Below are 453,848 nucleotides of genomic sequence, written 5' to 3' on the forward strand. Positions count from 1 at the left end.
ACGGCACAGATACGCTGGAAGAGACCGCCTATTTTCTGGATCTCACGGTCAAATGTGACAAACCGGTGGTGATCGTCGGGGCAATGCGCCCGGCAACGGCGATGAGCGCTGACGGTCCGTTCAATCTGTATAACGCAGTGGTGACGGCGGCAGATCCGCAATCGGCGAAACGCGGGGTGTTGGTGGCGATGAACGACAGCGTGTTGGATGCACGCGATGTGACAAAAACCAATACTACGTCGGTGCAGACTTTCCAGTCGCCTAACTTCGGCCCGCTTGGTTACATCCACAACGGCAAGGTTGATTACCAGCGTGCGCCGCAGCGCAAGCACACCACCGAGACCCCGTTTGACGTGTCTAACCTGACAGCGTTGCCGAAGGTGGGCATTATCTACAATTACGCCAATGCTTCCGATGCCCCTGCGAAGGCTTTGATCGCCGAAGGGTATCAAGGCATCGTCAGTGCCGGGGTCGGTAACGGCAACCTGTATAAAACGGTGTTCGATACGCTGGCGACGGCCGCACATAACGGTGTCGCCGTGGTGCGTTCTTCCAGAGTGCCCACTGGCTCCACCACCGAAGACGCTGAAGTGGATGACGCGAAGTTCGGCTTTGTCGCCTCCGGCACGCTGAACCCACAGAAGGCGCGGATCCTGCTTCAACTGGCGTTGACGCAGACCAAGGACGCCAAACAGATCCAGCAGATGTTCAATCAATACTGAGTGCATTTTCCTCATTCGGGGGCCCTGGAGCCCCCTAGCTATGTTGGCTGAATACAGCATAAAAAACCGCGTTAACCCACTGAATTGGCCACCTTCACAGCGTTTTATTGCAGAAAATACCGGTGATTTGGCAGAGCCTGTTATCGTCACGTCCAAGGCTTTCCCGGCATCGGGTGAATAACCATTGCAGGCGGGGGCGTGAGTGATAAAACCGATGGGTTACTTCGGGCGTATTTCGGTAGGCCAGTATCATTGGCGAATAGTGAATGTGGTGAGGGGAAATGACTCAGGTTTATAATTTTAGCTCTGGCCCGGCAATGCTGCCGGTTGAAGTGTTGCGTCGTGCAGAACAGGAGCTGTGCAACTGGCACGGCCTCGGTACCTCGGTGATGGAAATTAGCCATCGCAGTAAAGAGTTTATCGAAGTTGCCCAGCAGTCCGAGCAGGATCTGCGCGATCTGCTGAAGATCCCCTCCAATTATAAAGTGCTGTTCTGCCACGGTGGCGCTCGTGCACAGTTTGCTGCGTTGCCGTTGAACCTGCTGGGTGACAAAACCACCGCGGACTATATCGACGGCGGTTACTGGGCGCACAGCGCCATCACCGAAGCGCAAAAATACTGCTCGCCAAACACCATTGACGTGAAAACCAACGTCGACGGCCTGCTCGGCATCAAACCGATGAAAGAGTGGCAGTTAAGCGATGACGCTGCCTATGTGCACTATTGCCCGAATGAAACCATCGACGGCGTAGCTATCGATGAGTTACCTGACTTTGGCGATAAAGTGGTGATTGGCGATTACTCCTCCACCATTCTGTCGGGTCCGCTGGACGTCAGCCGTTTCGGCGTAATTTACGCCGGTGCGCAGAAAAACATTGGGCCGGCCGGCCTGACCTTGGTGATCGTGCGTGAAGATCTGCTGGGCAAAGCCCGTCGCGAAGTCCCGTCCATCCTCGATTACACCGTGCTGGCCGAAAACGATTCCATGTTCAACACGCCGCCGACCTTTGCCTGGTACCTGTCCGGCCTGGTGTTCAAATGGCTGAAAGAGCAGGGCGGCCTGGTAGAGATGCACAAACGCAATCAGGCCAAGGCCGAATTGCTGTACGCGACCATCGACAGCTCTGACTTCTACCGTAGCCGGGTGGCGCATGCCAACCGCTCCTGGATGAACGTGCCGTTCCAACTGGCGGATTCTGCGCTGGATAAAGTCTTCCTCAGCGAAGCAGAAGCCATTGGCCTGCAGGCGTTAAAAGGTCACCGGGTGGTTGGCGGCATGCGTGCTTCTATTTACAATGCAATGCCGTTGGCCGGGGTGAAGACCTTAACCGACTTTATGGTCGACTTCGAACGTCGTCACGGTTAAGTCCGGCGCCTGCCGTGAGCAGGTAGCCTTCGCTGTTGTCCTTTTGCGTTAAAGCGGCTCCGGCATTATCCCCGGGGCCGTTTCGTTTATCAGATTTTGGAGATTTTTATTCACATGGTGGATTCCCTGACGTTACAACCGGTTGCCTTGGTCAATGGCACCGTCAACTTACCTGGCTCCAAGAGCGTGTCCAACCGTGCTCTGCTGCTGGCTGCGCTGGCGGAGGGGACGACGACGCTGACCAATCTGCTGGACAGCGATGACGTGCGCCATATGCTGAATGCGCTACAGGCATTAGGGGTGAGTTACCAACTGTCAGACGATCGTACCACCTGTACAGTCGAAGGTGTTGCCGGCCCGCTGGTGGCTAATCAACCGCTTGAGCTGTTCCTCGGCAATGCCGGCACCGCGATGCGCCCTTTGGCGGCTGCGCTGTGCCTGGGCAGCAATGATGTGGTGTTGACCGGCGAACCACGGATGAAAGAGCGCCCAATCGGTCATCTGGTGGATGCCCTGCGTCAGGGTGGCGCGCAGATTGATTATCTGGAGCAGACCGATTACCCGCCATTGCGCCTGCGCGGTGGCTTCCAGGGCGGCGATGTGACGGTGGACGGCAGCGTATCCAGTCAGTTTCTGACCGCATTGCTGATGACGGCACCGCTGGCCAAACAGGACACCCATATCCATATCAAGGGCGAGCTGGTTTCCAAGCCGTACATTGATATCACCCTGCATCTGATGCGCACCTTCGGCGTTGAAGTCAGCCACGACAACTATCGCGTGTTCCACATTAGCGGTAGCCAAACCTATCGCTCACCGGGTGATTATCTGGTGGAAGGGGATGCCTCTTCCGCGTCTTATTTCCTGGCGGCGGCGGCGATTAAAGGCGGTACTGTCCGCGTTACCGGCATTGGTAAAAAAAGCGTTCAGGGCGACACCAAGTTTGCCGACGTGCTGGAAAAAATGGGCGCACGTATTACCTGGGGCGATGACTATATTGAATGCAGCCGTGGTGAACTGCGCGGTATCGACATGGACATGAACCATATTCCTGATGCGGCAATGACCATCGCAACCGCAGCCCTGTTTGCCGAAGGCCCGACCACCATCCGCAATATCTACAACTGGCGAGTTAAAGAGACCGATCGCCTGGCGGCGATGGCGACGGAGCTGCGTAAAGTGGGGGCTGAGGTGGATGAAGGGGAAGACTACATTCACGTGGTGCCACCGGCCAAGCTGAAATTTGCCGATATCGGCACCTATAATGATCACCGTATGGCGATGTGCTTCTCGCTGGTGGCGTTATCGGACACCCCAGTGACCATTCTCGATCCGAAATGTACCGCGAAAACCTTCCCGGATTACTTCGAACAGCTGGCGCGCATCAGTCAATTGGCATAATTCCACAGTCAGATGCTTTTTTTTAAGGCCCTTAATTGGGCCTTTATCGTTTTTAACGCCCGCAGGCTACGGGCGTCCACTATACTTTTGCGCGGACGTACGCTTATTTTCAACAACCAGACAGTTCCAGGGTAACAGTTAGTCGTTTGGCAGCGTATAATGCGCCACCGTGACTGCCCCGACTGGGCAGGCGGCAGGGACGCTTTTAATTATGCTTTCGCATTGTGCTGACGGCAGGTTATGTCCCTGTGAGGTTTTCTACCTGAAGGAGAGAGAAATGACGGCTACAGCTCCGGTGATAACCGTTGATGGACCAAGTGGCGCAGGCAAAGGTACTTTGTGTAAGGCGCTGGCCGAATCCCTTGGTTGGCGTTTGCTGGATTCCGGTGCGATCTATCGCGTACTGGCACTGGCGGCACTGCATCATCAGGTTGATATCACTTCTGAGGAGGCGCTGGTTCCCCTGGCCGCACATCTCGATGTTCGCTTTGTTGCCGAAGGTGGCAAACTGCAGGTGATTTTGGAAGGTGAGGATGTCAGCAATGAGATCCGCACTGAAACCGTCGGCAATACCGCTTCGCAGGCAGCGGCTTTTCCGCGCGTGCGTGAAGCCTTGTTGCGGCGCCAGCGTGCATTCCGCGAGGCCCCGGGCCTGATTGCCGATGGACGCGACATGGGCACCGTGGTATTCCCCGATGCGCCGGTAAAAATTTTCCTGGATGCCAGTTCTGAAGAGCGTGCGCACCGCCGCATGCTACAGTTGCAGGAAAAGGGCTTTAATGTTAACTTTGAACGTCTTTTAGCCGAGATAAAGGAACGGGACGACCGTGACCGTAATCGGCCTATTGCGCCACTGGTGCCGGCCTCCGACGCCCTCGTGCTGGATTCAACCAGCATGTCGATCGACGAAGTCATCCAGCGTGCGCTGACATATGCACATGAAGTTTTAGCGTTGCCGCAGCAGTAAGCGCGGCGGCGTTATTGGCTTTTTGTCATATTTGTCATGGCAGTATCGAACTATATCGGGTAAAATTTTACCCCTGTAACCTAAACCCTGTCGGCATGGAGCCAATGGCGGGGTATGTGAAACAACCCCATTCGGCGGGATGCTAAATGGACGTTAAACTATAGAACCCTGAAGATTAAACATGACTGAATCTTTCGCTCAACTCTTTGAAGAATCCCTGAAAACAATCGAAACCCGTCCGGGTTCCATCGTTCGTGGCGTTGTAGTTGCTATCGACAAAGACGTAGTACTGGTTGACGCCGGTCTGAAATCTGAGTCTGCCATCCCGGCTGAGCAATTCAAAAACGCACAGGGCGAGCTGGAAATCCAGGTAGGCGACGAAGTTGATGTTGCGCTGGACGCTGTTGAAGATGGCTTCGGTGAAACTCTGCTGTCCCGTGAGAAAGCTAAGCGTCACGAAGCTTGGATCACGCTGGAAAAAGCTTACGAAGAAGCTGAAACTGTCGTCGGTGTTATCAACGGCAAAGTTAAGGGTGGCTTCACTGTAGAGCTGAACGGTATTCGTGCGTTCCTGCCAGGTTCCCTGGTTGACGTGCGTCCAGTACGTGACACTCTGCACCTGGAAGGCAAAGAGCTTGAGTTCAAAGTCATCAAGCTGGACCAGAAACGCAACAACGTTGTAGTTTCTCGCCGTGCGGTTATCGAATCAGAGAACAGCGCAGAACGTGATCAACTGCTGGAAAACCTGCAGGAAGGCATGGAAGTTAAAGGTATCGTTAAGAACCTCACTGACTACGGTGCATTCGTTGATCTGGGCGGCGTAGACGGCCTGCTGCACATCACTGATATGGCTTGGAAACGCGTTAAGCATCCGAGCGAAATCGTCAACGTTGGCGACGAAATCACTGTTAAAGTGCTGAAGTTCGACCGCGAGCGTACTCGTGTTTCCCTGGGCCTGAAGCAACTGGGCGAAGATCCATGGGTCGCTATCGCGAAACGTTACCCAGAAGGCACCAAGCTGACTGGTCGTGTAACCAACCTGACTGATTACGGCTGCTTCGTAGAAATCGAAGAAGGCGTTGAAGGCCTGGTACACGTTTCTGAAATGGATTGGACCAACAAAAACATCCATCCGTCCAAAGTTGTTAACGTGGGCGATGTAGTGGAAGTTATGGTTCTGGACATCGATGAAGAGCGTCGTCGTATCTCCCTGGGTCTGAAGCAGTGCAAAAACAACCCATGGCAGCAGTTTGCAGAAACCCACAACAAGGGCGACCGCGTTGAAGGTAAAATCAAGTCTATCACTGACTTCGGTATCTTCATCGGCCTGGACGGCGGCATCGACGGCCTGGTTCACCTGTCTGACATCTCCTGGAACGTTGCAGGCGAAGAAGCAGTTCGTGAATACAAGAAAGGCGACGAAATCGCAGCGGTTGTTCTGCAAGTTGACGCAGAGCGCGAGCGTATCTCCCTGGGCGTGAAGCAACTGGCTGAAGACCCGTTCAATAACTACCTGTCTATGAACAAGAAAGGTACTATTGTTACTGGTAAAGTCACTGCAGTTGACGCCAAAGGTGCTACAGTTGAATTAGCAGGCGGCGTAGAAGGTTACCTGCGTGCATCTGAAGCCTCTCGCGACCGCATTGAAGATGCAACTCTGGTTCTGAATGTGGGTGACGACGTTGAAGCTAAATTCACCGGCGTTGACCGTAAGAACCGCGTAGTAAGCCTGTCCGTACGTGCTAAGGACGAAGCTGACGAGAAAGACGCAATCGCTACTGTTAACAACAAACAGGAAGAGAGCAACTTCTCTAACGCTATGGCTGAAGCTTTCAAAGCGGCTAAAGGCGAGTAATGACGGGGGGCGGTTTTTTAATCGCCCCGATACGGTAGTTTAGCTGCAAAGCTTGGAGGAACTATGACCAAGTCTGAACTTATTGAAAGACTTGCTGGCCAGCAATCTCATGTACCGGCGAAAGCCGTTGAGGATGCAGTGAAAGAGATGCTAGAACATATGGCTGCTACGTTAGCCGATGGTGAACGCATTGAGATCCGCGGATTCGGCAGTTTTTCTCTTCACTACCGTGCTCCGCGTGTGGGTCGCAACCCGAAAACTGGTGATAAAGTTGAGTTGGATGGCAAGTACGTCCCTCACTTCAAGCCAGGCAAAGAGCTGCGTGACCGCGCCAATATCTATGGCTAGTCACTGACTTCCATAGAGTTGTTGCTTGTACTGAAATATAAAACGGCGCCCCCAGGGCGCCGTTTTTTTTGACCTGAACGCTGAGATTGACCGGTTGATTCTGCACTTTTCTGCTTACCACGTCGCAACATGTTGCCCCTGAAGGTAACGGTCATCGTTATTGTGCGGCGCCTCGCGCACGTCGTTAGATTATGGCTGGTGGAACCTGGTCTTGATGTGAACAATCCCGTGATGTTGGCGGCTTGAATAGCTGCCCCAAACCGGGAGAAACCCTATCAAGACCTCGCTGGATTTGGCGATTATCGCGATTATCTGCGGCACTCTGCCCCTGCTTTTCATGCCGCATCTGCCTGACGCACGAATAATGCTATGCGTCACTCTGCCCATCTGTTGTTACCTGTGGCGCAGGGGCTCCCTTTACCGATTTATGGCATGGGGGGCTTTGGGTTTTCTGTGGGCGATATTCACTGCCGGAAACCTGGTCGACCAAATCAACCGCCTGAGCCAGGGGCCTGTAGTACATGCCGTGGTCGAAGTTAGCAGCATTGCGCTTGCGGCTACGGCACGCAAGCAGACGGTAATGCATATAGAACAGATTAATGGCAGGTGGTTGGTGCCATCCATTGCCTTTTCCACACTGTGGCAACCCAAAGAGCAACCTTTGTGCGCCGGACAGCGCTGGCAGATGCAACTGCGCCTGCGGCCTGTACACGGCAATTTAAATGAAGGGGGCTTCGACAGCCAACGTTGGGCTATCTCGCAGCGTCAACCATTAACGGCACAGGTAAAGAGCGCCACACTTTTGGATCCCGCCTGTAGCTGGCGACAACGTATTATCCGCCATGCCGAAAACAATATTGGTACGGTTCGTTATCAGGCCGTTTTACTGGCTTTGGCATTTGGTGAACGCGGGGCACTAGAGCCTTCACTGCGTTCGCTGATGTTAAAAACTGGTATTGCTCACCTGATGGCCATTTCAGGGTTACATGTGGCGATGGTGGCCATTTTGATTTGGTCTTTGCTGCGGGTAATCCAGTTTTGGTTACCTGCCCACCGAATCGGCTACCGTTTCCCTCTGGTGATCAGTTGGCTCGGTGCATTGGGTTATATCTGGTTGGCTGGCGCACACCCACCGGCGGTAAGAACCGGCCTGGCGTTGACCCTCTGGATGCTGCTACGCATACGGGGCATTCATTGTTCCTCTTGGCAAGTTTGGTTGTGGTGTATCGGCTTGATACTGATTTGCGATCCGCTGGCAGTGTTGTCCGACAGCTTTTGGCTCTCGGGGACGGCGGTGTTGTGCCTGATATTTTGGTTTGAATGGGTCCCCCTCAGTCCCCGTTTTCGCGTGGGATGGTATTGGGCACCGCTGCGTTGGCTGCATATTCAGTGTGGTATCACTTTGTTGCTGGTGCCGATGCAAGCAGGCTTATTTCTTGGCCTCAGTATGACCTCAATACCGGCCAATCTTTGGGCCGTACCCTTGGTTTCCCTGGTGACGGTTCCGCTGATCCTTCTCGCCGTGGTACTGGGGATTTTCCCTCCGTTGAGTACCGGATTGTGGTGGGCAGCAGACCTCACGCTGGCGTGGGTTTTCACCCCATTACACTACCTGCAGAACGGGTGGCTTGACCTTGGCGCAGCATCGCTGGTAGTCAGCATTATGGGCTGGTTGATGGTGATTTTCTGGCGCTTTCATTGGTGGCTGCGCTATGTCTCGGTGCTGGTAACGCTGGCAGTGTGCTGCCTGCTGTGGCGGGAGAAAGCCCCGTCATATCGCTGGCGCGTAGATATGCTCGATATTGGTCATGGCTTGGCCATGGTGGTTGAAAAGAATGGCCGGGCGATATTGTACGATACTGGACCCCGTTGGGAGACGGGCAGTGCGGCCACGCGCAATATCGTCCCCTTTCTTAAATGGCGTGGGCTGCCGGTGGATCAAATCGTCATTAGCCACGATCATTTGGACCATATCGGTGGTCTTGAGGAATTGCAGCAGGCATTCCCGCTGGCGACGGTGAGAAGTCCGCGGCTTGGCGCTGGCCACTTACCCTGCGTCGCGGGGGAAAGTTGGCAATGGCAATCGCTTCAATTCCAGGTGCTGTGGCCACCGAAAGCAGTAAAGACCGCGGGAAATGACGATTCTTGCGTTATCCGTATCGATGATGGCAAATACAGCCTGCTGCTGACCGGTGATGCGGAAAAAAGGTCAGAGACTCAGCTGGTACGATATCAGCGAAATATGTTGCGAGCGACAATATTGCAAGTTCCTCACCATGGCAGTAAAACGTCATCCACTCCGCCATTTTTACGTGCTGTAGCGCCGGAGGCGGCAATAGCTTCCGCATCGCGTTACAATAAATGGCGATTACCTGCGGTTAAAGTCGTCGCCAGATATCGGGAAAATGGCATCATATGGCGCGATACATCGCGCTCCGGTCAGTTATCCGTACTTTTTTTCGACAACGATTGGCAAATTAAAGGCTTTCGTGAGCAAATAATGCCCCGTTGGTACCATCAGCGGTTTGGCGTAGAGGGTGATAATGAGTAAAATGGGCCGCTATTTCTTCCGATGCTGGTATTTGCATGATGAATGATAAAGATCTCTCCACCTGGCAGACTTTCCGTCGCCTCTGGCCGATGATCACACCTTTTAAGACCGGGCTGATCGTGGCCGCCATTGCGTTGGTAATGAACGCAGCCAGCGACGCCTTTATGCTGTCTTTGCTTAAACCTTTATTGGATGACGGTTTTGGGAAAACGGAAAGCAGTATCCTGCTGTGGATGCCATTGGCCGTTATTGGCCTCATGGTGGTGCGCGGGGCGACGGGCTTTGTTTCCAGCTATTGCATTTCATGGGTTTCCGGCATGGTGGTGATGCACATGCGTCGTCGTCTGTTTGGCCACATGATGAGAATGCCGGTGTCCTTCTTCGACCAGCAATCTACCGGTACATTACTGTCTCGCATCACTTATGATTCCGAGCAGGTCGCTTCATCCTCGTCCAGTGCACTGGTGACAGTGGTGCGTGAAGGGGCGTCGATCATCGCGCTGTTCACCATGATGTTCTATTACAGCTGGCAGCTTTCGGTGATCCTGATCGTCCTGGCCCCGATTGTCTCTATTGCGATCCGCATCGTTTCCAAGCGCTTCCGTAATATCAGTAAAAACATGCAGAACACCATGGGGCAGGTGACGACCAGCGCCGAGCAGATGCTGAAGGGCCACAAGGAAGTTCTGATTTTTGGCGGCCAGCAGGTTGAAACCGATCGCTTCAATTCGGTCAGCAACCGCATGCGTCAACAGGGTATGAAGTTAGTTTCCGCTTCCTCAATCTCTGACCCTATCATTCAGCTTATCGCTTCACTGGCTCTGGCCTTTGTTCTGTACGCGGCCAGCTTCCCAAGCGTGATGGAAACCCTGACTGCCGGTACCATCACCGTGGTGTTCTCTTCGATGATCGCTCTGATGCGTCCGCTGAAGTCACTGACTAACGTCAACGCGCAGTTCCAGCGTGGGATGGCCGCGTGCCAGACCCTGTTCTCGATTCTGGACATGGAGCAGGAAAAAGATACCGGTACCCGCGAAGTAACGCGTGCGAAAGGCGACATCGAATTCCGCAATGTTACTTTCTACTATCCAGGCAAAGAAACCCCAGCGCTGCGTGATATCAATCTGAGCATTTCAGAAGGTAAAACGGTGGCGTTGGTGGGCCGTTCAGGATCGGGCAAGTCGACCATCGCCAATTTGCTGACCCGGTTCTATGACGTTCAGGAAGGCGAGATCCTGATGGATGGTCACGATCTGCGCGAATACACGCTTGCGTCGTTGCGCGATCAGGTAGCTCTGGTTTCGCAAAATGTGCATTTATTCAATGACACCATCGCCAACAACATCGCTTACGCGCGTGAGGAACGCTACAGCCGCGAAGAGATAGAGAAGGCCGCGCGCATGGCTTACGCCATGGATTTCATTGAGAAAATGGACAATGGTCTGGATACGGTAATTGGCGAGAATGGCGTAATGCTTTCCGGCGGTCAGCGCCAGCGTATCGCTATCGCCCGTGCCTTGCTGCGTGATTGCCCGATTCTGATCCTCGATGAAGCCACCTCGGCACTGGACACCGAATCAGAGCGTGCTATTCAGGCCGCACTGGATGAATTGCAGAAAAACCGCACTTCGCTGGTGATTGCGCACCGTCTGTCGACGATTGAGAAAGCCGATGAAATCCTGGTGGTAGAGGATGGCCGTATCGTCGAGCGTGGCGAGCATGCCGTATTGATCGAAAAGCAGGGCGCCTATGCCCAGCTGCATCGTATGCAGTTTGGTCAATAATGATCGAACGCATCTGGTCAGGCAGTTCGCTGGTTTATTTGCTGTTGTTACCGCTGTCCTGGCTGTATGGCCTGGTCAGCGGACTGATTCGGCTCAGCTACCGTTGCGGCCTGCGTAAAAGCTGGCGTGCGCCGGTACCGGTAGTGGTGGTGGGAAATCTCACCGCCGGCGGCAATGGCAAAACCCCGGTGGTGATCTGGCTGGTTGAGCAGTTGCAGCAGCGTGGCTACCGGGTGGGTGTCGTTTCGCGCGGTTATGGCGGTAAAGCAGAGGCGTATCCGCTGTTACTCAATGCAAGTACTACTACCCGGCAGGCAGGGGATGAGCCGGTCCTGATATATCAACGTACCGCCGCACCGGTTGCCATCTCGCCGAACCGTGCGGAAGCGGTTCAGGCGCTGCTTAAGCAGCACCGACTTGATGTCGTGATTACCGATGACGGTTTGCAGCATTACGCCTTACAGCGCGATTTTGAATTGGTCGTGATCGATGGTGTACGCCGCTTCGGGAACGGTTGGTGGTTGCCTGCGGGCCCAATGCGCGAACGCGTTTCGCGTTTGAACAGCGTTGATGCATTGATTACCAACGGTGGCGTGGCGCAACCGGGTGAAATTGCCATGCGATTGCAGGCGCGCGAAGCGGTGAATGTTGCCACTGGCGAACGCCGGCCTGCGGTTGAATTGCCGCATGTGGTGGCGATGGCCGGCATTGGCCATCCGCCGCGCTTCTTCGCCACGCTGGAAAAGCTGGGTGTGGATGTTGAAAGAGAAGTGGCGTTTGCCGATCATCAGGAATACCAACATGACCCGCTGGCGGCGCTGGTAACCCCTGGACAAACGCTGCTGATGACTGAAAAAGATGCGGTCAAATGCCGGGCCTTTGCCCAGCCTAACTGGTGGTATTTACCGGTTGATGCGGTACTTCCCCCCGATCAGGCTGAGCAACTGCTGCAAAACATCGAAGCCCTGCTGAAGCAATAATTCAAACCGCTAGCGCGTGCAGCCCCAAGGCTTGCGCGCAGGCGTCTATCGAGCGCTGCTGTGTTTGCTGATACAGCGATAGCTCATCGATCACCTCGGCTCCCAAAGCCAGTTCAAACGCCGCTTTGCTTGACGTTGCGTTGTATTGCGCATGGCTGGTATCGCCGAGATTCGACTGGAAAATACCCGCGGCACTGACCGGCAAGAAATCTTCATACACCAATGGCTGGAAGCGGATATATTCCTTGGCAATCAACTGTTCCAGCGTGCTGTGCTGATCCAATGAGTCTTTGGCTGCCAGCCCGCATTCGGTCGGGAAATAGCGGAACCAGGCCAACTGCTGCTCGCGCAGGGTGGCATAATCATCCGGAAACGCCTGAAAATTTTGCGCCAGCAGTTGATTGTAGCGATCTGCGTTTTTCTCGTTGGGCGGTGCCTGCAGTGCATCGTTGGTAGCCTGCAGCAGACGATCGTAGAGTGCGCGGCCTTTCGTCGTCAACGCAACGCCGCGCTGTTCTATTTCACCGAAGCGGGCAGTATGGTGCCCGTGAACGGCGCTGCCGTCATGCTCAACGAAATCGACGTTTTCCTCCAGCGCTTTAAAGCTGGTTTGGCGCAGCAGGATAGGGCGGCGACGCGGCGGTGGCCCTTCAATCACCGCTTTGGGAGTGATGCCCCGGCCAGGCATTGCCTGTTGAACCAGGTCGATATTAAGGGTGCGCGGCGTCAGGTGGTTAATGTGCGGGCCTTTGAACGCGACCACGTCAGCAATCAAACGGTGTTGGTCGTGCAACTGCTGATATTCGGCTGCGCTGACCGTCGCCCGGCTGTGCCAACGGAAGGTTTCCAGCGCTTGCTCGACAAATTCGTCGGCCTGGTTCTCGTCCAACCCTCCCTGGGCTTCTTGTAAGGCGATCAGCTCTAGTGCGCGCTCGGTAAATATTCTACGACGCGCCAACAGTTGTTGCGCCAGTTGACGTAGTTCCGGATTATCAATCAGCTCTAGTCGCAAGAGCGAAGTGAACACGCGAAAGGGGCTGATTTGCAGCGCGTCTTCATGCACCGCACGAAATGCGGTGGAGTGGACCGGAACGCCTGCCACGGCCAGATCGTAATAACCGACCGGGGACATGCCCATAACGTTAAACAGCCGCCGCAGGGTCGCCAGTTCTTGCTCAGTTCCCACCCGGATAGCGCCGTGACGCTCCATGGCCAGTCGTTCGATTTCGCCAGTAATTTGTAATTGATGAGCCAATGCGGCATCTTCGCGCAGGACCTGTCTGTTAGTTTCCGCCACCAGTTCGAGCAAATCGCCGTACAGAGGTACCTCTTTTTGGTACATCTCTGACATGGCGTGGGAGAATCTGGCGCGGATTTCATTCGGTGAGACGAACTGCTGGGCGGTCATGCGCATAGCTCCTTGATTCAGTATAATCTGAAAAATTATATTTTTGACGGCATAAGTGCTGGCTGAAAGGCCATCTGCCTTGTTTTCACCTCAAGTTTAGCCATGTCGATTGGGTTTTGTTATAGCTTGGGCAAGCATATTAGATTTTTATGCGTTAGCTCTCATTTGAACAGCACAGGGCGGTAACATTGGCCGTCCAGAAGGCAATAACGCCAAGATTTTTACATAAAAAAAGATAAATTAACTCATGTACAATCATAGACATAAAAACAAATTCGAAGTAATGATAAAAATAAGGCAATAAACCTCTTGTGCAAAGAATAGATTTATGAGTAAATGCAAGTCGGCCTGTGATACAGACCTATTTATGTTCGAGTATAGAGTTAAGCAGTTCCTCCAAAAACGTTATCATCTGATTCCGCTTCAAAGACGAACCTTCTAAGTACCTCCCATAAGTAATGTTTCTAAAAACGGCCTAAATTGCCTTATGGCAGGTTTTGTATATATATTTAAAAGGTAAATGTGTAATGTCTAAGAAGACTGGTCAGGTGAAGTGGTTCAACGAAAGCAAAGGTTTTGGTTTTATTGAACAGAACGACGGTGGAAAAGATGTATTCGTACATTTCTCTGCAATCGCGACCGACGGTTTCAAAACTCTGGCTGAAGGCCAGCGTGTTGAGTATACCATCCAGGACAGCCCGCGCGGGCCGGCTGCCGCCAACGTTGTTGCTCTGTAATAAAACAGGGAATAGCGTAAAACGATCTTAATACAACCATGATGATGCGTTATTGCTGATTCATTGCGGAAGATATTAAGTTCAACAAGCCCGCCGTAGTGCGGGTTTTTTATTTTTTGCTCACGAGAGGTTTGTTACGAAAAACTTTAGGATGGGCTGGTAGCGTCCAACAATAATAAAAATGACGTTGTTAAGGATGCTCAAGTAAAAGGATATAAGTTATGTTTAAAAATACTGTGTTACAAATGGGCCGTGTGAAATGGTTTGATCAGGCCGCAGGCTATGGCTTTATTTCACCGGTAGACGGTAGCGACGAAATCTATGTAAGCCGTCGTTCTATTGCCAATACTAAAAATAAATCATTGAACGAAGGTCAGAACGTCGAGTTCTCGATCTATCGCAGCTCTCATGGGCTGTCAGCGGCAGACGTTATCGCGTTCTGACCCACCCCTTCCTCGCCAGTGCCGGTGCCGCCACCCCAAGCACTGGCGAAGATAAATTCCCCGATATCCACTATTATCAAGCGATTGCTCAATCACTTCGGATATCAGGATGAACACCCCCGTTATTTCTCTTACTGCCGCCCGTGCGCTCCACCTTGCCGCACAGGGGTTGTTAACCCCGATAAAACGTAAAGCCAAGCCCGACGATGTGGTTGCCGCCATTCAGCGTATGGGCCTCCTGCAAATAGACACCATCAGCGTTGTCGCTCGCAGCCCCTATTTGGTGCTGTTCAGCCGCTTGGGTGATTATCAGTCCGAATGGCTGGAACAGGCGCTGGCCGGTAGACAGTTGTTCGAGTACTGGGCACATGAAGCCTGCTTTTTACCCATTGAAGATTTTGGCCTGCTGCGACATCGTATGCTGCAGCCGCAGGGTATGGGCTGGAAGTATTCCGAAGAGTGGATGCAGGACCATCGCACCGCAATTGATGCACTGCTGCAACATATTGAAGCCACTGGCCCCGTACGTTCGGCGGATTTTAGCGCCGAGAAGAAAGGGAACAGCGGTTGGTGGGATTGGAAGCCGGAAAAGCGGCATCTTGAGATCCTGTTTACCGCCGGCAAACTTATGGTGGCTGAGCGACGCAACTTCCACCGCGTTTATGATCTTACGGAAAGGCTAATGCCCTATTGGGATGATAACAGGCACGTATTGGCGGCCGATCATGCGCGGCATGAGATGCTGACGCGTACCTGTCGCTTCCTGGGGATATTCAAGGCTGAATGGTTGGCAGATTACTACCGACTGAAGCGAGTGGCGCCGAAGGCACTCTTGGCCGGGTTGCAGCAGCAGGGAGAAGTGCTGCCGGTGTTGATCGACGGATTGGACGGGGAGTTTTACGTACACCATTCGCTGGCCGAAGAACTGCACCTGGCGGAGCAAGGTAAGCTGAAATCAAGCGTAACCACTCTGCTTTCTCCCTTCGATCCAGTGGTTTGGGATCGCCGCCGCGCCCTGGAGTTGTTCGATTTCGATTACCGGTTGGAGTGTTACACGCCAAAAGAAAAACGGCAGTATGGCTATTTCACCCTTCCCGTGTTGCAACGTGGAGAACTGATTGGTCGCATTGATGCAAAAATGCATCGTCGGCAGGGTATATTTGAAATCATCAGTTTCCATCCGCAGACCAAGGTTCGCTTTGGTATACAGCGTATGCAGGACATTCGGCAAGCTATCACCCGTAGTGCAAAATGGCACGGTGCAAATCAGGTTATTTTGGGTGATATTCCGGCGCCGCTGGCGACCGAATGGCGCGAGGGTTGGGAAGTAGAATAACGAACGGCGTTGTCGGCGTGGGTAAAACGAATTCCAGCGCCGCTCGTTACAAGGGGGTGGCCTCAGTTGCTGAAGTTGGCAAACAGGGCGATGATCTTATGAATACGTTTGATCATGAGAAATATCTTTTTGTGATCTGAATCACAAAATTCTACGCCTGCGCCATTGCCAGTTCAATCCCTGCAGCAGATTAAAACGCAACAGCAAGGCAGCCGGTGATTAACCTGGCGCATAGCGTTGTGCTATCCTCATCCACTTTCCTTACGTAAGATCTCCACCCTGGAGGATGCATGGACCACCGTTTACTCGAAATCGTTGCCTGTCCGGTCTGCAACGGTAAGCTCTATTTCAACAAAGAAAACCAGGAACTGGTGTGTAAAGTGGATGGCCTGGCCTACCCGCTGCGTGATGGCATTCCGGTTCTGCTGGAAAATGAGGCGCGGGCGCTTTCATTGGATGAGAAACACGCATGAGTTTCATCGCTATTATTCCAGCTCGTTATGCTTCAACCCGTTTGCCTGGGAAACCACTGGCCGATATTCACGGTAAGCCGATGGTGGTGCACGTCATGGAACGTGCGCGCGAGTCCGGTGCCAGCCGCGTCATTGTGGCGACCGACCACCCAGCCGTCGCCGAAGCGGTGAAAGCGGCCGGTGGTGAAGTTTGCATGACCCGGGCCGATCACAATTCGGGCACCGAACGTTTGGCTGAAGTGATCGAGCATTATGGCTTTAATGATGACGAAATCATCGTTAACGTTCAGGGTGACGAACCTCTTATCCCTCCGGTCATAGTACGGCAGGTGGCTGAAAACCTGGCGGGCAGCCAGGCTGGTATGGCTACCTTGGCAGTGCCGATCGACAGTGCGGAAGAAGCCTTCAACCCCAATGCAGTTAAGGTGGTTATGGATGCGCAGGGCTATGCGCTCTACTTTTCGCGCGCCACCATTCCGTGGGATCGTGAACGTTTCGCCCAATCCAAAGAGAGCATCGGCGACAGCCTGTTGCGGCATATCGGCATTTACGCCTATCGCGCCGGCTTTGTACGCCGTTATGTCACCTGGGCGCCAAGCCAACTGGAACAAATTGAGTTGCTGGAGCAGTTGCGGGTGCTGTGGTACGGCGAAAAAATCCACGTGGCGGTTGCCAAGGCAATGCCGAGCGTGGGTGTTGATACGCCGGAAGACTTGCAGCGTGTCCGTGACAGCATGAAAAGCTGATCATTGAACGCCGGTGCGCCACACGGCACGCCGGCGGTATTATCATTTCCCTTCTTATATCCCCATTTTGTTGATCTGCGTTGAAGAATTTATCTGCTTAGCGTTCGATGATAGCTGCGTCTCTTCCTATCTCTTGAGGCTATTTCCTTATGGAGCAGTTACGCGCTGAACTGAGTATTGTGCTGGGTGAGTCTATCAGCCGACTGGAACGCGTCAGCGAGCAGCCTTATGCACACATGTATTCACTGTACGACCAACAGGGGCACGCTATTCCGCTGATGGCGAAAAGCTTTGTCTGCCAAGGGATTGCCCAGCAGGAGGCCTATAAGCTGTCGATGCTGGCGCGCGAAGGCGATATTCGTTTGCCGACGGTGTATGGCGTGGTCTATACCCAGCAATCACCCTATAAAGAGATCTTGCTGATAGAACGTTTGCGGGGCGTATCCGCAGAAGCGCCGACGCGCACACCGGATCGCTGGAATTCGTTGATGGAACAGGTGGTCGACGGCGTATTAGCCTGGCACCGTATCGACAGCCACGGCTGCGTCGGCACGGTCGACAGCACTCAGGAAAACGACTGGTTCTGTTGGTATCAACAGCGGGTGGAAGTGCTGTGGTCAACGGTCAGCAACCTTAATTCGCCGCAGCTGACGATGGCAGACCGTCGCTTGCTGTATCGCACACGTGAAGCATTGACCCATTTTTTTGTCGGATTTGACGATCCCTGCGTGCTGGTGCACGGCAACTTGTCGCTACGCAGTATGTTAAAAGACCCCAAAAGCGATCAATTACTGGCGATGTTGAACCCTGGAATGATGCTGTGGGCGCCACGGGAATATGAGCTTTTCAGGCTGTGTGAGGCAGGAATGCCCAGTCAGTTGCTGTTTTATTATTTGCAACGTGCGCCGGTGGCGGAATCTTTCCTGGTGCGGCGCTGGTTGTATGTGGTGTGGGAGGCGGTGGGGCGGTTGATTCATACCGGCAAGCTGGATCGGCAACCGTTTGATTATGCTTCCAAACAGCTGCTGCCCTGGCTTGCCGGTTAAGCTGGTTTAGTCGACAGAAACCTCATCGGCCCCTTTAAGCCATTGCCAAAGGCTGCCGAGCGTTTCATACCAGGCGCGTTCGCTGTGGCCAAGGAACATAGCCGATGGCACCACGCGATCCCAGATATTCAAACGTGAGCTGATGGCCAATTGGTTGGCTGGTGCCGGAATAGGGTGCAGCCCCTTGGCTTCAAAGAAGCGCATCGCCCGTGGCAAATGGTTAGCCGAGGTCACCAGAATAAAGGGCTGCTGCCCGACCAGCTTCGACACCTGCAATGCCTCTTGCTCGGTATCCATCGGGCGATCCAACAGCACCATGTCGCTGCCTGGCACTCCCAGGCTTTCCGCTACCTTCGCCGCCGTCGCCGCGTTACTCAGAGTATTGGGGCCTCCGGCTCCGGTAAACACCATTTTTGCGCCGGGATGCGCGAGATACAGGCGCACGCCTTCCGTGACGCGTGGCAGGCTGTTACCGATCAGGTTGGAACTGGGGGCCCAATCGGGATTAAAGGTATAGCCGCCCCCCAGCACCACGATATACTTTACCGGGTCAGTGCCGCGATAGGTGACATACTCCGATTCGATTGGGCGTAGCAGCCTGTCGGCCACCGGCTGCAGGCTGAAAAGCAGCAAAAACAGCCAGCTCACCGTCAAAATGACCCTGCCGCTTTTTTGCCAACGGGTGAACCATAGCAGCAACAGCGCCAGTCCCATCAACAGCAGCAGCGCAGGTAACGGCATTAAAATGGCGCCAATGAACTTTTTCAGGTTAAACAGCATCAAAAATCAGGTCCTTTTGGGCGAAAAAACGACATCCGGGCACATTCAGGCCGCAAGAAGATTCATTCTAAGCCAGTCTGTGCCAAAATAGCAGGTTTGAATGGGCTGGCGCTTTGCCCCCAACAGAATAAGATCAGCGGAGCCGTTGTCCATGCAGGATCGCAATTTTGACGATATTGCTGAAAAGTTTGCGCGTAATATTTACGGCACCACCAAAGGGAAAATCCGTCAGGCGGTAGTCTGGCAGGATCTGACCACGCTGTTGGCCCAGTTGCCGCAGCGGCCGCTGCGCATTCTGGATGCCGGCGGCGGCGAAGGCCATATGGCTTGCCAATTGGCAGAATTAGGACATCAGGTGTTGTTGTGCGATCTTTCTGGTGAGATGATCCAACGCGCCGCATTACTGGCTGAGCAGAAAGGTGTGAGCCAGAACATGCAATTCATACAAAGTTCAGCACAGGATATTGGCCAACATTTGGAACAGCCGGTTGATCTGGTATTGTTTCATGCTGTGCTTGAATGGATTGCCGAACCTGAAGCGGCACTGCGGGCGTTGTTCGACTGCCTGCTGCCAGGTGGCGCACTGTCATTGATGTTCTTTAATGCCAATGGCCTCTTGATGCGTAACGTGGTGTTGGGTAATTTCCAACTGGTGAACCCCGAGGTCAGAAGGCGCAGAAAGCGTTCGTTGTCACCGCAATATCCACATAGTCCGCCGCAGGTATACGGCTGGCTGGAACAATTGGGCATGCGCATCAGCGGGAAAACCGGCGTGCGGGTGTTCCACGATTACCTGCAAAGCAGGCAGTTACAGACGCAAAAATTTGAAGAGTTACTGGCGCTTGAACAGCACTATTGCCGGCAGGAGCCGTACGTGAGTTTGGGGCGCTATATTCACGTCATGGCGCATAAACCAAACCTGAAGGACGAACTATGAGTGAATTTTCCCAGACAGTACCCGAACTGGTCGCCTGGGCACGGAAAAATGATTTCTCTATTTCGCTCCCTACGGAGCGTCTCGCGTTTTTGCTTGCTATCGCCACATTGAACGGCGAGCGGCTGGACGGCGAGATGAGCGAAGGTGAGCTGGTTGATGCATTTCGCCATGTCAGCAAGGGTTTCGAACAGACGCATGAAACGGTGGCGGTCCGCGCCAACAATGCGATTAACGACATGGTGCGCCAGCGCCTGTTAAACCGCTTCACCAGCGAACTGGCGGACGGTAACGCAATTTACCGTTTGACGCCGCTGGGGATCGGCATTACCGATTACTATATTCGTCAGCGCGAATTCTCCACGCTGCGTCTGTCGATGCAGCTGTCGATCGTGGCGCAGGAGCTGAAACGCGCCGCCGACGCCGCCGAAGAGGGCGGTGACGATTTCCACTGGCACCGCAACGTATTTGCCCCGCTGAAATATTCGGTAGCGGAAATCTTCGACAGCATCGACATGACCCAACGGGTGATGGATGAACAGCAGCAGGGCGTAAAAGATGATATCGCCGCGCTGCTGAACCAGGACTGGCGGGCAGCCATTTCCAGCTGTGAGATGCTGCTGTCCGAAACCTCAGGCACCCTGCGTGAACTGCAGGATACTCTGGAGGCGGCAGGCGACAAGCTGCAGGCCAACCTGCTGCGCATTCAGGATGCTACACTGGGTGGCGCGGAGCTGGGCTTCGTCGATAAGCTGGTGTTCGACTTGCAAAGCAAGCTCGACCGCATCATCAGTTGGGGCCAGCAGGCGATCGACCTGTGGATTGGCTACGACCGCCACGTGCACAAATTTATCCGTACCGCGATCGACATGGACAAGAACCGGGTGTTCGCTCAGCGTTTGCGCCAGTCGGTGCAGAACTATTTCGACAATCCATGGACACTGACCCATGCCAACGCCGATCGCCTGCTGGATATGCGTGACGAAGAGCTGGCCTTGCGCAGCGAGGAAGTGACCGGGGAATTGCCGCCGGATCTGGAATTCGAGGAGTTCAGCGAAATTCGCGAGCAGCTGGCGGCCATGATCGAACAGGCGTTGAAGATTTATCAGGAACAACAGATGCCGCTCAATTTAGGGGCGGTGATGCGCGATTATCTGGCGCAATATCCGCGTGCCCGTCATTTCGATGTGGCACGTATAGTGGTCGACCAGGCAGTGCGCCTTGGTGTGGCTGAAGCAGATTTTTCAGGGTTGCCGGCACAATGGCAGGCAATCAATGATTACGGAGCCAAGGTCCAGGCCCATGTCATCGACAAATATTGAACAAGTAATGCCAGTCAAGCTGGCCAAGGCATTGTCTAACGCGCTGTTCCCTGCGCTGGACAGCCATCTGCGCGCAGGTCGTCACATCGGTATCGATGAGCTGGACAACCACGCCTTCTTAATGGATTTCCAGGATGAACTGGAAGAGTTTTACGCCCGCTACAGCGTGGAGTTGATCCGCGCGCCGGAAGGGTTCTTCTATCTGCGTCCGCGGTCCACTACCCTGATCCCGCGTTCGGTTTTATCCGAACTGGACATGATGGTGGGGAAAATCCTGTGCTATCTCTATCTCAGCCCGGAGCGTCTGGCGCATGAGGGGATTTTCAGCCACCAGGAGCTGTACGACGAGTTGCTGAGCCTGGCGGACGAAACCAAATTGCTGAAGTTCGTTAATCAGCGCTCTACCGGTTCGGATCTCGATCGCCAGAAGCTGCACGAAAAAGTGCGCACTTCACTGAACCGCCTGCGTCGTCTGGGCATGATCTACTTCATGGGCAATGACAGCAGCAAGTTCCGCATCACCGAAGCGGTGTTCCGCTTTGGCGCCGATGTGCGCAGCGGTGACGATCCGCGTGAAGCACAGTTACGTATGATCCGTGACGGCGAAGCGATGCCGGTTGAAAACAGCCTGTCGCTGACTGATGAAAGCGATGCTGAAGATTCGCAGCTTGATACCACACCGGACAGTGCAGAGGATGAACAGGAATGATTGAACGCGGTAAATTTCGCTCGCTGACGCTGGTCAACTGGAACGGCTTCTTCGCCCGCACCTTTGATCTCGATGAGTTGGTGACCACGCTGTCCGGCGGTAACGGGGCAGGGAAATCCACCACCATGGCGGCTTTCGTCACTGCGCTTATCCCCGACTTGACGCTGTTGCACTTTCGTAACACCACCGAAGCCGGCGCCACCAGCGGCTCGCGCGACAAGGGTCTGCACGGTAAGCTGCGTGCCGGGGTGTGTTATTCCACTCTCGACGTGATCAACTCACGCCACCAGCGTGTCGTGGTGGGCGTGCGCCTGCAACAGGTGGCCGGCCGTGACCGTAAAGTGGACATCAAGCCATTCACCATCCAGGGCCTGCCAACGGCAGTACAGCCGACCGAACTTTTGACCCAAACGGTGGGCGAGCGCCAGGCGCGCGTGCTGACACTGCAGGAGTTGAAAGAGCGCGTTGAAGAGATGGAAGGCGTGCAGTTCAAGCAATTCAACTCCATCACCGACTACCACTCATTAATGTTCGATCTGGGCGTGATCCCGAAACGCTTGCGTTCATCGTCCGATCGCAGCAAGTTCTATCGCCTGATCGAAGCTTCACTGTACGGCGGTATTTCCAGCGCCATCACCCGCTCATTGCGCGACTATCTGTTGCCGGAAAACAGCGGCGTGCGCAAGGCCTTCCAGGACATGGAAGCGGCGCTGCGTGAAAACCGCATGACGCTGGAAGCGATCCGCGTGACCCAAAGCGATCGCGATCTGTTCAAGCACCTGATTTCAGAAGCCACCTCCTACGTGGCGGCGGACTATATGCGCCATGCCAATGAGCGACGTATTCATCTGGACGGCGCGCTGGCATTACGCAGCGATCTGTTGGGCAGCCGCAAACAGCTGGCTGCTGAGCAGTATCGCCATGTGGAAATGGCGCGCGAACTGGCGGAGCAGAGTGGCGCAGAATCCGATCTGGAAACGGATTATCAGGCCGCCAGCGATCACCTTAACCTGGTGCAGACGGCGATGCGTCAGCAGGAAAAGATCGAGCGCTATGAAGGCGATCTGGAAGAGCTGACTTACCGTCTGGAAGAACAGAACGAAGTGGTGGCGGAGGCCAGCGAACAGCAGGCCGAAAACGAAGCGCGCGCCGAGGCGGCCGAACTGGAAGTGGATGAGCTGAAAAGCCAACTCGCCGACTACCAGCAGGCGCTGGACGTGCAGCAGACCCGCGCCATTCAATATCAGCAAGCGTTGCAGGCGTTGGAACGTGCGCGAGCACTGTGCCAATTGCCGGAGCTGACCGCCGAAAATGCCGAACAGTGGCTGGATACCTTCCAGGCGCGCGAGCAAGAGGCGACGGAAGCCTTGCTGATGCTCGAGCAGAAACTGAGCGTGGCCGATGCCGCGCACGGTCAGTTTGAACAGGCTTATCAGCTGGTGGGGAAAATCGCCGGTCAGGTCAGCCGCAGCGAAGCCTGGCAGTGCGCGCGCGAATTGCTGCGCGACTGGCCATCGCAACAACACCTTGCCGAACGCGTACAGCCATTGCGCATGCGCCTGAGCGAGCTGGAACAACGTCTGCGCTCCCAGCAGGATGCCGAACGCCTGCTGCAGGAATTCTGCAAGCGCCATGGTCAGCAGTATCAGCCGGATGAACTCGATGCTCTGCAACAAGAGCTGGAAGAGCGTCTGGAGTCGCTGTCGCAAAGCGTCAGCGAGGCCGGCGAACGTCGGATGGAAATGCGCCAGGAACTGGAGCAAATTCAGCAACGCATTCGTGAGCTCACCACCCGCGCCCCTGTCTGGTTAGCGGCGCAGGATGCTCTGAGCCAGCTCAGCGAGCAGAGCGGCGAACCGCTGGAAAGCAGCCAGCAGGTGACTGAGTACATGCAGCAACTGCTGGAGCGCGAACGTGAAACCACCGTTGAGCGTGACGAAGTGGCTGCCAGCAAGCGTGCGGTTGAAGCGCAGATCGAACGTCTCAGCCAGCCGGGCGGGGCCGAAGACCAACGCCTGGTTACGCTGGCCGAACGTTTTGGCGGCGTGCTGCTCTCCGAAATTTACGACGATGTCACTATCGACGATGCGCCTTACTTCTCCGCATTGTATGGCCCGTCGCGTCACGCGATCGTGGTGCCGGATCTGTCGCTGGTCCGCGAAATGCTGGAAGGGTTGGAAGATTGCCCGGAAGATCTCTATCTGATCGAAGGGGATCCGCAGTCATTCGATGACAGCGTGTTCGCCGTTGAAGAGCAAGACCGAGCGGTGTTGGTGAAAACCGCCGATCGCCAATGGCGTTACTCCCGTTATCCGGAAGTGCCGCTGTTTGGTCGCGCCGCCCGCGAAAACCGCCTGGAAGTGCTGCACGCCGAGCGTGAAACGCTGGCCGAGCGTTACGCCACGCTGTCATTCGACGTGCAAAAGACCCAGCGTTCGCATCAGGCCTTCAGCCGCTTCATTGGCTCTCATCTGGCGGTGGCGTTTGACGCCGATCCGGAAGCGGAAATCCGCAGCCTCACTTCCCGTCGCGGTGAAGTAGAGCGCGCGCTGAACAACCATGAAGCGCAGAACCAGCAGCAACGCCAGCAATATGAGCAGGCGAAAGAAGGCATCTCCGCGCTGAACCGCCTGATGCCGTTGGTCTCATTGTTAAACGATGAAACCTTGCAGGATCGCGTAGAAGAAATCCGTGAAGAGCTGGAAGAGGCGCAGGATGCCGCGCGTCATATTCAGCAGCACGGCGTTTCCCTGACCAAGCTGGAGCCGTTGCTGTCGGTGCTGCAAAGCGATCCGCAGCAACATGAACAGCTGCAGCAGGATTACATCCAGGCGCAAAGCGTACAGCGTCAGGCTAAACAGCAGGCGTTTGCCTTGATCGAAGTGGTACAGCGCCGCGCGCACTTCGGTTATACCGACTCTGCCGGTATGCAAAACGCCAACAACGATTTGAACGACAAGCTGCGCCAACGTCTTGAACACGCGGAAGCGGAACGTACCCGCGCCCGCGAGCAGTTACGTCAGTACCAGACCCAGTTTACTCAGTACAGCCAGGTGTTGGCGTCGCTGAAAAGCTCGTATGACGCCAAGCGCGACATGCTGAAAGAACTGAGCCAGGAGCTGGTCGACATTGGCGTACAGGCGGATGCCAATGCTGAAGCCCGTGCCCGCGCACGTCGTGATGAACTGCACGCTGGCCTGAGCAACAACCGCGCGCGCCGTAACCAGTTGGAAAAACAGCTGACCTTCTGCGAGGCGGAAATGGACGGCTTGCAGAAGAAACTGCGTAAGCTTGAGCGTGATTACCATCAGTTGCGTGAGCAGGTGGTGACCGCCAAGGCGGGCTGGTGCGCTGTGATGCGCATGGTGAAAGACAATGGAGTTGAGCGTCGTCTGCACCGTCGCGAACTGGCTTATATGGACGGCGACGAACTGCGCTCGATGTCGGATAAGGCGCTCGGTGCGCTGCGTCTGGCAGTATCGGATAACGAACACCTGCGTGACGTGCTGCGTCTGTCGGAAGATCCTAAGCGTCCTGAACGCAAGATCCAGTTCTATATCGCGGTGTACCAGCATCTGCGCGAGCGTATTCGTCAGGACATCATTCGTACTGATGACCCGGTCGAGGCTATCGAGCAGATGGAAATCGAGCTGGGCCGTCTGACCGAAGAACTGACCGCCCGTGAGCAGAAGCTGGCGATCAGTTCCAAGAGCGTGGCGAACATCATTCGCAAAACCATCCAGCGCGAACAGAACCGTATCCGCATGCTCAACCAGGGCTTGCAGGCGGTTTCCTTCGGTCAGGTGAAAAGCGTGCGATTGAACGTCAACGTGCGTGAAGCGCATGCGACCCTATTGGACGTGCTCTCTGAGCAGCAGGAACAGCATCAGGATCTGTTTAACAGCAACCGCCTGACCTTCTCAGAAGCGCTGGCCAAGCTGTACCAGCGCCTGAATCCGCAGATTGATATGGGCCAGCGCACGCCGCAGACCATCGGTGAAGAGCTGCTGGATTACCGTAACTACCTCGAGCTGGAAGTGGAAGTGTTCCGCGGCTCCGACGGCTGGTTGCGTGCCGAGAGCGGCGCGTTGTCTACCGGTGAAGCGATCGGTACCGGGATGTCGATTCTGGTGATGGTGGTACAGAGTTGGGAAGAAGAATCTCGCCGCCTGCGCGGTAAAGATATCTCCCCATGCCGTCTGCTGTTCCTCGATGAAGCGGCACGACTGGATGCCAAATCTATCGCGACCCTGTTCGAGCTGTGCGATCGCCTGGAAATGCAGCTGATTATTGCCGCACCGGAAAACATCAGCCCGGAAAAAGGGACCACGTATAAGCTGGTGCGTAAGGTGTTCCAGAACCATGAACACGTACACGTTGTGGGGCTGCGCGGTTTCGCTAACGAACCGCCTGCGGCACTGGGTGTCACCGCGGCTGAAACGCCGTAAGCGCAAAAAAGCCCGCTAATAATCTGAAAATAGCCGCCCTGGGGTGGCTATTTTTTTGTACACATGGATGATAGTCCTGCTTTTTTATCCGCTTTTAAACGGGTAGCTTAATGAATTACAGTTATTCATTAGTGCCAAAGGGCAAAATGGCTTTTCTGTTCGTATACTGAAACTAATAAGCTGTCTTAGTTGTATTTTTTGTGAGCATACAGGGGGCAATGGATGTTGCTTAGAAATGGAAACAAGGTACGACGTTTGGCGTTGAGTTGCGCAATGGCATGTGGTCTTGCGTCGTCGCTACCCGTATGGGCAACCGTTCCTGCATTCCCGGTGGCGTCTTCCGGCATGTCAGTTGCGCAAAGTCGTTCGGAATTGCTTGCGGCATTGCCTAAAGGTATCACACCGCATTATCTTTCAACGCTTGCTCCTTTGTACGCAGCGAACCGGATGCAACTGATGTGGCAGGATCGCGAAGCGGTACAGCAATTTCAGCAGCAGTTGGCCGAGTTGGCGATGTCTGGCGTTCAGCCGCAGTTCACCCAATGGGTGAAATTGCTGACCAATCCAGCCATTACCGGTGTGGCCCGCGATATCGTACTGTCTGATGCGATGTTGGGCTATTTGCAGTTCGTTTCATCGATCGGCGCCAATGGCAACAGCTGGCTGTACAGCAACATTCCCTACAAGCTCGGTTTACCACCGAATACGGTGATTAACCAGTGGCAGTTGGCGGTGCGTCAGGGTAAAACGGTGCCGTATGTCAACTCGCTGGCACCGCAGCACCCGCAATACGCCAAGATGCATCAGGCATTACGCGACATGCTGGCTGATGGACGCCCATGGCCGCAGATGGCCAATGGCCCGAGTTTGCGCCCCGATCAACTGAGCGATGATATTCCTGCCTTGCGCGAGATCCTGGCGCGCAACGGTATGCTGACCACTTCTGCCGCGCCGGCAGAGGCGCAGGAGCCGCCTGCGGTATTGACCGGTTCGCGCAATGAGCCAGACGATGGTGGCTTATCGGTAGATGAAGAGAAAAATCGCGAGGCCCAGAGTGCGGTAGTCAGCCCGGCCGCCGCGCCGGTAAAAGACTTGGCGCCGTCACCGCAATCGCCGTTCAGTCAGCAGCAGGAGAGTCCGGTCACGGTCACGGACAATCGCTATACTGCCGATTTGGTTGAGGGCGTTAAACGCTTCCAGAAATGGCAAGGGTTGAGCGCTGATGGCGTGATTGGCGTACGCACCCGCGAATGGCTTAACGTGACGCCGCAAATGCGAGCTTCGCTGTTAGCCTTGAACATCCAGCGTTTACGCATTCTTCCCGGTCGTGTTGACACCGGAATTATGGTCAACATTCCTAACTACTCGTTGACCTATTACCTGAACGGCAATGAGGTGCTTTCGTCACGGGTGATCGTAGGGCGGCCCAGCCGCAAGACGCCGTTGATGAACAGTGCGCTGAACAATGTGGTAGTTAACCCGCCGTGGAACGTGCCGACTACGCTGGTGCGCGAAGACATTGTGCCGAAGGCGATGCGTGACGGCAGCTACTTCCAAAAACACGGTTATACCGTGCTTTCCGGCTGGAGCAACGATGCTGAGGTGATCAACCCGGCAATGATCGACTGGAATATGGTGTCGGCCCGCAACTTCCCGTACCGGATCCGCCAGGCTCCGGGAGCGACCAACTCGCTGGGGCGTTTTAAATTCAACATGCCGAGTTCGGACGCCATCTATTTGCACGACACGCCGAACCATAACCTGTTCCAGAAAGACATTCGTGCCCTGAGCTCTGGTTGCGTGCGGGTCAACAAGGCTTCGGATTTGGCGAATATGCTGTTGCAGGATGCGGGCTGGAACAATACCCGTGTTTCCTCCACCCTAAAACAGGGAAATACCACCTACGTAAATATCCGCCAGCATATTCCGGTTAAATTGTATTATTTAACCGCCTGGGTCTCTGATGATGGAAAGCCACAATTCCGTACAGATATTTACAATTACGATGATACGGTGAGATCGGGTGCACAAATTTTGGCTCAGGCCGAAAAATTAATGCAATAAATGCAGTAATTATAAATAAATAACGGTCAGAATATCGGGCCATGGTGCAGGCACTCATTCCGTGAGTGCCTGCAAACCGCGGGATATCACGGGTTGACTCAATCAGTGTGGGCGGTTATGGTTCAGGCAGTGCGCTGTTTTGTGCATATATTTTGATATTCTTGCCGGGTTTAACAGAAACATGGACAAAATTGATCATCATCGCCGTAAGTGGCTGGCGTTAGGTAGCGCCGCTGTGGGCATAGCGCTGCTCCCTGGGCAAGCCTTTGCCAGTCTTTCTACTTCGCGCCCGCGTATTCTTGTCGTTAATAATATGCATACGGGCGAATCCTTGAAAGCCGAATTCTTCGACGGCAAGGGATATAATAAAGACGAATTAGTTCGTCTTAATCATCTCTTCCGTGATTATCGAGCCAATAAAGTCAAGTCGATCGATCCTCGTCTATTTGATCACCTCTATCGCCTGCAGGGTCTGTTGGGCACCAACAAACCGGTACAGCTGGTTTCAGGTTATCGTTCCCTGGATACCAACAATGAGCTGCGTGAGCGCAGCCGCGGTGTGGCCAAGCACAGCTATCATACCAAGGGCCAGGCGATGGACTTCCATATCGAAGGCATCCAGTTGAGCAATATCCGCAAAGCGGCGTTAAAAATGAGCGCCGGTGGTGTAGGATATTACCCACGTAGCAACTTTGTACACATCGATACCGGCCCGGTGCGGACCTGGTAATCGCTGTGCACCATAAGTGAGTAGCGCCAGCCCATCAGGGTATGGCGCTGTTGTCGTTGGAGCCTTATGAAATACCAAATTATTCCCGTTACCGCTTTTAGTCAGAATTGCAGCCTGATCTGGTGTGAGAGTACTCAACAGGCGGCGTTGGTCGATCCCGGCGGCGAAGCGGAAAAATTAAAGACCGAAATTGCCAGGCAGGGCGTGACGGTCACGCAGATCCTGTTGACGCACGGCCATCTCGATCACGTAGGGGCAGCGGCTGAGCTGGCGGAACACTATCAGGTACCGATCTACGGTCCGGACAAGGAAGACGCTTTCTGGTTGGATGGTCTGCCTGCACAGAGCCGGATGTTTGGTCTGGAAGAGTGTGCGCCTCTGACGCCAACTCGCTGGCTGGAAGAAGGGGACAGCGTGCAGGTGGGTGAAATGACGCTCAAGGTGCTGCATTGCCCGGGTCATACTCCTGGTCATATTGTGTTTATTAATGAGCAGGCGCGGTTGGCGCTGGTGGGTGACGTATTGTTTAACGGTGGCGTGGGTCGCAGCGACTTCCCACGCGGCGATCACCAGGCATTAATCAACTCGATCCGCACCAAGCTCCTGCCACAGGGGGATGACATGGCGTTTATCCCGGGGCACGGACCGATATCTACCTTCGGTCAGGAGCGTGAAACCAATCCGTTCCTGCGAGAAGAACCGGCCATCTGGTAAGGTTATTTCCCGGCAGAAATAACTAAGGGGCGCATTTAGCGCCCCTTTTGCTTATTTGAAACCGTAACCTTTACAGCACGGCGACGATGGCTTCACACAGAGGCGCCATATTGTCTGGCGTCATGCCGGCGACGTTAACCCGGCCGGAGTTAACGGCGTAAACGCCAAATTCGTCACGCAGGCGCAGCACCTGTTCTTTGGTCAATCCGCTGAACGAGAACATGCCGTTCTGATTAATGATAAAGCTGAAGTCCTGCTCTGCGCCTTTCTCCTGCAGAGTATTCACGAACAGCTGACGCATGCGGTGAATACGTTGACGCATATCGGTCAGCTCCTGCTCCCACAGGGCGCGCAGCGCATCATCACCCAGGATGGTCGCAACCACCGCAGCACCGTGGGACGGCGGGTTGGAGTAGTTGGCGCGAATGGCGGCTTTCACCTGGCTGAAGGCGCGGTCAGCGGTATCCGCATCTGCAGCCACCAGAGTACAGGCGCCGACGCGTTCGTTGTATAGGCCGAAATTCTTCGAGTACGAGCTGGCTACGATCAGTTCCTGATGCTTGGCGGCGAAAATACGCAGGCCCTGCGCATCTTCTTCCAGACCTTTCGCGAAGCCCTGATAAGCAAAGTCGAACAGCGGCAGCCAGCCGTTAGCCACAGACAGCTCGGCTAACTGAGCCCACTGCTCAGGCGTAGGGTCAATGCCGGTTGGGTTATGGCAGCAACCATGGAACAGGACCACATCGCCTACCTGAGCCTGTTTCAGGCTGTTCAGCAGGCCATCGAAGTCCAGCGCATGATTGGCCGCATCGTAGTAGGCATATTCCAGCACTTCCAGGCCGACGGCGCCAAACACATTTTTATGGTTCGGCCAGCTTGGGTTGCTGATCCAGATGCGTTTAGCGCTGGTCTGGTTGGCGATGAAGTCAGCTGCCACACGCAGGCCGCCGGTGCCACCAGGCGTTTGCGCGGTGCGCGCACGCTTGTCGGCAATGATTGGGCTTTGTTTGCCGAACAGCAGCTCTTGCGTGCAGTTGGCGAAAGCGGGGATGCCCTCAATGCCGAGATAGTTTTTGGTGGCTTCATTTTCCAGCAGATACTGCTCAGCTTTTTTCACGCTGGTCAGCACCGGCGTTTTGCCGGTTTCGTCTTTGTAGACGCCAATGCCCAAATTGATTTTGTTCGGGCGCGCGTCGGCGCGGAAAATGTCGGTCAGACCCAGAATCGGATCGGCAGGTGCAGCAGTGATTTTTTCAAACATGTCAGGTGCTTCCATGGCTCGGAGTTAAGCAGACAGAAGCATCAGGGTAGCGCCAGTTATGCGCTTTGCCAACCGTTTGCGAGAAAAACACAGCGATCTTGTGAAGGGCGCAGATTCAGCATAAAAAATGAGGAAGAAGGGGACATTGGCAGGATAAAAATTTACGCGTAGCGCAAAAACAAAAACAGGGCCGAAGCCCTGTTTTTTAACTTAGCCGACGGTGAACCGCCGTTAAGTGAGACAACTTAGAACTGGTAAACCAGACCAACACCTACGATATCATCGGTAGCGGTGCCAGTGGCTTTAGTGAACTCGTTGTCGTCCAGCAGGTTGATTTTGTAATCAACGTAGGTAGACATGTTTTTGTTGAAGTAGTAAGTGGTACCAACAGAAACATATTTAACCAGATCCTGGTCAGTACCTGCGCCAGGGACGTTCAGGTTCTTACCTTTAGACTGCAGGTAAGACACTTCTGGACGCAGACCGAAGTCGAACTGGTACTGTGCAGTCACTTCGAAGTTCTGAGTTTTGCTGGCGAAGCCGCCGCAATCGGTAGAAGCATTACAGGTTGAGCTGAAGTTGCCGCCGCCGAATGGAGTCATGTTACGAGTTTCTGCGTACATAGCTGCCAGGTAAACGTTGTTAGCGTCGTATTTCGCGCCAACGGTCCATGCATCAGCTTTGTCGCCACGTTCGTTAGAACGCAGTTTTTGATCATCGGTACGGTTGGAAGAAGCGTATGCTGCACCTACGCTGATGCCTTCGCCGATGTCATAAGTAGAAGACAGGCCCCAGCCGTCGCCGTTTTGTTTCTTGATGTCACGGTCATCGTTCTGGTTTTTACCTTGGTACTGAACAGCGAAGTTCAGACCGTCAACCAGACCGAAGAAGTTGTTGTTACGGTAAGTAGCAACGCCGTTGGTACGGCCAGTCATGTAGTTGTCGGTAATGGTGTAAGTATCGCCACCGAACTCTGGCAGCATATCTGTCCAGCCTTCTACGTCGTACAGTACGCCGTAGTTACGGCCGTAGTCGAATGAACCGTAGTCAGCAAATTTCAGACCAGCGAAGCCCAGACGAGTCTTGGTGCCTTCGGTGCCTTGAGATTCAGAGTGGTTAGCCTGAACGTTGTATTCCCACTGGCCGTAACCGGTCAGTTGGTCAGTAATCTGGGTTTCACCTTTGAAGCCGAAACGAACATAGGACTGATCGCCATCATTGCCTTTGTCGTCTGAGAAGTAGTGCAGACCGTCAACTTTACCGTACAGATCCAGTTTGTTGCCGTCTTTGTTGTAGATTTCAGCAGCGTTAGCTGCACCAGCGGCTAACAGAGCTGGGATTACCACTGCAAGAATATTGCGCTTCATCATTATATTACCCTCATTGGTGTTATTCGGACACCTTTGCCACTGCCGCCAATAATTCTTTTGGAACTATTGTTGATAGATTGGTGTCGTCCTGTGTCTGCACGCAGTGTTCCATTCACGGGCGGGTTAATCTAGAACGAAAATGCTACCAATGTCCCAATGAGGTTTCAAAAAGAAAGTATTTGTAACAAAATGTAATTTTGAGGGAACTTTGTGACGCAGGTCAATATTAAAAAATGCGAAAGGCCAGCTAAGCTGGCCTTGGTTTTGTAACTAAATTAATTAGAAAATGTATTATCTGATTAATTAAAAGGTTGCATTACGTGGTGTGCGAGGGAACGGAATTACGTCGCGCACGTTTTGCACACCGGTGACATAGGCGATTAAACGCTCAAAACCTAAACCGAAGCCGGCGTGTGGCACGGTGCCGTAACGACGCAGGTCACGATACCACCAATAATCTTCTTTATTCAGGCCCATGGCATCCAGACGCTGATCCAGCACGTCCAGACGTTCTTCACGCTGAGCACCGCCGATGATCTCGCCGATGCCCGGAGCCAACACGTCCATCGCCGCAACGGTTTTGCCGTCGTCGTTCATACGCATATAGAAAGCTTTGATGTCTTTCGGGTAGTTTTTCACCACCACCGGCGCTTTGAAGTGTTTCTCGGCCAGATAACGCTCATGCTCGGAAGACAGATCGATACCCCAGGAAACCGGGTTCTCGAAAGTCTGGCCAGAGGCGATCAGAATTTCCACCGCTTCGGTGTAATCAACCTGAGCGAAGTCGGAAGAAACAAAACGCTTCAGGCGGTCAATCGCATCTTTGTCTACGCGTTCTGCGAAGAACTGCATGTCATCCATACGCTCGTTCAAGACGGCCTGGAACACATACTTCAGCATTTTCTCTGCCAGTTCCGCGATATCCTCGAGGTCAGCAAAGGCGACTTCCGGTTCGATCATCCAAAACTCGGCCAGGTGACGGCTGGTGTTGGAGTTTTCGGCGCGGAAAGTCGGGCCGAAGGTGTAAATTTTCGACAACGCACAGGCATAGGTTTCGCCGTTCAACTGGCCGGAAACGGTCAGGAACGCTTCTTTACCGAAAAAGTCCTGACTGAAATCGACAGCGCCTTTATCGGTGCGCGGCAGGTTTTCCAGATCCAGCGTGGAAACGCGGAACATTTCGCCAGCGCCTTCGGTATCGGAAGCGGTGATCAGCGGGGTGGAAACCCAGAAGAAACCATTCTCGTGATAGAAGCGGTGAATAGCCTGCGCCAGGGTATGGCGAACACGGGCAACGGCACCGATCAGGTTGGTACGTGGGCGCAGGTGCGCCACTTCGCGCAGGTATTCGATGCTGTGGCGTTTGGCCGCCATCGGGTACGTGTCCGGATCGTCAACCCAACCGACCACTTTAATCTCAGTCGCCTGCAGTTCGAAACTCTGACCTTCGCCTGGAGAGGCGACCACTTTGCCGGTCACTTCAATCGAACAGCCGGTGGTCAGATGCAACACTTCATCCTGATAATTCGGCAGAGAATTATTAACGACGGCCTGTAACGGATCAAAGCAGGAACCGTCATAGACGGCCAGGAAGGAGATACCAGCTTTAGAATCTCTCCGGGTACGCACCCAACCGCGCACGGTGACTTCACTGTCAACCGCAGCACGGCCTTGCAGTACGTCGACTACAGGCACTACGCTCATAGATTTCTCTCTTAATAATTTGGTTTAGAAATAGCTTACAACCCAAGAATATGGGGATGTTGCTATGTTACTTGCCGCGGTGCAGAGCACAAGCAGAAATCGCCGGATTGGTGCAACATTTCTTGGCTCTGGGCGAAAAGGGAGCACGGCGAAGTCTCTTATAAAGAAGAAAAAAGCCGGCGTGAGGTCTTCAGCCGGCTTTTTCGCGTTGGCAGGGCGGTGTGGCTTAGCTGGCTTTCTTCACCAGCGGTAAATCGAAGGCCTTGCGTAACGCTTTCACAAAGGCCTGATCCTGGCAGATGGTCTTGCCCGGGCTGTCGGACAGTTTAGCCACCGGCTTGCCTTTGCATTCGACCAGCTTGATCACGATGTTCAGCGGTTTAACCCCCGGGATATCGCAGGTCAGACGCGTACCTATGCCGAACACCAGATTGACGCGTTGGTAGAAACGGCGATACAGCGCCATCGCCTTGTCCAGATCCAGATTGTCGGAGAACACCAGCGTTTTGCTCATCGGGTCGATGCCCAGCTTCTGATAATGCGCAATGGCTTTCTCGCCCCATTCGAACGGATCCCCCGAATCATGGCGCAGGCCCTGATAACGCTGGGCGAACTGCGGACCGAAATCACGCAGGAAGGCGTCCATGGTGATGCAGTCGGTCAGCGCGATGCCGAGCTGGTCCGGATATTCATCCAGCCAGGCTTGCAAAGCTGCACGTTGACTGTTGGCCAACACCGGGCTGATTTGCTGGTGCGCCTGGAACCATTCATGAGCCTGAGTACCCACGGGCGCCAGAGCAAGCTGGTGGGCCAGATCGTAGTTGCTGGTGCCGACCAGATAAGGAAATTCGTCTTTCAAGGTGCTGACAATCGCCTGCTGCACACTCTGCGAGAAACGACGGCGGGTGCCGAAGTCCATCAGTTTGAAGCGAGAAATGTCCACGTCAGCGCTCATGGCTTTAAAATGCTCGAGTTTGCTGCGCAGATGAGCGACGGCCATCTCAGGCGTGACTTCCGGGGAGCGGTGACGGTGCACCACCTCACTGATCACTGCCAGCAGTGGGACTTCCCACATGATCACTTCACGCCAGGGACCGGCAATGCGGATGTGCAACTTGCCCGCATGATCTTCGATCTGAACCTGTTGCGGATCGTAGCGAAACTCGCGCAGCCAGTTCAGGTAATCCTCGCGGAAGAAAGGCAACCCGGAGAGATAGTTGAACTCAGCGTCTGTTAGCGCCAGTTGGCTCATCAGTGCGATCTGGGCACGGATCTCGTCGGCATATTCGCCAAGCAGCTCGTCACCGCGGCAGCGGAATTCCGCCGCCACGCTGATAGCAGGATAGCGATGGAACACTGCTTGCTGCATATGAAGCTTATAAGCATCAGTATCAAGCAGTGATGTCAAAATCGGGGAGGCGTATTGAGTCATATCGCGTTACTGCATCCTCGTCAGGCGCGTGTCCAAATCCGGATAATCATAAAAAAGTGGGGGGAGTATACCCGGATTATCCTGTTATTGAAGCTGCATCACACCACAATTCATCGGAGCCGGTCGAGGATTAAACGTGCCTTTATCTCTGCTTGCCATCAGGATGCCGACAGAAAAGTCAGATAAGTCTGTAAGGTGAATGACTTAGCCTAATTAGTCATAAAAATTATAATGTTAATTATTTTAAACAACAATTCAGATAAAACCGTTCTGGGTATGAATGCCTATCTGGTCTTTGCCGTTTTTCTTGCAAAAATAAAGCGCTTCATCTGCCTGTTTGATTGCTGCCGGCAACAAGCGGATATCGCGGACCTGGGCAATGCCACAACTGGTGGTGAAGCGGACGTTTTGCCCATCGGTTAGTGTCAGGCTGAACTGGTGCGTACGCTCGCGTAGCTTGGACATCACTTCCTGCGCATTTTCCAGCGTACAGTTACCGAGGATCACAGCAAATTCTTCACCACCGTAGCGACAGAAAATGTCGCTGGAGCGGAAGGTGCTTTGCAGCAGCTTGCCAAATGCCACCAGCACCAGGTCGCCTACGTGATGGCCGTAGGTATCATTGAGGCTTTTGAAATTATCAATGTCGATCAGACAAAAAGCGAGTGGGTAGCTGCCGGCAGCCAGCGATTCGCACTCCAGGAAGAATTTGCGCCGGTTATAGATATTGGTGAGAGGATCGAGATAGGAGGAGGCTTCCAGCTCTTTAATCAGCAGGTGTTTCTCATTTTCCAGCGTTACCTTTTCCAACTGGTACTGTTTAAGCTGTTTGATAGCGTCGCTGATGGCTATCAACTCCTGGCCGTAGAACACTTCGTTGCGAGCGATATTCATATCGCCGTGGGACAAGCGCAAAATATTATTATGCGTTTTCGTCAGCCAGCGGCTGATATTTGAACAGTAAACCAGCGTAGGCAGGAAGATAAATAGCGCAATCAGACCCGCCAGCGAAATCATGCCGTCAATGGCGGTTTGGCTGTCATAAATCTTGCTCTGCGAGGCGGCGGTCTCCATTTCGAAACTGCGCTGATAGAGCCGTTGTGAGAGCTCACTCAGGTTTTTAACATAGGGATAAATAGCGTCTGTAGGGTAGGCGGTATGCGTGTTTACGGCGGTATATAATCCTTCGGTAATGATCTTGATCTGCTGAGCTGACAGCTGCCCCAGGATCTCATTCACCAGTGCAGTAGTTTTCACGTCGTTATAGGTAAGTTTCATAAAAATCAGCCGAGTACTCAACGCATTCAATACGCCGGTGAGCTGAATTGCTTTCAGATAAGCGTCTTTGCGCGCCAGTCGATTGGTATTGACGTCAATAATCTGATCGATGAGTTCGGTCACCGACATGTTCAGCCGGTTATTTAATCGCACTGCCTCAAGAAACATAAATGAATCGGCATCGACCATGCGGTTATCGTAGCTATAGCGGTAGTAACTTTTACTGGCCTGGGAAATATAGTAAGCGCTATTGATATTGAACAGATTGGCATTGGCTTCGGTCACCTGGGAAAGCTGCAGGTTGTCATTATTGAGCAATTGTTCCATCAGACTGAGCATGGAAAGCGCGGCAATTTTTTGCCTGATGCCGAGCCGTTGCGAGATTTCGCTGTCGATGTGCGGTCGGAAGTGGGCGATTTTCTCCCGTGCTACGCGATCCGCGTCTTGCCACTGATGTGGGGTGATTCGTGGGTCGATCAGGCTCAAACGTTTAAGGCGATGTGCCAATAGTGTGGCCTGAAAAGCCTCTGAAATCTCTTTGGCTCGGGTAATTTTGTATAGATTGAGTTGGTTGTCGCGATACTCGGTGTCGGCTTCCGACAACTCATCGGAAATAAACAGGGCAAATGAGGACATCAGGGCAAAGGTAAAAAAATAGATCAGATATTTTACTTTCATATGCACTACGCGTCCTTGAGCCCGATCCGCTAATTATATCACTGAGTCTCCCGGCCTGTCTTGGCTATACCCAATAGGGGAAGATTGCCTGCAAAGTGCCGTTGAGCAGGGAAGGCTGCCCCGTGAGATAGGGTAAGTTCGCACTTTTGACGCCGATGTTCTCATCTGGAAAACGTGCAGCCTCGCAGGGTATCTTTAGCATTTAATGCTGATTTTGATGCCGCATCAGGTGAAGGAGCCTGATGGCGTGGGCAATTCTTCGACAGGATTACGATCCACCTCCGATTTCTCCGCTCCTGTGGCCTGGTCTCTCTGGGTTTTTTTTGTAGCTGTGATACAGTTTATTTACAATCAGGCTCATCGAAATTTCTGCTCTTTTCCGACGGCGAAATAGGCGAATGATGAAAGCCTGGAACCTGTAACTCACTGAGACGTCAAAGGGTTTTTATGACACAACAGCCACAGGCGAAGTATCGCCACGATTATCGCGCGCCAGATTACACCATCACTGATATTGACCTGAATTTTGAGTTGGATGCAGAGAGCACTCGCGTCACTGCCGTCAGCAAAATCAAACGCCAGGGCACTGCCGATGCGGCGCTGGTGCTGAACGGTGAAGACCTGACGCTGGTGAGTATTGAGATCGACGGTCAGCCGTGGACAGCCTATCAGTTGCAGGATAACAAACTGGTTATCGAGCAATTGCCAGCACAATTTACCATGACTATTGTCAATGATATCCACCCGGCCAAAAACACCGCGCTGGAAGGGCTGTATCTGTCTGGCGAAGCGCTGTGTACCCAATGTGAAGCTGAAGGCTTCCGCCACATTACTTATTATCTCGACCGCCCGGATGTGCTGGCGCGGTTTACCACTCGCATCGTGGCCGACAAGGCGCGTTACCCGTTCCTGCTGTCAAACGGCAACCGCGTGGGGCAGGGCGAACTGGAAGATGGGCGTCACTGGGTGCAGTGGCAAGATCCTTTCCCAAAACCCTGTTATCTGTTTGCGCTGGTGGCCGGTGATTTCGACGTGCTGCGCGACAGCTTTACCACTCGTTCCGGTCGCGAAGTGGCGCTGGAGCTGTTCGTTGACCGCGGCAACCTGGATCGCGCCGATTGGGCAATGACCTCCCTGAAGAACTCGATGAAATGGGACGAAACCCGTTTTGGCCTGGAGTACGATCTCGACATTTATATGATCGTCGCGGTCGACTTCTTCAACATGGGCGCGATGGAGAACAAAGGGTTAAATATTTTTAACTCCAAATACGTGCTGGCGAAAGCCGAAACCGCCACCGACAAGGATTACCTGAATATCGAGGCGGTGATCGGCCACGAATATTTCCACAACTGGACCGGCAACCGCGTGACCTGTCGTGACTGGTTCCAGCTCAGCCTGAAGGAAGGGCTGACGGTATTCCGCGATCAGGAGTTCAGCTCCGATTTGGGCTCGCGTCCGGTCAACCGTATCGATAACGTGCGCGTTATGCGCGGTGCGCAGTTCGCCGAAGATGCCAGCCCAATGGCGCATGCTATTCGTCCGGACAAAGTGATCGAAATGAACAACTTCTACACCCTGACGGTGTACGAGAAAGGTTCTGAAGTGATCCGCATGATGCATACGCTGCTGGGAGAAGAACAGTTCCAGAAGGGGATTCAGCTGTATTTCGAGCGTCATGATGGCAGTGCGGCGACCTGTGACGATTTCGTTCAGGCGATGGAAGATGCGTCCAACGTTGACCTGTCGCTGTTCCGCCGCTGGTACAGCCAGTCTGGTACGCCGTTACTGACGGTTCGTGACGAATACGACGCCGAGCACCACCAGTACCGTCTGCACGTCAGCCAGAAAACCGCGCCGACCGCCGATCAGCCGGAAAAACTGCCGCTGCACATCCCGCTGGATATTGAACTGTACGATGCACAAGGTAACGTGATTGCCCTGCAGAGAAACGGCTCGCCGATCAATAACGTGCTTAACGTCACCGAAGCGGAACAGACCTTCGTGTTTGATGGCGTGTCGCACAAGCCGGTACCGTCCCTGCTACGTGAGTTCTCTGCACCGGTTAAACTGGATTATCCGTACAGCGATCAGCAACTGACCTTCCTGATGCAGCATGCTCGCAATGAGTTTGCCCGTTGGGATGCGGCACAGAGCCTGCTGGCGACCTACATCAAACTGAACGTGGCCAAACATCAGCAGCAGCAGCCGTTGTCGCTGCCGCTGCACGTTGTTGATGCGTTCCGCGCCGTATTGTTGGACGAGAAGTTGGATCCGGCGTTGGCTGCACAGATCCTGACGTTGCCTTCAGAAAGTGAAATTGCCGAGCTGTTTGCCACTATCGATCCTGAAGCGATAGCCGTGGTGCACGAAGCGATCGTCCGCTGTCTGGCGAAGGAAATGGCCGATGAGTGGCTGGCGGTTTATCACGCTAACAAGACCGACGGCTACCGGGTTGAACATGCTGACATCGCGAAACGTGCGCTGCGCAACGTGTGCCTGGGTTACCTGGCCTTTGGCGATGAAGCGCTGGCCGACCGATTGGTGACGGAGCAGTATCGCCAGGCGGATAATATGACCGATTCGCTGGCGGCTCTGGCCGCTGCGGTGGCGGCGCAATTGCCTTGCCGCGACGCGCTGTTGGCGGCCTTTGACGAACGCTGGCACCAGGATGGTCTGGTGATGGACAAGTGGTTTGTGCTGCAGGCGACCAGCCCGGCGGCGGACGTGCTGACCAAAGTGCGTGGGTTGCTGAAACACCGTTCATTCAGCCTGAGCAATCCAAACCGCACACGCTCATTGATTGGGGGCTTTGCTTCTGCCAACCCGGCGGCGTTCCATGCGGCGGACGGCAGTGGCTATCAGTTCCTGGTGGAAATCCTCAGCGATTTGAACCAACGCAACCCGCAGATTGCTGCTCGCCTGATCGAACCTTTGATCCGCTTGAAACGCTACGATGCTTCACGTCAGGCATTAATGCGCAAAGCGCTTGAACAGTTGAAAGGACTGGAGAATTTGTCCGGCGACCTGTTCGAGAAAATCACCAAGGCGCTCGACGCGTAAGTCTAAGAAGGGACGGCATGCCGTCCCTTTTTTAATTTGCTGCGCGGCGTGTGGCCTGGCTTAAGGGGGAGGGCGGAGACAATACTCTGTCCAGCACTTCGGCTTCCAGCTCTGCCAGTTTGACCGACCCTTTGCGCCGTGGTCGCGGCAGGTCGACGGTCAGATCCAGGCCGATACGGCCTTCCTCAATCAAAATGACGCGATCCGCCAACGCAATGGCTTCACTGACGTCATGCGTCACCAGCAATACGGTGAAACCGTGCTGTTGCCACAACCCTTCAATCAATCCCTGCATTTCAATCCGCGTCAAGGCGTCGAGCGCCCCCAAAGGTTCGTCCAACAGCAACAGGCGTGGACGGTGGATCAGCGCACGTGCCAGAGCCACTCGCTGTTTTTGTCCTCCGGACAAGGCCGCCGGCCACTCGTTGGCGCGGTCGGCCAGCCCGACGGCTTCCAGTGCTTGCAACGCATCGGCACGCCAGTTACCGCGCAGGCCAAGGCCCACATTGTCGATCACCTTTTTCCACGGAAGCAGGCGGGCGTCCTGAAACATTAAGCGGGTATCGTCTCTGGCGCTGGCAAGGGGCGCATTCCCGCTCAGCAAGGCGCCGCTGGTGGCTTTTTCCAGTCCTGCCATCAGACGCAGCAGCGTGCTTTTACCGCAGCCACTGCGGCCGACCACGGCGACAAACTGACCCGCGCTGATGCGCAATTGAATATTGTCCAGCACGGTGCGGTTACCGTAGCGCTTGGCAATGGACTCCAGCGTGACCGGCGTCCCTTGGGGAATTCGAGCGGGAGTCGTCATAGCGCTTCTCCTTGTTTCAGTTGATAGGCCGGGTGCCAGCGCAACCAGACGCGTTCCAGCAACTGTGCGCTGACGTCCGCCAGCTTGCCGAGCAGGGCATAAAGCACAATCGCCACCACCACCACGTCGGTCTGCAAGAATTCACGTGCGTTCATCGCCAGATAACCGATACCCGAATTGGCGGAAATGGTTTCGGCCACGATCAGCGTCAGCCACATAAAACCCAACGCGAAACGCACGCCGACCATAATCGACGGCAGAGCGCCCGGCAAAACCACCTGAGCAAAGAGCTGGAAACCGCTCAGACCGTAGCTGCGTGCCATTTCAAGCAGGCCGTGATCGATATTCTTGATACCGTGATAGGTATTCAAATAAATGGGGAACAGCGTGCCTAACGCCACCAGAAAAATCTTGGCGGACTCATCGATACCGAACCACAGGATCACCAGCGGGATCAGCGCCAGATGCGGCACGTTGCGGATCATCTGCACGGAGCTGTCCAACAGGCGCTCGCCCCAACGTGACAAACCGGTGATAAAGCCCAGCACCAGCCCAATGCTGCCGCCGATGCTAAAACCGATCAGTGCGCGCCAACTGCTGATCGTCAGGTGTTGCCACAACTCGCCGCTTTTGGTTAGCGTCCAGAAGGCGGTGACGACCGCGCTCGGCGCCGGCAGAATACGGTTCGACAGCCAACCCGCCTCGACGGAGATTTGCCAGATAACCACCAGCGCTACCGGCAATGCCCAGGGGGCCAGCCGGTGCAATATGCGTTGTGTACCCTTCGCCATAAGGGGGCTCCTCAGCTTTGCGACGCTTTTTGCGGAATATAGATATTGGCCACCACTTCTCCCTGGGCCTTGACCGGTTTGCGCTGCGTGGGGATTTGGTTTTCCACCAGGTCAAGATGGGGGAACAGCAGTTCGCCGACGCGATAGGCCTCTTCCAGATGCGGGTAGCCGGACAGGATAAAGGTATCGATGCCCAGATCGGCATATTCCTGCATGCGCGCCGCCACCGTCGGGCCGTCGCCGACCAGGGCAGTACCGGCCCCGCCACGGACCAAGCCCACCCCGGCCCACAGATTGGGGCTGATCTCCAGATTGTCTTTTTTGCCGCCGTGCAGCGCTGCCATGCGTCGTTGCCCTACAGAGTCAAAGCGGGCAAATGCCTTTTGTGCATCGGCGATGGTTTTTTCATCCAGATTGGCAATCAGTCGGTCTGCTGCACGCCAGGCTTCTTCGGTAGTTTCACGCACGATCACGTGCAGGCGAATACCGAAGCGCACCTTGCGACCTTTAGCCGCCGCTTTGGCGCGGACCTCGGCAATTTTTTCTTTCACCTGCGCCGGGGGTTCTCCCCATGTGAGGTACATTTCAACCTGTTCGGCGGCCAGATCCTGCGCAGCGGCAGAGGATCCGCCGAAATACAGCGGCGGACGCGGTTGTTGCACCGGCGGGTACAGCAGCTTTGCCCCCTTCACCTGAATATGCTTACCATCGAAATCGACGGTTTCCCCTTCCAGCACCTTTCGCCAAACGTGGGTGAACTCTGCCGAAGCCTCGTAACGTTCTTCGTGATTCAGATGCAGCCCTTCCGCCGCCAGCTCCTCGGGATCGCCGCCGGTAACCAGGTTGAACAACGCTCGACCATTGGAAAGACGATCCAGCGTCGCCGCCTGGCGAGCCGCCAGGGTGGGCGAAATTATCCCGGGGCGCAAAGCCACCAGGAACTTCAGCCGCTGAGTAACAGGAATTAACGATGCGGCCACGAGCCAGGAGTCTTCACAAGAACGGCCGGTGGGGATCAACACGCCGCCGAACCCTAGCCGATCGGCCGCTTGGGCAATTTGCTGCAAATAGCCGTAATCGACGCTACGCGCGCCTTCAGTGCTGCCGAGATAGTGGCCGTCGCCATGGGTTGGTAAAAACCAGAATACGTTCAGGCTCATCGTCTATTCTCCAAAATTATTGTGCGCTCGGGCGCCAGATGCGTTGCGAGATATCAACCTTCACGGGCACCAGACGGTTGGCGTAAAACAGATCGGCGGTTTGCTGCTGGGCGGCAATGGTGCGTGCGTCCAGCGGTTTGATGGCGGTCGGTGGACGGTGATCCAAATAAGACGAGATCACTTTTTCCGGCAGCCCCATGGCGTTCGCCAGCAGCGTGACGCTTTGCGCCCGGTCGCTTTGAGTCAGCGCATCCGCTTTGGTCAACTCATCGAGCACCTGCTGAATAAACGGCCCGTTAGCTTCGGTATAAGTGCGCACCGCCAGATAGAAGGAGCCGGTTTGATTCAAATCGGTGCCGTCACCCAGCACCCGCACGCCGCCCTGCAACAAGGCTGCGGAATAGTACGGGTCCCAGATGGTCCAGGCATCGACGTTGCCCTGCTGGAATGCAGCGCGGGCATCTGCTGGCGTCAGGTAAACCGGTTGGATATCGGTGAATTTCAGTCCGGCTTTTTGCAGCGAACGCAGCAGCAGGTTGTGGGAACTGGAGCCTTTCTGGAAGGCGACCTTGTGGCCTTTCAAATCAGCGACGGTTTTGATCGGGCTATTTTCCGGCACCAGGATCACTTCCGCCTTGGGTTTAGGTGGCTCTACGCCGACATACAGCAGATCCGCCCCGGCGGCCTGGGCAAAGATCGGCGGAATATCGCCGGTGCTGCCCAGATCGATACTGCCGACGTTCAACGCCTCAAGCATCTGCGGGCCGGCGGGGAATTCGATCCAACTGATTTTGGTAGTGGGGAAACGCTGTTCCAGCAGGCGGTGGGATTTTGCCAATACCAGACTGACCGATCCTTTTTGATAACCAATACGAAACTGCGCCGGATCCTGTGCGCTGGCGGAATTGATCCACGCCAGTGAGATGATGCCGGCCAAAGCGCCAGTGCCAAGCCAACGGCCAAGTGATGAAAGTCGCGTCATTCTCTTTCCTTATATAGAGCGTGCTGTCAGGCGGTTTGACGTGCAAACAGAGACGGGGAGAGTTTTGCCTGGGGCGGTTTACGGCGACCGAGTGCCAGGTAGAAGCTTTCCAGGGCTTCTTCCAACCGCGATGCCAGCCCGTCGGACAGCGTGATATCTTCACCGCTCAACACCACCTGGCTGTCGTCGGCGAACACCCCATGCAGCACTTCCTGAGCTTTCAATGCCGCCAACACCGGCTTAAGGGCATAGTCCACTGCCAACATATGACCAATAGAACCGCCGGTGGCCAGGGGTAACACCACCTTATGGTCAAGCGCTCGCTCCGGCAGCAGATCCAGCAGGGTTTTCAGCGCACCGGAAAACGAGGCCTTATACACCGGCGTAGAGACCAACAGGCCGTCGGCCAAAGCCAGTTGCTCGGTAAAGGCTTTTATCGCCGGGCTATTGAAATTGGCGTACAGCAAGTCTTCTGCATCAAAGTCGTGCAGGGTGTAGGAGATCACTTCTACACCTTGCTGCTGCAACCAATTTTTACTCAAGGAAAGCAGGGCCGCTGAACGTGATGGGATGCGAGGGCTGCCGGACAGTGATATAACGCGCATTACCACTCCTTATAACTAAAAGTTAGGTTTAATTAAAAAATCGTCGAGAAGTGTTTTAAACCTATCAGCAAAGGGGCGGGTTACTTAAATCTCATTTTTTGATTTTGATATGCGTAAATGCGGATTGGCGGGGCATTGGCTCCCCGTAAGGGGAAACGATTGCGTTAAAAACGCTTTTTTTGCTTTTAATCAATTCCAATTGGCCAAGGGATACCGGATAATACGCCCCCGGTTTGCAACCGGGAAATCAGGAGAGTACATGTACTACCCCCTCATCAGAAAAGCGTTGTTCCAGCTCGATCCCGAGCGTGCGCATGAATTGACTTTTCATCAGCTCCGCCGCGTCACCGGCACCCCGTTAGAATTTGTTATTCGCCAGTCTGTGCCGACCAAGCCAGTAAGCTGCATGGGGCTCTCTTTTAAAAATCCTTTGGGTTTGGCCGCCGGCCTGGATAAAGACGGCGAGTGCATCGACGCATTCGGTGCCATGGGCTTTGGCTTTGTCGAAGTTGGCACCGTGACGCCACGCCCGCAGTCGGGCAATGATAAACCGCGTCTGTTCCGCATCGTGGAAGCGGAAGGCCTGATCAACCGAATGGGCTTTAATAACCAGGGCGTGGATAATCTGGTTGAAAACGTTAAGAAATCCCATTTCGGCGGTATTCTGGGGATTAATATCGGTAAGAATAAAGATACCCCGGTCGAGCAAGGAAAAGACGATTATCTGATCTGTATGGATAAAGTTTATCCGTATGCCGGTTATATCGCGATTAACATTTCGTCACCCAATACACCGGGGTTACGATCCTTACAGTACGGCGAAGCGTTAGACGATCTTTTGGCCGCCATTAAAAATAAGCAGCAGGAATTGCATGCGCGCCATCACAAATATGTGCCGGTGGCGGTAAAGATCGCGCCGGATCTTTCAGAAGAAGAATTGATCCAAATAGCCGATAGTTTGGTGCGCCATAATATTGATGGCGTGATCGCGACCAATACCACGCTGGATCGTAAATTGATCCAGGGGCTGAATTATTGCGAGCAAATGGGGGGCCTGAGTGGTCGTCCGCTGCAGGCGAGCAGCACCGAAGTGATCCGTCGTTTGTCGCTAGAGCTGCAAGGGCGTTTACCGATTATCGGCGTTGGCGGAATTGATTCCCTGATGGCCGCACGGGAAAAAATGGCGGCCGGTGCTTCGCTGGTACAAATTTATTCCGGATTTATCTTCAAAGGTCCGCGCCTGATTAAAGATATCGTTAACTACATCTAATATTTTTCCTTTCATTTTCAGCCGGGGGTTTATTTCTTCCCCGGCTCGTCTATATTTTGTCCACTAGCATAAATATCGTTCGCGGAATTATCCGATGTTTAAGCGACTTGAGTGGTGATAAAATCACCTTTTAGGGTAAATACGGCGTGGCATGGGCAGCGAGAAGGATAAGACATGAAGATAAAACCTGACGATAATTGGCGTTGGTATTTTGACGCCGAACACGATCGGCTAATGCTGGATTTAGCCAATGGGATGATCTTCCGCTCGCGTTTTCCTGCCAAAATGTTAACGCCGGATGCCTTTGATGAGTGTTCTTTCTGTGTGGATGACGCGGCGCTTTATTTTAATTATGAAGAGCAGTGCAAACAGATAAAGCTCAGCCATGAACAACGCGCCGAACTGGTATTAAATGCCCTGGTGGCCTATCGCTTCCTGAAACCGCTGATGCCGAAAAGCTGGCATTTCTCGCAGCAGCATTACCCGTTGCAGCCGAAAAATGGCGAATTAGCGGCGGTGAAGGTGATGGAGAGCGGCGTTGAAGCGCGTCTGCTGGTGGTGGAAGCCGGTGATAACGCCAGCCTGTGCCTGCTGGCGCAAAACCAACTCTCCGTCGCTGGCCGCACTATGGTTCTGGGTGACGCCATCAAAGTGATGCACGATCGCCTTAAACCCTGCGCGCAAGATGAAACCTCCGCCCCGGCTTACGACAGGGCGGTATAACGGCGATTACGCCAGCGTCAAATCGCTTTTTGGAATACAGCTGCAGCAAAGGATGGTGCCATTGTTGGCTACCGCACTTTTCTTCAGCGGCGCCACTTCGCCACTGACCAAAGTGATGCGACAACTTCCGCAAATTCCCGCACGGCATGAATAAGGCACGCGGAGCCCTTGCTGTTCCAACTGCTCCAGTAAGATCTGCTGATTATTGCCGGTAAACACCGTTCCCGCGTATTCGATAGTGACGCTATGTTCACTGTCCTGCGGTGCCTGCACGCTCTCAACCACTTTTCCAGCGCCATACGGGCGTGGCGGCTTGGTGGATAACACTTCTACTCTATCGCCGACGCGGATAATACCGCTGCTGCGCGCCACCATATTCTGGCCAAAATCGATATCACCGTTATCAGCCGTGCGGAATTTCTGCAGAGTGCTCAGGGGTTCGCCGCTTGGGTGCTTGCGCCCACGTTCGGTGCTGACGGTGGTCAACACGCAGCGGCTACAGGGTTTGACCAGATCAAACATCACGTCACCGACGCGGATCACCTGCCAACCATCCTCGGCCCAGGCATTCGCGCCGGTGACCACCAGATTGGGGCGGAACTGCTCAAGCTTGATGCTGCCGGGGCAACGCTGCTGCAAATCGTTGAATGAGGCTTCGTTGATCAGCAAATAAGGATAGCCGTCGGCGAAAGAAAGGGGGATTTCCGGGTGTTTTTTCACGCGGCGGGTCAGCTCGGGGCCAAGCCAACGCAGCTGCACTTCACGCTGGAAATAACCGCTCAGCCAGCTGTTAATCGCTGCCGGCGCAATCAGGGCGGTGAAATGATTGCCCCAAACTTCGGTCGGTTGCGCCTCAGGGGCGAAATCGCTGAAGCGGATGGCGGCGCTTTCTCCGTCCGGCGCGGTCAGGAATAGCCCATCGGGCAGCAGAGCCGGGGTGAACATCACCATTTGCGGATATTGGCGCGCGGTAATAAAGGTGCCATCCGGTTCGGTGATCATAAAGGTACGGTCGAAAGCCAATCCACTGCTGGAAGCCTGCGCGTGCGAAAGCTGCAAACCACGAAGCGATTTCACCGGATGAACGTAAATTTTCGAAAGCGTAATCACCCTTATCCCCGTGCGATTATTAAATAGAAGGGAGCAACTTTATGACAAGCGGTCTGGATTAGCTATAATGCGCAACAATTTTCTTTTTGGTGATAAGTACGATATGAACTCTCTGTTTGCCAGCACGGCGCGTGGACTGGAAGAACTGTTAAAAAGCGAACTGGAAGCGCTGGGCGCTCACGCCTGTAAAGTAGTGCAGGGTGGGGTACATTTTCAGGGTGACGATCGTCTTCTGTACCAAAGCTTGCTGTGGAGCCGTCTGGCCTCACGTATTTTGCTGCCGCTGAATGAATTCCGCGTGCACAGCGATCTGGATCTGTATCTGGGTGTGCAGGCGATCGACTGGACCAACATTTTCGGCGTGGATAAAACCTTCGCCGTGCATTTCAGTGGCGTGAACGAAGAGATCCGCAACAGCCAATATGGTGCGTTGAAGGTTAAGGACGCCATCGTCGACAGCTTTACTCGCAAACTCGACCAGCGTCCGACGGTTGCGAAGCAGCAGCCGGATATTCGCGTCAATGTGTTCCTGCAGCGCGATATGGCCAGCGTAGCGCTCGATCTGAGCGGTGAAGGCCTGCATCAACGTGGCTACCGTGATTTGACCGGCCAGGCACCGCTTAAAGAGAGCCTGGCGGCGGCGATTGTGCAACGTTCCGGCTGGCAGCCGGGGACTCCGATGCTCGATCCTATGTGTGGCTCGGGGACGCTATTGATCGAGGCGGCGATGATAGCTTCCGATCGCGCTCCGGGTCTGCACCGTCAACATTGGGGCTTTACCGCCTGGAATGGCCATAACGTCGATCTGTGGCGCGAAGTGATCACCGAAGCACAGGTGCGTGCACGCCGTGGCTTGCAAGAAACCACCTCACGTTTCTTCGGTTCTGATATCGATCGTCGGGTGATTGAAATGGCGCGCGGCAATGCCCGTCGTGCAGGCGTTGCCGAACTGATTACCTTTAACGTCAACGACGTAGCCAAACTGACCAATCCACTGCCGGAAGGCCCGACGGGCACCGTAGTGTGCAACCCGCCGTACGGCGAGCGTCTGGAAAGTGAACCGGCGCTGATCGCCTTGCACAATATGCTGGGCCGCATCATGAAGAGCGCATTCGGCGGCTGGCAGTTGTCATTGTTCAGCGCATCGCCGGAACTGCTGAGCTGCCTGCAGCTGCGTGCCGAACGCCAGTTCAAGGCCAAAAATGGCCCGCTGGACTGCGTGCAGAAAAATTACCAACTGGCGGAAAACCCACAGGGCTCCGGCGGTATTCAGGTCGCGGAAGATTTTGCCAACCGCCTGCGCAAGAACCTGAAGAAGCTCGACAAGTGGGCCAAACAGCAGGGCATTGAATGCTATCGCCTGTATGATGCTGACCTGCCGGAATACAACGTGGCGGTAGACCGCTACGGCAGCAAGGTGGTGGTACAAGAGTATGCGCCGCCGAAAACCATCGATGCGCAGAAAGCGCGTCAACGTCTGTTCGATGTGATCAATGCCACGCTGGCGGTGCTGGAATTGCCGTCCAATCAGCTGATCCTGAAAACCCGTGAGCGTCAGAAAGGCAAAAACCAGTATGAAAAACTGGCGCAGAAGGGCGAGTTCCTGCTGGTGGAAGAGTTTAACGCCAAGCTGTGGGTGAACCTGACTGACTATCTCGATACCGGCCTGTTCCTCGACCACCGCATTGCTCGCCGCATGCTGGGTGAGATGAGCAAGGGCAAAGACTTCCTCAACCTGTTCGCCTATACCGGCACCGCCAGCGTACACGCCGGATTGGGTGGTGCGCGCAGTACCACCACGGTGGATATGTCGCGTACCTATCTCGAATGGGCTGAGAAAAACCTGCGCGTTAACGGCCTGACCGGCAAACAGCACAGATTGATCCATGCGGATTGCCTGTCATGGCTGCAAAATGCCGACGAACAATTCGACGTGATCTTTATCGATCCGCCGACCTTCTCCAACTCCAAGCGGATGGAGAACACTTTTGACGTTCAGCGCGATCACCTGGTGCTGATGCAAGATTTGAAACGGTTGCTGCGTCGTAACGGGACCATCATGTTCTCGAACAACAAGCGCGGTTTCCAGATGGATATGGCCGGTCTGAGCGCCCTGGGTCTGGAGGCGAAAGAAATTACCGCCCAGACGCAGTCGCAGGACTTTGCCCGTAACCGTCAAATTCATAACTGCTGGCTGGTTACCCACGCCGGCGAAGGAAAATAATTACTATGTCGTTAATCAGCATGTCCGGTGCCTGGCTGTCCTTCAGCGATGCGCCGCTTTTAGATAACACCGAAATTCATATTGAAGACAACGAACGCGTTTGTCTGGTTGGGCGTAATGGCGCCGGTAAATCCACGCTGTTGAAGATCCTCGGTAAAGAAATTCCGCTGGACGATGGCCGGGTGATTTACGAGCAAGATCTGATCGTTGCGCGTCTGCAACAGGATCCCCCGCGCAATATCGGCGGGACAGTATTCGATTTCGTGGCCGAAGGCGTGGCCGAACAGGCGGAACACCTGAAGGCCTATCACGCGATTTCGCACCTGGTGGAAACCGATCCGAGCGAAAAAAACCTGACGCGTATGGCGCAGATTATGGAGATCCTCGATCACCAGGGGCTTTGGCAGCTCGACAGCCGCATCAGCGAAGTGCTGTTGCAGCTGGGCCTGAACGGGGACGCGGAGCTTTCCTCGCTTTCCGGCGGTTGGCTGCGTAAAGCGGCGCTGGGGCGCGCGCTGGTCAGCTCTCCACGCGTATTGCTGCTGGACGAACCGACCAACCACCTGGACATTACCACCATCGACTGGCTGGAAGGCTTCCTGAAAGAGTTCCAGGGCAGCATCGTGTTCATTTCCCACGACCGTTCCTTTATCCGCAACATGGCTACGCGCATTGTCGATCTCGACCGTGGCAAGCTGGTGTCCTGGCCGGGCAATTATGATCTGTATCTGCTGAGCAAAGAAGAAGCGCTGCGGGTAGAAGAGCTGCAAAACGCCGAATTCGACCGCAAGCTGGCGCAGGAAGAAGTGTGGATCCGTCAGGGCATCAAGGCGCGTCGTACCCGTAACGAAGGCCGCGTACGTGCGCTGAAGGCGTTACGTAACGAGCGTTCAGAACGTCGTGAAGTGATGGGCACCGCCAAAATGCAGGTTGAAGAAGCGGTACGCTCCGGCAAGATCGTGTTCGAGATGGAAGACGTCAACTATCAGGTCGGCGGCAAAGTGCTGGTGCGCAATTTCTCCGCTCAGGTACAGCGCGGCGACAAGATTGCCCTGGTCGGTCCGAACGGCTGCGGCAAGACGACCTTGCTGAAGCTGATGCTTGGCCAGTTGAAGGCCGACAGCGGTCGCGTACACTGCGGCACCAAGCTTGAAGTGGCCTACTTCGACCAGCACCGCGCCGAACTGGATCCGGAACGTACGGTGATGGACAACCTGGCAGAAGGCAAGCAGGAGGTGATGGTCAATGGCCGTTCCCGCCACGTACTGGGTTATCTGCAGGACTTCCTGTTCCACCCGAAACGCGCCATGACGCCGGTGAAAGCATTGTCAGGCGGCGAGCGTAACCGTCTGTTGCTGGCCAAGCTGTTCCTGAAGCCAAGCAACTTATTGATTCTCGATGAACCAACCAACGATCTTGACGTCGAAACGCTGGAGCTGCTGGAAGAGTTGATCGATGGCTATCAGGGCACCGTGCTGCTGGTGAGCCACGATCGTCAATTCGTCGACAACTCCGTGACCGAGTGCTGGATCTTTGAAGGCAACGGCGAGATCAGCACCTTTGTCGGCGGTTATTACGATGCACACCATCAGCGCGCAACGGCAAAACCTATTCGTCAGGTCGCGGCTGAACAGAATAAACCGGCGGCGGAGAAAAAGGCTGAACAGCCCAAGAAACCGGCGGTTAAACTGAGCTATAACTTGTTACGCGAACTGGAACAGTTGCCGCAACGCCTTGAACAGCTGGAAGCGGAAATTGAAGCACTGCAGGCGCAAATGAGCGATGCTGATTTCTTCACGCGCCCTCACAGCGAAACACAACAGGTGTTGACGGCGCTGGCCGCCGCCGAAGGGGCGTTGGAAGAAGCCTTCGCCCGTTGGGAAGAGTTGGAAGCGATGAAAAACGGCTAACCGTTGAGAATACCGTCCGCGCGCTGCTGCGGACGGTATTGCCGTACCGGTGAGCGACGTTGTTAAGGAGGATTATGGTGTGTTCCCACGAGAATCACGAGCAGCACAGTCACGCAACACACGCAAAACAGCAACAGGACAATCTGATGCTGTGTCCACAATGCGACATGTTGGTGGCGTTGCCGCCGCTGGCATATGGTTCAAAAGCGGTATGCCCGCGTTGTAAAACGACCCTCAGCTCCCGCTGGCAGGAACCGCGCAAGCGGCCAATTGGCTATGCCCTCAGCGCATTGTTCATGCTGCTGCTGGCGAATATTTTCCCGTTTATCAATATGCGCGTTGCCGGCCTCGGTAACGAAATCAAACTGATCCAGATCCCGCAGGTGATGGTGGCGGAAGACTACGCCAGCATGGCCACGTTGTTTATGGTGTTCGTACAGTTGATCCCTGCATTCTGCATGGTGGCGATCATTGTGCTGTGTGCCCGAGTGCGTATCCCCCTTGGCCTGAAAGAGTGGATGGCCAAGATGCTGTTCCAGTTTAAAACCTGGTGCATGGTGGAGATTTTCCTCGCAGGGGTGTTGGTCAGCTTCGTCAAGCTGATGGCCTATGGCGATATCGGCATCGGCAGCAGCTTTGTGCCTTATTGCCTGTTCTGCCTGCTGCAGGTGCGTGCCTTCCAATGTGTCGATCGCCGCTGGTTATGGAATGACATTGAACCTGCACCGCGGCTGGATCGTCCAATGCAGGTTGGGCACATCGGGTTGCGCCAGGGCCTGCGCTCTTGCCAATGCTGTACGGCGATTCTGCCGGCCGAGATGACCCGTTGCCCGCGTTGCCACACCAAAGGTTATGTCCGTCGTCGCCACAGTTTGCAATGGACATTGGCACTGCTTGTCACCTCTATCATGCTGTATATTCCGGCTAATCTGCTGCCTATTATGGTTACCGAAGCCCTGGGCAACAAAATCACCTCTACCATCATGGCCGGGGTGATCCTGCTGTGGGGCGAGGGATCTTATCCGGTGGCGATGGTGATCTTCATCGCCAGCATCATGGTGCCGTCGTTGAAAATGTTGGCGATTGGCTGGTTGTGCTGGGATGCTAACGGCAGGCATAAACCCCGGGCTGATAGCGAACGGATGCACCTGATTTATGAAGTGGTTGAATTCGTTGGCCGCTGGTCAATGATCGACGTGTTTGTGATTGCCGTGCTTTCGGCATTGGTACGGATGGGACAATTGATGAGTATTTATCCTGCTACTGGCGCACTGCTGTTCGCCATGGTGGTGATCCTCACTATGTTTGCTGCCATGACGTTTGACCCCCGGCTGACCTGGGATCGCGTAAATGAAACAATAAAAAAGGAGCCGCAAGGTGACGGAAAATAATCATAGCGTCGCGGACGTTGAAAAGATCAAGCGCTGGTCGCCGGTGTGGATTATCCCCATCGTCACTGCGCTGATCGGCGCCTGGATCCTGTTTTACCATTTTAGCCACCAGGGGCCTCAGGTGACGCTGGTCACCACAACCGCTGAAGGGCTGGAGGCGGGTAAAACCAAAATCACCAGCCGTAGCGTTGACGTCGGTGTAGTGGAAACCGTGACCCTGAGCGATGACCTGAGCAAGGTGGTGGTGCAGGCTCGGTTAAACTCCGGCATGGAGAAATTGCTGCGCGAGGATACCGCCTTCTGGGTGGTGAAACCGCAGATTGGCCGTGAAGGCATTTCCGGTCTGGGTACGTTGCTGTCTGGGGCTTACATCGAGCTGCAGCCGGGCAAAAAAGGTAAAGAGAAAAACGATTACCAACTGCTGGATGCACCACCGTTGGCTTCTCCGGACGCCAAAGGTTTGCGCATCATACTGGACAGTGAGAAATCGGGTCAGTTGAATGCCGGCGATCCGGTATTGTTCCGTGGCTACCGCGTTGGCTCGGTAGAGACCAGCTATTTTGATCCGAAAATGCGCGCCATGCGCTATCAGCTGTTCGTCTCCGCTCCTTACGACCAACTGGTGACCAGCAACGTTCGCTTCTGGAAAGACAGCGGCGTGGCCTTCGACATGTCCGCGCAGGGGATGCGGGTAGAAATGGGATCCCTGGCTACGCTGTTCAGCGGTGGCGTCAGCTTTGACGTGCCGGACGGTTGGGATCGCGGTGAGCAGGTAAAAGAGAAAACCGAATATCAGCTGTTCGATAACCAACGCAGCATCCAGGATTCGTTGTACACCGTACACAAAGATTACCTGATGTTCTTCTCCGACTCGATCCGTGGCCTGCAGCCGGGTGCGCCAGTTGAGTTCCGCGGTATCCGTTTGGGGACCGTGGCGCAAGTACCATTCTATAAAGAAGGTATGATGCAGCGTCTGGATAACGACTACCGGATCCCGGTGCTGATCCGCATCGAACCCGATCGTTTCCAAAAACAGTTGGGCGGCAATTTCGATATTGAAGGCCATCTGAAAGATGCTGAATCTCGCGGTATGCGTGCTGCGCTGAAATCTGCCAACCTGTTAACCGGTTCACTGTATATCGATCTGGATTTCTATCCGCAGGAGAAACCGTGGAAAGGGCCGCGTGAGCTGTTTGGTTATCCGTTGATGCCGACCACCAGCGGCGGTTTGGCGCAGATCCAACAGAAACTGATGCAGACCTTGGATAAGATCAACGCGATGCCATTGAATCCGATGATCAACGAAGCGACCAAGACCCTGGCGGAAAGTCAGAAAACCATGAAGTCGACGCAACAGACCATGAAATCGTTGAACGACATCATCGCCAGTAAAGAGATGAAGGCACTGCCGCAGGATATGCAAAAAACGCTGCAGGAGCTGAATCGCAGCATGAAAGGCTTCCAGCCAGGTTCACCGGCCTACAACAAGATGGTCGGCGATATGCAACGTCTCGATCAGGTGCTGCGTGAGTTGCAGCCAGTGCTGCGCACCCTGAATGAAAAGAGCAACGCGCTGGTATTTGAAGCCGCGGGCAGTAACGATCCTCAGCCGAAGAAGGCCAATAAATGATGAAATGGATTCCTGTAGCCCTGGCGCTGGTACTCAGCGCCTGTAGCAGCACACCACAGAAAACCTACTACCAACTGCCGGCGCTGGGTGTGCCGACACAGGTGAGCGGCGGTGAGACTTCTCGCCAACTGTGGTTGGAACACGTCACCGTGGCGGATTATCTGGCGCAGAACGGCGTGGTTTATCAAACCAATGATGTGCAGTACGTTATTGCTCAGAATAACCTGTGGGCCAGCCCGCTCGACCAGCAGCTGCAGCAAACGCTGGTCACTAACCTGAGCAGCGCATTGCCGGGCTGGGTGGTCTCCTCCCAGCCGATGAGCAGCGATCAGGATGTGTTGAACGTGACGGTCAGCGGTTTCCATGGTCGTTTTGATGGCAAGGCGATTATTCGTGGCGAATGGGTGCTGAGTCATCAAGGCAAGCTGACCAAACGGCCATTCAGCCTGGAGCTGAAACAGGGCGAGGATGGTTACGATGCGTTAGTCCGTACCCTGGCGCAAGGCTGGCAGCAAGAGGCGCAGTCCATCGCCTCGCAGGCCGGTCGTTTTTAGTCATAATTTGGACTAAAAAGGTCTAATCCCTTCCGATGAAAAATATTAAAACTTTTCGTCGGGAGGGATTTTTATTTTATTTCAATCAGTTAACCTCTTCCTCGGCATATCAGCCACTTAGCCAATTCTGCGTGTGTAGCTCACAAATATGACATTGGCGTGAATTTTGCGCATTGATCTTCCCTTCATTTAGCGCTATTGCTTATACGTGGCTGCACAAAAAGCAGCCATTGTTTTCTTTCCACCAGACCAAATATGAGGGAAACGAGGCATGAAGAGACAGAAACGCGATCGTCTGGAAAGGGCGCATTCACGAGGTTATCAGGCAGGTATCTTAGGGCGTTCTAGGGAATATTGTCCCTACCAATCATCTGTGGACGCCCGGTCTCAATGGCTGGGAGGTTGGCGAGAAGCCATGGAAGACAGGGCTGTGACCGCTTAAGCGGCTCTCTGTCAAAAAAAAGGAATAACCTCCGCTCCGGGCGGAGGTTTTTGTTTAAACAGTCTTATTCCTGCCAGCGTTTCAGCAAGATACTCGCATTCACGCCGCCAAAGCCAAAGCCGTTCGACAGCGCGTAGTTGATGGTCATTGGTTGCGCTTTATTGGCCACCAAATGCAACCCCTCGGCCGCCGGATCCGGATTATCCAGATTCAGCGTGGCTGGTGCGATCTGATCGCGCAATGCCAGCGCCGTAAATATGGTTTCCAGCCCGCCAGCAGCCCCGAGTAAATGTCCCGTAGCGGATTTGGTCGAAGTGATGGCTACGCTGCCCCCAGTACCGAACAGGTGTTTAATGGCGTTGATCTCACCCAAATCACCGACGGGTGTTGAGGTCGCGTGGGCATTCAGGTGCTGAATTTGCTCCGGTGCGACACCGGCCTGTTTCAGCGCAATTTTCATTGCGCGATAGGCGCCGTCACCGTCTTCAGCACCGGAGGTCATGTGGTAGGCATCGGCACTGGTACCGTAGCCGACAATTTCTGCCAGTGGTGTGGCACCACGCGCCAGCGCATGTTCCAGCGTTTCAATAACCAACATGCCGGCACCTTCCCCCATGACAAAACCGTTGCGGGCACTGTCGAATGGCCGGGAGGCTTTTTCTGCCTCTTCAGGTGACGTCGTGGACATGGCGCGCGCTGCGGCAAAGCCCCCGAGGCTGACGGTGTCGATTGCGGCTTCTGTACCGCCACACAGCGCGATATCGGCCTCATCGTTACGAATCATGCGTACCGCATCACCAATAGCCTGGACGCCTGCTGCACAAGCGGTAACGGGGGCGCCGATCGGGCCCTTGAACTGGTGCTTAATCGACACATGACCGGCCGCCAGATTGACCAGGAACGAAGGAATGGTAAATGGCGAAAGGCGTTTGGCTCCCCGGCTGTCGGTGGTGCGCACTGCGTGAGCAATCGCCGGAAAGCCACCGATACCGGAGGCAATCACGGTTGCGGTGCGCTCCTGCTTATCTTCCGTATCCGCTGTCCAGCCTGCCTGACGAATGGCCTCATCGGCCGCCGCCATCGCCAGCAGAATAAAGCGGTCCATTTTCTTTTGGTCTTTTGGCGGTACGGAGCTGTCGGGGTCAAAACCTGCCTCGGCGTCCTGCTCCAGTGAAGGCACCTGCCCGCCGATTTTAACCTGCAGGTCGGCAACGATCTCTTCCGGGAGCGGACGAATACCGGACTGGCCATTCAGCAGACGCTGCCAGATAGCCTCTACGCCGCATCCCAGTGGCGAAACGGCGCCCATGCCGGTAATGACTATACGACGACTGTTCATAGTGACTCCTTGGATGATTCGGGGGGAATGCAGAAAGGTTCTGCTGCATCAGGGCCGCGCGTTGGCGCATACCGTCGGTCGCTGCCGGCCCTGGCGCTAAGGTAATATTATGCAGCGCGATAGGCTGCCGGGTAATGCTGTCGATCAGTTCTACGCGTATTGGCTGCCCGGTACGGCGGTCGACCAGTTCCGCGCTAATGCCGTCATCAGCCAGATGGGTATTTCCCCAATGGAACAGGGCCGCGAGCACTGGGAAGAAATCCTTGCCGCGTTCGGTGAGCAGATACTCATACCGTATCGGCCGGGTTTGATATCGCTGCTTATGCAGGATACCGCTTTCCACCAGGTATCTCAGGCGTCGGGTCAATATGGTGGGCGAAAGCCCCAGGCTTTGCTGGAATTCATCAAACCGCGATAGGCCATGGAACGCATCGCGAAGAATCAGGATACTCCACCATTCTCCCACGCGGTCCAGTGAGCGGGCTACTGGGCATGGCATGTTGTCAAAACGGGTTTTCTGCATGGATTACCTCCAAGTAACTACAATAATTGTAGTTACTATTTAGCCGCCATGAACCTGGGGTTTAAAAGCACAGGGCACGATAATGGCGGGGAAATAAAACGGCGACCGGGAAGGGCCGCCGTGACTGCGATTAGAACGCAGCAGTGTCCTTGAACAGGCCCACTTTAAGATCGCTGGCGGTGTAAATCACCTGGCCGTCGACCAGAACTTCACCATCAGCCACACCCATAATCAGCTTACGGATGATCACGCGTTTGAAGTTGATGCGGTAGGTGACTTTCTTCGCAGTCGGCAATACCTGGCCGGTGAATTTAACTTCACCCACGCCCAGCGCACGACCTTTGCCTTCGCCACCCAGCCAGCCGAGGTAGAAGCCTACCAACTGCCACATGGCATCCAGACCCAGGCAGCCTGGCATCACTGGATCGCCGATAAAGTGGCAACCGAAGAACCACAGGTCAGGATTGATATCCAGTTCCGCTTCCACATAGCCTTTGTTGTGGGTACCACCGTCTTCGGTCATCTTGACCACGCGGTCCATCATCAACATGTTACCTGCCGGCAACGGCGGGCCGCCGGCGCCAAACAGCTCGCCACGGCCGGATGCTTCGAGGTCTTCTTTCGTATAGGAGTCGCGTTTTTCTACCATGTTCTCAGTAAACCTTATTTTAATGAAGGGCGCAGATTAGCTTACACGTGTACGCTGAACAAGTCCGATCAGCCGTGGTTGAACCAGTTGAGCCAACGAAGTGGCCACGGCCAGCGCCGGCGTTCCTGCGGATTCACCTGTGCAATCCGTTCCTGAATCGCAGCCAACAGATTAGGTTGCTGTTCATCAGAGTAAGGATAACCGGTGAGTAATGGCAAGGCCTCTGCGGCGCTGTCGACGGCCCACAGATGGAATTGCCCCTCGCGCACCGCATCGACTACGTCCTGGCGTAGACACAGGTGGCGCACGTTGGTAGCGGGCATGATGATGCCCTGTTTGCCTGTCAAACCGCGACGTTGGCAAACTTCGAAAAAGCCTTCGATCTTCTCGTTGACGCCGCCAATAGGCTGTACATTGCCGAATTGGTCGACGGAGCCGGTTACCGCAATTTGCTGGGTAATTGGCTGCGACGAGAGTGCACTGATAAGCGCACATAACTCGGCCAGTGAGGCGCTGTCGCCATCCACTTCGCCGTAAGATTGCTCAAACACGATTGAAGCCGAGAAGGGCAGCGGCTGGTCCAGTTCCAGTTCGGAAATCAGGAACGCCTGCATAATCATCATGCCTTTGGCATGCAGATTACCGCCAAGTTCGGCTTTGCGCTCGACGTCGGTAAATTCGCCATCGCCAAGATGCACCACACAGCTGATGCGAGATGGTTCGCCAAAGCTGCGTGGGTGGCCAGGATATTCCAACACCGACAGGCCGTTGATCTGGCCGACGACTTCACCTTCGGTTTCAATCAGGATTTGGCCTAGCTCAATTTCATCCTGCATCCGCTCTGCGAGGTAGCTTTCACGCCACTCGCGGGCATTCAGTGCGGCTTCGAATGCTTTGGCGGTGATGCTCTCTTCCTCGGCATACAGCGCCGCTTCAGAAAGTTGTTGGCTGATCCACAGAGGGGAGAGCGGCAGATTGCCCTGATCGCCGCTGTGACGCACGGCTTGAACCATTAACGGATACCAGGCATCGGCGGCCAGCGGTGGTAACTGCTTCTCGTCGATAAGGGCATTGACGTAGCCACACCATTGCACCATGTCATCGATTTCGGTGAGTTGCAGATCTTCTTCGTATTCGCCGTAGACCGCCTGCTCGCTCAGCTCCGGCTCGATATCATGGAAATCGGCCAGACCGTGGCGATCGCCCACAACGATTAGCCGTAATTCCAACGGCATCGGGGGAATGGCAATCGGCAGCGGTCGCGTTTCATCCGGGGAAACCCAATGGAATTGGCGCTGGGTGATCATTTGCTTCAACCGCAGCCACAGTAACGGCTGAGCCAGCAGGGAACGTGCCGACAGGATCAGCACGCCACCGTTGGCTTTATGCACCAGGCCAGGTTGCAAGCTGATTTCATTGTTGTGGATCCTGACGCAGCCAAACAGCTGCTCCGGCTCAATCCACTCCTGAAACACACAGGCGCCACCGGCCGCAAAGGCTTCATCACCCTGGCTTGCGGGTTCAACGCTGACTTTGCTGCCCTGGATCACATAGTGACTGCCCTTAAACGCGGTATTCTGCGGTTGCAGTTGCTCAACTGCCTGGGCTATCAATGCCAGATACTCACGCGTTTCCTGCGCTTTCAACAGCATGAAACGCGGTGGCGACTGTGGATGGCAAAACAGCGTCAGTGCATTTTCCAGCCGAGGCTGAATGGAAGCAAAGGACACGGGCGCCAACTGCGCGGCGGTATCAAATATCGCTTGATAAGGCGTAACGTCCGGCAACAGTGATTGCCATTCAAGTCGGTTATTGGTCAAAGTGTTAGATGCAATCGTCAAAAAGGGAAAGGGCGATTATACAAGAATAATGACAGCTTGATACATGCAGAGTCGTAGTTGGTGTCAGGGAGTTTGACATCGCGCGATGACTGTGCAAAAAACAGTCTAAAAGCGGGGGAATTGCCGGGGAAATTCGGCGCAAAGCTGTTATGCTTAATTAAAGTTACGCGGTCACTGAAGAGCTCATGATGAAATATCAGCAACTGGAAAATCTGGAGAGCGGTTGGAAATGGAAGTACCTGGTGAAGAAGCACCGGGAAGGGGAAGCTATTACCCGCCACATTGAAAACAGCGTTGCCCAGGAAGCCATTGAAGAGCTGCTGAAGCTGGAAAATGAGCCGGTAAAAGTGCTGACGTGGATTAGCCACCATATGAATCCGGAACTGGATAACCGGATGAAGCAGACGATCCGCGCACGGCGTAAACGTCATTTTAACGCAGAACACCAACATACGCGTAAAAAATCTATCGATCTGGAGTTTTTGGTTTGGCAGCGTTTGGCTGGCCTGGCTCGTCGCCGTGGCGTGACTTTGTCAGAAACCGTGGTTCAGTTGATTGAAGATGCGGAACGTAAAGAGAAGTATGCCAGTCAGATGTCATCGCTGAAACAGGATTTAAAAGCCATTCTCGGTAAAGACGAACAGTAAGTCCCCGCTCCGTGATTCCTTGAAAGGGGGCACGTAGCCAGTTACGCTGATTTTGAGCGAAAAAAAACCCCGCATAGCGGGGTTTTTTACTAAGAGTGGTAGCTTAGCCTTGTGGCTGAGTTACAACGTCTTTGATACCTTTAACTTCGATCTCTACGCGACGATCTGGTGCCAGGCAATCGATCTGTGCTTTGGTAGCACGGCCAGCTTTGTAGCCACAGGTGTTACCAGTGACGGAATCAGCTTCGCCCATACCACGTGCAGAGATTTTGTCTGAAGGAATACCTTTAGATACCAGGTAGTCAACAACGCTTTGAGCGCGTTTTTCAGACAGTTTCTGGTTGTACTGGTCAGAACCAACGGCGTCGGTGTAACCCAGAACTACAACAGAACCATCTTTAGGATCCATGGAGCTCAGCTGAGTGTACAGCTGATCCAGAGCCTGTTGGCCTTCTGCTTTCAGAGTGGATTTGTTGAAGTTGAACAGCACGTCAGACTTCAGAGTGAAACGCTTGGTTTCAACAACTGGGGCTGGAGCCGGAGCTGGTGCTGGAGCAACAACATCATCCTGACCGAAACGGTAAGAAACACCCAGGCTCAGCATGGTGTTGTCTGGACGTGCGCCGACAGTACCTGCATCACCGATGTTGCTAACGAATTGGTAGTCCAGGCGAGTAGCCCAGTTTTTGGTCAGTGCGTACTCAACACCCACTGCAGCCAGCGGAGAAACGCCAGTGTCGTGGTCGCTCAGACGAGTGCCATTGCCGTAGTTAGCTTTGGAATCTGCACGCCATACCATACCACCCAGACGAGTGTAGATGTCCAGATCGTCGATGATTGGGTAGCTCAGTTTAGCTGCCAGTTGAACGCCCTGTGCTTTGAAAGCACCGTTGTTCACGCTGCCTTTGTAAGGCATACGGCCAAGCCAGTCATAGCCCAGCTCGAAGCCCAGGTATTGGTTCGCCTGGTAACCCAGGAACGCGCCAGCACCCAGTTGATCTTTATGGGTCGGACCATTGCCGATACCATTCTGGTAACCGTTGCCGTAGAAACCAGTGTCATGGTACTGGGACCAGCCCAGTTTAGCACCGGTGTACCAGGTATTATCTTTTGGGGCGGCTTGCGCTACGGTAGCGAAACCAGCCAGTGCCACTGCTAATGCGATAGCTGTCTTTTTCATTTTGCGCCTCGTTATCATCCAAATAGGCAATGAGCTTTAAAGCTGTTTTAAGCCCTTGGTTAAATTCCTTCGCCAAGGTTTGAGCCCTCGTTTGTTACTCGGCCAGTTTATCTGGCGTTATAGAGCAACCTTGGCGATGTAAAGTCTACAACGTGGCGCGAAAGTTACAAGTGTGATGTGATAAAGCTCTAAAAAAAAACGCGGAATCGTACATATTTACTAACATTAACCGGCAAAAAAACGAGCATTTTGACGTTCGTTTTGGGCCGCGGAACCGCAGCCGCACTCGCTTTGCCCCTGATCCCATAAAGGTTCCCTTGAGGAACGATGAAAATGATGGGAAAAATCCTAAATTTACTTAATGATACAAAGAAGAGTGAATTTTTAGGGTGGAACACTGTCCGTGAACCGGGTTTATGTCACGTTGAGGACGCATAATGAACCCATAAGCGTTACCTAATTCTGCCGCACGTCTTAATTTTAGACGATCTTCTTCCGTAAGATCGGGTAACCAGCCGAGTACGACACTGTAATTTCCCGTCAGTAACGCTTTTTCCATCGCTTCGACCGTGTCCAGCGGACTGATTTGGCTCAGCTGCACCACTTTTCCAACCGGCAGGCCGGACTGCTGTAGCCACCGTTTGCTCAGCTTTTGCTGTGGAGTCAGCCATAACAACCAGCGAGATTGCATACCCAACTGTTGCAGCAAAGGCAGCAACAGTTGCGCCACTGCGGGCTGATGCTCGTTGTAAACAAGTTCACTGATAAGGCCATTCTTGTTGCCGGCATCTGTGTTTTCTGCAGCATTGTTCACCGCAAAAGAGGTGTGGCTGAAATGGGTTTTGTAGAGTGATTGAGTACGCATAAAGTATCCCGCCCGTAGTGTCACTGTATGTTTATACAGTACATCCAGTTGCCATTAAGATCAACCCAAATCTTCGTGGCACCTCGCATAATCGCGATCATTTTTTATACGATCAACTTTTATGATTGGCATGACCACGGATAGTGCGTATTTTTCTAATTACTTGTTCGCGTTAGTTTTATTTCATTGATACGGGAAATGATAGAACGGTAACCTACACCAGGAGAACGTTATGAAAGGGACATCAACGGGAAGGATCGCACAGGCCAAAGCCTGTTTTTACGCATTGGGCGGTATCACCACACGCTCACAGTTCGGAGGCTATGGCATACTGGCTGACGGCATCATGTTTGCCGTGATCGCCGAAGGAGAGCTTTATCTCCGCGCTACGGAAGGGCTGGAATCTGTCTTCCGTTCGCGCGGCATGGTCAATATGGTCTACTCCAAACGCGGGGTGCCAATTACCATGCGCTATTACTGGGTGGATGAAGCCATGTGGCGAGACAGGGAGGAGCTGATAGGATTGGCCTGGCAAGCCATCCGGGAGGCTCGGCGGGAGCTTGAGGTTAAAGCTGACAATCAGAGTCGATTAAAAACCTTACCGAATATCGACATCAATATGGAGCGCCTGCTGTGGCGAGCCGGTATTCGTAATGTTTATGATTTACGACTCAATGGGGCTAAGCGCAGCTATCTGAGGCTGTTGCAACAGCAAAAGAATTTAGGGCTACGGGTGCTGCTATCATTGGGTGGGGCCATTGCCGGTTACCATCATGCGGCCTTGCCTTCGCAATTGCGCAGTGAACTGACGCAATGGTTCGAGCGTACCATGATGTTGCTGAGCCACGGTCACAATCCAAAAATAAGGGGCCTGATAAATAGCCCCGAATGATTATACCGATTCACCTATTTGCGCATTAAGCATCGTCAGTTCCGGCAAGAGTTCAATCACCAACCCAATCTGCTGCAGTACCAATTGATCTTTACTTTCCGGCTCCGGCGTTGCGTGTTGAATACGTTCTGCCAAGCTTTCTAATGCCTGAGTGATGCGCCGGTTGTCCTGCTCCTCCTGGTGCAGGGCGCCATCGACATAACAGACAGCATCATTCAGCAGATCCAAGGTTGCAGGGTTATTCAGGCGTTCACGGTGTGCCCCCAACGCCGAGATATAACTTAACAAGGTGTGGTTCAAACACAGCAGACGGAAGGCCGCATCCTGAACGTCTTTATTGGCTTTGGGATCGGCAGACATATTGGAAATCACCGATGCCAGCTCTGCATCACTGTTGTGCGCATCCCGACGAGCAATACGATACGCAAGGCCGTTGTCTTTTCCCTGATGGTATTGCACCAAAATGGCATCCAGATAACGGCAGTTGGCGTTCAGCGTCTTACTGACCACCGTGGGTAATTGCCGGAACTTCCAGTCAGGCCAGATAAAGCTGACTGCGGCCCAAGCGATGGCGCAACCCAGCAGCGTGTCGTAAACGCGCGGTGCGGCGACTTCGAAACCTTCGCCCAGTAGGTTAAAGCACAGCAATACCAGCAGGGTGATAAACATGGTGGCATGTGCGTACTGCACGGTGCGAAAAGCAAAAAACAAAACGCCGCTAATCACAATCAGCACCAGTTGGCCTTCCACCGAGGGCACAAAATAGAGGATTGGCAGCCCGACAAGAATACCGGCCAGTGTGCCGATTATCCTCAAGGCCAGCCTGCGGCGAGTGGCGTTGTAGTTGGGTTGGCAGACAAACAGGCTGGTTAACAGGATCCAATAACCATGCTGCATCCCAGTAAATTGAATAAAGGCATAACCAATACACAGCACCACAGACATGCGAATGGCATGGCGGAACAAGGCCGATTGCGGCGTCAGATGGCGGCTGATGCGCAAGCGAATATCGCTCCAGCCGGTGAGCCGGTCATCCGACAGGCTGTTCTCTTCCACCTGGCCGTTGGCCAATGCCTGTTCGGATTCAATATTTGCCAGCTGTGCGTCAATCGCTCGCAAATTTTTCAACAGGTGCGAAAGCGCCTTGGTCAACTCGCGATTTTCCGGGGTCAGGGTAACGCGAGCCAAAGCTTCATCAATGCGAGCAAAGGCAGGTTCGAAGCGAATGTTATGCTGATACTTTTGCCGCATCAAAATTGACTGGGCCAACTGCTGGCAGGCGCGAGCCTGCATGCTGAGCAAGCGCTGAAAGCGGAACAGGATATCGCTATGACGGAATTGTCGGCTTAGCGCCTGGTATTGAACGTGCGCGGAGCTGGCGCGTTCATGGATGTCCTGCGCAACGAAGTAATAATGCAGTGTCCGGCGGGTGCCTCGTTGGCCGCGATCGCCTTTTAACCGCGTCAGCAATGAAGCTTTGGTTTGGTTGAGGATAGTCACCAGCGTGCTGTTGGCCATGGCAACGTCCATCCAGGGCAGGTCTGCATCCTGTTCGGCGTCGGGATCAAACAGATTGGCTTTGGCGTCCAGATAATTCGCCAACTGGTCGTAACAACGCGCCAGATTTTCCTGTAGAGGACGGATAGGGAAGATCAGATGACCTATCAGCGTCAACAGGTTGTACCACAGGGCACCAATGATCAGCAGCATAGGCTGTTGATACCAGGCGTCATACATCGAAGTGCCGAGCATGGTGTAAACCGCGATCAGCAAGGCACCAAATGCAATGGTGGCGTAACGTTGTCCCAGAGCACCTAGCAGAATAAAGCCACAGGTGGAGGTCGTCAGGCCAAGCGCGAACAGCCAGGGGTAGGGAAACAGCAGTTCAATGGAGGCGGAGGCAACAAAAAAACACACCAGCGTAATCAGCAAGTTGCGTAGTCTGCCGGTCAGGCGATCATCCAAATCGGTCAACGCCGCCGCCACCACCCCCAGAGTCAGGGGAATGGTGAGTTTCGGTATACCGAGCCACCAGGGGACGGCGGCTGCGCCGGCCAGCGCAATAAAAATACGCAGGTCATAAAGCAGGTTGCTGTTGTAGGCATAACGGCGTATTGCTGGTGCAAAAGAGAGCACAAAAAACTCCTCGGGCGGAGAAAAAATTAACGCTGCTGATACTGACGACGGGCATTTTCAGTTCTGGCCTGTTGCGCCATTTCTACTGAGACCACGCGACGCCCAACCGGCCACAGGGCAATGGCGGCGATTTTGAAATTGGCAATGCCCACCGGAATGCCAATAATAGTTACGCACTGCACAATACCGGCGGCGATATGCGACAGGCAGAGCCACCAGCCGAACAGGATCAGCCAGACAATATTCAGCAGCGAGCCGCTGGCGGAAAGCAGCGCATTACTTTTTTCCGGATAAAGCTCATTAACGTGAATAGCTTCATTACCGAACGGCAGTAACGACAGCTTGGTGATCTCCCAGCAGGAGCGAGTCAGTGGCAGGGTGATGATCAACAGCACGCTAAATACCGTGGCGATCAGCCAGCCCAGGGTAGTGACAAAACCGCCCAACACAAAATTAAGAATATTCAGTACAGTACGCATAGTCGTCATTCTGCTCTAATGATGGCCAAACCGCGATGCGGTTGCGTTTGCTATCAAAACGCAAAATCTATTCTACCCTTTTTTTAGCGCTAGAGTGCCACTGCTTATCGCAGGTAAACTGGCAGATATCCGTTATTTAATCTCAACATAGTCATGGCGCGAAGATATGGAACTTAAAGCGACATCGCTGGGGAAACACCTGGCTCAGCATCCTTATAACCGCGTGCGGTTGCTGCACGCCGGGGTCGAGGTGAGCGGTGAAAAGCATGAATACCTTATTCCTTTCAATCAGTTGATTCAGGTCAGATGCAAGCGCGGCATCGTCTGGGGCGAGCTGGAGTTTGAGCTGCCGGATGAAAAAGTGGTACGCCTGCACGGGACTGAATGGCAGGAAACTCAGCGTTTCTATCATTACCTCCAGCAGGCCTGGCAGCAATGGAGCGCTGAGATGAGCGAGGTCAGCGCCGGCGTTTTGCAGCAACAGGTCGAACATATTCAGCGAATTGAGCAACAGGATAAGTGGTTCAAGAAATCCGAACTGGGCAAGTTGCAGCAACAGATTCGCCAGTCTTTCGGTGCTTTGCCCATGCCGGTTGCACGGCTGGAGGAATTTGACAACTGTCGGGAAGATTATCAACTCTGCCGCCAATGGCTGCAGCACGGGTTGCACAGCGTGGAGCAGCGTAACCGGCAGTGGACCGAACGGATGCTGGAGACGCATCATGATTTCTTCCAGAACATCGAAAGCTCACCGCTGAACGACTCGCAAAGTCGCGCCGTAGTTAACGGTGAAGACTCGGTATTGGTATTGGCCGGAGCAGGCAGCGGAAAAACCTCGGTATTGGTAGCGCGCGCGGGTTGGCTATTGCGTCGTCAGGAGGCCGAACCCGGGCAAATACTGCTGCTGGCATTCGGTCGCCAGGCGGCGGAAGAGATGAACGAACGCATTCAGGAACGGCTGGGCGGCGTGGCTATCCAGGCCAAAACCTTCCATGCACTGGCACTACAGATTATCCAACAGGGCAACCGCAAGGTGCCGGCGATCAGTAAGCTGGAAACCGACAGCAAGGCTCGCCGGGCTTTGCTGATTACCCATTGGCAGCAGCAGTGCGCAGAGAAAAAAGCCCAGGCTAAAGGCTGGCGCCAATGGTTGATTGAAGAGTTGGAATGGGAAGTGCCCGAAGGCGATTTTTGGCAGGACAAGCGCCTGGCGGAGCGGTTGGCCGGCAGACTCGAACGCTGGTTGGGCCTGATGCGCATGCACGGCGGTAGCCAGGCAGAAATGATCGAACAGGCGGATGAAGAAATTCGTGACCTGTTCTCAAAACGCATTCGCTTAATGGCTCCTTTGCTCAAGGCCTGGAAAGGGGCGTTGAAAGAGGAAGGGGCGGTGGACTTCTCAGGCCTGATCCACCAGGCGGTCAATATCTTGGAGAAAGGTCGGTTCGTCAGCCCGTGGAAACACATCCTGGTGGACGAGTTTCAGGACATTTCACCCCAGCGTGCGCAATTACTGGCGGCGTTGCGTAAACAAAATAAACAAACCTGCCTGTTTGCGGTAGGTGACGACTGGCAGGCCATTTACCGCTTCAGCGGGGCCGAGCTGACGTTGACCACCGCCTTTGCCGAGAACTTTGGCGAAGGTGCCCAGTGTGCGCTTGATACCACTTACCGTTTCAATGATCGTATCGGCGAGATCGCGAACCGTTTTGTGCAACAGAACCCGCATCAGCTGAAAAAACCGTTGAACAGCCTGAGCAAGGGTAATAAGAAATCGGTGATTTTATTACCGAATGAGCAGCTTGAAAATCTGTTGGACAAGCTGAGCGGTTATGCCAAGCCGGATGAGCGAATTCTGGTGCTGGCACGCTATCACCATTTGAAACCGCAGGCGCTGGCAAAAGCGGCGACCCGTTGGCCAAAACTGACCCTCGAGTTTATGACCATTCACGCCAGTAAAGGGCAGCAGGCGGAGTACGTGATCATCGCCGGTTTGCACCAAGGCAGCGACGGTTTTCCGGCGGTCGCGCGTGAGTCGGTATTGGAGGATGTTTTGTTGCCGCAGCCGGAAGATTTCCCGGATGCCGAAGAGCGGCGACTGCTGTATGTAGCGCTGACTCGCGCCAAGCATCAGGTCTGGTTACTGCAGGATCGTGAACGTCCGTCGGTCTTCGTTGAACAACTGCAGGATCTCGGCGTTCCTGCTCAGAAGAAGCCTTAAAATTAAGGCCTGGCGGAAACCAGGCCGCGAGCGTTACTTCAGGCGATCCTGCAAATAGCGCTGATAATCAGGAATGGCAATTTCCACTTCACGTTTGAAGAGCGAAGAATCGATCAGGAAATCCGCCGTTGAGCGGTTGGTGGCGACGGGAATGTTCCATACCGTCGCCAGACGCAGCAGGGCTTTCACATCCGGATCGTGGGGAACCGCATTGAGGGGATCCCAGAAGAAGATCAGCATATCTATTTTGCCCTCGGCAATCAGTGCGCCGACCTGCTGATCGCCTCCCATCGGGCCGCTTAACATGCTCTGCACCGGAATGCCGCTGGCACGCTGGATCAGGTTACCGGTAGTGCCGGTGGCGTACAGTTGATGATGCTCAAGGACGGATTTGTTTTCTTCAACCCAGGCAAGCAGGGCTTGTTTGCGGTGATCGTGTGCCACCAGCGCAATGTGTTTACGCGCGGCGATAGTGCGGGTAGTAAATTCCATCTCGATGTCCTTCGCTAATCAGGGGATGTGCGACAGATTACTGAAACTGTTTTTCACTGCCTAGCGTTTACACCTGAAAATGCGAAGAAAGCGCGCCTTTAAATAAAGGCGCCGGTAATCTTAACGCACGGGCTGTTTATTCGCCCAATGGAGGAAACGCTTTTGCGTTTCTTTGTCCGCCTGCTGGAACCAGTATTGCAGCATCTGTTCGGAAACGTTCTCACCCTTCAAAGTGACCGTGGGGGAGTTCAGCGCGGCACTGGCGAGCGGAGAGGAAGGCGTGGCCGCGCGCACCTGGGTGAAAGCCGGTACCGAGGCCGGGCGGTTTTGACTGTTGTAGTCCGCCATGACTTTTTCCAAATCGACGCTGAGCGTGGCGCCATCGGCATGCAGCACGTCGTGTTTCATCGCCAGCGCGTTACCGTTCTTATCAATCACTTGATAGTTGAGCGTTTTATCGAATCTTTGGCCATCACGTACATTTTCAATGCGTGGCAGCTCAATGGCAACGGAGCTGACATTCTGCGTACTGAAGGTCGCGATCAGCGGAGGGGAGGTATAGGCAGTTTGCTCGTGCTGCCCTGAACGTACAGACTTGGCCACTTTAAACAGCAACTGATGTTGCCCGCCATCCAGCTCCAGGCTGTCGGCACCTTTTAACAACGCTCCTGTCATTTTCTTGCCGTCGACCACCAGCAGATCGATGTCCGGGGAGAGTTTCAGGGTCGTAGCCACGGCAGGCATGCTGATACTGATGCTGAGCAGCCCCGCAACCATCAGACCAAATTTCATGGTTATCTCCTTATAAGTGGCATCGCTATTAGTGTTGAACACGCCATAGATTGTGTCAAAGTTTTTCAGCATTACGGTTTTATTTACAAATGTACACACTTATTTTCATTTGGACATTTATTTGAGCCGGATATGCTGGCAGTGACAGCATCAGACCGCAAAAGTGGCCGGGAGTTTCCGCATGGTTGCGTTTAGCCGATTTAAAGCCGATAGGGTACACTCGAAATAGGGAAATCGCCCGTTGATGATTGGAGCTGAAGATGCAAGACCACGAGATTGCCGACCTGCTCAAGCAGGTGAAAACCATTGCGCTGGTGGGTGCCAGTGATAATCCGTCCCGGCCCAGCTTTGGTGTCATGGCTTATCTGCTGTCACAGGGATATCAGGTAACGCCGGTCAGCCCCAAGCTGTCAGGGCAAACGTTGCTTGGCCAGCAGGCCTATGCCACGCTGAAAGATATTCCGCACCCGGTGGACATGGTTGATGTGTTCCGTAATTCAGAGGCGGCGTATAGCGTAGCGCAAGAGGCGATTGCGATTGGTGCCAAAGCGTTATGGCTGCAAATTGGCGTTATTAATGAACAGGCCGAGGCGTTGGCACGTGAGGCAGGATTGAAGGTGGTAATGGACCGTTGCCCTAAAATCGAGCTTCCTCGCCTGGGTCTGGAGCGCTGAAAGCCGGTAAAAGAAAAGGCCTGGCAAATGCCAGGCCCTTATTGGGTGTTTCTCAGGCCTGGCTAATCAGTTGCGCAGGCGAGGGGCTTGGAGCTGGTGACGGATAGATTCCGCCAACTCGTCCAGTGAAGGTTGTTCAGGATGGGCATCCTGGGCTTCGCCGTCCAGCTGTGCTTCCGCCAGATAGGTATGCACCGGTTGGCCTTCTTCGTCCTCCATCACCACGTGGTACCAAGGGGCGAAACGTAGATCGGTATTCGCCGCTATTTCATCAGCTTTAGGCTGTTCCATGGAGTATTCAGGGTCGATATCAATTACCACCCCCAAGTACCCCAGCAGCTTATGCCGAACCTGTTGTCCGATACCGAATTTGCTGGCAATCATGATGACCTCCTGAGAAACAGTGCCTTGCTCTCTATATGAGGGCAAAACAGCGTATTTCAAGTTACATCACCCGACACGCAAACCCTTTCAAATACAGCCCTTCAGGGTAAGTCGCAATTACCGGGTGATCGGCAGCCTGACGATACTGCTCTATAAATTGTACATCACGCCCGGCATCTACAGCGGCATCGGCCAAAATTTTCTGGAACAAATCGGTAGGCATCAGACCGGAGCAGGAGAAGCTCAGCAAAATACCGCCTGGATTCAGCAACTGAAGCGCTAACATGTTGATATCTTTATAGCCACGGCAGGCACTGGCCAGCTGGTTTTTATTCTCGACGAACTTCGGCGGATCCATAATGATCAGATCGAATTTTTCACCCTGCGTGCGGTAGTTGCGCAGCAGTTGGAACACGTCATCGCGCACAAACTCGGCCTTGCTCAGATCCAACCGGTTCAGTTCAACGTTCTGCTTGGCGATATCCAACGCCGCTTGCGACGTATCTACGCTGATCACCTGTGAGCAACCGCCCATCAATGCAGATACCGCGAATGCGCCGGTATAAGAGAAGCAGTTAAGCACGCGGCGGCCGGCGGAATAGTTACGGGCAGCCAGGCGGCTGTCGCGCTGGTCGAGGTAAAAACCGGTCTTATGACCCTGCTGAATGTCCACCAGCAGCTTCATGCCATGCTCGGTGATCGGCAACAGAGCAGGGGGCAGGCCACCCAATACCGGGCCTTGCGCCAACGGCAGGCCTTCTTTCTTACGCACCGCGACGTCTGAGCGATCGTAAATGGCGCATTCCGGGTAGCAATGCTGCAAGGCGGTAATTAGCGCAGCACGCTGATACTCGGCGCCGGCAGACAGCAATTGCAACACCAGGAAATTCTGGAAGCGATCGATGGTGATGCCCGGCATGCCGTCGGATTCACCGGCGATCAGACGGTATCCGTCCAACCCGTCGCGCTTCGCAACCCAATCACGCCAACTTTGTGCCTGCTGTAAACGGCGGATGAAGAATTCGATGTTAACGTCTTCATCCTGCTGGAAAGTCCAGACACGGGCACGGATTTGCGATTCAGGCGAGTAGGCGCCGCGCGCCAGCCATTTTCCCTGCGCGTCGTGAATATCGATGGTTTCGCCGGACAGGGCTTTACCTTCAATACGTTGAACGGCACCGGAGAAGACCCATGGGTGGCGACGGAGTAAGGACTTTTCACGTCCTTTGGCGAGAAACAGGCGTACGGTCATAATTAAGAATGCTGCCAGCTAGGTAAAAAGAGTGACATTGCCGTGCGTACGCACAGAAAATGCCATAAACGAAATTCGATAAGGGGCCGATTATGACACAAGTTTGTATTGCTGCGTATGTCTATGGCGTGGTGCAAGGGGTAGGGTTTCGCTACAACACCCAGCACCAGGCGACGGCGTTGGGGTTAAGCGGATATGCGCGCAATCTTGATGACGGCAGCGTCGAGGTGGTGGCCTGCGGCGAGCAACCGCAGGTGGATAAACTGGTGGAATGGCTGAAAAGCGGCGGTCCGCGTAGCGCACGTGTCGATCGCGTGCTGGTGGAACCGCGCGGTACGGCAGATTATCAAGGCTTCAGCATTCGCTATTAGCGTCTCAGATGCATTTTACCGGCTTCGGCAAACCGGCGATTTTTGTTGCCTGTTTGGCCGGGCCTTTGGGGAACAGGCGATAGAGGTAGCGGCTGTTGCCTTTCTCCTCTCCGTACTTCTGCGCCATAGCTTTGACCAGCATGCGGATCGCCGGTGAGGTATTAAATTCCAGGTAAAAGCCGCGTACGAAACGCACCACTTCCCAATGCGCCTCGGTTAGCGTGATTTCTTCCTGCTCGGCCAGCAGCGGCGCCAGGGCCTCGTGCCAGTCGGCGCTGTTTTTCAGGTAACCCTGTGCGTCAGTTTCAATAACCTGACCTTGATACTCCAACATACTGCCTCGGTAACGGGTAATTCAGAACGGCCGCCAGTTTAGCAAACTTTTACCGCCGCAAAAAATAAAGCCCCGCCGGAGCGGGGCTTTAGGTATGACTCAGACGCCGAATCAGTTGCTGCGCGCGAAGCCCAGAATGCTCAACAGGCTGATGAACATGTTGTACAACGATACGTACAGGCTGACGGTGGCGCGAATGTAGTTAGTCTCGCCGCCGTGAATAATGTTGCTGGTTTCCCACAGGATGGCGCCGGCGGAGAACAGGATAAACAGTGCGCTAATCGCCAGGTGCAGGGCCGGGATCTGCAGGAACAGATTGGCGATCACCGCCACCAGCAGTACTACAAAACCGGCCATCATCATTCCGGACAGGAACGACATATCCTTGCGGGTGGTCAGCACGTAGGCTGAACAGCAGAAGAACACCACTGCGGTGCCTCCCAGCGCCAGCATGATCAGATCGCCGGCTCCGGTATTAATAAATGAACTGAGGATGGGGCCCAGGGCATAACCCATAAAACCGGTCAGGGCGAATGCCGCCAGGATGCCTGCAGGGCTGTTAGCCAGCTTGTGGGTCAGGAACATCAGCCCGTAGAAGCCGACCAGCATCAGCAGCAGGCCCGGTGCCGGCAGCCCCAGCATGGTGCTGGCGGTTGCGGTGAGCGCCGAGAAGGCCAGCGTCAGTGAAAGCAGAAAATAGGTGTTACGCAGAACCTTATGCGTACTCAGCAAAGAGTCGCGCGAGGAGGATGAGACGACAATACGGTCCATAATGATCTCTCTTAGTCAGGTCATCACAAAATTAGTGACGATGATAGGCAGCGCAAGCGTTTGATTAAAGTTTGTTTACCAATCTTTACCCTTAGTTATCATTGCTGCAACCTTGAGCCGGAGTTGGCGGTTTCTTCAACGCTCAAGCGTGAGGTGCTGGTTTTTCGTTCGGTTGAACGGCCTTGGGCTTTACAAGCGGATCAGCTCTGTTTATAGTTCGCCTCGTTGCGGAGGGGTGGCCGAGTGGCTGAAGGCAACGGTCTTGAAAACCGTCGACGGGAAACCGTTCCAGAGTTCGAATCTCTGCTCCTCCGCCATAAATTATGACCCCGTGCTCTCTGAGCGCGGGGTTTTTTATTGGGTTTGAAAAACGGCAATCGCCGCCGTGGACCCATAAAAAAACCGCCCCGGCTGGGACGGTTTGTCTGGCAAAGCAACCGCTAACGCACCAAATGCAGGAAGTGCAGGTGCTTCTCGTACTGGTCGAGAATATCGTGAATGATCTGTTCTTGCGTCCAGCCCATCACATCGTAATCCTGGCCCCCTTCCTTCAGATGAACCTCACCGCGATAGTATTTATGTTCCTCGTCGCGTTCCTCATCTTTCAACCCCGCCAGAGCAAAGGCCGGTTGAATGTAAGCGCGCAGGCGCACTTCATAGACAAAGTTCAGATCTTCCCCTAAATCGACTTCGAAACGGATGCGATCGTCTTGAGAATCGTCAATCGAGGAGGTGGTATTTTGCTTGGCCAGTTCGGCTTCCACCAGCGCCATCGCCGGTTGAACCACTTCACCGACAAAGCGTTTTACCTGAGAACGTTTCGGGAAATAGGCAATATTACGCAAACGCCGCTGCCATGAGATCGGGTTGCGCGCGGCGGTCGGCGCAATCGTGGTCATCATCTGGCTGTCGCGTTTGTAGGCGTCGATACGTAAGGCTTTTAACAACCCGTAGATTGAGACCAGCAGGATCATCGAAAACGGCAGGGCGCTGGCAATAGTCACGGTTTGCAATGCGCTTAAACCGCCGGCAATCAACAACGCAATCGCCACCAGACCCATCAGGGAAGCCCAAAAGATCCGCTGCCATATAGGGGTTTGATCCGAACCGCCCGAAGCCAGCGTATCAACCACCATCGCCCCAGAGTCTGCCGACGTGACGAAGAACACCACGACCATCGCCATGGCGATAAACGACAGAATATTAGAGAACGGGAAGTGCTCCAGGAAGTTGAACAACGCCAGGGCTACGTCGTTTTGCACCGTATTGGCCAGATCGCGCGCCCCTTCGTTCATGATCAAATTAATGGCGCTGTTGCCGAAAACGGTCATCCACAGCAGCGTAAAGCCCGCCGGAACGAACAACACGCCGGTAACGAATTCACGGATGGTACGTCCGCGTGAAACGCGGGCGATAAACATGCCGACGAACGGTGACCAGGATAGCCACCAGCCCCAATACAGCAGAGTCCAGCCCCCCAGCCAGTTGCTGGATTTCGGCTCGTAAGCGTAAAGGTTAAAGGTTTTATTGACGATATCGGAAAGATAGCCGCCGGTATTTTCAACAAAGGATTTCAGCAACAGCACGGTCGGGCCGAGTGTACCCACCAGGACCAGCAGCAGCACCGCCAGGCCGAGGTTCAGTTCGGACAGAATACGGATGCCCTTATCCAACCCGGAAACCACCGACAACGTTGCCAGCCCGGTGATCACCACGATCAGCACCACCTGCACCGTTGCATTGATCGGCAAGCCGAACAGGTGATTAAGCCCGGCGTTAACCTGCAACACGCCGTAGCCCAGGGAGGTCGCGACGCCGAATACGGTACCTATTACCGCAAAAATATCGACTGCGTGGCCAATTGGCCCGTATATGCGATCGCCGATGATGGGATAAAGCGCGGAACGCAGCGTCAAGGGCAGGCCATGACGGTAGCTGAAGAACGCCAGGATCAGCGCCACGATGGCATAAATCGCCCAGGCATGCAGGCCCCAGTGGAAGAAGGTTAGGCGCATGGCCTGTTTAGCCGCTTCCACTGTTTCCGGTGTCCCGGTCGGGGGAGAAAGGTAGTGCATCACCGGTTCGGCGACGCCAAAGAACATCAGACCAATGCCCATACCGGCGGAAAACAGCATGGCAAACCAGGAAACATAGCTGAAGTCTGGCTGGGCGTGATCCGGCCCGAGCTTGATATTGCCGTAACGCGATAAACCCAGATAGGTCACGCTCAGCAGGATCAGGGCGACCGCCAGAATGTAAAACCAGCTGGCGTTAGTGAAAATACCCTGTTGCAGCGCCTTGAACTTACGATCGGCTAACTCAGGATAGAAGGCGGCAAAGGCCACCAGGACGATGATTAAAGCGGCAGATATAAAAAATACCGGAGGATTGATATGGCTACGACGTGCCACAATTTCAGTGTCGTTTTGGCTCATAGAATACCTTCTTGCTAGTCCGTTAGGGAATGGGATAGTCCGTTAAAACAACTCCATAAAAAGAGGGGCAAACAGGCTGCCCAAGAAATTAAACTCCGCGAGTATATAGAAAAATCGGGGCAATTTACATTTTTATGGTCAAAAAGGCTGTTTTAAGTGGTTTGGTTAGACGTTTTAGCTATATAAAAACATTGTGATGAGAAAGGGTAATTCACTCTTTTTGCAGGGAAAAACCGGTGCAGAGGATCTTGCATGGCTTTCACTATGACAAAATGCGGGCAAAAACAGGATCAGGCTGCGGGCAGGGTTTGTGAGGCAGTTCAAGGGGGTTTTAGCGGCAGGTAGAGCAGATCATGATAGAAATCCCTATAACAGTGGCCTGAACCCGGAGGGATCTGCCGTTTACTATTGATCCGATCAAGCCAAGGGTTAAAATAGATCCATTCGCTCGCGTTTAACGTTTTCATGGAGATAAAGATGAGCTGGTATCAAATAGCGTTATGGACCATGATCTTTCTGAAGTCCGGTGCCTTTCTGGTGTTCGTTTGGTGGTGGATGTTCAAACGCGCAACCAAGCCTTATGTCCGCCCGCAGGATGTTGTGATTGACGAAACGCCGGATGATGACAATCTGACCATGGAAGAAGTGATGAAGAAACACGGTATTACCCGTGTGGAAAATCAAACGCAATAACCCCCGTTCTTTTCAGATTCGGTCTGCGAACTATCCCTGTTGAAATGCGGCAATGCCTGCAAGCCGGGGATAGCTCCCCAGCCTGCAGTCATCAATTCAGCGCCGTTTTCTCCCCAACAGCCATGCCATAAAGATCAACGCCACCACCGCAATGCCGATTGCCGGGGCCATATAAGGCTGCAGCATCGCCAGCAGTGGCACCGGGCCACCCAGGCGCAATACGCTCACGTCCGCAGCGCTGACCTTCACTGCGGGATTGCCGTACTGCTGCAGCACATAATTGCTGATAGCGGCGATCTGCTGGTCGTTCAACGGATTGACGTACGACAGCGGGCCAAAGTTCGGCATCAGCACGTGCTGATCGCCCACCTTTCGCTCGACCCCGAACAGTATGGCCGAGATCAGGTTGGCCGGATTGCTTGAACCGGTGGCGGTATTATTGAACAGCGAAGGATAAGCCTGGTTTTTGCTGCCGCTGCCGTCCGGTTGGTGGCAACTGGCGCAGTTGCCGCTGAATAACGCTGCGCCGTCGGTAACGGTGTTGTTGGCATTGGCAGGCTGCAACCCGCGCAGCTGAGGCTCAACGTTCAACGGTTTGCCGTAACTGTCGGCCGGCTGGCTATCCTTGGCATCTCTGACAGGCGTGGTGCTTTTCAGGTAAACGGCAATAGCCGCCAGATCGTCATCGGAAAAATATTGCAGGCTGTTTTCGATGGCTTCCGCCATGCCACCGGCGGCCTGGTTTTTGCCGACCACCCGACCAGTTTTCAGGTACTGCACCAGTTGCTGGTTGCTCCAGCCGCCGATACCGCTGATCGGGTCTGACGTGATATTGGGAGCGTACCAGCTGCCGACCATGCCACCCGCAAGAGCCTGACTGCTGTCTTCAGCCATCAGCAGGTTGCGCGGGGTATGGCAGGTGTCGCAGTGCCCAGGCCCGTTAACCAGATAAGCCCCCCGGTTCCATTGCTCGCTTTTGGCCGCATCGGGTGCAAATCGGCCGTCTTTGAGAAACAGCAGATTCCAGGCGGCCATGCTAAAGCGCAGGTTGAATGGGAAGGGCAGGTCGGTCAGCGTATTTTTCTGATCGACCGGCTTCACGCCGTGCATAAAGTAGGCATACAGCGCCTTGATGTCCGCATCGCTCAACCTGGTATAAGAGGTATAGGGCATGGCGGGATAGAGGTGGGTGCCATCGGCACGGATCCCGTCCCTGACGGCACGAGCAAACTGCTCTTCGCTATAACTGCCAATGCCCTCCGCGTTTGATGGGGTGATGTTGGTTGCGTAAATCACGCCCATAGGGGAACTGATACCATAGCCGCCGGCAAAGGGGGTACCGCCTTCGGGTTTGGTATGGCAGGCCTGGCAGTCCGAGGAGATAGCAATCTGTTCGCCTTTTTTAATCAACGCCGCACCGCTTAACTCTCCGTTATCCGCCGCCTGCACGGCGCTGCCGCCGAGCAACAGCAGGGATAATAGCGTCAGTTTCGCCTGTTTTTTCATGGTTTCACCGCCAGTACCCGCGCAATGTCATCGGCGGCCTTGATGCCCAGAGCTGCCATGGTCAAGGTGCTGTTCACCACGCTGGCGGAAGGAATTGCGCCGCCGCCCGGCAACCAAAGGTTGGCATGGTCATGGGTGCGGCAGTTGCCATCGACCACCGAGTCTGCTGGGTTATCGCCCATGATGGTGCCGCCCATGATGTGGTTATTGGCATTCAGGCTGGTGGTGATGTTGAACTCTTCGGCGTCGAACAGTTGGCCGATATGTTCCAATTGCTTATGTGCGGCCTCTGCGCCTTTACGCACGTAATCGCCGACATCGTAGTGGATGTCCGGGCAAGGCAAACCGTGGGCATCTTTGCGGGTTTTACTCAGCGTCAGGCGGTTATTTGGGTCTGGTAACGGTTCCAGGCTGATGGATAAATCGACGCCGTAAGCGGCGCGACGGCGTATTTCGGCATCCAATTCTTTACCGACCAAGCCTTGTTCCAGCGCCTTCTGGGTGGCAGGCACGACCCGGTTGATGTTGTTGAGGATCATCTTATTGGCCGAGTAGTCTTTGCGGAACTCACCGTCACGTGGGCCGACCAGGCAGCTGCTCTGCGCCGGGCCACGCCCGAGCCACAGCGGCTCTTTCGCCAGGAAAGTACAGTGAAAACCGGAGTGATCCATCATGTTACGACCGACCTGATCGGAAGCGTTGGCGATGCCGTTCGGGTTGCGATCGTTGGCCGCCATCAACAGCAGGCGCGGCGTTTCTATGCCGTTACAGGCCAACGCGAAAGCCTTGGCCGTGGCCTGGTGAGACTGCTTTTTGTTGTCAAGCCAATGCACCGCAGTGACCCGATTTTGCTCATCGGTATCTATTTTGTAGACCACCGCTTCCGCCAGCACCACCGCACCTTTCATTTCAGCACGTTCAACATGATGAATGCCGTTGTACATGGCGCCGATGGGGCAAATGGGCTGGCAGTTATTGTTGCCGCAGCAGGTTGGACGGCCCTTCCACGGGTGGGTACTGCGCCCCTGTGGGATCGGAACTGAACGGTAGCCGTGCGGGTTAACCACTTCGGCAAAACGAATATCGCCATGCGCCCAGGGCACCATATCCATCGGGTAGGGTTTGCTGCGTTCAACCGGCGACTGCTGCTGCGGATCGTTAGGGCCCGCCACGCCAATTTCCTCTTCGGCCCGGCAATAGTACGGCTCAAGTTCATCATAGGAAATCGGCCAGTCGCGGCCAACGCCGTACAGGGTTTTCATTTGGAAATCGCTGGGCAGGTGGCGCCAGCAGGACGCGGCCCAGTGCCAGGTGGTGCCGCCGACGGTACGTAGATACCCTTGCTTGAAGCTGCCTGAGCTCGGGCCGCTCAGGGCGACATAGTTGTTTTCAGGAAAATAGAGCGGAGCAGTGGCGAACTCGGATTGCGGGTACAACCCTTGATAATCGGAGCCGGCGCGGTTATCAAAAGGCATATTGCGCCAGTTTTCTACGGCCTGGGCGCGTTCAATACGCAGGCCTGCTTCCAGCACCAGCACAGAATAGCCCTGGCTGACTAATTGATCGGCCATCATGCCGCCCACAATGCCGGAGCCCACGATCACGATATCGGCCGAGGCGTTGCCATCGGCAGTAAATTCAGGTTTTTTCATTAGAAGACTCTCAGATCACAGGGAAGCGTTGACCGCTGGAGGGGGAGCGGTCCACCACAACGGGCCATTGCCGCAGTAGGTGGGAACGATCAGCGCGTCGCTGGCGGGGCGGTACATCAACGCGTCTTTATAGGCAATCAGCTCAGCCGTTTGGCCGTGGCCGACGGTGCCGGTATACCAGGCGGTGATAATGGCGGTCACCAGGGTCTGCAAGCCGGCCTGAATGGCCAGTTGTTGCAGCTGTTTTGCGCTTTGACCCGACTGTAACAGCCCACCAAGCTGCTCAACCTGCGTGGCGAACTGATCATTCTGATTATGTAAGGCCGTAAAAATACGCGCCGACATTCCCTGATCGATGTCCTCATGTTCGCTCAATGTCTGGGATATTTTGAAGAAACGAGCAAACTGCAGCGGGTTGGCCGCCGCGGTATGTTGTTCTGCCAGGCTGAGGAACGGGTAACTGAGCAATGACGTTGCCAGCAGGGTTGAGGCCAGCCCCAGCAGCACTTCCCGCCGACTGAAACCGGTTCCATTTTTGGTCGGTAACTCACCATCGTCTGATAACAAATTTTCCATGTGTTTTTCTCACAAAACAGGTGTTATTGCCAAAGCAGGCAAAGGAGAAGGGGTAAAGAGAGATAAAAAATAATCAACAATGGGATAAATGCATTGTTTACGGTTCGGTATCTAATAATTTGGCGGGATATTAACTTGCCGATAACTTTTCGGCAATAAACTTGCTCAAACGCCCTGATAAAAAAGCACAGAAAGAATAAAAAAGACCGGAGGTGTGGCCGCTTGGCGGGAGAGTGAACGGTGCCGTAGCGGGTATTTAAAGATAATTAATGACGGTAAATAACATTATTTCCGCTATTAGGACGGGTTTAAAACGGGGTATTAATAAGTAATGTTTATATTTAAATCACAGGTGCCGTCATTATATTGACCAATAAAAACCCGCCGTAGCGGGTTATTGGTCATTATTTTAGCTCTTGCAACCCATCAGTTCTGGCAGCACGCCCGGTTTGGCTTTCAGCGAAGCCTGTACGTCGTCGGGCAGACCAGCCCAAATAATCAGCCCGGTGCGTTTCTCGATTTCATTCACCGTGACGCGATATTGGCAGAAATCGGCATTTTTCGGGGTGTTTTGGTCAAACAGAAACGCCGCATAGTGGTTCACTTCCGGGCTGTTATTGATAAAGATGACCTTCCAGTAAGCGCTGGGAATGGTGTGCGCTTTCTGGGTGCCCGGCAATTTTCCCATATTGCGTTCGTACAGTGGGCCGGTCACGGTATACACCGAACTGATATCCGCCCGGTCAATCAGCTTGCGTTCCTGATCTTCCAGCCGTGCCCAGGAGCCCTGGTTAAGATCGGCCATCTGCGGGGTGATATTGGAAAGGTAGTTCAGTGATTCCCAGTCAGAGACGCCCGCCAGTGAGGCCAGCGGCGCCTGATGCCCGCGGTCAACTTTCAGTGCCGCGTTGGCACCGGTGTAATCTGCCGGTACCAATGTATCTGCCGGGTTCAGTGCCGGATCGGTCTTCCAGTTACGGGTTTTCCCGCTGGCCGGCGTGTCTTTGGTGATGTGATAAGCCACCCAGTTGGCGAACTTGGTGGTGCTGTTGTTGTTCAGCGTATAAGCATGGCGGACGATGGACACGTTACTGCTGCCACCGGTGGGGCAACCGACCGCGCAGTTGTCGATAGATTCCAATGCCTCGGCGGAAGCCTGGGCGGTAAACAGGACGGTTACCAGAGCTAACATCTTGTTAAAACGCATATTCATATCCTCAATAAGTTATAATAATACTGTATGTATTTACAGTGTTTGTAACTTATCGCAGTGAAACGAATACAACAATGCAACACATTCACGTTACGAATGTGTCAGCATTGGTACAGCAAGGTGGATTAAAACAGCCTGTAAATGGCGGGCTACAAAGCCTTAAAAACGCCAAAAGGCACGCGAGCACAATATCAGCATGGGGTAGATCTCAAGGCGGCCGAGCAGCATCGCCGCGCACATCAACCATTTCGCCGCATCGCTAAGCGTACCAAACCCCGCGGCAGTTTCGCCGAAGCCCAACCCCATGTTATTGATGCAGGCGGCCACGGTGGCGAAAGAGGTCACCAGATCATAGCCCATCAGGTTCAGCAGCCAGATGAAGAAGCAGCTGAAAAAAACGTACAGAAAGAAAAAGCTCCAGACCGACCGTAACACCCGATCGTGAATCGGCGCGTTGCCGACCTTGATGGTGTAAACGGCATTGGGATGCACCAACTGGTTGATCTCATGCCGGCTTTGTTTGTACATGATCAGAAAACGCAGCGCCTTGATGCCGCCGCAGGTGGAGCCCACGCAGCCACCGAAAAAGCTCGCCGCCAATAACAACATAATGGTGTGAGAGGGCATTTTGGCATAGTCGGCGGTGGCCAAACCGTTATCGGTCATCATCGAACTGGTGAGAAAGAAGCCATGCACGAAGGAGTCCTTGGCGCCGTACATGCCGGAACGGTAAAGCTCGAGGCAAACAATCGCCACGATAATCGACAGCACCAGCAGGAAGAAGCGCAGCTCCGGGTTTTTATACAACGGTTTCAGGCTGCGGCGGCCTACGGCGACGAAATACAGGGTGAAGTTCACCGCCGCCAGAATGGAGAAAATACCGCCGACCATTTCGACCGCCGAGCTGTCGTAATAGCCCAGACTCTCGTTGCGGGTGGAAAATCCCCCGAGCGATACGGTGGAAATCCCATGGCAGAGGGCATCGAACCACGGCATGCCGGCAATGCGGAAAGCCACCGTACAGGCCAGCCCCAGGCCGAGATAGATCAGCCACAGGTTTTTCGAGGTATCGGCCAGCCGTGGCGTCAGTCGTTCTTCTTTGAATGGTCCGGGCATTTCCGACTGATAAAGCTTGGCGCCACCGATACCCAGCAGCGGCAGCACGGCCACGGCTAACACAATGACGCCGAGACCGCCGATAAAGTTGAGCTGGGAACGGTAGTAGAGAAAGGATTTAGGTATGCCCGAGACATCGTTAAGTACCGAAGCGCCGGTGGTGGTGATGCCGGACACGCCTTCGAACATCGCGTCCGTCAGGCTGACGTTCAGCGTGTCATCGAGCCACAGCGGCAGGGCGCTGATCATCGAAAACAGCAGCCAGAACATGACGATAATCAGAAAACCGTCCTGGGTACGCAATTGTACTTTGGCCTGACGGGTGCTGAACCAGCCTAACCCACCGAGCGATCCGGCAATCACCAGGGTATAGAAAAAGGAGAAAACGCTTTTTTCTTTATAGAGCAGCGCCACCAGCAGAGGTGGAATCATTGACAGGCTGTAAAGGAAAACTAAAAAACTGCAAAGATGAATAACGACCAATATCTGCTTATTCTTGACCATAATACTTGCGCCCGAGTTGCCTGACGGCAATGAGTCAATTTATTCTTTAAGCCTGAAAGAATAAGGCAGGCGATATAAAAATAACGTAAAAATTCATATCGCCTGAAAGGGTTGGCACGTTTTTTAATCGCAATGGCGATTATTCCAACAGGGTGTTTACGGTGCGACGCACGTATTGCGTCATTTGCGCCAGATCCTCGGGGGACACCGGCCCACCGCCGGCACGTACCACTTGCTGTTCTATTTGAGCAATTTCCTGCTCGACCTTATTGGCAATCTGTACCTTGACGATCTTATCCACCGACGAGAGCAGCACCTTCAACACCACTTTCAGCGCCACATTCTCGCAGAACGAATCGTAGTGATGAACCGCAGGCGGTGCTGCGGGGGGCTCGGGTGCGCGCGGGGCCATAGCCTTGAAACTGTCTACATTTTCAATAATAAGATCCATGTCTCTTATTAGTTCATCAAAATCTTTAGACACTGACTTATTTCCCTTCGCTATGCGCAAAAACAGAACGCCCGTCATCAGGGCAAAGGCCGGTGATTGGCGGGCAGAACGAATTTCGACCGTGACGTTCAGGTAGTGAATGGCAGGCTGAGCGGCATTTTAACCTTGCCGGGGGTTGGCAACAAGATGGGGCCGCAGGAATCCGCGGCCCCATCGGGCAGGTGATAGCTTAACTATTCAGCTTGGCGGTGATTTTCGCTACGTGTTCACCCTGGAAGCGGGCAATGGCCAGCTCTTCCGCACTGGGCTGGCGCGAACCGTCGCCACCGGCAATGGTGGTTGCTCCGTAAGGGGTGCCGCCGCGGGTTTGTGATACGTCAAACAGCTCGGGTGCTCCGTAACCGATAGGCACAATAATGAAACCGTGGTGCGCCAGCGTGGTCCAGGTTGAGCTGATTGTGTGCTCCTGACCACCGCCGGTACCGGTGGAAGAGAATACGCTGCCTACCTTGCCGTACAGGGCGCCGGAAGCCCAGAGCCCGCCGGTTTGATCGAGGAAGGTCCGCATTTGGCCCGCCATGTTGCCAAAGCGGGTTGGGGTACCGAAGATGATGCCGTCGTAATCGGCCAGTTCCTGCGGGCTGGCGACAGGGGCCTGTTGATCTTGCTTGCCGCCGGCTTTGGCAAAGACTTCTGCCGGCATGGTTTCCGGCACGCGTTTTAGGGTGACTTCTACGCCACTGACCTTGCGTGCGCCTTCCGCTACCGCGTTCGCCAGGGTTTCAATATGTCCGTACATTGAGTAATACAGTACCAAAATTTTCGCCATGTTCCGTTCTCCGCTGTGGTGGATGAAAGAGATGCTTCCTAAGCATAGGAGTGAATGCGGAACTTGGCCTTGTGGCCTTATCTCATCCCGGCTATCGCCAGCAGCGCACCGAAGGTAATCAGCAGGCCACCAAATACCCTGTCTATGCCTTTACGCAGGCGCAGCAGTCGCGCATTGATGCCCGGCGCGGAAAACAGCAGCGCAACGGCGCTGAACCACAGGATATGGGCCAGGGCGATAAACAAGCCGTAGCCGATTTGCACCGCCAACGACGTCTGTGGATTAACCACCTGCATAAACAGGCTGACGACAAAAATGGTGGTTTTCGGGTTCAGCGCATTGGTTAAGAAGCCGGTTTTCAGCGCGGCGAAATCGCTGGCGGCGGTGGGGGTCGCACCGGCAGAAACCGTGGCAGCACCGGCATTACGCAGCATGCTGACACCCAGGTAAATCAGGTAGGCAGCGCCAATCATCTTCAACAGGGTGAATAGCCACAGCGATTGCTGGATCAGCACGCCGACGCCGATCAGGGTGTAGCTCACGTGGATCAACACCCCGGCACCAATGCCGCAAGCGGTCACCACGCCGGCACGACGGGAAAGCAACAGGCTGTTGCGCGACACCATGGCGAAATCAGGCCCTGGGCTAATGACGGCAAGTAAAGTGATGGTGACGACAGCGATGAGTTCGGTCATAGTAATCCTGTAGATGAATCAGAAGAGAGTGGCTGATTTATAAAGGGAATGGCCGACGGTGACAAACGATGAAAACTGACGATTTCGGTGAGAAAAATTCACGCAAAATAAACCGACCACTGTCATTGGGCGGATTGCGATGCTTTGAAGCAGCGGCCAGGCTGGAAAGTTTCACCCAGGCGGCGAACAGTTTAAACCTGACGCACGGGGCGGTGAGTCGTGCGGTCAGGGCGCTGGAGGATGAGCTGGGTATTGCGTTGTTTGAACGTCGTCATCGGCGGGTGTATCTGACGGCCGCCGGGCGGACGTTGTTTCAGGCGTCGCAGCAGGCATTCGGCATTCTGGAGCTGACTGCGCAACAACTGCGGCAGCAGGCACAGGACGCACCGCTGGTATTGTCCTGTGAACCGACGCTATTGATGCGTTGGCTGATACCCCGCCTGCCTGCGTTTCAGTTGGCGCACCCGGACATCCATCTGCAGTTGGTCGCGGGCGGCGGGCCATTTTCGTTTCACGACGGCATCAGCGCCGCCCTACGGCGCAACGATTTTGACTGGGGTGATAAGCTGCACAGCCAGTGGCTGTTCAACGAGCAAGTCGGGCCGGTATGCAAGCCTGAAATGCTGCCGCGTTTTATCTCCCTCCACGCCGGTCAGCCGCAGTTGAGCCGCGATGTGGTGCTGTTACATTCGGCCACCCGGCCTGATGCCTGGCGGCATTGGGCTCAGCAGCAGAGTGTGTCGTTGGAAGGCTGTCCAGAGCAGCGTTTCGATCACTTTTACTTCAGCTTGCAGGCGGCGGTGGCGGGGATAGGCGTCGCTATTGGCCCTTGGCAGCAGGTGCGGGATGATGTGGCCGGTGGGCTACTGAGCGCCCCCTTTGGTTTTACGCTGGACGGTAGCGGTTATTGTCTGCTGACGCCGCAAGAAATCAGGCCGGGCAGCGCGCTGGCCCGGCTGGCGGACTGGCTGAAACTCAGTGCAGACGCTTGAGCTTTTGCTCCAGGCGCTGGCGTTGCCAACGGCTGAAGAAGTCGCGTAACAGCAGGGTGCGCGTCGCGCGCATAATCACCGCGATACTCATGCCGGCCATGGCCCAAAGCGACCACAGATATTGCGGATGAGTAAACCAGTTAATGGCGAACAACAGCACTGCGATAAATGCGAACCTCACTATCATGCGCAGCAGCCTGCCTTCTTCCTCCACCTGTCGGCGAATCGCCTGCTCGGCCTGGCTGCTGTCGCTGTTTTCCTGTTGCGGCGGCTGGTTGAGATCGCCAATCTGTAACTCCAGCGCCGCGGCTATCGCGGTCAGGGTTTCCAGGCTGGCCTGCTCGCCATTTTCAAGGCGCTGAACGGTACGGGTGCTAAGCCCGGCAATGCTGGCCAATTGTTCCTGAGACCAGCCTTTTTCCAGCCGTAATTGCCGGATGCGGTAAGTTTGCATTGCACGCTCCAAAAATGAACCTTCATTGAGGCCAAGTGTAGGAGTTGAGGCCGTTGACCGCCACGACAGGCGCATGACATCTGTACGACAGCCAGGTGACAACCCGCTGAGTATGCGGGTTAGAAGGTGACGTTACGGATAAAGCGCAGCGGAAAATCGGTGCGGTTGGCGTAGGCATAGTGCTGATCGCTGTTGAACACCTGAGTTTGGCCGGCGTCCAGCGTCAGGGTTTGCTGTTCCAGCACCAGCGTCAGGCTGCCGGTAATCACGTAGATTATTTCACTCCAGCCTTCGGCATCCGGCACAGAATCGTAGTGCTCGCCGGGCATCAGCGTCCATTCCCAAAGCTCAACCCGCTGACGAGCAGGCACGCTGGCGGCAAACAGAGCCTGACTTGCCGGCTGTACGCCTTGCCATGCCAATTCGCCGACCAAATGGCTGCCGCGCGCTTCGGGAGCCTGGATCAGATCGGTGAAGGCGATATTTAATGCTTCGGCCAATTTGTCCAACACCGCCAGGCTGACGTTGCGGTCACCGGCCTCGATGCCGGCCAGCATGCGGCGGCTGACGCCGGATTTTTCCGCCAGCATCACCTGGCTTAGCCCCGCCTGCTGGCGATAGCCACGCAGGTTGCTGCTCAGGTATTGCAACACCTTGGGCGCTTCATGTTTACCGCTGTTCACCGTATTGCTCATCCCAGGGCTTTACCTCATACTGGCAGGATCTGTGCATTATATTGCACCCAGCAGGAAGGGCAAGCCGGTGTCTGCAGTAAAAAAATCCTCTATTTTCACTTTCATTCCCACGATAAAGCGGCAGGAAGCGGTGCTGATTTTCATCACCATGATCTGGGGCGGAACCTTTCTGGCGGTCCATCTTGCGATGCAGGTCAGCGGGCCGTTCTTCTTCGTGGGTTTGCGCTTCGCTGCGGCTACGCTGGTGCTGACATTGTTCTCTCTGCGCAGCTTACGCGGATTGACCTGGTATGAGCTGAAAGCGGGCGTGTTTATCGGTATCGCCATCATGTTCGGTTACGGCCTGCAAACCGTGGGGCTGCAAACCATCAGCAGCAGTCAGTCGGCGTTCATCACCGCCATGTATGTGCCGATGGTGCCGTTATTGCAGTGGTTGGTGCTCGGGCGTTTCCCCGGCGTTATGGCCTGGGTCGGCGTGTTATTGGCCTTCAGTGGCCTGATGCTCTTGGCCGCGCCAAGCAGTACCGATATGGCGCTTAGCATCGGTGAGATCCTGACGTTGATTGGCACGCTGGGCATGGCTGCCGAGATCATTTTGATTGGTGCCTATGCGGGCAAGGTTAACGTTAAGCGGGTGACGGTGGTGCAATTGGCAACGGCCTCGCTGGCGGCGTTTCTGATGATGGTACCGACCGGCGAGTCGGTACCGCCTTACAGCAATTACCTGCTCTACAGCGCAGTCGGCCTGTGGCTGGCCAGCGCCATCATTCAAGTGACGATGAACTGGGCGCAACGAAGCGTTTCGCCGACGCGTGCCACGGTCATTTATGCCGGCGAGCCGGTGTGGGCCGGGCTGGTGGGGCGCATTGCAGGCGAGCGTTTGCCGGGCGTAGCGCTATTGGGCTGTGCGCTGATCGTATTGGGCGTGCTGGTCAGCGAAATGCGTATTCGACGTAAAGCAAAGGCGGCGTTGGTTGAATAAGGCCCGGCAAGCCGGGCCGCGGTGCTAACGGGTAGCGCTGTCTGCCAGTGGCAAGATTTTACGGTTGCGCAATAGCGCATTGAGGATAATGGCACCGAAAGTGGCGGTGCCAATGCCCCCCATGGTGAAGTTGCCGAGGGTCAGGGCAAATTCCCCTGCACCCAACACCAGCGTTACCGCCACCATAATCAGGTTGCCGTTATCCCCCAGATCAACCTTGTTTTGCACCCAGATGCGCGCGCCGGCGACGGCAATCAAGCCGAACACCACGATCGAAGCACCACCCAGCACCGGCCCGGGAATAGTGTGGATCAATGCACCGAACTTGGGTGAAAACCCCAGCACAATCGCTACCGCTGCGGCGGCGACAAACACTAGCGTGGAGTAGATTTTGGTGACCGCCATCACCCCGATATTTTCGGCATAGGTCGTCACTCCGGTGCCCCCGACCGAGCCGGATAGCATTGTCGACAACCCGTCGCCGACGAAGGCGCGACCGATATAAGGGTCAAGATCCCGGCCGGTCATACCCGCCACCGCTTTCACATGCCCGAGGTTTTCCGCCACCAAAATGATCGCTACCGGGGCAATCAGCAGCATGGCATGCAGGTTAAATACCGGTGCGGTGAATTGCGGCAGACCGAACCAAGGGGCTAGGCTCAGTGCGCTGTAATCTACCGGTTTGCCGAGGCCGAAACCGTTGGTCGCCACGACGTAAATCAAATAGGCGGCGATCAGGCCAACCAGGATCAGCAACCGCTGCATCAGCCCGCGGGTAAAAACCGCCACCGAACCGATACACAAGATAGTGACCACCGCCATCCAACTGTCAAAATGGGAGGCTGAAACGCTGCGCACCGCAATGGGCGCCAGGTTGAGGCCGATAGCCATGACCACCGCCCCTGTCACTACCGGCGGCATCAGCCGCTCTATCCAACGGGTGCCAACGCTCATCACCACGAAACCGATCAGCAGATACACCAGCCCGCAGGCGATGATGCCACCGAGGGCAAGGGCAATATTGGGGTTGGCGCCCTGGCCGCTGTAACCGGTCAGGGTGATGACCAGCCCGACAAATGCCGCGCTCGAGCCGAGATAGCTCGGTACCCGACCGCCGACCACCAGAAAAAACAGCAGCGTGCCGATACCGGACATCAGAATGGCCAGATTGGCGTCAAAGCCCATCAGCAAAGGCATCAGCACCGTAGCACCAAACATCGCCACCGCATGCTGCAAACCCATCACCAACGTCTGGGTCACTGGCAGCCGTTCATCGGGCGCAACAACCGCACCGTCCAGATTGCCTTGCTTCAGCCGCCATTGGGGAAACCAGGTATTCGCCATCGTCATCTCCAAAATATTGAGGTGCAGGTTAGGGTTACAGATGCGAGCGTTGCGGCTACGCGCCGATCATTGTTTCAACAGCGAGTGATAACGCCGGTCAAAATAGGCCAGGCCGTGGCTGTGGTCATTGCGGGCCAACGCCACCGCCTGACAGAACAGAATGTCGTGGGTGCCGACGCTGACAATCTGGCTGATTTGGCAATCGAAAGAAGCCAGCGCGCCGTGCAAAATCGGGGCGCCGGTCACCAGCGTAGACCAGCGAGCGGCGGAGAATCGCATGTCCATCGGCGTTTTGCCGCCGAACAGATTCGACAGCGATTCGTGCTCTGCCGCCAGCGTATTGACGCACAGCGTTTGGTTTTGCTTGAACACCGCATACACCGACGCCGAGCGGTTCAGGCACACCAGCAACGTGGGGGGCGTGTCGGTGACGCTGCATACCGCAGAGGCGGTAAAACCGGCGCGGCCTGCGGGGCCATCGGTGGTAATGATATTCACCGCCGATCCCAGGCGGGCCATGGCATCGCGGAAGTCTTGTTTTTCTACGTACGCTGGTTGCAGCGGTGCATCGGCAAACCCTGTTTGGCTTTGCATAAGGTGTCTCCGGGCTAGAGGGCGAGGCTGCTGCTGGCGTTCGGCGTTTTCAATAGCCAGTCCAGCAGGGTGCGGTTGAAAGTTTCGCTGTCGGTCACGCTCATCGCGTGGCCGCCGTAGGTCATCTGCGCCAGCTCGCCGTTGGGCAGGCTTTCTGCCAGCTGATGCGAACAGAGATAGGGCACCAGCAGATCGTCGCGAGCGCACAAGGCCAGGGTTGGTGTGGTGATGTCCGCCAGGTGAGGGCGGAAATCGGTATTGATCAATGCATTCAGGCGGCGCAGCAGGTTTTCTGTGCCCTGAAAATGCGCAGTTTGGTGCGGCAACTCTTCACCTAGCAAGGCTTCGTGCTGCGATAGCCAGTCTGCGGGGAACAGAAACAGCGGCTGGGCGCGCACATAGGCTTCAACGCCGCTGTTAAGCAGCAGATCCTGTCGGACGTGGAAGCAGCGCCGGGTCTGGCTGTCCAGCGCCGGCCAGCCGTTGACCACCACCAGTTTTTCCAGCAACTGCGGCTGGGTGAGCGCCAGTTGCAGGCCAATCATGCCGCCCAGCGCGTGGCCGACGAAATAACAGCGTTCGATACTGAACGAACGCAGCAGTTGCGCTACTTCATCCGCCATATCGGCCATGCTATAGCCGTCCGGTACCACGCCTTTGCTGCGGCCGGTGCCATAGTGATCGTAAATGACCACCCGGAAATGCCGGGTTAGCGCATCAATCTGCGGTTGCCAGAAGCTACCCGAGCCACCGAGGCCTGCGGACAGCACCAGCGTCGGCGCCAGTGGCGTATCTTTTCCCAAAATCTCAAAGTACATGCTCGATCCTCAATGGCTCAGCGGCCGATATGGGCCACTGTGGCGATTTCAATCAATGCGTCCGGCTTCACCAGCCCGCACTGAATGCAGTAGCGGGCCGGTTTATCGCCAGGAAAATACTCGGCATACACCTGATTGATGGCGGCATAGTTTTGCCAGTCGGTGAGGAAGATCGAGTTAAAGGTCACGTCGTCCATGCTTCCACCGGCGGTTTCGATCACCCTTTTGATGGTCTCCAGCACGTGGCGTGTTTGTGCCGCGGCGTCACCGACGTGAACGACGTTATTGTCTTTATCGAAGGCCAGCGTACCCGAGACATACACCACGCCGTCGGCCAGGGTGCCCGGAACAAAGGGAGCCAGCGGTTTGCCGCTGCCCGGTGGAGTGATCACTGTTTTTGGCATTGTCGCGCTCCTGGTGAAGGTTTTTTTGGGTTTAAACAGGCAACATTCATGCCGTCTGGCTAAGCGGAGCGGCGAGAACGTCACAGAAACTGTCGACGTCCGACACCCAGCCGAAAAAGGTTTCGATGTTGTACAGCGCCGCCTGCTGGGCGAACGCCGGGCCGGCCTGGTGGGTGGCGTCGGCCAGCACAATGCCGAAATACTCGAGGAAAAAGCCGTCGCGCAGCGTGGATTCCACACAAACGTTGGTGGCGATGCCGGTAAACACCAGATGGTGAATGCCGTAAGAGCGTAGCAGGCTGTCGAGCTGGGTGTTGAAAAAGCCGCTGTAGCGCGGTTTCGGCAGCACGATATCGCCAGGCTGTGGTTGCAGTTCATCCACCAGGTCGTAGTCCCAATCGCCTTTGGCCAGCAGCTTGCCCATCAGTTCCGGGCGCTGGCGCATGGTTTTCAGCGCGTTGGACTTGTGCCAGTTAGGCGAGCCTTCACCGCCGGCTTCGACGTACTGATTGTCCCAGCCGTTCTGGAAAAAAATCACCTTAATGCCCGCGGCGCGCGCGGCAGTGATGGCACGCTTGATGTTGGCGATCACCGGCGCGGTGGTCGAAACGTCGAACCCGGCCAAATCCAAATATCCCCCCTGCGAAGCGTAGGCATTTTGCATATCGACCACGATTAATGCGGTTTCCTGCGGCGCAAAGGCGATGGCCTCAGGACGGGCGGGCAGGGTGACCGTCGCTCCGCCTTGCGGTGACTGGCGGCGTACCACCGGTTGGGTTTCAACAATTTTCATCATGCCACCTCACGGCTTGCTGCAGTTTGTGGGCAAACGTCTGTCCGGCTTTTCATCAGGGGTTGAATGCGTTCGCCGAAGTCTTCTGTGCCTTGCACGAAGTCGTCGAAAGTCAGCAGCACGCCTTCGGTGCCGGGCACGGTGGCGATTTCATCCATCATGCGCGCCACGTTGGCGTAGGAGCCGACCAGCGTGCCCATGTTGATGTTGACGGCGGAAGTGGGGTCGGCCATTTGGCGCACATTGGTGTCGGCGCCGGATTTAGTGTCTTTGCCGCTCTGCTCGGTGAGCCAGGCCAGGGCTTCGGTATCGGCCCCGGCTTTATAGCTTTCCCATTTGGCGCGGGCAGCCTCGTCGGTTTCATCCGCAATGATCATAAACAGCACGTAGCAGGCCACGCTGCGTCCTTCGGCATCGGCGGCAGTTTTCAACCGGGCAGCCGTCGGGGCGAAAGCGGTGGGGGTGTTGACGCCTTTGCCGAAGCAGAAGTTGTAGTCGGCGTATTTGGCAGAGAAAGCCATGCCCGCATCGCTTTGACCAGCGCAAATCACCTTGATGTCCGCCTGGGGTTGCGGGCTGACGCGACAGTCATCCATCTGGAAAAACTCGCCCTTGAAATCGGATTTTCCGGTGCCCCACAGATCGCGCAGCACCCTGACGTATTCCGCCAGATAGTCGTAGCGACGACCAAAGTACTCGTCACCCGGCCACATGCCCATCTGTTCGTATTCCGGTTTCTGCCAGCCGGTCACCACGTTCAGGCCAAAGCGCCCACCGGAAATAGAATCAATGGTGGAAGCCATACGCGCGACGATGGCCGGCGGCATGGTAAGGGTGGCGGCGGTGGCGTAGATCTTGATGCGTGAGGTTACGGCAGCCAGCCCGGCCATCAGGGTGAAGGACTCCAGGTTATGATCCCAGAATTCGGTTTTGCCGCCGAAGCCGCGCAGTTTGATCATCGACAGGGCGAAATCAAAGTTGTAGTGCTCGGCCTTCTGCACGATGGTTTTATTGAGTTCAAACGTTGGTTTGTACTGTGGGGCATTGCTGGAAATCAGCCAGCCGTTGTTGCCGATCGGAATAAATACGCCAATTTTCATTTGAATACCTCGGGTCAGTGAAGGGGACAATCACAGGCTGCTTGCCTGAACCAAAGCAAACCCGATGCCATGTTTTAAAGTTGTTTATTTATCAATTTGTTATGGTTTATTTGGTGACCGGTTATTGAGTGAATGGTCCAAAACAGACCATTTGGTCAAAATTATCTGCACAAAAAACAGGCGCACCTGCTCATTAAAGGTGCAAAAGATCCCCCGGAAGGGGTAGGTAAAAGCGTGGGTTTCATACCAGGGCTTTGCTATGCTGGCCGGAGTCAGATTGTGCCAAGGAGCCGCAGTGAAGCCACAAGCCGTTAAACCGCCCACGCGCCGCTCGCGTGCGGTAGCTGCAAAACGCAGTACCATCATGGATGCGGCGCTGGAGTTCTTCTCGCTGTACGGTATTCACGGCACCAGTCTGGATCAGGTGGCGGAGCGCGCCGATGTTTCCAAAACCAACCTGTTGTACTACTTCCCCTCCAAAGAAGAACTCTACGTAGCGGTGCTGAAAGGCATTCTCGATGTCTGGCTGGCGCCGCTGAAAGCGCTGCGCGCCGATCAGGAGCCGTTGCAGGCCATTCGTGAATATATACGGCTGAAGCTTGAGGTTTCGCGCCATCATCCGCAGGCTTCACGGCTGTTTTGCCTGGAGATGATCCAGGGAGCGCCGTTACTGAAACAGGAATTGCAGGGTGGGTTGAAGATGCTGGTGGACGAGAAGTCCGCCATGATCGAGCGTTGGATTGCCGAAGGTCATATCGCGCCGATAGAGCCGCATCACCTGATTTTTATGCTGTGGGCGACCACTCAGCACTACGCCGATTTTTGGGTCCAGATAGAAGCGGTAACCGGTAAAACGTTAGAAGATGAGGCGTTTTTTCAGCAGACGGTAGAGAACGTGCAGAGGGTGATTATCGACGGAATACGGCCGCGCTAGGCGCCAGGAGAGGGGTTATTCAGGGGGATAGCGAACTATCCCCCTGTGGGGTTAGGCAGCTTTCTTCTTACGCAGGAATACGTAAGACAGACCCAGGATCACAAACCACAACGGCGTGACGATCAGCGCCTGGCGGGTGTCATCGCGCAGCGTCAGCAGCACCAACACAAACACGAAGAACGCCATACAGACCCAGCACATCAGTTTGCCGGCCGGCATCTTGTAAATCGATTTCTGGTGCAGCGCCGGACGCTTCTTGCGATAAACCAGGTATGAACACAGGATAATGGTCCAGACAAACATGAACAGGATCGCCGAGACGGTGGTCACCAGCGTGAACACGGTCATGACGTTCGGGATCAGGTAAATCAGCACCACACCGCCGAGCAGGCAGATACAGGAGAAGGTCAGCCCGTTAGCCGGCACTGCCCGCTTGGACAGATTGGCGAACGACTTGGGCGCATCGCCTTCCTGCGCCAGACCGAACAGCATGCGGCTGGTGGAAAACACCCCGCTGTTTGCGGAAGAGGCGGCGGAGGTCAGCACCACAAAGTTAATCACGCTGGCTGCCGCCGGCAGGCCAATCAGCACGAACAGTTCCACGAACGGGCTCTTGTCGGCAACCACAGAACTCCATGGCGTGACCGACATGATAACGATCAGGGCGAACACGTAGAACATGATGATGCGGATCGGAATGGAGTTGATGGCGCGTGGCAGCACTTTTTCCGGATCTTTGGTTTCAGCCGCGGTGGTACCAACCAGTTCGATACCGACAAAGGCGAACACCGCAATCTGGAAACCGGCGAAGAAACCGCTGATGCCTTTCGGGAACATGCCACCGTCATTCCACAGGTGTGAGAACGACGCGACGGTACCGGTAGGCGACTGGAACTGCATGGCGATCATGACCAGCCCGGCGACGATCAGCCCGACAATGGCAACGATTTTGATCATCGCAAACCAGAACTCCATTTCGCCAAACATCTTCACCGTCGCCAGGTTAAGGCCCAGCAACAACAAGACGCACAGCAACGAGGCGATCCATTGCGACAATCCCGGGAACCAGAACTGGGCATAGGCGGTGATCGCTACCACGTCGGCAATACCTGTGACCACCCAGCAAAACCAGTAGGTCCAGCCAGTAAAGAAACCGGCCCAGGGGCCGAGCAGGTCGGCAGCGAAATCGCTGAAAGATTTGTATTCCAGATTGGAGAGCAGCAGCTCGCCCATCGCGCGCATCACGAAGAACAGCATAAAGCCGATGATCATGTACACGAAGATGATGGAGGGGCCGGCCAGACTGATGGTTTTGCCGGACCCCATAAACAGACCCGTACCGATGGCGCCACCGATGGCGATCAGTTGAATATGTCGGTTAGTTAGGTTTCGCCGTAGATGATCTTCTGACGCAGGCGCGGCGTCTGTGGCTATTTTAGAGTGATCTACCATCTGATGATGTCCTGTTTTACCTGTCATGAGTGAAATAGCGAGCTCTGAAGTGGCTCTTTTTTATACGATTATCCGGTTGGCCCGGCTTTAGTAAGGTAGTGCAATAACGCCACCTTTGTGCAACATGTTTACAACATTTATGCGAGGGATAAAAGTCGATTGTTCTTTACACCGAGGAGGCAAATCGGACGTCTTGGGGGCGGAAGATTACTCCTCGTCGTAGCAGATTAACAGCCCTGATCTGACTTATCTTATTGATATAACAAGGCCTTGGAAATATCGCATGAGAAAAACTAATGGGTGTAAGCGTTTGACGTCGAGGGGGCTGAAGAGAATAGTTTACGTCGTTGGGTGGTGAGCTCCGTCGGTAGAGCAGTTGACTCTCAAGCAACGGGGCACAGGTTCGAACCCTGTACGACCCACTAACAAATCAGATGGTTAGCGATGATTTTTATCTTCTGACTTTTCCGGTGAGAGCAGATTTGGGACGCGCTTCGCAGAAATCACATCAATTCAGCCTGAATGTTCAGTTGAGTGATCTGGCGCAAGTTAGGCCTGACTCTATCTATTTATCGAGACACTACGGCGCTTATTCCCTGCAAAATTGATAATGGAACTTTTAAAGGGATAAATCTGCTTACGCAGGGGTCAGGGCGTATCAATTAAGTGAATGTGCTCACGGCTTTCATGGAATAACCGCCGACAAAGAATACGGTAACAGTCTCGGTCGAACTCATCGGCCGGGAAACTGAGTTTTTCGGCGGCAGACAGCGTCGGTGCCGTACCGAGGTAGAACCAGTTGCTGATGACATGAAAAGCTTTAAGTGGCCCTTGTCGTTCCTCGATCGCGATCCTTCCGGGGAATGGCCAGTGCCGCACCTGGGCCTGCTCCAGGGCGCTAAGCAGCCTGCTCTGGTGCGCTTGTGGGGTCTCTTTACCGCAGCATACTCCCGCGCATTTGCCTAATTGATGGCGAAAGCAGGGTTGTCCGGGGCGTCCTTTTTCAATATCCAGGTACGTCAGGCAGAGCTGCTCTCGATCGGCAATGTCGATCAGAAAATCGACGGCCGCCGCACGCCGCAGAAACAGGCCGTACAAGTTAGGCGTCCGGGAAAAGTCTAGCGCATCGCTGTATACGATTCGCGTTTGGGAGCCCTGTACCTGCAGCGCGCATAGCCGGCGGATTTTACGCAGCCGCTTGTTGTAGAGCGGGCTTTGCTGTTTCACCAGGGAGGATTCAAGCAGCAGCGCACCAATCTCCCCCACGGTTTCGATGCAGGTTATGCGGCGGGTGGCGGCAAGCAACCGAGCTTCGCGCGGATTGCGTAGATGAGACTGAACGCGGCGGCGAATGTTGACGCTCTTGCCTATGTAGAGGGGATGGGCGCCGTTGTCGCCGTGAAAGAAATAAACCCCGCAGCTCTGCGGCAGGTTGGCGACCTCACCGGTCAGATGTTCAGGGTATTGATACATGGATTATCAGAAACTCACTGCTTATAGGGAAGTGGGGTATCACGCCAATGATAATATTTTCTTATTATAATTCACAGCCGGCTTTCAGCTAACGCTAAGAGTTGAGATTTGTTATCATTTGCGAAAATTTTTTCTATAGGGAGATAGAGATGCGTAAAGCGTTAATAATGGCTCTGGGTGTGATGGTACTGTCAGGCTGTGCGGGGCAACAGGACGACTACGAGTCGCGTAACAAGGCCTCTGCAGACCAGGCCGGTGGCAAAGAGTGGAAGGCATTCGTTGCGCCTTTATCCGTCAAAACACAATCGCCGGGCGAGCGAGAAATGAAGCGCGCAACCCGGCAGAACTGATTTACGATAAAGCCCACTTGCGTGGGCTTTTTGCATTCTGAACAGGCACCCGTCAACAGCGGATAGGGCGGTTCTAAAAGGAAGGGAATCATGAGAAAAGTTAATTCAGGATCGGAAACTCGCCTGTCGGCAGTATTGCTCGTTATCGCAACGCTGTTGTTAGCAGGCTGCTCGGGGACGGACACTGCGGCTAAACCTGAGGTATCTGGAGGCGAAGTCGATGACCTTTTCGCAGGATTGCAAGGTAAAACGGCGCCAGCACCTGGGCAAGAGATCAACCGATATATCGCGCAGATCGCAGCGGCTATTCAACGTCATTTTCAATATGACAGCGTCTACGCCGGCAAGGAATGCTCATTACGACTCAAGTTGGCTCCGGATGGCATGCTGTTAGATGTCCGGGCTGAAGGCGGTGATCCCGCACTTTGCCGTGCGGCTGTAGTGGCAACCGCAAATGCCAGCTTTCCCAAACCCCCGACACCGGCGGTTTACGCTGTGGTTAAGAATGCCGCGTTGGAATTCCGTCCTCAATAATCGAGAGCGACCATTAAAACAGCTGACCGACGGACATCAGAGCCACGGCCCACACCCCGGCAGACAGCGCACTGGCGCAATAGACCTGCTTGCGCGGCAGGGCAATCATGCCGGCAACCAATGGCACGGTATAGCGCATTACGGCCAGAAAGCGCGATATAAACAGCAGCGGGATCCCGTTGTTCTGTAATGCGGATTGCGCCTTGTTCACTGCGCCACGGTATCTGACCGGCAGCCAATTCCCACTTTGGCGCTTTTGAAGCCATGCGCCGCAATGGAAAGACAAAACGGAGCCGAACAGGGCACCCAGGGTTATCGCCGCCCAGACATGTGCATCGGCCAACACCGGCTTGCCGGCGACAATGCCTAACATCAACGTCACCGATGCGGGCGGCAGAACCGAAGAAATGAAAATGACCGACTTGCCCAATGCAAACAGAAAAATAAGCAGCAACAGGAGACCGGGCTCCGGGCCGTATTTGGCGATAATAGCGGTTAATGTCTCCATGGATGACCCCCAGAAAATGTAGGGTCAGTGTCTCATTCACCGCTTCAATATAAGCTAAATCGAATGGGCTTCAGCCCAGGCTTACCCACTCACCTGAGCCTGACGCTCGGCGCTCTGCGTAGCCCACCCTTTGAGTGCAAAAATCAGCGCGGCGCACAGCAAAGAGAAAATTGCCAGTACGATCAGGCCGGCATGCGGGCTATCGAAGCGCAGTTCTGCCTCGGTGCGGATTAGCGGTGCCAGGAAACTGAACAGTGCACCCAGCGTGGTGCAAAAACCGATGCCGGCCGCCAGTGCCGGGCCTGAAAGTATCTGCGCCGGTAAGGTCCAGAATATCGGCTGCACCGCCAGGAAGCTGACGGCGCAAAAGCACAACGCAATAATGGCAACAGTCGGTCCGGCATAGGACGAAACAACCAATCCCAGTGCGGCAATCACCATGCAGCCGATGGCGATGGGCAAGCGGCGGGAGGTTTTGCGGTCGGCATAACGCGGGATGTAATAGACCCCAAATGCAGAAACGGCCCAGGGAATTGCCGCTACCAGCGATGCCTTAAACCCGATATTGGTGCCCATCAGCGAGGCCACCTGCGAGGGCAGGAAAAACAACAGGCCATACACGCCGACCTGAATGGTGCCGTAAATAAAAGCCAGGTGCCAAACCTTGGAATTTTTCAACGCCTCTTTCACGCTGCTGGCCTCGGTATTTGTTTGCTCCAGGGCCAACTGTGCCACCAACGCCTGCTTCTCTTCCGGGTTAAGAAATCGCGCCTTGCCCGGGCTGTCGTCAAGATAGAAATAGGCGAAGATCCCCAACACGACGGCCGGTAAACCTTCCAGAACAAACATCCAGAACCAACCTGGCTGCCCCAGCACGCCGTGCATTTCGAGCAACGCGCCAGAAATGGGCGAGCCCAGGGTCAAGGCCGCAGGAACCCCGAGGACAAAGATACCTATCACTGAGGCTCGAACCTTATTGGGAAAATAAAGGGAAGCCAGCAACAGGATACCCGGGTAGAAGCCAGCCTCGGCCAACCCCAACAGGAAGCGCAAGGCGATAAATTGATATTCGTTGCTGACGAAACCGGTGCAGGCGGACAAGGCCCCCCACACTGCCGTGGTGGCGCTAAGCCAGACTTTTGCCCCTAGTTTGTTCATCATCAGGTTGGCTGGAATGCCGAAGATGGCGTAAGCCGCGAAGAAAATCCCTGCACCCAATGCGAAGGCGGATTGCGACAGGCCAATATTCACCGACATTGCCTCCTTGGCAAAGCCTACGTTTACCCGATCGATAAAGGCGACGAAATACAGAGAGAACATCAGGGGGATTAATCTGCGCCACGTTTTTTTAATCGCTGAATTGAGCGCGGAACTGGTGTTGGTCGTATTACTCACGGGGCTACCCTCTCAAACAGGTTAAACAACTGGGGCCGGCGGCGTAACGCCGGCAGCTTGCCTGCACCTATTGCCACTGCGGAACATTCACCGTCGGTTTTCAGTTTTCACCCAAAGGTCTAAAGGACTAATGGTCAGGCCTTTGTGGGCAAAAAAAAGCAGCAATGCAGGCTATCCTGGCCTGTGCAGCCACGGAAAATCTGTTGGTAGAAACCAAAAATTGACAATTGGTTAACCTGAAATTCACACATGGCCGGTCGTGATTCAAGCCTGCTGATGAATATCTGTGCGCGTAATCACTGAATGACAAGCTTTGAATTATCACCGCGATTAATGAAGGCAAAGTCTGGTCTTCGAGGGTAGAGTGGCCACCCATGACAGATAAATTGAAAGAGAAAAGACGCCATGCTAAAGGTGATTGCTGAAGATTTTATCAAGCACGACCGTATTGAAACGGTGTTGCCGCTGTATCGCGAATTGGTAGAGAAAACCCGTCAGGAGGCGCTGTGCCTCTCCTATGAGTTGTTGATTGACCATCAGGATCCGGGGCATTTTATTTTCGTTGAGGAGTGGCCCGATCGGGCAGCGTTGGACACGCATTGCCAAACCGAGCATTTCAAGCGCCTGGTGCCTTTAATCAATCAGCACCAGAGCAAGCCTTGTACCTTTTTGTTTATGCAGACTTTTCCCTCAGACGAAGGTTAACCAGGCAAAAAAATCCCCGCAGAGCGGGGTCAATGGCTTCTCAATTGCGGTCTTGTAGTGATTAAAAATTAGACTGCGAATGATTGCCATTCCCTCAGAATGCTCTTAAAAGACTTTTGCTGCCAACCGCACCTGATCTACCCAGCTTTGTTGGTAATCAAAGCTGGGGGCCTCATGTTGCGTCATCCCATGACGAACGATGGCTTTTACCGCCTGGGTAGCCAGTGGGTTCTTCTGGGCGATTTGCACGGCGATCAACCGTGCCTCTTCCAGAGCGCTTCCCTCGCTGATCCGCGAAATAACACCGTGCCGCCAGGCTTCCTCCACGCCTATGACGCGGCCGGTCAGTAACCAGTCGAGGGCGATATAGGGGGAGATGCGCACCGGCAGGCGCGAACATCCGCCTTGTGCCGCAATCAGCCCCAGCCCGGTCTCCGGGAAACTGAATTGCGCATCCCGCCCGGCGACGATCAGGTCACAGGCCAGCGCTATCTCGAACCCTCCGCCGAAGGCGATACCGTCCACGGCGGCGATAATCACCTTGGTGAGTCGGGCATGCACCAGGCCGGCAAAGCCATTCGGATCGACCACCGGAAGTTCGCCCTGCTGAAAGGCTTTGACGTCCATCCTGGCCGAGAACACCTGTGGCTGACCGGTCAACAGGATCACCCGAACCTTTTCATCCTGCTCGGCCTGTTGCAGGTAGCGTTGGATCAGGCGAGCCATCGCCAAATTGATGGCGTTCTTTTTTTCCGGCCGGTTCAGGGTAATCACGGCGATGCCGTCCTGTTGTTCATACAGCACCGGTGGCGGCAGGTCAGTCATGGCTTTTTTCTCCCTGGAAGAACACCAGCGTCAGCAGCAGGGCGATGGCGCCCAACGGCAACGAAAACAGCGGCAGGTAATAAGCGGGCAAGGTATACAGCGTCAGGCCGCCGAGCATGCCCCCCGCCGCAATGCCGGCATACAGTACCGAGCTGTTCAGCGACACGGTCAGCGCGCCAAAACGTTTGGACAGCGACAGCAAGTGGTGCTGAATAGGCACCAGATACATCCAGCCGGTAATCCCCCATACCAGAAATATTGCCAGCACCCACCAGGGTGAGGTGACGTAAAAGGCCAGCAGGAACAATGAAAGGGTTTGAATCGACACGGAAAACAGCAGGACAAATTTACTGCCGAAGGTATCGGTTAATAAACCGGAAACGAAATTGCCGATGACGGCCCCGATGCCGAACACCAGTAACGCGAGGGGCAAAATCGCCTCCGGGCCCAACTGAGTATTCTTCAGTAATACGCTCACATAGCTGTAAACAATGTGTTCGGAGCAGACGGCGAAGAAGGTGATCAGCAGCGTGGTCAGCACTGCCTTTTGTCGCAGTGGGGCCAACCGTTCTTTCAGCGAATGTTTCCCCGGCGCGGCGATAGCGTTCAGCGCCAGCGAAAGCCCCAGCAGCGCAACGGCACCTAACAGGGCGATCAGCAGGAAGATCTCCCGCCAGCCGATCAGCTTGGCCAGGAAGGTGCCAAAGGGAATGCCCAGCGCGATAGCCAGCGTCATGCCGCCATACACAATCGATATCGCCAGCCCGCGGCGTTTTTCCGCCACCAGCCCGACTGCGGCGGCGGCGGCCTGCGGCGTGTAGCAAGCCGCCCCCAGCGCCGCCAGTACGCGCCCCGCGGAGATTTGCAAAAAGCTGTCGGCATAGGCGCAAACCAGGTTACCGGCGATAAACAACACCAGTGCCAACTGCAAGATATGTTTGCGGTTGAGGTTGCCCAGCAGCCAGGCGGTCAGCGGAGCGAACACCATATAGGCCAGGGCGAAGACCGAGATTAACTGCCCCGCTTGCGCAGGGCTGACGGCAAAGGTGCCGGAAATCTCGTCAAGTATGCCGGCGACGATAAACGCATCGGTACCGATGGCAAAGGTGCCGGTCGCCATCAGACACAGCGTAAGAAAATGGCCGTTGTAGTCCGTCAACTTCATCCCGCTCTCCGTAACGCATTGGCGGCCCAGATTTTGCTTAGCGCCGCCAGGAAATATTCCACGTCCTCATGAGTATGGGCCGAGGTCGGCGTAACCCGCAAACGTTCGCTGCCGGCCGGCACCGTCGGGGCATTGACCGGTTGCACGTAAATATCGTACTCATCGAGCAGTTGTTTGCTGATGTGCTTGTTGCGGTGTGGATCGCCGACCAGCACCGGCAGAATATGGCTGTCCTCCGAGACCAGAGGAATACCGGCGGCACGCAGGCCGGATTTCAGGTGATCGATTATCGCCAGCAGATGTTTGCGTTGGTTGTCATGCTCAAGGTTGTATTTGAAGCTGGCCAGCGCCGCCGCCACCACCGGCGCGGGGGAGGAGGTGCTGAAGACGAACGCCGGTGCCCAACTGCGTACGGCTTCTACCACCGCGCGCGGTGCGGCGATATAGCCACCGGCAGCGCCGTAGGACTTACCAAAGCCCCCCTGAATAATGGTGATCTTGTCCAGCAGGCCCAGTTGCTCGGCATAACCCAAGCCCCGCTGGCCGTAAACGCCGGCGGAGTGGATTTCGTCCAGATAGGTCAGCGCCTGATGTTTCTCCGCCAGCGCGACAATCTGTGCCAGCGGGGCAAAATCGCCGTCCATCGAATAGAGCGACTCGAAGGCGATCAGCTTGGGACGCTGCGGATCGGCTTCTTGCAGCAGCTCGGCCAGGTGTGCAACGTCATTGTGGCGAAAGATTTTCTTCTCCGCCTTGCTGTAGCGAATGCCGTAAATCATCGAAGCATGGTTCAGCTCATCAGAAAAGACGATCAGATTGGGAATGGCGTCGCACAGCGTCGAGAGCGTGGCGTCATTGGCTCCAAAGCCGGTGGTGAACAACAGCGCGGACTCCTTGCCGTAGGCTTTGGCCAGCAAGCTTTCCAACTCGCTGTGGTAGATCGAAGTGCCGGAAATACTGCGTGCCCCGCAGGTACCCAGCCCGACACGGTTTACCGCCTCGGTGGTTGCCAGAATCACCTTGGGGTGATGGCTCATCGCCAGATAGTCATTGGAGCACCAGACGTTCAGACGGCGCTCACCCTGTTGCCCGTGGCTGGTGGCCCAGGGTTTATCCAGCACGCTGCGTTCCAGGTTGAGGAACTCGCGGAACCGGCCCTGTTTTTTGGTTTCGGCCAGTTTTTCTTCAAGAATGTTCAATACGCTCATACGGAATTCCTTACATTAGAGGGCTTTAATCACCAATGAAACACCCTGGCCGACACCGACACACATCGTCACCAGCGCATTGCTTAATTGCCGGGTATGCAGCTCCAGCGCGCTGGAAAGCACCAGACGCGCGCCGGACATGCCCAGCGGATGCCCGAGGGCGATGGCACCACCGTTCGGATTGACTCGCGTATCGTCGAAGTCGATGCGCCAACTTTGCAGCGTCGCCAACACCTGCGCGGCAAATGCCTCATTAATTTCAATGACGTCGAAATCATTCAGCGTAAAACCGGTACGTGCTAACAGACGCTCGGTCGCGGCGATCGGCCCAATGCCCATCAACGCGGGGGCAACGCCGGCGCTGGCGCTGTCGCCAATTTCCGCCAGCGGCTGGAGTGACTTGCGCTTGACATAGCGACCGCTGGCCAGCAACAGCACGGCGGCACCGTCATTGATACCGGAGGCATTCCCGGCGGTGACCGAGCCTTCGGGGGTGAAGGCCGGCTTCAGCGCCTGCAGTTTTTGCAGCGTGGTCTGGCGCGGGAACTCATCCTGCGCGAAGGATTGGCGGGTTTTGCGATCGACCTGAACATCCAGCGCGGTGATCTCCCTGGCCAACCGGCCATTTTCGATAGCCCGCCAGGCCTTTTGCTGCGACGCCAGGGCAAAATTATCCTGATCCTCGCGGGATATGCAGTATTGCTGCGCGACGTTTTCGGCCGTGATACCCAACGGATCGCTGCCATAGCGTTGCGCCAGCTGCGGGTTGACAAAGCGCCAGCCCAGCGTGGTGTCGAACAGTTTGATCCCCTTATCGAATGGCGTTTCGCCTTTGCTCATCACATAGGGCGCGCGGCTCATGCTTTCGACACCGCCGGCCAACACCAGATCGCTAAGGCCGCTTTTGATTTTTGCGCCGGCATAAATCACGGCGTCCAGCCCGGAGGCGCACAGCCGGTTAAGGGTAATCGCCGGTACTCCCTGATCCAGACCGGACAACAACGCCGCCATGCGCGCAACGTTACGGTTGTCTTCACCGGCCTGATTGGCACAGCCCAGCACCACCTCATCAACATCCGCCTCGCTTTCTGGGTGTCGTTGCAGCAAGGCCCGAATAATCGAGGCCGCCATATCGTCCGGGCGGGTTAATGCCAGACTACCGCCGTAGGCGCCGATCGCCGTGCGCGTACCGTCAATCAGATAGACCCCATCGTCTTTAATCGTCATCATTTTTCCTTAGGGCGCGACGGCCAGCTCGGGCCTTGTGGTGTGCAGCAACGAGTAATGCGGGTAATAGCGGGCGGAATGCAGCAGTTGCGCCATATTATCCAGCGTCGATTTCACGTTTTTCTGCCCGAGCTGAGCCAGCCAGGCAAAAATGCCGTCGGCATAGTTGACGCCGGCCACGGCGGCGATATCGATGTCTTCTCGGCTACAAACCCCGCTCTCCACCATGATCACCGACTCATTGATCAGGCTGCTCAGAACTCGCGCGACGATCAGGCCTGGGGAATCTTTAACAAACTCCACCTGCGGGATCACCGCTTGCAGCAGCGTGAGGAACAGCGCTTTATTCGTCTCGGTAGCCTGTTGGCTGTGGGCCGCCACCAGAAAAGCGGTGTTGGCGTAGTTCAGTGCAACGTCGATCACGAAGGTATCGAGGCCCGCTAAGTCGGCAAGCTGATTGGCCGTTCGCCCATCGGTGATTTTGACTGCCAGACTGTCATTCACCTGGATAAACCGTCCCAGAACCGGGTGTTCCGGCTGACGTGTTATTGGGAGGGGCGCCCAGGTCGCGAGGGCATGCTGTTGCAGCAGATCGAACAGCGGATGTTCGCCAAAAAAATGCAGCGAGCTCAGCGTACCGCCGCCGGCAGCCGGTGGGGGGGCTGTGTCAGCCGAGGGAGAAAAAAAGGAGCGGCCGTTTTTCTTCCCCAACAGCCCGGCATCCACCAGCGAACGTTGCAAATGGCCGGGGGTGTAGCGGGGGTCATACTGCATGTCCTGCCAAATCTGGCTGCTGACCTGATAATTAATGTCCTGACCGATAAAATCAGTCAGTTCCAAAGGCCCCATGCGAAAGTGGCCTCCGGCCTTGAGCGCACGGTCGATTTGCGGTGCCAGCGCCACGTTTTCTTCCAGCAGGCGAAAACCTTCCAGATAAAAAGGCCGCGCCATGCGATTGACGATAAAACCCGGCGTGGCTTTGCAGACCACAAACTGTTTGCCTATCGCCGTGACCAACTGCTGGCAGCGTAAGGTTGTGACCCGGGCGGTAAAATAGGACGGGATAATTTCGATCAGCTTCATCAGCGGTGCCGGGTTGAAAAAATGCAGGCCGATAAAGCGCGAGTTATTTTCTATGCCCGCGGCCAGTTTATTCAGCGACAGCGAAGAGGTATTGGTGGCGATAATCGCCTCTTTTTTTACCGTGGCGGCAATGGCCGCGAGGATCTCATGCTTGGTGGGTTCATGTTCCGCAATGGTTTCAATCACCAGGTCACTGTCGGCGATAGCGTCGAAAACAGGCGAGAAAACCAGGTTGGCCAAGATCTCGCCTTTTTTCTGTTGGCTTATTTTTCCGTTATCGATTTTTTTATTCAGGTCACCGACAATATAATCACGTGCCTGATTCAAAGAATGAGCGCTGCGATTATAAAGCAGGGTTCGTATGCCGTTCAGTGCCAATAGATAGGCAATGCCTCTGCCCATGGTTCCGGCGCCAATCACGGCGACCGAATTTATTGCCGTATTATTCTCTGCCATAAAAATCCCCGTGAGTATTCTTCTGCTTTGCAAAATTCGCAAATGCTTATATTTTATTTGAATTTAAAAAGCACCAGGTGCCTATGGCGAAGGTAATTGGCGGCGGAGTGACTGTCTAACGGTAGAAGTGACAGGTTTACAATAAATAGGCTTTATGTTATTCGCGAAATTCTTAGCGCCGGTGCAATATAAAGTCGTTATTTATTAATAATGGCAGGGGAATAGCTGTTTTTGTTATAGCCATGGTATTTTTTATTATATGAAACGGCTGTTGTCGCCCTGAGCCCTCCACTATAGTTAACCTCACTTAATGATTGCGGCGCTGTGCTCTGGAGAACCCGTGTTATGGACACTCACTTTCAGCCTTTGATGGATGATCTGCTTGGCAGCCTGTCTGACCGCGACCTTTTTTTAAACCGTCTGGCACCTTGCGCTCAGGCGCTGGGTTTCGAGTACTTCTCTTATACGGTCTTTTCCTGCTACCCGGCCAGCCGGCCCAAGATGCTGATAGAGGGTAATTATCCTGCGCAATATCTTGAGGACTATCGCAAATTGCGGATCTACCTGCAGGATCCGATGATCGAGCAGGCCCACCACTCTACGCTGCAATTCTATTGGGACGAGCCGTTCTACCGGGATAAACCGGAGCTGTGGTGGCGCATGGCGCAGTACGGCATTCGTGAAGGCTGGTCGCAGTCCGTCAAGGATTGCTACGGCCGGTTGGGCATCCTCACTTTTGCCGGTAAGAGTATCCCCACTCAGTCCCCGCAGGCCGGGGCACGTAACGAAACTTTCTTCCTGTGGCTGGCACAGACCGCCCACAAGACGCTGCGCGAAGCATTAATATCGGTAAACGACGAGGCAATAAAGGATGTGCTGACTCTGCGTGAGAAAGATATTTTACGCTGGTGCAGCGAAGGCAAAACCTCGGAAGAAACGGCGCTGTTAATGGGCTTGAGTGAGCGCACCGTAAATTTCCACATCGGTAACTCGATTAAAAAACTGTCGGTGGCCAATAAAACCGCCGCTACCGCAAAAGCGGTGTATTTACAGCTGATTTAGCCGCCTTTGAAATAATTATTCGGCTAGCCGTTAGACGGGTTGTGTTTATATTTTGTTAAATAAGGAAATATCCCACCTAGTATTTACCGCCGATCACAAAAGCGCGACAAAGCGGTTCACCCTTATCCTCCCCGGCAGTACCCTGTGGGCACCACGGTTACATAGAAGGGATGTGATATGTATAAGACCATATTAGTGCCGATAGATATTGAAGAAGATCTGTTGACCGAGCATGCGCTGGAGCATGTGGTGTACCTGGCGAAAATGTCCGGTGCCAAAGTGCACTTTTTCCATGCGCTGCCGGACGCCTCGGCATTCGTTACCGCTTACTCGTTCGGCATCAAAGAGTTTGAGAACAAGGCGGAAGTGAAGGCGGTGGATAAGCTTAAGCAGATCATGGCGGAAATCGACCTTCCGCTGGAGCGGCTGGATTACACCGTCAGCTTCGGTTCGCCGCGCGATCAGGTACTGGAACTGGCGGAGGAAATCGAAGCCGATCTGATCATCATCGGCTCGCGCCGACCGAGCGTGAAAACCTACCTGCTGGGTTCCAATGCGGCGGCCATTGTTCGCCATGCCAATATTTCGGTGATGGTTGTCCGGTAATCCTTTCAAATCAGGCCCGCAGCTTAACGCTGTGGGCCTGCCTCATTATTAAACGTTAGCGACAGAGAGCCGCAATCTCCTCATACAACGCCTGCGGGATGGTGACGCCGTGCTGTTCGCTGTATTGCCGTTGTTGAAAGCGCCGTTCTCCCGGAATGCGCGCCCCTTGTTCGCTCATATCAGCAAACAAGGCTTCCGCCCTGGCCAAATGCGCCACTTTATCCGGCCCCAGAAAACGATCGGGATCCATGGCGATGATCAGCTCGCCGCCGTAAGGGGAGGAGCCGGTCTGCCGATCGTAGGCCAGCGATTCCTTACTGGTCATATCGCCAATCAACGGCCCGGCAAGCAGTTCAACCATCGCCGCCAGCGCCGAGCCTTTATGGCCGCCAAAGGTCAGCATCGCACCTTGCAACACGCTTTGGGCATCGGTGGAGGGTTTCCCCTGTTGATCTATGCCCCAGCCTGGCGGCAATGGGGTACCGGCACGACGATGCAGTTCAATCTCGCCGCGTGCGGCGGCGCTGGTGGCCATATCAAAAATAAAGGGGGGCCGCTGTGGCCGCGGCCAGCCGAAGGCGATAGGGTTGGTACCGAACAACGGTCGGCTTCCCCCTGCTGGCGTAACCCAGGCATGGCTGGGCGTGCAGGCCAACGCCACCAGACCTTGATCGGTTAAAGGTTCGATATCGGCCCATAATGCCGAGTAATGCACACAGTGGTTAATGGCCAGCGCGGCAATGCCGTTGGTACGTACCTTTTCGACAAAAGCCGGCAGCGCCGTGCGATAGGCCAGCAGCGAAAAAGCATCGTGGGCGTCGACCCGCAAGATCGCCGGGGCCTGATCAAGCAGCGTCGGACGGGCATCGGCGGAAACTTTGCCCGCCAATAGCGAACGCACGCAGCCAAGCACTCGGTACAAACCGTGCGAAGCGCAGCCGTCGCGTTCACCGGCCGTCACATTTTGGGCGACGGCATCGGCGTGTTCAGCGCTGAATCCGTTACTGCGCAATGCCTTCAGCGCCAGCTCATAGGCTTGCTCCAACGTCAGCCTCTGGGTTTGCGTCATCAGATATCTCCTCTGGATTTACTCTTCTTCATCACCGGCAAAATTCGCCCGAGGTAAACAGGTATAGGCGCCCCAGTAGTAGATCGCCAGCGCAATGACTGCGACGGTGATGGTATCCCATGGGTGAACGATAGCGTTGATGCCGCCAAAACTGCCGAGATAAGAAGCGATGATGATCAGCGCATAGAAGGCGATCAGCCACAGTGAGGACCAAATCTGCTGCTTGAGGCTGACGGCGTGGGTCGGCACCTTATTTTTGAACAGGATATAGACCACAAACATCAGGATTTGCAGGCCGAGCAGCCAGGAGACGGTATTCCAACCGGACCAGTAGACGATCAGCGCCGAGATGATAAATGACACCGGACCGAGCACGCAGAAGCCGCGCACGAAAAATGGTCGCGGCAGCTCAGGGGCATTGCGGCGCAGGCCGGCGGCGGTGACGGGCGCAATCGCGTAACTCAGGACCAGCGCGGCGGAAACCACGCCGATCAGCTTCTCCCATGAAGGGAAGGGCAGCGTCCAGAAAATCGACAAGGCGAAAGTCAGCCAGAGAGCAGGACGCGGAATGCCGGACTCGCCGTCGACGCGAGTGAATATTTTAAAGAAGGTGCCGGCGCGCGCCCAACCGTATACCACGCGTGGTGTGGCGTTCATATAAATGTTACCGGTGCCGCTCGGCGAGATAATCGCATCGCTCACCACCAGAAAAGCCAGCCAGCCCATGCCCAGGGTGATGGCGATATCACGGTAGGGCAGCGAAAATTGCTGGCTGATCCCGGCCCAGCCGCCGCTCAGCATCTCGCTGGGAATACTGCCGAGGAAAGCCACCTGCAGCAGCACGTAAATGAGCGTGGACAACACCACCGACAGGATCAGCGCGATAGGAATGGTGCGCTGCGGGTTTTGCACCTCGCTGGCAACCGAGATAATCGGCGTTAGGCCCAGGTAGGCGAAAATAATCCCCCCGGCGGATATGGCGGCTTCGACGCCGGCGGAGCCAAAGGGGGCAAACCCCTGGCTGTGCAGGTTTTCGGGTTTGAAGAAACTGAACAACACGACGATCACCAACAGCGGCACCACAAATTTAATCACGCTGATCAGGTTGTTGGATTTGGCAAAGGTTTTGACGCTGTAGTAGTTAAGCGCGAAGAAAAAACACAGCAGCAACAGTTGGACCACCCAGCCGATTAGCGTCGGATCGCCGGAGCCCGGTTGGCTCAAAAAAGGAAACCAGGCGGCGGCGTACTGACGGGCGGCCACGATCTCAATGGATATCAGGCTGGAGAACGCGATCAGGGTAATAAAGCCCAGCAGATAGCCCATCAGTTCACCGTGGGAAAACACCGGATAGCGGATAATACCGCCGGCGCGCGGCAGCGCTGCGCCCAGCTCACAATAGACAATGCCGAGCAGCAACACCGCCAGGCCGCCGATCAGCCAGGAGTAAATACCGGCCGGGCCGGCAATGGAAGAGACGTGGCTGGCGGCGAACAGCCAGCCGGAACCAAAGATTGCGCCCAGGCCGATAAACGTCAGATCGGTGAGCGTAAGCTGCTTCTTGAATTTGCCTTGGGTTGTCATGGAATGACCCTTTTGTTATTAGGTGGCAGACAGATGCGATTTGGTTAGTCGTTGGCTGGTGAGCGGAGAGGTTCACGGGTGTAAATCCCGTTAACCAGCCGCAGCAGGCCCAGTGGATTGCTGTCTTGCAGCTGCGGGGGCAGCAACGCTGGGGGGTAATTCTGCAGGCAGACCGGGCGCAGAAAACGTTCAATAGCCAGCGTACCCACCGAAGTACCGCGTGCGTCGCTGGTGGCCGGATAAGGCCCGCCGTGCACCATGGCATCGCAGACTTCTACCCCGGTCGGATAACCGTTAAACAACACCCGCCCCGCTTTTTGGGCCAGCCGTTGAGCCAGCGGTTCTGCGTCGGCCAGATCTTCGTTTTCTGTCAGCAGCGTGGCGGTCAGTTGCCCCTGCAGGCTGTCCAGTGCGGCAGTCAGCTGTCGACGATCTTCCACTTCCACCAGAATGGCTGCCGGGCCAAACACTTCCTCTTGCAGCAGCGGGTTTCCGCTGAGCAGCAAATCGAAATCGGCCTGATAGAGCTGTGCCGTTGCTAAATGCGGGCGCTCTTCGCGATGACCAGCCAGGTGACGGATGCCGTTTTGCTCATCAAGAGCAGCCAATCCGCGGCGGTAATTGGCCAGCGTGCCGGCATTGAGCATGGCTTGCGCAGGCGCGGCGTTGACCTGTGCGGACAGTTCGCGCACAAATTCGCTGAATGCTTCGCCGCGTTGCCCGATGATCAGCCCAGGCTTGGTGCAGAACTGGCCGCAGCCGAGGGTGAAGGATGCGACCAGCTCGCGGGCGATCTGCTGCCCACGGCGGGCTAAAGCCTGCGGCATAACGATCAGCGGGTTGATGCTCGACATCTCGGCAAATACCGGGATCGGTTGGGCGCGCCGCTGGGCCAAATCGAACAAGGCCCGGCCGCCCCGAAGCGATCCGGTGAAACCCACCGCCTGAATGGCCGGATGCTGCACCAGTTCCGCGCCAATGTGGTCCCCATAAATCATGTTGAAAACCCCAGCAGGGATCTGCTGTTGTTCTCTTGCCCGTTCGATGGCCAGTGCGGTCAGTTCTGCGGTGATCATATGGCCGCTGTGCGCCTTGAACACCACCGGACAGCCTGCGGCTAACGCGGCCGCGGTGTCTCCGCCTGCGGTGGAGAATGCCAATGGGAAATTGCTGGCACCAAACACCGCCACTGGCCCGAGGGCGGTGCGATACTGCCGCAGATCCAGGCGGGGCACCGGCGTTCGTTGAGGCAATGCGCTGTCTATGCGCACGCCATGCACATCCCCACGGCGCAGCAGGGTGGCAAACAGTCGCATTTGGCCGCTGGTTCTGGCCCGTTCGCCGCTCAGTCGGGCTAATGGCAGGGCGGTTTCCTGCATGGCGAAGCCGAAGAAATCCTCATCCAGAGCGTCTAATTGGTCGGCAATGGCCTCAAGAAAGTCGGCTCGACGCTCGGCGCTGAGCTGAGAATAGGCCGTGAATGCTTGTGCGGCGGCATCGGCGGCGGCGGCGGCTTCTTCGTGACTGGCCGAGAAAAAAACGTGGCCGGTCGGCAGACCGTTGTCGGCGCGCAGGCTGACAAGCTGGGCCTCGCCGCTGGCACGGCGTTGACCGCCGATAAACTGTTGGCCGCTGATGGTATGGGCGTTGGACATGGGTTCCCCCGTTGGGTCAGTGACAGAGCCCGGCAGGCCGCCGGGCGTGAGTGGCGATCAGAGGCCGACATCCGGCAGCGCAGGGCGGTTTGCCAGCGCTTTTTTGACCACTGCGGTGACCTCGGCCAGGGTATCGCCCTGCAATGCCAGACGTGGTGGACGGGTAATGGCGCTGCCGCGACCCACCAACTCTTCACACAGCTTGATGCACTGCACCAGATCGGGACGCGCATCCAAATGCAGCAGCGGCATAAACCAGCTGTACAGCGCCAGCGCCTCCTCGAAGCGTTTTTGCTTCGCCAGACGGAACAAGGTTTCGCCTTCACGCGGGAAGGCGTTAGACATGCCGGAGATCCAGCCTTCGGCGCCGACGGCGATGCTTTCCAGCACCACGTCATCCAACCCGGCGAACAGCACAAAGCGATCGCCCACTTCGTTGCGCAGATCGATAAAGCGACGGGTGTCGCCAGAGGAATCCTTGAAGCAGACGATATTTTCGCAATCGACCAGTGACGTCAGGATGTCCGGCGTCACGTCATTTTTATAAATCGGCGGGTTGTTGTAGACCATGATCGGCAGATCGGTGGCGGTAGCGACGCTGCGAAAATGCGTTGCGGTTTCATGGGGTTTGGCTGAATAGACTAACGCCGGCATTACCATAATGCCGTCGACGCCGACCTTCTGGGCTTCGCGCGCCATATTGCGCGCAAAGGCGGTGGTGAACTCGGCGATACCGGCAATCACCGGGACCTGACCCTGAGCTGCGTCGCGTGCCACTTCAATCACCGACAGTTTTTCCTGAACGGTCAGCGAGGTGTTCTCACCCACGGTGCCACACACCACCAGGCCCGAAACGCCGTCTTTGACCAGGTTTTTGATCACCGTGTGGGTGGCGTCGAGATCCAGAGAAAAATCGCTGCGGAACTGGGTGCTGACCGCCGGGAATACGCCGCTCCAGCTAATGGCTTTATGGCTCATAGTGTTTTTCCTGTCGTCCAAGTTTGTTAATCAATGGTGAATTATTGGTAAAATCCAATCACAGATTGACCTGTATTGTTCGTAGGGGCTTGACGGTTTTCGCCGAATGCCATGACGAAATTGGCACAGTGAGGCGGGGATTCAGACGAGAAGGAACCTGATGCACAAGGCACCATAGCGATTTTTTTACTAATATAAATCAGTGTATTAAAGGGTTATGGTGGTGCGGAAGTCGCGCGGCGTTGAACCGGTCATGGCTTTGAATTGACGGCTGAATGCGCTGTGATCGGTGTAGCCGCACTGCAAGGCGATGTCGGTAATCGGCATATCGCCGGCCAGCAGTTCGGTGGCTTTTTCCAGCCGCACCTTGTGGATCATCTGGCGCGGCGTGAGATGAAAAATGCGTTTGCAGTAACGTTCAATCTGCGCCACGGAAAGTGCAGTGAGCGTCGTCAGTTCCTCAAGTGCGATCGGCCGGGCGTAATGCTGGCGAATGTAGACATCGATGGCCGCCAGCCGCTGATAGGCTGGGTGATTGGCCTTGGCTTCCTGCAGATCGTGCGAAATGCCAGCCATGCCGATGATTTTGCCCTGCGCGTCGTACAGCGCCAGCTTTTGCGTCAGGCACCAACCGGTCTCACGTCCGTTATACAAGTGCATTTCCAGCTGATCCTGGATCAGCTCCCCGTGACGCAGCACGCGGAGATCCTGCTCGGTATACCCCGATCCGAGCTGGGCGGGGAAAACGTCCGCCGAGGTTTTGCCCAGCAGCGGCGCGACGGTTTTAAACCCACAGCGTTTGGCCAGCGTCAGATTGGCGAACAGATAACGGGCTTGCACGTCTTTGATGAAGAACACCACGTTGGGCATGGCATTGAACAGCGGGGCGATCAACGCCAGGGAATTAAGCAGGTCGCGCAGAGTATTCGGCCGTTGCTGTGCCAGGCCATCGCACCAGCGGGACAGTTGCTCAACGGCGAAAACGTCATCTTCCTGTTCATCGAAAGCGGGCCTGGTGTCAGTGATAACCTGGTGGCGTTGAGTTAATCGCATGGCAATACCTTTTCCCGCTGGATGGCACAGAATCTGGAGTGGCCGGGCCGGCCATTTTGACGCGCCTCATCAATATTAACTTTCTTGTAACTTTTCAAGCGCAGCCGTCAATTATGCGGATCACCGCAAACTTTTTCCCTCCGTGACACATTCCACGCAGAAAAAAATCGCCTCTTTTGCACAAGTCTGGAAATAACATAAAAGTAACGATTTGATAAATAACTCATTCTTATGGCTCATCGCTTACCTCTGTTCGGCGTTAACCGGATATCTAATTAAGGATTGTGCTGATTTCTGCATGCGCCGAGCCGAAATGTATCAAGCCGCCGCTGACATATTCGGTCAGTCTAACGCCAACGGTAACATTTCATTAACTCAGGAGGCTCCGATGGCACTTTCTTCGCATTTCACCGCGCTGCGGGCGATCGATTCCCATACTGCCGGTGAACCTACCCGGTTGATCATCGAAGGGTTTCCCGATTTGGGTAGCGGCAGTATGGCGGAGCGCAAAGCCCGATTTGCCCAAGATTATGATGATTGGCGCAGCGCCATCATTCTGGAGCCGCGCGGCAATGATGTCCTGGTCGGGGCTTTGCTCTGCCAGCCCTGTTCGCCGCAGGCCGCTGCCGGGGTGATTTTCTTCAACAACGCCGGCTATTTGGGCATGTGCGGCCACGGCACCATTGGTCTGGTGGCCTCATTGGCCTATTTGGGGCGAATTGGCGTGGGAGATCACCTGATTGAAACGCCTGTCGGCACGGTAAATGCCAGGCTACATGAGGATGGCAGCGTGACGGTGGAAAACGTACCGGCCTATCGCTATCGCCGCCAGGTAAGAGTGGAGGTGAGCGGCTATGGCCCGGTGGTGGGTGACATTGCCTGGGGCGGGAATTGGTTTTTCCTTATCGGTGAACATCACCTGGCGATCGATACGCAAAACCTGGACGCGCTTACCGCTTTTTGTTGGGCGGTGCGGGTGTCACTGGAGTCTGCGGGGATTTATAGCGAAGACGGCGGGGTTATCGATCATATCGAACTGTTTGCCGCCGATCCGCAGGCGGACAGCCGTAACTTCGTGCTTTGCCCGGGCAAAGCCTATGACCGCTCACCCTGCGGGACCGGCACCAGCGCCAAACTGGCCTGTCTGGCGGCCGACGGCAAACTGCAACCGGGTGAGATCTGGCGCCAGGCGAGCGTGATCGGCAGCCAGTTCAGCGGGTATTACCAACGTAACGGCGATCGCGTAACGCCGTTTATCCGTGGGCAAGCCTATGTGTGCGCTGACAGCCAACTGCTGTTGGATGAGCGCGATCCTTTCGTTTGGGGTATCCGCTGATGGCTGCCGACAGGCGTGCTGAAGCGATCGTGGTGGGGGCCGGCATTATTGGTGCCGCCTGCGCCTGGCGCCTGGCGCAACAAGGGCTGCAGGTGCTGCTGGTGGATAATCAGCGCGCCGGTGCGACCGCCGCAGGTATGGGGCACCTGGTGTGTATGGACGACAACCCTGCCGAGCTGGCCTTAAGCGCCTACTCACTGCAGCTGTGGCGCAGCCTGGTGGAACGACTGCCGGAAAACTGCGCCTGGCGTGGCTGCGGTACGCTGTGGCTGGCAGAGCGGGACGATGAAATGGCGATTGCCGAAGCCAAGTGCCAACGTATGGCGGAGTATGGTGTGGCCAGCGAAATACAAAGTGCCGCACAGGTGGCAGGCCTGGAACCTATGCTACGCCCCGGTTTGGCGGGCGGGCTGCGAGTGCCGGGCGATGGCATTGTTTATGCACCTAACGTGGCCCGCTGGCTCGTGAACGACGCCGGGTCGGCAATCAGAGTCATTACCGGAGAGGCTTGCGCGTTGGAAGAACGGGCCATCGTGCTGGCGAGTGGTGAGCGTCTGACGGCACCGGTAGTGGTGCTGGCCTGCGGTCTGCAGGCCAACAGGCTGCTGGAACAGCCCATGCTGCGGGCCAAAAAAGGGCAGTTGGCGATTACCGATCGCTATCCGCACAGGATCCATCATCAGTTGGTTGAATTGGGGTATGGTGCCAGCGCCCATGCCAGCGACGGGACTTCGGTGGCGTTTAACGTTCAGGCGCGCCCAACGGGCCAGTTGTTGATCGGCTCATCGCGCCAGTTTGACGCCCCAGGCAGTGACATCGATTTGCCGTTGCTGGCCGCAATGTTGGCGCGCGCCAACGCTTTTTTGCCCACGCTGGCACAGATGAACGTCATTCGCTGTTGGACCGGCCAGCGTGCCGCCTCCGCCGACGGTTTGCCGCTGTTGGGCCCGCATCCGCAACACCGTGGGCTGTGGCTGGCGCTGGGGCACGAAGGGTTAGGCGTCACCACCGCGTTGGGCAGTGCTGAGCTGATTTCCGCCCAGATCCATCATCATCGCCCGGCGATTGACGACACGCCTTATCTGGCTGCGCGCATGTTCAGTACGGAGGTGTTAGCGATATGAGTCAAAAACAGAATCAACTGAATGTGACCCTTAACGGTGAAAGCCTCTGGGTTCCGGAAGGGTTTAGCGTGGCGGCGGCGCTCAGTCTGAGTGGCGAGGACAGCTGTCGCGTTTCGGTCAGCGGGCAAGCGCGCACGCCGTTTTGTGGCATGGGGGTTTGCCAGGAGTGCCGCGTGACCGTAAATGGCCTGCGGCGGCTGGCGTGTCAGACCCTCTGCCAGCCGGGAATGCAGATTGAGAGGACGGAGAATGAGTGACCTCGTGTGCGATGTGTTGGTTATCGGGGCGGGCCCGGCCGGGCTTGCGGCGGCCCGGGCGGCGGCAGAAAGTGGCCAGTCGGTGCTGGTGCTTGATGATAACCTGCGCCTGGGCGGGCAGATCTGGCGTGACGGACCCAACGTGGCGCTACCGGCGCTGGCGCAGCAGTATCGGCGGGCGGTGGAAGCGCTGAGCAACGTGACCCTGCTGAACGGGGTGAAAATCATCGCTTGTTGTGGGCCGCAGAAAATCCTCTACGAAGCTGCGACTGGCAGCGGAGTGGTGGACTATCAAACATTGATCTTGTGCTGTGGCGCACGTGAGTTGCTATTGCCGTTTCCCGGTTGGATGTTGCCTGGCGTCACCGGTGCCGGTGGGTTGCAGGCGCAGATTAAACAGGGATTGCCGATCAAAGGGGAGCGGGTGGCGATTGCCGGCAGTGGCCCGTTACTGATGGCGGTGGCCGACAGCGTGATCAAAGCAGGGGGAAAAGTGGTGAGGGTGGCAGAACAGGCGTCAGCTATGCACCTGGCGGCGTTTGCTGGCGGGTTGTGGCGTTGGCCAGCCAAATTACGCCAGTCATTTACCCTGCTCAACCGTCATTATCGTCCTGACAGCTTTGTGCTGGAGGCAATAGGTGATCAACGGCTGACGGCGATACGGCTACAGACGGGCACTCGCGTGACGACGCTGGCCTGCGAACGCTTGGCCTGCGGTTTTGGCCTGGTGGCGAACGTCGAACTGGCGATGCTGCTGGGCTGCCGCCTTCGTGATGACGCCGTTGCCGTGGACGAGAACCAGCAAACCAGCCAGCCGAAAATTTATGCCGCCGGTGAATGCACCGGAATAGGGGGCAGCGAACTGGCGCTGACGGAAGGAGCCATTGCTGGGTATGTCGCCACCGGCAATCAACAACGGGCGAAGGGATTGATGCGGGAACGTGATAAATGGAGGCGATTCGCCGATGCTGTGGCACAGGCTTTTGCCTTGAATCCCGCGCTGAAAGCGTTGGCAGAACCGCAAACTTTGGTGTGCCGTTGTGAAGATGTTTCCTTAGGCCAGCTAAACGGCTTTCCTGACTGGACGGCGGCCAAGCTGAGCAGCCGCTGTGGCATGGGGGCTTGTCAGGGGAAGATTTGCGCGACGGCGGCGCGTCATTTGCTTGGCTGGCCGCTACCGGCACCGCGGATACCATTGACGCCGGTAAGGGTCGAAACCTTGGCCCGATTGAACGACATCGAGACTGACGAATAAGCCTGCTACACTCAGGCAAGATGACCGGACAAATCGGGCGGATAACGGATGACGAATGCACTGATTACGCTGGGGCTGTGCCTGCTGTTAATACCGCTATTGTTGTGGTTGATTGGCCGGGCGCTATCGGCCGCAAAAGATAAAAAGCCGCAAGAGGGTAAACCTAAACCCAGGACCGGCATGCCGCATGGCGATGATGAGTGATCCTTACGGGCGCGTGGGGCAGTGCGCCGACCGCGCCGTTGGTATTACCTTCACTGTGGCCAGTAATAGGTTTTCTCATGCCAGCCTTTACCATACATGCAGGCTTCTATGGTCGCTGAGCGAGCATCTTCGTTACGATCGTTCTGCACTGTCTTGAACGAGGGCTGTTTTTCGTAGCGGTAACCTGCCGGGCAGTCTTTTTTGTCTTTTTTACAGCTTTGGTATTGGTTTTCGTAGCTAAACTCAAAATCTCTCACCACATCGGGAGGGAAACGTTCGTAACCGCGAGCTTTGCATTCAGCATATTCCATGTCGCGGGTGGCATTGCCGGCACCGGGTTTCTCCCACTGGGTGCAGGCGGTTAATGTCATTAATGGCAAAATAATCAAAAAGCTAAACGTCTTCATGGTATCCCTAACTCTTCCTTTCTTCCTGTATTCACACGCTAAGAATCTTCCTAAGCGAGATAGGGCATGAGTGTAATAAACTGATGTTAAAATTGGAAATGATAATAGTTATTGTTTAGGCGAGGTTGATGTAATACCGACGGTGCAGGGCTAAGAACGTTATTCCCAATCATGAAATAGTCCCGCTTGTTATAATGTACCTGCTAACTTTCATTGGATATATATGGGAAGTGATTTTTTAAGATATTTACCTAAAGATTAATTCTTATTATTGGTTACACAAAGGTATTTGAAGAACCGTGAATTAGAATAGGGACTTTTTTATTGCTTTTTATAAATTATCGAAATTAAAACTATTATTAAATTTGCCGGTAATACGATTGCAATTCATGCGCAAATTTTTTAGATTCAGGATAGAGAAGTGATTGTCATGATGATGAAGACGTTAAAGGGAGTTTTATTTTGGCGAATAAATCGGAAGTACCTAAAGACAGTGCTGATTTACCTTCATTATCAGAAGATTGTGACAGGTTAAGAAACCTTTCCGATGTTGGGGATTCATTGGGTTACGGTCGTACTCGTTTTTATCAATGGTGCCGGGGACGCGGTTTTCTCACGCTGATGAATGCGCCTTCAGCAGAGATGATAAGCGCGGGTTACATGGTGACGACGTTATCAGATAATGGTTACTCACGCGTTTATGTGACTGAGGATGGTTTTAATTTTGTGGGTGACGCCTTTCGCGAAGACATTCAAAAACGTATGGTCAAGCTTTAAGGAAATTATAAAAATCTTATTCATTTCAATATACTAACTACGGAATTTTCTTATGCTATCGACCGCGTTGTCTAACAAACATCGCGGTTGGCGAGGACCAATCCGTTGTGCTCCCGATGTTCTTCAGATCACTGGAAATTATCTTATTTTTGTATTGATGTTATCCCAGCGCTACAGCCGCAGCCTATTCTGTTGCTACTATAAAGACTGGTTTTTCCCAGGAGCTCAGGATGAAGCATTACGCCGCGTTATTTGTTACTACCTTGCTGTTGTCTGGCTGCGCTACGCAGTCCGTTCCGCTGCAGCAGGCCGAATTACCGCCTCCTAGCCGACTGTTGCTTTATCAAAATATGCCGCAGACGCCTTATGCGACCCTGGTGGTAGTACGTGACAGCGGAATGTTGGCAGGCAGTTGCCGAACCGGGGTTTATATCAACGGGGAGTTTGCTGCGTCGCTGGCGGCGCAAGAAAAGGCTGAGTTCCGGGTTCCGGTGGGAAACAACGAAATCAGCATTGGGCAGGATATGATCGAAAACAGTCTGTGTATCTGGCGCGATACCAGCGGCCGGCTACCGATGACGTTGCGTGCCGGTGAAAGCCGCTATTTCCGCGTGGCAGGAGATATGCAACGCGGATTTGTTCTGCAGGCCGGCAGGCCGTAATTCTGGCGGGGCGGTCAACGCCCCTGCCACCATCCCCACAGGGTAATCAAAAGCCAGGCCGCTGCGATCCAACATATTACCGCAGCGGCCAGCGCCCAAGACAATCTCATGCTGTTGATAAAGAAATACAGCGAGATCAGATACACCAGATAGGGTAAAACGGCCCACATGCCAAAAATCAGCGTGGTTCTCAACGCTTCGATTGAGCGTTCGCTGCCGACGATGTAATGGGCAATCAGTGCAAAGGTAGGGAACAACGGCACCAAACCGGCAATATAGTAGCTGCGACTTTTGGCAAGCAGGCCAATGAGTACCACCACCAGTGCGCCAATCAGCGCTTTTACCACGATGCCCATATGTTTCTCTGACGTAAATAAAAACACATTGCCTGAAAGTGTCAGGGGGATCAATCACAGGGGCTGAGGGAAAACGGGCCCGCGGTTATGGCAGGCCGGAAGTGCGGCAGCTTATTGGCGGTAGGCGTGCTTAATTTGTTGGATACTGTTTTTAAAGATTTCGGCCTGGGTTGGATCTTCAATCTGCGCGATAAAGCGCTCCATGTTGATAATGACTTTCCCGGCATCGGCCTGACCGATCGATTTCAGGATCAGTGTCAGCGTAGCTTTAAGACAGGCGACTTCTGTCGCCAGCGTTTCCGGGTTTGCAGACGTAGTAAAGTCAACGTTGCTCATTTTCTCTCCTGATTTTTGAGGCCGAAGCCTGAAACAATGTGCTTTTTGACGCACACCCACACCGATTGAACTTACTCAGACATGCAGATGCGTATTTAACTGGGCGCGGAGTATAGCATAGCATGCAGATATCCATCTGCATTGATAGCGTGAATCGGCCTGAACTGCAGTTATCCGCATGCTGGACGAGAATTAAACGGTCTTAAGATTATAGTGCATACGCACTACTGATTAATAAAGCGATTGACTTCTCATGACATCCCGTTGCCAGAAGAATAATGTTTAAGTTATTTTGGACAAGTTAATAAGTCGTTGTCCACGAGCTTATTGTTTACGGGCTGATATTATTTAAATGTTTAACGCTGCCATCTTGCTCGATGTAACCCAAACGTGAAGTGAATAATTTTTTTCGTAATAGATTTTGTACTGATGGATAATGCCATTTTTACTATTTTGTTTTATTTCAATGCATTACAGTTTTGTTGTGTTCGTGTTAATATAATCTGTGCTGTGATTGTTTACACAGATTTTACCTGCGGTGTAGGATTGACGCAGTATCATAAACTTGGGCATAGTGGGTAATATTGGTGTCGCCTGCTTTTCATCGGCGGACAACCACTTTATCGGGCTACGCTGAGTGACTAAAATTCAAAAATCAGGCCCACAGCGCAAAGTTAATCGGGAGTAAGTATTAATCTGTGTTCATTCTTGGCTGAAAAACAAGTAATATCTCGGGCTATAACAGAGGCTGATTGCGTTACTCCCTTCTTTTTGGAGATTTTTCCTTGATTAGCGTTCTTCTTGTTGATGACCACGAACTGGTGCGCGCAGGGATTCGACGCATTCTTGAAGATATCAAAGGTATAAAAGTTGTCGGGGAGGCCCAGTGCGGTGAGGACGCCGTGAAATGGTGCCGTGGCAATGCTGTAGATATCGTTCTTATGGATATGAATATGCCGGGCATTGGCGGGCTGGAAGCCACGCGTAAAATTGTACGCTATGCGCCGGACGTAAAAGTCATCATGCTGACTATTCACACTGAAAATCCATTGCCTGCAAAGGTGATGCAAGCCGGTGCCGCGGGGTATCTCAGTAAAGGCGCTGCGCCGCAGGATGTGGTGAATGCCATTCGTACTGTGCAAGCTGGGCAGCGTTACATTGCGTCCGATATTGCTCAGCAAATGGCTTTGAGCCAACTGGAGCCGCAAACGGAAACCCCGTTTAGCTGCCTGTCTGAGCGTGAGCTACAGATTATGCTGATGATCACCAAAGGCAAAAAAGTTAACGAGATCTCAGAACAGCTGAGTCTCAGCCCTAAAACGGTGAACAGTTACCGTTACCGCATGTTCAGCAAGCTGAATATCAGTGGTGATGTTGAATTGACACACCTGGCTATTCGACACGGATTGTTCAATGCGGAGACGTTGTTAAGCAGTGAGTGACCGTTTTGATGCCAAAGCATTTCTCAGTACCGTAACCAGCCAGCCTGGCGTCTACCGTATGTACGACGCTACTGGCACGGTTATCTATGTCGGTAAAGCCAAAGACCTGAAAAAGCGCCTCGCCAGTTACTTTCGCCAACAGGTGAGTAGCCGAAAGACTGAGACGTTGGTTAAAAATATCGCCCAAATAGACGTAACTGTTACTCATACCGAAACAGAAGCGCTATTACTGGAACATAACTACATAAAGTTATACCAACCGCGATATAATGTTCTTTTGCGAGACGATAAATCTTATCCGTTGATCTTCCTCAGCGCGGACAGCCACCCACGCCTGGCGGTTCATCGCGGCGCTAAACACGCCAAAGGGGAATATTTCGGGCCGTTCCCCAATTCTTATGCCGTGCGTGAAACGCTGGCGCTGCTGCAGAAATTGTTCCCGATACGCCAGTGCGAGAACAGCGTGTATCGCAACCGTTCGCGTCCCTGCCTGCAATATCAGATTGGGCGTTGCCTGGGGCCTTGCGTCGCCGGATTGGTGAGTGAGGAAGAGTACCGGCAGCAGGTGGATTACGTGCGCCTGTTCCTGTCCGGTAAAGATCAGCAGGTATTACACCAGTTGATCGAAAGGATGGAAAACGCCAGCAAGACACTGAACTTTGAAGAAGCGGCACGCATTCGCGATCAGATCCAGGCGGTGCGAAGGGTGACCGAACGTCAGTTCGTTTCCGGCAATAGCGACGATCTGGACGTCATCGGCGTGGCCTTCGATGCCGGTATGGCTTGCCTGCACGTGCTGTTTATCCGTCAGGGTAAAGTGTTGGGCAGCCGCAGTTACTTCCCGAAAGTGCCGGGCGGTACCGACATGAGCGAAGTGGTGCAAACCTTTGTCGGCCAGTTTTATTTGCAGGGCAGCCAGATGCGCACCTTGCCGGCGGAAATTCTATTGGACTTTACTCTTCCGGAGAAAGACCTGCTGGCTGAGTCGCTTTCAGAACTTGCCGGCCGGAAAATTCAGATTCAGAGCAAACCGCGAGGGGATCGCGCACGCTACCTTAAATTGGCTCGTACCAACGCGGCGACGGCGCTAACCACCAAGCTTTCACAGCAGTCGACTATCCATCAGAGGTTGGCCGAATTGGCGAAGGTGCTCAACCTTGCCGAAATTAACCGCATGGAATGTTTCGACATCAGCCACACCATGGGTGAGCAAACTGTGGCTTCCTGTGTGGTATTTGACTCGAATGGTCCGCTACGTTCGGAATATCGGCGCTATAATATCACCGGCATAACGCCAGGGGATGATTATGCCGCGATGGCGCAGGTGTTGAAGCGCCGTTACGGTAAGGCTCTCGAAGAGAAAAAAATCCCCGACGTTATCTTTATCGACGGCGGCAAGGGGCAACTCGGTATGGCGATTGATGTATTTAACTCGCTGAACGTGACCTGGGATAAAAACAAACCCTTGCTGATTGGCATCGCCAAAGGAGCCGACCGCAAAGCCGGGTTGGAAACACTGTTTTTTGTGCCGGAAGGCGAGGGTATTGCCTTACCGTCGGATTCGCCAGCGCTGCATGTTATCCAGCATATCCGCGATGATTCGCATAACCACGCGATAACCGGGCATCGGCAGAGAAGGGCAAAAGTAAGAAACACCAGCGCGTTGGAACTGATCGACGGCGTTGGGCCAAAACGGCGACAGGTGCTGTTGAAGTATATGGGCGGACTTCAACCATTATTGAACGCCAGCGTTGAGGAAATTGCAAAAGTGCCGGGTATTTCACAAGCATTGGCAGAAAAGATCTACAATGCATTGAAACACTGAGGGCAATGTAGCAACATACTCTTAATTCCCACTCCAGCCAGATAGTTACCGTAGCATTATGCAATTGAATATACCGACTTGGCTTACTCTGTTTCGCGTAGTTCTGATCCCATTCTTTGTTCTGGCATTTTACCTGCCGTTCACTTGGGCTCCGATGGTTTGCGCCGTCATTTTTGTGTTTGCTGCCATAACCGACTGGTTTGACGGCTTCCTGGCCCGTCGCTGGAAGCAAACGACCCGTTTCGGGGCGTTCCTTGACCCGGTGGCGGACAAAGTGATGGTGGCGGTAGCGCTGGTGCTGGTGGCAGAACACTATCACACTTGGTGGATTACCCTGCCTGCGGCGACCATGATTGCCCGTGAAATTATCATCTCGTCGCTGCGTGAGTGGATGGCGGAGATCGGCAAGCGCAGCAGCGTGGCGGTGTCCTGGATTGGCAAAGTCAAAACCATGGCGCAAATGATGTCGCTGGTCGGGTTGCTGTGGCGTCCCGATCGCACCGTCGAGTATGTGTCTTTTGGTTTGCTGTACATCGCGGCGGTGCTGACTTTCTGGTCAATGTTCCAATATTTGAACGCTGCGCGGAAAGATTTGCTGGAACCCTGATCAAAGCGATGCAAAAATCGGCAAACGAACGTAATGAGACAACAATTTTATTGACTCATTACGTCAGGTAAGTAGAATGCATCGCATCAGACGGCAGCGGTGATTTGCCGAAAGATAGCAAAAAAATCAGTAAGTTCTGATTAATGCGGGAATAGCTCAGTTGGTAGAGCACGACCTTGCCAAGGTCGGGGTCGCGAGTTCGAGTCTCGTTTCCCGCTCCAAATTTGATGAAGCTGGTGTTTCACGAGCTTTAGCCTGATAAAGGCAAACAAGAATTTAGGCGCGTTAACAAAGCGGTTATGTAGCGGATTGCAAATCCGTCTAGTCCGGTTCGACTCCGGAACGCGCCTCCAATTTTCCCGAGCCCGGGTGGTGAAATCGGTAGACACAAGGGATTTAAAATCCCTCGGCTTATGGCTGTGCGGGTTCAAGTCCCGCCCCGGGTACCAGGAAAATAAATTCCAGAATAATCAAAGCAATAAGTAGTAATGTCGTGACCGCCGGAAGGCGGTTTTTTTGTGCCTGAAATTCCCCTTTCCACGATTTTTCTCTTCCAGTTTTATTCTGTTCTCGTGCCTTGAACAATTTACTGTTGCCTACAATAGGGACTATCATCCGGCTGTCAGTTTTAAACATGGATGCATGGCCGTTTTTTAAAGACGGTTGGCGATAAGTGAACTATAACCAGATAGTGCAATAGATAAGGAGTGTTGGATGAGAGGGGGGTTATTTTTATTGGCGATTGTCATGCTATCTGGGTGTTCGGGGTCTTTTGGATCGATCCTGGGTGTGATCCCGCAAAGCTCCGATGTTTGCCCTCAAGGGAAAAATGCCATCACCGGTGAATGCCGTTAGGCAACATCGTCGATTTATTGCCGGGCCGAACCCTTTGGCCAGTGTGAATCTCTTTCGATAACCCAATCAAGCCATATCCGGCTGTTTGATCGCTGTGCCGATCGCCGGATACTGCCTGTTCCAGGCCTTAGAACCTAACCTCCGCTACCCAGGAACGGGAGACTATTCGCACTGCAGTTTGCCACCCACATCACGGCCACGACGACGGCGATGGAAATGATCGCGCACAGATCCGATTTGCGCATGCTTCTCCTTAGCGAGCGTTGATCCCAATAACCTCGATTGCCGCTCTGTGCAGTTTCTGACAGTACTCGTCGGGTTGCCTTTCAATTTCAGCGATGAGATAGGCGAGAATGTTTTGCTTGCTGATGGGTTTGTTCGCGGAAAGCACCTGAATAACGCCTTTGCCGAGCAGGCTGTATATTTGTTCACGGTATGTCTCGATATCTCTATCGTGGAGACCGTAAAGGGAGTAATCGATCATAGAATTTTACCGCTGGTGAAATTTAAAGTGCCAGCCGAAGCTGGCAGAGAAGCCATTAAAAAAATAAAGTCGTGCAAATTTCACTTAGGCTGATATCTAAGTGGAATGTTAACGATAACGTAGTAAGAATATTCCCATCAATAGGCAGTTGTGAGCCAAACCGCTAATTAGGAAAAACCTCAGGCTAGCGCCGCAGCGGTGATATTTACCGTTGAAGGCCCGGCAAACGGCGCGGTGGCAGAGTCTCAATCTTCTGTCTGTGACCCCAGGCTTTCGGGCAATAACTGCGCTAGCAGCAGGTCGAGAGTCAGCATCAGTCCATAGCGTGCTGTACTGCCGCCGCTGAGCGGCAACACCTTATCCGCCAGCCCGGCCAGCGTAGTGCCCGCAGGGGTTAGGGCGATGCGATAAGCACCGGTCGCGCCGGCCAGTTTGGCCGCGTTCAGCAAATCACTGTTTTCCCCACTCATAGACAGCAGGATCACGCACTGTTGCGTGCTGAGCGTGGAGGCCGTCATGCGCATCAGCGCCGCGTCCTGGCAGATAAATGCAGGGTAACCCAAGCCCACCAGGCGCTGTTGCAGCTCATTGGCATAAAGCGCCATGCTGTTTACGCCAAAAATATGTACGCTCTTGGATTGGCTCAGTTGCTGGCAAGCATCGATCAGCGCTGCATGTTCTACTTGCTGCAGCTGTTGATGCAAGGTGGTTTCCACGTCGTTGACGCGCTGTAGCCACAGCCGCGGTGGGCCATTAGGCGTGGCTTGGGCGGTCAAATAGCGTGAGCCGCTCACGCTGGCCTGAGCCAGTTTCATGCGCAGATCGCGAATATCGTCGCAGCCAATGGTTTTGGCAAATCGGGTAATGGTGGCCGGGCTGACCCCCGCTTGGTTGGCCAGCAATTCGATGGTGGCGGAGGAGGCGAAGGCAATATCGTCCAAAATGGTCTGTGCGACTTTGGCCTCCTGCTGACTGAACTGATTTTGTCGTGCGCGGATCTGATAGACGATGTCGCCAATATCTTCACAACCGATGGATTTAGCAAAACGGCTGAGGGTTGTGGAGCTGACGCCAGGCAGTTTGCCGATGCCGGCCGCGGAGGCAAAGGCGATATCCATGCCGCCGAGCACGGGTTGGGCTACCTCAGTAGGAGGAGGTGTTGCCGTCGACGGGGAGCGCATTAGCGCGATAAAGTCGTTAAGATCCTGACAGCCAAGGGATTGGGCAAAATGAGCGACGATCTCAGTGCTGACACCTGCTCGCTCTGCCAATTGCGCAATGGTTGCTGTTGATGTAAACCCCGGGTTGTCCAGTATGGCCCGGGCAACTTTTGCTTCCTGGCGGCTGAACGGATCCTGGCGAAACTGAATGTGGTAAACGAGATCCATGACTGCAGTGTCCCTTCTGTAATGCCAACCGGCGATCTGTGCTTCAAATTAGCCTGTTTTTCACACGGCATAAAGCGATAACCAGAAGAATAAGCTAATGAAAATAATTTTCAATCAGGACAGATTTGAAACGAGATGCTCTTCGCATTGTTTATCAGGTAGTGATTTATAACTTTGTTTTTAAACGTTAAAGACAGGTTTTAAATTTTGTGGTTATGAAAAATTAGATCGCCGATCACAGTGTTGAAAAAAATTTTCACAACGAAAATTCTTTAATGCATTGTTTTTAAACGATTAGCCAAAAGTCATAATCAAATCGTATGGAATCAAGGTATTTACAAGAGTGTTACGGAACTGTTTTATATTTGCATCGCCAAGTGGCTAACAACCGGGATACTAAAAATGCAAACCATCGTCTTATGCTGCGCAGCAGGCATGTCGACCAGCATGCTGGTACAAAAAATGAAAGCTGAGGCGCAAAAACGGGCGCTGGATATCGTGATTGAAGCCGTGCCGGTGGCGGATTTCGAGCGCATCGTCGAGCGTGCGGACATTGTACTGCTTGGGCCGCAGGTGAAATATGAACACGCACGCCTTTCCGAACTTGCTGCGCCCTTGGGTAAAACTGTCGCGGTGATCGACATGATGGATTACGGCACCATGCGTGGAGACAAGGTGCTGGATAAGGCGCTGGGCTTGTTAGCCTGATAACACCCTGAGGGGCTTGGCCCCTTTTATCCTTTATTTTATTCATCGACCGCGGGTTATTTCATGACTCTCGGCGGGATCGCTGCGCCTGAAATAAGGCCGGGGAGGTGATGGTGGATTTGGAAACTAGCGTTATGGAGTTGCTGGTTCATGCTGGCAGCGCTCGCAGTTCGCTGCTTTCGGCGCTGCAGCTGGCACGTCGCGGTCAGTTCGCAGCCGCAGAGATTAAGTTGGAAGAGGCGAAGGCCGGCATCGGGAGGGCGCACGGCATGCAGACGGAGCTGATTGGCATGGATGAAGGGGTTGGGAAAATACCGGTCAGTCTGATTCTGGTGCATGCGCAGGATCATTTGATGAACGCCATGCTGATTCAAGATCTGGCCACCGACATGATCGAGCTTTATCGCCGTTTACCGCAGGGGCAAAGCAATGACTAAGATAACCGTAATTGGCGGGGGCAGCAGCTACACGCCGGAGTTGGTCGAGGGGCTGATCGCCCACTATCAGGACGTCCCGTTAACCGAACTGGCGTTGGTAGATGTAGAGTCCGGTCGCGAGAAAGTGGGCATCATTGCCGAACTGACCAAAAGAATGCTCAAGCGCAACGGGCTGGAGCAGGTGGTGGTGTCGGTACATTTCGAGCTGGAACCGGCCATTCGCGGTGCCAGCTTTGTACTGACTCAACTGCGGGTCGGGCAACTGGCCGCCCGTGCTGCCGACGAGCGTCTGGGTTTGAAATACCAGCGCCTGGGGCAAGAGACCACCGGTGTCGGCGGCTTCGCCAAGGCATTGCGCACCATTCCTGTCATGCTGGAAGTGGCGCGTACCGTAGAGGCGGTAGCGCCGGACGCCTGGATCATCAATTTTACCAATCCGGCCGGTATTGTCACCGAAGCGGTCTCCCGTTACAGCAAAGCGAAGATTATCGGCTTGTGCAACGTACCGATCACCATGCACCACATGATCGCCGACATGCTGAAGGCACCTCATGATCAGGTCGATCTCCGTTTTGCTGGACTGAACCATATGGTGTGGGTACATCAGGTAACGCAAAGCGGCAGGGATGTGACCGCCCAGGTGTTGGAGATGCTGAGCAATGGCGAAACGATGTCGATGAACAACATCAAGGATCTGCCTTGGCCGCCGGCGTTCTTGCAGGCGCTAGGGGCTATCCCTTGCCCATATCATCGCTATTTCTATCAAACCGCCGGCATGCTGGAAGAAGAGCTTGAAGCCGCTGCGGCTCAGGGAACCCGTGCTGAACAGGTGATGAAGGTAGAGGCAGAGCTATTTGCACTGTACGCCGACCCAACGCTGGATAAAAAACCGGAGCAGTTGAGCTTCCGTGGTGGTGCTTTCTATTCAGAAGTGGCGGTCGAGCTGATCCGTGCCATTCACAATAACAGCGGCAAGGTGCTGGTGGTGAACACCCGCAATAATGGTGCGATTCAGGGCCTGCCGGATGACGCAGTAATTGAAACCAACTGCGTGATCGACGCACAGGGCGCTCACCCGCTGAGCTTCGGGCCGCTGCCGCTGGCCATGAACGGGCTGACTCAGCAGGTGAAAGATTTCGAGCGTTTGACCATTGAGGCTGCGGTGCATGGCGATCGTCAGAGTGCGCTGTTGGCGCTGGTGGTGAATCCGCTGATTGGCGGCGTCGGTATCGCAGAACCTTTGCTGGATGAGGTGCTGAACCTGAACCAAGCCTATTTGCCGCAGTTCAACTAAGTCGATATTCCATAATAATAATCACGATGCCGGCTTGGCCGGGCAGGGGGAATGATGGCGGGTTTAAATAGCATTCTGGAACGTTACGTATTGCCGGCGGCGTTAAAAATCGCCGGGCAAAAACACATTTTATCGGTACGAGACGGCATAATTCTCAATATGCCGTTTATGTTGATCGGGTCATTTTTCCTGATCTTCGCCTACTTGCCGATCCCGAGCTATGCCAACCTGATGGGGGAGGTATTCGGTGCGGCCTGGCGCGACAAGCTGTTGTATCCGGTCAAAGCGACCTACGACATCATGGCGATTATCTCCAGCTTTGGTATTGCCTACCGGCTGGCGGAAAAATACCGTGGTATGGACCCGCTCAGTACCGGTGCGGTTTCGTTAGTGGCGTTTATCATGACCATTCCTCAACACACCCTTTTTGCCCCGGTGAAAGGTGCCGCGGAGCAGATTGTCAAAGGCGTGCTGCCGATGAACTTTATCGGCAGCCAGGGATTGTTCGTGGCAATTGTGGTGGCGCTGTTGTCGACGGAAATCTACCGGTTCGTGCATAACCGCAATCTGGTGATCAATATGCCTGAAGGGGTGCCGCCAGCGGTGGCGAAATCCTTCCTGGCGTTGATTCCGGGATTTTGCGTACTGGCAGTGATCCTTCTGCTGCGCCTGATCGTCGAAGCCACGCCGTTTGGCGATATCAACACCATGATCGCTACGGTGATCGGTATCCCGATGCACCACGTGGGCGGAACGCTGCCGGGAATGATTTTCTCAGTGATCCTGATTGGCCTGTTATGGACGTTGGGGCTGCACGGTGATGCCATCGTATTGGTGTTCATTCAGCCGGTGTGGTTGGCGAATATGTCGGAAAACCTGGTGGCGTTTCAGAACAACCAGCCTATCCCGCACATTATTACCCAGCAATTTTACGATTTATGGATAGCACCCGGCGGAACCGGTGCCCTGTTGGGGTTGGTGATCTTCATGCTGGTGCGCAGCCGTAGCGCGCAGATGAAGCAGTTGGGGAAAATCGCCGCGCCGGGTTGCCTGTTTAATATCAGTGAGCCCATGGTGTTTGGCATCCCGTTGGTGATGAACCCCTACTTCTTCCTGCCGTTTATCCTGACACCAGTGGTGCTGGTGATCGTGACCTACACCGCGATGGCAACCGGTTTGGTGACGCCGCCGGTTGGTATAGCCTTACCGTTTACCACGCCGATTTTCATTAGCGGCTATCTGGCAACCGGAGGCCATATTTCAGGAACGGTGATCCAGGTGGTCAATCTGCTGATTTCAATGGCAATTTACTACCCGTTCTTCCGTGCCTGGGATAAGCAGAAGTATCGCGAAGAAAATCAGGCCGCGGCATCGGTACCCAGCGCTGCGGTTGGTGAACAATCCCTGACGCCATAGCGGGATAAACCATCTTCCTGCGGCAGCGCACCTAACCGCTACCGCAGGAAGGATAAAAGCCGTTTTGCACACGAATTGTTACATCATAACAACGTTATTTTTCTCCGCGCTGGCAACGCCCGCCTAAATTACCTGTCAGATAACCACCCAGTAGCAGGGGAAGAGAAACTCTCACAACAACCTGTATCTGGCAGATGGCTATGAACTCACATTGGCAGGAATGGTATCAATAATGCAGAAGTTCCGACGTTGGACCCAGTTGCAGGTCTCCTTTTTTATCGCTTTCTATCTCGGTGTATTACTCAATATCCCTATTTTTTATCGTCGTTATCAACAGCTTCATAACGATAACCTGTTGTCGATTGGCATTGAAATTGTCGCGGCCTTTTGCCTCGTATGCTTTATCACGCTGCTTATCTCCTTTTTGGGGCGCCGGTTGTTTCGTGTTTTGGCCACGCTGCTGGTCCTGAGCTCGGTTGCTGCCAGCTATTACATGGTGTTGTTCCACGTCGATATCGGCTACGGCATTCTGGCGGCGGTGATGACCACCGACGTTGATTTATCCAAAGAGTCGGTAGGCTGGCATTTTGGCGTATGGATGGTGCTGGTGAGCCTGTTGCCGCTGCTGTTGATTTGGCTGGCCCCGATGCACGAAGCCGCATTCAAACGCGGCAATCAGCTGGCATTGGTCAAAAAAGGCGGGATTATGCTGGCCGCTGGCCTGTTCTGCTGGCTACCGCTTCAGTTGATGGGCCAGGTTCAGGATCAACACGACCGTGAAAATAATCAGATGATGGCGAGTTATGGCGGGGTCGTTGCCGGCAGCTATTCACCGTCTAACTGGCTTTCGGCCCTTGGGCTGCTGACTTACAGTTCCTACAGCCAGGCAGAGGACAGCCGGAATCTGTTTGATCCGGCGGCGCATTTCACCTACCAGCCGCCAAAAGACGTGAATGATCTTTATGTGGTATTCGTGATTGGTGAAAGTGCCAGACGCGATCATATGGGTGTTTACGGTTACCAGCGCGACAATACGCCGAATCTGGATAAGGAAGCCAACCTGGCGGTGCTGCAAGGCTATTCTTGCGACACATCGACCAAGCTCTCTCTGCGTTGCATGTTCGTCAGAGAAGGCGGGGCATCGGAAGAGCCGCAGCGCACGCTAAAGGAAATGAACGTTTTCTCGGTGCTGAAGAAGCAGGGGTTTTCCTCCGAGCTATTCTCTATGCAAAGCGAAGCCTGGTTTTATAATAAGACTCAGGCGGACAGCTATGCTCTTCGAGAAAGCATTCAGGCGGAAAAACGCAATGCCGGTAAACCCGTTGATGATATTGCGTTGATCGATGAACTGCAGGATTCGCTGGACCGCCATCCTCAGGGCAAACATTTGGTGATTTTGCATACCAAAGGCTCACACTATATGTACACCGAACGCTATCCGCGGGCTTTTGCTCGCTATCAGCCGGAATGCCAGGGTATTGACGATACGTGTTCAACGGAATCGATGATCAACTCTTACGACAACAGCCTGTTGTACACCGACTATGTTCTTGAGCAGGTGTTCAATCAGTTGCGCAACCGTAACGCTATCGTGTTTTACGCTTCCGATCACGGTGAGTCGATCTCGGAAAATATGCATTTTCACGGCACGCCGCGCGATCACGCGCCGAAAGAACAGCGTACCGTGCCAATTATGGTCTGGGCATCCGACAAGTTTCTCAGTCAGCCCGATCACCAGGCGGCATTTAATCAGTTAAAGGCGCTGCAAAAGGCAAAAACGCCGGTGTTTCATGAAAAGCTGTTCGACAGCGTGCTGGGTTGTATCGGCTATACCTCGCCGGACGGCGGGATTGTGAAGCAGCGTAACTGGTGCCAGGTCAACTGAGTTGCCAGCCGTATGACTAACCGCCGAAAGGCGGTTTTTTTATGCATTAAGCTGGCGGAAAGCCCCCTTAACGAAGACTCTCAATCCAGTGGAAGATCCGCGCCAGGGCGTGCGTGATATCGCCAATGTTAAATAACGCGCCTATCCATATCGCAATCATGATGGCTACGGCAATAACGATCGGCATATCCATTCTACTCATTGGCTATCTTCTTCAATGGGGTAACTTGATTTCAAGGCTAGCATCAAACCTCGCCAGGATAAAATATCAGGCTAATAGTGCCAAAATTCGGTTTGCCGAAATCGCACTGTGGCCGCTTATACCCCGATGATTACTGCCGGTGAAAAACGGCGGTCGCGCATGGGGCGCAGAAGGAAGTTTGTGCAAATTTACGTTTGGACGTTGACCGGATTACGGCAATAAAAAAGCCACCCGAAGGTGGCTTGTCGTTAGAACGCTGTTTAGTCCAGTTTTGGATGCTGGTCGATCAACGTCTGTTTTTTCTTTTCCAACTCGGCAATCTGCTCGTTGATGTCTTCGACTTTCTGTTCGATGTTGTCGTAGTTTTCTTGCAGCAGCTCTTTGGCTTCTGAACGATCCGAAGCCGCCGGGGTGGCACCGCGCAGCGGTTTATTGGCGGTTTCTTTCATGTACAGGCCGGTGATCAGACCGATGACGGCGACGACCATCAGATAATAAGCCGGCATATACAGGTTCCCGGTCGCTTCGACCAGCCAGGCGGCTACCGTCGGCGTCGCACCGGCAACCAGTACCGAGATGTTGAATGAAATCGCCAACGCGCTGTAACGAATATGCGTCGGGAACATCGCCGGCAGGGTGGAGGCCATCACACCGGTGAAGGAGTTCAGCAGCACCGCCAGCACCAACAGACCGACGAAGATCAGACCAATCACGTTACTGTTGATCAGAATAAAGCAGGGGATAGACAGAGCCAACAGACCGACGCTGCCGCCGATAATAAACGGCTTACGGCCGATGCGGTCACTGGCCAGGCCTATGACCGGCTGCACGAACAACATACCGATCATGATGGCGATAATGATCAGTACACCGTGATCTTCCGAGTAGTGCAGGTTATGCGACAGGTAGCTCGGCATGTAAGTCAGCAACATGTAATAGGTCACGTTGGTTGAAATCACGATACCGACGCAGACCAGCAGGCTTCTCCAGTGCTTGGCCGCGATCTCTTTGAAAGAGGTCTTCGGCGGGTTTTCGATGGCGTTGCGGTCGTCTTTCTCCATCTTTTCCACGTGCTGCTGGAAGGCCGGTGTTTCTTCCAGCGCATGGCGCAGGTACAAACCGATCAGACCCAAAGGCGCTGCGATAAAGAACGGAATACGCCAGCCCCAGTCGAGGAAGTTGGTTTCACCGACGATGCTGGAGATCAGCACCACCACGCCAGCACCCAGCACGAAACCGGCAATGGAGCCGAAATCAAGCCAGCTGCCCATAAAGCCGCGTTTTCTGTCCGGTGAGTATTCGGCTACGAAGATAGCCGCGCCGGAGTATTCGCCACCTACCGAGAAGCCCTGTGCCAATTTGGCCAGCAACAGCAGAACCGGTGCCCAGATGCCGATAGAGGCATAGGAGGGGATCAGGCCGATACAGAAGGTACTGACCGCCATGATAATAATGGTGATGGAGAGTACTTTCTGGCGACCGAATTTATCGCCCATCGCGCCAAAGAAGATACCGCCTAATGGACGTACCAGGAAGGGAACGGAAAAGGTCGCCAGTGCGGCAATCATCTGAACGCCAGGGGTGGCGCCAGGGAAAAAGACTTGCCCAAGGGCGTAGGCCACAAAGCCATATACACCGAAGTCGAACCATTCCATTGCGTTACCTAATGCGGCCGCGGTAATGGCTTTTTTCAGCTTGCTGTCATCGATGATGGTGATGTCATTAATATGCATCGGTTTATGTCGTTTTTTTCTTAACTTCATATAATCATCCCTTAATCAATTTTAGTCGTACGTGAATTCGCAATCCTCGTTCACTTCTTCTGCCCAGTTATCAGCGTGGCTAATCTTATTGCGATGTTGCCAGATTCGCCACTGCCTTTTTTGTGTGATGCGAGTCACGTAATAAGTCAATTTTCACCGGGAATATGTCATTTAGGTGACTAATTATTTTGCATCTATAGCTTAGCGTTATATCTTGCGGCGATCAAATTTAGCAGTTTATCTTATCAATTTGCACCGATTTAGCGCATAAATAGATTAATTATTGTTCATAATGGTGGTTTTTTGTCTGGGAAGGGATGAAACAAGTATAGAAAGAACTGCAGTAAAAACGGGCAAAATTAATGCATTCCAGATGAAAAAGCCTGGCGCGATCGCCAGGCTCAGCCTTACTGCGCAGATCCACCAAACTCCAGATAGAGTTGCGCCAGGTTTTGGTATTGAGCGAACCGGTTTTCATCCACGGCCAGCTCCGCCAACCGACGGCGGTTTTGCGCATCCAGCCAGAAATTGATCGGCACCGAGCCTTGCCGGTAGCGGCTTTCATTCAACCGTTCAGATTTACGCGCCAGCGCCAATGCCGCCTGCAGGTGTTTCTCCTGTGCCATCAGTTGCGTACGTAACGACAGGGCATCATCAATATCGGCCATGGCTTTATACAACGCCTGCTTGAATTCCAGCACCTGCAGTTCATAGTCGCTGCGGGCGATTTTGATATCGACGTCCATTTGCCGCCATTCGAGGAACGGCAGCGACAGTCCGGCACCTACCGTTGCCAGCGGATTACGCAAAAACTCCAGCAATGCGGTGCTGCTGGCACCTAATGAGCCCGTCAGGCTGAAGGCCGGGTAGTACTGGGTGCGTTTGATGTCCACGTTAGCCAGAGTTTCACGCAGTCGCCACTCTTTGGCACTGATATCCGGCCGATGGCTTAGCACGCTGGCCGGGATGCCGGCATTGATTTGCGGCAATGGACCGGTCGGCAGGCTCTCGGGCTCAACCAACGTGTTTCCCGGCGGCGCACCCAGCAGTACCGTCTGTTCGTTCAGCGCCTGTTGACGCTCACGCAGCAGTGCCAGATGGCTGCTTTGCTGATTAATCAGGTTCTGTTCGGCATCCACCACGTCCAATGAAGAGACGCTGCCCGCGCGGTAGCGTGCCTTGACCAGCCCCAGGGTTTGTTGGGAATAGTCGATGCTTTGCTGACTGACGCGGATTCGCTGATTGATAAAGCCGATACGCCAGTAATTCTTGCTGGCGCTGGCGAGCAAAGCCAGACGCGCACTTTGCAAATCCTGTTGCGTGGCCTGGCTGGCCCATTCCGCGGCGTCACGTTGCCGCGCCAGTTTGCCCCACAGATCGACCTCATAGCTGACGCCGAGATTTGCGCTGCTGCTTTTGTTCCAAGGCGAGGAGTCGGAAAGGGCGGTATTGGCTCCGCTGCTGAGCGTTGCGTTCACACTTGGCGCGGTGCCGATATCAGCCCGCTGCGCCGCCAGTTGGGCACGGTAGACGCGCAGTGCGGCGGCGGCCAAATCGTTATTGGCCGCCATCACCTGCTGCAGCCATCGGTCCAACTGGGGATCACGGAAATCACGCCAGTTGAATGGTTCTGACGTGTCGGCTTCGGCGTTTTGCTGCCAGTCGGCCGGATACTGCACCTTTGGAGACTGATACTCGCTTTTCAGCGCATTGCCGCAGCCGGTACTGAGCAAGGCCGCGAGGCATAATGCGAGAGGGGATAAGGTTTTCATAAGTTACTCGCTGGCCAGAGAAATGACCGGATCCATCCGCGCCGCTTTGCGGGCAGGGAGATAACCGAAGATCATGCCAATCAGGGTGGAGCAGCAGAAGGCCACGGCAGCAGCCTGCCAGGAATAGATGGCGGTGAGCATGCCCCCCGCCAACAGGGTAAACAGCGAGCCGGCAGCGAACGAAAGTAAAATGCCCAATGCGCCACCGATCAGGCAAACCAGTACGGCCTCGATCATAAACTGCTGCATGATATCGCTGCGACGTGCGCCAACGGCCATGCGCACGCCGATTTCGTGCGTGCGTTCGGTCACTGACACCAGCATGATATTCATCACGCCCAGGCTGCCAATAATCAGGGAGATCGAGGCGACCATCAGGATCAGCAAGGTCAGCGTCATCGAGGTGTGTTCAATCGATTTTCGGTATTTGTCGAGATTGAACAGCATAAAATCCTTCACGCCATGACGTTGAGTCAGCAACTGTTTAATCGCGGCGACGGCGGCTTCGTTGGATACGTCCTCTTTCAACCGGACATTAATGCTGCTCAGCGTCGATTTGCCCACCATGCGATACATCACGGTGGAGTAGGGCATCCATACTCTGATGCGGTTGGGGGCCGAATCCTGGTTACTTTGGACTATGCCGACCACCCGGGCCGGTACCGCACCGAGGAACACGATCTGACCCAGAGGCTCAACGCCGAAATCGCCGAACAAAGCCTGCCGCGCGTTTTCGTCAATGATCACTTCCTGCAGCGCATTGCGGTCATCGAGGAAGTTTCGACCCTGTATCAGCTTGAGGCCGCTAACGCGCAGGTTATCGCGGCCCACGCCGCTGATCGACGCGTTGGCCGATTTGCTGCGAAAGCGAATGTTCTCTGAGGCGCTGACTTCAGGGCTGACGCTGTCGACAAAGCTCTGGCTGGCCAGCGCGTCGGCGTCCGCCGGTACCAGGGTGCGGATGCTGTCGATGCTGTCGTCAAAGAAATCACGCCCGGGATAAATGCTGACGACGTTAGTGCCCAGATCTTTAATGCTCTCCAGCGTGCGCTGTTTTGCGCCTTCGCCCAGGGCGACCACCGTAACCACGGCGGCGATGCCGAAAATGATGCCGGTCATAGTCAGCGCTGTGCGCAAGCGGTGGGCGTTCATCGCTTTCAGCGCCATCTGCAGTGACTCCCGGGTGCGGTCGAGCAAGCTTTGCCAATAACCTTGTGCAACTGGCGGGCTCTTTTTCATCACCGGGGGAGGCACCGGCGATTGACAGCCGCTGTCGGCGACGATCTCGCCATCCTGCAGTTCGATAATACGCTGTGCGTGCTGGGCGACTTTCATGTCGTGGGTGACGATCACCACCGTGTGACCACGCTGGTTCAGTTCGCTGAGGATCGCCAATACTTCCTGACCGGATTTAGAGTCCAACGCGCCGGTCGGTTCGTCCGCCAGGATGATTTCACCGCCGTTGATTAACGAACGAGCAATGCTGACGCGTTGCTGTTGGCCGCCGGACAGTTGACCGGGCTTATGGTGCTCACGGCCCTCCAACCCCAGGCGCGCCAACAATTGTGCCGCGCGCAGGCGACGTTGGTCGCGTTTACTGTTGGCGTAAATCGCCGGGATTTCGACGTTGCCCAATGCGCTGATGTCCGGCATCAGGTGATAGCGCTGGAAGATAAAACCAATGTGTTCCCGACGAAGCCTGGCCAATTCGTCCGGCGACAGGTGTGCGGCATTATGGCCGCTGATGAAATAGTCCCCCTGATCCGGCACGTCCAGACAACCGATGATGTTCATCAGCGTTGATTTGCCCGAGCCTGAGGCACCGATAATGGCAACCAACTCACCGGCGGCGATCTTGAGGTTGATGTTTTTCAGTACGGTGAGCGGCTCGCTGCTGTTGGTATAGGTGCGGCCAATCCCTTTCAGTTCAATAATGGTGTTCACAGTAACAGGCCTTCTTCGCCCGGCTTGGCGCTTTCTTGCACCAGCACTACGTGTTCACCCGCCTTTAATCCGGAGAGGATTTGTATATCGACGTTATTGGTAATACCGGTTGTCACCTCACGTAATTCCACCCGGTTATCCCCGGTCAGCACTTGTACCTGCTGTTTTTTGTCCGCGTTTTTATGCACTGCCTGAATCGGAACCAACAGCGTGTTTTTTGCCTCACCCAGTAGCAATGAAACCTGAGCCGTCATGGCAATACGCAGCCGGTTTTCCGGATTGGGCACGTCGAGCAACGCGTTGTAATACACGGAAGCATTGGAGGTGCCGGAGCCTGAGGCGGTACTGCCGCCGGAAAGTGAATCGTCTTTCATAACGGACTCAGGTGCCAGTTCTACAGTGCGCAGCGTGGCGTCGTACCTTTTGTCCGGCTCGGAGAAAATGGTGAAGTAGGCTTTTTGCCCTTGGGTAACGCGGGTAATGTCAGCCTCGGAAATCTGCGCTTTGATGGTCATCACGTCCAGCTGCGCCAATTTAACAATGGTAGGGGCGCTCTGATTGGCGTTTACCGTTTGACCTTGCTGGGTAATGACGGCAATGACAATGCCGTCCATCGGGGCCAGGATGCGGGTGTAACTCAGATCGACCTTTTTCTTGTCTACTTCGATCTGCGCCTGAACGATACGTGCATTCAGCGCGATCAGTTCTGCACGGGTAGCGGCAAGCGTGGCCTCTGCCGTTTCAAAATCTTCGCGTGAGCCGGCTTCATCGTTCAACATGCGTTTTTGGCGCTTAAAGCGAGACTCGGCCTGTTTTAACAGCGCCTGTTTGGCTTGCAAATCCGCTTTCGCCACGTTCAGCGCCGCCTCAGCGTTGCGTAAATCATTGCGTTGCGGCAGATCATCAATGTCGGCGATCGGTTGGCCTTTGGTGACCCGGTCGCCAAGTTTGACCTTCAGGGATTTCACCTGGCCAGAAACCTGCGCACCGACGTTGACCCGTTCGAATGCGTCCAATTTACCTGTAGCCAACACGGCATTTTCTATATCGCCAAGGCGAACCTGTGCGGTGACATAGGCGTCCTGAGAAGGGGATTGCAAAGAGAACGCCGCCATGAAGGCAATAATCACCAGCAGGGCGCCAGCCAGTATAAACGCCCAACGGCGCGGAGTAACTTTCATAGTGTTGTCCATAACGGAGAGAACGACTTTCCCAGAAAGCACTTATAGTGGCATTCAGTGCTTTAACTAACAATAAACATGCAGCAGACGCTGCAATAAAGGTTTCATTGGTTAACTATCGCGCAATGAAAACAATCGCCACTCTGGACGCTTAATAGTCATAAATGCAGGATTTCTCTTAAAATTCAGGTATTCATAGTGCTTTTTGTTGAATCCTTAGTATCAATATGGATAATAAAGTCCCGAAGCGAAGGAATGCGCTATTAACTCAGTTGGCAGAGTGATTGGTTTTAAAATGCTTATTTTGGCTACAAAATTGATAGACGCGGGTTCGAGTCCTGCATAGCGCGCCAAACTTTCTTCCTTTAACGTCCTTCCTCGTCCGCGAGAACCCTGTAAATCCCGCCATTACTGATAGTCATTGTCCGCATGGGTTCGGCTTTCTCCGTTGCAATCCGCGTTAAAAACGGGTACATATCCGGGTACAAAAAATCGTAAACGGGTACCTGATGAAACTGAACGCACGGCAAGTTGATACAGCAAAGCCAAAAGATAAAGATTACAAGATGCCTGATGGAAACGGGCTGTTTCTGCTGGTTAAAACCTCCGGTGCTAAATATTGGCGATTCAGGTATACGTTCGCCGGCAGGGAGAAGATGCTCGCGATAGGTGTTTACCCTGCGGTTTCTCTATCTGTTGCGCGCGATAAGCGCGACGAGGCCAGACGCAGTGTAGCTGCAGGGGAGGACCCTGTAATTGTAAAAAACCGAGGTGCGGCGACAAAGGCGACCACGTTCAAAGAGATCGCCAATGAATGGCATGAGTTTAAAAAGCCTGGTTGGTCCGCCGTCTACGCTGAGGATATTCTTGAAGCATTTGAGAAAGATATCTACCCGGCTGTCGGTAGGTTACCTGTTTCCGAAATAGAACCGGTTCAGATGTTGACAGCTTTGCGAGTTATTGAAAATCGTGGGGCTACCGAGAAAGCCTCAAAAACTCGTCGGTGGTGTGGAGAGGTGTTCGGCTATGCAGTTGCAACCGGCAGGGCGAAGTATAACCCGGTGAGTGAGCTGAGAAAGGCAATGAAAGGACATAAAGGGGTATCGTTCCCTTTCCTGGAAGCCGAAGAACTGCCCGAATTTTTGAGCGCAGTAGATGGCTATCTTGGTTCTCCGCTTCCCAAGCTAGGCATTAAAATAATGATGCTTGCAGGCATGAGAACCCGTGAGTTGAGATATTCCAGATGGGACTGGGTGGATTTTGATAACGCACTGTGGGAGATCCCCGCAGAGTTTATGAAGATGGGCCGTCCGCATCTTATCCCGCTTTCCAAGCAGTTAATTACTTTGCTGAAAGAGTTATATGCGCTGACCGGTAGGTTTGAGAATATGTTCCCCGGGCGCGTTAACCCAACGCGGGTAATGTGCGAGAACACGATAAACAAAATGATCCATGCTATTGGGTATAAAGGAAGGGTAGTAGGGCATGGTTTCCGGCACACGTTCAGCACAATACTGAACGATCAGGGTTTTAACCCTGATTGGGTTGAGATACAAATAGCCCATGTCGATAAAAATAAAATACGCGGAGTTTATAACCATGCCCTGTATTTGGAAGGGCGTAGAGAAATGGTGCAGTGGTATTCGGACTACGTTGATCAGTTGAAGGGAGTTTAAATAAATTGTTTCTTCCAAGCCTCGATCTCGCCGCGTAACCATCGTGAGGTTCTTGTGCCTAATTTCTTTGGCGCTGGAAATTCGCCTTTACTGATACGGTCGTAGATAAACGTTTTTTTATGCCCGACGGCGCGTTCAACTTCTTTAAGTGTAATCATATCCGTGTCGGAAATAGCTGGTGTCATGATAGCCCCCTCTTTTTCATGGCTTCGAGCAGGATGTCCTGCACTTCACGTTTTGAATTGCGCCGTTCCATCACCATTTCGTCGGTGGTGTCGGCGGCGATAATGTGGTGTATCCATACCGGGCGGTTGTGGCCGGCTTGCGCCTGGCGCGTTGGCCCGATGCGTTCAATAATTTGCTGGTACTGCTCCAGGTCCCACCAGTGGGAGAAGAACACCAGAATGTTGCCGCCGTCTTGCAGGTTAAGACCGTGGCCGGCGCTGGCAGGGTGCGCGAATAGCACCGGTATTTTTCCGGTGTTCCAGTCGCGGATCGTCTGCGGGTCTGCATCGAGCTGGCGGCCCTTAGGGAAAGCTTTTTGCAGCCGCTGCAGGTCGTGTTTCCAGTGGTAGGCGACCAATACCGGCATACCGCCTGCTTCGGCCAGGATGCTGTCCAGCGCCTGCAGCTTGCCGTCGTGTACCTCTGCCCAGTTGCCTGCGTCGTCGGTGTAAATAGCACCGCTGGCTATCTGCAAACACTTCACTGTTTTGGCGGCCGCATTCAGCGCCTCGATGTCACTGCCGTTCAGCTCGAGGAACATTTCCTTTTCCATGTCCTGGTATTGCTGGCGCGCTTTCGGCGGTAATTCCACGCGGATTACGTTATGGATGGGCTCGTCGATGTCGAACCAATCGGCGGCGTCCAGGGAGATCGTCACGTCGGCGAGTGCAGCCTGCATCTGCTCCTGCGCATGCGGCCACGGTTCCAGCTTTGACCACTGTTGCCCAGGGAACTGAATGCTGTTGAACCAACGTGAGGTAAACGCACCGAAGGTGCGGCCCAGCCGATCACCGCGGTCAACGAACCACGCCTGCCCCCACAAGTCTATTAACCCGTTCGGCGCTGGCGTACCGGTGAGATTCACCCAGCGGTGCACGTGCTTGTGCGCCACCTTGGCCAGCGCCGCGGCGCGCTTCCCACCTTGCCGCAGGCGGAACGATTTCAGCCGGGTGCTTTCGTCGGCTATCACCGTGCCGAATGGCCAACGGCCGCCGAACTGCTCAACCAGCCACACCAGATTGTCGTAGTTGGTGGTGAACACGCTGGCGTTGCTGTTCAGCAGTGCTGCGGCGCGTTCTTTGGCGGTGCCGACGATTGGTTGCATTTCTATGTTGCGCAGGTGGTCCCATTTAGCGACCTCATCCGGCCAAGTGCTGGCCGCCACGCGCAGCGGCGCCAGAACCAGCGTTGGCTGCGTCTCTTCACCGGAGCAGTAAAGTGCCTCTAGGCTGCTGAGCGTGCCAACTGTTTTGCCCATACCCATCCCGGCCCAGACGTTAGAGCGGGGCACCTGAAGCGCGTGATCGATAATGAGGTTTTGGTAAGGGCGGGGGATGAATATCTTGGACATCGGCACCTCAGGCTGTAGGGCGCTTCGCCCCTTTTTTGGTTCGTTGGTTTATTGCACTGCGTAGCATTGTTTGTACGTAAAGGGCTGGTGCCAGCGCCTTCGGCGCATCTGCGTAGCCTGCCCTTACGTAAGATGCTTTAGTTATATGGGGGGCAAGTTTTAAATTGTCGATTTGGTTATTGTCATCATCGTTATCAAGATGAATAACCGTGTACCCTGGTGGCAGGGGACCATTTACACATTCCCAAATATAAACGTCTAAACGCACTGATTTTTTGTCTATTAGAATTCGGCGGTTCTTGGTTGGAGGTGTGCCGAATTTACCCCACCCCCGAACCTTCATTGCGGTTCTTATTGCGGCAATGTTTTTATCTTCTGAAAAAACCTCATTAAATCTTTCGGTAATTTCAGGGTAGGTTCGATGTTTGTTTGCATAAAGGAAACTTAATTGTTCTTCAGTATAACGCCGCTCTAATACCATAGTGTTGCCTAAGCCTAGCGCTTTAATCTTGTGTAGCACTGCTACTGTTTCAAAATTGCAGCCGAATTTATAATTTAGTGCTTCAGTTATTTCTTTGTATGTATGCCCGCTGCAATTTTCTTTCAACCATAATATTTGAATGTCGGTAAAGGCTTTCATTTCTCAATCCCCATAACTTTAGGAACGCTGCCTGCATAACCCTCATATACAGCTTTCTGAGCATCCAGTGCTATGCGATAGGTATTCACCATCGTGCCGCAGATCTCGACGACGGCTTTAGCGCGAGCCAACTCTTCCTGCAAAACTTCGCCTTTAATGTTTGGGTCGGTAACGGTTTCCAGCATGGCAAACTGGTGATTCATGAGGTCTTGAATAGTGTTTTTCATAGGTGTAGTCCTATCAAAATAAGCCCCCCCGAATTGGCGGGGCCTCGGTATTAAGCCGCTTGCTGGGTCAGAAGTTGAGATAGTTTGGCTAACCCTTTAGGAGTGACTAACACCTGCTCTACGGTCTTCTCCGAACCATCCCCCCGGGTGACTACTGTGACTTTGTGCTCGAGCAGACCGGATTGGATTTTACTCTGGTATGCAAGCCAGCTCTTCCCACCGGCGCGGCGGTAAATCCATCCGTTGGCACTTAGGTACGCAAAGAGGTCTTTCGGGCGGATTTGCAGATCTTTGGCCGCGGTGCTAATACACGTGCCGCCATCAGATTTTGCAATGCGATGCAGGGCATCAACATCCGGTTTCATGCCCTGCACCTGGTTTTCCAGCGTGAGCACCTTCTCGGTATATCCGAGCAGCAGGCCACGCATAGTTGCCGGGTCGTTGAGCGCGGTCATTGGGTCAATGGTCGGCGCTGCCAGCCTACCGGTGCGGTAATCAATGAACTTTTGGTTCACCTGCAACTGAAACGGTGGGCTGATCCAACCTGCATAGGACACAGCCAGCAGCTCGTGGGCGAAAGTGCCTTGAGACAAACCGCCTTTGCTGCTCTGGAGAGGCGATGTGCAGATTTGCATATCGGTTAGTTCTTGTACTAAATCCTGTGCTGCCTGCGTACGCAGCCACTGTGCAGGGGCTTTGTTTGTGCCTAAGCCGCTGGCCTTGTGCAGGGCGTTAAGATTAAAGCGCCCTTCGCTGTCAGTTGCGATCTCAACACCGGCGATGACAGGTGCATGATAGTTTGCTAAAGTATTCATTGTTAAATTTCCTTTGGCGGGAATATTTATCGACGCATTGGTAGTTGACGCTACCGATGCGTTTTTCATTTCAAAACTACTCGTCTGCATGTGCTGCCTCCTGTGCGGCTTTCTGTGCAAATTCAATAAGCTCAAATGCAAGCTGGTTACCTGTTTCTAGCGAGCTAAGAAGCCTCGCTGTCTCCAGCATATTTGCTATATATCCAAATATATCAAGGTGATGTAGCTGCGTAATCTTGATCGCCATAGCATTTTCCCCGACAAAATAAACCACCGTGGTTTACTCTTCGAGGCAAGTAAACCACGGTGGTTTATTGATGTCAACACCACGGTGGTGCATACTTACGTGAAATACCCGAGAGGCATACGTAGCGTTATGAGTCGAACAGATCACCAAATGAAGATCAGAGTTTCAGAAGAGTTGAAGGAAATGTTAGAAAACTCTGCTACTGAAAACAAAAGGTCAATGAATGCCGAGATTACACATCGGCTTCAACAAAGTTTTCAGGGCGATATGTACGATGCGGTTATCGACCTGAAGAACAAATACCCTAATTTATGGAAAACTAGAGTTGTTGAGGGGAAGGATACTTTATTACCTAACACGGAGCTCGGGGCCCTCATCAACATAATAGACCTGAATCGCAGAGAAATGGCGACTAAAAATAAGGCACTTCAAGAGGCTATGGTCAAGTTTATTAACGGTTTGTTAACCGCGGATGAACTTGAGGCACAGAAATTAAAACACAATAATGAAGATGACGAAAACTAGTTAGATGTTTCCGTAAGTCTAAACAGTATTTCTGCGTTGATTGTGCGCATATTTTTTTCAGCTGCCCGTTTCAACTCCTCCGCAAGGTTGCGGGGGAGGCGTAGCTTAAACTGCAAGTGTTCATCCGATTTTTTCACAAAATGTCCTCCAAATTTTTATTGTCCAAAACCACCACGTCGAAACCAAGTGTTCGCAGCCGGTTGTGCTCGCGCACTTGATCGGGCCGCGGCTGTTCGCCAGGTGCTTTGCATTCAACGAATACAGCCCGGCCGCCGGGTAATAACACCAGGCGATCAGGCACGCCCCGGCGGCCGGGAGAGGTGAATTTATATGCGGTCCCGCCGGCGGCTTTAACCTTTGCCACCAAGTGTCGTTCGATTGTCGATTCTCGGACATATGTCATCGTGTTAATCCTTCCTGTAGTGGTAGGCTTCGAACCCGCCTGCGTTTAACGGTAGGTCTGGCGCCCATGTGGGGTTGGTGGCGAGCAACCGGCTTAGCTGATCGTGGAAGTAGAAATCCTCGTCCGGTGCCTCGGTGATCACCTCATCGTGCACGGTCAGCACGATCTCGTAGCCTCGCGCTTCGACTGCTGGCATGTTGCCGGCCAGTACATCACGGGCACCGGCCTGGGTAACGTTTTCCACCAGTTTCCCGCCGTAGGTTTTGAGGCGCTGCCATTTGCGCGAATACGGGTTCACACCCATGTAGGTGATTTCGCCTTTGACGATTGCGGCCCCTGGGTAGCAGACGACACGGCCGGACGGTAGGGCGATGCGCAGCCACGAGCCATCTTTGCGAACCTTCAGCCGCCGACAGTTGAACTGTGTACCCGGCTGCGCAATCGCGCGGCGCACCGCATTCTCCAGTTCGGACCACAGACTGACTGTTTCGGGGTGCGCATTGCGCCATAAGCGTTTCAGAGAGTCGCAGGTGATAAACACTCGTTCGGACAGGCCATAGGTTTTTTTCTGCTTAACCGACGCCTGCCACCAACTGCTCGCTTCTCGCTGAATAGCAATCGGGATGCTCGGCAGCGCAGCGTCGGCCAGGTCTTCCAAATCAAGCCCGTAGACCAGCGCGAACGTCACGAACGCCGCCACACCGCCGCCAAAACCCAGCCCCAGTTCCATCACCTTGCCGATCTGGCGCATGGCCTTGTCGACTTCCTCGGGCGTCATGTTGAAGGCACGTGCGTAGGCCAGCTTATACAAGTCGTGGCCTGCGCGAATCGGTTCGCCGTTCTCGTCGGTGCCGATGATGTTGTCGTAATCTCGGAACGCCTGCAGCTTCCACTCTTCACCGGCCAGCCATGCCAGGAACCGGCCCTCAATGTTCGATAGATCACTGACAACCAGCTTTTTGCTTGGTGGCGCCATGATGCAGCCACGCAGCGCGGAGCTGGTCAATTCCATGATGTTTTCAAACACCAGATCGGCGACACCCAGTTTCAGCGCCTCGATGCCCTGATCGATTTGTTCCTGCTTCATCGTCGGGCGAGGGAGGTTTTGCGGCTGGAAGAGACGACCGGCCCAGCGCCCGGTTCGGCTGGCACCACAGAATTGAAGCGTTCCGCGCAGCCGGCCGTCACTGCTGACACCCTTCATCAGCGCTTTATATTTGCTGGTGCTGGTCGTACAGGCCGCCAGGCGTATGGTCAGCAGTTCGCGCAACGGCGCGGGTAGGTCGGGGTCGTTGATGCGACGCTCGAGCGTGCTTTTCTGCATGTCTGGCAGTTCAACGCCGAAAGCCTCAAGGATGTGTTTCAGCATGGCGTCGCGCTGCGTTGCCGCCTGCACTTCGCCGTCGGTCATTTCCTGTGTGCGCTTAGCCAGCAACAACTGTTCATCGCCCACGGCGGTGATGGCGGCTTCCGCCAGCTCTACATCCATGCACACACCGCGGTCGTTAATCTGCTGATCGCGATGCCACAGAGCCAGCTCGGCGCCCTGATAGTTCCAGTTCGGCAGTTTGGCGTCGACGGCGCGCATGGCGTGGATATCGAGACCGGCGTACTCAACGAAGCGCTGCCATTCCGCTGGATGTGATTTTGGCGTTGCGCGGCGCAGTTTGCTGTTCTTCGGCCGTGGTTTGCAAAACAGCTGGATCAGCTGCTTACCCGCTTTATCCTTCGCCTTGTCGGTGTCTACGTTGAGCACTTCGCACAATGCACCCAGCGCGCCTGGAAGGCCGTGCGCCAGCGCCTTCACCATTGTGTCGCGCCAGCGCTCTACGTCACCCGCCACGATGCCAGGTAGCAGTCGTCGCAGCGCATGGCGCAGCATGGTACGGTCGAAATGACTGTTGTGTGCGTAGATCAGCACGTTCTCATTGCCGAGGGCAGCGAGCAGTTGCGCCGGTAGGCGCAGGTCTTCGGTGAAGTCGTGCACACTAACGGGGCCGTCGTCGATTGCCCAGGCGAACAGCATGATCTCGACGCCTTCAGCGTAGGCGTGGGTGCCGTTTTTTATCGGGGTTTCGCAGAAGGTTTCGAGGTCGAGCCAGAGTCTTTGCATTTTATATTCCTGTCAAAGCATTTTAAAAATTGGCAATTGGTTGAGTTATTTCTCGAGCGGTGTTAGAACCTTTTGCAAATTTTTAAAAGGAGTTGTTTCTTATGGGCGCTAAAAAATTTAAAAATGGCGATATCGTTCGCGCAAAAGGCATCGGTCCTAGGTTACGGGTGCTTCGCTACAGGGAAACGCAGCTGCCATTCGGTCCTTTTTACGATGTCATTTGCGAGTTTATTGAGGGGCCTGTAGGTGATTCCCGCGCTTTCCCTGAAGCCTCACTTTATAAAGACGATGAAAACACCCGGCGGGAGACCGGGCGGTAGGTTATTTGACTTGAACGAATGGGGTGCTGGCACCGCTGGTCATGTATTGCGGCAGGGTGCCGTTCCACTTGCCGATAGCTTCCAATTGCAGAACTTCGGGGTTTTTGCGCAGCGCTTCCGCGCGCAGGGCAATCGCGTCGGCTTCCGCCTTGGCCTTCACGGTGATCGCTTCCGCTTCTGCTTTGGCACGCAGGACGTTGGAATCCGCCTCGCCGCGCGCTGCCTCAATGGCTTTCTGCGCTTCGGCTTTGGTCTGGGCGATCTCGTTCTCGCGCAGTAGCGTTTTCTGCGTGGCTTCGATCTTGGCGTTAATGGAGTCGGTGACCTGTTGCGGATACTTCAGGTCGTCGGTCCAGCTCAGCTTCACAATGACGATGCCGATCGGATCCAGCTTGGCTTTGACGGCCTTGGTCACGTTGTCCAACAACATGGTTCGGCCTTCACCTGCCAGTGTGCTGATGTCCATCGTGCCGGAGTCTTTGATCAATGCGTCGGCGATGTTCTGCCTGATGTTGACGCTGGTGATCTCTTCAACCCCTTTGCGGTAGGTCTGGAACACCTTCGAGACCTTGGTCTGGTCGACGTAATACTCGACGCCGACCTTGGCCGACACGCTCATCGAGTCCTTGGTCTGGAAATTAAACGGCTGCTCGTAGACGTGCAGCTGGTTGAAGGTCGGAAACTGGTAAATTTCTTCGTTCCAGGTCAGCCAGTATTTGCCGACGCCAACTTCCTGCTGCTGTACGCCTTTGGTGTCGCCATACAGGTCAACCTTTACGCCGACATAGCCGGCCGGGACGGTGGCGCGCTCGCAACCAGTTAAGGCCATAGCGGACAGCGCCAGCACAGCCGCCATAATGATTTTCTTCATCGCTTAAATTTCCTTGTGATGGGGAGGTATAAAAGTCGGTAGGTCAGAAATGCAACCACGACAGGGAATAGGGCGCCGAGCGCAAAACCGAGCAGCACAGCAAAGGAGAAACGCGCTGATATCAGCGACGGGACCGCGAAGCCATAGACGGCCACGGTCATTGCCGCGATCAGCAATACTGATAAGTAAAATCGCATTCGGGAGAACTCCGCCCCCGGCGGGCAGCCGGGAGAGTGTGGGGTTAAACGAATTCGCCTGCGTCGGTGCCTTCTTCGATGCTGTCGAAGTCGTCTTCACTGGCCACGCCGCCACCCGCGAAGGCGTCGCCGTCTCGCAGGAACTGCACGCCGCCCAGCGAGGCGTTGATGCGCTTACCGAAGTTGTTGTCCTGTGCCCAGATGTCCAGCACGGCGTTAACGTAGCAACCGGCGTAAGGGCGACCGTCGGCCTGCACCAGGATAGAGTTATCGCGGTCAACTACGCGCGGGCGAGCCTTATTGGATGCGGACACAAATTTGTTACCCGGATAGCCTTCGTATTCGGCTTTTTCGTCGCCGTCGTGCAGGCAGACTTTCAGGGTAGAGCGCAGCGTTTTCAGCACGCCGTCGGCCTTGGCACCCCATTTTTCCTTCGCCACTGTTTCGATGGCTTTCTCGATCTCGGCAACTGCGGGGTGTTTAGGGTCGAAGATGAACGCAGCGGAGAAGCGCGGATCACCTTCACCGTTAACAGCTTTTGGTTCGAACAGTGCAGGGAAGGCCAGGCGGACGTTATTCAGTTTTACTTTCATAGGGTGTTCTCCTCAGATAAATTCCGCGGCTGCCTCGACGGCTTCCACGTTTTCAAAATCGTTTTCGTGATTGATGACCAGCGCAGGGCGCGGATCAGATTCGGGAGCGACAGAAGGTTTTCCTTCAGCGCGGGTGATCAGGGCTTCAACCTTAGGCCAGCGGCGAGGACTGGCTTTCTTGATAAGCTTCTCGGCCTTGGTCGGGCTAATCAGCTTGAAGTCGAACACCTCCTCGTTTTTGTAGCGGAAGGTGTCTTTTAACAGCGCGCGTGCGGTCTCTTCGTCACCCCATGCGCGGTTGCCTTGCTTGCCTTCCACCAGTTTGAAGCCCGGCACGGTATGCCCAGCGGTCAATTCGCTGTTAACCCGACCGCGCACGCCTTTGCAGAAGCCCTCGATCGCATCCACCTGCTGGTAGAGCGCTGCCAGTTCTTCCGGTGTTAGCACTGCGACGCGCTGCCCGGCGGTGGCCAACTGCGGCGCCAGAGGTTTAGTCATGTCGACGAAATCGCCCGCCATTGAATCGAGGTGATGCTGAGCCTCAGCTTTGCATCGCCCCCCGGCTGCTTTGCACCACCGGCATTGTTTTTCACCCGGGTTGAAGACGTCAGCCGGTAGAGTGTCGATGCCTTCGCACTCGGCAATGTTCGCCGTGACGATGGCCACGGCCGCCGCCTCGCGCGCCAGTTCGCCGAATGCGCGCAGCTCATCGACGCTTACCGCCCATTCCGATTCGTTGCCGATCCGTGGTTGGTGAATGAACATCCGGACGGTTTCGAAGTCCTGCAGCATGCCGAACTGCTCCAGTGCACCGAGCGCATATAGCTGCAGCTGCTTGTTATTCTCCGCATCCACCTTCACGCCACGGCCGAACTTCAGGTCATGCACCTGCAGCTCAGTGGGGGTGATAATGACGGCGTCGGCAGTGCCGAACTGGCCCGGTACGCCGACCACGTCGGAGAAGTCGACACGCTGCTCAACCAGCAGGCTGTTGCCGTCGGCCAGCGCCCAGACCGTATCGATGTAGCGCTGTACGAAGTCGGCCATGTCGTCGGTGACCTGCGGCCCGGCGTCGCTTTCACCTTTCGCCAGTGGATAGGTGCCAATGTAGTCAGCCGCCATCTGGCCGCCATTGAGTTCGATACCCGCAAGCGTAGGATCGAGGCGATTGCGCAGGACACACTCAGCCAGCGCGTGCGCTGCGGTGCCTTCCAGCGCAAACTCTGAACCTTCATCAACGAGCCCGGCCTCCATCGCCAGACTACCGGCGCAGTTCATCCATTTTTCAGCCCCTGATGGGCTGAGTCGTGCATGTTGCTCGGGCATGGATCACGCCTCCAGGGATTCGGCCAATTGCTCCAGCGCCACCACAACGTCTGGCAGTTTTTCTGCAGGGCAATCGGTGAGTTTTTTCAGGCCGAACAAGTCCAGCGTTTTGCGCAGGTCTGCCGGGGCTTTTGGTGCGATTTTCTGGATGATCAACTGCTTGCCCTGTTCCAGCAGTGCCGCTGCATCTGGGACTGAGTCGTCGGAAGTGGTGACTGTCTCGGTAGCCGTCGCTTTACCTTTGCCTGTCGCTTTAGGCTTGGCTGGCTTCACATCGGCGCGCTTCTCTTTCGGAGTGTCGAGCAGCAGCTCGGCATAGGCGCGTCGCTCAGTGATGCCTGGCAGCGCGTCCCAATGCTCGGCAAGTTGAAGCGCGAGGTCGAACACACCCGAACCGTGCAGCTTCTTGGCACGGTCAACACCTTTTAGCGCCATCGTCAGCGCGTCGATCTGCGCGTCGCGTTCTTTGCCGTCTTCTGTTTCGGTGATGTTGACGGCATGCTCCATCATTTCGGGTGTCAGCGAAATGGCAGGCTTAGCGCCGTAGATCACTGCCAACGCTACGGCAACCGGAAGGGGTTGCTCTTCCAGGGTAATGGGTTTGATTACCGTTTTAGCGCTGTGCTCTTTCAACTGCAGGAATTCGACCTTGGTGATTTCTGTGATGCCATCGTAAGGGGAGTCGGCGTTCGCCTTCTCGAAGTCGTCCCACGTGTCAGCCATAAAGGCGATTTCGGTGCCGTTGTGCTTGGCGTAGAAGGGGCCTTTGCGTGCTTCTTTACCCGCGGTTCCCGTCTTGCTTTCGGCTTTCGGTTGGTGCGGAGTGTCAGCGGTAAAGGTTTTGCCGCCAGCCATTGCCGCCAGTAGTTGGGTCAGCAGGTCGTTCTGTTGCGCGACCAGTTGGTTGTTTAACTCGAGATTCGATTCCAGGCTCATGGGTTACCTCGCTACAAGGAGAATGAAAGTTGTCAGTAAAAGCAGCGCTGCCGGATACAGCAGGCCGCCAGTTTTCGGGGTGTGGAAATCCGCACCAGTCACACGGTGACGGTGTTGCATACGTATTAAGGAATTCATGGGGTAGGCTCCTTTTGCTATCTGGGAACGCACCCGCCGCCAGAGGTAACGTAGCGGTTAGTCGGATGCGCTTTCAGATAGGAAAAAGCCCGCACGAAGCGGGCAAAGACTACACACAGCAATAGATGATTCAGGGGGTTATAGGTAGTTCTCTTCACCGCAGTCTAAACAGCGGATAATGTTTCGGGGGTTCCCTTCCCAATCAACAAGCATCACCGAATTATCGTGGAGGCATTCCTGGGGTTCGTGGCCCGTGCAGTAGTCGCTATTGTGTGTGGCGGTATTTCCGCACCCGCATTTACATTTTTGATGACTGTGCGATCGTAAGCGCCGTTCTTCTTTCGTGAACATTGCGTAACCTCAAGAGTGGATTGTTTTCGGCAGCAGGCCGGCTTTCGCCAGCTCGGCCATGATCTTTTTGCGTAGGCCGTCTTTGGCGGCCGACAGGTGGAAACCGGCGCCGGCGTAGCGCACGAACACGGTGGCGCCAGACACTTCAGCGCAGCCGCTAACACCTGAATGGTTGAAATGTAGGGATTTCATTGGGTGATCCTGTTGGTTTAGAGATCAGAAATTGTTGTTATAAAAATGCTCGAGTGCTGCAGCCAGTTTCTCTTCACTTACTGACATAGCATCCCCGGCAGATTCAGACTCCATCCACAGAACCCCATCACTAAACGGTGAAATAGTGATGTCGCCGATCGTAACGCTTTGGGATTTCCCGCTATCAACGGAGGGGTTGGTATTAGTCTTTCCAAATTTCATCGTGTTTCTCCTCAGTGGTCTTAATGAAGCGCCCAGCAGGACGCTTTATAAGTTCACTTTGCCCCGCATTGCCGGCTCCTTGCCCCGCCGCGGTTCCGACGCATGGTTTAAAGTCGCGCCGTTCGACTATGTGGTTAACGCCATGTTTATGCGTTTACGTATTTATATACATTAACGGATGACCTTGCAATCCGTTTTTGTATTTATTTGCAAACAAAAAAGCCACCTTAAAGGTGGCGAACTATACGGTATTGATTTTTATAGGTTTGAATATGGCGGTCAGTCTTGCGTCCAGAGCGCCGATTTCGCTACGCCAGCAACGTAGTGAATTTTTGCAATTTTAGGAACTTCCAGCTTTATAGGGGGATGGGCTTCATTAATTGAAGAAAGGTGCACGTATCCGTCCCGGGTATAGAGGAAGGTTTTAACCATAGCTTCCTCCTTATCCGTGACCAGTAAAACTTCATCGCCCGGACTGTAACCGTGGCTTGGTTCAACTACTACAAATTCACCTTCTTTTATGCGAGGGGTCATTGAATCGCCCGCACAACGTAATGCATACGCGTTCGGATCTTTGGTGGGCCAGCGGAGAAAACCATCGCCTTGACCAACTGGATATTGTAAGTCCGCCCACACAACACCTTCTCCTAACTGCGCTCCGCCTACCACGGGTACTCTTGCGAACGCCAGGTCTATGGTGTCAGCGGTGGAATATTCGCAACCCGAGGCCATGTCGGTTTCTGCTAGGTCCTTCACCTCGATCTTAAAGAAGTCAGCTATCTGCTTTAGTACCCCATATTTAGGGTCTTTCACTTCACCTGACAGCAGTCTGTGAAGGGTGGGCTGATTCATCCGCAAACGTCTGGAAAGCTCGGTGGTGTTAGAAATTCCTGCCTTGTTCATTAAGTGCTTGATGTTTCTTTCTAAAATATCGGTTTCGTTATTCATTGGTATCGCGCCTTATGTTTAAAAATCGCGCCAACTATACGCTAACGGATATTTTATCAGATCCATTTTTCCTATTTCGTATTGCTTTATTTATACGGTTTCGTATAGTTAGGCAATCAAAGAGGAGCCTCACATGGCACACAAAACACCCCAAGAAATAGTTAAAGCGCTGATCGACGCGGGTTTCACCCAAATGCAGATCCAAGAACATACAGGCGTGCGACAAAGCATTCTGTCTCGTTTGTTATCTGGAATCCACAAGGACCCGAGAATGTCTACCATTCGGGCTCTTGAGGATTTCCACGCGAAACAAGTAGATAACGATAAGGCGTAGCCCATGCCAAAACAACAAAATTGGGGCGCCGAGCCTGACGACTGGTTTCACTTTTCGTTTGTGCTGGACCTGACCCCTGATCTGCTGCCGGTGGTGTCGCGCCCTGATGCGCAGATCTCGCCTACCAGTAAGTTGAAGACCACCGGCAAAACGCCGAGCCATTATAACGGGCAGGGCATGGTTGCCGGCCTGAAAGACTGGACCGCGCGCACCAGCACCGACGACGATGTCGGCCGTTGGGCGAAACAGCCCGATTACGGCATCCTGTTGCAGACACGCACCGTTCGCGCGCTGGATGTGGACGTGTCCGACCCGGTTGTCGCTGAGGCTGTCCTCAACGCAGTCACCAGCATGATTGGCCCGTTGCCGAAGCGCATGCGCGACAACAGCCCGAAATTCCTGCTGGCGTTCCAGCTCGAAGGACAGATGTCGAAACGCATCTTGCGCACCGAGGCCGGCAACATTGAGTTCCTGGCCACCGGGCAGCAGTTCGTGGCGCTGGGTACGCACCCGAGCGGATCCCGCTACGAGTGGGAAGGCGGTCTGCCGGATGATATCCCGGTGCTGAGCGCTGACGATTTCGAGGCCGTGTGGTGCATGCTCGAAACCGTATTCGGTGTTGGTGAGACCGTCATCGAGAAAGAAGGGCGGGCGCGTGACCGCAGTGGGCGCGATGCTGCCGCCACAGACGAGACGGCTGATTACCTCGACGCCAACGACTGGACGCTGGAGTGGGGAACCGCTGGCGAACGGTACATCCGCTGTCCGTTCGAAGATGGCCACAGCAGTGTGAGTAACGACAACACCGCAACGGCTTATTTCCCCGCGGGTACCGGCGGGTTTGAGCAGGGGCATTTCCGCTGCCTGCACGCCAGCTGCGCGCACCGCAACGACGGCGACTACCTCAACGCGATAGGCATCCGCGATAACGATTTCGACGTGGTTCCAGTCGCGCCGACAGAGAAGCCACCGTTGCCGGCATTTATCCGCAACGAAAAGACAGGGCAGATAAAGGCCACCATCGACAACGCCGCCAAGGCGGTGATGCGGCCAGACTTCTGCGGCCTGCAGATCCGCTTTGACCAGTTCCGCGACGAAATCATGTTCGCACCCGAGAGCAGCGACCAGTGGCAGTCATTCGCCGACGCTGACTATTCGCGCCTGCGCATCACCCTGGAGCGCCGCAGCTTCGAGGCGGTGGGTAAGGAGCTGATCCGCGATGTGGTGATGCTGGCAGCCGACGAGCAGCCGTTCGACAGCGCAATGACCTGGCTCGAGTCACTGAAGTGGGACGGCGTGCCGCGCATCGATACCTTCTTCCAGCATTACTTCGGCGTTGAGCCGTCCGCCTATTGCCGCGCGGTATCCCTTTACACTTGGACGGCGCTGGCCGGCAGGGTGCTGTCGCCAGGCTGCAAGGCAGACATGGTGCCTATCCTCGTCGGGCCGCAGGGCTGCGGTAAATCCACCGGTGTGGCGGCGCTGTCCCCGGACCCGTCGTTCTTCACCGAGATATCGTTCGCGGAGAAAGATGACGACCTGGCACGCAAGATGCGCGGGCGTCTCGTGGCCGAAATAGGGGAGTTGCGCGGCCTGCACTCCAAAGAGCTGGAATCCATCAAGGCCTTCATCACCCGCACGCACGAGAACTGGATCCCTAAATATCGCGAGTTCGCCACGCAGTTCCCGCGCCGCTTGGTGTTCATTGGTACCACCAACCAGGACGAGTTCCTCGCGGACGATACCGGTAACCGCCGGTGGCTGCCGCTGCGCGTCGGTAAAGTGGCGGTCGATCAGCTTAAAAAGGATGTCCTGCAGCTGTGGGCGGAGGGGAGAGAGGTGTTTAAACGCCTTGGCGGCGTCCAATTCCACGATGCGGAGACACTGGCGGCAGGTGAGCACGAGCAGCACACCATTAAGGATGCGTGGCTCGAAATCGTTGAGAACTGGCTCGATGCTCCTGACAGCCTCACCGAAGAGGTGCCGCGAACACGCGATTTTTTACGTGCAGCTGACGTTTTGCGGGATGCCATCGGGCTGGACCCGCGCAATATCGGAAAGCGCGAAGAAATGCGAATAAGTAATGTTTTGCAAAATTGCGGCTACAAACGAGTTTATCGACGCGTGGACGGCAAAGGGTGCAAGGTCTGGGCGCTTTAGCAACCACCTGCAACCACCGTAAAGTGGAGGTGGTTGCAGCTTATAGCTCAAGGCTGACGGGCTTCGCAACCACTGCAACCACTGCAACCACCTTTCTACTAAAAACCCCATTTATATATATAAGGGCTTTCAGGGAAAAGGATCGAAAAGGGTGGTTGCAGGTGGTTTCAGGTGGTTGCAGCAGTGAACTTGTAATTTTTCGCAAGTTACAACGGACAAATAGCAGTTCGCGGCGCGTTGCCATACCAACCGGCACAGTGCGGCGGGCGAGATTGCAAAAAAGATTAAGTTTGATGAGGTCACGACGAATGCGCAGAAATATGCAAGAAGTTTTAGAGCGATGGGGCCGCTGGGCGGTCAGTGAAGAAAAATGCACGTCGGTGGACTGGCCCGCAATGTCTGTAACCCCAGGGCAGGCTGTACTCGGCGGTGGCAAGACGTGCAGTGATGACGACGGGCTGATGATCGACGGCTGTGTTAGTCGCTTCAAAAAGCTGCGCGACAGGGAAGACGTGCTGGTGCTTGGGCTGCGCTACATCGGCGGTCTACCGCTGCGCCAGATTGCAGTCGCACTGAGCATGGACCTCAACGCGGTGCGGCGCTCGCTGTATTCGACTGAGGCATTTCTGGAAGGGGGGCTGGCAATGCTCTGCATTCCGTTGGATATGGACCCGGAAGTGTGCGAATAAGATTTTCTTTGTGTACACGGAAACCTATGCTATACCTGTAGCGTGCAAGAGTTGTATACGCACACCGGCCTCGTGAAACATGGCCCCGCTTCGGCGGGGCTTTGTCATTTCTGGCGTCCGATAAGGGAAAACTGCCAGAAACAACCGTTTCAGCCATAAAAAGGGCTATGCAAAATGCACCCTGTTTTATGCACGGTTTATGCAGTCCGATTTGCGCCACATCGGCGAGAAGATTGCAGGAAACACCGCATTAGGGTGACATTTCAACTCGGGGCGATCGGCGCGGTGCGCGAAACGGTCATTATGTTAAAAAGTCCTCAAAAACGACAATTTTCAATGCAAAGCGCCATCCGATAAATCACTGGTTCCCTAAACACCGTAGGGGGTGGATGTCGGTTCCCTTGGTGGATGGCGCTCCGCATTGAGAATACCTACTCGCAGCCCTGGCTAACCGCCGGGGCTTTTTCGTTTCTGGAACCCCTACATGAAAACTTACATCGCAGGGCCGATGACGGGCCTACCTGGATTCAACCGCCCGGCTTTCTTTGCGGCGGCGAAAGATATCGCGGCTGCGGGGCACGTAGCGTTAAACCCTGCGGTGCTGCCTGATGGGCTTTCTGAGGTGGACTATATGTGCGTGTGCATCGCCATGCTGCAGCGCGCTGACGCGATTTACTTGCTGGATGGTTGGCGTAGCAGTGAGGGCGCCCGCGCTGAATTCGCCCTGGCGGAGAAGCTGGGCATAGAGATCCTGTTTCAGGACATGACGCCGTTCCAGTGCCTCTACACCCAACGCCGACACAGCCGGCAGGGGAAAGGATATGAAGATGCCAAGCAATCCACATAACTGGCCCGACTGGATCGAGCTGCTGCAATCCTGGTGGCGTGGAGAAACGCCTATCGGGGGTGTGCTTATGTCGATCATGATTACCATTCTGCGCGTTGCCTACACTGGCGGCGGCTGGCGTCAAATGCTGCTCGAGGGCGCGCTATGCGGTGCGCTGACCCTGACCGCAGCATCATGCATGGGGCTCATTGGCTTACCGCCGGCGGCGACCATAGCACTGGGTGGCGCTATCGGCTTCATCGGTGTTGAGAAGGTGCGCGGCGTTCTGATCCGCGTGCTGAACCAGCGCTTCGGCGTCAGCGACGACAACAGCAAACCGCAGGCGTAATCACCATGACACAAGACCAATTCCAACAGGCGGCTGATATCAGCGCCGAACTGGCTGCGCGCTGGTTCAAGCCCATCATTGCCGCTATGACCGAGTTCGGCATCACAACACCGGTACAACAGGCGATGTTCATCGCGCAGACAGGCCACGAGTCGCTCGGCTTCAAGCGCCTGGCGGAGTCCTTCGACTATACGCCAGCAGCGCTGCGGGCAACCTTCGGCAGCCGCATCAGCCGTGACCAGGCTTCAATGCTCGGTCGCACTGCGGACCACCCGGCGCGACAGGAGGCGATCGCTAACCTCGTCTACCAGGGGCGCTACGGCAACAAGCTACCCGGTGACGGCTGGAAGTTCCGCGGCCACGGCCTGATCCAGATCACCTTCCTCGACAACCACAAAGCATGCGGTAAAGCGCTGGGCCTAGACCTGGTAGCCAGTCCTGAATTGCTGATGGCTGACGTCAACGCAGCGCGTTCTGCGGGGTGGTATTGGCGTTCCCGCAATATTAATCAGGTCGCAAGCGATGTCCGCGAGGCAACCCGGCACATCAACCCGGCGCTGCACGCACTGGACCAACGCGAAACGCGCTACAAACGCGCTATTGCGGTGCTCGCATGACATGGCCGCTACCACATTGGCAGGTAGCTGTTGTGGCGCTGGTGCTCGGCCTGCTGGCGTATTTCGCTATCTGCAATCAGGCGCTGCGCCACGAGCGGGACAAACTGCAAACGGCCAACAGTCAACTGACTGGCCAACTCGACTGGCAGAACAGCACACAACGTGCAGTGGCCGACATCGATGAGCACCGGACCAAGGAACTGAACGATGCCAAGAATCAGATTGCTGATCTGCAGCGCCTTGTTGCCGCTGGCGCTCGCAAGCTGCAGCTATCCGCCACATGCCCAACCACCGGCACCACCGGCGTGGCTGATGCAACCGGCCCCCGACTTACTGACGCCGCTGAGCGGGATTATTTCCGTCTCAGAGAGCGAATCGAAACAGCCCGCAGTCAAATAACTGGCCTGCAGGATTACATCCGCAACGTATGCCTAACCCCTACGAGGACTAACCCATGACCGAACAGGCCATTGAACAAGCAATCCAGGCTGCGGGTAAAACCGCGCCGCGCGTCACCCCCGCACGAATCGAAAGCATCATCGTTGGTGAACATTACTTCACCGCCGCAGACGGTGTGCAGGGCGATTACGCCAAGAAGACAGAGCGTTACAGCCCAATTCCGGTGGCCGAGTCCCTCTGCTTGTTGACGTTTTGCGTGCTGGAACTGGCCAACGGATTCACCGTAACCGGTGAATCTGCCTGCGCCTCCCCGGAGAACTTCGACCCAGAGATCGGCCGCAAGATCGCCCGAGAGAATGCGCGCAATAAAATTTGGCAGTTGGAAGGTTACCTGCTCAAACAGCAGTTGCACGACGCCTAACGCGCATTACAGAAGCTCTTCACTGAGGGGCTTCGATAATGACAACCCGCCAATCACGAGGACTCACCAATGGCAGAACTTACCGACCAGCAAAAACTGCGCCTCAGCATCCTGTCGCTGGTACAGAACGACACTGCTGCGGCGCAGGAGGCGATCGACTACATCGCCGATGACTCCCTAAAACTGGAGTTGTTTAACCGCCAGTATGCGCTGGCACAGGCTGAGCAAACTCCGTTGACCCGTACGATTAAGGCGATCCAAGGCGTGAAAGACGCGTTGCCGCTTTTCCAGTGAGGTGATGCATGAGCAACAAATGGCCGATTTTTACAGGTAATAACACCCAGGTTAACGCTGTGAAAATCAGCGCTATCCGTCAGCAGGACAACGGCTACGGCGCTATCACGCCAGAGGGCGGATACCCAGCGGTAACCGTGACCGACAGCTTTATGCGCGACTGGAAACCTGCTGTCGGCGGCTATTTGGTGCAGGACGCAACCGGCCAACTGGTATTCATGTCTGCAGCCACCTTCGAAGCGCAGTTCACTCCGGGCGGCGGTGGCGATGTTACCTCGGCGGATATCACCGACGCGACAACCGTCGGCCGACAGGTGCTGACCGCAGCCAACCAAACGGCAGCGCGTACCGCTATCGGCGCCGGTACTTCGAGCCTGGCGCTGGGCACCACTGCCAGCACCGCGTTGGCGGGCAACGGTACAGCGGCCGCAGCTACCAAACTGGCGACGGCGCGCACGATCACCCTGACGGGCGCTGTCACCGGTTCCGCGACTTTCGACGGCACCGGCAACATCTCCATCGCAACTACCGCGGGCGCGTAATTTTTCGCGCCGAGCGAGACAGGAATAAATCATGGCAGGAAAACTCAGGGACAAAAAAGAGCTTTTTTGCCGCGAATACATCATCGATCTGAAGGCAGCACCGGCGGCTGAGCGGGCAGGATATAGCGCCCGTTCGGCCTGCAACATCGGCCCGCGCATGCTGAAAGAACCAGAAGTCCTGGCACGTATCGATGAGCTTAAGCGCGAACGCATTTCGCAGCTGGGCATCGATGCTAATTACGTGCTGCTGCGCCTGGTGGAGATCGACCAGATGGACGCGGCAGACATCTTTAACAGCGATGGCAGTATCAAGCCGATCACCGACTGGCCAGCGGCGTGGCGTCGCTATTTGAGCGGCTTTGACCTGGCCGAAATGTTTGAAGGTCGCGGAGAAGACCGCGAAATGGTCGGCTTGCTTAAAAAAATAAAATGGCCTGACAAGGTTCGAAACCTTGAGCTGATCGGTAAACACATCAGCGTGCAGGCTTTCAAAGACAAGCTCGAGACTGAGGATGTCACCCCGCCGGCTAATCGCGAGGTGCGGCAGTCGCGCATTAAGGAGTTGCTCAACCGTGGTAAACGCAGCGATTGACCTTGACGACCTGACCGACGAGGAGCAGGCCGAACTGCTCGCATTGTTGGAAGAGGAAGACGAGTTTCGCCGCACGCACCTGCTCTATGAATACCGCCCCTATACCAAGCAGCGCGAGTTTTTGGACGCTGGCGGCGATTACACCGAGCGCTGTTTCATGGCTGGTAACCAGTTGGGCAAATCCTACACCGGCGGCGCCGAGGTTACTTTCCACCTCACTGGGCGCTATCCGGGCGGTGCAGGCTATCCCGATGACGGCGCCTACGATGGTGACTGGCAAGGCCGCCGGTTCAACGAGCCGGTGGTGTTCTGGGTCGGTGGCGAGACTAACGAGACCGTCACCAAAACCACCCAGCGTATTCTTTGCGGTCGTATCGAAGAGAACGACGAGCCGGGCTACGGCTTGATCCCGAAAGAAGACATTATCAGCTGGAAGAAATCGCCGTTCTACCCGAACCTGGTCGATCACCTGCTGGTGCGCCACCACGCGCCAAATGGCGTTGAAGATGGTATGTCTATCTGCTACTTCAAACCGTACTCGCAAGGGCGCCAGCGCTGGCAGGGGGACACGGTGCACGGCGTCTGGTTCGACGAGGAGCCGCCGTACGCGATCTACTCTGAAGGCCTGACCCGTACCAACAAATACGGCCAGTTCTCCCTGCTGACATTTACCCCATTGATGGGAATGTCAGCAGTCGTCACCAAGTTTGTTAAAAATCCGAGCAAAGCGCAAAAGGTCATAACCATGACCATTCATGACGCCGAGCACTATTCGGATGAAGAGCGCGAAAGGATCATCGCGTCGTACCCAGAGCACGAGCGCGACGCTCGTTCGAAAGGTATCCCAACTATGGGCAGCGGCCGCATCTTCCAGATCCCTGAAGAGGTCATCAAATGCCAACCGTTCGAATGTCCTGATCACTTCTATGTTATCAACGGGCAGGACTTTGGCTGGAACCACCCGCAGGCACATGTGCAGTTGTGGTGGGATAAGGACGAGGACGTGTTCTATCTTGCTCGGGTCTGGAAGAAGAGTGAAAAGACTGCGATCGAAGCATGGAGCGCAGTTAAACCCTGGGCGAACAACATTCCTGTGGCATGGCCACACGATGGCCTGCAGCACGAGAAGGGCGGCGGTGAGCAACTGAAAGTCCAATACAGTGACGCGGGCTTCAGAATGCTGAAGGACCACGCCACTTGGCCGGACGGCGGTAACGCGGTCGAGCCTGGGCTTGTTGAACTGCGCGATCTGATGCTGGAAGGCAAATTCCGCGTGTTCAATACCTGCGAACCGTTTTTCGACGAGTTTCGGCTATATCACCGCGACGATAACGGCAAAATAGTGAAGCTGAACGATGACGTTATGTCTGCCGTTCGCTATGCCTACATGATGCGCCGCTTCTCGCGGATGATGCGCGACATCAGGAAGCCTAAAGAGAAAAAAATCCCAGCGCCAATACGGCCGATCCCACGTCCCACGAGGTAGATGATGGCTGACAACGACAAGCAGCAGGACAGGCTGCAAACCATCCTGACGATCTTCGATCGGGATTGGATGTCTAGCGACGAAGCCAGAACCGAAGCGACTAACGACCTGTATTTTTCTCGGGTGTCGCAGTGGGATGACTGGCTCAACCAATACACAACGCTGCAGTACCGCGGGCAGTTCGACGTTGTCCGTCCGGTGGTGCGTAAGCTGGTCGCAGAGATGCGCCAGAACCCGATCGATGTGCTGTACCGCCCGAAAGACAACGCGGACCCCGACGCAGCCGATACGCTGATGGGCATGTACCGCACTGACATGCGTCACAATACGGCAAAAATAGCCGTCAACGTGGCGGTGCGCGAACAGATCGAGGCGGGCGTCGGTGCCTGGCGTCTGGTCACCGATTATGAAGACCAGGACCCAACCAGCAACAACCAGATTATCCGCCGGCTGCCGATCCATGAGGCATCATCGCATGTTGTCTGGGACAGCAACGCCAAGCAGATGGATAAATCAGACGCCAAGCACGTGACAGTAATCAACGCCATGAGCTTGGGCGGCTGGGAGGCATACGCCGAGGAACAAGGTTTCGACCCCGACGATATTCCCGACTTCCAAAATCCAGACATGACCTGGCTGTTTCCTTGGCTGACAAAGGATGTTGTCTACGTTGGCGAGTATTACGAAGTTGAAGAGAAGAAAGAGACCGTATTCATCTATCAGGACCCACTGACAGGCGAGCCGGTGAGCTACTTCAAGCGCGATATGGCCGACGTGATCGACGAGTTAGCAGAGCGCGGCATGCAGAAAATTGCAGAGCGCAAGGTTAAGCGTCGCCGTGTTTATAAATCGGTCATTACCTCGTCGTGCATCCTGAAAAATCGTGAGTTGATTGCGGGTGAACACCTACCAATCATCCCGGTTTACGGGGAGTGGGGTTTTGCCGGTGATAAAGAGGTCTACGAGGGCGTCGTCCGGCTGACGAAAGACGGCCAGCGCCTGCGCAACATGATCATGTCGTTCAATGCCGACATCGTCGCCCGTACACCGAAGAAAAAGCCTTTCTTCTGGCCTGAACAGATCTCCGGCTACGAATACATGTACAGCGGACAGGATGACTTTCCGTATTACCTGTTGAACCGTACCGACGAAAACGGCGGCGACATTCCGCCGCAACCACTCGGCTACATGGACAACCCAGAGGTGCCGCAGGCCAACGCATACATGCTCGAGGCTGCGACCAATGCAGTGAAAGAGGTCGCCACACTTGGCGTGGACAGCGAAGCCGCTGGCAGCAATGTAGCGTTCGACACCGTCAACCAGTTGAACATGCGTGCTGATCTGGAAACGTACGTGTTCCAGGACAACCTGGCGACCGCTATGCGCCGCGACGGTGAGGTTTACGCCTCAATGGTTAACGACATCTACGACGTACCACGAAATGTCCTGGTTACGCTGCCTGACGGCAGTGAGAAGGACGTGCAGCTGCTGACGCAGGTTGTCGATTACCAGACAGGCGAGGTCGTTACGCTGAACGACATCCGCGGCCGGTATGAAACCTATACCGATGTAGGGCCGTCGTTCCAAAGCATGAAAGCGCAAAATCGGGCGGAGATCCTCGAGTTGCTGAGCAAGGTTCCACAGGGTACCCCTGAGTTCCAAATGCTCATGCTGCAATACTTCACGCTGCTTGATGGTAAGGGTGTGGAAATCATGCGCGAGTACGCCAATAAACAGCTCGTTACCATGGGCCTCAAGAAACCTGAGACCCCTGAAGAGATTCAGATGGTTCAACAGGCGCAACAGCAGCAAGGGCAGCCAAGTGCAGAGGATAAGCTCGCACAAGGGGCATTGCTGACCGGGCAGGCTGATCTGATGAAGGCGCAGAACGACCAGGCCAAAATTCAGGTCGATGCGTTCAAAGCCCAAACGGATTACCAGGTGGCCGCTGCAAAAGTGGTGCAGCTTCTCGCCTCGGCAGATAGCACCAAGAAACAAGATGTTCTCGCTGCGCTTAAATTGCTCGGCGATTTCCAGAATAAGCAGGGCGATAGCGCCCGAGCTGACGCTGAGCTTGTCCTCAAAGGGCAAGGACAAATTCACTCACGCCGCATGGACCTAACAGGCCTCATGCAGCAAGCAAATCAACCCTCCGGCGGAGCAGCCGAGATTCCTCAATAGCGAGAGATTAAATCATGACCGATACCACCGAAATTCAGGCAACTGAAGAACAAACCCTGCCCGTCACCCAGCAGGCGGCACCTGCGAGTGATCAGCTGGTTGATAATGTCAACGCCAGCGAAGGCCAGGAAGACGGCTTCGATATTGTCCTGAACGACGATGAGGCAAAACCTAAGCAGGATCCAGCTACCAACGCCAAATTCGCGGCTAAACGCCTCGAGCGCAAACGCCAGCGGGAGCTTGAGCAACAAGCCGAAGCGGTCCAGCGCGGCGAACTGCCGGATACCCTGCGAGTGGCTCCTGAGCTGCCAGCACAGCCGGATATCAACGCATATCTGTCTGATGATGGCCTTGCCCAATACGACTACGACCAAACGCGCGCACTTGCCGCTTTCAATGCAGCCAACACCGAATGGCTGATGAAGGCGCAGGATGCTCGCAGCAACGCCGTGGCCGCCCAGGGCAAGAAAACCCAGGAGTTCGCTCAGCAGTCAGCCGTTTATGTGGAAGCTGCCCGTAAGCACTATGACGCCGCCGAAAAACTCAATATCCCTGATTATCAGGATAAAGAGGACGTGTTCATGCAGTTGGTACCGCCGCAAGTTGGTGCTGACATCATGTCACTTTTCCCAGAGAAGTCCGCCGCGATCATCTACCACCTGGGCGCAAACCCAGAGAAAGTTCGTCAATTACAGGCAATGAGCGGGCAGCAAGCGCTGATTGAACTCACTCGGCTATCAGAACGTTTAACTCTCAAACCACGCGGTAAGCAAATCTCCGGCGCGCCGGCGGTGGATGAGCCTGTGCAAGGTCAGGCCGCTGCAGCGAACCGAGACTCGCTCCAGAAACAAATGGAAGCCGCCGCCAACAAAGGCGACACCGCGACTTACCGCATGCTCAAACAAAAGCTTAAGGAACTCAAATAATGGCTCTTAACGAAGGTCAAATGATCACCTACGCGGTGGACGAAATTGTCGAAACCGTGGAAAACCTGACGCCAATGGCTCAGAAAACTAACAAATATTCCCCTGCGGCACCATCGATGCAGCGTTCTGGCAACACCTTCTGGCTGCCGGTTGAGCAGGAAGCACCGACCCAAAGCGGCTGGGATCTGACCGACAAAGCTACTGGCGTGTTGGAATTGTCCGTGAAGTGCAACATGGGCGACCCGGACAACGACTTCTTCCAACTGCGTGCTGACGATCTGCGCGATGAGCGCTCTTATCGCCGCCGCATCCAGGCGTCCGCTAAAAAACTGGCGAACAACGTCGAAAAGGCGATTGCGCAGCAGGCGGTTGATATGGGTTCGCTGGTTGTCACCAACCCGCAGCCAATTGGCACCGCAACTGGCAGTGGCTGGGACTTCGTCGCAGATGCAGAAGAGATCATGTTTGCCCGCGAACTGAACCGCGACGCAGGCCTATCCTACTTCTTTAACCCGGGGGACTATAAGCGTGCGGGCCACGACCTGATCAACCGCGACATCTTCGGCCGCATCCCTGAAGAGGCCTATAAAAACGGCAGCATTCAGCGGCAGGTGGCTGGTTTTGATGACGTACTGCGTTCTCCTAAACTGCCAACTCTGGCGGCATCTACTGCCACCGGATTGACCGTAGCCGGTGCGCAGAAATTCAAACCTGAAGCGTGGCGCCTTGATGCCGACGGCAACAAGGAAAACGTCGATAACCGCGTGGCCACCGTTACCCTGAGCGCCGGCACCGGCTTGAAGCGTGGCGACAAGATCAGCTTTGCTGGCGTGAAGTATCTGTCGCAGATGGCTAAAAACGTGCTGACACACGACGCCACCTTCACTGTGGTTGCTGTGAACGGCGCCAGTGTGACTATCGCGCCTAAGCCTGTCGCGCTGGATGACACCGCTCTGACCGCTGAAGAACGTGCGTATGCGAACGTCAATACCTCGCTGGCAAACACAATGGCGGTGAACATCCTGAACGTGAAAACCGCAGAAACGAACGTGTTCTGGGCTGATGACTCCATCCGCCTGGTATCTCAGCCGATCCCGGCTAACCACGAACTGTTCGCAGGCATGAAAACCCAATCGTTCGCCATCCCTGGCGTTGGCCTGAACGGTATCTTCGCGACGCAGGGCGATATCTCTACCCTGGCGGGTAAATGTCGTATTGCGCTGTGGTATGCCGCATGCGCGGTGCGCCCGGAAGCGATCGGCGTCGGCCTGGCTAACCAGACCGCTTAACCAACTGAAAAGGGGCTTCGGCCTCTTTTTCTTTGTTGAGGATTAACCATGTCCCAGATGATTTACAAACACGGCGGCGACACGCTGGTGTGGGGGCTGAAAGCCCGCGTGAAGGTGATCGAAGCCGACGAGCTGGACGAGCATCTCGCCGATGGTTGGCTTGACCACCCATCACAGCTTTTTGATGCTGCTGAGCCTGAGCCTGAGCCTGAGCCTGAGCCTGAGCCTGAGCCTGAGCCTGAGCCTGAGCCTGAGCCTGAGCCTGAGCCGGCGAAGAAGCAACGCAAAGGCAAATCCTCGGCTTCAGATAGCGCCGAAGAGTTCGTTTAACCACGGTAGGCGGTGACCATGAATCTCACGACCAAAGGCGATCTGGTGCTCGCCGCGCTGCGCAAAATTGGCATCGCCTCCAACGCCACACTGACCGATGTCGAACCCCAATCTGTTGAAGACGGCGTGAACGACCTCGAAATGATGATGGCGGAATGGCGAGAGGATCCTGCGGTCGGCATCGACATTGGTTATCAGTTTGCCGCTGAAGGCGAACCGGCGATGGATGGCGACGACCACGGTCTGAAAACGGCGCATCTCAGTGCGGTGTACCACAACCTGGCCATGCGTATTGCACCGGATTACGAGATCGAGCCATTGCAGAAGGTGGTGACCACCGCACGCTACGGCAAGGAACTGCTGGTCAAGTCCTCCGCGCTGAAGCGCGCGAAAACAGTGTATCGCGACGCTGGCTACCCGAACCGGATGCCAATCGGATCTGGCAACCGAATTCCGACCTACAACGGCCACCACTATTTCCATCGTAAGGGTGATGACGATGCCGACTCTTCCACTGGCTAAAGGCCTCGGTAAAGACTACCGCAATGCAGATTATGTCGACCTCCTGCCAGTTAATATGCTGGCCACTCCGAAAGAAGTGCTGAATGCCGCCGGCTATCTGCGTTCTTTTCCTGGGCTGGCCAAGAAGGCAGATGTGGCCGGAACATCTCGCGGAGCTGAGTTCAACACCGTGCAGAACCTGGTTTACCGCGTTGCTGGCGGTAAGTTGTACAAGGGTGTCGAAGAGCGGGGGGACGTCTCTGGTTTATTGCGGGTCAGCATGGCCCATAGTGCTACCAGCCAGGCAGTTGCTGCCAACGGCGCGCTGACGATGTACCGCTATGACGGAACGATAAAAACGCTGCAGAACTGGCCTGAAACGGTCGGGGACGTTACGTATGCCCAATACGATATCGGCAATGTTCGCGACGTATGCCGGGCTCGTGGACGCTATGTATGGGTGAAGGACGGGACTCAAACCTTCGGGGTTACCGACCTTGAGGACGAATCGCACCCGGACCGCTTCCGGCCGTTTTACAGCGCGGAGAGCCAGCCTGACGGTATTCTCGGCTGCGGAATATGGCGCGATTTCGTGGTGATGTTTGGCTCAAGCACTATCGAATATTTCTCCCTCACCGGTGCGGCAGATAGCACATCGGCGATTTATGTATCTCAACCATCGCTGATGGTGCAGAAGGGGATCGCCGGCACTTACTGCAAAACCGAATTCGCGGACGCCTTTGCGTTTATCAGCCATCAATCCACTGGTGCGCCATCCATCTATCTTATCAATAGCGGGCAGGCCATAACGATCGCTACGTCAACAGTTGAGAAGGTGCTACGCGGTTACACGGCGGAAGAATTGGCAACTGGCATACTGGAAACAGTTAGGTTCGATAGTCACGAATTGCTGCTTGTTCATCTACCGCGGCACGTTCTGTGCTACGACGCTGCTGCGGGGCAAAACGGCCCTCAATGGTGCATTCTTAAAACAGGGCTGTTCGAGGATGTGCACCGGGCGGTCGATTACATGTTTGAGGGGAACCAGATCACCGCCGGTGACAAGCTCGAGCCGATAACTGGTGCTTTACGTTTTGACTCGTCCGCGCAATATGAAAAGCAGGCGGAACACCTGCTTTTTACGCCGATGTTCAAAGCCAACAACGCACGGGTATACGATTTCGAGCTGGAAGCAGCCACTGGCGTTTCACAGTATGCAGAACGCTTATTTATCTCTGCAACGGCAGACGGGTCGAACTACGGTCGCGAGCAGATGATCGACGCCAATGCGCCTTTTGCCTACGACAAGCGAGTGCTGTGGCGTCGTCTCGGCCGGGTGCGCAAAAACATTGGCTTCAAAGTCCGAGTGATTACTCGTTCGCCAGTGACGCTGAGCGATTGCTCGGTAAGGATTGAGTAATGGCTGACGATAATCTCCCAAAACCCGTCACAGTACAGATGACGCGAATTGATGCAACGCTGCTACCGCCCATCTTCTCACAGCCTTATCGGTTGTATGTCGTACAGCAAGGTACGGACCTGGGTAATGTTGCTGGTAAGGCCAACGAGGCGGGCCAGGGCGCGTGGGATGCTCAGGTAAAAAACGACGAGCAGGATCTGGTACTCGCAAACCACGAAAGCCGAATCACTTCAGCTGAAGCTAAATTGGTGAACCACGAAATCCGCATATCGGCAGCGGAGGCAACACTGGTTAACCACGAGGAGCGAATTACGTCGGCTGAAGCGGCGCTGGTAAATCATGAGGGGCGGATCACAACTCTTGAAGGCGATGTTGATTATTTACTCGACGAAGTCGCGAGCCAAGGTACCCGGCTAACAACTGCTGAAGGTGATATCGATATCCTGGAAACCAACTCGGTATCGAAAGCTGTCTCTACCAGTCAATCCGTCCAGGCAACTGGCGGGTCGTTCCTCGTCGGGAACGTGCCAGCACCTACTACTGACAAGCTACAGATTGGCGGCAGCACCAACGTCAGCGCTTCGTACAAGGTTGGGGGGCTACAGGTCGTTGGTACGCGGCAGACTGGGTGGACGGCGGCAACTGGTACGGCAAACAAATCAGTATTTAACGCTGATCTGGCGTTCACTGTCGGCGTCGCATATTCACAAACCGAGATACAGGCTTTGGCTAATGCGTTGATAGATGCACGGCAGCGCATCAAAGCACTGGAAGATGCAATGCGAACCCACGGACAGATTAACTGATGGGCTCGTTAGCTGTAATTTCATCGACCGAAGGCTCACAACTAATGCGTGACTGGGGCGTTAGGGACTGGGTTGACCCCGGTGCTGAATATGCAGTCTACGAAAACTGCTGTGTTTTTGCTCTGGTTCAGCAGGATGGTTTTTTCGATATCCACATGGCAATGGACATGGCTCACAGGCGCGACTGCCGCGCCGCAGGTAGAGCGATACTTGATGTTGTTGGTAGTCATCGACTTCGCGCTGTAATACTCGGTGATAGACCGCACGTTTGCAATTACGCCGCTCGGATGGGTTTCTCTGAGCGAACAGAAGAGACAGTCAAATTAATCGATGGGAGCATTGCTCCCGTTTTTATTATGTGGCGTAAGCCGGAGGTTAAAGATGGGTGGGGCAATTAGCGGCATTGGCGGCGCGGTTAGTGGTGTGCTTGGCGGTATTGGTGCAAACAAAGCAGCAAAACAGCAACAGAAAGCGCAAGACGAGGCAATGAATCAGCAGCGCGAAGGTTATCAAAGTGCAACAAGCTGGATGACCCCTTATCAGACAGCCGGACAGTCAGGTCTAGAGGGGCTGCAAGGCTTAGCTGGGCAGCCAATAGATCGCAACGCGCTGCTAGCCCAATACTTCAAAGGCCCTGAATATGCACAAATGGCGAACCAAGCTAGATACCAACAGCTGGCAGGAGCGGAGGCCACGGGTGGGCTTGGGTCATCACCAACCAGCAACAGCCTTGCCTCCATCGCTCCAATGTTAGGGCAAAACTATCTTGCAGACATGACCAATCAGCAGCAAACGATGTACAGCCAATTGATGGGGCTATCTGGCCTTGGGGCGCAGTCTGCGAACGCATTGGGTAACTGGGCTATGAATCAGGGCAATACCATGGCTGGCATGGAGCAGCAGAAAGGGCAGATATTGGCAGGCAAAGCGGCCCTACCATGGCAGACGGCGGCAAGCGCCAACAGCAGTCTTGCAAATGGTGCAGCGCAGGACGCTAACTCGTTTACCAACATGTTTGGCGGAATGATGGGCGGAGGTAAGTTCTAATGGCATTCAGCGGAATCCAGGGGCTCGGCGCTCCGATTAATTATTATGAGTCAATGGTCCCTGACTTTCGTCGTGAAGCATTGATGGAAACGCAAAACCGGCTTTCTCAACAGCAAGTTTCCGGGATGCAAATGCAGAACCAGCAGGCGCAGCAGGCATTTCAATCACAGCAACAAAATAAATTACTCGGCAGTGCTGCAATGGACTTGCAGATAGCGGCAATGCAGGGGCCGGAGGCAGTACAGGCTGCACTTCAACGTCACGCCCAGTCGATAAACTCATTGGGGGTTACCCCTGAGTCAGGTATGCAGGCCTACACACAAAACCCTCAGCAGTTTTATCAAATGGCTGGGATGGTCGGTTTAAAATCGCTCGGCCCTGAGGCTTATTTTTCCGCCCAGCAGAGCCAAGCAGCAATGCAGCAGAAAGGGCAAATTGCGCAGGCTGATCTCGGATATAAATATAATGCCTTGCAGCAGCAGGGGCGGTATCAGCAGGGCCAGCTAGACCAGGGGCAGCAGAGGTTGGCGCAGGGGCAGCAGCAACTCAATCTTACCGCCCAAAAGAATCAGGCAGATAACGCCAATAAACAGCTGGAATTGAGCATGAAAGCGGGCGAGAACAGCGCCAAATCGCAAGCCACGCAACAGGCTGCTGTGCAAAAAATGCAGGACTATGTCGGAGCGCATGAAAGCAACGCCAACAACGTGGCCAGCATGTACGACACGGTTAACCAGGTAAAGAGTATCCCGCCTGAGGTGTTCGACCGCGTCTTTGGCTTTGGCGGTACGGTTAACTCTCGGATCCCTGGTACCGAATCGGCGGACGCATGGTCCAAAATCGAGCAGATGCAGGGGCAGGCACGCCTGATGGGGGTTATCGGAATGAAGGGCACCGGCCCGGTGTCAGATTCTGAGGGCCAAGCGGCCGCGCGCGCCTTCCTGGCGATTAACCAGAATATGTCCCCAAAAGCAGCACGTGCCGCCGTAGACAACTGGCAGAAGGTGCTGCAGCGTCAAACTAATTACCTGCAGAAGCAACAGCCGACCATCGATACCTATCAGCAGAAAATCAGCGCGTTTAATGCTGGACGGGGGGGCACGGCCGCACCGCGAACAGGGCAAAGCGAAGGTGGTTACACCTTCATTGGTGGCGACCCAAGCAATCCTAACAGTTGGAGAAAGAACTAATGGCAGGCCCTTGGGAGAAATATCAAAGCACACCGGCGGAAACACCAACTTCTGACGGGCCGTGGAGCAAATACCAATCACCGCAAGCCGAACAATCGCCACCTCAGCAGGGTGGCGATATTGTTTCTGCTGCTGAGCAACGCTTCGGGATTCCTGCGGGGCTGCTCAGCGCGGTGATCAACAAAGAGAGCGATGGAAACTCAGGGGCAATTAGCCCGAAGGGTGCTATTGGTCTGGCACAGGTAATGCCGAACACCGCGCGCGGCATGGGCTACGACCCAGAGGAGCTGAAACGTAACCCGGCGCTGCAGGTTGAGGCCGGCGCCCGGTATTTGAAACAGATGCTTGATGCGCATGGCAACGTAACTGACGCACTGGCCGCCTATAACTGGGGGCCAGGGAACGTGCAAAAGTTTATGCGCGGTGAGAAAACCCAGATCCCGACGGAAACCGTCAACTACGTAACCGACCCACGTTTCGCACAGTGGACGCAACCCACTGCACAGCCAGGAAGTGAAGGTGAATTGGCGCAGCTTTCCCAGCAGGCGGCGCAACCTTGGGCACAGGCAGCACCGGAGCCGACTTTAGCGGAGAACCTTGGGCAAGCGGGGCGTGGCCTGGCACAAAGTGCTGTTAACGTCGCGAATATCCCCGGACAAGTTGTAAACACCGCTCTTGGCGCTGCTGGCGTGCCAGCGGAAGACCAGGTGATGCAATTGCGCCTACCTGAAAGCATGCGGCCTACAGATCCGTATGCGCAGCTGGGGGCGGAGATCGGCCCGTACCTGATCCCTGGCCTCGGTGCTGAACGCACAGCGGCGGCACTGGCCTCTACTGCGGGCGCGGGTCGCGCCGAACGTATCGCAACGCAGGGCGCTGACATGCTGGCGGAAAACCTCCCCGGTGCGATTGCTCAGTCCACCCAGAATAATGACCTGTCGGGTAATCTTGCTGCAGGCCTGGCCGGAAGTGTGATCGGTCGTGGACTGCTGGCTGCCGGCGGGCGCGCTGCTGGGGCTATTCGTGGCGCCGCACAACGTGAAGGACAGGCAACCGCAGCAGTGGCTGAACAAGCTGCACCAGTATCGCCAACTGCACCAGGGGCAAAGGCTACCGCCGCAGTGCCACCTGAACAAGGAGTGCAGGACGTGGCGGCGCGTGTTGGCGCTGCCGCTGACCGAGAAACTGCACCTCGTATGGCGGACGCCGCGCGCGATGTTGCACCGCGACAGGATGTTATCGCCGCCGCCAAGCAATTAGGATTGAGCGAAGACGATTTGCTGTTGTCGCACGTATCAGGCAATCAGGCCTATCGCGATTTTGAACAGGCGTTGAAATCCGTACCTGGTTCGCAGTTGGCGGCGCAGGAGAACCAGGCGCTAACCAAGATCGCTAAACAGGCCACAGATATGACGGACGCCGCCGGCGCACTACCGGACAAAGCTGCGATGAATGACAAGTTTCTGTCTTCTTTCCAGCGCGGTATTGCCACTGTGCAGAATAAATCGGACCAGCTTTATAACCAGATCTCCGCTGCAATCCCCAAGGGGCAAACTGTCGAAGCCAACAATATCATTCGATATCTGGACAGCAAAGCGGACGAACTGGGCGGAGCGGAGCATCTATCAACGATGGAGAGGCGGGTCTATAACTCCGTTGCGCCCGTTGGTGATGATGCGACAGCCCCGACATATGCGCGATTGGACAACATCCGCAAGCAGATCGGGCAGGCTATCGGTAAAAACTCTGGACCGTTCCGCGATGAAGAGACTGGGGCGCTGAAACAGCTTTACGCTAATCTGACTGCAGACCAGGAACAGGCGGTTGTCGCCGCCGGTATGGGCGATAAATGGCAGGCCGCCAAGAAGCTGATCCGGGTCCGCAGCACGATGGAAGACGCGCTAACCGGCCTGCTGGGCAAAGACTTGCGCGGCGACATCGGCACAAAAGCCAGTCTGGCTATCCGTAACCTGGCCAAGGGTGATGCGAAAGGATTTCGTGCGCTGCAGCAAGATATCCCCTCGCCACGGATCCGGCGGGAAGTTGTGGCCACATCGCTGCGCGATGCATTCAGCCAGGGCAGCCGCAAAGAGAATGAGTTCCACCTGCCGGGTTTTGTGGACTGGTATCAGGGGGTGAAGTCATCCGGCACCTTGCCGATGGTTGAGCGAGAACTGGGTGACAGGACGGCTAACAACCTGCAGAATCTGTTTACCGTGTCGCAGGCAGTACGCCAGGCTCGCGAGAGCAGCATCCAAACCGGTCGGTTGAACGCGTTTATCAAGCAATTCGATGCAGAAGGCGGCATGTTGGACAAAGTATATCGTCACGGCAAAGGGGCGTTAGCGACGACGGTTTTAGGACATATCCCTGTTGTCGGCCCGACGTTGAGCTATGGCGCTGTGGCCGGTATGGCTGCCAAAGAAGCCGCCCGCCCGGCGCGCAGTGTTGCGGCAGATCGTCTGTTGGCGTCGTCTGAATTCAGGTCGGTTGTGAAGCAAGCAAAAGGTTCCAGGCTACCGGAAAAGGGGCAGCAGGTAATCAACCGGAAAATGGAAGCGCGCATCGCTAATTCTCCAGCGTGGAAATCGCTTTACCGCACGCTGACGCGGGAGGAGAAGCAGGCGATCTCGAGAGTGGGGATTATTGGCTGGCTTTCAGGTGATGCCGACGGTAGGGAATATTGACCAATGGCAAAGGATGGCGGAAACGGTTAACCAGATATATCATCTATGCCATAAATCAAAAGGGGTATATCAATGAAGAAATTAACTCTGGTTATTGCTGCAATAGGATTGCTTGCTGGGTGCGCTAATTCGTCGAAGACCTTCGCTCCTGATGGGCGTGAAGCATATTCAATCGATTGTTCCGGTACTGCCAGAACGTGGGGGATGTGTTTAGAGAAAGCCGGTGACCTATGCGGTGCTAAAGGTTATGACACCTTTATTTCTGCGGGGGATAAAGGCTGGATTGCTACAGCTCAGCCTGACTTCGCCATGGCGGGAAGCACTATTTCCAGAAACTTGTTAATAGCTTGCAAAAAATGAGTAGACAATAGCCCCTTTCGGGGCTATTTGCATTCTACAACCATTTCTTTGCGATTAAATCCAGCGGATTTACTGAGGTCTGAGTACCCAGAAGGGCAAACTTTATTCGCCTCTTCATAACAGATACTCCAGGCGGTGCTGGCCCCGCATTCAACCAGAAATTGTTTTGTACCATCGCCTCTATTTAGCTGCGTTGATTTTGAGCAGCTAACAAGTAGCAGCAAGGTAAAAATTAAAAGGGTGAACCGCACAGTAAACCTCCCATGTTTAGCTAAGCATAGCATGGGGTTATTGGTCTTTTCGATACATCGCTGTCAGCGTTTCGACCACAACCTTCTTGAACTGCTCGGCGTGTTCGTGCGCCAGGCGTTCGGCATCGTCACGAAAGCCGGCTATTTTTGGCGGCTGCGCCAACGCCTCTTCGATTATCAGCGTGATCTCAGCATTCAGCGAACGGCCATTCATTTTGGCGCGCTGCTTAATTTTGCCGTGTATTTCTTTCGGCAGCCGTAAATGAAACTGCGTCTCTAACTCTTCCATGGTCGTGCCTCACCGGTGGGTGGATCGGCATGATATGGCGAACTGTATAAATCAACAATAGTACCATTTTGGTACTTAAAAGCCCTAAACACTACCGCAAGCCTTGCCTTGTGGGGATTTCGCACGCCTGGAGAAAAATAAATGGCTGACACCATTACCCCGAACGTTGTTGTTTCAATGCCGTCACAACTGTTTACGCTCGCACGTGCATTCAAGGCGGCGGCAAACGGAAAAATTTACATCGGTAAAATCGACACCGATCCGACAATTCCTGAGAACCAAATCCAGGTATACCTCGAGAATGAGGACGACACGCACGTACCGATTGCTCAGCCGATCATTATTAATTCCGGTGGCTACCCCGTGTATGGCGGCCAGATTGCCAAGTTCGTGACGGTTCAGGGTCACAGCATGGCGGTCTACGACGCATACAATGCGCAGCAGTTCTATTTCCCTAACGTGCTGAAATATGACCCTGACCAGTTCGCTAATCGGCTTAAAGATCCGTATGGTGCCGGATATATTAGCAACGTATACAATCACTACGACACCACGTCAGAGATTAAATCTATCGAGGTTTCTTCCCTAACTAATGCAATCCACACACGCAAATATCAGGCATCATCTACAGCGCTGAGTGAAAACGTATTGTTGAGAGACGCTGCAGAGGATAGCGCAGCCAAAGCAGGAACAGACTGGAAAACAAACGGCGTAATTAACGGAAAGGCTCTGGTGTTTGATAATAAAGGCAAAGCTTTTCGGTTAATGCCGACATATGGTTATGTGACGATTGAAGGGCTTGGCGGCGGAGAGGGCACAGACGATGCATTCTTGATGGATATTGCTCAGCAGGTTTCCTCAGCCCCTGTGCGCGTCATTCCCAATAAAACGTACAGATTCAGCAGGCCTGTTAAGCACTCAGCTGGGTGCGGTTGGATAGGTAGGAATACGACGTTTATTGGACCATCCACTGGTAACAGGGTGCCTTTCATATCGTCAATTAAGACATCAACCGGCGCAAACAACGACACGGTAAACGGTACATCCGGGGTTAACAACGTCAGGTTTGAAGGGATCGTAATTGACACCAATTACCTTGATGCAACAGGTGCACTAGGGTTTAGCTTCGCAGAAAATACCCTGGACAACTGGACTGATTGCATTTTTGATAATGTTACTTTCAAAAACAGCAAATTCGATAACCTTGCTCTGCAGAATAACTGCGCCCGCGTTTACTTCCATCGATGCATCTTTGATCACGCGGGTGAAGACGCAGTAACACTGAGAAAAACATGTGAAAACATCGGATTCTTTGAATCAGTTGTCAGCAATACGGCTCAAGTTGCTAAAAGCGGCGTTTCCTTCGGCGATGGAATTGTTGTAAAGGCTAAATTTGTAATAATCGATGGGTGCCGATTCATTAACGTTGGCAACCACATTAAGGGCGCTGGCATAGCAAACAATGCCGAGGATGTGGATAACGTATTCCAAGCAAGTTATGGGACATTCGTAAACAATAGATTTGAAAGCTGTTATGGTGGCGCTGGCATCGGCACAATGAATATTGACTTCATTAACGCCGGTCAGCTGATTGAGGGGATAACACTCGACAACAATACATACATCAACACTGATGCTAACGCTGTTGGAATCCGCTATGTCAGAGATTTCAATCACGGTAAATGCAAAATAATCGGTCAGAACCTGGCTGGATACTATGCCGTAGAGTTGATTAACGTTATCAACCTTAATGGAGAGTTCGACGTTAGGACGGCCCTCGGCGGTGCAGCACTGATAAATAACTGCAATGGTCGAGCGGCGATTACGGCATTTGATGTGAGCAAAGGAGAAAACTTAAACTCTCTGACAATTACTACATGTGACAAACTTCGCGTTGACGCGAAGATAGACACTTCCGCACGAAATGGACTTGCGGTAACTACGTTCTCGAACGGCAGAATTGATTTTTCTGCGAACAATATTTTGCTTCAGGGAGCATCATTTACCGGGCTGTCACGTTCGCGTGTTAAATGCGAGGTAACACAGTGCGGAAATAATGGCGTAACCGTTGTATCTGCAAACGACTGCCCCGAAATCGACTTGGGGGCATATGACTGCGGTACCGCAACGAACGACACCTATTCATCGCTTCGATTTATAGCTGGCAGCAGAAACCGTATTCGCCTGGTATCTTCTTCTGGGCAAACCAATAAGCCGAAATATGACTTGATTGTCGAGGGTGGCGTTGCGGGGACTTCTCTTTACTACATCGTAAGCGCTGGTGTGACTGCTAAAACACTCATCTCTCCGAGTGCATCAGTGACTAAGATTGAAGCGATTGAATAGACAAGGATGGGGTAAGGCTGTGACATGGATGTTTTCACATCTGTTGATATGGATTTTATAACTCATTCAGCATGGGGCATGTATGGGGCAAAAAATTATCGCAAAACGATGCAACTACGTGGGTTGTAGCGGCTCGGTTTGCGGTAATGCTCTGTTTCTGCTCTAATTAGACCTGTAGCTTGCGATTAAAGCACGGACGCAGCAGAACTCATGGGTACCTATCCGGGTACATTTTGAAGTGTCGTTTTTAAATTTAATTAATTACAATGAGTTATGTTATTAATCTTGCTCCTGCATAGCGCGCCAGCTTCCTTTTCGGGAACAGTTACCGTAAAGCGCATCCGGGTTGATTTGCACTATCGGCTCCTTGTTGGGATTTTCGGGTGCGCTTTACCGTAACGGGTTCTCTCCTTTTCTTAATCTTCTTCTGTTGTAATCGATCTTTGCTAGACTCTAATCAGGCAGGTTCGCTGCCCGGCAACAGGAGATCGCCATGTCTGAGTCCGATCAACTGCAGGAGTTATTGCAACGTGTGGCGGCGCTCGAAGCCAGAGAGAAGTCGCTTACCGCCGCCTCCAACGCCTATCAGGCAATTATCACCACCATGCTAGGCAACCTGGCTCAACAGGAGCGTGACAAGATTATTGCGATGATCGATCAGGCGCATGAACTGGCTTATGCGCGTGCTATTCAGCGCTGCAACGAGCCGCAAAAGCAAAAAATCAAACAGGCCGATGATATCGCCCAGCGGATGTTTATGTTTGCGCAAGGCAAAAACTCGCTGCAACGCTAGCCGCAGCAGGTATAACAGTTACCGATATTAAATTGCATAACTGATCTACCTGGGCAAACTGTACCTGTGTTAGTTTGAGGAATGATTATTGATAGCAATAATGTCCCCCCAAGGCATAAGGTTGTAGCTATGGACGCGATTAAAAGCATCTTGGTAAAAGAAATCGAACGGATCAATCGACAGGAAGGACGTGACGGCAAGTTGCGCTTCAATAGCGAGTTTGCCCGCGATCACCGTTATCTGTGTCTCGCCATGTTTGCCGGTTATTTTGCCGTGATCGCCGTGATGTATCAGGTTCCTTACATGGGCTTCATCGCGTTTTTGGCTTTCACCGCCTTCGTTCTGTTCATGTTCGCCATGCTGCTGATTGAAATCAAACCGGTCTATCGCTTTGAAGATATTGGCGTGCTGGATCTGCGCGTTTGTTATAACGGCGAGTGGTATTTCACCCGGGCGCTGTCGCCGCAGTCGGTGAAGGCATTGCTGGATGAACCGACAATCGGTGCCGCGACGAAAAATCGCATGCAGGAAATCATCGCTAATAAAGGCGAGATTGATTTCTATGACGTCTACGATCTGGCGTACTCAAAGAAGCCGCAGGATGAGCAGCCGCAGGTGGCCGTGCTTAACTGAGGGTTTCCGCTCGCGCGGTTGTCGATTATACTCACGCATTGAAGTCAGATAAGCCTGAGGAATTTACGATGAGTGATGATATTTTCGATTTTGATATCGATGCCGAATTGGCGCAAGCAGAAGAAAAAGCGGCGCAGAAAGTGAAAGAACTCCCCGAGATCCTTGAGGACGAGGCGGACTGCGAAGGCTGTAAAATCTGATCGCCATCGCCTTTAAAGAACCGCTTCGGCGGTTTTTTTATGCTCCAAATTTGGGGTTGCGGGCAAAAAAAAGCCCGTTTCAGGCGGGCCAACACTTAAGTCGTATGAGGGATTATTTTTATAACCATCTGCGTCTAGCTTACGCGCAATGGCCGGTAAGTGATTTCGGTGTTTTGTAACAAAACGGTAGTTGTAGTGTTGCTATGTTACTGCGCCTGGCTGGGGATTAATCCAGTACAAATCCCCATATCAGCAATACCGCCACAATAATCACGCAGAGTGCGGAGACGGTAACCAGTATCTTTCCCAGAATGTCTTTTTCTTGCTGCTGTGCCACGTTAACGTTATCCAATTAAGAGTCTATGGACCAAATCGGCGACGCCCAGGTCCAGCACTATCACAGTCAGTGCGAGCCCCAACATGGCCGATAGAAATCGAATTTTACTGTTCAAATCGATACCCATCACCGCGATGCGATGTTCCCAGAGTAAAGGTTAAAACGCCGGAGCTGAATGCCCGGTTTGGGTTATTCCAGAGGTTAAGAACCTTCCCAGGCTTATAAGTTCCGTCTGTTTGAAAGGTCCGCTGCGGGCATGGCCGCGCAGCAGACCGGTTATGCGGAGGAATCAGTCAGTAACAATTCTTACGCCGACCTTACTGATCGCATTGCCATCCATTTCGGCGATGGTCCAGGTCAGGCCATCCCATTCGATCTGATCGCCTACTACCGGTTCGCCGCCAATCAGTTGAATGACGAATTGGCCGAGGGTTTGCTGTTCATCCACGCCTTCGTGCAGATTCAGACCATAAACCTGTGAAATATCGCTCAGGCGCGCGTCCGACTGCAGGATAAAATCACCGAAGAAGCGTTCATCCAACGTAACCACCGGCGCCTGGCTAAATAACTTACCCAGCACCGGCAGGTCGTGCTCGTGACCGATAACGCACAGAATGTCATCTTCGCGTAGTCGTGTGCTGCCGCTGGGGTGCAACAGTTCTTTGCCTCGGAACAATGCGGCAATGCGCGTACCCGGTGGCATTTTCAGCTCACGCAGCGCGGCACCGACGCACCAGTTTTCGGACGACAGCTGATAAACAAACTGCTCCCACTGGTTTTCAGGATGAACATCCAGCCCAACCCGTGAAATCGGCGCCAGCGCTGGTGGGACGATCACCTTGGCTTTCTTCGCGGCGAACGACAGGGTGGTGCCCTGCAGCAACAGGGAAACCAGCACCACAAAGAAGGCGACATTAAAGAACAGCTGAGCATTGGGCAGGCCGGCCATCATCGGGAAGACGGCCAGAATCACCGGTACGGCCCCGCGCAGGCCGACCCAGGAAATAAAGCTGCGCTCGCGCAGGGTAAAACTGCGGAACGGCAACAGCCCGATAAATACCGACAGCGGTCGGGCAAATAAGATCATCCACAGCGAAAGCAGCAGGGCAGGGATGGCGATCGGCAGCAGCTCATGCGGGTTCAGCAATAATCCCAGCACCAGGAACATGCCGATCTGGCTCAGCCATGCCAGGCCGTCAAAAGTTTGCACGATGCCGTGCCGGTTGCGGATCGGGCGATTACCCAGCATCAGGCCGCACAGGTATACCGCCAGAATGCCGCTGCCGTCCAGTGCGGTGGTCAGGGCAAAAATCAGAATGCCGCCGCTGACGGCCAGCAGCGGATACAGGCCTTCTGCCAGTTTAATGTGGTTGATTAACGTCAGCAGTAGCCAACCGCCGCCAAGACCAAAGACAATCCCCATGCCGAACTGCTGCAACAGATGGAGAGGGAACATCCAGCTCAGCGTGGTTTCGCCTGCGGCGATCATCGCAATCAGCGTAATGGTAAGGAACACCGCCATGGGATCGTTGCTGCCGGATTCGATTTCCAGCGTGGCGCTGACACGTTCGTTCAGTCCTTTACCACCTAATAGCGAGAAGACTGCCGCGGCGTCGGTGGAGCCGATAATGGCGCCAATCAGCATGCCCTGCAGCAGATCGAGGTTGAACAGCCAGGCGGCGGCCAGCCCGGTCAGCCCGGCGGTGATCACCACGCCGATAGTTGCCAGCGAAAGTGCCGGCCACAGCGCGACGCGGAATGAGCTGACTCGGGTACGCATCCCGCCGTCCAGCAGGATCACCGCCAGCGCCAGGTTACTGACCAGATAGGCCACCGGATAGTTGCTGAAAACGATACCGCCCGGACCATCGACCCCCGCCAACATGCCAATGGCCAGGAAGATCACCAGAATAGGAATACCCAGGCGTGACGAAAATGAACTGAGAAGAATACTTGCTCCCACCAACACGGCACCGATGATGAACAAACTGTTAATGGTGCTGGCATCCAAAATGACGTTCTCCTGCAGGCTGGGGGGAAGGGCGTTGCGCGCTAGCGCAGATACCCCCTGATGATAGCCTGTTTTTCAGGTAAAACGCCAAGGCTGATTCATAAAACAGTTTGACCTTTATTGTCATTTAAGCGGAGAACCATATGGAAGTGGGGAGAAACCGGTGAACTTCTTTCTTTTATCTATATTTATCAGCTTGCTGTGATTGCGCTTAGGCAATAAATGGTGGGCGTTGCCGTGCCCGGAGAAGGAAAAACCATTAAACCCCCTCCAGGAGGCTTAATGGTTTGCAGGCGAGGCGTTATAAATGGTCGAGTGACTGCAGGGCCCGTCTGATCAGCTCGGCAGCCAGTTTTCTTTCTGACTCTGAAATACCGTCAAGGTTAAGGCTGGAAAGTTCGGCGACCAGAATGCTGCGATCCTTGCCGCTGATCGACGAATCCAGTGCGGAAAGCAACCGGCCAAGAATTTTCAGTAGGGTGGCGTTCTCTGGTACGGCTTCCTGAGCCGAAGTGTCTTTATCAGTCATTAAAAATCCTCTCTGTCGTGACGGAAGGGAGATGCTGCAAGCCTTGTCGCGATGGTGACAAGGCCGTCCCTTAGGGTTCATTGAGCCCAATCGCTACCGTAAGGCAGGGATGTGGATTTCCACTTATGCATTGCCGTTATAACAACTCGCGGCAATATGCTCCAGCATAACTTTGCCTTAACTTTCGCCATAGGGGTGAGCAATCTGTGCTCAGTGCTTGAATCACCAGGCGCGTTGCCGGTGCGAAGGTAAATGATAAAGGTACTGGTAGACGAAGCGATGACAGTGAGCTACCCGGCAAGCCGAAACGGCTGCCGGGCAGTAGGATTATTGCGGTTTACCAGAGAACAGAAAACGGAACAGCGGGATACGCTTGTGCAGTTCATATAACAGGAAGGCGCAAGAGAAGACAAACACCAATCCGGCCAGAAAACCCAGCAGGTTATTGTTGATATGTGGCGTCACAAAAGCGCCATATATCAGGGTTAGCGGATGGTGCACCAGATATATAAACAGCGATGCATTCACCAGATAAGTGATACGCGGTGAGTGATAGTTCAGCAGATTATGTCCGAATGAGAAAATCACGTTGGCCATCAGGATCCCCAACAGGGTTTTGATCAGCACTTCCAGCTCAAACATATAGCTGCTGTGAGCCAGAAACTTCTGATTTAACATATAGGCAATGAACAGCAACAGCGAACCCAGCAGCGCGCCGAGGGACGGTTTGAGGAAAATCTCTTTCAGCCACACGTACTTAAAGGCATAGGCGCCCAGGATGAAGAACGGCAGGTAGAACATCGTCTCCATCACCACAAAATTGAACAGACCATTGGAGAGTAAAGCTGGCGCAAAAATTAAAATAATACGGTGCGCGGCCGAATAGCATAAAGCATAAATAAGAAAGAGCAGTGAGATGTTTCCTAATCCGGTCATTTTATTTATCGGGTAGGGAACGGTATTATTTTTAAGTGCCTTGATTTTTTTGAACAGATAAAAACATAGGGTGGTCAGCAATGACAGGGTTAATAAAAACCACAGGTGAGAAACCAGCTCCCAAACTGTTACATTTATTTTCTGATAGAGCGAAAAATTTTCCCAACCGTTTAATTTGTCCGTGAAGTATTTCAGCATGAAAAACTGCGGCACCGTTATTAACGGAATCGAACTCAGCAGGGGGATCGCCACTCGCTCAAGCCTGACCTTCAGCCACTGGTGGCGCTCGTAGCGCTCATAGAGCATATAAGAGAAGTAGCCGGAAATCACGAAGAACACCTGCATGCGGAAAGCATGGATGAAGTCGTTCAGCACCGTCAGCGAGAAGGAGGGGCTGGCGCTGTTCACCGCCCAGGTATGGCTGGAATAAATCAGAGAAAGATGAAAAGGGATGCCGAGCAACATCAAATAAGCCCGGATCGAATCGAGGAAAAACTCGCGTTGGTTGCTGCCTTTAGTCATAGGTTACCGCTGGTGATTTTATCGAGTGGTCATTAACACGCTTAATAAGTCGGCAATGGTTAAATCGAATCACAAACCCTACTATACCGTTTCACATTTTTCCATAGCGTCTTGATGCGCGGCTTGCTACGCTGGTGTTTAGTCAGCTGCTTAAACTATGAGCCATAAACATGAACCATCCATTTATCATGTTGTCGGAAAGCTGAATAATCCATTAATATGGATTTAAATGATTTGAGCACACGAATAGGGGGGGATGTGCTAGTTAATATATTATCCAAAAAACCACGCGCCGCGAGCGTACGTTGGTTAGGTGCGACCGTATTGTTCACGCTGTTTACTTCGCCGGCATGGGCTTTTTCTATAGATGATGTGGCCAAGCAGGCGCAGGATCTGGCAGGAAAAGGCTTCGAAGCCCCGAAGAGCAACCTTCCTTCTCAATTCCGTGAGATGAAATTCGCGGATTACCAACAGATTCAGTTCAATCACGATAAAGCCTATTGGAGCAAACTGAAAACCCCTTTCAAGCTTGAGTTTTATCATCAGGGGATGTACTTCGATACGCCGGTGAAAATCAATGAAGTCACCGCGACCAGCGTAAAACAGATCAAGTACAGCCCGGACTACTTTAACTTCGGTTCGGTAAAACACGATCCGGAGTCGGTAAAAAACCTCGGTTTTGCCGGTTTCAAGGTGATTTATCCGATCAACAGTGCGGATAAGAACGACGAAATTATGAGCCTGCTGGGCGCGAGCTACTTCCGCGTGGTAGGTAAAGGGCAGGTTTACGGGCTTTCTGCACGTGGCCTGGCGATTGATACTGCGTTGCCGTCCGGCGAAGAATTCCCGCGTTTCCGCGAATTCTGGGTTGAACGTCCGAAGCAGGGCGACAAGCATCTGGTAATTTACGCGCTGCTGGATTCACCGCGTGCTACCGGGGCTTACCGTTTTGTGGTTTATCCGGGCCGCGACACCACCGTGGACGTTGAGTCCAAAGTGTTCCTGCGCGACAAAGTCGGCAAACTGGGCATGGCACCGCTGACCAGCATGTACCTGTTCGGGCCGAGTCAGCCATCGCCAACCCTGAACTACCGTCCGGCGCTGCATGACTCCAACGGTCTGTCTATCCATGCCGGTAACGGCGAGTGGATCTGGCGTCCGTTGAATAATCCGAAGCATCTGTCCGTCAGCACTTACCAGGTCGAAAACCCGAAAGGTTTCGGTCTGCTGCAGCGCGGTCGTAACTTCAAGGATTACGAAGATCTGGACGATCGCTACGATCTGCGCCCAAGCGCCTGGATCGAGCCACGCGGCGACTGGGGCAAGGGCAAGGTTGAGCTGGTGGAGATCCCGACAGCGGATGAAACCAATGACAACATCGTTGCTTTCTGGACGCCAGACGTTCTGCCGGACGCCAAAACTCCGCTGGCACTGAGCTATCGCCTGCATTTCACCCGTGACGAAGACAAACTGCATTCGCAGGACATTGCCTACGTCAGCCAGACCATGCGTTCAACCGGTGACGTGAAGCAGTCCAACCTGATCCGCGAGCCAGACGGCAGCGTGGCATTCCTGGTTGACTTCGTTGGCCCGGTACTGAAAGGCTTGGACGGCGCTACGCCGGTTGCCTCTCAGGTGAGCATCGGCGACAACGGTGAAATGGTAGAAAACAATGTCCGCTATAATCCAGTGACCAAAGGCTGGCGCCTGACGCTGCGTCTGAAAGTGAAAGACGACAAGAAGCCGGTAGAAATGCGCGCAGCGCTGGTCAATGGTGATAAGACCCTGTCGGAAACCTGGAGCTATCAGCTACCTGCCAATGAATAAGCCTACTCAACTTGCCCAGGATTATCTTGCGGCAATGCCTCTGACCGCTGAGCGGTCAGAGGCGCTTAAACCACAGCCGGGGGCGGATGACGCCCAGGCTTTTGAGGCGCTGCATCGCAAGATGGGCGCTGACGATGCCAACGTCAATACGCTGTCTGCCGATGACGTCACGCTGGCCTCGGTCAAAACACGAATCGAAGACGCCTGGCCGGATGCGGTTAGCGACAAAGATTTCGATACCGACGTGGAAGGGCGCAGCATTCTCAAGGCTACGCCGCCAATCAAACGCACCAGCATGTTCCCGGAAGCCTGGCGTACCAACCCGGTGGCGCGCTTCTGGGATTCTCTGCTGGGGCGCACGACGCACAATCGTCACGCCTCCAAAGAGGAAGCCGCGGCGGAAAACCGCTGGCGCGTGGTCGGCTCGATGCGTCGTTATGTGCTGTTGGTGCTGATGCTGGTGCAGACCGGCATCGCCACCTGGTACATGAAAACGATTCTGCCGTATCAGGGCTGGGCGCTGATCGACCCGATGGCCATGTGGGATCAGGATCTGATGCAGTCGGTGCTGCAACTGCTGCCTTATGTGTTGCAAACCGGCATTTTAATCCTGTTCGCGATCCTGTTCTGTTGGGTCTCGGCCGGTTTCTGGACTGCGCTGATGGGCTTCCTGCAGTTACTGATCGGCAAAGACAAATACAGTATTTCTTCCACCATCAAAGGCGATGAGCCGATCGACCCGACGCATCGCACCGCGTTGATCATGCCAATCTGTAACGAAGACGTCGAACGCGTGTTCGCCGGCCTGCGCGCGACCTATGAGTCCGTCGCGGCCACCGGCCAGCTCGAGCATTTCGATATCTACGTGCTGAGCGACAGCTACGACCCGGATATCTGCATGGCGGAACAGAAAGCCTGGATGGAACTGTGCCGCGACGTAGATGGCCATGGCCGTATCTTCTATCGCCGTCGCCGTCGCCGCGTGAAACGCAAAAGCGGCAACATCGACGACTTCTGCCGTCGCTGGGGTGGCGAATACAGCTACATGGTGATCCTGGATGCCGACAGCGTGATGAGCGGTGAGTGTCTCACCGGTCTGGTGCGCCTGATGGAAGCCAACCCGAACGCCGGTATTATTCAGTCTGCGCCGAAAGCATCAGGCATGGATACGCTGTATGCCCGCGTGCAGCAGTTTGCCACCCGGGTTTACGGGCCGCTGTTTACTGCCGGTCTGCATTTCTGGCAGTTGGGTGAATCGCACTATTGGGGCCATAACGCCATTATCCGCGTGAAGCCGTTTATCGAACACTGTGCGCTGGCACCACTGCCTGGCGAAGGCTCTTTTGCCGGCTCCATCTTGTCGCATGACTTTGTGGAAGCCGCGTTGATGCGCCGTGCCGGTTGGGGCGTGTGGATTGCTTACGATCTGCCGGGCAGCTATGAAGAACTGCCGCCGAACCTGCTGGATGAGTTGAAGCGTGACCGTCGCTGGTGCCACGGTAACCTGATGAACTTCCGCCTGTTCCTGGTCAAGGGCATGCACCCGGTACACCGTGCGGTGTTCCTGACCGGTGTGATGTCCTACCTGTCGGCACCGCTGTGGTTTATGTTCCTGGCGCTGTCTACCGCGCTGCAGGTGGTGCATACCCTGATGGAGCCGCAGTACTTCCTGCAACCGCGCCAGCTGTTCCCGGTGTGGCCGCAGTGGCGTCCTGAACTGGCGATAGCGCTGTTCTCTACCACGCTGGTGCTGCTGTTCTTGCCTAAACTGTTGAGCATTGTGCTGATCTGGGCGAAGGGTGCCAAGGAGTACGGCGGCGGTATACGCCTGTTCCTGTCGATGCTGATGGAAATGCTGTTCTCGGTGCTGCTGGCGCCGGTGCGCATGCTGTTCCACACGGTGTTCGTGGTCAGTGCCTTCCTGGGTTGGGAAGTGGTATGGAACTCGCCACAGCGTGACGATGATGACACCCCTTGGGGCGAAGCCTTTAAACGCCACGGTTCACAGATGCTGCTCGGTCTGGTCTGGGCTGGCGGTATGGCCTGGCTGGATCTGCGCTTCCTGTGGTGGCTGTCGCCAATCGTCTTCTCGCTGATCCTGTCGCCGTTCGTTTCGGTCTTGTCGAGCCGTGCGACGTTAGGTATCAAGAGCAAGCGCGCCAAGCTGTTCCTGATCCCGGAAGAGTATTCGCCGCCGCGCGAACTGGTGGCAACGGAAGAATATCTGCAGCTTAACCGTGAACGCGCACTGAGCAATGGCTTTATGCACGCTGTGGTTAACCCGTCCTTCAACGCATTGGCGACGGCGCTGGCTACTGCGCGTCACCATCTGCGTGGTGCCATCGAGCGTAATCGTGAAGAGCGAGTGAACGAGGCGTTGGAGCTGGGGCCGGAGAAGCTGGTGAAAGGCAAACGTCTTGAGCTGCTGAGCGATCCTGTCGCGCTGTCGCGTTTGCATCAGCGGGTTTGGCTACTGCCGCAGGGTGCCGCCTGGCGCGAGTTTTATCAGCAACTGCCGCACAATGAGCGGGCTCATCCGGTGGGTCAGCGTTAAAGGCTGATCGGGTGACCTGAACGGGGAATACGCATAGCGTGTTCCCCGTTTTTTTTGGTATTTGGCTTACGCAACGCCGACAAACTCACGTGAAAAACTGTGTTAAAATTCGCGCCGGGCGTTGTGGCCCCACAAAACAAACCCGGGGCAAAAATCATTTTGGTGAATCTCTCTTCTCTTCTTCGTCTGGTATTGCTGGTGGCAGGAGTCACGGCGTTAACCGGCTGCGGCAGTATTATCAGTCGCACAGTGCCGGGGGCCGGGCACGGCCATCAATATTATCCGGGCGTTCAGTGGGATCTGCGCGATAGCCCCTGGCGGTATATCACGGTCATTGATGTGCCGCTGTCGATGGTGGTAGATACCTTTATGCTGCCGTTTGACGCCCAACACGGCCCCTACGAATAAGCTAATCCCCGGTGGCAAATACCACCAGTTGGTAACCCTGATCACCACAGCGGAACGGAGCCAGCGCCGTCATCTGCAAGCCCTGTACATGGGCCGCCAACGAATGCGGGTTACTGTCGTCAATAAAAAGCGCGCCAACGTCGAACTCCTTGCGGGTACGCGCCTTGACGGCGGCGTAGAGCTGCTTCAGCACGCCTTTGCCACGCCAGGCGCTGTCAAGGCACACCGGACCATACAGAAACACCCGCTGCTCACTCAGTGGCCGTCCCTTGAATGATTGGCCGGCCAGCGTGTCCAGCATCGCATCCACCACCGGCGGGTGCGGTTGCGCATTCGTCGGCATCAGGCAGACAAACCCGGCCAGGGCTCCACCTTCGACCGCCACCAGAATGCCCAGCCCCTGGTTAATGCTTGTGAGCTGCGCTTCATTCATGCGCGAGACGATAAATCCCTGGCGCTTTTGGCTGTCGCTCAAGTTTGCCGGGGTGTTTTGTTTTTGCAGTTGCAAAATCGCGGGGAAATCTTCGGGACGCGCCTGGCGGATAATCATGCAGCCTCTCAGAAAATCATAGGGTGAAGGGCGGGGGATTGTCTGCTCCCGCCCGTGATCATTCAACGCTCATCCCACTCGTCGGCGGCTGTTTGGCCCTCTTCGGTATCCAACGGCGGATCGAGCTGGAAGTCTCCTTCTTCCCACTCGTGCAGCGTATTTTCCTCAATCCATTCGGCGCTGATTTCGACTTCGTCATAATCCCCGTCGAAAATAGCCTGAGCGGCAGCGCCGCTGCGTAACGTCAGGCATTCGACCGATTCGCCTTCTTGTTCAAAGAATTCGGCCTGCCACATGATATCACCATCCAGCATCACGTATTTTTGCAGATTGAACTGTTGCGGCACCGGCGGTTCGTCGTCGTTACCGCCTTCGGCAGACTCGATAAACTCCTCGCGCGCCGCTTCAACGGCTTCTTCCAGGGTTGCATACAGGCTCATATTTTTCTCCAGTCAGGGTAAGCATTGCTCAGGGCTGGGTGCGCCGAAGCGCCATGACAAACGTCAGAAGTAATTGTTGCCGCACTGGCGCAGGATGCAAATTTTTTTGTTGTCCGTTTCGCGACGATGGTTGTCTGCTAAGCGGGAGCAGGAGGGATCACGGCAGGAAATAATAGGGCATTGCTTATTACCGCCAGGAGAGTGCCATGTTAACCGACCCTTCAATCAAATACCGTCCGTTCCCGCCCGTGACCTTGCCGGATCGCCAGTGGCCGTGCCGCACTTTGCAGCAGGCACCGCGCTGGTGCTCCAGCGATTTGCGTGACGGCAATCAGGCGCTGGCGGAACCTATGGATAACGCCCGCAAACACCAGTTCTACCAGATGCTCCTGGCGTGCGGGTTCAAAGAGATTGAGGTGGCGTTTCCTTCTGCCTCGCAAACGGACTTCGATTTTGTCCGCTCGCTGATTGATGAGCAGTTGATCCCGGACGACGTCAGTATTCAGGTGCTAACCCAATCGCGAGACGATTTGATCGATCGTACCTTCGACGCGTTGCGTGGCGCACCACGCGCCATCGTGCACCTGTATAACGCTACCGCACCGATGTTTCGTGAAATCGTCTTCAAACAGGACAAAGCGGCAACGGTAGCGCTGGCGGTTAACGGCGCGCTGCGTATTCGACAGCAGTGCGAGCAGCAGCCGGAAACGACATGGACCTTCGAATATTCACCGGAGACTTTCTGCTTTACCGAGTTGGAGTTTGCGCTGGAGATCTGTGAAGCCGTTGCCGATGTCTGGCAGCCTGGGCCGGGGCGGCCGATGATCATCAACCTGCCGGCCACGGTGGAGGTCAGTACGCCGAACGTCTATGCCGACCAGATTGAGTGGTTCTGCCGGCGTTTCAGTCAGCGCAACCGGGTGACCATCAGCGTGCATCCGCATAACGATCGTGGCACAGGAGTGGCCTGCGCCGAGCTGGCAATGCTGGCCGGTGCCGATCGGGTCGAAGGTTGTCTGTTCGGCAACGGTGAACGCACCGGCAATGTCGATCTGGTGACGCTGGCGCTCAACCTGTATACCCAGGGCGTTGCGCCGGGGCTGGATTTCAGCCAACTGAAGCAGGTGGTGGAGGTAGTTGAGCAGTGTAACCAACTGCCGGTTCATCCGCGTCATCCTTACGCCGGTGAGTTGGTGTTCACCGCCTTTTCCGGCTCTCATCAGGATGCGATTAAAAAAGGCTTTGCCGCCCAACAGCAGAGGCAGGACGGTCTGTGGCAGGTGCCTTATTTACCGCTCGATCCGGCGGACGTCGGCTGCAGCTATGAGGCGGTGATCCGGGTTAACAGCCAGTCGGGCAAAAGCGGCGCTGCCTGGCTACTGGAACAGAACCATGGGCTGTCGTTGCCGCGTGGGCTGCAAATTGATTTCAGCAAGGTGGTGCAGCAGGCGACCGACGGCAGCGGCAAAGAGATGACCACCGCTGAGCTGTGGCGGCTGTTTAGAATCAGCTATGGTTTGGTGGAACAACCGCGGCTGCAGTTGCTGAGCTATCAGACCGAAAGCCACAGCATCGAGGCTTATAGTTTCAGTGCCAGGGTGTTGTTCGAAGGGCAACAGCAACGGCTGCTGGGGGTAGGGAACGGTTTGTTGTCCAGCGCGGTGGATGCGCTGCGCCAGCGCTTTGGCTTGAATTTGGCGATAGAGGATTATCACGAACACACGCTGGGGCATCAGAGCCAAAGCCGTGCCGTGGCCTATATTCGCTGTACGCTGGCGCACGGTGAGGCGGCTTATGGGGTCGGCATCGACGTCGATTCTGCCAGCGCTTCCCTGCAGGCGTTGTTCAACGTGGCTGCGCGTTATTTAGCGAAATAAGTGCTGGGCGCAACGCCCAGCTGGCGGCGGAACATGGCGCTGAAAGCACTGGGGCTGTCATAGCCCAAGTCCAGCGCCACTTCCAGCACCGAATGCCCGGCGGCCAGGGCATTCAATGCCGCCAGCAAACGGGCGCGGCGCACCCAGTCGCCAAAACGCAGCCCGGTTTCTCGTTGAAAACGTCGTGACAGCGTGCGGCCGCTGACGTTGATGTAGCTGGCGGCCTGTTCTAACTCCCAGGGGTGTGCCAGCGATTGCTGAATATGCCGGCACAACCTTAATAGGGCATCGCTGCGCGGTTCGGGCAAATTCAGCGGCAGGATTGGCAGCACACGCAATTCATCCAGGATCAGCTCCATAATTCGCTCTTCACGACCTCCCGTCGGATAATCCGCCGTAATGTCCATCGCACAGATAATCAGCTCACGCAGCAACGGGGATATCTGCACCACTTCGCAGCTTGCCGGCAGGTCGGCTCGTGCCAGCGGATCGACTAACAGCGCTCTTGCCGCCACTTTACCGGTGATTTGCAGACTGTGTTCTACGCGCGCAGGCAGCCAAACGCCACGCCCTGGGGGGACCACCCAACTGCCCAGACGAGTATTCACTTGCACTACGCCGCTCAGGCTATGAATCAACTGTGCACAGTCGTGGTAATGGAGCGGTTCGAACTCGCCGTGCTGATAATCTTTGGCGACCGGCACAATCGAGCGGTTCGCGGGCACAGCGTCATGAAAAAGCAGCATTTCTTGGGGCATCCCCGGTCCACGGAAAATCATAATGGCAGCATGCCACGCCGATACCTTTCATACCAGCCTCTGGTACGGTGAGGCGTTATAGTCTATAAATAAACAATATATAATTTAGTAAATTGTTTGGAGGGAAGATGGATATCGACAGTATGCGGCAGGCGGCAACGCAGGCCGGGGCATTGCTGCGGGCGCTGGGCAATGAAGATCGTTTACTGCTGCTGTGCCAACTCAGCCAGGGCGAGATGTCGGTGGGGGAGTTGTCACAGGCGCTGGAGATCCGCCAGCCGACGCTTTCGCAACAGCTTGGGGTATTGCGTCAGGAAGGGCTGGTATCAACGCGGCGCGACGGTAAACAAATCTACTATGCCGTTTGCGATCCGAAGGCGCTGACGCTGCTTAATACTTTATATCAACTCTTTTGCCCGGCACGGGAGGAGAGGCCATGACCGTCGACTGGTTGCATTTTACCCCGCTGTCCGCGCTGGTCGGCGGGGGATAATCGGCAGTGCGGTGGCGCTGTTGTTGCTGTTTAACGGCCGCGTCGCCGGCATCAGTGGCATTACCGGTGGCTTGCTGACGCCGCAGGGTAAAGAGAAAGGCTGGCGGGCCGCATTTCTTGTCGGGTTGCTGATTTCGCCCTGGCTGTATCGTATCGCCAGACCTTTACCGGACATGCCGGTTAACGGCAGCAGTTTATGGCTGATCGCCGCCGGGATATTGGTCGGGCTGGGTACTCGCCTGGGCGGCGGCTGTACCAGCGGTCACGGTGTTTGCGGCGTGGCGAGATTGTCTCCGCGTTCATTACTGGCCACGGCGGTATTTATGCTGTTGGGGTTTATTACGGTATGGGCCGTTCGCCAGTGGGGGGGAGTTTAACGTGATGTACCGATCCGTGTTTGCCTTACTGAGTGGCGCCATCTTTGGCCTTGGTCTGATCGTCGCCGGAATGGCCAATCCCGCCAAGGTGCTGGCTTTTCTCGATGTCACCGGCCACTGGGATCCGTCACTGGCCCTGGTAATGGTGGGAGCGATTGCGGTGGCGGCACCGGCGTTCTTTTGGGTTCGCCGCCGACCACGTACCTTGTTGGGTGAAACAGTACAACTCCCATCTTCCCGCCGCATCGACCGCCGCTTATTGGCAGGCAGCGCGCTGTTTGGCATCGGGTGGGGAATGGCGGGCATCTGTCCCGGCCCGGCCTGGGTGCTGGCCGGAGCGGGCTCGTCAGCCGGCTGGCAGTTCGTTGCGGCAATGCTGGCAGGAATGGCGTTGTATGAAGTTATTCTGTTTTGGAGAAAATAATGCCGATAGCTAACGCGGTGTTGCGCATTGCCCGCCCGACCGACAGGTTACAGGAGATTGCGACCCTGTACTGCCAGGGCTTGGGCTTCGAACGGCTGGGTGAGTTCCGCGATCATCAGGGTTTTGATGGCGTAATGGTCGGGCACCCACAACGGGGTTATCACCTTGAGTTTACTCATCATCGGGGAGTGGCGGTGGGGCAGGCGCCGACGCAGGATCATCTGCTGGTGTTTTATCTGCCGGATGAACAGGAGTGGGTTACAGGATGCCAACGCATGCTGACCGCCGGTTTTCGGCGCGTTGCGGCCTACAATCCCTACTGGGATGCCCATGGGCAGACATTTGAAGATCCGGACGGTTACCGGGTGGTGTTGCAACAGCAGGCGTGGGGGCAATAAAAAAGCCAGCGCACCGGGCGCTGGCTGAAAGGGTCAAGCGAAAAGGCTATCAGGCGTTGGTTGCCGGTTTCTGCGCGCTTTTACCCTGAGTATTTTCCATCATGCGACGGATAGGGACGATCAACAGGGTCAATACCGCGGCACAAATCAGCAGCGCAATTGAGCAGCGTGCGAACAGGTTAGGCAGCATTTCCAGTTGGTCGGCCTTAACATGGCCACCGATCAGGCCGGCAGCCAGGTTACCCAGCGCGCTGGCACAGAACCACAGCCCCATCATCTGGCCGCGCATTCTTTCCGGTGCCAGCAGGGTCATGGTCGCCAACCCGATTGGGCTAAGGCAGAGTTCGCCTAGCGTCAGCATCAGGATACTGCCCACCAGCCACATCGGCGACACACCGGCACCGCCGTTGCTCAGCACGTTCTGCGCGGCCAGCATCATCAGGCCAAAGCCTGCTGCGGCGAACAGAATGCCGATAACGAACTTGGTGATGCTGCTCAGGCGTACCTTGTTACGTGCCAGCGCAGGCCATGCCCAGCTAAATACCGGTGCCAGCAGGATAATAAACAGGGCGTTGATTGACTGGAACCACACCGCCGGGATCTCGAAATCGCCGATCATACGGTTGGTGTAGTCGTTAGCGAACAGGTTGAACGAGGTCGGTTTCTGTTCGAATGCGGACCAGAAGAAGGCGGCTGACACCAGCAGGATAAAGCAGACCAGCAGGCGGGCACGCTCTTTGCGGCTCAGGCCGGCAAACACGAACAGATAAATAAAGTACAGGGTCACCGAGGCGGCAATCACGTAAACCAGCATGCTGGCTACCGCTACCGGGTTAATCACGATGATGCCTTGGGCAATCAGGGTGATAACCACCGCCACGCCGACGGCTAACGCCAGCAGCCAGCGACCGACGCCGTTTTTCTTGGCGACCGGGCTGTTCCAGGTGGAGTCCAGGCCGACTTCGCTGTCATAGCGTTTCATCGCCGGTACCGCAAAGACGCGGAAGATCACCAGTGCCACCAACATACCGATCCCGCCGATGCCGAAGCCCCAGTGCCAACCGTGGGAACGGATCAACCAACCGGAGATCAGCGGGGCGATGAATGAGCCCATGTTGATGCCCATATAAAACAGCGAGAAGCCACCGTCGCGGCGGTTGTCGCCTTTCTTATACAGAGTGCCGACCATCACCGAGATACAGGTCTTGAACAGACCAGACCCCAGCACGATAAACATCAGGCCGATGAAGAACAGGTTATTGCCCATGACGGCAGACAGGGCGATCGACAGGTGGCCCAGCGCGATCAGAATCGAGCCGTACCACACAGCTTTTTGCTGGCCAAGCCAGTTATCCGCCAACCAGCCGCCCGGCAGGGCAGCCAGGTACATGCTGCCGGCGAAAATGCCGACAATCGCCGAGGCGTTTTCACGTGCCAACCCCATACCGCCGTCGTAAACGGTGGCGGCCATGAACAGGATCAGTAATGGGCGAATGCCGTAAAACGAGAACCGCTCCCACATTTCGGTAAAGAACAGGGATCCGAGCGGATAAGGATGGCCGAAGAAGGTCCGGCTTTCTTGTTTATTAACAGAGGATTGCATAACGTCTTCCCAATAAAATGCGCCGCATTGATGCAGCTTATACTGTGGTATGTATGTGTATTTAAGGAAGGTGATCCGCCCAATGCGGATTACCCGACAAAACCGTAGCTGCAGCGCCTGTGAACCGTGGAAAGCGCGTTAGCCTTTTTTCACTTGGCCAATGATTTACAACTGGCGTGATATTATTTAACCATTTGATAACTGGATGATGGTTTTGTCTAGTCCCTGTATCCCATTTTTTAGATGAAAAGTCGACAAACATCTCCTTTCCTGGTTTTTATGTTGGTTAAGGCGGGATTGTTATTGACAGCTGGTTTATTGCGCTAAAAGTTAATTATCTGTTTAAAAACATGGAATTACATTGAGATTATTCTTATGGGAATAGGGTGAAGAGGCGCAGAGGGTATCAATACTAAAAGTAAGGTAAACAGGGACTCGGCTCTGTTTGAGCGCAGAACTGGTGATAAATACGGCTATTGTTCTTCCTGCAGAGTGTCTTCTCTCATTCGCGCCGGGCGGCGTTGCAAACACCACCAGGAATAAATTGCATTGAACAGCACCACCATTGCGGTCACGCAGAACACCGCCCGGAAGCCGTAACTGGCAGAAACCGCTGCGCCCATCAGCGGGCCGCTGACGTTGCCTATATCCCGGAATGACTGGTTATAGCTAAAGATCCGGCCGGCCACCTGATTGGTGCAGTTATAAATCAACAGTGTTTGTACGGCCGGCAGCAGTGCGCCATCGGCGGCGCCAAGCAGGAAGCGCAGCACGCCGAGCTGCCATGGGGTTTGCACGAAGGCCATTGGGATCAGCAACAGTACCGACACGATCAGCATAAACACCAGAATGCGCTCCGGGCCAATCCGGTCACCCAGTTTGCCCAGCCGTGGTGCACTCATCAGTGCGGCTACGCCGGGGACAGAAGCGATCAGGCCGCTGACAAAGGCCAGGTTATGGATATTGCCCGCCAAATCGCGCACGTACAGCGTCAGAATCGGCGCAATGGATCCTGTGGCAATCTGAATAATCATGGTGGTCACAAACAGGCTAAGGATCAGTTTGGGACTTTTCAGCGCTGCGAAAACTTGGCGAGCATGCAGCATGTCTTTCTTCTGTACCGGGGTGAATTGTTCTTTAACGTACAGCAGCGTTAAAACAAAGCAGGCCAACAGCACGCCGGCAGTGATGTAGAACACCGGTCGCAGGCCGTACTGGTCGGCCAGTAAACCGCCGATCAACGGACCAATCAATGCCCCGCTGACGCCGCCGGTGGACAGGGTGCCCAGCGCCCAGCCGCTGCGATTGCGCGGTACCTGGGTGGCAATCAGCGCGTTGGCGTTGGGAATAAAGCCACCGAGCAGGCCCAACACCGCGCGCAACGCCAAGAACTGCCAGATATTCTGCGCCATACCCATTAAAAGCATCACAATCGACATGCCCAGCGCCGATCGCAACAGCATCAACTTACGCCCGCGGCGGTCGGCCAGCCCGCCCCAGAATGGGGAAGCAATTGCTGAAAACAGGAAGGTGATGCTGAATACCAGACCGGACCACATGTTCAAGGCTTCGTGACCGGTAACACCGAGGGTTTCTACATAGAGTGGCAGGAAGGGCATGATCAGGCTGAACGCGGCACCGGTCAGGAAGCACCCCAGCCAGGTGACGAAAAGGTTGCGTTTCCAGTTGATGGGTTCTGGTGCCGAAGCCATAAATTCCTGCTGCAAAAGGAGGAGCGCTTTGCGCGTGTGCACAGGCAATGGGGCAAAGCAAAAAAGTTAGCCTGGTAAGTATGCGCTTAATTATAGGCGGCATCAATCGATGTGGCAGGGGATATTCTGAAAATGAAATAAAGTTTTAAAAATTGAATATAGACAGTATTCCGCGCTGTGCGCGCGGAAAAAAGCTTACTTAAAGCCCGGCGAGCAGTTCAAAACCGCTGGAGGTTGTCGAGAGGGCTACGTCGGTTATCTCATAGTGAGCCACGGCATTGAAGGGATCTTGCGCCACGATGGTATCCAGCTGTGAACGATCTATCCCTTTCACCAGGATCACACCGCCGGTGCGCGGGTTTTTGCGACCGGAGGCGATAAAGGTGCCGTCCTGGAAGTATTTTTTCAACCAGGCGATGTGCCCCTCTAGGTGGCTGTCGACTTCTTCTATCGGGCGATGGTAGGTCAGGCTAACGATGTACATAACGGCTTCAGGATGAACGACGAAGGCTTTACCATCCCACCGTTGCCGTCGTTTCTCAAGATCTGCGGCATAAAAAACTAACCCGCCAAACGGCGGGCCAGATGTCAGTAGAGTGAAGGCTCGCCTTCTGGGCGGGTCTTGAAGCGACGGTGTAGCCACATGTATTGATCCGGTGCCATCAGGATCTCTTTTTCGACCACTTTATTCATAAACGCAGCGGCCTCGAGCTCATTATCCAGCGGGAAGTTTTCCACCGCCGGCTGCATAATCAGCTCATACCCTTTAGCATCCGGCAAGCGGCGTGGGGTAAAGGGAATAATGGCCGGTTTACCCATTCGTACCAGCACGTAGCTGCCGGTGGTGGTGGCGGCTTTTTCAACGGCGAACAACGGGGCGAACACGCTGCTGCGCGGGCCGTAGTCGTGGTCCGGAGCGTACCAGATAATATCACCCTGTTTCAGGGCCCGGATCATGCCTTTCACGTCTTTGCGGTCCAGCATGGATTTGTTGGAGCGCATGCGGCCCCAGGTTTGCAGCCAGTCCATCAGCTTGTTGTCGTGCGGCCGATAAACGCCGATGCCCGGGTTGTGAATGCCAAAGATGCGGGCGCCCAGTTCCAGCGTCAGAAAGTGCAGACCGATCAACAAAACGCCCTGATGGTTGTCGCGCGCTTTTTGGATATGCTCCAGTCCGCTGACTTTGAACCAACGCTCGATACGCCAGTTCGGCCAAAACCACGCCATGCCGGTTTCAAATAGCCCCATGCCGACGGATTCAAAGTTCTGCACGACCAGCGCATCGCGCTCGGCTTGCGGCATGTCCGGGAAGCATAACACCAGGTTACGTTGTGCAATGGCCACACGGCGCTTGAGAAAGCGCATGGAAAAACGGCCCAGCCAGGTGCCCAGACGATAAATAATCGGGTAAGGCAGCAAGACCAATAAGTAGAGCAAACCGATGCCGAACCAGGTAAGCCAGTAACGTGGATGCAGTAAAGAGCGATTAAAAGAGGGAACTTGAGTCATGTGTTCTCAGCTTAGAAGCAGTCATTTAATGATAATAACAGAGTCATAGTATGGCCTACATCCGCAGGAGGTTTGGCCATGTATCAACTTTCTGCCGTTTATAACCGAGTATTGTGGCACTTTTATCGCGCAACGTGAAAAAACACCGCATTAAAACATAATTTTTAGTGATGAATGGACATGATTTGGCGATTAATTGGGCTGATGCGCTCAAAAGGATAAAGTTGGCAGACGTGGGCGGCGTATAATTTTGCCCAAATTTTTAGGGGGATGTATGTTGGCTTCATGGTTAAGTGCGGGTTTATTAGTCTCAGGAGCACTGTTGGGCAGCGTTGGCGCACACCTGCAGTTTAATCCGTTACTGCTGGTGGCAGGTGTCGCATTGCTGGCAGGTATCGTGATTTCCGGTTTTACCGAATGCCGGGGCAGAGGCTGAGCATCTACCCCAGAATCATCAGTCGTTTTTGAACAACCCTTTCAATACGTGCGGTTCAGAACGCCAATATTGCGGTGGCGCGCTGACCTTCTCGCCCAATTTGGCGGCGGCGTGCCATGGCCAACGTGGGTTGTAAAGGATACCGCGCGCCAGCGCCACCATATCCGCCTGCCCGGTGGCGACAATCGCTTCCGCCTGTTCCGGCTCGGTGATTAATCCCACGGCAATGGTCGGCAGCCCGCTTTCCCGCTTGATGGTCTCGGCGAACGGTACCTGGTAATTCGGCCCCACCGGGATTTTCTGCAGTGGCGAAAGGCCACCGCTGGAAACATGGATGTAGTCGCACCCCAGCTCCTTCAGCGCTTTTGCCAAGGCTACCGACTGCTGTTCATCCCAGCCGCCCTCGACCCAGTCGCTAGCGGAAATACGCACGCCAAGCGCTTTTTGTGCCGGGAATACGGCACGCACTTCATTGTAAATCTCCAGCAGCAGACGCATGCGGTTTTGCAATGAACCGCCGTACTGGTCGTTACGTTGGTTAGACAGCGGTGACAGGAACTGGTGTAACAGATAACCGTGTGCGCCATGCAGTTCAATCAGTTCAAAACCTAGCCGATCCGCGCGTTTCGCCGCAGTAACGAACTGCGCTTTCAATTGTTCAATTTGTTCCAGGCTCATTGCTGCCGGAGAGGCATCATGCTGGGCGAAGGGGATATCCGAGGCGGACAGCGTCTGCCAGCCGCCGTCTGCCCTGTTCAGTTGGCCCCCACCGGCCCAGGGAACGGCACAGGAGGCTTTGCGCCCGGCGTGGCCGAGCTGAATGCCCAGTGGCAAAGTGGCGTGTTTTCTTACCGCTTGTACCACTTCTGCAAGCGCCTGTTCCGTCGCGTCGTCCCACAGGCCGAGATCGTTGGGGGTGATGCGTCCTTCGGGGGCGACCGATGTGGCCTCGACAATCAACAGGCCTGCGCCGGACAACGCCAGATGACCGAGATGCATCGTGTGCCATTCGGTGGCCTTGCCGTTATCGGCGGAGTATTGGCACATCGGTGCGATAACTATACGGTTGGGCAAACTCAGTTTCCCCAGCGTAATCGGGGTAAATAGCTGACTCATGACGTCCTCCAGGTCCGTGGTAAAAATGGGATAAGCTCCCTTAAGGCTTATCGAGATTTGTGAGCGACGTCAAGCTTCCAGCCTTTGTTATCACCGGTGCGTTAATGCTGTTTTGAGCTACATTTTCGGGTATTATGTGCGCCGCGCGTGGGCCGGCGGCCGGCGCGCATCAAAATCAGTCACCTCCGAAAGACAGGAAAGTACACCATGCCAGTGTTACATAACCGAATTTCTAACGAGGAACTGAAGGCGCGCATGCTGGCGGAAACCGAGCCGCGCACCACAGTTTCTTTTTATAAATACTTCACCCTCGACGATCCCAAAGCGTTTCGCGACAGCCTCTACGTTCAGTTCGACAAGCTGAAGGTGTTTGGCCGCATTTATGTGGCGAAAGAGGGCATCAACGCGCAAATCAGCGTACCGCAGAACAAGTTCGAGGCGTTTAAAGCCGCGTTGTTTGCCTCGCATCCGGCGTTGGATCAGGTGCGTCTGAATATCGCACTGGAAGACGACGGCAAATCCTTCTGGGTGCTGCGCCTGAAGGTGCGCGATCGCATCGTCGCCGATGGCATCGATGATGAAAGCTTCAACCCAGCGAATGTCGGTGAGTATTTACAGGCCGATCGCGTAAACCAGATGATTGACGATCCGGATACGCTGTTTGTCGATATGCGTAACCACTACGAATATGAAGTCGGCCACTTCGAGAACGCCATCGAAGTGCCTTCAGATACTTTCCGCGACCAGTTGCCGATGGCGGTCGAGATGCTGCAGGACAATAAAGACAAAAATATTGTCATGTATTGCACCGGCGGTATTCGCTGTGAAAAAGCCAGTGCGTATATGCTGCATAACGGCTTCAAAAACGTCTATCACGTGGAAGGCGGCATTATTGAGTACGCGCGCAAGGCGAAAGAGCAGGGGCTGCCGCTGAAGTTCGTCGGCAAAAACTTTGTGTTCGACGAGCGCATGGGCGAGCGGATTTCTGACGATGTGATCGCCAATTGCCACCAGTGCGGCGCACCTTGCGATACCCATACCAACTGCAAGAATGACGGCTGTCACCTGCTGTTTATTCAGTGCCCGAGCTGTGCCGCCAAGTTTGAAGGTTGCTGCAGCGAGATCTGCCGCGAAGAGCTGAAGCTGCCGCGTGAAGAGCAGCGTGCGCGCCGCGCTGGCCGTGAGAATGGCATCAAGATTTTCAATAAGTCGAAAGGGTTATTGCAGACCACGATGCATATTCCGGCACCGGAAGAAGATAAAGGCTCAGCCAACTGAGCCTGAAAGAAGCGCGGCGTTCTTGCCGCGCTTTTGCATTACTTCGCGCGAACGCCTTCCACGGAAATAATCAGCTCTACGTCCTGAGACGCCGGGCCGAGATCGGTAGTGATGCCGAAGTCTTTAAGCTTGATTTTACCGTTGGCTTCAAAGCCGGCACGGTAACCGCCCCAAGGGTCATTGCCTTGACCGATCAGTTTAGCGTCCAGCGTTACCGGTTTGGTCACGCCGTTCAGCGTCAGGTTACCGACAACCGCATAACCTTCGCCGTTCTTTTTCACTTCGGTGGATTCAAACTTGGCCTGCTTGTTTTTCTCCACATTCAGGAATTCTGCGCTGCGCAGGTGTTTGTCGCGCTCAGCGTGGTTGGTGTCGACGCTGGCGGTGTTGATGGTGACGCTAACCTTGTCCTTGGACGGATCTTTTTCGTCGAAGGTGAAGCCGCCGTCAAAGTCTTTAAAGGTGCCGTACAGCCAGCTGTAGCCCAGGTGCTGGATGCGGAATTCGATAAAGGCGTGCTGGCCCTGTTTGTCAATTTTGTAGTCGGCAGCCAGCGCGGAACCGGCGCTCAGCAGCAGGGCACCTGCGGTCAAGCCCAGTACGGTTTTCTTCAACATAGCAATCTCCATAAGTCCAAAGGTTAATCGGCGCTGCTACCCAGCATCCGTTTCAAAGTAACATCACGATCAACGAAGTGATGTTTAAGCGCAGCCAGACCGTGCAGTACTGACAGCACCACGACGGCCCAAGCCAGGTAAAGATGAATGGTACCGGCGGTATCGGCCTGCTCCGCCATGCCTGTGGCGGTCGCAGGGATATCGAACCAGCCGAATACGCTGATTGGTTGACCGTCGGCGGTCGAAATCAGGTAGCCGCTAATCAGGATACTGAACAGCACCACATACAGCGCCAGATGGGCCAGAATCGCACTGATGCGCGTAAAACGACCGTAGCTGGCCAGCGGTTTGGGCGGCGGCGAAACAAAACGCCAGATCACCCGGACCACCATCACGATGAACAGCAGCGTGCCGATACTTTTATGAATTTCCGGTGCCTGGTGGTACCAGACATCGTAATAGCCCAACGTGACCATCCATAGGCCCAGGGCGAACATGCCGTACACCGTCAGCGCAACCAACCAGTGGATCAACACTGAAATATGACCAAAGCGGTTGGCGGTATTTTTCCAAAGCATGGTGTTTCCCTACTTTCAACATTTTCTGGCTGCAATAATTAAACTTTAAGAAACATAAAATCAATAATAAATTTAACTATGTTACTTCTTTAAAATATTAATCAGTGAATTTGGCTGAGATAGCGTCAGGTTAATCAGTGAAATCGTTGAAGGTAATAATTGTGATTGTGTATTGTTGGATTGTTATTGATTGAAAAATAATGGTTTTATTTATTATTGTCAGCTTTTGTCATTTTACGTAAATAGCGTGGATTGTTCTGGCGAATAAATCGCTAGTCAAGTTTGTCGATTATTTCCAGTCAATGTTCTGCAAAAGTGGGACGTTTATTCATACAGCAATACCTCTGCGGCAGGACAACAGAGTTTGCTAACATAAGACACATCGGATGGCCCGCAGGGTCACACCATTAACACAAAGGAAATGTCATGGGTCGAACCCTGTTGACCGATCGCAGCCTGCGCCTGGCTATCTTGCTGGCAATGTTGGTCATTATTCTCGCCGGCGTCAAAGCGGCTGCGGATATCGTGGTGCCATTCTTACTGGCGGTGTTTCTCGCTATGGTACTGAATCCGCTGGTAACGCAGCTAGAACGCTGGCGTATACCGCGCGTGCTCGGTGTGACTTTACTGGTGGTGCTGGTCGTGGTGGCGTTGATGTTGTTCATCGGCATATTGGGCGCATCGCTGAACGAATTTGCCCGTTCGCTCCCCCAGTACCGCGGCATGATGATGGAAAAACTGAGTGAGCTGCAGCATTACGCCGATCGCCTCAATATCACCATATCCCCCGAAGCGATGCTGCAGTATGTTGACCCCAGCTCGGCGATGAATTTGATCACCCGCCTGTTAAGCCGTTTCTCGGGGGCCATGACCAATATTTTCCTGCTGCTGATGACCGTGGTATTTATGCTGTTTGAAGTGCAGCTGTTGCCTTACAAACTGCAGCAGGCGCTGGATAAACCTAGCGAAGGCATCGCCAATATTCGGCGTGCGTTAGACGGCGTCACGCGTTATCTGGTGATCAAAACGGCGATCAGTCTGGCAACCGGCGTCATCGTCTGGGGATTTTTGGCTGCGGTCGATGTGCGCTTTGCCTTTATTTGGGGGCTGCTGGCGTTTTTGCTGAATTATATTCCCAACATCGGCTCGGTGATCGCCGCGGTTCCGCCACTGATCCAGGCGTTGCTGTTTAACGGCTTTGGTGATGCGCTGGTGGTAGCCGCAGGTTTTATCGCGATCAATCTGGTGATTGGCAATATGCTGGAGCCGCGCGTCATGGGGCGAGGACTTGGGTTATCGACGCTGGTGGTTTTCCTGTCGTTGATCTTCTGGGGCTGGCTAATGGGGCCGGTAGGGATGTTACTGTCGGTGCCGCTGACCATTATTACCCGCATTGCCCTGGAGACCACCGAAGGGGGACATAAATTGGCGGTTATTCTCGGCGATGGTCAGCCAGGCAAACCGGTTACTCCGGAGTAAAGAAGACTTTCCCCTGGGTTTTGCTGTCGGCGGCGTGTTGCAGTGCCAGTTTATAATGCCGCAACGGATAAATAGCCGCCGGACTTTGCAACACCAATTGGCCGCGTCTCACCAGATTGAACAGCTGTTGGAATGACGCATGCCACTGAACTACCGTTGCCTGTGCGTTCCATTTGCGCAGGTGAAACAGGGAAGTGCGAAGCCGGAGTTGGCGAGAAATATACTGCCAGTCCACCTGCCGGTTGCCGAGCAACCCCAGGGCGACAAAATCGCCGTTCACGCTGACCGAAAGTGCCAGATGCAAGCCATCTTCACCGCCGACGCAGTCGATCGCGGCACGCGCCGCATGGCCCGTGAGCTGTTGCAAACGATATTGCTGCAGTAATTGTCCTTCTACAACCCGCCAGGCACCGGCATTCAGCAGCGCCTGGCGATGGGTGGGATTACGCACCACAACCACCAATCTGATACCGCGCAAAGCCGCCAACTGACAAAACAGCAGGCCGATCGCCGAACCGCCGCCGTTAATCATCAGGATGTCCCCCGCGTTTAGCTGCAACCATTGTGTCAGCAATACCCAGCAGGTCAGTGGATTAATGTAGATTTGTGCCGCAGTGGCGTCGTCGATGTCGTCCGGTACCCAAATGGCTTTGGCGCTATCGATCGTGACAAAGCTTTGCCAACTGCCATTGCCCATGACGGTGAGCGCGCGTCTGTCGGTAGGTTGACCGCGAGGATCAACCGCGACCCCAACCCCTTCGTAGCCAGGAACCTGAGGCAGGAGAGTACGGTGTGCATACTGACCATAGATGGGAATCAAATCCGATGGATTTATCGGTGCGTAGCGCATCTGCAGTAGCAGTTGATTGGGCTGCAGTGCAGGAATGACGGCATCTTCAAGGGCAATCACCTGTTCCGGTGAACCGAATCGGCTAAAGCGCAAACGGGGAAAAGTCTGCGGCATGGGGTTAAGGCATAAAGAAGAAATAGACATCCAGCGCCAACAGCACCAGCCACAGGCAGATATACAGCACCAGATGTTCGCGGACGTTGTTGACGATCGCCGACAGTATTTTGTTTAGCATTCTCAGCAGCCAAAAGATAAGGACGGGCTGATTATAGTATTTTTGCAGCCAGCGTTAATACTGCCGAGAAGGCAAAGTCGGGTATCGGGGGAATCTTCGTGTGAAAACAGCCTGCTTTGCAGCAGGCTTCGGTTATACCGCCATCAACGAAGGTGACATAGCGCTGACGGGAACGCTCGGCGGATAAAAATAGCGCAGCACGTTATACAGCGAATAAAATTCTAGCCGATTACGGGCGTTGATTTTCTCTGTGATGTGGCGTTTGTGCACATAAACGGTGTGCGAGCTGATTTGCAGCTTTTTTGCGATGCGGTAATTGGGCATTTCCGCCATCCAGTGTTTCATCACCGTCAGCTCCTGCGGGCTGAACAGAGAGTGTTCCACGCTGCAATCCATCAGTGATACCGGCTTTTCCCGCATCATGCGCAGGGTTACGGGTAATGTGGCTTTGTTGAACAGGAAAGCGTGGTCAGCGATGCGCATCGGTGTTTCGCTGTATGGGTACGGCGTGTCCAGATAAATAAACAACAGCGCGGATGGGGTGGCCTCGATAAAAGCCTGCAATTGAGCATCATCCTCACTGTAACGACAGTGTTTGGTAAGGTTGACCAGGATATGGCTTGGGCGGTAGTGATCCAGCAGCGGAGTTGCTTGTTCCAGGCTGTGGCAACATTTTACCTGGCTGAAAACATTGTCCGTAAAATAGTTATCGATACCGACCCGGGTGAAGCAGCATTCGTCCACGACAAGCAGTTTCATGGTGACGTCCTTGTTGAGCGAGAAATTACCAGGGGCATATCAGCTGTAAAATAGAACTTACACCACGGGGGATCAATTCGGAAATCCGGATACTTGCGCCAGAAATTTCCGTTGAAATATTATTCCCACTATATTTCAAATTGATACGCTAAATTCAGTGTGTAACTGCGGGGCATAACCGCCTCCGAACGTGTTGACGGGGGCGGTTGTGTCCATTGAGGAGGGTTATTTAAAGCGTTTGAGCGTAAAGGCAGAGATATCTATCGGTAAGGTTTTGTCCTCGGCAAACAGGGCGGCAATCTCGCCTAGCACGCTGGCAAATTTGAAGCCGTGGCCGCTCAGGCCGCTGATAACCATCAAGCGATCGCAGTCCGGCAGGGTATCAATAATGAAATCTTCATCCGGACTCATATCATAGCTGCATGCTTCGCCGTGTAAACATACCCCTACACCCGGCAAGAATTGACGAAGGAAGTGGAAAACCTCGGTTCCGTCACTGGTGAAACTGCCAAAGGGCTTGCGCTGATCCGGCGTTTCCATCGGTTGCCCGCCATCGTGCTTGCCGATTTTCAGCCCGTCGTTATCGGCAGGGAAGCCGTAATAATGGCTGCCGTCTTGCGCTTCGACGGTGAACGCCGGGAAACGGTTGTTTATGCTGTAGCGGCCGTCGGCCTGATGCCAGGAAAATACTTTGCGCAGCGGCGAAATCGGCAATTGCGGCAGCAAAGCCTTGACCCAGGTACCGGTGGTGACCACGGCCTTACGGCCCTGAAAGCGACCTTCGGAGGTGACCACTTCGACACCGCCCTCGACAGGTTGCACCCCCGTGACCGGACAATTGAACAGCTGGCTGCAACCGGCTTCTTTGGCAAGCTTGATCAGGCTGGCAACCGCCTTTTCAGAACGCAGGAACCCGGCATCAGGTTCAAACACGCCGACGTAACCTTCCGGTGCATTGAATTCCGGCCAGCGTTGGTTAATCTGTTCTGCGCTCAGAAATTGTGTGTTAAGGCGGAATTTCTTCGCGCTGTTTTGCGCATTGTGGATGAATTCAGACGGCTCCGGACCCATATTCAGCACGCCGCAGTCCTGAAACAGTTCTTCGCCGGTTTGTTTTATCAACGCATTCCATAAGGCCTGGGCGCGGAGAATGAGCGGGACATATTTTTCGCCTTCGCCATAGGCATGGCGGATGATGCGGGTGTCACCGTGGTGGCTGCCGTTACGGTGTGGAGGCATGGCGCTGTCTATCATTAACACTTTCAAGCCGGCTCGAGTCGCATAGTAGCCTGCCGCCGCACCTACCGAACCGCTGCCCACAACAATTAAGTCATATTCCACGTGCCGTAACCTCTCTGTTATACGTTTCTTATTTCGTTATGATAAAAGGTTGAGCGCCGCAATGCACCCGTTGCGCTGCCTGTCGGCAAAGAAAAAGGCGCCAGAGAAAATCGCTGGCGCCTTAGGTTTTTTGGTGCGGTGAATTAGTGTTTTCTACGATCAAGGTCCTGGTAATCCGTTGCTTCAATCTTGGCGATGCCGGCTTCTAAGATATTGATTAATTGACGTGCGACATCTGTGGTGAGCCAAAGCGTTCTGTCTACTTGGGCGTCTTCGGGCGTCTGGTCTAGTGAAGACAGGTAATGAAGGCGTATCATCATGGCGTCATAAACGTCGACAGTACTGATATCCCAACCAACAAGCGGGTGCGTCTGAATTACTTCATCATTTCTGTCCATAAAGACCCCTTATTGAGTAGTAACTACCGTGAGTGACTAACGAGGATCAATGCGGCCCATCATCATGTGGGCCTTTACAGTATACGCATCTGATTTCGCGGGTGGAGCTTTTCCCTGCTTATTTTGTAAAATAAATATTTATTTGAGTGATTATTCTGCAGCACGCCATGAGAATACATACAGCATGGGGACGTCGCCGTCATTCAACAGCAGGAGGGGGCGGGGCGGCATGTAACCGTTTTTCCAGTTCTGCGGCCAGATGGGCAAAGTGATTCTGCGTTTCCGCATCACGATTTTGATTCTGCGATTCCAGCTTCAGGCTGTGAATCAATAGTTGATTGGCTTTGTCATCCAAACCAAAGGCCAGGTAGGAAAATGCCACTTCAAGTACGCTCAGCCGGCGTTTTTGATCGGCAATCAGCGCCAGCAGTTCGCCAAAGGTCATCGTTTCTTCGGTTTTAACCTTGTCCGGGGCCATGTCAAAGATCTCCTGTTAAAGCATTCAGTACAGACCAGATAAGGCTTTTCTTCCAGCAGAAATTTAACCGCGCGTTGCCGGGCTTCAAATACAAAAAAGCCGGAGAGCGACCCCCGGCAAAAAACTACCTTGCAGTATTATTCTGCGCTAAACCAATCGTCGGCACTTTCCCAGGTTTCCTGGAGAATTTCCTCGATCAGGTCTTTATCTGTTTTCAGGCCGCCCAGTACTGAGAGCCCGTTGGAACCGGCATAACGCACCTGAACCACGGCATCTGGAAATTGGCGGTTTACCCGTTTGCCCAGCTCGCCGGTCAGCGCTTCAATGGCGCCTGCCGGTAGCGGTTTGGTTTTATCTATAGTGACTTCAACACGCATAATTGCCCCCGAAGCGATTTACTGGATATTTATACAGTTAACCGCGCGTGGGGGCAATAGGCTACGTTAAAAAAAGAAGATTATGCTTTCACTGACCACTTCAGCGTCTCTCCGGCCAGGAAGGGCACCACCGTTTCGCTGCCCATGGCGATCTCTTCTGCTTGAGTGGTTGGCACGCGCTGTAGTTCGATGAAGTCGGCATTGACCGGCAGACCATAGAAGCTTGGCCCGTTCAGGGAACAGAAAGCTTCCAGGTGCTCTAATGCGCCCAGTTCTTCGAACACGCTGGCATAGGCCGGAATAGCGTTAGGCGCGTTGAATACGCCTGCACAACCGCAGCTCGATTCCTTACGGTGTTTGGCATGAGGGGCGGAGTCGGTACCGAGGAAGAAACGATCCGAACCGCTGGCAACGGCTTTGCGCAGCGCATCCTGGTGAATATTACGCTTGAGGATCGGCAGGCAGAACAGGTGCGGACGAATGCCACCCACCAGCATGTGGTTACGGTTAAACATCAGATGCTGCGGGGTGATAGTCGCGCCAAGGAATCGATTGCCTTCTTGCACGTACTGCGCCGCTTCTTTAGTAGTGATGTGCTCGAAGACTATTTTCAACTCTGGGAACTGGCGGCGAATCGGCTCCATAACCTGGTCAATAAAGCGAGCCTCGCGATCGAAAATATCGACGGCGGCATCGGTCACTTCACCGTGAATCAGCAGCGGCATGCCGATTTTTTGCATTTGCTCAAACAGCGGGTAGATGGCCTTCACATCGCTGACGCCATGGCTGGAGTTGGTCGTGGCATTGGCAGGGTAGAGCTTAGCCGCAGTGAAAACGCCTTGCTCAAACCCATTAACCAGTTCTGCAGCGGCCAGTGAATTGGTCAGGTAGCAGGTCATCAGCGGGGTAAAGTTGTGCCCCTGAGGGACGGCTGCCAGAATGCGATCGCGATACGCTCGGGCGGCTTCTACGGTAGTAATTGGCGGAGCCAGGTTGGGCATCACAATCGCCCGGCCAAATACCTGACTGGTATAGGGCAAAACCGTTTTCAGCATATCGTCGTCACGCAAATGGATATGCCAGTCGTCAGGGCGGCGGATTTTCAGGGCTTGAGGCTGTGCGGTCATGTTACAAGGCTCCGGCGGTTAGATTCGGGTCTAAGTAAAAGCGAATAATGGGGCTTATTCACGCCGGGGCATAAGGATAAGCGGAAAGTGCCTGCGATGCATCTCTTTGTTCACGGCAAGTTGAAATCAATTGGTTATCGGGTGCATAGTGACAAGGATTCTAATGATCCCCGAGTCAAAACTCTCGGGTTATCAACATTAATCACATTGGAATGGGAGAATAAAATGGAAGTGCGAGTTATTGCCACCCTGCAGGCTAAACCCGAGTTTGTTTCGGCCGTCAGCGATGCGGTGCATGAGATTATCGATCCAAGCCGTCAGGAATTGGGCAACCTGCAATATGACCTGCACCGCGATCTCGAGAAGCCAGGAACTTTCGTGTTCTTTGAACGCTGGGCAAGCGCGGAGGCGCTGGAGAAACACAACGCCACCGAGCATTTTAAGCGGTTTGTCGCCAGCATTGACGGCAAGCTGGATTTGCTGGATATCAAACAATTGAAAAAAATTGCCTGAGCTTATTTCGGCAATAAAAAACCCGCCATCAGGCGGGTTTTTTTATCGAAGCAGATTACCTTATTCGTTAACCGGCTGCGGTTTGGTTGCCGGTGCGGTAGCTTGATTTACCGCCGCATGGCCACCGGCTGAGCCTTTACCTTCGAAGGCGAAGGAAGGACGCTGCCAATCGCTGTGTTGCTGCTGCTCAGGCACATAGTCCGGAGCAGGGGCCTTGGTCATTGGCGCCGTAGCGATATGCTTGTACAGCGTACCAGCCTGTACCGGTGCGGGTTGCTGTTGCTCTGCCGGCGCTTGTTTTTCAACAACGGCCGGAGCTACAGTTTCCTGAACCGGGGCAGTTTCAACGACAGGTGCAGCCGGCTCGGTGACGGCTTCTGCCACGGTTGCCGTTTCTTCCACCACCAATACCGGTGTTGATTCTGCCACTGGGGTTTCTTCAACCTCAGGAGCAGTTTCAACCGCTGGTGCCGCTTCAACGGCTGGGGTTTCTTCGGCCACAACGGCTGCTTCAACCACTGCAGTTTCTTCAACTGCTGGTGTTTCAGCTGCTACCGGAGTGTCTTCAGCCTGAGCAGCGATGATTGGCTCGGCGGTTTCAACAACCGGTTGGGCTTCTTCAACAACTGCTTCAACCGCATCTGCCACAGCTTCCTGCTGGTTAACCGGGGCGATTTCCTGCTCTGCGACCACGGCAACCACCGGAGCGGCCACGCTGACGGCTTCTGGCGCCATGACGTTGTCGGCAGCGATTTGGCTAGCTTCAGCCTGAACTTCAGCCTCTTCAACCACTTGCGCAGCTTGTGTGACAGGGTAACTCACCCAGACCTTGCCTGACGCCATTTCTGGTGAGGCAAAAGCCCCCGCCAGTGGCATTGGTGACTGAGTTGGGTAACGCTCGTCACGGTAACGACGACGACGCTGACCGCTAACGCGCAGGTGGCGCGGTGAACGACGTGAGCGGCGTGGCATGCCGTTTTCGCCATTAGCGCGGTTGTCACCCTGTGCATCGTCTTCGGCCTGCGCTTCAACGGTTTCCGGCAGCAGTTTAACGCTGTCTTCGGCCTGAGCAGGTTTCGCGTCCTGAGCTTTCGCTACCGGCGTTTTAGGTGCCAGCAGCTCTTCCGCTGCGCGATGCAGCTCTTCTTCCGCGGACAGCACACGAACCTTCTGCGACAGAGGACGACGTTGACGACGCTGCATGTTCTGCATCTGACGTTCTTCGTGATCTTCATCGCTGGCGGTGTTGGCTGTGGCAGCTTCTGTGCTTTCCAGTGCGGCCACTTCTTGCTGAGCCTGACGCTTTTCTTCCTGACGACGGCGTTGACGCTCGGCACGCTGCTCACGGCGCTGTTGCTGCTCTTCGCGCTGTGCCTTGGCGGCTTCTTCAGACTGCGGCTCATCGGTAACCGTGGCAGTGGTTTGCTGCGCATTGCGACGGTTGCGGCGCTGCTCGTCACGCACTTCACGTGTTTCACGGCCTTCGCGGTTATCGCGCGGTTCGCGATTTTCACGCGGCTCACGATTATCACGATCGCGGTTATCACGGCCTTCACCGCGCTCTTTGCGTTCACCGCGTTCTGGACGATCGCTACGTTCACCGCGCTCACCACGGTCTTTACGACCGGTACCCTGACGACGTTGACCACGACGATCCTGGCGACGGTTTTCACCGTTGCTTTCGGTCTTAGGCGCTTCAACCACAGGTTTGGCTTCGACAACCGGCTGTTCTTCACCGGCAAACAGCGCTTTCAGACCACCAAACAGACGGCCCAACAGACCAGATTTGGCAGCGGCTGGTGCAGCTTGTTTGGTTGCTGTTGCCGCAACGGCGGGCTGAGTAGCAACGGCTTCTTCAGCCGGTGGTGGTGCATCGGCGGCCAGAGAGAACGAGGCCAGAGCCGGCTGTTCCGGGCGTTTGCGCTCCATAGGCGCATCTTCCAACGGCTGAGCCATCTCTTCTTCGTGCAGTTTCGGCAACAGGTAGCTCAGGGTTGGTGTTTCTTCACCCTTACGTACGCGCAGCACAGAGTAGTGTGGGGTTTGCATCTGATCGTTCGGCACGATGATCGCTTTCACGCCACCCTGACGTTTCTCGATCGCGCTCACCGATTCACGTTTTTCGTTCAGCAGGTAAGAAGCCACCTGAACTGGCACGATAGCGTGAACTTCTTTGGTGTTTTCTTTCAGCGCTTCTTCTTCGATCAACCGAAGAATGGACAGCGCCAGAGATTCGTTATCACGGATGGTGCCGGTGCCGTTACAGCGCGGGCAAACGTGATGGCTGGATTCACCCAGTGACGGGCTGAGGCGCTGACGCGACATCTCAAGCAGACCGAAACGGGAAATGCGACCGATCTGGATACGTGCACGGTCTTGACGCACGGCATCGCGCAGGCGGTTTTCAACTTCACGTTGGTGGCGAACCGGGGTCATATCGATAAAGTCGATAACGATCAGACCGCCGAGGTCACGCAGGCGCAGCTGGCGAGCGATCTCGTCTGCCGCTTCCAGGTTGGTGTTGAACGCGGTTTCTTCGATATCGCCGCCGCGGGTTGCACGCGCGGAGTTGATGTCGATAGCGGTCAGCGCTTCGGTAGAGTCGATAACGATCGAACCGCCGGAAGGCAGGCGAACTTCACGCTGGAAGGCGGATTCGATTTGAGATTCGATTTGGTAGTGGCTGAACAGAGGGATTTCACCGCTGTACAGTTTGATTTTGCTGCTGAAATCCGGACGGCCCAGGGCAGCGATGTGCTCTTTGGCCAGATCGAGAACTTTTGGATTGTCGATCAGGATTTCGCCGATGTCCGGGCGCAGATAGTCGCGGAATGCACGTACGATGACGTTGCTTTCCTGATGGATCAGGAAGGGCGCAGCGCGGCCTTCAGCGGCTTTTTTAATCGCTTCCCAGTGCTTCAGGCGGAAAGAGAGATCCCACTGCAATGCATCGGCCGATTTGCCAACGCCTGCGGTACGAACAATCAGGCCCATGCCATCCGGGAGTTGCAGAGAAGAAAGCGCTTCTTTCAATTCAGTGCGGTCATCACCTTCGATGCGGCGTGAAATACCACCGGCACGTGGGTTGTTCGGCATCAGAACCAAATAACTGCCGGCCAGGCTGATGAAGGTGGTCAAGGCGGCGCCTTTGTTGCCACGTTCTTCTTTATCAACCTGAACGATCACTTCCTGGCCTTCGCGCAGCACATCTTTGATGTTCGGGCGACCATGGGAGGAGTAGTTACTTGGGAAGTATTCGCGAGCGATTTCTTTAAGAGGGAGGAAACCATGTCGTTCGGCGCCGTAATCTACGAACGCTGCTTCAAGACTTGGTTCTATACGAGTGATTTTGCCTTTGTAAATATTCGCTTTTTTCTGTTCATGACCCGGACTTTCAATATCCAAATCATACAGCCGCTGTCCATCTACGAGGGCAACACGCAACTCTTCCTGCTGAGTTGCGTTAATCAACATTCTTTTCATCTTAACTTACTCGTTATTTTTACATTATCGACAAAGCTGCGGGCAAAATAACCTCATGGCCGGATTAAAACCGAAAACCCCGTGTCTTCTCGCAAAGCCGTCAACCTCACGGTTGTCGCCTGCATAGGGGCGCATTATCTCGGTAAGCCTGTATTTCTTTGTGAAAAACAGCACTTTTACTAGGGGAATAGCCTCTGATTTACGTCGACAGATCTGATTCCATTTGCCGGCCAAGCTGCAACCCGCAGCCCGCTAATTGTTTGATTTCACATTACGTCTTACGCCATTGCTGCGTTTTTGTGCTATCAGACAAATTTTATAATTCCACCGTTTTCCCTGTTTAACGAGAATCAACGTGGAAAGTAAACGCATTATTCCACTGCTGATACTGTTATAGCAAGGTGACTTTTCCTTAACTGCGGAAGAAATCGCAAACGTTCAAACCGGCTTGCTGCCTTATTGTCCGTCAGGGTTTCTCCTGCAGTCAGAGAGACAGTTAAGCACAGAAAAAGAAGTGGCGCTATTTACGCGCTCTATTTAGAATCCCGCTCCATGAAAACGAACATTCCTGCAGTACAATTAATCACGATTTCTGACGACGAAGCCGGTCAACGAATCGACAACTTTCTGCTTGCTCGCCTGAAAGGCGTGCCGAAGAGCATGATTTACCGCATCGTACGCAAAGGCGAGGTACGGGTTAATAAAGGACGCATCAAGGCTGAATACAAGCTGGCGGCTGGTGACGTGGTGCGAGTACCGCCGGTCCGCGTTGCCGAACGTGAAGACGCGCCGGTTTCCGCCAAGCTGGACAAAGTGGCGGCACTGGCCGATTGCATTTTGTATGAAGACGATCATTTGCTGCTGCTGAACAAGCCTTCAGGCACCGCGGTGCACGGTGGCAGCGGCCTGAGCTTTGGCGTGATTGAGGGCCTGCGCGCGCTGCGCCCGGAAGCCCGTTTCCTGGAGCTGGTGCACCGGCTGGATCGCGATACTTCCGGCGTGTTGCTGGTGGCGAAAAAACGTTCTGCACTGCGTTCGCTGCATGAGCAATTGCGGCTGAAAGGCATGCAGAAGGATTATCTGGCGCTGGTGCGCGGCCAATGGCAGTCGCATTGTAAAGCCGTACAGGCACCGTTGCTGAAAAACATTCTGCAAAGCGGCGAACGTATCGTGCGCGTCAATAGCGAAGGCAAACCGTCGGAAACCCGCTTCAAGGTAGAGGAACGTTTTGAGCATGCCACGCTGGTCAAGGCGAGCCCGATTACCGGGCGCACCCACCAGATCCGCGTTCACACCTTGCACGCAGGGCACCCGATAGCCTTCGATGACCGCTATGGCGATCGTGAATTCGATCGCCAGTTGGCAGGTACCGGGCTCAAACGCCTGTTCTTGCATGCCGCGGCACTGCGGTTCGAACATCCGGGCACTGGCGAAACCATGCGTATCGAAGCGCCGATGGACCAGGAGTTGCGCCACTGCCTGCAGGTATTGCGCAAGCAGGCCAAAGGCCAGTAAGTAAAAGTATTTTATACCAGCGGGTTGATGCCTTCAGCCCGCAGCATCTCCAGCAGGGCTATCAACGGCAGACCGATCAACCCATTCGGATCTCGCCCCTCCAGTTTATCGAACAACGCAATACCCAGACCTTCACTTTTAAAACTGCCCGCACAGTTGAGCGGCTGTTCAAGGCGCACATAAGCGCTGATTTCTGCGTCGCTCAGCACACGGAAATGCACATGGAAGGGCTCGCAAAGCGCCTGCAGGTGATGGCTGCGGCTGTTGTACAGCGCCAGACCGGTATAAAACGTCACCCTTTGGCCGCTGGCCTGGCGCAATTGCGCGCAGGCGTTCTCTTCGGTATGCGGTTTCCCGGTTATTTTACCGTCGATCACGCAGACCTGGTCGGAACCGATAATCAAATGGTCAGGATAGGCGATGGCCAATGCCTGGGCTTTCGCCGTCGCCAGCCGTAAGACCAGCGCTTCGGCGGTTTCCCCGGCCAGCGGGGTTTCATCGACCTGCGGCGCGTCACAGGTAAAAGGCAGATGCAGTTTTTCCAACAGCATCTTGCGGTAGGTCGAGGTGGAGGCGAGGAGTAGTCTTTGCATAATTTTTTTCGTAAACCATAGCGTAAATGGAGAGGTCATTTTAAACTGTCCGCCGCTGAGGAAGCGAATATTGGTGAAAGGTGCCGTTTTACGGCCTTTTTCTTTGACTCTAAGTCGTTACAAAGTTAATATGCGCGCCCTATGCAAAAGGTAAAATTACCCTTGACCATTGATGCGGTACGTACCGCTCAGAAACGCCTGGACTATGTTGGTTCCTATGCGCCTGAGCAGGTTACACGTGTTGCTGCCTCTGTGGTCAGTGTGGACAGTGATGTTGAGGTCTCGTTATCTTTCGATATTGATAACCAGCGCCTCGCGGTGATAACAGGGCATGCGGACGTCCAGGTAATGCTGATGTGCCAACGCTGCGGAGTCCCGTTCGAACACCATGTTCACACAACATATTGTTTTAGCCCGGTCGTCAATGATGAGCAGGCTGAGGCATTACCGGGGGCGTACGAGCCGATCGAAGTCGATGAGTTTGGCGAAGTTGATCTGCTGGCAATGATTGAAGACGAAATTATTCTTTCACTGCCTGTCGTCCCGGTACATGAATCTGAACACTGTGAAGTGTCCGAAGCGGACATGGTCTTTGGCAAACTGCCTCCAGAGGCGGAGAAACCAAACCCATTTGCCGTATTAGCCAGTTTAAAGCGTAAGTAATTAAGGAGTAAGGTCCATGGCCGTACAACAAAATAAACCAACCCGTTCCAAACGTGGCATGCGTCGTTCACACGATGCTCTGACCACCACCACTTTGTCTGTTGATGCGACTTCTGGTGAAACTCATCGTCGTCACCACATCACTGCCGACGGTTTCTACCGCGGTCGCAAGGTTATCGGCTAAGTAGCGGTACCTTGACTCGTCTAACCCTGGCGTTAGATGCAATGGGCGGGGACTTCGGTCCCTGCGTCACAGTGCCTGCTTCATTGCAGGCACTGGCCTCTAATTTACAGCTTCATCTTCTGCTGGTCGGCAATCCCGACACCCTCTCTCCTTTACTTGCCAAAGCCGATCCGGTTCTTCTGGAACGTTTGCAAGTCGTGCCCGCTGAATCTGTGATTGCCGGCGACGCCAAACCCTCACAAGCGATTCGTGCCAGCCGTGGCACTTCCATGCGCATTGCGCTGGAACTGACCAAAAACGGTGATGCACAGGGCTGTGTCAGCGCGGGTAATACCGGTGCGCTGATGGGGTTGGCGAAGATGCTGATTAAGCCGTTGGACGGTATTGAACGTCCGGCGCTGATGACGGTGATCCCGAATCAGCTGGGCGGTAAAACCGTGGTGCTGGATCTGGGCGCCAACGTCGAATGCGACAGCACCATGCTGGTGCAGTTTGCGGTGATGGGCGCGGTGATGGCCGAAGAGGTGGTGGGGATTGCGCAACCACGCGTGGCGCTGCTGAATATTGGTGAAGAAGAAACCAAAGGTCTGGATAATATCCGCGAAGCGGCCGCCGTGCTAAAAAATACTCCGGCAATCAACTATATTGGTTACCTGGAAGGCAACGATCTTCTCACCGGGAAAACCGATGTGATGGTCTGCGACGGCTTTGTGGGTAACGTCACCCTGAAAACCATGGAAGGGGTGGTAAGAGTATTTTTATCGCTGCTGAAATCATCCGGAGACGCTGGCAAGCAGGCGTGGTGGTTAAAATTGTTGGGCCGTTGGTTGCAAAAACGGGTGGTAAAGCGGTTCGGCCACCTGAACCCCGACCAGTATAATGGCGCATGTCTGTTAGGATTGCGCAGCACCGTAATCAAGAGCCACGGCGCTGCGAACCCGCACGCGTTTGCAGTTGCAATCGAACAGGCTGTGCAGGCGGTGCAGCGGCAAGTCCCTGACAGGATTGCTGCGCGCCTTGAAGCTGTATTACCTAAGAGTGACTGATCGTACATGTATACAAAGATTCTCGGTACGGGGAGTTATTTACCCGTACAAGTGCGCACCAACGCTGACCTTGAAAAAATGGTGGATACCTCTGACGAGTGGATCGTCACTCGCACCGGTATCCGTGAACGCCGCATTGCCGCCGCTGATGAAACCGTGGCGACGATGGGCTTCCATGCTGCTGAAAAAGCGCTGGAAATGGCAGGTGTGGCTAAAGAAGATATCGGGCTGATCGTTGTGGCGACCACCACTTCGAGCCACGCATTCCCAAGTTCTGCCTGCCAGGTGCAGCAGATGCTCGGGATTAAAGATTGTGCGGCTTTCGATCTGGCTGCAGCCTGCGCCGGTTTCACCTACGCGTTGAGCGTTGCCGATCAGTACGTTAAGAACGGTGCGGTGAAGCGTGCACTGGTGATTGGTGCAGACGTGCTTTCTCGCACGCTGGATCCTGACGATCGCGGTACCATCATCCTGTTTGGTGATGGCGCTGGCGCGGTGGTGCTGGGCGCTTCTGAAGAGCCGGGCATTCTGTCGACTCACCTGCATGCGGACGGCACCTACGGTGGCCTGCTGACGTTGCCATTCAAGGATCGTCAGGATCAGGAAAAGCCGGCCTATGTCACCATGGCAGGCAATGAAGTCTTCAAGGTTGCGGTTACCGAACTGGCTCACATCGTTGACGAAACGCTGCAGGCCAATGATCTGGACCGCAGCCAGCTGGATTGGCTGGTGCCGCACCAGGCCAACCTGCGCATTATCAGCGCAACGGCAAAAAAACTGGGTATGGGGATGGATAAAGTGGTGGTGACGCTTGATCGTCACGGTAACACCTCTGCCGCCTCGGTCCCCGCAGCGCTCGATGAAGCGGTGCGCGATGGGCGGATCCAGCGCGGCCAACTGGTGCTGCTGGAAGCCTTCGGCGGCGGCTTTACCTGGGGCTCGGCGCTGGTTCGTTTCTGATTAACAGGAAGAAAAAATGACGCAATTTGCTTTTGTTTTCCCAGGCCAGGGCTCACAGTCCCTGGGCATGCTGGCCGATTTGGCCGCTCAATATCCGATCGTTGAAGCGACTTTCAGCGAAGCCTCTTCCGTTCTGGGTTACGACCTGTGGCAACTGGTGCAGCAAGGGCCGGCGGAAGAACTGAACAAAACCTGGCAAACGCAGCCGGCATTGCTGGCCGCCTCAGTGGCGATTTTCCGCGTTTGGCAGCAGCAGGGCGGCAAAATGCCTGCCATCATGGCCGGCCACAGCTTGGGCGAGTACTCGGCGCTGGTTTGTGCGGGCGTGCTGGATTTCCAGGCGGCAATCCGCCTAGTTGAGCTGCGCGGCAAACTGATGCAGGAAGCGGTGCCGGAAGGCACTGGCGCGATGTCCGCCATCATTGGTCTGGACAACGCGGCTATCGCCAAGGCTTGTGAAGAGTCTGCCCAAGGGCAGGTTGTTTCCCCGGTGAACTTCAATTCCCCGGGCCAGGTGGTGATCGCCGGCAATAAAGAAGCGGTTGAACGTGCAGGCGCAGCCTGTAAAGCGGCTGGCGCCAAGCGTGCGCTGCCGTTACCGGTGAGCGTGCCTTCGCACTGTGCACTGATGAAGCCGGCTGCAGACAAACTGGCCGTGGCGTTGCAGGACATCACCTTCAGCGCACCGCAGGTGCCGGTGGTAAATAACGTCGACGTGCGTGCTGAAAGCGATCCAGAAGCGATCCGCAGCGCGCTGGTGCGTCAGTTGTACAGCCCGGTACGTTGGACCGAGAGCGTTGAGTTTATGGCAGCACAGGGCGTTACGTCGCTGCTAGAGGTTGGTCCGGGCAAGGTTCTGACCGGTCTGACTAAACGTATTGTTGATACCCTGACGGCGGCGGCGGTGAATGACGCTGCCAGCCTGACAGCGGCGCTTGAACAATAAAGAGGAAAACAATGAGCTTCGAAGGTAAAGTTGTTCTGGTCACCGGCGCGAGCCGGGGTATTGGCCGGGCTATTGCAGAAACGTTTGTGGCACGCGGCGCTAAAGTGATCGGCACCGCCACCAGTGAAAGCGGCGCTGAGGCTATCAGCAGCTACCTGGGCGCGAACGGCAAAGGGTTTGCATTGAATGTGGTCGATGCTCAATCTATCGACAGCGTTCTGGCATCTATTCGTGCTGAATTTGGCGAAATCGACATTTTAGTGAATAATGCCGGCATTACGCGTGATAACCTCCTGATGCGTATGAAGGACGACGAGTGGCAGGATATCCTGAACACCAATCTGACTTCCGTATTCCGTCTGTCAAAAGCGGTAATGCGAGCTATGATGAAAAAGCGGTTTGGCCGGATCATCACCATCGGTTCCGTTGTCGGTACCATGGGGAACGCAGGGCAGGCTAATTACGCGGCGGCTAAAGCCGGTCTGATTGGCTTTAGTAAGTCTTTGGCACGTGAAGTTGCTTCGCGTGGCATTACGGTCAACGTCGTGGCACCTGGCTTTATTGAGACGGACATGACACGGGCGTTGACAGATGATCAACGCGCAGGCATTTTGTCATCAGTTCCAGCCAATCGGCTGGGGGATGCTAAAGAAATCGCCAGCGCTGTTGCATTCTTAGCCTCTGATGAGGCTGGCTACATCACCGGTGAAACGTTACATGTCAATGGCGGCATGTACATGATTTAAAAAATGCGAAAACTATTTGCGTTATTTGGGGTAAAAACCGCAAAATAGCGTAAAATCGTGGTTTGACCAGCCGGGATTTAGTTGCATCTTTTTCAACATTTTATACACTACGAAAACCATCGCGAAAGCGAGTTTTGATAGGAAATTTAAGAGTATGAGCACTATCGAAGAACGCGTTAAGAAAATCATTGTTGAGCAGTTGGGTGTTAAACAGGAAGAAGTTTTAAATAACGCTTCTTTCGTTGAAGATCTGGGTGCTGATTCTCTTGACACCGTTGAGCTGGTAATGGCTCTGGAAGAAGAGTTCGACACCGAGATTCCAGACGAAGAAGCTGAGAAAATCACTACTGTTCAGGCAGCTATTGATTTCATCAACGCCAGCCAGCAGTAAGAGAACATATCTAGGCGGTCACTCGACCGCCTAAGTTTTTTCTATCCCTAGTGTCATATTTTTCCCTCCTTGGAGGACAAACGTGTCTAAGCGTCGAGTAGTTGTGACCGGACTGGGCATGTTGTCTCCTGTCGGCAATACGGTAGAGTCCACATGGAACGCTCTTCTTGCCGGTCAGAGTGGCATCAGCCTGATCGACCATTTCGATACCTCTGCCTATGCGACCAAGTTTGCAGGCCTGGTAAAGAATTTTAATTCAGAAGATTTCATCTCCCGCAAAGATGCGCGCAAGATGGACGCCTTCATCCAGTACGGTATCGCAGCCGGCATGCAAGCCATGCAGGACGCACAACTGGATATCACCGAGGCTAACGCCAGCCGCATTGGTGCCGCTATCGGCTCCGGTATTGGCGGCCTGGGTTTGATTGAAGAGAACCACAGTTCGCTGGTTAACGGTGGCCCACGGAAAATCAGTCCGTTCTTTGTGCCGTCAACCATTGTAAACATGATTGCAGGCCACCTGACTATCATGTACGGCATGCGTGGCCCGAGCATTTCGATCGCCACCGCCTGTACCTCAGGTGTGCACAACATCGGCCACGCCGCGCGTATCATTGCTTACAATGATGCTGACGTCATGCTGGCCGGTGGGGCAGAAAAAGCCAGTACCCCGTTGGGCGTCGGCGGCTTTGGCGCAGCACGCGCGTTGTCGACCCGCAACGAAGATCCGCAGGCAGCCAGCCGCCCTTGGGACAAGGACCGTGATGGTTTTGTTCTGGGTGACGGTGCCGGCATGATGGTGCTGGAAGAGTACGAGCACGCCAAAAAACGCGGCGCCAAGATTTATGCTGAAGTTGTCGGCTTTGGGATGAGCAGCGATGCTTATCACATGACGTCACCACCTGAAAACGGTGCGGGCGCTGCGCTGGCGATGGAAAATGCGTTGCTAGATGCCGGTGTGACCACGTCACAAATCGGCTATATCAATGCGCACGGCACCTCAACGCCGGCCGGCGACAAAGCCGAAACGCAGGCGGTGAAGTCGGTATTTGGCAGCGATGCGCAGCGCGTGATGGTCAGCTCGACCAAATCGATGACCGGCCACCTGTTGGGTGCGGCGGGTGCGATTGAGTCGATCTTCACCGTACTGGCATTGCGTGACCAGGCTGTTCCGCCAACCATCAACCTGGATAACCCGGATGAAGGCTGCGATCTGGACTTCGTTCCGCACGAAGCACGCCAGGTAAGCGATATGCAGTACACGCTGTGTAACTCCTTCGGTTTCGGCGGCACCAACGGTTCTCTGATCTTCCGCAAGGTGTAATAACCTCTGCTGAAGGACGGTAAAAAGCCCGGTTTTTTAAACCGGGCTTTTTTTATGGCGCTGACCCGCCGGGGCCCGGCTAGGCGATGCTTTTGTCGAACGGCCAACTGCTGCTAATGGCGTCGGCGCCTGTTATTCTGTAGTGGAAACCAAAGCGGTCAGGGGAAGTCTATGTACTGGATAAACGGGCAGCAACACGATGCGCTGGCGCCAAGCGATCGCGGCTTGCAGTTTGGCGACGGCTGTTTCACTACCGCACGAGTGGTTGAGGGCAAGATTGATCTGCTGCCCTGGCATATCGAACGTCTGCAGCAGTCGGCACAGCGGCTGATGCTGCCTGCCTGTGACTGGGATGCGTTGGAATATGAAATGGTGCGCGCGGCAGAATCTATCCCGCAGGGCGTGGTCAAAGCGATACTGACGCGCGGCAGCGGTGGGCGAGGTTACAGTCCAAAAGGATGTGAGCATCCCACGCGGATTGTTTCTCGCAGCGCCTACCCGATGCACTATTTGCAATGGCGCGAGCAGGGCATCAGCCTGGCGCTTAGCCCGGTAACGCTGGCTCGTCATCCGCTGCTGGCGGGGTTGAAACACCTGAATCGTTTGGAGCAGGTGTTGATCCGCGCGCATCTTGACCAGACGGCCGCCGATGAGGCGCTGGTGCTTGACACTGCCGGTATGCTGGTGGAATGCTGTGCGGCTAATTTGTTCTGGCGAAAGGGAAAAGCGGTTTTCACGCCGGATCTGAGCCAGGCGGGCGTGGCAGGACTGATGCGGCGCCGGGTGATTGAGCTGCTCGCGGGCAGCCGGTACTCATTACATTACGTCAGTGAGCCACTGGAGACGCTGGCCGACGCCGAAGAAGTGCTGGTGAGCAATGCGCTAATGCCATTGCTGCCGGTGAACATCGCGCAATCCTGGCATTACTCTTCGCGCCAACTCTATGATTTTTTGCGCCCACACTGTTAACGATGGCTGATTGATGAAGAAAAGAAAGCTGAAGTTCGTTTCTATTATTGTTGTTCTGGTATTGGGCCTGCTGTTGTGGGGATATCAGAAGGTTGAACGCTTCGCGGATACGCCTCTGGCGATCCAGCAGGAAGCCATTTTTAAACTGCCGGCGGGTACCGGGCGGGTAGCGCTGGAAGGGCTGCTGGTTCGTGACAAGCTGATCCGCAACGGCATGTGGTTCCCGTGGCTGTTGCGTGTGGAGCCGCAGCTGGCTGAGTTTAAGGCCGGTACCTATCGCTTTACGCCTGGCATGACGGTGCGCGAGATGCTCAAACTGCTGGCCAGCGGCAAAGAAGCCCAGTTCAGCGCGCGCTTTATCGAAGGCTCTCGCCTGCGTGACTGGCTGGCGGTGCTGCAACAGTCCAAATACCTCAAACATACGCTGGCGGGCAAAAGCGAAACGGAAATTGCCGTGGCGTTGGGCTTGCCGGAGGGGACTAATCCTGAAGGACGTCTGTACCCCGATACCTACCTGTACACGGCGGGCATGAGCGACATTGCGTTGTTAAAGCGAGCTCATTTGCGAATGACCAAGGCGCTGGAAGATGCCTGGCAAGGTCGCGACACCAGCCTGCCGTACAAAACGCCCGAAGAGCTGCTGACCATGGCCTCGATCATTGAGAAAGAGACCGCCGTGCCGGAAGAACGCACCAAGGTGGCTTCCGTCTTTATTAACCGCCTGCGCATTGGCATGCGTTTGCAGACAGACCCAACGGTGATTTACGGCATGGGCGATAGCTATAATGGCGATATCACTCGCAAAGATTTGGAAACGCCGACGGCGTACAACACCTATGTGATCAACGGCCTGCCGCCAACGCCGATTGCCATGCCTGGCAAGGCTTCGCTGGCCGCCGCCGCCAATCCGGCGAAAACCCCTTATCTGTACTTTGTTGCCGACGGCAAAGGCGGGCATCAATTTACCACTAACCTGGCCAGCCATAATCAGGCGGTGCGCGCCTATCGCCAGGCGTTGAAGGAAAAGAATGAAAAGTAAATTTGTGGTTATCGAAGGGCTCGAGGGCGCGGGCAAAACTACCGCTCGCGATACCGTGGTTGACGTACTGCGCCAGCACGGCATCAACGATATTGTCTTTACCCGTGAACCTGGTGGTACGCCGTTGGCAGAAAAGCTGCGCGACCTGTTCAAGCGCGGCGTGGACGGTGAGCTGCCGACCATCAAAGCCGAGGTGCTGATGCTGTACGCAGCCCGCGTGCAATTGGTGGAAACGGTGATCAAACCGGCGTTGGCGCGTGGTGCCTGGGTGGTTGGCGATCGTCACGATTTGTCTTCGCAGGCCTATCAGGGCGGCGGTCGCGGTGTCGATCAGCAACTGATGGCCTCGCTGCGTGACACCGTGCTGGGCGATTTTCACCCGGACCTGACGCTGTATCTGGATTTGCCGCCGTTAGTGGGGTTGCAACGTGCCCGCGCACGCGGCGAATTGGATCGCATCGAACAAGAGGCGCTGCCGTTCTTTGAACGCACCCGCGCGCGCTATCTGGAACTGGCGGCGCAGGACGAGTCCATTGTCACCGTTGACGCGGCCCAATCGCTGGAGCAGGTGACGGCAGCGATTCGTCACAGCGTCAGCCAATGGCTGCAGCAGGAAGGCGCGTAATGAACTGGTACCCGTGGCTGAATACCCCTTACCGGCAGTTGGTCGGGCAATATGCTGCCGATCGCGGTCATCATGCCTTGCTGCTGCACGCGGCGGCGGGCAATGGCGAAGAAGCGCTGGCCTACGGGCTGAGCCGTTGGCTGATTTGCCAGCGCCGTAACGGAGAGAAAAGCTGCGGTGAATGTCATAGCTGCCGGTTAATGCTGGCGGGCAATCACCCGGATTATCATGTGCTGACGCCGGAAAAGGGCAAAAGCAGTCTGGGCGTGGAGCCCATTCGTCAGGTGATTGAGATCCTTTACTCCCATGCCCAGCAGGGCGGAGCCAAGGTGATCTGGTTGCCGCAGGCGGAGCTGCTGACCGAGGCGGCCGCCAATGCGTTGTTGAAAACATTGGAAGAGCCGCCGGAAAAAACCTATTTCCTGCTGAGCTGCCGTGAGCCTTCACGCCTGTTGGCGACGTTGCGCAGCCGCTGTTTGTACTGGCACCTCGCCAGCCCGGACGAACAGCTCGGCCTGCAGTGGTTAAACCGACAGACGTCGGGTAATCAGGTCGATCTGCTGACCGCATTGCGTCTGCATGATGGCGCTCCTCTTGCCGCCGAGCAGTTGTTGCAGCCGGAACGTTGGCAGCAGCGTAGCGCGCTGTGTGCCGCCCTGAGCGCTGCTTTGCCGCAGCATGACATGCTGTCCTTGCTGCCGGTGTTGAATCACGAAGACGTCGCCGAGCGGCTACACTGGTTATGCGCATTGCTGGTCGACGCGATGAAATGGCAGCAGGGGGCGGCGAGTTTTGCCCTCAACCAGGATCAGCAACCCTTGGTGCACCAACTGGCCAGCCGTTTGAGCAGCAACTCGCTGCAGCAAGTGGTGCAACAATGGCTTAATTGCCGCCACCAGTTGCTCAGCGTGGTCGGCGTTAACCGTGAACTGCTGCTGACAGAACAGTTACTTGGCTGGGAGCAGATGCTCGGCGCTACCGGCTATTCTCACCCTCATTCGCTGTAAAAGAGTTAAATATTATGTTGTTAGTAGATTCTCATTGCCACCTCGATGGCCTGGATTACCAAACCCTGCATCAAAACGTGGATGACGCACTGGCCAAAGCCAAGGCGCGCGATGTCGGTTACGTGCTGGCGGTCGCTACCACCTTGCCGGGCTATCAGGCTATGACGCAGTTGATTGGCCAACGCGACGATGTGGCTTTCTCCTGCGGTGTGCATCCGCTCAATCTGGAAGGCGGCTACGACTATGCCGAACTGCGCCGTTTAGCGGCGGCAGAGCAGGTGGTGGCACTGGGGGAAACCGGTCTTGATTATTTCTATCAAAAAGACAATCTTGAACTGCAGCAAGCCTCGTTTCGTGAGCATATCCGCATCGGTCGCGATCTGAACAAACCGGTGATCGTGCATACCCGTGATGCGCGTGAAGACACGCTGGCGATCCTGCGGGAAGAAAATGCCCAGGACTGTGGCGGCGTACTGCATTGCTTCACCGAAGATCGCGCCACGGCCGAAGCCCTGTTGGACTTGGGGTTCTACATTTCCTTTTCCGGCATCCTGACCTTCCGCAACGCCGAGCAGCTGCGTGATGTGGCGCGTTATGTGCCGCTGGACCGCATTCTGGTGGAAACCGACTCGCCGTATCTGGCTCCGGTGCCGCACCGCGGCAAAGAAAACCAACCTGCCTACGTGCGCGATGTGGCTGAATACATGGCAGTATTGAAGGGCGTGAGCCTGGAAACGCTGGCCGAAGCCACCACCGCCAACTTTTCACGCTTATTTCACATCGAACTCTGATCTTTGGCCTAGGCTATAGCTGTAGTCATCGATTCTGGAATTTTTTTTAAGCTCGTAATTAATCGCCGAAACGGGTAATGTTCCCACCCGTTTTAGGGCGAGGTGCGGGCGTTTTTTCCTCTTTTTTGACAAAAAATAGGCAATTTAAGAAAAATACCCGGTTTTGTTCATTGAAACGTGACTGCCATCAAACATTGCGCAGCCTATTTATTTTACTCTGCGTAAAAATTCAAGGGGTGCTCAGACACCCTGAATTGCAGGGGTTTTTTCTCCCCCCCTTGCAACGCGAAGAATCGCGGAAAGTAGCAAAGCACTATTACTCAGGAGCACACTCAACTATGTTCAAGAACGCATTTGCAAACCTGCAAAAAGTAGGTAAGTCGCTAATGCTGCCGGTGTCCGTATTGCCTATCGCAGGTATCCTGCTGGGCGTCGGTTCCGCCAACTTTAGCTGGCTACCTGCGGTAGTCTCCCACGTGATGGCGGAAGCCGGCGGTTCCGTTTTCGCCAACATGCCGCTGATCTTCGCCATCGGTGTTGCCCTGGGCTTCACCAATAACGACGGTGTCTCCGCGTTAGCCGCAGTAGTGGCTTACGGCATCATGGTGAAAACCATGGCGGTAGTAGCGCCTTTGGTGCTGCACCTGCCGGCTGAAGAGATCGCGGCCAAACACCTGGCGGATACCGGTGTGCTCGGGGGGATTATCTCCGGCTCCATCGCGGCCTATATGTTTAACCGCTTCTTCCGCATTCAATTGCCGGAATACCTGGGCTTCTTTGCCGGTAAGCGCTTTGTGCCGATTATTTCCGGCCTGGCGGCAATCGTTCTGGGCGTAGTGCTGTCCTTCATCTGGCCTCCTATCGGTACGGCTATCCAGACCTTCTCCCAGTGGGCTGCATATCAGAACCCGGTAGTGGCATTTGGTATCTACGGCGTGGTTGAACGTGCGCTGGTGCCGTTTGGTCTGCACCACATCTGGAACGTACCTTTCCAGATGCAGATTGGTGAATACACCAACGCGGCGGGCCAGGTATTCCACGGCGACATCCCACGTTATATGGCAGGTGACCCGACTGCGGGTAAACTGTCCGGTGGCTTCCTGTTCAAAATGTACGGTCTGCCTGCTGCTGCGATTGCCATCTGGCACTCGGCCAAGCCGGAAAACCGCGCAAAAGTCGGCGGTATCATGATCTCCGCTGCGCTGACCTCGTTCCTGACCGGTATCACCGAACCGATCGAGTTCTCCTTCATGTTCGTTGCGCCGATCCTGTACGCAATCCACGCCATTCTGGCTGGCCTGGCGTTCCCGATCTGTATCCTGTTGGGGATGCGTGACGGCACCAGCTTCTCGCACGGCCTGATCGACTTTATCGTACTGAGCGGTAACAGCAGCAAAATCTGGCTGTTCCCAGTGGTCGGTATCATCTACGGTCTGGTGTACTACACCATCTTCCGCGTGCTGATTGCCAAACTGGATCTGAAAACACCAGGTCGCGAAGACACGGCTTCTGAGCAGGTTGCCCAGGGCGGTTCTGAAATGTCTGCAGCACTGGTTCAGGCTTTCGGTGGTAAAGAGAACATCACCAACCTGGATGCCTGTATCACTCGACTACGCGTTAGCGTGGCGGACGTGAGCAAGGTTGACCAGGCTGGCTTGAAAAAACTGGGTGCTGCTGGCGTTGTCGTCGCAGGCTCGGGTGTTCAGGCTATCTTTGGCACCAAATCTGACAACCTGAAAACGGATATGGACGAGTACATCCGTAACCATTAATTCAGGTCAGGCAGGGGAGTTTTAAGGGAGGCGAAAGCCTCCCTTTTTTATTGGTTTTTTGTCGGCTTTTAAATAAATCTCTGAAGGCCACTTTCTACTAACGTGGTGCAACCCGTCGGGATGATTGCATGTGGCAGTGCCAACAAAGATAATGGTTTTACTTCAATGAGTAGGTGATCTGCCAGAAGGATTTTGGAGCGTGAAAAAGTATTCTTATCCTTTTCTCTTTTCTGCGACCATCGCTTTTTTAGGGTTGGTGTATGGAGTGATGTGGTGGCATAGAGAGGTTTACCGCATTACTTTTCTCAGTGTCTCGACAACGCGCTATATGATTGTTGCAGCGATGATACTGGCTTTGTTTATTTCAATTTACGCTATTGGCCGTGGCGCCGTAAAAAGCAATAAGCACATTGATTATCTCAAGTTTTATGGCGGGGCCTGCATTGTTTTGTTCTTTGTCTTTGCTATGGCATTAATCACCATGACCTACCTGCTGCCAGGGCCGGTCGTGACCTACACGGCGGCTTACTCTTATGCTGAAGGCAGCAGGAAAAGTTGTTCTGGCGCCGATGTTGACGATCCGGACCTGGGGACGAACATAAGAATATGTCATCCCGCGGGTAACTATGCGTTCGATAACGAGATCTTTGTAGAGAAGAGAAACAATGCCCTTGGTTCGGTAGTCATGTATGCAATGACTTCCCCTTAGCACTGCTGCTCAAATGTAGATGTTGAGTATTCCAGCCTCTGTATTTCACCCAGCGGTTCCTCACTGGGTGAAAGACCTATTGTGTCTCAAGCCGCCGGCGCAGCCAGGGTTCTTTAAGCCTGAAGAGGCAGCAACAACCGGGAGGCGCTATTTTTCCGCGTGTTTTTGCAGGAACTGTTCAAACACCGCCAGGGTGTCGCTGGAAATATGGTGCTCGATCCCTTCGCTGTCCAACTCCGCCGTTTCGTTCGGTACCCCAAGGCACACCAGCAGGTCGACGACTATCCGATGACGACGGCGTACCTTCTGCGCCAGTTGTTCACCTTCCTCCGTCAGGAAAACCCCTCGATAAGGCCGTGACTCCACCAGACCTGCACTCTTCAGCCGGGCAATGTTCTTGATCGCGGTCGGGTGCGACACACCGAAACGTTTGGCGATATCGGTGGTCCTTGCTTCGCGGGTGGTGACCAGCAAGTCGGCTATCAGCTCGACATAATCTTCAATCAGCGCATTGGACTGCGCCTCACGAGCGCGGGTGAAGCGCAGGGCATGTTCAGCCTCGTCTGGCATTTCGGCCACGACGGGGCGGTCGGCGTCATCTGGTGCGCTTGTTGCCATATTCTGAGACGTCCTTTAAACGTAAATCCAGTGAGTTGCAGATTAATACAGTTCCGCCATACGTTAGTCCAAAGGCGACGCATTATCAATTCGCCAGACGCATTGGGTGGAAATTAGAAATATTTGTACACAAAGGTAGAGTATCTTCCATTTTGCATAAAGTGTAGCCGATGCTACATTGCTGAGAGTGTTGGGTGAAAAATAACCAGAAAAAGATTGAGGGTAAACCATGCGTGATGCGGCAACCACCACATCGTTAACCGAACGAACCAATACGGCAATAGGTAACGCGCTTGCCGGGCGCAAGCGTGGCGCATTCACGCCGCTGCTGTTCGCCGGGCCTGCGGTGATTGCCTCCATTGCTTATATGGACCCCGGTAACTTCGCCACCAATATTCAGGCCGGCTCGAAATACGGCTATAGCTTGCTATGGGTGGTGGTGATGGCCAACCTGATCGCCATGCTGTTCCAGGCGCTGTCGGCCAAGTTGGGTATCGTCACTCAACGCAATCTGGCAGAGATGTGCCGCGATCAATTTTCGCGCCCAGTGGTGATCGGCATGTGGCTGCTCAGTGAAGTGGCGGCGATGGCAACCGATCTGGCGGAGTTCCTCGGCGGGGCTATAGCGCTTGCCTTGCTGTTCCATATGCCGCTGTTGCCGGGAATGGGGGTGACCGCGGTCATTACCTACGCTTTGCTGATGGTAGAGAAAAAGGGGTTCCGCCCGGTAGAGCTGATGATCGGCGGCCTGGTCGCGATTATTGCCCTGTGTTATCTGGTCGAGATGTTCATTGTACCGGTGGACTGGGCTGCAGCGGGTATGGGCATGGTTACGCCGCAGTTGCCGGATGCACAGGCGTTGACCATCGCGGTGGGGATTATCGGCGCCACGGTGATGCCGCACGCCATCTTCCTGCACTCAGGGCTGACTCAGCACCGTGCGCCGGCCAGTGACAGTGGTGAAAGGCGTAAACTGCTGCGCTTTTCCAATATTGAGGTGGTGATTGCCTTATCTGTCGCCGGGCTGGTGAATATTGCCATGGTGATTATGGCCTCCAGCGCCTTCCATGCCGGTAACAGCGACGTGGCGGAGATTGGCACCGCCTACCATACGCTGACGCCGCTGTTTGGCGCTGCGGCGGCGGGTATCTTCCTGATGTCGCTGATTGCTTCCGGCATTTCCAGCTCGGTAGTGGGTACGATGGCAGGCCAGATGATCATGCAGGGCTTTGTCGGTTTCCGTATCCCGGTATGGGTACGCCGCATGGTCACCATGGTGCCGGCGTTCATCGTGGTAGCTCTAGGGGTTAATGCCACCGACGCACTGGTTTACAGCCAGGTCGTATTGAGCCTGGCGCTGCCGGCGCCGATGATTGCCCTGGTGATGTTCACGCGTCGCCGCGACATCATGGGCGAGTTCGTGAATAGTCGCCTGACCAGCCTGGTGTCGATCATCGGTACGGTGATTATTATTCTGCTCAACATGGTGCTGCTGCTGCAAACCTTCGGTGTCGCCATTCCCGGTCTGGGCTGATACCAAGCCGTGCAACCCAGTGTCACGGCCTGGCAACGGCGAGCTCCCGTTAAGGCGTCGTTTTTGGCGCTGGGTTTTGTCCCTGGGTCAGAGCCTTCTCATCGTCGGAGATGCTGCCGGTATTTGCCGCCCAGGGAATGGTTTGATCGTTGGCCCGCGCGAGCCCGCTTAACAACAGAGGCAGGATGACCAGTGTGGCATGAGTAACGACTTTCATTTTCATGATCTCAATGTCCTTTAATGCGTATGGCATACGGTGGTTTGGCCATAGCGTTATCAGTGATAAACAATTGAGGGGGGAGGGATAGCCTTAAGTCAGTCTACTAACGGCTGGCGGTTTGGGATCCGCAATACGCCCTGTTCATACAGTCTAGGCCTGGCTTCCAGCGGCTGCGGTGGCAGTGATGTAAACGGAATCATTCATTTCTAAGCGGACATGTAAAACTGTTTCATGAGAAATAATTCGCATGTTTATAATGTTCAAGATCCAGCAAGCGGTTTTATGGCCTAACCTTTCATTTAAGGTAGAAAAGGCAGGGTTGGTGTAGTTATCCGTCTCATCTCATTGAGTTTTTCACCTCAGATTACGCCGCTCCCTTTTCTTGCTTCCCGGAAAAAAGCGTGCTGATAAAGTCGACGAATACGCGTATTTTATGGCTGCGGTCGCGCAACCGTGGGTAAAGGATATTGACGGGGGCGCCAACGGGGGCCCATTCCTGTAATACCGGCTCCAGTGACCCCGCCAGCAGGTAACTTTCTAACGTGCAATCCAGCAAATAGACCAGTCCGAGATGGTTTTTGGCCACTTCACATAAAGACTGCGAATGATTAAAACTCAGCAGTGGGCTGGGGGGCAGTTGATAGACTTGCTCGTTACGAATAAATTGCCACGGATCTGCCATTGCTTCACCTGAGCGGATAAAACCAAGCCGCACATGTTGTTGCAACTGTTGTGGGTGTTCCGGCCGGCCATAACGGTCAAAATAGACACTTGAACCGCAACACAGGTAGTGCGGTTGGAATAGTTTGCGGCTGACCATATCCGGGACATCGTTGGCGCCGATTCGAATAAACACGTCTGCACGATCCTCTACCGGATTGACCAGCCGATCGCTTACCGACACGCTGAGCTGTATTTCCGGATACTGTGCCAGAAATGACGGCAGTACAGGGGCGATATGCATACTGCTGAGCATCGAGGCAATCTCAACGCGCAAGGGGCCGCGGGGTTGTTCAAATTCATCCGACATATCGTTCTTCAGTCGATCAAACTGCTGCAATATCTCTTGCGCCGAACGATAGCAGCGCTCACCGGCTGCAGTCAGCGAAAAACGACGGGTTGAGCGTTTAAAAAGCGGCTGTTGAAACTGCTTCTCGAGCTGGTTAATGCTGTAAGTGATGCTGGCGGGTGATAAACCCAGTTTAGTTGCAGCCTGGCTGAACCCTTCCATTTCCACTACCTGACAGAAAACGCGCAGGGCGTGTAATTCATTCATTTTGGCTACGTCCATTATTTAAATTTTTAAAAGAATATTTTTAAATTTGCCCACTGTCAATCAGGGGCGAAGTTGATTAAATTATTTTCATCATCTGTCGTTTAATGATGACGTAATTTACCGCATGGTTAAATATAATGTGTTAAGGATATTCAATGAAAAAAATAATCGCTGCTTTATTGCTGGTGGGGCCAGGTTTGTTCACTCAAGCCTACGCGGCTGAAAATAATCTGGCGCATCAAAGTTATAAGGTTTCCGCTGATGCTGGTATAGCGGCGGAACAAAAAGCCGTTTACGATACGATAAATCGCTACCAGACTGCGCTTAATGCGGGTGATACCAACACTATTTTATCGTTGTTCGCGAGTGAGAGTTACTCACAATGGAATGAAAAGCCAACCGCGGACACTAGCGAAAAACGTCGCCAGCAATATGACGACTTATTTAAGAAAGAGAAGTTTGAAACAGAATTCGCCTATGACAGCGTTCGGGTTAATGGCAATATGGCTTATGTGCGTACTCACCATCACCGTGGGGCGACGGTTAGTCGAATTAGCGATGGCGCAACGCTAATTGATTTAAATCGGGAAGTCTTTATTTTAGAAAAACAGCAGGGGCATTGGAAAATTGTAGTTTATACATTTAACACCAACCCTATTCAGGGAGTGGGCTGAGTAATTATTAAATAAAGACCGCGAGAGCGGTCTTTATTTTCAGATTATCAACACGACTAAAGATTTCCTACGCCACCGTCGATCGGCAACTCACTGCCCACCATAAAGGCGGACTCATCCGATGCCAGGAAGACTGCCGCCTTTGCCAGCTCCCATGCCGTACCCATGCGGCCGATAGGCACCAGAGCGCGGATCTCGTCGCGCAGGGCCTGTTCATCGGCATCATTTAGCCCCAGCTTGCCCAGCGCCGGGGTTTCTGTCGGGCCGGGGCTGAGGCCGTTAACCCGGATGCCGCGCGGATGCAGTTCGCCGGAAAGCGTTCGGGCCAGCGACAACAGCCCGGCCTTGCTGGCGGCGTAAACGTTGCTTAATGGCAGCCCGATATGTGCACTGACCGAGCCGCACAAAATAATCGACGCCGGATTAGCCAGCTGTGGCAGCAGCGCCTGGATCAGGAAGAACGGCCCCTTCAGGTTGATGTCCATCAGTCGCTGATAACTTTGTTCATCCCACTCCTGCAAAGGATGGTGTGTGACGTCACCGGCGTTGATATACAGCACGTCGAGGCGCGGCCAGTGGTTGGCCAACTGCTGCGCCAATGTACGTTGTTCAGCGATATCTCCGGCGTCGCTGCGTAACAGCAACACGTCACCCAGTTCTTTTCCCGCTGCCTCGAGGCCGCTTTGGCTGCGGCCGGTGATCGCCACGGTGGCCCCCTCGGCGATAAACTGACGCGCCGTTTCCAAACCAATGCCGCTGGTGCCGCCGGTGATCAACGCGTATTTGCCTTGTAGTCGTGACATAGCCCACTCCTGTTTATTGTCGATACGGCCATTATTTGCGCTATAGTACCCTTTGCATAGTAGGCACCTTTTGGATACTAACGAGCGAAGAGGGATGAAATGAGCAAAGCTGGGCTTTCTGCTACGGAAAAAAATTTAGCCGGGTTGCCGACAGCGGGCGAACCTTGTCCGATGGTGGACTTCGTGAATCTGGTTGCAGGGAAGTGGGCGGTTCCCATCCTTTACCGATTGATTTTGATCGACAGCCCGGTGCGTTTCAGTGAACTGCAGCGTGCGGTAGCGCCGATTGCTCAGAAAGAGTTGACGCGCCAACTGCGACAGTTTGAGCAGCGCGGTCTGGTCACGCGGCAGGTGTTTCCGGAGGTCCCGCCGCGTGTTGAATATCAAATTACGTCGCTGGGCAAAACGCTGCGCCCGACGCTCGACTCTTTGGCTAACTGGATGTGGACACACGCACCCCAGTTAATTGAGGATTAGTCGCCGATACCCGGCGGATTGATGGCTGAGCGCGGGACCTTTTCATCGTGCTCACCCCAGCGATCCAGCACCTGGGCGTATTCGCCGCTGACGATCACCCCATTGATGGCGGCGTTGATGGCCGCCACCAGGCCATTGTCTTTTTTAGTGGTGACCGCCACATAGGCCACGTTAGGGCCGATGCCAACCATTTTGGTTTTGCCGGTCAGCGCCGCCTTGTAGGCTCCGGTGGAATGGGGGCCGAAGTAGGCGTCGACGCGCCCGGACTGAATGCTCAGGTTGGCGGCAGCGTCGTCGGTGACATAAATCGGTTGCACCGGCGGCAGGCCGTTGGCGCGGTTCTGCTTGTCCCAGCCGAGCAGAATATTTTCCTGATTGGTGCCGGAACCGACAATGATTCGCAGCCCGGCAACGTCTGCGGGTTGATTGATTGAATTGATTTTACTGGTGGATTTTACGTAAAAGCCCAGCGTATCCACCCGATAGGTAGCGAAATCAAACTTGGTTTTGCGCAGTTTGGTCACGGCAATATTGAAAATTGCGGCGTCATACTTGCCGGAACTGATCCCGAGTGGCCAATCCTCCCAGGAAGTGGGCACCAGATTTAATTCCAGCCCCAAGCTGTCTGCCACCAGTTGTGCAATATCCGGGTCGCTGCCAATCAGCGTTTTATTGTCTTCGGCAAACAGCGCCAGCGGCGGGGAATTTTCAGACGCCACTGCGACGGTTAACTTGCCCGGCACGGCAAAAGGGTAATTGGCTGGGATCAAGGCGATGGCAGCCGGGTTCTTCGCCGCTCGCACATGTTGTTGGTTGGCTTGCAGATCGATAATGCTTTGGGGTTCAGCCACGGCATGGCCGCACAGCAACAGCGCCCCCAGCGCCAGTGTTTTGAATTGCATGTTATTTCTATCCGTTGCTAATCATAGGGTTACTATTGGCGGCGGCCGCGGGCAAGTAAAGCAACAATAGTGAATAACCAAAGTGAAAAAATCGGATATGCGCTGCCCGGAACGGCGTAATTATTCTGGCTGGTTGCCTGATTCTGCATCACTCAACGCGGAAAGTGCGCAATCAGGTTGAAAGCAGTAGAATTTGTCACTCATACTGCGTACAGCTTTTTTCCCTCTACAAGGAACGCCAGATGGCCGAAGAAACGATTTTCAGTAAAATTATCCGCCGCGAAATCCCTGCTGATGTGGTCTACCAGGATGAACTGGTCACCGCTTTTCGCGACATTTCACCTCAGGCTCCGACCCATATTTTGATCGTCCCGAATGTGCTGATCCCTACGATTAACGACGTGACTGTCGAGCACGAAGCGGCTCTCGGCCGCATGATCACCGCCGCGGCAAAAATTGCCGAGCAGGAAGGCATTGCCGAAGATGGCTACCGTCTGATAGTCAATTGCAATCGCCATGCCGGCCAAGAGGTCTATCATATTCATATGCATCTGGTCGGTGGCCGTTCATTGGGGCCGCTGCTGTCACGCTAACCGAGGTCAATCATGCGCTATAGCAAATCCCTGCGTTGTCTGATGGCGCTGGCGTTACCCGCCGTTATTTTAATGGGCTGCAGCAGCCCGAAAGGCATCGCGGTCAACGACCGACAGACGGTAGTGATGGATTCGCCGGTGCTGACCGCGGGCATTCTGGCCGATAATCCGTCGATTTCGGACGCTTCCGGGCGCGTGATGGCTACCTCGGAACTCAGTAACAGCCAATCCACACCGGTAACGGTACACTATCGTTTTTACTGGTATGACGATCAGGGGCTGGATATCCGGCCTTTTGAGGCGCCGCGCACCATCACTATTGCGCCAAATTCAGACGCCACTATTTACTCGCTTAACGGCAACCTCGATGCCAAACGCGTGCGTCTGTACCTATTCTTGTAAACTCTTGGTTCAGTGGGAGAGGGATTAATGAAAAAGTATCTATTTGTGGCGCTGGCCGCGTTGACGTTAACCGGCTGTTTATCGCGTCCGCCGGAACCGGAGCAACCGCAGCCGCCGGTGACGGTTGAGCCGGTAACGCCGCCGATCGAGCAGCCACAACCGCCGGTTAGCGAGCCGGTACCGCAACCGCCGAAAATTCAGCAGCTCGATTGGCTTGGCAGCGTACAGCCGCTGGTGAACCAGATGCTGAAAGCCGATGGCGTCAATCCAGGCAGCGTGCTGTTGCTCGACAGCGTGAAGAACAACACCAACGGTGCATTGCAGACGGCGAAAGCGACCTCGGCACTGCACAAGGCGTTGGCATCCAATCAAACCTTCTCCATCGTGCCGGAAGCGCAGTTGGTCAGTGCCAAACAGACGCTGGGTCTGTCGGCGGATGACAGCCTGGGTTCACGCAGCAAAGCCATTGGTCTGGCGCGGATCGTCAGTGCACAGTACGTGTTGTACAGCGACGTCAGTGGCGACGTGAAGTCCCCAACGTTGGATATGCAACTGATGCTGGTGCAAACCGGTGAAATCGTCTGGTCAGGCAATGGCACCGTCAAACACTGAAGCCACGTTGCTAGCACTGATTGAGAACGAACTGCCGGCGGTGAAAACCGCCGGTTGTCGTTTCAGCCCGGTGCAGGGCCTGACCGGTGAAAGTTGGCGTATTGAAGGCGAAGGTGTACATCTGTTGGCGCGTCAGCAAAGCCCAGAGAAAAGTGCGCTGGGCGTCAGCCGTCGGCGCGAGGCGCGGATGCTGCATCGCCGTGGGAAGGACATTGGGCCACAGGTTTTAGTGCAAAATAATCAGTGGATTATCCTGCAGTGGCTTGATGGTGACGTTGTCACAGGTGCGGATTTTTCTCGCCTCAATGAGCAGGGCGATTTGGCGGCGTTGCTGGCCGGTTTGCATCGGCAACCTCCCAGCGGCTACCCGTTGAACCTGCCTCGGCAATTTGCCCGTTATTGGCAGCAATTGGATGGTCGGCGTTTGACGCCGGCCTGGCTGCGGTTGCATCAACACTTTCAGCACCGCCGCACACCAACGCCGTTGAAACTGGCGCCACTGCATATGGATGTTCATCCGGGTAATCTGATCGTTCAGGGCGAAAATCTGCGGCTGATTGACTGGGAGTATGCGGCAGACGGCGATATTGCGTTAGACATCGCCGCGCTGTTTTGCAGTAACGCCTGGTCACCCGCGCGCCGACAGCAATTTTTGCAGCATTATGCTCGCATCGGTTACCTTGATTTGCCCTTGCTGCGCAGGCAGGTTCAGCGCTGGCTCCCGTGGGTGGATTACCTGATGCTGCTCTGGTTTGAAGTGCGCTGGCAACAGACCGGCGATCCTGAATTTTTGCGCTGGGGCGCAGTGTTGCACCGGCGTTTTTGTTTAACATCCCATGTTCTATACCTAAAATAATTGGAGTTGCATTGAGGCGGCCAGTCTGTAAGTCCCCAGGAGCATAGATAACTATGTGACTGGGGCGTGCAGGCGCAGCCAACAAAGAGGCAGCTTCAAGTAGACAGGTATAAATGAATAATGAAGTGAGGTGGCCGTGGGCCCAGTAATGTTAGATGTCGCCAGCTATGAGCTGGACGCAGAAGAACGTGAGATCTTAAAACACCCGCTGGTGGGCGGCCTGATCCTCTTCACCCGCAATTTCCACGATGCACAGCAGCTGCGTGAGCTGGTGCGGCAGATCCGCGAGGCTTCCCACGATCGGCTGGTGGTGGCGGTGGATCAGGAAGGCGGCCGCGTTCAGCGTTTCCGCGAAGGTTTTACCCGCCTGCCGGCGGCACAGTCATTTGCCGCCCTGAATTCTGCCCATGAGGGCAAGCGTCTGGCGCAGGAGGCCGGTTGGCTGATGGCAGCGGAAATGATCGCGCAGGATATCGACATCAGCTTCGCGCCGGTGCTGGATATTGGCCATGTCAGCGCCGCGATTGGTGAACGCTCGTTCCACAGCGATCCAACGCAGGCGTTGGTGATGGCTGAGCAGTTCATTTTGGGCATGCACAGTGCCGGTATGAAAACCACCGGCAAGCATTTCCCGGGGCACGGTGCCGTCAGCGCTGATTCGCACAAAGAAACGCCGCGCGATCCACGTCCACTGGCGCAGATCCGCGAACATGATATGGCGATCTTCCGCGAATTGATTCACCGTCAACGGCTGGACGCCGTAATGCCGGCGCACGTCATCTATACTGAAGCAGACCCGCGTCCGGCCAGCGGCTCCCCTTATTGGTTAAAGCAGATCCTGCGTCAGGAGTTGGGCTTTGAGGGCGTCATTTTCTCGGACGACCTGTCAATGGAAGGGGCGGCGATCATGGGCAGTTATGCCGAACGTGGCCAGGCGGCGCTGGATGCCGGCTGTGACATGATCCTGGTGTGCAATAACCGCGCAGGGGCGGTCAGCGTGCTGGATAACCTGTCCCCGGTCAAAGCAGACAGGGTGAAGCAGTTATATCATCGCGGTCAGTTCACCCGCCAGGCGCTGCGTGATTCTGCGCGCTGGCAGCAGGCGCATAAGGAACTGAATGCGCTCAGCGAACGCTGGGAGGAGCACAAACAGCGTAATGCGGGGTGAACCCAGGGCGTCGTAATGCGGCGTAAACGATGAGGGCTGCGGCGCAGCCCTCAGCTTGTTGCGAGGATCCACATGATTATCTATCTACATGGCTTCGATTCAACCAGTCCCGGCAATCATGAAAAGGTGTTACAGCTCCAGTTTATCGATCCGGACGTGCGCTTTATCAGCTACAGCACCTTGCATCCACGCCATGACATGCAGCATTTGTTGAAAGAGGTGGACAAGGCGGTTCAGCAGGAAGGGGATAAACATCCGCTGATCTGTGGGGTGGGTTTGGGGGGCTTTTGGGCCGAACGTATCGGCTTTCTGTGCGGCATCCGACAGGTGATCTTCAACCCCAATCTGTATCCTGAAGAGCATATGCAGGGCAAAATCGACCGGCCGGAAGAGTACCGTGACATCGCCACCAAGTGTGTCGAAGACTTCCGCGAGAAAAATCGCGATCGCTGCCTGGCGGTGCTTTCCCGCCACGACGAGGTGTTGGACAGCCAGCGCAGTGCGGAACTGCTGCACAAATACTATGAAATCGTCTGGGATGAACAGCAGACGCACAAGTTCAAAAATATCTCGCCTCACCTGCAACGTATCAAGGCGTTCAAGACCCTGCTTTAACAGTTTTATAACGCGCGATGTCGCCGCAATGCTTGCTTTTTACAGGCAGACATTGCGGTATTTTGCGGTCAAAAAGCACCGTTTGGCCCGTTGGACGGTAAAATTTGAAACTGTGACCCAGTGCTAACTATTTGAATCACAATCCTCAAAATTTCCCTTCGTCCAGCCTTTAACCAAAAAAGTTTGATGTACATCAATTTTGGTATTACCAAATAACCCCCCATGCTATTCTGGCTTTAGATAGCAGGTTTAATTTACGCGAACCCTATGTATTCTAAGGATATTATTTCTTTACCCTTGGGCAACAATTGGTTCACATTTAGGGGGTTATTTTGACAACGCCAAAGAAAAAAATCGTCATCGTGGGTGGTGGCGCCGGTGGTCTGGAACTGGCGACCAGCCTGGGCCATAAACTCGGTCGTAAGCATAAAGCTGAAATCACGCTGGTGGACCGTAACCACAGCCATCTGTGGAAACCTTTGCTGCATGAAGTCGCAACCGGTTCCCTTGATGATGGCGTTGACGCGCTGAGCTACCTGGCGCATGCGCGCAATCACTCTTTCAGCTTCCAACTGGGTTCGCTGACCAACATCAATCGTGAAACCAAAACGCTGCACCTGGCGCAAATCTGCGACGAGCAGGGTGGCGAATTGGTGCCTGAGCGCGAGTTGTCTTACGATATTCTGGTGATGGCGCTGGGCAGTACCTCGAACGACTTTGGCACTCCTGGCGTAAAAGATCACTGTATCTTCCTGGATAACCCGCACCAGGCTCGACGTTTCCACAACGAGATGCTGAACCTGTTCCTCAAGTTCTCGGCGCAGCCGGGGCAAAAAGAGCGGGTGAATATCGCTATCGTTGGGGGCGGTGCCACTGGCGTTGAGCTGTCCGCCGAGCTGCATAATGCGGTGAAACAGCTGCACAGCTATGGTTTTGAAGGCCTGGACAACAGTGCACTGAACGTGACGCTGGTCGAAGCGGGCGAGCGTATTCTGCCTGCGCTGCCGCCGCGTATTTCGGCTGCTGCACATCAGGAACTGAACAAATTGGGCGTGCGCGTGCTGACCAACACCATGGTCACCAGCGCGGATGCCAACGGCCTGAATACCAAAGGCGGCGAATTTATCGATGCCGATCTGATGGTGTGGGCGGCCGGTATCAAGGCGCCGGACTTTATGAAGGACATCGGCGGGCTGGAAACCAACCGCATCAACCAGCTGGTGGTAGAGCCAACGTTGCAAACCACGCGCGATCCGAACATTTTCGCCATCGGCGACTGCGCTTCCTGCCCGAAAGAGGGCGGTGGTTTTGTACCGCCGCGCGCCCAGTCGGCGCACCAGATGGCATCACGCTGCTTTACCAACATTCTGGCGCTGATGAACGGCCAGACGCTGAAGCCGTACGTGTATAAAGACCACGGTTCGTTGGTGTCTCTGTCCCGCTTCAGCACCGTGGGCAGCCTGATGGGCAACCTGATGCGCGGCTCGATGATGGTGGAAGGCCGCATTGCGCGCTTTGTTTACATCTCGCTGTACCGTATGCACCAGGTCGCTTTGCACGGCTACATCAAAACCGGCCTGATGATGCTGGTTGGCGGCATTAACCGGGTGATCCGCCCGCGTTTGAAAATGCACTAACCGCCCCGTTATCGACCACCCACGCCGGTTCGCCCGCGTGGGTTTTTTTATGCCTACAGCCGCAAGATCGGGGAGGCAGCAGCTGATTATTCAGCACAATGTCCCGTCGTTATGGGTAAAAGTCTTAAGAATCCTCCTAAACACTGGGGGTAAGTGGGATTTCCGGCATTTTTGGTCACATTGTCTTATTGCGAGGTTCTGGAACATTGTGCAGACTTTCTCTCGTTTACAGACGGCGCGTCGCGCACGCCGTAAACCGGAATACCACGTGCCGCCAATGCGCAAAATAATAAGCGCGGTGCAATGTCGGTAAAGTCCCCGGTACAAATGCGTGGTAACACTTTCAGGAGGATTTCCTGTGAACAAGTCAATGTTAGCCGGTGTGGGTATTGGTATTGCAGCCGCTCTGGGTATTGCTGCGGTTGCCAGTCTTGACGTTTTCTCTTCCGGTCCGCAATACGCGCAGGTACTCGCTGCCACGCCGATTAAAGAAACCATCAAGACCCCGCGTCAGGAATGTCGCAATGTGACCGTCACTCACCGTGCGCCAGTACAGGACGAGAATCGTCTTGCCGGCTCTGTGCTGGGTGCGGTCGCCGGCGGCGTCATCGGTCATCAGTTCGGTGGGGGTCGTGGACGTGACGTCGCGACGGTCGTCGGCGCATTGGGCGGCGGCTATGCCGGTAACCAGGTGCAGGGGGCGATGCAGAATAACGACACCACCACCAGCACGCAGCAGCGTTGTAAAACGGTCTACGACAAATCACAGAAAATGCTGGGTTACGACGTGACCTACAAGATTGGCAATCAGCAGGGCAAGATCCGCATGGATCACGATCCCGGCACCCAGATCCCGCTGGATAAAAGCGGCCAGCTGGTGCTGAACAAAGCCTGATCGCCCGATAAGAATTAAACCCGCGAACAGTGTTAGTTCTGATCGTTTAACTCAGTTAAGCGAGCGGCATTAATATTGGCGCGGGTTTCTGTCTATTTACTCCCCGCCGTTTTGCCGTCAGGCCAGTACTGACGCTATTTCCCGCACTAATGTATCCGTGCGATTTATCCGGGCATAACTTCAATAGTGCAACAGTGTTTGTTATATTATTGTGCAATTGAGCGGGTGTTGTGGCGTGATGCCACCCCGGCCAAACCTGAGAATTGGGTCTCCCGGAGACAGAGATAAAAACATGTTAGATTTTCGCTTTCCGACAGCGTTGCAAATGGTACTTAGCGTAGCCGTGGCTGAAAAGCTGGGCGTGCGTTCGACCAGCGCGGTCCTTGCCGCCGGTCTGGAAGCCAATCCCAGTTTTATCCGCAAGCTGATGGTGCCCTTGACCAAAAATGGCATCATCGTTTCTACCCTCGGCCGTAATGGTTCGATTCACCTGGGGCGCCCGGTGGAGCAGATCACCCTGCGAGATATTTACCTGTCCGTGATTGACGATAAGCGCATCTGGGCCGCCCGCCCGGAAGTACCGGCCCGCTGCCTGGTCAGCGCCAATGCCTGTTGGTATTTCAAGTCGGTGGTAAACGAAGCGGAAGAAGCGTCGCTGGAAGTATTGGCGCGCCATACGGTAGCCGACGCGTTAGCTGAGCTGGAGCGGGGCGATAAGCGTGCCTGTGCGGAATATATGGCGCGTGCCGGTCAGGATGCAGAGACAGCGGAAAAATAAATCACGCTAAACGCTAAAACAAAGAAAAAGCCCGGTGTTTAAACCGGGCTTTTTTATGGCTGACAAAGTCCTTTGCCGTTAAAAAATCTGATCTTGGGACGAATAAAAACAAAGAATTATGTCTTCTGATCTACCCCAAACATCCGAAAATCCCATTTTTCGGGTGTTTGTCATCAGACTAAGCCCGGTGTTTAAACCGGGCTTTTTTATGGCTGATACAAACGGAAGATTAGGCCGTTTGCTGACGTGCCTTACGTGTGACCATACGACGCAGGGTTACGTAGAACACCGGGGTCAGGAACAACCCGAACAGCGTGACACCCAGCATGCCGGCAAACACCGTAATACCGGTGACGCCGCGCACTTCGGCCCCGGCACCGTGCCCCAGGATCAGGGGAATGGTTCCGGCGATAAAGGCGATAGAGGTCATCACGATCGGCCGCAGTCGCAGACGGCAGGCTTCCAGCGCCGCTTCCATGATGCTTCTGCCCTGCAGCTCAAGTTCGCGGGCGAACTCGACAATCAAAATGGCGTTTTTACAGGCCAGCCCCATCAATACCACTAACCCTACCTGGACGAACACGTTGTTGTCGCCGCCGGTCAGCCAGACGCCGAACAGTGCCGACAGCATGGTCATCGGCACGATCAGGATCACCGCCAGCGGCAGCGTCCAGCTTTCGTACAGCGCCGCCAATGCCAGGAAGGCCAGCAGTACCGCCACCGGGAACACAATAATCGCCGCATTGCCCTGGGTTGACTGTTGGTAGCTCAGGTCGGTCCATTGGATGTTCATACCGTTCGGTAACAGCTTATTGGCCATGCTGGTCAGTTCACTCATTGCCTGTGACGATGACAACACCCGAGGATCGGCATCGCCAATCAGGTCCGCCGCCGGGAAACCGTTGTAGCGGATCACCGGGTCCGGGCCGTAGGTGGTGCTGATGCTGACCATGCTGCCAATCGGCACCATTTCACCCTTATCGTTACGTGTGCGCAGGTTGGCGATATCCTCCACGCTGTCGCGGAACTGACCATCAGCTTGGGCCATTACTTTCCAGGTGCGACCGTAGCGGTTGAAGTCATTGATGTATGACGAACCAAGGTAGGTCTGCAGCGTGCTGAACAATCCGTTAAGCGGTACGCCTTGCGCCTTGGCCTTGTCGCGGTCAATTTTTGCGTCCAACTGCGGCACGTTGGCCTGATAAGACGAAATAGGGAAGCCCATGCCCGGCGTTTGCATGATGGCACCCGACATCGTATTGATCGCAGTCTGCAGCGCGCCATACCCCAGACCGCCACGATCCTGAATATACAGTGAATACCCGGAGCCCTGACCGATGCCGAGAATGGGCGGTGGCATGATCGAGAAGGCGAAGCCTTCCTGGATCTGTGAAATCTTGGCGTTAATTTCGGCGTTAATCTGCGCCGCACTGCGGGTGCGGGTGCTTAACGATTCAAGCGCAAAGAACACGGTGCCGGTGTTGGGCGTATTGGTGAACTGCAACGCATTCAAACCGGGGAAGGAGACTGCATCGGTTACGCCGTCGACGCTCAGGCCGATAGCGCTCATCTTGCGGATCACCGCATCGGTACGCTCCAGTGACGAACCTTCCGGCATTTTCACCCCGCCAATCAGGTAAAGTTTGTCCTGAGTCGGGATAAATCCGCCCGGAACGGTTTTAAACATCACCCCGGCGGCACACAGCAACAGCACGTACACCACAAATACCGCGCCACGCTTGCCTAACGCACGTGAAACCCCACGCTGATAACGTTGCGAACTGTTGGCAAAGAAGCGGTTGAACGGGCGGAACAGCCAACCGAATAACCGATCGATCAGGCGTGACGGCATGTCCTTCGGCGCACCGTGCGGTTTGAGCAACAGCGCTGCCAATGCGGGTGACAGGGTCAGCGAGTTGATGGCGGAAATCACGGTCGAAATGGCGATAGTGACGGCAAACTGCTTATAAAACTGGCCGGTAACGCCGGAAAGAAACGCCATCGGGACGAACACGGCGCACAGCACCACGGCGATGGCAATAATCGGGCCGGAGACTTCGCGCATTGCCTGATGCGCTGCCGCCAGCGGCGACAGACCTTCTTCAATATTACGCTCGACGTTTTCCACCACCACGATGGCGTCGTCGACCACGATACCGATGGCCAGCACCAGCCCGAACAAACTCAACGTATTGAGCGAGAACCCCAACAGATAGAGCGCAGCAAAGGTGCCGACAATGGAGATCGGAACCGCCAGCAGCGGGATGATCGACGCGCGCCAGGTCTGCAGGAACAGAATGACCACCAGAACTACCAGCAGCACCGCTTCAAGCAGGGTATCTATTACCGAGCGGATAGAATCGCGCACGAACACCGTAGGGTCGTACGGCGATTCCCAGCTCATGCCGTCCGGAAAGCGGGTCGACAGCTCGGCCATTTTGGCCCGCACCGCATTGGACAGTTCGATGGCATTGGCACCCGGTGCCTGGAAGATACCAATCCCGACCGCGTCTTTATTATTGAGCTGGGCACGCAACGCATAGCTGCCGGAACCCATTTCAATACGCGCCACGTCACGCAGGCGGACGATCTCGCCGTTGTCGCCGCTTTTGAGAATGATATTACCGAACTCTTCCTCAGTCTGCAGGCGGCCCTGCGCGTTGATCGACAGCAGGTAATCGCTGCGGGTCGGCATAGGTTCCGCCCCCAACTGGCCGGCGGAAACCTGCACGTTTTGCTCCTGCATGGCGGTAACCACGTCAGAGGCCGTCAGCCCGCGTGAAGCGACCTTGTTCGGATCCAACCAGATGCGCATCGCATATTCGCCCGCACCGAAGATCTGTACCTGACCGATCCCCGGCAAACGGGCCAGTTCATCCTTGACCTTCAGGGTGGCGTAGTTGCGCAGGTAAAGTGAATCGTATTTGCCGGAAGGGGAGACCAAATGCACCACCAGCGTCAGGGCCGGCGATTGCTTCTGGGTGGTTACCCCCTGGCGACGCACATCCTCCGGCAGGCGCGCTTCGGCCTGCGCCACGCGGTTTTGTACCTGCACCTGTGCCTGGTCAGGATCGGTTCCCGGGCGGAAGGTGACGGTGGTTACCAGGACACCGTCGGAACCGGCTACCGATTTCATGTACATCATATTTTCGACGCCGTTGATCGCTTCTTCCAGCGGCGTTGCTACCGTTTCGGCAATCTCTTTCGGGTTGGCGCCCGGGTATTCTGCGCGCACCTGCACGCTGGGCGGCACGACGTCAGGGTACTCGCTGATCGGCAACAGCGGGATGGCAATCACGCCGCCGACAAAAATCAGGATCGACAGCACCGCGGCAAAAATCGGTCGGTCGATGAAAAAACGGGAAAAGTCCATGGCTCAGAATTCCTGCTGGGGCTTAGTTAAGCGCGGAAGCATCGGCGTTGATCGCCACGGTTTTTGCTGCAACCGGCATGCCCGGCATAAACACTTTTTGCATACCGTCGACGATCACCCGATCGCCCGCAGACAGGCCTTTGCGGACAATGCGCAGTCCGTCAGCCACGCGGCCGACCTCGATGTCTCGGCGCTGCGCCTTGCCGTCTTTATCGACGATATAAACAAACTTGCGGTCCTGATCGGTCATTACCGACTTGTCGTCAATCAGCATGGCGTTGAACACGGCGCTGCCGGGCATCTGCACCCGTGCAAACAGCCCTGGCGTAAAGCGGCGCTCGGCGTTTTCCAGCAGGGCGCGCATACGAATGGTACCGGTGCCGGCGTTCAGTTGGTTATCGGTGAAATCCACCACGCCCTGATGCGGATAGCCGTCTTCGCCCACCAGCCCGACCTTCACCGGCAGTTTTGCCGTGCGTCGACCATCGTTTTGGTACCGCAGGAAGGTGGCTTCATCGACGTCGAAATAGACATACACCTTATCGAGCGAGACCAGCGTGGTGAGCACGCTGGCGCTGTCGCCGGCGGTGACCAGGTTACCGGCAGTGATCATGGCGCGGCTGGCGCGACCGTCGATCGGGGCGATCACTCGGGTAAAGTCGAGATTCAACTGTGCCATGTCGAACTGGGCCTGGGCTGCTAAAACGTTGCTCTGTGCCTGTGCGGCGGAGGAGCGACGTTGTTCCCATACCTCGGTCGAAATCGCCTGGCTGCCAATCAGCTTCTCGGTACGGCTGGATTCGCTGCGCGCCAGCGCGGCCTGGTTGCGTGCCCGCACCAGTTCGGCCTGAGCCTGTTCGCGCGCGGCGCGGTAGGTACGATCGTCTATGGTAAACAGCACCTGACCTTTCTTGACTTCGTCGCCTTCGGTGTAATTCACCTTGTCGATATAGCCGGAAACCCGCGGACGCAACTGCACGCTTTGCACCGCTTCGATTCGGCCATTAAAGGTATCCCATTGGCTGATGGGTTTGATTACCACGTCGGCGGCGCTGACGGCAGGCGGCGGGGGGGCCGCATTCTTGGCGGCGCTGTTATCACACCCGGCCAGCAACGTGACCAGCAGCGCAATCGCCGAGAGGCGTGCGCCGAAACCGATGGCGTTATGACGGCCTGGAGAGGGGAACAATGAGTTTGGCTGGCTTGGCATTCTTTTTATTTCCAGTGGGTAAGCACGATCAGGCCATACACCCGGCCCTGTTATCCGGGTAACGACTCTGGCCTGGGGCCGACGGCAGTGCGGTTGCACCGTCATCGGCGCAACGGTTAGGTTTTGAAACACATTGTTGTCACATTAATGTATCAATATCGGTTACATTAATTGTGTGGATTATAGAAGTGCCCCTCCGTTAAATGCAATAATAAAAATTGCATTTAGTGCGAAACTGCTGCAACGTAATGACATCGGGCAGCGGATTTACCTGCCAACGTCATGGGAGCGTCAGCATGAATAGCACGGGCTTTATTACTGATTTGATTGAGTGGATTGACAACAATCTGGAAGAGAAGCTGGATATCAACACCGTGGCGGGGCGCGCGGGGTATTCCAAATGGCACCTGCAGCGTATGTTCAAACGCCAGACCGGCTACGCGCTGGGGGAGTATATCCGTATGCAGAAGCTGAGGCTTTCAGCCGAGCGCCTGGCCAACAGCGGCGAGCCGATCGTCAGCGTGGCGATCTCACTCGGTTTCGATTCGCAACAGTCCTTCAATCGCAGTTTTAAACGCCATTACGGCCAAACCCCGGGTGACTGGCGCCGAGGTGGAATGCAGCCGCACATGATGGCCAACCGACCGCACTGAGGCGGGTTGCAGACAGCAAAAAAGCCTGAACTCGCGTTCAGGCTTTCTCGTCAAATAGGGCGGTGAGGGGGGATTCGCGCGCTGCGCTCATCCTCCCGGTCGGTATGACATGCAAAAAAAAGTCTGGAGGTTAATCCAGACTTTCTCTTTAAAATATGGCGGTGAGGGAGGGGTTCGAACCCTCGATACACTTTCGCGTATACACACTTTCCAGGCGTGCTCCTTCAGCCACTCAGACACCTCACCGTATTTTGTTGTTGCGTACTCACTGGTGCAACGGGGCGCTACTATAGGGAGAGAGGGCGATCCGGTCAAGCAGAATTTCTTGGTTTCGACGCGTCCGGTTAACCTGTGTTCGCTTTGCCGAAAACTACGGCGAACCGCACGCACAGGCAGTTTCGCCAGGGCGTTTCCTGCGCCGCAGGCAACAAAAAAGCCTGAACTTGCGTTCAGGCTTTCTCTTTAAAATATGGCGGTGAGAGAGGGGTTGATTCGCTGCGCTCACCCTGCGGGCCGCCTTTGGCGGTCCAAAACACGTAGCGTTTTGTCAAACCCTGTCGAGGGTTCTTACCCTCTCGGATCCTGCTTTATAAAAGCAAAAAAGCCTGGACGCGAATCCAGGCTTTCTCTTTAAAATATGGCGGTGAGAGAGGGGTTCGAACCCTCGATACACTTTCGCGTATACACACTTTCCAGGCGTGCTCCTTCAGCCACTCAGACACCTCACCGTTTTACTTCATCGCCAACGCGTTGCGCTGTCGACGGGCGCTAATGTAGGAGAATCTGATCCCAGCGTCAACCCTCTTGTGACATAACCATGACTGTTTAGCTAAACTTGCAGCAATTTGCTGATTTCCCGAGCAATCGACCACCGCGCTACACACATCCGCTGGACCCTCATGGGGCTAAATTGCCTCGCAGGTTAATATTTGTACATTTTGATGTTGGTTAGCTCAATATATCAGCAGTGGGATTATCCATGGTGCAGTTATATGCATTAATACTGGATTATTAGTCATATGTGTCGCTAAATAGATTGGTGCAGGCACGGCGGTTTTGGCAAGGAATATCACACCGCCGCGCAGGTTGCCGGGCAAGACGCCGGCGATAACGTAGACAGGGACTGACCTATTAAATAATAATGCAGTAGAGGTTCATTTTGACTCCATCGGACTCCACAACGGCAGCGCCGCAGCGCCATGCCATCCCCCCGGGCACCGGGGCACTGTTCTTTATCCAAATCTTTGCCACCCTGGGTTTTGCCGTGCTGTATTCCACGCTGGTGCTGTACGCCACCAAGCGCCTGGGCTTCAGCGAAGGCAGCGCCAACGCCATGATGGGCGTATTTGGTGCGTTCAACTACGGTTTGCATATGTTTGGTGGTTACCTGGGCGGGCGCTTCCTCAGCAACCGCAACCTGTTCGTGCTGGGCATGGTGCTGCAGGTGATCGGTTGTGCATTGATCGCCGTGGCGGGCGTTTGGGGGCTTTATTGGGGGCTGGCGATGTTCCTGACCGGCAGCGGGCTGAACGTCACCTGCATTAATATGATGCTGACCCAACGCTTTAAACCGGATGACGATCGGCGCGAATCGGCCTTTTTGTGGAACTACGCCGGGATGAACCTGGGGTTCTTTGTCGGATTCACCGTGGCCGGCTATTTCCAACTGACCGAAAACTACCGCGCTCTGTTCCTGTTCGCCACGTTGGGCAATGCCGCGGCGATCATCGTCGCCGTCAGCCGCTGGCGCATTCTGGCCGATCTCAACACCCCGCTGCACGATGCCAGCCGTTCGCAATACCGCTGGCGCATGCTGGTCGGGCTGGCGGTATTGGTGGCACTGGTGCCCATTATCCGCGTGATGCTGACCCATGCCGAATTCAGCGGCCACTTCGTGATTGGCCTCGGAGTACTGATTTTCCTGATGTTATGCGTGGTGACGTTGCGCCACCACCCGCGTGACGAACGTCGCCGGATGACGGCTTACCTGATCCTGGCATTAGGCTCTCTGGTGTTTTGGGCGCTGTATCAGCTGGCCCCAATGGGGCTGATGCTGTTCTCCGAGCACAATATCAATCTGAACGTTTATGGCATTCAGGTGGCGCCGCAGTGGATCCAGAACATTAATACGCTGGTGATCGTGGTGGGTGGCCCGCTGATGGCCTGGTGGTTCAATCGCCTGCGCGCTCGCGGCTGCAATATCGATATTCCGATGCAGTTCTCCGGTTCGCTGTTTTGCATCGGGCTGGGCATGCTGGTGTTGCCGTTGGGCATTAGCCTGGCCGGCGGCGACGGGCTGGTGGCATTCAAATGGATCGCGATCAGTTACGTGTTGCAGAGCATCGGTGAACTGATGATTTCCCCTATCGGTTACGCGATGATCGGCAAACTGGCGCCACCGCGTTATCAGGGCGTCATGATGGGCTGCTGGATGATGGTCACCGGCGTTGCTTCGGTGCTGGCAGGCTATGTCTCCGGCCTGATGCCGGAAAACAGCGGCAGTACCCCGTTGCAAACTAACCCTGGCTACAGTGAGGTGTTCAGCGTACTGGGCTGGGGCGCTGCGTGCGTTGGCGTGGTGATGCTGATTTTGATCCCGCTGTTGCGCAGGCTTATCCGGCATGACGCTCCTGCCGCAGCCTGAGATCCCACGGTCTAAAAACAGCCCCACTGGTCGGGGCTGTTTTCATTTTGAGCTTTAGCGCTTGCATCTGTTGGCGAATCGCGGAAGTCTGGATGCAAATGCATAAAAACAGACGGGAGCCGCACAGATGAACATCATTTTTTATCACCCTTTCTTTAACGCCCAGGACTGGCTGACAGGCCTGTCGCAGCGTCTGCCACAGGCGACGGTACGTGCCTGGCAACCTGGCGACGATCGCCCGGCGGATTATGCGCTGGTGTGGCGGCCGCCCTATGAGATGCTGGCGAATCGCGGCAAATTAAAAGGGGTTTTTGCCCTCGGTGCGGGCGTTGACGCCATCCTGGAACAAGAGCGCCAGCATCCCGGCACTCTTCCGGCAGGCGTTCCGCTGGTGCGCCTCGAGGACACCGGCATGGCGCAACAGATGCAGGAATATGCGCTTAGCTATGTGCTGCGTTATTTCCGCCGTTTTGATGAATATCAGTTACTGCAACAGCAGCAGAAGTGGCAACCGCTCGATCCCCATCAGCAGGAGAATTTCACCATTGGCATTTTGGGGGCGGGGGTGTTGGGGAAAAGCGTGGCGCTGAAACTGGCGGAGTTTGGTTTCAACGTGCGTTGCTGGAGCCGCAGCCCTAAACAGATTGCTGGCGTGCAGAGTTTTGCCGGTGCAGAGCAACGCGCCGCATTTCTCGATGGCGTGCAATTGCTGATCAACCTGCTGCCCAATACGCCGGAAACCGCAGGTATCCTCAATCAGCAACTGTTTGCGCACCTGGCGCCTGGCGCTTACCTGATCAATCTGGCGCGTGGCGCGCATCTGGTTGAGGACGATTTACTGCAGGCGCTGGAGCAGGGGCAAATCGCCGCCGCTACGCTGGATGTGTTCGTTGAGGAACCGCTGCCACAGGCGCATCCGTTCTGGCGTCATCCGCGTGTCACCATTACCCCGCATATTGCTGCCATCACCTTGCCGGAAGCGGCGATGGATCAGATAGCTGCAAACATTCGTGCGCTTGAATCCGGCCAAACACCGGCCGGCGTGGTGGATGTGCAACTGGGTTACTGATCTTTCGGTGATGCACCTGCTAAGCTAATTGAATAATAAACCGCGCCTGCCGCCGTATTTACGGCAGGCCGCCAAGAAGGAGAAGCAATGTACCCCGTTGATTTACATATGCACACCGTCGCCAGCACCCACGCCTACAGTACGCTGCATGACTACATCGTCGAAGCCCAGCAAAAGGGCATCAAACTGTTCGCCATCACCGACCATGGCCCGGATATGGCCGATGCGCCGCATTATTGGCACTTTATGAACATGCACGTGTGGCCACGTCTGGTGGACGGCGTGGGCATATTGCGCGGCATCGAGGCCAACATCAAAAACCTGCAGGGCGATATCGACTGCACCGGCCCGATGCTGGATAAAATTGACGTGATTATTGCCGGTTTCCACGAGCCGGTATTTGCACCGCAGGATAAAGCGGCCAATACCGAAGCGATGATCGCCGCGATGGCGCAAGGTGACGTGCACATAATCAGCCACCCTGGCAACCCAAGATATCCGATCGATATTGCGGCGGTTGCTGCCGCCGCGGCCAAATACGACGTGGCATTGGAACTGAACAATTCGTCGTTCACCCATTCGCGCAAGGGCAGCGAGGATAACTGCCGGGCCATCGCCGCCGCGGTTCGTGATGCCGGTGGTTGGTTAGCGCTGGGCTCGGATTCACACATTGCTTTCTCGCTCGGCGGTTTCGAGCACTGCGAACGCATCATTGCCGAGGTGGAGTTCCCGCAGGAGCGTATTCTCAACGTGAGCCCACGACGCCTGCTCGATTTTCTCGAGCGTCGCGGCAAGCCGGCGATTGCGGAATTGGCCGATTTGTGACATCGTCCCGGCAAATTTTTCCGTATTGTATAAGGCATTATCATGAATGAGTTTTCCGTTGTTTGCCGCGTGCTGGGTACGCTTTTTTATCGCCAGCCGCAGGATCCGTTGCTGGTGCCGCTGTTTACGCTGATCAAAGAAGGCAAGCTGCAACAGCACTGGCCGCTGGAACAGGATGAACTCTTGGTACGCCTGCAGCAGGGTTGTGATGTGAACCTGCTGTCCAGCGACTTCAACGCCATGTTCGTCGGCAGCGAATGCAGCGTGTCACCTTTCCGTTCGGCCTATGTTGAAGGGGCAACCGAAGCGGAAGTGCGTACTTTCCTGCAGCAGCGCGGCATGCCGCTCGGAGAAGCGCCGGCCGATCATTTCGGTTCTTTGTTGCTGGCGGCCTCCTGGCTGGAAGACCAGTCTCAGGAAGACGAAGCACAGGCGCAAATCACGCTGTTTGACGACTATCTGCTGCCATGGTGCGGCCGTTTCCTCGGCAAAGTAGAAGCTCACGCCACTACCGGTTTTTACCGCACTTTGGCGCTGTTGGCTCGCGAGTCGATTCAGGCAATGCGTGACGAACTGGCGGAATACGAACAGGAAGAAGACCAGCCGGGCGAAGAGGGCGAACAGCCTTAATCCGCGAGTGGCCGGCTGGCGCCTGATGGCGAAGTCGGCCTTTTCCCGCCATCAATGTTCCCCGCTACACAGGTTTTCATCCCCCATACGTAAACTGACAAAAAATCCCCTAATCTGACGCTTTACCGGCGGCTTGGCCTTTTTGTGCCTGCACGCCTTGTTTCCTCACGCAAAGGGTAAAGCATGAAAAATAACTGGATGCAGCAGATCCAATCGATGATTGGGCAAAAGGCCGGTTCAATCGGCGGTTCGGAAGGTATCGGCAAGCTGCTGGCCCCGACTGCGCTGGGTGGCCTGGTGGGCGTTTTGCTGGCGAATAAGTCTTCGCGCAAGCTGGTCGGCAAATTCGGTAAGAATGCGTTGATTATCGGCGGCAGCGCAGCGGTTGGTGCAGTGCTGTGGAATAAGTACAAACAACGGGTGAAAGAAACCCACCAGAACGAACCGCAGTTTGGCCTGCAGACCACGCCGGTGGACTTGCGTGCCAAACGTCTGGTGCAGGCGCTGGTGTTTGCCGCCAAAAGCGACGGGCATATCGATGCGGAAGAAAAGCTCGCCATCGACCACAGCCTGGAACAGCTGCAGGTGGGTGAAGAAGCGCAAAAATGGGTGCAAGAGGCGATCGACCAGCCGCTTAACCCGGATTTGATCGCCCAGAGCGTCAAGAATGAAGACGAAGCGCTGGAGGTATATTACCTGAGCTGCATGGTGATCGACGTGGATCACTTTATGGAGCGTGGCTATCTTGATGCCCTGGCGCAGTCGTTGAAGATCCCGGCGGACGTCAAGCAGGGCATAGAAAACGACGTGAACGAGAAAAAACGCGAGCTGGCATAGCGCCGCTTGGCAAGCCGGGGGGAATCGTGTCACTCTTGCCTTAATCAAGGTAAGCGGATGATTTAACAATGATGACCCCCCCTAAGGCAGAAAAACGTCCTTATCCCATTACGGTTCACGGCGACACGCGTGTGGACGACTACTATTGGCTGCGCGACGACGATCGCGCAGACCCGCAGGTGTTGGACTACCTGCAGGCGGAAAACGCCTTCACCGATGCGGCGCTGAAACCACAGCAGGCCCTGCGCGAAACGCTGTATGAAGAAATGGTGGCGCGCATTCCTCAGCAGGAACATTCAGTCCCCTATGTCAGAAACGGCTACCGCTATCAGACGCGCTTCGAACCGGGCAATGAGTACGCGATTTATGTGCGTCAGCCGCAGGCGGAAAGCGAACATTGGGACACCCTGATCGACGGCAACCAGCGCGCCGAGCAGCGAGAGTTTTATACCCTTGGCGGGCTGGAAGTCAGCCCCGACAACCAAAAGCTGGCGGTTGCGGAGGATTTCCTCTCCCGCCGCCAATACGACATTCGTTTCAAAAACCTCAGCGACGACAGCTGGACCGACGAAGTGCTGGAAAACACCTCCGGCAACTTCGAGTGGTCCAATGATTCAGCCACCGTGTATTACGTGCGTAAACACGCTAAAACGCTGTTACCGTATCAGGTCTATCGCCATGTGGTAGGTACCGATCCGCAGCTTGATGAATTGATCTACGAAGAGCTGGATGACACCTTCTACGTCGGGTTGGAAAAAACCACCTCCGAACGTTTCATTCTGATCCACCTGAGCAGCACCACCACCTCGGAAATTCTGCTGCTGGACGCCGATCGCGCCGACAGCACGCCGCAGATGTTTGTGCCGCGCCGCAAGGATCATGAATACGGTATCGATCACTATCACCAACATTTCTACATTCGGTCCAACAAGGACGGCAAAAATTTCGGCCTGTACCAGAGCGAGCAGGCGGACGAAGCGCAGTGGCAGACGTTGATTGCTCCCCGCGTGGAAGTGATGCTGGAAGGCTTTAGCCTGTTCCGCGACTGGCTGGTGGTAGAGGAACGCAGCGAGGGGTTGACCCAACTGCGACAAATTCACTGGCAGAGCGGTGAAGTGAAGCGCATTGCCTTTGACGATCCGACCTACACCACCTGGCTGGCATACAATCCGGAGCCGGAAAGCGAGCTGCTGCGCTATGGTTACTCCTCGATGACCACGCCAACTACGCTGTATGAGTTGAATCTCGACAGCGGCGAACGTGTGATGCTTAAACAGCAGGAAGTGAAAAACTTTACCCCGGAAAATTACCGCAGCGAGCGAGTCTGGGTGAAGGCGCGCGACGGTGTCGAGGTGCCGGTTTCGCTGGTTTATCGCCCGGATAGCTTCGTGCACGGCAGCAACCCGCTGATGGTGTATGGCTACGGCTCTTACGGCAGCAGCATGGATCCGGCTTTTAGCGCCAGCCGCTTGAGCCTGCTGGATCGCGGTTTTGTCTTTGCCCTGGCGCACATTCGCGGCGGCGGCGAATTGGGGCAGCTGTGGTACGAAGACGGCAAGCTGTTCAACAAGCAAAATACCTTCAACGACTTTATCGACGTGACGGAAACCTTGATTGCTCAAGGCTACGGCGATGCCAAACGGGTATTCGCCATGGGTGGCAGCGCCGGCGGCTTGCTGATGGGCGCGGTGATTAACCAGGCACCACAGCTGTTCAACGGCATCGTGGCGCAAGTGCCGTTTGTCGACGTGGTCACCACCATGCTTGACGAGTCTATTCCACTGACCACCGGTGAGTATGACGAGTGGGGCAACCCGAACGAACGAGCTTATTACGACTACATTTTGCAGTACAGCCCGTACGATCAGGTCAAGGCGCAGGATTACCCGCATATGCTGGTCACCACCGGCCTGCACGACTCGCAGGTACAGTATTGGGAACCGGCCAAGTGGGTAGCAAAATTGCGTGAGTTGAAAACTGACGACCGCCAACTGCTGCTGTATACCGATATGGATTCCGGCCACGGCGGCAAGTCCGGGCGTTTCAAGGCCTACGAGGATATCGCGCTGGAGTACGCCTTTATTTTGGCGCTGGCGGAGTAACCTTCTGGCGGGCGGCTGGCGCTGCCCGCTTTCTTCAGCCGATCAGATAGTATTTCAGCGTGTGTTTCATGTCCGGGCTGAGATCTTCAATGGATTTCAGCATCCAGCGCAAATAGCCGGGATCTTCCTGCGCAATGCGATCAATTTCCTGCCCACGGTATTTTCCGAACTTAAACTTCTTCAACAGCACCGGCTGCTCGGTGATTTGCGCCATTTGCTCCGGCGTCCAGCCTGAATCCTTGATGATGCGTTGCAGCAGCGCGGCGGTCACGTAGCAGTCATACAATGCGCGGTGCGGATACAGCGTCGTGTCCTGCGGCAATTGCACATCCAGATTGAGCGCGTAGCGCAGATATTGGTTGCCGTATTTGATGTCCGGGTACAGGTTACGGGCCAGCTTCATGGTGCAGATCCAGGCGCCGTTCATTTCAGGCAGTACGCCGCGATCGAAAGCCGCATTGTGAGCGACATAGTAGGGGCTGCCGAGATAACGCCCGATCGCCACCGCGATCCGCGGTTTCCCTTCGACCATCTGCTCGGTAATGTGGTGAATAGCCATGGCTTCAATGCCAATTGGCCTGTCAGGGCTGATCAAATCGCTCATGGGATTGGTGATTTGCCCGTCAATCAGATCGACAGAGGCCACTTCGACTACGCCGCCTTCCAGCCCGCAGGTTTCAGTGTCTATTACGCGTAAATTCATGGTTTCCTCAGGATGGCTGCACAGGTTTAGCTTAACGGGCCGTTACGCCAATGCCAACCGTTGAAAGCGGGGAGGTTATTTCAGGCAACAAAAAACCCGCCTTGGCGGGTTTAACTCTACGGTTAGAAGTTCGCTTACTCGCCGGACGTTTGCCCTTTCTTGGCGCGTTTGCCTGCGCGTTTTTCAGCAGGGGTTTTCAACGGCTTCTTCTTCGCATTTTTTTTGCTATCCATTCCCTTACTCATGATGGCCTCTCAGTTACCTATGGTTGGGTGGGTTGCTCAGCCATTAACCCCCTTACGCCTGTCGGATGCAAGCATGAAAGCAGGTGTTTTAGTTAATCGATTGTTTATAGGTTGAATTTTGTTTTTCAGGAAAGGCTGCTGAAAATATTTGATATGTTATAATATAACAATTAATTCCTAACCGGAGAGCGCCATGACAGTCGTTTCCATGTTAAACCAGCAACAGCTCCTGGCCATGCCGGAGTCTGACTACATGAACCCGGCGCAGCGGGCCTTTTTTCGCCAGCGCTTGCTGGAAGAGCAGCAAAAACTGCTGCAGCACATCGATGCGTTGAAGCGGGATATCGACAGCGGTGAAGTTTCAGGTGACGAAGCGGACAAGGCCGCGCGTGAAGAAGACTTGCGGTTGCTGTTTCGCCAGTTGGATCGCGAAAGCCGTTTGCTGCCGAAAATCAGCGCGGCGCTGACGCGTTTGTATAACGGCGACTATGGTTATTGCCGTGAAAGCGGAGAGCCTATTGGCCTGGCGCGCTTGCTGTTGCGGCCAACGGCGGAACTGAGCATTGAGGCCAAAACCGCGCAGGAAATGCGCGAACCGCATCTGCGTAAGCGGGGTTGATTCTACGGCTGGCTCCCAACGGCCAGCCGGTATTTTGCCGGCAAGTCGTATTCATTTTAAGCAAACGAACCTTAACTTGTTGGGGAGCGTAGGAGTTTTCAGGATTTACCGTTGACCAAATGAGTGGCTTCGGCTTTGATGAGGGTATGACCCACAGAGAGACGGAAGCGCCATGGAACAATTACGAGGTTTGTACCCGCCGTTAGCAGCATATGACAGCGGTTGGCTGGACACCGGGGATGGCCACCGGATCTACTGGGAACTGAGCGGTAACCCGAACGGTAAACCGGCAGTCTTTATTCACGGTGGACCGGGGGGCGGCATTTCTCCTTATCACCGCCAACTGTTCGATCCGCAGCGCTACAAGGTATTGCTGTTCGATCAGCGTGGCTGTGGCCGTTCCAAGCCGCATGCCAGCCTGGACAACAACACCACCTGGCACCTGGTGCAGGACATCGAACGGCTGCGCGAAATGGCCGGTGTCGATCAGTGGCTGGTGTTTGGCGGCTCCTGGGGCTCAACGTTGGCGTTGGCCTACGCACAGACTCATCCGCAGCGCGTCAGTGAAATGGTGCTGCGCGGCATCTTTACCCTGCGCAAGCAGGAGCTGCATTGGTACTATCAGGACGGCGCTTCGCGCTTCTTCCCGGAGAAGTGGGAACGTGTGTTGTCGATTCTTTCAGAGGAAGAACGCAAGGACGTGATTGCTTCTTACCGCCAGCGCCTGACCTCAACGGATCCGCAGGTGCAGCTGGAAGCGGCCAAACTGTGGAGCGTGTGGGAAGGGGAGACGGTGACCTTGCTGCCCAGCAGCGAGTCGGCTTCTTTTGGCGAGGACGATTTCGCGCTGGCGTTCGCCCGTATCGAAAACCACTACTTTACTCATCTGGGCTTCCTGGACAGCGACGATCAACTGCTGCGCAACGTTCCGCTGATCCGTCATATTCCGGCGGTGATCATCCATGGCCGTTACGATATGGCTTGCCAGGTACAAAACGCCTGGGATCTGGCGAAGGCTTGGCCGGAGGCGGAGCTGCATATTGTCGAGGGGGCCGGACACTCATTCGATGAGCCCGGCATCCTGCACCAGTTAATGCTGGCGACCGACAAATTTGCCGGCAAATGACACCGAGCCCGCCACTACGGCGGGCTTTTATTATTTGGATTTCGGTTCGTACGGCAGGCGCGAATACTTGTGCGATTCGGCACGGTAGTGCGCCACGCGTTCGCGGAAATAATCACGCAGGTGTTCGGGCTGTTCACGCTCAACCATTTCGGGGATCACCGGCATGTTGTAGCGCTCTTTGAACGCCACGCCGGAAGCTGCGAGATCAACGTTCACTTTGTCCATCTCTTCTTTGGAAAGCTCTGCCAAATTGTAACCCACCGTATTCTCCTTACTGTTACCGCATTGGATCAGCGCAGAAGGTAATCCACCCGGCGGCGCTTGGCAAGCCTGAAGCGCGCAGGGGGAGATGGTCACCAATAACCGGTAACGGAAAAGGTTATTTATTATTCGTTCAGCAATGCAATTCATTTATTATTTTAAATAAGAATGATTCGCTTTTTGATTAAATTTACAGATGGAAATAGTTATCATAATTATTTAAATGAATAATTGGTGTTTTTCATAACTAGTTGATTTTATTTTAATTTAAAATTAAATCATCGATGATGTAAATCAGGTGTGTTTATTTTGTTTTCGTCAGGGCATAATGCGGAAAAATTAAGTTGATACCTGCAAAATAAAGGAATGATTATGCTGACGCCTGAAATGACCAAAAAGCTGAATGAGCAACTGAACCTGGAGTTCTACTCTGCCAACCTGTATCTGCAAATGAGTGCCTGGTGCAGCGATAAAGGCTTTGAAGGTGCCGCGGCATTCCTTAAAGAACACTCTCAGGAAGAGATGCAGCACATGCAGCGCCTGTTCGAATACCTCAGTGATACCGGTGCACTGCCGCTGTTGGGCACCATCGCCGCGCCGCCGGTTGAGTTTGGTTCCCTGGCAGAGGTGTTCCAACAGACGTACGAACATGAGCAACTGATCACCCGCCAGATTAATGAACTGGCGCACGCGGCAATGACCGCTCATGACTATTCAACCTTCAACTTCCTGCAGTGGTATGTTGCCGAGCAGCACGAAGAAGAGAAGCTGTTCAAGTCCGTACTGGATAAACTGGCGCTGGTGGGCAACAGCGGCAATGCCCTGTTCTTCATTGATAAAGATCTGAAGAAAATGGGTGCGGCCGGCGAAAACGGTAACGGCCAGGCCTAATCCTTTTGTAGAAAACCGCGTGTCGGCGTTGGCCGGTGCGCGGTTTTTTTATGCCCTGCATTTATCGCGGTTTTACAGCGATATGTGCTACTGGATCGCAAAATGCCAGCGTTCTGCTCGACTTGCATAATGACACTCGTTATCATTTGACGCGATACGCTACAGGGAAGGTTGAGAGTCAAAACAGGGGGTTACTCCCATAATTCTGTTTACCCGTGGCGCAATCATCTGCGGTGGGTTGGGCTGCTGATACATCGCCCTGGCGGTTAGCCTGGCTCCTTATCACCCTCGATTATTGCTTTAAGGGATATCACTGTGATCGGTAAAATTCGGACTTCTTATCGCCTGCTTTCCACCATTTTCGTGCTGTTTGTCGGGCTGTCCTCACAGCAGGCACTGGCGCATGCCCATTTAAAAGTTGAAACGCCGGCGGCAGATGCCAGCGTGAGTCCGGCACCCAAGGTGCTGACGCTCAATTTCTCCGAGGGTATTGAGCCCAACTTCAGCGGCATTAAAATCACCGGCCCAGACAACGCCGAAGTGAAAACCGGCAAGCTGCAGCTCGATGCGAACAACAATACCCAGGTCAATCTGCCTATCGAAGGCGATCTGGCGGCAGGCAAATATAACGTCAGCTGGCATGTGGTGTCGGTCGACGGTCATAAAACCAAGGGCCAATACAGCTTCACCGTAAACTGACCCATGAGTCTGGCGACCCTGTTTGTCCTGTGTCGCTTTGTGCACTTTGCGGCGGTGATGCTGATGTTTGGCTCCAGCTTATTCACCGCCTTATTGTCGCCGCAGCGCCTTTCTACGTATCTCACCCGTGATGTGCGTCCTTTGTTGGTCTCTTGCACCTGGCTTGCCGGGCTTTCCGCTATTGCGTTGCTGGCTATTCAGGCCGGGCAGATGGGGGACGGCTGGGCAGATACCTGGCGGCTGGACGTGTGGTGGGCGGTACTGGGCACCACCTTTGGCGAGGTTTGGCGCTGGCACCTGGGCATTTCAATGCTGGCATTGCTGAGCCTGTGGCTCGCCGAGCCACGTCGTACACAACTGCTGGCGCTGCTTTCCACATTGCTGTTGGTCAGCATGGCGTTTATCGGCCATGCGGCGATGCATGGTGGGGGGCTTGGCGCACTGCATCGTTTCAATCATGCGCTGCACCTGCTGGCGGCCGGGTACTGGTTTGGCAGCCTGTTGCCGCTGCTGGTCTGTTTGCGCTATCTGGTCCAACCGCAGTGGCGCAGCGACGCGGTGACCACATTGATACGCTTCTCGCGCTGGGGACACCTGGCTGTGGCGCTGGTGCTGCTGACCGGCGTAATCAACAGTTTGATCATTCTCGGCAGTTGGCCGTTGGACGTAGATTCTCCGTACCAACGCCTGCTGCTGTTTAAAACCGCGCTGGTGGCGCTGATGGTTATGGTGGCATTAGCCAACCGCTACGCCGTCGTCCCGGCGATGAGCAGCATGCCAAGGCTGGCGCAGCGCGGGCTGGTGCTTGCCTGCTGGGCGGAGTTGGGGTTAGGGGCGGTAGTGCTGCTGTTGGTCAGTTTATTTGCAACCTATGCGCCGGTATAACATTCCGGCTTGCCGGATGCCCCCAAACTGCGGGAAAATTGAATCAAATAGCAACCCTAAGGCCATAACATGAAATCGGTATTACTTGGCATGACGCTGCTGGCAACCGCGACCGGTGCTTTGGCAGCAGACCAACTGGTGAACATCACCAAGCTGGAATACGGCAAGCAGTGGGCGTTCACCAAAGAAGAAGTGACGCTGCAGTGCCGCAGCGGCGGTGCGTTGTTCGTGCTCAACAACAGCACGCTAATGCAGTACCCGCTTAACGCGGCCGCAGAAGCGCAGGTGAAAGCAGGGCAGCAACGCGCTCAACCGCTGGACGTGATCCTGCTCGATGACGCCGCCAATCCGGGCCATAAGATGAGTGTTGAGCCGTACCGCGAACGCGCCGAGAAGCTCTGCGCGAACTAATCGCTTATCCCCCAATGGCTTAGTACGAGGTTAACCGGTGATGAATAATTGCACGAAATTAATTCCGTAATGAAACTATCACCGGCCGTGCGGCTGGCTGGCAAAAATAGCGCGGTAAGCTACTCTTAAAGTGCACGGCTGAACAAGCCTTGCACAAAATGCCAACTTTTAGCGCACGGCTCTCTCCCAAGAGCCATTTCCCTAGACCGAATATAGGAATCGTATTCGGTCTTTTTTTGTGTTTGATTTTAAAGAGATTATTTACTTTTGTCCGAAATGTGTTCGAATTTTGATATTCGGTCTTTTTCAGAATCACGTGCTCTTTTACCATCGTATTGAGGTATTTCAGCGTCTTCATCTCTGAAGTATGCCCCATACTTTATGCGCAAAATCCCTTCCTCATTCCTTTTCATACAACCGCCCAGCCAGGCTCCTGACCTCGTGGAACGTCGGCGGGTTATCCTCAAACTCGAGTGCTGAGGCTTTTCGCGTAGCAACAAACTTTTTTGTTAACCCATAGGGTGTAAGGATCCGTTAGGGCCATTTTTCTGATGCCGGCGCTTAGTAGAAAATTTCTCGTGCTAGGCCCTTCGGCAGAGATCGATCACTGCTCCCAACTGCAGGCCATGCATTTCAGTTTTAGGTCGAGGGTGGGGAGATTAGGTCGTCAGTTTTGCCCTGTTTTACCTGCAGATGGTCGTCTACGACATGGTCAAAGCGCATCCGTGTCAAATCTTCACGCCGTTGCCCGGTGTTCAGTGCCAGATCTATCGCTAAATTGAACCACGCTGGCACCGCGGTTGCGTATACTGCTTCTCGTGTGGGGAAGTGTTGCGCCAATTCCAGCCGAGTGCGCGTTACCACGACTTTTGCCTCGCGGAGAATACTGATGAGCTGTTGGTCGGAAAAACGCTTCTTCATGGGGATGTCCTCATGTGACTTATTAAGACATTACTAACATCGGGGTGTACTAATCAACGGGGAGCAGGACACTTATACGAGAAATAAATTTATACTGAATGCGGGTTACATAATGAAGCAGCCTTATTATTGCTGCTCCATACTATCAAGTATCTATAAGCGTTAAGTTAGTGTGAATATGTTTTTTTTCGAATACGAAACAACACCTGATATTGTTTCTACATTTCGCTTCCAGTCATTTCCCGAGTATCCTTCCATAGTAAGTGAGCCAGATATCCTTGGGTTTGCTAACGATGGGCCAGATATCGTTACATTGCCCCATTGAAGGTTCATAGAGCCAGTGCCATTTACGATAATTGGTGGTTTTATTCCTTGCTTGTTTACAATGGATATACGGTCTAGCTTTGGTGAAATATCATTTGCAACAGTAATAGCTGTGCCAAACACCCTTTCAATGTATATATTTTGCACTCTAGCTGGTGCTAAAAAAATTAAAATGTTGTTAGTCACGGCTGATGAGGTAGATATAAGAGAAATGTTATTAATTGTCGCAGGTTTTGCAATTGTTACTGAGTCACCCCCATCTTGGTTGTTCATTTGAGATATGTAAATTGAATCAATGGTAACCCCGGCAGTATTTATATAAACATCATTGTTTATTGCGCTTTCACCAAATAGATTTATATTTCCAATATAACCACGTGTTATTTTTTTATCTGCAGAATCACCGATTGAGAAAAATGGGTGTTTGCTAACGTTATACTTACTTCTGGCAGAGAATGAACTTATATAAAAATCAGAACACCCCGGGTTTATGCCGAGTCCAGTGAAGATATTCTCGCATTTTATATCGCCAATAGCAGCATTAGTCACATTAAGCCATATGGCCGCTGAACTGAGTTCTGCTTTGAAATTATCTTTGTAGTAACTGCCCAAATTTATTCCGCCAGAAATTGTCACATTTGAAGCGTTTATGTTTAACGAGCCGGCACCATAAAACTCCCCGGCGATATTGTTAATCACGATAGACGAAGCTGGCACTCCATCCGCACCTGCGGAAATAGCGACCCCACGCGCGGCATTACTTCCATCTGCGTTATTGGCTGTAATGCACCCAGCATATTTATAATAGAATCCATCAACATGGATGTCATTTCCTTTAAGGATGAGACCATCTCCTGAACACCAGTTCACAGACGCATTGAATAACTTGTTATTTCCTCTTGATACATCTTTAGGGTACGGGTAGCAAGAGTATAGAGCGTTACGCAATTCATCACCATATAAATGTTTAGTGAGTGTTTCGCCATATGCTCTTATAACATTACACAACCCAAACCCGTTAATGTTATAAGCTTTTCCGAAACCATATGATATGCCATGCGCACCATTTACGGCATCATAAGATGAGTCTTTATTGGCAAAACCTTCAATTGTAAGATCGAAAAAATTCCATCCGTAGACAACCGCGCTTAAAGAAGGATTGGTACCACCTGTATATTGGTTAAAAGGGCTATATGCACCTGTTGTTTTTAATTTTGCACTATTTCCGTAAATAGATCTACGCTCTCCATTCTCATAGTTTTTAATAAAAGGTAGAGTGCAAGGTGATGTTAACAGATAAGTTTTACCTGGAGTTAAATACAAATTCTTACCGGTATTCGCGGCCTGGTTGAATGCAATGCTATCATCATCCTGGCCATTTCCTCTCGCACCATACCATTCAGGCATAACGATATTAATGCTTTGTTGAACATTTCCGCCCTGTTCTAAGGCAACTAACGATGCCCCCTTACCAGAAACGGTAGAGGACAAATCGTTACGGAGGTTATCGTCAGTACTTAAAGATGCCATAAATCATTCTCCTTTGTTGTTTTGCATTATTAGTTATACTGTATATTTAAACAGTGTCAAGGTGAGTGGATCATGCTTAGACAATCAGAAATATAGAGTGCATTTATGGACTCCATTACCTTCAGCTTGAAAGGTTACTCATACCTGCATACACGTGACTCCGCCATCGAGCAGTTCGGTGTTGTTAGCTGGGCAGTGAACGATATGCGATCGTGCTAGCGGGATAATTTCCGACTATTTGATGACCAATCATTAGCACTGCAATCATGGCCGAAATTTTCCCGAACCGATCCGAGAGTTTTGGTAACTGATTGAATTAAAAAAAGGAAATGGAAGGTATAGCAAGTGGGTGCGAAGGTTTTTTATTATAACTTAATGTTTTGTGGAGATATTTTTAATTTTTTGCACATATGCGCATATAAGAATCGTATTCGTTTTTTTATATTTGATTTATAAGCGTATTTTAGAAATTAGAAAAAATAAGCTGCAACCCCTGCTTTCCTCAGACTCAAATTCCGGTAACAAAACGCGCTACAGAGGAAGATCGTTTTTCTGCATGATTGCTACGAGGGGGACGAGAGGTGTGGGGGGGATAACGTGGTGATCTGTCAGCTTATAAGTGCAACAGATACATCAAGCCCTATTGGCTGAAATAGGGCTTGCGCGGGTGGCTAAACTTTCCTGTTAATGGCTCAAAACCATCAGCGGTTTGCAGCTCCCGCCCGGAAGGGATAAGCGGCAAACAGCGCGGCTACCGCTTGTTGAAGCTGCGCCTGGCTGGCAGGTTGCGCGTCTGAGTTGAGCGTGTCGCTGGCGGTTCCGCGCCAGACCAGCTGTTTCTTCTTGCTGTCCACCAGATCCACCGTCAGGGTGCCTTCGGTGTAGGTCCACAGTGTTTGATTGTATCCGCCCCAGCTGGCATAGCCCCAGCGGCCAATCGGCGCGGGGGAGTCATTCACCTGCACTTTGTTTTGTTTCATTGCGCTGCTGTAAACCAACAGGTCTGGGGATGCGCTCAGCTTATAGCCGCGCTGCTCCATCTGTTGCGCTATGGCGCTATGAATATATTTACCCGTCAGCGTTAAGTACTGCCCCTCGGCCTCTGTAGCAAAGCCGTAGGTATGGTATTGGCTAAAATTGGTGCTGTGGTCATAGTCGCTGGTCACCTGCGGCTGGTTAGCGCAGCCCGACAATAAAGCCAAGGAACTTGCGAGCAAAAGGCAAGAAAGCGAACGCATAGAAAACCCCTGTAGGATTATTAGTTTCATAAACTTAGCCCCAGAAGGTGAGCTTGGCAAATCTGGTTGGCAGGAACGGGTTAGGTGGACCGAGGGAACGAAAAACCGTAACGATCTCGCCAGAAAGAGCAGGGTGTGTGTTCCGTAGGGGGCATCAGGCGATTCAGGTCGCGGAGACCCAAACCTGTAGTGACTCGCCGGAGTTTCGGCTCGTTCACTGAAAATTAAGAACATGCTGCTGGCCGCGGTGGCAGTGGCTTTGTTACTATCGGCTCACCTAAAGTCTCAATGGTGCATTACGTTGAAAATCAAAGCGTTGTTATTTATCGCCTTAGTCGGCCTCGCCGGCTGCAGCCAGGAGGGAGCGAAAGTGAGCCAACCCGTGAATAAAGACGGAGATCATACGGAAGTGTTGCTGGTTAACAGCGCGCTGGTAGATTGCATGGGCGTTGCCCCAATGAAATGCATGCAGGTTCGCCACTCTGTACAGGGGCAGTGGGAAATGTTTTACAGCCAGATCGAAGGTTTTACCTTCGAGCCCGGCTACCGCTACCGCCTGAAGGTTAAAGTGACCGAACTGGAAAACGTCCCGGCTGACGCTTCTTCACTGCGCTATACGCTGGTTGAGCAGTTGGAAAAGAACAAGGTCTGATAGCCGTATGCAGGTCAGGGCCGAATGTCCTGACCTGATAACCTCAAAGCGATAACCCAACGTCCGCCGCTACCTGCTCAATCTGATAGCGTGAAGTCCGCGCAAGCGCAGGCTCTTTTTCAACGTAATACGCATACGCAATCACGCCAATCGACAATGCCCAGGCCCGGCCACGCAGCCAGGTGGCTTTATCAGTATCCACGGCGCGTTTAAAATCCTCGCGGTTGTCCTGACTCAATAAATTCCACGCGACAATCAAATCCACCGCCGGATCGCCAATCGCCATACCGCCCCAGTCGATCACCGCCGCTAACTTACCTTCGTTGACCAGCAGGTTGCCCGGCTGGATATCGGTGTGGATCCAGCATGGGGTAGCGCTGTGCTCCTGTATCTGGCTAACGGTTTCCCATACGTGCAGCAGAATGTCCGTATCGAGATAGTCACCACATTGCGCTATCGCGTTGCGGGTGAGGGCGTCTCTGGCGCCAAGCGGGCCGCCACGATAGGAGGTCAGGCTCTTTTGCAGCTCAGGCTCGGTAACAGGGATGGTATGCAGTGCGTGGACAAATTCCCCCAGCTGTTGCGCCAGCCCATGGCTGCCTTCGCCGCAAACCGGCATTTGCCCCTGGATCCAACGGCCTACGCACCAGTTGAAAGGGTAGTCTGCTTGCGGCTGACCTTGCGCCAGCGGAATGGGAACCGGGACCGGCAGATAACGGGCTAGCAACGCCGGGTAACGGTTTTCCCGCTCAAGCGCCGCCGCTGCAGACGGCGTGCGCGGCAGACGAATATAGAGCTCGTCGCCCAGCCGCAGCATCACGTTATCGGTACCGGCAATAGCGACCGGCGCTATCGCCAGCGCCGCCCACTGTGGAAACTGGTCGGTGAGCATGGAAGTCACCAGGTTGAGATCAATATCCACTTCGTCGGCGTGTAATTTGGCGATAAAACTCACGTGCGCACTTCCTTTAAGGCTGAGATTTAACGAGTGAGACTGGTCTGCTCACTGGGCTTGTTGCAAATCTGCCATGCACCCAGCTTAAGTATATTGATAAAATCAGGTATATTGTCCTTCGGTTTTTAGCTACCAAGAAAAAATTACTATGATTATCAAACCTAAAATTCGTGGTTTTATCTGCACTACCGCTCACCCGGCAGGTTGTGAAGCCAATGTCCGTGAGCAAATCGCCTACGTTAAATCACGTGGCGAACTGAAAAACGGGCCGAAAAAAGTGCTGGTGATCGGTGCTTCCACCGGTTACGGCCTGGCGTCACGTATCAATGCCGCCTTCGGCAGCGGTGCGGCCACTATCGGCGTATTTTTTGAAAAGCCGGGCAGCGAAGGCAAAACCGGTTCTGCCGGTTGGTATAACTCTGCCGGTTTTGACAAGGCAGCTAAAGAAGAAGGCCTGTACGCGAAAAGCGTTAACGGCGATGCGTTCTCCAACGAATGCCGCCAAACGGTCATTGACCTGATCAAACAGGATCTGGGCCAGATCGACATGGTGGTTTACTCACTGGCTTCGCCGGTGCGTAAAATGCCGGAAACCGGTGAAGTGGTGCGCTCTGCGCTGAAACCTATCGGCGAACCGTACAAATCCGTGGCGCTCGACACCAATAAAGACGTGCTGGTTGAAGCCGTGGTTGAACCGGCCAACGAGCAGGAAATTGCCGATACCGTCAAAGTGATGGGCGGCCAGGACTGGCAGCTGTGGATGGATGCACTGGAAGAAGCCGGCGTGCTGGCGGACAACGTGCAGGCAGTCGCTTACTCCTACATCGGTACCGATCTGACCTGGCCAATCTACTGGCACGGTACGCTGGGCAAAGCCAAAGAAGACCTGGATCGTGCGGCGCAGGCCATCGATCAGAAACTGAAGGCCAAAGGCGGCGCGGCTTACGTTGCCGTACTGAAGTCGGTAGTGACTCAGGCTTCCTCCGCTATCCCGGTCATGCCACTGTATATCTCTATCGTTTTCAAAATCATGAAAGCGCAGGGGATCCACGAAGGCTGTATCGAGCAGATCCAACGTCTGTTCGCCACCAAGCTGTACAGCGGCACCGCACCGGATACCGATGAGAAGCACCGTCTGCGTCTGGACGACTGGGAACTGCGCGACGACGTGCAGAACACCTGTCGTGAAATCTGGGCACAAATCGACGACAGCAACATCAACGAACTGACCGATTACCTGGGCTACAAGGCCGAGTTCCTGCGTCTGTTCGGTTTTGGTCTGCAAGGCGTTGATTACGAAGCCGATCTCAGCGGTGAAGTTAAGTTTGATGTGATTGAGCTGGTCTAAATCCATCGAGCATTGAGAAAAGGCCGGGTTTCCGGCCTTTTTTACGCCTGTCACCCAGCCGCTCATCAGTCCATTTGATCGTTGACAGCAATAAATTATCGTTTTACGATAACTTATTGCTGTTTTTAAGGATGAAATCGCTATGGGCGCTGCGCCACGGATCCACCTTCCGCTTTATGTACGTTGCTTGTGTTTGTTGATCATGACGATGCTGATTGTCAGCACCGGCGTGGAGATGTTTATGATTGTCCAGGGTTGGGTGCAGGGCGAGGCGTTCAACAGTATCGTGGCGTCCTACCGTGACTATTACCCAGAACTGAACGCCTATGCCGTTCCGCAGCAACGCTGGGCTTTAGTGGCCACCCTGTTGTTGGACATGTTCGCCTACGTGCCTTATTACAGCGCATTACTGTGCGGCGCCGGGCTGTTTTACCAGTTCTATCGCGGCAACGTTTGGCACCGCAACAATATGCTGCTGTTACAGATCATCGGTATCCTGCTGATTGTCGATGTGCTTTTCCCCTCGCTGGCCGGGATGTTGCAGGTGATGATACAGACGGCCAATGAAAAAATGCTGCTAATAATTTATTATGGTATCAACAGCGAATCGGTACGCTCGCTGATCGTAGGCTGCGCAATCCTGGTGTTTAGCCGGGTGTTCCTGGAAGCGTTGCGGCTGAATGAAGAACAGCTTTCTTTCGTGTGAGAATAGAGTGGCGATAATAGTAAGTCTTGATGTCATGTTGGCCAAAAGGAAGATGCGTTCGAAGGAACTGGCGGAACAGGTGGGGATCACCGAACAAAACCTGTCCCTGCTGAAGAACGGCAAGGTGAAGGGCGTGAGGCTGGAGACGTTAGACAAAATCTGCCGGATCCTCGACTGCCAGCCTGGCGATCTCCTGGCCTGGCAACCGGATAACCAAGACTAGCGCGGTGGCGTGCTTTGCGCGCCATATCGTCAATATATTGATTAATTATTATCGTCGGTACTGTAAGCCTTTTTATTGTCAATTAAATCATTAGTCACCTTATTTAAAATTAATAAGGTCGTTTTGACGTTGCTCGCGTTTGAAGGGGGTTATTAAACTAAAAAAAGTCATTTTTTATTTACCGTTGCTAACGATAGCGTTTATTTTAAAGGAGGATATATGAAATTTTGCCAAGGGATCCCGGTATTGTTAATCATGCTAAGCGGTTGCAGCAATATTCAACCCGGCTTTTCGTCTTCAAGCCCTGGCTGGGAACAGCCAAAGCCGGCGACACGTGAGCAACGGCAGCGTATCAGCGCGGGAGAGTCAGCCTCTGCGGTACTTAACGAGAGAGGGCCGAGTATCGGTGGAACCATCGATTGGTCAACTTTGTGGGATCGCTAATTCACTAAATATATTTATCCTGCGAATTATAAACCCAATGGCACTCATTTAATTAAGGTTTACGGTTTGCCGGGTAATATGTTGTTCTTCTCGCGTTGTTTATTTTAACAGCAATAAGTGCTTTTCATTATTTAATGGGAATGAGCGCCATTATGGGCTTTATTACAGGAGTTTATTGTGGAAAAAGGCATCCCCGTTATTTTCATATGTCTATTGTTGCCCTGGTGCCAGCAGGCTGCCGCCGCGCGTTATGAGCGGGAGCATGAAGGCGTCTCTTCGGTGCTGTTTCGCAAGAAACTCAAAGAGGTGGCTCATGACTTCTGGGACGAGATGGGCAATGAGAAACAGCGACCTCTGATATCGACGCAAAGTGAAGACAATACGCTGGCTCAGCGTAAAGCCTGCAAAGGGCAGAGGGGCAAGGCTGCCGCCGCGAGTGAACCGCATCCATCGGCATTGCCGCGCGAAGAACGACCGCTGCTTATCAACGGTTGCTAGCCTCATGCACTAATGGAGTTTTTGCTTTTGAAATTGACCTCTTTAATGGCAGCGGCACTCGCCCTGTTGGCGTCTTCTTGTTGCTATTCGTTTGTTGACAAGCACGCTCAGCGCGCCGGTTTCGAGACGGGGGAAAGCCGCGTGGATTACCGATTACGGTTTAACGGGCTGTTGCAACATCTGTGGTACGTAGAGCAATTACGTTCGGAACAGGCGCGCCTTGCCGTGATACGCCTTGAGCGCAAAACGCTGGAGTCCGCGATGTTACCGCGTGTATGTCGGGCAACACCTGTGCCGCTGTTTTTAGTCGGTAAGAGCGCCATAGCCAGAAGATAGTTTTGTGAGTCAACAGGTGAATTTAATATCAGGAGTCTATCAGTGAAACGGATTTTTCTTGCCTGCGTGGCGCAGTGGTCTTGCTTCTCATTGCAGGCGTCGGTTGACTGGCAATACCATGCCGCACAGCCGCTGGATAACAAAATCTCTGAGGAGTACCAGCAAAAGCGCAGCGGGTTAAAACATAAAGTATGGAGTGCCGAGGGCGTGGCATTGGCCAATGAGAAGGCGCTTGAATTGGAACGGCAACGCGCCGCCGCCGAGCAGGCCAACCGGCAGCAGCTTAAAACGCTGTATGGCGAGTACCACTACCCTTGTGGCAAGCGGAAACAAGAATACCGCAAACTGTGCAACCTGCCGCGCGGGATGACGGATTTTCCCGGGCACAAACGCCACCTTTAGTTCCCTGGCAACTGGCTTGGCATCTGCGCCAGCAGGATGTCGATCGCCGCCCGCGTTTTGGCCGGTAAATAACGGCTGTAAGGCCAGACGGCGTGGATTTCACTGGGCAGCAGGCGAATTTGGCTGAGTACAGGCACCAGTTCCCGCTGCGCAGGTAACGGGCCGACAGCCAGTTGGGGAGCCACACCAGGCCGGTCACGGCGCTGTCGCATAGTGAGTTGCTGGCCCGTACCGTCCCGGCAGCCGAATTGCTGGTGTTGCCGGTGGTGCATCTGTCCAACGTGGAGCGCCAAGAGGATTTTGTCGCCGCGCTGCGCACCTTTCTGCAAAGGTAGTGAGATAAAAAGAGTGGCCCCTGGACGCAATGATGCGCGATGAGCCCCCAGGGGCATCGTCTAGCGGCAATACTCTTTCAGCATGGCGACCGCGTCCGGCTTTAACTGGTAAAGATAGACCGGTCTGCCGGTGGTGCCGTACAGGATGCGGGTACCCAGAATGCCACTTTCCGCCAGATAGATAAGGTATTTACGGCAGGATACGCGCGAAATGCCGATAGCGTTGGCCAGGTTGTCGGTCGAAAACTCCCCATCGTGCTGCTGTTCGATCCATTCGCATACCGTACTTAGCGTAATGCTGGTTAACCCTTTCGGCAGTTTCTTGCCTTCGCTGCTGTTGGGCTGACGCCGCAGCAGGCTGTCGACATCGGCCTGTGAGAATTCGCGCTGTGCCAGGATCTGCGACTGCTGCTGGTAGTTACTCAGCGCCTCTTTGAAACGGCCGAACTGGAAGGGTTTAATCAGATAATCCACCACGCCGTAGTGCAAGGCGCGTTGCACCGTGTCCACGTCGCTGGCGGAGGAAATGATAATGACGTCAGTTTTTTCACCCAGTTCGCGCAGGCCAGGCAGCAGATCCAGGCCATTCTCCTGTTGCATATAGATATCCAGCAGGACCAGATCGATACTGAGATCGGTATCGGCCAGCAACTCGCGTGCCTGCGCCAGCGTAGCGACGGTGGCCTGACAGTGAAAGCCGCTTACCTGGCTGAGGTAGTATTTGTTCAACTCCGCTACCATCGGGTCGTCATCAATAATCAATACGTTAATCATGGTCAGCCCTTGGCCTGATAGGGAATATGGACAAAGAACTGGGTCAGTACACCCGGTTCAGATTCAAAATCAATGCTGCCGCCCAGTTTTTCCAGGCTGCTGCGGATCAACGCCAGGCCGATACCGCGTCCCGGCCCTTTGGTGGACACACCCTGCTCAAAGATACGGGCGCCGAGAGCCGGATCGATGCCGGGGCCGTCGTCGCTGATTATACAGTGTAAGTGATTCTCATTGTGATGAAAGCTCAGGTTGATCTCGTGTCCCTCAACGCCGTCGATGGCGTCAATGGCGTTTTCAATCAGGTTGCCCAGCACGCTGATCAGCACATGGGTGGTTTCCGCGTCGTCGGTTTCCGGCAGCAGGCTGGTCTCATCGATGGTCAGCTCAATGCCGGCCTCATGCGCGCGGCTGATTTTGCCGATAAAGAAGCCGGCGACCTCTGGCGACTGTATTTTTCGTAGCAGCGCGCCGATCTCTTCCTGGTAGTTACTGGCAGTGTTGATGATGTAGTTTTCCAACTGCTGGTAAGCCTTCATATGCAGCATGCCGAGGATCACGTGCAGTTTGTTCATAAACTCGTGCGACTGTACGCGCAATGCGTCGGCGTAGTGGGCCATACCGCTCAGGCGCTGCACCAACTGGCTGATTTCGGTTTTATCGCGGAAGGTGGCGATGGCGCCAATCACCTGGCCCTTGACGATCACCGGCACGGTATTGGTCAAAAGCTCGCTGCCGTTAAAACTGATCTGCTGGTCGCGTAACGGTTTGCCGCTGGCCAAAACTTCCGCCAGATGCAGTTGGGCCGGCCAGTACTTACTGGCGGACTCCAGCAGCAGATTTTCGAAGGGGCCACTTTGGCGCAGCAGGCGTTTCGCCTCGTCGTTAACAATGGTGATACGTGACTGGTTATCGACCGCGATGACGCCTTCTTTAATCGACTGCAGCATGGCGTTGCGCTGTTCAAACAGGTTAGAGATTTCGTAGGGTTCAAAACCGAGCATGATGCGCTTAAGCGCTTTCACCAGGAAGAAGATACCCAGCGTGCCGACCAGCGCGGCGAACGCGAGGGTTAAATAGATAATCCAGCGGCTTTCTGCCACCACCCGGTGGACGGTATCGAGAGCGATGCCCAGCGCCACTACCCCTATCTGTCGGCGCTCGCTGTCGTAGACCGGTGCAAAGACGCGCAGTGAAGGCGCCAACGCGCCACGGTTGATGGCGCTGTTGGTTTTCCCGTGCAGGGCCGGTTCTAAATCGTCGCCGATAAAATGCTTGCCGATCAGCCAGGGTTTAGGGTGCGAGTAGCGGATGCCTTTCATGTCCACCACGGTGACGAACAGCAGCTCGTTTTGATATCGCACCTGCTCGGCGAAGCGCTGGATCGCGCCACTGTGATCTTCCCGCTGCAGGCCGTCAACGACGTTACCGGAAAGCGCCACCGTTTCGGCAATTGCCATCGCCTTTTGGCGCTGCTGATCTTGCCCCTCGTGACTCATCTGCACAAAAAACAGCGCGTACACCACCAGCAGCACCGAAGCAATAATGGCAGACACCATCAGCGTAAGGGTGGTGCTGAGTTTCAGCGGTATCCGTTGTTTGGGCATGGCGGTTCTCCGAATGGGCGTATCAGGATTTTAGCGGGGAATGGGGCGCGGGGCAGCGACCGGCAGCAGGTTATAACATGCTGCCGCCGGGGGAGGGATTATTTTAATTACAAAAGCCGGGATCAGGGTTGATGATAGATTTCCAGCCCTTGTTGGCCGCTGGCCCCCTGATGGATGATCGCCATCAGCGCGCGCACCACTTTTGACGGATTATCGTGTTGATACACATTGCGGCCGTACACCATGCCGGACGCACCCTGTGCCATCAGCGCCGCAGATTTCTCCAGCACCGCGCCCAGTTCACCTTTACCGCCGCCGCGGACCAGCGTTGGGCAACGCGCCGCTTCAACAATGCGGTGGAAATCTTCCACCCGTTCGGTAGGGTCGGCTTTGATGATGTCGGCGCCCAGCTCACGCGCCAAGCGCACCAGCGGCACCATTTTTTCGACGTCGCCCAATGAGCCGTAAGCCGACCCTTGACCGGCCGGCGCCATAACCAGCGGTTCGACCATCAGCGGCATGCCATAGCGATCGCAGGCATGGCGCAGGCGGCCGATGTTTTCCACGCACTGGCGGAAAATGCCCGGTTCATCGGGGATCAGGTACAGATTCACCACCACGGCCGCGGCATCCATCTGCAGCGCGGCGAGGATCGGCGCTTCCGGATTATGCAACACCGCCCACATTTCACGGTGACGCGCAGCGTTATAAGCGTTGCCGACGTCAGTACGCATCACCAGGGCCGGTTTATCGCGTTGCGTCGAGCATTGCAGCAAATCCGCCTGGCCGTAGTTCACCTGAATGGCGTCGGGGCGGGCGACGATCAGGCTATTCATGACCCGTTCAATATCTTCCAGACCGATTAAAAAATCCGGTTCATTGGCAATGCCGTGATCAATCGCCACGTCGAGGCACTTGCCGTTATTGAATAGCCGGTTCATCCGTACCTTACTGCTGAGCTGCATGTCAGATCCTCCTGAAAACACATGTCCATTCAGTATTGTCGAGTAAACCGCGGGATGAAACCGTGGATCCACAAACTGCGCGCTCGCTCGCATATTTACTGAGAGAACTCCTCGCGTTTTTTCATCGCGGCAGATCGTTTCTCGTCGCTGAACGCACTAAAGGAACGCGTACGCTGATGGCTTTTGCGCCATTTGTTAGATCCGTGTCATGTTTTTGTTACTTGGTTATTCCAAAACGCATGTTTCGCTTGTTTGGGTTAAAAAGTTTCAATAATCTCAATTTTGAAATAAACATTTGAAAGTTACGATATGACGTAACGAGTTAGGCAAGGGTTTTATTTCAATTGATTGTTTTTAATCTATTTTGAGACATTGATCAAAATTTCACACACTGCCAGAAGACGGAAGAAAAGCGGTAAATCTGCCGTATCAAAGGGATATCACCGACCGGATTGTTGTTTGAATGTAAAAAATATTTTTCATTAGCTGTCAAATCAACAGGCCTCTTCACTCTAACGATTAAAGGGTACAGAACATGAAGCTGAAGAAACTGATCGTTACCTCGGTATTGATGTGCATGCTGCCGGCCAGCGTATTGGCAAAAGACATCAAAATCGGCGTTTCAATGGCTTATTTCGATGACAATTTCCTCACCATCCTACGCCAGTCCATGCAGAGCAAAATGAAACAGGACGGCAACGTCAGCGGTCAATTTGAAGATGCCAAAGGGGACATCGCCCAGCAGATCCAACAGATTGAGAACTTCGTCAGCCAGGGCGTCGACGCCATTATCCTCAACCCGGTCGATACCCAGGGCGTGAAGCCGATGATCAAACTGGCGGAAAGCGCCAAGATCCCGCTGGTGTTCGTTAACCGCCGTCCGGAAGTGACGCTGCCTGCGGGCATGGCCTACGTAGGCTCAGATTCCAAACTGGCCGGTAAGCTGCAGATGGAAGAGTTGGCCAAGCTGATGAACGGCAAGGGCAACGTGATGATCCTGATGGGCGAACTGTCCAATGAAGCGACCCGCGACCGCACCCGCGGCGTGGAAGAGGTGGCGGCCAAGTATCCCGGCATCAAAATTCTCGACAAGCAAACCGCCAAGTGGGGCCGTAAAGAAGCCGTCGACATTACCACCGACTGGGTGCTGACCGGTCAGCAGATTGATGCCATCGCCTCCAACAATGACGAAATGGCCATTGGTGCGATCCTGGCGCTGAAACAGGCGAAGAAGAGCGGCGTGCTGGTAGCTGGCGTGGATGGGACTCCGGACGCGCTGGAATTCATCAAGAAGGGCGATCTGGCATTGAGCGTATTCCAGGATGCTAAAGGCCAGGGCGAAGGCGCGGTGCAAACTGCCATTCAGCTGGTTAAAGGCGAGAAGGTGGAAAGCAACGTCCTGATCCCTTATCAGCTGATCACCAAGGCCAATTATCAGGAATTTGCCGACAAGAACAGAAAATAAGCGTTAAAGCAGCGCGGTTATATCCATTGCCGTATTTATCCGACACTCGACGGTAAATACGGCAGGGATGCATTGACGAACGGCGGAGGTTATCAGTATGTATCCTTATGTTCTTGAGGCTGAAGGCATCAGTAAGCAGTTTCCCGGCGTGAAGGCGCTGGATAAGGTCTCAATTAAAATCAAACCAGGCAGCGTGCACGCTTTAATGGGCGAAAACGGCGCGGGAAAATCCACGCTGATGAAATGTTTAATCGGTATTTATCACCCCGATGAAGGCACCATTAAAATAAAAGGCCAACCGGTGACCTTCAGCGACACGTTGCAGGCGCTGCATTCGGGCATTTCCATGATTCACCAGGAACTCAACCTGGTGCCTTATATGACGGTGGCGGAAAATATCTGGCTGGGGCGTGAGCCGGCGAAGCTGGGCTTCGTAAACCATGACCAACTGAACAAGAAAACCCGCGAGCTGCTGGCGCGGCTGAACATCAAACTCAAGCCGGAAACGCTGGTGGGTGAGCTGAGCATCGCCAGCCAACAAATGGTGGAGATCGCCAAGGCGGTGTCCTACAACGCGGACGTCCTGATCATGGACGAACCCACCTCGGCCCTGACCGAAGGCGAGGTGGTGCATCTGTTTGCCATCATTCGTGAGCTGCGTGAGCAGGGCAAAGGCATTATCTACATCAGCCACAAGATGGACGAGATTTTTGCCATCACCGACGAGGTGAGCATCTTCCGCGACGGCACCTTTATTGCCAGCGATAAAACCGAAAACCTGACCAAACAGTCGCTGATCACCATGATGGTAGGGCGCGAACTGACCCAGATGTTCCCTAAATTCAACAACAATATCGGCGAGGAAGTGCTGCGGGTGGAAGGACTGCGGCGTTCGGACTGGTTCCACGATGTCTCGTTCAGCGTGAAACGGGGCGAGATCCTCGGCGTCGCCGGGCTGGTGGGGGCCGGTCGCAGCGAAGTAATGGAAAGCCTGTTCGGCATGCACCCGGCGGACGGTGGCAGCATTTTTATCGAGGGCAAAGCGGCAAAGGTCGATTCGCCCTCAAAAGCTATTGAACTCGGCCTGGCGTTCCTCACCGAAGATCGCAAAAAATCCGGGCTGTTTTTGGTGCTGTCGGTGGTTGAGAACATGAGCATCGTCAACCTGTCGGAGTACATCGGCAAGAACGGGTTTGTCAGCCATGTGCAAATGGCCAAAGACTGCATGGAGCAGATCAAAAAGCTCAACATCAAAACCCCGACCATGGACCAAATCATCAATAACCTCAGCGGCGGTAATCAGCAGAAGGTGCTTATTGCCCGCTGGCTGCTGGCCCAGCCCAAAATATTGATCCTCGATGAGCCAACGCGTGGCATCGACGTCGGAGCCAAGGCGGAGATATATCGCCTGATCAGCGAGCTGGCGAACCGCGGCGTCGCCATTATTTTGGTGTCATCGGAATTACCGGAAATTCTCGGCATGAGCGACCGGGTGATGGTGATGCACGGCGGCCGTATTACCGGCATTTTGGATAAAGAAGAAGCGGATCAGGAAAAAATCCTGGCGCTGGCCTCTGAATAACGCAAAGGTGAACCACCATGAGTAATGTAAAAATTGAGAAGCCGCTTGCGGGTAAAGCGCCCCTGTTCTCTGGCCTGAGCGGCAAAATGCCGAAAGATACCGGCATCTTTATCGTGATGATCGGCATCGCGCTGGTCTTTGAAATCCTCGGCTGGTACATCCGCGATCAGTCATTCCTGATGAACCCTAACCGGCTGCTGCTGATCGTGTTGCAGGTAGCGATTATCGGCATCATCGCGGTGGGCGTGACCCAGGTCATTATCACCACCGGTATCGATCTCTCTTCCGGCTCGCTGATTGCGTTGACGGCGGTGGTGGCGGCCAGCCTGGCGCAAACCTCAGACAGCATTTCGCCGATGTACCCGGCGCTCCTCGACCTGCCGGCGGCGATCCCGATCGGCGCGGGGATCGGGGTAGGTATTGTTTGTGGGTTTATCAACGGCTTCCTGATCACCCGTACCGGCATTCCACCGTTTATCGCCACTCTGGGCATGATGGTGTCGGCACGTGGTCTGGCGCAGTATTACACCCAGGGCAACCCGGTCAGCTTCTTGTCCGACGGCTTCACTTCAATCGGCCAGGGCGCGATGCCGGTGATCATCTTCCTGGTGATTGCGGTGATCTTCCACATCGCGTTGAAGCATACCCGCTACGGCAAATACATCTATGCCATCGGCGGCAACATGACCTCCGCCAGAGTTTCCGGTATCAACGTCAATAAATACCTGGTGACGGTCTATACCATCGCCGGCGGTCTGGCCGGACTGGCGGGCGTGGTCCTGGCGGCGCGCGTCAGCAGCGGTCAGTCGAGCATGGGGATGTCCTACGAGCTGGATGCGATTGCTGCCGCGGTCATCGGCGGCAGCAGCCTGATGGGCGGCGTTGGGCGCATTACCGGCACGCTGATCGGTGCGGTGATCCTCGGGCTGATTAAAAGCGGATTCACCTTTATCGGCGTGGACTCCTATATTCAGGACATTATCAAAGGCGTGATTATCGTCGCCGCGGTGTCTATCGACATGCACCGTAACCGCAAAAAACACTGATTGCCGTAAATCTCCGCCGGTGCGGCTTGCCCGGCGGTTTTTTTTTACCTCAGGGGAATCACCATGAAATACCTAAAAAGAATCGTGCTGGTGGCGGCGCTTAGCTGTTCCACCTCGGTACTGGCGGAAACTATCGGCGTTTCGATGGCCTATTTTGACCAGAATTTCCTCACCATCATCCGCCATTCGATCGACAAAGAGGCCAAGGCGCGCGGTATTACCGTGCAGTTCGAAGATGCCCGTGGTGACGTTGGTCGCCAGACCGATCAGGTGCAGAGCTTTATCAGCGCCGGGGTGGACGCGATTATCGTCGACCCGGTCAACTCGGCGGGCACGCCTGCGATCACCAAGTTGGTGACCAGGGCGGGTATTCCGCTGGTGTATGTGAATCGTACGCCGGGCGACAGCACGCTGCCTTCCGGCGTGGTGTTTGTCGGCTCCGACGAGAAGCAGTCCGGCACCTTGCAGATGGAAGAGCTGGCGCGCCTGGCGAATTATCAGGGCAACGTGGCCATCATGATCGGTAACCTGACCGATGCCGGTGCACTGCAACGCACCAAAGACGTGGAGCAGGTGGTGGCGAAGTACCCGAAAATGAAAGTGGTGCAGAAGCAAAGTGCCAACTACTCACGCAGCGAGGGTATGGATCTGATGCTGAACTGGGTAACCAACGGCGAGTCCATTGATATCGTCGCGGCCAACAACGACGAGATGGCGATTGGCGCGATCATGGCATTGCAACAGGCCGGTAAAAAGGACAACAAAGTGCTGATCGGCGGAATCGACGCCACCCCGGACGGCCTGAAAGCATTATCTTCCGGCAAGATGCAGGTCACGGTCTTCCAGGACGCCGTCGGCCAGGGCAAGGCCTCGGTCGACGTGGCTCAGCGGATGATCAAGGGCGAAAAGCTGGAACCCTATTATTGGATCCCGTTTGAACTGGTCACGCCGGCCAATATGCAAAAATACGCGGCAAAGTAAGCAGAAAAGGCCCGCGGCAGCGGGCTTTAACATCAAAGCGCAGCAAGATGTTGTCGCACGATCTCGCGGCCGATCTCCAGTGAGGCGGTCGCCGCCGGGGAGGGCGCATTGCAGACGTGCAGCGAGCGGCGGCCCTTCACAAAATGAAAATCATCCACCAGTTTGCCATCGGCGGTCAGCGCCTGGGCACGAACCCCGGCCGGGCCGGGCCGGATATCTTCCGGTTGCAGCTCGGGGATAAGCTGGCGTGCGTTCTCGGTAAATAGTTTGCGTGACAGGGAGCGTCGAACTTCTGCCAGCCCCTCGCCAAGATAATTGCCGGCGATTTTCCAGAATCCTCGATAGCCGAGCACCTCGCTCAGATCCCGCAGGCTGAAATCGCATTTGCGGTAACCTTCACGTTTGAATGCCAGCACCGCATTGGGGCCAACGTCGCGCTTGCCGTTGTACATACGGGTAAAATGCACGCCGAGGAAAGGGAAGTCCGGGTTCGGTACCGGGTAAATCAGGTGGTTCACCAGATAGTTTTTTTCGTCGTTCAGCACAAAGTATTCACCCCGGAACGGCACGATCTTCATCCCGGTCTGATAGCCGGCCAGGGCGGCGATGCGGTCACTGAACAGGCCGGCGCAGTTAACCAGCCACTTGCCCTGATATTCTGCGCGAGGGGTGTGCACGCTGACGCCGTCACTGCTTTCAACGATGCCCTCAACCTGTTGTCCATAGTGGATCTCGCCGCCGCGTTGCTGGATCACTTCCGCCAGCTTTGCCGCCACCTCGCTGTAGTTGACGATACCGGCATCGGGCACCAGCAGTGCCTCAATACCGTTGACGTGCGGCTCACGCTCCTTTAACTGTGCCTGCGACAATCGGCTGACCGCCAGCCCGTTCTGTCGCCCGCGCTGGTAGATATTCTCCAGTAAAGCCAGCTCCTTCAATTGGGTGGCCACAATCACTTTGCCACATTGATCCTGATAGAGGTCATGCTCGCGGCAGAAGGCGAACATGCTTTGGTTGCCCAGTTTTGCCAGCCGTGCCTTCAGGCTGCCGGGTGTGTAGTAAATGCCGGAATGCACTACGTTACTGTTATGGCCACTTTGGTGGGCCGCCGGACCATTTTCTTTTTCCAGGATCAGGATACGCAGCAGGGGGTTCGTTTCCTGCAGCGCGTTGGCGACGCCCAACCCCACCAGACCTGCGCCGATAATGATCACGTCATGCATGGTTATCCTAACTCCTCATGGTCCAGGCGGCGCAATTTGCCGCGTACGTTGCTGAGATGGTTTTGCATAGCGGCAGTGGCTGCCGCCGGATCGCGAGCCTTGATTGCCATAAATACCCGTTGGTGCTCGTCGATCACCCGTTGGCGCTCGTCCTGACGGCCCAGGTTCTTGCTGAGTGAATACACCAGCACGCCGAGATACAATTCGTGCATGTTATCCAGGATCTGCACGAAAAACGGGTTGTGCGAGGCCTGCATAATGGCGCGGTGGAACAGATAATCCTCTCGATGACCAATCAAACCTTCGTCGAGGGTGCAGCGTTTGAAGTCGTTAAGGGCCAATTCAATCGCCCGCAGTTCCTGTTCGGTATGGCGCTCGGCGGCCATACACGCCGCCTGTTGCTCAATCACCTCACGCATTTCGAGCAGCGCTTCCACTTCATCCGGATCGGCTATTTCCAACACCAGCGGCTGGTATTTGCTCAGCAGGGAATGTTGTTCTACCCGATGGCCGCCCCCCTGCCGCGAGGAGATGATGCCGCTGACCTCCAGAATGCCGAGCGCCTCACGCACGGGCACCCGGCTGACGCCAAAGGCCTCCGCCAGCAGGTTCTCTGACGGCAGTTTTTCCCCGACGGGGAAGGTGCCGTTACTGATGCCTTCCTTCAACTGCGCCAGGACCTGATGAGAAGCTTTCTGGCGCGTAACCTTATTGATCATTTACAGCCCTCTGCGGATGACTCCGCCTGAAACGCAACAGATGCACGGACGCCGCAGTAACAATCAGCGCCGCGCCGCCCAAGTCGGTCAGCAGCCCCGGTTTAATCAGCAGGATAGCCGCAAAGGTAAACAATACCCGCTCCAGCCAGTGGGTTTTCATCATCCAGAAATTGGCGCTGGCGATCGACAGCGCATAAATCCCCACCAATGCGCTGATCACCATATGGATCACCGACAGCGCATTAAGGTCGTCGCCCTGCATCAGCAGCATCGGGTTATAGACCAGAATGAATGGGATGATAAAGCCCGGTAACGCCAGGCGCACGGCATCCCACGAGGTCTGCATCGGGTCGGCGCGAGCGATGCTGGCGGCGGTGTAACTGGCCAGCGCCACTGGCGGCGTGATGTTGGACAAGGCGCCAAACCAGAACACAAAGAAGTGCGCCGCCAGCGGCATCACGCCGGCTTTGATCAGGATCGGCGAAACGGTAACCGCCACCACGATATATAGCGCGGTAGAGGGCAGGCCCATACTCAGTACGATACACACCAGCATCACCACCAGCAGGATCATCCACAGGGTATTGTTGGTCATCGCGACGATATTAAACGCCAGCGTGGAGCCGATACCGGTCATGGTGACTACGCAGATGATTACCCCGATGGCGGCGCAGGCTATCGTCACCTGAATAGAACCGCGAGCCGCTTCGTTCAGCGCCTCGGCGATTTTTTTCGGCGTCATGCGTACGGTGGTATCGGGGGTGATCCAACTGGCGACGATGATCGAAATAATGCCGAGGAACCCGGCATAGATCGGCGTTTTGCCCAACAACAGGGTGCCGATAACGATGATCAACGGCAGCAACAGCAGGCCGCGCGCCTTCAGCACCGCTTTCACTTTGGGAATATTTTCTTTGCTGATGCCCTTCAGACCCTGCTTTTTAGCCTCCAGATCGATGGCAATAATCAGCGCCGCGTAATAGAGCAATGCGGGAATAATGGCGGCGATCACGATGGTGGTATACGAAATGCCGAGGAAGCCGGCCATGATAAAGGCGGCGGCACCCATGATCGGCGGCATGATCATTCCACCGGTGGAGGCGGTGGCTTCAACCGCACCGGCAAAGCGGGACGACAGGCCGATGCTTTTCATCAGCGGGATGGTGAAGGTGCCGGTGGTGGCGACGTTAGCCACCGCGCTGCCGCTCAGGGAGCCGGTCAGCGCCGAGGAGATCACCGCGACCTGCGCCGGGCCGCCGCGACGCCGACCGGCCATCGCCAGCGCCAAATCGTTGAACAATGCCGTGGCCCCGCTGACGCTGAGGAACGCGCCAAACAGGATAAATACCACGATTGCGGTGGAGGCGGTGGACAGGGTGATGCCGAAGATCCCTTCGCTGGTCATAAACAGCCGGTACAGCAGGCGTTCGAACGAGAAGCCGCCGTGGCCGAAAATGCCCATAAAGTACTGGCCGAACAGTGCATAAACGATAGCGAAGGTCGCCAGCCCGGGAATGAAATAGCCCGTGGTGCGGCGTGCGGCTTCAAACAGCACGCCGATGCCGATCACCGCCATCACGTAGTCGGTGGTATTGGGAATGCTTTTGCGCACCACGTGCAAGTCCAGATAGCTGGCGTAGAAATAGCCGTAGCTGACCAGCGTCAGGATAATGAACAGGTAGTCCCAGCGGTTGAATTTGCTGGTGGCGTGGCGGCGTGATACCGGAAACAGTATGAAGCCCAGGATTAAGATACCGCTGAGAAACGTGGTATTGCGATAAAACTCTTGGGTATTCGACAGCGCATTGGCATAAATGGCGTAAGCGGAAATCGCAATGGCCAGCACCGTGGCCAACTGCAAATAGATACCGCTCAGCGGGCGACTGCCGGCCCCGGCTTCTTTGTCCAGATCGACGGCATTTTGCGGCGACAGGTTGTTAGTGCTCATACGACCTCCTTATCGATTGACGGCAAGCGCTGCCGCTTCCGGTGGGATCAGATAGTCGGGCACGCTGACCCCGGCCTCGAGATAATATTTATAAGCACCGATATGCAGCGGCACAGAAACGCCTTTCAGCGCATTCTCCAGCGAAATGTATTTGGCCGCGCTGTGCACCTGATGCACTTCCGGCAGGTTTTCAAACAGGGTTTTGGTCAGGTCATACACCAGCTTTTCATCAAGGCCATTGAGCGCCACCAAAATATTGGGCTGGGCGATGGTGGAAACCGCCTGACTCTGCCGTGGGTAGGTATCGGCTTTAATATCAAAACGGAACCAGGAATTGGCGATGGCGTTGATGTTGGCCAACTGTTCATCGGTGACGTTGAGGATGCGTGAGGGCACGCCGCTGGCGAACATGTCGGTTACCGCTGCCGCCGGTACCCCGGCAGGCAGGGCGCCGCCGTCGAGTCGCCCGTCGCGCATGGCTGAAACGGTGTCGCCATAGCCCAGATATTCCGGCGTCAGCGATTTCTTGCTCAGGTTAACCCCTTGCAAAATGATCAGCGTGGACTGCTCGGTGCCGCTGGCCTGTGGGCCAACTGAGAAACGGCTGCCGGCGATGTCATTCAAGGTGCCGTCCTTGACTTTGTTTTCCAGCATCACAAAGTGTTCTACGTTCGGCCACAGCATCGAGATGGAACGCAGATGGCTGTAGGCGCGGCCTTCAAAGTTGCGTACGCCCTGGTAGGCTTCGACGGCGATCAGGCTTTGCAGGATCGCCAGCTGCGCCTCGTTTTTCTGCAGCAGATCGATATTCTCTATCGATCCCGCAGAGGATTGCCCGCTGACCTGGATGCCGTTCTGCTTCAGGCGGTTGCTCCAGACATTGGCCAGCCCGACGCCCATCGGGTAATAGGTGCCGCCGGTGGAGGCGGTGGCTACGGAAAGAAAGGTCTTGTCGGCATTCTCCACCTTGCCGGCGACCGCCAGCGCCGCGACGGCAGCCAGAGCACCCGCAGCCAGCAACAGCTTGATTTTTCTATTTTTCATTATTTTCACCCGAGGCTTTTGAAACAAATAGAAAACATTTACGCAAACTTGTATACAACATTGCAGCATTTATCACCTAACACGCATTGTTTGATTTGTGATCAAGGTGGGTGAAAAGCGTTCAAAAAATGGCGGGAAATGTGAGGGAGGATGGGATAACCCCGTGACGGTTGCCACGGGGGAAATGCAGATTACCAACCTTTAACGGCATCGCCCTTGTAGATTTCGGCGGCGCTGGCGGCAACTTCATCGGTCTGATAGGCCTTGATCAGATTCTTCACGTTTTCGTTGTTTTGGTTATCCACCCGAGTGGCGAAAACATTGACGTAAGGCGAATCTTTGTCTTCGACAAACAGCCCGTTCTTGGCGGGCGACAGACCAATTTGGCTGGAGTAGTTGGTGTTGATGATCGCCAAGGCGATCTGTTTGTCGTCTAACGCACGCGGCAACTGAGGCGCTTCAATCTCGACGATTTTCAATTTCTTCGGATTACTGACGATATCCAATGAGGTAGGCAGCAGCCCGACGCCCTCCTTCAGCACAATCAGCCCCTGTTTTTGCAACAGCAGCAGCGAACGGCCGAGGTTGGTCGGGTCATTGGGTACCGCAACCTGGGCACCGTCAGGCAGTTGGCTGAGCGACGTGATTTTTTTGGAATAACCGGCGATGGGATAAACGAAAGTATTGCCTACCGCCACCAGTTTGTAGCCGCGCTCCTGGATCTGTTTTTCCAGATAAGGCTTGTGCTGGAAGGAGTTGATGTCGAGATCGCCATTATTCAGTGCTTCGTTGGGCAACACGTAATCATTGAAGGTCACCACTTCCACATCCAGATCGTATTTCTGTTTGGCGATTTTCTGTACGGTTGCCCACATAGCCTGATCGATGCCGGAGCTGATGCCGACTTTGATGTGGTGGTTGTCTTGTTCTGTCGGTCCACAGGCAGTCAGCAGCAGGCTGCTTGTTACCGCCAGCGCCGCGGCGAGTTTTTTCAGCGTAAATGTCATTTCCCAGAGTCCTTGTCAAAATAGCCTGCTGGTTATTGCAGGCTGAAGAGTGGCACTGACTCTAGATAATCGGCTGGCTAAAATAAAATACTGATTATCTATGATTAATAGCGATTTGCTATGAGGGATTTCAGGCTCCGCGGCTGCGCCAAAATAGCGCAAACAGTTCGGACTGCGTGTTGATGCCCAGTTTCGAGTACAGGTGCTTTTTATGCGCTCGTACCGTCTCGATAGAAATCTGCAGGCGGCGGGCGATCTCCTTGGTAGAACAGCCCGCCAGCATCAGTTGGCTGACCTGGTTTTCCCGTTCCGTCAATTGCGCGCCGCCGGGCAACGACGACAGTGAGAAGTTGCTGTCGCCATCATCGCTGGCGTTTTCGAAACGCATCCGCTGACGCATCAATGGCAGTAGCCAACTTTCGACCAGAGCCAGAATGCCGAGGTGACGATCGCTGTAGCGCCGCGAGGCGCCCAACGACAGGCAAAGCATGCGCTGCGGCTCCACCAGCAGGTTGAAATGCACCTCATCGCCACCGACGTTATGGTTGAAATAGTGTTGGTAGTATTCCGTCGCCGCAAAATTGGCGGGTGCGACGTCATCCAGGCGCAACAGCCCGATGCGTTGGCGCGCCCAGGCGTCCAGGTAGAAAGGATCGAGCAGATAGAGGCCTTTCTGGTAATCGTGAAACAGCGCTTCGTCACTGCCGTCGCTTTCGTCGCTGGCAGCCAGGATCTGTGGAGGATGCTGGGGAGAAAACAGCAGCGCCACCCAGTTTTCGAACGGGATATGCCCCTTCAATAGGCGCGCACAGCTCAGCCAGAAATCCGCCCCGTCGAGGTTATCGACCAGTTGGCCGAATGCCCGATGCCAGGCCAGCGTCTCGGGAGAAATAAGGCTGCTGTTACCCACTGATGTTACCCCTGTCATGGAATAGCCAGAACGGCTGTTTCGGGCATACTACCATTATTATTACTGTGTTCCGCGTGGAGGATAAAATGGAAATAACCCTGGCCCAATTGCCCTGTCGTGAAGGTTGCGTTGCCGACAACCTGGCGCAGGCCCTGGCATTCATTGAGCGTTACGCCAAGGGCGGCAACCTTATTCTGTTCCCGGAAACCCAGCTCACCGGTTTCGCTGCGGCGCAGGGTGACACCGATTATGCCCTGCAAAGAGACGGCGCGGAGTTGCTGCAACTGGTTCAGGCCAGCCGCCAATACGATGTCGCGCTGGTGATTGGCTTTCTTGAACGCACCGATAAGGGGGTGTTCAACAGTACGGTGCTGATCACGCCGGAGCAGGGGATTTATTTGCACTATCGCAAGACCCATTTGTGGCCGGATGAGCGTAATACCGTTCTTCGCGGCGATACGTTGGTATGCGGCGTTTGGCGTGGAACGCGTATCGGGCTGCTGATTTGCTACGATCTTGAGTTCGCGGAAAATGCCCGGGCGTTAGCCGTTATGGGCTGCCAATTGCTGCTGGTGACGAATGGCAATATGGATCCCTATGGCCCGGTGCACCGCAATGCCGCGCTGGCCCGCGCGCAGGATAACCAGATGTTTGTCGCCATGACCAACCGTTGCGGTGAGGGTGATGGATTGCAGTTTTCCGGCGAAAGCCTGATTGTCGATCCGCTGGGACGCGAAGTCGCCGGATTGGGCCGCGAAGCAGGGGCGCTGTCAGCCACATTGGATTTTACCCTGCTAGAGCAGGCTCGCCGTCACTACCGTTATCTGGACGATCGGCGCTTACCGTTAGCGGGAGAAACGCAGTGGATTGAAGGGGAAGAGGGGCGCCGGGGGTGGCCACTGGGGTAATCGGTCTGGCGTATCCTGTTTGTGCCCTGGTATACAGTTTGTTTTGACGGGGGATCCGCCAGCTTATTATGATGACGGAAAGCCCAACCGGGGCGCGAATAGCCAAAGGAAAAGACAATGCGATTTAACATGTGGCGCAAGGCGTTGCTGCCATTGGTGGTTTTGACTTGCGTATCAGCGGCTCAGGTTCAGGCGGCGGAGAGCGTGGCGGAACCGATCCCGAAAACGTTATTGGGCAACTGGCATATCAGCAAGATCCTGCCGACCCAAACCGTGGGTTGCTGGGATGAACAGCAGGCGAAAGGCCTGATCGGCGGCAAGATCGCTTATAAAGCAGGGAGTTTCACCTGGAACGGTACCGAGTTGAAAAGCGAGGGGGCGACCCTCAGCACGGTGGAAGCACAGGAGTTTGTTGAGGACAACTCCGGCAGCAGTTCTTATATCGACTTCCCGATGCTGGGCATCAGCACGCCGGCGGTTGAGCGGGTGATGATCCAGCATGCCGATACCACAATCAAAGGCATTACCGATCAGGGTACCGACGGCGTACCGGGGGATAACGTGCTGGTAAAAGATGCCAACACGCTGATCCTGTCGGTGTGCAACGTGTGGTTCGAAGCCCAGCGCGTGCGGTGACCCCTGCCATCGGCTTATCTTGTCCTGCCCTCATTGCGTCAGCGCGATGCGACCGAAGAGGGCATGACTCCCTTGCGGGGTAATGGCCGAAAGCTGATCCAGGCGGCAAACCCGTTGATTATCGAAATAAATAAACTCTCCCTCATTCTCCAGCGTCTGGGTGGTTAACGCCGTTGCCTGGAAACACTGCCCGTTAACCAATTCAACGTTCAGCCGGTAACCGTAGAGGCAGGCAATTTCCAAATAATCATGCAATTCGCAGTCTATCGGCCGGTAAGCTGTCATGACATCCCCTGGCAACCCTGCATTTTAAAAATGTAATAGCCCGTTTGGCCAATAGCCTGCTCCACCTCAGGGCTGGAGGACTCGCTGTGGCAGAATGCACAGCTGCTTTGGCTGATATTGTCCTCCTCAATATTGTTCTGTTTGAGGAACTGTTGCGCATAGTGTCTTGCCTGAGCCAGATCGTTGCTGTCGGTGAACACGTCGAAATGCAGATAGCGACCATCCCTGGTATGTACATGAGTGTCAAAAACATTGATATACATAGTTATTTATCCTTTTGCTTGTTTATCTGAATGTGATTATGGTATCGATTCGACACCATAATCCTCGCATTTGATGAAAATCCTGTCAACGGCGCTTTTAGCCAAAATGACCGGTTGAGAGCAGAGCACAAGGGAAGGGCCATAAACCCTAAAGAAGCGTTTCAATATGAAAATGAGCGGGTAGAGCCGGTGATTTATTTCTGTCGTCACGTTTACCGAATTAATTTTTTATAAAATCAAAGCACTATCCGGGTTTGGAAAATAAAGGGGCGTTTGAAATCTTGGGGATATTTCAATGCCGGGATGCTTCAAGAAAATAGCCGCCGATTTTATATCGGCACGCTGATAGGCAAACACTATTACAGCTATAGGCGCAGGCTGGGTTATTCATTGATTGTTATCAATTATGCAGCGCATCTTCCTCTCTACTATTACCGGGCGACTGTCTATTGGATGGGCAATACCTTATAAGGATTGAAAATGAAAAAGGTCACCCGTATTGCGGCGATGTCCCTTACCGGCATTGTCTTATGTTATCTGGGGCTTTCGGGCTATGTTTGGTATCACGATACTCAGCGTACGGTGTACAGTCAGGTACCGCGATCTGCGCTGGAGAAGAATAACCAGGTTCTCGGATTGCTGAGAGAAAAGGGCTGCGATTATTGCCATACACCTTCTGCCGATCTCCCCTTCTATGCCTCCTTTCCCATTGCCAAACAGCTGATGGAATACGATATCCGCCTCGGGTATCAGTCTTTTAACCTGGAACCTGTACGTGCCAGCCTGATCGAAGATAAAGCGGTATCACAAAGCGATCTGAACAAGATTGAATGGGTAATGCAGCATAAGACCATGCCGCCGACACGGTATGTCGCCTTGCACTGGGCGGGGCAGGTGGATGAGCAAGAGCGCGAGACCTTGCTTGGCTGGATAGCGCAGCAGCGCGCGCGTTACTACGCCAGTAACGAGGCTGCCGCGGAACACCGTAATGAGCCGATTCAGCCGATCCCCAAGGCATTGCCTGTCGACGCACAGAAAGTGGCGCTGGGTTTTCGACTGTATCACGACCCACGCCTTTCCGGAGACAGCACTCTCTCTTGTGCCCACTGCCATTCGCTCAATACCGGAGGCGTAGACGGCAGAAAAACGTCGATTGGCGTTGGCGGCGCGGTAGGGCCGATAAATGCGCCAACGGTATTCAACTCCGTGTTCAACAGCGAGCAGTTCTGGGATGGCCGTGCGCCAACGCTGCAGGTACAGGCCGGTGGACCGCCGCTCAACCCTATAGAAATGGCTTCCAAATCCTGGGAGGAGATCATCGGCAAACTGGACAAGGATCCGGTACTAACCCGTGATTTTGTCGCCGCCTACCCGCAGGGCCTCAGCGGCGAGACCATTACGGATGCCATCGCCGAATTTGAAAAAACCTTAATCACGCCGGACTCACCTTTCGATAACTGGCTGCGCGGCGATGACAAAGCCATGACGATGCAGCAGAAACACGGTTATCAACTGTTTAAGGACAACAAATGCGCCACTTGCCACGGAGGAACCATTCTCGGTGGGCGTTCCTTCGAGCCTTTGGGGCTGAAACGCGACTTCAATTTTGGGGAAATTACCGCCGCGGATATCGGGCGGATGAACGTCACCAGCGAAGCGCGCGACAGGCTACGGCAGAAGGTGCCCGGCCTGCGCAATGTGGCACTGACGGCGCCTTACTTCCATCGCGGGGATGTCGCCACGCTGGATGAAGCGGTCAAACTGATGCTGCGCTATCAGGTGGGTACCGAACTGCCGCAGCAGGATGTCGATGATATTGTTGCCTTCCTCGAGAGCCTGACGGGCGTATATACCCCTTACACCCAAAGCCAGAAATAACGGGCTGACGGCCCGCGTCATCATGGTATCTCCAGCCCCGGTAACGGGGCTGTTCCAACGGCAAGATGCCCGTTCGTCCCTCCGGTTTCTGAACTAAAATTATCCATAACGGGACAACAGAAATGTTGCCGTGCAAACCGGGGTCTCTATGAATCAATGACAGGAGGCGCTATGTGCTATCAACATATTATGATTGCCACCGACCTGAGTGATGACGGAAAACGGCTGGTGGAAAAAAGCGCGAGATTGGCCGCGTCACTGCAGGCCAGGCTCTCTCTGATCTACGTGGATATCCACTACGATACCTACCATGCGGCGATTGGTTTTTCTGAGCGAAGCTACGACGGCGTACCTTTTGAAGAGAAAATCAAGAAAGAGCTGGAGCCGCTGACCCAGAATGTGAATTACCCGATCAACGAGGTGATCATCGGACACGGTGATTTTATCGAAGAGTTGAAGAATGCCGTGGTGGATAAAAGTGTCGATCTGGTGGTTTTTGGCCATCACCACGATCTGTGGAACAAGCTGTTTTCCTCAACCCAGCATGCCATCAACCAATTGAATGTCGACGTACTGGTCATCCCAATCAAACAGTAGCCAGTTGATTAACCCTGCCAGTATTCACTCTGGCAGGGTGACGGACAGATTAGCGGGTGAAAAAGTCGTTATACAACATGTAGAGGTGCGCCGCGCTCCAGGAGAAATTTGGCGCGCCCTGTTGCATGCCGGTCAGCGGGATGCGGATGATACTGCACCCTCGGCGTGTCGCTGAGGGCACGTAAAACGAGGCAGAGATTTCGGGCCGCTGCTTTATTTAAAGTCCAAATGTGAAAGCCATCTCTTTTCGATGAGAACACCGGCTGCCCCAACCCTCGAAAAAAGCGCAAGATGCGACTAACCAAACATAAGTTAGGTTATACGCATGGAAATCCTATCCGGTTGTTTTATTAAGATTATTATAAGAATAAAATGCTATGTCTCGGCTAATGATTATTTTTGACTCTTTTTGAAGGATAAAACCGACTTTATTATTTGATGGGCATCACAGAATTAACGCTGAAACCCGGTTCATTCAACTTACGATCCTCTTCCCAAATCTTCGCTAAAGCCTTTAATCCCACTTTACTGTTTTTCATGCCCGATATAAAACAAACGTATGTTTAAAAACAAACAAGTGTCCAATATGACCAGCAGAGAAAAACAGATATTGCATCTTCTGAGACGTGATCCTTTGATCCCACAGCAGGAAATTGCCGATGTTTTAGGTATTAGCCGCTCTGGTGTCGCCGGGCACATTATGAATTTAATGAATAAAGGATATATAAAGGGTAAGGGTTATATATTGTCGGAGCACAGCTATGTGGTAACCGTAGGTTCTACCAATATGGATGTCTGCGGTTATGCTTCCTCTAAATTAGTGTATGAAGATTCCAACCCGGGAAAAATAAAATGCACGCCAGGTGGGGTGGGCAGAAATATTGCGCAGAATGTCGCCTTATTAGGCCGGGAGTGTCACCTTATTTCCGTCGTCGGTGACGACTTCTACGGCGAAACCTTATTCGAACAGGCAAAGCTGGCGGGGGTACATGTCGACAGCTTCCATAAATTGCACGGTGAAAATACTTCGACCTATGTCTCCTTACTCGATAACAACGGCGAAATGCTGGTGGCAATTAACGACATGCGCATTCTCGAGAAACTCACACCGGCGTTATTGGCCACGTCTAAAGAGTTGATCCTGCATGCGGGCGTGCTGGTGGTTGACTGCAACCTGACCGAGGACGCACTGGCCTGGCTATTCGGGCACTCCGGCAGCGTGCCGGTGTTTGTTGACACCGTATCGGCATTTAAAGCGCCCAAAATCCGCCGTTGGCTCTCGCATATCCATACTCTCAAGCCCAATCGCCTCGAAGCCGAGATCCTCAGCGGCATGGCGATCCACGGGCCGCAGGATGCGCCAGCGGTGGCCCGCTGGTTCCATCAACAAGGGGTACAACGCCTGGCGCTCAGCATGGGGCCAGCCGGGGTTTATTACAGCGAAATTGATGGGCAAAACGGCTGGTCGCAGCCACTGGTCGTCGACATCGTCAATGTGACTGGGGCCGGCGACGCCATGATGGCGGGCCTGGCCCATTGCTGGCTGGAAGATATGACGCTGGCGGACAGCATTCGTTTTGCGCAGGGTTGCTCGGCATTGACGCTGGCATCCGAATTTACCAATAACCCGAACCTGTCGAATGGCAGCGTACAAAAACTGTTGGAGCTACAAGCATGAAAAATAAAATGATTTCCCATGACTATCTGGACATTTCGCCGGAGGTGGCCGAGGCTTTGGCCCACAAACGCCCGGTTGTGGCTCTGGAATCCACCATCATTTCTCACGGTATGCCGTACCCGCAGAACGCGCAGACGGCGCTGGAAGTGGAACAAAAGATCCGCGATCACGGCGCGGTGCCCGCGACCATCGCCATCATTAACGGCCGCATGAAGGCGGGATTAAGCCGTGAGGAAATAGAGCTGCTGGGTAAAGAGGGCCATAAGGTGGCGAAAGTGAGCCGTCGCGATCTGCCGTTCATCGTCGCCGCCGGTAAACACGGGGCGACCACCGTGGCCTCAACCATGATTATTGCCGAGATGGCGGGCATTCACGTCTTTGCCACCGGTGGCATCGGCGGCGTGCACCGCGGCGCAGAACACACGTTTGATATCTCGGCGGATCTGCAGGAGCTGGCACGCACCAATGTCGCGGTGATCTGTGCCGGTGCCAAGTCTATTTTGGATTTGGGGCTGACCACCGAATACCTCGAAACCCACGGTGTACCGCTGATCGGCTACCAGACCCAAACGCTGCCGGCATTCTTTTGCCGTACCAGCCCCTTCAGGGTCAGCATTCAGTTGGATGCCCCGGCGGAGATCGCCCGCGCCATGGCCACCAAGTGGCAGACCGGGCTGGAGGGCGGCATGGTGATTGCCAACCCGATCCCGGCGCAGTATGCGGTGCCGGAGGAAAAAATTAATGCCGCCATTGAGCGTGCCGTGCGGGAATCGGTTGAACAAGGCGTTCAGGGCAAGGACAGCACGCCATTTTTGCTGGCCAGAGTGGCTGAATTGACCGGGGGCGACAGCCTGACCGCCAATATTCAATTGGTGTTCAACAACGCCAAGCTGGCCGCGCAAATTGCCTGTTGTTATCAGGAGGCCGCCGCCTAAGACGACGCGTTATTCCTTAAGTTTTACCCTATAAACAACATTAAATAAAAACGCCAGCCTGAAAGGTGGAGGGGAGTGCTTTGCCCTTTTCACCTTTCAGGACAGGTACATTTACATACCCAATGACTTTTCCGCTACGGCTGAAATACGACGGGTATTAAGGGACGGATTTATGGACTTACTACGCAGCCTGTCAGGTATCTGTATTCTTCTCCTTATTGCTTTTATTTTTTCCAACAACCGTAAACGAATCAGCATGAGAACCGTTTTCAGCGCATTAATACTGCAAGTGCTGTTGGGCGCAATTATGTTATATGTGCCCGCCGGTAAGTGGGTGGTTAATGCCATTGCCGGTGGCGTCAATAAAGTCATTTCGTACAGCGATGCCGGTAGCTCATTTATTTTTGGCGGACTGGTCGGCCCTAAAATGAATGTCTTGTTTGACGGCGCAGGTTTTGTTTTCGCTTTTCATGTTCTGCCGGCCATTATTTTTATTACCGCACTGATTTCGATTCTCTATTACCTCGGCGTGATGGGATGGGTGATTAATCTGTTGGGCTACGTATTCCAAAAGATGCTGAGCATCAGCAAGGTTGAGGCTTTTGCCGCGGTGACCACCATCTTTTTAGGGCAAAACGAGCTGCCTGCGGTGCTTAAGCCTTTTATTAACAAGATGAGCCGCAATGAGCTGTTTACCGTCATTTGCAGCGGAATGGCGTCGATCGCCGGCTCAATGTTGGTGGGGTATGCCGGCCTTGGCGTACCGATTGAATATCTGCTGGCGGCATCGTTGATGGCGATCCCCGGCGGCATTCTGTTCGCACGTATGCTGAGCCCGGCAACCGAGGCGTCGCAGGTCGAGTTCAGCCAGATGGCGTTCAGTGAAAAACGCCCGGCGAGCATTATCGAAGCCGCGGCCAGTGGAGCGATGCTCGGGCTGAAAATAGCCGTGGGCGTCGCTACCGTGGTAATGGCCTTTGTAGCGTTAATTGCGCTGATTAATGGCCTGATTGGCGGCGTCGGCAGCCTGTTTGGCTGGCAACAGCTCAGCCTGGAAAGGTTGTTCGGATATGTGTTCTCGCCTTTGGCTTATATCATGGGGGTTAGCTGGGATAACGCTGGGGTAGTAGGTGGGCTGATTGGCCAGAAGCTGGCGATAAACGAATTTGTCGCATACGTGAATTTTTCAGCCTATCTCAAAGACAGCGTCGCGGTGCTCGATCCTAAAACCATCGCCGTCATCTCTTTCGCACTGTGCGGGTTCGCCAACTTCGGCTCGATAGCCGTGGTGGTGGGGGCGTTCAGCGCGGTAGCACCGGAACGCGCTTCGGATATTGCCAGCCTGGGCTTGCGCGCGCTGCTGGCCGCTACCTTGTCTAATCTGATGAGCGCCACCATCGCCGGGCTGTTTATCGGTCTCGGTGCTTTGAGCGTGGCATTATGATCACGCCCTTTCTTTGGCGTGAGCGTGATTATTTTCCGCGCTAAACTTGCGCATTAGATAAGTGACTACTAATGTATAGTCATGAATGAAAATGACCTCTTCAAAGCGCTGGCGGATCCCACCCGGCGCAGCATCTTCGAAAAACTGGCCACTGGCGGCATGAATGCCAGCGCACTGCGTGAAGGCATGACGATCAGCCAATCTGCGATGTCTCAACACCTGGCCGTGTTGCGGCAGGCGGGGCTGGTGTGCGAGGCGCGCCAGGGGCGTTTCGTCAATTATCAGGTTGACCCACAAGGGTTGGCGGTCATCGCGCAATGGCTGGACAAATACCGTGCCTTCTGGCCGGCACGCATCGACAGGCTGAACGTTTTGCTAAAGGACATGGATCAATGACCCCAACCGACGCCACGCAGCCGCCGCTGGTGCTGGAGTATCAACTCGATGCGCCGCCAGAGAAAGTCTGGCGGGCTATCGGGATCCCGGCATTGCGCGAACAATGGTTACCGAATGCCGAACTGGCCGATACCGAACCGGTAGTGATAACACCGGGCGAAGCAATCAGCTACCGGATGCGTGATGATCGACCGCCGTACCTCGAAAGTACCGTGACCTTGCAAATTCTGCCCGCCGCTGACGGCGGAAGCCTGTTACGCGTCATTCACCAACTCGACGACGCCAGGTTGACGGCAGCGAACGACGGTGGATTGCAGCTGATGCGCGCTGCCTGACGCTCAACTCATTATTCCAATCTGAAAACAGGAGTTCACCGATGCGTGAATCGATGCTGCTCGTCCCGACGGTGGTAGAACAGACCAGCCAGGGAGAACGTTCGTTCGATATTTATTCGCGGCTGCTGCGCGACCGCATCGTTTTCCTGAACGGCGAGGTTAACGATCAGGTGGCAGAAATGCTCTGTGCTCAACTGCTGTTTCTCGAAGCTGAGAACCCGGAGAAACCCATAAATTTATATATCAATTCACCGGGCGGGGTGATCACCAGTGGCTTCGCCATCTACGACACTATGCAGTACATCAACGCACCGGTGCATACGCTGTGTATGGGCACCGCTCGCTCGATGGGGTCATTCCTGCTGATGGCGGGTGAGGCAGGCCACCGGATGGCGCTGCCCAATGCCAGCCTGCACGTGCACCAACCACTGGGCGGTTTTCAGGGGCAAGCGTCAGATATCCTTATCCACGCCGAAGAGATGAAACGCACCAAGCACACCGTGATCCGCCTGTACGCCGAACACTGCGGTCGTAGCTACGAAGAGGTTGAGCGCGCGCTCGATCGCGACCGCTTTATGAGCGCCGAGCAAGCGGTAGAGTGGGGGCTGGTGGATAAGGTGCTACGGGCGCGCGGACACGCTGTTCAGCAGACGATCGAGGGCCTGTAGATAGTGACGTTAATAGAGAAATGGCTTGCCGGTCAACGCCTGAAATAACGGCAACGGGCCAGTTGCCAGTCACAGACAGAACGGTACAAACCCGATAGTCACGAGCACATCGCCATAACCCATTTTCCCTTCTTTATGAACGTCCCGATTTTCTGAAATTTCGTGAATTCCCTCTCAAATCTGATCATAAATCCATCCGGATATCTTGCGGCTTTTTTCAGTGGATGATAGTAATGCACCACTTCACAAAATAAAGTGAAGAAGGAAAGTACATTACATTATCAGTTCACAAAGGACACCCCATGTCAGAACTTAAATTTGCCACACGCCTGAACTCGTTTGCCTCGGGGGCTCATCTTTACTGGCCGGAACAAAAAGGAAAACCTACCGTTCCGCAAATGATCGAACGTGCAGCTACGGTTAAAGGATTGACACATCTGGATCTGAATTATCCACAACATATGACCGGCGACATCAAAGTGATGCGTCAGAAAATAGAGGACGTCGGGCTAGCGGTAAACGGCATGCAGATGCGCTGGGATGCTCCGGAATTCAAAATCGGTGCATTTACTCACCCGGATCCGAAAATTCGCCGTCAGGCGATCGAATTAACCAAGCGCGGCATCGACGCCGGGCGTGAATTCGGTGCCGGCATTATGACGCTTTGGATGGGGCAGGATGGTTTCGATTACTGCTTCCAGGCCGACTATAAAAAAATATGGGAAGACGCGGTCAGCGCGGTTCGTGAAGTGGCGGAATATGCACCGGATATCGACATCAGCATTGAGTACAAACCGAACGAACCACGTGCTTATAGTATTTTTCCGAATGCCACCACGTGCCTGCTAGCGGTGGAAGAAGCGGGATGCAAAAACCTTGGCATCACGTTGGATTTCGCACATGTGTTGTTTGCGAATGAAGTCCCGGCGTTTGCAGCTGCTATGGTGGCTCGCCGGTCCCGATTACTGGGGCTGGATCTCAATGACGGCTGGGGAAAACGCGACGACGGTCTGATGGTCGGATCCGTGAACCCGCGTGCCACACTGGAATTCCTCTTGCAGATGAAACGCGATGGCTACAAAGGGGCGTATTACTTCGATACCTTCCCTGACGCCAGCGGGTTGGACCCGGTGCGTGAAGCGGAAACCAACATTGCGACAGTTCTGCGTTTACTCACACTGTGTGAAAAACTCGAAAACAACCCGGCGCTGGCTGAAGCCATTAGCAGGCAGGACGCAGTTGCCTCGCAGCAAATCGTCAATAACGTGATGCTGGCACAATAAAAGCGGACCGGACAGCGTATGTCGCTGTAGCAATCATAAAAACAACAATCGAAGGCCAGATGATGAAAAAACTCTTACTGTCTGTACTCACTACTGCACTGTTTTGCACCAGGGTTTATGCCGCAGATTTGCCAACATTACAGTCTGATACAGAGCCTGATCGTACCGACTGGACGCAACTCTCCGCCAAATATGGTCCGTTACCGGCGATTGATAAATCGCTGAAGATCGGTGGAGTGTCTAAAACGCTCACTAATGAATACTGGCGCTCGCTTGGCCAGGGCTATAAAGCATTCGGTAATAAACAGGGTATTACCGTCGAATATCAGGCTGCAGCCAATGAAGATGATCAGCTCGGTCAGCTTTCTATCGCAGAAACGCTGATTTCTCAGGGCTTCAACGGCTTACTGGTTTCTCCGCAAACGGATGCCAACCTGCAACCGGCGTATGAGTCAGCCAAAAGCAAAGGCATCGCCGTGGTGAACGTCAATGATGCCGTAATGCCGAATGCCGCACATTACGTCGGTAACGTGCAGAAAGATAACGGCGTGCGTGTCGCTAACTGGTTCATCAAACAACACTCTGAAGGTGGGAAAGTAGCGGTAATCGAAGGTCAACCAGGCGTTTATGCGGCATCTCAACGAACCAAAGGCTTTAAAGAGACCATACAGACCAGCGGAAAATTCACCGTCGTTGCTAGCGTTCCGGCTAACTGGAGCCGTGAAAACGCCTACAACGCGGCTGCCACTATCTTGCAGCAACATCCTGATCTGATTGGCTTCTATGCCAATAACGACGGAATGGCGCTCGGAGTGGTAGAAGCCGTGGCCGCCGCCGGGAAAGCCAAACAGGTGGCGGTATTTGGCACCGACGGTATTTCCGATGCTTACGCCTCTATTAAACGCGGTGAGCTAACCGGCACTGTGGACAGCTTCCCAGTGCTGACGGGTGAAGTGGCAATGGAAGTGGTGGTGCGTCTGATTAACGGCCAGAAAATTTCCCGCGTGGTGTCTACCCCACAGGCGCTGATCACTAAAGAAAATGCTGATGCGTTCTCCACCAAGGATAACGCGAAACTGCGCCAGTTACTGTCTCTGCAGCAGTAAGTCTGGTGTCAGAGAACAGGGTGAGGAGAGTTTATGGAACAGTACAGTTTGATGATGCGTGGCATCAGCAAAAGCTACAGCGGTGTAGCGGCGGTCCAGGGTGTCGATTTTTCGGTGAGGCCGGGTGAAGTTCATGCGCTGATCGGTGAAAACGGGGCGGGGAAATCAACGTTGCTGAATATTTTGTCCGGTGTTCGTGCCGCCGATGCCGGTGACATTCTGGTAGAAGGGCTGGTTATCCAGATGAAGAACCCGCTTTCAGCACGTCATGCCGGCATTGCGATGATCCATCAGGAACTACAGCACGTTCCTGAACTCTCTGTCGCCCAGAACATGTTTCTTGGCCGGCCATTAACCAAACTGAAAGGGTTATTTGTCGATAAGAAAGCACAATACAAACGGGCCGTGGCGATCCTGCGCCGTCTGGATCCGACGATCGATCCCGATGAGCCGATCAAGAACCTGAAAGTGTCTCAACAACAAATCGTTGAAATTGCACGCGCACTGCTGGATGAGGCAAAGATCATTGCGATGGATGAACCGACATCCAGCCTGACGCCGACAGAATTCGAGCGACTGGCGGAGCTGATTTCAGATCTGAAATCGATGAATGTGTCGCTGATTTATGTCTCGCACAAAATGAATGAAATTTTCAAAGTCTGTGACAGGGCGACGATTTTACGCGATGGCAAACAGGTCGGCGTGGTGAATATTTGCGATGAAACGGAAGAAAGCATCGTCACCAAAATGGTCGGGCGCAAAATCGAAAAAGTACACCATCACTCGTATGCCACGGCAAGAGATGTATTGCGCATCGAGAAATTGAGTCGCGGCAAAGCTGTGCAATCGGCGACGTTCTGCGTCAGGGCAGGCGAAGTACTGGGGATTGCCGGGTTGGTCGGTTCCGGACGTACTGAATTGCTCAAGTTGATCGCCGGTATTGATGCCAAAACCAGCGGCAGCATTGAGGTCGAAGGGGTGGCGGTGAAGAACCATAACGTCAGTTCTGCCATCCGTGCCGGCATTGGCCTGGTGCCGGAAGATCGTAAAAAAGAGGGTATCATCAAAGAGCGTTCCGTTAAAATGAACATGGCATTGCCGTCGATGGGACGGTTTACACGCTACGGTCTGTTGAACAAAAATCGACTGAATAAAACCGCGCTGGAGGTGATGACCGAACTGCGATTGCGCCCGCTTAATATTGAAAAACCGATCGGGACATTAAGCGGCGGCAATCAGCAAAAAGTCATTATTGGCCGCTGGGTATCAGCAGATAATAAGGTTTTTCTGTTCGATGAACCGACCCGGGGAATTGATATTGGTGCAAAGTCTGAGATTTACAATTTAATAGAAAAACTGGCGCAACAAGAGAAGGCTATTGTGGTGGTCTCTTCCGAAATGCCGGAAATAATGCGTATCTCAGACAGAGTACTGGTGATGCGTGAAGGAAAAATCATCAAAGAACTTATTGGTGATGAGATTACTGAAGAAAATATTGCCCGTTATGCCATTAATGATATGCAGTAAGCGGTCTGGAAACTACTTCCTTCAATACCTAAAAAGATAAAAGGCCATGATTATGACGACGCAAAGTAATGTTCAGCCAAAGGCTGTGCCTTCGGCATTATTCAAATTTAACGTTCGCGATGCCGGTACGCTGATCGGTTTGGTGATTATTTTGATTACTTTCTCATTTTTATCGCCGGTGTTTTTTACCGTTCCTAACTTGCTTAATATATTACAGCAGTCATCCATCAACGGGATTATCGCTCTGGGGATGACGCTGGTCATTATTTCCGGTGGTATCGACTTGTCCGTTGGGCCGACGGCGGCGCTTTCGGCCGTGCTGGGTGCCACGCTGATGGTGTCCGGCGTGCCGGTCCCGCTGGCAATTATGGCGACTTTGGGTATCGGTGCATTGTGCGGTGTTTTCAGCGGGATGCTGGTGGCTTATGCGGGTTTACAGCCGTTTATCGTCACTCTCGGCGGGCTTTCTTTGTTCCGTGCACTGGCGCTGATTTTCACAAACGGCAACCCGATTTTCGGCATTCCTCTGGAGTTTCGCACCGTCATCAATAGCACCATATTTGGGGTCCCTGCACCGATCGTAATTGTTATCGCCATAGCCGCCATTTTGTGGACGGTGATGAACAAAACGCCGCTGGGCGAATATATTCTGGCGGTCGGCGGTAACGAAGAAGCTGCGCGTGTGGCAGGTGTTCCGGTCAAAAGAACCAAAGTTACGGTTTTTGTGATTTCCGGCGTGCTGGCTTCATTGGCTTCGCTGATTTTGATTGGCCGTTTGGGGGCTGCCGAACCGACAATGGGGAATTTATGGGAGCTGGATGCCATTGCCGCAGCAGCGATTGGCGGGGCTTCCCTAATGGGCGGGAAGGGAAGTGTGATCGGTACCCTGATTGGCGCTGTTATTTTGGGTTCACTACGTAATGGCCTTACACTTCTTAATATTCAGGCATTTTATCAATTGCTTGCTACTGGCCTTATTATTATCATAGCGATGTTGATTGACAGAGCGACACGAGGCAAGTAATGAATCAGGATCCGCGAGCCATAGGCGCTCAAATTCGTATGAAATTGCCACACTTGACGCCACTAGAAAGAAAAGTCGTCGAGGCGATCACCTCTAAAAATGATTTCTCCGAGCAAACTTCACTAAAAGAAATTGCGCTGGAGAATAATGTTTCCGAGGCCATGATTGTTAAATTAACGAAAAAATTAAACTTTTCAGGGTTTAGAGATTTCAGAAGCAGTTTGATCTATTACAACTATTCTGAAGTGGCAAATTTACATGCGGAAATTGAACCGGGAGACTCGTCGGAAAAATTGCTTGAAAAAGTATTTCGGACGTCAATTCAGGCAATAGAAGAAACCTTATCTATTGTCGATGTTTCGGCATTTAACCGGGCTGCTGACATTTTGTTTAAAGCTAGGCACATCGATTTATATGCTGTCGGTGGCTCTGCTGCCGTCGCAAGAGATCTTTCGCACAAATTGCTGAAAATAGGCATTAAAACGACGGTCTACGATGATGCACATATCATGCTGATGTCAGCGGCAGTCTTGTCTGACGATGATGCGGTGGTGGCAATCAGCCATTCCGGTGCCACCCGCGCGGTGAATGAACCGATTAAACTGGCAGTCCGCAACGGAGCCAAAGTTATCGCCATCACCAATTACGCCGAGTCGCCCATTGCGCGTAATGCGCACGTGGTGCTCAATTCAACCTCTCAGGGATCGCACTTGCTCGGGGAAAACGCTGCCTCACGTATCGCCCAGTTAAATATTCTGGATGCCTTGTTCGTGGCGATTGCGCAGAAGGACCTAAAGACAGCGGAGAAGAATCTGATGAAAACCCAGCAGGCGGTTCAGGACCTTCGGGAATACTAGAATGGGTAAAATTTTAGTCACGGGTAGCCTTCATTACGACATCGTGATCCATGCGCATCACCGGCCGGAAAAGGGCGAAACAGTCATCGGAAGCGGGTGTTCGTATAAATTCGGCGGTAAGGGCGGCAATCAGGCCGTTGCTGCGGCGAAAGCGGGCGCGCAGGTGGGCTTTGTCGGTGCCGTGGGCGCAGATACGCAGGGGGAATTCCTGCGCGCTGTGCTTGATGAAAACGGCATCGATAATCGCTTTGTGACGGTGAATGAGAGCGTAGCCTCCGGTATGAGTGTGGCACTGATGGACGCTGAGGGAGATTACGGCGCAGTGGTAGTCTCCAACGCGAATAATCACATTGATGTCGCACAGTTTAATGATGACCTGTTGTGGCAACAGGTTGAGATGTTGCTGTTGCAAAATGAGGTATCTGAAGCAGTTAATCTGTCGGCCGCGAAACAGGCAAAACAGCGTGGGATCCGCGTTTGTCTGAATGCCGCACCGGCGCGAGCATTGTGTGCCGAGATGCAGTATGCGGTTGATCTGCTGGTGGTGAATGGCGTTGAAGCTCGTGATCTGAGTGGTATTCCGGTCAATAATTTATCCGATGCATGCATGGCGGCTGAATTGCTCAGCCAGCATTATCCGGCTGTGATTGTGACGGCAGGTGAACATGGCGTGGCCTGGTGTGAGGCTGGAGACCGTAGCCAGTCGATGCCTGCCGAAAAAGTAGAACTTGTGAGCACTCACGGTGCCGGTGACTGTTTTATGGGCACCTTATGCACTTCAATTCTTCAACACGAATCGCTTGGGAGTTCTGTAGCAAAAGCCAATCGAGCTGCGGCCGCCCATGTTTCACGTAAGTCGACAGCTATAAACTAACTTTGCCAGCGCAATCGAGAAGGTAGCCATACGACTCAGGCCGACCGGCTGCGCGGGCTGCAGAGCAACTGAGCGGGGGGGGGCTTTTGGTTTGCTCAAGTGCAAGAATGTGAAAGCCTGGCAGTTCGCAGGGATGTCCGCAGGCACGCTCAAGAATCTCCAGGCGCATCTGCGCTGGTGGGCTGAGAAGGAGGATAAGGCCGGAGTCATTCCAGCGAACAACACTCGTCTGGGTATTCCTGAGCGGCTGCATGCGACCAATGCTGACAAATCAAAGACGCGGGGTGATGCCCATGCGCAGATGAGTCTGCAATTGCAGCAGGCCTTCGGGCTGCAGTGGGAAGAGTCCATCAAGTTCCAACCTGGCTATGCGGCGGTCCGAGGCGACCATATAGCACTCAAAAGGTGGATCCTCGGGGCAGTCGCTGACGCAGGCACCGCCCTCCTAAACTGAGGCGATTAGGTTAGTGATATAAAAATAGGAGCGGACTTCCGAGGCATGCTTTTACTTGATCAATAGGTACGCACTGCGACCCCATTTTATCTAAGTACTTACTCGTTAATCGAGCAAGGCAAGATGCGTTGACCATGGCTTGTTTGTATATTTTTGACTCTTTGGTCTTTGTTAGATTCAGCTCCTCCACTAAGCCAAAGCCCGTTTGAAATGAAGATTCCAAATCTCTATTTACGTCCATCGCAAACTGATATTTGTCCCAGCATGACATATATTCAAGCGGAGCATGCGGAGAATCGCTATGGAGTGACAGTATCGTTCTTAGATTTAAGTCGCCGATTATGAAAAAATACTCCGGCCTTGGAATATAGCCTATCGCATTGAGATAGCCGAGAAAGTAGGCTTGTTCGTACCGGCCTTCGAGGAAGTAGCTCTTTCCTCTGTTCTCCGCTTCGGCCGCTTGCTCAATATTGCCTCTCACGTTAATTGTCTTCTTGTAGATTTCTAATGTTTTTCTAAAATCCATCCAATTAATAACAACATCTCCATTCCAATCTTCCTCAAAAGCATGAGCGCTGAATAACGCAGCGAAAAACAAGAGTGGATAAGCCAAATACACCAATTTTTTGATCATTACTTATTCCTTTCCGCCTTGCCTTTGACAATCAGTGTATCCACGCTGTTCCCATTAGCGCTACGATGACTGACAAGCAGATAGTTTAATCTACTCCAAAGAGATGAAGCGCATCAAGTATCCCGTACCTACCTGTACGCCGAACGCGGATGTCGTAGCTACGTGTGTTCTCGACTGCGGCCGCGTTCTGAGTGACGACCAAGCCGTAGAGTGGGGGCTGGTGGATAAGGTGCTACTGGCGCGCTGACACGCTGTCCAGCAGACGATCGAGGGCCTGTAGATACTGTTCTTGCAGGCTCTGCGCCCGTAGAGAGTCTCCCCGTACCGCGACAAGGGCCAAACCGCTGCCATGGGCATGATCAATCAAAATATCGCGCCACTGTAGGGGCTCTGTCGTCATCTCAGCCAGCAAGGCCGTAAGGCGATCGGTAATCTGACGGGTAACCCCGGCAAAGGCCTCTGGCGTGGCAAAGATTGCCAGCGTGAGCTGGGGATGATAGCCGACTGCGCGATGATAGCGCGTGAGCAATGTTCGAATTTCTGTCCGCGGATCAGCCAATCCGCTCAACCCCTCCATGGCTTCGGCATAGACGCGATCGGATAAAGCACGCAATAGCCCGGCCAGATCACCAATATGGTGATACAGGCTCATCGGCGTGACGCCCAGCCGAGTGGCGAGGGTACGCATCGTCAGCCCTTGTCCACCACTTTCATCCAGCAGGCCAAGAGCGGAATCCAGAATGTCATCCCGCGTTACTCCTTTTCCGTTGGTTGGGCGCCCGCGTGGACGAGTCATTGGGGCAATACCTGATAGTGGGATTGCACCAGGCCCGAAGGAAAGCTCCGGTTCGACAGTAATTTTAAATCAATGTCCTGTTGCAGTGAGCCGAACAGAGGCCTGCCCGAGCCAAGCAGTACGGGAACCTTGGTGATCACCATATCGCTAATCAACCCCTCGCGCAGAAAGGACTGTATTAATTGCCCACCATCCACATAGACGCGGTGCACATTCTGCGCGGCCAACTGCTCAAGCGCATACTTTGGCGTGAGGTTGGTGAACCGGACTTTACCTGTCAGGGCTGGAGGGACCGGCTCATTGGCCAGTTGTTTGGACAGTACGAGTACCGGGAGGTCATAAGGCCAGCTATCGAAGGTGAGTACCTTTTCATAAGTCCCTCTCCCCATCAGGATCATGTCTTTGTCAGCGATAAAGGTATCGAAGCCATGATCTTCGGCCGAGGTGTCGCGTTGCAATAACCAGTCGATGTCGCCATCTTGCCGAGCGATAAAACCGTCCAGGCTGGTGGCGATGAAAACGTGTGTAGTGACCATTGAATGCTCCATATTTATACGCTGTATATTATTGCGTTGGTATGGCCCAAAATCAACGTCACCGGTTAAACAAAAAATCCACGCCGGGGCGTGGATTTTGGAGTTTGCTGCAGAGGCGGGAGTTAGACGTTGAACCGTGATTTTATTGTTATTGTATTTATATTTAACGTTTTTATTTTTATTAATTAATCTTATACTCATATTCGTACTCACTTTAGCTGATGCTACCAGCTGAGGCCAGTTATCACAGCTACAGCCAATTCTTGTTCACCCGGATTGTGTGGTACGACTTTTCTTTATCAATGAATTGTTTTGATGGGATTGTCGAGTATTCAATAAGTGGAAGTGTAGTTGTAAGCACTTTCACAGGAATATATCTTATTTGACAGAGAGATTTTTGCTGGTAACGGGCATTTCGAACGCGATTGATACGTCAATCGATGGAGAGCCCGGCCAGAGTCCTTTCAATGACCAGCAGGCAAAGATTTCTGATAATTTTAGCCAAAGAAGGGTAATGTAATGTCAGATATTAATCCACAGGATGCTGCACATATTTTCCCCCAAGATCGGGAAGCGCTGTATCACTTGGTCTGGCGTGAGCCTGCGGAGCGTATAGCTGCCCTGTATGGCATTAGTACGGATTTACTGGCGAAACAATGCAGTGAAATGCGTATACCCAGGCCGCTTGCGGGTTACTGGAAAGCGCTGGCGAAAGGGATTGCACCTGCAATCCCCGAGCTACCAGCTCTGAAAAAGGATAAGGTGGTGAAGGCGCTTGAGAATAGCAACTCACCAGTGCAACCTTCCACCACTGCGTTACCAAAACCAGTACTTTCCGTAACCCGAAAGCAAGCTCCTGTTACAGGGAATGGCTATGGGTTAATAAATGATCTCAAAACATATCTGCCGGTCTCCTCGGTTACAGAAGATGGCTATTACAAGCCTACGAAAAAGAAATTATTGGATCTCAACGTTTCTGATACGGGATTTGATAGTGCGATAGAGTTCCTGAGTAGATTCTTTGATGCCCTGGGAAATAAGGGATACCGGGTTACGTTGGATGCACCGGGAGAAAGGCTACATCGTGCGGATATTGATATTAAGGAAGATTCGAAAGAGGGTGGGTATCGCTGGGGCAATCTATGGCGGCCTTATACGCCAAGTATTATTTGTATTGGGGATATGTACTTTGCGTTTAGTCTTGCTGAAATGACGGAGTATGTTCCAGCGAAAAAAGTCAAGAATCGCTATGTACGTGACGAACAGATGGGGAGATGGATACGGGGAAGAAATAGTGAACCTTTTCTTCACGTATCGAAACATACCTTGCCTACTGGGCGATTTCTGTTGCAGCTTTACTCACCTTATACTTCCGCAAAATGGTTACTTCAGTTCCGGCAGACAAAACAATGTGGATTAATTAGTCAGATCCCTAAGATGATTTCGGCAATGCTACAGGCTGTTCCGTTAATTTCAAAGCAACTAGAACAGGCCAGAATTGAAGCTGAGGAGTGGCGCATTCAGCGTGAGCGGGAACAAGCCATATACTTGGAAAAGAAGCGGATAGAGCAGGCGGAGGAAGCGCGCAGTGCCAGTCGTACTGAGCTGAAATCCATTATTGCCCAGTGGGCAGAAGACAAACGGCTGGAGCAGTTTTTTTACGAAGCAGAGATGGATGCAGCAATGCTTGATAACCAGCAGAAGATACAGGTCATGGAACGCCTGCAACTTGCCCGTCAGTTCCTGTCTGACGATACGGCAATTGAGCGGTTGTTGAAGTGGAAAACACCAGGAGAGTGGTTAAACAAAGGATGAGTCTATTTCCTCGTCACGGTGTTAAATTAATGTGGATTGAACCTGATAACCCAAAACCGACATTTGGCCCGGATCGGCCAACTTAGCTCTGAGATACTTCGAATATTCTACAGAACTTTTTCTTACTAGAAATCAGCTTGGGTCAAATCCGAGTTCGTGGGCAAGTTTATTTGAGTCAGTTATGAAGGCAAATACTGGCCAAGCCTTAGGATTTTCATTAACAGCATGATTGTATTCAGCTTCACTTGCAGGAATGCGATTGTCGATCAGAAAATAACCGATTAGCGGTTTGCGAAGCGCGAACCGTTTGGTGATTCCATCCTGATCCAACTCATAATCGATCACGATTAATGCCTGCTGATCTTGGCTGAGGTGTGGATTAGGCCTCAGCTCAAGTTCGATCATCTGCTCCCACTCAGTATCAGGATTAGATGGGACACCTCTACAACGTTCAAAGGCAGGTGCATTATCGCCCCAGTTCTGCGTGTTTTTCGAGGGTTTAACTATTTTTGGGGTGCTTTTGAAACGACCAATGAGAAAATCGCGATACGCCATATTATCCCAACAAAAAGCGCGTACGTGGTAACGGTTATTAACGAACGCGATAGCCGTGGGTGTTAGCCGTCGGCTACGTCCTTTAGGTGAATTCATTGTTGCTACTACAGCTTCAATAGACTGCTGGTGCTCAATGGCCGAGAGTAATCGGGCCAGAACACGCAAATTATGATGGCGTAACAGCATGGGCATTTCAGTGGTGTGTGCAGTTATGGGCGGCGCGAACTCTTCAATGGCCTGCCACTGCAAATCTGCCTTGGATAATAACACCGGCTCAAACCCTTCAGTAGGTTGATAGTAGGGAATACCTAACTGATATGGCTTTAGCGCCTTAGGCGAGAGTTGCTGGTAAAGCTTTATATCTTTCTGAGCCTGAGGGCGTGAGATACCAAAGGTTTCCATCAGCATGGTCGTTGTTAGCCGACGCTCCCAGAGCAACTGACGCTCAATGTAACACAAACGCAGCCACTGAGGGTGCGAGTATGCCCCAGTCTCTAGCCGCTTACTGGCTAAATCCATTACGGAGACTGTTTGCGTGTCTGATGCGATCGCGGGTTTCATGTACTGTGAGTACTGCATATAGTGGCCCTTCTAATATCTTAAATGTGCAGACATCCGAAAGTATAAGTTGGCACTGTATAAATATCTACTACCATTATTTAATAATGGGGTGTATAAAATATACATATGGCTAAGTTGTACTTTCAGGTGAACTCAAAAAGTAACGAAAGAGCGTAGGACGATTCCGTGAGCTTTAACACACTCAATACCAATCTGTTTAAACCGATCTCGGGCGAGAATGGACGCTCGATGCTTGCGTTATTAGTCGATCTCGATACTTTCTTGGATCCGACACAACTGGTAGATGAACCTACGCCGCAACAGGTACGGGTCTTTCTACGAGACTACATCGCCAATAAGAATTTGTGCCTTGAGATAGCGTCGGTTGAGGCAACGATAGGAAACCCCGCTCTGGAACATTATGTCTATAACCGGCTGCGTGATACGGGGTGGATTCGAGAAGAGCAGGAGAGCGGGTATCGATACGTTGTTTGGATGGCGCAAGATGCGCGCAGGCTGTTGAACTTCCTTGGCAATATGAGTGCTGAGCATCCCTCGTTAGGTGTGGTGTGTCTGGCGGTACGCTCGAACCTTTCTGAAGTGGTTAAAGACCCAACCAACGGATCGTTAGTGCGCAAAGCGGCTGATGACATGGAGGATTTCTTAAATCGACTCAGAGCTCTCGTGGGCAATATCCGCGAAATCCACCATGCGATTAGCGGTGGTTCCGTCCAAGGTAGTGGCCATTTCACTTTTTACTTTGAAGAATACTTGGCCGAACTCTTTCTACCCAATATTGAGAAACTCTCCCTGAAAGGAAACCCCAACCTTCATGCCAGTAAAATTCGTAAGCTAGTTAGCGATATCCGTTTCAGCTCAGAGCGCCTAGAAGCATGCGCTAGAGCCTATAAGCGTGATGATATTTCTAATCCTTCGGTTCAGCTTGTGGAAGCAGATCTAGATCGATTGAGCAAAGCGTTTGACGGAATTGCTCCACTGTTCAAGAAAACGCAGGACTATGCTCGTCGTATAACCCGGCGGATGTATGAGAAGATCAAGTATACCGTGCATACCCCAAGTAATATGGGGCAACAGGTTCAGGCGCTGCTTGAGCGCATCGGGAGTGAAGCCTTGTTAGTCTCATTACCTAGCCCGTTGATCGGTGAAGAACTCCTTGCTGATTGCCGGTTGGCCACACCCAAGGCAAAGTCAATACTGCCTGTTCCGACGGTGCGCAGACAGCCAAAACCGTTGTGGGAAAAACGGGCATACAACCAGCTCAAACAAGAACATATCAGTTTCCAGAAATGCGACCCTACACGTGTTGCCAACTTCATTGAATCGAATCTTGGAGAGCGAGTACAGATGACCACGGATGATCTTAGGATCGATACCGCTGATGAAATGATGGCAGCGCTTCATTTGCGCCTTTTGGCACAAGGTATACCGAAAACTCATCCACTTTTTTCTCTGCAGTCCATGTACTGCGTTGAGTTTGATGAAGGGGAGTGGACGGACCTTAAACAGATGGCCGGTCGTCGCCTGAGAATCCGTCGAATCGTCGCTATGGAGAAACGCACACATGACGAGTGAGATTGCGCTCAGAGAACTGAAAGATATCGAGGCAAAAACATCTGCTGACTACGCCGATAGCTTACGGAACACGGCGGCATACCTACTGCAGAAGCAATGGGTATGGAAGGGAAAACGCGGCCAAAAAGAGCACTTCAAGTTGTGTGAGGATAATCTGGCTTATTTTAACAAGCTTTTTGATGGGTTGGATATGGGGTGGTACTACGATCGTAACTTCGGCTATGCGGGGATTTTACCGCGTGGTTCCGGTAAGCAACTGGATATCACCTCTACGCTGTTCCTGCTCATTCTACGGAAAATGTATGACGCTGAAGCGTCGATGGGACGTACGGAGCTTGGGTGTGTAACACCGCCAACGGTCGAGCTTCTTAATCAGTACGAACACGTCAGGGGGGAGATGCCCCCCATAACAGAAACCAATAATGCCCTGGAGAACCTAAGGAAGAAGGGAATTATTGAGCTCGGAATTAAAGACCCCGATACCAAACTCCACGAGTTGACCGTTCTCCCTAATATTACCCGTGTGGTCGATCAAACCTACGTGGGCATGCTTAACCGCTTTATGGATAGTTACACACCTGAATCTGCGTCTGGCGAAGCGGTTTACGAAGGAACTGATGATCTTGAGACACTGGAGGTCTACGATGACAGTGCAGAATAACCCCATACAAGCACATATTCTTCATAATGTGGTGTTGGCGCAGTGGTATCTGTTTGAACTGGAGACGATCCATCTCAATGCTCCAGCCACGCTAGTATCAGGCGAAAACGGAGCGGGAAAAACAACGATTTTTGATGCGATCCAGTTTGTTCTGATGGGGGGGGATCAACGTAAAACCCGCTACAACTCTGCCTCTGAAACCAAAACCTCTGGGCGTTCTGCGCGTAGTTATGCGCTGGGCGAGTTCAAAGAAAACGATGCAAAGAGTTGCCAACGTGAGAATGCCAATACTTACATTTTCTTAAACTGGTACGATAATCATCAATGTCCTTACGCTTTTGGACTGTCTGTTTATGCCAACAGTCAGTCACCAAACATTGAGACCCGCGGGCATATCATTAAAGGCCGCCACATTACTGAAGCTGATTTACTGTCCGGGGATGACGCCTTTCTACCATGGCGTGACTTTGTTGACCGCATGAAACAGGATGCCAAAGAGCGTCATGGTGCGATGAGCTATGAGTTGCTTGACAGTGCGCGGACGATACGTGAAAAAATGGCTGAGGCGATGTCGGTTAATCAGACGCGCAGCGCCAAAATTGAACCTGATTTATTGGTTAAGACATTATCAAATGCGTTACAACTGAAAATGGACAGCCCGATTGATCCATTTATCAGGGACTTCATTCTTCCTCCCGACCTCATTGAAACCTATCAATTGCGCGAAGATCTTCTTGAGCACCAGCGTATTGAGGCGGAAATCGCACGTGCCGAGAGCCACAAAAATGCGCGCGAGTTACTGATTGCCGAAGCGAAGAAGCTTACCCGGCATTACGCCAATGCCCACCATGCTCTTTGGGTTTCGCAAGAGGCCGATACTGTTCGGCTCAATGAAGAACTTGGCCGCACAGAAGATGCTCAAATAGCTGCGCAAGAGCGCCAGACAGCAGCTAAACGCACCATTGACAGAGAAGAGCCACGACTGCCGGAGCTGAAACAATGTCGTGATGATGCCCTGATCGCGTGGCAAAATTCTGATGCTGCAAGTCTGAGTAGAGCCGTTGATGCTGCAAAAAGCGCCGTTTCTAAATCCACAAACAGTCTTACCAACCGAATATTTTCACTGCAAAATGCTGTGCGTGAAGTTATCCGTCAACGATTTCCTGACACGCTGGGTATCCAGAGTTTCGAGCTATTAGCCCGGCACTGGGCGACATCCGTGGACATTCTCAATCGGGCAGGCATTGAGAGCCTCTCAGCATCGGAACATGAGAATACGCTTAAGGTAACCGATAAACTTAAAAGCGCAAAAACATTACTGGACGAGATAGCTGAACGTATAGAAGTGGCTGATAAAAATGTGAGCCACGACTTAACACAAACCATGCATGAATGTAAGGCCTTGCAGGTGCGTATTGAACGGCTGAGAAAGGGACTTTCGGACATCAATCCGGCGACGGCTAAGGTCATCGAATTACTCAAACAAGAGAGAATAGAATCCATGCCCGTCTGTGACCTCTGTGAGATCGCTGATAGAGACTGGCAAGAAGCAGTGGAGTCGTACTTGGGTCCGAATCGCGAAGCACTGGTGGTGAGTGTACGTGATTTTGACCATGCATTGGAAGTGTACGAAGTTGCACAGAAGCGAGAGCCGCAACTCAAACGAGTACGCATGATTAACCCTGATCATGCTTTAGCCGCCAACAAAGCGCCCACTGAAAGAATGGTTTCAAAGCTGATCGAAACCAGCGATCCGATCGCTCGTGGTTTTATGAACGTCATTCTGGATAGAACTAAGATGGCGGCAACGCGCGATGAACTACGAAGAGAGCGCAAAGCGCTAATGGCATCAGGCCTTGCGACCGGTAGTGGAACGGTGGGCGGTACCGCTCATATTCGCGGGTTATTGATGGGGAAACAGGCTAAAGCTGAGCAGCTTAAGCTCCTGGAGCATGAACGGGATGTGCTCGCACAACGGCTCTCTGGCGTTGAGAGATCAGCACAAACGCTGAGCAGGCTTAACCGCAACTGGGCTGGGCTATCTACATCTATTGTGGAGGGCTCATCGTCCGTACGGGAAAATAGTATCCGCCTGATGCAAGATAAAAAAGCATTGTCTGCCGCTCAGGAACAGTTGAAACCGCTGACATCGAAAGATGAACAGCTCAAAGCCGCAAAGGCGCAGGCTGACGACAATTATGAAGCATGTAATACGGCGATCATCAATGCCACGGCCGAACAAAAGAACGCTATTGCAACGTTAAATAGCTTGAACACCGAGATTGAAAGCCTCTCAAAAAATAGGGACGAGGCAGAACGAATCCGCAGTGAAACAGAAAAATCTCCTATACACAATACCGCCAAAGCAGATGAACGCTGGCAAACTTATGAGCAGAAGTTTGGGGGCGAAGAAGGATGCTATTCCCTGATTCGAAACAAAGCCCAGAATGAGGCTCAGGTTGAACGGGAGAAGGCGCTCAATACACGTGGAGATCTGTATTACAAGGTCGTTAGATTCACGACAGACTTTGCAGAGGATATAGCGAATCGTCAGGCGCTTCTTGAAGCCGCAAAAACTGATAACGTGAATACAGAGGCGTACCACTTTATTGAGGCAGATTGTACGGAATGGGTTGAGCGTATCCTGGCAGCACAGCTTTTAGTGCATCGCCAGGCGGCCCGGGAAGCTGCTGAACAGATGGAAAAAAACTTTCGAGGTATCATAGTAGGGGAGCTTCAAAGCCGCTTTGAGCAGATGAGATATACCTTCAATCAACTCAATAACTTGCTCAAGAAAGTCCCATTTCACGACCACATCTACAGCTTCCACTTCAAGGTTCGCGAGATAGAGAGCTTGCGCACCGTCTACGAATACATTACGACTGCAGATAGAGAAGAGACCGAGTTAGTTGGGACAATGTTTGAAACAGCATCAGAACATCCTGCTATAGACCTGTTGAAAGAGGCATTGCTCAGTGGTGACGATCTAATTAATGAGATCAGTGATTATCGCAGTTTCTTCACCTATGACATGAAGATGCGTAACCCTGACACCGGGACTGAGCGCAGCGTGGCAGATATGCAAAGCACAGGTTCAGGCGGAGAGCAACAAACACCAGCGTATATTGCGCTGGCTGCGAGTTTTATGAACGTTTACAAGATTAGTGGTCATTCAGATCGAGGGGCGTCTTTGGTACTCCTTGATGAAGCGTTCAATAACATGGATGGTGGCAATGCGAGCGCAGCAGTGGCCTTTCTCAAAGAAATCGGGTTGCAATTACTGATTGCTGCCCCGCCAGAAGTGACCCTGAAAATTGGTAAAGAGATGGATCAAATTTATACCATTTGCCGTGAGGACAGAGATGTGGTGATTGACCACACGCAGATTTTCGAGGCAGGGCAGGAGCTTATAGACCAACGTAATCCAGTTTACCATCCAGAGCTTGTGGCTGAACGCGCTGCTGAATTGAAAGCTAAAGCCGAGATGGTTGAATGATATGAACTCTTATGTTGAGAAGTTCATCAATCAATTGATCAAGAAGATAGATAAACCAGAAGGTGTGGAACTTGAGTGCAGGATACGTATCACAGATCACGCCTATCGTTGGTACTTCGCCCTCAATAATAGTACCAAAACGGCGCTGCATAAGACGTTGGAATCCATTGCATACTTGAATATCCACTATCAGCGTAAAGTCGCGCTGGGAGCGTTTAAACATATTGAGTATATCCAGATCGTTGATGGCTACAGATTAATGGATAGTCAGGGAGTTATACCACAGGCTGATGAAATCAAAGTTTCATTTCGGCATTTAGAGACAACGGTGTTCAATGTACCTTGGTGGGATAATACGAAGCTGGAGATTGCCAAGGAATGGTCGAGCAACAAGACGTTTTGTGGTGTGAATCGCAACCAGGCAGACCGACTTTTTGATGCAATGAAAGTTATTGAGTGGATCGTTCAACTGCCTGTCTCTGAGAATGTTCCCGATATTCGGACCCTCAGTGCCATGTTGTATGGCAACTCCAAGAAGTTAGAATGTAAGAGTTTTTCCGGTCTTATTCGAAAGTTGATGTTGCCGCATATTGACGATGATGTTGTGGATTTGCTTGACGATGGGGTTAAGCTGCTGGAGTATTTTGGGATTAGTAAATACCCAATACCAATGCGTTTCAAAGCCAATGGGTTGTTGCATTGCAGGGGGATTATCGATTTATCTGCACTCCACTACGGAATCGGTGTTTCCCCGGATGAAGTCAAAGGCATTGTGTGGGGACAACGGCCACCCTATGTGCTTTTCATTGAAAATCGTGCTAGTTTCGAGCGGTATGTGCGCGAAATTGATGATTTTGGTGTGATTATTTACACCGCCGGCTTCCCGCCGCGCTCTTGGGTACATGTAATAGAGATCATTATCGCTGAACTGCGTATGGAGATACCGATTTACCATTGGGGTGATCGAGATGCCGGTGGCTATCGTATTCTTGCATTTTTGGCGAAGCGACTTGATATTGATATTCAGCCATATCTGATGGGGGTGGAGGCTGAAGCATTGACTCAGGCTGATGATGAGCTCGTTGATAAACCTGTAGTCGAATTAATGCAGGCGCTGGAGTCAGCAAAGCACTATCCAGCTATTTTAGCGCTTTATAGAGATCTAGCGAAACTCCAAATTAAGAATCTACCTTGGATCGAGCAGGAGCAGATAGCCCCTGTTAGCCCTCGGAAATATTGAAAGTTCTCCCTATTCGCTGATATTTCATGTCCTTATGTCGGGATCTCAAAATTGCGTGGAACTAAAAGGGGTGTGCTTACAATAGCACTTCAAAAGGATATGCCTACCTCCAATACTCATTTGCAAATGATGATGTGTGTCAGGCGGAGATTGAGGGAGTGAAAAAGAGCTCCCTGTAACTAATTGTGCTGACCTGCCCCAGTATTAAATACAACCGTTAGTTAGTAATGTCGGTTTGTTTATCTTCACATTTTCCATTCCGCCACCGTGCTGCAAACTCTGATGGCGTCTGATAATTCAGTGCTGAATGTGGACGACACTCGTTATAATCCTGCCGCCAGTTATTAATGATTTTCCTTGCATGAACGATATCGCTGAACCAGTGCTCATTCAGACATTCATCGCGAAATCGTCCGTTAAAGCTCTCAATAAATCCGTTCTGCGTTGGCTTGCCCGGCTGGATTAAGCGCAACTCAACACCATGCTCAAAAGCCCATTGATCCAGTGCGCGGCAAGTGAACTCCGGCCCCTGGTCAGTTCTTATCGTCGCCGGATAGCCCCGGAACAGTGCAATGCTGTCCAGAATTCGCGTGACCTGAACGCCTGAAATGCCGAATGCGATGGTAATTGTCAGACACTCCTTCGTGAAGTCGTCCACACAGGTCAGGCACTTGATCCTGCGACCGGTGGCCAGTGCGTCCATGACAAAATCCATCGACCAGGTCAGGTTGGGCGCCGCTGGGCGGAGCAGAGGCAGACGTTCTGTTGCCAGCCCTTTACGACGTCGCCTGCGTTTTACGCCCAGCCCGCTCAGATGATAAAGGCGGTACACGCGCTTATGATTAACATGAAGGCCTTCACGGCGCAGTAACTGCCAGATGCGGCGGTAGCCAAAACGCCTGCGCTCCAGTGCCAGCTCAGTGATGCGCCCTGATAAATGCGCATCAGCCGCCGGACGCTGAGCCTCATAGCGGCAGGTCGACAGGGACAAACCTGTAAGCTTGCAGGCACGACGTTGCGACAGACCGATCGCATCACACATAAACTCAACGGCTTCCCGCTTCTGGTCTGTCGTCAGTACTTTCGCCCCAGTGCCACCTGAAGTGCCTCCTTATCCAGCATGGCTTCGGCAAGCAGCTTCTTGAGTCTGGCGTTCTCTTCCTCAAGCAACTTCAGGCGCTTAACCTCGGGTACTTCCATGCCGCCATACTTCTTGCGCCAGGTATAAAAGGTGGCGTCGGAAATGGCGTGCTTGCGGCAGAGCTCACGGGCAGAAACCCCGGCTTCAGCCTCGCGGAGAATACTGATGATCTGTTCGTCGGAAAAACGCTTCTTCATGGGGGTGTCCTCATGTGGCTTATGAAGACATTACTAACATCGCGGTGTATTAATCAACGGGGAGCAGGTCAGTTATTATCGCTTCATTGCAAACAGCACGGCACGTTAAGTTAAAACAAAAGGAAAAAATAATTTTTGCAGCCAGGTTCAATCTATGTCCGCTTCTGGCACAAAGTGGACCCTGAGGAATGAGTTCTATTCTCGTGGTTCACTAAGTGCAGCAAGTTCTACTCGAATCCTGCTACCCATTTGTCCAACATATCAGCCCACTCCTGCATCATCACTTTACGCTCATCAAGATAAGTCGCATGGTTGTATGTGCGACGAACATTGTTGGTGTCAGCATGAGCAAGTTGGGACTCAATAGCATCAGGTCGATAGCCCATCTCGTTTAAGCGGGTACTTCCTGTGGTTCTGGTTGCATGTGGGCTATAAGTACCGCTCCAGCCGAGGCTTTTAAGTAGTTGACGCAGAGAGTGTGATGTCATTGGACCTAGCGGATTATCCCTGCCTGGAAAAAGGTGCTGTCGATGCCAGGTTAATCCCTGTAGCGTTCTGAGCATGTTGACGGCTTGGGAGGGGAGGGGAATAACATGTTCTCTGCGGGCTTTCATCCGCGCTGCCGGAATGGTCCACAGGGCGTTATCAAGATCGAATTCTGTCCATTCAGCTTCGGTGGCTTCTGCAGGACGCGCTAATGTCCACCACATGAGCCACATGCAATAGTTAACCTGGTATGAGCCACGACTGTTATCAAAACAGCTTAATAGCTTCCCGATTTGTTGTGGGTTTAATGCCTGTTTGTGCTGTGTCTTATTCGCCGGAATCGCCTTACGCACTGGCCAGACAGGATCGCTATCTGCCCTGAGCGTCGCCACCGCCAGTTCAAAAACGGATGAAATGGTGCGGCGGGCTTCAGCGGCAACGGTCGGAGCGCCGCGCTTAGCCGTTTCCTGAAGAATTTTAAGAATGTGATGTGGAGTGATCTCTCTGACTGGGAGCTTACCGATTGCAGGGAAAACCACTCGTTCGAGCATATCCAGTCGCCGCGTTTTGGTAATTTCGGCCCAGTCTTTCATCTGCAACCACTCTTTAGCGATCAGCTCAAAGGTGTTGGATGCGTCGTTGACCTTGCGGATCTTATCTAACTGGCGAGTCTGTGTCGGGCTAACTCCATCCGCGACTTGTTTACGCGCTTGCTCACATTTCTCCCGAGCTTCGGCAAGTTTGACCGTCGGGTACTCACCCAACGCGAACATGCTGGATTTGCCGTTGAGTTTAAACCGATAGCGCCATGCCTTTTTACCGTTGGGTTTTACTTCGAGGTAGAGACCATTGAAGTCATTGAGTCGATAGAGTTTTTCTTTCGGCTTAGCAGTGCGGCATTGCGTATCAGTGAGCATAGCGAGTCCTCGTCTATTTCTTATACCGCTATTGTACTCACCTAAAATGAAGATGAAAACTGATTGTACTCATGTCTGTACTCATTTTTGACTGTGCTGTTATGAGATGAGTTGAGACATTATGAAAAGAAAAATCCACGCAATTGCGTGGATTTTATAGACTTTTTCGATTTTCATGAGATTCGATGAAACCTCACGAGACAACAAATTTTATTTAGACGTTGAACAAGAAGTTCATCACGTCACCGTCTTTAACGATGTAGTCTTTACCTTCTGAACGCATCTTGCCGGCTTCTTTGGCACCTTGCTCACCCTTGTAGGTGATGAAGTCTTCAAAAGCGATGGTCTGGGCGCGGATAAAGCCTTTTTCGAAATCGGTGTGGATCTTGCCGGCTGCCTGCGGGGCGGTAGCGCCAACCGGGATGGTCCAGGCGCGGACTTCTTTCACACCGGCGGTGAAGTAGGTCTGCAGGTTCAGCAACTCGTAACCGGCGCGGATCACGCGGTTCAGACCCGGCTCTTCCAGGCCCAGTTCCGCCATGAATTCTTCGCGGTCTTCGTCTTCCAGCTCGGCGATATCGGATTCTACTGCGGCGCACACGGCAACCACAACCGAGCCTTCGCCCGCAGCGATTTCACGCACTTTGTCCAGGTACGGGTTGTTTTCGAAACCGTCTTCGTTGACGTTGGCGATGTACATGGTTGGTTTCAGCGTCAGGAAGCTCAGGTAGCGGATTGCCGCTTTGTCTTCTTCGGACAGATCCAGCGCACGCAGCATGCCGGCGTTTTCCAGCTGTGGCAGGCATTTTTCCAGAGCTGCCAGTTCCGCTTTCGCGTCTTTGTCGCCGCCTTTGGCTTTCTTCTGTACGCGGTGGATCGCGCGTTCGCAGGTGTCGAGATCCGACAGCGCCAGTTCGGTATTGATGACGTCGATGTCATCAGCCGGGTCAACTTTGTTGTTAACGTGGATGATGTTGTCGTTTTCGAAGCAGCGAACCACGTGGCCAATCGCTTCGGTTTCGCGGATGTTGGTCAGGAACTGGTTACCCAGACCTTCACCTTTGGACGCGCCCTTGACCAGGCCGGCGATGTCGACGAATTCCATGGTGGTCGGCAGGATACGCTGTGGCTTGACGATCTCGGCCAGCTGGTCCAGACGCGGATCGGGCATCGGCACCACACCGGTGTTAGGTTCAATGGTGCAGAACGGGAAGTTGGCTGCTTCGATACCCGCTTTGGTCAACGCGTTGAACAGGGTGGATTTGCCTACGTTAGGCAGGCCGACGATACCGCATTTGAATCCCATGTTGTTATCACCTTAAATATCTTAACTATCAGCCGGTTAGGTTTAACCCACTGCATAAAGGACGAAATAATGGCGCCATTATACACGTAATGGCCGTTTTTCTCGATCTGGCTGTGTGTGATGGGTAAATGCCGAGGCAGTGCCGGTTTTTGATTGAGATTTGGATCACATTTACACATACTGACACTTCTGATTAACCTACAGGAAACGTGCCGGATGTCCTTCTTGCCCAGTCCACCCTAAGCTCTTTCCCTCCTGAGGTTTGCCGCGCCCTGCGGCCTTGGTTCCCGTGCTGCGGGAATGTGTTTTATCTGTCAGAAGTGAATAATCCATGTTTAACCTGAACAATTTCAGGCTGTCGGCCGTCAAGAACGAGGTGCTGGCGGGCTTTGTGGTGGCGGTTTCAATGATCCCGGAAGCGGTCGGCTTTTCGCTGGTTGCCGGGCTTTCTCCGATCGTCGGGTTGCACACCGCCTTTATTATCGGGCTGGTCACCGCGCTGTTTGGCGGCAAGCCGGGCATGGTGTCGGGTGCGGCCGGGTCGATAGTGGTGGTGCTGATGAGCCTGGCGGCGCAGTACGGCATGGGGTACGTACTGTGGGCGACGATTTTTGCCGGGGTTATCCAAATCCTGATCGGCATTTTCCGCCTGGGTAAGTTTATCCGGCTGGTGCCGCTGCCCGCGGTTCACGGCTTCGTGAACGGGCTGGCGATTGTCATTATGCTGGCGCAACTGCATATGATTGCCGGGCAGGGGCCGCTGATGTATGGGCTGGTGGCTCTGGCGATCCTGGTGGTGGTGTTCTTCCCACGGTTAACGCGCATCATCCCCGCGTCACTGGCGGCGCTTATCGTGGTGTCTGCTCTGGCAATCGGGTTTAACCTGCAAACGCTGCGGGTCGGCGATTTGGCGGACATTTCCGGTGCATTACCGCACTTCAGCCTGCCGATGGCGCCTTTTACCCTCGAGATGCTGAAAGTGGTGTTGCCGTACGCAGTGGTAATCGCGCTGGTGGGGCTGATCGAATCGCTGCTTACCATGACGGTGCTGGATGAAATGGGCGGCAAGAAAGGCAACGGCAACCGCGAGAGCATCGCCCAGGGGGCAGGCAACGCGGTTTGTGGCCTGTTTGGTTGTTTCGCCGGTTGCGCAATGATTGGCCAGTCGATCATCAACTTCACTTCAGGCGGGCGTGGGCGCATCTCCGGCGTGGTTGGCGCGATACTGCTGATTCTGTTTGTGGTCAGCCTGTCGGGCTATATCGGCCTGTTGCCGGTGGCGGCGCTGGCCGGGGTGATGCTGGTCGTGTGTTACAACACCTTTGAGTGGAGCTCGCTGCGCCGTCTGCGCCGGATGCCGAAGGCAGATGCGCTGGTGATGCTGCTGGTGACCCTGATTACCATCGTTACCGATCTGGCGATGGCGGTGATCAGCGGGGTGATCATTTCGGCGCTGGTATTTGCCTGGCAGCAGGCACGTATTCGCGTGCGTCAGCATCGGGTGGAAGGTGAGGTGGCGGTATATCAGTTGGACGGGCCGCTGTTCTTCGGGTCCACCACGGCCTTTGCCGAACTGTTCGAACCGAAAAACGATCCGCAAAATGTGGTGCTGGATTTTGCCGGTACCCGGGTGATGGATTCCAGCGGTGTGGAGGCGATTGATAAGCTGACGGCACGCTATCTGGCGGCGGGGAAAACCATTCGGCTACGTCATCTGAGCGGTGACTGTGTACGCCTATTGAAACAGGCCGGCCCGTTTTGCAGCCATGAACTGGACGATCCGCAATATTACGTGGCGGAAGAGGGCTACCAAACCGATGACGCTAACGTCGGCGAAGAAACCTTTAAACTGCGCACCTAAGGCAGATTGCAGCGGGCGCGATGCCCGCTGCAACGATGATCAGGCCTGCGCCTTGAAGCTGTGCAGGCGACGAACGGTTTTTTCCAACCCGTCAGTCAGCAGCACTTCCGTACAGCGTGCGGCTTCATCGATCGCTTCATCAATCATTTTTTGCTCGCTGGCCGGCGGCTTGCCGAGCACGAAACCTACCACTTTGTTTTTATCGCCCGGGTGGCCGATGCCGATGCGCAAGCGATAGAAATTCGGGTTATTGCCAAATTTGTTCTGAATATCCTTCAGCCCGTTGTGGCCACCGTTGCCGCCGCCCAGTTTGATCTTGGCAACGCCGGGGGGAATATCCAGCTCGTCATGCGCCACCAGGATTTCGTCCGGCTCGATGCGGTAGAAATTGGCCATTGCCAATACCGCTTTGCCGCTGAGATTCATAAAGGTGGTAGGCACCAACAGCCGCACATCGTTGCCGGCCAGGTTCAGCCGGGCGGTGTAGCCGAAGAACTTGCTCTCTTCTTTGAGCTGCTGGTTATGGCGCTGGGCCAGTAAATCGACGTACCAGGCGCCGGCGTTGTGCCGCGTCTGCGCGTATTCAGCGCCCGGATTCGCCAGGCCGACTATCAATTTAATACTGCTCACTGGGAGATTCGCTATGATCGATATAATGGAAAGGGCAATAGTCTACCTGCCGACGCCACGAATGACAAAATCCTGATATGTCCGGTCGCGTATTGACGGAACTATAGTCAGAAAAGAGAATAATTCATTAGCGGAATCATTCAATTTGATCGCTAATAGACTCATTCTGGTAAAGTTTTGTCATGTTTTCTTTACCATTTGTGATCCTCTCCGCAATCACCTTGTCCAACCAGGGTCTATACTTAACTTATCAAAGTGGGTTAACCAGTTAGAGAGTTATCCCGGTTGGCACATAGCACTATGGAGGTGGCATATGAAACGTAGAAACGCGGACAGAATGGGCAACTTTTTTATGGGGCTGGGCCTGGTCGTGATGATCGGCGGTGTCGGATACTCCATTGTTGCTGAAGTTTCGCAGTTCAACCTGCCGCAGTTTTTCGCCCATGGCGCAATCATGAGTATCTTCGTGGGTGCGTTGTTGTGGCTGGTAGGTGCGCGTATTGGCGGTCGTGAGCAGGTAGCGGATCGTTACTGGTGGGTAAAACACTTTGATAAACGTTGCCGCAACGATCATCATCGTTCGTCACATTGATTAGAAAGAGAGAAGGGAACAGGCGTTACGGCAAAGGAAATCTGCCGCGCATTAAGGCTTAAGGTCATGTTTGACTACCCGTAGAAAACCCGTTGCTGCTATGCACCAACGGGTTTTTCTTTTTCTGCTTTCGGGCCATCAATCCCTTCGGTACGGCAGGGCGCCGCACCGAAAAGAGAACTGATTAATGCTCGAACATCGCAGAAATTGACTCTTCGTTGCTGATACGGCGGATGGCTTCAGCCAGCATGCCAGACAGCGTCAGAGTGCGTACGTTTTTCAGGGCCTTGATTTCTGGAGACAGCGGAATGGTGTCGCAGACAATCACTTCATCAATTACCGAGTTGCGGATGTTTTCCACGGCGTTACCGGAGAAGATCGGGTGCGTCGCGTAGGCAAATACGCGCTTGGCACCGCGTTCTTTCAACGCTTCAGCCGCTTTACATAAGGTACCGCCGGTATCGATCATATCGTCAACCAGTACACAGTCACGGCCTGCTACGTCACCAATGATGTGCATCACCTGAGAAACGTTCGCGCGCGGGCGGCGTTTATCGATGATAGCCATATCGGTGTCATTCAGCAGTTTGGCGATTGCGCGGGCGCGCACTACGCCGCCGATGTCTGGGGAAACCACGATTGGGTTCTCCAGATTCTGTTGCAGCATGTCTTCCAGCAGGATCGGGCTACCGAACACGTTATCTACCGGAACATCGAAGAAGCCTTGGATCTGTTCAGCGTGCAGATCCACCGTCAAAACGCGGTCAACCCCTACACTGGAGAGGAAATCGGCTACAACTTTGGCCGTGATTGGCACACGAGCAGAACGCACGCGGCGATCCTGGCGGGCATAACCGAAGTAAGGGATAACAGCAGTAATACGACCTGCGGAGGCGCGACGCAGGGCATCTACCATAACGACCAGTTCCATCAGGTTGTCGTTGGTAGGGGCACAGGTGGACTGGATGATGAAAATATCACCGCCGCGTACATTTTCGTTGATTTGCACGCTCACTTCGCCGTCGCTAAAACGACCTACTGCGGCGTCACCAAGGCTGGTGTACAAACGGTTGGCAATACGTTGTGCTAGTTCCGGGGTGGCGTTACCAGCAAAAAGCTTCATATCAGGCACGAGAAGAACCTCAGGCATGCGTCCAGAGAAGATATTGTCATTCGGCCTTCGCTAAGGGGCAGTTAGCGACGCCGGCGCAATATCATACGGGTGTGTAAAAAAACAACGTGAAACCGAAGCGGCGCAGGGATTACAGGGCCAGGTGTGAATGACCCTGCGCAGCGAAACGAGAACTACGGTTTCATCTGCCCGGAACGGATGCGATGTAGTGGAGAGACGTTAACGCCACGCGCTACAAAACCACGTATCCACTCCGGGGCTTGATTTAACACCTGACGGGCGGCGGTTTCTGTGTCGAATTCAGCAAACACACAAGCACCTGTGCCAGTCAGGCGTGACGGCGCGTATTCTAACAGCCAAGAAACAAGCTGTTCAACCTCGCGAAAACGTTTTCTTGCTATAGGTTCGCAATCATTTGCGTAAGTTGCCTGTAACAGCACACTTAACGGACGAACCGGGGTGTCTCTTTTTAATTCCGCATCGCCAAAAATTGCCGGGGTAGGGATGCTGACCCCCGGATGCGCCACCAGATACCATTTTTCCTGTGGGTTGGCCGGCTGCAAACGCTCACCGATGCCTTCGGCGAACGCTGCATGGCCACGCACGAAAACAGGGACGTCGGCACCGAGCGCCAGCCCCAGTTCTGCAAGCTGGTCGTCGCTCAAACCGCAGCGCCACAGTTCATTCAGCGCAACCAGCACCGTAGCGGCGTTGGAGGAGCCACCCCCCAGCCCGCCGCCCATCGGCAGCCGCTTTTCGATGCTGATGTCGGCACCCCGTGGCGCGGTATTCAGTCCATGGCGATCGCAATACTGTTGCAGCAGACGTGCGGCGCGGACAATCAGGTTTTCTTCATCCGGCACGCCCGCCACCGGGGTCAGCAGGTGAATACGGTCATCCTGTCGCACATCGATGGTCAGCGTGTCGCCGTAATCCAGAAACTGAAACAGCGTCTGCAACAGGTGATAGCCATCTTCACGTTGGCCGGTAATGTATAAAAACAAATTAAGTTTAGCTGGCGATGGCCACTGACGGATCATTTGAGCGTCCAATTATCCATTTTCAGTTTGATGCGCTGGTCACCCTGTTTCAGCTCAAGTCGGCTTGGCAACTGCGGTTGCAGGCTGTTGTTGTAGTCCTGGTAGTCAACGGTCCAGGTCTGTCCGCCTTGCTGGTAGGTCAGCGAGTTCAGGCGATACTGGTCATCCAGCTTGAAGTCGTTGGCTTCACCCGGCAGGCCGAGCATCCATTGGCGCAGGTTATCCAGCGGGATTGCCATACCGGTCAGTTTGCGGATCATCTCTTCGGCATTGTCGCTGACATAGCGCTTGCCCTGATTGTCGGTCAACTGCACCACATTTTTCTGCACGTTGAGATCAAGCTCGGTGCTGCCAAGTGGGTTGGTCAGCAGCAGGCGGTAACGATCAGACGAATACTGCTGCCAGAAGAAGCGCGCGTAGACTTTTTTCTGATCGGACAGGTAGGCGAAAGAGCCCCGGGTCTGATACTGCTCAAGCTGTTGCACCGCTTGCTCATGGGCGCGCCATTGCGGTGATGTCGGGCTGGTGGCCGGGCCGCTGGGTTTGGTGGTGGTACAGGCAGCCAGCACCAGGCTGGCCAGCGGGATCAGGCGTAGCAAACTAACTTTGCGGATTGGCATAACTTTCTCTTGTCCTTTTGTCCTTACGGGCACGCACAGCGAGACCTTGGTATTAGCGTTTACGCTAGCGGGGCAGCGCCGGCGCGTCAATTTTTTGCTGCATCGCTTTGAATCTGCCCGGCTTTGTCACCGCTGTTAGCCTCGGGGGTATGCGCTGCGTTTGCACATAAGATTAACACAATCACCCAACCCTGCCGCTGTGGGTACAAGAATATCTCTCTGGTCGGGCGGAGGCCGTTGGCGTTTAGTTGAGGTTGCTAGCGGTATGCTGCAATAGTTCATCGCCGGAGGAGAATACAAGGTCATGAAGCTGTCAGTACGCATTGTTATTTCGCTGTTATGCTTCGCGGGTGCGGCATTTTTTTATCTTCAGGCAAAGCATGTTTTTTGTCAGCAGGTCTCTTTTCTTTTGGATCCCACCTTTCGTTGCGGCACTTTAGGTTGGTAAACGCCGGATATTTGATCACCGCCTGGCGGCTTAGGGGCTATCGTTATTGCTGAATACTGTGCGGAATATCGCATACTGCACTAAAATTCAGTATGTTATGTCGTCGAATTAATAGTCATCCCGCTGTATTTATTAGCGATTTATCGATTGCTGCTGACTATTTCAGCGATTGAACGGAAGATGCGGTTGTTACTTTTATTGAGCCCGCGCATCAAGTAGAATGCCGTTCAACGAGAACCCGTACCAAAAGAAGTATTACTCGAAGCAATGACCCTGCTGGCGTTAGGTATAAATCACAAAACCGCTCCGGTTTCTCTGCGTGAAAGGGTGACCTTCTCCCCAGAGTCGATCGAACAGGCGCTAACCAGCTTGCTCCAACAACCGTTGGTGCAGGGCGGTGTCGTGTTGTCTACCTGTAACCGCACCGAACTTTATCTTAGCGTGGAACAACAGGAACATATTCATGAACAGCTGGTTGCCTGGCTGTGTGAATACCACCATCTGCGCCCGGAAGAAGTGAGCAAAAGCCTGTATTGGCACCACGGCAACGACGCCGTCAGCCATCTGATGCGCGTAGCCAGCGGGCTGGATTCGCTGGTGTTGGGTGAACCGCAGATCCTCGGCCAAGTGAAAAAAGCCTTTGCCGAATCGCAACGCGGCCAGTCGCTTTCCGGTGAGCTTGAGCGGCTGTTCCAAAAATCCTTCTCTGTCGCCAAACGCGTACGTACCGAAACCGAAATCGGTGCCAGCGCGGTCTCTGTGGCCTTTGCAGCCTGTACGTTGGCGCGCCAAATCTTCGAATCACTTGCCGAATTGAACGTGCTGCTAGTGGGCGCCGGTGAAACCATTGAACTGGTGGCGCGCCATCTGCGCGAGCACAAAGTTCGGCATATGATTATTGCCAACCGTACCCGCGAACGTGCGCAATTGCTGGCGGACGAAGTTGGCGCGGAAGTGATCACATTACCGGAAATCGACGAACGCCTGGCGGACGCCGATATCATCATCAGTTCTACCGCCAGCCCGCTGCCGATCATCGGTAAAGGGATGGTGGAGCGCGCGCGCTGAAAGCGCGTCGCAACCAGCCGATGCTGCTGGTGGATATCGCCGTACCGCGTGATATCGAACCGGAAGTAGGCAAGCTGGCCAACGCCTATCTGTACAGCGTGGACGATCTGCACGCCATCATTCAAAGCAACCTGGCGCAGCGCAAAGCCGCGGCGGTGCAGGCGGAATCGATCGTTCAGCAGGAAAGCACCAACTTTATGGCCTGGCTGCGCTCACAGGGCGCAGTGGAAACCATCCGCGACTACCGCTCGCAGGCCGATCAGATCCGTGCGGAAATGGAAGCCAAAGCCCTGGCCGCGATTGCGCAGGGCGCCGACGTGGAGCAGGTTATCCACGAGCTGGCCCATCGGCTAACCAATCGTCTTATTCATGCCCCTACCAAATCCCTCCAGCAGGCCGCCGGCGATGGCGACGTGGAGCGGTTGCAATTATTACGCGACAGCCTCGGGCTGGATCAGCATTAGTTTTCTCTTTTAACAGGGTTTAATACCACGCATGAAGCCTTCTATTGTTGCCAAACTGGAAGCGTTACAAGAGCGCCATGAAGAAGTGCAGGCGCTGCTCGGCGATGCCGGCGTTATTGCCGAGCAGGATCGGTTCCGTGCGCTGTCGCGCGAATATGCACAGTTGACCGATGTCAGCCGCTGTTTCCTGGAATGGCGTCAGGTGCAGGACGATCTGGCTACGGCGGAAATGATGCTGGACGATCCGGAAATGCGTGAAATGGCGCAGGAAGAGTTGAAACAGGCCAAGGCCGCGACGGAAGAGCTGGAACAGCAGCTGCAACTGCTGCTGTTGCCGAAAGATCCGGATGACGAGCGCGGTTGTTTCCTGGAAGTGCGCGCCGGGACCGGCGGCGACGAAGCGGCGATTTTCGCCGGCGACCTGTTCCGCATGTACAGCCGCTATGCCGAAATGCGCCGCTGGCGCGTCGAGATCATGAGCGCCAACGAAGGCGAGCATGGCGGTTATAAAGAAGTGATTGCCAAGGTTTCTGGCGACGGTGTTTACGGCCAGCTCAAATTTGAATCCGGCGGTCATCGCGTACAGCGCGTGCCGGAAACCGAGTCGCAGGGGCGTATTCATACCTCCGCGTGCACCGTGGCAGTGATGCCGGAAATACCGGAGGCTGAACTGCCGGAGATCAACGCGGGCGATCTGAAAATCGACACCTTCCGTTCCTCAGGCGCAGGTGGTCAGCACGTTAACACCACCGACTCGGCGATCCGTATTACCCACTTGCCGACCGGCATTGTGGTGGAGTGTCAGGACGAGCGCTCACAGCACAAGAACAAAGCCAAAGCGATGGCGGTGTTGGGGGCGCGTATCCGTGCTGCAGAAATGGCCAAGCGCCAGCAGGCGGAGGCTTCAACCCGTCGTAACCTGCTGGGCAGTGGCGATCGTTCAGACCGCAACCGCACCTATAACTTCCCGCAGGGGCGTGTCACTGACCACCGTATCAACCTGACGCTGTACCGTCTGGACGAGGTGATGGAAGGCAAGCTCGACATGCTGATCCAGCCGATTGTGCAGGAATACCAGGCTGACCAGCTCGCTGCGCTGTCCGCCGAGCAGGAGTAATGGACTATCAATCCTGGCTGAAGGCGGCGGTTGCCCGCCTGACGCAGAGTGAAAGCGCCCGACGCGATGCGGAAATCCTGCTGGGGTTCGTGACCGGCCGGGCCAGAACTTTCCTGATGGCGTTTGGCGAAACCGTGCTGACGCCGCAAGAGCAAGAGCAGTTGGAGAGATTGTTGGCGCGCCGCGAACGCGGTGAGCCGGTAGCTTATCTGATTGGCGAGCGCGAATTTTGGTCGTTGCCGCTGTCGGTATCGCCCGCCACCCTGATCCCGCGTCCGGACACCGAATGCCTGGTGGAGTTGGCGCTGGAGCTTTTGCCCTCATCCCCTTGCGCCATTCTCGATCTCGGTACCGGTACCGGCGCCATCGCCCTGGCGTTAGCCAGCGAACGCCCAGACTGCGAAGTGACCGGCGTGGATTTACAGCCGGAAGCGGTGGCGTTGGCCCAGCACAATGCGCAGAAGCTGTCGATCGGCAACGCGCAGTTCCTTCAGGGCAGTTGGTATGCCCCACTGGTCGGAGAAACTTTTGCTCTGATCGCCAGCAACCCTCCTTATATCGACGCCGCCGACCCGCATTTGGCACAGGGCGACGTACGTTTTGAGCCAAGTAGCGCGCTGGTGGCGCCACAGCAGGGGCTGGCGGATTTGTCCGCTATCGTGCAGCAGGCGCCGTACCACCTGCAATCACAGGGCTGGCTGCTGCTTGAACATGGCTGGCAGCAGGGAGAAAGCGTACGCGCGCTGCTGCAGGCCGCCGGTTTTATTTCGATCGATACCCGACGCGATTATGGCGGTAACGATCGCGTCACCTTTGGCCAATGGCCGCAGCAATCACTGAAAACCAACAATAACGAAGCACACAGCGATTAAATAAGGAAGCGATATGGCAGTCTACTCGGCGTTAAAACATCTGCATTTGTTGACGGTCACCATCAGTATTGTCTTGTTTGTATTGCGTTTCTTCTGGAAATGGCGCAATTCGGCTATGATGAACAAACGTTGGGTGAAGATAACCCCGCATATAAATGATACGGTGTTGTTCGTCAGCGGCATCGCACTGGTGGTGATGTTCAAGTTATATCCGCTGTTGGGTATGGACTCGTGGCTGACCGAGAAGCTGTTTGGCGTTATTATCTATATCCTGCTTGGCTACGTCGCATTGGGCAAGAAGACCAAAAACCAGAACCTGCGCATTCTGGCGTTTGTGCTGGCATTGGGCTGTTTGTACCTGATAATTAAACTTGCCACGACGAAAATACCCTTTCTGATGGGATACTTATGAGTAGTATTGCTGATTTTGAATTTAACACCTCGCTGCTGAGCGAGGGCGTGATCCTGGTATCGCAGTCCGTGCGGCGTGATTTCCCCGCCGCTGAGGTCGAACGCAAGCTGCAACAGCTGGTCGACGAAGCGCGTGCGGCCGTGCCGCAGGATCTCAGCCAGGAACAGCAACTGGACGCACTCATTGAATTGTTCTTCAAAACCTGGGGTTTTGGCGGCGCCAGCGGCGTGTATCGCCTGTCCGACGCTATTTGGCTCGACAAGGTGCTGGAAGGTCGTCAGGGCACGCCGGTTTCGCTCGGCACCATTTTCCTTCATATCGCCGCTCATCTGGATTTACCGTTGCTGCCGGTTATTTTCCCCACTCAACTGATCCTGCGGGCAGACTGGCTGGATGAAGAGATGTGGTTGATCAATCCATTGAACGGCGAGACGCTGAACGAACACCAGTTGGAAGTGTGGATCAAGGGCAACCTGGGTCTGGGCGCCGAACTGGAAGACGACGATCTCGATGAGTCAGAAAACGTCATGGTGGTGCGTAAGATGTTGGATACGCTCAAAGCCGCCCTGATGGAAGAAAAACAGATGGAAATGGCGTTGCGCGCCAGCGAAACGGTGTTGTGCTTCGATCCGGAAGACCCTTACGAAATCCGTGACCGCGGGCTGATTTACGCCCAGTTGGAATGCAACCATATCGCGATTTCCGATCTTAACTATTTTGTCGAACAGTGTCCTGAAGACCCAGTCAGCGAAGTGATCAAGGTACAGATCCACTCGATTGAACCGAAACAGGTCACGCTGCATTAATTCATTTACTATGCCCTGAACGCGACAGGCCAAGGCTTGCGGCAGGACGGGTAACTTCAATAAAGGCGAAAGCATGAAACAGAAAGTGGTTAGCATTGGTGACATCGACGTAGCGAACGACCTGCCGTTTGTGCTGTTTGGCGGTATGAACGTGCTGGAATCGCGCGATCTGGCGATGCGCATCTGTGAACACTACGTCACCGTGACGCAAAAACTGGGCATCCCTTACGTTTTCAAAGCCTCCTTTGACAAAGCCAACCGTTCTTCTATCCACTCCTACCGGGGGCCGGGTCTGGAAGAGGGGATGAAGATCTTCGAAGAAATCAAAAAAACCTTCGGCGTGAAAATCATTACCGACGTTCACGAAGCGTCACAGGCTCAGCCGGTGTCCGAAGTGGTTGACGTGATCCAACTGCCGGCATTCCTGGCGCGTCAGACCGATCTGGTGGAAGCGATGGCGAAAACCGGTGCGGTGATCAACGTCAAGAAGCCACAGTTCGTCAGCCCGGGCCAAATGGGCAATATCGTCGACAAATTCAAGGAAGGCGGTAACGATCAGGTGATCCTGTGCGATCGCGGCAGTAACTTTGGTTACGATAACCTGGTGGTCGACATGCTTGGCATCAACGTTATGAAAAACGTGACGGGCGGCCATCCGGTGATCTTTGACGTGACCCATGCTCTGCAGACTCGCGATCCCTTCGGCGCAGCTTCTGGCGGCCGTCGGGCGCAGGTTGCCGAACTGGCGCGTGCCGGTATGGCGGTTGGCCTGGCAGGTCTGTTCATCGAAGCGCACCCAGAGCCAAACAGCGCCAAATGCGACGGCCCGTCCGCGCTGCCGCTGGACAAGCTCGAGCCGTTCCTGGTGCAGATGAAAGCCATCGACGACCTGGTGAAGAGCTTCCCAGAGCTGGACACCAGCAACTAAACATTTTCACAGCTGTTATTTGTAGGGGCGCAGCATACTGCGCCCGCTATGGTTTAAAGCCCGATTCGTCGGGCTTTTTGTTTTTCAGGCATCGAGCGCTGCAAGCGCTTCAGGCAGCGTCGCGTAGAAATGCAGTTTCCCCTCAATCGGCTGTATTCGTGCCCTTGCCAGCGTTTTCAACGGCTGGAAAGGCATGTCGGTGATTGCCAATTGTTTGCCGGCCGGCAGGGCTTCGATAAAGCGTTGCAAGGCATCCAGTCCCCCGGCATCCAATACCGGCACCGCATCCCACTGCAAGACGATCACGTCATAATTTTCGCTGCGCACCAGTAGCTCGTTAAAAATACGCTCGGCGGCGGCGAAGAACAGCGGGCCATTCACCCGCAGCACCAATCGGCCGTTGTCGGCACTCAGTTCGCTCAGGCGCGTCATGCGCGCAATGCGGCGCATAAACAGCAGCGAGGCCAGCACAATGCCTACGGTAATGGCGATCACCATATCGAACAGCACCGTCAGCGACATGCACAGCAGCATCACCAGAATGTCGTCTTTCGGCGCTCGCCGCAGCAGATAAACCACCTTGTGCGCCTCGCTCATATTCCAGGCCACCATCAGCAACAGCGACGCCATTGCAGCCAGCGGCAGCCAGGACAACCACGGTGCCAGCACCAGCAACGCCAGCAGTACCAACAACGCATGGATGATGGCGGAGACCGGGGAGGTGGCACCGGCGCGTACGTTGGCGGCAGAGCGCGCAATGGCCGCGGTGGCGGTAATGCCGCCGAAGAAAGGCGCAATGATGTTGCCCGCACCCTGGCCGATAAGTTCGGTATTGGAGTTGTGCTTCTTGCCAGTCATCCCGTCCAGCACCACCGCGCACAGCAGGGATTCTATGGCCCCGAGCATCGCCATGGAGAAGGCGGCTGGCAGCAGGGCGGAGAGTGTTTGCCAGCTCAGCGCCATAGGCTTGCCGTCACCGGCCGGTAAATCCCACGGCAGCATCAGCTGCGGCAGAATGGGCGGTATGCCCTGGCCGTGGGTGCCGTCGGCCAGCAGATAGCTGAAGCGCGAGCCGATGGTCGCAACCGGGTGGTCAAACAGCGCCAGAATACCCATAACCGCGGTACCCGCCAGCAGTGCGGGTAAATGGCCCGGTACCCGCAGGCCGAGCTTGGGCCAGAAGATAAGGATCAATAGGGTCACTGCGCCGATCAGGGTGTCGCCGAAGTCCAGCGTCGGCAGCGCCTGCAGCAGGGCGTAAACCTTGCCCACATAGTGTTCTGGCACCACCGCCATTTGCAGGCCAAAGAAATCCTTCACCTGCATGGTAGCAATGGTGATGGCGATACCAGAGGTAAAGCCTAACGTCACCGACAGGGGAATGTACTCAATCAGGCGGCCGAAACGCGCCAGTCCCATGATGACCAGAAACAGTCCGGAAAGCAGGGTGGCGATCAGCAGGCCTGAGAGGCCGAACTGCTGCGACACCGGATAGAGGATCACCACAAACGCGGCGGTAGGCCCGGAGACGCTGTAGCGCGAGCCGCCGCTGATGGCAATGACAATCCCGGCAACCGCCGACGTATAGAGTCCATATTGGGGGGGAACGCCGCTGGCAATTGCCAGTGCCATTGCCAACGGGATGGCGATAATACCGACGGTGACGCCGGCGATGGCATCTTTTAGCAGGCGTTGCAGGGAATAGGGATCTCGCCAACAGGCATCAATCAGCGCGCTGAACGGCCTAATGCCGTTAATTTCATGCGTTTTCATCTAAGGTGTAAACCAAGTCTATAAAAGAGAACGGAATGGCGGGCCGGATGCGGTCCGTCTCGAATAGCTGATAGACACCATACGCCAGTTGTGACGGCGATTCCTAGATATACATCAATGCACTTCGGAAAATCAGACTTATACTCTTTCAGGAACGGGATAAATGACAAGTTACAGACAGGCCGCGGTTTAGGCGGCCTGCGCAGAAAGAATAGGCCAGGTTATACCGCTTAGTGGACCGCCGGTAGGGATAATCCGAGAAAATGCGCCAGGGTGCCGACCAACAGATTGTGATCTTCCAACTGGGGTGAGCCAGAAATGCTGATGGTGCCAATGCAGCCCACGCCACCAAGATTGATCGGGAAGGCGCCACCGTGTGCCGAGTAATCGCTGACGCTCAGGCCATAGCGTTCTTCCAGAGTCGATTGTCGTTGCTGCAGGCGCAGGCCAATCGCGTAAGAGCTCTTGTGGAAGTGCTTCACCACATTGCGTTTGCGCCGTACCCAATCGGCGATATCGGGGGTAGTGCCGGGCATGGCGTAATAAAACAGCGTTTGCCCCGCGAGCTGGATCTCAATAGCGATCGACAGGCGGCGCTGTTCGGCCGCTGATTTCAATGCAGAGCCCAGCTCCCAGGCGGTGTTATGGTCAAAATGGCTGAAGGTCAACGCGGTTTCTTGTTCGCTAAGCGCGTGCAAATCATCATCGATATTCATGGTCGCCCCCTTTATTGGTTGCCAACAGATTATCCTGAACAGAATTTATGGGATAGATACCTTGGAAATAACATAGAACTGCTAATCTATTATTAACCTGAGTAATAATATGTACGATGCCGAAATGGATGAGACAGGGAATGCTCAAAATTCGTCGCTAAATCCCCCTGTCGATTCCGTGGAGCCTATCGAATATTTATGACTTACGTCGCGTCAATTCCCACCCTGTATAGTGACGCCTGCATTACCTATGCCACGCTGTCCGTCAGCTATTTTGCCCTCAGTAAAAATGCGCCTTTTTCTTATCAGTCCGAAGGATGGAAGCGTATAGTCTTTGGCCTGCTTGCCGGGCTGGCGGTGCTGTTTCTCAATCAGGACCGGCTGGAGTTGAGCGGTAACCTGCATTTCAGCTTTGCCATGATCCCGATGATACTGGTGACCTTTTATGGCGGGACGGTCAGTGGACTGGTCTGCTACCTGATGTCGCTGGCATTTACGGGAGGCTTGACCGTCGATAATCTGTTTATCGGCTCGATCATCATTCCATTGCTGTTGTCGCGTGTGTGGTTGAGAAAGTCGAATCGGGTGTTTTATCTCACCATTGGCATCATTGCGCTGTACCGTATCGGAGTGGTCTGGTTATTGGCAGATATACGCGCGCTATGGGGAGATGTGTTGTTGTATCAGGCGGTCTCGGCCCTGTGTCTGGCAATATGCTTCCACGGGCTGAATTTCAAAGAGCGCCATATCCACGCTTATTTCTCTATGCGTGATAAAGCCACCACCGACAGCCTCACCCATATCAATAATCGCGCTAGTGTAGACTATCGACTCATCCAGCAGCAGGCGGAGCGCAGCCCCTGCGGGTTGATGATCCTCGATCTGGATAATTTCAAACGAATCAACGACACCTACGGCCATTTGGCCGGCGACCTGCTGCTGGCTCGCGTCGGACAACTGTTGCAAAGCAGCGTGCGCAGTGAGGATTTCGTCGGTCGTTATGGCGGTGAGGAATTTATCGTGATCACCGCCAGTTATGATCCGACGGTGATTGGCGGTGTGGCGGAGCGCATACGACGCAGCGTGGAAACGACGTTATTTTTGCTGGATGAAGACGTCGAGGCACGTATCACGGTTTCTATCGGTGCGTCGTTATACCTGCCCGGCATGGCGTTGGACAAGGCAATAGAGGTCACGGATGAGGCGCTGTATGACGCCAAGCGGCAGGGGAAAAATCGGGTGGTCTGCAGCAGGCTGATGCAGCTTGCCCCGCTGGGTGCCGGTTTTCGGCAGGAATAACCCCTCCTGAAGGTTCAGGAGGGGGATAGGTCAGGCCGCCAGAGTATGTTCGCGGAATGCGGTCAGCAGTTCCTCGGTAAACTTAAGGCGTTTCTGGCGGTCGGTCAGGTCCAGCATAAACTTCAGCTTGGTCGGCCCATCCAGGCGATAGATCTGCGGGTTGCTTTGCAACAGGCCAATCAAATAGCCCGGATCGACCCGATTCTTCTCACCAAACTCGATAAAACCACCGCGCTCATTACCTTCGATGCGCTTGATTCCCAGCTTCTGTGCATGTTGACGCAGCGCCGCACTTTGCAGCAGGTTGCGCGCCGCATCAGGCAGCAGGCCGAAACGGTCGATCAGCTCCACTTTCAACTCTTCCAGCTCGGCGTCGTTTTTCGCGCTGGCGATGCGTTTGTAGAACGACAGGCGCGTGTTGACGTCTGGGATATAGTCATCTGGCAGCAGGGCCGGCATGCGCAGCTCCACCTCGGTCTGGTTGCTGGTAAGATCTTCCAGCGAAGGTTCGCGCCCGTGTTTGAGTGCATCCACCGCGCTTTCCAACAGTTCCATGTACAGCGAAAAGCCGACGGTGGTCATCTGGCCGCTCTGGTCTTCGCCCAGCAGTTCGCCTGCGCCACGGATCTCCAGATCGTGGGTAGCCAGAGCAAAGCCGGCGCCCAGGTCTTCCAGTGACGCGATGGCCTCCAGCCGCTTATGCGCGTCGGTGCTCATGGCTTTCGGATTTGGCGTCAGCAAATAAGCATAGGCCTGATGGTGAGAACGTCCGACGCGACCGCGTAACTGATGCAATTGCGCCAGCCCGAAACGATCGGCGCGTTCGATGATAATGGTATTGGCGCTGGGAATATCGATACCGGTTTCGATAATGGTGGTACAGACCAGTACGTTAAAGCGCTGGTGGTGGAAATCGTTCATCACCCGTTCCAAATCACGTTCGCGCATCTGGCCGTGGCCAATGGCGATACGCGCTTCTGGCACCAGCTCAGCCAGTTTTTCCGCCGCCTTCTCAATATTTTCCACGTCGTTATACAGATAATAAACCTGACCGCCGCGCAGCACTTCACGCAGGATAGCCTCGCGCACCACCAGGCTGTCGTATTCGCGCACGAAGGTTTTCACCGCCAAACGACGCGCCGGTGGGGTAGCGATAATCGACAGGTCACGCATGCCGCTCATCGCCATATTCAACGTACGCGGGATTGGCGTCGCGGTGAGCGTCAGAATATCCACATCGGCACGCATCGCCTTGATGCGCTCTTTGTGGCGAACGCCGAAGCGGTGTTCTTCATCGACGATCAGCAGCCCCAAATCTTTCCAGCGCAGATCGCTCTGCAGCAGTTTGTGGGTACCGATGATGATGTCTACCTTACCGTCGACGGCATCGTCCATCACCTGTTGCTGCTCTTTGGCGCTACGGAAACGCGACATCATCTCGATGCGGATCGGCCAGGTGGCGAAGCGGTCGCGGAAGTTGTCAAAATGCTGCTGCGCCAGCAGGGTGGTTGGCACCAACACCGCCACCTGCTTGCCGTTTTCTACCGCCAGGAAGGCGGCACGCATCGCCACTTCGGTTTTGCCGAAGCCGACGTCGCCACAGACCAGACGATCCATGGCCAGGGGTTGGCACATGTCGCTCAGCACGGCGTTGATTGCCTGCTCCTGATCTGGGGTGGTTTCAAACGGGAAACTTTGGCAGAACAGCTGATACTGCTCACGGTTATGTTTAAAGGCGAAGCCGGTTTTGGCCGCGCGCTGTGCGTAAATATCCAGCAGTTCCGCCGCAACGTCCCGCACCCGTTCGGCGGCTTTTTGCCGTGCGCGCGTCCAGGCGTCTCCACCCAACTTGTGCAGCGGGGCGTTTTCGTCCGCACCGCCGGCGTAGCGGCTGATCAGATGCAATGAAGAGACCGGCACGTAGAGTTTGTCTTCGCCGGCGTAGGCCAGGATCAGGTATTCGGCCTTGATGCCGCCGGCTTCCAGCGTGGTCAGGCCAACGTAACGCCCGACGCCGTGCTCCAGGTGCACCACAGGCTGGCCAGGGTGCAACTCCGCCAGGTTGCGGATCAGCACATCGGTATTAATGGTGCGACGGTTGTCCTGGCGACGGCGGCTAACGCGCTCGCCGAGCAGATCGCTTTCGCAGATCAGCGCCCGGTTGCGCATGCCGTCGAGGAAGCCGCGTTCGGAGGCGCCGACCATCATGTAGCGACCCGCCGGCTCGGCCTGATCGAGATGCTGGATCAAGGCGGTGCCGAGCTTGATGCGGCCGAGCAAATCCTGCAGCGTTTCACGGCGGCCTTCGCTTTCCACCGAGAAAATGATGCTGCCGTCGAAGCTTTCAGTAAAACGACGCAGGTTGTCCAGCGGCGCTTTCTGTTGGGCTTGCACCGCCAGATCAGGCAGGGTGCGATAATCCAGATTGGTGTTGCCGGCTTTGGCTGGCAGCTCTTCGGTTTTCAGCGCCATACGTGGCCAGGCTTTCAATTCGCTAAACAGCTCGTCAACCCGCAGCCACAGGCTTGGCGGCGCCAGCAGTGGGCGCATAGGATCGACCCGGCGGCTCTCGTAGCGTTGGTTAACGTCCAGCCAGAAACGATCGGCTGCGTTCTCCAGATTGCCGGTGTTGACGATCAGCGTGTTCTCCGGCAGGTAGCTGAACAGTGACGGCAGCGGTTGGCTGAAGAACAGCGGTTGCCAGTATTCGATACCGGCTGGCCAGGTGCCTTTGCTGACCTGCTGATAAATATGTTCGGCGTCGCGGCGCACCTCAAACTGCTCGCGCCACTGGCTGCGGAACAGTTCGATGGCGTTTTTGTCGGTAGGGAATTCATGGGCCGGCAGCAGATTGATGGCCTCGACTTCGTTCACCGTACGCTGGTTGTCGACATCAAAGGTGCGCAGGCTGTCGATTTCATCGTCGAAGAAATCGATGCGGTAAGGTTCTTCGCTGCCCATGGGGAACAGGTCGAGCAGCGCGCCGCGGGTGGCGAACTCACCGTGTTCCATTACCTGATCGACGCTACGGTAGCCGGCCTGTTCCAGTTGGGCGCGCAGTTTGTCGCGTGACAGGCGCTGGCCTTTTTTCATCACCAGCGCGTGGCCGTGCAGAAACTCGTGCGGACAAACGCGCTGCATTAAGGTATTGACCGGCAGAATAATTACGCCACGGGCCATGGTCGGCAGATGGTACAGGCTCGACAGGCGGGCAGAGATGATTTCCTGATGCGGCGAGAAGCTGTCGTAAGGCAGGGTTTCCCAGTCGGACAGGGTGGTTACCATCTGGTCGGTAAACTGCTGAATTTCGTCGCGCAACCGCAGGGCATTTTGCATGTCCGGGGCGATCAGCATCACCGGCCCGTTATGACGTTCGACGATCTCGGCGCACTCCACGGCGCAGGCCGAGCCGGTCAGCTGCCCCAACTGGCGCAAATCGCCCGCGCGTTCAGGCAGGGAATAACGGGAGGATGACGATGAAGAACGGTTAGGGTTATCGGAGGTGCTCATTAAGGTATCTTTAATCAATGTGTTAAATTTCGCCCGGCACAGATTACAACGCGCCTTTACCCGGTAATACTAGCCCACTGAGCCATAAACTGACATAGGTAAAAGCGCGAAACCCGTCGCCTTTCAAGCGGCGACTTTCAAATGTACTGCAGGCAGATTAGTCGCTCCAGTAACGTTAGCGGGCGAATAAATTCGCCCCGATGACTCAGCCACAGGCCAGAGATTGAAGGTTGTGGTGCCCGTAATGCGGCGTTATTCCTGCGCGCCCATGGCAAGATAGTCGGCGATTTTATCAACGTCGACGTTGCCGCCGCTGACGATCACCCCGACTTTTTTACCCCGCAGGTCGAGCAGTGAATTCATCGCCGCCGCCGCGGCCAGGCAGCCTGTGGGCTCGACCACCATTTTCATCCGTTCCATAAAGAAACGCATCTGTCGGCACAGCTGCTGGTCGCTGACCGTTAAAATATCTTCTACATACTGTTGAATGATCGGGAACGTCAGCGTGCCCACCTGCTGCGTTTGCGCACCGTCGGCGATGGTTTTTGGCACTGGGATCTGTACCGGCTGGCCGCTACGGAACGCCAGCTGAACGTCGTTACCTGCCTGTGGTTCAACGCCGAAAACGCGGCACCCGGGCGACCAGTGGTGTGCCGCCACCGCGCTGCCCGCCAGCAAACCACCGCCGCCGGTGCACACCAACAAGACGTCCAGCGGCCCGACTTCCTCAATCAACTCTTTGGCGGCGGTGCCTTGGCCGGCGATCACCTGCGGGTAATCATAAGGCGGCACTATCGTCAGGCCCTGTTCGGCTGCCAACCGCTGGGTTATGGCAGCACGGTCTTCGCTGTGCCGCTGATAAATCACGACGTTGGCGCCGTAGCCGCGCGTTGCTGCCAGCTTGGTTGCCGGTGCGTCGTGCGGCATCACTATGGTCACCTTGACCCCCAGTTCCCGTGCCGCCAATGCCATTGCCTGCGCATGGTTGCCGGAGGAGAAGGCAATTACACCAGCCTGGCGCTGCGCCGGGCTCAATTGAGCAATAGAATTGTACGCGCCACGAAACTTGAAGGCGCCTACACGCTGGAAGTTTTCGCACTTGAAGAACAGCTGCGCCCCGGCGATGTTGTCGGCCTGCTGCGAGGTCATGACCGGTGTGCGCAGGGCATGTCCTGCCAGGATTTCGGCGGCGGTAGAGATATCGGCGGCGGTGATGCAGTGGGGCGTTGAACTCATGGCGACCTCGTCTGGTGAAAGGTTGATTGATTACCCGATCATTTTAATTTACTCTTTGTAAAGTTATTGTCAAACGGTTAAGTTTATGAGCGATCTCAGGCAGGAAAATGCGCTGCTGTTGCGCGAAGCGGAAAAAATTGTTCAGGCACTGGGCGCGATGTTTGCGCCCAGCTGTGAAGTGGTGTTGCACGATCTGACGCAACCGAATCATGCCATCGTCAGCATCGCCAATAACCTGTCGAACCGCAGTATCGGCGATGCCGCCAGCGAAATGGGGCTTGAGCGTATTGCCTCGCCGGATTTTCCGGACGTGGTGCAAAACTATGCCAATGCGTTCCCGGATGGGCGTCCGGCCAAGAGCACCTCCATTGGTCTGCGCAACAGCCAGGGGGTCTTCGTGGCGGCGATCTGCCTTAACCTGGACGTTTCAATCTTCAACAGCGTCAACGCCATCCTGCAACAACTGACCGCGGTGGTGCAGAGCACGCCGCAGGCGGCGGATGAAGGGGCTCGCTCACTGTCCGACATTGCTTCAGTGATCAATAACTTTGCCGCTTCGCATGCCACTGCACCGCGCGCGCTCACGTCTGAGCAGCGTGTTCAGGTGATCCAGCAACTAAAGCAGCAGGGCTATCTGCAACTGCGCGGGGCAGCCACCATGGCGGCGGAGGCGCTGGGGATTTCCCGGGTGTCGGTTTACAACCTGTTAAAGCGCGATGCCGGGTGACGTGCTGCCGCTGGCGCGATCGACGGAATAAAAGGCGTCAGGGTGGTTCCCTAAACGGGGTATAGCCTTTATTATCCTTGATCACTTTGCTTAAGCTACGGCAACAAAACGGATTTCATGTATCAACCTGTCGCGTTATTCATTGGCCTGCGCTACATGCGCGGGCGGGCATCAGACCGCTTCGGACGGTTTGTTTCCTGGCTTTCCACCATCGGCATTACGCTGGGGGTGATGGCGTTGGTCACCGTCTTGTCGGTGATGAACGGTTTTGAAAAGGATCTGGAAAACAACATACTCGGTCTGATGCCGCAGGCGTTGATCACCAGCCCACAGGGCTCGATCAACCCTCAGCAGATCCCGGCATCGGCGGTACAAAGCCTGCAGGGCGTTAGCCGCGTAGCGCCACTGACCACTGGTGACGTAGTGCTGCAAAGCGCTCGCAGCGTGGCGGTCGGCGTGATGTTGGGGGTCAATCCGGATGAAGCCGATCCTTTGACGCCGTTCCTGGTCAACGTCAAGCAGCAGCTGTTGCAGCCGGGCCAGTACAACATCATTATCGGCGAGCAGTTGGCCGGACAACTCGGCGTTAAACGCGGCGATCCGCTGCGGGTGATGGTGCCCAGCGCCAGCCAGTTCACGCCGATGGGCCGCATCCCTATTCAACGCCTGTTTACCGTGGTCGGCACTTTCCATGCCAACAGCGAAGTGGACGGCACCCAGATGCTGGTCAATCAGCAGGATGCCTCACGTCTGTTACGCTACCCGGCGGGCAATATCACCGGATGGCGCCTGTTCCTGCAGCAGCCGCTGATGGTCGATACTCTCAGCCAACAGAAATTGCCGCAGGGCACCGAGTGGAAAGACTGGCGCGAGCGCAAGGGCGAGCTGTTCCAGGCAGTGCGTATGGAGAAAAACATGATGGGGCTGTTGCTTAGCCTGATCGTGGCCGTCGCGGCCTTTAACATCATTACTTCACTCGGCCTGCTGGTGATGGAGAAGCAGGGCGAAGTTGCCATTCTGCAGACCCAGGGCCTGACGCGTCGACAGATCATGTCGGTATTTATGGTGCAAGGCGCCAGCGCCGGCATTATCGGCTCGCTGCTCGGTACGCTGCTGGGCGTGTTGCTGGCCAGCAACCTGAATAACCTGATGCCGATCCTCGGCGCTTTGATTGACGGCGCATCGCTGCCGGTGGCGGTGGATCCGCTGCAGGTGACGATTATCGCCGTAGCGGCGATGGCGGTGTCTCTGTTGTCCACGCTTTACCCTTCATGGCGCGCTGCCGCCGTACAACCCGCTGAGGCTTTACGTTATGAGTAACCATCTTTTGTTGCAGTGCGACAACCTGTGCAAGACCTATCAGGAAGGCAACCTGCATACCGACGTACTGCGCAATGTCAGCTTTGCCATGCAGCCGGGCGAGATGATGGCGATTGTCGGCAGCTCGGGTTCCGGTAAAAGTACCTTGCTGCATCTGCTGGGTGGGCTGGACTCACCAACCTCCGGCGAGGTGATTTACAAAGGGCAGTCTCTGAATACCCTGTCATCGGCCGCCAAGGCGGAGCTGCGTAACCGCCAGTTGGGCTTTATCTACCAGTTCCATCATCTGTTGCCTGACTTTACCGCGCTGGAAAACGCCGCGATGCCTTTGCTGATCGGCGGGATGAAACCGGCGCAGGCGCAGGAAAAGGCGCTGGAAATGCTGACGGCGGTCGGGCTGGCAAAACGCAGCAAGCACCGGCCGTCAGAACTCTCCGGCGGTGAGCGTCAGCGCGTGGCGATTGCCCGTGCGCTGGTCAATAACCCGTCGCTGGTATTGGCGGACGAACCTACCGGTAACCTCGATAAACGCACTGCCGACAGCATTTTCGATCTGCTCGGCGAATTGAACGTGCGCCAGGGCACTGCGTTTCTGGTGGTCACTCATGACTTGCAGTTGGCCAAGCGCCTCAGCCGCCAGCTGGAAATGGCCGATGGCCATCTGCAGGCCCAGTTGACGCTGTTGGGGGCTGAGTAATGGCGGGAGCGTCACTTTCGTTTCTGACGGCCCTGCGCTTCAGCCGTGGGCGCAAGCGCGGCGGCATGGTGTCGCTGATCTCGGTGATTTCCACCATAGGTATCGCGCTGGGCGTGGCGGTGCTGATCGTCGGCCTGAGCGCCATGAACGGTTTTGAGCGCGAGCTGAAAAATCGTATTTTGGCGGTGGTGCCGCACGGTGAAATAGAGCCGGTGAAGCAGCCGTTCAAAGACTGGTCGTCAATTTTGCAACGGGTGGAGAAAGTACCCGGCATTTTAGCTGCCGCTCCCTATATCAATTTTACCGGCCTGATGGAAAACGGCGCACAGCTGCGGGCGGTCGGGGTGAAAGGGGTGGATCCTCAGCAGGAAAACCAGCTTAGCGCGCTGCCGAAATATGTGCAGGGCGACGCCTGGGCCAATTTCAAAAGCGGTGAGCAACAGGTGATCCTCGGCAAGGGCGTCGCCGACGCTTTGGGCGTCCAGCAGGGCAGCTATGTGACGGTGATGATCCCCAACAGCGACCCGCAGATGAAGCTGTTGCAACCGAAGCGCATTCGTTTACACGTCACCGGGATTTTGCAGCTCAGCGGTCAGCTCGATCACAGTCTGGCTATGGTGCCACTGGCCGATGCCCAACAGTATCTGGACATGGGTGACAGCGTCACAGGTATTGCCATCAAGGTTAACGACGTGTTTGCCGCCAACAAGCTGGTGCGCGACGCCGGTGAAGTCACCAATTCCTACGTGTATATCAAGAGTTGGATCGGCACCTACGGCTATATGTACCGCGATATCCAGATGATCCGCGCGATTATGTATTTGGCGATGGTGCTGGTGATCGGCGTGGCCTGTTTTAACATTGTCTCCACGCTGGTGATGGCGGTGAAGGATAAAAGTGGTGATATCGCCGTACTGCGCACCTTGGGGGCCAAAGACGGTTTTATCCGCGCCATATTCATCTGGTACGGCCTGCTGGCCGGGCTGGTGGGTAGCCTCAGCGGCGTGGTGGTCGGGGTTATCGCCTCACTGCAGCTGACCAACATCATCAAAGGATTGGAAAAGCTGATGGGGCATTCGTTCCTGTCGGGAGATATCTACTTCATCGACTTCCTGCCTTCCGAGCTACACTGGCTGGACGTGGTGATTGTACTGGTGACCGCGCTGGTGCTCAGCCTGTTGGCCAGCTGGTATCCGGCCAGGCGCGCCAGCCGTATCGATCCGGCGCGAGTGTTGAGCGGACAATAATGAAAATCAGGGGAGGCAGAGATGCCGCCCCTTTTTTTAGCCTGAGGGTGGGTTATGTACTACGGTTTCGATATGGGCGGCACCAAGATTGAGCTGGGCGTGTTCGATGCAGATCTGCAGCGTATCTGGCAAAAAAGGGTGCCGACGCCACGTGAGGATTATCGACAACTGCTGACGACGCTGCGCGATCTGACCTTTGAAGCGGATGCGTTTTGTGGCCAGAAAGGCATGGTAGGTATCGGTATTCCCGGCCTGCCCAACGACGATGACGGTACGGTTTTCACCGCCAACGTCCCGGCGGCGATGGGCCAGCGCTTGCCGCATGACCTGGCCGAGTTGATTGGCCGTGACGTACGCATCGATAACGACGCCAACTGCTTTGCGCTGTCGGAGGCCTGGGACGAGGAGTTTCGTCGCTATCCGACGGTGCTGGGCATTATCCTCGGTACCGGGGTAGGCGGCGGGCTAATCGTCGACGGTAAGGTGCTCTCCGGGCGTAACTATATCGCCGGTGAATTTGGTCATTTCCGTCTGCCGGTGGATGCGCTGGAGGTGTTGGGACGTGATATACCTCGCGTTCCTTGCGGGTGCGGTCATCAGGGTTGCATCGAAAATTACATTTCTGGCCGCGGTTTTGAGTGGATGTACGGCCACTTTTACCAGCAGCACTTGCCTGCGCAGCAGATCATTGCGCATTATCAGGCAGGTGAGCCGCAGGCGGTGGCTCATGTCGAACGTTTCATGGACGTCCTGGCGATATGCCTGGGCAATCTGCTGACTATCATCGATCCGCATCTGGTGGTGATTGGCGGTGGCTTGTCGAATTTTGACGCTATTTACCAGGCGTTACCGCAGCGTTTGCCGGCGCATGTGTTGCGCGTGGCCAAGCTGCCACGAATTGAAAAAGCCCGTTACGGGGACGCCGGTGGCGTACGCGGGGCGGCGTTCCTCAATTTGGTTAACAGGGAAAAGTAAGGAGAGAGTTAATGCACACTCGTCATCGGCTGTGTCAGTTTCGCAAGAGTAAGCATGTGCTGCATCAGCGCTTTCGTTCGCGGATTTTTCATCGCGATACCATGGCGGCGGCCGAGCTGAAAAAGCCGTTTGTCGTGGTGTTGACCGGCGCCGGGATCTCGGCTGAGTCGGGTATTCGTACCTTCCGGGCGGCGGACGGGTTGTGGGAAGAGCATCGCGTGGAGGATGTCGCTACGCCGGAAGGTTATCAGCGCGATCCACAGCTGGTACAGGCGTTTTACAATGAACGCCGTCGTCAGCTGCAATCGCCGGACATTGCACCTAACGCTGCGCATCGTGCCCTGGCGGATCTGGAAGCCTGGTTGGGAGATAACTTCCTGCTGGTAACGCAAAATATCGATAACCTGCATGAGCGCGCAGGCAGCTCGCGGGTGTTGCATATGCACGGTGAACTGTTGAAAGTACGCTGCACCAGCTCCGGGCAGGTCTTTGACTGGCCCGAAGACCTTAGTGTGGACGACCGCTGCCATTGTTGCCAGTTCCCGGCCCCGTTGCGCCCACACGTGGTGTGGTTCGGCGAAATGCCGCTGGGCATGGATGAAATTTATCAGGCACTGGCCAAGGCCGACTTTTTCGTCGCCATTGGCACCTCGGGCCACGTTTATCCGGCGGCGGGCTTTGTGCATGAAGCGCGGCTGGGTGGGGCGCATACCATGGAGCTCAACCTGGAGCCCAGCCAGGTGGAAAGTCAGTTTGATGAAAAACACTACGGCCAGGCCAGCGCGGTGGTACCACGTTTTGTGCACAAATTCCTGGTAGGGAAAGTTGAAAGGGCTGATAGGCCTTAACCCCAGGTCAATGCGCTGTCTGACTCGGGTAACTGGCCGGCCTTTTGACGCCGGCCTTTCTTTGGTTAAATGAGCAGGGGCGACGGTGAATTTCAAGCAGGTATTCAGCCAGGCGGATCTGAGCAAAACGGATCTCACCATCCTCAACGCTATCTTCGACAACCCGGACGCCTGCATTGACGAGGGTATCCGTGCGGTTTCCGTTCGTTGCCACAGTTCACCCTCGACCCTGGTGCGGTTGGCGAAAAAGCTGGGCTTTCGCGGCTATCTGGAACTGGTGTATTTCATCAAGTTCAACCTGGTGATGGCACCGGCTTTTCAGGAGCAGCCGCAGCCGACGGCACCGGCCAGCTTAAAACAACAGACCCAATTCCTTGATCTGCTCGACAGCGGCAAAATCCTTATCCACGGCAGCGGTTTCTCGCAGCTGGTGGCGCAGTACATGTACAACAAATTTATGACGCTGGGCATCGACAGCTACCTGTCGCTGTGGCCGGATTTCGAGATCCTCGATCGAGAGATGCGTTTCCGGTTTGATATGGTGATTGTGATTTCAAAATCGGGCAACAGCAGCTCGGCGCTGAGTTGGAGCGACGCGGTGAAACGCAATAATACCCGGCTGGCGGCGTTTTGTGGCGACGGAAACAGCCCGCTGGCGCAGCAGGCCGATATGTCCTTTATTTACGAGGATCGGCAAAAGTACGACCACGATATTTACTATCCCAACCCGTTTTTCGGCCACTGCCTGCTGGGGTTTGAGAACCTGATCAAAGCCTGGTTTGAACGGCGCAGCCGTTGAGGCCTGCGCCGTTTCAGCCCTGCTTAATGCCAATGCTTGGCATACTGGTGATGAGCCTGCAGGTACTCTTCAACCAGCGTTTTTGCCAGTGAGTAAGAGTTGACCAGCGGGTGCACCATCAGTGCCTTGATGGCCTTCTGACGGTCCCCTTCCAGAATGGCGGCAACCGCCAGGCGTTCGTACTCTTTGACCTGGGAGATCAGGTTTTTCTGGGTGTCGGGAATATCATTCATTTTTACCGGGTGAATGCCCGCGTTGCTGAGTTCGCAGCTGATTTCAATCACGTCTTCCGGGTGCAGGAAGTCGAGCGTCCTGTTGTTCTGCATCGACACCACCACGCGTTTTTGCTGGCCGTTATTTACCGCCTCCAAAATGTCTATCGCCACCCCGGCATAACCGCCGCTGTCAGGCTGTTCGATAAACTGCTGCAGCGTCAGCATCTCACGCTCTTTGACTTTACCCTGGCTGGATTCTCGCTGCATGTAGGAGTTTTCCCGCGTCAGATAGTGAGCGAAATAGACGCTGAAAGCCTGATCCAGCTGCGTGGCGATATCCAGCCTGGCAAGGTCGGCCAGCATTTGCTGGTTTATCAGCGCAATCTGTTCGCCACGGGTTTCTCCGGCATCGACGATGGCGGCGATCGCCTGTTCCCGGTAATAGTAGTAATACAGATACTCATTGAGCATCAGGTTATCGGACAGCGCGACCAGCTCTGGCGAGAAATATTTCATGCAGGTATCACGGTACAGGCGTGGGTCGGCCAGCAGTTGCTCGCTCACCTCCTGGCCATTGACCCGCACATTGCGGAACCATGACAGGTGATTTAGCCCAAAGCAGTCGACGCTAAGCTCGGACTCACGACAGCCCAGCAGTTCCGCCAGCTCACGGATAAACTCGCTGGGCGCGTCGCATATGCCGTACACCTTGCGTTTGAAGCCGGATTTGATGATGGCTTCGGTCACCATGCCGGAGGGGTTGGTAAAGTTGAACAGTACCGCGTCCGGTGATGATACCTGCTCTATGAGCCGACAATATTCCACTATGGCCGGAATAGAACGCATCGCCATGGCAAAGCCGCCGGCACCGGTGGTTTCTTGCCCCAGAACCTGATGATTGAGTGCGATACGTTCGTCATGAATGCGGCCTTCTTCACCGCCGATACGCAGGGTGGTGATGATATAATCGGCTCCGCTCAGCGCCTGATGGGCGTCGCTGCTCAGGCTGAACCTGATGTCGCTGCGGATACGCTCGAAGACACCCTGTGCGATGGCACCGTAGACCGCCAATTTCTCCCGATCGGTATCCATAAACACCACTTCGGTGACGCCGATGCGGTGGGCGTTATAGGCAATGGATTTGGCCAGGAACGGTGAGCGTACGCCACCGCCGCCCAGAACGGTTAATTTCATGAATTTTCTCCCAATAAATAAAGTTATAATGCTGCTAAATATTTTTCGACCTGACTCTTCACTTTTCCGACGGTGACACCATAAATCACCTGGACTTCACGCCGGCTTTTCACCACGCCTTTTGCTCCGGTACTTTTTAATGCGGCCTCATCAATTAATTGCATGTCTTTTAGTTCGACGCGCAATCGGGTGAAGCAGTTGTCGACGGAAATAATGTTTTCTTTGCCACCCAGGGCACGAATAATAACCCCGCTTAACTCATTGGGTGTATTTTTGCTGTTCTGATACTCCTGTTTGGAATAGAGCTTGACCCCGTCGTCATCCTCACGGCCCGGCGTTTTTAAATTAAGCTTCAGCACCAGGGTTTTGAATACCAGGTAATACACCGCGAACTGCACCAGACCAATCACCACGTACAGCGGCCAGCGGGTGAGGGCGACCGGTAACGGCAGGTTGTAAACCAGGAATTCGATCAGGCCGCTGGCCCCCCAGGGTCGAACGTCGAACAGGTTACACGCAACTTGCGAAAGTGCGGTGAGCACGGCGTGTATCACCCACAGTAACGGTGAGATAAACAGGAAGGTGAACTCTATCGGTTCGGTTATGCCTACCAGAATGGAAGTGGTGATGGCCGGGATCAATATCGCCTTGGCCAGCACTTTTTTCTCCGGTTTGGCGGTGTGATAGAACGCCAACGCAGCGCCTGACAGACCGAAAATGGTCACCATGCCCTGTTGTGAAAAGCGCAGTGCCTCGTTCATCAGCGGGGAGATGCTCGGGTCGCGCATATAAGCGAGGAAAATGGCCTGCGAGCCCGACACCGTATGGCCGTCTTGTACAATTGAACCGCCGATGCTGGTCAACTGAAATGGCGACCAGATAAAATGATGCAGACCGGTGGGGATCAGGAATTTTTCGAAAAAGCCATAGACGAAAACCCCGAGCGAACCTGAGCTTTTCATAAAGCCGGTCAGGGAAATCAGCCCGTGTGAAATGGCTGGCCAAAGGTAGCTGAAACCGACGGCATACAGCATGATCACCGGCGTCATGGCGATTAGTACCAGCTTGGAACCGCCATAGACGGAAAGTACACCGTTCAGCTCCACGTTACACAATCTGTTGTGCACCCAGGCGATAGTGACACCGAGGATCAGGCCGAGGAAAATGCCCATATCCACCACGGTAAAGCCCAGCAGTTCGGTTTGTCCGGTGCCGTAATATTCCCCATTGATTTTCTGCGCTATGTGACCGCTTAATTGCAGATAGGATGAGTTTGCACCCAGGAACATAATAAAGCACATCACGGCAACCAGCGCCGCTTCGCTTTTTTTATCCTTCGCCAGGCCGTAGGTAATACCGATGCAAAAAATCAGCCCGAGATTACCAAACAGCGGCCAAAAGGTATCACCGATCATTTTGCCGATATGAAATACGCCGGAGTTTTCATTCACCAGCGTGGCATTGGTGAGAATAGAACTTAATGCCAGAATCAGACCAATTACCGGCAGAAAGAATATTGGCCCCATCATGGCTTTGGAGAAAATCTGCAGCTTGCTTAAGATATTATCAATAATATCTTTCATGGCAGTTCCTTTTTTATATTTTAGTGGATAACGACGTTGCTGGTAATACTCCCTGGTATGGCGAAATAAAAATGATTTTGAATGCGGCAACCCCTGCCTTAAACCAGTTATAGGTGGAATGATTTAGCGATGCAATCAGCCGCCGGAAAAAGGTACCGGTGGTCAATGACTGGCAACCGGTACCAGGCGTGAAGAGGATCACATAAGGGGGGGAGTGAAAGGTAAGATGGACGGATACCAAGGGAGGAGGCGAAATATCAAACACCACAAGAATTAATGATTTCCGTTAAATCTGGTTAAAAATGACCTGTCTCAATATTTGATCTCGATCGGTTCCGCATAATGAAACGCGAAATTCTGAGGGCGGATACCATGGATAAACTACTTGATCGCTTTTTTAACTACGTCTCATTCGACACGCAATCTAAAGCGAACGTCAAACATGTGCCGAGCACCGACGGGCAATTGAAGCTGGCGCGTGCGTTGCAGCAGGAAATGATTGAACTGGGGTTTGAACGGGTGTCGCTCAGTGAGCATGGCTGCGTGATGGGCACCTTGCCGGGGAACGTTACCTGGCCCGTGCCGGCGATAGGCTTTATTGCCCACCTGGATACTTCACCGGATTTTACCGGTAAGCACGTCAACCCGCAGATCGTCGAAAATTACCGCGGCGGCGATATTGCCTTGGGCATTGGTGATGAAGTGCTGTCGCCAGTGATGTTCCCGATCCTACACCAAATGTTGGGGCAGACGCTGATCACCACCGACGGTAAAACGCTGCTCGGTGCCGATGACAAGGCGGGCATCGCCGAAATCCTGACCGCCATGGTGCGACTGCAGCAGCGCAACATTCCACACGGCGATATCCGCGTAGCCTTTACACCGGATGAAGAGGTGGGGAAAGGGGCGCGGTTGTTTGACGTGGCGCAGTTCGATGCCGAATGGGCCTATACCGTGGACGGTGGCGGCGTGGGTGAGTTGGAGTGCGAAAACTTCAACGCAGCATCGGTGACGGTGAAAATTGTCGGTAACAATGTCCACCCGGGCAGCGCCAAAGGAGTGATGGTGAATGCCTTATCGTTGGCGACGCGTATTCAGCAGGCGTTACCGGTGGATGAAACCCCGGAAACCACCAGCGGCTATCAGGGGTTCTACCACCTCAGCAGCTTTAAGGGGAGCGTTGAGCGCGCCGAGATGCAGTACATCCTGCGTGATTTTGAGCGTGAGGGTTTTGAGGCACGTAAACGCCGGATGATAGAGGTCGCTCAACAGGTGGGCAAAGGTCTGCCGCGCGATTGTTATATTGAAGTCACGATTGAAGACAGCTATTACAACATGCGGGAACAGGTGGCAGAGCATCCACATGTGATTGCATTGGCACAGCAGGCAATGCGTGATTGTGATATCGAACCGATCATGAAACCGATTCGCGGCGGTACCGACGGCGCTCAGCTGTCGTTTCGCGGCTTGCCTTGCCCAAATCTGTTCACCGGGGGTTATAACTACCACTGCAAGCATGAGTTTGTGTCGCTGGAAGGGATGGAACAGGCGGTTTCGGTTATTATGCGCATCGCCGCGCTGACCGCCGAACGCGCCAAATAACCTCGATGAGATTGAGTATAATTGCTTGCCGTAACAATGATTTGCTCCTAGTGTAGGATATATTTCCAGCACAAGGAGCCGTATCATGAGCAGTACCGAGCACCGTATCGATCGCCAGTGTCTTGAGCAGTTTGTGCAGGCTATTTGGCGCCACGCCGGCAGTACCGAGCAGGAGGCCGCGCGGGTGGCGGATCATCTGGTTCAGGCGAATCTGGCCGGGCACGATTCCCACGGCGTAGGCATGATCCCCAGCTATATGTCGTCATTGGCTCAGGGGCATTTGCAGCTTAACGTTCATGCCAAAGTGGTACGCGATGCCGGAGCGGTGCTGACGGTGGACGGCGGACAGGGTTTTGGCCAGGTCGTCGCCTGTGAGGCGATGGAAAAAGGCATAGAGCGCGCCCGGCAGTTGGGGCTGGCTGCGGTGGCGTTGCACAACTCACATCACATTGGCCGCATTGGCCACTGGGCCGAGCAGTGTGCGCGAGCCGGTTTTATCTCTATTCATTTCGTCAATGTGGTGGGCGATCCTATGGTGGCACCGTTCGGCGGCAGTGACCGTCGTTTCGGCACCAACCCCTTCTGCGTTATTTTTCCCCGTAAAGATAAAAAACCGTTACTGCTGGATTTTGCTACCAGCGGCATCGCGTTTGGTAAAACCCGCGTGGCCTACAACAAAGGTTTGAGCGTCGCGCCGGGTTATCTGATTGACCAACACGGCCAGCCAACGACGGAACCCAAGGTGATGCACGAACAGCCGTTTGGCTCGTTGCTGCCTTTCGGTGCCCATAAAGGCTATGCGTTAGCCACGTTATGCGAAATCCTCGGCGGTGCGCTGTCCGGTGGCCGCACTACTCATGCGGCGACGGTGAAATCCAACAGCGATGCTATTTTCAACTGCATGACCACCATCATCCTCAATCCGGAAGCCTTCGACGCGCCAGAGATGCAAACCGAGGCCGAGGCCTTTATCGATTGGGTGAAGGCTTCACCGCCAAGTGACGGCCAACCGATTGAAGTGCCGGGTGAGTGGGAAGACGCCAACCGTGAAGCGCGGTTGCGGCAGGGGATCCCGATAGACGACAACACCTGGCGGCAGATCTGTGCTGCGGCAACCCAGGCGGGCATGCCGGACGCCGAATTGGACGGTTATCAGACCAGGGCGTTGCGGGCATAAAAAAAGCCACCCGCCGAAACGCGGGTGGCTCTGGTCGCTAAAGGCCATGCCTCAGTCTTTGAAGTACCAGTAACCGCTGTTGACCAACGAGGTCAGCAGTGCCAGGAACGAAGGATCTTCGATTGCGTCGCCCAGCATGGCGGCATCCACGCTGAAATTCTGGCACATCGCATCGGCAGCCTGCTGATGCTCGGTATCCATCAGTTCACCGTTAGCAAAGCACTGGTCGCCAATGCGCAGTACGCGCAGGCCACCCAGGCGCTGCAAAGGCTCGCCCTGTTGCAGCAGTTCGTAGATTTCACCGGCCTGATAAGGCGGCTCTGGCGGCGCAGCATCCAGCTCATGACGGGTCTGGGAGATAAACTCGCCGAACCACTGCTGGAAGTGTTCAGGTTGCTGAACCAAATCCACCATCATCTGGCGCAGCGCATCGACTTCCTGCGGCAACACTTCCGCTGGATGCTCACGCAACTGAATATCCGGGTCGCTGTAGCGCTTACTGCCCAGTTCGCGGGCCAGCACGTAGTCGGCAAAGCCACTGACCAACTCGCGGCCGTTCGGGGCGCGGAAACCTACCGAGTAATTCAGCGCATTTTCCAGCGCGTAGCCTTCATGCGGGAAGCCCGGTGGGATATACAGAATATCGCCCGGTTCCATTTCTTCATCGATGATGGCGTCGAAAGGCTCAACCTGCAGCAGGTCCGGGTGCGGGCAGTGCTGTTTCATCGGCACTTTTTCACCCACGCGCCAGCGACGGCGGCCGGTACCCTGAATGATAAAGACGTCATACTGATCGAGGTGCGGGCCAACGCCGCCACCGGGGACCGAGAACGAGATCATCAGATCGTCCATCCGCCAGTCCGGCAGCTTACGGAACGGGAGCATCAGCGCACTGGAAGGTTCATGCCAGTGATCCACAGCCTGCACCAGCAGCGACCAGTTGTTTTCGCTCAGGTGATCAAAGCTCTCGAAAGGGCCGTGCGCAACCTGCCAGCGACCGTCCTGGTGGCTGACCAGACGGCTGTCCACTTCGTTCTCCATCGCCAGTCCGGCCAGCTCATCCGGGGAGATCGGATCGATAAAGTTTTTGAAGCCGCGCTTCAGAATAACCGGACGCTTTTGCCAATAGCGCTGCAAAAAGTCGTTCCAGTCCAGATCTAATTGATAATCCATGTTCTATTCCAGGATAGAGGAGTGAGCCTGAGTGCGATTATAACGGAAGTTTGGCCCCGTGGATCGGGGCCAGAGCGACAGAATTTACTCGTGATGATGGGAATCGTGCTGACGGGCGAAAGTGACCTGCATGCGAGCGCCGCCAAGCGGGCTGTCGCTGATGGTAATGGAACCGTCGTACTGTTCGATAATCTCCGCCGCCACCGACAATCCCAATCCTTGACCAGGACGCAGCGTATCTACTCGCTGGCCGCGTTGGAAGATCAGTTCACGCTTGCTTTCCGGAATGCCTGGCCCGTCGTCATCGATGACGATAGTAAGGTATTTGTCGGAGTGCAGGGAGGTGATTTCAACGAACTCCAGGCAGTATTTACAGGCATTTTCCAGTACGTTGCCCATCACTTCCATAAAGTCGTTTTTCTCCCCCATAAAGGTCACTTCCGGCGAAATATCCAGCGTGATCACCACACCTTTGCGCTGATACACCTTGTTCAGTGCTACGTTCAGGCTGTCGAGCAGCGCCGGGACCGAGTGGATCTCGCGCGTCAGCACCGTTTGCCCCGAATTGATGCTGGCTCGGTGCAGGTAGTAACCGATTTGCTGAGAAATACGGCTGATCTGGTCCAACATGATCGGCTCGACTTCCTCGATGGTGGTCTGCTTACCGGTACGTAATGAACGCAGCGTCGTTTGCAACACCGCCAACGGCGTTTTCAGGCTGTGGGTCAGATCGGAAAGCGTGGTGCGGTATTTGGTGTAACGCTGGCGCTCGTTGCGCACCAGAATATTCAGGTTACGTACCAGCCCACGCAGCTCGCTGGGGGGATTTTCGTCGAGTTGTTCTCGCTCGCCGTTTTCCAACTCACCAACCTGATTCACCAGCGCCTTGATGGGGCGCAAGCTCCAGTAGGCCGCCAGCCACAGCAAGGGGACCACCAACAGCAGGTTGGCCAGTAACACGTAGCTGAACCATTCCCATACCACGTCGGATCGCTGTAATTCCTGCGGAATGGTATCGACCACCACGATGCTCAAAGCCGGCAGCCGCGCGGTGGCCGCGTAGGTGTTGACCGCCACTGAGTGGGTCAGGGCGTTTTGGTCGTTGTCGTCATAGTCTTTAAGCTGATCCTGCGCCTTGGGGTTGTTGCCCAACACTTCACTACTGATACGGGTATCGGTATCGATTTCGTAGAAGCCGGACTCTTCCAGCCACTCTTTATTGATGCGTTTTTCCAGCTCAGGTACTTGGCGCTGGCTCCACAGCAGATTGCCTTTATCGTCGTAAATAAACACCAGGGTTGGGAAGTTGAGATCGATATCGGGCGGAATGGCAATGGTGAGTTTGTTATCTTTCCATTGGGCCAGGCTGAAAAACAGATTACTTTCACCGCGCAGTAGGCGGAAGGCAGTTTTGTCGAAGCTGACAATGTAACCGACTACCGCCACCAGACCATAGGACAGCGAGAGCGCTAGGATCACCCCAGCGGTGGCCATCAAAAAGCGGGCGCGCAGTGAGAAAGGTTTTTTACCCTTGTTGAACATGGCGATCATTTCGCATCAAAACGATAGCCCTGACCACGAACCGTGGTGATCACTTCCTGAGGGTATTCGGCCTGCAATTTTTTGCGTAAACGGCCCATCAGTACGTCGATGGTATGGCTTTCGCGCAGTTCGGCATCCGGGTAAAGCTGCAGCATCAGCGAGTCTTTGCTGACCACCTTGCCGGCGTTGCGGATTAAGGTTTCGATGATGGTGTATTCGAACGCAGTCAATTTTATCTGCTGTTCGTTGACGCTCAGTTCGCGACGCGAAAGGTCGATTTGGAACGGAGGCAATACGATCACCTGAGAGGCCAAACCGCTGTTACGGCGCATCAGCGCCTGCATACGGGCAATCACTTCTTCCAGATGGAACGGCTTGGTTACATAGTCGTCGGCACCGGCTTCCAGCACTGCCACTTTGTCCTGCCAGCTTTCACGCGCGGTGAGCACCAGGATTGGCAGCTTCATTTGGTGGGCGCGCCAGCGGCGGATCAGGCTCAGGCCGTCTTCACCCGGCAGGCCGAGATCGACAATGGCGATGTCAGGCGCATGCTCTTGCAGGAAATAATCGGCTTCTTTGGCATCCTCTGCCGCATCAACCTGATGGCCCATTTCACGCATCTGTACGGAGAGGTGGTGGCGTAATAAACCGTTATCTTCAACAACCAGTACTCGCATGGCGAACTCCTGTGGATCGGCGGGTGAACATCCTGTCACCCACGCAGTAAAGGTAACACGCTCAGCAGCGTGTGAGGGATAGCGTGCGACAACCTAAGCCATCCGATCGTGATCTTGACGTTATGGTAGGTATAACCGGCTCTTACCGCAAGGGACGCAGAACCTTGGCAGGAAATAAGCGCTATCGATATTTAGTTCGCTGTCATTATCGACAAGGTCAAATAAACGTTGGATAAACAATGGCGAGGGAAAGTTAAACCAAACTTAAACGGAAGAGGCTGCGATGAGAGAACCGGACCCGGATGCCGGGCCCGCAAATGTTAAGGATGGGTCGGTTTGCTGACGCTGTTTTTACGGATCTCCTGCACTTCGGCGGCGGTAACTGGCGGCGCATGGTTGCCCCAACTGCTGCGTACAAAGGTCGCGAGTTCGGCAATTTGCTGGTCGTTCAACCGCCAACCAAAGTCCGGCATGGTCAACCCTGTAGGGGCACCAACGGTTATGGGGGTACGGGAACCATTGATAACAATGCTGATCAGTGAGGAAGGATCATCGCTTAACAGCGCCGGATTGTGTGCCAACTGCGGGAAGGTATCACGGTAGCCCTTACCGTCGCTGCGGTGGCAGGCGGCGCAATTATCCAGATAGGCTTGAGCGCCTGGGCGACTGACATCCCCTTTTGCCAGCAGAGCAGCCGTGCTGCCGTCTTGCGGCAATGGCTTCTCCTGATTATCTGCCTGTAATGATTGCAGATAGCTGGCGATAGCGCGTAAGTCCTCATCACTCAGGTATTGCGTGCTGTCCTGAACCACGTCAACCATCGAGCCAAAAGCGGCAAATCGGTTGTTGTGGCCGGTTTTCAGAAAGCGGGTGATATCTTCCGCGTTCCAACCGCCCAAACCGCTTACCGCATCCGCCCGCAGGTTGGCGGCATGCCAGCCTTCAAGCGTACCGCCGCTCAGATAGGCGCTGTCGCTTTGGTTGAGCGCTTTCTCCTGGAAGCCAATACCGCGTGGCGTATGACAACTTCCGCAGTGGCCCAGCCCCTGCACCAGATAGGCTCCACGATTCCATTCGGCGCTTTGGGTGGCATCCGGCTGATAAGTTCCGTCCTCTCGGAACACCAGATCCCACATTGCCAGCGGCCAGCGCATATTCAGTGGCCAGGAAATATCGCTGTCTTTATTCTGTTGCGCCACGGGGTGAACCTGATGGGTGAAATACAGGTACAGATCGCGCACATCCTCATCGCTGATTTTGGCAAAAGAGGGATAGGGCATCGCCGGGTAGAGTCGGGTGCCGTCGCGGGTGACACCTTTGCGCAATGCGTCGCTGAACTCCTGCAGGCTGTATTCGCCAATACCAGTCTGTTTGTCCGGGGTGATGTTAGTGGAGTAGATGGCCCCCACCGGCGTGGTCATTTTCAGGCCACCGGCAAAGGGTGCACCGCCAGGGGCAGTATGGCAGGCGGCGCAGTCACCGGCACGCGCCAGATATTCGCCGTGCAGGAGCCGGGCGGCCAATTGCGGGTCATCGGCCGCCTGTACCGTCGCGGTGCCCAGCATCAACAGCGCCAGCAGCGAGGGAGTAAATCCTTTCATATGAAGCTCCTTATGCTTTCAGGCCTGAACCAGCGGACCGGGGTTTTTTAAATACTGCGTGCGGATCGCCTCGGCCGAATAATAGGCCAGCGCCCCGACGATGCCGGTGGGGTTGTAGGCCAGATTCTGCGGAAAGGCGCAGGCGCCGGTGACGAACACATTAGGTACATCCCAACACTGCAGGTATTTATTCACCACGCTGGTGGCAGGGTTGTCACCGGTAATGGCTCCGCCGGTGGTGTGAGTCGACTGGTAGGGGCGCACATCGTAATGATCGCCGGTTTTTTTCACCGAAACCGCTATCTGTTTGGGCTTCATGGCATTGGCGATATTCACCATTTTGCTGGTGATGTGCTGTGTCATTTTGATTTCATTGTCTTTCCAGTCAAACGTCATGCGTAACAGCGGCAGGCCGTAGCCGTCCTTATAGGTTGGGTCGAGATCCAGATAGCAGTCGCGGTACGGCATCACCGAGCCTTCGGAGCCGATGCTCATTGAGTGCGGGTAGTTATCCTTGATGCCCTGTTTCCAGCCGCCGCCCCAGGCAGGCGTACCCGGCGGCAGCATCATTTGCTGGATAGGTCGGCCACCGGTGCGGGTGGCAGAGATGTAGGCACCGCCGATAAAACCCAAATCGGCATGATCGAAGTTCTCGCCGTTCAGATCGTCGATCACTGTGCCGGCCGCGCCTGCGCCGATAAACGGATTGAAGTGGGTATTCTGGTCGTAAAACAGCGATATACCGCTGTTCATCTGATAGGCGTAGTTCTTGCCGACCACGCCTTCACCGGTCACCGGATCGTAAGGTTTGCCAATGCCGGACAACAGCAGCAGGCGAACGTTATGCAGTTGGAAAGCACTGAGGATCACCAGATCGGCCGGTTGTTCCACCTCTTGCCCTTGCGCGTTGATGTAGGTGACGCCGGTGGCTTTCTTGCCGGTGCTGTCCAGATTCACTTTGATCACCTGCGACTGGGTGCGCAGCTCAAAGTTTTTGCGCTGGGTCAGTACCGGCAAAATGGTGGTTTGCGGCGAAGCCTTGGAGTACATAAAGCAGCCGAAGCGCTCGCAGTAGCCGCAAAAATTACAGGGACCCAGCTGCACGCCGTAAGGATTGGTATAGGGTTCGGAGCAGTTGGCGGCGGGGATGGCGAACGGGTGATAGCCCAGCGATTCCGCGGCCTTGCCGAACAGCGAGCCGGAATAGAGCTGTTTCAGCGCCGGCGTCGGGTATTCGCTGGCTCGTGGCCCTTCAAACGGATTGCCTCCCTTGATGATATTTCCCTGCAGATTGCCGGCTCGGCCGGAAGTGCCGCACACTTTTTCGAACTTGTCGAAGTAAGGCTCCAGTTCCTGATAACTCAGCGGATAATCCTGTAGCGTCATGCCCTCCGGGATCCATTTGGCCCCGTACTTTTCATTGAGGGTGGTGTGCAGCTTTAAGTCGGATGGCAAGGCACGCCAGTGCATGCCGTTCCAGTGCACGCCTGCACCGCCGACGCCGTTACCGGGCAGAAAAGACCCGAGCTGGCGGTAGGGCACGGCAAAATCTGCCGGGGTGTGGCGCACCGTGACCGTCTCATGCGCCATTTCCTGTGCCAGTTTCAGGCGAATGCCGTAGGTCAGTTCGTCGGCAATGCGCGGATAGGCAAAATCCGGGTAGGTTTCACGCTGCTCACCGCGTTCCAGCGCCAGTACGCTCAGGCCGCTTTCGGTCAATTCCATCCCCATTATGGCGCCGGTCCAGCCAAACCCGACGATAACCACGTCTACCGGTGGTTTTTTAATTGTGCTCATTTAGGCATTCCTTTTGCTTGAAATACTGACCGGGCCGAGGGGGTAAGGCTGATTGGGGCGATTGACCCAATCGGTGTAATCCGCGCGCGCGCCGGGGAAACCAATCAGTTTCCAGGACGCTAACGTCTGGTTACCGCCATGCAGCGGATCGGCCAGATAGCCTTCTTTGGTATTGGTCAGCAACTGGTCGAAAAACGCCTTACCGGACAGGGCTTCCGAGTCCAATTGGCCATGTTCCAGCGCCGTCAGCAGCTGTTCCTGCTCAGCGTGGCCCAGTTCGGCAAACACCTTTTGAAACTGCCGACGGCAGTGCGCATTCACTTCACGGATACCGATACGGTAAGTCTCGCGCGGCGTCAGCTTGGACTGATAGCCCAGTTCCGGCGGAGAGGGAACGAAGGGCGGATGCATGTACCACAGTCCGCCGTGGCCGTAAGGCGTTTCCATTTGTCGGTCGATAAATACCGGTACGCCCTGATCCACCGCGCCGGGGCCGTTAGCGTCCGTCGGGATCAGCCGGTCGCAGGCGGCCAGCAGAAAACGCCATTCGTCACCGTTGAAATAGACCGGGACATAGTGGCTCGATACGCCGGGGGCGGGTGCCGCCTTGGCTTCCAGTGCCATAATGCTGCTGCCTGCGGCGGCGAGCGGGATTAACGCCAGTGTCTTTTTTAGAAAGTTACGCCTGGGCGGCGTAGCGTCGTGCTGTTGTGACATAATTCCACCTTGAACATGCTTCACAATTAATGCCTGCGCAGGCAATAGCGGCCTACGCCGCGGCTCTCCAGCAGCGGTAAACAGGCGGGGATGGGTAAACGGATAGTAAACAACCATATAAATAGCAAGCTACTGGTATGGTTGTTTTAGTGTAGGACTGGCGAACTGAATGAAACAATCGATGATCTGTTTCAAAACATTTTGTTCACAACTAAGTTGATGTAGATCAACTTATCAACATACATACCGCAGGTTTGTCTTCGGCAGACCTTCGACCCGGAGCAGCATGAAGCACAGTAGTGACAGCCGGCCGGATATCATCCAGGCCACCTTTAGTCGGCATCTACGCCAAGGCATGACGCGCAAAGCCGCGCTGCATCTGACCATCAAGCAACTGGTGACGGCGGGGGAGCTGGACTATCTGGCAAAACTGCCGCCCAGCCGCGTACTGGCTGCCCGGCTGGTGGTTTCGCGCGATACGGTTGAACTGACTTATGCCCAACTGGAGGCCGAAGGCTATATTGCCCGCGCGGTGGGGCGCGGCAGTTTTGTCAGCTACCAGCAAAATACCCTGATTGGCCGCGAGCTGCTGACTGACAACTCTGCCGAAAGCGCTCAACTGGCGGAGTCGGAACTGAGTGTGCATGGCCGCTCCTTGCTGCTGGCAGCCCACACTCCGCACACCAGTCGAAGCGACTCGCTGACCCCTTCCGTGCCCGATTTGCGGCTGTTTCCCATCGATAGCTGGTTGCAGCTGGAAAGGCAGGCGGTGCGACAGGGAGCCGAGCGCCTGCTGGGGTATGCCGATCCTCAGGGGCTGGTGGAACTGCGGGAGGAGATCATTGACTATTTGCGGCGCGAAAGGGGCGTTAAGGCCAGCGCGGAGCAGGTGATCGTGGTAACCAGTTCACAGCAGGCGCTATCGCTGTGTACGCAGGTGTTGTTTAATCCTGGCGACCGGGTGTTCGTGGAAGAGCCGGGCTACCAGGGGGCCAAAAAATTGGTTCAGTCGGCAGGGATACTCGCCCAACCGATTGGGGTAGATCAATCCGGTTTGGATATCGATGCATTGATACGGGCAGAAGGGGGCGGGCGGGGCGTTTACATCACGCCCTCACATCATTATCCGTTGGGGCATTCGCTCAGCATCGACCGGAGGTTAAAGCTGTTGGCCTGGGCGCAACGTGAAAAAGCCTGGATTATTGAAGACGATTACGATTCCGAGTTCAATTACGACGGCCTGACCAGGGCATCGCTGCAGGGGCTGGATCAGTATCAGCGAACCTTGTATATCGGCACCTTTAGCAAGACGTTATTCCCGGGGTTGCGCATCGGTTTTATTATCGTTCCGCCTCAGCTGATTAAACCCATGGTCGCCGCCAAGCAATTCCAGGATGGTTATACTTCCGCATTGCCGCAAATGACGTTGTTCAAATTTATCCATGAAGATTTCCATACCGAACATTTGAGGAACATGCGCAAAACCTATCAGGCCAGGCTGGAGATTTTGCATGCAGCGGTTCATCAGCATCTTGGCGCCTGGACTCAGCCACGTTTGCCGCAGGGCGGGTTGCAATTGGTTTGTCCGTTGGCGGACGCGGCAACTGAGCGGCGCCTGATTCAGGCCGCCGCCGCGCAGGGGATAAAGGTCTATGGCCTGATAGATTTTTATACCGGGCAGCCCACGGAGGGGGCGCTGGTATTGGGTTTTGCCGCTTATTCCCCAGACGAGATTGTAAGATTCATCAAAAAGTTAGCTGCTATTTTCAGCGAGCTGCCGGCTGAGATCTGACTGCGGTTGCACATCAAAATTGGTCTGTTCACTGTTATTAATTGGTCTGTATTCAGTTCGCAATGGCGCAGGTATCCTACTGGTATTACGTTATTTTTTCTCAGAAAAGCCCCGATGACGCTTTGATCACCATCACCCTTAGGGTGGCTTAAAGGTTGCGGGATCACTTACTTAATACCAGAGAGGCACCATGCTCCCAATAACTCATGAAGCAGCAGTACGTAAAATACAAAACGCCGATAAGCCGCAGTGGTTGGAACTGTGGCAGGGGTACCTCCATTTTTACCGTGCGGACGTCTCGGCGCAGGTTACCGATCATACCTTCGAGCGTTTATGCGAAGATCAGCAGGTCTATGGCCTGGTGGCGGAAGATAGAAACGGCAACCTGCTGGGGTTCATGCATCTCATTTTCCATCCTTCAACCTGGAGCTCGGCCGGCTATTGTTATATTGAAGATCTTTACGTTTCACCGGCGGGACGCGGCAAGAAAGTGTCCGAAAAACTCTTCGAACAGGCCTATCAGTTGGCGGATGAGAAGGGCAGCGACAGAGTTTATTGGATGACGCAGGAATATAACGCCCCGGCGCGGTCGCTGTACGACAAGATAGGCAAGAGAAGTTCGTTTATCGTCTATACCCGTTAACGACAGGCCGCGAGGAAGTGTATGGTGATCAATCAGTTTGGGCAGCCGGTGGGCGAGCCATTATCCGATTGGCGGGCGGCGAAGCGCCCTGCGGGCGAGACGCTTAACGGACGTTTTTGCTGTCTGAAGCAACTCGATCCGCAGCGGGATTATGCGGCGTTGTTCAGCGCTTTCCAGCAGGCGGCAGATGGCCGGGACTGGACTTATTTATCGATAGAACGACCGGAGAGTCCTGCGGCGATGTTGCAACACCTGACCACCTTGCAAGCGAACGCTACGCTGGTGAATCTGACGGTGTTCGACGGTGCCAGCCAGGCACCGGTCGGGACGGTAGCTTATATGCGCATCGACGAAGGTAATGGCGTGGCTGAGATTGGACATGTCAGCTGGTCACCGGCGATGAAACAGCGCTCAAGCGCCACCGAGGCAATTTATTTGATGCTGCGGCACCTGTTTGAGGATTTGGGCTATCGCCGTTGCGAATGGAAGTGCGACAGTCACAACGCGCCCTCCAAACAGGCGGCGGCGAGATTTGGTTTTCTGCATGAGGGCACTTTCCGCTATGCGGTGGTCACCAAGGGCCGCACTCGGGATACCGACTGGTTTGCCATAACCGCTGACCGTTGGCCGGCAATCAAGGCGGGATTCGAGCAGTGGTTGAGTCCCGATAATTTCAATGCGCAAGGGCAGCAGATAAAACGCCTGCAGGATTTTATGCCACAGAAATAAAAGAGGCGGCCAAAAGGCCGCCTCTTTGCTATCGGAACAAAACGCTTACTTCAGCTCATCGACCATGGTCGCCGCGCGGCCAATATAGTTTGCCGGGGTCATGGCTTTCAGGCGGGTTTTTTCTTCTTCCGGCAGCGCCAGACCATCGATAAATGCCTGCATACCGGCGGCATCCACGCGTTTGCCGCGGGTCAGCTCTTTCAGCTTTTCATACGGCTTTTCGATGCCGTAACGACGCATCACGGTCTGGATCGGCTCGGCCAATACTTCCCAGTTGTGATCCAGCTCGTCCAGCAGATGTGCCTGATTGACTTCCAGCTTGCTGATGCCTTTCATTGTCGCCTGATAGGCGATCAACGCATAGCCCAGACCCACGCCCAGGTTACGCAGTACGGTGGAGTCGGTCAGATCGCGCTGCCAGCGAGATACCGGCAGTTTGCTGGCCAGGTGGCCCAGCACCGCGTTAGACAGGCCCAGGTTGCCTTCGGAGTTCTCGAAGTCGATCGGGTTGACCTTGTGCGGCATGGTGGAAGAGCCGATCTCACCGGCGATGGTCTTCTGCTTAAAGTGATTCAGGGCGATATAACCCCAGATATCACGGTCGAAGTCGATCAGAATGGTGTTGAAACGCGCCACGCAGTCAAACAGTTCGGCAATGTAGTCGTGCGGTTCGATTTGAGTGGTGTACGGGTTCCAGGTAATGCCCAGTGAAGTCACGAAGTCTTCGCTGAACGCATGCCAGTCCACTTCCGGGTAAGCCACGATGTGGGCGTTATAGTTGCCGACCGCACCGTTGATTTTACCCATGATCTCCACGCGCTCCAGCTGACGGAACTGACGTTCCATACGGTAGGCCACGTTGGCGAATTCTTTACCGACGGTTGACGGGGTTGCCGGCTGACCGTGGGTACGCGACAGCAGCGGAATATCGCGGTATTCCAGCGCCAGGCCCTTGATTGAATCGATGATTTTGCGCCAGTACGGCAGCACCACGTCCTGACGCGCAGTTTGCAGCATCAGCGCATGTGACAGGTTGTTGATGTCTTCTGAGGTACAGGCAAAGTGGATAAACTCGGACACCGCCTGCAGCGCAGGGATCGCGTCCACTTTTTCTTTCAGGAAATACTCAACCGCTTTGACGTCGTGGTTGGTGGTGCGTTCGATGGTCTTGATACGCTGTGCGTCTTCTTCGCTGAATTCCGCGACGATCTTGTCGAGGAAAGCGTTTGCGTCGGCGTCAAAAGCCGGAACTTCTTTGATTTCTGCACAGGTGGCCAGTTTTTGCAGCCAACGTACTTCAACCTGCACGCGGAATTTCAGCAGACCGTATTCGCTGAAAATGGCGCGCAGTGCGCTGACTTTATCACCGTAGCGTCCATCAACGGGTGAGACGGCGGTCAGTGAGGATAATTCCATCGGTAGCAACTCCTGGGATCGATTAACAATGAGCAACGATATTTTGCGCCTGTTTAAACAGACGATTACGGGAAAACATTAACTGCAGGCGGCTGCCGCCAACCTGTTGCCACAGTACGGCGGCACGGATGCCGGCCAGTAGCGTGGCACGAACCTTGGCCTGCACCTGCGGATTCTGCAGAATGGCCGGCGAGCCGGTCACCTGGATGCGCGGCCCGAGCGGGCTGACCACGTCGACATAAATGCCGGCCAGCGCGCTGATAATGGTGTCTGACTCCAGATCAAAATGCGCCAGTTGGCGCTCAAGCTGGCCGAGACGTTCGCCAAGCTGGTTCATCGCCTGCTTATTGGCGTTGAGCTTGCGCTCCAGCACCATCAGGCTGATGGTGTAGCGGGTCAGTTCGGCACCCAACCCTTTATTGTTGGCGTTGAGCACGCTCATCAGCGTCTCGAGGCCGACTTTCAAATTGCGCTCTTCCCCGCCGAACACCGCCAGCGTGGAAGAGGGGTCCATCTGCAGCAGGCTGTTCAGCGAAGTATGGAAAGCTTCACGATCGCATTGGCCTTCGTGCGCCAACTGCTGAACCATAAGCGCCGCCTGGCTGATTCCAGCCATGGCCAGCGTAATGTCATAATAATTCTTCGCCACGATTACTCCTGTAAACGCTGTTCGATAATGCCGCCACCGAGGCAGATTTCATCCTGATAGAACACGGCAGACTGGCCTGGTGTCACTGCAGCGACCGGCTCGTCGAAACGCACTTCAATACGCTCTTCGTCAAGCGGGGTAACGGTGCACGGAATGTCCTGCTGGCGATAACGGGTTTTTACCGTACAGCGGAAGGGGCCGCTCAGCGGCAGGCGATCGACCCAATGCAGCTGCTGCGCTACCAGACCGACGGACATCAGGCGCGGATGCTCATGCCCCTGGGCAACCACCAGCACGTTGTTGGCGACGTCTTTGTCCACCACGTACCACGGATCTTCACTGCTGTCCTTCATACCACCAATGCCGAGCCCTTTACGCTGGCCCAGGGTGTGGTACATCAGGCCCTGATGTTCACCGACGGTCTGGCCGTCAACGCTGACAATCGGGCCCGGCTGTGCAGGCAGGTAGCGGCCAAGGAAGTCGCGGAACTTGCGTTCGCCGATAAAGCAGATGCCAGTGGAGTCTTTTTTCTTGGCGGTGACCAGATCCAGCTGTTCGGCGATGCGGCGCACCTCCGGTTTTTCCAGCTCACCGACCGGGAACAGGCTTTGCGCAACCTGCTCGTGGCTCAGGGTGTAGAGGAAATAGCTTTGGTCTTTATTGCCGTCGACACCGCGCAGCAGGCGGCTTTTGCCGTCAACGTCCTGGCGGCGCACGTAGTGGCCGGTGGCGATAAAATCGGCCCCCAGATCTTCGGCGGCAAATTCCAGGAAGGCTTTGAATTTGATTTCTTTATTGCACAGGATGTCCGGGTTCGGCGTGCGGCCGGCCTTGTACTCTTCCAGGAACAGTTCAAAGACGTTGTCCCAGTACTCTGCCGCGAAGTTCACCGTGTGCAGTTCGATGCCGAGTTTGTCGCATACCGCCTGTGCATCGGCCAAATCGGTCGCTGCGGAGCAGTACTCTTCATCATCGTCTTCTTCCCAGTTCTTCATAAACAGCCCAGCGACCTGATAGCCCTGTTGCTGTAACAGATAGGCAGTAACGGAAGAGTCGACGCCGCCGGACATACCGACGATTACTTTTTTCTGGCTGTTGTCTGACATGGGGATCTCACGAACTTGAACACGAACCGTGCTGATAAAAAACAAGCGCAGGATTTTACCACGTTGCCTGCGCCGGCGCACGGCACTTATTCATCTCAGAACGGCCAGTTATAGCTGCTGACCAGCGATAGCGGGTAACGTTCCGGCTGTTGGTAACAACGAAGGCTTTCCGCGACCAGTGCGGATCGCAGGTTACGGGCCTGCAAAATCTCGTCGGCGCTCAGCCACAGACAGCGGTCGATATCGCTGTCGTGCGGTTCGGTCGGCAACTGCTGTTCGAGCTCGATGACAAAGCAGAAGCGCAGAAACGGCGTATTGTCCGGTGCGATCCACTGGTGCAGCTTGAGGAATGACTGTGGCGTGGCGCGAATGCCGGTTTCTTCCCACAGCTCGCGCTCGGCGGCCTGCACCAGCGTTTCGTCGGCTTCAAGGTGCCCTGCCGGCTGATTCCAAAGCGCCTTGTTATTAATCGTCTCTTCGACGATCAAAAACTTGCCGGCGGCGTGAACCACGCAGGCAACGGTGACGTGCGGTTTAAACATAAAGGTCCCTTACAGCGGCTTATTGATATGCTGATAGATGTCATCCAGTTCGGTAATACGGGCCTGATAGCTGCCTGAAAGACAACTGACGTCGCTCCCGCACAGTTTCCGCTGTGCCAGCCAGCGCTGTTGCTGATCTTGCATCTCACCGCGCACTCCCATGGCGAACAGACCATGTAAAAACTGGTACTTGGTCGCCATTTCCACGTCTTTGTCACTCAGCGTACGGCTGGCGCAGATGGCCTTTTCGTCGGCACTGACGGCTTTGGCGCAGTCAAAACTGGCGGCCTGAACGGCAGGAACCGAAAGCAGGGCGGTGAACAGTAGCGCGGTTAATGTTTTCATCGTTGCTGCTCCTCGGGCTGGTTACAGTGAGTCCAGGGTTTTCCATTCACCGGGCTGCAATTCGCCCAATGAAAGATTACCCATACTGTAGCGAATCAGCCGCAGGGTAGGAAAGCCGATGTGTGCAGTCATGCGACGCACCTGGCGGTTTCGGCCTTCATAAAGGGTGACTTTCAGCCAGGCGGTGGGGATTGATTTGCGTTCGCGAATGGGCGGATTGCGCGGCCACAGCCATTGCGGTTCTGCGACCAACTCAATGCCTGCCGGTAACGTCGGGCCGTCTTTGAGCGTGACGCCATTGCGCAAGGGGGCCAGATCGCTCTCCTGCGGGGCGCCTTCGACCTGCACGTAATAGACTTTTCCGGTACGTTTGCCCGGCTGGGTGAGTTGCGCCTGCAGCTTGCCGTCATTGGTTAGCACCAATAAACCTTCGCTGTCACGATCCAAACGTCCGGCGGCGTAAACATCGGGAAATGGAATGAATTCTTTCAGGGTGGTGCGGCCGGCTTCATCGGTAAATTGCGGCAGCACATCGAACGGCTTATTGAATAACACCACGCGACGCGGCCCCTGTGCGACTGCGGGTTTGGCGGGGTCAGGCTTGCTGAATCGTTTAACTTTGTGATTTTTAACAGAGAATTTTTTCATAACAGTTGAGATTACGGATGATAGGCGCATTATAACCGAATCCGTTTCGGATTGGCGCGGACTGAAAATTCCAGTAGTATCTACACGCATCTTACAAAGCATTAACAAAAATTGCGCTTGAAGGAGAGGTTGATGGAAAGCAAAGTAGTTGTTCCGGCAGAAGGTAAAAAGATTACGGTCGATGCCCAGGGTAAACTGGTTGTTCCGAATAACCCGATCATTCCGTTTATCGAAGGCGACGGCATTGGCGTTGACGTTACCCCTGCTATGATTCACGTGGTTGATGCAGCAGTGAAAAAGGCCTACCACGGCGAACGTAAAATCTCCTGGATGGAAATCTACACCGGCGAAAAATCCACTCACGTTTACGGGAAAGACGTGTGGCTGCCGGAAGAAACCCTGGATCTGATCCGTGACTACCGCGTTGCCATCAAAGGCCCGCTGACTACCCCAGTCGGTGGCGGTATTCGCTCCCTGAACGTGGCCCTGCGCCAGCAACTGGACCTGTACGTGTGTCTGCGTCCGGTGCGTTACTACCAGGGCACTCCAAGCCCGGTTAAACAGCCAGAGCTGACCGACATGGTGATCTTCCGCGAAAACGCCGAAGACATCTACGCAGGTATCGAGTGGAAAGCCGGTTCTGCAGAAGCAGACAAAGTGATCAAGTTCCTGCGCGACGAAATGGGCGTGAAAAAAATCCGCTTCCCAGAGCAATGTGGTATCGGCGTGAAGCCATGTTCTGAAGAAGGGACTAAACGTCTGGTACGTGCGGCGATCGAATACGCGATCACCAACGACCGCGACTCTGTGACCCTGGTTCACAAAGGCAACATCATGAAGTTCACCGAAGGTGCCTTCAAGGATTGGGGCTACGAACTGGCGCGCGAAGAGTTCGGTGGCGAACTGATCGACGGCGGCCCATGGCTGAAAATCAAGAACCCGAACACCGGTAAAGAGATCGTGGTAAAAGACGTGATCGCCGATGCCTTCCTGCAGCAAATCCTGCTGCGTCCGGCTGAATACGACGTGATCGCCTGTATGAACCTTAACGGTGACTACATCTCCGACGCCCTGGCCGCGCAGGTTGGCGGTATCGGTATCGCACCTGGCGCCAACATCGGTTCCGATTGCGCGCTGTTCGAAGCCACCCACGGTACTGCACCTAAGTATGCCGGCCAGGATAAAGTGAACCCAGGTTCCATCATCCTGTCTGCAGAAATGATGCTGCGTCACATGGGCTGGTTCGAAGCGGCTGACCTGATTGTTAAGGGCATGGAAGGCGCAATCGCTGCCAAGACCGTGACCTATGACTTCGAACGCCTGATGGAAGGCGCTAAGCTGCTGAAATGTTCAGAGTTTGGCGACGCTATCGTTAAGCACATGTAAGAGTGTTTAAGCGTTAAATGATAACGGGAGCCTGATGGTTCCCGTTTTTTATTATGCAAACTGCAATCCTTATCATCCCCCCACAAAACTCTCCTATTTACATGGCAATAACGACCCAATCCAGCCCTGCCTATATATTATCGCGAGTGTTTTCGTAAAAAATTTAGCCATATTACCAGCCTCATTTAGATGTTTTGGTTGTGAGCCTGTATTTCTCGGGCCTGGCCTGCGTCAAGAGAATCCGGGCATTCAAAGATAAGCCAATGTTTACTGATAGGCCAAACAACGGCATTCAGTACGTTATGTTCTATAGATTACATAAACTGACTGTGTCGGTACCGGCAATGGTTCGGGTTTGTAGCCTGATAATTAAAATAGGAAGTCAGAGAGAGATTAATAATGGACAATCAAAAAGTTGAGTTTGGATTCGATACTATTGCAATGGAAGATGATGCGGGAGCATCTCTGAGCGAATTACAAAGTCATTATAAAGTTGATGGCGTGGAAGTTTGGAAAAATTATGTTGAACTATATAAATTCAACGAGGGGGAATCGTTTGGTAACTATAGCGTGAGCATGTTGGAAATTCCCATCGATGCAGCGGGCAAGCCATTACCAACCGATATTTATATGCAGTCTCATGGGTTAAATGAACGAACCTTGCTCAGTGCAACCATCTGCGTTCATGGTGAGTGTGTCGGGTTCCAGAATATCGTTGGTGGTTCTGTGCGGCAACGTGATGGTGTATGGGGGCCAACGGTTCAGGCAAATTATACACGGCTGATTACACCGGTATGATGCCATCGTAAAATACCCCGCAGTATGCGGGGTATTTTTTACATTAAGTCGTAATGCCCTATCAAAAAATGAATTTTTATTATTCACTCCGCCTTGGTGGCGTCAGGGTGATTCTTGCCTTCCTCGATAAAATCTTCGTCGATCTCATCGGTGGTTTCTGCACTGTCGCGGCCGGAAAGAATATTCCAGCAGGCGATGAACAGGGCGGCGATCAATGGGCCGATAACGAAGCCGTTAATACCGTAAATCTCCATGCCACCCAAGGTGGAAATCAGGATCAGGTAGTCCGGCATTTTGGTGTCTTTGCCGACCAACAGCGGGCGAAGAATATTGTCGACCAACCCGATGATCACCACGAAGAAACCGACCAGGAACAGGCCCTTCCACAGCATGCCGGTGGCGAAGAAATAGATGGCTGCCGGTACCCAGATAATGGCGGAACCCACCGCAGGGATGATGGACAGGAATGCCATCAACGCGCCCCACAGCAGACTGCCGTCGATCCCGGTGAAGTAAAATGCCAGACCGCCAAGCGCACCTTGCACCACGGCCACGACCACCGTGCCTTTCACCGTCGCGCGCGACACGGCAGCGAATTTCACAAACAAATGGTGTTTAACGTGCTGGGATAACGGCAGGGCTTCGAGCGTCAGATTGACCAGATAAGGGCCGTCTTTGAGCAGGAAGAACAGCAGATACAGCATGACGCCAAAACCCACGGCGAAGTTGAAGGTGCCTTTACCAATCAAAAAGACGCTGCCGGCCAGGTATTGGCCGCCCTTGAGTGCCACTTCGGAAAGCTGTTTCTGTATTTCCGCGGCGCTGTCCAGATTATGTTCCGCCAGAAAATGCCGTGCCCATCCGGGGAGCAATTTCAGGGTGTCGGCAACAATAACCGGGAACTGCGTGTTATTGGTCTGCAGCTTGGTGTAAACGACGTTCAGTTCAATCGCCAATGAGGAAGCGATGATCGCCAAAGGCGTAAAGACGATCAAACAGATCACCGCGAGCGTTATCAATGAAACCAGGCCGTTTCGGTCGCCCAGATACTGTTTAAGTTTTTGTTTCACAGGGTGGAAAATCACCGCCAGGATGATAGCCCACAGCACAGATGAGTAGTAGGGACCCAAGACGTCCATAAAAGCAGCGGTAACGATAAAAAGGATCAGAAGAAAGAATCCCTTTGAAATACCTTTAGACATCATACCCGTCCCTCAGATGATAGATTTTGCCGGTGGATCTCGGTATTCACCGGCATTGACACTTCTTGAAGAATAAACCCTATCATCACAAACGGTTAACAGGTAGCGGATTTTATCGGTGAACAGTTAATAGAATTTACTAATAGTGCCTCATGTTATGAGGACATGAAGCTGATGAAACGGTGGCAGGGCATGCATTGCCTAGGCTCAGGTTTTCGATGCGAGCGCCAGTGCCAGGATACTGCCCAACAGCGCGGCGGCCAGCACCATACCCGCGGGCGCAGACCAACCGGCATAGGCAACAAGCGCACTCAGTACGATGGGGCCGATCACCTGACCGAGATAAATGCCTTGCATCACCAGCCCCAGGCTCAACGGGATCAAACCCGGCTCTGGCGCCGCCGCCGGAGTGGCGGCCAGAATGGTGGCGGGCATCATGCCGCCAATGGCGCTAAATACTAAGCACAGCGGGATCAGTAAAGCGTTTGGTGTAACGGACAGGAAAACGCCGGTACCGGCAAGCCCCATCAGCAGGCTGACAACAGCGAGCAGAGTTCGAGCCCGCAGACCGCGTGAAAGCAGTACCCCAGCTGCAAGATTGCCGAGGATATTTACGGCTATCACCGCCGCGCTGATCCCACCGGCGGTAGCCAGCGTCAGCCCGATGCGCTGCATCAGGAAAATCGGCAGAAAGGCCATCACGGCGAAGAACTGCAGGTTATAGGTAGTAAATATCAAGGCCAGCAGCAGGGGCTGCCGTGCGCGCAGGATGCTGACCAACGCCTGACGCAGTTTAAAGGCAACAGTGGAAGACGTGGTGACAGCGGCTCGCGGAGTGGTGAATGGCAGCAGTAGCGCGGCCAGCAGGGTGAGGATACCGCCGGCGATCCAGCTTTGTTGCCAGTTGCTAAAATGCGGGCCGAAAAACAGCGAAATGGCCATGCCCGCCGGCATAAAGGTGCTCCAAATACTGAAGACCAGATTACGTTTTTGCGCTGAAACCACGCGTGTGAGCACGGTTGGCGCTGAGACCACGACGATAACGAAACCTATCCCTTCAATCGCGCGGGTGACGATCAAACCGATGAAGTTGTGTTGAGCCGCGCCAACGAAGCTGGCGGCGCTGACGATCACCAATCCCAGCCCCAACAAACGCCGGTCGCCCCAGCGGCGCACCAGCAGGCCGGCGGCGATGCCACCGAACACGCCGATAAAAGGAAAGGCCGAAATGATCCAGCTCAGCGACTCCAGCGAACGGCCGAATTCGCGTTGCAGCTCCGGTAAGGCAATAGTCGCTTTACCCACGTGCAGGGCAACGGCAATACCGGCGAGCACCACATTGGCGATAGCCGGCCAGTGAGTGGTCGGGGTATCGAGGGTTGTGTTCAGCGTTTCAGGTTTGATGGCGGACATGGCGGTCTCCAGCGACGACAAAGACCAGACTATGCGCCTGGGCGCGACTAGCGGCAGTTCAATTATTGCTCTGTTTTTTGGCGCAACCGCATATTTCGAGCTTAATTGCGCAATCGCACTGGAAACGTTGGTACACCATCGCAGAGCCGCTGTTTATCGGGGCACGTCTTTAAGCCGGGGAATGGCCTTGGCTTAGGTACTGCGTATAAGAAGATGCCGATAGTATTTCCGCATCAGATGGATTGATATCTGGCTCCATATAAAGACGGGGATCGTGACCGTGACCAGGATCTGCAGCAAACGCCCCATTTCGCCCTCGCTATGTGGGTAAATAAAATGGGATAGGTGAATAAATAGCCAAATCAACGCGATGTAGATCATCAAACCAGCCCAGCCCTCCCAATGGCGAAAAGTTCTAAAATAGGCATCGCGGTAATTACGATTTCGTATCCTGCGGGGTAGTGTCTGCAGCTCTGGGATTTGGCGTCGCGACCAATATATTTTCATGGCAACCTCCTGTTGCTAAGATGCATATGATATTCATTCGCAACAATGTCTGCAATCTGCCTGGCTACGACTTGGCCGCTCGGGAAGTAGCTTGCCAATGATCAATATCATTGAAGGCGATTGCGCGTCTGAATAACACTGGAGCCCCTATTCAAGGAGAAAAAGATGTACAGCGACAACGAGAAAAAGTTCTATATCATTCTGAACCGCAACCACGAACCGGCCACCTTATTTAACGCTTCCTGCCATTTAACCGCCGGCATTACCGATCTGATCGAACAGCGTGAATTCGACCATTATCCCAGCGCTATCGAAGGCGTAAGCGCCAATATGAGTCATTATCCGATCGTGATCCTGCAGGCGAAAAACAGCAGCCAGCTCAGCAATCTGATGCTCAAATGCAAGGAGGAAGGGGTGTTAGCCAACTTCTTTACCACCACCATGCTGTCACACTCCGCTGAACAGCAAATTGCCGATACCGCCAATACCGAGTATGACAAGCTGGAGTTCGTTGGGGTGGCGCTGTACGGGGATAGCGAACAACTTAAGCCGCTGACGAAGAAATTCTCCGTTTACCGTTGAGGCTTCTACCGTTGAGGCTTCCCTCCGCGCTGGGTGATTAACGCGCCCGATCACACAAATCCCGCATCGGCTTTCTTTTAACCTGCCTGCCATGATAGTTTCTATCAAAACAGTGATGGGAATGATTATGGCGGGCAAAAAAACGACGCTGGCAGCTATCGCCAGAGAGGCGCACGTCGGTGTCGCGACGGTCGATCGAGTGATCAACCAACGCGCGCCGGTGCGGCCGGAAACCGAGCGTAAAGTCATAGCCGCGGCACAAAAGCTGGGGTTTGCGCTGGAGAAATCCCACCGGCTGTTTGAAGCCGCCAGACAGCCTGCCGTGCGCCTCAAAATGGGTTTTATCCTGCTGAAAAAGGAGCATTCATTCTACTCGCAGCTGGCGGAAAGCTTGCTGGAGCAGGCTATGCCTTATCACGATCGCGAGAGTCCGCCGCAGTTTATTTTTCATGATATTAGCGCGGTCAGCGACACCGCCGCCGCCATTACGCAGTTAAGCCAGAGCGTGGATGTTATCGGGGTGTTGGCGCTGGATAATCCGATGATCCGCTATGCGGTTGAAGAAGCCACTCGCCAGGGCGTGAAGGTGTTCACGCTGCTGTCCGATCTGTCGGTACACTGCCGCGCCGGTTATATCGGGTTGGACAATCAACAGGCCGGCCGTACGGCCGCCTGGGCAGTGGAGCGTCTGTGCCGGCGGCACGGCGAAGTGGGGGTGATCATCGGTGACAACCGCTTTCAGTGTCAGGAAACCTGTGAAAGCAGCTTCCGTTCTTATCTGCGTGAGCATTTAAGTACGCAGCGGGTGCTTGAGCCGGTCCGCAGTCATGAACAGGCCGAAAGTGCCAGGCAAGTAACTCGTACTCTGCTGGAGCAGCATCCGAACCTGGTCGCTCTGTATGCACCCTGCGGCGGCGTGGAGGGAATCATTGCCGCATTGCGCGAGAGCGGCAGGCAGCATGAGGTCATGCTGATTTGCCATGGCCCGGTTGAGGGGGGCGAGATGGCGTTGATTGACGGCACTTTGGATCTGATGTTGAGGCACAGGATCCAGGAATTCGCCGCCTCGATCGTCAACACCTTTATTTCTGCCGCCAGCGGCGACGCTTCCGGGTTTACCCACTGCATCAACCGTTTTGATCTGATCACCAAAGAAAATATCTGATTACCGGCTCCCGCCCCGGGAGCCAATTCCCTCGCTAAAAATACCGCACTCCCGTGAAGTCACGGCCTGTCTATATTTGATAGAAAAACATCATTTTATCTATCAAAAATAACGCGATCGCCATCAAAAAATGAAAATTCCATCATTGTTGGTTTCGAAATTTTCGTTTGATACTGGCGCTACACAACACCAAGAGACGGACTGAAAAATGACTTTGCCTATTGCCAACGCTCCCTGCAGCTGGGGAGTGGATGATCCTAAAAATCCTGACCTACCGCCTTATAGCAAAGTGCTGCAGGAAGCGAGCGCAGCAGGTTATCACAGCATTGAACTGGGGCCCTGGAGCTATCTGCCCACTGATGCCGCAACTCTGACCGCAGAGTTGCAACGCTATTCGTTGTCGCTGGTGGGGGGCACCATTTTTGATGATTTGGTCAGCGAGCATAACTTCGAGCACATACTGGCACTGACCCACAACATATGCCGCAACCTCTCGCAGGCGCCCCAGGCGCAACCCATTTGCGAGGGCCATTTTTCACCGCCGTATCTGGTGATTATCGACTTCGGCAATCCGCAACGGGCCAGGTTTGCCGGGCAATCAATGCAGGCACCGCGACTGGATACAGCCGATTGGAACAGGATGATCGGCCATATTATTGCCGTTAGCGAGATTGCCTGGCAGGAATATGGGGTACGACCGGTGGTACACCCGCACGCCGGAGGTTGTATTGAGTTCGCTGATGAAATCGAACTGCTGGCCGCGCAGATCCCGCACCACACTGCGGGGTTGTGTCTGGATACCGGACATCTGTACTACTCCGGCATGGATCCGCTCACCTGGCTCGAGCGCTACTTCTCCCGGATTGATTATCTGCATTTCAAAGACGTTAACCCGCAGGTGTTCCGCAATGTGTTGGAGCGTGGTTTGGATTTCTTTACCGCCTGCGCGCAAGGGGTTATGTGCCCGCTGGGGAAGGGAGCGATTGATTACCCTGCCGTGCGCGACTTATTGGCTGCGCGCGGCTATCAGGGGTGGATCACCATTGAGCAGGAACGGGATCCGCGTCAGGCGCAAGGCAGCCTGCGCGACGTAACGGATAGCCTTACTTATTTACGCAGCGTCGGTTTTTAATCAGGAGCAACGAGATGATTAACGGTATTAAACCTCTGGAAAGATCTCTGCGGTGGGGCATGGTGGGCGGCGGGGGTACCAGTCAGATCGGTTATATCCATCGTTCTGCGGCATTGCGCGACGGCACTTTCACCTTACTGGCCGGCGCGTTTGACATTGACGCATCGCGCGGGCGCAGCTTTGGGCAAAGCCTGGGCGTGGCAGCGGAGCGCTGTTATCCGGATTACGCCACGTTATTCCGTGAAGAAGCCGCCAGGGCGGACGGCATAGAGGCGGTTTCCATCGCTACGCCAAACAATACCCATTTCGCTATTTGCCAGGCGGCGCTGGAAGCCGGCCTGCACGTGGTGTGCGAAAAACCCCTGTGTTTCACGGCGCAGGAGGCGCAAGCACTGGTGGAACTGAGCCAAAGGCAGCATAAAATTATCGGTGTTACCTACGGCTATGCCGGGCATCAACTGATCCTTCAGGCGCGTCAGATGATTGCCGATGGCCAACTGGGTGAGATCCGTATCATCAACATGCAGTTCTCTCACGGGTTCCATGCCGCGCCGGTGGAACTGGACAATCCCAGCACGCGTTGGCGGGTGGACCCGCGTTTTGTCGGCCCCAGCTATGTATTGGGTGATTTGGCCACCCATCCGTTATTCCTGGCGGAAACCATGGTGCCGCAGTTGAAGATCAAACGGTTGATGTGCAGCCGCCAGAGCTTTGTCAAAACTCGTGCGCCGCTGGAAGACAATGCCTATGTACTGATGGAGTACGATAATGGCGCTGTCGGTTCAATGTGGTGTTCGGCAGTTAACAGCGGTTCTATGCATGGCCAAAAGGTGCGTATTGTGGGGGAAAAGGCCAGCCTGGAATGGTGGGACGAACAGCCTAACCAACTGCGCTTTGAAGTGCAGGGCGAGCCGGTGCGTATTCTGGAGCGTGGTATGTCCTACCTCGATCCTATGGCATTGGCGGAGGATCGCATCGGCGGCGGTCATTCCGAAGGGCTGTTCGAGGCCTGGTCGAATCTTTACCGGCGCTTTGCGTTGGCGATGGACGCCACCGACCGGCGAGACGAGGCGTTTCTGGCTGGTTTTTGGTACCCCGACGTGCATGCCGGCGCGATGGGGGTACGCTGGGTGGAAAACTGCGTGCGCTCCGCCGATGCCGATGCCAGTTGGGTGGCGTTCCGCTAATCATTTCGACTGATGTATTTTCTGCCATATCGATGTACCGGCAACTTATCCTCAGCGGTAATGGGGGGTTCTGTGGTTCGCTTCATTAGATAAAACTTTAAATTCTGTTAAGTTACTTATTAGCGTAATCACAAGGAGAGAACGATGTTAGAGCAATATTACCCGGCCACCATGAGTTCCAAACCTATCACGGACGAACAGCATAAAAGGCTGGTGGCAGTGCAAGCGGCACTGGAGTTGATCAAGGCGACGCTGTCTGACACCAATGACGGCAACGGCGTAGACTTCCAGCTTAAGGCCGCTGAAAAGCACGTTGGCCCGTTGGCCGATGCCATTCAGGAAGCGCTGAAGTAAATCTTCATGCTTATCATCAACCGCCCAAGGGCGGTTTTTTTATGTCGCTTAAACGCAAAAAATCAGATTATTTGCCTGGTGATGCAGGGGGAAAGGGGGCAAAATTCAGCTCAGGATTGACTTAAGCAATAGCGAAGGAGAAGCATTGATGAAGGATGTGCATATCGCACTGTCGGGTGGCTGCGTGCGGTTGGCCTACCCGGGAGAAAACGTACTGGATTTTGCCGATAGCCTATCGTTTGGGCCGCTGTATGGGCTGGATGATGATCAGGCCCTGCAAGCCCGATGCCGCTGGTTGCGCGATCTGCACCAATCTGTTCATGCTCCCGAGTGGGATACCTCTGAAGCTTTGCCGCTGGCGATGACCACGTTAAAAATGCAACTCGCTGCTGTAACCGGGCAGGTGACGTTGTGGGCTGGTGCCAATCCCGACGAGCAACTGATGCTGCGCGCACTGTTGCCGTTGCTGGGGGAACGTCGCGTTTTCGTGGTTAACGTAACCGAACACACCGGGCGGGTTGCCACCAACTGGTGCCCGGCAGAAATGCTGGAACCACTGTGGATCTTGCGGCGCGAGCTTTCTGAGGAAGAGAAAGCCAGGCTGATTGCCGATTGGCATCGCCTGTTGGCGGAAAACTCACTGGTACGGATTTTTGCGGAAAACCGCGTGCAGGGGCAGGCGCTCGATTTCCATGACCGTCCGTTGTTAGATGCTTGCCCGAATGACTATACCCAGGGCTCACGGGTGGTCGGTGATGCGATGGTAAATTCACCGTATCCGGTGGGGGATACCTTTTTGAATTTCCGATTGTATGCCCTGATTGAACAAGGAGTGGTGCAGGCGCAGAACGCCAGCTTGAATATGAACCGGATCCAGGTCAAACAGGCTTAAAACTCACCTATCCCACGGGTTATTTTTTTGTGCTCAGAGGCAGATAAACCCCGTTAAAGCGGTTTAATCTGTCATGTAAATAGGATTATACTGCGCCATTGACTGTACAAATAAACAGGTGAATGGAATGGTGCTGGCTCTGAAGGGTGAAAAGATTGCTCGTAACCGGTTTACCGGTGAGAAAGTCGAAAATGGCAGCTTTATTAACTGCGATTTCTCGGGCGCCGACCTGACCGGCACCGAATTTATCGACTGCCAGTTTTACGACCGCGAGAGCCAGCAGGGCGGTAACTTCAGCCGCGCCGTGCTCAAGGACGCCAGCTTCAAGAATTGCGATCTGTCGATGGCAGATTTTAGAAATGCCAACGCTTTAGGCATCGAAATTCGTGAGTGCCGGGCTCAGGGCGCAGACTTCCGCGGTGCCAGCTTTATGAACATGATTACCTCGCGCACCTGGTTTTGCAGTGCCTACATCACCAAAAGCAACCTGAGTTACGCCAACTTTTCCAAAGTGGTGCTGGAAAAGTGTGAGCTGTGGGAAAATCGCTGGAACAGCGCGCAAATCCTCGGTGCGACCTTTAGCGGCTCAGATCTGTCCGGCGGCGAGTTTTCCTCCTTCGACTGGCGTGCTGCCAACTTTACCCATTGTGATCTGACCAACTCTGAACTGGGTGAGTTGGATCTGCGCGGAACCGATCTGCAGGGCGTGAAGTTGGACAGTTACCAGGTGTTCCAGCTAATGGAACGCCTGGGCATTGCCATTATCGGCTAAGGCGACGATCCCGCAAAGGGCAATCAGGCCTTGCTGGGCGGGGGTGGGGCTGCAGAATCTGGGAAATAATAAGCAGGGCGTATAAATATAATGTTAAATATTCCTTGCTTAAATAATCTAGCTATGTGTAAATAGCGTCATCGGTTTGTAGTACAGACCTTATGAAAGCAGTTTTAGTAAAGCAGTTCTCAGTATTAGTGATATCCCATAGATAGCTCTTCTCCCGCGAATTTCCTTCTCTAGTGCCCAATAAGTTTCCAATAAAAACAGACCTCTATCGCCATATGGCGTCTCAAAAATATAAAGGAAATATCTATGTCTAATAAAATGACTGGTTTGGTAAAATGGTTTGATGCAGGTAAAGGTTTTGGTTTTATCTCTCCGGAAGATGGCAGCAAAGACGTGTTCGTACACTTCTCCGCTATCCAAAGCAATGATTTCAAAACGCTTGATGAAGGTCAGCGCGTTGAGTTCACTGTCGAAAACGGTATGAAAGGCCCGTCTGCAGGCAACGTAGTCGTTTTATAATTTCAAGGTAGTGCTTTATTTCTTGCGATAGCGATGATGGTTTAAGCCGGAGCAGATGAGAAATAAAATAATTGCCTGAATAAACTCCGGGATTACCCGGAGTTTATCTAAAATAATTAGCTTCACCATTTTCAATAACTGAAGTTATTGGCAACAGAAAAGAAGATTGGCCCATAAAGTTATAAGTCCGATCCAGTCTATTTTTCTGTTGTGAAAAAGTTGTGCTTAGGCTGCGTAAGGTTGGAGTGTTCGATGGACGCTTACGCCATAACATGACGGTCGGGAAAGTAACCGACAAACATTGATGACCCTGGCCGAAAGCCGGGGTTTTTTATGCCTGCTGCTCCGGTAAACAGGCTGGACCAGAATGAAGCAGGCCAGCCTGGCGTGACCGTTAGCCGCGCTGGGAATCCAGCACTTCGTTATTCTTCACCACGTCCTGAGCTTTAACATAGCTTTCAATCAGCAACTGATATGCCGGGAAGATTTTGGTGTAAACCTCAGCCCATTGCTGTGCATCCTCGCGGTTCCAACTGCCCTGCAGTTCAGAGGCCACGCCGGCGGTATCGATCGGTACCACTCCGGCCTGCACCACTCGCGCCATAGTAATCTCCTGCGCCATTTTAGAGTAGGTGCCGGAGGCGTCGATAACGGCAAAGACCTTATAACCCTCTGCCACGGCGCTGATCGACGGGAAGGCCATGCAAACGCTGGTGATGGTTCCGGCGATAATCAGGGTTTTACGCCCGGTTGCTTTTACGGCTGCAACAAAATCTGGATTATCCCAGGCGTTGATTTCGCCTTTGCGCGCCACATATTGCGCATGCGGTGCATTTTGGTGGATTTCGGGGATCAAGGGGCCGTTAGGACCCTGTGGAACGGAAGCCGTGGTAATGACCGGCAATTTGCTTAGCGTAGCGATACTGGCCAGTGCGCCAGCGCGAGCGCGCAGTTCAGTCATCGGCATATCGCCGACGGTTTGGAACAGGCCGCTCTGGTGGTCAATCAACAACATCACCGCGTCATTGGCATCAATAACAGGACGCTGGCCATTAAAGTTTGCTGGAGAGCTCATCTTTCTTTCCTCTGTGATCGGGACGTAGACAACAATTAACTTTGTTTAACCAAGGGTTAATCTCAGTGCTTGTTAACAGTGTAGGGCCAGAGGAAAATTCCACTAGAGGGCTAACTCAGGATGCATCGTTCTATAAAAAGAACAATAAGGCCAGGGGCAGGCGATTATTTAAGCGCTGAACTAAACTTAAACAGCATAACAAACATGCGGAAAGGCCCTGGCAGGGAGCGCCACTTTGTTCACCAGCGCAATGCGGAGGGCTGTAATCATGGCTTATCATCATATCGTTGTGGCAACCGATCTCAGCGAAGACGCTGAATTTTTGCTCGGCAAAGGCGCCAAGTTAGCAAGCGCACTGAATGCCAGGCTATCGCTGATTTATATCGATATCCACCGTGGCGGCTATTACGCTGAGCTGGGCGTGGGTGAATACAACTACACCGACCGAACTTTTTCGGAGCGTGTCAAAAACATGCTGAATGCGATCAAGGATCAGTCGTCTTACCCGGTTGAAGAGGTGATTATCAGCCGCGGCGAACTGACGGAAGAATTGAACCGGGCGGCGAAAGAGAAAGGCATTGATCTGATTATCTTTGGCCATCATCACGATATCTGGAGCAGATGGATATCTTCGGCCCGGCAGGCGATCAATAACCTTAACGTTGACCTGTTGGTGATCCCCATTGCGAAGTAATGAACCTCGCCAACTGCACTAACGCGACGGTACGGGACTTATTGATAGGTGATAATGCGCGTTGGCAATAGTCACTGATATGAATTTTATTAACCCTATCAAATGCTTGGCTTAATTCCGATAATGCCTGACCTAGCGCATTGAATTCGCACTGAATACCTCTTTGTGATTAATAAACCGCACATTTTGACTGTCACTCGTCGTCCATGAGTTTTATCCTCGAACCATTAGGATTTGTATGATTTATAGAAATACATTCACATGGAGGAGGTCTCATGCGTTTTGACAATAAAGTGGTAGTGATCACCGGTGCAGGCAATGGGATGGGAGAGGCGGCAGCGCGTCGTTTTTCTGCCGAAGGGGCTACCGTGGTATTGGCTGACTGGGCGAAAGAGGCGGTGGACAAAGTTGCCGCTTCGCTGCCAAAAGGCAAGGCACTGGCGGTACATATTGACGTTTCCGACCACGTTGCGGTTGAAAAAATGATGAATGAGGTGGCCGAAAAATTAGGCCGCATCGACGTGCTGCTCAATAACGCAGGCGTGCACGTGGCCGGCAGCGTATTGGAAACCAGCGTTGCCGACTGGCGACGCATTGCCGGGGTGGATATCGATGGCGTGGTATTCTGTTCCAAATTTGCCATGCCGTATCTGCTGAAAACCAAAGGCTGCATCGTTAACACCGCGTCGGTTTCCGGGCTAGGTGGTGACTGGGGCGCGGCGTACTACTGCGCGGCGAAAGGGGCGGTGGTTAACCTGACGCGTGCCATGGCGCTGGATCATGGCGGTGACGGTGTGCGGGTCAACTCGGTATGTCCGAGCCTGGTGAAAACCAATATGACCAACGGCTGGCCGCAGGAGATCCGCGACAAGTTTAACGAGCGTATTGCGTTAGGCCGAGCGGCGGAGCCGGAAGAGGTGGCGGCAGTAATGGCATTTCTGGCCAGTGACGACGCCAGTTTTATCAATGGTGCCAACATCCCGGTAGACGGCGGGGCGACCGCCTCTGACGGCCAGCCGAAGATTGTTTAAGCGGTAATTTCGGGCCCGGTGGTATACCGGGCCCGATAGCGTTACACCCCAATCCGATCCCGCAGCTGGTAGTAAGCTGCACCAATCGCGGTGAAAGGAATTTGCAGGTTGCGACCGCCGAAGAACGGCAGGTGCGGCAGCTTGGCAAACGCATCGAACCTTTCCGCATCGCCGCGCATCAGCTCGGCAATCAGTTTGCCCGCCAAATGAGTACAGGTCACCCCGTGGCCGCTGTAGCCCTGCATGTAATACACGTTATTTTCCAGCCGACCAAACTGCGGCATGCGCGACAGCGTCAGCAGGAAATTACCGGTCCAGCGATAGTCGAGACGCACGCCTTTGAGCTGCGGGAAAGTTTTCAGCAGCTTTGGCCGGATCAGATTGTCGATATCGTCCGGATCGCGGGCGCCATACACTACGCCGCCGCCGTACAACAGGCGGTTATCGCCGGTGATACGGTAATAATCGAGCAGGTAGTTACAGTCTTCGACGCAGTAATTTTGTGGGATCAGCGATCGCGCCACTTCCGGCGCCAGCGGTTCGGTAGCCACCACCTGGGTGCCGCATGGCATGCTACGTTTCGCCAGCCGCGGTTCCAGCTTATCGCCCAGATAAGCGTTGCCGGCGACAATCACATAACGTGCTGTCACCTGGCCGTTGGCGGTGCTGACGATTGCCGGTTCGCCATGACGGATGTGGGTGACCGCAGACTGTTCGAAGATCCGTCCACCCTGCAGGCGAATGGCTTCGGCTTCACCGAGCGCCAGATTCAGTGGGTGAATATGGCCGCCGCTGTGATCCAGCAGCGCGCCGACGTAGCGCTCGCTATCGACCTCCTGGCGGATACGCTCGGCGTCCAGCAATTCAAGCTGGGTATTGCCGTAGCGCTCCCAGTGCTGTTTTTGTTCGATCAACGCATGATATTGCCGGTTGTTCAGCGCGGCGAAGATGCCGCCAGGGCGATAGTCACATTCGATGGCGTACCGTTGGATACGGCTGCGAATGATCTCTGCGCCTTCAAACATCATGCTGCCGAGCAGGCGGGCGCTTTCGGCGCCATAACGCTGTTCAATGACGTCGATATCGCGGCTGTAGGAGTTCACCAATTGCCCGCCGTTACGTCCGCTGGCACCGAAACCGATGCGGGCAGACTCCAGCACCACCACGTTGTACCCCGCCTCTACCAGAAACAGCGCCGATGACAAACCGGTGTAGCCGCCGCCGACGATACAGACGTCGCATTCAATGGATTCATTCAGCTGCGGGTAGGGCGCGTGGTTGTTGGCCGAAGCCGCATAATAGCTTTTTACGTGTTCAGTCATGATCTCTGCCCTTATTCCAATGAAATCCAGGTGGTTTTCAGCTCGGTGAATTTGTCCAGTGCGTGCAGTGACTTGTCGCGGCCGTTACCGCTTTGTTTGTAACCACCGAAAGGAACGGTCATGTCCCCGTCGTTGTAGTTATTGACGAACACCGTGCCGGCTTTTAGCTGACGCGCCAAACGATGGGCACGGGACAGGTCGCGGGTCCAGATTGCAGCCCCCAGGCCGTAGTCGCTGTCGTTAGCCAACTGCATGGCCTGCTGCTCGCCGCTAAACGAAGTGACCGCCAATACCGGGCCGAAGATTTCGTCGCGCGCCACGCTCATGGCGTTGTCTACCTGGGTGAGAATAGTTGGGCCGAGATAACCGACGTGTTCGCCTTGCGGATGATCGCGACCGTCGAGGAACAGCGCAGCGCCCTGAGTCAAACCCTGTTCGATATAGTCGGCCACTTTCTCGCAGTGGCCCTGATCAATCAGCGTGCCCATCACCGTCGCCGGATCGAGCGGATTGCCTGGTGCAAAGGCTGCTGCATGGCGGCGCAACGCCTGTAAAAATTCTTGCTGTATGCTCTCTTCCACCAACAGCCGAGTACCGGCGATGCACACTTGCCCCTGGTTATAAAAAATCCCGGCGGCAGCGCTTTGCGCGGCCTTATCCAGATCCGGGCAGTCGGCAAAGATGATATTGGCGCTTTTGCCACCGGCTTCCAGCCAGACGCGTTTCATATTGGATTGGCCGGCATAGATCATCAGTTGTTTGGCCACTTGCGTTGAACCGGTGAAGGTCAGCGCGTCGACGTCGTTATGCAGCGCCAGCGCTTTACCGGCATCGTGACCATAACCGGGAACGATATTCAGCACGCCGTCCGGCAGCCCGGCCTGCTGCGCCAGTTGCCCCAGATAGATCGCGCTCAGTGGCGATTTCTCTGAAGGTTTGAGGATCACGCTGTTGCCGGTGGCCAGCGCCGGACCGAGCTTCCAGCAGGCGAGCAATAACGGGAAATTCCACGGCACGATGGCGCCGACCACGCCAATGGGTTCGCGTTCGATTAACGCCAGCGCATCGCTGCCGGTAGGGGCGATTTCGCCATAAACCTTATCGATCGCTTCGGCATACCAACGCAGGCAACGAATAGCACCGGGCACATCATCACGCAGGCTGTGACGAATCGGTTTGCCGGTGTCCAGCGTTTCCAGCAGCGCCAGCTCTTCGTGGTGTTGTTCCATCAATGTCGCCAGCTTGAGCAGCGTCGCCTTGCGTTGCGACGGGGCCGCGCGCGACCAGTCGCCACGCTCAAACACCTCGCGGGCGGCGCTGACCGCCAGGTCAATATCTACGCTGCTTCCTCGGGCCACCTGAGTCAGCTCTCGCTGACCGGCAGGATCCTCCACGGCAAAGGTTTCGCCTTCGGCCGCCTGCTGATAGCGGCCATTGATAAACAGTCGGTTCTCAATATTCAGGGCTTGCGCCCGGTGTTGCCAATACTGCAGGTGGTGGAAGTCCATACCTTGCTCCGTTGATCAGAATGTCGTCGGCGTATGGGCGCTGATAATCCGGCAAATCCGCGCCGACGTGTTGCTGAAACTGTGGGGAATGCCGGTGTTGATGGCGTAGCTCTGGCCGGCCAGCAGGGGATAAGCCTGCCCGTTGACCTGCAGTACGACTTCGCCTTCCAGCAGGGTGCCGATCTCTTCCCCCTGATGCTTGATGCGTTCACCGGTGGTGGTACCCGGCTCATAGGTTTCGATCATCATCGCCAGGGTGCGATTAGGATCGCCGTTGTGGATCAGTTTCATAGAAACCCCCTGGCTGCCAATCTCGATCAGATCCTGGTAGTCGATAACAATCCGTGGCTCGGCCGGCTTCTCCGGTTCGGCGAAAAATGCCGACAGGGACAGCCCGTACACCGTCAGCAGCTTTTGTAAGGTGCTGATGGCCGGACTGACCTTGTCCTGTTCGATGGTGCTGATGGCGCTGTGAGTTAACCCAGACAGTTCGGCCGCGCGGCGCTGCGATAATCCCAATTGCTGGCGGATTTGCGACAGACGTTTGCCCGGTGCCAAGCTGACATCGCTCATGGGCGTTTTTCCTTTTGATAGTTCCGGCAGGCGCTAATGAAACCTTCAAACAGCAGGCGTGACAGGGCATATTCCTCGCTGTTCCATTCCGGGTGCCATTGCACGCCCAGCGCAAAGGGCTGATCGCGCAGGCTGATGGCTTCTACCAACCCGTCGGCGGCGTGAGCTTCGATACGTACGCTGGATCCCAGCGTCTTCGCGCCCTGGCCATGCAGTGAGTTCACCCAGAATCTGTTGCAATCCGGTATCAGTTGCGAGAGTAAGCCCCCTTCCTGAACGATGACTTCGTGGGCAGGGGCATATTGCTGTTCGAGCGGCAGGTCGTGATCTTCACGGTGTTCCAGCAGTTCGGGCAGTTCATACAGCCGGCGGTGCAGGGTACCCTGGGTGGCGACCACCATTTCCTGCATGCCACGGCAAATGGCGAAAAGGGGAATGCGCCTGTCGAGCGAGTGGCGGATCAGCGCCAGGCTCAATTCGTCTCGCCCGGGGTCGGCGTCAGGCTCATCGCCGTTTTCACCATAAAGGTGCGGCTGCACATTACTGGGGCTGCCTGGCAACAGAATGCCATCGAGTTGTGGCAGTAACTCTTCGAGCAGTTTCGGTTCTGCCAGCGCGTGTGGCAGGGCTATCGGCAACCCGCCCGCAGCGATAACGGCATTTAGGTACTTTTCTTGCAAGGTCTGAGTGAGGTGCCCGTTTAACCTATACCTGCACATCACTACGCCGACCACTGGTCTGTTAAATATATTGCCCATGCTGTCCCCTTGGTATGTTCGAAATTATGAACGATAAGCTTCTCCACTGCCGTTTCCGTTCAATATTTTATAAATCTAGCAGTGAGATGGGCAATATTCAAACTAAAAGTAACACTTGCAAAACAATTTTGTTGCATCTATGTTTCATTGGTGGACATTATATTGAGCAAGATGGTCAAAAAACATCGACGGCAATAAGTGTGAGAACCACAGACAAAAACATACATGGCGGGTGAATCATGCAGACCAACATAGTAGAAGTGGAAAACTTTGTTCAGCACCACGAAGAAAAGCGAAGTAGCGCGTTCCAACGTGAAGTGAAGAAGTATCTGGAACGTTATCCATTAACTCAGCACGTTGACGTTCTGTTGACCGACCTTAACGGCAGCTTCCGCGGCAAACGGATACCGGTTGGCGGGCTGAGCAAACTGGAGAAGGGCTGTTACTTCCCGGCGTCGGTGTTTGCGATGGATATTCTTGGCAACGTGGTTGAAGAGGCCGGATTGGGGCAAGAGCTCGGTGAGCCGGACCACATCTGTGTACCGGTGTTGGGCACGCTGACGCCGTCGGCGGCGGATCCACAATATATCGGCCAGGTACTGCTCACCATGCTGGATGAAGATGGTACTCCCTTTGACGTTGAACCGCGCAATGTGCTGAACCGAGTGTGGCAGCGTTTGCGTCAGCGCGGGCTATCCCCCGTAGTAGCGGTAGAGTTGGAGTTCTATCTCATCGATCGTCAGCGTGATTCGGAAGGGTATCTGCAGCCGCCGTGTGCGCCGGGTACGCAGGAGCGTAACACCCAAAGCCAGGTCTATTCGGTAGACAACCTTAACAACTTTGCCGACGTGTTAAGTGAGATAGACGAACTGGCACGCCTGCAGGGACTGCCGGCAGACGGTGCGGTGGCCGAAGCCTCGCCCGGTCAGTTTGAAGTCAATCTGCACCATACCGACAACGTGCTGCAGGCCTGCGACCATGCGCTGGCGTTGAAACGCCTGATCCGCATGGTGGCAGAAAAACACAACATGCAGGCCACCTTCATGGCCAAGCCGTATGAAGAGCACGCCGGCAGTGGCATGCACGTGCATATCAGCATGCTGGACCGCCAGGGCAACAATGTCCTCGCCGATGATGACGGCGAAGACTCTGCATTGTTGAAACAGGCTCTGGCGGGAATGATCGCCCTGATGCCTTCTTCTATTGCGCTGTTGGCGCCGAACGTTAACGCCTACCGCCGCTTCCAGCCGGGCATGTACGTGCCGACTCAGGCATCCTGGGGCCATAACAACCGCACAGTGGCACTGCGTATCCCTTGCGGCGATCGCGATAGCCACCGGGTGGAGTACCGCGTGGCCGGTGCCGATGCCAACCCTTATCTGGTGATGGCGACCATCCTGGCGGGCATCGTCTACGGGCTGGAAACACCGCTGCCGCTGCAAGAGCCGGTAACCGGCAACGGGCTGGAGCAGGACGGACTGCCATTCCCTATCCGCCAGAGCGATGCACTGTATGAATTCGAGCATCAGCCGGTGTTGAATGCGCTGCTGGGTGAAAGGTTCAGCCATGTTTATCTGGCCTGTAAAACGGATGAGCTGGTGCAGTTTGAGCGCCTGATCACCGATACCGAAATCGAGTGGATGCTGAAAAACGCCTGAACCCGCTCATCCTCGATGATACCGCGCGCGTCTGGCGCATTCCGCCGGCTATCCTGTGGCCTGCGAAGCTGCGCGCAGCGGTAAAGCATTTCTTCTACTTGGCGTACAGGACGCCGGCGAGGAAAGAACCATGACAGCCATAACTGTTCCATCAACCTGCGCGGGCGTTTGCCTGTGCCGCAGTAAATATGGGCCTTCCGCTGGCCGCGTTTTTTTGTCTTTGCATCGTCCCTTCCGCCGCCTGAGCAGCAGTTTCCCCGCGGCCTCTCTGAATGACGTTAAACGGTTACCAGCAGAGGACAAAGGGGGGAAACGCCATGGCGATTAATGCGATCGAGGTTAATGAGGCGGCCAAGCCGCAACTGCGTAAAAGCCTGAAGCTGTGGCAAGTGGTGATGATGGGGTTGGCTTACCTGACGCCCATGACGGTGTTTGACACCTTCGGCATTGTCTCCGGCCTGACCGACGGCCACGTCCCGGCCGCTTATCTGTTGGCGCTGGCCGGCGTGTTGTTTACCGCCATCAGCTACGGCAAGTTGGTTCGCAAGTTTCCGACCGCCGGTTCCGCCTATACCTATGCGCAAAAGGCCATTAACCCGCACGTCGGTTTTTTGGTGGGGTGGTCCTCGCTGCTCGACTACCTGTTCCTGCCGATGATCAACACCCTGTTGGCAAAGATTTATCTGACCGCGCTGTTCCCCGAGGTGCCGCCGTGGGTGTGGGTGGTAGGCTTTGTGATCATCATTACCGCCATCAACCTGAAAAGCGTCAATTTGGTGGCTAACTTTAACACCCTGTTTGTTTTGGCCCAGATAGCGATCATCGTGGTGTTTATCTTCCTGGTCGTGCGCGGCTTGCATAACGGTGAAGGACTGGGGACGGTGTGGAGTCTGCAACCCTTCATCAATGAGAATGCGCATTTGCTGCCGATTATCACCGGCGCCACTATTTTGTGCTTTTCGTTTCTCGGCTTCGACGCGGTCACCACCCTGTGTGAGGAAACGCCCGACGCCGCCAAGGTGATCCCGAAGGCCATCTTCCTGACTGCGCTGTACGGTGGGGTGATCTTCATCAGCGTTTCCTTCTTTATTCAGCTGTTCTTCCCATCTATTCAGCGCTTCCATCAACCGGACGCGGCGCTGCCGGAAATCGCGCTGTACGTGGGCGGCAAGCTGTTCCAGTCAATTTTCCTCTGTATTACCTTTATCAATACCCTGGCATCGGGGCTGGCCTCGCACGCCAGCGTTTCGCGACTGCTGTATGTGATGGGGCGGGATAACGTGTTTCCGGAAAAGTATTTCGGCTATATCCACCCGAAATGGCGCACCCCCTCATTGAACGTGTTGCTGGTTGGGCTGGTGGCGCTGTCGGCGCTATCTTTCGATCTGGTCACCGCGACCGCGCTGATCAACTTCGGTGCGCTGGTGGCCTTCACCTTCGTTAACCTGTCGGTGATCAGCCATTTCTACATTCGCGAGGGGCGCAACAAAAGCTGGAAGGACCGATTTAACTACCTGTTCCTGCCGTTGGTGGGGGCGTTAACGGTTGGCGTGCTGTGGCTGAACCTGGAAAAAAGCTCGCTGACCATGGGGCTGATCTGGGCCGGGCTGGGTTTTGCCTACCTGGTATACCTCACCCGGCGTTTCCGTCAGCCGCCGCCGCAGTTTGAACGGCAGCCGCAGCAATAAGGCCAAGGCGGTTGATGAACCCATCCAGGGGTAAATCGGTGGGGGGCGGCCATCTTCGCCCCGATTCAACTCATTGATTATGCAATAGGGCGCAGCATGCAGCGCCCCCACCAGGAAACGATAGGCACTCCGAGGCGGGCTTTCCCGCCTTTCTTTTTTTATCACCGGGCAGTAGAGTGAAAATCCTGATAAAAAATAACTGATTGGAACGCTTTCATGTCTTCTCTGCCCGCCCAATATAAAGCCACCTTGCTCGGTCTGTTGGCGATCCTGCTGTGGAGCAGCGTGGTTGGCCTGATACGCAGCGTCAGCGAAGGGCTGGGGCCGATTGGCGGGGCAGCAATGATCTACAGCGTCAGCGCGGTATTTTTGCTGTTGGCGCTGCGCATGCCGAATTTACGCCTGTTCCCACGCCCCTACCTGCTCCTCGGCAGCCTGCTGTTTGTCAGCTATGAAATCTGCCTGTCGTTGTCTTTGGGCTATGCCAATACCCGTCTGCAAGCGATTGAAGTGGGAATGATCAACTACCTGTGGCCCTGTTTCACCGTGCTGATGGCCCTGGTGTTTAATGGGCAAAAAGCCAAGTGGTGGCTGCTGCCGGGGCTGTTGCTGTCCTTGTTCGGTATTGGCTGGATCATGAGCGGCGAGGGCGGCTGGTCGCCGGCGCAAATGCTGGAAAACGTGCGCAGCAATCCGCTGAGTTATTCGTTGGCTTTTGGCGGCGCGGTTATTTGGGCGCTGTATTGCAATCTGACCAAGAAAATTGCCCAGGGCCATAACGGCGTGGTGTTGTTCATTACGCTGACCGCCGTGGCACTGTGGTTGAAATATGCATTCAGCAGCGAAAGCGGTATGCAATTCACGTTGCCGGTAACCCTGACGTTGCTGTGCGCGGGCATGGCAATGGGAGCAGGCTATGCGGCGTGGAACGTGGGTATATTGCGCGGCAATATGACGCTGTTGGCGACGGCGTCTTACTTTACGCCGGTGCTGTCGGCGGTGTTTGCTGCGCTGGTGCTGAATACTGCACTGACCGCCAATTTTTGGCAGGGGGTGGTGATGGTCACGGCAGGTTCGTTGATTTGTTGGCGGGCAACCCGAGGAAATTAACGGAAATTATCTGCCTGTCGCCCAATGTTGAACTAGAATTTAACTAGCGATTCTGCCTGAAGGAACATAAAAAATGAGAGACGATATTCAATTCATTCAGCAGCCAGTGATTGACGACGAACGTTTTATGCGCGGTGATACCGTGCGCCTGACCACCGCCAATTTACGTCACGAATACCAGCTTGATGTCAGTATTTTACGCCGGGAAGGCAAACTGATTTTTGGCTCGGTCATCGCCGCTGCACCGAAAGTGGATATCCCGCCCAAAGAGTGGGAGATAGCTCCGGGGCAGGAGGTGGTTTTCCGCCAGGAAAATATTGCCAAAGCACTGCCTTCGGTGAGCTGAGCTTCCCCCATGTGAGGTGTTTTCACGTCCATTGACCGCAGTAGATTTCCAAGAAATGCCGGCGTCTTTTAGCGCCGGCATTTTCATTTCAGCGACAGAGACGGTTACTTTATTTATTGATTACAATTGGCACAAAAAATGCTTTAAAAATCACCGTGCATGACAAAAATCACAGCGATCGTGAATTTGCATGAAACATAATTTGACAAATGTGAACGCAATCGATTACCTATTCGCGAAATGCATAACTGGATCACAGATTCTTACACCCAGTGATTTCTATAATGCGCGCGTCGCCCGAGAGTTTGTAAGCAGAGGCAACGCCAGGTGTCGTCAGACTCATTGTCATCTTTTCTAACGGGCAGGAAATGGCCCTTTAAGCATGTGGTAATAAAATGAAAAAAATAGCTCTCGCAGCAGGTGTACTGCTCGCAGCGTCTTACAGTGCATCTTCAATGGCTGATAGCAAAGACAGCCAATACGTCTCGGATTGGTGGCACCAAAGCGTTAACGTGGTGGGCAGTTACCACACCCGTTTCGGACCTCAGTTGAACAACGATCTGTACCTGGAATATGAAGCCTTCGCCAAAAAAGATTGGTTCGACTTCTATGGCTACATCGACGTGCCTAAATTCTTCGGCGTGGGCAACACCCCTGACCGTGGTATCTGGGACAAAGGTTCTCCGATGTTTATGGAAATCGAGCCTCGCTTCTCCATCGACAAACTGACCGGCACCGATCTGAGCTTTGGCCCGTTCAAAGAGTGGTACTTCGCCAACAACTACATCTATGACCTGGGCCACAACGCCGACGGCCGTCAGAACACCTGGTATATGGGTCTGGGTACCGACATCGACACCGGCTTGCCAATGAGCCTGTCGATGAACATCTATGCCAAATACCAGTGGGAAAACTACCAGGCTGCCAACGAAAACAGCTGGGACGGTTACCGCTTCAAAGTGAAATACTTTGTGCCGTTGACCCAGGTGTGGGGCGGCAATCTGAGCTACATCGGTTTCACCAACTTTGACTTTGGTTCCGATCTGGGCAAAGACGACTTCACCGTGAACGGTCGTCAGGCGCGTACCAGCAACTCTATCGCTTCCAGCCATATTCTGGCGTTGAACTACGATCACTGGCACTACTCGTTCGTAGCCCGTTACTTCCATAACGGCGGCCAGTGGCAGGACGGCGTGGATATCGGCACTCCTCAGGGGCCAATCAAATCTACTGGCTGGGGTTACTACATCGTGGCCGGTTATAACTTCTGATTTTCCGTGGTATCAGAAACAGAAAACCCCGCTTTGGCGGGGTTTTTTTTCGTCATCACTGCGCTTGTTCACCGGGCAGATGCCGCACCGGCATAAATAATCGTCCTTTGATTACGTGGCATTCATTATCGATCCAATTGATGATTTGTTCACGGCTAACGCCTTCGGATTGCGCGTAGCGGTGAAGATCGCCATTAAAGTGCTGCGTGATGTATTCCATGAGGGTCATTTGCATGTCTTTTGCTCCTGAACGCCCACCCGTTGCCAACTGGCCACCGTGGGAGGTAAAGGTTTCTCAGACGCCGAATTTAAAGTATTGGCAACCAAATCTCAACAAAAAGCACTGTCGTGGTGCATGCAATGTCGATTCAGCTGCAAAAAAGAATCCCGCACGGAGAGGCGGGAAGGGTTAAGTATTATCACTTTGGGTGATAAAAAGATGATTTGAGGTGCGACGAAAAAGAGCGGGCTAACTCTTTTTGTGACTTAGCCAAACTACTGCATGGCTTATTTCGCTGCAAGAAAAATCTTAGGCCGAAATTCGGTTTTTTCGAATAGTTTTGCGCTGGGATAATATTTTGTCATTTGGCCTGATGCCGATCTCTGTATGGCATCTAACTCTCAGAATTTTCCTCATACTTTGTGCGGAGAATTGCGCCTATAGTGAAGGTAATAACCCATGCAGGAAGTAACAAAATGAGCAAACGTCGTACTACTTTCACCGTATTGGCGCTGATTGTTTCTCTGGGGTTGTCATCCGCACCGGCGCTGGCCGATAAAGGCGGCAACGGTAACGGCGGGGGTAACGGCCATGGTAACAGCGGCAATCACGGTAATAACGGCAACAATGGCAAGCATGGCAATAAAGCCAAAGATAACGATGGAGACCGCGGCTTGGTTTCCGTCAGTATTTCTCATGAGCGTGCACGTTCTCTGGCCTTGAACTACGGTCTGACCGGCTACCGTTCTTTGCCGCCGGGGATCGCCAAAAATCTGGCGCGTGGCAAGCCTCTCCCTCCGGGCATCGCCAAAAAAATGGTGCCATCCTCTATGCTGCACGATCTGCCTTATTACCCAGGCTATGAGTGGCGCATTGCCGGTAACGATCTGGTGCTGGTGGCGTTGAGTACCGCACTGGTTGCCTCGGTGATCAACGGCGTGTTTGATTGATTCCCGCTGACTCTGCTTTAAGGCCCCGCTTCGGTGGGGCTTTTTATTTGCCTGCAACGGGGGATCGTGGTGAACTCTTTTCCTGTAATTTTGGTGCATAAGGAAATTGTGATGTTCAGGATGTTATTGATTGCCTGCTGCCTGGTCAGTTTTTCCGCTTTGGCCAGCGGAGGGACGGCACTGGGTGAACTGGTCAATCAGCGTCTGGGTTATATGAAAGACGTTGCCGGCTACAAGGCACAGCAGCATTTGCCGATCGAGGATTTGGTGCAGGAGGCGAAGGTACTCGCAAGCACGCAGGCAGAGGCGGGGCGCTTAGGGCTGGATCCGCTTTCGGTTCGACCGTTTATCATCGCGCAAATGGACGCCGCGAAGGCGATTCAATACCGTTACCGCGCGGACTGGCTGGCGCAGCCGGAAAGCGGCTGGCAGCCACGCCCGCTGGAACAGGTGCGGCCGCAAATTGCCGAGCTCAGCAGTCGCATTTTGCAGCGACTGGCTCAGGAATTAAAAGCCGGAGCGCTGACGGAGAGTGCGCGCAGTCATTTTATTCAGGCTATTGATCAGAACAACCTCAGTGAGGCCGACAAGCAGCGGCTGTTTACCGCCTTATTGGCCGTCAGGGCCGCCAAGGCGGGATGATCCCGGCGTCCGCTAATCGCGGTCGACGCTGCTGCGCTGGAAGGTCAGCACCCGGCTGCGATTGGCAATCAAATCTACGCTGTAGCCGCGGAAATAGAGGCAAAAGCGTTTCAACCACGGGCCGTCGCTGCTTTCTACCAGCATGCGGCCCTGGCCCAGCGAACTGATCTTCCCGGTTTGCGATGCCGGGCCCACGCCAATGTGCACCCGATCGCCGCAGATCTCGAAGGCGGTGCGGTACTGCGGGTGGTACCACAAGCCCTGCACGTGCTTCAGACAATCGCGGTTTGGCGTGACGGGCAGAAAGCTGCGCGGCACGTGGCACACTTCACCTTCTACCGCTTCACCGGTCCATTTCAGCCGCATCGGCATATGAGCGGAAAGCGACACCGCATAGCCGTCATCGGCCTGATACAGCGCCTCTTCACTGCCCAGATAAGCGACGTTGCCGTCTTTCACTTCCAGCCAGTAAGGATCTGCCACCGTGGTGTAAATGCCATCAGGAATGGCGGTGCTGCGTTTCGGCAGGGCTTCACCCAGCAAGGCGGCCATCACCTGCAGTGCCATGTTGAAACTGTCGCAATCCTCCCGGTTAGCCACCACAACGACACCGGATTGCCGGTCGGGTGACAGCAGGAAATAAGTTTTGTAGCCGGCATGCGAACCGCCGTGGCCCAGCAGACGGTGTTCGCCGAGCGGCGTTTGCGCCAGCCCCAGCCCGTAAGCGCTGACCTGCCCTTGGTTGAGATGGCGTGGGGCACTCAGTTGCGCCAGTACGCCACGGCCAGGGCCTTGATTGGCCAGCAGCGTTTGCAGCCAGCGAGTGAGGGCATTGGCACTGCCGGTCAGGCTGCCGGAGGCGGAAAGGTGCAGGCCGGCGCTGGCCAACTGCCAGCCCTGCTCGGAACGCCAGTAACCGGGGGCAAGCCCAGGCACCACGTCATACCAGCTTTCCGGTGCCCGCAGTTGCACCTGCAGCGGCTGTGCAATGTGCTGCTGAACCAGTTGGTCGAAGTCATAGCCTTTGGCCTGTAGGGCCGCTTCAACCAACCGGTAGCCAGTATTGGTATAGGTGATTTCGCTGCCTGCCGGGTAGTTCAGCCCCTCTAGCCCCTGCAGAAACTGCATGACCGGTTGCGCTTCGCTGCGGGTATGCACCGAAATACCCAGCAGCCCCAGTGTTTCACGTACGTCAGGCAGCCCGCTGGTCATATCCAGCGCCTGGCCGACGGTCACATTTGACAGCGGCTTTCGCAGCTCAGGCAGCAAGTCACCCAGGCGGTCATTCAGGCTCAGGGCCTGATCCGTAGCGTTGAGCGCCAGTGTGGCGAAAATATGTTTGGTGACGGAAGCGTAGCGCACCACGGTATCTGCGTTAAAAGGGGTATTTTGCGCCATATCGGCTCGCCCGGCATAGGCAGTTGCGCGTACTTGTGCGGCATCGAACAGGGTAATAGCGCCACCGGGTTGGTTGTCGGACTGCCAATCAGCCAGCAGTCTATTGGCGACGGCCTGCGCGGCACGCCAGTTCAGCGGGATTTCGGACATAGAGGGCCTCCAGAGTATTTTTTATTTATTTGTGCCTTGATGGGCTTTTCGCCAGATTGTGGCGTACCGCGCAAACGGCGGGCCGCTGTTTTGTGCGCTGTTCCGACCAGATTCACTGATTTTCAGTCAAAATTGCGATGTAGTACGCAAATTGAAACGGAAGCAACAAGGAGGCAAATTGTGTGCCGCAACGTCAGGGCGTTAAAGCGGGGGAGTGCTTGCTTGAAGGCTTGATTGTCGCAGGGCAATTAGCGTTGCCCTGCGACAGGAGGAGAAAAGGATTAACGCAGTTGACCGCCACCGGACAGCAGGCTGTCGATCATCTGTTTTAGCAGGCGTTGCAGAGAGGCGGCACGCTCGGGCTCAAACGCATAGGGATACTGTTCGGACATGTAGTTCACCTGCGCCAGCTCCAGTTGAATGGCATGCTGCTGCTCTTGCGGACGGCCATAAGCCCGAGTGATATAACCGCCTTTGAAACGGCCGTTAAGCACATGCGTGAACTGTTGTTGCTGTTCGCAGCAGGCGACCAGACGATCGCTCAGCGCCGGGGCGCAGCTTTCGCCCCCGTTGGTGCCCAGGTTGAGGTCTGGCAGCTTACCGTCGAACAGACGTGGGATAACGGAGGCAATGGAATGGGCGTCGAACAGCAGCGCGTAACCGTGCTTGGCTTTCAGGCGCGTCAGTTCGTCTTGCAACTGTTGGTGGTAAGGTTGCCAGATCTGTTCCAGATAGCCGGTGCGCTCCTGGTCAGAGGGGGCTTTACCCGGTAGGAAGCTCGGTCGGCCGTCAAACAATACGTCAGGATACAGACCGGTGGTGGCGGTAGTATAAAGCGGTTTGTCGTCGGCTGGACGGTTCAAGTCGATAACAAAGCGCGAATAATTGCCGACCAATATGCTGGCACCCATGGCACGAGCGAAATCGTACAGCTGTGGGATATGCCAGTCAGTGTCGGGCAGTGGCCGTGCATCGTCGGTCAAGCCGGCTTCGACGGCCGGTGTCAATCGGGTACCGGCATGGGGAATACTGATCAGCAGCGGCAGGCTGCCGGGGTGGAAATCTAAAGCATCGCGAATGGTCATTGACGTACTTCTCCTCGGAAAATCACCGTACAGGGCAGTTGACCGCCCAACCAGTAAGCCAGTTCAGCCGGACGGGACAGCGGCCAGTGCACAAAATCCGCCAGCTTGCCGGCTTCCAGCGTCCCCTGGCTTGCCTGCAGGCCCAGCGCCTTGGCCGCATGTACCGTGACGCCCGCCAACGCCTCTTCCGGCGTCAAGCGGAACAGCGTGCAGGCCATGTTGATCATCAAACGCAAGGACAACGCCGGTGAGGTGCCCGGGTTCGCATCGCTGGCGATCGCCATGGCTACGCCGTGTTTGCGGAACAGCTCTACCGGTGGGCATTGGGTTTCACGCAGCAGGTAATAAGCGCCCGGCAGCAGTACCGCAACGGTGCCTGCATCGCCCATTGCGCGCGCATCCTGTTCGGTAGCATATTCAAGATGATCGGCGGAAAGGGCATGGTGCTGCGCTGCCAATTCACTCCCGCCCAGGGCCGAAAGTTGTTCCGCATGCAGCTTAACGGGAAGACCGGCTTTTTCCGCTGCGGCGAACACGCGCGCCACCTGCGCCGGTGAGAACGCTAGATGCTCGCAGAAGGCGTCAACCGCATCGGCCAATCCGGCAGCGGCAGCCTGAGGAATAATGGTGTTGCACACCAGATCGATATAGTCGTCGGCGCGATGGGCATATTCCGGTGGCAGCGCGTGCGCCGCCAGGCAGGTGGTTTTCACTTCAACCGGCAACAGTTCGCCCAGCTTGCGCGCCACGCGCAGCATTTTCAGCTCGCTCTCCGGCGTCAGCCCGTAGCCGGATTTGATCTCCACGCAGGTCACGCCTTCCGCCAGCAGCGGTCGCAGCCGGAACAGCGCCTGCTCCAGCAGCAGTTCTTCGTCGGCGTCACGGGTAGCCTTGACGGTGGAAATGATGCCACCGCCCTGGGCGGCGATATCGGCGTAGCTTACGCCATTCAGGCGCTGCTCGAATTCGCCGCTGCGGTTGCCACCGAACACCAGATGGGTATGGCAGTCGACAAAGCCCGGCGTGATGATACCGCCGTCGAATTTCACGGTTTCATCCGCTATCAAGTTTGCCGGTAACGCCGTATGTTCACCCAGCCAGACAATCTTGCCGTCACGCACGGCGATCGTGCCGTTGGTGATGGTGTGATATTTACCGTCGCGCATGGTGACGACGTCGGCCCCGTGCCACAGGCTGTCGCAGTGAATCTCAGAGGTCATGGCTTTTCTCCGCCGGAGCCGTGGCTCCCACATGGTTGTATATACAATTAAAAACAACCTAGCGCATTCATCGGGTTGTCACAAGGGGCGGGATAAAAATTTGTTATCGGGATGTGATCGTTGTGGAAGAGCGGGTACCAAAACGGCACCCGCAGGGGATCAGACTTCGCTGGTGAAACGGCCGAACAGTTGATAACGGCTGCCCGGGTACAGCAGGCGTGCCGACGTGACCACGGTTTTACCGGACCAGGTGCGGCGGTGGATCAGTAATCCGGGTTCGTGGTCTTCCAACTGCAGCAGTTCGCGCTCCTGGCGGGTCGGCACTACCGCTTCGACGATGTGTTCGCCTGCGGTCAGCGGCGCGGCCTGCGTTAAATAGATATAGGGCGTAACGCGGTCGAAATCCTGTTTCATGTAGTCGGGGGCGATCAGCGGATTCACACAGCGGTCTTCCACCTGTACCGGCAGATCGTTTTCGTAATGCACAATCTGCGAATAGAAAAGCTGCTGGCCTGGTTGAATGCCCAGCGCCAACGCTTCTTCCTCGCTGGCCGGTCGCGCTTTCAACTGCAGGATTTTGCTGCTGTGGCGATGACCCCGGGCGGCGATTTCGTCAGCGATGTTATGCACTTCCAGCAGCGCGGTGTGCGCTTTAGCTTCTGCGACGAAGGTGCCGACACCCTGCATGCGGATTAAATAACCTTCGGTGGTCAGTTCGCGCAAGGCGCGATTAATGGTCATCCGGCTGACGCCCAATTCGGCGACCAGCTCACTTTCCGAGGGGACGCGTTGGTGCGGCAACCAATGACCTGCACGAATTTGGTTCACGATCGCCTGCTTGACCCGTTGATATATTGGGGCGGGGGTATCGCTCATTGCAGCAGCCAGTTGCAGCACGGTCTGTTGATCAACCACGACGTTAACCTCGTCAAATAAAAAAATAATAACATCAGTTTACTGTTGATGTCGGCGTATGTATATGTATATACAACTAAGGGCCGGTCCGCCACAGCAATGCGCTGGGCCCGTATATTTTCGGATGCGCGATTATCGCGCGTTATTAGCCGTTACACTAACAGTGGAATACTGCCATGCCTGCATATTTTGCCTCACGCGCTCTGCTTCCTGAAGGTTGGGCGCATAACGTCCGGTTGGACGTGGATGCGCAAGGTTACCTGACTCAGGTGACTGCCGACGCTGATCCCGAAGGTTGCACCCGTCTGCACGGCGATGCGGTGCCGGGCATGCCAAACCTTCACTCCCACGCCTTCCAGCGTGCGATGGCCGGGCTGGCGGAGGTGGCGGGCAATCCGCAGGACAGTTTCTGGACCTGGCGCGATCTGATGTACCGCCTGGTGCAGCGCTTAACGCCGGAGCAGGTGGAGGTGATCGCCCGTCAACTCTATATCGAAATGCTGAAAGGGGGCTATACCCAGGTCGCCGAGTTCCACTATCTGCATCACGGCGCCGACGGTCTCCCTTATGCCGATCGCGGCGAAATGACCGGCCGACTCAGTCAGGCGGCGGCCCAGGCGGGGATCGGCATGACCCTGCTGCCGGTGCTGTATAGCTATGCGGGATTTGGCGGCCAGCCCGCTCAGCCGGGGCAAAAGCGTTTTATTCAGAATGCGGACAGCTATCTGGAGCAACAGCAGACGATCGCGCGTCAGTTGGCTGAGCAACCGTTGCAGAATCAGGGCCTGTGCTTCCACTCGCTGCGTGCGGTGGAATTGGGCCAAATGCAGCAGATCCTGGCGGCATCGGACAGTTCGCTGCCGGTACATATTCATATTGCCGAGCAGCAGAAAGAGGTCAACGACTGTCTGGCCTGGAGCGGACGTCGCCCGGTCGCCTGGCTGTACGAGCATCTGCCGGTGGATCAGCGTTGGTGTCTGGTACACGCCACTCACCTCGATCGTGACGAGCTAGATCAGCTGGCGCGCAGCCAAGCGGTAGCCGGCCTGTGCCTGACTACCGAGGCTAACCTGGGCGACGGCATCTTCCCCGGCGACGCCTATCTGCAACATCAGGGGCGTTGGGGCATTGGTTCTGACAGCCACGTATCGCTCAATGTGGTGGAGGAACTGCGCTGGTTCGAATACGGTCAACGCCTGCGCGATCAGCGCCGTAACCGGCTGACCACGCCGGAGCAACCTGCCGTGGCCGACGTCCTCTACCAACAGGCCTTGCAGGGTGGGGCACAGGCCTGCGGTGCACCGATCGGTCGGCTGCAAAGCGGCTACCGTGCCGACTGGCTGGTGCTGGACGGCGACGATCCTTACCTGGCAGCGGCGCCGGACGCCTCCATCCTCAACCGCTGGCTGTTCGCCGGGGGTAAAGAGCAGATCCGCGATGTGTTCGTCGGTGGGCGACAGGTGATCGAGCAAGGGCGTCATGCACTGCAGCAACGCAGCAGTGCCGAGTTCTTGCAGGTGTTGAAAACCTTCCAGCAGGAGGCGTGATGAACCTGACGCGTTTTGATTTTGCTTCACTGCCGGTTACGCCGTGGCGCAACGGTGGTGGGGAAACCCGGGAGATCGCCAGTTGGCCTGTGGGCACCCAGGATTTTGACTGGCGTGCCAGTATCGCCACCATCGCGCAAGACGGCCCGTTCTCGGCCTTCAACGGCATAGATCGTTCGATAACGCTGTTGGAAGGCGATGGCGTGCATTTGTTCAGCGCCGGGCACGTTGATCATCATTTATCGCAGGTTGGTGAACCGTTCGCCTTCTCCGGCGATGTGGCGTTGGGCGCGACCTTGTTGGGCGGCAGTAGCCAGGACTTCAATATCATGACCCGTCGCGGCCGCTGGGCAGCCGACGTGCAGCGAGTGACGAAGGCAATCGAGCTGCCGGTACCGCATGCCGGTGTGCTGTACGTGCTGCAGGGACGCTGGTTGCTGGCGGATGGTATTACCCTGACTGCACGCCAGGGCGGTTGGTGGCCGGCGGGCGAGTTTAGCGGGACGCTGGCCCCTCTTGAGGAAGATAGCGTCATTCTGTGGGCCGACATCACAGCCTGCTAAACCGGGCTAGAGTCCAGCGCTAAGTTGTGGGATGATCTGCACTTCTATCCCACACTTATCCCAGATTGAGAAGGGCGCATGGCCTCGCTGAAAGACGTTGCAAAACTTGCCGGGGTATCCTTGATGACGGTATCCCGCGCCATCAACGAGCCCGATAAGCTGCGGCCGGAAACCTACCAACGCGTCAAACTGGCGATCGACCAACTGGAATACGTGCCCGATCTTGCGGCGCGACGCATTCGCGGCGACAGCAGTCGGGTTCAGACCCTCGGCGTGCTGGCGCTGGATACCGCGACAACCCCCTTCTCGGTAGAGATGATTCTGTCGATTGAAAAAACGGCGCGTGAACACGGTTGGAACAGCTTCGTGGTCAACCTGTTTGCCGACGACAGCGCGGAACATACCGTAGATTTGCTGCTGGCACACCGGCCGGACGGGGTGATTTTCACTACCATGGGGCTACGCCAGGTAGATATACCGGCCAAGTTACTGGATAAAAAACTGGTGCTGGCCAACTGTATCAGCCAGGAACACCCGGTAGCCAGTTACATTCCCGATGATGAGCAGGGCCAGTATGACGCCATGCGTGCTTTGATCGCCAAAGGCTATCGCGCACCGCTGTGTATTCACCTGCCGGAAACGACCCTGGCGGCCGGGTTGCGCCGTCGCGGGCTGGAACGTGCCTGGCGTGAAGCGGGCGGAGACGTCGATCAATTACGGCAATATCATCTCGATCTGACCGAAGGCGACGAGCATTACCGCGACAGCGTGGCATTGCTGGAACGGCACTTCTCGCCGGGGCGGCGCGACTGCGATGTGGTGGTGTGTGGCAACGATCGGGTGGCGTTTTTGGTGTATCAGGTGTTGCTGGCGCAGGGCTGGGAAATCCCGCAACAGGTCGGGGTGCTGGGCTACGACAATATGGTTGGTATTGGCCAGCTGTTCCTTCCGCCGCTGACCACGGTGCAGTTACCGCATTATGAGCTGGGCCGACAGGCGGCACTGCATCTGATTAATCAATTGGATCACAGCGACAGGGTGAAGGTGGCCTGCCCGTTATTACTGCGTGGGTCGCTGTAACCCAACAGGGCGCAGTTCATTCACCGCCGCGCCCTGCACATTGAGTTGGTCTCAGATCACTCCCAGATGCTTTCCAGTTCCCAGGCCTGTGCCGCGCCAAACTGCGCCAGTCCGCCTTCGGCGAACAGGGTGACGCTGCGTTGCCCGTCGGTTGGGTAGATACGGCTGGTCAGGCAGGCCTCGCCATGATTAACGAACACTTCCAGCGATGAGCGGTCGATAAAGACGCGCAGCGACAAAATGTCCGCCTCAGGCAACGGCACGCTGCGGCAGCCGCACAGGCCCGGATCTTCACTGAAACGTTCCAATACCAGTCGATGCGTTTGATTATCGACGTACAGCCGTGCGGCGGTGCCTATAACGATGCCGTAGCGCTCTGCATCGCTGGCGGCGACGTTTAGCGTCAATGCCAGTTCTTGCACCCCGTCAGTCAACACCTGCCGCTGGTTACGTACAGACACGGCGTCAAATGACTGTTGCTCGCCGCGCAACGCTGTCAGCTCGCGCGTCGGATTCATCAGTACGTTGCCTTCACATGACAGCGTCAATTCACGGGGTAGGGTGAGTGCACCGGCCCAACCGTGGGGTTTGCTCGGCATAGGCGATTCCCACATGTCCATCCAGGCGAACAGCATGCGGCGACCGTCGGCGGCGGTGAAGGTTTGCGGTGCGTAGAAATCGTGCCCGCCATCCAGCTCACAGAATGACTGGGTGACGCTGAAATCCTCATCGGGCCGCCAGTGGCCGAGCAGATAGCCGCTCTGGAAGCGGTTACGATTGCGATAACCCTGCGCTGTCAGTCCCTGCGGCGAGAACAGCAGAACCTGCTTTTCACCGAGCGGGAAGAAATCCGGACATTCCCACATATAGCCCTGGTGCGGCGATTGTGCCCCCGCCAGGACGCGATCGAACTGCCAGTCGCGCAGGTCATTCGAACGGTAAAGTCGAGCCTGGCCTAACCCGTTTTCTTTGGCGCCGACCACCATCCACCAGCGGTCAGCTGCACGCCAGACTTTCGGATCGCGAAAGTGCTGAATGCCTTCCGGCGGCAGCAACACCGGCCCGTGTTTGACGAAATTTACGCCATCTTCGCTGGTGGCCAGGCACTGCACTTCGCGTACCTGGTCGTCATCGCCTTCTTTGCCCAGCCAGACGTGGCCGGTGTAGAGCAGCGTCAATACGCCGTTGTCATCCACCGCACAGCCGGAAAAACAGCCGTCTTTGTCGTAGCTTTCGCCGGGAGCCAGGGCGATCGGCTGATGCTGCCAATGCGCCAGATCCCGGCTGGTGGCGTGGCCCCAATGCATGGGGCCCCAGTTTTGGTCATAGGGATGATGTTGATAGAACGCATGATAGACGCCGTTGATGTACACCAGACCGTTGGGGTCGTTGATCCAACCGGCGGCCGCCGCCAGATGAAATTGCGGATAGTAATCGTCCTGACGTTGCGCGCGCAGCGCTTCGACCGCGTGATCGGCTTGAGCTAAAGCATTTTTCATTGGGTTGGCTCACTTGATTTTATCGTTGATTGAAATTGGGGCGTGCGGGCGACGGTTTCGCCGCGCAGCAGGAAGCAGGAAATCAGCGTGGTACCGGCTACTGCGCAGCCCATCAGCAAATAGGTGTCGGCAAAGCCGATACGGTCGTAGCCGTAACCGGCGAGCGGCGCCAGGATGCCGGCGACGATCTGGCTGATAAACTGGAAGCCCACCAGATACAGCGTCGAGGACAGGCGGCTGTCAAAGCGGGTGGTGATGTATTTGAACATTGCCACCAGCAGGATAGGCAACTCCACGGCGTGCAGCAGTTTCATGGCGGAAATCATCAATGCGCCGCTGGCCAAGCCGGAACCGAACATGCGCAGTGCCATCACGCTGCTGGCCAGCAGCAAGCTCTGTTTGATGCCGATGCGATTGACCAGCAGGGGGGCCAGGAACATGCCGCCAGCCTCCAGAAACACCTGCAGCGAATTGAGGAAACCGTACATGCGGTTGCCTTCTTCGTGCGTTGCGAACTGCGAGGCAAAATACACCGGGAATTGCTGGTCAAATACGCCGTAGATGCTGGTACCGAGTACGAACACCACCAGTGCCCAGAAACCTGGCAGGCGCAGCAGCGCCAGCGCGTCCTGCAGCTTCAGATTTTCCGGTTTGCCGTATTCCAGACCGGCCATGGCGTTGGGCTTCAGTTCGCGCACCTGCCACAGCAACAGAAGAAATATCGCCGCCGAGGCCGAGGCGATCCAGAAGTTAATATTCGGATTGATGTTGTAGATGAAGCCGGCGAAGAAGGTCGCGCTGGCCCAGCCCAGTGAACCCCACATGCGGGCCCGGCCAAATTCAAAACCGACGATCCGGCTGACCCTTTCGGTATAGGACTCCAGCGCGCCAATGCCGGCATTGAACGCCAGGCTGACGAACACGCCGCCCACCAGCGCACCGGCCACCAGGTTGGTTTGCAGCAGCGGGGCGTAGACGTAGATAAAGAACGGGCCGGTCAGCAGCAGCAGCACGCCGACAAACAGCAGCAGATGCTTACGCAGCCCGAGCTTGTCCTGAATAAAACCGTACAAGGGCTGTGCGCACAGCGCCATGATTGACATCGCCGAGAAGATCAGGCCGGTTTCCGTGCCTTTCAGGCCGATCTTTTGGTTCAGCCAGATGGAGATCAGAGAAAAACTGGATGACCAGGTGAAGAAGAAGAAAAACAACAGGCCGCTGAGAAGCACATAATATTTTTTTGTTTCGCGGTTCATGGGGAATGCCCTGATGGATGAAATTGGCTCTATTGTTAACGTTAACTTTAAATCAAATAAAGCCACCCTAGCCAGGGATTGCGATGTTAATCACAAAAGTTAACGTTAACATTTTGCTGGTGTGATCCAAATCACCTGTCAATAAAACAGGGGCGCAGTGCGCCCCGCAGGGTTAACGTTCGTTGAGTGAACGGAGATGGTCGTCGCGCCGCAGGGTCATCAGCGCGAACAGGCTGACTACCGAGGTGGCGACCACGTAGTAAGCCGGGATATCGAGGTTGCCGGTCTGTTTGATCAGGCCGGTGATGATTAGCCCGGCAGAGCCGGAAAACACCGCGTTGGAAAGCGAATAGGCCAGTCCCAGGCCGGTATAACGCACCTGCGTCGGGAACATCTCCGCCAACATTGCGGGACCGGGGCCGGCCAGCAAACCGACGACAGCACCGGCGATCATCACCGCGATGCCTTTGGCCAGCAGCGAACTTTGAGGATCCTGCAGCAGGTGCAGCAGCGGGAAGGTGAACAGGATCACCGCCACTACCGCCGTCAGCATCACCGTTTTACGCCCCAGCTTATCGCTGAGGATGCCGGCGGGCAGAATGGTCAGGGCGAAACCGACGTTAGCCAGTACCGTCGCCACCAGCGCCTGCTGGAAGGTGGCGTGCAGCGAGGTTTGCAGGTAGGACGGCATCACCACCAGAAAGGTGTAACCGGCAGCGGACCAGCCCATCATGCGCCCAATGCCAATCGCGATAGTTTTCATCACGCCGCTTAACTTCAGCTCGGGGGCTTGCACCTTGGTGCCGAGGTTGTGTTGCGCCTGGGTAAAGGTCGGCGTCTCTTGCAGTTTTAAGCGTAGCCACAGTGCTACCGCGCCCATTGGCAACGCCAGCAGGAAGGGGATGCGCCAGCCCCAGTCATGCAACTGCTCAGGGGTCAAAAGCGCAGCCAACAGCGCCACCAGTCCGGCCCCGGCCAACAGCCCGAAGGCCACGGTCAGCGACTGCCAGGCCCCGAACAGGCCACGTTTTCCCTTCGGTGCGAACTCGGTCATCAGCGAAACCGCACCGCCGAATTCGCCGCCGGCGAACAGCCCCTGGAACATGCGCAACAGGGTCAGCAACAGCGGGGCGGCAACGCCGATGGAGGCATAGGTCGGCATCACGCCGATCAGGGCGGTGGCCACCGTCATCAGCAACAAGACTGCGATCAGCGTCGGTCGGCGTCCAATGCGATCGCCGATGCGGCCGAAAATCACGGCGCCTATCGGGCGACAGAAAAAGGCCAGCGCGAAGGCGGCATAGGTGAGGATCAGGCTGGTAATTTCACTTTCACCCTGCAGGGTGAAAAAATTGGCGGCGATCACGGTAGCGAGAAAACCGTAAACGCCAAATTCGTACCATTCGATAAAGTTGCCGACCGATCCGGCCAGCAAGGCCTGACGCGACTGGCGTGCGTCGATAACCGTGGTTTGTGTGTCCATCCCCATTCCCGTGCGTTTGAATTATTGTCATTCAGTTCTAAATTCTTATGACAAAACAATCAATTATTTTAAGCGGGAAGTGTGAAGGCCTCAGACGATGTCGTCGATTTTCCACCAGTCGGGGCAGCCATCGGAAAAGGAATGCGCAGTGGGGCGCAGCGCCGCTAGCTCACCGCGATCAAAACTGCCGGTGACCAGCGCGACGGTCGGTTCGTCATCGACAGCGCCCAGAGTACTGCCGCAACGTGGGCAAAAAGCGCGGCTGGAATAGTCGGAAGAACGGTACAGGGCAGGCATGCCGCCGGTACCGATCCAACTGACGGCTTCACGCGGAAACTCAACCCAGCACAACGTTGGTGCGCCGGAGTGGCGCTGACAGAACTCGCATGAGCAACTGTGAGGATTACCGGGCTGGCCAACGGCCTGAAAACGGATATGCCCGCAAAGACAGCCACCTGAATACCGCAGTTTTTCCATCGCTTCACCTGTCGTTTATCGTTGTAGCCTGTAGGTTGAGCTTACTATAAAGGCCCCGGCGAAAAATAAAACGCCGGGGTGAATGATTACCAGGGTAAGGGGGCAGCCTCATGGCCGTTTTCGGCGTAGTACAGCGAAGGCAGGAATTGCGCCAGATAGCTGAATTCATTGTAGCAATGGCGCATCAGATTAAAGCCAACCTCGTCCGGCAGTTCTTCATGTGCGTTGACACAGGATTTCCCCAACAGAAAACGGCTGCGTAGCACGCAACCATAGGAGGTGTCGCGTGCCAGATGCAGCATTTCACCGTCCAGCGGATCGCCGTTATCGTCCAGCGCCACCTGCTCGCCAAAGCCGATCCGTGCGCATACGGCGGCGGATAACGCCTGACCGTCCCGCGCCTGTTGCAAAGGTTGTGGGGCAAAAAAGTCTTCTGCCGCGTGGAATTTGAGGCGGGCCGGAACCGGTGGCAATTCGGCTAACCATTCCACCGCGTTGATGCTGGCACCCACGTAGCTTTGGCCTTTTCTCCAGTGCTGGTCCCAGCCGCGATGTTCGACGTGATCGTGCGGATGCCACCAACGGATGTGCTGGGTGGTTTCGAAAAAGGTAAACCACCAATCCAGCATGCGGCCCTTGCAGCCGTGCAGATCGGTACGGATTGCCACGGTCAACCACCCGTCGCTATTGCGCGTCAGCCCCATCTCCAGCCGCAGCGGTTCAGGTTTGAGCAACTCGTTGATATCATTTATGCCCCAGGGCAGCATCAGTGATTGATGTGTCATCACGCTCATCCTTTTTTATTTGGAAACGATATTTGTTTCCTAAATAAGGCTATGCCGCTATGCTGACTCTGTCAACGATTTCGAGGAACTGTGATGGTAAATAAAGTGGAAGCCGAACCGCGTTCGCGTGGAAGGCCCTCGGCTCCGGAAGGGGAGTTACGCGCCGCGGCAGTGGAGGCCACTCTGGCGCTGTTGCTGACGCAGGGCTATGCCGCCACCACCGTGGATGCGGTGGCGAAGCGGGCGGGTATGGCGAAGAAAACCCTGTATCGCTTTGCCGAGAACCGCGATGCGCTGGTGACGCAGGCGATCGCTAGCTGGACCGACGCTTTTGCGCCGGTGTTTGAACAGGACGCCCAGCGGGCGACAGAGTTGCCGACGCTGTTGTCGCAGGGCTTGCAGGCCATTGCGCGACAGGTGCTGAGCGAGCAGGCGGTGGGGATGTTTCGCCTGCTGCAGAGTGAATTTCCGGGGCGTGAAGATTTGCTGGCGGCTTATCAGCGCAACGGCATTGAACGGGGCAGGACGATTGTGGCTGACTGGCTGCAGCGCCAGCAACGGCGTGGTTGGCTGCGTGAACTGGATTGCGTGCAAACCAGCGATCTGCTGCTGGCGATGGTGATAGCAGAACCTTTGCGCCAGATGGCGCTTGGTCTGTTGCCGCCGGGCAGCGATATCGACACTCGCATAGCGGCGGCGTTGGCACTGGTGTTGCCGGGGTTGATCAGGGCGCCGTCGTCTGCGCCCTGAGGCTGATCGTGGTCAAGTCACTCTTTACCGTACTGGCGCAGCACCTGTTCTGCCGCGGCGAAGTCTGGCGCCAGCGGGCGGTCAACCTCGATAAACGGCACCTGCTTGCGCACCGCCGTATAGAGTGCTGCGGTGGGGGCGGATAGCGTAAAGCCGTTGTGTCGCTGCTGGCGCAAATCCACTGCCTGAGCGTCGTGCACCAACAAGATCCCCAGCAATTGATAGCTGTTGTCCACCTGCTGCTGAACGCGAGCCACCACCGATGGTGCATTGGTGGCGATGTCTTCAATATCGCCGGCGACCGGGAAATAATCGAGCGACACCGGCATGGCGAGTTCTTTGCTCCGCATCGCCAGCATCATGACCGGCTTTTCCATTGCGCCAAAGGCATGCACGGTGTGGTCGGTGCCGAGAAAACGACTCAGACCGGTAAACGCCGGGTTATTCAGTTTGACCACCTGTTGAGCGCTGGCCAGCGAATTATGCGCCAGCGCCAATCCCAATTGCTCAAAGGCCAGTACCCAGGGCAGCGGCTCAAAGTTGGCGCTAGGCAGTACGGCACCTTGCAGGCTGCCTTTGCTGACGTAGCCTACCGCCTCCTGCGGCCGCTGCGACGGTGCCGTAACGTCGAGTGCCACTCCAGGGTTGTCGTCGGAGCTGTTTAACTGCACCAGCAACTGGTCGTAAGCCTGCTGATAGCTGCGCTGGAGCTCCGCCAGCAGATAGACGCCGGAGCGAAAACTCAGCGGATCCTGCAAGGGACGGCTGTCATCGTGCTGCCACAGGCTGGAGCCGATCAGCAACTCGCGCAGGTTTTTCCCCATGGCGGCCACTTCCGGGTAAGGGCGTAGCGCCAGGGTATTGGCGAGAAACGGAGAGAGGTTACCGTTTAGCGCCTGCAGGCTGAGCGCATAGGTCAAGGTATTAACCTGCATCAGGTGGGCCAGCGAATCCAGTGCCAGAGCACCGCTGGCGGCGGAATAGGCATTGGAACTGAGGATCGCCAGCGCGTCTTTGGCATAAGGGGCAATGGCCGGTGTCTGACTGCTTTGCAGCACCGCTTTGGCCGCCACTTTTTTACCTTGATAATAAACTTCACCTTCGCCGAGCATCGCCAGCCCAATGTGGCTGATCACCGTGATATCCCCTTCGCCCACCGAACCGTCCGCCGGGATCACCGGGGTGATGCCTTTGTTGAGAAAAGCGACATAGGCGTCGACAATCGCCGGTTGGACACCGCCGCCACCGCTCAACAGGGCATTGAGCCGAGTGACCATGGTGGCCCGCGCGACGCGGACGCTCATGGCTTTGCCAATGCCGCCAGAGTGGGCATGCAGCAGGCCGACGTTGAATTTTTTCGATGCGTCGATCACCTCCTGCGTCAGTTTTCCGTGGACGTCGACCATCGGTCGGTCCTTGTTTAATCCGACGCCCACCGTCAGCCCATAGATTTTCAGCCCGCTCTGCGCAGCTTCGATCAGCACCTGATGTGACCGTGTCACGCGCTCCATGGCGACGGGCGTGACGCTCACCGTTTCACCGTCGGCGACCTGAGCAATCAGGTGCGGGGTAATAGAGTGTCCATCAAGCGTGACGGTGGCCAAGCCAAACGGGTTGTAACCGAGCGTCAGCGCGGCCAACAGCGATAAAGCGAATTTTCCTGGCATGATAAGTAAACCCTTATTATTGATTTTTATGTTGTTGTAACGTTATTCGTTTCAGGGCTGCTGCGCCGGACGGCGGGCGATAAAATACAGGGTAATCAACGCCAGTAAGCTGGCGAACATCACGTACCAGGCTGGCGCAAAACGGGTGCCGGTATTCTGGGTCAACCAGGTCAGGATCGCCGGCGCAAAGCCGCCGAACACCGTCACCGCTAGGTTATAGGACACCGACATTCCGCTGGCCCGTATCTGGGTGGGAAACAGATCGGACAGTGCCGCAGGGGCCACGCCGACGAACAGCGACACCAGCATGCAAAACAGTGTCTGTACCAGGATCAGCATTGCGGTGGTGTGGTAAGCGTCAAGCAGCAATAACAAGGGGTAGCTGGCAACCAGCAACAAGGCGGCACCGGCCTGCAGGATTTTCAGGGTACCGATGCGATCGGACCAGGTACCTGCCGCTACGCAGCAAACCACCATAAAGCAGTTACCGATTAGTGCCGCCAAAAACGCCTGATGGCTCTCGAAATGCAGCACACGCTGAACGTAAATCGGCATATAGATAATCAGCGCGTAAACGCTCACTGCCCACAGAATAGACAACCCGGTGCCCAGCAGCACGGCCTGAGGATGGGTACGGAACAGCTGTCTCAGTGGCTTTTCCGGAGCGCATTGTTCCCGCTGACGCCGGGCCTGCTCTTCGGCAAACAGCGGCGTTTCTTCCAGGGTTTTACGCATCCACAGGCCAATCGGTGCGATCGACAAGCCGATGATGAACGGAATACGCCATCCCCAGTCACCTACCTGTTCGTGACTGAGCGTCAGGGTGACCGCGGTGGCGACCAATGCGCCCAGGATATTGGAGATCCCCATGCTGGCCTGCAGCCAGGAGGCGTATTGGCCTTTCTGGTGCGCGGGGGCGTGCTCGATTAAAAATGCGGCCGCGCCGCCCACCTCTCCCCCGGCGGAAAATCCTTGCAGCACCCGGCCACACAGGATCAATAAAGGTGCGCCTATGCCAATAGCGCTGTACGGCGGTGCAAAGGCAATGATTGCCGTGCCTACGGCCATGGTCATGATAGTCAGCGTCAGGGCGGCCTTGCGGCCAACCCTATCACCATAAGCGCCGATCACCAGGGCGCCGAGTGGGCGAATGACGAAACCGAGACCGAAGGCCAGAAAGGCCTCAAACAGTTGGGTGCCGGGATCGTTGGGGTGGAAGAAGTTCTGCGCGATGTACACCGCGAAGAAGGCGTACACCGAGAAGTCATACCATTCCAGTGCGTTGCCGATGGAAGCGGCGGCAATCGCTTTACGCCCACGGCTTTTGCGCGGCGTAACGGCGGCGTCGGCAGCCAGCAGGGAGGAGATGGGCGGAACCGTGCTTTTATTCATCGTTGTTCTCCGCGAGGCAGTGAGATATAGGGCAGGGATTTTTCGGCAATCTCGTCGAGCGACTCCTGATAACCGGCGTCGGCGTATCGCATCACGCCGGTACTGGTGTCGTTGGTCATCGACAATTGCAGGCGTTGCTCCGCAGCGGCGCTGCCATCGGCGATGGTGGTGACGCCTGAGCTGGTCATATAACCGCTGTAACCGCCACCGCCGGAGTGGATTGCCACCAAATCCGCCATGGAGGCGCAGTTGACCAACGCATTGAGCAGCGGCCAGTCGGCGATGGCATCGGAGCCGTCCTTCATCTTTTCGGTCATGATATTCGGGTGAGCCATCGCCCCGGCGTCGAGATGATCGCGGGTGAAGGCGATAGGACCGGAAAGACGGCCGTCCGCTACCATGCGGTTCACTTCCAGCGCCAGCTCGGTGCGTTCCCCGTGACCGAGCCAGGCGATGCGCGCCGGCAGGCCTTCAAACGGCACATGTTGGCGCGCCAGGGTGATCCAGTTGCTGACGATGCGGTTATCGGCAAAGCGCTGCAGCAGGTAGTCGTCGATTACCCGAATATCGTTGCTGTCGTTGGACAGCGCAATCCAGCGGAATGGACCGATGGCGCGACAAAACAGCGGCCGCAGGAAGGCCTCGGTGAATATGGGGATCTCGAATGCGCGTGCAACGCCGCCCTGGTGGGCGTGGGTGCGGATAAGATTCCCGTTATCGAACACCACTGCGCCGCGATCCATAAAGCCGATCATGGCTTCTACGTGTTGCACAATAGAGCGGCGGCTGGCGTCCATCAGCGCATTGATATCCGCTTCGCGTTGCGCTGCCACCTGCTCAAGGCTGTAACCGGCGGGGACATAACCGTACACCAGGTCGTGCGCCGCCGTTTGGTCGGTAACGATGTCCGGAACTACGCCGCGGGACAAAATCGCCGGGTAGACTTCGGCGGCATTGCCCAGCAGCGCAACTGACAAGGCCTCTTTGCGTTGCTGAGCAGCGGCGATCATCGCCAGTGCCTGATCGAGATCTTTCGCCTGGTGCTGTAAAAAGCCGTTTTTGAGCCGTTTGTCGATACTGGCCTGATTGACCTCGACGGTCAGAATCGCAGCGTTGGCCAGGGTGCCCGCCAGCGGTTGCGCACCGCCCATGCCGCCCAGTCCGGCGGTGAGGATAAAGCGGCCGCGTAGATCGTTAGCGAAATGCCGTTCGGCGATACGCGAGAAGATTTCATAAGTCCCCTGGATCACCCCCTGCGAACCGATATATTGCCAGTCGCCGGCGGTCAGTCCGCCCCAGCAGATCAGGTTTTCTTTTTCCCAGCGGTAGAAGTTCTCCGCCTTCGCCCATTGGCCGACCATATTGCAGTTGGCCATGATCACCAGGGGGGCATTAGCGTGGGTCTGCAGCACGCCGATTGGCTTGCCGGATTGCACCAGCAGGGTTTGGTCTTCACGCATGGTTTTTAACGCATGAACAATGGCATCGTGTGACGGCCAGTCGCGCGCCGCACGTCCCAATGCCGCATATACCACCAGTTCGTCGGGATTTTCGCCAACGGCCAGCACATTTTCCAATAGACGCAACAGCGCTTCTTGCCGCCAGCCCAGGCAGCGCAGCTCGGTGCCCGAGGTCACTTTAAAGGCTCTTTTCATGCGGCATCTCCCGTCGGCAGGTAGCTGCGTAAGTCAATCCCGAGGGTTTTCTCTACCGGCGGATAAACCGCCGGATCGGTGACCGACGAGGAAAGCGGGAACTGAGAATGATGCATATGGAAAATCACCACTTCCATGCCTGGTTTTAACTGCCCGGCGCTTACCGGGTTGCCGGCCTTGTCGAGGGTAGTGATCACGTCTGGATAACTGGCGAGACGCTCACCGTGGGCGTCTTCCACCGCCATATGTTCATTCATGATATGGATACGGCGCAGGTCCGTGCCCTGGCCGACAGTCACGATGCCGACGTCGAACGCCTCTTCGGTATAACGCAGGCTGTTGGCGGCAACCTTGCCGCTGCCGATAATATTGCCGCCGGTGTGGCGACAGATGGTCTCGACGATGCCGTTGCCGTTTGCCGCCAGAATGCTTTCGCCCAAGGCGATCGCCTGGCTGATGCCCCCCAGCGCAGCGTGTTGGCGCACGTAGCCGGCTGGTATCGGGTTGCGGCAGCTGGCGATAAAGCCGCCGGACATGTCTGCCGCTTTGCGCAGCACCGGCGACACCTTGGCCGTGGCGCCTTTCACCACCAGTTCGATATAGGCGTTATTGGCCCGATTGCCGCCGACGGCAGCCTGGATCATCGGTTCAGGGCTGGAGGCCAGGCCGATGGAGCCCATGTCGCCAGTCGGGTGGGCACGCAGATCGCCGACCGCATCGACGACCTTGCAACCGAGGATCGCGGCAGGCAACCAGCCGTTGAGGGTGCTGGACATGCCGTTCTGCCCAACCATCAATCCAGCGATAGGGGCGCCCAGTTCCTGCTGCACCAACTGCACGGCCTTAACGTAGTCGACGCCGAGCATTTGCCAGTCGGTCAGGCCGCCGGGGGCGCCAATCGCTGCCGCGGTAGCAATCCAGTCGTTATCGTTCAATTCCTCAAGGCTGACCAGTTCCGGTCGGCCAATAGTCACCGCCAGTCGCCCAAGCTCCAGGCCGTGGGCAACCCAACCGCCACCGCCGCAGGCAAATACCGAACCGCCTTTTACCGCGGCCTCCACATCGTTAAGTGTTAAAACACGCCCCATGGTCTGTGCTCCTGAAAGTATCGGTGAGATTGCGCTTGAGTGAATAATCTGTGAATAGTTGCGCTACCGGAATTCGATACTAGGGGGCGGTTAACCAAAATGTCGCATTACTTTTTATCACCTGCGTATAACACAATGTTAACCCATGCTTCAGGCGCAATAATGAGCCGCCATCACCCAGGGGAGTGGTGATGAAATGCGTTAGCGCGACCAGTGGATCTGCACTGATTCGAGGGTGGCAATAAACGCCTGAGCCAGTCGTGAAAGGGGCTCGTACATGCCGTGTACGATGCTGATGGGGGTTTTGGCAGTGGGTTCGATGGGCCGAAAAACCACCTTGGTCCACACCGGGCCATTGGCGGTAATTTCATCGATCAGCGCAATGCCAACCCCGGCTTGCACCAGTGCGCAGGCGACGTGGATCTGCTGCACTTCGACGGTAGGGCGCAGAATGATATCGGCATCACTTAACAGTTTGCGCACCAGTTGGCCGATCGGGATCTCGGCGCCATAGCCAATAAAAGGCTGGTCGATCAGATCCTCGATACCTATCACATTTTTGGCGGTTAATGGGTGTGAGGCAGGTAACGCCACCACCAGCCGGTTTTCATACAGCTGGCGCGAATACACGTTGGGATGGCCTTCGTGCAGAAAAGCGACCCCCAGTTCAACCTGTTGCGTCAGCACCGCCTGCAACAGCACGTCCGGGATCATGGTGTGCAGTATCACCCGCGCTTCGGGCAATTGCGCGTGGAATTTTGCGATGGCGCTGGGGATCAGCCCTTGCCCCAGACTTGGGCTGCAGGCGATACGCAGGTGGCCCATACGGTTTTGGATCAGGTCCTCAGCCACTTCGTTAACCCGCTGAACGCCCTGATAGACCGAATTGACCTCGACAAACAGGTGACGAGCTTCCGGGGTCGGATACAGTCGCCCCTTGATGCGTTCAAACAGCGTCAGACCCAACCGCTGTTCGGTGTAGCCGATCAGGCGTGAGACCGCTGGTTGTGAAACGTGCAGCAGCTTGGCGGCACTGCTGATCGAACCGGTCAGCATGATGGCGCGGAACACTTCGATTTGCTTGAGATTTAAACGCACAGCCCCTCCACAATGGTTAACATTTTGTTATGCATGAGTGATAAACAAGCATAAGACAGAATAGGCAACCTCACCCTACACTGGCCTGACTATCGGCACAATCGACCGATTGATAACCTGAGGTATATGCATTTTTATGCATTATTCTATGCAATGGAATTAGGGGAGAGGCGCTATGAATCTGAGTCAACGGCCAGAGCTGGTGGTCAAGGGCAATCTGGTGGATGCCGAGCGGGTGACTCCGGACGGCTGGCTGGCCATCGCAGGCGGTAAAATCATCGGCAGCGGCAGCGGTCAGGCACCGGAGGCCCCACAGGTGATCGACGCCGGCGGCAAGTGGATCCTGCCGGGGGTGATTGACGGTCAGGTGCATTCCGGCAGTCAGGCGAATCAGGAAGGATTGGGCTGGGCGTCGCGGGCGGCGGCGGCGGGGGGGATCACCGTGATGGTCGATATGCCTTATGACGATCCGCAGCCGGTGGCGTGCCGCGCTCTGCTGGAAGCAAAAATTGCCGAGGTGGAGCGTGACTGCCATGTCGACGTGGCGCTGTTTGGCACCCTGAACGCAACCTATGGGTTCGATGCCGCTGCCGGACTGATCGAAGGTGGGGTATGTGCCTTTAAGTTTTCCACCTTTGAAGCTACGCCGGGCCGGTTTCCTCGGGTGGACGAAGACGACCTGATGCATGCTTTTGAGCTTATTGCGCCGACCGGGCTGGCCTGTGCGGTACACAACCAGATGCAGGAGCTGACGCGTAAAAATATCCAGCGAATGGTCGAGGCCGGCGACACTGGCTGGGATGCATTTATGCGTGCTCACACGCCGCTGATAGAAAATCTGGCAACGGCGCTAATTTATGAAATGGGGGCGGAAAGCGGGGCTCGCGCCCATGCGGTGCATGTTTCCACTTCACGCGGTTTCGAACTTTATCGGATGTATCGGCAGGCTGGCTACCCGGTCAGCATTGAAACCTGCGTACAGTATTTGATGCTCAACCATGAACAACATACGCGCCAGTTTGGTGCCAAGACCAAACACTACCCGCCGATCCGTCCTAAAGCGGAAACCGAACTGTTGTGGAGCCATATTGCGCAGGGCGACTGCACCTTCGTTTCTTCCGATCACGTCAGTTGGGGTCTGGAGCGTAAAGGGGACGACAACGTGTTCAAAAACGCCTCCGGTGGCCCCGGGCTGGAGACGCTGTTACCGGCGTTGTGGAGCGGCTGCGAGCAGCACGGCATTGCGCCGACCACCGTCGCGCAGCTGCTGTGTCGCAATCCCGCACGGCATTTTCTGCTCGACGATCGCAAAGGGGGGTTTGACACAGGTATGGACGCCGACTTTGTGGTATTGCGGCCCGAGCGCTACCGATTCGATCCCGCGAACAGTTTGTCGGCGGTGAAATGGAGCACCTTCGAAGGCATGGAGTTCAGCGTACGGGTGGAAGCCACCTATTGTCGCGGCCAAGCAGTCTTTGCCGAGGGCCGTATTCTTAATTCGCCGGGGTCGGGACAGTTTCTGCGCCCGCGCGTTGCCAACGGAGCAGGCCAATGATCGAGTTAATCAACAGTGAACGTTTGTGGGCGCGGGTCAATCATCTGGCACAAATGACGTTGCCGGATGTGCCCTGGACACGACGGGCATTTACGCCATTGTTCAGCGAGGCAAGAGCCTGGCTGGCGGAACAAATGAAGCGGGCTGGGCTAACGGTAACGCTGGACGAAGGCGGTAATCTGATCGGTCGGCGCGCCGGGGTGCGCAACGATCTGCCGCCGATAGTGACCGGTTCGCATTGCGATACCGTGGTGGGCGGCGGCCGCTATGACGGGATTATCGGCGTGCTGGCGGGGATTGAAATCGCCCATTGTCTGCATCAACAGGGGATAGTTTTGCAGCATCCGTTTGAGGTTATCGACTTTCTGTCCGAAGAACCCAGCGATTACGGTATCTCCTGCGTGGGCAGCCGGGCGATGAGCGGTGAATTGGACGGCGGTATGCTGGCTTCCCGGAACGCGCAAGGCGAAACGCTGGCGGAGGCGATGGCGCGTATTGGCGCTCTGCCGGAAAAACTGAACCGGCCGCTGCGCCTGCCGGGCGGTACCGCCGCTTACGTTGAGCTGCACATTGAACAGGGGCCAGTGCTGGAGCGCCAGCACCTGCCGATTGGCGTGGTGACGCACATCGTCGGCATCCGCCGGGTGTTGGTGACGGTGCTTGGGCAGCCGGATCACTCCGGTACCACGCCGATGGATATTCGTCGCGATGCTTTGGTCGGAGCAGCGCATGTGATTGAGCAGGCGCACGCGATGGCGTTACAGCAAAGCGGCAATCCACATTATGTGGTGGCGACCGTAGGGCGCATCGCCATGACGCCAAATGTCCCCAATGCGGTGCCAGGGCAGGTAGAACTGATGCTGGAGGTGCGCAGTGACAGTCAGGCGCTGTTGGAGACTTTCCCGGAAGCGCTGTTGGAAAACTGTCGGCCACGTTTGCAGAGTCTGGATTTACAGACGCAATTGCAGCATGTCAGCCGTGCACGACCCACCGCCTGCGCGGAAACGGTGATGCAGGCGATCGAGGGGGCAGCTCATTCGCTGGGGTTGGCCGGCCGCCGGCTGCCGAGCGGTGCCGGACATGATGCGGTTTATATGGCGTCGACCGGGCCGGTGGGGATGGTGTTTATTCCCTGTCTGAATGGGCGTAGCCATTGCCCCGAGGAGTCGATTACCGAACAACAGTTGGCCGACGGGGCCAGGGTGCTGGCGCAGGCGTTGATCAATCTGGATAAGCAATTGGCATAAAAAAGGGGCCAGAAGGCCCCTGTAAGGATGATAAAGCGCGCTGTGGCTTAAAGTTTAGGCCCGGCGCTCATCAGTTTTTCCCCTGCGGGGGTGACGGTGTATTTGGCAAAGTTATCGATAAAGCGCTGGGCCAGATCCTGGGCTTTTTCCTGCCACAGCGATTCGTCGGCGTAGGTTTTACGCGGATCGAGGATCGAAGGATCTACCCCCGGCAATGCCTTCGGTACCGCCAAGCCAAAGATTGGCAGGTTGAAGGTGTCGGCGTGCTCGATCTCCCCGTTTAAAATGGCGTCGATGATGCCGCGGGTGTCCTTAATGGAAATACGCTTGCCGCTGCCGTTCCAGCCGGTATTCACCAGATAGGCCTGTGCACCGGCCGCTTCCATGCGTTTGACCAGCACTTCTGCGTACTGCGTCGGGTGCAGCGTCAGGAACGCCGCGCCGAAACAAGCGGAGAAGGTCGGGGTTGGGGTGGTAATGCCGCGCTCGGTGCCGGCCAGCTTGGCAGTGAAGCCGGACAGGAAGTGATATTGGGTTTGTTCCGGTGTCAGGCGTGATACCGGCGGCAATACGCCGAAGGCATCCGCCGTCAGGAAGATTATTTTCTTGGCATGTCCCGCCTTGGACACGGGTTTGACGATGTTTTCGATGTGGTTGATCGGGTAAGAGACTCGGGTATTTTCGGTCTTGCCGGCGTCATCGAAATCGATGCTGCCATCGGCCAGCACCTGCACGTTTTCCAACAGCGCGTCCCGGCGGATAGCCTGATAAATCTCTGGCTCAGCCTGAGGAGACAACTTGATGGTCTTGGCGTAACAGCCGCCTTCGAAGTTGAATACGCCGTCGTCGTCCCAGCCGTGCTCGTCATCGCCGATCAGCTGGCGTTTAGGATCGGTGGAGAGGGTAGTTTTGCCGGTGCCGGACAGGCCGAAGAAGACCGCCACGTCACCCTGTTCGCCCACGTTGGCTGAGCAGTGCATCGAGGCAATACCCTGCAGCGGCAGCAGGTAGTTCATGATCGAGAACAGGCCCTTTTTCATTTCGCCGCCGTACCAGGTCCCGCCGATCAACTGTATGCGTTCGGTCAGGTTAAAGGCGACGAAGTTTTCCGAATGCAGCCCCTGCTGTTTCCAGTCAGGGTTGGTGCATTTGGCTCCGTTCATCACCACAAAGTCCGGCTCGAAATTCTGCAGCTCTTCATCCGACGGGCGGATAAACATGTTTTTGACAAAGTGCGCCTGCCAGGCCACCTCGGTGATGAAACGCACTTTCAGGCGGGTGTCTGCGTTAGCGCCACAGAAGGCATCCACCACAAACAGACGCTTGCCGGAAAGTTGGTTACCCACCAGCGTTTTCAGATGTTGCCACACTTCCGGCGACAGCGGCTGGTTGTCGTTTTTGCCTGTACCGCTATCGGACCACCAAACGGTATCGCGCGTGGTGTCGTCACGCACGATGTATTTGTCTTTCGGAGAACGGCCAGTGAATTCGCCGGTATCGACGTTGACCGCGCCCAACGTCGTTAACGTACCGCGCTCCAGCGCCGGCAGGTCGGCGCGGGTTTCTTCGATAAACAGTTGTTCATAGCTGGGATTATGGACGAGCTCGGTAGCCTGATGGATACCGTAGCGGGCCAGCGTTTGTGGGGTAATCGCGATTGAAGACATATCCTACTTCCTTATTAGTTCTATGCCCTTCGCCTTTCTGACCACGGCCTTTGAAAGCGATAGGGCATATATTATGTGCCTGCTTTCCGCACGGTGCCGCGTGCAGAGCAAGGCTCGGGTACAAGCTGACCGGATTCAGCTATTTACCGCTCCGGTTCTCATTAATAAACGCACGGATTTTTACTTCCATCTATAGCATAGCAGTGAATTAGCGCCTGATTAATTTAATTACAAAACGCTGACGATAATTAATTAAAACCAACATTGGTGGGGGCTCACAATATTGAATTAATAAAAGGTAATTTGGTTTTGTATTTTTATTTTTTATCATATTGTCAGTGCTGTCCACTATTTTATTTATTATAAATACGCCCATTCCGAAACGTACCTTTTAAAGCTTATAAATTATTTTATATGCCATTAGTCGATCCGCTCCACACTGAACGCTTGTCAGCAGGGTGAATAATGAAACAGATAAATGCAGAAATGACCTGTGAGAAAGAGATACCGCAACCTGATTCATCAGGATTGATTAACCACCTGCGGAAAATGGATATCGGTGCCGTGCCGGTTGCGCTGTTTATCACCATTTGCGCGATTGTCGCCGTATCGGCCTACGCCAACTTCCTGCCAAAGAATATGATCGGCGGCCTGGCGGTGATCATGACGCTGGGCTTTGCGCTGGCGCATTTAGGTAAAAGCATTCCGGTACTGCGTGATATTGGCGGCCCGGCCATTCTGTGCTTGATGGTACCTTCGGTGCTGGTGTACTTTAATTTTTTCCAGCCGAACGTGATGGGTACCGTCCATCTGCTGATGAAAGACGCCAATCTGCTGTACTTTGTGATCGCCAGCCTGGTGGTCGGCAGTATTCTTGGCATGAACCGGGTAATTCTGATCCAGGGCATGATCCGTATGTTCGTCCCGCTGGTGGTGGGCACGGTAACGGCGGTGGCAACCGGATTGCTGGTGGGTAAGCTGTTTGGTTTTACCTTCTATCACACCTTTTTCTTTATCATCGTGCCGATCATCGGTGGCGGTATCGGCGAGGGCATTTTGCCGCTGTCGCTGGCGTATTCCGCCATTCTGGGTTCGACACCCGACGTGTACGTTGCACAACTGGCGCCGGCGGCGGTGCTGGGCAATATCTTTGCCATTGTCGCGGCCGGAGTGCTGGCGCGACTGGGCATGAAACGCAAGGCGTTGAGCGGTGACGGCATGCTGATCCGTTCGGCGGAGGAAAACGCGGTATTCGATATCAAGGAAACCAGCGGCAACGTCGATTTCCAGCTGATGGGCGGTGGACTGCTGGTGATTTGTGCCTTCTTTATCGTCGGTGGCCTGTTCGAACATATCGTGCATATTCCCGGTCCGGTACTGATGATTCTGTTTGCGGTACTGTGCAAATATTGCCGGGTGATCCCAACCTCAATGGAAACCGGTGCGCACAGTTTTTATAAGTTCGTCTCCACCGCGCTGGTGTGGCCGCTGATGATTGGCCTCGGTATGCTGTATGTTCCGCTGGAAAGCGTCGTGGCGGTGTTCTCGGTCGGTTATGTGGTGGTATGCGGTTCGGTGGTGTTGTCGATGGGGCTGGTGAGTTTCCTGATTGCGCCTTACCTGAAAATGTTCCCGGTTGAAGCGGCGATTGTTACCTGCTGCCACAGTGGCTTAGGCGGTACCGGCGATGTCGCCATTCTCTCCGCATCCAACCGGATGGGCCTGATGCCATTTGCACAAATCGCCACGCGCATCGGCGGTGCTTCCACCGTTATCGGCGCCACGCTGTTATTGGGTTGGTTAATTTGAATCCGGGCTAAATTAAGGATTGCCGGGGTGGATTGCCCCGGTTTTTTTATTTTCGCCTGCCGCTAATAATAAGCAATCAAACGGAGTCAGAGTTGAAGGTAATATTTTAATCAGATAGTTCTGTATTTTAATGAAAAGTGTCTATCCTGTTATTTAAGGGATTATCGTTCTCATTAAGAGTGCTCATGGAGGGTGCCAACCGCATTAGCGAGATCCCCGTATTTATTCAGCACCGGAACACGGCCATTAAGGCCATCCGACAGTGATCGTAGCGACTCACTGAAATGACGAATATGGAGATACTCTAATGTCATCAAGCAATCAACGCGTTAACCCATCGGCAGAAGCTACAAGCGTATTGGCCCTTCAAGGAGCCTATAAGGCTGATAGCGATCTTAAATTGAACGTCATTCACCCTTCGAAAAGTTTTGAAGATGCCGGGTTGGAATTGATCCGCGGCGACCGCAGTTGGCACGACAAAGGTGTGACCGATACCGCGGTTAACCTGAGTTACAGCTTCTGGGAACAGGCGCCAGGCAACATGTCTAGCATGGGGATCGGCGGCTTCAGCAGTTTCAATGAACAGCAGCGCGAACAGGCGAAACTTTCGCTGCAATCCTGGTCGGATGTGGCCAATATCACGTTTACCGAAACCAGCGATACCCAAAGTGCCAATATCAAATTTGGCCTGTTCGATGTCAGTTCACGCGGCTCCTATGCCTTCGCCTATAACCCCGACACCTCCCCATCGGTGGCTGGGCAAACCTGGTACAACGCCACAAGCAATGTGTTCGCCAATAACCTGATCCATGAAAACGAATATGGCCGTCAGACGTTGACGCATGAAATTGGCCATGCGCTGGGGCTGCAGCACCCAGGGGATTACAACGCTGCCCCGGGTGTGAGCATCACTTACAACAATGACGCGACCTATTTTGAAGACAGCCGCGCCCACAGTGTGATGAGCTACTTTGGTGAAAGCAGCACCGGCCAAGATTTCAAAGGCGCTTACTCTTCGGCTCCGCTGTTAAATGACATTACGGCGATCCAGCAGTTCTATGGCGCCAATATGTCTACGCGCAGCGGCGACACGGTTTACGGCTTTAATTCCAATACCGATCGTGATTTTCTCACCGCCACCCACGCGCAGGATAAAATCGTGTTCAGCGCCTGGGATGCAGGCGGTACGGACACCTTTGATTTCTCAGGCTTTAGCCAGAATCAACGTATTAACCTCAACGAGAAGTCCTTCTCTGACGTGGGCGGCCTGGAAGGGAACGTGTCAATTGCCGCCGGTGTGACCATCGAAAATGCGTTTGGGGGATCCGGCAACGATGTGATCATCGGCAACGCCACCAATAACATTTTAATCGGCGGCGCGGGGGACGACATTCTGTACGGCGGCGGTGAATCGGATCATCTGTTTGGTAATGAGGGTAAGGACACCTTCGTTTATTTCGCCGCCAACGAATCACGTGCTGATGCGCCGGATTGGATCGTGGATTTTGTCAGCGGTGAAGACAAAATCGATCTGACGCTGTTCAACACCGGCAGCAGCAATGGCATCGAGTTCGTTAGTCAGTTCAGCGGTAAGGCCGGTGAAGCCTTGTTAACTTACGATGAGCTCAATCACGTCAACGATGTGGCAATCAATCTGGGAGGTGGGTTCGACAGCAGTGACTTCCTGGTGAAAGTGATTGGCCAGCCGCTGGTGGAGAGCGATTTCGTGCTGGTTTGACGGTTGCAGACAACAAAAATAGTGCTTTATTGGGAAAAACACGATAATTCCTATTAATTTCGTCATGTTAGCCTGACATAGTAGCGCACAGAAGGCCGGGCTTGCATACCTCGGGCTTCTGCCGAATCGCCAACCAATCCGGTTGGCGATTCATTTTCCATCTTTCAGCATATTGATCGCCGCGCTTATCAGGATCCGGCGTTCAATGTCGTTGCTTTCGGCCAGTTGCTGCGCCAGGTGTTTTGCCAGCGTTTCGACCGATAAAACCTCGCCGCGATGACGCAACTGCATCACGCTGTCGCCGATCAAACGCGCCACTTCATCCCACACGGTTTTTATCTCCTGCTCCGAGAACATCATGGGTTACCTCGGCTGGGTGATTTTTGGTCAATGTAGCAGTTGAGGTCAGGGGGCGCCACCGTACCGATCGCACAATGCCAAAACCGGATGCATAAAAAACAAGCCATCAGTATTTCTTCTGGTTTTTTCGTCCAATACTAACAGTGTCGAATATCTGGAGGGTGAATGATGAGACTGGTCGATAAACTGGCTGAGTACCATCGCCGGAGCCGGCGGGCTGAAGCGCAACATTGGCTGTACCGTTTATGGCTGCCGCAAGGGGAGGCGAGAATTACCTATTTACGCGAGTTGTTGGAGCCTGAGGCTAAGCAACCCGCGAAGCGGGAACACTGAAAGAAGGCGTGTCAGTATCCGGCCGGACTGGCGTTACTCGAGAATATCTTCGATCTCTTCAAGCACCTGGTGACCTAGCTCGGTGGTGATCATCAAAATACCGCAGACCAAAATAACCAGCGCCAGCAGCAGTAAGGCGATTTGTACGCCGTTGCCATTTCGTTTTGCCATGGGGCCTGTTCCTTGCCGTTAGCCGAAAACTATTGCCGCCCAGCGCAATAACAGTAGGGCGAGACAGATCAGCAATAATATTAAAAACATCTTCCAGTGCTTGCTGCGCATGCGTTTGGTGGCCAATGTGACCTCCTGTTTTAGTGATCAGCTGAAATACCAGCCGCCGATAGCAAAGATTACAATCATCACCACCGCCAGAACTTTTAACAGGTCGCTGAAGGTGTCATCGGGGTCTTTGTCGTCATTCTTCATTTTACCGCCTGGCCGTTAGCCATTGAGTGAATTGCGTTCACAGTATGCCTGTTGTCCCGGCATAGGCACAGGGGTTTACCCCAAACAGCCGTTAAAAGAGCCCAATAAGGCGGCTGCGGGCTGAATTCGGCAGTGCAGGCAGCGCCGGATACGTTGTACTATTCTGTCTGCACAATGATTTATTTAAAAAGGTATGGCAATGGCGAGCGAAATTCCGAAGAAATATGAAAACACCGAGCGTTGGGCGTTCGGCAAGACCGAGCAGCAGGCCGACGACGTGGCCAAGCTGATCCTGGACGGCACCAAGACGGCAACCTGCTCCAATCTGGACGGCGAAGGCATCCCGCTGGCTGGTGACGTATTTGTAGTGGTGGATGGTAAAGGTCAGCCGGTTTGCGCGGTGGAACTGACGTCGGTAGAGATGAAAACCTACGATCAGGTTGATGAGGCCCATGCTTTTGCCGAAGGGGAAGGTGACCGTTCGTTGGCCTATTGGCGTAAAGAGCTGCAGAGCTTCTTTGAAGAATATGAGCTGTTCTCACCGGACATGACGCTGGTGCTGATGAATTTCAAAGTCACAGAGACTTTCTGATTTGACGGCCCCCGTTCCTTACGTCTGCCAATGGGCGACGCCTGAGCTGGCGGCCGACCTGATTGCCGGGCGCGTGACGCTGGCGGATGACGCTAACTGGGCGCTCAGCGGCGCGCACGACCGGGCTGAATATATCGAATGGGCGAATCACGTTTGCGGTATGGCCTGCCTGAAAATGGTGTTGAGCCACCGCGACGGCGATGCGCCGCCGCTGTTGGAGCTGGCGCGCCGCAGTTTGCCTTATGGGGCTTACGTGCGTGAGGGGGATCGCATCAAGGGGCTGATTTATGCGCCCTTTGTCGACTTTGTGCGTGAGCAGTTCGCCCTGGAGGCGGAGGTTCAGGTGGGTATTGAGGCGCAAGCGCTGCCACAGCTGTTGGCGCAGCGACGCTATTTTATGGCCTCGGTGCACCCTGGCATCCGCTGGCCCGAGCAGACACCGCCACAGCGGGGCGGACATCTGGTGTTGATTACCGCCGCTGAGGCACAGAGCGTGACATTCCACAATCCGTCTGGCGATCGGCCGCAATCGCGCCAACAGGTCACTTTACCGTTGGGCAGCTTTGCCCGCTTTTTCGCCGGGCGCGGTATCGCAATAGCATAAAAAAACGCGCGTTGTTCCCAGCGAAACAGCGCGCGTTCTTAGATATTCCATCATTCAATCCAACCGCATTACCCAGGCATCGGTCTGGCGATCGTAATGCTGCTTATACAGCAGCGATTGCTTGCCATCGAGTATTGCCGGGATGCTGGTGTGCTCATCCCAACCGTCTAACTGCATGCACAAATCGGGATCCGACTTGCAAGGGATCGCCAGTGTACTGACCTGCTCGGCCGAGGAGGACAAATGTGCGTCATCAACCTCGAAACTGCCTATTTTCACCACGGTTTTGCCCATTGGAACTCCTTGCTTGCTGTGCTGGTATGAGGTGTGACCAGTTGAGTCATCTTAATCAGCATAGCTAAATGAGCAAAAAATGCCACATAAAAAATACAAACTGGCAACATGAGCATTCAGCGGCTAGCGCAGGGGCTTAATACTCCACGACAAAACTCAGGTTGTCCTGGTAGGTGCCCACCGGCACTTCGGTTTGCGCCTGGTTGATTTGCGCCAGGTAGGGAATGCTTTGCGCCAGCCCTGTGCCAGAGCCTGCTTGCTTGTTAGCGCTGTTCCACACCGTGGTGGTGTTGGGCAGGTAAATTTGATACTGCAGATAGTTGCTGGTGCCACTTTTCATTCGCCGCCATCCGGTGACGGGGTTATTACCATCGGTAAAGTAGGTATTGTACCCCTCGGTTTTAGTGCAGGTGAGGGTGATGCTTTGGTTCACCGGATTAAACTGACCGACCAATGCCATGCTGCCGAAATTGACGTTTTGCGCGGTACCCAGCAAACAATCTTTAGTGATCGTCAGGCTGATGTTAACGGTGCTGGGCTTATTGGTGCCGTCCCACCAGATGCAAAGCCCAATCAGACCCAGGCCGCAGATATGGTAATTCCACACCAGGTTGACGGTATCGGTATAGGTACCTGCGCGCACGTTAGCCCCGGCGGTAGTTTTGATATACAGCGGGAAATTGACGTTGGGCGAGATCAGGATCAGCGTTAACAGGTTCAATGAACTGTAATCAATGGTTTGTCCGACGCTGTAGGGATATTGGTAATTCGCATCGGGGTAAATCAAATAAGGAATCTGATCGCCGGAACCGTCGGTATTAGCCAGCGCCATATTGTGGGTGGTCGAGTTGATTTTAACCGTCACGGTGTTTTGCGTCAGCAGCGACAGGCCAAGGCCGCTGCAGTTGAGCCCGGCGGTACCTTGAGCGCTGAGCGAACCGTTGTAGACGGCAAAAGAGCTGCTGCCGGGCAGCGTCACGGCACCGTTGGTGGTGGTACAGTCGGCGAGCGCCTGGCGGGCTGTGAGCAAGAGCAGCGCCAGCAATAACGCCTTGGTTCCACGGATCATATTTGTCTCCATAATGAGTTACTGGCAAACGATCGGCCCGATACTTTGGATACCCTGGGTTTTGGTCAGGTTGAATTGCGCCTGGCAAGGGGCACTGCCGTCTGCCGGGATAACGCTCAGCCGGTTTTGCAATTGCACCGGATCCACATACACCATGCCATCCCAACCGACGTAGCTTTGCTGTTTGCTGCCGATAACGGCCACTTCACTGCCGTTAGCCAGTGGTTTGCCCTGGGCGTCGACCAGCTTGACGTCGGCGGCGGAAATGTGCTGGATGGGAAAATCGACCAGAAAACCGCTGTGATCGCGGATTGCCACGGTCTTCTCTACCGTGGGAACCGCCACGTCTGCAGGCAGGTTGAGCGGATCGATTTGGAATTTGGCGTGGTAGTAGGAAGTGACGGTTGGCACCAGCAAATAGCCCTTGGCGTTGGTCACCCCGATTAACTGATTTTCATAGCGGACCGGGATGTCCGGGTAGCCCTCGGTAGAGATCAGGGCGAAGGCGTCATTGATGGTGTTAGTGGCATACAGGTCGCCTTTCATCGCCACCAGCGAGCCGCTCACTTCGCCCCAGCGGGTATAATCATTGCTGTTGCCGTACATCCCGCCGCGGGCTTCGAGCAGGCGGGTACGCCAGGTGATATCGGCCTGGCTATAGCTGTCGCTGCTCTGTCCGTCCGCATAGGCCAGGTTCCAGCCCAAACCACCGTCGGTCGGCGCGGCACGGCTGTAGCTGACGCGTTGGTTCCAGCGATTGTTGTTGTCACGAGAGGCGCTGACGCTGGCGGTACCCCAACTGTCGAAGGGAATGGACAGTTGCAGTTGGGCGCTGTAGCCGCTGCTGCCGATTTCACGGTTCACTGACGCATACAGACTGGTATTGCGCCACAGCGAGATGCTGTAGGAGAAGTTGACCAGACGAGTGCGTTGGCCAATGGCGTCACGGACATCGAAATAGCCGGCGCCAATGCTACCGAATTGGTTCAGACCGATACTGCCGGTCAGTTGATCGGTACGGCGGCTCAGACGATAGTCACTTTTATACACCGAAATATCACCGAAGCCGGCACTGCGCAGGATGCGCTGAGCATTCAGACTGTAATAGCGGTTGCTGTAGGTGTAGCCGATGCTGCTTTGATCGCCATGATTGGAGCTGTATTGATAGACCGGCTGCGGATCGGGCTGCGGGATAGGTTGACCGGTCAGGGGATCGTAGTAGTTGGGTTGTTCCGAAGGTTGATAATCGTTAAAGGCATTATCGCTGGCCTGGCTGTAGCTGTACGAGGCATTGAAAACGCCCCATTGACCAAGGCGAATATTCGCACCTGCGCCACCCACCGCCAATTCCGCTGCGCCTTCGGCGCGGCCTTCCAGAGTCAACCAGTCAGTGACGCCGTAACGTCCACTGCCGCTGGTCACCCACTGGCCATAATCGGCAGAGCTCATGCCATAATTGCGTCGCAGGGCACCGGCGGACAGGCTGAAATCGCTCATGCCGGTCTGCAACAGGTTACTGGCGACATAAAACGGCACCACGGTACTGACTTGTCGGCCCAGTGCATCGGTGGTGACCACGGTGGCTTGGCCCGCGCCGTTAATGTAGGGCACGGTATCCAGGGTGAAAGGACCGGGGTTAACGCTGGTGCTGCTGTTTTTATAACTGTTGATATACAGATCGACGCTGCTGGGCAGAGCCGCCTGGCCCGAGAACTGCGGTAGCGGATAGGTGATCAGGTCTGGCCGGGAAGCAAAATTACGCGCCAGCTGGACGCCGCCGATACGCACCGAACTGCTCCAGGTCAGGGCGCCGGTGGTGAGATCGCCGGCGGTATAGCTAAGCAGGCGGTCATCATCATTGTAGCGCCACTGACTGTCGTAGCGGATATAACGGTTGTCCTGTTCACTGTTGGCGGAGGTGTTAAAGCTGCCGCGGAAAATACCGGTGTTCGACACCACGCCAAAGCCATCGAACAGCCGTTGTTCTGTCCAGGCAGAAAGAGAGCCCGGCTGGCCGTTGGCGCTGCTTTGGCTGGCATACAAATCGTAATTGAACAGCAGGCCGAGGCTGCTCTGCGCCGGCAGGCGATCCAGTGGGTTCTGAGTGTTGAATTTTTGATTGGGTAGCCAGTCGTTGGGGACGTTGATCATCAACTGTTGGGTTTCACCGCTGTAGGTGACGTCCACTTTCTCTAATTGGTCGACGGCGATTTCTTTCGCCTGTTTATCCGCTACCGGCAGGCCGGCGTCGAGCAACTGCTGTGGTGTGAGGTAATAGTGGCCGCCGCGATAGGTCACTGGCACCACTTTCCCGGTCTGACGACCATTGACCACCGGCTCCAGATACAGGGTGGTATCCGGCATGCTGATGGCGCTGGGCGGCGGCGGCAAATCGTCGGCGCAAGCGTACGGTAGCCACGGCGTGGCCACTGCGCACAGTACGGCGAATGCTAACGGCTTCAGCCCGAACCCGTTACGCCTGGGGGACGGTATCCTGGTTAACGGCACATCAAGCTCAATAAGCGGTTAAGGTTATCGGCTGTTTGTTATCGTTGACCGTGGCTTGCAACTGACCGCTGCTGAAACTGCCCGATGCCGGCAGGGCAAAGCGCATCTGCGAACCGGGCAACACATACCCCATCAGACCGGCATTAAGCGTTTTTCCCTGCATCGTCACTTTGGAGATACGCGCATGCACGATGCCCTGGTTGCGCACCTCCAGCCAACGTTGGCTACTCTGTTGCAACAGACGGTAGCTGAGCTGCGGCTGGTTGGCGGTGGCGTAATCGCGCGGTTTTTCTGAGTCTTGCTTGGTCCAGACCCCTTTACCGCTGACAAACAACGGGACTGAATAGCGCATCTGGAATTTCAGCCCCATCTGCGCCCCTTCTGGCGCGGATTGACTGCCTGAATCTTTTACCGGGACTTCATCAATCAGAATACGGTAGGCGCGCTCCTGCCCGGCAGGCGGCGGGGTTTGTTTAACCAGCCGGATCAGTTGGCGTTTTCCTGGTGCAATTGAGGCAACCGGCGGGCTGGCGATCACTTCGCTTTGGTTGCTGTAGTCGTCTTTACCGGCGGTCTGTTTCCAGCCGAGCACCCGCACTTGCATATAGACCGGCTTGCTGTCCCGATTTTCCAACCATAGCGCCGTCGCGGGTTGTTGATCTTCAATCACTGGATCGATGGGCCAAATCAGGATTGACGCGGCGGCGAGAGCCTGTTGTTGGCCGACAATCAGCAGCGCTGCCGTCAGTGGCAGTCGGAAGGGTATGCGCATGGCTAAATCCTTATTCAAAATACTAATAAGTGACCGTCAGTAAGACCGTATCGCTGTATGTGCCACTGGTGGGCAGGGTACTGGTCGAGAACAAACGGGCATAAACTTTTATTTCCTGGGTGCTACCGGTCGCGGCGACGACCTCTGTGGTGCCGCCGTTACTGCCATCGCCCCAAATGGTGGAATAATTACTGTCCTGGTAAAGCTGATAAATCAGGGTCTCGGGGGTCAGGGTATTTTTCAATTTGCGTCCGGCGGAGATAGAACCGGTGACATTGTTGCCGATGCCAAGCGCCAGCGTGACGCTCAGACCTGGGTTGCAGCGAAACAGCACGGAACCGGCCCCCGAACTGGAAACTATGCTGATATTGCTGGCTAACGAGGAGATCTGTCCAAAGTTGAGGTTGCCGAAGGTGGTGACATCGCTGCTGCCGCTGCCCAAAATACAGCCTTTCACTACCGTCGCGTTGACGGTAAGCGCCTGGGTTTTTTGCTGATCGTTGACACCCGTGTCGCCCAGTACCGGCGGCGTTATCATCCAGAGCAGTAAACCACCGCTTAAAATACGCATTACCCTTACCAATTGATGGTGACCTGCACGGTGTCGGTGTAGCTGCCGATCGGAGGAGTGGATTGCACCGGGATCATGCCATACACCGGTAACCAGTTATCCTGACCGTTGGCGGTTTGCGATACTCCGGTCAGATTATCCCAAATGGTGCTGTGGGCGCTGGTGGTATACAGGTTGTAGTTCACCTGTTGGCCAGCGGCACTTTTCAGGTAACGGGCCGCGGTGTTACCGCTTTGCCCGCCGCCCAGCAGGACGTTGTAACTGGTGCCGTTGTTGCATTTGACACGAATGGCGCCCGCGTTTTGTTGCCCGGCAATACTGACGTTGGTAGTGAGGAAATAGACCGTACCAAAGTCCAGCGAACCAAAGCTGACATTGCCGCCCGAGTTGCTGCCTGCTTCACAGGCCTTCAACAAGGTGGCACTGACGCCAATGGTGGCGGTTTTGCTATCCGCGTTCACCGCCAGGCTCAGCGTCAGCAACCCAAAAACAAAAAGGGCTTGCCGCACTGTTACCAGGTTACCGTCATCGTCACGGTATCGTTGTAGGTATCAGGATCTGGCGTAGTGGCCGCCGCCGGGACACGACCATAGACAATTAATGGAACCGCTGCGCCGGTACCGGTGCCGGTCAGGGCATTGGCGCCGCTGGACCAGGCGGTAGCGCGGGCCGAATCCTGATAGAGGTTGTACTTGATCAATGCGCCGGCCGTACTGGCCATTTGGCGTTGGTTACCGGCACCCACGTGCAGACCGTTATTCAACGCCACGGTATAGGCGGTGCCTGTGGTACAGGTCAGCGACAGGGTACCTGCACCGCCGGAACCGGTTGCGCTGGCGTCAATAATGTTGGACAGGGAAGAGTAAGTCCCGAAGCTAATGGCGCCAAAGTCGTTGGCGCTACCCGCGCTGTTTCCACCGCCGACCACGCAACCCGCGCCGATGGTTAAGGTTACGCCCAGGTTGCCCTGAATAGTGCCTGCTGCGTTAGCTGCGCCGTTTGCGCACAGCAGGGTGGCTACCGAGGTCAATGCCATCAGAGTTTTTTTCATATTAGTTTCCTTGCTGTGTAAGGGAGAACCCCACAAAAGCGCCGCCCGGAACCGGGTTAAACGCATTAATTTATTTACAGTTTAATTAATAGAATAAGAATGCTGAATTGTCTTGGTCAGGAGCCAAAAATTATCTTTATTTTTGAAAGGTGTCGGTATATTTGGCAAGTCGGGAGGATAATGCCGAAAAGGGTAAATGATTAGAATAATAATATTCCCCTATCGGAATATTATTAGCGTCATTAACTGGCCGGCATTTCCCGGCCAGTTTCAGCGTAGCTACTGATGAAAATCCAACGCGCCGTCGCGAACCAGTTCGCGGGGCAGATTGTTTTTTATCCGGCTGCCGATGCGTTTGGCGATCCCCAGCGGCTGTTGCTGATAGGTCACGATGCATTCATCGGTCAGCGGCGGTGAGTCCGGGTACAGGTCGCGGCCGTGATACCACTCCTGCGCCAGTGTGGCATCCAGCTCAAAGCGCTGCTTACCGTCAGCTGCCGCCAGCGCGATCACCGCTTCGTGCTGCCAGCGATAGCCTTTGGTGAAGCGTTCGGCCAGTTTCAGCCCAATGCGGGAAAAACGTACTTTGTTGACGAACGTTTCCAGCTCGGCGGGGAACAGCCAAATCTCTTTATCGCGCGTCCACAGACGGCTGGTTTCATCCCAGACCAACCCGGAAGCAGCGGCGGCCTGGGCTATTTCAGCAGAGTCCTTAGCGGAAAGCGGCGCGAACGGGAATTTGCCCAGCTTATAGCTTGGTTTCGCCAACGCGGGCACGGAGTGATGTTTGCGCAGGCGGGCCACGAAAAAGCCTTCGCTGTCGTAAATCTGTGGGAACACGTGCAGGAAGCCTTCGGCGGTCAGGGCCTGTTTGGCGCCTGGGAACAGTTCGCCCAATGGCTCGACGCTGACCGCGTCGCCATAGGTCGCCAGCAACCCGTTGACGATCTGCTGGTTTTCCTGCGCGTTGAGCGTACAGGTGGAGTAGACCATGACGCCACCCGGAGCCAGGGCATGGAAGGCGCTGTCGATCAATTCGCGCTGAGTCTCGGCGATGGAGGCAACGCTCTCCGGCGACCAGTTGCTCATGGCGTCCGGATCTTTGCGTACTACGCCTTCACCGGAGCAGGGTGCATCCAGCAGAATGGCGTCGAAGCTTTCCGGTAGTGCGGCGCCGAATACCCGCCCGTCAAAGTGGGTGAGCGCCGTGTTTTTAACCCCGCAGCGGCTGATGTTGGCATGCAGCACCTTGACCCGGCTGGCGGAATATTCGTTCGCCACAATGCCACCCTGGTTGTTCATCAAGGCCGCAATCTGAGTGGTTTTGGAACCCGGCGCGGCGGCGACGTCCAGCACCCGACGTGGCGTTTCCCCTGCGGCGAACAGTGCGCTGACCGGCAGCATCGAGCTGGCTTCCTGAATGTAAAACAGGCCGCTCAAGTGTTCCGCCGCGCTACCCAGCCGCAGTTCCTCGTCTTTGCGTTCGATCCAAAAGCCTTCCGTACACCAGGGGATTGGCTCCAACTGCCAGTCGTAATCCTGCACAAGCGTCAAAAAGTCGGCAACGCTGATTTTCAGCGTATTCACTCGCAGGCTGCGGCGCAGCGGGCGTTGGCAGGCGGCAATAAAATCGTCCATCGACAGGTCGGCGGGCATGATGGCACGCGTCGCGTCGAGAAAGGCGGGCGGCAAATAAACGGAGGCAGGTTTGGCCACGGGGTGAGCTCTCTGGCAGCTGTCAAAATAAGGGCGGAAGTTTACCACAAAGCTGGAAACAGTAGGGGCCCAGCATTGCTGAGCCCCTGAGAAGGTGACTTATTTACTCTTTAGGGATGGCGGTGCCCCAGTCTCTCCAGTCCTTAGGTTCCTCCGCATTCAGCATAAAGTGCTTGTGCGGCGTGGCCTTAGGCGCCAGCGGAATACTCGGCGGGGTGGCGAAAGCAATGCCGCCGCGAATGAACTGCTGGAAGGTGCCGCTCTTGATCACGCCGCCGGTCAGGCCAAACTGCAGGTTATAGCCGGAGGCTTGCCAGAACACGCTGTTGTTGCGAACCAGATATTGGTATTTCTTGCTGATGCGCAGCGCCACGTGGATGCGATCGGACATGGCCCCCAGATAGAAACCGGTGACGGTGCCCACTTCCACGCCGCGGAACAGCACCGGAGTACCAATCTGCAGCGAGCCGGTTTCGGCCGCGTCAAGGATCACGCTCAGACCGTCCAGATAGCGCGAGTCGGTGATGCTGGCTTCCTGCAGCTCAAAGCTGCGCAGCTCGCGCCCGCGACCCGGTTCCACGTTGATATAAGGTTGCAGCAGAGTATCGAGGTTGCTGACTCCGGCGGCGGAAATCTCCGGCGAGACAATCGAGAATCGGCTGCCCAGGCGCGCGAAGGTCTGGACGTATTCCGGATACAGCACCGCCTTGGCCAACACTTCATTTCGCTCTGGTGCCAGCTTCAACGAATCCACCTGGCCGATATCGATGCCAAGATAGCGCAGCGGCATACCCGGCGACAGTTTGCTGGCGTCGTAGGTTTTCAGGATGATCTGGCTACCCACCGCGCGGGCGGCGGTTTCCGTGGCGTACAGTACGCGTTTGGCGCCTTTGTCCAGCGTCACGCCCTGCAGGTTGTCGAAACTTATGGCGCCTTTCAACGCGCGGTTAAGCGGGGATGCCTGTACCGTCAGACCGTTGCCGTTCAACTGCACCTTGGCGCCACCTTCGGCCCAGAAGATACTTTCACTGGTCAACAGCTTGCGGTATTCCGGGCTGATATAAACATCGACTTCAAACTCGTTGGCTTTGGGGCGCACGTTAACAATTTCGCCCACCTGAAATTTGCGGTACAGCACCACCGAACCGGCCTGAACGTCAGGCAGGCTCACGGCGTTCAGCGTCAGGGTCGGCGTTGGGCTGTTACCGACGATGCCGGCTTCGGCCTTTTCGCTGTTGCCGTACAGTGGATACTGGCCGACTGGATCGCCTTTGCTGCCGGGGATGATGCGCACGCCGCCGTCCAGCCATTCCTGCGCGCTGGCACCCAGCACTTCCATGCCATCGAGCCCCAGCTTGACGTCGACGCGGCTGTTGACCACGAACTTGCTGTCTTTATGCAGCAGGCGGCGATATTGGGCTTCCACGGCGGCGGTGAACACCACGCCGCTGTCGGTCAATGCGCGGCTCATTATCTGCCCGACCTTAACACCATGAACCACTAGCGGCTGGCCAACGTCGATGCCGTAACTTTGCGGCGCGTTAAGCGTTACGGTCAGCACGCCCGGCTGTTGCAGTAGGGTTTCGCTGCTGTCCAGCACGTTGAAGTGCTGCTGCGGCTCGCCTTCGCCCGGCACCAGCTCTAGCGTATTGCCGGTCAGCAGCTGGCTGAGTTTAGCGTCGTTAAGGCTCAAGCGCGGGCTGCGCATGACGATCCGCGTACCGCTGCGCATTAAATCCACCACCGACGGATCGATGGTCAGTTCGCCGGTGACCTTACTGTCTTGTTCCAGCGTCAGTTTGGTCAAAGTACCTACCTGCAGCCCCTGATAAATCAGCGGCGTGTGATTTTCACTCAGGCTGTTACCGCTGGGCAAATCAAGCGTAATGTTAACGCCACGCTGGCTGTGCGCCAGATCCGGATAGAGGGTGTAACTTTGATCGGCCTTGGCCTGTTGACCGTCGAGCGGTGAATCAAAAGCGATGGCGCCGTTAACCAGCGCGGCCAGGCTTTCCATCTGCACCGAGGCGCCCGACAGGCTGAAATCGCCCTTAAAGCCGGAAACGTTCCAAAAACGGCTGTTGCCCTTCACCAGATTGGCAAAGCGGCGATCGATCAGCACATCGATAGTGACGCCTTTATTCCCTTCGGAGATGGTGTAGTCATACACCTTGCCGACCGGAATTTTGCGGTAATAGACCAGCGAACCGGTATTGAGCGACCCCAGATCGTCGGCATGCAGGTGAATCATCAGCTCGCCGGTGTTCAGCCGGTATTTGGGCTGAGTATCGAGGGCGGTGAAGTGGGTTTGCGGCTGCCCGCTGCCCGGCATCATGCCAATGTAGTTGCCGCCGACCAGCGCATCCAGGCCTGACACACCCGCCAATGAGGCTTTTGGCGTAACCAGCCAAAATTGGGTGCCGTCGCGCAACGAGTCTTCCAGATCGCTCTTGATGCTGGCTTCGACCACGATGCTGCGCAGATCCTTGCTTAGGCTGATGCTCTGTACGGTGCCGACTTCTACCCCTTGATAGCGCACCGGGGTACGGCCAGCGACGATGCCTGCCGCAGACTGAAAATCAATGGTCACCGTGGTGCCGCGTTCCTGGAAATTGCTATAGACCAGCCACCCCGCAATCAGCAGGGCAATAAACGGCAGTAACCAGAATGGCGAAATGCGGCGCTTGTTTTTGACCCGCGCTTCAGTCGGTGTATTCGGCGTTTCCTGTTGCATGTGCATCCCAAATCAATCGGCTATCCAGCCACTCTACGGCAAGAATAGTTAAAATAACCGCAGACCCAAAGTAAAAGGCTGCCGGTCCCATAGTAAAAGATAACAACTGGTCGCGGTTCACCAGCGACATCATCAGTGCAATAACGAATAAATCGAGCATTGACCAGCGGCCGATCCAGGTCACCAGCCGCAGCAAGCGAATGCGCGTTTTCAGGCTGTGCGAGGTTTTGAAATGAATACTGAACAATATCGTGATCAGCACAATGACCTTGGTAAAGGGCACCAGCACGCTGGCGATGAAGACGATGGCGGCGATCGGCACATTGCCGGAGCTTGCCAGTGACACCACCCCGGAGAATATAGTGTCTTCCATCCGGGCGCCATTGGCGTAAATGATCGATATCGGCAACAGGTTGGCCGGGATCAGTAAAATCATTGCCGCAATCAGCGCCGCCCAGGTTTTTTGCAGGCTGTAGGGCTGACGGTGACACATGGGCACATGGCAGCGCGGGCAGCGTCCGCGCTCATCGGGATAACCGGTGAAATGGCACGACAGACAAATATGCAGTGCCGTCGGCGGGCCCTCTGGTTGCTCTTGCGGGTAGTAGCGTTCCCACAACTGCTCCAGATTGACGTGGATTAGGGTCAGGATGCTGAGCAGGGTGAGTGACAGGTAGGCGATCAGGGCGCTGCCTGCCTGGATATCGGCATACTCTTTGACTTTGATGGTTGCCACGGCCATGCCAATCAAATAAATATCGAGCATCACCCACTCTTTTAACCGTTCCAGCATCAGCAGCACCGGGCGCAGGTTCATGCCCAGCGTATGGCCGAAACGCAGGTACAGAAGCGACAGCGCCAACGTCAGTGGAGCACCTATGGTGCAGAACGCCACCATGCTGGCAGTGATAGGATCACCTTGCCGACTCATCTGCCAGATGCCTTCCAGCAGGCTGGCGTCAATACGTACGCCCAGCAAGCGGATGCTGATCAGCGGTTCGCTGAAGGCGAAGGGCATCAGCAGCAACATGGTGACCGCCATGGCGGTCAGTCGAGTCATCGACCAGTCGCGTCCGCTGACCACCTTCGCATCACAACGCGGGCAGTAGGCTGCCTGTTTACCGCTGAGCGGCGGCAACACAAACAGCAGGTCGCATTCGCAACAGCGCTGGTGGCGTGCTTTGGAAAGTGGGCCGGTGATAGCGTGTATTTTCATCATGAGAAAAGCTGCCCTATAGCTCGCCGCAACAGTTAGCGTAGCTGAAAAATAAATCTGTCCGTGCTCATCGGTTCAAGCGCCGGGCGGCAAAACAGGGTTTCAGACCGGCAAACATACCTTGCCCGGTAGGGTTTTGTGAAGCAACAGATGATTAACCTTGTGGCTATAGGCATTTAATGCTTATTTTATAGGGCTTAAGACTTGGGCTTCTGGCCATCTTCACGGTATTAATGGTTAACACATGACAAAAGAACAATTCTACGCGGAATTAAAACGTGATTTGTGCGCACTGCTTGACGGGGAAACCAACTTTATCGCCGCGTTGTCCAACGCCAGTGCGTTGATCAACGAGCGCCTTGATGACGTCAATTGGGCCGGTTTTTATCTGATGGACGGTGCGCAATTGGTGCTCGGTCCGTTCCAGGGGAAGATCGCCTGCGTACGTATTCCGGTAGGCAAGGGCGTGTGCGGGACTGCCGTGGCGGAAAACCGCGTGCAACGTGTTGGTGATGTCCATGCGTTCCCAGGCCATATCGCCTGTGACGCAGCCAGTAATGCAGAAATTGTGCTGCCGCTGAATGTTAGCGGTCAGATTATCGGCGTTCTCGATATCGACAGCACAGTTTATCAACGTTTCGACGAACAGGACGAAAGGGGCCTGGAAGCAGTGGTGGCGGGGCTTTGTGCGCAGCTGGAACAGTGTGATAGTGCGAAATATGTCACTGTGGCAGCAAGTTGATCTACGGTTAACGTGGCATTTACCGATGGCGTCATTATAATGACGCCTGTTCATGCCTGCGCTGGTTGGCAAACCCGTTGTAATCAGGAAATTTCATGGAAAATCAACCTAAGTTGAACTCTAGTAAAGAAGTCATTGCTTTTCTTGCCGAGCGTTTTCCGCTCTGCTTTAGCGCCGAGGGCGAAGCTCGCCCGTTGAAAATCGGTATTTTTCAGGATCTGGTCGAGCGTGTTCAAGGGGAAGAGAACCTCAGCAAAACGCAATTGCGTTCTGCCCTGCGCCTGTACACCTCTAGCTGGCGTTACCTGTACGGCGTCAAAGTTGGCGCGCAGCGCGTCGATTTAGACGGCAATCCGTGCGGTGAACTCGAACAGCAGCATGTCGATCATGCCCGCCAACAGCTTGAAGAAGCGAAAGCGCGCGTTCAGGCACAGCGTGCCGAACAAAACGCCAAAAAACGTGAAGCTGCCGGCGAATCAGCCGATGCGCAACCGCGTCGTCCACGTCCAGCCGGTAAAAAACCTGCTGCACGTCGCGAAGGCGGAGCCGCACCGGAGAACCGCAAGCCACGCCCACAAACTCGCCCACAGCCCGCTCGTCAACCTCGTGAAGTCAAAGAGGAAAGCCAGCAGCGCCATGTGCCAGTCACGGATATCTCTAAACTGCAAATTGGCCAAGAAATCAAAGTCAGAGCAGGCAAGAGCGCGATGGATGCTACCGTACTCGAAATCGCTAAAGATGGCGTACGTGTGCAGCTCTCTTCCGGTCTGGCGATGATTGTGCGCGCAGAACACTTGCAGTTCTGATACGGAGGCCAACCAAGGCATGAACAAATTTGTCAGATTAACAGCAGTCGCGGGTCTGTTGTGGGCGGGCGTCAGTTACGGAGCGGACACAGCCAACATCCGCATCGATCAACTGCCCCAGCTTAAGCAGGAACCGCAACATGCAACGGTGAGTGAGCGCGTAACTTCGCGCTTCACTCGCTCTCATTACCGCCAGTTTGCCCTCGATGCGGACTTTTCAGGCAAGATCTTCGATCGTTACCTGAATATGCTGGACTACAACCATAACGTGTTGCTGGCCTCCGACGTGGCGCAATTCGCCGACAAGCGCAACCAGCTTGGCGAAGAGCTGAAAAGCGGTAAGCTGGATACGCCATACGCGCTGTACAATCTGGCCCAAAAACGCCGTTTTGAGCGTTACACCTATGCCTTGTCGCTGCTGGAAAAGCCAATGAGCTTCACCGGCAACGACACTATCGATCTCGACCGCAGCAAAGCGCCGTGGCCGAAAGACAAGGCCGAACTGGACAGCCTGTGGGATGCCAAAGTCAAATATGACGAGCTGAACCTCAAACTGACCGGCAAGACCGACAAGGAAATTCGCGAAACGCTGACCAAACGCTATCAGTTCGCTATTAAGCGCCTGACGCAAAGCAACAGCGAAGACGTATTCCAACTGGCGATGAATGCCTTCGCGCATGAAATCGACCCGCATACCAATTATCTGTCCCCGCGCAATACCGAGCAGTTCAACACCGAAATGAGCCTGTCATTGGAAGGCATCGGTGCCGTGCTGCAGATGGATGACGACTACACCCTGATCAATTCCATGGTACCGGGTGGCCCAGCGGCGAAGAGCAAAGCGATCACCGTGGGTGACCGTATTGTCGGCGTTGGCCAGGCGGGTAAACCTATGGTCGATGTTATCGGCTGGCGTCTGGACGATGTGGTTTCGCTGATCAAAGGGCCGAAGGGCAGCAAAGTGCGCCTGGATATCCTGCCTGCGGGCAAAGGCACCAAAACCCGTGTGGTCACACTGACCCGTGAGCGTATTCGTCTGGAAGATCGCGCGGTGAAGATGACCATCAAGACCGTCGGCAAAGAGAAAGTCGCGGTGATGGACATCCCAGGCTTCTACGTTGGCCTGACCGATGATGTGAAAGTTCAGTTGCAGAAGATGGCCAAGCAGAACGTCAAGAGCCTGATCATCGATCTGCGCACCAACGGCGGCGGCGCGCTGACCGAAGCGGTATCACTGTCCGGTCTGTTCATTCCGAGCGGTCCGGTGGTGCAGGTGCGTGACAACAACGGTAAGGTGCGTGAAGACGCGGACACCGACGGCGTGACCTACTACAAAGGGCCGCTGGTGGTACTGGTTGACCGCTTCAGTGCCTCTGCTTCCGAGATCTTTGCTGCGGCGATGCAGGACTATGGCCGCGCGCTGATCGTCGGTGAACCGACCTTCGGTAAAGGCACCGTCCAGCAGTACCGTTCGCTGAACCGCATTTACGACCAGATGCTGCGTCCGGAATGGCCTGCGTTGGGCTCGGTGCAATACACCATTCAGAAGTTCTACCGCGTGAATGGCGGCAGTACCCAGCGTAAAGGCGTAACCCCGGATATCCTGATGCCGAGCGGCATTGATCCGGCGGAAACCGGTGAAGCCTTTGAAGACAATGCGATGCCGTGGGACAGTATTAATGCGGCGACCTACACCAAAACCGGCGATCTGAAGCCTTTCGATCCTGAATTGCTGAAAGATCACGAGCAGCGTATCGCCAAGGATCCTGAGTTCCAGTACATCGCGCAGGATATCGCCCATTACAAGGCGCTGAAGGACAAGCGCAACATCGTTTCACTCAATCTTGCCCAGCGTGAGAAAGAGAACCACGATGATGACGCTACCCGTTTGCAGCGCATTAATGACCGCCTGCAGCGCGCCGGTAAAAAGCCGTTGAAGAAGCTGGAGGATCTGCCGAAGGATTACCAGGAGCCCGACCCATACCTGGATGAAACCGTGCATATCGCTCTGGATCTGGCGCACCTTGAACAGGCGCAGCCAGCGGCAGCGAAGTAACGCAGCCAAGCACCAAAAAGAAAAACGCACCTTCGGGTGCGTTTTTTAATGGGCGCGGTCAGGGCCCCGAGTCGAAATTAAACGTTTTGTGAGGTCACGATGAGCGACTTAAGCCCGTCAATGCGCGCTGTACTCCGTTTTGAAGCCGTGCTGGTGTTGATACTGTCCGTGGTGATATACCACGGACAACACTACAGTTGGGGATTGTTTGCCGCCTGTTTCCTGATCCCCGACATCTCTTTTCTGGCCTATGTATTGGGTAAAAAAGCGGGGGCCATCGGCTATAACCTTGCCCACTCTTATATTGGACCGGCGTTGTGCGGCCTGGTATTTGCGGGAACCCAACAGCCACACTGGTTGATGGCGGCGTTGATTTGGGGCGCGCATATCGGTTTTGATCGAGCCTTGGGTTATGGGCTGAAATACGCTAGCGGCTTTGCAGATACCCATCTTGGCGGGCTGGGACGTAAACCACAGCGTTAAAATACCGCCCCCTCGAAGTGCGAGGCCGGTGTACAGCCCGCTTTCTTGCGATTACGTAAGCCCAGTTGCCGCCGGCGAGGAAATAGATCAGGGAGCGACGGTAAGGGTAGCGCTTTGTGACGTAAATCTTACCGGCTGGGGCTGGCGGACACTTTGCTTCCTGTGCAGGGGACGGAATTTTGTTCGGTTGTTCCGATTGGCTCGCAGATAAAATTCCCATAAAAACTCGCCGCTTTACGCAACAATCGTTTACAATTTGGGGAGTATTGCTGAAGCGCCGTTTTTGTAAAGTTTCGTATTTTTAGTAGGTTAATGGCGTGCAACTCTTGAAACTGTGATGAATGCCCATACGATCTAGGGTATCCAAGGCAGCGTTTTGTTAACATTTATGAGGAAGTAAACATTTTATGATGCGTATAGCTCTGTTCCTGCTCACCAACCTGGCGGTGATGTTGGTTTTCGGGCTGGTGCTCAGCCTGACAGGAATCCAATCCAGTAGCGTTCAGGGCCTGATGATCATGGCCGGTCTGTTCGGCTTCGGCGGTTCTTTTGTCTCACTGCTGATGTCCAAATGGATGGCGCTGCGCTCCGTTGGCGGGGAAGTGATTGAACAGCCGCGTAACGAAACCGAAAACTGGCTGCTGGAAACGGTACGTCGTCAGTCGCAGCAGGCGGGCATTGCCATGCCGCAGGTCGCTATTTATCACGCACCGGACATTAACGCCTTCGCCACCGGCGCGCGTCGCAACGCTTCGTTGGTCGCCGTCAGTACCGGTCTGCTGCAGAGCATGAGCCGTGACGAAGCGGAGGCGGTTATCGCCCATGAAATCAGTCACGTCGCTAACGGTGACATGGTCACCATGACGCTGATTCAGGGTATCGTGAACACCTTCGTGATCTTTATCTCGCGCCTGATTGCGCAGGTGGCCGCCGGCTTCCTGGGTAACCGTGACGGTGAAGGGGAAGGTAACGGCAATCCGATGATCTATTTTGCCGTGTCGATGGTGTTGGAACTGGTGTTCGGTATCCTGGCCAGCATCATCACCATGTGGTTCTCGCGTCACCGTGAGTTCTACGCCGACGCAGGCTCAGCCAAACTGGTGGGCCGCGAGAAGATGATCGCGGCGCTGCAACGGCTGAAAACCAGCTATGAACCGCAGGAAGCAGGCAGCATGATGGCGTTTTGCATTAACGGCAAATCCAAGTCGTTCAGCGAACTCTTCATGTCTCACCCGCCGCTCGATAAACGTATCGAAGCGCTGCGTTCAGGCCAGTACCTGAAGTAACCTAAAGAACGTAAAAAACCCCGGCTTGCCGGGGTTTTTTTTATGCCCGCTATTTGGCTTGCTCACGGTTTTCTACCGCTTGCGTACGCGGTTGGGTAATGCGCAGGCTGCTGACTGCCGCCGCCAGCGTGGCAAAGGTACCGGCCAGAATCAACGAAGCGTGGGTACCGGAAGTGGGGAACAAATTGAACATCAGTGCCACCAGTGCGGCACCGGAAGTCTGCCCCAATAAGCGGGCGGTACCCAACATGCCGCTGGCGCCGCCGCTGCGGTTGCGCGGGGCGGCGGAAATAATGGTGTGGTTATTGGGCGATTGAAACAGCCCGAAGCCGGCGCCGCACAGCACCATGCGCCAAATGATATCCAGATCGGAAGGGTTATGCGGCAGCAATGCCAGCAAGAATAACCCCAATGCAAACACCGCCAGGCCGATACAACCCAATAATCCGGCGTGGATCCGCTCCACCAGCCGCCCGGCCAATGGCGCCATGACGATAATCGCCAGCGGCCAGGGGGTCAGCAACAGCCCGGTGGCGACCTCATCGCGGCCCAGCGTCCCTTGCAGAAAGAAAGGTAACGAAACCATTGCCAGCATTTGTGCGGTAAAGGAACAAATTGATGTGCCCATCGACAGGGCGAAAATCGGGATACGCAGCAGGTCTACCGGCAGCAGCGGAAATTCCTGGCGCAGCTGGCGGCGGACAAAGAAGAAGCCAATGACCAGCAGCGCGGCGATTTCACTGAAAATCAACGTCAGGCTCTGGCCCTGAGCAAAACCGCTGATGGCGGTGATCAGCAGCCCGAAAGTCAGGGCGTTCATCACCGCACTGGTTGGGTCGAAACGCTGATTGGTGCTCTTTTGACTATTGGCGGGAAGATATTTCATCCCCAGCAGCAACGCCACAATGCCGATCGGCAAGTTGATGGCAAACAGCCATTGCCACGAGGCCACCGAGAGGATTGCCGCCGCCACCGTGGGCCCGGCAGCCGAAGAAAAGGCGACAATCAGCGAGTTGATGCCCATGCCGCGTCCGAGAAAACGTTGCGGATAGATAATGCGGATCAGTGCGGTGTTGACGCTCATGATGGCGGCGGCGCCAAACCCCTGAAGCACGCGAGCAATAGTCAGTGTCGTCAGCGAGTCGGACAGTGCGCAAAACAGTGAGGTCACGCTGAAGACCAGCAAACCGGCCTGATAGATGCGGCGATAGCCAATCAGATCGCCGAGCGAGGCCAGCGACAACAGGGAAATGGTGATGGCTAACTGATAGGCGTTCACCACCCAGATGGAGCTGGCCGGGCTGGCGTTCAGATCGCGAGCGATAGTCGGCAGGGCCACGTTGGCGATTGCGCCGTCGAGCACGGAAACGGTAATGCCGAGGGCAATGGCGAGGATTGCCCCATAGCGCTGCGGGACGGGGAGGCCGTCGGTACAAGAACGCATGTTGATCTCGAAGGTATTAATCCGGGGGAGTATTACCATGCTAATCATGTTCGTCTGCGATTGCATCCACAGTTTTCCGTTCAATTGTAATAACCGATGAGATCCCAGCGTGCATTCAGCCCAGCCCGATTGCGTGGCTTCTGCGGTACCGCGTATACTGAAACCCTTGTTCAAATTTCTTAAAACACAAAAGCTGGGTAGGATTTTGACTATGGTGAACGCAGATCCAGATAAACAACCGGATGCGGTTTCCTCCGTGCTGAAGGTATTCGGTATCTTGCAGGCGCTGGGCGAAGAGCGTGAGATTGGCATTACTGAGCTTTCCCAGCGGGTGATGATGTCCAAAAGTACCGTATACCGTTTTCTTCAGACCATGAAGTCGTTGGGCTATGTGTCGCAGGAAGGGGAAACGGAAAAATATGCCCTGACGCTCAAGCTGTTTGAACTGGGTGCCAAGTCGTTGCAGAACGTCGATCTGATCCGTATTGCAGATGTTCAAATGCGTGAACTGTCGAATCATACCCGGGAAGCTATTCACCTTGGGGCGCTGGACGAAGACAGCATTGTCTATATCCATAAAATCGACGCGCAATATAACCTGCGCATGTATTCACGCATCGGTCGGCGTAACCCGTTGCACAGTACCGCGATCGGTAAAGTGTTGTTGGCGTGGCGCGATAGGGCGGAAGTGGCGCAAATTCTGTCGCAGATTGAATTTACCCGCAGCACGCCGAACACCCTGACCGATGCCGGGGCGCTGCTGTCGCTGTTGGATCAAGTGCGTGAACAGGGTGTGGGTGAGGACATCGAAGAGCAAGAAGAAGGGCTGCGCTGTATTGCGGTGCCGGTATTTGACCGCTTTGGCGTAGTGACCGCCGGCCTGAGCATTTCGTTCCCGTCGATTCGTTACTCTGAAGATGCCAGGGCAGATTACGTCAAACGTCTGCACACCGCCGCGCGCAACATTTCTGAGCAAATGGGCTATCACGACTACCCGTACTGATCCCGTCAGTTGACCAAATCAAGGGCGCAGCCATTCACCGGCGGCGCCCTTTTTTGTTTGGCACAGTGCAGAGATCACAGCGTATCGACCTCAATGCGCAGGCTGTCATGTCGCCAGTATTCGATATCAAAATCGAGAATTCGCCCGTGCTGGTCGTAGTTTAACCGGCGTAGCAGCAGTGCGGGCAGGCCAACCATCGCGCCCAACGCAGTGGCGGCGGCGTATGGCAGGGCGGTAGGGTAAAACGACAGGTGCATCCGGTGGTAAATCAAATTGTACCGTTGCTGATAAATCTCGGTGAGGCTGCCGTTAAGATCCTGGTTGAGCAATTCAGGCACCCGCTGCGGCAGGCAGTGGTTCTCGCAATAGCAAATAGCCCGGCCGTCGGCATAGCGTACGCGGCGCAGCAGATAAATTGGGTCACTCGGCTCCAGCGCTAATGGTCGCATGACGTCGAGAGGCACCGCGGTTTTTTCGGCGGACAACAGCTCAGTGCGCGGCGTGCGCCCCTGCTCCTGGCATAACCGGTGGAAGTTGGTGTTCTGCGTCGGATCCAACCACAACCTTTCCGGCGTAACAAACCAACCCCTGCGGTCTGCGCGGTAGATGGCACCGGTGGCTTCCAACTGCGCCAGGCTTTCCCGTACGGTGACACGAGTAGTAGAGAAAATGGTGCACAGTTCACGCTCGGAAGGCAGCTTATCGCCCGCCTGCAGCGCGCCGCGAGTGATACGCGCCTGTAGCTGTTCCTTGATTTGCAGGTAGTGGGGCAACTCACCCAGATGTTCTTTCATTTCATCTCGCTATCGCATTTCGGCACGCGCTCATTATACATGCCCAGATGAATTTTTTGTTTCACCTGCGGTTGGCGTTTGACCCGAAGGCCGGGTTGCGGTCAGTATAATACTCATCTGGTATAGACCAATTGGGTGAATGAGATGTCTGAGCACGATTATTTGCTGTTAACCCCTGGCCCGTTGACCACCTCAAAAACGGTGAAGGAAGCGATGCTGTTCGATAGCTGTACCTGGGATGAAGATTACAACCTGGGCGTGGTGCAGAGCATTCGTCAGAAGCTCGAGGCGCTGGCGACTCGGTCAACGGGCTACACCTCAGTGCTGTTGCAAGGCAGCGGCAGTTTTGCGGTCGAAGCGGTATTGGGCACGGTAATGGGGCCGCAGGACAAATTGCTGATCGTCAATAACGGCGCTTATGGTGCGCGGATGATCGAAATGGCCCGATTGATGGACATCAATCACCATGCGTTCAACTGTGGTGAAGTGAATGAGCCGGATGTTGAGGCGATGGAGGCGGTATTGAAAGGCGATGCTGGCATCAGCCATATCGCCATGGTGCATTGTGAAACCACCACGGGAATGCTGAATCCGCTGGAGCGCGTCTCAGGCCTGGCGGCGCGAAATGGCAAAACCCTGATCGTGGATGCGATGAGCAGTTTCGGCGGTATTCCGCTGGATGTCGATGCGCTCGGCATTGATTATCTGATCAGCTCGGCCAATAAATGCATTCAGGGCGTGCCGGGTTTCGCCTTTGTTATTGCCCGCCGCAATGAACTGAATAAGTGCGCGGGGCGCTCGCGCTCGCTGTCGTTGGATCTGTATGCCCAGTGGCGCTGTATGGAAGATAATGCCGGCAAATGGCGCTTTACCTCGCCGACGCATACGGTGCTGGCGTTTGCTCAGGCGCTGCGCGAGCTGGAGCAAGAAGGGGGGATCGATGCCCGCCACGCTCGTTACCGGGCAAACCAGCAGCGGCTGGTGGCTGGGATGCGCGCGCTGGGGTTCGAAACCCTGTTGGAGGATGATTTGCACTCGCCGATCATCACCGCGTTTTATTCACCGAAGGCCGACACTTACCGTTTTACCGAGTTCTATCAGCGCCTGAAACAGCAGGGCTTTGTCATCTATCCGGGCAAGGTATCGCAGAGCGACTGCTTCCGCATTGGCAATATCGGCGAAGTTTACCCGCAGGATATCGAACGTTTGCTGGCCGCGGTCGGGCAGGCAATGTACTGGGAGCAATGAGGATGAGCATGAGTCAGATTAACGCAGTAATACTCGACTGGGCCGGCACCACGGTAGATTTCGGCTCCTTTGCGCCAACGCAGATTTTTGTTGAAGCCTTTAAGCAGACCTTTGATATCGACATCAGCCTGGCGGAGGCGCGCATTCCGATGGGGTTGGGCAAATGGCAGCACATTGAGGCTTTGGGCAAATTGCCCGAGGTGGATGCACGTTGGCGGCAGCAGTTGGGCCGCTCCATGAGTCATCAGGACATTGACGCGCTGTATCAGGCTTTTATGCCGTTGCAAATCGCCAAGGTGGTCGACTTTGCCGATCCGATTGAGGGTGTGCCACAGGTGATTGCTGCATTGCGTGAGCAGGGCATCAAGATAGGTTCCTGTTCGGGTTATCCGCGGGCGGTGATGGAAGTGCTGGCGCCGGCAGCAGCGCTGCGAGGTTACGCGCCGGATCACTGGGTTGCGACTGACGATTTGGCCGCTGGTGGGCGTCCAGGCCCGTGGATGGCGCTGCAAAACGTGATTACGCTGGGTATCGATTCGGTGGCGCACTGTGTGAAAGTGGATGATGCAGTGCCGGGTATCAGCGAAGGATTGAATGCAGGCATGTGGAGCATCGGGCTGGCGCTGTCGGGTAACGAGTTTGGTGCTACCTGGCAGGAATACCAACAAATGAGTGAGTCGGAAGTTAACAAGCGGCGCGCTTTGGCAACCGATAAACTGTATTCCGCCGGTGCGCACTACGTGATTGATACATTGGCACAACTGCCGGATGTGATTGCTGAAATCAATCAGCGACTGGCGGCGGGCGAACGGCCCTGAGTGGATTGCAGATATAAAAAAACCGGGGCTGCGAACAAGCCCCGGTTTTTTATTGCCGACGAGATTTACTGGTGAGCCAGTTCCACTTCGTCTTCACTGTCCATAATGGACTTGTCTGTTTGCTTCATCAGTTGGCTGGTGATGGTACCTGCCGCCATAGAGCCGTTGACGTTCAGTGCGGTACGGCCCATGTCGATCAGCGGTTCAACGGAGATCAGCAGGGCAACCAGCGTCACTGGCAGACCCATTGCCGGCAGTACGATCAGCGCAGCGAAAGTCGCGCCGCCACCCACGCCGGCTACACCGGCGGAGCTGATGGTGACGATACCGACCAGGGTCGCGATCCACACCGGGTCCAGCGGGTTAATCCCGACAGTTGGGGCCACCATCACCGCCAGCATCGCTGGGTACAAGCCTGCACAACCGTTCTGGCCAATGGTGGCGCCGAACGAGGCCGAGAAGCTGGCAATGGATTCCGGTACGCCCAGACGACGGGTTTGCGCTTCCACGTTCAGCGGAATGCTGGCGGCGCTGGAGCGGCTGGTAAAGGCGAAAGTGATGACCGGCCATACCTTGCGGAAGAACTTCAGCGGATTAACGCCGGTGAAGGCCAGCAGGGCAGCGTGCACCGCAAACATGATCGCCAGACCCAGATATGAAGCCACGACGAAGCTACCCAGTTTGATGATGTCGTGAACGTTAGAGCCTGCAACCACTTTGGTCATCAGCGCCAGAACGCCATACGGAGTCAGTTTCATCACCAGACGCACCAGCTTCATCACCCAGGCCTGCAGGGTGTCGATAGCGACCAGCACGCGCTCACCTTTTGGCTTGTCGTCTTTCAGCAGCTGCAGCGACGCCACACCCAGGAAGGTCGCGAAGATTACCACGCTGATGATTGAGGTAGGGCTGGCACCGGTCAAATCGGCGAACGGGTTTTTAGGAATGAAGGACAGCACCATCTGCGGTACGGTCAGGTCGGCCAGTTTGCCCACATAGTTGCTTTGGATTGCGGACAGACGCGCACTTTCCTGCGCCCCTTGCACCAAGCCTTCAGCGGTCAGACCGAACAGGTTAGTTACCAGCACGCCCACCAGCGCCGAAATCAGCGTGGTGAACAACAGGGTGCCGATAGTCAGGAAGCTGATTTTCCCCAGGGAAGAGGCGTTATGCAGCTTGGCGACCGCGCTCAGAATCGAGGCGAAGACCAGCGGCATGACAATCATTTGCAGCAGTTGCACATAGCCGTTACCGACGATGTTGAACCAGCTGATGGATTCTTTCAGTACCGGATTGTCCGAACCGTACACCAGCTGCAGTGCCAAACCGAACACCACACCCATGACCAGGCCGACCAGTACCTTTTTCGCCAGGCTCCATTGCTTATGGCGGCTTTGCGCCAACAGCAAAAGGAGGGCGACAAAAATCACCACGTTAATAACCAGCGGAAAATTCATCCCCAATGTCTCCAAAATTTTTTCTTATATGAAAATGGCTATGCACCATGGCGTAGCGATACTAAATATCGTAACAGTTTGCTTAACGGCTCACTTATATCCAAATGGAATTTGATATAACTCATTGCGTAAATTTGTTTAATTTATGCACTCTGCGGTTATTAAGTGTCCGTTTTTATGTGATCACAGTCTGATATTTTTTATTTGTTCAAAATAAGACTGCACTGGGATGGTGCATCCGCCCTGCCAATAGATAGCGAAAGCCACCAGGCACAGGCACAGGGCGCGCTCAAGCTGATTGCCTTTCTGAGAATTTAGCAGCGGCAGACGAAAACGCCAGCGGCATGGCCAGAGTAAGGGGACGCCGGCGGGAGTGAGCATATCCGCCAGCAGATGGCTGAAGTAACCGATGATCATGGCATGCAAGACGTCGGCCGGAATCGGCCAACTGCGCGGCACGTCAAGCTGGAACAACGCCATGCCGCCGGCGATCGCCAGCAGGCTATGGGTAAAACCGCGGTGGCCGAAGGCGCGCGATATCGGAATGGCAATCCAGCGCAACCGTTGGCCCAATACCGACTTGGGGTGATCGATATCGGGCAGCAGTGAGGTCAACAGCGCGGCAGGGATGATGTGCCACCAGTCGCCCGTTGCCAGCTCTGGGGTCACCTCGGCCTTCTTGGCGAAAATCGCGCAAGCGACAGAAAAAATAAGATGTCCTTCCG

The 453,848-nt window shown here is 54.7% G+C and carries 436 protein-coding genes, 8 tRNA genes, 1 other RNA gene and 4 pseudogenes (2 of these 449 only partly in view); 241 read left to right on the top strand and 208 right to left on the bottom strand.

Features of this window, described 5'->3' with window-relative positions; genetic code table 11:
• The 9 genes from ansB to lpxK form a co-directional block, all read left to right on the top strand.
• On the top strand, positions 1-722 hold the 3' portion of the coding sequence (gene ansB, locus M495_RS07965) for an L-asparaginase 2 (RefSeq protein WP_020826125.1). 325 nt of this gene lie to the left of the window's left edge; 722 of the gene's 1,047 nt are visible here — the last part of the coding sequence; the start codon falls outside the window, past its left edge; it ends in the stop codon at positions 720-722.
• A gap of 281 nt (positions 723-1,003) precedes the next feature.
• The gene (gene serC / locus M495_RS07970; RefSeq protein WP_020826127.1) at positions 1,004-2,089 is read left to right on the top strand and encodes a 3-phosphoserine/phosphohydroxythreonine transaminase; all 1,086 of its coding nucleotides are present in this window, start codon (positions 1,004-1,006) and stop codon (positions 2,087-2,089) included.
• A gap of 114 nt (positions 2,090-2,203) precedes the next feature.
• A complete protein-coding gene (aroA, locus tag M495_RS07975) occupies positions 2,204-3,490 on the top strand; it encodes a 3-phosphoshikimate 1-carboxyvinyltransferase (protein WP_020826128.1) in 1,287 nt (428 codons plus the stop codon).
• 277 nt (positions 3,491-3,767) lie between these two features.
• Positions 3,768-4,457 (top strand): (d)CMP kinase, encoded by a 690-nt coding sequence (gene cmk, locus M495_RS07980; protein WP_020826129.1) that lies wholly within the window; start codon positions 3,768-3,770, stop codon positions 4,455-4,457.
• Between the two features lie 181 nt (positions 4,458-4,638).
• Positions 4,639-6,312, top strand: coding sequence for a 30S ribosomal protein S1 (gene rpsA / locus M495_RS07985; RefSeq protein WP_020826130.1), 1,674 nt, complete (start codon positions 4,639-4,641; stop codon positions 6,310-6,312).
• Positions 6,313-6,375: 63 nt separating this feature from the next.
• The gene (gene ihfB, locus M495_RS07990) at positions 6,376-6,660 is read left to right on the top strand and encodes an integration host factor subunit beta (RefSeq protein ID WP_004942652.1); all 285 of its coding nucleotides are present in this window, start codon (positions 6,376-6,378) and stop codon (positions 6,658-6,660) included.
• 250 nt (positions 6,661-6,910) lie between these two features.
• Entirely contained in the window at positions 6,911-9,211 is a 2,301-nt protein-coding gene (locus tag M495_RS07995; RefSeq protein WP_041414386.1) for a ComEC family protein, read from the top strand.
• Positions 9,212-9,246: 35 nt separating this feature from the next.
• Positions 9,247-10,995, top strand: a complete 1,749-nt coding sequence (gene msbA, locus M495_RS08000; RefSeq protein ID WP_020826133.1) for a lipid A ABC transporter ATP-binding protein/permease MsbA — start codon at positions 9,247-9,249, stop codon at positions 10,993-10,995.
• A complete protein-coding gene (gene lpxK / locus M495_RS08005) occupies positions 10,995-11,975 on the top strand; it encodes a tetraacyldisaccharide 4'-kinase (RefSeq protein ID WP_020826134.1) in 981 nt (326 codons plus the stop codon). Before msbA ends, lpxK begins: the two co-directional genes overlap by 1 nt.
• Before the next feature lies 1 nt (position 11,976).
• Here the strand turns inward: lpxK and hglS are convergent, their stop codons facing one another.
• A complete protein-coding gene (hglS, locus tag M495_RS08010) occupies positions 11,977-13,383 on the bottom strand; it encodes a 2-oxoadipate dioxygenase/decarboxylase HglS (RefSeq protein ID WP_020826135.1) in 1,407 nt (468 codons plus the stop codon).
• A 527-nt stretch (positions 13,384-13,910) separates the two neighbouring features.
• Here hglS and cspE (M495_RS08015) point away from each other — a divergent pair.
• The 6 genes from cspE (M495_RS08015) to M495_RS08040 all read left to right on the top strand — a co-directional run bounded on the left by cspE (M495_RS08015) (position 13,911) and on the right by M495_RS08040 (position 18,164).
• Positions 13,911-14,120, top strand: coding sequence for a transcription antiterminator/RNA stability regulator CspE (gene cspE, locus M495_RS08015; protein ID WP_020826136.1), 210 nt, complete (start codon positions 13,911-13,913; stop codon positions 14,118-14,120).
• A gap of 221 nt (positions 14,121-14,341) precedes the next feature.
• Positions 14,342-14,563 (top strand): cold-shock protein, encoded by a 222-nt coding sequence (locus M495_RS08020; RefSeq protein WP_006320799.1) that lies wholly within the window; start codon positions 14,342-14,344, stop codon positions 14,561-14,563.
• Positions 14,564-14,672: 109 nt separating this feature from the next.
• On the top strand, positions 14,673-15,899 hold the full coding sequence (locus M495_RS08025; protein ID WP_020826137.1) for a winged helix-turn-helix domain-containing protein: 1,227 nt from the start codon (positions 14,673-14,675) through the stop codon (positions 15,897-15,899).
• 290 nt (positions 15,900-16,189) lie between these two features.
• Positions 16,190-16,372, top strand: coding sequence for a Trm112 family protein (locus tag M495_RS08030; RefSeq protein ID WP_006320791.1), 183 nt, complete (start codon positions 16,190-16,192; stop codon positions 16,370-16,372).
• Positions 16,369-17,118 (top strand): 3-deoxy-manno-octulosonate cytidylyltransferase, encoded by a 750-nt coding sequence (gene kdsB / locus M495_RS08035; RefSeq protein WP_020826139.1) that lies wholly within the window; start codon positions 16,369-16,371, stop codon positions 17,116-17,118. The genes M495_RS08030 and kdsB overlap by 4 nt, the downstream gene beginning before the upstream one ends.
• Before the next feature lie 149 nt (positions 17,119-17,267).
• Positions 17,268-18,164 (top strand): YcbJ family phosphotransferase, encoded by an 897-nt coding sequence (locus M495_RS08040; protein WP_020826140.1) that lies wholly within the window; start codon positions 17,268-17,270, stop codon positions 18,162-18,164.
• Between the two features lie 6 nt (positions 18,165-18,170).
• Here M495_RS08040 and elyC read toward each other — a convergent pair whose 3' ends face one another.
• A complete protein-coding gene (gene elyC, locus M495_RS08045) occupies positions 18,171-18,944 on the bottom strand; it encodes an envelope biogenesis factor ElyC (RefSeq protein WP_020826141.1) in 774 nt (257 codons plus the stop codon).
• A 151-nt stretch (positions 18,945-19,095) separates the two neighbouring features.
• Between elyC and cmoM the strand changes: the two genes are divergently transcribed.
• The 7 genes from cmoM (at position 19,096) to M495_RS08080 (ending at position 29,865) form a co-directional block, all read left to right on the top strand.
• Entirely contained in the window at positions 19,096-19,881 is a 786-nt protein-coding gene (cmoM, locus tag M495_RS08050) for a tRNA uridine 5-oxyacetic acid(34) methyltransferase CmoM (RefSeq protein ID WP_020826142.1), read from the top strand.
• Entirely contained in the window at positions 19,878-21,200 is a 1,323-nt protein-coding gene (gene mukF / locus M495_RS08055) for a chromosome partition protein MukF (protein WP_020826143.1), read from the top strand. The genes cmoM and mukF overlap by 4 nt, the downstream gene beginning before the upstream one ends.
• A complete protein-coding gene (gene mukE / locus M495_RS08060; protein ID WP_041414390.1) occupies positions 21,181-21,909 on the top strand; it encodes a chromosome partition protein MukE in 729 nt (242 codons plus the stop codon). Before mukF ends, mukE begins: the two co-directional genes overlap by 20 nt.
• Complete coding sequence (gene mukB / locus M495_RS08065; protein WP_020826145.1) at positions 21,906-26,357, top strand: chromosome partition protein MukB; 4,452 nt, start codon at positions 21,906-21,908, stop codon at positions 26,355-26,357. Before mukE ends, mukB begins: the two co-directional genes overlap by 4 nt.
• Positions 26,358-26,579: 222 nt before the next feature.
• A complete protein-coding gene (ldtD, locus tag M495_RS08070; RefSeq protein WP_051150508.1) occupies positions 26,580-28,421 on the top strand; it encodes a L,D-transpeptidase in 1,842 nt (613 codons plus the stop codon).
• 181 nt (positions 28,422-28,602) lie between these two features.
• Complete coding sequence (locus tag M495_RS08075) at positions 28,603-29,151, top strand: YcbK family protein (protein ID WP_020826147.1); 549 nt, start codon at positions 28,603-28,605, stop codon at positions 29,149-29,151.
• Positions 29,152-29,217: 66 nt separating this feature from the next.
• Positions 29,218-29,865, top strand: coding sequence for an MBL fold metallo-hydrolase (locus tag M495_RS08080; protein ID WP_020826148.1), 648 nt, complete (start codon positions 29,218-29,220; stop codon positions 29,863-29,865).
• Positions 29,866-29,935: 70 nt separating this feature from the next.
• On the opposite strand, the gene M495_RS08085 is transcribed toward M495_RS08080, so the two are convergent.
• The 5 genes from M495_RS08085 to M495_RS08105 all read right to left on the bottom strand — a co-directional run bounded on the left by M495_RS08085 (position 29,936) and on the right by M495_RS08105 (position 37,588).
• Positions 29,936-31,126, bottom strand: coding sequence for an amino acid aminotransferase (locus M495_RS08085; protein WP_020826149.1), 1,191 nt, complete (start codon positions 31,124-31,126; stop codon positions 29,936-29,938).
• Between the two features lie 245 nt (positions 31,127-31,371).
• The gene (gene ompC / locus M495_RS08090) at positions 31,372-32,496 is read right to left on the bottom strand and encodes a porin OmpC (RefSeq protein WP_020826150.1); all 1,125 of its coding nucleotides are present in this window, start codon (positions 32,494-32,496) and stop codon (positions 31,372-31,374) included.
• Positions 32,497-32,799: 303 nt separating this feature from the next.
• Positions 32,800-34,200 (bottom strand): asparagine--tRNA ligase, encoded by a 1,401-nt coding sequence (gene asnS, locus M495_RS08095; RefSeq protein ID WP_020826151.1) that lies wholly within the window; start codon positions 34,198-34,200, stop codon positions 32,800-32,802.
• A gap of 226 nt (positions 34,201-34,426) precedes the next feature.
• Complete coding sequence (gene pncB, locus M495_RS08100; RefSeq protein ID WP_020826152.1) at positions 34,427-35,632, bottom strand: nicotinate phosphoribosyltransferase; 1,206 nt, start codon at positions 35,630-35,632, stop codon at positions 34,427-34,429.
• 255 nt (positions 35,633-35,887) lie between these two features.
• Positions 35,888-37,588, bottom strand: a complete 1,701-nt coding sequence (locus M495_RS08105) for a GGDEF domain-containing protein (RefSeq protein ID WP_020826153.1) — start codon at positions 37,586-37,588, stop codon at positions 35,888-35,890.
• Positions 37,589-38,035: 447 nt separating this feature from the next.
• Here M495_RS08105 and pepN point away from each other — a divergent pair, with 447 nt between their 5' ends.
• Entirely contained in the window at positions 38,036-40,651 is a 2,616-nt protein-coding gene (pepN, locus tag M495_RS08110; protein ID WP_020826154.1) for an aminopeptidase N, read from the top strand.
• A 31-nt stretch (positions 40,652-40,682) separates the two neighbouring features.
• Here the strand turns inward: pepN and ssuB are convergent, their stop codons facing one another.
• From ssuB to ssuE, 5 genes are read right to left on the bottom strand one after another with little or no spacing between them, the layout of a single operon-like run.
• Positions 40,683-41,459: an aliphatic sulfonates ABC transporter ATP-binding protein gene (ssuB, locus tag M495_RS08115; protein WP_020826155.1), complete on the bottom strand. Its 777-nt coding sequence runs from the start codon at positions 41,457-41,459 to the stop codon at positions 40,683-40,685.
• On the bottom strand, positions 41,456-42,250 hold the full coding sequence (gene ssuC, locus M495_RS08120; protein WP_020826156.1) for an aliphatic sulfonate ABC transporter permease SsuC: 795 nt from the start codon (positions 42,248-42,250) through the stop codon (positions 41,456-41,458). Before ssuC ends, ssuB begins: the two co-directional genes overlap by 4 nt.
• An 11-nt stretch (positions 42,251-42,261) precedes the next feature.
• A complete protein-coding gene (gene ssuD, locus M495_RS08125) occupies positions 42,262-43,410 on the bottom strand; it encodes an FMNH2-dependent alkanesulfonate monooxygenase (RefSeq protein ID WP_020826157.1) in 1,149 nt (382 codons plus the stop codon).
• A gap of 16 nt (positions 43,411-43,426) precedes the next feature.
• Positions 43,427-44,392, bottom strand: a complete 966-nt coding sequence (locus M495_RS08130) for a sulfonate ABC transporter substrate-binding protein (RefSeq protein ID WP_020826158.1) — start codon at positions 44,390-44,392, stop codon at positions 43,427-43,429.
• Positions 44,393-44,418: 26 nt separating this feature from the next.
• Complete coding sequence (gene ssuE, locus M495_RS08135) at positions 44,419-44,997, bottom strand: NADPH-dependent FMN reductase (RefSeq protein ID WP_020826159.1); 579 nt, start codon at positions 44,995-44,997, stop codon at positions 44,419-44,421.
• A 259-nt stretch (positions 44,998-45,256) separates the two neighbouring features.
• Here ssuE and pyrD point away from each other — a divergent pair, with 259 nt between their 5' ends.
• Together pyrD and M495_RS08145 are read left to right on the top strand one after the other, a co-directional pair.
• Positions 45,257-46,267, top strand: coding sequence for a quinone-dependent dihydroorotate dehydrogenase (gene pyrD, locus M495_RS08140; protein WP_020826160.1), 1,011 nt, complete (start codon positions 45,257-45,259; stop codon positions 46,265-46,267).
• 174 nt (positions 46,268-46,441) lie between these two features.
• On the top strand, positions 46,442-46,990 hold the full coding sequence (locus M495_RS08145; protein ID WP_020826161.1) for a cell division protein ZapC: 549 nt from the start codon (positions 46,442-46,444) through the stop codon (positions 46,988-46,990).
• A 6-nt stretch (positions 46,991-46,996) separates the two neighbouring features.
• Here the strand turns inward: M495_RS08145 and M495_RS08150 are convergent, their stop codons facing one another.
• Positions 46,997-48,100 carry a YcbX family protein gene (locus M495_RS08150; protein WP_020826162.1) on the bottom strand — a complete coding sequence of 368 codons (1,104 nt, stop codon included), beginning with the start codon at positions 48,098-48,100 and terminating at the stop codon, positions 46,997-46,999.
• A 103-nt stretch (positions 48,101-48,203) separates the two neighbouring features.
• Here M495_RS08150 and rlmKL point away from each other — a divergent pair, with 103 nt between their 5' ends.
• The 6 genes from rlmKL to rmf all read left to right on the top strand — a co-directional run bounded on the left by rlmKL (position 48,204) and on the right by rmf (position 56,251).
• Positions 48,204-50,324, top strand: a complete 2,121-nt coding sequence (rlmKL, locus tag M495_RS08155; RefSeq protein WP_104410963.1) for a bifunctional 23S rRNA (guanine(2069)-N(7))-methyltransferase RlmK/23S rRNA (guanine(2445)-N(2))-methyltransferase RlmL — start codon at positions 48,204-48,206, stop codon at positions 50,322-50,324.
• Between the two features lie 5 nt (positions 50,325-50,329).
• Complete coding sequence (locus tag M495_RS08160) at positions 50,330-52,234, top strand: ABC transporter ATP-binding protein (RefSeq protein ID WP_020826164.1); 1,905 nt, start codon at positions 50,330-50,332, stop codon at positions 52,232-52,234.
• A gap of 74 nt (positions 52,235-52,308) precedes the next feature.
• Positions 52,309-53,625 (top strand): membrane integrity-associated transporter subunit PqiA, encoded by a 1,317-nt coding sequence (gene pqiA, locus M495_RS08165; RefSeq protein WP_020826165.1) that lies wholly within the window; start codon positions 52,309-52,311, stop codon positions 53,623-53,625.
• Complete coding sequence (gene pqiB / locus M495_RS08170) at positions 53,612-55,255, top strand: intermembrane transport protein PqiB (RefSeq protein ID WP_020826166.1); 1,644 nt, start codon at positions 53,612-53,614, stop codon at positions 55,253-55,255. Before pqiA ends, pqiB begins: the two co-directional genes overlap by 14 nt.
• Positions 55,252-55,809, top strand: coding sequence for a membrane integrity-associated transporter subunit PqiC (gene pqiC / locus M495_RS08175; RefSeq protein WP_020826167.1), 558 nt, complete (start codon positions 55,252-55,254; stop codon positions 55,807-55,809). Before pqiB ends, pqiC begins: the two co-directional genes overlap by 4 nt.
• 271 nt (positions 55,810-56,080) lie before the next feature.
• A complete protein-coding gene (gene rmf, locus M495_RS24885) occupies positions 56,081-56,251 on the top strand; it encodes a ribosome modulation factor (RefSeq protein WP_071827009.1) in 171 nt (56 codons plus the stop codon).
• Positions 56,252-56,315: 64 nt separating this feature from the next.
• Here rmf and fabF (M495_RS08180) read toward each other — a convergent pair whose 3' ends face one another.
• The 4 genes and pseudogenes from fabF (M495_RS08180) to M495_RS08195 form a co-directional block, all read right to left on the bottom strand.
• A complete protein-coding gene (gene fabF / locus M495_RS08180) occupies positions 56,316-57,590 on the bottom strand; it encodes a beta-ketoacyl-ACP synthase II (RefSeq protein WP_020826168.1) in 1,275 nt (424 codons plus the stop codon).
• Positions 57,583-58,113, bottom strand: a pseudogene (locus M495_RS24890) (winged helix-turn-helix transcriptional regulator); the annotation flags it as partial. The gene fabF (M495_RS08180) and the pseudogene M495_RS24890, both read right to left, overlap by 8 nt.
• A gap of 130 nt (positions 58,114-58,243) precedes the next feature.
• Positions 58,244-58,762: a bifunctional 3-hydroxydecanoyl-ACP dehydratase/trans-2-decenoyl-ACP isomerase gene (gene fabA / locus M495_RS08190; RefSeq protein ID WP_012006178.1), complete on the bottom strand. Its 519-nt coding sequence runs from the start codon at positions 58,760-58,762 to the stop codon at positions 58,244-58,246.
• A gap of 68 nt (positions 58,763-58,830) precedes the next feature.
• Positions 58,831-60,582 (bottom strand): AAA family ATPase, encoded by a 1,752-nt coding sequence (locus tag M495_RS08195; protein ID WP_170868509.1) that lies wholly within the window; start codon positions 60,580-60,582, stop codon positions 58,831-58,833.
• 209 nt (positions 60,583-60,791) lie between these two features.
• On the opposite strand from M495_RS08195, the gene matP reads away from it, so the two are divergent.
• Positions 60,792-61,250 (top strand): macrodomain Ter protein MatP, encoded by a 459-nt coding sequence (matP, locus tag M495_RS08200; protein WP_041415290.1) that lies wholly within the window; start codon positions 60,792-60,794, stop codon positions 61,248-61,250.
• A gap of 103 nt (positions 61,251-61,353) precedes the next feature.
• On the opposite strand, the gene ompA is transcribed toward matP, so the two are convergent.
• Together ompA and sulA are read right to left on the bottom strand one after the other, a co-directional pair.
• Complete coding sequence (ompA, locus tag M495_RS08205) at positions 61,354-62,430, bottom strand: porin OmpA (protein ID WP_020826172.1); 1,077 nt, start codon at positions 62,428-62,430, stop codon at positions 61,354-61,356.
• 358 nt (positions 62,431-62,788) lie between these two features.
• A complete protein-coding gene (gene sulA, locus M495_RS08210) occupies positions 62,789-63,295 on the bottom strand; it encodes an SOS-induced cell division inhibitor SulA (protein WP_020826173.1) in 507 nt (168 codons plus the stop codon).
• 232 nt (positions 63,296-63,527) lie between these two features.
• Between sulA and M495_RS08215 the strand changes: the two genes are divergently transcribed.
• On the top strand, positions 63,528-64,187 hold the full coding sequence (locus M495_RS08215) for a TfoX/Sxy family DNA transformation protein (protein ID WP_020826174.1): 660 nt from the start codon (positions 63,528-63,530) through the stop codon (positions 64,185-64,187).
• Here the strand turns inward: M495_RS08215 and yccS are convergent, their stop codons facing one another.
• A complete protein-coding gene (gene yccS / locus M495_RS08220; protein ID WP_020826175.1) occupies positions 64,188-66,323 on the bottom strand; it encodes a YccS family putative transporter in 2,136 nt (711 codons plus the stop codon).
• A gap of 26 nt (positions 66,324-66,349) precedes the next feature.
• A complete protein-coding gene (locus tag M495_RS08225; RefSeq protein WP_020826176.1) occupies positions 66,350-66,802 on the bottom strand; it encodes a YccF domain-containing protein in 453 nt (150 codons plus the stop codon).
• A 166-nt stretch (positions 66,803-66,968) separates the two neighbouring features.
• Between M495_RS08225 and helD the strand changes: the two genes are divergently transcribed.
• Entirely contained in the window at positions 66,969-69,023 is a 2,055-nt protein-coding gene (gene helD, locus M495_RS08230) for a DNA helicase IV (RefSeq protein ID WP_020826177.1), read from the top strand.
• Positions 69,024-69,056: 33 nt separating this feature from the next.
• Here helD and M495_RS08235 read toward each other — a convergent pair whose 3' ends face one another.
• Together M495_RS08235 and M495_RS08240 are read right to left on the bottom strand one after the other, a co-directional pair.
• Complete coding sequence (locus tag M495_RS08235) at positions 69,057-69,515, bottom strand: methylglyoxal synthase (protein ID WP_020826178.1); 459 nt, start codon at positions 69,513-69,515, stop codon at positions 69,057-69,059.
• A 120-nt stretch (positions 69,516-69,635) separates the two neighbouring features.
• Positions 69,636-70,307: a DUF2057 family protein gene (locus tag M495_RS08240; RefSeq protein ID WP_041415293.1), complete on the bottom strand. Its 672-nt coding sequence runs from the start codon at positions 70,305-70,307 to the stop codon at positions 69,636-69,638.
• 260 nt (positions 70,308-70,567) lie between these two features.
• Between M495_RS08240 and M495_RS08245 the strand changes: the two genes are divergently transcribed.
• Positions 70,568-70,981, top strand: a complete 414-nt coding sequence (locus M495_RS08245; protein ID WP_020826180.1) for a CoA-binding protein — start codon at positions 70,568-70,570, stop codon at positions 70,979-70,981.
• 66 nt (positions 70,982-71,047) lie between these two features.
• On the opposite strand, the gene hspQ is transcribed toward M495_RS08245, so the two are convergent.
• Both hspQ and rlmI read right to left on the bottom strand, forming a co-directional pair.
• Positions 71,048-71,365 carry a heat shock protein HspQ gene (hspQ, locus tag M495_RS08250; RefSeq protein ID WP_020826181.1) on the bottom strand — a complete coding sequence of 106 codons (318 nt, stop codon included), beginning with the start codon at positions 71,363-71,365 and terminating at the stop codon, positions 71,048-71,050.
• A gap of 61 nt (positions 71,366-71,426) precedes the next feature.
• Entirely contained in the window at positions 71,427-72,617 is a 1,191-nt protein-coding gene (gene rlmI, locus M495_RS08255) for a 23S rRNA (cytosine(1962)-C(5))-methyltransferase RlmI (protein ID WP_020826182.1), read from the bottom strand.
• Positions 72,618-72,709: 92 nt separating this feature from the next.
• Between rlmI and yccX the strand changes: the two genes are divergently transcribed.
• A complete protein-coding gene (gene yccX / locus M495_RS08260) occupies positions 72,710-72,988 on the top strand; it encodes an acylphosphatase (RefSeq protein WP_020826183.1) in 279 nt (92 codons plus the stop codon).
• Positions 72,989-72,992: 4 nt separating this feature from the next.
• Here yccX and tusE read toward each other — a convergent pair whose 3' ends face one another.
• Positions 72,993-73,322, bottom strand: a complete 330-nt coding sequence (gene tusE / locus M495_RS08265) for a sulfurtransferase TusE (protein WP_020826184.1) — start codon at positions 73,320-73,322, stop codon at positions 72,993-72,995.
• 111 nt (positions 73,323-73,433) lie between these two features.
• Complete coding sequence (gene yccA / locus M495_RS08270; RefSeq protein WP_004942825.1) at positions 73,434-74,093, bottom strand: FtsH protease modulator YccA; 660 nt, start codon at positions 74,091-74,093, stop codon at positions 73,434-73,436.
• Between the two features lie 229 nt (positions 74,094-74,322).
• Between yccA and M495_RS08275 the strand changes: the two genes are divergently transcribed.
• Positions 74,323-74,410 (top strand) — tRNA-Ser (locus M495_RS08275).
• A gap of 123 nt (positions 74,411-74,533) precedes the next feature.
• Here M495_RS08275 and M495_RS08280 read toward each other — a convergent pair.
• The gene (locus M495_RS08280) at positions 74,534-76,528 is read right to left on the bottom strand and encodes a BCCT family transporter (RefSeq protein ID WP_020826185.1); all 1,995 of its coding nucleotides are present in this window, start codon (positions 76,526-76,528) and stop codon (positions 74,534-74,536) included.
• A gap of 477 nt (positions 76,529-77,005) precedes the next feature.
• Between M495_RS08280 and M495_RS08285 the strand changes: the two genes are divergently transcribed.
• A complete protein-coding gene (locus M495_RS08285; RefSeq protein WP_020826186.1) occupies positions 77,006-77,221 on the top strand; it encodes a hypothetical protein in 216 nt (71 codons plus the stop codon).
• A gap of 96 nt (positions 77,222-77,317) precedes the next feature.
• On the opposite strand, the gene M495_RS08290 is transcribed toward M495_RS08285, so the two are convergent.
• The 8 genes from M495_RS08290 to M495_RS08325 all read right to left on the bottom strand — a co-directional run bounded on the left by M495_RS08290 (position 77,318) and on the right by M495_RS08325 (position 85,763).
• Entirely contained in the window at positions 77,318-78,727 is a 1,410-nt protein-coding gene (locus M495_RS08290; RefSeq protein ID WP_020826187.1) for a c-type cytochrome, read from the bottom strand.
• Positions 78,724-80,379 (bottom strand): GMC family oxidoreductase, encoded by a 1,656-nt coding sequence (locus M495_RS08295; RefSeq protein ID WP_020826188.1) that lies wholly within the window; start codon positions 80,377-80,379, stop codon positions 78,724-78,726. The genes M495_RS08290 and M495_RS08295 overlap by 4 nt, the downstream gene beginning before the upstream one ends.
• A 15-nt stretch (positions 80,380-80,394) precedes the next feature.
• Positions 80,395-80,955, bottom strand: coding sequence for a sorbitol dehydrogenase family protein (locus M495_RS08300; RefSeq protein WP_020826189.1), 561 nt, complete (start codon positions 80,953-80,955; stop codon positions 80,395-80,397).
• A 409-nt stretch (positions 80,956-81,364) separates the two neighbouring features.
• Positions 81,365-82,162, bottom strand: a complete 798-nt coding sequence (locus M495_RS08305) for a DNA/RNA non-specific endonuclease (RefSeq protein WP_020826190.1) — start codon at positions 82,160-82,162, stop codon at positions 81,365-81,367.
• Positions 82,163-82,327: 165 nt separating this feature from the next.
• Positions 82,328-83,788: a TrkH family potassium uptake protein gene (locus M495_RS08310; protein WP_020826191.1), complete on the bottom strand. Its 1,461-nt coding sequence runs from the start codon at positions 83,786-83,788 to the stop codon at positions 82,328-82,330.
• Positions 83,789-83,927: 139 nt separating this feature from the next.
• Positions 83,928-84,239, bottom strand: a complete 312-nt coding sequence (locus tag M495_RS08315) for a hypothetical protein (protein WP_020826192.1) — start codon at positions 84,237-84,239, stop codon at positions 83,928-83,930.
• A 229-nt stretch (positions 84,240-84,468) separates the two neighbouring features.
• Complete coding sequence (gene wrbA, locus M495_RS08320) at positions 84,469-85,068, bottom strand: NAD(P)H:quinone oxidoreductase (RefSeq protein ID WP_020826193.1); 600 nt, start codon at positions 85,066-85,068, stop codon at positions 84,469-84,471.
• A 77-nt stretch (positions 85,069-85,145) separates the two neighbouring features.
• Positions 85,146-85,763, bottom strand: coding sequence for a LysE family transporter (locus tag M495_RS08325; RefSeq protein ID WP_020826194.1), 618 nt, complete (start codon positions 85,761-85,763; stop codon positions 85,146-85,148).
• 68 nt (positions 85,764-85,831) lie between these two features.
• On the opposite strand from M495_RS08325, the gene M495_RS08330 reads away from it, so the two are divergent.
• Positions 85,832-86,755: a LysR family transcriptional regulator gene (locus M495_RS08330; RefSeq protein WP_020826195.1), complete on the top strand. Its 924-nt coding sequence runs from the start codon at positions 85,832-85,834 to the stop codon at positions 86,753-86,755.
• Here M495_RS08330 and M495_RS08335 read toward each other — a convergent pair.
• Both M495_RS08335 and M495_RS08340 read right to left on the bottom strand, forming a co-directional pair.
• The gene (locus tag M495_RS08335; protein WP_020826196.1) at positions 86,739-87,209 is read right to left on the bottom strand and encodes a helix-turn-helix domain-containing protein; all 471 of its coding nucleotides are present in this window, start codon (positions 87,207-87,209) and stop codon (positions 86,739-86,741) included. The two genes, M495_RS08330 and M495_RS08335, sit on opposite strands and share 17 nt — an antisense overlap.
• Positions 87,210-87,328: 119 nt before the next feature.
• Positions 87,329-87,904 (bottom strand): helix-turn-helix domain-containing protein, encoded by a 576-nt coding sequence (locus M495_RS08340; protein ID WP_020826197.1) that lies wholly within the window; start codon positions 87,902-87,904, stop codon positions 87,329-87,331.
• A gap of 67 nt (positions 87,905-87,971) precedes the next feature.
• Here M495_RS08340 and M495_RS08345 point away from each other — a divergent pair, with 67 nt between their 5' ends.
• Positions 87,972-88,886: a DMT family transporter gene (locus tag M495_RS08345; RefSeq protein ID WP_020826198.1), complete on the top strand. Its 915-nt coding sequence runs from the start codon at positions 87,972-87,974 to the stop codon at positions 88,884-88,886.
• A 24-nt stretch (positions 88,887-88,910) separates the two neighbouring features.
• Here M495_RS08345 and rutG read toward each other — a convergent pair whose 3' ends face one another.
• The 6 genes from rutG to rutA all read right to left on the bottom strand — a co-directional run bounded on the left by rutG (position 88,911) and on the right by rutA (position 93,939).
• The gene (rutG, locus tag M495_RS08350; RefSeq protein ID WP_020826199.1) at positions 88,911-90,230 is read right to left on the bottom strand and encodes a pyrimidine utilization transport protein G; all 1,320 of its coding nucleotides are present in this window, start codon (positions 90,228-90,230) and stop codon (positions 88,911-88,913) included.
• A gap of 66 nt (positions 90,231-90,296) precedes the next feature.
• Positions 90,297-90,824: an NADH-dependent FMN reductase RutF gene (rutF, locus tag M495_RS08355; protein WP_020826200.1), complete on the bottom strand. Its 528-nt coding sequence runs from the start codon at positions 90,822-90,824 to the stop codon at positions 90,297-90,299.
• A gap of 14 nt (positions 90,825-90,838) precedes the next feature.
• Positions 90,839-91,642, bottom strand: coding sequence for a pyrimidine utilization protein D (gene rutD / locus M495_RS08360; RefSeq protein WP_020826201.1), 804 nt, complete (start codon positions 91,640-91,642; stop codon positions 90,839-90,841).
• 17 nt (positions 91,643-91,659) lie between these two features.
• Positions 91,660-92,046, bottom strand: a complete 387-nt coding sequence (rutC, locus tag M495_RS08365) for a pyrimidine utilization protein C (protein WP_020826202.1) — start codon at positions 92,044-92,046, stop codon at positions 91,660-91,662.
• A 46-nt stretch (positions 92,047-92,092) separates the two neighbouring features.
• Complete coding sequence (gene rutB / locus M495_RS08370; protein ID WP_020826203.1) at positions 92,093-92,839, bottom strand: pyrimidine utilization protein B; 747 nt, start codon at positions 92,837-92,839, stop codon at positions 92,093-92,095.
• The gene (rutA, locus tag M495_RS08375) at positions 92,839-93,939 is read right to left on the bottom strand and encodes a pyrimidine utilization protein A (RefSeq protein ID WP_020826204.1); all 1,101 of its coding nucleotides are present in this window, start codon (positions 93,937-93,939) and stop codon (positions 92,839-92,841) included. The genes rutB and rutA overlap by 1 nt, the downstream gene beginning before the upstream one ends.
• Before the next feature lie 259 nt (positions 93,940-94,198).
• Here rutA and rutR point away from each other — a divergent pair, with 259 nt between their 5' ends.
• Complete coding sequence (gene rutR, locus M495_RS08380; protein WP_046373955.1) at positions 94,199-94,873, top strand: HTH-type transcriptional regulator RutR; 675 nt, start codon at positions 94,199-94,201, stop codon at positions 94,871-94,873.
• A 51-nt stretch (positions 94,874-94,924) separates the two neighbouring features.
• Here rutR and cycA read toward each other — a convergent pair whose 3' ends face one another.
• Entirely contained in the window at positions 94,925-96,325 is a 1,401-nt protein-coding gene (cycA, locus tag M495_RS08385; protein WP_020826206.1) for a D-serine/D-alanine/glycine transporter, read from the bottom strand.
• A 349-nt stretch (positions 96,326-96,674) separates the two neighbouring features.
• On the opposite strand from cycA, the gene M495_RS08390 reads away from it, so the two are divergent.
• A tRNA-Glu gene (locus tag M495_RS08390) sits at positions 96,675-96,747 on the top strand.
• Positions 96,748-96,973: 226 nt separating this feature from the next.
• On the opposite strand, the gene M495_RS08395 is transcribed toward M495_RS08390, so the two are convergent.
• Positions 96,974-97,798: a nucleotide excision repair endonuclease gene (locus M495_RS08395; protein WP_020826207.1), complete on the bottom strand. Its 825-nt coding sequence runs from the start codon at positions 97,796-97,798 to the stop codon at positions 96,974-96,976.
• A 149-nt stretch (positions 97,799-97,947) separates the two neighbouring features.
• On the opposite strand from M495_RS08395, the gene M495_RS08400 reads away from it, so the two are divergent.
• Both M495_RS08400 and tolA read left to right on the top strand, forming a co-directional pair.
• Positions 97,948-98,148: a putative periplasmic lipoprotein gene (locus M495_RS08400; RefSeq protein WP_020826208.1), complete on the top strand. Its 201-nt coding sequence runs from the start codon at positions 97,948-97,950 to the stop codon at positions 98,146-98,148.
• A gap of 90 nt (positions 98,149-98,238) precedes the next feature.
• Entirely contained in the window at positions 98,239-98,682 is a 444-nt protein-coding gene (gene tolA, locus M495_RS08405; protein WP_020826209.1) for a cell envelope integrity protein TolA, read from the top strand.
• A 13-nt stretch (positions 98,683-98,695) separates the two neighbouring features.
• Here the strand turns inward: tolA and M495_RS08410 are convergent, their stop codons facing one another.
• Entirely contained in the window at positions 98,696-99,190 is a 495-nt protein-coding gene (locus tag M495_RS08410; RefSeq protein WP_020826210.1) for a DedA family protein, read from the bottom strand.
• Positions 99,191-99,271: 81 nt separating this feature from the next.
• The gene (locus tag M495_RS08415; RefSeq protein WP_020826211.1) at positions 99,272-100,585 is read right to left on the bottom strand and encodes an MFS transporter; all 1,314 of its coding nucleotides are present in this window, start codon (positions 100,583-100,585) and stop codon (positions 99,272-99,274) included.
• Between the two features lie 405 nt (positions 100,586-100,990).
• On the opposite strand from M495_RS08415, the gene M495_RS08420 reads away from it, so the two are divergent.
• On the top strand, positions 100,991-101,290 hold the full coding sequence (locus M495_RS08420) for a putative quinol monooxygenase (protein WP_020826212.1): 300 nt from the start codon (positions 100,991-100,993) through the stop codon (positions 101,288-101,290).
• A gap of 105 nt (positions 101,291-101,395) precedes the next feature.
• On the opposite strand, the gene M495_RS08425 is transcribed toward M495_RS08420, so the two are convergent.
• Genes M495_RS08425 through M495_RS08445 form a run of 5 tightly spaced genes read right to left on the bottom strand, consistent with a single transcriptional unit; the run spans position 101,396 to position 107,254 of the window.
• Positions 101,396-102,115 carry an enoyl-CoA hydratase-related protein gene (locus M495_RS08425; protein WP_020826213.1) on the bottom strand — a complete coding sequence of 240 codons (720 nt, stop codon included), beginning with the start codon at positions 102,113-102,115 and terminating at the stop codon, positions 101,396-101,398.
• On the bottom strand, positions 102,108-103,280 hold the full coding sequence (locus M495_RS08430) for an MFS transporter (RefSeq protein ID WP_020826214.1): 1,173 nt from the start codon (positions 103,278-103,280) through the stop codon (positions 102,108-102,110). Before M495_RS08430 ends, M495_RS08425 begins: the two co-directional genes overlap by 8 nt.
• On the bottom strand, positions 103,277-104,488 hold the full coding sequence (gene hemA / locus M495_RS08435; protein ID WP_020826215.1) for a 5-aminolevulinate synthase: 1,212 nt from the start codon (positions 104,486-104,488) through the stop codon (positions 103,277-103,279). The genes M495_RS08430 and hemA (M495_RS08435) overlap by 4 nt, the downstream gene beginning before the upstream one ends.
• Positions 104,489-104,503: 15 nt before the next feature.
• Complete coding sequence (locus M495_RS08440) at positions 104,504-105,715, bottom strand: acetyl-CoA C-acyltransferase (RefSeq protein ID WP_020826216.1); 1,212 nt, start codon at positions 105,713-105,715, stop codon at positions 104,504-104,506.
• Positions 105,716-105,724: 9 nt separating this feature from the next.
• Positions 105,725-107,254, bottom strand: coding sequence for a 3-hydroxyacyl-CoA dehydrogenase NAD-binding domain-containing protein (locus M495_RS08445; protein WP_020826217.1), 1,530 nt, complete (start codon positions 107,252-107,254; stop codon positions 105,725-105,727).
• A gap of 345 nt (positions 107,255-107,599) precedes the next feature.
• Here M495_RS08445 and M495_RS08450 point away from each other — a divergent pair, with 345 nt between their 5' ends.
• Both M495_RS08450 and M495_RS08455 read left to right on the top strand, forming a co-directional pair.
• Positions 107,600-108,316 (top strand): autoinducer binding domain-containing protein, encoded by a 717-nt coding sequence (locus M495_RS08450; RefSeq protein ID WP_020826218.1) that lies wholly within the window; start codon positions 107,600-107,602, stop codon positions 108,314-108,316.
• Positions 108,317-108,493: 177 nt separating this feature from the next.
• Entirely contained in the window at positions 108,494-108,922 is a 429-nt protein-coding gene (locus tag M495_RS08455; protein ID WP_020826219.1) for a universal stress protein, read from the top strand.
• A gap of 55 nt (positions 108,923-108,977) precedes the next feature.
• Here the strand turns inward: M495_RS08455 and M495_RS08460 are convergent, their stop codons facing one another.
• The 5 genes from M495_RS08460 to M495_RS08480 all read right to left on the bottom strand — a co-directional run bounded on the left by M495_RS08460 (position 108,978) and on the right by M495_RS08480 (position 115,261).
• Positions 108,978-109,991 carry an Ldh family oxidoreductase gene (locus M495_RS08460; RefSeq protein ID WP_020826220.1) on the bottom strand — a complete coding sequence of 338 codons (1,014 nt, stop codon included), beginning with the start codon at positions 109,989-109,991 and terminating at the stop codon, positions 108,978-108,980.
• 18 nt (positions 109,992-110,009) lie between these two features.
• Positions 110,010-111,575, bottom strand: a complete 1,566-nt coding sequence (locus tag M495_RS08465) for an APC family permease (protein WP_020826221.1) — start codon at positions 111,573-111,575, stop codon at positions 110,010-110,012.
• A gap of 44 nt (positions 111,576-111,619) precedes the next feature.
• Entirely contained in the window at positions 111,620-113,230 is a 1,611-nt protein-coding gene (locus M495_RS08470; protein WP_020826222.1) for an aldehyde dehydrogenase (NADP(+)), read from the bottom strand.
• Positions 113,231-113,287: 57 nt separating this feature from the next.
• Complete coding sequence (locus tag M495_RS08475; RefSeq protein WP_020826223.1) at positions 113,288-114,208, bottom strand: dihydrodipicolinate synthase family protein; 921 nt, start codon at positions 114,206-114,208, stop codon at positions 113,288-113,290.
• Positions 114,209-114,415: 207 nt separating this feature from the next.
• Positions 114,416-115,261, bottom strand: a complete 846-nt coding sequence (locus M495_RS08480; protein WP_020826224.1) for an AraC family transcriptional regulator — start codon at positions 115,259-115,261, stop codon at positions 114,416-114,418.
• Between the two features lie 388 nt (positions 115,262-115,649).
• Here M495_RS08480 and M495_RS08485 point away from each other — a divergent pair, with 388 nt between their 5' ends.
• The 5 genes from M495_RS08485 to M495_RS25765 are packed head-to-tail and all read left to right on the top strand — an operon-like array spanning position 115,650 to position 119,437.
• Positions 115,650-116,597 (top strand): 4-hydroxyproline epimerase, encoded by a 948-nt coding sequence (locus tag M495_RS08485; protein WP_041415295.1) that lies wholly within the window; start codon positions 115,650-115,652, stop codon positions 116,595-116,597.
• Positions 116,597-117,721 carry an NAD(P)/FAD-dependent oxidoreductase gene (locus M495_RS08490; RefSeq protein ID WP_020826226.1) on the top strand — a complete coding sequence of 375 codons (1,125 nt, stop codon included), beginning with the start codon at positions 116,597-116,599 and terminating at the stop codon, positions 117,719-117,721. The genes M495_RS08485 and M495_RS08490 overlap by 1 nt, the downstream gene beginning before the upstream one ends.
• On the top strand, positions 117,718-117,978 hold the full coding sequence (locus M495_RS08495; RefSeq protein ID WP_020826227.1) for a (2Fe-2S)-binding protein: 261 nt from the start codon (positions 117,718-117,720) through the stop codon (positions 117,976-117,978). The genes M495_RS08490 and M495_RS08495 overlap by 4 nt, the downstream gene beginning before the upstream one ends.
• Positions 117,971-119,233, top strand: a complete 1,263-nt coding sequence (locus M495_RS08500) for an NAD(P)/FAD-dependent oxidoreductase (protein WP_020826228.1) — start codon at positions 117,971-117,973, stop codon at positions 119,231-119,233. Before M495_RS08495 ends, M495_RS08500 begins: the two co-directional genes overlap by 8 nt.
• Before the next feature lie 48 nt (positions 119,234-119,281).
• On the top strand, positions 119,282-119,437 hold the full coding sequence (locus tag M495_RS25765; protein ID WP_020826229.1) for a hypothetical protein: 156 nt from the start codon (positions 119,282-119,284) through the stop codon (positions 119,435-119,437).
• 50 nt (positions 119,438-119,487) lie between these two features.
• On the opposite strand, the gene M495_RS08505 is transcribed toward M495_RS25765, so the two are convergent.
• A complete protein-coding gene (locus tag M495_RS08505) occupies positions 119,488-119,844 on the bottom strand; it encodes a hypothetical protein (protein ID WP_020826230.1) in 357 nt (118 codons plus the stop codon).
• A gap of 462 nt (positions 119,845-120,306) precedes the next feature.
• Between M495_RS08505 and M495_RS24895 the strand changes: the two genes are divergently transcribed.
• Both M495_RS24895 and M495_RS08510 read left to right on the top strand, forming a co-directional pair.
• Positions 120,307-120,621, top strand: coding sequence for a hypothetical protein (locus tag M495_RS24895; RefSeq protein WP_071844565.1), 315 nt, complete (start codon positions 120,307-120,309; stop codon positions 120,619-120,621).
• Between the two features lie 230 nt (positions 120,622-120,851).
• Positions 120,852-121,283 carry a hypothetical protein gene (locus M495_RS08510; protein ID WP_020826233.1) on the top strand — a complete coding sequence of 144 codons (432 nt, stop codon included), beginning with the start codon at positions 120,852-120,854 and terminating at the stop codon, positions 121,281-121,283.
• Positions 121,284-121,297: 14 nt separating this feature from the next.
• Here M495_RS08510 and M495_RS08515 read toward each other — a convergent pair whose 3' ends face one another.
• Both M495_RS08515 and M495_RS08520 read right to left on the bottom strand, forming a co-directional pair.
• Positions 121,298-121,639, bottom strand: coding sequence for a GlpM family protein (locus M495_RS08515; protein ID WP_020826234.1), 342 nt, complete (start codon positions 121,637-121,639; stop codon positions 121,298-121,300).
• A 111-nt stretch (positions 121,640-121,750) separates the two neighbouring features.
• Positions 121,751-121,975: a DUF2594 family protein gene (locus M495_RS08520; protein ID WP_020826235.1), complete on the bottom strand. Its 225-nt coding sequence runs from the start codon at positions 121,973-121,975 to the stop codon at positions 121,751-121,753.
• Positions 121,976-122,760: 785 nt separating this feature from the next.
• Between M495_RS08520 and uvrY the strand changes: the two genes are divergently transcribed.
• From uvrY to M495_RS08550, 6 genes are all read left to right on the top strand, one after another.
• Positions 122,761-123,417, top strand: a complete 657-nt coding sequence (uvrY, locus tag M495_RS08525; RefSeq protein ID WP_041414407.1) for a UvrY/SirA/GacA family response regulator transcription factor — start codon at positions 122,761-122,763, stop codon at positions 123,415-123,417.
• On the top strand, positions 123,410-125,242 hold the full coding sequence (gene uvrC, locus M495_RS08530; protein ID WP_020826237.1) for an excinuclease ABC subunit UvrC: 1,833 nt from the start codon (positions 123,410-123,412) through the stop codon (positions 125,240-125,242). Before uvrY ends, uvrC begins: the two co-directional genes overlap by 8 nt.
• A 58-nt stretch (positions 125,243-125,300) precedes the next feature.
• Positions 125,301-125,849, top strand: a complete 549-nt coding sequence (pgsA, locus tag M495_RS08535; RefSeq protein WP_020826238.1) for a CDP-diacylglycerol--glycerol-3-phosphate 3-phosphatidyltransferase — start codon at positions 125,301-125,303, stop codon at positions 125,847-125,849.
• A 145-nt stretch (positions 125,850-125,994) separates the two neighbouring features.
• Positions 125,995-126,070: transfer RNA gene (locus M495_RS08540), tRNA-Gly, on the top strand.
• 58 nt (positions 126,071-126,128) lie between these two features.
• Positions 126,129-126,202, top strand: a tRNA-Cys gene (locus tag M495_RS08545).
• 10 nt (positions 126,203-126,212) lie between these two features.
• Positions 126,213-126,298: transfer RNA gene (locus tag M495_RS08550), tRNA-Leu, on the top strand.
• Here the strand turns inward: M495_RS08550 and M495_RS24900 are convergent.
• The 3 genes from M495_RS24900 to M495_RS08560 form a co-directional block, all read right to left on the bottom strand.
• On the bottom strand, positions 126,261-126,485 hold the full coding sequence (locus M495_RS24900) for a hypothetical protein (RefSeq protein WP_071844564.1): 225 nt from the start codon (positions 126,483-126,485) through the stop codon (positions 126,261-126,263). The genes M495_RS08550 and M495_RS24900 overlap by 38 nt on opposite strands.
• Positions 126,486-126,957: 472 nt before the next feature.
• Entirely contained in the window at positions 126,958-127,188 is a 231-nt protein-coding gene (locus tag M495_RS08555; protein ID WP_020826240.1) for a biofilm development regulator YmgB/AriR family protein, read from the bottom strand.
• 245 nt (positions 127,189-127,433) lie between these two features.
• On the bottom strand, positions 127,434-128,576 hold the full coding sequence (locus M495_RS08560; RefSeq protein WP_041414409.1) for a MurR/RpiR family transcriptional regulator: 1,143 nt from the start codon (positions 128,574-128,576) through the stop codon (positions 127,434-127,436).
• 402 nt (positions 128,577-128,978) lie between these two features.
• On the opposite strand from M495_RS08560, the gene M495_RS08565 reads away from it, so the two are divergent.
• The 5 genes from M495_RS08565 to eptB all read left to right on the top strand — a co-directional run bounded on the left by M495_RS08565 (position 128,979) and on the right by eptB (position 134,316).
• A complete protein-coding gene (locus M495_RS08565) occupies positions 128,979-129,284 on the top strand; it encodes a PTS sugar transporter subunit IIB (protein ID WP_020826242.1) in 306 nt (101 codons plus the stop codon).
• 110 nt (positions 129,285-129,394) lie between these two features.
• Positions 129,395-129,721 (top strand): PTS lactose/cellobiose transporter subunit IIA, encoded by a 327-nt coding sequence (locus M495_RS08570; RefSeq protein WP_020826243.1) that lies wholly within the window; start codon positions 129,395-129,397, stop codon positions 129,719-129,721.
• Positions 129,714-131,015, top strand: a complete 1,302-nt coding sequence (locus M495_RS08575) for a 6-phospho-beta-glucosidase (RefSeq protein ID WP_020826244.1) — start codon at positions 129,714-129,716, stop codon at positions 131,013-131,015. The genes M495_RS08570 and M495_RS08575 overlap by 8 nt, the downstream gene beginning before the upstream one ends.
• Positions 131,016-131,069: 54 nt before the next feature.
• Entirely contained in the window at positions 131,070-132,431 is a 1,362-nt protein-coding gene (celB, locus tag M495_RS08580) for a PTS cellobiose transporter subunit IIC (protein ID WP_020826245.1), read from the top strand.
• A 232-nt stretch (positions 132,432-132,663) separates the two neighbouring features.
• On the top strand, positions 132,664-134,316 hold the full coding sequence (eptB, locus tag M495_RS08585; protein ID WP_020826246.1) for a kdo(2)-lipid A phosphoethanolamine 7''-transferase: 1,653 nt from the start codon (positions 132,664-132,666) through the stop codon (positions 134,314-134,316).
• Positions 134,317-134,383: 67 nt separating this feature from the next.
• Here the strand turns inward: eptB and M495_RS26110 are convergent, their stop codons facing one another.
• The 5 genes from M495_RS26110 to etsA form a co-directional block, all read right to left on the bottom strand.
• The gene (locus M495_RS26110; RefSeq protein WP_020826247.1) at positions 134,384-134,518 is read right to left on the bottom strand and encodes a hypothetical protein; all 135 of its coding nucleotides are present in this window, start codon (positions 134,516-134,518) and stop codon (positions 134,384-134,386) included.
• A 260-nt stretch (positions 134,519-134,778) separates the two neighbouring features.
• Positions 134,779-136,281 (bottom strand): glycine betaine/L-proline transporter ProP, encoded by a 1,503-nt coding sequence (gene proP, locus M495_RS08595; protein WP_020826248.1) that lies wholly within the window; start codon positions 136,279-136,281, stop codon positions 134,779-134,781.
• Positions 136,282-136,688: 407 nt separating this feature from the next.
• A complete protein-coding gene (gene etsC / locus M495_RS08600) occupies positions 136,689-138,053 on the bottom strand; it encodes a macrolide efflux RND transporter outer membrane subunit EtsC (protein ID WP_020826249.1) in 1,365 nt (454 codons plus the stop codon).
• Between the two features lie 3 nt (positions 138,054-138,056).
• Positions 138,057-139,997 carry a MacB family efflux pump subunit gene (locus M495_RS08605; protein WP_020826250.1) on the bottom strand — a complete coding sequence of 647 codons (1,941 nt, stop codon included), beginning with the start codon at positions 139,995-139,997 and terminating at the stop codon, positions 138,057-138,059.
• Positions 139,994-141,178 (bottom strand): macrolide efflux RND transporter periplasmic adaptor subunit EtsA, encoded by a 1,185-nt coding sequence (etsA, locus tag M495_RS08610; RefSeq protein ID WP_020826251.1) that lies wholly within the window; start codon positions 141,176-141,178, stop codon positions 139,994-139,996. Before etsA ends, M495_RS08605 begins: the two co-directional genes overlap by 4 nt.
• Before the next feature lie 257 nt (positions 141,179-141,435).
• Here etsA and M495_RS25720 point away from each other — a divergent pair.
• Positions 141,436-141,531 (top strand) — tRNA-OTHER (locus M495_RS25720).
• Positions 141,532-141,687: 156 nt separating this feature from the next.
• Positions 141,688-142,854, top strand: a complete 1,167-nt coding sequence (locus tag M495_RS08620) for a tyrosine-type recombinase/integrase (protein ID WP_020826252.1) — start codon at positions 141,688-141,690, stop codon at positions 142,852-142,854.
• On the opposite strand, the gene M495_RS08625 is transcribed toward M495_RS08620, so the two are convergent.
• The 6 genes from M495_RS08625 to M495_RS25770 are packed head-to-tail and all read right to left on the bottom strand — an operon-like array spanning position 142,851 to position 146,359.
• Positions 142,851-143,039, bottom strand: coding sequence for a helix-turn-helix transcriptional regulator (locus tag M495_RS08625; protein ID WP_020826253.1), 189 nt, complete (start codon positions 143,037-143,039; stop codon positions 142,851-142,853). The two genes, M495_RS08620 and M495_RS08625, sit on opposite strands and share 4 nt — an antisense overlap.
• On the bottom strand, positions 143,036-144,430 hold the full coding sequence (locus M495_RS08630) for a DEAD/DEAH box helicase (protein WP_020826254.1): 1,395 nt from the start codon (positions 144,428-144,430) through the stop codon (positions 143,036-143,038). Before M495_RS08630 ends, M495_RS08625 begins: the two co-directional genes overlap by 4 nt.
• A 7-nt stretch (positions 144,431-144,437) precedes the next feature.
• Positions 144,438-145,070, bottom strand: coding sequence for an HNH endonuclease (locus tag M495_RS08635; RefSeq protein ID WP_020826255.1), 633 nt, complete (start codon positions 145,068-145,070; stop codon positions 144,438-144,440).
• A complete protein-coding gene (locus M495_RS08640; protein ID WP_020826256.1) occupies positions 145,067-145,297 on the bottom strand; it encodes a hypothetical protein in 231 nt (76 codons plus the stop codon). The genes M495_RS08635 and M495_RS08640 overlap by 4 nt, the downstream gene beginning before the upstream one ends.
• 50 nt (positions 145,298-145,347) lie before the next feature.
• Complete coding sequence (locus M495_RS08645; RefSeq protein WP_020826257.1) at positions 145,348-146,202, bottom strand: phage antirepressor KilAC domain-containing protein; 855 nt, start codon at positions 146,200-146,202, stop codon at positions 145,348-145,350.
• Positions 146,189-146,359, bottom strand: coding sequence for a hypothetical protein (locus tag M495_RS25770; RefSeq protein WP_020826258.1), 171 nt, complete (start codon positions 146,357-146,359; stop codon positions 146,189-146,191). The genes M495_RS08645 and M495_RS25770 overlap by 14 nt, the downstream gene beginning before the upstream one ends.
• A 129-nt stretch (positions 146,360-146,488) precedes the next feature.
• On the opposite strand from M495_RS25770, the gene M495_RS08650 reads away from it, so the two are divergent.
• Positions 146,489-146,884, top strand: a complete 396-nt coding sequence (locus M495_RS08650; RefSeq protein WP_041414414.1) for an Arc family DNA-binding protein — start codon at positions 146,489-146,491, stop codon at positions 146,882-146,884.
• On the opposite strand, the gene M495_RS26200 is transcribed toward M495_RS08650, so the two are convergent.
• Genes M495_RS26200 through M495_RS08660 form a run of 3 tightly spaced genes read right to left on the bottom strand, consistent with a single transcriptional unit; the run spans position 146,881 to position 149,400 of the window.
• Positions 146,881-147,021, bottom strand: a complete 141-nt coding sequence (locus M495_RS26200) for an Arc family DNA-binding protein (protein WP_020826260.1) — start codon at positions 147,019-147,021, stop codon at positions 146,881-146,883. The genes M495_RS08650 and M495_RS26200 overlap by 4 nt on opposite strands.
• Positions 147,018-147,287, bottom strand: a complete 270-nt coding sequence (locus tag M495_RS08655) for a PDDEXK family nuclease (protein ID WP_020826261.1) — start codon at positions 147,285-147,287, stop codon at positions 147,018-147,020. The genes M495_RS26200 and M495_RS08655 overlap by 4 nt, the downstream gene beginning before the upstream one ends.
• 4 nt (positions 147,288-147,291) lie before the next feature.
• Positions 147,292-149,400 (bottom strand): bifunctional 3'-5' exonuclease/DNA polymerase family protein, encoded by a 2,109-nt coding sequence (locus M495_RS08660; RefSeq protein WP_020826262.1) that lies wholly within the window; start codon positions 149,398-149,400, stop codon positions 147,292-147,294.
• A gap of 101 nt (positions 149,401-149,501) precedes the next feature.
• On the opposite strand from M495_RS08660, the gene M495_RS08665 reads away from it, so the two are divergent.
• Positions 149,502-149,720, top strand: coding sequence for a hypothetical protein (locus M495_RS08665; RefSeq protein WP_020826263.1), 219 nt, complete (start codon positions 149,502-149,504; stop codon positions 149,718-149,720).
• 1 nt (position 149,721) lies between these two features.
• On the opposite strand, the gene M495_RS08670 is transcribed toward M495_RS08665, so the two are convergent.
• From M495_RS08670 to M495_RS08705, 7 genes are all read right to left on the bottom strand, one after another.
• Positions 149,722-150,591 carry an SPFH domain-containing protein gene (locus tag M495_RS08670; RefSeq protein ID WP_020826264.1) on the bottom strand — a complete coding sequence of 290 codons (870 nt, stop codon included), beginning with the start codon at positions 150,589-150,591 and terminating at the stop codon, positions 149,722-149,724.
• Positions 150,592-150,832: 241 nt separating this feature from the next.
• Positions 150,833-151,381 (bottom strand): DUF2815 family protein, encoded by a 549-nt coding sequence (locus M495_RS08680; protein ID WP_020826266.1) that lies wholly within the window; start codon positions 151,379-151,381, stop codon positions 150,833-150,835.
• A 12-nt stretch (positions 151,382-151,393) separates the two neighbouring features.
• Positions 151,394-152,707 carry a DUF2800 domain-containing protein gene (locus M495_RS08685; protein WP_020826267.1) on the bottom strand — a complete coding sequence of 438 codons (1,314 nt, stop codon included), beginning with the start codon at positions 152,705-152,707 and terminating at the stop codon, positions 151,394-151,396.
• 3 nt (positions 152,708-152,710) lie between these two features.
• Positions 152,711-153,643 carry a hypothetical protein gene (locus M495_RS08690; RefSeq protein ID WP_020826268.1) on the bottom strand — a complete coding sequence of 311 codons (933 nt, stop codon included), beginning with the start codon at positions 153,641-153,643 and terminating at the stop codon, positions 152,711-152,713.
• A 498-nt stretch (positions 153,644-154,141) separates the two neighbouring features.
• Positions 154,142-154,324 (bottom strand): hypothetical protein, encoded by a 183-nt coding sequence (locus M495_RS08695; RefSeq protein ID WP_020826269.1) that lies wholly within the window; start codon positions 154,322-154,324, stop codon positions 154,142-154,144.
• A 24-nt stretch (positions 154,325-154,348) separates the two neighbouring features.
• The gene (locus M495_RS08700; protein WP_020826270.1) at positions 154,349-154,546 is read right to left on the bottom strand and encodes a hypothetical protein; all 198 of its coding nucleotides are present in this window, start codon (positions 154,544-154,546) and stop codon (positions 154,349-154,351) included.
• A 279-nt stretch (positions 154,547-154,825) separates the two neighbouring features.
• Positions 154,826-155,494: a S24 family peptidase gene (locus M495_RS08705; RefSeq protein WP_020826271.1), complete on the bottom strand. Its 669-nt coding sequence runs from the start codon at positions 155,492-155,494 to the stop codon at positions 154,826-154,828.
• A 133-nt stretch (positions 155,495-155,627) separates the two neighbouring features.
• Here M495_RS08705 and M495_RS08710 point away from each other — a divergent pair, with 133 nt between their 5' ends.
• The 23 genes from M495_RS08710 to M495_RS08825 all read left to right on the top strand — a co-directional run bounded on the left by M495_RS08710 (position 155,628) and on the right by M495_RS08825 (position 176,940).
• The gene (locus M495_RS08710; protein WP_020826272.1) at positions 155,628-155,828 is read left to right on the top strand and encodes a helix-turn-helix transcriptional regulator; all 201 of its coding nucleotides are present in this window, start codon (positions 155,628-155,630) and stop codon (positions 155,826-155,828) included.
• Between the two features lie 3 nt (positions 155,829-155,831).
• Entirely contained in the window at positions 155,832-157,988 is a 2,157-nt protein-coding gene (locus tag M495_RS08715) for a VapE domain-containing protein (protein WP_020826273.1), read from the top strand.
• A gap of 320 nt (positions 157,989-158,308) precedes the next feature.
• Positions 158,309-158,677 carry an antiterminator Q family protein gene (locus tag M495_RS08720; protein WP_020826274.1) on the top strand — a complete coding sequence of 123 codons (369 nt, stop codon included), beginning with the start codon at positions 158,309-158,311 and terminating at the stop codon, positions 158,675-158,677.
• Between the two features lie 484 nt (positions 158,678-159,161).
• Positions 159,162-159,524 carry a DUF4406 domain-containing protein gene (locus M495_RS08725; RefSeq protein WP_020826275.1) on the top strand — a complete coding sequence of 121 codons (363 nt, stop codon included), beginning with the start codon at positions 159,162-159,164 and terminating at the stop codon, positions 159,522-159,524.
• A complete protein-coding gene (locus M495_RS08730; protein ID WP_041414418.1) occupies positions 159,499-159,852 on the top strand; it encodes a phage holin, lambda family in 354 nt (117 codons plus the stop codon). The genes M495_RS08725 and M495_RS08730 overlap by 26 nt, the downstream gene beginning before the upstream one ends.
• Before the next feature lie 5 nt (positions 159,853-159,857).
• Positions 159,858-160,469 carry a glycoside hydrolase family 19 protein gene (locus M495_RS08735; protein ID WP_020826277.1) on the top strand — a complete coding sequence of 204 codons (612 nt, stop codon included), beginning with the start codon at positions 159,858-159,860 and terminating at the stop codon, positions 160,467-160,469.
• A complete protein-coding gene (locus M495_RS08740; RefSeq protein WP_041414420.1) occupies positions 160,466-160,927 on the top strand; it encodes a lysis protein in 462 nt (153 codons plus the stop codon). The genes M495_RS08735 and M495_RS08740 overlap by 4 nt, the downstream gene beginning before the upstream one ends.
• Positions 160,924-161,289 carry a Gp49 family protein gene (locus M495_RS08745; protein WP_020826279.1) on the top strand — a complete coding sequence of 122 codons (366 nt, stop codon included), beginning with the start codon at positions 160,924-160,926 and terminating at the stop codon, positions 161,287-161,289. Before M495_RS08740 ends, M495_RS08745 begins: the two co-directional genes overlap by 4 nt.
• A 69-nt stretch (positions 161,290-161,358) precedes the next feature.
• A complete protein-coding gene (locus M495_RS08750; protein ID WP_020826280.1) occupies positions 161,359-161,583 on the top strand; it encodes a DUF2560 family protein in 225 nt (74 codons plus the stop codon).
• 8 nt (positions 161,584-161,591) lie between these two features.
• Positions 161,592-162,125 carry a hypothetical protein gene (locus tag M495_RS08755; RefSeq protein WP_020826281.1) on the top strand — a complete coding sequence of 178 codons (534 nt, stop codon included), beginning with the start codon at positions 161,592-161,594 and terminating at the stop codon, positions 162,123-162,125.
• Positions 162,126-162,156: 31 nt separating this feature from the next.
• Entirely contained in the window at positions 162,157-162,717 is a 561-nt protein-coding gene (locus M495_RS08760) for a terminase small subunit (protein ID WP_020826282.1), read from the top strand.
• Positions 162,698-164,203, top strand: a complete 1,506-nt coding sequence (locus M495_RS08765) for a terminase large subunit domain-containing protein (RefSeq protein ID WP_020826283.1) — start codon at positions 162,698-162,700, stop codon at positions 164,201-164,203. The genes M495_RS08760 and M495_RS08765 overlap by 20 nt, the downstream gene beginning before the upstream one ends.
• A 3-nt stretch (positions 164,204-164,206) precedes the next feature.
• Positions 164,207-166,384 carry a portal protein gene (locus tag M495_RS08770; RefSeq protein ID WP_041415301.1) on the top strand — a complete coding sequence of 726 codons (2,178 nt, stop codon included), beginning with the start codon at positions 164,207-164,209 and terminating at the stop codon, positions 166,382-166,384.
• Between the two features lie 14 nt (positions 166,385-166,398).
• Entirely contained in the window at positions 166,399-167,310 is a 912-nt protein-coding gene (locus tag M495_RS08775) for a scaffold protein (protein ID WP_020826285.1), read from the top strand.
• Positions 167,310-168,599, top strand: a complete 1,290-nt coding sequence (locus tag M495_RS08780) for a P22 phage major capsid protein family protein (protein WP_020826286.1) — start codon at positions 167,310-167,312, stop codon at positions 168,597-168,599. The genes M495_RS08775 and M495_RS08780 overlap by 1 nt, the downstream gene beginning before the upstream one ends.
• Positions 168,600-168,647: 48 nt before the next feature.
• A complete protein-coding gene (locus M495_RS25920; RefSeq protein ID WP_020826287.1) occupies positions 168,648-168,929 on the top strand; it encodes a hypothetical protein in 282 nt (93 codons plus the stop codon).
• 18 nt (positions 168,930-168,947) lie between these two features.
• On the top strand, positions 168,948-169,451 hold the full coding sequence (locus M495_RS08790; protein ID WP_020826288.1) for a packaged DNA stabilization gp4 family protein: 504 nt from the start codon (positions 168,948-168,950) through the stop codon (positions 169,449-169,451).
• Positions 169,423-170,850 (top strand): packaged DNA stabilization protein, encoded by a 1,428-nt coding sequence (locus M495_RS08795; protein WP_041414423.1) that lies wholly within the window; start codon positions 169,423-169,425, stop codon positions 170,848-170,850. Before M495_RS08790 ends, M495_RS08795 begins: the two co-directional genes overlap by 29 nt.
• Positions 170,850-171,656 carry a hypothetical protein gene (locus tag M495_RS08800; RefSeq protein ID WP_020826290.1) on the top strand — a complete coding sequence of 269 codons (807 nt, stop codon included), beginning with the start codon at positions 170,850-170,852 and terminating at the stop codon, positions 171,654-171,656. The genes M495_RS08795 and M495_RS08800 overlap by 1 nt, the downstream gene beginning before the upstream one ends.
• Before the next feature lie 381 nt (positions 171,657-172,037).
• Positions 172,038-172,703: a hypothetical protein gene (locus M495_RS08810; protein ID WP_020826292.1), complete on the top strand. Its 666-nt coding sequence runs from the start codon at positions 172,038-172,040 to the stop codon at positions 172,701-172,703.
• Entirely contained in the window at positions 172,703-173,893 is a 1,191-nt protein-coding gene (locus M495_RS08815; protein ID WP_020826293.1) for a phage DNA ejection protein, read from the top strand. Before M495_RS08810 ends, M495_RS08815 begins: the two co-directional genes overlap by 1 nt.
• The gene (locus M495_RS08820; RefSeq protein ID WP_020826294.1) at positions 173,893-176,580 is read left to right on the top strand and encodes a lytic transglycosylase domain-containing protein; all 2,688 of its coding nucleotides are present in this window, start codon (positions 173,893-173,895) and stop codon (positions 176,578-176,580) included. Before M495_RS08815 ends, M495_RS08820 begins: the two co-directional genes overlap by 1 nt.
• Before the next feature lie 72 nt (positions 176,581-176,652).
• Positions 176,653-176,940 carry a hypothetical protein gene (locus tag M495_RS08825; RefSeq protein WP_013813157.1) on the top strand — a complete coding sequence of 96 codons (288 nt, stop codon included), beginning with the start codon at positions 176,653-176,655 and terminating at the stop codon, positions 176,938-176,940.
• Between the two features lie 288 nt (positions 176,941-177,228).
• On the opposite strand, the gene M495_RS08830 is transcribed toward M495_RS08825, so the two are convergent.
• Entirely contained in the window at positions 177,229-177,480 is a 252-nt protein-coding gene (locus M495_RS08830) for an Arc family DNA-binding protein (protein ID WP_020826295.1), read from the bottom strand.
• A 141-nt stretch (positions 177,481-177,621) separates the two neighbouring features.
• Between M495_RS08830 and M495_RS25995 the strand changes: the two genes are divergently transcribed.
• The 4 genes from M495_RS25995 to M495_RS26115 all read left to right on the top strand — a co-directional run bounded on the left by M495_RS25995 (position 177,622) and on the right by M495_RS26115 (position 181,452).
• Positions 177,622-179,826, top strand: coding sequence for a phage head-binding domain-containing protein (locus M495_RS25995; protein WP_020826296.1), 2,205 nt, complete (start codon positions 177,622-177,624; stop codon positions 179,824-179,826).
• A 493-nt stretch (positions 179,827-180,319) separates the two neighbouring features.
• The gene (locus tag M495_RS08845) at positions 180,320-180,619 is read left to right on the top strand and encodes a hypothetical protein (protein WP_020826297.1); all 300 of its coding nucleotides are present in this window, start codon (positions 180,320-180,322) and stop codon (positions 180,617-180,619) included.
• Positions 180,620-180,748: 129 nt separating this feature from the next.
• On the top strand, positions 180,749-181,252 hold the full coding sequence (locus tag M495_RS08850) for a YlaC family protein (RefSeq protein ID WP_020826298.1): 504 nt from the start codon (positions 180,749-180,751) through the stop codon (positions 181,250-181,252).
• A 68-nt stretch (positions 181,253-181,320) separates the two neighbouring features.
• Positions 181,321-181,452 (top strand): hypothetical protein, encoded by a 132-nt coding sequence (locus tag M495_RS26115; RefSeq protein ID WP_012006291.1) that lies wholly within the window; start codon positions 181,321-181,323, stop codon positions 181,450-181,452.
• Between the two features lie 226 nt (positions 181,453-181,678).
• On the opposite strand, the gene M495_RS26120 is transcribed toward M495_RS26115, so the two are convergent.
• From M495_RS26120 to mdoC, 4 genes are all read right to left on the bottom strand, one after another.
• Positions 181,679-181,804: a hypothetical protein gene (locus M495_RS26120; protein ID WP_255417459.1), complete on the bottom strand. Its 126-nt coding sequence runs from the start codon at positions 181,802-181,804 to the stop codon at positions 181,679-181,681.
• Between the two features lie 274 nt (positions 181,805-182,078).
• The gene (locus tag M495_RS08855; protein ID WP_020826299.1) at positions 182,079-183,800 is read right to left on the bottom strand and encodes a potassium/proton antiporter; all 1,722 of its coding nucleotides are present in this window, start codon (positions 183,798-183,800) and stop codon (positions 182,079-182,081) included.
• 301 nt (positions 183,801-184,101) lie between these two features.
• Entirely contained in the window at positions 184,102-184,329 is a 228-nt protein-coding gene (locus M495_RS08860) for a hypothetical protein (RefSeq protein WP_020826300.1), read from the bottom strand.
• A 327-nt stretch (positions 184,330-184,656) separates the two neighbouring features.
• Positions 184,657-185,787, bottom strand: a complete 1,131-nt coding sequence (gene mdoC, locus M495_RS08865) for a glucans biosynthesis protein MdoC (protein ID WP_020826301.1) — start codon at positions 185,785-185,787, stop codon at positions 184,657-184,659.
• Positions 185,788-186,045: 258 nt separating this feature from the next.
• On the opposite strand from mdoC, the gene M495_RS08870 reads away from it, so the two are divergent.
• The 3 genes from M495_RS08870 (at position 186,046) to M495_RS08880 (ending at position 190,576) form a co-directional block, all read left to right on the top strand.
• A complete protein-coding gene (locus tag M495_RS08870; protein ID WP_020826302.1) occupies positions 186,046-187,614 on the top strand; it encodes a glucan biosynthesis protein G in 1,569 nt (522 codons plus the stop codon).
• Entirely contained in the window at positions 187,607-190,168 is a 2,562-nt protein-coding gene (gene mdoH / locus M495_RS08875; RefSeq protein ID WP_041414429.1) for a glucans biosynthesis glucosyltransferase MdoH, read from the top strand. Before M495_RS08870 ends, mdoH begins: the two co-directional genes overlap by 8 nt.
• 162 nt (positions 190,169-190,330) lie before the next feature.
• Positions 190,331-190,576 (top strand): YceK/YidQ family lipoprotein, encoded by a 246-nt coding sequence (locus M495_RS08880; protein WP_104410961.1) that lies wholly within the window; start codon positions 190,331-190,333, stop codon positions 190,574-190,576.
• Between the two features lies 1 nt (position 190,577).
• Here M495_RS08880 and M495_RS08885 read toward each other — a convergent pair whose 3' ends face one another.
• Together M495_RS08885 and M495_RS08890 are read right to left on the bottom strand one after the other, a co-directional pair.
• The gene (locus tag M495_RS08885) at positions 190,578-191,126 is read right to left on the bottom strand and encodes a GNAT family N-acetyltransferase (RefSeq protein WP_020826305.1); all 549 of its coding nucleotides are present in this window, start codon (positions 191,124-191,126) and stop codon (positions 190,578-190,580) included.
• A gap of 62 nt (positions 191,127-191,188) precedes the next feature.
• Entirely contained in the window at positions 191,189-191,566 is a 378-nt protein-coding gene (locus tag M495_RS08890; protein ID WP_020826306.1) for a MysB family protein, read from the bottom strand.
• 206 nt (positions 191,567-191,772) lie between these two features.
• Here M495_RS08890 and leuA point away from each other — a divergent pair, with 206 nt between their 5' ends.
• Positions 191,773-193,443: a 2-isopropylmalate synthase gene (gene leuA, locus M495_RS08895; RefSeq protein ID WP_020826307.1), complete on the top strand. Its 1,671-nt coding sequence runs from the start codon at positions 191,773-191,775 to the stop codon at positions 193,441-193,443.
• Here the strand turns inward: leuA and M495_RS08900 are convergent.
• Positions 193,428-194,189 (bottom strand): AraC family transcriptional regulator, encoded by a 762-nt coding sequence (locus tag M495_RS08900; protein ID WP_020826308.1) that lies wholly within the window; start codon positions 194,187-194,189, stop codon positions 193,428-193,430. The genes leuA and M495_RS08900 overlap by 16 nt on opposite strands.
• Before the next feature lie 140 nt (positions 194,190-194,329).
• On the opposite strand from M495_RS08900, the gene M495_RS08905 reads away from it, so the two are divergent.
• From M495_RS08905 to M495_RS08920, 4 genes and pseudogenes are all read left to right on the top strand, one after another.
• Positions 194,330-194,641, top strand: coding sequence for an ArsR/SmtB family transcription factor (locus M495_RS08905; RefSeq protein ID WP_020826309.1), 312 nt, complete (start codon positions 194,330-194,332; stop codon positions 194,639-194,641).
• Positions 194,638-195,071 (top strand): annotated as a pseudogene (locus tag M495_RS08910) (YeeE/YedE family protein). The gene M495_RS08905 and the pseudogene M495_RS08910 overlap by 4 nt, the downstream one beginning before the upstream one ends.
• A 4-nt stretch (positions 195,072-195,075) precedes the next feature.
• Positions 195,076-195,495: a YeeE/YedE family protein gene (locus tag M495_RS08915; protein ID WP_020826311.1), complete on the top strand. Its 420-nt coding sequence runs from the start codon at positions 195,076-195,078 to the stop codon at positions 195,493-195,495.
• Positions 195,495-195,893 (top strand): VOC family protein, encoded by a 399-nt coding sequence (locus tag M495_RS08920; protein WP_020826312.1) that lies wholly within the window; start codon positions 195,495-195,497, stop codon positions 195,891-195,893. Before M495_RS08915 ends, M495_RS08920 begins: the two co-directional genes overlap by 1 nt.
• Positions 195,894-195,942: 49 nt before the next feature.
• Here the strand turns inward: M495_RS08920 and M495_RS08925 are convergent, their stop codons facing one another.
• The 4 genes from M495_RS08925 to M495_RS08940 form a co-directional block, all read right to left on the bottom strand.
• Positions 195,943-197,496 (bottom strand): peptide MFS transporter, encoded by a 1,554-nt coding sequence (locus M495_RS08925; protein WP_020826313.1) that lies wholly within the window; start codon positions 197,494-197,496, stop codon positions 195,943-195,945.
• A 473-nt stretch (positions 197,497-197,969) separates the two neighbouring features.
• The gene (mdtG, locus tag M495_RS08930) at positions 197,970-199,208 is read right to left on the bottom strand and encodes a multidrug efflux MFS transporter MdtG (protein ID WP_020826314.1); all 1,239 of its coding nucleotides are present in this window, start codon (positions 199,206-199,208) and stop codon (positions 197,970-197,972) included.
• Between the two features lie 199 nt (positions 199,209-199,407).
• Positions 199,408-199,692, bottom strand: coding sequence for a YciI family protein (locus tag M495_RS08935; protein WP_020826315.1), 285 nt, complete (start codon positions 199,690-199,692; stop codon positions 199,408-199,410).
• A 104-nt stretch (positions 199,693-199,796) separates the two neighbouring features.
• On the bottom strand, positions 199,797-200,717 hold the full coding sequence (locus M495_RS08940) for a Kdo(2)-lipid IV(A) acyltransferase (RefSeq protein WP_020826316.1): 921 nt from the start codon (positions 200,715-200,717) through the stop codon (positions 199,797-199,799).
• Positions 200,718-200,991: 274 nt separating this feature from the next.
• Between M495_RS08940 and M495_RS08945 the strand changes: the two genes are divergently transcribed.
• Entirely contained in the window at positions 200,992-201,153 is a 162-nt protein-coding gene (locus M495_RS08945; protein ID WP_041414433.1) for a hypothetical protein, read from the top strand.
• 18 nt (positions 201,154-201,171) lie between these two features.
• On the opposite strand, the gene M495_RS08950 is transcribed toward M495_RS08945, so the two are convergent.
• Entirely contained in the window at positions 201,172-202,269 is a 1,098-nt protein-coding gene (locus M495_RS08950; RefSeq protein WP_020826318.1) for an NADH:flavin oxidoreductase/NADH oxidase, read from the bottom strand.
• 207 nt (positions 202,270-202,476) lie between these two features.
• Here M495_RS08950 and trhO point away from each other — a divergent pair, with 207 nt between their 5' ends.
• Positions 202,477-203,547: an oxygen-dependent tRNA uridine(34) hydroxylase TrhO gene (trhO, locus tag M495_RS08955; protein WP_020826319.1), complete on the top strand. Its 1,071-nt coding sequence runs from the start codon at positions 202,477-202,479 to the stop codon at positions 203,545-203,547.
• Between the two features lie 38 nt (positions 203,548-203,585).
• Here trhO and M495_RS08960 read toward each other — a convergent pair whose 3' ends face one another.
• Both M495_RS08960 and M495_RS08965 read right to left on the bottom strand, forming a co-directional pair.
• A complete protein-coding gene (locus M495_RS08960) occupies positions 203,586-204,164 on the bottom strand; it encodes a YceI family protein (protein WP_020826320.1) in 579 nt (192 codons plus the stop codon).
• 23 nt (positions 204,165-204,187) lie between these two features.
• Positions 204,188-204,742 (bottom strand): cytochrome b, encoded by a 555-nt coding sequence (locus M495_RS08965; RefSeq protein ID WP_020826321.1) that lies wholly within the window; start codon positions 204,740-204,742, stop codon positions 204,188-204,190.
• Positions 204,743-205,168: 426 nt separating this feature from the next.
• Here M495_RS08965 and M495_RS08970 point away from each other — a divergent pair, with 426 nt between their 5' ends.
• On the top strand, positions 205,169-206,221 hold the full coding sequence (locus tag M495_RS08970; RefSeq protein WP_020826322.1) for an AI-2E family transporter: 1,053 nt from the start codon (positions 205,169-205,171) through the stop codon (positions 206,219-206,221).
• Here M495_RS08970 and M495_RS08975 read toward each other — a convergent pair.
• From M495_RS08975 to pyrC, 8 genes are all read right to left on the bottom strand, one after another.
• Positions 206,208-207,215 (bottom strand): zinc-dependent alcohol dehydrogenase family protein, encoded by a 1,008-nt coding sequence (locus M495_RS08975; RefSeq protein WP_236615028.1) that lies wholly within the window; start codon positions 207,213-207,215, stop codon positions 206,208-206,210. The genes M495_RS08970 and M495_RS08975 overlap by 14 nt on opposite strands.
• Positions 207,190-207,306: a DUF2770 family protein gene (locus tag M495_RS24925; protein WP_012006315.1), complete on the bottom strand. Its 117-nt coding sequence runs from the start codon at positions 207,304-207,306 to the stop codon at positions 207,190-207,192. Before M495_RS24925 ends, M495_RS08975 begins: the two co-directional genes overlap by 26 nt.
• Positions 207,307-207,438: 132 nt before the next feature.
• Complete coding sequence (locus M495_RS08985; RefSeq protein ID WP_020826324.1) at positions 207,439-208,065, bottom strand: LuxR C-terminal-related transcriptional regulator; 627 nt, start codon at positions 208,063-208,065, stop codon at positions 207,439-207,441.
• A gap of 225 nt (positions 208,066-208,290) precedes the next feature.
• On the bottom strand, positions 208,291-209,406 hold the full coding sequence (gene solA / locus M495_RS08990) for an N-methyl-L-tryptophan oxidase (RefSeq protein WP_020826325.1): 1,116 nt from the start codon (positions 209,404-209,406) through the stop codon (positions 208,291-208,293).
• Positions 209,407-209,549: 143 nt separating this feature from the next.
• The gene (gene bssS, locus M495_RS08995) at positions 209,550-209,804 is read right to left on the bottom strand and encodes a biofilm formation regulator BssS (protein WP_020826326.1); all 255 of its coding nucleotides are present in this window, start codon (positions 209,802-209,804) and stop codon (positions 209,550-209,552) included.
• Positions 209,805-210,003: 199 nt separating this feature from the next.
• Positions 210,004-210,282 (bottom strand): hypothetical protein, encoded by a 279-nt coding sequence (locus tag M495_RS09000; RefSeq protein WP_020826327.1) that lies wholly within the window; start codon positions 210,280-210,282, stop codon positions 210,004-210,006.
• A 137-nt stretch (positions 210,283-210,419) separates the two neighbouring features.
• The gene (gene dinI, locus M495_RS09005) at positions 210,420-210,659 is read right to left on the bottom strand and encodes a DNA damage-inducible protein I (RefSeq protein ID WP_020826328.1); all 240 of its coding nucleotides are present in this window, start codon (positions 210,657-210,659) and stop codon (positions 210,420-210,422) included.
• An 80-nt stretch (positions 210,660-210,739) separates the two neighbouring features.
• Entirely contained in the window at positions 210,740-211,786 is a 1,047-nt protein-coding gene (gene pyrC / locus M495_RS09010) for a dihydroorotase (RefSeq protein WP_020826329.1), read from the bottom strand.
• Between the two features lie 225 nt (positions 211,787-212,011).
• Between pyrC and M495_RS09015 the strand changes: the two genes are divergently transcribed.
• On the top strand, positions 212,012-212,299 hold the full coding sequence (locus M495_RS09015; protein WP_020826330.1) for a putative quinol monooxygenase: 288 nt from the start codon (positions 212,012-212,014) through the stop codon (positions 212,297-212,299).
• 60 nt (positions 212,300-212,359) lie between these two features.
• On the opposite strand, the gene rne is transcribed toward M495_RS09015, so the two are convergent.
• Positions 212,360-215,782, bottom strand: coding sequence for a ribonuclease E (gene rne, locus M495_RS09020; RefSeq protein WP_041414438.1), 3,423 nt, complete (start codon positions 215,780-215,782; stop codon positions 212,360-212,362).
• Positions 215,783-216,334: 552 nt separating this feature from the next.
• On the opposite strand from rne, the gene rluC reads away from it, so the two are divergent.
• The gene (gene rluC / locus M495_RS09025) at positions 216,335-217,297 is read left to right on the top strand and encodes a 23S rRNA pseudouridine(955/2504/2580) synthase RluC (RefSeq protein ID WP_020826332.1); all 963 of its coding nucleotides are present in this window, start codon (positions 216,335-216,337) and stop codon (positions 217,295-217,297) included.
• An 11-nt stretch (positions 217,298-217,308) separates the two neighbouring features.
• Here rluC and M495_RS09030 read toward each other — a convergent pair whose 3' ends face one another.
• The gene (locus tag M495_RS09030) at positions 217,309-217,890 is read right to left on the bottom strand and encodes a Maf family protein (protein WP_144079305.1); all 582 of its coding nucleotides are present in this window, start codon (positions 217,888-217,890) and stop codon (positions 217,309-217,311) included.
• A 141-nt stretch (positions 217,891-218,031) separates the two neighbouring features.
• Between M495_RS09030 and yceD the strand changes: the two genes are divergently transcribed.
• The 15 genes from yceD (at position 218,032) to M495_RS09105 (ending at position 231,062) form a co-directional block, all read left to right on the top strand.
• Positions 218,032-218,553 (top strand): 23S rRNA accumulation protein YceD, encoded by a 522-nt coding sequence (gene yceD / locus M495_RS09035; RefSeq protein WP_020826334.1) that lies wholly within the window; start codon positions 218,032-218,034, stop codon positions 218,551-218,553.
• Positions 218,554-218,569: 16 nt separating this feature from the next.
• Complete coding sequence (rpmF, locus tag M495_RS09040) at positions 218,570-218,737, top strand: 50S ribosomal protein L32 (protein WP_004943042.1); 168 nt, start codon at positions 218,570-218,572, stop codon at positions 218,735-218,737.
• 11 nt (positions 218,738-218,748) lie between these two features.
• Positions 218,749-219,783, top strand: coding sequence for a phosphate acyltransferase PlsX (gene plsX, locus M495_RS09045; RefSeq protein ID WP_071846561.1), 1,035 nt, complete (start codon positions 218,749-218,751; stop codon positions 219,781-219,783).
• 6 nt (positions 219,784-219,789) lie between these two features.
• Entirely contained in the window at positions 219,790-220,743 is a 954-nt protein-coding gene (locus tag M495_RS09050) for a beta-ketoacyl-ACP synthase III (RefSeq protein ID WP_041414443.1), read from the top strand.
• 16 nt (positions 220,744-220,759) lie between these two features.
• Complete coding sequence (gene fabD, locus M495_RS09055) at positions 220,760-221,689, top strand: ACP S-malonyltransferase (protein ID WP_020826337.1); 930 nt, start codon at positions 220,760-220,762, stop codon at positions 221,687-221,689.
• Positions 221,690-221,700: 11 nt separating this feature from the next.
• Entirely contained in the window at positions 221,701-222,435 is a 735-nt protein-coding gene (gene fabG, locus M495_RS09060) for a 3-oxoacyl-ACP reductase FabG (protein ID WP_020826338.1), read from the top strand.
• A 154-nt stretch (positions 222,436-222,589) separates the two neighbouring features.
• Positions 222,590-222,826: an acyl carrier protein gene (acpP, locus tag M495_RS09065; protein ID WP_004719003.1), complete on the top strand. Its 237-nt coding sequence runs from the start codon at positions 222,590-222,592 to the stop codon at positions 222,824-222,826.
• Positions 222,827-222,908: 82 nt separating this feature from the next.
• Positions 222,909-224,150, top strand: a complete 1,242-nt coding sequence (gene fabF / locus M495_RS09070; RefSeq protein ID WP_041414447.1) for a beta-ketoacyl-ACP synthase II — start codon at positions 222,909-222,911, stop codon at positions 224,148-224,150.
• A 171-nt stretch (positions 224,151-224,321) separates the two neighbouring features.
• Positions 224,322-225,119: an aminodeoxychorismate lyase gene (gene pabC / locus M495_RS09075; protein ID WP_020826340.1), complete on the top strand. Its 798-nt coding sequence runs from the start codon at positions 224,322-224,324 to the stop codon at positions 225,117-225,119.
• A 13-nt stretch (positions 225,120-225,132) separates the two neighbouring features.
• Positions 225,133-226,158, top strand: a complete 1,026-nt coding sequence (mltG, locus tag M495_RS09080; protein WP_020826341.1) for an endolytic transglycosylase MltG — start codon at positions 225,133-225,135, stop codon at positions 226,156-226,158.
• Entirely contained in the window at positions 226,148-226,783 is a 636-nt protein-coding gene (gene tmk / locus M495_RS09085; RefSeq protein WP_020826342.1) for a dTMP kinase, read from the top strand. The genes mltG and tmk overlap by 11 nt, the downstream gene beginning before the upstream one ends.
• Entirely contained in the window at positions 226,783-227,790 is a 1,008-nt protein-coding gene (gene holB / locus M495_RS09090) for a DNA polymerase III subunit delta' (RefSeq protein ID WP_020826343.1), read from the top strand. Before tmk ends, holB begins: the two co-directional genes overlap by 1 nt.
• A 14-nt stretch (positions 227,791-227,804) precedes the next feature.
• Complete coding sequence (locus M495_RS09095; RefSeq protein WP_020826344.1) at positions 227,805-228,581, top strand: metal-dependent hydrolase; 777 nt, start codon at positions 227,805-227,807, stop codon at positions 228,579-228,581.
• A gap of 338 nt (positions 228,582-228,919) precedes the next feature.
• Positions 228,920-230,353 carry a PTS glucose transporter subunit IIBC gene (ptsG, locus tag M495_RS09100; protein WP_020826345.1) on the top strand — a complete coding sequence of 478 codons (1,434 nt, stop codon included), beginning with the start codon at positions 228,920-228,922 and terminating at the stop codon, positions 230,351-230,353.
• A 199-nt stretch (positions 230,354-230,552) separates the two neighbouring features.
• Positions 230,553-231,062 carry a hypothetical protein gene (locus tag M495_RS09105; RefSeq protein ID WP_020826346.1) on the top strand — a complete coding sequence of 170 codons (510 nt, stop codon included), beginning with the start codon at positions 230,553-230,555 and terminating at the stop codon, positions 231,060-231,062.
• Positions 231,063-231,209: 147 nt separating this feature from the next.
• Here the strand turns inward: M495_RS09105 and mntR are convergent, their stop codons facing one another.
• The gene (mntR, locus tag M495_RS09110; RefSeq protein ID WP_020826347.1) at positions 231,210-231,680 is read right to left on the bottom strand and encodes a manganese-binding transcriptional regulator MntR; all 471 of its coding nucleotides are present in this window, start codon (positions 231,678-231,680) and stop codon (positions 231,210-231,212) included.
• Positions 231,681-231,909: 229 nt separating this feature from the next.
• On the opposite strand from mntR, the gene M495_RS09115 reads away from it, so the two are divergent.
• Entirely contained in the window at positions 231,910-233,214 is a 1,305-nt protein-coding gene (locus tag M495_RS09115) for an Nramp family divalent metal transporter (RefSeq protein WP_020826348.1), read from the top strand.
• 49 nt (positions 233,215-233,263) lie between these two features.
• Here the strand turns inward: M495_RS09115 and M495_RS25775 are convergent, their stop codons facing one another.
• Both M495_RS25775 and M495_RS09120 read right to left on the bottom strand, forming a co-directional pair.
• Positions 233,264-233,437 carry a hypothetical protein gene (locus M495_RS25775; RefSeq protein ID WP_020826349.1) on the bottom strand — a complete coding sequence of 58 codons (174 nt, stop codon included), beginning with the start codon at positions 233,435-233,437 and terminating at the stop codon, positions 233,264-233,266.
• A gap of 361 nt (positions 233,438-233,798) precedes the next feature.
• Positions 233,799-234,710, bottom strand: coding sequence for a LysR family transcriptional regulator (locus tag M495_RS09120; RefSeq protein WP_020826350.1), 912 nt, complete (start codon positions 234,708-234,710; stop codon positions 233,799-233,801).
• A 155-nt stretch (positions 234,711-234,865) separates the two neighbouring features.
• Between M495_RS09120 and M495_RS09125 the strand changes: the two genes are divergently transcribed.
• Positions 234,866-235,384, top strand: coding sequence for a YybH family protein (locus M495_RS09125; RefSeq protein ID WP_020826351.1), 519 nt, complete (start codon positions 234,866-234,868; stop codon positions 235,382-235,384).
• A 56-nt stretch (positions 235,385-235,440) separates the two neighbouring features.
• On the opposite strand, the gene M495_RS09130 is transcribed toward M495_RS09125, so the two are convergent.
• The gene (locus tag M495_RS09130) at positions 235,441-236,187 is read right to left on the bottom strand and encodes an SDR family oxidoreductase (protein WP_020826352.1); all 747 of its coding nucleotides are present in this window, start codon (positions 236,185-236,187) and stop codon (positions 235,441-235,443) included.
• A 99-nt stretch (positions 236,188-236,286) separates the two neighbouring features.
• On the opposite strand from M495_RS09130, the gene M495_RS09135 reads away from it, so the two are divergent.
• Positions 236,287-236,664, top strand: coding sequence for a winged helix-turn-helix transcriptional regulator (locus M495_RS09135; protein WP_020826353.1), 378 nt, complete (start codon positions 236,287-236,289; stop codon positions 236,662-236,664).
• On the opposite strand, the gene M495_RS09140 is transcribed toward M495_RS09135, so the two are convergent.
• Complete coding sequence (locus M495_RS09140) at positions 236,661-237,566, bottom strand: ABC transporter substrate-binding protein (RefSeq protein ID WP_020826354.1); 906 nt, start codon at positions 237,564-237,566, stop codon at positions 236,661-236,663. The genes M495_RS09135 and M495_RS09140 overlap by 4 nt on opposite strands.
• 242 nt (positions 237,567-237,808) lie before the next feature.
• Here M495_RS09140 and hinT point away from each other — a divergent pair, with 242 nt between their 5' ends.
• From hinT to M495_RS09185, 9 genes are all read left to right on the top strand, one after another.
• Positions 237,809-238,159, top strand: coding sequence for a purine nucleoside phosphoramidase (hinT, locus tag M495_RS09145; protein ID WP_020826355.1), 351 nt, complete (start codon positions 237,809-237,811; stop codon positions 238,157-238,159).
• Between the two features lie 12 nt (positions 238,160-238,171).
• Positions 238,172-238,561 (top strand): YcfL family protein, encoded by a 390-nt coding sequence (locus M495_RS09150; RefSeq protein ID WP_020826356.1) that lies wholly within the window; start codon positions 238,172-238,174, stop codon positions 238,559-238,561.
• 27 nt (positions 238,562-238,588) lie between these two features.
• Entirely contained in the window at positions 238,589-239,173 is a 585-nt protein-coding gene (gene lpoB / locus M495_RS09155) for a penicillin-binding protein activator LpoB (RefSeq protein WP_020826357.1), read from the top strand.
• On the top strand, positions 239,154-240,029 hold the full coding sequence (gene thiK / locus M495_RS09160) for a thiamine kinase (RefSeq protein ID WP_020826358.1): 876 nt from the start codon (positions 239,154-239,156) through the stop codon (positions 240,027-240,029). Before lpoB ends, thiK begins: the two co-directional genes overlap by 20 nt.
• Positions 240,030-240,177: 148 nt before the next feature.
• The gene (gene nagZ / locus M495_RS09165; protein WP_020826359.1) at positions 240,178-241,197 is read left to right on the top strand and encodes a beta-N-acetylhexosaminidase; all 1,020 of its coding nucleotides are present in this window, start codon (positions 240,178-240,180) and stop codon (positions 241,195-241,197) included.
• Positions 241,198-241,269: 72 nt separating this feature from the next.
• Positions 241,270-241,812 carry an alpha/beta hydrolase YcfP gene (gene ycfP, locus M495_RS09170; RefSeq protein WP_020826360.1) on the top strand — a complete coding sequence of 181 codons (543 nt, stop codon included), beginning with the start codon at positions 241,270-241,272 and terminating at the stop codon, positions 241,810-241,812.
• 332 nt (positions 241,813-242,144) lie between these two features.
• Positions 242,145-243,449: an NAD(P)/FAD-dependent oxidoreductase gene (locus tag M495_RS09175; protein WP_020826361.1), complete on the top strand. Its 1,305-nt coding sequence runs from the start codon at positions 242,145-242,147 to the stop codon at positions 243,447-243,449.
• Between the two features lie 358 nt (positions 243,450-243,807).
• Positions 243,808-244,344, top strand: coding sequence for a glycine zipper 2TM domain-containing protein (locus tag M495_RS09180; RefSeq protein ID WP_169534192.1), 537 nt, complete (start codon positions 243,808-243,810; stop codon positions 244,342-244,344).
• Between the two features lie 292 nt (positions 244,345-244,636).
• Entirely contained in the window at positions 244,637-245,122 is a 486-nt protein-coding gene (locus M495_RS09185) for an RrF2 family transcriptional regulator (protein WP_020826363.1), read from the top strand.
• 229 nt (positions 245,123-245,351) lie between these two features.
• Here M495_RS09185 and sdeB read toward each other — a convergent pair whose 3' ends face one another.
• The gene (gene sdeB, locus M495_RS09190) at positions 245,352-248,495 is read right to left on the bottom strand and encodes a multidrug efflux RND transporter permease subunit SdeB (RefSeq protein ID WP_020826364.1); all 3,144 of its coding nucleotides are present in this window, start codon (positions 248,493-248,495) and stop codon (positions 245,352-245,354) included.
• Positions 248,496-248,517: 22 nt separating this feature from the next.
• Complete coding sequence (locus M495_RS09195) at positions 248,518-249,705, bottom strand: efflux RND transporter periplasmic adaptor subunit (RefSeq protein WP_020826365.1); 1,188 nt, start codon at positions 249,703-249,705, stop codon at positions 248,518-248,520.
• A 296-nt stretch (positions 249,706-250,001) separates the two neighbouring features.
• Here M495_RS09195 and M495_RS09200 point away from each other — a divergent pair, with 296 nt between their 5' ends.
• Positions 250,002-250,358, top strand: a complete 357-nt coding sequence (locus M495_RS09200; protein ID WP_020826366.1) for a helix-turn-helix domain-containing protein — start codon at positions 250,002-250,004, stop codon at positions 250,356-250,358.
• 156 nt (positions 250,359-250,514) lie between these two features.
• Here the strand turns inward: M495_RS09200 and M495_RS09205 are convergent.
• The 3 genes from M495_RS09205 to M495_RS09210 all read right to left on the bottom strand — a co-directional run bounded on the left by M495_RS09205 (position 250,515) and on the right by M495_RS09210 (position 251,086).
• Positions 250,515-250,604 (bottom strand) — tRNA-Ser (locus M495_RS09205).
• Positions 250,605-250,828: 224 nt separating this feature from the next.
• Positions 250,829-250,949: non-coding RNA, RtT sRNA (locus M495_RS26255), on the bottom strand.
• A 47-nt stretch (positions 250,950-250,996) separates the two neighbouring features.
• Positions 250,997-251,086, bottom strand: a tRNA-Ser gene (locus tag M495_RS09210).
• 431 nt (positions 251,087-251,517) lie between these two features.
• Here M495_RS09210 and M495_RS09215 point away from each other — a divergent pair.
• From M495_RS09215 to M495_RS09240, 6 genes are all read left to right on the top strand, one after another.
• On the top strand, positions 251,518-253,002 hold the full coding sequence (locus M495_RS09215) for a peptide MFS transporter (protein ID WP_020826367.1): 1,485 nt from the start codon (positions 251,518-251,520) through the stop codon (positions 253,000-253,002).
• A gap of 127 nt (positions 253,003-253,129) precedes the next feature.
• Positions 253,130-254,071, top strand: coding sequence for a glyoxylate/hydroxypyruvate reductase GhrA (ghrA, locus tag M495_RS09220; protein ID WP_020826368.1), 942 nt, complete (start codon positions 253,130-253,132; stop codon positions 254,069-254,071).
• An 87-nt stretch (positions 254,072-254,158) separates the two neighbouring features.
• Entirely contained in the window at positions 254,159-254,896 is a 738-nt protein-coding gene (locus tag M495_RS09225; protein ID WP_020826369.1) for a phosphatase, read from the top strand.
• 42 nt (positions 254,897-254,938) lie between these two features.
• Positions 254,939-255,526 (top strand): TorD/DmsD family molecular chaperone, encoded by a 588-nt coding sequence (locus M495_RS09230; RefSeq protein ID WP_020826370.1) that lies wholly within the window; start codon positions 254,939-254,941, stop codon positions 255,524-255,526.
• Positions 255,527-255,709: 183 nt separating this feature from the next.
• Positions 255,710-256,363, top strand: coding sequence for a tellurite resistance TerB family protein (locus tag M495_RS09235; protein WP_020826371.1), 654 nt, complete (start codon positions 255,710-255,712; stop codon positions 256,361-256,363).
• 68 nt (positions 256,364-256,431) lie between these two features.
• The gene (locus M495_RS09240) at positions 256,432-258,465 is read left to right on the top strand and encodes a S9 family peptidase (RefSeq protein ID WP_020826372.1); all 2,034 of its coding nucleotides are present in this window, start codon (positions 256,432-256,434) and stop codon (positions 258,463-258,465) included.
• A 34-nt stretch (positions 258,466-258,499) separates the two neighbouring features.
• On the opposite strand, the gene exoX is transcribed toward M495_RS09240, so the two are convergent.
• Positions 258,500-259,168, bottom strand: coding sequence for an exodeoxyribonuclease X (gene exoX / locus M495_RS09245; protein ID WP_020826373.1), 669 nt, complete (start codon positions 259,166-259,168; stop codon positions 258,500-258,502).
• Positions 259,169-259,606: 438 nt separating this feature from the next.
• On the opposite strand from exoX, the gene dksA reads away from it, so the two are divergent.
• Entirely contained in the window at positions 259,607-260,032 is a 426-nt protein-coding gene (dksA, locus tag M495_RS09250) for an RNA polymerase-binding protein DksA (protein WP_020826374.1), read from the top strand.
• 172 nt (positions 260,033-260,204) lie between these two features.
• Positions 260,205-261,158, top strand: coding sequence for a prolyl aminopeptidase (pip, locus tag M495_RS09255; protein ID WP_020826375.1), 954 nt, complete (start codon positions 260,205-260,207; stop codon positions 261,156-261,158).
• Between the two features lie 30 nt (positions 261,159-261,188).
• Here pip and M495_RS09260 read toward each other — a convergent pair whose 3' ends face one another.
• Complete coding sequence (locus tag M495_RS09260) at positions 261,189-261,419, bottom strand: DNA polymerase III subunit theta (protein WP_020826376.1); 231 nt, start codon at positions 261,417-261,419, stop codon at positions 261,189-261,191.
• 372 nt (positions 261,420-261,791) lie between these two features.
• Here M495_RS09260 and ftnA point away from each other — a divergent pair, with 372 nt between their 5' ends.
• The 4 genes from ftnA to M495_RS09280 all read left to right on the top strand — a co-directional run bounded on the left by ftnA (position 261,792) and on the right by M495_RS09280 (position 264,305).
• Entirely contained in the window at positions 261,792-262,310 is a 519-nt protein-coding gene (gene ftnA / locus M495_RS09265; protein WP_020826377.1) for a non-heme ferritin, read from the top strand.
• 315 nt (positions 262,311-262,625) lie between these two features.
• Positions 262,626-263,009 (top strand): CopC domain-containing protein YobA, encoded by a 384-nt coding sequence (gene yobA / locus M495_RS09270; protein WP_020826378.1) that lies wholly within the window; start codon positions 262,626-262,628, stop codon positions 263,007-263,009.
• A 3-nt stretch (positions 263,010-263,012) separates the two neighbouring features.
• The gene (gene copD, locus M495_RS09275; protein ID WP_020826379.1) at positions 263,013-263,894 is read left to right on the top strand and encodes a copper homeostasis membrane protein CopD; all 882 of its coding nucleotides are present in this window, start codon (positions 263,013-263,015) and stop codon (positions 263,892-263,894) included.
• A 69-nt stretch (positions 263,895-263,963) separates the two neighbouring features.
• Positions 263,964-264,305, top strand: a complete 342-nt coding sequence (locus tag M495_RS09280) for a YebY family protein (protein WP_020826380.1) — start codon at positions 263,964-263,966, stop codon at positions 264,303-264,305.
• Between the two features lie 639 nt (positions 264,306-264,944).
• Here the strand turns inward: M495_RS09280 and M495_RS25780 are convergent.
• From M495_RS25780 to M495_RS09295, 3 genes are all read right to left on the bottom strand, one after another.
• On the bottom strand, positions 264,945-265,226 hold the full coding sequence (locus M495_RS25780) for a site-specific integrase (protein ID WP_020826382.1): 282 nt from the start codon (positions 265,224-265,226) through the stop codon (positions 264,945-264,947).
• 162 nt (positions 265,227-265,388) lie between these two features.
• Positions 265,389-267,080 carry a hypothetical protein gene (locus M495_RS09290; RefSeq protein ID WP_020826383.1) on the bottom strand — a complete coding sequence of 564 codons (1,692 nt, stop codon included), beginning with the start codon at positions 267,078-267,080 and terminating at the stop codon, positions 265,389-265,391.
• A 701-nt stretch (positions 267,081-267,781) separates the two neighbouring features.
• Positions 267,782-268,318, bottom strand: coding sequence for a DUF4136 domain-containing protein (locus M495_RS09295; protein ID WP_020826384.1), 537 nt, complete (start codon positions 268,316-268,318; stop codon positions 267,782-267,784).
• Between the two features lie 301 nt (positions 268,319-268,619).
• On the opposite strand from M495_RS09295, the gene M495_RS09300 reads away from it, so the two are divergent.
• Complete coding sequence (locus tag M495_RS09300) at positions 268,620-268,970, top strand: DUF4377 domain-containing protein (RefSeq protein ID WP_041415315.1); 351 nt, start codon at positions 268,620-268,622, stop codon at positions 268,968-268,970.
• 43 nt (positions 268,971-269,013) lie between these two features.
• Here M495_RS09300 and M495_RS09305 read toward each other — a convergent pair whose 3' ends face one another.
• Positions 269,014-269,925 carry an aminoglycoside phosphotransferase family protein gene (locus tag M495_RS09305; protein ID WP_020826386.1) on the bottom strand — a complete coding sequence of 304 codons (912 nt, stop codon included), beginning with the start codon at positions 269,923-269,925 and terminating at the stop codon, positions 269,014-269,016.
• A gap of 148 nt (positions 269,926-270,073) precedes the next feature.
• Between M495_RS09305 and fabV the strand changes: the two genes are divergently transcribed.
• The 6 genes from fabV (at position 270,074) to M495_RS09335 (ending at position 273,882) form a co-directional block, all read left to right on the top strand.
• Positions 270,074-271,273 carry an enoyl-ACP reductase FabV gene (fabV, locus tag M495_RS09310; protein WP_020826387.1) on the top strand — a complete coding sequence of 400 codons (1,200 nt, stop codon included), beginning with the start codon at positions 270,074-270,076 and terminating at the stop codon, positions 271,271-271,273.
• A 142-nt stretch (positions 271,274-271,415) separates the two neighbouring features.
• A complete protein-coding gene (locus M495_RS09315) occupies positions 271,416-271,979 on the top strand; it encodes a DUF2975 domain-containing protein (protein WP_020826388.1) in 564 nt (187 codons plus the stop codon).
• A gap of 7 nt (positions 271,980-271,986) precedes the next feature.
• On the top strand, positions 271,987-272,202 hold the full coding sequence (locus tag M495_RS09320) for a helix-turn-helix domain-containing protein (RefSeq protein WP_041415317.1): 216 nt from the start codon (positions 271,987-271,989) through the stop codon (positions 272,200-272,202).
• Between the two features lie 621 nt (positions 272,203-272,823).
• Positions 272,824-273,144, top strand: coding sequence for a hypothetical protein (locus M495_RS09325; RefSeq protein ID WP_020826390.1), 321 nt, complete (start codon positions 272,824-272,826; stop codon positions 273,142-273,144).
• 27 nt (positions 273,145-273,171) lie between these two features.
• Positions 273,172-273,480, top strand: coding sequence for a hypothetical protein (locus M495_RS09330; protein WP_236615029.1), 309 nt, complete (start codon positions 273,172-273,174; stop codon positions 273,478-273,480).
• A gap of 42 nt (positions 273,481-273,522) precedes the next feature.
• A complete protein-coding gene (locus M495_RS09335; protein WP_020826392.1) occupies positions 273,523-273,882 on the top strand; it encodes a hypothetical protein in 360 nt (119 codons plus the stop codon).
• Here the strand turns inward: M495_RS09335 and M495_RS25785 are convergent.
• The 4 genes from M495_RS25785 to M495_RS09355 form a co-directional block, all read right to left on the bottom strand.
• Positions 273,879-274,094, bottom strand: a complete 216-nt coding sequence (locus tag M495_RS25785; RefSeq protein ID WP_041414455.1) for a type 2 periplasmic-binding domain-containing protein — start codon at positions 274,092-274,094, stop codon at positions 273,879-273,881. The genes M495_RS09335 and M495_RS25785 overlap by 4 nt on opposite strands.
• Before the next feature lie 183 nt (positions 274,095-274,277).
• Positions 274,278-274,991, bottom strand: a complete 714-nt coding sequence (dcuR, locus tag M495_RS09345) for a two-component system response regulator DcuR (RefSeq protein WP_020826394.1) — start codon at positions 274,989-274,991, stop codon at positions 274,278-274,280.
• A gap of 2 nt (positions 274,992-274,993) precedes the next feature.
• The gene (locus M495_RS09350) at positions 274,994-276,595 is read right to left on the bottom strand and encodes a sensor histidine kinase (protein WP_020826395.1); all 1,602 of its coding nucleotides are present in this window, start codon (positions 276,593-276,595) and stop codon (positions 274,994-274,996) included.
• A 122-nt stretch (positions 276,596-276,717) separates the two neighbouring features.
• Positions 276,718-277,560: a class I fructose-bisphosphate aldolase gene (locus M495_RS09355; RefSeq protein WP_020826396.1), complete on the bottom strand. Its 843-nt coding sequence runs from the start codon at positions 277,558-277,560 to the stop codon at positions 276,718-276,720.
• A 535-nt stretch (positions 277,561-278,095) separates the two neighbouring features.
• Between M495_RS09355 and M495_RS09360 the strand changes: the two genes are divergently transcribed.
• The 4 genes from M495_RS09360 to M495_RS09375 all read left to right on the top strand — a co-directional run bounded on the left by M495_RS09360 (position 278,096) and on the right by M495_RS09375 (position 282,634).
• On the top strand, positions 278,096-279,025 hold the full coding sequence (locus M495_RS09360; RefSeq protein WP_020826397.1) for a sugar ABC transporter substrate-binding protein: 930 nt from the start codon (positions 278,096-278,098) through the stop codon (positions 279,023-279,025).
• Positions 279,026-279,122: 97 nt separating this feature from the next.
• Positions 279,123-280,607 carry a sugar ABC transporter ATP-binding protein gene (locus M495_RS09365; protein WP_020826398.1) on the top strand — a complete coding sequence of 495 codons (1,485 nt, stop codon included), beginning with the start codon at positions 279,123-279,125 and terminating at the stop codon, positions 280,605-280,607.
• Between the two features lie 17 nt (positions 280,608-280,624).
• Complete coding sequence (locus M495_RS09370; RefSeq protein WP_020826399.1) at positions 280,625-281,653, top strand: ABC transporter permease; 1,029 nt, start codon at positions 280,625-280,627, stop codon at positions 281,651-281,653.
• Between the two features lie 63 nt (positions 281,654-281,716).
• The gene (locus M495_RS09375) at positions 281,717-282,634 is read left to right on the top strand and encodes a sugar ABC transporter substrate-binding protein (RefSeq protein WP_020826400.1); all 918 of its coding nucleotides are present in this window, start codon (positions 281,717-281,719) and stop codon (positions 282,632-282,634) included.
• A 32-nt stretch (positions 282,635-282,666) separates the two neighbouring features.
• On the opposite strand, the gene lhgO is transcribed toward M495_RS09375, so the two are convergent.
• The 6 genes from lhgO to M495_RS09405 all read right to left on the bottom strand — a co-directional run bounded on the left by lhgO (position 282,667) and on the right by M495_RS09405 (position 289,485).
• Entirely contained in the window at positions 282,667-283,857 is a 1,191-nt protein-coding gene (gene lhgO / locus M495_RS09380; protein ID WP_020826401.1) for an L-2-hydroxyglutarate oxidase, read from the bottom strand.
• A 2-nt stretch (positions 283,858-283,859) separates the two neighbouring features.
• Positions 283,860-284,576 carry a FadR/GntR family transcriptional regulator gene (locus M495_RS09385; RefSeq protein WP_020826402.1) on the bottom strand — a complete coding sequence of 239 codons (717 nt, stop codon included), beginning with the start codon at positions 284,574-284,576 and terminating at the stop codon, positions 283,860-283,862.
• Positions 284,566-286,524: a TRAP transporter permease gene (locus tag M495_RS09390; protein WP_020826403.1), complete on the bottom strand. Its 1,959-nt coding sequence runs from the start codon at positions 286,522-286,524 to the stop codon at positions 284,566-284,568. Before M495_RS09390 ends, M495_RS09385 begins: the two co-directional genes overlap by 11 nt.
• 9 nt (positions 286,525-286,533) lie before the next feature.
• Complete coding sequence (locus M495_RS09395; RefSeq protein WP_020826404.1) at positions 286,534-287,568, bottom strand: TAXI family TRAP transporter solute-binding subunit; 1,035 nt, start codon at positions 287,566-287,568, stop codon at positions 286,534-286,536.
• A 191-nt stretch (positions 287,569-287,759) separates the two neighbouring features.
• Positions 287,760-288,575 (bottom strand): methionine ABC transporter substrate-binding lipoprotein MetQ, encoded by an 816-nt coding sequence (gene metQ / locus M495_RS09400; protein WP_020826405.1) that lies wholly within the window; start codon positions 288,573-288,575, stop codon positions 287,760-287,762.
• Positions 288,576-288,705: 130 nt separating this feature from the next.
• A complete protein-coding gene (locus M495_RS09405; protein ID WP_020826406.1) occupies positions 288,706-289,485 on the bottom strand; it encodes a helix-turn-helix transcriptional regulator in 780 nt (259 codons plus the stop codon).
• Between the two features lie 86 nt (positions 289,486-289,571).
• On the opposite strand from M495_RS09405, the gene M495_RS09410 reads away from it, so the two are divergent.
• Positions 289,572-290,393: a carbon-nitrogen hydrolase family protein gene (locus M495_RS09410; protein WP_020826407.1), complete on the top strand. Its 822-nt coding sequence runs from the start codon at positions 289,572-289,574 to the stop codon at positions 290,391-290,393.
• A gap of 117 nt (positions 290,394-290,510) precedes the next feature.
• Complete coding sequence (locus M495_RS09415) at positions 290,511-291,029, top strand: hypothetical protein (RefSeq protein WP_020826408.1); 519 nt, start codon at positions 290,511-290,513, stop codon at positions 291,027-291,029.
• A 30-nt stretch (positions 291,030-291,059) separates the two neighbouring features.
• Here M495_RS09415 and M495_RS09420 read toward each other — a convergent pair whose 3' ends face one another.
• Both M495_RS09420 and M495_RS09425 read right to left on the bottom strand, forming a co-directional pair.
• On the bottom strand, positions 291,060-291,314 hold the full coding sequence (locus M495_RS09420; protein ID WP_020826409.1) for a Rho-binding antiterminator: 255 nt from the start codon (positions 291,312-291,314) through the stop codon (positions 291,060-291,062).
• Entirely contained in the window at positions 291,311-291,577 is a 267-nt protein-coding gene (locus M495_RS09425) for a DUF2024 family protein (protein WP_020826410.1), read from the bottom strand. The genes M495_RS09420 and M495_RS09425 overlap by 4 nt, the downstream gene beginning before the upstream one ends.
• A 480-nt stretch (positions 291,578-292,057) precedes the next feature.
• Here M495_RS09425 and M495_RS09430 point away from each other — a divergent pair, with 480 nt between their 5' ends.
• Both M495_RS09430 and M495_RS09435 read left to right on the top strand, forming a co-directional pair.
• A complete protein-coding gene (locus tag M495_RS09430) occupies positions 292,058-293,455 on the top strand; it encodes a cytochrome-c peroxidase (protein WP_020826411.1) in 1,398 nt (465 codons plus the stop codon).
• 171 nt (positions 293,456-293,626) lie between these two features.
• Positions 293,627-294,052, top strand: coding sequence for a universal stress protein (locus tag M495_RS09435; protein WP_020826412.1), 426 nt, complete (start codon positions 293,627-293,629; stop codon positions 294,050-294,052).
• Positions 294,053-294,101: 49 nt separating this feature from the next.
• On the opposite strand, the pseudogene M495_RS26205 reads toward M495_RS09435, so the two are convergent.
• A pseudogene (locus M495_RS26205) lies at positions 294,102-294,191 on the bottom strand (MGH1-like glycoside hydrolase domain-containing protein); the annotation flags it as partial.
• A 420-nt stretch (positions 294,192-294,611) separates the two neighbouring features.
• Between M495_RS26205 and M495_RS09440 the strand changes: the two are divergent.
• The 13 genes from M495_RS09440 to M495_RS09500 all read left to right on the top strand — a co-directional run bounded on the left by M495_RS09440 (position 294,612) and on the right by M495_RS09500 (position 306,633).
• Positions 294,612-295,730, top strand: coding sequence for a PfkB family carbohydrate kinase (locus M495_RS09440; RefSeq protein WP_020826413.1), 1,119 nt, complete (start codon positions 294,612-294,614; stop codon positions 295,728-295,730).
• Positions 295,727-296,665, top strand: a complete 939-nt coding sequence (locus tag M495_RS09445; RefSeq protein WP_020826414.1) for a pseudouridine-5'-phosphate glycosidase — start codon at positions 295,727-295,729, stop codon at positions 296,663-296,665. The genes M495_RS09440 and M495_RS09445 overlap by 4 nt, the downstream gene beginning before the upstream one ends.
• A 172-nt stretch (positions 296,666-296,837) precedes the next feature.
• Complete coding sequence (locus M495_RS09450) at positions 296,838-298,109, top strand: NupC/NupG family nucleoside CNT transporter (RefSeq protein ID WP_020826415.1); 1,272 nt, start codon at positions 296,838-296,840, stop codon at positions 298,107-298,109.
• 81 nt (positions 298,110-298,190) lie between these two features.
• Positions 298,191-298,505: an ArsR/SmtB family transcription factor gene (locus M495_RS09455; protein WP_020826416.1), complete on the top strand. Its 315-nt coding sequence runs from the start codon at positions 298,191-298,193 to the stop codon at positions 298,503-298,505.
• The gene (locus M495_RS09460; RefSeq protein WP_020826417.1) at positions 298,502-298,840 is read left to right on the top strand and encodes an SRPBCC family protein; all 339 of its coding nucleotides are present in this window, start codon (positions 298,502-298,504) and stop codon (positions 298,838-298,840) included. The genes M495_RS09455 and M495_RS09460 overlap by 4 nt, the downstream gene beginning before the upstream one ends.
• A 41-nt stretch (positions 298,841-298,881) precedes the next feature.
• Positions 298,882-299,508, top strand: a complete 627-nt coding sequence (locus M495_RS09465) for an ATP-dependent Clp protease proteolytic subunit (protein ID WP_020826418.1) — start codon at positions 298,882-298,884, stop codon at positions 299,506-299,508.
• A gap of 302 nt (positions 299,509-299,810) precedes the next feature.
• Positions 299,811-300,791, top strand: a complete 981-nt coding sequence (locus M495_RS09470; protein ID WP_020826420.1) for a TIM barrel protein — start codon at positions 299,811-299,813, stop codon at positions 300,789-300,791.
• A 62-nt stretch (positions 300,792-300,853) separates the two neighbouring features.
• Positions 300,854-301,897, top strand: coding sequence for a sugar ABC transporter substrate-binding protein (locus M495_RS09475; RefSeq protein ID WP_020826421.1), 1,044 nt, complete (start codon positions 300,854-300,856; stop codon positions 301,895-301,897).
• Between the two features lie 33 nt (positions 301,898-301,930).
• Entirely contained in the window at positions 301,931-303,424 is a 1,494-nt protein-coding gene (locus M495_RS09480) for a sugar ABC transporter ATP-binding protein (protein WP_020826422.1), read from the top strand.
• 52 nt (positions 303,425-303,476) lie between these two features.
• Entirely contained in the window at positions 303,477-304,448 is a 972-nt protein-coding gene (locus tag M495_RS09485) for an ABC transporter permease (RefSeq protein WP_041415322.1), read from the top strand.
• On the top strand, positions 304,448-305,305 hold the full coding sequence (locus M495_RS09490; RefSeq protein ID WP_020826424.1) for a MurR/RpiR family transcriptional regulator: 858 nt from the start codon (positions 304,448-304,450) through the stop codon (positions 305,303-305,305). The genes M495_RS09485 and M495_RS09490 overlap by 1 nt, the downstream gene beginning before the upstream one ends.
• Position 305,306: 1 nt before the next feature.
• Entirely contained in the window at positions 305,307-306,179 is an 873-nt protein-coding gene (locus M495_RS09495; RefSeq protein ID WP_020826425.1) for a PfkB family carbohydrate kinase, read from the top strand.
• A gap of 109 nt (positions 306,180-306,288) precedes the next feature.
• A complete protein-coding gene (locus M495_RS09500; protein WP_144079307.1) occupies positions 306,289-306,633 on the top strand; it encodes a site-specific integrase in 345 nt (114 codons plus the stop codon).
• Between the two features lie 10 nt (positions 306,634-306,643).
• Here the strand turns inward: M495_RS09500 and M495_RS09505 are convergent, their stop codons facing one another.
• From M495_RS09505 to M495_RS09515, 3 genes are all read right to left on the bottom strand, one after another.
• A complete protein-coding gene (locus M495_RS09505; protein WP_020826427.1) occupies positions 306,644-307,267 on the bottom strand; it encodes a hypothetical protein in 624 nt (207 codons plus the stop codon).
• 232 nt (positions 307,268-307,499) lie between these two features.
• Positions 307,500-308,063, bottom strand: a complete 564-nt coding sequence (locus M495_RS09510) for a TetR/AcrR family transcriptional regulator (protein ID WP_020826428.1) — start codon at positions 308,061-308,063, stop codon at positions 307,500-307,502.
• Positions 308,060-308,599, bottom strand: a complete 540-nt coding sequence (locus tag M495_RS09515; RefSeq protein WP_020826429.1) for a dihydrofolate reductase family protein — start codon at positions 308,597-308,599, stop codon at positions 308,060-308,062. Before M495_RS09515 ends, M495_RS09510 begins: the two co-directional genes overlap by 4 nt.
• Positions 308,600-309,118: 519 nt before the next feature.
• Here M495_RS09515 and M495_RS09520 point away from each other — a divergent pair.
• Positions 309,119-310,414 carry a phage tail tape measure protein gene (locus tag M495_RS09520; protein ID WP_020826431.1) on the top strand — a complete coding sequence of 432 codons (1,296 nt, stop codon included), beginning with the start codon at positions 309,119-309,121 and terminating at the stop codon, positions 310,412-310,414.
• Positions 310,415-310,546: 132 nt separating this feature from the next.
• Here M495_RS09520 and M495_RS09525 read toward each other — a convergent pair whose 3' ends face one another.
• Complete coding sequence (locus M495_RS09525) at positions 310,547-311,548, bottom strand: WYL domain-containing protein (RefSeq protein ID WP_020826432.1); 1,002 nt, start codon at positions 311,546-311,548, stop codon at positions 310,547-310,549.
• Between the two features lie 168 nt (positions 311,549-311,716).
• Here M495_RS09525 and M495_RS09530 point away from each other — a divergent pair, with 168 nt between their 5' ends.
• The 4 genes from M495_RS09530 to M495_RS09545 are packed head-to-tail and all read left to right on the top strand — an operon-like array spanning position 311,717 to position 318,520.
• Positions 311,717-313,123, top strand: coding sequence for a Wadjet anti-phage system protein JetA family protein (locus M495_RS09530; RefSeq protein ID WP_041414460.1), 1,407 nt, complete (start codon positions 311,717-311,719; stop codon positions 313,121-313,123).
• Entirely contained in the window at positions 313,113-313,784 is a 672-nt protein-coding gene (locus M495_RS09535) for a DUF4194 domain-containing protein (protein WP_020826434.1), read from the top strand. Before M495_RS09530 ends, M495_RS09535 begins: the two co-directional genes overlap by 11 nt.
• Positions 313,768-317,280 carry an SbcC/MukB-like Walker B domain-containing protein gene (locus M495_RS09540; protein WP_020826435.1) on the top strand — a complete coding sequence of 1,171 codons (3,513 nt, stop codon included), beginning with the start codon at positions 313,768-313,770 and terminating at the stop codon, positions 317,278-317,280. The genes M495_RS09535 and M495_RS09540 overlap by 17 nt, the downstream gene beginning before the upstream one ends.
• Before the next feature lies 1 nt (position 317,281).
• Positions 317,282-318,520, top strand: coding sequence for a Wadjet anti-phage system protein JetD domain-containing protein (locus M495_RS09545; RefSeq protein WP_020826436.1), 1,239 nt, complete (start codon positions 317,282-317,284; stop codon positions 318,518-318,520).
• Positions 318,521-318,737: 217 nt separating this feature from the next.
• Here M495_RS09545 and M495_RS09550 read toward each other — a convergent pair.
• The 3 genes from M495_RS09550 to ychF form a co-directional block, all read right to left on the bottom strand.
• A protein-coding gene (locus tag M495_RS09550; protein WP_144079308.1) for an IS3 family transposase occupies positions 318,738-319,858 on the bottom strand; the annotation gives its coding sequence in 2 pieces (ribosomal slippage) (positions 318,738-319,600 and positions 319,600-319,858; 1,122 coding nt in all).
• A 227-nt stretch (positions 319,859-320,085) separates the two neighbouring features.
• Entirely contained in the window at positions 320,086-321,261 is a 1,176-nt protein-coding gene (locus tag M495_RS09560) for a tyrosine-type recombinase/integrase (RefSeq protein ID WP_020826438.1), read from the bottom strand.
• 214 nt (positions 321,262-321,475) lie between these two features.
• Positions 321,476-322,567: a redox-regulated ATPase YchF gene (gene ychF / locus M495_RS09565; protein WP_020826439.1), complete on the bottom strand. Its 1,092-nt coding sequence runs from the start codon at positions 322,565-322,567 to the stop codon at positions 321,476-321,478.
• 331 nt (positions 322,568-322,898) lie between these two features.
• Here ychF and M495_RS09570 point away from each other — a divergent pair, with 331 nt between their 5' ends.
• Positions 322,899-324,428, top strand: a complete 1,530-nt coding sequence (locus M495_RS09570; RefSeq protein WP_020826440.1) for a SulP family inorganic anion transporter — start codon at positions 322,899-322,901, stop codon at positions 324,426-324,428.
• A 39-nt stretch (positions 324,429-324,467) separates the two neighbouring features.
• Here the strand turns inward: M495_RS09570 and pth are convergent, their stop codons facing one another.
• The gene (gene pth / locus M495_RS09575; RefSeq protein ID WP_020826441.1) at positions 324,468-325,058 is read right to left on the bottom strand and encodes an aminoacyl-tRNA hydrolase; all 591 of its coding nucleotides are present in this window, start codon (positions 325,056-325,058) and stop codon (positions 324,468-324,470) included.
• Positions 325,059-325,371: 313 nt separating this feature from the next.
• Here pth and ychH point away from each other — a divergent pair, with 313 nt between their 5' ends.
• The gene (gene ychH / locus M495_RS09580; protein ID WP_041414467.1) at positions 325,372-325,650 is read left to right on the top strand and encodes a stress-induced protein YchH; all 279 of its coding nucleotides are present in this window, start codon (positions 325,372-325,374) and stop codon (positions 325,648-325,650) included.
• A 184-nt stretch (positions 325,651-325,834) separates the two neighbouring features.
• Here ychH and prs read toward each other — a convergent pair whose 3' ends face one another.
• The 3 genes from prs to lolB all read right to left on the bottom strand — a co-directional run bounded on the left by prs (position 325,835) and on the right by lolB (position 328,442).
• Complete coding sequence (prs, locus tag M495_RS09585; protein WP_041414469.1) at positions 325,835-326,782, bottom strand: ribose-phosphate diphosphokinase; 948 nt, start codon at positions 326,780-326,782, stop codon at positions 325,835-325,837.
• Positions 326,783-326,955: 173 nt separating this feature from the next.
• The gene (gene ispE / locus M495_RS09590; protein ID WP_020826444.1) at positions 326,956-327,822 is read right to left on the bottom strand and encodes a 4-(cytidine 5'-diphospho)-2-C-methyl-D-erythritol kinase; all 867 of its coding nucleotides are present in this window, start codon (positions 327,820-327,822) and stop codon (positions 326,956-326,958) included.
• Entirely contained in the window at positions 327,819-328,442 is a 624-nt protein-coding gene (gene lolB, locus M495_RS09595) for a lipoprotein insertase outer membrane protein LolB (RefSeq protein WP_020826445.1), read from the bottom strand. The genes ispE and lolB overlap by 4 nt, the downstream gene beginning before the upstream one ends.
• Positions 328,443-329,157: 715 nt before the next feature.
• Here lolB and hemA (M495_RS09600) point away from each other — a divergent pair.
• The 6 genes and pseudogenes from hemA (M495_RS09600) to kdsA all read left to right on the top strand — a co-directional run bounded on the left by hemA (M495_RS09600) (position 329,158) and on the right by kdsA (position 334,557).
• Positions 329,158-330,422 (top strand): annotated as a pseudogene (gene hemA / locus M495_RS09600) (glutamyl-tRNA reductase).
• A gap of 31 nt (positions 330,423-330,453) precedes the next feature.
• Positions 330,454-331,539, top strand: a complete 1,086-nt coding sequence (prfA, locus tag M495_RS09605) for a peptide chain release factor 1 (protein ID WP_020826446.1) — start codon at positions 330,454-330,456, stop codon at positions 331,537-331,539.
• Positions 331,539-332,411 (top strand): peptide chain release factor N(5)-glutamine methyltransferase, encoded by an 873-nt coding sequence (prmC, locus tag M495_RS09610; RefSeq protein ID WP_020826447.1) that lies wholly within the window; start codon positions 331,539-331,541, stop codon positions 332,409-332,411. The genes prfA and prmC overlap by 1 nt, the downstream gene beginning before the upstream one ends.
• Before the next feature lie 13 nt (positions 332,412-332,424).
• On the top strand, positions 332,425-332,823 hold the full coding sequence (locus M495_RS09615; RefSeq protein ID WP_020826448.1) for a SirB2 family protein: 399 nt from the start codon (positions 332,425-332,427) through the stop codon (positions 332,821-332,823).
• Positions 332,820-333,629, top strand: a complete 810-nt coding sequence (gene sirB1 / locus M495_RS09620; RefSeq protein WP_020826449.1) for an invasion regulator SirB1 — start codon at positions 332,820-332,822, stop codon at positions 333,627-333,629. The genes M495_RS09615 and sirB1 overlap by 4 nt, the downstream gene beginning before the upstream one ends.
• Positions 333,630-333,702: 73 nt before the next feature.
• Positions 333,703-334,557, top strand: coding sequence for a 3-deoxy-8-phosphooctulonate synthase (kdsA, locus tag M495_RS09625; RefSeq protein ID WP_020826450.1), 855 nt, complete (start codon positions 333,703-333,705; stop codon positions 334,555-334,557).
• An 84-nt stretch (positions 334,558-334,641) separates the two neighbouring features.
• Here kdsA and dauA read toward each other — a convergent pair whose 3' ends face one another.
• Together dauA and M495_RS09635 are read right to left on the bottom strand one after the other, a co-directional pair.
• Complete coding sequence (gene dauA, locus M495_RS09630; protein WP_020826451.1) at positions 334,642-336,330, bottom strand: C4-dicarboxylic acid transporter DauA; 1,689 nt, start codon at positions 336,328-336,330, stop codon at positions 334,642-334,644.
• Between the two features lie 230 nt (positions 336,331-336,560).
• Positions 336,561-337,046: a heme-degrading domain-containing protein gene (locus M495_RS09635; protein ID WP_020826452.1), complete on the bottom strand. Its 486-nt coding sequence runs from the start codon at positions 337,044-337,046 to the stop codon at positions 336,561-336,563.
• Positions 337,047-337,244: 198 nt separating this feature from the next.
• Between M495_RS09635 and M495_RS09640 the strand changes: the two genes are divergently transcribed.
• Positions 337,245-338,345, top strand: coding sequence for a GGDEF domain-containing protein (locus M495_RS09640; RefSeq protein WP_020826453.1), 1,101 nt, complete (start codon positions 337,245-337,247; stop codon positions 338,343-338,345).
• 30 nt (positions 338,346-338,375) lie between these two features.
• Here M495_RS09640 and mfd read toward each other — a convergent pair whose 3' ends face one another.
• Entirely contained in the window at positions 338,376-341,855 is a 3,480-nt protein-coding gene (gene mfd, locus M495_RS09645) for a transcription-repair coupling factor (RefSeq protein WP_020826454.1), read from the bottom strand.
• 252 nt (positions 341,856-342,107) lie between these two features.
• Positions 342,108-343,091, bottom strand: coding sequence for a threo-3-hydroxy-L-aspartate ammonia-lyase (locus tag M495_RS09650; RefSeq protein WP_020826455.1), 984 nt, complete (start codon positions 343,089-343,091; stop codon positions 342,108-342,110).
• Between the two features lie 85 nt (positions 343,092-343,176).
• Here M495_RS09650 and M495_RS09655 point away from each other — a divergent pair, with 85 nt between their 5' ends.
• The 7 genes from M495_RS09655 (at position 343,177) to M495_RS09685 (ending at position 349,704) form a co-directional block, all read left to right on the top strand.
• A complete protein-coding gene (locus tag M495_RS09655; RefSeq protein WP_020826456.1) occupies positions 343,177-343,818 on the top strand; it encodes a helix-turn-helix transcriptional regulator in 642 nt (213 codons plus the stop codon).
• 117 nt (positions 343,819-343,935) lie between these two features.
• Positions 343,936-345,138 carry a lipoprotein-releasing ABC transporter permease subunit LolC gene (gene lolC / locus M495_RS09660; RefSeq protein WP_020826457.1) on the top strand — a complete coding sequence of 401 codons (1,203 nt, stop codon included), beginning with the start codon at positions 343,936-343,938 and terminating at the stop codon, positions 345,136-345,138.
• Positions 345,131-345,835 carry a lipoprotein-releasing ABC transporter ATP-binding protein LolD gene (lolD, locus tag M495_RS09665; RefSeq protein WP_020826458.1) on the top strand — a complete coding sequence of 235 codons (705 nt, stop codon included), beginning with the start codon at positions 345,131-345,133 and terminating at the stop codon, positions 345,833-345,835. The genes lolC and lolD overlap by 8 nt, the downstream gene beginning before the upstream one ends.
• Entirely contained in the window at positions 345,835-347,082 is a 1,248-nt protein-coding gene (gene lolE, locus M495_RS09670; RefSeq protein WP_020826459.1) for a lipoprotein-releasing ABC transporter permease subunit LolE, read from the top strand. The genes lolD and lolE overlap by 1 nt, the downstream gene beginning before the upstream one ends.
• Positions 347,083-347,136: 54 nt before the next feature.
• Positions 347,137-348,057 (top strand): N-acetylglucosamine kinase, encoded by a 921-nt coding sequence (gene nagK, locus M495_RS09675; RefSeq protein ID WP_020826460.1) that lies wholly within the window; start codon positions 347,137-347,139, stop codon positions 348,055-348,057.
• Between the two features lie 11 nt (positions 348,058-348,068).
• Entirely contained in the window at positions 348,069-348,905 is an 837-nt protein-coding gene (gene cobB, locus M495_RS09680; RefSeq protein WP_020826461.1) for a Sir2 family NAD+-dependent deacetylase, read from the top strand.
• A gap of 85 nt (positions 348,906-348,990) precedes the next feature.
• Positions 348,991-349,704: a MurR/RpiR family transcriptional regulator gene (locus M495_RS09685; RefSeq protein ID WP_020826462.1), complete on the top strand. Its 714-nt coding sequence runs from the start codon at positions 348,991-348,993 to the stop codon at positions 349,702-349,704.
• A 23-nt stretch (positions 349,705-349,727) separates the two neighbouring features.
• Here M495_RS09685 and M495_RS09690 read toward each other — a convergent pair whose 3' ends face one another.
• Positions 349,728-351,113, bottom strand: a complete 1,386-nt coding sequence (locus M495_RS09690; protein WP_020826463.1) for a family 4 glycosyl hydrolase — start codon at positions 351,111-351,113, stop codon at positions 349,728-349,730.
• A gap of 23 nt (positions 351,114-351,136) precedes the next feature.
• A complete protein-coding gene (locus tag M495_RS09695; protein ID WP_020826464.1) occupies positions 351,137-352,696 on the bottom strand; it encodes a PTS transporter subunit EIIC in 1,560 nt (519 codons plus the stop codon).
• 372 nt (positions 352,697-353,068) lie between these two features.
• Between M495_RS09695 and pepT the strand changes: the two genes are divergently transcribed.
• Both pepT and M495_RS09705 read left to right on the top strand, forming a co-directional pair.
• Entirely contained in the window at positions 353,069-354,298 is a 1,230-nt protein-coding gene (pepT, locus tag M495_RS09700; RefSeq protein WP_020826465.1) for a peptidase T, read from the top strand.
• Between the two features lie 85 nt (positions 354,299-354,383).
• Positions 354,384-355,475, top strand: a complete 1,092-nt coding sequence (locus M495_RS09705; RefSeq protein WP_020826466.1) for a malate/lactate/ureidoglycolate dehydrogenase — start codon at positions 354,384-354,386, stop codon at positions 355,473-355,475.
• 51 nt (positions 355,476-355,526) lie between these two features.
• Here M495_RS09705 and M495_RS09710 read toward each other — a convergent pair whose 3' ends face one another.
• From M495_RS09710 to M495_RS09735, 6 genes are all read right to left on the bottom strand, one after another.
• Positions 355,527-356,648, bottom strand: coding sequence for a ribosomal protein uL16 3-hydroxylase (locus tag M495_RS09710; RefSeq protein ID WP_020826467.1), 1,122 nt, complete (start codon positions 356,646-356,648; stop codon positions 355,527-355,529).
• Positions 356,649-356,732: 84 nt separating this feature from the next.
• On the bottom strand, positions 356,733-358,190 hold the full coding sequence (gene phoQ / locus M495_RS09715) for a two-component system sensor histidine kinase PhoQ (protein ID WP_041415330.1): 1,458 nt from the start codon (positions 358,188-358,190) through the stop codon (positions 356,733-356,735).
• Positions 358,191-358,195: 5 nt separating this feature from the next.
• On the bottom strand, positions 358,196-358,867 hold the full coding sequence (gene phoP / locus M495_RS09720; protein WP_020826469.1) for a two-component system response regulator PhoP: 672 nt from the start codon (positions 358,865-358,867) through the stop codon (positions 358,196-358,198).
• A 320-nt stretch (positions 358,868-359,187) separates the two neighbouring features.
• Complete coding sequence (locus M495_RS09725; protein ID WP_020826470.1) at positions 359,188-360,468, bottom strand: c-type cytochrome; 1,281 nt, start codon at positions 360,466-360,468, stop codon at positions 359,188-359,190.
• An 18-nt stretch (positions 360,469-360,486) separates the two neighbouring features.
• Positions 360,487-362,265 (bottom strand): GMC family oxidoreductase, encoded by a 1,779-nt coding sequence (locus M495_RS09730; RefSeq protein WP_020826471.1) that lies wholly within the window; start codon positions 362,263-362,265, stop codon positions 360,487-360,489.
• Complete coding sequence (locus M495_RS09735) at positions 362,266-362,982, bottom strand: gluconate 2-dehydrogenase subunit 3 family protein (RefSeq protein WP_020826472.1); 717 nt, start codon at positions 362,980-362,982, stop codon at positions 362,266-362,268.
• Positions 362,983-363,268: 286 nt separating this feature from the next.
• Here M495_RS09735 and pdxR point away from each other — a divergent pair, with 286 nt between their 5' ends.
• The 3 genes from pdxR (at position 363,269) to M495_RS09750 (ending at position 366,146) form a co-directional block, all read left to right on the top strand.
• Positions 363,269-364,774: a MocR-like pyridoxine biosynthesis transcription factor PdxR gene (pdxR, locus tag M495_RS09740; RefSeq protein ID WP_020826473.1), complete on the top strand. Its 1,506-nt coding sequence runs from the start codon at positions 363,269-363,271 to the stop codon at positions 364,772-364,774.
• Between the two features lie 190 nt (positions 364,775-364,964).
• Positions 364,965-365,417 (top strand): GNAT family N-acetyltransferase, encoded by a 453-nt coding sequence (locus M495_RS09745; RefSeq protein WP_020826474.1) that lies wholly within the window; start codon positions 364,965-364,967, stop codon positions 365,415-365,417.
• 21 nt (positions 365,418-365,438) lie between these two features.
• Positions 365,439-366,146, top strand: coding sequence for a GNAT family N-acetyltransferase (locus M495_RS09750; RefSeq protein WP_020826475.1), 708 nt, complete (start codon positions 365,439-365,441; stop codon positions 366,144-366,146).
• Positions 366,147-366,191: 45 nt separating this feature from the next.
• Here M495_RS09750 and purB read toward each other — a convergent pair whose 3' ends face one another.
• From purB to rluE, 6 genes are all read right to left on the bottom strand, one after another.
• The gene (purB, locus tag M495_RS09755; RefSeq protein ID WP_020826476.1) at positions 366,192-367,562 is read right to left on the bottom strand and encodes an adenylosuccinate lyase; all 1,371 of its coding nucleotides are present in this window, start codon (positions 367,560-367,562) and stop codon (positions 366,192-366,194) included.
• Positions 367,563-367,584: 22 nt separating this feature from the next.
• Positions 367,585-368,211 (bottom strand): high frequency lysogenization protein HflD, encoded by a 627-nt coding sequence (gene hflD / locus M495_RS09760; protein WP_020826477.1) that lies wholly within the window; start codon positions 368,209-368,211, stop codon positions 367,585-367,587.
• Positions 368,212-368,213: 2 nt separating this feature from the next.
• Positions 368,214-369,317 carry a tRNA 2-thiouridine(34) synthase MnmA gene (mnmA, locus tag M495_RS09765; RefSeq protein WP_041415331.1) on the bottom strand — a complete coding sequence of 368 codons (1,104 nt, stop codon included), beginning with the start codon at positions 369,315-369,317 and terminating at the stop codon, positions 368,214-368,216.
• Positions 369,318-369,412: 95 nt separating this feature from the next.
• Positions 369,413-369,859, bottom strand: coding sequence for an NUDIX hydrolase (locus tag M495_RS09770; protein WP_020826479.1), 447 nt, complete (start codon positions 369,857-369,859; stop codon positions 369,413-369,415).
• 9 nt (positions 369,860-369,868) lie between these two features.
• Positions 369,869-370,204 (bottom strand): lysozyme inhibitor LprI family protein, encoded by a 336-nt coding sequence (locus tag M495_RS09775; RefSeq protein WP_020826480.1) that lies wholly within the window; start codon positions 370,202-370,204, stop codon positions 369,869-369,871.
• A gap of 21 nt (positions 370,205-370,225) precedes the next feature.
• Positions 370,226-370,852: a 23S rRNA pseudouridine(2457) synthase RluE gene (gene rluE, locus M495_RS09780; protein WP_020826481.1), complete on the bottom strand. Its 627-nt coding sequence runs from the start codon at positions 370,850-370,852 to the stop codon at positions 370,226-370,228.
• A 132-nt stretch (positions 370,853-370,984) separates the two neighbouring features.
• Here rluE and icd point away from each other — a divergent pair, with 132 nt between their 5' ends.
• Both icd and M495_RS09790 read left to right on the top strand, forming a co-directional pair.
• Positions 370,985-372,238, top strand: a complete 1,254-nt coding sequence (icd, locus tag M495_RS09785; protein WP_012006449.1) for an NADP-dependent isocitrate dehydrogenase — start codon at positions 370,985-370,987, stop codon at positions 372,236-372,238.
• Between the two features lie 399 nt (positions 372,239-372,637).
• Positions 372,638-373,036, top strand: coding sequence for a hypothetical protein (locus M495_RS09790; protein ID WP_020826482.1), 399 nt, complete (start codon positions 372,638-372,640; stop codon positions 373,034-373,036).
• 83 nt (positions 373,037-373,119) lie between these two features.
• On the opposite strand, the gene M495_RS09795 is transcribed toward M495_RS09790, so the two are convergent.
• On the bottom strand, positions 373,120-374,241 hold the full coding sequence (locus M495_RS09795) for an AI-2E family transporter (RefSeq protein WP_020826483.1): 1,122 nt from the start codon (positions 374,239-374,241) through the stop codon (positions 373,120-373,122).
• Between the two features lie 204 nt (positions 374,242-374,445).
• Positions 374,446-375,651, bottom strand: coding sequence for an MFS transporter (locus tag M495_RS09800; protein WP_020826484.1), 1,206 nt, complete (start codon positions 375,649-375,651; stop codon positions 374,446-374,448).
• 672 nt (positions 375,652-376,323) lie between these two features.
• Here M495_RS09800 and M495_RS09815 point away from each other — a divergent pair.
• From M495_RS09815 to cspE (M495_RS09850), 8 genes are all read left to right on the top strand, one after another.
• Complete coding sequence (locus M495_RS09815; protein WP_020826487.1) at positions 376,324-376,740, top strand: DUF2000 domain-containing protein; 417 nt, start codon at positions 376,324-376,326, stop codon at positions 376,738-376,740.
• A 127-nt stretch (positions 376,741-376,867) separates the two neighbouring features.
• Complete coding sequence (locus tag M495_RS09820) at positions 376,868-377,905, top strand: LacI family DNA-binding transcriptional regulator (protein ID WP_020826488.1); 1,038 nt, start codon at positions 376,868-376,870, stop codon at positions 377,903-377,905.
• A gap of 208 nt (positions 377,906-378,113) precedes the next feature.
• Positions 378,114-379,037 carry a TIM barrel protein gene (locus M495_RS09825; protein WP_020826489.1) on the top strand — a complete coding sequence of 308 codons (924 nt, stop codon included), beginning with the start codon at positions 378,114-378,116 and terminating at the stop codon, positions 379,035-379,037.
• A 14-nt stretch (positions 379,038-379,051) separates the two neighbouring features.
• Entirely contained in the window at positions 379,052-380,224 is a 1,173-nt protein-coding gene (locus tag M495_RS09830) for a Gfo/Idh/MocA family protein (RefSeq protein ID WP_020826490.1), read from the top strand.
• Between the two features lie 144 nt (positions 380,225-380,368).
• Positions 380,369-380,578 (top strand): hypothetical protein, encoded by a 210-nt coding sequence (locus M495_RS09835; protein WP_020826491.1) that lies wholly within the window; start codon positions 380,369-380,371, stop codon positions 380,576-380,578.
• Between the two features lie 148 nt (positions 380,579-380,726).
• The gene (locus M495_RS09840; RefSeq protein WP_020826492.1) at positions 380,727-381,470 is read left to right on the top strand and encodes a DUF3658 domain-containing protein; all 744 of its coding nucleotides are present in this window, start codon (positions 380,727-380,729) and stop codon (positions 381,468-381,470) included.
• Positions 381,471-381,597: 127 nt separating this feature from the next.
• Complete coding sequence (locus M495_RS09845; RefSeq protein ID WP_020826493.1) at positions 381,598-382,242, top strand: Qnr family pentapeptide repeat protein; 645 nt, start codon at positions 381,598-381,600, stop codon at positions 382,240-382,242.
• Positions 382,243-382,557: 315 nt separating this feature from the next.
• Positions 382,558-382,770 (top strand): transcription antiterminator/RNA stability regulator CspE, encoded by a 213-nt coding sequence (gene cspE / locus M495_RS09850; RefSeq protein ID WP_020826494.1) that lies wholly within the window; start codon positions 382,558-382,560, stop codon positions 382,768-382,770.
• 394 nt (positions 382,771-383,164) lie between these two features.
• On the opposite strand, the gene M495_RS09855 is transcribed toward cspE (M495_RS09850), so the two are convergent.
• Complete coding sequence (locus tag M495_RS09855; protein ID WP_020826495.1) at positions 383,165-383,845, bottom strand: hydrolase; 681 nt, start codon at positions 383,843-383,845, stop codon at positions 383,165-383,167.
• 268 nt (positions 383,846-384,113) lie between these two features.
• Between M495_RS09855 and M495_RS09860 the strand changes: the two genes are divergently transcribed.
• Both M495_RS09860 and M495_RS09865 read left to right on the top strand, forming a co-directional pair.
• On the top strand, positions 384,114-384,539 hold the full coding sequence (locus tag M495_RS09860; RefSeq protein ID WP_020826496.1) for a universal stress protein: 426 nt from the start codon (positions 384,114-384,116) through the stop codon (positions 384,537-384,539).
• 275 nt (positions 384,540-384,814) lie between these two features.
• Positions 384,815-385,570: an SDR family NAD(P)-dependent oxidoreductase gene (locus tag M495_RS09865; RefSeq protein ID WP_020826497.1), complete on the top strand. Its 756-nt coding sequence runs from the start codon at positions 384,815-384,817 to the stop codon at positions 385,568-385,570.
• Positions 385,571-385,611: 41 nt separating this feature from the next.
• Here M495_RS09865 and M495_RS09870 read toward each other — a convergent pair whose 3' ends face one another.
• The 4 genes from M495_RS09870 to puuD are packed head-to-tail and all read right to left on the bottom strand — an operon-like array spanning position 385,612 to position 389,731.
• Complete coding sequence (locus tag M495_RS09870) at positions 385,612-386,892, bottom strand: NAD(P)/FAD-dependent oxidoreductase (RefSeq protein ID WP_020826498.1); 1,281 nt, start codon at positions 386,890-386,892, stop codon at positions 385,612-385,614.
• A gap of 11 nt (positions 386,893-386,903) precedes the next feature.
• Positions 386,904-388,400 (bottom strand): aldehyde dehydrogenase PuuC, encoded by a 1,497-nt coding sequence (puuC, locus tag M495_RS09875; RefSeq protein ID WP_020826499.1) that lies wholly within the window; start codon positions 388,398-388,400, stop codon positions 386,904-386,906.
• A gap of 15 nt (positions 388,401-388,415) precedes the next feature.
• On the bottom strand, positions 388,416-388,973 hold the full coding sequence (gene puuR, locus M495_RS09880; protein ID WP_020826500.1) for an HTH-type transcriptional regulator PuuR: 558 nt from the start codon (positions 388,971-388,973) through the stop codon (positions 388,416-388,418).
• On the bottom strand, positions 388,970-389,731 hold the full coding sequence (gene puuD, locus M495_RS09885) for a gamma-glutamyl-gamma-aminobutyrate hydrolase (RefSeq protein WP_041414480.1): 762 nt from the start codon (positions 389,729-389,731) through the stop codon (positions 388,970-388,972). The genes puuR and puuD overlap by 4 nt, the downstream gene beginning before the upstream one ends.
• A 239-nt stretch (positions 389,732-389,970) precedes the next feature.
• Between puuD and M495_RS09890 the strand changes: the two genes are divergently transcribed.
• The 5 genes from M495_RS09890 to M495_RS09910 all read left to right on the top strand — a co-directional run bounded on the left by M495_RS09890 (position 389,971) and on the right by M495_RS09910 (position 395,804).
• Complete coding sequence (locus M495_RS09890) at positions 389,971-391,389, top strand: glutamine synthetase family protein (RefSeq protein WP_020826502.1); 1,419 nt, start codon at positions 389,971-389,973, stop codon at positions 391,387-391,389.
• A 317-nt stretch (positions 391,390-391,706) separates the two neighbouring features.
• Positions 391,707-393,077: an APC family permease gene (locus tag M495_RS09895; protein WP_020826503.1), complete on the top strand. Its 1,371-nt coding sequence runs from the start codon at positions 391,707-391,709 to the stop codon at positions 393,075-393,077.
• 216 nt (positions 393,078-393,293) lie between these two features.
• A complete protein-coding gene (gene yddG / locus M495_RS09900; protein ID WP_020826504.1) occupies positions 393,294-394,187 on the top strand; it encodes an aromatic amino acid DMT transporter YddG in 894 nt (297 codons plus the stop codon).
• Between the two features lie 73 nt (positions 394,188-394,260).
• Positions 394,261-394,533 carry a hypothetical protein gene (locus M495_RS09905; RefSeq protein WP_020826505.1) on the top strand — a complete coding sequence of 91 codons (273 nt, stop codon included), beginning with the start codon at positions 394,261-394,263 and terminating at the stop codon, positions 394,531-394,533.
• A gap of 395 nt (positions 394,534-394,928) precedes the next feature.
• A complete protein-coding gene (locus tag M495_RS09910) occupies positions 394,929-395,804 on the top strand; it encodes a nucleoside-specific channel-forming protein Tsx (protein WP_041414482.1) in 876 nt (291 codons plus the stop codon).
• Between the two features lie 55 nt (positions 395,805-395,859).
• Here the strand turns inward: M495_RS09910 and M495_RS09915 are convergent, their stop codons facing one another.
• The gene (locus tag M495_RS09915) at positions 395,860-396,039 is read right to left on the bottom strand and encodes a hypothetical protein (RefSeq protein ID WP_020826507.1); all 180 of its coding nucleotides are present in this window, start codon (positions 396,037-396,039) and stop codon (positions 395,860-395,862) included.
• A 461-nt stretch (positions 396,040-396,500) separates the two neighbouring features.
• On the opposite strand from M495_RS09915, the gene M495_RS09920 reads away from it, so the two are divergent.
• Together M495_RS09920 and M495_RS09925 are read left to right on the top strand one after the other, a co-directional pair.
• Positions 396,501-396,974 carry an anti-virulence regulator CigR family protein gene (locus M495_RS09920; RefSeq protein ID WP_020826508.1) on the top strand — a complete coding sequence of 158 codons (474 nt, stop codon included), beginning with the start codon at positions 396,501-396,503 and terminating at the stop codon, positions 396,972-396,974.
• A 111-nt stretch (positions 396,975-397,085) separates the two neighbouring features.
• Positions 397,086-397,616, top strand: coding sequence for a chorismate mutase (locus M495_RS09925; protein ID WP_020826509.1), 531 nt, complete (start codon positions 397,086-397,088; stop codon positions 397,614-397,616).
• Between the two features lie 12 nt (positions 397,617-397,628).
• On the opposite strand, the gene M495_RS09930 is transcribed toward M495_RS09925, so the two are convergent.
• From M495_RS09930 to hutC, 4 genes are all read right to left on the bottom strand, one after another.
• Positions 397,629-399,164 carry a serine hydrolase domain-containing protein gene (locus M495_RS09930; RefSeq protein WP_020826510.1) on the bottom strand — a complete coding sequence of 512 codons (1,536 nt, stop codon included), beginning with the start codon at positions 399,162-399,164 and terminating at the stop codon, positions 397,629-397,631.
• A gap of 281 nt (positions 399,165-399,445) precedes the next feature.
• The gene (gene hutG, locus M495_RS09935) at positions 399,446-400,249 is read right to left on the bottom strand and encodes an N-formylglutamate deformylase (RefSeq protein WP_020826511.1); all 804 of its coding nucleotides are present in this window, start codon (positions 400,247-400,249) and stop codon (positions 399,446-399,448) included.
• A complete protein-coding gene (hutI, locus tag M495_RS09940) occupies positions 400,246-401,469 on the bottom strand; it encodes an imidazolonepropionase (protein ID WP_020826512.1) in 1,224 nt (407 codons plus the stop codon). Before hutI ends, hutG begins: the two co-directional genes overlap by 4 nt.
• Before the next feature lie 159 nt (positions 401,470-401,628).
• On the bottom strand, positions 401,629-402,384 hold the full coding sequence (gene hutC, locus M495_RS09945; RefSeq protein WP_020826513.1) for a histidine utilization repressor: 756 nt from the start codon (positions 402,382-402,384) through the stop codon (positions 401,629-401,631).
• Between the two features lie 176 nt (positions 402,385-402,560).
• Here hutC and M495_RS09950 point away from each other — a divergent pair, with 176 nt between their 5' ends.
• From M495_RS09950 to M495_RS09960, 3 genes are all read left to right on the top strand, one after another.
• Positions 402,561-403,931, top strand: coding sequence for a formimidoylglutamate deiminase (locus M495_RS09950; RefSeq protein WP_020826514.1), 1,371 nt, complete (start codon positions 402,561-402,563; stop codon positions 403,929-403,931).
• On the top strand, positions 403,931-404,494 hold the full coding sequence (locus M495_RS09955; RefSeq protein WP_020826515.1) for a HutD/Ves family protein: 564 nt from the start codon (positions 403,931-403,933) through the stop codon (positions 404,492-404,494). Before M495_RS09950 ends, M495_RS09955 begins: the two co-directional genes overlap by 1 nt.
• A 78-nt stretch (positions 404,495-404,572) precedes the next feature.
• Positions 404,573-405,574, top strand: a complete 1,002-nt coding sequence (locus M495_RS09960) for a LacI family DNA-binding transcriptional regulator (RefSeq protein ID WP_020826516.1) — start codon at positions 404,573-404,575, stop codon at positions 405,572-405,574.
• 56 nt (positions 405,575-405,630) lie between these two features.
• Here M495_RS09960 and M495_RS09965 read toward each other — a convergent pair whose 3' ends face one another.
• The 5 genes from M495_RS09965 to M495_RS09985 form a co-directional block, all read right to left on the bottom strand.
• Positions 405,631-407,073 (bottom strand): glycoside hydrolase family 32 protein, encoded by a 1,443-nt coding sequence (locus M495_RS09965; RefSeq protein WP_020826517.1) that lies wholly within the window; start codon positions 407,071-407,073, stop codon positions 405,631-405,633.
• Positions 407,070-408,329 carry an MFS transporter gene (locus M495_RS09970; RefSeq protein WP_020826518.1) on the bottom strand — a complete coding sequence of 420 codons (1,260 nt, stop codon included), beginning with the start codon at positions 408,327-408,329 and terminating at the stop codon, positions 407,070-407,072. The genes M495_RS09965 and M495_RS09970 overlap by 4 nt, the downstream gene beginning before the upstream one ends.
• A gap of 172 nt (positions 408,330-408,501) precedes the next feature.
• Positions 408,502-409,812: an MFS transporter gene (locus tag M495_RS09975; RefSeq protein WP_020826519.1), complete on the bottom strand. Its 1,311-nt coding sequence runs from the start codon at positions 409,810-409,812 to the stop codon at positions 408,502-408,504.
• Positions 409,813-409,902: 90 nt separating this feature from the next.
• Positions 409,903-410,289: a GFA family protein gene (locus M495_RS09980; RefSeq protein ID WP_020826520.1), complete on the bottom strand. Its 387-nt coding sequence runs from the start codon at positions 410,287-410,289 to the stop codon at positions 409,903-409,905.
• An 86-nt stretch (positions 410,290-410,375) separates the two neighbouring features.
• A complete protein-coding gene (locus tag M495_RS09985) occupies positions 410,376-411,074 on the bottom strand; it encodes a DAPG hydrolase family protein (protein ID WP_020826521.1) in 699 nt (232 codons plus the stop codon).
• Between the two features lie 93 nt (positions 411,075-411,167).
• Here M495_RS09985 and M495_RS09990 point away from each other — a divergent pair, with 93 nt between their 5' ends.
• A complete protein-coding gene (locus M495_RS09990) occupies positions 411,168-411,824 on the top strand; it encodes a TetR/AcrR family transcriptional regulator (protein ID WP_020826522.1) in 657 nt (218 codons plus the stop codon).
• A 17-nt stretch (positions 411,825-411,841) separates the two neighbouring features.
• On the opposite strand, the gene M495_RS09995 is transcribed toward M495_RS09990, so the two are convergent.
• The 5 genes from M495_RS09995 to M495_RS10015 form a co-directional block, all read right to left on the bottom strand.
• Entirely contained in the window at positions 411,842-413,491 is a 1,650-nt protein-coding gene (locus M495_RS09995) for an HAL/PAL/TAL family ammonia-lyase (RefSeq protein WP_020826523.1), read from the bottom strand.
• Positions 413,492-413,542: 51 nt separating this feature from the next.
• Positions 413,543-414,883: an MFS transporter gene (locus M495_RS10000; RefSeq protein WP_020826524.1), complete on the bottom strand. Its 1,341-nt coding sequence runs from the start codon at positions 414,881-414,883 to the stop codon at positions 413,543-413,545.
• Positions 414,880-416,538: a urocanate hydratase gene (locus M495_RS10005; RefSeq protein WP_020826525.1), complete on the bottom strand. Its 1,659-nt coding sequence runs from the start codon at positions 416,536-416,538 to the stop codon at positions 414,880-414,882. The genes M495_RS10000 and M495_RS10005 overlap by 4 nt, the downstream gene beginning before the upstream one ends.
• A complete protein-coding gene (locus M495_RS10010; protein WP_020826526.1) occupies positions 416,535-417,626 on the bottom strand; it encodes a DUF917 domain-containing protein in 1,092 nt (363 codons plus the stop codon). The genes M495_RS10005 and M495_RS10010 overlap by 4 nt, the downstream gene beginning before the upstream one ends.
• A 201-nt stretch (positions 417,627-417,827) precedes the next feature.
• Complete coding sequence (locus tag M495_RS10015; protein WP_020826527.1) at positions 417,828-418,724, bottom strand: LysR family transcriptional regulator; 897 nt, start codon at positions 418,722-418,724, stop codon at positions 417,828-417,830.
• 175 nt (positions 418,725-418,899) lie between these two features.
• On the opposite strand from M495_RS10015, the gene M495_RS10020 reads away from it, so the two are divergent.
• Positions 418,900-420,279: a dihydroorotase gene (locus M495_RS10020; protein WP_020826528.1), complete on the top strand. Its 1,380-nt coding sequence runs from the start codon at positions 418,900-418,902 to the stop codon at positions 420,277-420,279.
• Positions 420,276-421,526: a Zn-dependent hydrolase gene (locus M495_RS10025; RefSeq protein WP_020826529.1), complete on the top strand. Its 1,251-nt coding sequence runs from the start codon at positions 420,276-420,278 to the stop codon at positions 421,524-421,526. The genes M495_RS10020 and M495_RS10025 overlap by 4 nt, the downstream gene beginning before the upstream one ends.
• Positions 421,527-421,573: 47 nt before the next feature.
• Here the strand turns inward: M495_RS10025 and pckA are convergent, their stop codons facing one another.
• A complete protein-coding gene (gene pckA / locus M495_RS10030) occupies positions 421,574-423,193 on the bottom strand; it encodes a phosphoenolpyruvate carboxykinase (ATP) (protein ID WP_020826530.1) in 1,620 nt (539 codons plus the stop codon).
• Positions 423,194-423,658: 465 nt separating this feature from the next.
• Between pckA and M495_RS10035 the strand changes: the two genes are divergently transcribed.
• Together M495_RS10035 and M495_RS10040 are read left to right on the top strand one after the other, a co-directional pair.
• Complete coding sequence (locus M495_RS10035; RefSeq protein WP_020826531.1) at positions 423,659-425,002, top strand: 2-hydroxycarboxylate transporter family protein; 1,344 nt, start codon at positions 423,659-423,661, stop codon at positions 425,000-425,002.
• A gap of 307 nt (positions 425,003-425,309) precedes the next feature.
• Positions 425,310-426,740: a serralysin family metalloprotease gene (locus tag M495_RS10040; RefSeq protein WP_041414489.1), complete on the top strand. Its 1,431-nt coding sequence runs from the start codon at positions 425,310-425,312 to the stop codon at positions 426,738-426,740.
• A 150-nt stretch (positions 426,741-426,890) separates the two neighbouring features.
• On the opposite strand, the gene M495_RS10045 is transcribed toward M495_RS10040, so the two are convergent.
• The 3 genes from M495_RS10045 to yniD all read right to left on the bottom strand — a co-directional run bounded on the left by M495_RS10045 (position 426,891) and on the right by yniD (position 427,715).
• Positions 426,891-427,100 (bottom strand): hypothetical protein, encoded by a 210-nt coding sequence (locus M495_RS10045; protein WP_041414492.1) that lies wholly within the window; start codon positions 427,098-427,100, stop codon positions 426,891-426,893.
• Between the two features lie 366 nt (positions 427,101-427,466).
• Complete coding sequence (locus M495_RS25795) at positions 427,467-427,604, bottom strand: hypothetical protein (protein WP_017892602.1); 138 nt, start codon at positions 427,602-427,604, stop codon at positions 427,467-427,469.
• An 18-nt stretch (positions 427,605-427,622) separates the two neighbouring features.
• Positions 427,623-427,715 (bottom strand): small membrane protein YniD, encoded by a 93-nt coding sequence (gene yniD / locus M495_RS26000; RefSeq protein WP_369982358.1) that lies wholly within the window; start codon positions 427,713-427,715, stop codon positions 427,623-427,625.
• Positions 427,716-428,058: 343 nt separating this feature from the next.
• Here yniD and M495_RS10050 point away from each other — a divergent pair, with 343 nt between their 5' ends.
• Both M495_RS10050 and M495_RS10055 read left to right on the top strand, forming a co-directional pair.
• The gene (locus tag M495_RS10050) at positions 428,059-428,451 is read left to right on the top strand and encodes an ASCH domain-containing protein (RefSeq protein ID WP_020826536.1); all 393 of its coding nucleotides are present in this window, start codon (positions 428,059-428,061) and stop codon (positions 428,449-428,451) included.
• A 1-nt stretch (position 428,452) separates the two neighbouring features.
• Complete coding sequence (locus tag M495_RS10055) at positions 428,453-429,055, top strand: hypothetical protein (RefSeq protein WP_020826537.1); 603 nt, start codon at positions 428,453-428,455, stop codon at positions 429,053-429,055.
• A gap of 54 nt (positions 429,056-429,109) precedes the next feature.
• On the opposite strand, the gene M495_RS10060 is transcribed toward M495_RS10055, so the two are convergent.
• From M495_RS10060 to M495_RS10070, 3 genes are all read right to left on the bottom strand, one after another.
• Positions 429,110-429,349, bottom strand: coding sequence for a YebV family protein (locus M495_RS10060; protein ID WP_020826538.1), 240 nt, complete (start codon positions 429,347-429,349; stop codon positions 429,110-429,112).
• 136 nt (positions 429,350-429,485) lie between these two features.
• Positions 429,486-430,418, bottom strand: coding sequence for a Csu type fimbrial protein (locus M495_RS10065; protein ID WP_020826539.1), 933 nt, complete (start codon positions 430,416-430,418; stop codon positions 429,486-429,488).
• A gap of 18 nt (positions 430,419-430,436) precedes the next feature.
• Positions 430,437-432,782 (bottom strand): fimbria/pilus outer membrane usher protein, encoded by a 2,346-nt coding sequence (locus M495_RS10070; RefSeq protein WP_020826540.1) that lies wholly within the window; start codon positions 432,780-432,782, stop codon positions 430,437-430,439.
• Here M495_RS10070 and M495_RS25800 point away from each other — a divergent pair.
• Positions 432,781-432,948 carry a hypothetical protein gene (locus M495_RS25800; protein WP_020826541.1) on the top strand — a complete coding sequence of 56 codons (168 nt, stop codon included), beginning with the start codon at positions 432,781-432,783 and terminating at the stop codon, positions 432,946-432,948. The genes M495_RS10070 and M495_RS25800 overlap by 2 nt on opposite strands.
• Here M495_RS25800 and M495_RS10075 read toward each other — a convergent pair.
• The 7 genes from M495_RS10075 to yebS all read right to left on the bottom strand — a co-directional run bounded on the left by M495_RS10075 (position 432,934) and on the right by yebS (position 440,986).
• Entirely contained in the window at positions 432,934-433,698 is a 765-nt protein-coding gene (locus tag M495_RS10075; RefSeq protein ID WP_020826542.1) for a fimbrial biogenesis chaperone, read from the bottom strand. The two genes, M495_RS25800 and M495_RS10075, sit on opposite strands and share 15 nt — an antisense overlap.
• 22 nt (positions 433,699-433,720) lie before the next feature.
• Positions 433,721-434,269, bottom strand: coding sequence for a Csu type fimbrial protein (locus M495_RS10080; protein WP_020826543.1), 549 nt, complete (start codon positions 434,267-434,269; stop codon positions 433,721-433,723).
• Between the two features lie 5 nt (positions 434,270-434,274).
• Entirely contained in the window at positions 434,275-434,778 is a 504-nt protein-coding gene (locus M495_RS10085; RefSeq protein WP_020826544.1) for a Csu type fimbrial protein, read from the bottom strand.
• A gap of 2 nt (positions 434,779-434,780) precedes the next feature.
• The gene (locus tag M495_RS10090) at positions 434,781-435,320 is read right to left on the bottom strand and encodes a Csu type fimbrial protein (protein WP_020826545.1); all 540 of its coding nucleotides are present in this window, start codon (positions 435,318-435,320) and stop codon (positions 434,781-434,783) included.
• A 279-nt stretch (positions 435,321-435,599) separates the two neighbouring features.
• Complete coding sequence (gene rsmF / locus M495_RS10095) at positions 435,600-437,036, bottom strand: 16S rRNA (cytosine(1407)-C(5))-methyltransferase RsmF (RefSeq protein WP_020826546.1); 1,437 nt, start codon at positions 437,034-437,036, stop codon at positions 435,600-435,602.
• A 103-nt stretch (positions 437,037-437,139) separates the two neighbouring features.
• A complete protein-coding gene (locus M495_RS10100) occupies positions 437,140-439,770 on the bottom strand; it encodes a PqiB family protein (protein WP_020826547.1) in 2,631 nt (876 codons plus the stop codon).
• Complete coding sequence (gene yebS, locus M495_RS10105) at positions 439,739-440,986, bottom strand: membrane integrity lipid transport subunit YebS (RefSeq protein ID WP_041415333.1); 1,248 nt, start codon at positions 440,984-440,986, stop codon at positions 439,739-439,741. Before yebS ends, M495_RS10100 begins: the two co-directional genes overlap by 32 nt.
• 244 nt (positions 440,987-441,230) lie before the next feature.
• Between yebS and M495_RS10110 the strand changes: the two genes are divergently transcribed.
• The 5 genes from M495_RS10110 to htpX all read left to right on the top strand — a co-directional run bounded on the left by M495_RS10110 (position 441,231) and on the right by htpX (position 446,359).
• On the top strand, positions 441,231-441,728 hold the full coding sequence (locus M495_RS10110) for a GAF domain-containing protein (protein WP_020826549.1): 498 nt from the start codon (positions 441,231-441,233) through the stop codon (positions 441,726-441,728).
• Positions 441,729-441,823: 95 nt separating this feature from the next.
• Positions 441,824-442,534 (top strand): RNA chaperone ProQ, encoded by a 711-nt coding sequence (gene proQ / locus M495_RS10115; protein WP_020826550.1) that lies wholly within the window; start codon positions 441,824-441,826, stop codon positions 442,532-442,534.
• A gap of 19 nt (positions 442,535-442,553) precedes the next feature.
• Positions 442,554-444,590, top strand: coding sequence for a carboxy terminal-processing peptidase (gene prc / locus M495_RS10120; RefSeq protein ID WP_020826551.1), 2,037 nt, complete (start codon positions 442,554-442,556; stop codon positions 444,588-444,590).
• 99 nt (positions 444,591-444,689) lie between these two features.
• Entirely contained in the window at positions 444,690-445,073 is a 384-nt protein-coding gene (locus tag M495_RS10125) for a DUF4260 domain-containing protein (RefSeq protein WP_041414497.1), read from the top strand.
• A 407-nt stretch (positions 445,074-445,480) separates the two neighbouring features.
• Positions 445,481-446,359 (top strand): protease HtpX, encoded by an 879-nt coding sequence (htpX, locus tag M495_RS10130; protein ID WP_020826553.1) that lies wholly within the window; start codon positions 445,481-445,483, stop codon positions 446,357-446,359.
• A gap of 49 nt (positions 446,360-446,408) precedes the next feature.
• On the opposite strand, the gene M495_RS10135 is transcribed toward htpX, so the two are convergent.
• The gene (locus M495_RS10135; protein WP_041415335.1) at positions 446,409-447,803 is read right to left on the bottom strand and encodes an MFS transporter; all 1,395 of its coding nucleotides are present in this window, start codon (positions 447,801-447,803) and stop codon (positions 446,409-446,411) included.
• A gap of 211 nt (positions 447,804-448,014) precedes the next feature.
• On the opposite strand from M495_RS10135, the gene kdgR reads away from it, so the two are divergent.
• On the top strand, positions 448,015-448,806 hold the full coding sequence (gene kdgR / locus M495_RS10140; RefSeq protein WP_020826555.1) for a DNA-binding transcriptional regulator KdgR: 792 nt from the start codon (positions 448,015-448,017) through the stop codon (positions 448,804-448,806).
• A 74-nt stretch (positions 448,807-448,880) separates the two neighbouring features.
• On the opposite strand, the gene phnR is transcribed toward kdgR, so the two are convergent.
• Positions 448,881-449,600: a phosphonate utilization transcriptional regulator PhnR gene (gene phnR, locus M495_RS10145; RefSeq protein ID WP_020826556.1), complete on the bottom strand. Its 720-nt coding sequence runs from the start codon at positions 449,598-449,600 to the stop codon at positions 448,881-448,883.
• Between the two features lie 144 nt (positions 449,601-449,744).
• Between phnR and phnW the strand changes: the two genes are divergently transcribed.
• The gene (phnW, locus tag M495_RS10150; protein ID WP_020826557.1) at positions 449,745-450,848 is read left to right on the top strand and encodes a 2-aminoethylphosphonate--pyruvate transaminase; all 1,104 of its coding nucleotides are present in this window, start codon (positions 449,745-449,747) and stop codon (positions 450,846-450,848) included.
• An 8-nt stretch (positions 450,849-450,856) separates the two neighbouring features.
• A complete protein-coding gene (gene phnX, locus M495_RS10155; protein ID WP_020826558.1) occupies positions 450,857-451,666 on the top strand; it encodes a phosphonoacetaldehyde hydrolase in 810 nt (269 codons plus the stop codon).
• 65 nt (positions 451,667-451,731) lie between these two features.
• Here the strand turns inward: phnX and M495_RS10160 are convergent, their stop codons facing one another.
• On the bottom strand, positions 451,732-453,123 hold the full coding sequence (locus tag M495_RS10160; RefSeq protein ID WP_020826559.1) for an L-cystine transporter: 1,392 nt from the start codon (positions 453,121-453,123) through the stop codon (positions 451,732-451,734).
• 183 nt (positions 453,124-453,306) lie between these two features.
• A protein-coding gene (locus tag M495_RS10165) for a metal-dependent hydrolase (protein WP_020826560.1) crosses the window boundary here: on the bottom strand, positions 453,307-453,848 show its 3' portion. It continues 7 nt past the right edge of the window; 542 of the gene's 549 nt are visible here — the last part of the coding sequence; its start codon lies beyond the right edge, outside the window; the stop codon is at positions 453,307-453,309.

This window comes from Serratia liquefaciens ATCC 27592 (assembly GCF_000422085.1).
Taxonomy (GTDB): Bacteria; Pseudomonadota; Gammaproteobacteria; order Enterobacterales; family Enterobacteriaceae; genus Serratia; species Serratia liquefaciens.

What these genes read in the sequence shown, in the direction of transcription:
- M495_RS09710 (WP_020826467.1), bottom strand. Translation starts at nt 356,648, where the DNA reads ATGGATTATCAATTAGATCTGGACTGGAACGACTTTTTGCAGCGCTAT.
- M495_RS09315 (WP_020826388.1), top strand. Translation starts at nt 271,416, where the DNA reads ATGGGCGCTGCGCCACGGATCCACCTTCCGCTTTATGTACGTTGCTTG.
- M495_RS08720 (WP_020826274.1), top strand. Translation starts at nt 158,309, where the DNA reads ATGCAAGAAGTTTTAGAGCGATGGGGCCGCTGGGCGGTCAGTGAAGAA.
- M495_RS10110 (WP_020826549.1), top strand. Translation starts at nt 441,231, where the DNA reads ATGACAAAAGAACAATTCTACGCGGAATTAAAACGTGATTTGTGCGCA.
- yniD (WP_369982358.1), bottom strand. Translation starts at nt 427,715, where the DNA reads ATGCGCAGCAAGCACTGGAAGATGTTTTTAATATTATTGCTGATCTGT.
- M495_RS08735 (WP_020826277.1), top strand. Translation starts at nt 159,858, where the DNA reads ATGACACAAGACCAATTCCAACAGGCGGCTGATATCAGCGCCGAACTG.
- M495_RS10045 (WP_041414492.1), bottom strand. Translation starts at nt 427,100, where the DNA reads ATGATGTTCTCGGAGCAGGAGATAAAAACCGTGTGGGATGAAGTGGCG.
- M495_RS09545 (WP_020826436.1), top strand. Translation starts at nt 317,282, where the DNA reads ATGAACTCTTATGTTGAGAAGTTCATCAATCAATTGATCAAGAAGATA.
- M495_RS08080 (WP_020826148.1), top strand. Translation starts at nt 29,218, where the DNA reads ATGAAATACCAAATTATTCCCGTTACCGCTTTTAGTCAGAATTGCAGC.
- M495_RS08305 (WP_020826190.1), bottom strand. Translation starts at nt 82,162, where the DNA reads ATGCGTTTTAACAAGATGTTAGCTCTGGTAACCGTCCTGTTTACCGCC.
- M495_RS08740 (WP_041414420.1), top strand. Translation starts at nt 160,466, where the DNA reads ATGACATGGCCGCTACCACATTGGCAGGTAGCTGTTGTGGCGCTGGTG.
- M495_RS09480 (WP_020826422.1), top strand. Translation starts at nt 301,931, where the DNA reads ATGGAACAGTACAGTTTGATGATGCGTGGCATCAGCAAAAGCTACAGC.
- purB (WP_020826476.1), bottom strand. Translation starts at nt 367,562, where the DNA reads ATGGAATTATCCTCACTGACCGCCGTCTCACCCGTTGATGGACGCTAC.
- M495_RS09415 (WP_020826408.1), top strand. Translation starts at nt 290,511, where the DNA reads ATGCGATTTAACATGTGGCGCAAGGCGTTGCTGCCATTGGTGGTTTTG.
- M495_RS08130 (WP_020826158.1), bottom strand. Translation starts at nt 44,392, where the DNA reads ATGACGCGACTTTCATCACTTGGCCGTTGGCTTGGCACTGGCGCTTTG.
- mukF (WP_020826143.1), top strand. Translation starts at nt 19,878, where the DNA reads ATGAGTGAATTTTCCCAGACAGTACCCGAACTGGTCGCCTGGGCACGG.
- M495_RS09770 (WP_020826479.1), bottom strand. Translation starts at nt 369,859, where the DNA reads ATGTTTAAACCGCACGTCACCGTTGCCTGCGTGGTTCACGCCGCCGGC.
- dinI (WP_020826328.1), bottom strand. Translation starts at nt 210,659, where the DNA reads ATGCGTGTTGAAGTCACTATAGATAAAACCAAACCGCTACCGGCAGGC.
- M495_RS25775 (WP_020826349.1), bottom strand. Translation starts at nt 233,437, where the DNA reads ATGAAAATGAAAGTCGTTACTCATGCCACACTGGTCATCCTGCCTCTG.
- tmk (WP_020826342.1), top strand. Translation starts at nt 226,148, where the DNA reads ATGAAAAGTAAATTTGTGGTTATCGAAGGGCTCGAGGGCGCGGGCAAA.
- pyrC (WP_020826329.1), bottom strand. Translation starts at nt 211,786, where the DNA reads ATGACCGCACAGCCTCAAGCCCTGAAAATCCGCCGCCCTGACGACTGG.
- M495_RS09150 (WP_020826356.1), top strand. Translation starts at nt 238,172, where the DNA reads ATGCGCTATAGCAAATCCCTGCGTTGTCTGATGGCGCTGGCGTTACCC.
- M495_RS09855 (WP_020826495.1), bottom strand. Translation starts at nt 383,845, where the DNA reads ATGAGCTCTCCAGCAAACTTTAATGGCCAGCGTCCTGTTATTGATGCC.
- ychF (WP_020826439.1), bottom strand. Translation starts at nt 322,567, where the DNA reads ATGGGATTCAAATGCGGTATCGTCGGCCTGCCTAACGTAGGCAAATCC.
- M495_RS09200 (WP_020826366.1), top strand. Translation starts at nt 250,002, where the DNA reads ATGAATAGCACGGGCTTTATTACTGATTTGATTGAGTGGATTGACAAC.
- M495_RS09890 (WP_020826502.1), top strand. Translation starts at nt 389,971, where the DNA reads ATGCAGACCAACATAGTAGAAGTGGAAAACTTTGTTCAGCACCACGAA.
- M495_RS09355 (WP_020826396.1), bottom strand. Translation starts at nt 277,560, where the DNA reads ATGCAGCTCAGCAGTAAGGTACGGATGAACCGGCTATTCAATAACGGC.
- M495_RS09350 (WP_020826395.1), bottom strand. Translation starts at nt 276,595, where the DNA reads ATGCCCAAACAACGGATACCGCTGAAACTCAGCACCACCCTTACGCTG.
- leuA (WP_020826307.1), top strand. Translation starts at nt 191,773, where the DNA reads ATGTTAACCGACCCTTCAATCAAATACCGTCCGTTCCCGCCCGTGACC.
- M495_RS10010 (WP_020826526.1), bottom strand. Translation starts at nt 417,626, where the DNA reads ATGGGGCGTGTTTTAACACTTAACGATGTGGAGGCCGCGGTAAAAGGC.
- M495_RS24900 (WP_071844564.1), bottom strand. Translation starts at nt 126,485, where the DNA reads ATGTTTAAAACTGACAGCCGGATGATAGTCCCTATTGTAGGCAACAGT.
- hspQ (WP_020826181.1), bottom strand. Translation starts at nt 71,365, where the DNA reads ATGATTGCCAGCAAATTCGGTATCGGACAACAGGTTCGGCATAAGCTG.
- M495_RS10020 (WP_020826528.1), top strand. Translation starts at nt 418,900, where the DNA reads ATGAATCTGAGTCAACGGCCAGAGCTGGTGGTCAAGGGCAATCTGGTG.
- M495_RS09235 (WP_020826371.1), top strand. Translation starts at nt 255,710, where the DNA reads ATGAAAAATAACTGGATGCAGCAGATCCAATCGATGATTGGGCAAAAG.
- icd (WP_012006449.1), top strand. Translation starts at nt 370,985, where the DNA reads ATGGAAAGCAAAGTAGTTGTTCCGGCAGAAGGTAAAAAGATTACGGTC.
- kdsA (WP_020826450.1), top strand. Translation starts at nt 333,703, where the DNA reads ATGAAACAGAAAGTGGTTAGCATTGGTGACATCGACGTAGCGAACGAC.
- M495_RS09950 (WP_020826514.1), top strand. Translation starts at nt 402,561, where the DNA reads ATGCCTGCATATTTTGCCTCACGCGCTCTGCTTCCTGAAGGTTGGGCG.
- M495_RS08440 (WP_020826216.1), bottom strand. Translation starts at nt 105,715, where the DNA reads ATGACGATTAAAGACGATGGGGTCTATCTGATTGACGGTACGCGCACG.
- M495_RS10000 (WP_020826524.1), bottom strand. Translation starts at nt 414,883, where the DNA reads ATGAATAAAAGCACGGTTCCGCCCATCTCCTCCCTGCTGGCTGCCGAC.
- etsA (WP_020826251.1), bottom strand. Translation starts at nt 141,178, where the DNA reads ATGAAAGTTACTCCGCGCCGTTGGGCGTTTATACTGGCTGGCGCCCTG.
- yebS (WP_041415333.1), bottom strand. Translation starts at nt 440,986, where the DNA reads ATGAAAATACACGCTATCACCGGCCCACTTTCCAAAGCACGCCACCAG.
- M495_RS08790 (WP_020826288.1), top strand. Translation starts at nt 168,948, where the DNA reads ATGAATCTCACGACCAAAGGCGATCTGGTGCTCGCCGCGCTGCGCAAA.
- M495_RS08515 (WP_020826234.1), bottom strand. Translation starts at nt 121,639, where the DNA reads ATGGGCATCGTGGTAAAAGCGCTGATTGGCGCACTGGTGGTGGTACTC.
- M495_RS26110 (WP_020826247.1), bottom strand. Translation starts at nt 134,518, where the DNA reads ATGAGTAGAATGGATATGCCGATCGTTATTGCCGTAGCCATCATGATT.
- pncB (WP_020826152.1), bottom strand. Translation starts at nt 35,632, where the DNA reads ATGACTCAATACGCCTCCCCGATTTTGACATCACTGCTTGATACTGAT.
- pgsA (WP_020826238.1), top strand. Translation starts at nt 125,301, where the DNA reads ATGCAATTGAATATACCGACTTGGCTTACTCTGTTTCGCGTAGTTCTG.
- exoX (WP_020826373.1), bottom strand. Translation starts at nt 259,168, where the DNA reads ATGAATTTACGCGTAATAGACACTGAAACCTGCGGGCTGGAAGGCGGC.
- tolA (WP_020826209.1), top strand. Translation starts at nt 98,239, where the DNA reads ATGAGAAAAGTTAATTCAGGATCGGAAACTCGCCTGTCGGCAGTATTG.
- metQ (WP_020826405.1), bottom strand. Translation starts at nt 288,575, where the DNA reads ATGACATTTACGCTGAAAAAACTCGCCGCGGCGCTGGCGGTAACAAGC.
- M495_RS08290 (WP_020826187.1), bottom strand. Translation starts at nt 78,727, where the DNA reads ATGAAAAAACAGGCGAAACTGACGCTATTATCCCTGCTGTTGCTCGGC.
- yccX (WP_020826183.1), top strand. Translation starts at nt 72,710, where the DNA reads ATGACACAAGTTTGTATTGCTGCGTATGTCTATGGCGTGGTGCAAGGG.
- M495_RS08565 (WP_020826242.1), top strand. Translation starts at nt 128,979, where the DNA reads ATGCAAACCATCGTCTTATGCTGCGCAGCAGGCATGTCGACCAGCATG.
- lpxK (WP_020826134.1), top strand. Translation starts at nt 10,995, where the DNA reads ATGATCGAACGCATCTGGTCAGGCAGTTCGCTGGTTTATTTGCTGTTG.
- dksA (WP_020826374.1), top strand. Translation starts at nt 259,607, where the DNA reads ATGACAGTCGTTTCCATGTTAAACCAGCAACAGCTCCTGGCCATGCCG.
- M495_RS08710 (WP_020826272.1), top strand. Translation starts at nt 155,628, where the DNA reads ATGGCACACAAAACACCCCAAGAAATAGTTAAAGCGCTGATCGACGCG.
- ompC (WP_020826150.1), bottom strand. Translation starts at nt 32,496, where the DNA reads ATGATGAAGCGCAATATTCTTGCAGTGGTAATCCCAGCTCTGTTAGCC.
- rne (WP_041414438.1), bottom strand. Translation starts at nt 215,782, where the DNA reads ATGAAAAGAATGTTGATTAACGCAACTCAGCAGGAAGAGTTGCGTGTT.
- M495_RS09130 (WP_020826352.1), bottom strand. Translation starts at nt 236,187, where the DNA reads ATGTCACGACTACAAGGCAAATACGCGTTGATCACCGGCGGCACCAGC.
- M495_RS09640 (WP_020826453.1), top strand. Translation starts at nt 337,245, where the DNA reads ATGACTTACGTCGCGTCAATTCCCACCCTGTATAGTGACGCCTGCATT.
- pepN (WP_020826154.1), top strand. Translation starts at nt 38,036, where the DNA reads ATGACACAACAGCCACAGGCGAAGTATCGCCACGATTATCGCGCGCCA.
- M495_RS08695 (WP_020826269.1), bottom strand. Translation starts at nt 154,324, where the DNA reads ATGAAATCCCTACATTTCAACCATTCAGGTGTTAGCGGCTGCGCTGAA.
- puuD (WP_041414480.1), bottom strand. Translation starts at nt 389,731, where the DNA reads ATGGGCAATATATTTAACAGACCAGTGGTCGGCGTAGTGATGTGCAGG.
- proP (WP_020826248.1), bottom strand. Translation starts at nt 136,281, where the DNA reads ATGAAGTTAAGAAAAAAACGACATAAACCGATGCATATTAATGACATC.
- M495_RS10075 (WP_020826542.1), bottom strand. Translation starts at nt 433,698, where the DNA reads ATGCGCATACCCTTCCGACTGCCACTGACGGCAGCGCTGCTGATTGTC.
- M495_RS08985 (WP_020826324.1), bottom strand. Translation starts at nt 208,065, where the DNA reads ATGAAACTGCTTGTCGTGGACGAATGCTGCTTCACCCGGGTCGGTATC.
- M495_RS08690 (WP_020826268.1), bottom strand. Translation starts at nt 153,643, where the DNA reads ATGAGCCTGGAATCGAATCTCGAGTTAAACAACCAACTGGTCGCGCAA.
- M495_RS08700 (WP_020826270.1), bottom strand. Translation starts at nt 154,546, where the DNA reads ATGAAATTTGGAAAGACTAATACCAACCCCTCCGTTGATAGCGGGAAA.
- M495_RS08395 (WP_020826207.1), bottom strand. Translation starts at nt 97,798, where the DNA reads ATGTATCAATACCCTGAACATCTGACCGGTGAGGTCGCCAACCTGCCG.
- M495_RS08620 (WP_020826252.1), top strand. Translation starts at nt 141,688, where the DNA reads ATGAAACTGAACGCACGGCAAGTTGATACAGCAAAGCCAAAAGATAAA.
- puuC (WP_020826499.1), bottom strand. Translation starts at nt 388,400, where the DNA reads ATGGACTTCCACCACCTGCAGTATTGGCAACACCGGGCGCAAGCCCTG.
- M495_RS08975 (WP_236615028.1), bottom strand. Translation starts at nt 207,215, where the DNA reads ATGTCTATTTCTTCTTTATGCCTTAACCCCATGCCGCAGACTTTTCCC.
- M495_RS08755 (WP_020826281.1), top strand. Translation starts at nt 161,592, where the DNA reads ATGAGCAACAAATGGCCGATTTTTACAGGTAATAACACCCAGGTTAAC.
- M495_RS09140 (WP_020826354.1), bottom strand. Translation starts at nt 237,566, where the DNA reads ATGCAATTCAAAACACTGGCGCTGGGGGCGCTGTTGCTGTGCGGCCAT.
- M495_RS08625 (WP_020826253.1), bottom strand. Translation starts at nt 143,039, where the DNA reads ATGACACCAGCTATTTCCGACACGGATATGATTACACTTAAAGAAGTT.
- prc (WP_020826551.1), top strand. Translation starts at nt 442,554, where the DNA reads ATGAACAAATTTGTCAGATTAACAGCAGTCGCGGGTCTGTTGTGGGCG.
- M495_RS09385 (WP_020826402.1), bottom strand. Translation starts at nt 284,576, where the DNA reads ATGATCAATAAGGTTACGCGCCAGAAAGCTTCTCATCAGGTCCTGGCG.
- M495_RS08310 (WP_020826191.1), bottom strand. Translation starts at nt 83,788, where the DNA reads ATGGTCAAGAATAAGCAGATATTGGTCGTTATTCATCTTTGCAGTTTT.
- aroA (WP_020826128.1), top strand. Translation starts at nt 2,204, where the DNA reads ATGGTGGATTCCCTGACGTTACAACCGGTTGCCTTGGTCAATGGCACC.
- M495_RS08465 (WP_020826221.1), bottom strand. Translation starts at nt 111,575, where the DNA reads ATGACAACCCAAGGCAAATTCAAGAAGCAGCTTACGCTCACCGATCTG.
- pepT (WP_020826465.1), top strand. Translation starts at nt 353,069, where the DNA reads ATGGATAAACTACTTGATCGCTTTTTTAACTACGTCTCATTCGACACG.
- M495_RS08555 (WP_020826240.1), bottom strand. Translation starts at nt 127,188, where the DNA reads ATGATCGATTACTCCCTTTACGGTCTCCACGATAGAGATATCGAGACA.
- M495_RS09505 (WP_020826427.1), bottom strand. Translation starts at nt 307,267, where the DNA reads ATGATCAAAAAATTGGTGTATTTGGCTTATCCACTCTTGTTTTTCGCT.
- rutB (WP_020826203.1), bottom strand. Translation starts at nt 92,839, where the DNA reads ATGAAAATTGTTGAAACCCAACCGGTGGTACGCCGCCAGTCACCGCAA.
- M495_RS08455 (WP_020826219.1), top strand. Translation starts at nt 108,494, where the DNA reads ATGTATAAGACCATATTAGTGCCGATAGATATTGAAGAAGATCTGTTG.
- cobB (WP_020826461.1), top strand. Translation starts at nt 348,069, where the DNA reads ATGCACACTCGTCATCGGCTGTGTCAGTTTCGCAAGAGTAAGCATGTG.
- M495_RS10005 (WP_020826525.1), bottom strand. Translation starts at nt 416,538, where the DNA reads ATGAAAAGAGCCTTTAAAGTGACCTCGGGCACCGAGCTGCGCTGCCTG.
- M495_RS10125 (WP_041414497.1), top strand. Translation starts at nt 444,690, where the DNA reads ATGAGCGACTTAAGCCCGTCAATGCGCGCTGTACTCCGTTTTGAAGCC.
- M495_RS09825 (WP_020826489.1), top strand. Translation starts at nt 378,114, where the DNA reads ATGACTTTGCCTATTGCCAACGCTCCCTGCAGCTGGGGAGTGGATGAT.
- rutG (WP_020826199.1), bottom strand. Translation starts at nt 90,230, where the DNA reads ATGGCGAATACCTGGTTTCCCCAATGGCGGCTGAAGCAAGGCAATCTG.
- trhO (WP_020826319.1), top strand. Translation starts at nt 202,477, where the DNA reads ATGCCAGTGTTACATAACCGAATTTCTAACGAGGAACTGAAGGCGCGC.
- cmoM (WP_020826142.1), top strand. Translation starts at nt 19,096, where the DNA reads ATGCAGGATCGCAATTTTGACGATATTGCTGAAAAGTTTGCGCGTAAT.
- M495_RS09840 (WP_020826492.1), top strand. Translation starts at nt 380,727, where the DNA reads ATGAAGGATGTGCATATCGCACTGTCGGGTGGCTGCGTGCGGTTGGCC.
- rutR (WP_046373955.1), top strand. Translation starts at nt 94,199, where the DNA reads ATGCTGGCCGGAGTCAGATTGTGCCAAGGAGCCGCAGTGAAGCCACAA.
- cycA (WP_020826206.1), bottom strand. Translation starts at nt 96,325, where the DNA reads ATGGTAGATCACTCTAAAATAGCCACAGACGCCGCGCCTGCGTCAGAA.
- M495_RS08505 (WP_020826230.1), bottom strand. Translation starts at nt 119,844, where the DNA reads ATGAAGACGTTTAGCTTTTTGATTATTTTGCCATTAATGACATTAACC.
- pabC (WP_020826340.1), top strand. Translation starts at nt 224,322, where the DNA reads ATGTACTGGATAAACGGGCAGCAACACGATGCGCTGGCGCCAAGCGAT.
- M495_RS08495 (WP_020826227.1), top strand. Translation starts at nt 117,718, where the DNA reads ATGAGTCAAAAACAGAATCAACTGAATGTGACCCTTAACGGTGAAAGC.
- mfd (WP_020826454.1), bottom strand. Translation starts at nt 341,855, where the DNA reads ATGAGCACCTCCGATAACCCTAACCGTTCTTCATCGTCATCCTCCCGT.
- M495_RS09635 (WP_020826452.1), bottom strand. Translation starts at nt 337,046, where the DNA reads ATGAATATCGATGATGATTTGCACGCGCTTAGCGAACAAGAAACCGCG.
- M495_RS08635 (WP_020826255.1), bottom strand. Translation starts at nt 145,070, where the DNA reads ATGAAAGCCTTTACCGACATTCAAATATTATGGTTGAAAGAAAATTGC.
- M495_RS08665 (WP_020826263.1), top strand. Translation starts at nt 149,502, where the DNA reads ATGGGCGCTAAAAAATTTAAAAATGGCGATATCGTTCGCGCAAAAGGC.
- M495_RS25800 (WP_020826541.1), top strand. Translation starts at nt 432,781, where the DNA reads ATGCTGATGGCGCTGGGCGGCGGCGGCAAATCGTCGGCGCAAGCGTAC.
- kdsB (WP_020826139.1), top strand. Translation starts at nt 16,369, where the DNA reads ATGAGTTTCATCGCTATTATTCCAGCTCGTTATGCTTCAACCCGTTTG.
- M495_RS09570 (WP_020826440.1), top strand. Translation starts at nt 322,899, where the DNA reads ATGTTTAACCTGAACAATTTCAGGCTGTCGGCCGTCAAGAACGAGGTG.
- ssuD (WP_020826157.1), bottom strand. Translation starts at nt 43,410, where the DNA reads ATGAGCCTGAACGTATTCTGGTTTTTACCAACCCATGGCGACGGCCAC.
- M495_RS08760 (WP_020826282.1), top strand. Translation starts at nt 162,157, where the DNA reads ATGGCAGGAAAACTCAGGGACAAAAAAGAGCTTTTTTGCCGCGAATAC.
- M495_RS08670 (WP_020826264.1), bottom strand. Translation starts at nt 150,591, where the DNA reads ATGAAGAAAATCATTATGGCGGCTGTGCTGGCGCTGTCCGCTATGGCC.
- yceD (WP_020826334.1), top strand. Translation starts at nt 218,032, where the DNA reads ATGCAAAAGGTAAAATTACCCTTGACCATTGATGCGGTACGTACCGCT.
- M495_RS09790 (WP_020826482.1), top strand. Translation starts at nt 372,638, where the DNA reads ATGGACAATCAAAAAGTTGAGTTTGGATTCGATACTATTGCAATGGAA.
- M495_RS08445 (WP_020826217.1), bottom strand. Translation starts at nt 107,254, where the DNA reads ATGGCAGAGAATAATACGGCAATAAATTCGGTCGCCGTGATTGGCGCC.
- mdoH (WP_041414429.1), top strand. Translation starts at nt 187,607, where the DNA reads ATGAATAAGCCTACTCAACTTGCCCAGGATTATCTTGCGGCAATGCCT.
- M495_RS09535 (WP_020826434.1), top strand. Translation starts at nt 313,113, where the DNA reads ATGACGAGTGAGATTGCGCTCAGAGAACTGAAAGATATCGAGGCAAAA.
- ssuB (WP_020826155.1), bottom strand. Translation starts at nt 41,459, where the DNA reads ATGACGACTCCCGCTCGAATTCCCCAAGGGACGCCGGTCACGCTGGAG.
- M495_RS10035 (WP_020826531.1), top strand. Translation starts at nt 423,659, where the DNA reads ATGAAACAGATAAATGCAGAAATGACCTGTGAGAAAGAGATACCGCAA.
- M495_RS08325 (WP_020826194.1), bottom strand. Translation starts at nt 85,763, where the DNA reads ATGACCGAACTCATCGCTGTCGTCACCATCACTTTACTTGCCGTCATT.
- M495_RS08225 (WP_020826176.1), bottom strand. Translation starts at nt 66,802, where the DNA reads ATGCGTACTGTACTGAATATTCTTAATTTTGTGTTGGGCGGTTTTGTC.
- M495_RS08950 (WP_020826318.1), bottom strand. Translation starts at nt 202,269, where the DNA reads ATGAGTCAGCTATTTACCCCGATTACGCTGGGGAAACTGAGTTTGCCC.
- M495_RS08500 (WP_020826228.1), top strand. Translation starts at nt 117,971, where the DNA reads ATGAGTGACCTCGTGTGCGATGTGTTGGTTATCGGGGCGGGCCCGGCC.
- M495_RS08410 (WP_020826210.1), bottom strand. Translation starts at nt 99,190, where the DNA reads ATGGAGACATTAACCGCTATTATCGCCAAATACGGCCCGGAGCCCGGT.
- M495_RS09860 (WP_020826496.1), top strand. Translation starts at nt 384,114, where the DNA reads ATGGCTTATCATCATATCGTTGTGGCAACCGATCTCAGCGAAGACGCT.
- proQ (WP_020826550.1), top strand. Translation starts at nt 441,824, where the DNA reads ATGGAAAATCAACCTAAGTTGAACTCTAGTAAAGAAGTCATTGCTTTT.
- M495_RS08650 (WP_041414414.1), top strand. Translation starts at nt 146,489, where the DNA reads ATGAGTCGAACAGATCACCAAATGAAGATCAGAGTTTCAGAAGAGTTG.
- M495_RS08655 (WP_020826261.1), bottom strand. Translation starts at nt 147,287, where the DNA reads ATGACATATGTCCGAGAATCGACAATCGAACGACACTTGGTGGCAAAG.
- M495_RS09540 (WP_020826435.1), top strand. Translation starts at nt 313,768, where the DNA reads ATGACAGTGCAGAATAACCCCATACAAGCACATATTCTTCATAATGTG.
- M495_RS09460 (WP_020826417.1), top strand. Translation starts at nt 298,502, where the DNA reads ATGACCCCAACCGACGCCACGCAGCCGCCGCTGGTGCTGGAGTATCAA.
- M495_RS08240 (WP_041415293.1), bottom strand. Translation starts at nt 70,307, where the DNA reads ATGAAATTTGGTCTGATGGTTGCGGGGCTGCTCAGCATCAGTATCAGC.
- M495_RS08645 (WP_020826257.1), bottom strand. Translation starts at nt 146,202, where the DNA reads ATGCAGACGAGTAGTTTTGAAATGAAAAACGCATCGGTAGCGTCAACT.
- dauA (WP_020826451.1), bottom strand. Translation starts at nt 336,330, where the DNA reads ATGAAAACGCATGAAATTAACGGCATTAGGCCGTTCAGCGCGCTGATT.
- pip (WP_020826375.1), top strand. Translation starts at nt 260,205, where the DNA reads ATGGAACAATTACGAGGTTTGTACCCGCCGTTAGCAGCATATGACAGC.
- M495_RS09365 (WP_020826398.1), top strand. Translation starts at nt 279,123, where the DNA reads ATGTATCCTTATGTTCTTGAGGCTGAAGGCATCAGTAAGCAGTTTCCC.
- M495_RS10160 (WP_020826559.1), bottom strand. Translation starts at nt 453,123, where the DNA reads ATGAATTTTCCGCTGGTTATTAACGTGGTGATTTTTGTCGCCCTCCTT.
- M495_RS09050 (WP_041414443.1), top strand. Translation starts at nt 219,790, where the DNA reads ATGTATACAAAGATTCTCGGTACGGGGAGTTATTTACCCGTACAAGTG.
- M495_RS25995 (WP_020826296.1), top strand. Translation starts at nt 177,622, where the DNA reads ATGGCTGACACCATTACCCCGAACGTTGTTGTTTCAATGCCGTCACAA.
- M495_RS09425 (WP_020826410.1), bottom strand. Translation starts at nt 291,577, where the DNA reads ATGTATATCAATGTTTTTGACACTCATGTACATACCAGGGATGGTCGC.
- M495_RS08770 (WP_041415301.1), top strand. Translation starts at nt 164,207, where the DNA reads ATGGCTGACAACGACAAGCAGCAGGACAGGCTGCAAACCATCCTGACG.
- eptB (WP_020826246.1), top strand. Translation starts at nt 132,664, where the DNA reads ATGCAGAAGTTCCGACGTTGGACCCAGTTGCAGGTCTCCTTTTTTATC.
- M495_RS08490 (WP_020826226.1), top strand. Translation starts at nt 116,597, where the DNA reads ATGGCTGCCGACAGGCGTGCTGAAGCGATCGTGGTGGGGGCCGGCATT.
- M495_RS09115 (WP_020826348.1), top strand. Translation starts at nt 231,910, where the DNA reads ATGCGTGATGCGGCAACCACCACATCGTTAACCGAACGAACCAATACG.
- M495_RS08680 (WP_020826266.1), bottom strand. Translation starts at nt 151,381, where the DNA reads ATGAAAGTAAAACTGAATAACGTCCGCCTGGCCTTCCCTGCACTGTTC.
- tusE (WP_020826184.1), bottom strand. Translation starts at nt 73,322, where the DNA reads ATGTTGGAGTATCAAGGTCAGGTTATTGAAACTGACGCACAGGGTTAC.
- M495_RS08830 (WP_020826295.1), bottom strand. Translation starts at nt 177,480, where the DNA reads ATGGAAGAGTTAGAGACGCAGTTTCATTTACGGCTGCCGAAAGAAATA.
- M495_RS09560 (WP_020826438.1), bottom strand. Translation starts at nt 321,261, where the DNA reads ATGCTCACTGATACGCAATGCCGCACTGCTAAGCCGAAAGAAAAACTC.
- ssuE (WP_020826159.1), bottom strand. Translation starts at nt 44,997, where the DNA reads ATGCGCGTTATATCACTGTCCGGCAGCCCTCGCATCCCATCACGTTCA.
- M495_RS09820 (WP_020826488.1), top strand. Translation starts at nt 376,868, where the DNA reads ATGGCGGGCAAAAAAACGACGCTGGCAGCTATCGCCAGAGAGGCGCAC.
- M495_RS08900 (WP_020826308.1), bottom strand. Translation starts at nt 194,189, where the DNA reads ATGCTGCTTTTTCATGACGCTGTGCCCGCGAACCGCTCGATTGTGCCG.
- M495_RS08460 (WP_020826220.1), bottom strand. Translation starts at nt 109,991, where the DNA reads ATGACGCAAACCCAGAGGCTGACGTTGGAGCAAGCCTATGAGCTGGCG.
- M495_RS08795 (WP_041414423.1), top strand. Translation starts at nt 169,423, where the DNA reads ATGACGATGCCGACTCTTCCACTGGCTAAAGGCCTCGGTAAAGACTAC.
- M495_RS09290 (WP_020826383.1), bottom strand. Translation starts at nt 267,080, where the DNA reads ATGGCATCTTTAAGTACTGACGATAACCTCCGTAACGATTTGTCCTCT.
- prfA (WP_020826446.1), top strand. Translation starts at nt 330,454, where the DNA reads ATGAAGCCTTCTATTGTTGCCAAACTGGAAGCGTTACAAGAGCGCCAT.
- M495_RS09705 (WP_020826466.1), top strand. Translation starts at nt 354,384, where the DNA reads ATGAGCAGTACCGAGCACCGTATCGATCGCCAGTGTCTTGAGCAGTTT.
- M495_RS09735 (WP_020826472.1), bottom strand. Translation starts at nt 362,982, where the DNA reads ATGTCACAACAGCACGACGCTACGCCGCCCAGGCGTAACTTTCTAAAA.
- elyC (WP_020826141.1), bottom strand. Translation starts at nt 18,944, where the DNA reads ATGCTGTTTAACCTGAAAAAGTTCATTGGCGCCATTTTAATGCCGTTA.
- M495_RS08810 (WP_020826292.1), top strand. Translation starts at nt 172,038, where the DNA reads ATGGGTGGGGCAATTAGCGGCATTGGCGGCGCGGTTAGTGGTGTGCTT.
- M495_RS09430 (WP_020826411.1), top strand. Translation starts at nt 292,058, where the DNA reads ATGAAAAAGGTCACCCGTATTGCGGCGATGTCCCTTACCGGCATTGTC.
- M495_RS09135 (WP_020826353.1), top strand. Translation starts at nt 236,287, where the DNA reads ATGAGCAAAGCTGGGCTTTCTGCTACGGAAAAAAATTTAGCCGGGTTG.
- hutI (WP_020826512.1), bottom strand. Translation starts at nt 401,469, where the DNA reads ATGACCTCTGAGATTCACTGCGACAGCCTGTGGCACGGGGCCGACGTC.
- M495_RS09830 (WP_020826490.1), top strand. Translation starts at nt 379,052, where the DNA reads ATGATTAACGGTATTAAACCTCTGGAAAGATCTCTGCGGTGGGGCATG.
- M495_RS09015 (WP_020826330.1), top strand. Translation starts at nt 212,012, where the DNA reads ATGGAAGTGCGAGTTATTGCCACCCTGCAGGCTAAACCCGAGTTTGTT.
- pyrD (WP_020826160.1), top strand. Translation starts at nt 45,257, where the DNA reads ATGTACTACCCCCTCATCAGAAAAGCGTTGTTCCAGCTCGATCCCGAG.
- M495_RS08040 (WP_020826140.1), top strand. Translation starts at nt 17,268, where the DNA reads ATGGAGCAGTTACGCGCTGAACTGAGTATTGTGCTGGGTGAGTCTATC.
- M495_RS08485 (WP_041415295.1), top strand. Translation starts at nt 115,650, where the DNA reads ATGGCACTTTCTTCGCATTTCACCGCGCTGCGGGCGATCGATTCCCAT.
- M495_RS08295 (WP_020826188.1), bottom strand. Translation starts at nt 80,379, where the DNA reads ATGAAAAAACCTGAATTTACTGCCGATGGCAACGCCTCGGCCGATATC.
- M495_RS10025 (WP_020826529.1), top strand. Translation starts at nt 420,276, where the DNA reads ATGATCGAGTTAATCAACAGTGAACGTTTGTGGGCGCGGGTCAATCAT.
- M495_RS09470 (WP_020826420.1), top strand. Translation starts at nt 299,811, where the DNA reads ATGTCAGAACTTAAATTTGCCACACGCCTGAACTCGTTTGCCTCGGGG.
- rluE (WP_020826481.1), bottom strand. Translation starts at nt 370,852, where the DNA reads ATGAAAAAATTCTCTGTTAAAAATCACAAAGTTAAACGATTCAGCAAG.
- M495_RS09000 (WP_020826327.1), bottom strand. Translation starts at nt 210,282, where the DNA reads ATGGCCCCGGACAAGGTTAAAACCGAAGAAACGATGACCTTTGGCGAA.
- M495_RS09975 (WP_020826519.1), bottom strand. Translation starts at nt 409,812, where the DNA reads ATGGACACACAAACCACGGTTATCGACGCACGCCAGTCGCGTCAGGCC.
- M495_RS09485 (WP_041415322.1), top strand. Translation starts at nt 303,477, where the DNA reads ATGACGACGCAAAGTAATGTTCAGCCAAAGGCTGTGCCTTCGGCATTA.
- lhgO (WP_020826401.1), bottom strand. Translation starts at nt 283,857, where the DNA reads ATGCATGACGTGATCATTATCGGCGCAGGTCTGGTGGGGTTGGGCGTC.
- M495_RS08685 (WP_020826267.1), bottom strand. Translation starts at nt 152,707, where the DNA reads ATGCCCGAGCAACATGCACGACTCAGCCCATCAGGGGCTGAAAAATGG.
- M495_RS08920 (WP_020826312.1), top strand. Translation starts at nt 195,495, where the DNA reads ATGCCGATAGCTAACGCGGTGTTGCGCATTGCCCGCCCGACCGACAGG.
- M495_RS10050 (WP_020826536.1), top strand. Translation starts at nt 428,059, where the DNA reads ATGGCGAGCGAAATTCCGAAGAAATATGAAAACACCGAGCGTTGGGCG.
- M495_RS09775 (WP_020826480.1), bottom strand. Translation starts at nt 370,204, where the DNA reads ATGAAAACATTAACCGCGCTACTGTTCACCGCCCTGCTTTCGGTTCCT.
- hglS (WP_020826135.1), bottom strand. Translation starts at nt 13,383, where the DNA reads ATGACCGCCCAGCAGTTCGTCTCACCGAATGAAATCCGCGCCAGATTC.
- M495_RS08845 (WP_020826297.1), top strand. Translation starts at nt 180,320, where the DNA reads ATGTCTGAGTCCGATCAACTGCAGGAGTTATTGCAACGTGTGGCGGCG.
- M495_RS08705 (WP_020826271.1), bottom strand. Translation starts at nt 155,494, where the DNA reads ATGAATAACGAAACCGATATTTTAGAAAGAAACATCAAGCACTTAATG.
- yccA (WP_004942825.1), bottom strand. Translation starts at nt 74,093, where the DNA reads ATGGACCGTATTGTCGTCTCATCCTCCTCGCGCGACTCTTTGCTGAGT.
- serC (WP_020826127.1), top strand. Translation starts at nt 1,004, where the DNA reads ATGACTCAGGTTTATAATTTTAGCTCTGGCCCGGCAATGCTGCCGGTT.
- M495_RS09475 (WP_020826421.1), top strand. Translation starts at nt 300,854, where the DNA reads ATGAAAAAACTCTTACTGTCTGTACTCACTACTGCACTGTTTTGCACC.
- M495_RS08335 (WP_020826196.1), bottom strand. Translation starts at nt 87,209, where the DNA reads ATGCAAACTTACCGCATCCGGCAATTACGGCTGGAAAAAGGCTGGTCT.
- pqiC (WP_020826167.1), top strand. Translation starts at nt 55,252, where the DNA reads ATGATGAAATGGATTCCTGTAGCCCTGGCGCTGGTACTCAGCGCCTGT.
- M495_RS09965 (WP_020826517.1), bottom strand. Translation starts at nt 407,073, where the DNA reads ATGAAAAATGCTTTAGCTCAAGCCGATCACGCGGTCGAAGCGCTGCGC.
- M495_RS08915 (WP_020826311.1), top strand. Translation starts at nt 195,076, where the DNA reads ATGTACCGATCCGTGTTTGCCTTACTGAGTGGCGCCATCTTTGGCCTT.
- M495_RS26115 (WP_012006291.1), top strand. Translation starts at nt 181,321, where the DNA reads ATGAGTGATGATATTTTCGATTTTGATATCGATGCCGAATTGGCGCAA.
- M495_RS09990 (WP_020826522.1), top strand. Translation starts at nt 411,168, where the DNA reads ATGGTAAATAAAGTGGAAGCCGAACCGCGTTCGCGTGGAAGGCCCTCG.
- M495_RS25785 (WP_041414455.1), bottom strand. Translation starts at nt 274,094, where the DNA reads ATGCGACAGCGCCGTGACCGGCCTGGTGTGGCTCCCCAACTGGCTGTC.
- M495_RS08085 (WP_020826149.1), bottom strand. Translation starts at nt 31,126, where the DNA reads ATGTTTGAAAAAATCACTGCTGCACCTGCCGATCCGATTCTGGGTCTG.
- M495_RS08105 (WP_020826153.1), bottom strand. Translation starts at nt 37,588, where the DNA reads ATGAAAGTAAAATATCTGATCTATTTTTTTACCTTTGCCCTGATGTCC.
- M495_RS08630 (WP_020826254.1), bottom strand. Translation starts at nt 144,430, where the DNA reads ATGTCCAAGATATTCATCCCCCGCCCTTACCAAAACCTCATTATCGAT.
- M495_RS08330 (WP_020826195.1), top strand. Translation starts at nt 85,832, where the DNA reads ATGAAAACTGACGATTTCGGTGAGAAAAATTCACGCAAAATAAACCGA.
- phnW (WP_020826557.1), top strand. Translation starts at nt 449,745, where the DNA reads ATGTCTGAGCACGATTATTTGCTGTTAACCCCTGGCCCGTTGACCACC.
- M495_RS09525 (WP_020826432.1), bottom strand. Translation starts at nt 311,548, where the DNA reads ATGCAGTACTCACAGTACATGAAACCCGCGATCGCATCAGACACGCAA.
- M495_RS24925 (WP_012006315.1), bottom strand. Translation starts at nt 207,306, where the DNA reads ATGCTAAACAAAATACTGTCGGCGATCGTCAACAACGTCCGCGAACAT.
- M495_RS08520 (WP_020826235.1), bottom strand. Translation starts at nt 121,975, where the DNA reads ATGAGCAACGTTGACTTTACTACGTCTGCAAACCCGGAAACGCTGGCG.
- holB (WP_020826343.1), top strand. Translation starts at nt 226,783, where the DNA reads ATGAACTGGTACCCGTGGCTGAATACCCCTTACCGGCAGTTGGTCGGG.
- bssS (WP_020826326.1), bottom strand. Translation starts at nt 209,804, where the DNA reads ATGGACAGAAATGATGAAGTAATTCAGACGCACCCGCTTGTTGGTTGG.
- fabG (WP_020826338.1), top strand. Translation starts at nt 221,701, where the DNA reads ATGAGCTTCGAAGGTAAAGTTGTTCTGGTCACCGGCGCGAGCCGGGGT.
- M495_RS09375 (WP_020826400.1), top strand. Translation starts at nt 281,717, where the DNA reads ATGAAATACCTAAAAAGAATCGTGCTGGTGGCGGCGCTTAGCTGTTCC.
- sdeB (WP_020826364.1), bottom strand. Translation starts at nt 248,495, where the DNA reads ATGGACTTTTCCCGTTTTTTCATCGACCGACCGATTTTTGCCGCGGTG.
- M495_RS09800 (WP_020826484.1), bottom strand. Translation starts at nt 375,651, where the DNA reads ATGTCCGCCATCAAACCTGAAACGCTGAACACAACCCTCGATACCCCG.
- M495_RS09795 (WP_020826483.1), bottom strand. Translation starts at nt 374,241, where the DNA reads ATGATGTCTAAAGGTATTTCAAAGGGATTCTTTCTTCTGATCCTTTTT.
- M495_RS08960 (WP_020826320.1), bottom strand. Translation starts at nt 204,164, where the DNA reads ATGTTGAAGAAAACCGTACTGGGCTTGACCGCAGGTGCCCTGCTGCTG.
- cmk (WP_020826129.1), top strand. Translation starts at nt 3,768, where the DNA reads ATGACGGCTACAGCTCCGGTGATAACCGTTGATGGACCAAGTGGCGCA.
- M495_RS09030 (WP_144079305.1), bottom strand. Translation starts at nt 217,890, where the DNA reads ATGCAAAGACTACTCCTCGCCTCCACCTCGACCTACCGCAAGATGCTG.
- rutF (WP_020826200.1), bottom strand. Translation starts at nt 90,824, where the DNA reads ATGCAAAGCCAAACAGGGTTTGCCGATGCACCGCTGCAACCAGCGTAC.
- M495_RS10060 (WP_020826538.1), bottom strand. Translation starts at nt 429,349, where the DNA reads ATGGGCAAAACCGTGGTGAAAATAGGCAGTTTCGAGGTTGATGACGCA.
- M495_RS10080 (WP_020826543.1), bottom strand. Translation starts at nt 434,269, where the DNA reads ATGCGTATTTTAAGCGGTGGTTTACTGCTCTGGATGATAACGCCGCCG.
- ptsG (WP_020826345.1), top strand. Translation starts at nt 228,920, where the DNA reads ATGTTCAAGAACGCATTTGCAAACCTGCAAAAAGTAGGTAAGTCGCTA.
- M495_RS08475 (WP_020826223.1), bottom strand. Translation starts at nt 114,208, where the DNA reads ATGAGCCATAAAGCCATTAGCTGGAGCGGCGTATTCCCGGCGGTCAGC.
- ihfB (WP_004942652.1), top strand. Translation starts at nt 6,376, where the DNA reads ATGACCAAGTCTGAACTTATTGAAAGACTTGCTGGCCAGCAATCTCAT.
- acpP (WP_004719003.1), top strand. Translation starts at nt 222,590, where the DNA reads ATGAGCACTATCGAAGAACGCGTTAAGAAAATCATTGTTGAGCAGTTG.
- rpsA (WP_020826130.1), top strand. Translation starts at nt 4,639, where the DNA reads ATGACTGAATCTTTCGCTCAACTCTTTGAAGAATCCCTGAAAACAATC.
- M495_RS09225 (WP_020826369.1), top strand. Translation starts at nt 254,159, where the DNA reads ATGTACCCCGTTGATTTACATATGCACACCGTCGCCAGCACCCACGCC.
- M495_RS09295 (WP_020826384.1), bottom strand. Translation starts at nt 268,318, where the DNA reads ATGCGTTCGCTTTCTTGCCTTTTGCTCGCAAGTTCCTTGGCTTTATTG.
- M495_RS09925 (WP_020826509.1), top strand. Translation starts at nt 397,086, where the DNA reads ATGTTCAGGATGTTATTGATTGCCTGCTGCCTGGTCAGTTTTTCCGCT.
- sulA (WP_020826173.1), bottom strand. Translation starts at nt 63,295, where the DNA reads ATGCGTACTCAATCACTCTACAAAACCCATTTCAGCCACACCTCTTTT.
- M495_RS08925 (WP_020826313.1), bottom strand. Translation starts at nt 197,496, where the DNA reads ATGCAATCCTCTGTTAATAAACAAGAAAGCCGGACCTTCTTCGGCCAT.
- M495_RS10100 (WP_020826547.1), bottom strand. Translation starts at nt 439,770, where the DNA reads ATGCAACAGGAAACGCCGAATACACCGACTGAAGCGCGGGTCAAAAAC.
- wrbA (WP_020826193.1), bottom strand. Translation starts at nt 85,068, where the DNA reads ATGGCGAAAATTTTGGTACTGTATTACTCAATGTACGGACATATTGAA.
- M495_RS09195 (WP_020826365.1), bottom strand. Translation starts at nt 249,705, where the DNA reads ATGCCAAGCCAGCCAAACTCATTGTTCCCCTCTCCAGGCCGTCATAAC.
- M495_RS08030 (WP_006320791.1), top strand. Translation starts at nt 16,190, where the DNA reads ATGGACCACCGTTTACTCGAAATCGTTGCCTGTCCGGTCTGCAACGGT.
- M495_RS25780 (WP_020826382.1), bottom strand. Translation starts at nt 265,226, where the DNA reads ATGAAGAAGCGTTTTTCCGACCAACAGCTCATCAGTATTCTCCGCGAG.
- ftnA (WP_020826377.1), top strand. Translation starts at nt 261,792, where the DNA reads ATGCTGACGCCTGAAATGACCAAAAAGCTGAATGAGCAACTGAACCTG.
- M495_RS09515 (WP_020826429.1), bottom strand. Translation starts at nt 308,599, where the DNA reads ATGGTCACTACACACGTTTTCATCGCCACCAGCCTGGACGGTTTTATC.
- ycfP (WP_020826360.1), top strand. Translation starts at nt 241,270, where the DNA reads ATGATTATCTATCTACATGGCTTCGATTCAACCAGTCCCGGCAATCAT.
- mdoC (WP_020826301.1), bottom strand. Translation starts at nt 185,787, where the DNA reads ATGACTAAAGGCAGCAACCAACGCGAGTTTTTCCTCGATTCGATCCGG.
- ghrA (WP_020826368.1), top strand. Translation starts at nt 253,130, where the DNA reads ATGAACATCATTTTTTATCACCCTTTCTTTAACGCCCAGGACTGGCTG.
- M495_RS09185 (WP_020826363.1), top strand. Translation starts at nt 244,637, where the DNA reads ATGTTAGATTTTCGCTTTCCGACAGCGTTGCAAATGGTACTTAGCGTA.
- M495_RS09615 (WP_020826448.1), top strand. Translation starts at nt 332,425, where the DNA reads ATGGCAGTCTACTCGGCGTTAAAACATCTGCATTTGTTGACGGTCACC.
- M495_RS09750 (WP_020826475.1), top strand. Translation starts at nt 365,439, where the DNA reads ATGGTGATCAATCAGTTTGGGCAGCCGGTGGGCGAGCCATTATCCGAT.
- M495_RS08560 (WP_041414409.1), bottom strand. Translation starts at nt 128,576, where the DNA reads ATGGATCTCGTTTACCACATTCAGTTTCGCCAGGATCCGTTCAGCCGC.
- M495_RS08075 (WP_020826147.1), top strand. Translation starts at nt 28,603, where the DNA reads ATGGACAAAATTGATCATCATCGCCGTAAGTGGCTGGCGTTAGGTAGC.
- M495_RS09360 (WP_020826397.1), top strand. Translation starts at nt 278,096, where the DNA reads ATGAAGCTGAAGAAACTGATCGTTACCTCGGTATTGATGTGCATGCTG.
- pqiA (WP_020826165.1), top strand. Translation starts at nt 52,309, where the DNA reads ATGGTGTGTTCCCACGAGAATCACGAGCAGCACAGTCACGCAACACAC.
- M495_RS09910 (WP_041414482.1), top strand. Translation starts at nt 394,929, where the DNA reads ATGAAAAAAATAGCTCTCGCAGCAGGTGTACTGCTCGCAGCGTCTTAC.
- M495_RS08660 (WP_020826262.1), bottom strand. Translation starts at nt 149,400, where the DNA reads ATGCAAAGACTCTGGCTCGACCTCGAAACCTTCTGCGAAACCCCGATA.
- M495_RS09495 (WP_020826425.1), top strand. Translation starts at nt 305,307, where the DNA reads ATGGGTAAAATTTTAGTCACGGGTAGCCTTCATTACGACATCGTGATC.
- M495_RS08480 (WP_020826224.1), bottom strand. Translation starts at nt 115,261, where the DNA reads ATGCGATTAACTCAACGCCACCAGGTTATCACTGACACCAGGCCCGCT.
- M495_RS08780 (WP_020826286.1), top strand. Translation starts at nt 167,310, where the DNA reads ATGGCTCTTAACGAAGGTCAAATGATCACCTACGCGGTGGACGAAATT.
- M495_RS08775 (WP_020826285.1), top strand. Translation starts at nt 166,399, where the DNA reads ATGACCGATACCACCGAAATTCAGGCAACTGAAGAACAAACCCTGCCC.
- htpX (WP_020826553.1), top strand. Translation starts at nt 445,481, where the DNA reads ATGATGCGTATAGCTCTGTTCCTGCTCACCAACCTGGCGGTGATGTTG.
- hemA (WP_020826215.1), bottom strand. Translation starts at nt 104,488, where the DNA reads ATGAGCGTATTGAACATTCTTGAAGAAAAACTGGCCGAAACCAAAAAA.
- M495_RS09960 (WP_020826516.1), top strand. Translation starts at nt 404,573, where the DNA reads ATGGCCTCGCTGAAAGACGTTGCAAAACTTGCCGGGGTATCCTTGATG.
- ispE (WP_020826444.1), bottom strand. Translation starts at nt 327,822, where the DNA reads ATGATCCGTCAGTGGCCATCGCCAGCTAAACTTAATTTGTTTTTATAC.
- M495_RS09970 (WP_020826518.1), bottom strand. Translation starts at nt 408,329, where the DNA reads ATGAACCGCGAAACAAAAAAATATTATGTGCTTCTCAGCGGCCTGTTG.
- M495_RS10065 (WP_020826539.1), bottom strand. Translation starts at nt 430,418, where the DNA reads ATGATCCGTGGAACCAAGGCGTTATTGCTGGCGCTGCTCTTGCTCACA.
- M495_RS08815 (WP_020826293.1), top strand. Translation starts at nt 172,703, where the DNA reads ATGGCATTCAGCGGAATCCAGGGGCTCGGCGCTCCGATTAATTATTAT.
- nagZ (WP_020826359.1), top strand. Translation starts at nt 240,178, where the DNA reads ATGTTAGATGTCGCCAGCTATGAGCTGGACGCAGAAGAACGTGAGATC.
- rmf (WP_071827009.1), top strand. Translation starts at nt 56,081, where the DNA reads ATGAAGAGACAGAAACGCGATCGTCTGGAAAGGGCGCATTCACGAGGT.
- M495_RS08340 (WP_020826197.1), bottom strand. Translation starts at nt 87,904, where the DNA reads ATGAGCAATACGGTGAACAGCGGTAAACATGAAGCGCCCAAGGTGTTG.
- M495_RS25795 (WP_017892602.1), bottom strand. Translation starts at nt 427,604, where the DNA reads ATGGCAAAACGAAATGGCAACGGCGTACAAATCGCCTTACTGCTGCTG.
- M495_RS08160 (WP_020826164.1), top strand. Translation starts at nt 50,330, where the DNA reads ATGTCGTTAATCAGCATGTCCGGTGCCTGGCTGTCCTTCAGCGATGCG.
- M495_RS10135 (WP_041415335.1), bottom strand. Translation starts at nt 447,803, where the DNA reads ATGCGTTCTTGTACCGACGGCCTCCCCGTCCCGCAGCGCTATGGGGCA.
- mukB (WP_020826145.1), top strand. Translation starts at nt 21,906, where the DNA reads ATGATTGAACGCGGTAAATTTCGCTCGCTGACGCTGGTCAACTGGAAC.
- sirB1 (WP_020826449.1), top strand. Translation starts at nt 332,820, where the DNA reads ATGAGTAGTATTGCTGATTTTGAATTTAACACCTCGCTGCTGAGCGAG.
- copD (WP_020826379.1), top strand. Translation starts at nt 263,013, where the DNA reads ATGAGTCTGGCGACCCTGTTTGTCCTGTGTCGCTTTGTGCACTTTGCG.
- prmC (WP_020826447.1), top strand. Translation starts at nt 331,539, where the DNA reads ATGGACTATCAATCCTGGCTGAAGGCGGCGGTTGCCCGCCTGACGCAG.
- M495_RS09655 (WP_020826456.1), top strand. Translation starts at nt 343,177, where the DNA reads ATGAGCGATCTCAGGCAGGAAAATGCGCTGCTGTTGCGCGAAGCGGAA.
- M495_RS08640 (WP_020826256.1), bottom strand. Translation starts at nt 145,297, where the DNA reads ATGAAAAACACTATTCAAGACCTCATGAATCACCAGTTTGCCATGCTG.
- M495_RS09395 (WP_020826404.1), bottom strand. Translation starts at nt 287,568, where the DNA reads ATGAAAAATAGAAAAATCAAGCTGTTGCTGGCTGCGGGTGCTCTGGCT.
- M495_RS09420 (WP_020826409.1), bottom strand. Translation starts at nt 291,314, where the DNA reads ATGACAGCTTACCGGCCGATAGACTGCGAATTGCATGATTATTTGGAA.
- M495_RS09995 (WP_020826523.1), bottom strand. Translation starts at nt 413,491, where the DNA reads ATGCCAGGAAAATTCGCTTTATCGCTGTTGGCCGCGCTGACGCTCGGT.
- M495_RS08145 (WP_020826161.1), top strand. Translation starts at nt 46,442, where the DNA reads ATGAAGATAAAACCTGACGATAATTGGCGTTGGTATTTTGACGCCGAA.
- mntR (WP_020826347.1), bottom strand. Translation starts at nt 231,680, where the DNA reads ATGGCAACAAGCGCACCAGATGACGCCGACCGCCCCGTCGTGGCCGAA.
- rlmI (WP_020826182.1), bottom strand. Translation starts at nt 72,617, where the DNA reads ATGACCGTACGCCTGTTTCTCGCCAAAGGACGTGAAAAGTCCTTACTC.
- M495_RS08215 (WP_020826174.1), top strand. Translation starts at nt 63,528, where the DNA reads ATGAAAGGGACATCAACGGGAAGGATCGCACAGGCCAAAGCCTGTTTT.
- thiK (WP_020826358.1), top strand. Translation starts at nt 239,154, where the DNA reads ATGGCACCGTCAAACACTGAAGCCACGTTGCTAGCACTGATTGAGAAC.
- M495_RS09865 (WP_020826497.1), top strand. Translation starts at nt 384,815, where the DNA reads ATGCGTTTTGACAATAAAGTGGTAGTGATCACCGGTGCAGGCAATGGG.
- M495_RS08300 (WP_020826189.1), bottom strand. Translation starts at nt 80,955, where the DNA reads ATGGAAAATTTGTTATCAGACGATGGTGAGTTACCGACCAAAAATGGA.
- lolC (WP_020826457.1), top strand. Translation starts at nt 343,936, where the DNA reads ATGTATCAACCTGTCGCGTTATTCATTGGCCTGCGCTACATGCGCGGG.
- phoP (WP_020826469.1), bottom strand. Translation starts at nt 358,867, where the DNA reads ATGCGAGTACTGGTTGTTGAAGATAACGGTTTATTACGCCACCACCTC.
- rluC (WP_020826332.1), top strand. Translation starts at nt 216,335, where the DNA reads ATGAAAACGAACATTCCTGCAGTACAATTAATCACGATTTCTGACGAC.
- M495_RS09980 (WP_020826520.1), bottom strand. Translation starts at nt 410,289, where the DNA reads ATGGAAAAACTGCGGTATTCAGGTGGCTGTCTTTGCGGGCATATCCGT.
- M495_RS08945 (WP_041414433.1), top strand. Translation starts at nt 200,992, where the DNA reads ATGTTGGCTTCATGGTTAAGTGCGGGTTTATTAGTCTCAGGAGCACTG.
- M495_RS09895 (WP_020826503.1), top strand. Translation starts at nt 391,707, where the DNA reads ATGGCGATTAATGCGATCGAGGTTAATGAGGCGGCCAAGCCGCAACTG.
- hutG (WP_020826511.1), bottom strand. Translation starts at nt 400,249, where the DNA reads ATGACCATTCGCGATGCTTTAGATTTCCACCCCGGCAGCCTGCCGCTG.
- phoQ (WP_041415330.1), bottom strand. Translation starts at nt 358,190, where the DNA reads ATGTTCAACAAGGGTAAAAAACCTTTCTCACTGCGCGCCCGCTTTTTG.
- M495_RS08020 (WP_006320799.1), top strand. Translation starts at nt 14,342, where the DNA reads ATGTTTAAAAATACTGTGTTACAAATGGGCCGTGTGAAATGGTTTGAT.
- hinT (WP_020826355.1), top strand. Translation starts at nt 237,809, where the DNA reads ATGGCCGAAGAAACGATTTTCAGTAAAATTATCCGCCGCGAAATCCCT.
- M495_RS09915 (WP_020826507.1), bottom strand. Translation starts at nt 396,039, where the DNA reads ATGCAAATGACCCTCATGGAATACATCACGCAGCACTTTAATGGCGAT.
- lolB (WP_020826445.1), bottom strand. Translation starts at nt 328,442, where the DNA reads ATGCCAATCCGCAAAGTTAGTTTGCTACGCCTGATCCCGCTGGCCAGC.
- M495_RS09510 (WP_020826428.1), bottom strand. Translation starts at nt 308,063, where the DNA reads ATGACTCGTCCACGCGGGCGCCCAACCAACGGAAAAGGAGTAACGCGG.
- M495_RS25765 (WP_020826229.1), top strand. Translation starts at nt 119,282, where the DNA reads ATGACGAATGCACTGATTACGCTGGGGCTGTGCCTGCTGTTAATACCG.
- M495_RS09445 (WP_020826414.1), top strand. Translation starts at nt 295,727, where the DNA reads ATGAAAAATAAAATGATTTCCCATGACTATCTGGACATTTCGCCGGAG.
- phnR (WP_020826556.1), bottom strand. Translation starts at nt 449,600, where the DNA reads ATGAAAGAACATCTGGGTGAGTTGCCCCACTACCTGCAAATCAAGGAA.
- M495_RS08285 (WP_020826186.1), top strand. Translation starts at nt 77,006, where the DNA reads ATGAGCTGGTATCAAATAGCGTTATGGACCATGATCTTTCTGAAGTCC.
- celB (WP_020826245.1), top strand. Translation starts at nt 131,070, where the DNA reads ATGGCGGGTTTAAATAGCATTCTGGAACGTTACGTATTGCCGGCGGCG.
- fabD (WP_020826337.1), top strand. Translation starts at nt 220,760, where the DNA reads ATGACGCAATTTGCTTTTGTTTTCCCAGGCCAGGGCTCACAGTCCCTG.
- M495_RS08400 (WP_020826208.1), top strand. Translation starts at nt 97,948, where the DNA reads ATGCGTAAAGCGTTAATAATGGCTCTGGGTGTGATGGTACTGTCAGGC.
- M495_RS09240 (WP_020826372.1), top strand. Translation starts at nt 256,432, where the DNA reads ATGATGACCCCCCCTAAGGCAGAAAAACGTCCTTATCCCATTACGGTT.
- M495_RS08820 (WP_020826294.1), top strand. Translation starts at nt 173,893, where the DNA reads ATGGCAGGCCCTTGGGAGAAATATCAAAGCACACCGGCGGAAACACCA.
- rutD (WP_020826201.1), bottom strand. Translation starts at nt 91,642, where the DNA reads ATGTACTTTGAGATTTTGGGAAAAGATACGCCACTGGCGCCGACGCTG.
- M495_RS09410 (WP_020826407.1), top strand. Translation starts at nt 289,572, where the DNA reads ATGGAAATAACCCTGGCCCAATTGCCCTGTCGTGAAGGTTGCGTTGCC.
- M495_RS09230 (WP_020826370.1), top strand. Translation starts at nt 254,939, where the DNA reads ATGAATGAGTTTTCCGTTGTTTGCCGCGTGCTGGGTACGCTTTTTTAT.
- pdxR (WP_020826473.1), top strand. Translation starts at nt 363,269, where the DNA reads ATGAAGCACAGTAGTGACAGCCGGCCGGATATCATCCAGGCCACCTTT.
- M495_RS08965 (WP_020826321.1), bottom strand. Translation starts at nt 204,742, where the DNA reads ATGCTTTGGAAAAATACCGCCAACCGCTTTGGTCATATTTCAGTGTTG.
- M495_RS09920 (WP_020826508.1), top strand. Translation starts at nt 396,501, where the DNA reads ATGAGCAAACGTCGTACTACTTTCACCGTATTGGCGCTGATTGTTTCT.
- M495_RS09455 (WP_020826416.1), top strand. Translation starts at nt 298,191, where the DNA reads ATGAATGAAAATGACCTCTTCAAAGCGCTGGCGGATCCCACCCGGCGC.
- M495_RS09695 (WP_020826464.1), bottom strand. Translation starts at nt 352,696, where the DNA reads ATGAAAGATATTATTGATAATATCTTAAGCAAGCTGCAGATTTTCTCC.
- M495_RS09490 (WP_020826424.1), top strand. Translation starts at nt 304,448, where the DNA reads ATGAATCAGGATCCGCGAGCCATAGGCGCTCAAATTCGTATGAAATTG.
- rpmF (WP_004943042.1), top strand. Translation starts at nt 218,570, where the DNA reads ATGGCCGTACAACAAAATAAACCAACCCGTTCCAAACGTGGCATGCGT.
- M495_RS08470 (WP_020826222.1), bottom strand. Translation starts at nt 113,230, where the DNA reads ATGTCCAACGCCCATACCATCAGCGGCCAACAGTTTATCGGCGGTCAA.
- M495_RS10090 (WP_020826545.1), bottom strand. Translation starts at nt 435,320, where the DNA reads ATGAAAAAAACTCTGATGGCATTGACCTCGGTAGCCACCCTGCTGTGC.
- M495_RS08745 (WP_020826279.1), top strand. Translation starts at nt 160,924, where the DNA reads ATGACCGAACAGGCCATTGAACAAGCAATCCAGGCTGCGGGTAAAACC.
- M495_RS08725 (WP_020826275.1), top strand. Translation starts at nt 159,162, where the DNA reads ATGAAAACTTACATCGCAGGGCCGATGACGGGCCTACCTGGATTCAAC.
- dcuR (WP_020826394.1), bottom strand. Translation starts at nt 274,991, where the DNA reads ATGATTAACGTATTGATTATTGATGACGACCCGATGGTAGCGGAGTTG.
- M495_RS08315 (WP_020826192.1), bottom strand. Translation starts at nt 84,239, where the DNA reads ATGGATCTTATTATTGAAAATGTAGACAGTTTCAAGGCTATGGCCCCG.
- M495_RS09280 (WP_020826380.1), top strand. Translation starts at nt 263,964, where the DNA reads ATGAAATCGGTATTACTTGGCATGACGCTGCTGGCAACCGCGACCGGT.
- M495_RS09650 (WP_020826455.1), bottom strand. Translation starts at nt 343,091, where the DNA reads ATGAGTTCAACGCCCCACTGCATCACCGCCGCCGATATCTCTACCGCC.
- fabA (WP_012006178.1), bottom strand. Translation starts at nt 58,762, where the DNA reads ATGGTAGAAAAACGCGACTCCTATACGAAAGAAGACCTCGAAGCATCC.
- msbA (WP_020826133.1), top strand. Translation starts at nt 9,247, where the DNA reads ATGATGAATGATAAAGATCTCTCCACCTGGCAGACTTTCCGTCGCCTC.
- M495_RS09390 (WP_020826403.1), bottom strand. Translation starts at nt 286,524, where the DNA reads ATGAGCACTAACAACCTGTCGCCGCAAAATGCCGTCGATCTGGACAAA.
- M495_RS08850 (WP_020826298.1), top strand. Translation starts at nt 180,749, where the DNA reads ATGGACGCGATTAAAAGCATCTTGGTAAAAGAAATCGAACGGATCAAT.
- M495_RS08860 (WP_020826300.1), bottom strand. Translation starts at nt 184,329, where the DNA reads ATGACTGATAAAGACACTTCGGCTCAGGAAGCCGTACCAGAGAACGCC.
- M495_RS08970 (WP_020826322.1), top strand. Translation starts at nt 205,169, where the DNA reads ATGGGTCGAACCCTGTTGACCGATCGCAGCCTGCGCCTGGCTATCTTG.
- ssuC (WP_020826156.1), bottom strand. Translation starts at nt 42,250, where the DNA reads ATGGCGAAGGGTACACAACGCATATTGCACCGGCTGGCCCCCTGGGCA.
- M495_RS08825 (WP_013813157.1), top strand. Translation starts at nt 176,653, where the DNA reads ATGAAGAAATTAACTCTGGTTATTGCTGCAATAGGATTGCTTGCTGGG.
- M495_RS08715 (WP_020826273.1), top strand. Translation starts at nt 155,832, where the DNA reads ATGCCAAAACAACAAAATTGGGGCGCCGAGCCTGACGACTGGTTTCAC.
- fabV (WP_020826387.1), top strand. Translation starts at nt 270,074, where the DNA reads ATGATTATCAAACCTAAAATTCGTGGTTTTATCTGCACTACCGCTCAC.
- M495_RS09835 (WP_020826491.1), top strand. Translation starts at nt 380,369, where the DNA reads ATGTTAGAGCAATATTACCCGGCCACCATGAGTTCCAAACCTATCACG.
- M495_RS08450 (WP_020826218.1), top strand. Translation starts at nt 107,600, where the DNA reads ATGGACACTCACTTTCAGCCTTTGATGGATGATCTGCTTGGCAGCCTG.
- M495_RS08425 (WP_020826213.1), bottom strand. Translation starts at nt 102,115, where the DNA reads ATGACTGACCTGCCGCCACCGGTGCTGTATGAACAACAGGACGGCATC.
- ompA (WP_020826172.1), bottom strand. Translation starts at nt 62,430, where the DNA reads ATGAAAAAGACAGCTATCGCATTAGCAGTGGCACTGGCTGGTTTCGCT.
- M495_RS08430 (WP_020826214.1), bottom strand. Translation starts at nt 103,280, where the DNA reads ATGAAGTTGACGGACTACAACGGCCATTTTCTTACGCTGTGTCTGATG.
- lpoB (WP_020826357.1), top strand. Translation starts at nt 238,589, where the DNA reads ATGAAAAAGTATCTATTTGTGGCGCTGGCCGCGTTGACGTTAACCGGC.
- etsC (WP_020826249.1), bottom strand. Translation starts at nt 138,053, where the DNA reads ATGAAAACCTTATCCCCTCTCGCATTATGCCTCGCGGCCTTGCTCAGT.
- M495_RS09905 (WP_020826505.1), top strand. Translation starts at nt 394,261, where the DNA reads ATGAGAGACGATATTCAATTCATTCAGCAGCCAGTGATTGACGACGAA.
- yddG (WP_020826504.1), top strand. Translation starts at nt 393,294, where the DNA reads ATGTCTTCTCTGCCCGCCCAATATAAAGCCACCTTGCTCGGTCTGTTG.
- M495_RS09450 (WP_020826415.1), top strand. Translation starts at nt 296,838, where the DNA reads ATGGACTTACTACGCAGCCTGTCAGGTATCTGTATTCTTCTCCTTATT.
- mltG (WP_020826341.1), top strand. Translation starts at nt 225,133, where the DNA reads ATGAAGAAAAGAAAGCTGAAGTTCGTTTCTATTATTGTTGTTCTGGTA.
- M495_RS09930 (WP_020826510.1), bottom strand. Translation starts at nt 399,164, where the DNA reads ATGTCCGAAATCCCGCTGAACTGGCGTGCCGCGCAGGCCGTCGCCAAT.
- rutC (WP_020826202.1), bottom strand. Translation starts at nt 92,046, where the DNA reads ATGCCAAAAACAGTGATCACTCCACCGGGCAGCGGCAAACCGCTGGCT.
- nagK (WP_020826460.1), top strand. Translation starts at nt 347,137, where the DNA reads ATGTACTACGGTTTCGATATGGGCGGCACCAAGATTGAGCTGGGCGTG.
- M495_RS09955 (WP_020826515.1), top strand. Translation starts at nt 403,931, where the DNA reads ATGAACCTGACGCGTTTTGATTTTGCTTCACTGCCGGTTACGCCGTGG.
- M495_RS08570 (WP_020826243.1), top strand. Translation starts at nt 129,395, where the DNA reads ATGGTGGATTTGGAAACTAGCGTTATGGAGTTGCTGGTTCATGCTGGC.
- M495_RS09815 (WP_020826487.1), top strand. Translation starts at nt 376,324, where the DNA reads ATGTACAGCGACAACGAGAAAAAGTTCTATATCATTCTGAACCGCAAC.
- M495_RS08890 (WP_020826306.1), bottom strand. Translation starts at nt 191,566, where the DNA reads ATGAGCCTGTATGCAACCCTGGAAGAAGCCGTTGAAGCGGCGCGCGAG.
- M495_RS09095 (WP_020826344.1), top strand. Translation starts at nt 227,805, where the DNA reads ATGTTGTTAGTAGATTCTCATTGCCACCTCGATGGCCTGGATTACCAA.
- mdtG (WP_020826314.1), bottom strand. Translation starts at nt 199,208, where the DNA reads ATGGCTTCGGCACCAGAACCCATCAACTGGAAACGCAACCTTTTCGTC.
- M495_RS08235 (WP_020826178.1), bottom strand. Translation starts at nt 69,515, where the DNA reads ATGGAATTTACTACCCGCACTATCGCCGCGCGTAAACACATTGCGCTG.
- kdgR (WP_020826555.1), top strand. Translation starts at nt 448,015, where the DNA reads ATGGTGAACGCAGATCCAGATAAACAACCGGATGCGGTTTCCTCCGTG.
- M495_RS08510 (WP_020826233.1), top strand. Translation starts at nt 120,852, where the DNA reads ATGAAGCATTACGCCGCGTTATTTGTTACTACCTTGCTGTTGTCTGGC.
- fabF (WP_020826168.1), bottom strand. Translation starts at nt 57,590, where the DNA reads ATGAACAGTCGTCGTATAGTCATTACCGGCATGGGCGCCGTTTCGCCA.
- M495_RS09745 (WP_020826474.1), top strand. Translation starts at nt 364,965, where the DNA reads ATGCTCCCAATAACTCATGAAGCAGCAGTACGTAAAATACAAAACGCC.
- lolD (WP_020826458.1), top strand. Translation starts at nt 345,131, where the DNA reads ATGAGTAACCATCTTTTGTTGCAGTGCGACAACCTGTGCAAGACCTAT.
- M495_RS08885 (WP_020826305.1), bottom strand. Translation starts at nt 191,126, where the DNA reads ATGATTATCCGCCAGGCGCGTCCCGAAGATTTCCCCGCGATTTTGCAA.
- M495_RS09465 (WP_020826418.1), top strand. Translation starts at nt 298,882, where the DNA reads ATGCGTGAATCGATGCTGCTCGTCCCGACGGTGGTAGAACAGACCAGC.
- rutA (WP_020826204.1), bottom strand. Translation starts at nt 93,939, where the DNA reads ATGAAAATTGGCGTATTTATTCCGATCGGCAACAACGGCTGGCTGATT.
- M495_RS10070 (WP_020826540.1), bottom strand. Translation starts at nt 432,782, where the DNA reads ATGCCGGATACCACCCTGTATCTGGAGCCGGTGGTCAATGGTCGTCAG.
- mukE (WP_041414390.1), top strand. Translation starts at nt 21,181, where the DNA reads ATGTCATCGACAAATATTGAACAAGTAATGCCAGTCAAGCTGGCCAAG.
- M495_RS08800 (WP_020826290.1), top strand. Translation starts at nt 170,850, where the DNA reads ATGGCTGACGATAATCTCCCAAAACCCGTCACAGTACAGATGACGCGA.
- M495_RS09845 (WP_020826493.1), top strand. Translation starts at nt 381,598, where the DNA reads ATGGTGCTGGCTCTGAAGGGTGAAAAGATTGCTCGTAACCGGTTTACC.
- M495_RS08905 (WP_020826309.1), top strand. Translation starts at nt 194,330, where the DNA reads ATGGATATCGACAGTATGCGGCAGGCGGCAACGCAGGCCGGGGCATTG.
- M495_RS08025 (WP_020826137.1), top strand. Translation starts at nt 14,673, where the DNA reads ATGAACACCCCCGTTATTTCTCTTACTGCCGCCCGTGCGCTCCACCTT.
- M495_RS09440 (WP_020826413.1), top strand. Translation starts at nt 294,612, where the DNA reads ATGTTTAAAAACAAACAAGTGTCCAATATGACCAGCAGAGAAAAACAG.
- ychH (WP_041414467.1), top strand. Translation starts at nt 325,372, where the DNA reads ATGAAACGTAGAAACGCGGACAGAATGGGCAACTTTTTTATGGGGCTG.
- M495_RS08730 (WP_041414418.1), top strand. Translation starts at nt 159,499, where the DNA reads ATGAAGATGCCAAGCAATCCACATAACTGGCCCGACTGGATCGAGCTG.
- cspE (WP_020826136.1), top strand. Translation starts at nt 13,911, where the DNA reads ATGTCTAAGAAGACTGGTCAGGTGAAGTGGTTCAACGAAAGCAAAGGT.
- M495_RS09125 (WP_020826351.1), top strand. Translation starts at nt 234,866, where the DNA reads ATGAAAAAAATAATCGCTGCTTTATTGCTGGTGGGGCCAGGTTTGTTC.
- phnX (WP_020826558.1), top strand. Translation starts at nt 450,857, where the DNA reads ATGAGTCAGATTAACGCAGTAATACTCGACTGGGCCGGCACCACGGTA.
- M495_RS08940 (WP_020826316.1), bottom strand. Translation starts at nt 200,717, where the DNA reads ATGACTCAAGTTCCCTCTTTTAATCGCTCTTTACTGCATCCACGTTAC.
- puuR (WP_020826500.1), bottom strand. Translation starts at nt 388,973, where the DNA reads ATGAGCGATGTCAGCTTGGCACCGGGCAAACGTCTGTCGCAAATCCGC.
- M495_RS08575 (WP_020826244.1), top strand. Translation starts at nt 129,714, where the DNA reads ATGACTAAGATAACCGTAATTGGCGGGGGCAGCAGCTACACGCCGGAG.
- ldtD (WP_051150508.1), top strand. Translation starts at nt 26,580, where the DNA reads ATGTTGCTTAGAAATGGAAACAAGGTACGACGTTTGGCGTTGAGTTGC.
- M495_RS09435 (WP_020826412.1), top strand. Translation starts at nt 293,627, where the DNA reads ATGTGCTATCAACATATTATGATTGCCACCGACCTGAGTGATGACGGA.
- pckA (WP_020826530.1), bottom strand. Translation starts at nt 423,193, where the DNA reads ATGTCTTCAATCGCGATTACCCCACAAACGCTGGCCCGCTACGGTATC.
- M495_RS08420 (WP_020826212.1), top strand. Translation starts at nt 100,991, where the DNA reads ATGCTAAAGGTGATTGCTGAAGATTTTATCAAGCACGACCGTATTGAA.
- M495_RS09520 (WP_020826431.1), top strand. Translation starts at nt 309,119, where the DNA reads ATGTCAGATATTAATCCACAGGATGCTGCACATATTTTCCCCCAAGAT.
- mnmA (WP_041415331.1), bottom strand. Translation starts at nt 369,317, where the DNA reads ATGTCAGACAACAGCCAGAAAAAAGTAATCGTCGGTATGTCCGGCGGC.
- M495_RS08280 (WP_020826185.1), bottom strand. Translation starts at nt 76,528, where the DNA reads ATGAGCCAAAACGACACTGAAATTGTGGCACGTCGTAGCCATATCAAT.
- M495_RS08935 (WP_020826315.1), bottom strand. Translation starts at nt 199,692, where the DNA reads ATGTACATCGTTAGCCTGACCTACCATCGCCCGATAGAAGAAGTCGAC.
- M495_RS09725 (WP_020826470.1), bottom strand. Translation starts at nt 360,468, where the DNA reads ATGAAAGGATTTACTCCCTCGCTGCTGGCGCTGTTGATGCTGGGCACC.
- M495_RS09120 (WP_020826350.1), bottom strand. Translation starts at nt 234,710, where the DNA reads ATGAATGAATTACACGCCCTGCGCGTTTTCTGTCAGGTAGTGGAAATG.
- helD (WP_020826177.1), top strand. Translation starts at nt 66,969, where the DNA reads ATGGAACTTAAAGCGACATCGCTGGGGAAACACCTGGCTCAGCATCCT.
- M495_RS09730 (WP_020826471.1), bottom strand. Translation starts at nt 362,265, where the DNA reads ATGAGCACAATTAAAAAACCACCGGTAGACGTGGTTATCGTCGGGTTT.
- M495_RS25920 (WP_020826287.1), top strand. Translation starts at nt 168,648, where the DNA reads ATGTCCCAGATGATTTACAAACACGGCGGCGACACGCTGGTGTGGGGG.
- M495_RS08750 (WP_020826280.1), top strand. Translation starts at nt 161,359, where the DNA reads ATGGCAGAACTTACCGACCAGCAAAAACTGCGCCTCAGCATCCTGTCG.
- M495_RS09870 (WP_020826498.1), bottom strand. Translation starts at nt 386,892, where the DNA reads ATGACTGAACACGTAAAAAGCTATTATGCGGCTTCGGCCAACAACCAC.
- asnS (WP_020826151.1), bottom strand. Translation starts at nt 34,200, where the DNA reads ATGAGCGTAGTGCCTGTAGTCGACGTACTGCAAGGCCGTGCTGCGGTT.
- M495_RS09370 (WP_020826399.1), top strand. Translation starts at nt 280,625, where the DNA reads ATGAGTAATGTAAAAATTGAGAAGCCGCTTGCGGGTAAAGCGCCCCTG.
- M495_RS25770 (WP_020826258.1), bottom strand. Translation starts at nt 146,359, where the DNA reads ATGGCGATCAAGATTACGCAGCTACATCACCTTGATATATTTGGATAT.
- lolE (WP_020826459.1), top strand. Translation starts at nt 345,835, where the DNA reads ATGGCGGGAGCGTCACTTTCGTTTCTGACGGCCCTGCGCTTCAGCCGT.
- matP (WP_041415290.1), top strand. Translation starts at nt 60,792, where the DNA reads ATGAAATATCAGCAACTGGAAAATCTGGAGAGCGGTTGGAAATGGAAG.
- cspE (WP_020826494.1), top strand. Translation starts at nt 382,558, where the DNA reads ATGTCTAATAAAATGACTGGTTTGGTAAAATGGTTTGATGCAGGTAAA.
- M495_RS10040 (WP_041414489.1), top strand. Translation starts at nt 425,310, where the DNA reads ATGTCATCAAGCAATCAACGCGTTAACCCATCGGCAGAAGCTACAAGC.
- M495_RS09690 (WP_020826463.1), bottom strand. Translation starts at nt 351,113, where the DNA reads ATGAAATTAACCGTTCTGGGCGGCGGTGGCGTACGCTCACCGTTCCTG.
- M495_RS08245 (WP_020826180.1), top strand. Translation starts at nt 70,568, where the DNA reads ATGCAAGACCACGAGATTGCCGACCTGCTCAAGCAGGTGAAAACCATT.
- rlmKL (WP_104410963.1), top strand. Translation starts at nt 48,204, where the DNA reads ATGAACTCTCTGTTTGCCAGCACGGCGCGTGGACTGGAAGAACTGTTA.
- M495_RS09985 (WP_020826521.1), bottom strand. Translation starts at nt 411,074, where the DNA reads ATGACACATCAATCACTGATGCTGCCCTGGGGCATAAATGATATCAAC.